The 459,708-nt window shown below is 58.4% G+C and carries 402 protein-coding genes, 11 tRNA genes, 5 pseudogenes and 2 riboswitches (1 of these 420 cut by a window edge); of the genes and pseudogenes, 249 read left to right on the top strand and 169 right to left on the bottom strand.

Annotated elements, in window-relative coordinates:
• Positions 1–5 precede the first annotated feature (5 nt).
• The 4 genes from BLW11_RS22860 to BLW11_RS22845 all read left to right on the top strand — a co-directional run bounded on the left by BLW11_RS22860 (position 6) and on the right by BLW11_RS22845 (position 2,819).
• Entirely contained in the window at positions 6–665 is a 660-nt protein-coding gene (locus BLW11_RS22860) for a FadR/GntR family transcriptional regulator (protein ID WP_048359997.1), read from the top strand.
• On the top strand, positions 655–1,974 hold the full coding sequence (locus BLW11_RS22855; protein ID WP_048359996.1) for a CynX/NimT family MFS transporter: 1,320 nt from the start codon (positions 655–657) through the stop codon (positions 1,972–1,974). Before BLW11_RS22860 ends, BLW11_RS22855 begins: the two co-directional genes overlap by 11 nt.
• Positions 1,975–2,040: 66 nt before the next feature.
• Positions 2,041–2,511, top strand: coding sequence for a nuclear transport factor 2 family protein (locus BLW11_RS22850; RefSeq protein ID WP_048359995.1), 471 nt, complete (start codon positions 2,041–2,043; stop codon positions 2,509–2,511).
• Positions 2,508–2,819 carry a GIY-YIG nuclease family protein gene (locus BLW11_RS22845; RefSeq protein ID WP_048359994.1) on the top strand — a complete coding sequence of 104 codons (312 nt, stop codon included), beginning with the start codon at positions 2,508–2,510 and terminating at the stop codon, positions 2,817–2,819. The genes BLW11_RS22850 and BLW11_RS22845 overlap by 4 nt, the downstream gene beginning before the upstream one ends.
• On the opposite strand, the gene BLW11_RS22840 is transcribed toward BLW11_RS22845, so the two are convergent.
• The gene (locus tag BLW11_RS22840; protein ID WP_048359993.1) at positions 2,776–3,135 is read right to left on the bottom strand and encodes a glutaredoxin family protein; all 360 of its coding nucleotides are present in this window, start codon (positions 3,133–3,135) and stop codon (positions 2,776–2,778) included. The genes BLW11_RS22845 and BLW11_RS22840 overlap by 44 nt on opposite strands.
• Positions 3,135–4,139: a nucleoid-associated protein YejK gene (yejK, locus tag BLW11_RS22835; RefSeq protein WP_048359992.1), complete on the bottom strand. Its 1,005-nt coding sequence runs from the start codon at positions 4,137–4,139 to the stop codon at positions 3,135–3,137. Before yejK ends, BLW11_RS22840 begins: the two co-directional genes overlap by 1 nt.
• 386 nt (positions 4,140–4,525) lie before the next feature.
• Here yejK and BLW11_RS22830 point away from each other — a divergent pair, with 386 nt between their 5' ends.
• The gene (locus BLW11_RS22830; RefSeq protein WP_003440137.1) at positions 4,526–4,807 is read left to right on the top strand and encodes an HU family DNA-binding protein; all 282 of its coding nucleotides are present in this window, start codon (positions 4,526–4,528) and stop codon (positions 4,805–4,807) included.
• A gap of 175 nt (positions 4,808–4,982) precedes the next feature.
• Here the strand turns inward: BLW11_RS22830 and rlmF are convergent, their stop codons facing one another.
• From rlmF to BLW11_RS22805, 5 genes are all read right to left on the bottom strand, one after another.
• Complete coding sequence (gene rlmF, locus BLW11_RS22825; protein WP_048359991.1) at positions 4,983–5,999, bottom strand: 23S rRNA (adenine(1618)-N(6))-methyltransferase RlmF; 1,017 nt, start codon at positions 5,997–5,999, stop codon at positions 4,983–4,985.
• Between the two features lie 98 nt (positions 6,000–6,097).
• On the bottom strand, positions 6,098–8,944 hold the full coding sequence (locus BLW11_RS22820) for a valine--tRNA ligase (RefSeq protein WP_048359990.1): 2,847 nt from the start codon (positions 8,942–8,944) through the stop codon (positions 6,098–6,100).
• 211 nt (positions 8,945–9,155) lie between these two features.
• On the bottom strand, positions 9,156–9,545 hold the full coding sequence (locus BLW11_RS22815) for a hypothetical protein (RefSeq protein WP_048359989.1): 390 nt from the start codon (positions 9,543–9,545) through the stop codon (positions 9,156–9,158).
• Positions 9,546–9,552: 7 nt separating this feature from the next.
• A complete protein-coding gene (locus tag BLW11_RS22810) occupies positions 9,553–9,981 on the bottom strand; it encodes a DNA polymerase III subunit chi (RefSeq protein ID WP_048360191.1) in 429 nt (142 codons plus the stop codon).
• Between the two features lie 83 nt (positions 9,982–10,064).
• On the bottom strand, positions 10,065–11,555 hold the full coding sequence (locus BLW11_RS22805; RefSeq protein WP_048359988.1) for a leucyl aminopeptidase: 1,491 nt from the start codon (positions 11,553–11,555) through the stop codon (positions 10,065–10,067).
• Between the two features lie 306 nt (positions 11,556–11,861).
• Between BLW11_RS22805 and lptF (BLW11_RS22800) the strand changes: the two genes are divergently transcribed.
• The 8 genes from lptF (BLW11_RS22800) to pdxJ all read left to right on the top strand — a co-directional run bounded on the left by lptF (BLW11_RS22800) (position 11,862) and on the right by pdxJ (position 20,326).
• Positions 11,862–12,980 (top strand): LPS export ABC transporter permease LptF, encoded by a 1,119-nt coding sequence (lptF, locus tag BLW11_RS22800; RefSeq protein ID WP_048359987.1) that lies wholly within the window; start codon positions 11,862–11,864, stop codon positions 12,978–12,980.
• Positions 12,973–14,034, top strand: coding sequence for an LPS export ABC transporter permease LptG (gene lptG, locus BLW11_RS22795; protein ID WP_048359986.1), 1,062 nt, complete (start codon positions 12,973–12,975; stop codon positions 14,032–14,034). Before lptF (BLW11_RS22800) ends, lptG begins: the two co-directional genes overlap by 8 nt.
• 161 nt (positions 14,035–14,195) lie before the next feature.
• The gene (gene lepA, locus BLW11_RS22790) at positions 14,196–15,995 is read left to right on the top strand and encodes a translation elongation factor 4 (RefSeq protein ID WP_048359985.1); all 1,800 of its coding nucleotides are present in this window, start codon (positions 14,196–14,198) and stop codon (positions 15,993–15,995) included.
• Between the two features lie 5 nt (positions 15,996–16,000).
• Complete coding sequence (gene lepB / locus BLW11_RS22785; RefSeq protein ID WP_048359984.1) at positions 16,001–16,855, top strand: signal peptidase I; 855 nt, start codon at positions 16,001–16,003, stop codon at positions 16,853–16,855.
• Between the two features lie 260 nt (positions 16,856–17,115).
• Positions 17,116–17,805 carry a ribonuclease III gene (gene rnc / locus BLW11_RS22780; RefSeq protein ID WP_048359983.1) on the top strand — a complete coding sequence of 230 codons (690 nt, stop codon included), beginning with the start codon at positions 17,116–17,118 and terminating at the stop codon, positions 17,803–17,805.
• The gene (era, locus tag BLW11_RS22775) at positions 17,798–18,700 is read left to right on the top strand and encodes a GTPase Era (RefSeq protein WP_048359982.1); all 903 of its coding nucleotides are present in this window, start codon (positions 17,798–17,800) and stop codon (positions 18,698–18,700) included. Before rnc ends, era begins: the two co-directional genes overlap by 8 nt.
• A 142-nt stretch (positions 18,701–18,842) precedes the next feature.
• The gene (recO, locus tag BLW11_RS22770) at positions 18,843–19,532 is read left to right on the top strand and encodes a DNA repair protein RecO (RefSeq protein WP_048359981.1); all 690 of its coding nucleotides are present in this window, start codon (positions 18,843–18,845) and stop codon (positions 19,530–19,532) included.
• 50 nt (positions 19,533–19,582) lie between these two features.
• A complete protein-coding gene (pdxJ, locus tag BLW11_RS22765; RefSeq protein ID WP_048359980.1) occupies positions 19,583–20,326 on the top strand; it encodes a pyridoxine 5'-phosphate synthase in 744 nt (247 codons plus the stop codon).
• Positions 20,327–20,419: 93 nt separating this feature from the next.
• Here pdxJ and mltF read toward each other — a convergent pair whose 3' ends face one another.
• Positions 20,420–21,877 carry a membrane-bound lytic murein transglycosylase MltF gene (gene mltF / locus BLW11_RS22760; protein ID WP_048359979.1) on the bottom strand — a complete coding sequence of 486 codons (1,458 nt, stop codon included), beginning with the start codon at positions 21,875–21,877 and terminating at the stop codon, positions 20,420–20,422.
• 285 nt (positions 21,878–22,162) lie between these two features.
• Between mltF and purL the strand changes: the two genes are divergently transcribed.
• Together purL and BLW11_RS22750 are read left to right on the top strand one after the other, a co-directional pair.
• Positions 22,163–26,059 carry a phosphoribosylformylglycinamidine synthase gene (gene purL / locus BLW11_RS22755; RefSeq protein WP_048359978.1) on the top strand — a complete coding sequence of 1,299 codons (3,897 nt, stop codon included), beginning with the start codon at positions 22,163–22,165 and terminating at the stop codon, positions 26,057–26,059.
• 5 nt (positions 26,060–26,064) lie between these two features.
• Positions 26,065–26,376 carry a YqfO family protein gene (locus BLW11_RS22750; protein ID WP_048359977.1) on the top strand — a complete coding sequence of 104 codons (312 nt, stop codon included), beginning with the start codon at positions 26,065–26,067 and terminating at the stop codon, positions 26,374–26,376.
• A gap of 126 nt (positions 26,377–26,502) precedes the next feature.
• Here BLW11_RS22750 and nagE read toward each other — a convergent pair whose 3' ends face one another.
• From nagE to BLW11_RS22715, 7 genes are all read right to left on the bottom strand, one after another.
• Positions 26,503–28,200 carry an N-acetylglucosamine-specific PTS transporter subunit IIBC gene (gene nagE, locus BLW11_RS22745; protein WP_048359976.1) on the bottom strand — a complete coding sequence of 566 codons (1,698 nt, stop codon included), beginning with the start codon at positions 28,198–28,200 and terminating at the stop codon, positions 26,503–26,505.
• A gap of 28 nt (positions 28,201–28,228) precedes the next feature.
• Positions 28,229–30,739 carry a phosphoenolpyruvate--protein phosphotransferase gene (ptsP, locus tag BLW11_RS22740; RefSeq protein WP_048359975.1) on the bottom strand — a complete coding sequence of 837 codons (2,511 nt, stop codon included), beginning with the start codon at positions 30,737–30,739 and terminating at the stop codon, positions 28,229–28,231.
• A gap of 36 nt (positions 30,740–30,775) precedes the next feature.
• Positions 30,776–31,798, bottom strand: coding sequence for an SIS domain-containing protein (locus tag BLW11_RS22735; protein WP_088500147.1), 1,023 nt, complete (start codon positions 31,796–31,798; stop codon positions 30,776–30,778).
• Complete coding sequence (gene nagA, locus BLW11_RS22730; protein ID WP_048359973.1) at positions 31,779–32,885, bottom strand: N-acetylglucosamine-6-phosphate deacetylase; 1,107 nt, start codon at positions 32,883–32,885, stop codon at positions 31,779–31,781. Before nagA ends, BLW11_RS22735 begins: the two co-directional genes overlap by 20 nt.
• Before the next feature lie 33 nt (positions 32,886–32,918).
• Entirely contained in the window at positions 32,919–33,650 is a 732-nt protein-coding gene (locus tag BLW11_RS22725) for a GntR family transcriptional regulator (protein WP_048359972.1), read from the bottom strand.
• Between the two features lie 271 nt (positions 33,651–33,921).
• Complete coding sequence (locus BLW11_RS22720) at positions 33,922–34,488, bottom strand: L,D-transpeptidase family protein (protein ID WP_048359971.1); 567 nt, start codon at positions 34,486–34,488, stop codon at positions 33,922–33,924.
• Positions 34,489–34,523: 35 nt separating this feature from the next.
• A complete protein-coding gene (locus BLW11_RS22715) occupies positions 34,524–35,081 on the bottom strand; it encodes an NUDIX hydrolase (RefSeq protein ID WP_048359970.1) in 558 nt (185 codons plus the stop codon).
• A gap of 146 nt (positions 35,082–35,227) precedes the next feature.
• Between BLW11_RS22715 and BLW11_RS22710 the strand changes: the two genes are divergently transcribed.
• The 5 genes from BLW11_RS22710 (at position 35,228) to purT (ending at position 38,433) form a co-directional block, all read left to right on the top strand.
• Positions 35,228–35,830 carry a CoA pyrophosphatase gene (locus tag BLW11_RS22710; protein ID WP_048359969.1) on the top strand — a complete coding sequence of 201 codons (603 nt, stop codon included), beginning with the start codon at positions 35,228–35,230 and terminating at the stop codon, positions 35,828–35,830.
• Positions 35,831–35,873: 43 nt separating this feature from the next.
• Positions 35,874–36,398 carry a gamma carbonic anhydrase family protein gene (locus tag BLW11_RS22705; protein ID WP_048359968.1) on the top strand — a complete coding sequence of 175 codons (525 nt, stop codon included), beginning with the start codon at positions 35,874–35,876 and terminating at the stop codon, positions 36,396–36,398.
• The gene (locus tag BLW11_RS22700) at positions 36,395–36,604 is read left to right on the top strand and encodes a DUF1289 domain-containing protein (protein WP_048359967.1); all 210 of its coding nucleotides are present in this window, start codon (positions 36,395–36,397) and stop codon (positions 36,602–36,604) included. Before BLW11_RS22705 ends, BLW11_RS22700 begins: the two co-directional genes overlap by 4 nt.
• A gap of 97 nt (positions 36,605–36,701) precedes the next feature.
• Positions 36,702–37,163, top strand: a complete 462-nt coding sequence (locus tag BLW11_RS22695) for a 7-cyano-7-deazaguanine/7-aminomethyl-7-deazaguanine transporter (protein ID WP_019822065.1) — start codon at positions 36,702–36,704, stop codon at positions 37,161–37,163.
• Between the two features lie 88 nt (positions 37,164–37,251).
• Positions 37,252–38,433, top strand: a complete 1,182-nt coding sequence (gene purT / locus BLW11_RS22690; RefSeq protein WP_048359966.1) for a formate-dependent phosphoribosylglycinamide formyltransferase — start codon at positions 37,252–37,254, stop codon at positions 38,431–38,433.
• A gap of 114 nt (positions 38,434–38,547) precedes the next feature.
• Here purT and BLW11_RS22685 read toward each other — a convergent pair whose 3' ends face one another.
• The 3 genes and pseudogenes from BLW11_RS22685 to BLW11_RS22675 form a co-directional block, all read right to left on the bottom strand.
• Positions 38,548–39,864 (bottom strand): MFS transporter, encoded by a 1,317-nt coding sequence (locus BLW11_RS22685; protein ID WP_048360190.1) that lies wholly within the window; start codon positions 39,862–39,864, stop codon positions 38,548–38,550.
• A gap of 157 nt (positions 39,865–40,021) precedes the next feature.
• Positions 40,022–40,714, bottom strand: a pseudogene (locus tag BLW11_RS22680) (transporter associated domain-containing protein); the annotation flags it as partial.
• A gap of 198 nt (positions 40,715–40,912) precedes the next feature.
• Positions 40,913–41,725 carry a cytochrome C assembly family protein gene (locus BLW11_RS22675; protein ID WP_048359964.1) on the bottom strand — a complete coding sequence of 271 codons (813 nt, stop codon included), beginning with the start codon at positions 41,723–41,725 and terminating at the stop codon, positions 40,913–40,915.
• Between the two features lie 208 nt (positions 41,726–41,933).
• Here BLW11_RS22675 and ffh point away from each other — a divergent pair, with 208 nt between their 5' ends.
• From ffh to BLW11_RS22645, 6 genes are all read left to right on the top strand, one after another.
• Positions 41,934–43,310 (top strand): signal recognition particle protein, encoded by a 1,377-nt coding sequence (ffh, locus tag BLW11_RS22670; RefSeq protein WP_048359963.1) that lies wholly within the window; start codon positions 41,934–41,936, stop codon positions 43,308–43,310.
• Between the two features lie 249 nt (positions 43,311–43,559).
• Positions 43,560–43,811 carry a 30S ribosomal protein S16 gene (gene rpsP / locus BLW11_RS22665; protein ID WP_019411651.1) on the top strand — a complete coding sequence of 84 codons (252 nt, stop codon included), beginning with the start codon at positions 43,560–43,562 and terminating at the stop codon, positions 43,809–43,811.
• Between the two features lie 5 nt (positions 43,812–43,816).
• The gene (rimM, locus tag BLW11_RS22660) at positions 43,817–44,356 is read left to right on the top strand and encodes a ribosome maturation factor RimM (protein WP_048359962.1); all 540 of its coding nucleotides are present in this window, start codon (positions 43,817–43,819) and stop codon (positions 44,354–44,356) included.
• Between the two features lie 2 nt (positions 44,357–44,358).
• Positions 44,359–45,111 (top strand): tRNA (guanosine(37)-N1)-methyltransferase TrmD, encoded by a 753-nt coding sequence (trmD, locus tag BLW11_RS22655; protein ID WP_048359961.1) that lies wholly within the window; start codon positions 44,359–44,361, stop codon positions 45,109–45,111.
• Between the two features lie 45 nt (positions 45,112–45,156).
• Entirely contained in the window at positions 45,157–45,507 is a 351-nt protein-coding gene (rplS, locus tag BLW11_RS22650; RefSeq protein ID WP_003440273.1) for a 50S ribosomal protein L19, read from the top strand.
• 95 nt (positions 45,508–45,602) lie between these two features.
• Positions 45,603–46,016, top strand: coding sequence for an acyl-CoA thioesterase (locus BLW11_RS22645; protein WP_048359960.1), 414 nt, complete (start codon positions 45,603–45,605; stop codon positions 46,014–46,016).
• 34 nt (positions 46,017–46,050) lie between these two features.
• Here the strand turns inward: BLW11_RS22645 and BLW11_RS22640 are convergent, their stop codons facing one another.
• Positions 46,051–47,850, bottom strand: a complete 1,800-nt coding sequence (locus BLW11_RS22640; RefSeq protein ID WP_048359959.1) for a cation:proton antiporter — start codon at positions 47,848–47,850, stop codon at positions 46,051–46,053.
• A 120-nt stretch (positions 47,851–47,970) separates the two neighbouring features.
• Here BLW11_RS22640 and xerD point away from each other — a divergent pair, with 120 nt between their 5' ends.
• The 6 genes from xerD to BLW11_RS22610 all read left to right on the top strand — a co-directional run bounded on the left by xerD (position 47,971) and on the right by BLW11_RS22610 (position 55,403).
• Positions 47,971–48,867, top strand: a complete 897-nt coding sequence (gene xerD, locus BLW11_RS22635) for a site-specific tyrosine recombinase XerD (protein ID WP_048359958.1) — start codon at positions 47,971–47,973, stop codon at positions 48,865–48,867.
• Positions 48,868–48,990: 123 nt separating this feature from the next.
• Positions 48,991–49,722, top strand: a complete 732-nt coding sequence (locus tag BLW11_RS22630; RefSeq protein WP_048359957.1) for a DsbC family protein — start codon at positions 48,991–48,993, stop codon at positions 49,720–49,722.
• A gap of 136 nt (positions 49,723–49,858) precedes the next feature.
• On the top strand, positions 49,859–51,163 hold the full coding sequence (locus BLW11_RS22625; protein WP_016781922.1) for a homoserine dehydrogenase: 1,305 nt from the start codon (positions 49,859–49,861) through the stop codon (positions 51,161–51,163).
• Between the two features lie 60 nt (positions 51,164–51,223).
• Complete coding sequence (gene thrC / locus BLW11_RS22620) at positions 51,224–52,633, top strand: threonine synthase (protein ID WP_048359956.1); 1,410 nt, start codon at positions 51,224–51,226, stop codon at positions 52,631–52,633.
• Between the two features lie 120 nt (positions 52,634–52,753).
• Positions 52,754–54,850 (top strand): transporter substrate-binding domain-containing protein, encoded by a 2,097-nt coding sequence (locus BLW11_RS22615; protein WP_053069544.1) that lies wholly within the window; start codon positions 52,754–52,756, stop codon positions 54,848–54,850.
• A gap of 145 nt (positions 54,851–54,995) precedes the next feature.
• Positions 54,996–55,403: a response regulator gene (locus BLW11_RS22610; protein WP_241486124.1), complete on the top strand. Its 408-nt coding sequence runs from the start codon at positions 54,996–54,998 to the stop codon at positions 55,401–55,403.
• 161 nt (positions 55,404–55,564) lie between these two features.
• On the opposite strand, the gene BLW11_RS22605 is transcribed toward BLW11_RS22610, so the two are convergent.
• Positions 55,565–56,377 carry a TIGR02285 family protein gene (locus tag BLW11_RS22605; RefSeq protein ID WP_048359955.1) on the bottom strand — a complete coding sequence of 271 codons (813 nt, stop codon included), beginning with the start codon at positions 56,375–56,377 and terminating at the stop codon, positions 55,565–55,567.
• 42 nt (positions 56,378–56,419) lie between these two features.
• Positions 56,420–57,619: a CaiB/BaiF CoA transferase family protein gene (locus BLW11_RS22600; RefSeq protein ID WP_048359954.1), complete on the bottom strand. Its 1,200-nt coding sequence runs from the start codon at positions 57,617–57,619 to the stop codon at positions 56,420–56,422.
• Between the two features lie 135 nt (positions 57,620–57,754).
• Between BLW11_RS22600 and BLW11_RS22595 the strand changes: the two genes are divergently transcribed.
• From BLW11_RS22595 to BLW11_RS22510, 18 genes are all read left to right on the top strand, one after another.
• On the top strand, positions 57,755–58,297 hold the full coding sequence (locus tag BLW11_RS22595) for a YaeQ family protein (protein ID WP_048359953.1): 543 nt from the start codon (positions 57,755–57,757) through the stop codon (positions 58,295–58,297).
• A 41-nt stretch (positions 58,298–58,338) separates the two neighbouring features.
• Positions 58,339–60,048: a single-stranded-DNA-specific exonuclease RecJ gene (gene recJ / locus BLW11_RS22590; RefSeq protein ID WP_048359952.1), complete on the top strand. Its 1,710-nt coding sequence runs from the start codon at positions 58,339–58,341 to the stop codon at positions 60,046–60,048.
• A gap of 384 nt (positions 60,049–60,432) precedes the next feature.
• Complete coding sequence (locus tag BLW11_RS22585) at positions 60,433–61,539, top strand: NADH:flavin oxidoreductase/NADH oxidase (protein WP_048359951.1); 1,107 nt, start codon at positions 60,433–60,435, stop codon at positions 61,537–61,539.
• A gap of 80 nt (positions 61,540–61,619) precedes the next feature.
• A complete protein-coding gene (locus BLW11_RS22580; RefSeq protein ID WP_048359950.1) occupies positions 61,620–62,342 on the top strand; it encodes a tellurite resistance TerB family protein in 723 nt (240 codons plus the stop codon).
• A gap of 240 nt (positions 62,343–62,582) precedes the next feature.
• Positions 62,583–64,145, top strand: a complete 1,563-nt coding sequence (locus BLW11_RS22575) for a methyl-accepting chemotaxis protein (RefSeq protein WP_420912212.1) — start codon at positions 62,583–62,585, stop codon at positions 64,143–64,145.
• Positions 64,145–64,660, top strand: coding sequence for a chemotaxis protein CheW (locus BLW11_RS22570; RefSeq protein ID WP_048359948.1), 516 nt, complete (start codon positions 64,145–64,147; stop codon positions 64,658–64,660). Before BLW11_RS22575 ends, BLW11_RS22570 begins: the two co-directional genes overlap by 1 nt.
• Positions 64,657–65,937: a CheR family methyltransferase gene (locus BLW11_RS22565; protein WP_048359947.1), complete on the top strand. Its 1,281-nt coding sequence runs from the start codon at positions 64,657–64,659 to the stop codon at positions 65,935–65,937. The genes BLW11_RS22570 and BLW11_RS22565 overlap by 4 nt, the downstream gene beginning before the upstream one ends.
• The gene (locus BLW11_RS22560; protein WP_048359946.1) at positions 65,934–66,620 is read left to right on the top strand and encodes a chemotaxis protein CheW; all 687 of its coding nucleotides are present in this window, start codon (positions 65,934–65,936) and stop codon (positions 66,618–66,620) included. Before BLW11_RS22565 ends, BLW11_RS22560 begins: the two co-directional genes overlap by 4 nt.
• Complete coding sequence (locus BLW11_RS22555) at positions 66,617–68,917, top strand: hybrid sensor histidine kinase/response regulator (protein WP_048359945.1); 2,301 nt, start codon at positions 66,617–66,619, stop codon at positions 68,915–68,917. The genes BLW11_RS22560 and BLW11_RS22555 overlap by 4 nt, the downstream gene beginning before the upstream one ends.
• On the top strand, positions 68,914–69,924 hold the full coding sequence (gene cheB / locus BLW11_RS22550) for a chemotaxis response regulator protein-glutamate methylesterase (RefSeq protein WP_048359944.1): 1,011 nt from the start codon (positions 68,914–68,916) through the stop codon (positions 69,922–69,924). Before BLW11_RS22555 ends, cheB begins: the two co-directional genes overlap by 4 nt.
• 52 nt (positions 69,925–69,976) lie before the next feature.
• Positions 69,977–70,978, top strand: coding sequence for a response regulator (locus tag BLW11_RS22545; RefSeq protein ID WP_048359943.1), 1,002 nt, complete (start codon positions 69,977–69,979; stop codon positions 70,976–70,978).
• 189 nt (positions 70,979–71,167) lie between these two features.
• A protein-coding gene (gene prfB / locus BLW11_RS22540) for a peptide chain release factor 2 (RefSeq protein WP_139272584.1) occupies positions 71,168–72,263 on the top strand; the annotation gives its coding sequence in 2 pieces (ribosomal slippage) (positions 71,168–71,239 and positions 71,241–72,263; 1,095 coding nt in all).
• A 116-nt stretch (positions 72,264–72,379) separates the two neighbouring features.
• A complete protein-coding gene (lysS, locus tag BLW11_RS22535; protein ID WP_048359941.1) occupies positions 72,380–73,882 on the top strand; it encodes a lysine--tRNA ligase in 1,503 nt (500 codons plus the stop codon).
• Positions 73,883–74,095: 213 nt separating this feature from the next.
• A complete protein-coding gene (locus BLW11_RS22530) occupies positions 74,096–74,800 on the top strand; it encodes a TetR/AcrR family transcriptional regulator (protein ID WP_048359940.1) in 705 nt (234 codons plus the stop codon).
• A 12-nt stretch (positions 74,801–74,812) separates the two neighbouring features.
• Positions 74,813–75,361, top strand: a complete 549-nt coding sequence (locus BLW11_RS22525; protein WP_048359939.1) for a hypothetical protein — start codon at positions 74,813–74,815, stop codon at positions 75,359–75,361.
• A gap of 33 nt (positions 75,362–75,394) precedes the next feature.
• The gene (locus BLW11_RS22520) at positions 75,395–76,672 is read left to right on the top strand and encodes a flavohemoglobin expression-modulating QEGLA motif protein (RefSeq protein ID WP_048359938.1); all 1,278 of its coding nucleotides are present in this window, start codon (positions 75,395–75,397) and stop codon (positions 76,670–76,672) included.
• Positions 76,673–76,801: 129 nt separating this feature from the next.
• Entirely contained in the window at positions 76,802–77,719 is a 918-nt protein-coding gene (locus tag BLW11_RS22515; protein WP_048359937.1) for an alpha/beta hydrolase, read from the top strand.
• The gene (locus BLW11_RS22510) at positions 77,716–78,042 is read left to right on the top strand and encodes a PA3694 family proteiin (protein ID WP_048359936.1); all 327 of its coding nucleotides are present in this window, start codon (positions 77,716–77,718) and stop codon (positions 78,040–78,042) included. Before BLW11_RS22515 ends, BLW11_RS22510 begins: the two co-directional genes overlap by 4 nt.
• A gap of 84 nt (positions 78,043–78,126) precedes the next feature.
• On the opposite strand, the gene lptF (BLW11_RS22505) is transcribed toward BLW11_RS22510, so the two are convergent.
• Together lptF (BLW11_RS22505) and BLW11_RS22500 are read right to left on the bottom strand one after the other, a co-directional pair.
• Complete coding sequence (lptF, locus tag BLW11_RS22505) at positions 78,127–78,906, bottom strand: lipotoxin F family OmpA-related lipoprotein LptF (protein WP_048359935.1); 780 nt, start codon at positions 78,904–78,906, stop codon at positions 78,127–78,129.
• 56 nt (positions 78,907–78,962) lie between these two features.
• Positions 78,963–79,376, bottom strand: a complete 414-nt coding sequence (locus BLW11_RS22500; RefSeq protein ID WP_048359934.1) for a DUF4398 domain-containing protein — start codon at positions 79,374–79,376, stop codon at positions 78,963–78,965.
• Positions 79,377–79,645: 269 nt separating this feature from the next.
• Here BLW11_RS22500 and ppc point away from each other — a divergent pair, with 269 nt between their 5' ends.
• The 5 genes from ppc (at position 79,646) to BLW11_RS22475 (ending at position 85,384) form a co-directional block, all read left to right on the top strand.
• A complete protein-coding gene (gene ppc, locus BLW11_RS22495) occupies positions 79,646–82,276 on the top strand; it encodes a phosphoenolpyruvate carboxylase (RefSeq protein ID WP_048359933.1) in 2,631 nt (876 codons plus the stop codon).
• A 286-nt stretch (positions 82,277–82,562) separates the two neighbouring features.
• Positions 82,563–83,210, top strand: coding sequence for an adenylate kinase (gene adk / locus BLW11_RS22490; protein WP_048359932.1), 648 nt, complete (start codon positions 82,563–82,565; stop codon positions 83,208–83,210).
• A 94-nt stretch (positions 83,211–83,304) separates the two neighbouring features.
• Positions 83,305–83,988 (top strand): tRNA (adenosine(37)-N6)-threonylcarbamoyltransferase complex dimerization subunit type 1 TsaB, encoded by a 684-nt coding sequence (gene tsaB / locus BLW11_RS22485; RefSeq protein ID WP_048359931.1) that lies wholly within the window; start codon positions 83,305–83,307, stop codon positions 83,986–83,988.
• 231 nt (positions 83,989–84,219) lie between these two features.
• Positions 84,220–84,516, top strand: coding sequence for a hypothetical protein (locus BLW11_RS22480; protein WP_048359930.1), 297 nt, complete (start codon positions 84,220–84,222; stop codon positions 84,514–84,516).
• 4 nt (positions 84,517–84,520) lie between these two features.
• A complete protein-coding gene (locus tag BLW11_RS22475; protein ID WP_048359929.1) occupies positions 84,521–85,384 on the top strand; it encodes a DUF72 domain-containing protein in 864 nt (287 codons plus the stop codon).
• On the opposite strand, the gene BLW11_RS22470 is transcribed toward BLW11_RS22475, so the two are convergent.
• Complete coding sequence (locus BLW11_RS22470; RefSeq protein ID WP_048359928.1) at positions 85,381–86,001, bottom strand: hypothetical protein; 621 nt, start codon at positions 85,999–86,001, stop codon at positions 85,381–85,383. The genes BLW11_RS22475 and BLW11_RS22470 overlap by 4 nt on opposite strands.
• Positions 86,002–86,094: 93 nt before the next feature.
• On the opposite strand from BLW11_RS22470, the gene BLW11_RS22465 reads away from it, so the two are divergent.
• Positions 86,095–86,877 carry a class I SAM-dependent methyltransferase gene (locus BLW11_RS22465; protein ID WP_048359927.1) on the top strand — a complete coding sequence of 261 codons (783 nt, stop codon included), beginning with the start codon at positions 86,095–86,097 and terminating at the stop codon, positions 86,875–86,877.
• A 51-nt stretch (positions 86,878–86,928) separates the two neighbouring features.
• Here BLW11_RS22465 and BLW11_RS22460 read toward each other — a convergent pair whose 3' ends face one another.
• Positions 86,929–87,564 carry a TetR/AcrR family transcriptional regulator gene (locus BLW11_RS22460; RefSeq protein ID WP_048359926.1) on the bottom strand — a complete coding sequence of 212 codons (636 nt, stop codon included), beginning with the start codon at positions 87,562–87,564 and terminating at the stop codon, positions 86,929–86,931.
• 90 nt (positions 87,565–87,654) lie between these two features.
• On the opposite strand from BLW11_RS22460, the gene BLW11_RS22455 reads away from it, so the two are divergent.
• Positions 87,655–88,755, top strand: coding sequence for an efflux RND transporter periplasmic adaptor subunit (locus BLW11_RS22455; RefSeq protein ID WP_048359925.1), 1,101 nt, complete (start codon positions 87,655–87,657; stop codon positions 88,753–88,755).
• 5 nt (positions 88,756–88,760) lie between these two features.
• Positions 88,761–91,826, top strand: coding sequence for an efflux RND transporter permease subunit (locus BLW11_RS22450; protein ID WP_048359924.1), 3,066 nt, complete (start codon positions 88,761–88,763; stop codon positions 91,824–91,826).
• Positions 91,827–91,933: 107 nt separating this feature from the next.
• On the opposite strand, the gene BLW11_RS22445 is transcribed toward BLW11_RS22450, so the two are convergent.
• Together BLW11_RS22445 and plsB are read right to left on the bottom strand one after the other, a co-directional pair.
• The gene (locus tag BLW11_RS22445; RefSeq protein ID WP_048359923.1) at positions 91,934–92,332 is read right to left on the bottom strand and encodes a YbaY family lipoprotein; all 399 of its coding nucleotides are present in this window, start codon (positions 92,330–92,332) and stop codon (positions 91,934–91,936) included.
• A 12-nt stretch (positions 92,333–92,344) separates the two neighbouring features.
• On the bottom strand, positions 92,345–94,855 hold the full coding sequence (gene plsB, locus BLW11_RS22440; RefSeq protein WP_048359922.1) for a glycerol-3-phosphate 1-O-acyltransferase PlsB: 2,511 nt from the start codon (positions 94,853–94,855) through the stop codon (positions 92,345–92,347).
• 231 nt (positions 94,856–95,086) lie between these two features.
• Here plsB and BLW11_RS22435 point away from each other — a divergent pair, with 231 nt between their 5' ends.
• Positions 95,087–95,296, top strand: coding sequence for a cold-shock protein (locus BLW11_RS22435; RefSeq protein ID WP_019822157.1), 210 nt, complete (start codon positions 95,087–95,089; stop codon positions 95,294–95,296).
• 108 nt (positions 95,297–95,404) lie between these two features.
• Here the strand turns inward: BLW11_RS22435 and BLW11_RS22430 are convergent, their stop codons facing one another.
• From BLW11_RS22430 to BLW11_RS22415, 4 genes are all read right to left on the bottom strand, one after another.
• Complete coding sequence (locus tag BLW11_RS22430; RefSeq protein WP_048359921.1) at positions 95,405–95,782, bottom strand: hypothetical protein; 378 nt, start codon at positions 95,780–95,782, stop codon at positions 95,405–95,407.
• Positions 95,783–95,862: 80 nt separating this feature from the next.
• On the bottom strand, positions 95,863–96,672 hold the full coding sequence (locus BLW11_RS22425; RefSeq protein WP_048359920.1) for a putative RNA methyltransferase: 810 nt from the start codon (positions 96,670–96,672) through the stop codon (positions 95,863–95,865).
• Positions 96,672–97,823 carry a succinyl-diaminopimelate desuccinylase gene (dapE, locus tag BLW11_RS22420; protein ID WP_048359919.1) on the bottom strand — a complete coding sequence of 384 codons (1,152 nt, stop codon included), beginning with the start codon at positions 97,821–97,823 and terminating at the stop codon, positions 96,672–96,674. Before dapE ends, BLW11_RS22425 begins: the two co-directional genes overlap by 1 nt.
• Before the next feature lie 103 nt (positions 97,824–97,926).
• Positions 97,927–100,518: a glycosyltransferase gene (locus tag BLW11_RS22415; protein ID WP_048359918.1), complete on the bottom strand. Its 2,592-nt coding sequence runs from the start codon at positions 100,516–100,518 to the stop codon at positions 97,927–97,929.
• Positions 100,519–100,794: 276 nt separating this feature from the next.
• On the opposite strand from BLW11_RS22415, the gene tcdA reads away from it, so the two are divergent.
• Positions 100,795–101,604, top strand: a complete 810-nt coding sequence (gene tcdA, locus BLW11_RS22410) for a tRNA cyclic N6-threonylcarbamoyladenosine(37) synthase TcdA (RefSeq protein ID WP_048359917.1) — start codon at positions 100,795–100,797, stop codon at positions 101,602–101,604.
• 282 nt (positions 101,605–101,886) lie between these two features.
• Here the strand turns inward: tcdA and BLW11_RS22405 are convergent, their stop codons facing one another.
• From BLW11_RS22405 to BLW11_RS22390, 4 genes are read right to left on the bottom strand one after another with little or no spacing between them, the layout of a single operon-like run.
• On the bottom strand, positions 101,887–102,291 hold the full coding sequence (locus BLW11_RS22405; protein WP_048359916.1) for a SufE family protein: 405 nt from the start codon (positions 102,289–102,291) through the stop codon (positions 101,887–101,889).
• On the bottom strand, positions 102,288–103,493 hold the full coding sequence (locus BLW11_RS22400; RefSeq protein ID WP_048359915.1) for a cysteine desulfurase: 1,206 nt from the start codon (positions 103,491–103,493) through the stop codon (positions 102,288–102,290). The genes BLW11_RS22405 and BLW11_RS22400 overlap by 4 nt, the downstream gene beginning before the upstream one ends.
• A gap of 58 nt (positions 103,494–103,551) precedes the next feature.
• Positions 103,552–104,586, bottom strand: a complete 1,035-nt coding sequence (gene dapD, locus BLW11_RS22395) for a 2,3,4,5-tetrahydropyridine-2,6-dicarboxylate N-succinyltransferase (RefSeq protein WP_048359914.1) — start codon at positions 104,584–104,586, stop codon at positions 103,552–103,554.
• A 35-nt stretch (positions 104,587–104,621) separates the two neighbouring features.
• Positions 104,622–104,930, bottom strand: a complete 309-nt coding sequence (locus tag BLW11_RS22390; RefSeq protein ID WP_241486132.1) for an arsenate reductase — start codon at positions 104,928–104,930, stop codon at positions 104,622–104,624.
• A gap of 284 nt (positions 104,931–105,214) precedes the next feature.
• Between BLW11_RS22390 and BLW11_RS22385 the strand changes: the two genes are divergently transcribed.
• Positions 105,215–106,861, top strand: a complete 1,647-nt coding sequence (locus BLW11_RS22385; RefSeq protein WP_048359912.1) for a Na+/H+ antiporter — start codon at positions 105,215–105,217, stop codon at positions 106,859–106,861.
• 174 nt (positions 106,862–107,035) lie between these two features.
• Here BLW11_RS22385 and dapC read toward each other — a convergent pair whose 3' ends face one another.
• From dapC to map, 3 genes are read right to left on the bottom strand one after another with little or no spacing between them, the layout of a single operon-like run.
• Entirely contained in the window at positions 107,036–108,235 is a 1,200-nt protein-coding gene (gene dapC, locus BLW11_RS22380) for a succinyldiaminopimelate transaminase (protein WP_048359911.1), read from the bottom strand.
• Between the two features lie 26 nt (positions 108,236–108,261).
• A complete protein-coding gene (locus BLW11_RS22375; RefSeq protein WP_048359910.1) occupies positions 108,262–110,964 on the bottom strand; it encodes a [protein-PII] uridylyltransferase in 2,703 nt (900 codons plus the stop codon).
• A 55-nt stretch (positions 110,965–111,019) separates the two neighbouring features.
• A complete protein-coding gene (gene map, locus BLW11_RS22370) occupies positions 111,020–111,874 on the bottom strand; it encodes a type I methionyl aminopeptidase (protein WP_074836901.1) in 855 nt (284 codons plus the stop codon).
• Between the two features lie 302 nt (positions 111,875–112,176).
• Here map and rpsB point away from each other — a divergent pair, with 302 nt between their 5' ends.
• From rpsB to ispD, 23 genes and pseudogenes are all read left to right on the top strand, one after another.
• Positions 112,177–112,920 (top strand): 30S ribosomal protein S2, encoded by a 744-nt coding sequence (rpsB, locus tag BLW11_RS22365; RefSeq protein WP_016781981.1) that lies wholly within the window; start codon positions 112,177–112,179, stop codon positions 112,918–112,920.
• Positions 112,921–113,125: 205 nt separating this feature from the next.
• Entirely contained in the window at positions 113,126–113,995 is an 870-nt protein-coding gene (tsf, locus tag BLW11_RS22360; protein WP_048359908.1) for a translation elongation factor Ts, read from the top strand.
• A 207-nt stretch (positions 113,996–114,202) separates the two neighbouring features.
• Positions 114,203–114,946 (top strand): UMP kinase, encoded by a 744-nt coding sequence (pyrH, locus tag BLW11_RS22355; protein ID WP_003440426.1) that lies wholly within the window; start codon positions 114,203–114,205, stop codon positions 114,944–114,946.
• Positions 114,943–115,500: a ribosome recycling factor gene (gene frr / locus BLW11_RS22350; RefSeq protein ID WP_048359907.1), complete on the top strand. Its 558-nt coding sequence runs from the start codon at positions 114,943–114,945 to the stop codon at positions 115,498–115,500. The genes pyrH and frr overlap by 4 nt, the downstream gene beginning before the upstream one ends.
• A 15-nt stretch (positions 115,501–115,515) precedes the next feature.
• Complete coding sequence (uppS, locus tag BLW11_RS22345) at positions 115,516–116,271, top strand: polyprenyl diphosphate synthase (RefSeq protein WP_048359906.1); 756 nt, start codon at positions 115,516–115,518, stop codon at positions 116,269–116,271.
• Entirely contained in the window at positions 116,271–117,077 is an 807-nt protein-coding gene (locus BLW11_RS22340; RefSeq protein ID WP_048359905.1) for a phosphatidate cytidylyltransferase, read from the top strand. The genes uppS and BLW11_RS22340 overlap by 1 nt, the downstream gene beginning before the upstream one ends.
• A complete protein-coding gene (ispC, locus tag BLW11_RS22335) occupies positions 117,074–118,261 on the top strand; it encodes a 1-deoxy-D-xylulose-5-phosphate reductoisomerase (protein WP_048359904.1) in 1,188 nt (395 codons plus the stop codon). Before BLW11_RS22340 ends, ispC begins: the two co-directional genes overlap by 4 nt.
• A 44-nt stretch (positions 118,262–118,305) precedes the next feature.
• On the top strand, positions 118,306–119,658 hold the full coding sequence (rseP, locus tag BLW11_RS22330) for an RIP metalloprotease RseP (RefSeq protein WP_048359903.1): 1,353 nt from the start codon (positions 118,306–118,308) through the stop codon (positions 119,656–119,658).
• 75 nt (positions 119,659–119,733) lie between these two features.
• Positions 119,734–122,082 carry an outer membrane protein assembly factor BamA gene (bamA, locus tag BLW11_RS22325; protein ID WP_048359902.1) on the top strand — a complete coding sequence of 783 codons (2,349 nt, stop codon included), beginning with the start codon at positions 119,734–119,736 and terminating at the stop codon, positions 122,080–122,082.
• Positions 122,083–122,126: 44 nt separating this feature from the next.
• On the top strand, positions 122,127–122,630 hold the full coding sequence (locus BLW11_RS22320) for an OmpH/Skp family outer membrane protein (RefSeq protein ID WP_003440444.1): 504 nt from the start codon (positions 122,127–122,129) through the stop codon (positions 122,628–122,630).
• 2 nt (positions 122,631–122,632) lie between these two features.
• A pseudogene (gene lpxD / locus BLW11_RS22315) lies at positions 122,633–123,687 on the top strand (UDP-3-O-(3-hydroxymyristoyl)glucosamine N-acyltransferase).
• Between the two features lie 109 nt (positions 123,688–123,796).
• Positions 123,797–124,237 carry a 3-hydroxyacyl-ACP dehydratase FabZ gene (fabZ, locus tag BLW11_RS22310; RefSeq protein ID WP_048359900.1) on the top strand — a complete coding sequence of 147 codons (441 nt, stop codon included), beginning with the start codon at positions 123,797–123,799 and terminating at the stop codon, positions 124,235–124,237.
• The gene (gene lpxA / locus BLW11_RS22305; RefSeq protein WP_048359899.1) at positions 124,234–125,010 is read left to right on the top strand and encodes an acyl-ACP--UDP-N-acetylglucosamine O-acyltransferase; all 777 of its coding nucleotides are present in this window, start codon (positions 124,234–124,236) and stop codon (positions 125,008–125,010) included. Before fabZ ends, lpxA begins: the two co-directional genes overlap by 4 nt.
• A gap of 2 nt (positions 125,011–125,012) precedes the next feature.
• Positions 125,013–126,143 (top strand): lipid-A-disaccharide synthase, encoded by a 1,131-nt coding sequence (lpxB, locus tag BLW11_RS22300; RefSeq protein WP_048359898.1) that lies wholly within the window; start codon positions 125,013–125,015, stop codon positions 126,141–126,143.
• Positions 126,144–126,154: 11 nt separating this feature from the next.
• Positions 126,155–126,760: a ribonuclease HII gene (gene rnhB, locus BLW11_RS22295; protein ID WP_048359897.1), complete on the top strand. Its 606-nt coding sequence runs from the start codon at positions 126,155–126,157 to the stop codon at positions 126,758–126,760.
• Between the two features lie 78 nt (positions 126,761–126,838).
• Positions 126,839–130,360: a DNA polymerase III subunit alpha gene (gene dnaE, locus BLW11_RS22290; RefSeq protein WP_048359896.1), complete on the top strand. Its 3,522-nt coding sequence runs from the start codon at positions 126,839–126,841 to the stop codon at positions 130,358–130,360.
• 184 nt (positions 130,361–130,544) lie between these two features.
• Positions 130,545–131,492, top strand: a complete 948-nt coding sequence (locus BLW11_RS22285) for an acetyl-CoA carboxylase carboxyltransferase subunit alpha (RefSeq protein WP_048359895.1) — start codon at positions 130,545–130,547, stop codon at positions 131,490–131,492.
• Positions 131,493–131,600: 108 nt separating this feature from the next.
• Complete coding sequence (tilS, locus tag BLW11_RS22280; protein WP_048359894.1) at positions 131,601–132,896, top strand: tRNA lysidine(34) synthetase TilS; 1,296 nt, start codon at positions 131,601–131,603, stop codon at positions 132,894–132,896.
• 293 nt (positions 132,897–133,189) lie between these two features.
• On the top strand, positions 133,190–134,821 hold the full coding sequence (locus BLW11_RS22275; RefSeq protein ID WP_048359893.1) for a CTP synthase: 1,632 nt from the start codon (positions 133,190–133,192) through the stop codon (positions 134,819–134,821).
• Positions 134,822–134,827: 6 nt separating this feature from the next.
• Complete coding sequence (kdsA, locus tag BLW11_RS22270; protein ID WP_048359892.1) at positions 134,828–135,673, top strand: 3-deoxy-8-phosphooctulonate synthase; 846 nt, start codon at positions 134,828–134,830, stop codon at positions 135,671–135,673.
• A gap of 154 nt (positions 135,674–135,827) precedes the next feature.
• The gene (gene eno, locus BLW11_RS22265) at positions 135,828–137,117 is read left to right on the top strand and encodes a phosphopyruvate hydratase (RefSeq protein WP_048359891.1); all 1,290 of its coding nucleotides are present in this window, start codon (positions 135,828–135,830) and stop codon (positions 137,115–137,117) included.
• Between the two features lie 168 nt (positions 137,118–137,285).
• A complete protein-coding gene (gene ftsB, locus BLW11_RS22260; RefSeq protein ID WP_048359890.1) occupies positions 137,286–137,564 on the top strand; it encodes a cell division protein FtsB in 279 nt (92 codons plus the stop codon).
• On the top strand, positions 137,561–138,265 hold the full coding sequence (ispD, locus tag BLW11_RS22255) for a 2-C-methyl-D-erythritol 4-phosphate cytidylyltransferase (protein ID WP_048359889.1): 705 nt from the start codon (positions 137,561–137,563) through the stop codon (positions 138,263–138,265). The genes ftsB and ispD overlap by 4 nt, the downstream gene beginning before the upstream one ends.
• A 118-nt stretch (positions 138,266–138,383) precedes the next feature.
• On the opposite strand, the gene BLW11_RS22250 is transcribed toward ispD, so the two are convergent.
• Positions 138,384–139,280, bottom strand: a complete 897-nt coding sequence (locus BLW11_RS22250) for a LysR substrate-binding domain-containing protein (protein ID WP_048359888.1) — start codon at positions 139,278–139,280, stop codon at positions 138,384–138,386.
• A 108-nt stretch (positions 139,281–139,388) separates the two neighbouring features.
• On the opposite strand from BLW11_RS22250, the gene BLW11_RS22245 reads away from it, so the two are divergent.
• The 8 genes from BLW11_RS22245 (at position 139,389) to rpoS (ending at position 146,494) form a co-directional block, all read left to right on the top strand.
• Positions 139,389–140,501 (top strand): S-(hydroxymethyl)glutathione dehydrogenase/class III alcohol dehydrogenase, encoded by a 1,113-nt coding sequence (locus BLW11_RS22245; protein WP_048359887.1) that lies wholly within the window; start codon positions 139,389–139,391, stop codon positions 140,499–140,501.
• Positions 140,502–140,509: 8 nt separating this feature from the next.
• A complete protein-coding gene (gene fghA, locus BLW11_RS22240) occupies positions 140,510–141,355 on the top strand; it encodes an S-formylglutathione hydrolase (RefSeq protein WP_048359886.1) in 846 nt (281 codons plus the stop codon).
• Between the two features lie 62 nt (positions 141,356–141,417).
• Positions 141,418–141,891 carry a 2-C-methyl-D-erythritol 2,4-cyclodiphosphate synthase gene (gene ispF, locus BLW11_RS22235; RefSeq protein ID WP_048359885.1) on the top strand — a complete coding sequence of 158 codons (474 nt, stop codon included), beginning with the start codon at positions 141,418–141,420 and terminating at the stop codon, positions 141,889–141,891.
• Entirely contained in the window at positions 141,888–142,946 is a 1,059-nt protein-coding gene (gene truD, locus BLW11_RS22230; protein WP_048359884.1) for a tRNA pseudouridine(13) synthase TruD, read from the top strand. Before ispF ends, truD begins: the two co-directional genes overlap by 4 nt.
• Positions 142,934–143,683 (top strand): 5'/3'-nucleotidase SurE, encoded by a 750-nt coding sequence (surE, locus tag BLW11_RS22225; RefSeq protein ID WP_048359883.1) that lies wholly within the window; start codon positions 142,934–142,936, stop codon positions 143,681–143,683. Before truD ends, surE begins: the two co-directional genes overlap by 13 nt.
• A gap of 41 nt (positions 143,684–143,724) precedes the next feature.
• Complete coding sequence (locus BLW11_RS22220) at positions 143,725–144,360, top strand: protein-L-isoaspartate(D-aspartate) O-methyltransferase (protein WP_193790183.1); 636 nt, start codon at positions 143,725–143,727, stop codon at positions 144,358–144,360.
• A 195-nt stretch (positions 144,361–144,555) separates the two neighbouring features.
• Positions 144,556–145,383: a peptidoglycan DD-metalloendopeptidase family protein gene (locus BLW11_RS22215; protein WP_048359881.1), complete on the top strand. Its 828-nt coding sequence runs from the start codon at positions 144,556–144,558 to the stop codon at positions 145,381–145,383.
• Positions 145,384–145,489: 106 nt separating this feature from the next.
• Complete coding sequence (rpoS, locus tag BLW11_RS22210; protein ID WP_048359880.1) at positions 145,490–146,494, top strand: RNA polymerase sigma factor RpoS; 1,005 nt, start codon at positions 145,490–145,492, stop codon at positions 146,492–146,494.
• Positions 146,495–147,097: 603 nt separating this feature from the next.
• Here the strand turns inward: rpoS and BLW11_RS22205 are convergent.
• Genes BLW11_RS22205 through BLW11_RS22195 form a run of 3 tightly spaced genes read right to left on the bottom strand, consistent with a single transcriptional unit; the run spans position 147,098 to position 149,648 of the window.
• Complete coding sequence (locus tag BLW11_RS22205) at positions 147,098–148,147, bottom strand: alkene reductase (RefSeq protein WP_048359879.1); 1,050 nt, start codon at positions 148,145–148,147, stop codon at positions 147,098–147,100.
• A 20-nt stretch (positions 148,148–148,167) separates the two neighbouring features.
• Positions 148,168–149,334, bottom strand: coding sequence for an MFS transporter (locus BLW11_RS22200; RefSeq protein WP_048359878.1), 1,167 nt, complete (start codon positions 149,332–149,334; stop codon positions 148,168–148,170).
• A gap of 11 nt (positions 149,335–149,345) precedes the next feature.
• Entirely contained in the window at positions 149,346–149,648 is a 303-nt protein-coding gene (locus tag BLW11_RS22195; RefSeq protein WP_048359877.1) for an ArsR/SmtB family transcription factor, read from the bottom strand.
• A 155-nt stretch (positions 149,649–149,803) separates the two neighbouring features.
• Here BLW11_RS22195 and BLW11_RS22190 point away from each other — a divergent pair, with 155 nt between their 5' ends.
• Positions 149,804–150,400 carry an acyl carrier protein phosphodiesterase gene (locus tag BLW11_RS22190; RefSeq protein ID WP_048359876.1) on the top strand — a complete coding sequence of 199 codons (597 nt, stop codon included), beginning with the start codon at positions 149,804–149,806 and terminating at the stop codon, positions 150,398–150,400.
• Here the strand turns inward: BLW11_RS22190 and BLW11_RS22185 are convergent.
• Positions 150,375–151,205 (bottom strand): lysophospholipid acyltransferase family protein, encoded by an 831-nt coding sequence (locus BLW11_RS22185; protein WP_048359875.1) that lies wholly within the window; start codon positions 151,203–151,205, stop codon positions 150,375–150,377. The genes BLW11_RS22190 and BLW11_RS22185 overlap by 26 nt on opposite strands.
• Positions 151,205–151,960, bottom strand: a complete 756-nt coding sequence (gene olsB, locus BLW11_RS22180) for an L-ornithine N(alpha)-acyltransferase (protein WP_048359874.1) — start codon at positions 151,958–151,960, stop codon at positions 151,205–151,207. Before olsB ends, BLW11_RS22185 begins: the two co-directional genes overlap by 1 nt.
• 227 nt (positions 151,961–152,187) lie before the next feature.
• On the opposite strand from olsB, the gene BLW11_RS22175 reads away from it, so the two are divergent.
• From BLW11_RS22175 to BLW11_RS22160, 4 genes are all read left to right on the top strand, one after another.
• Positions 152,188–152,778, top strand: coding sequence for a YceI family protein (locus BLW11_RS22175; protein WP_048359873.1), 591 nt, complete (start codon positions 152,188–152,190; stop codon positions 152,776–152,778).
• A gap of 1 nt (position 152,779) precedes the next feature.
• Positions 152,780–153,937 carry a phospholipase D-like domain-containing protein gene (locus BLW11_RS22170; protein ID WP_048359872.1) on the top strand — a complete coding sequence of 386 codons (1,158 nt, stop codon included), beginning with the start codon at positions 152,780–152,782 and terminating at the stop codon, positions 153,935–153,937.
• Positions 153,938–154,044: 107 nt separating this feature from the next.
• Positions 154,045–154,680, top strand: coding sequence for a LysE family translocator (locus BLW11_RS22165; protein ID WP_048359871.1), 636 nt, complete (start codon positions 154,045–154,047; stop codon positions 154,678–154,680).
• Between the two features lie 80 nt (positions 154,681–154,760).
• On the top strand, positions 154,761–156,044 hold the full coding sequence (locus tag BLW11_RS22160; protein WP_048359870.1) for a GGDEF domain-containing protein: 1,284 nt from the start codon (positions 154,761–154,763) through the stop codon (positions 156,042–156,044).
• 829 nt (positions 156,045–156,873) lie between these two features.
• Here the strand turns inward: BLW11_RS22160 and BLW11_RS22155 are convergent.
• The 5 genes from BLW11_RS22155 to BLW11_RS22125 form a co-directional block, all read right to left on the bottom strand.
• Entirely contained in the window at positions 156,874–157,443 is a 570-nt protein-coding gene (locus BLW11_RS22155; protein WP_048359869.1) for a recombinase family protein, read from the bottom strand.
• A gap of 1,103 nt (positions 157,444–158,546) precedes the next feature.
• A tRNA-Gly gene (locus BLW11_RS22140) sits at positions 158,547–158,620 on the bottom strand.
• A 107-nt stretch (positions 158,621–158,727) separates the two neighbouring features.
• On the bottom strand, positions 158,728–159,582 hold the full coding sequence (locus BLW11_RS22135; RefSeq protein WP_048360187.1) for an alpha/beta fold hydrolase: 855 nt from the start codon (positions 159,580–159,582) through the stop codon (positions 158,728–158,730).
• A gap of 94 nt (positions 159,583–159,676) precedes the next feature.
• Entirely contained in the window at positions 159,677–160,369 is a 693-nt protein-coding gene (locus BLW11_RS22130; protein WP_048359867.1) for a pseudouridine synthase, read from the bottom strand.
• A 33-nt stretch (positions 160,370–160,402) separates the two neighbouring features.
• Positions 160,403–160,624: a cysteine-rich CWC family protein gene (locus tag BLW11_RS22125; RefSeq protein ID WP_074836899.1), complete on the bottom strand. Its 222-nt coding sequence runs from the start codon at positions 160,622–160,624 to the stop codon at positions 160,403–160,405.
• Between the two features lie 557 nt (positions 160,625–161,181).
• Between BLW11_RS22125 and ung the strand changes: the two genes are divergently transcribed.
• A complete protein-coding gene (gene ung, locus BLW11_RS22115; RefSeq protein WP_048359865.1) occupies positions 161,182–161,880 on the top strand; it encodes a uracil-DNA glycosylase in 699 nt (232 codons plus the stop codon).
• Between the two features lie 34 nt (positions 161,881–161,914).
• On the opposite strand, the gene BLW11_RS22110 is transcribed toward ung, so the two are convergent.
• From BLW11_RS22110 to BLW11_RS22095, 4 genes are read right to left on the bottom strand one after another with little or no spacing between them, the layout of a single operon-like run.
• Entirely contained in the window at positions 161,915–162,943 is a 1,029-nt protein-coding gene (locus BLW11_RS22110) for an AbrB family transcriptional regulator (protein WP_048359864.1), read from the bottom strand.
• A complete protein-coding gene (locus BLW11_RS22105; RefSeq protein ID WP_048359863.1) occupies positions 162,936–164,450 on the bottom strand; it encodes a tripartite tricarboxylate transporter permease in 1,515 nt (504 codons plus the stop codon). The genes BLW11_RS22110 and BLW11_RS22105 overlap by 8 nt, the downstream gene beginning before the upstream one ends.
• Before the next feature lies 1 nt (position 164,451).
• Positions 164,452–164,910, bottom strand: coding sequence for a tripartite tricarboxylate transporter TctB family protein (locus tag BLW11_RS22100; protein WP_048359862.1), 459 nt, complete (start codon positions 164,908–164,910; stop codon positions 164,452–164,454).
• Positions 164,911–164,967: 57 nt separating this feature from the next.
• Complete coding sequence (locus BLW11_RS22095; protein WP_048359861.1) at positions 164,968–165,945, bottom strand: Bug family tripartite tricarboxylate transporter substrate binding protein; 978 nt, start codon at positions 165,943–165,945, stop codon at positions 164,968–164,970.
• Between the two features lie 427 nt (positions 165,946–166,372).
• On the opposite strand from BLW11_RS22095, the gene BLW11_RS22090 reads away from it, so the two are divergent.
• Together BLW11_RS22090 and BLW11_RS22085 are read left to right on the top strand one after the other, a co-directional pair.
• Positions 166,373–167,044, top strand: coding sequence for a response regulator (locus BLW11_RS22090; protein WP_048359860.1), 672 nt, complete (start codon positions 166,373–166,375; stop codon positions 167,042–167,044).
• The gene (locus BLW11_RS22085) at positions 167,037–168,437 is read left to right on the top strand and encodes a sensor histidine kinase (RefSeq protein WP_048359859.1); all 1,401 of its coding nucleotides are present in this window, start codon (positions 167,037–167,039) and stop codon (positions 168,435–168,437) included. Before BLW11_RS22090 ends, BLW11_RS22085 begins: the two co-directional genes overlap by 8 nt.
• A 30-nt stretch (positions 168,438–168,467) precedes the next feature.
• Here the strand turns inward: BLW11_RS22085 and BLW11_RS22080 are convergent, their stop codons facing one another.
• The gene (locus tag BLW11_RS22080; protein ID WP_048359858.1) at positions 168,468–169,271 is read right to left on the bottom strand and encodes an HDOD domain-containing protein; all 804 of its coding nucleotides are present in this window, start codon (positions 169,269–169,271) and stop codon (positions 168,468–168,470) included.
• Positions 169,272–169,304: 33 nt separating this feature from the next.
• Entirely contained in the window at positions 169,305–170,249 is a 945-nt protein-coding gene (gene ygfZ / locus BLW11_RS22075; protein ID WP_048359857.1) for a CAF17-like 4Fe-4S cluster assembly/insertion protein YgfZ, read from the bottom strand.
• Between the two features lie 141 nt (positions 170,250–170,390).
• Here ygfZ and BLW11_RS22070 point away from each other — a divergent pair, with 141 nt between their 5' ends.
• Both BLW11_RS22070 and BLW11_RS22065 read left to right on the top strand, forming a co-directional pair.
• Positions 170,391–170,645, top strand: a complete 255-nt coding sequence (locus BLW11_RS22070) for an FAD assembly factor SdhE (RefSeq protein ID WP_048359856.1) — start codon at positions 170,391–170,393, stop codon at positions 170,643–170,645.
• The gene (locus tag BLW11_RS22065) at positions 170,629–171,081 is read left to right on the top strand and encodes a protein YgfX (RefSeq protein ID WP_048359855.1); all 453 of its coding nucleotides are present in this window, start codon (positions 170,629–170,631) and stop codon (positions 171,079–171,081) included. The genes BLW11_RS22070 and BLW11_RS22065 overlap by 17 nt, the downstream gene beginning before the upstream one ends.
• Here BLW11_RS22065 and nadB read toward each other — a convergent pair.
• Complete coding sequence (nadB, locus tag BLW11_RS22060) at positions 171,050–172,666, bottom strand: L-aspartate oxidase (protein WP_048359854.1); 1,617 nt, start codon at positions 172,664–172,666, stop codon at positions 171,050–171,052. The two genes, BLW11_RS22065 and nadB, sit on opposite strands and share 32 nt — an antisense overlap.
• Before the next feature lie 514 nt (positions 172,667–173,180).
• Here nadB and rpoE point away from each other — a divergent pair.
• The 4 genes from rpoE (at position 173,181) to BLW11_RS22035 (ending at position 176,958) form a co-directional block, all read left to right on the top strand.
• Positions 173,181–173,762: an RNA polymerase sigma factor RpoE/AlgU gene (gene rpoE, locus BLW11_RS22050; protein ID WP_048359852.1), complete on the top strand. Its 582-nt coding sequence runs from the start codon at positions 173,181–173,183 to the stop codon at positions 173,760–173,762.
• A gap of 32 nt (positions 173,763–173,794) precedes the next feature.
• A complete protein-coding gene (locus BLW11_RS22045; RefSeq protein WP_048359851.1) occupies positions 173,795–174,385 on the top strand; it encodes a sigma-E factor negative regulatory protein in 591 nt (196 codons plus the stop codon).
• Positions 174,386–174,393: 8 nt separating this feature from the next.
• A complete protein-coding gene (locus BLW11_RS22040) occupies positions 174,394–175,356 on the top strand; it encodes a MucB/RseB C-terminal domain-containing protein (RefSeq protein WP_048359850.1) in 963 nt (320 codons plus the stop codon).
• 180 nt (positions 175,357–175,536) lie between these two features.
• On the top strand, positions 175,537–176,958 hold the full coding sequence (locus BLW11_RS22035) for a DegQ family serine endoprotease (protein ID WP_048359849.1): 1,422 nt from the start codon (positions 175,537–175,539) through the stop codon (positions 176,956–176,958).
• A gap of 90 nt (positions 176,959–177,048) precedes the next feature.
• On the opposite strand, the gene BLW11_RS22030 is transcribed toward BLW11_RS22035, so the two are convergent.
• The 12 genes from BLW11_RS22030 to arcD (BLW11_RS21975) form a co-directional block, all read right to left on the bottom strand.
• The gene (locus BLW11_RS22030) at positions 177,049–177,537 is read right to left on the bottom strand and encodes an RDD family protein (protein ID WP_048359848.1); all 489 of its coding nucleotides are present in this window, start codon (positions 177,535–177,537) and stop codon (positions 177,049–177,051) included.
• Between the two features lie 92 nt (positions 177,538–177,629).
• A complete protein-coding gene (locus BLW11_RS22025) occupies positions 177,630–177,842 on the bottom strand; it encodes a cold-shock protein (protein WP_016782052.1) in 213 nt (70 codons plus the stop codon).
• A gap of 379 nt (positions 177,843–178,221) precedes the next feature.
• Positions 178,222–179,346, bottom strand: a complete 1,125-nt coding sequence (gene gcvT / locus BLW11_RS22020; RefSeq protein WP_048359847.1) for a glycine cleavage system aminomethyltransferase GcvT — start codon at positions 179,344–179,346, stop codon at positions 178,222–178,224.
• Positions 179,347–179,363: 17 nt separating this feature from the next.
• On the bottom strand, positions 179,364–180,740 hold the full coding sequence (locus BLW11_RS22015; protein WP_048359846.1) for an L-serine ammonia-lyase: 1,377 nt from the start codon (positions 180,738–180,740) through the stop codon (positions 179,364–179,366).
• A gap of 152 nt (positions 180,741–180,892) precedes the next feature.
• A complete protein-coding gene (gene gcvP / locus BLW11_RS22010) occupies positions 180,893–183,751 on the bottom strand; it encodes an aminomethyl-transferring glycine dehydrogenase (protein WP_048359845.1) in 2,859 nt (952 codons plus the stop codon).
• Positions 183,752–183,761: 10 nt separating this feature from the next.
• Positions 183,762–184,145, bottom strand: a complete 384-nt coding sequence (gene gcvH / locus BLW11_RS22005; RefSeq protein ID WP_048359844.1) for a glycine cleavage system protein GcvH — start codon at positions 184,143–184,145, stop codon at positions 183,762–183,764.
• A gap of 395 nt (positions 184,146–184,540) precedes the next feature.
• Complete coding sequence (locus tag BLW11_RS22000; protein ID WP_048359843.1) at positions 184,541–186,049, bottom strand: sigma-54-dependent transcriptional regulator; 1,509 nt, start codon at positions 186,047–186,049, stop codon at positions 184,541–184,543.
• Positions 186,050–186,268: 219 nt separating this feature from the next.
• On the bottom strand, positions 186,269–186,628 hold the full coding sequence (locus BLW11_RS21995) for a DUF5064 family protein (protein WP_048359842.1): 360 nt from the start codon (positions 186,626–186,628) through the stop codon (positions 186,269–186,271).
• 56 nt (positions 186,629–186,684) lie between these two features.
• The gene (gene arcC, locus BLW11_RS21990) at positions 186,685–187,614 is read right to left on the bottom strand and encodes a carbamate kinase (protein WP_048359841.1); all 930 of its coding nucleotides are present in this window, start codon (positions 187,612–187,614) and stop codon (positions 186,685–186,687) included.
• 124 nt (positions 187,615–187,738) lie between these two features.
• Positions 187,739–188,749: an ornithine carbamoyltransferase gene (locus BLW11_RS21985; RefSeq protein ID WP_048359840.1), complete on the bottom strand. Its 1,011-nt coding sequence runs from the start codon at positions 188,747–188,749 to the stop codon at positions 187,739–187,741.
• Positions 188,750–188,827: 78 nt separating this feature from the next.
• Positions 188,828–190,084, bottom strand: coding sequence for an arginine deiminase (gene arcA / locus BLW11_RS21980; protein WP_048359839.1), 1,257 nt, complete (start codon positions 190,082–190,084; stop codon positions 188,828–188,830).
• 33 nt (positions 190,085–190,117) lie between these two features.
• Positions 190,118–191,545, bottom strand: coding sequence for an arginine-ornithine antiporter (gene arcD / locus BLW11_RS21975; protein WP_048359838.1), 1,428 nt, complete (start codon positions 191,543–191,545; stop codon positions 190,118–190,120).
• A 452-nt stretch (positions 191,546–191,997) separates the two neighbouring features.
• Between arcD (BLW11_RS21975) and arcD (BLW11_RS21970) the strand changes: the two genes are divergently transcribed.
• Positions 191,998–193,425, top strand: coding sequence for an arginine-ornithine antiporter (gene arcD / locus BLW11_RS21970; protein WP_048359837.1), 1,428 nt, complete (start codon positions 191,998–192,000; stop codon positions 193,423–193,425).
• A 90-nt stretch (positions 193,426–193,515) separates the two neighbouring features.
• On the opposite strand, the gene BLW11_RS21965 is transcribed toward arcD (BLW11_RS21970), so the two are convergent.
• From BLW11_RS21965 to gap, 7 genes are all read right to left on the bottom strand, one after another.
• A complete protein-coding gene (locus tag BLW11_RS21965; protein WP_048359836.1) occupies positions 193,516–193,929 on the bottom strand; it encodes a YbaN family protein in 414 nt (137 codons plus the stop codon).
• Between the two features lie 55 nt (positions 193,930–193,984).
• Complete coding sequence (locus BLW11_RS21960; protein WP_048359835.1) at positions 193,985–194,593, bottom strand: biliverdin-producing heme oxygenase; 609 nt, start codon at positions 194,591–194,593, stop codon at positions 193,985–193,987.
• A gap of 112 nt (positions 194,594–194,705) precedes the next feature.
• Entirely contained in the window at positions 194,706–197,303 is a 2,598-nt protein-coding gene (locus BLW11_RS21955; protein ID WP_048359834.1) for a TonB-dependent receptor, read from the bottom strand.
• 118 nt (positions 197,304–197,421) lie between these two features.
• The gene (locus tag BLW11_RS21950; RefSeq protein ID WP_241486131.1) at positions 197,422–198,327 is read right to left on the bottom strand and encodes a FecR family protein; all 906 of its coding nucleotides are present in this window, start codon (positions 198,325–198,327) and stop codon (positions 197,422–197,424) included.
• A gap of 99 nt (positions 198,328–198,426) precedes the next feature.
• Entirely contained in the window at positions 198,427–198,945 is a 519-nt protein-coding gene (locus BLW11_RS21945) for an RNA polymerase sigma factor (protein ID WP_048359832.1), read from the bottom strand.
• Positions 198,946–199,110: 165 nt separating this feature from the next.
• Positions 199,111–199,575, bottom strand: a complete 465-nt coding sequence (locus BLW11_RS21940; protein ID WP_048359831.1) for a methylglyoxal synthase — start codon at positions 199,573–199,575, stop codon at positions 199,111–199,113.
• 4 nt (positions 199,576–199,579) lie between these two features.
• The gene (gene gap / locus BLW11_RS21935) at positions 199,580–200,581 is read right to left on the bottom strand and encodes a type I glyceraldehyde-3-phosphate dehydrogenase (protein ID WP_048359830.1); all 1,002 of its coding nucleotides are present in this window, start codon (positions 200,579–200,581) and stop codon (positions 199,580–199,582) included.
• Between the two features lie 209 nt (positions 200,582–200,790).
• Here gap and edd point away from each other — a divergent pair, with 209 nt between their 5' ends.
• Genes edd through BLW11_RS21915 form a run of 4 tightly spaced genes read left to right on the top strand, consistent with a single transcriptional unit; the run spans position 200,791 to position 205,810 of the window.
• Positions 200,791–202,617: a phosphogluconate dehydratase gene (gene edd, locus BLW11_RS21930; RefSeq protein WP_048359829.1), complete on the top strand. Its 1,827-nt coding sequence runs from the start codon at positions 200,791–200,793 to the stop codon at positions 202,615–202,617.
• Positions 202,614–203,570, top strand: a complete 957-nt coding sequence (locus BLW11_RS21925; RefSeq protein ID WP_048359828.1) for a glucokinase — start codon at positions 202,614–202,616, stop codon at positions 203,568–203,570. The genes edd and BLW11_RS21925 overlap by 4 nt, the downstream gene beginning before the upstream one ends.
• A 58-nt stretch (positions 203,571–203,628) precedes the next feature.
• Positions 203,629–204,360: a response regulator gene (locus tag BLW11_RS21920; RefSeq protein WP_048359827.1), complete on the top strand. Its 732-nt coding sequence runs from the start codon at positions 203,629–203,631 to the stop codon at positions 204,358–204,360.
• Complete coding sequence (locus tag BLW11_RS21915; RefSeq protein ID WP_048359826.1) at positions 204,350–205,810, top strand: ATP-binding protein; 1,461 nt, start codon at positions 204,350–204,352, stop codon at positions 205,808–205,810. Before BLW11_RS21920 ends, BLW11_RS21915 begins: the two co-directional genes overlap by 11 nt.
• On the opposite strand, the gene BLW11_RS21910 is transcribed toward BLW11_RS21915, so the two are convergent.
• Positions 205,779–206,426 carry an AP2 domain-containing protein gene (locus BLW11_RS21910; RefSeq protein ID WP_048359825.1) on the bottom strand — a complete coding sequence of 216 codons (648 nt, stop codon included), beginning with the start codon at positions 206,424–206,426 and terminating at the stop codon, positions 205,779–205,781. The two genes, BLW11_RS21915 and BLW11_RS21910, sit on opposite strands and share 32 nt — an antisense overlap.
• Before the next feature lie 353 nt (positions 206,427–206,779).
• Here BLW11_RS21910 and BLW11_RS21905 point away from each other — a divergent pair, with 353 nt between their 5' ends.
• The 6 genes from BLW11_RS21905 to BLW11_RS21880 all read left to right on the top strand — a co-directional run bounded on the left by BLW11_RS21905 (position 206,780) and on the right by BLW11_RS21880 (position 213,474).
• On the top strand, positions 206,780–208,069 hold the full coding sequence (locus BLW11_RS21905) for an ABC transporter substrate-binding protein (protein ID WP_048359824.1): 1,290 nt from the start codon (positions 206,780–206,782) through the stop codon (positions 208,067–208,069).
• Positions 208,070–208,168: 99 nt separating this feature from the next.
• Positions 208,169–209,077: a carbohydrate ABC transporter permease gene (locus BLW11_RS21900; protein WP_048359823.1), complete on the top strand. Its 909-nt coding sequence runs from the start codon at positions 208,169–208,171 to the stop codon at positions 209,075–209,077.
• The gene (locus BLW11_RS21895; protein WP_048359822.1) at positions 209,070–209,906 is read left to right on the top strand and encodes a carbohydrate ABC transporter permease; all 837 of its coding nucleotides are present in this window, start codon (positions 209,070–209,072) and stop codon (positions 209,904–209,906) included. The genes BLW11_RS21900 and BLW11_RS21895 overlap by 8 nt, the downstream gene beginning before the upstream one ends.
• Before the next feature lie 3 nt (positions 209,907–209,909).
• On the top strand, positions 209,910–211,070 hold the full coding sequence (locus BLW11_RS21890; RefSeq protein ID WP_048359821.1) for an ABC transporter ATP-binding protein: 1,161 nt from the start codon (positions 209,910–209,912) through the stop codon (positions 211,068–211,070).
• Positions 211,071–211,155: 85 nt separating this feature from the next.
• The gene (locus BLW11_RS21885) at positions 211,156–212,508 is read left to right on the top strand and encodes a carbohydrate porin (RefSeq protein ID WP_048359820.1); all 1,353 of its coding nucleotides are present in this window, start codon (positions 211,156–211,158) and stop codon (positions 212,506–212,508) included.
• Positions 212,509–212,610: 102 nt separating this feature from the next.
• On the top strand, positions 212,611–213,474 hold the full coding sequence (locus tag BLW11_RS21880; RefSeq protein WP_048359819.1) for a D-hexose-6-phosphate mutarotase: 864 nt from the start codon (positions 212,611–212,613) through the stop codon (positions 213,472–213,474).
• 220 nt (positions 213,475–213,694) lie between these two features.
• Here BLW11_RS21880 and BLW11_RS21875 read toward each other — a convergent pair whose 3' ends face one another.
• The 4 genes from BLW11_RS21875 to BLW11_RS21860 all read right to left on the bottom strand — a co-directional run bounded on the left by BLW11_RS21875 (position 213,695) and on the right by BLW11_RS21860 (position 225,657).
• Entirely contained in the window at positions 213,695–216,409 is a 2,715-nt protein-coding gene (locus BLW11_RS21875) for an RHS repeat-associated core domain-containing protein (RefSeq protein WP_053069542.1), read from the bottom strand.
• A 61-nt stretch (positions 216,410–216,470) separates the two neighbouring features.
• Positions 216,471–219,125, bottom strand: a complete 2,655-nt coding sequence (locus BLW11_RS21870; protein WP_157395870.1) for an RHS repeat-associated core domain-containing protein — start codon at positions 219,123–219,125, stop codon at positions 216,471–216,473.
• 47 nt (positions 219,126–219,172) lie between these two features.
• Entirely contained in the window at positions 219,173–224,467 is a 5,295-nt protein-coding gene (locus BLW11_RS21865; RefSeq protein ID WP_053069540.1) for a SpvB/TcaC N-terminal domain-containing protein, read from the bottom strand.
• Between the two features lie 329 nt (positions 224,468–224,796).
• Positions 224,797–225,657 (bottom strand): MurR/RpiR family transcriptional regulator, encoded by an 861-nt coding sequence (locus tag BLW11_RS21860; RefSeq protein WP_193790182.1) that lies wholly within the window; start codon positions 225,655–225,657, stop codon positions 224,797–224,799.
• A 205-nt stretch (positions 225,658–225,862) separates the two neighbouring features.
• Between BLW11_RS21860 and zwf the strand changes: the two genes are divergently transcribed.
• Genes zwf through BLW11_RS21845 form a run of 3 tightly spaced genes read left to right on the top strand, consistent with a single transcriptional unit; the run spans position 225,863 to position 228,715 of the window.
• Positions 225,863–227,332, top strand: a complete 1,470-nt coding sequence (gene zwf / locus BLW11_RS21855) for a glucose-6-phosphate dehydrogenase (protein ID WP_048359817.1) — start codon at positions 225,863–225,865, stop codon at positions 227,330–227,332.
• On the top strand, positions 227,319–228,032 hold the full coding sequence (gene pgl, locus BLW11_RS21850; protein ID WP_048359816.1) for a 6-phosphogluconolactonase: 714 nt from the start codon (positions 227,319–227,321) through the stop codon (positions 228,030–228,032). The genes zwf and pgl overlap by 14 nt, the downstream gene beginning before the upstream one ends.
• 17 nt (positions 228,033–228,049) lie before the next feature.
• The gene (locus BLW11_RS21845; protein WP_048359815.1) at positions 228,050–228,715 is read left to right on the top strand and encodes a bifunctional 4-hydroxy-2-oxoglutarate aldolase/2-dehydro-3-deoxy-phosphogluconate aldolase; all 666 of its coding nucleotides are present in this window, start codon (positions 228,050–228,052) and stop codon (positions 228,713–228,715) included.
• A gap of 185 nt (positions 228,716–228,900) precedes the next feature.
• Here BLW11_RS21845 and BLW11_RS21840 read toward each other — a convergent pair whose 3' ends face one another.
• Together BLW11_RS21840 and BLW11_RS21835 are read right to left on the bottom strand one after the other, a co-directional pair.
• Positions 228,901–230,094: an aminotransferase class V-fold PLP-dependent enzyme gene (locus BLW11_RS21840; RefSeq protein ID WP_048359814.1), complete on the bottom strand. Its 1,194-nt coding sequence runs from the start codon at positions 230,092–230,094 to the stop codon at positions 228,901–228,903.
• Positions 230,095–230,106: 12 nt separating this feature from the next.
• Positions 230,107–230,343 (bottom strand): DUF3820 family protein, encoded by a 237-nt coding sequence (locus BLW11_RS21835; protein ID WP_016782086.1) that lies wholly within the window; start codon positions 230,341–230,343, stop codon positions 230,107–230,109.
• Between the two features lie 207 nt (positions 230,344–230,550).
• Here BLW11_RS21835 and BLW11_RS21830 point away from each other — a divergent pair, with 207 nt between their 5' ends.
• Complete coding sequence (locus BLW11_RS21830; protein ID WP_048359813.1) at positions 230,551–231,018, top strand: PA2169 family four-helix-bundle protein; 468 nt, start codon at positions 230,551–230,553, stop codon at positions 231,016–231,018.
• A 56-nt stretch (positions 231,019–231,074) separates the two neighbouring features.
• On the opposite strand, the gene BLW11_RS21825 is transcribed toward BLW11_RS21830, so the two are convergent.
• Positions 231,075–231,545 (bottom strand): MaoC family dehydratase, encoded by a 471-nt coding sequence (locus tag BLW11_RS21825; RefSeq protein WP_048359812.1) that lies wholly within the window; start codon positions 231,543–231,545, stop codon positions 231,075–231,077.
• 87 nt (positions 231,546–231,632) lie between these two features.
• Positions 231,633–232,577: an alpha/beta hydrolase gene (locus tag BLW11_RS21820; protein ID WP_048359811.1), complete on the bottom strand. Its 945-nt coding sequence runs from the start codon at positions 232,575–232,577 to the stop codon at positions 231,633–231,635.
• Positions 232,578–232,786: 209 nt separating this feature from the next.
• Here BLW11_RS21820 and fadD2 point away from each other — a divergent pair, with 209 nt between their 5' ends.
• Complete coding sequence (gene fadD2, locus BLW11_RS21815; RefSeq protein ID WP_048359810.1) at positions 232,787–234,475, top strand: long-chain-fatty-acid--CoA ligase FadD2; 1,689 nt, start codon at positions 232,787–232,789, stop codon at positions 234,473–234,475.
• Positions 234,476–234,825: 350 nt separating this feature from the next.
• Entirely contained in the window at positions 234,826–236,517 is a 1,692-nt protein-coding gene (fadD1, locus tag BLW11_RS21810; protein ID WP_048359809.1) for a long-chain-fatty-acid--CoA ligase FadD1, read from the top strand.
• Between the two features lie 69 nt (positions 236,518–236,586).
• Here the strand turns inward: fadD1 and BLW11_RS21805 are convergent, their stop codons facing one another.
• Positions 236,587–236,964, bottom strand: coding sequence for a hypothetical protein (locus BLW11_RS21805; RefSeq protein ID WP_048359808.1), 378 nt, complete (start codon positions 236,962–236,964; stop codon positions 236,587–236,589).
• A gap of 280 nt (positions 236,965–237,244) precedes the next feature.
• Here BLW11_RS21805 and BLW11_RS21800 point away from each other — a divergent pair, with 280 nt between their 5' ends.
• Both BLW11_RS21800 and def read left to right on the top strand, forming a co-directional pair.
• Positions 237,245–238,198, top strand: a complete 954-nt coding sequence (locus BLW11_RS21800) for a YihY/virulence factor BrkB family protein (protein WP_048359807.1) — start codon at positions 237,245–237,247, stop codon at positions 238,196–238,198.
• 2 nt (positions 238,199–238,200) lie between these two features.
• A complete protein-coding gene (gene def / locus BLW11_RS21795; RefSeq protein ID WP_048359806.1) occupies positions 238,201–238,740 on the top strand; it encodes a peptide deformylase in 540 nt (179 codons plus the stop codon).
• Here the strand turns inward: def and BLW11_RS21790 are convergent.
• A complete protein-coding gene (locus BLW11_RS21790; RefSeq protein WP_048359805.1) occupies positions 238,694–239,140 on the bottom strand; it encodes a GNAT family N-acetyltransferase in 447 nt (148 codons plus the stop codon). The two genes, def and BLW11_RS21790, sit on opposite strands and share 47 nt — an antisense overlap.
• A gap of 607 nt (positions 239,141–239,747) precedes the next feature.
• Between BLW11_RS21790 and BLW11_RS24340 the strand changes: the two are divergent.
• Positions 239,748–240,518: pseudogene (locus BLW11_RS24340) on the top strand (PAS domain-containing protein); the annotation flags it as partial.
• On the top strand, positions 240,495–241,067 hold the full coding sequence (locus BLW11_RS24335; protein ID WP_420912210.1) for a methyl-accepting chemotaxis protein: 573 nt from the start codon (positions 240,495–240,497) through the stop codon (positions 241,065–241,067). The pseudogene BLW11_RS24340 and the gene BLW11_RS24335, both read left to right, overlap by 24 nt.
• A gap of 72 nt (positions 241,068–241,139) precedes the next feature.
• Here BLW11_RS24335 and gntR read toward each other — a convergent pair whose 3' ends face one another.
• Entirely contained in the window at positions 241,140–242,171 is a 1,032-nt protein-coding gene (gene gntR / locus BLW11_RS21780) for an HTH-type transcriptional regulator GntR (protein ID WP_048360183.1), read from the bottom strand.
• A gap of 228 nt (positions 242,172–242,399) precedes the next feature.
• On the opposite strand from gntR, the gene BLW11_RS21775 reads away from it, so the two are divergent.
• Both BLW11_RS21775 and BLW11_RS21770 read left to right on the top strand, forming a co-directional pair.
• Positions 242,400–242,933, top strand: a complete 534-nt coding sequence (locus BLW11_RS21775) for a gluconokinase (RefSeq protein WP_048359803.1) — start codon at positions 242,400–242,402, stop codon at positions 242,931–242,933.
• 79 nt (positions 242,934–243,012) lie between these two features.
• Positions 243,013–244,365 carry a GntP family permease gene (locus BLW11_RS21770; protein WP_048359802.1) on the top strand — a complete coding sequence of 451 codons (1,353 nt, stop codon included), beginning with the start codon at positions 243,013–243,015 and terminating at the stop codon, positions 244,363–244,365.
• Between the two features lie 141 nt (positions 244,366–244,506).
• Here BLW11_RS21770 and alaC read toward each other — a convergent pair whose 3' ends face one another.
• Positions 244,507–245,715 carry an alanine transaminase gene (gene alaC / locus BLW11_RS21765; protein WP_048359801.1) on the bottom strand — a complete coding sequence of 403 codons (1,209 nt, stop codon included), beginning with the start codon at positions 245,713–245,715 and terminating at the stop codon, positions 244,507–244,509.
• A 199-nt stretch (positions 245,716–245,914) separates the two neighbouring features.
• On the opposite strand from alaC, the gene BLW11_RS21760 reads away from it, so the two are divergent.
• Positions 245,915–246,406 carry a GyrI-like domain-containing protein gene (locus tag BLW11_RS21760; protein ID WP_048359800.1) on the top strand — a complete coding sequence of 164 codons (492 nt, stop codon included), beginning with the start codon at positions 245,915–245,917 and terminating at the stop codon, positions 246,404–246,406.
• On the opposite strand, the gene BLW11_RS21755 is transcribed toward BLW11_RS21760, so the two are convergent.
• The 5 genes from BLW11_RS21755 to BLW11_RS21735 all read right to left on the bottom strand — a co-directional run bounded on the left by BLW11_RS21755 (position 246,403) and on the right by BLW11_RS21735 (position 250,742).
• Positions 246,403–246,909 carry a GNAT family N-acetyltransferase gene (locus BLW11_RS21755; RefSeq protein ID WP_048359799.1) on the bottom strand — a complete coding sequence of 169 codons (507 nt, stop codon included), beginning with the start codon at positions 246,907–246,909 and terminating at the stop codon, positions 246,403–246,405. The genes BLW11_RS21760 and BLW11_RS21755 overlap by 4 nt on opposite strands.
• Before the next feature lie 110 nt (positions 246,910–247,019).
• A complete protein-coding gene (gene mddA, locus BLW11_RS21750) occupies positions 247,020–247,808 on the bottom strand; it encodes a methanethiol S-methyltransferase (protein WP_048359798.1) in 789 nt (262 codons plus the stop codon).
• A 56-nt stretch (positions 247,809–247,864) separates the two neighbouring features.
• Positions 247,865–249,073: a GAF domain-containing sensor histidine kinase gene (locus BLW11_RS21745; RefSeq protein WP_048359797.1), complete on the bottom strand. Its 1,209-nt coding sequence runs from the start codon at positions 249,071–249,073 to the stop codon at positions 247,865–247,867.
• A 155-nt stretch (positions 249,074–249,228) separates the two neighbouring features.
• Entirely contained in the window at positions 249,229–249,534 is a 306-nt protein-coding gene (locus BLW11_RS21740; protein WP_048359796.1) for a PepSY domain-containing protein, read from the bottom strand.
• 95 nt (positions 249,535–249,629) lie between these two features.
• Positions 249,630–250,742 carry a glycerophosphodiester phosphodiesterase gene (locus BLW11_RS21735; RefSeq protein ID WP_048359795.1) on the bottom strand — a complete coding sequence of 371 codons (1,113 nt, stop codon included), beginning with the start codon at positions 250,740–250,742 and terminating at the stop codon, positions 249,630–249,632.
• A 225-nt stretch (positions 250,743–250,967) separates the two neighbouring features.
• Here BLW11_RS21735 and BLW11_RS21730 point away from each other — a divergent pair, with 225 nt between their 5' ends.
• On the top strand, positions 250,968–251,291 hold the full coding sequence (locus tag BLW11_RS21730; protein WP_048359794.1) for a DUF2025 family protein: 324 nt from the start codon (positions 250,968–250,970) through the stop codon (positions 251,289–251,291).
• 166 nt (positions 251,292–251,457) lie between these two features.
• Here BLW11_RS21730 and BLW11_RS21725 read toward each other — a convergent pair whose 3' ends face one another.
• Together BLW11_RS21725 and BLW11_RS21720 are read right to left on the bottom strand one after the other, a co-directional pair.
• The gene (locus BLW11_RS21725; RefSeq protein WP_048359793.1) at positions 251,458–251,997 is read right to left on the bottom strand and encodes a DUF1003 domain-containing protein; all 540 of its coding nucleotides are present in this window, start codon (positions 251,995–251,997) and stop codon (positions 251,458–251,460) included.
• Positions 251,998–252,030: 33 nt separating this feature from the next.
• Positions 252,031–253,116: a diguanylate cyclase gene (locus BLW11_RS21720; RefSeq protein WP_048359792.1), complete on the bottom strand. Its 1,086-nt coding sequence runs from the start codon at positions 253,114–253,116 to the stop codon at positions 252,031–252,033.
• 278 nt (positions 253,117–253,394) lie between these two features.
• On the opposite strand from BLW11_RS21720, the gene BLW11_RS21715 reads away from it, so the two are divergent.
• Positions 253,395–254,423 (top strand): MBL fold metallo-hydrolase, encoded by a 1,029-nt coding sequence (locus BLW11_RS21715; RefSeq protein ID WP_048359791.1) that lies wholly within the window; start codon positions 253,395–253,397, stop codon positions 254,421–254,423.
• Between the two features lie 9 nt (positions 254,424–254,432).
• On the opposite strand, the gene BLW11_RS21710 is transcribed toward BLW11_RS21715, so the two are convergent.
• From BLW11_RS21710 to BLW11_RS21690, 5 genes are all read right to left on the bottom strand, one after another.
• On the bottom strand, positions 254,433–254,750 hold the full coding sequence (locus tag BLW11_RS21710; RefSeq protein ID WP_048359790.1) for a helix-turn-helix domain-containing protein: 318 nt from the start codon (positions 254,748–254,750) through the stop codon (positions 254,433–254,435).
• 192 nt (positions 254,751–254,942) lie between these two features.
• The gene (locus BLW11_RS21705) at positions 254,943–255,941 is read right to left on the bottom strand and encodes a sodium:calcium antiporter (protein ID WP_048359789.1); all 999 of its coding nucleotides are present in this window, start codon (positions 255,939–255,941) and stop codon (positions 254,943–254,945) included.
• A gap of 61 nt (positions 255,942–256,002) precedes the next feature.
• A riboswitch (yybP-ykoY riboswitch) is annotated at positions 256,003–256,148 on the bottom strand.
• A 286-nt stretch (positions 256,149–256,434) separates the two neighbouring features.
• A complete protein-coding gene (locus BLW11_RS21700) occupies positions 256,435–257,685 on the bottom strand; it encodes a ribonucleotide-diphosphate reductase subunit beta (RefSeq protein WP_048359788.1) in 1,251 nt (416 codons plus the stop codon).
• 502 nt (positions 257,686–258,187) lie between these two features.
• A complete protein-coding gene (locus BLW11_RS21695; RefSeq protein ID WP_074836895.1) occupies positions 258,188–258,562 on the bottom strand; it encodes a heme utilization protein in 375 nt (124 codons plus the stop codon).
• 143 nt (positions 258,563–258,705) lie between these two features.
• The gene (locus tag BLW11_RS21690) at positions 258,706–258,969 is read right to left on the bottom strand and encodes a DUF2790 domain-containing protein (protein ID WP_048359786.1); all 264 of its coding nucleotides are present in this window, start codon (positions 258,967–258,969) and stop codon (positions 258,706–258,708) included.
• A gap of 415 nt (positions 258,970–259,384) precedes the next feature.
• On the opposite strand from BLW11_RS21690, the gene acs reads away from it, so the two are divergent.
• The 7 genes from acs (at position 259,385) to argR (ending at position 267,090) form a co-directional block, all read left to right on the top strand.
• Positions 259,385–261,340 carry an acetate--CoA ligase gene (acs, locus tag BLW11_RS21685; protein ID WP_048359785.1) on the top strand — a complete coding sequence of 652 codons (1,956 nt, stop codon included), beginning with the start codon at positions 259,385–259,387 and terminating at the stop codon, positions 261,338–261,340.
• A gap of 492 nt (positions 261,341–261,832) precedes the next feature.
• Positions 261,833–262,606 carry an ABC transporter substrate-binding protein gene (locus BLW11_RS21680; protein ID WP_048359784.1) on the top strand — a complete coding sequence of 258 codons (774 nt, stop codon included), beginning with the start codon at positions 261,833–261,835 and terminating at the stop codon, positions 262,604–262,606.
• 91 nt (positions 262,607–262,697) lie between these two features.
• Positions 262,698–263,387, top strand: a complete 690-nt coding sequence (locus tag BLW11_RS21675) for an ABC transporter permease (RefSeq protein ID WP_048359783.1) — start codon at positions 262,698–262,700, stop codon at positions 263,385–263,387.
• Complete coding sequence (locus tag BLW11_RS21670; protein ID WP_048359782.1) at positions 263,384–264,082, top strand: ABC transporter permease; 699 nt, start codon at positions 263,384–263,386, stop codon at positions 264,080–264,082. Before BLW11_RS21675 ends, BLW11_RS21670 begins: the two co-directional genes overlap by 4 nt.
• Positions 264,083–264,085: 3 nt before the next feature.
• On the top strand, positions 264,086–265,198 hold the full coding sequence (locus BLW11_RS21665) for a succinylglutamate desuccinylase/aspartoacylase family protein (RefSeq protein ID WP_048359781.1): 1,113 nt from the start codon (positions 264,086–264,088) through the stop codon (positions 265,196–265,198).
• Positions 265,199–265,221: 23 nt separating this feature from the next.
• Positions 265,222–265,986, top strand: a complete 765-nt coding sequence (locus BLW11_RS21660) for an ABC transporter ATP-binding protein (RefSeq protein ID WP_019823425.1) — start codon at positions 265,222–265,224, stop codon at positions 265,984–265,986.
• Between the two features lie 123 nt (positions 265,987–266,109).
• Positions 266,110–267,090 (top strand): transcriptional regulator ArgR, encoded by a 981-nt coding sequence (gene argR, locus BLW11_RS21655; RefSeq protein WP_048359780.1) that lies wholly within the window; start codon positions 266,110–266,112, stop codon positions 267,088–267,090.
• A 3-nt stretch (positions 267,091–267,093) separates the two neighbouring features.
• Here the strand turns inward: argR and BLW11_RS21650 are convergent, their stop codons facing one another.
• Both BLW11_RS21650 and BLW11_RS21645 read right to left on the bottom strand, forming a co-directional pair.
• A complete protein-coding gene (locus tag BLW11_RS21650) occupies positions 267,094–271,137 on the bottom strand; it encodes a leucine-rich repeat domain-containing protein (protein WP_048359779.1) in 4,044 nt (1,347 codons plus the stop codon).
• Positions 271,138–271,326: 189 nt separating this feature from the next.
• Entirely contained in the window at positions 271,327–275,373 is a 4,047-nt protein-coding gene (locus tag BLW11_RS21645) for a dermonecrotic toxin domain-containing protein (protein ID WP_048359778.1), read from the bottom strand.
• 394 nt (positions 275,374–275,767) lie between these two features.
• Here BLW11_RS21645 and BLW11_RS21640 point away from each other — a divergent pair, with 394 nt between their 5' ends.
• The 7 genes from BLW11_RS21640 to astE all read left to right on the top strand — a co-directional run bounded on the left by BLW11_RS21640 (position 275,768) and on the right by astE (position 283,577).
• Positions 275,768–276,988 (top strand): aspartate aminotransferase family protein, encoded by a 1,221-nt coding sequence (locus BLW11_RS21640; RefSeq protein ID WP_048359777.1) that lies wholly within the window; start codon positions 275,768–275,770, stop codon positions 276,986–276,988.
• 154 nt (positions 276,989–277,142) lie between these two features.
• Entirely contained in the window at positions 277,143–278,162 is a 1,020-nt protein-coding gene (aruF, locus tag BLW11_RS21635) for an arginine/ornithine succinyltransferase subunit alpha (RefSeq protein WP_048359776.1), read from the top strand.
• Between the two features lie 55 nt (positions 278,163–278,217).
• Positions 278,218–279,255 carry an arginine N-succinyltransferase gene (astA, locus tag BLW11_RS21630; protein WP_048359775.1) on the top strand — a complete coding sequence of 346 codons (1,038 nt, stop codon included), beginning with the start codon at positions 278,218–278,220 and terminating at the stop codon, positions 279,253–279,255.
• Positions 279,252–280,721 (top strand): succinylglutamate-semialdehyde dehydrogenase, encoded by a 1,470-nt coding sequence (astD, locus tag BLW11_RS21625; RefSeq protein WP_193790181.1) that lies wholly within the window; start codon positions 279,252–279,254, stop codon positions 280,719–280,721. The genes astA and astD overlap by 4 nt, the downstream gene beginning before the upstream one ends.
• Positions 280,722–280,843: 122 nt before the next feature.
• Complete coding sequence (astB, locus tag BLW11_RS21620; protein WP_048359773.1) at positions 280,844–282,190, top strand: N-succinylarginine dihydrolase; 1,347 nt, start codon at positions 280,844–280,846, stop codon at positions 282,188–282,190.
• A 66-nt stretch (positions 282,191–282,256) separates the two neighbouring features.
• On the top strand, positions 282,257–282,553 hold the full coding sequence (locus BLW11_RS21615) for a topoisomerase II (RefSeq protein WP_048359772.1): 297 nt from the start codon (positions 282,257–282,259) through the stop codon (positions 282,551–282,553).
• A gap of 13 nt (positions 282,554–282,566) precedes the next feature.
• Positions 282,567–283,577 (top strand): succinylglutamate desuccinylase, encoded by a 1,011-nt coding sequence (astE, locus tag BLW11_RS21610; protein WP_048359771.1) that lies wholly within the window; start codon positions 282,567–282,569, stop codon positions 283,575–283,577.
• Between the two features lie 49 nt (positions 283,578–283,626).
• Here the strand turns inward: astE and BLW11_RS21605 are convergent, their stop codons facing one another.
• Positions 283,627–284,139, bottom strand: coding sequence for a 6,7-dimethyl-8-ribityllumazine synthase (locus tag BLW11_RS21605; protein ID WP_048359770.1), 513 nt, complete (start codon positions 284,137–284,139; stop codon positions 283,627–283,629).
• A gap of 131 nt (positions 284,140–284,270) precedes the next feature.
• Positions 284,271–284,441, bottom strand: a riboswitch (FMN riboswitch).
• 217 nt (positions 284,442–284,658) lie between these two features.
• Between BLW11_RS21605 and ltaE the strand changes: the two genes are divergently transcribed.
• The 9 genes from ltaE to mgtE all read left to right on the top strand — a co-directional run bounded on the left by ltaE (position 284,659) and on the right by mgtE (position 292,621).
• A complete protein-coding gene (gene ltaE, locus BLW11_RS21600; protein ID WP_048359769.1) occupies positions 284,659–285,663 on the top strand; it encodes a low-specificity L-threonine aldolase in 1,005 nt (334 codons plus the stop codon).
• A gap of 146 nt (positions 285,664–285,809) precedes the next feature.
• Positions 285,810–288,428, top strand: coding sequence for an alanine--tRNA ligase (gene alaS, locus BLW11_RS21595; protein ID WP_048359768.1), 2,619 nt, complete (start codon positions 285,810–285,812; stop codon positions 288,426–288,428).
• Between the two features lie 83 nt (positions 288,429–288,511).
• On the top strand, positions 288,512–289,747 hold the full coding sequence (locus tag BLW11_RS21590) for an aspartate kinase (protein ID WP_048359767.1): 1,236 nt from the start codon (positions 288,512–288,514) through the stop codon (positions 289,745–289,747).
• 188 nt (positions 289,748–289,935) lie between these two features.
• The gene (gene csrA, locus BLW11_RS21585; RefSeq protein ID WP_003175645.1) at positions 289,936–290,124 is read left to right on the top strand and encodes a carbon storage regulator CsrA; all 189 of its coding nucleotides are present in this window, start codon (positions 289,936–289,938) and stop codon (positions 290,122–290,124) included.
• 61 nt (positions 290,125–290,185) lie between these two features.
• Positions 290,186–290,276: transfer RNA gene (locus tag BLW11_RS21580), tRNA-Ser, on the top strand.
• Positions 290,277–290,383: 107 nt separating this feature from the next.
• Positions 290,384–290,460, top strand: a tRNA-Arg gene (locus BLW11_RS21575).
• 71 nt (positions 290,461–290,531) lie between these two features.
• Positions 290,532–290,608, top strand: a tRNA-Arg gene (locus BLW11_RS21570).
• 70 nt (positions 290,609–290,678) lie between these two features.
• Positions 290,679–290,755 (top strand) — tRNA-Arg (locus BLW11_RS21565).
• Between the two features lie 423 nt (positions 290,756–291,178).
• A complete protein-coding gene (mgtE, locus tag BLW11_RS21560) occupies positions 291,179–292,621 on the top strand; it encodes a magnesium transporter (protein WP_048359766.1) in 1,443 nt (480 codons plus the stop codon).
• 112 nt (positions 292,622–292,733) lie between these two features.
• On the opposite strand, the gene BLW11_RS21555 is transcribed toward mgtE, so the two are convergent.
• The 4 genes from BLW11_RS21555 to BLW11_RS21545 form a co-directional block, all read right to left on the bottom strand.
• On the bottom strand, positions 292,734–293,060 hold the full coding sequence (locus BLW11_RS21555; RefSeq protein WP_048359765.1) for an Arc family DNA-binding protein: 327 nt from the start codon (positions 293,058–293,060) through the stop codon (positions 292,734–292,736).
• A gap of 275 nt (positions 293,061–293,335) precedes the next feature.
• Positions 293,336–293,512, bottom strand: coding sequence for a PA3371 family protein (locus tag BLW11_RS24030; RefSeq protein WP_162837864.1), 177 nt, complete (start codon positions 293,510–293,512; stop codon positions 293,336–293,338).
• Positions 293,513–293,542: 30 nt separating this feature from the next.
• The gene (locus BLW11_RS21550) at positions 293,543–293,782 is read right to left on the bottom strand and encodes a hypothetical protein (RefSeq protein ID WP_048360182.1); all 240 of its coding nucleotides are present in this window, start codon (positions 293,780–293,782) and stop codon (positions 293,543–293,545) included.
• Between the two features lie 253 nt (positions 293,783–294,035).
• A complete protein-coding gene (locus tag BLW11_RS21545) occupies positions 294,036–295,574 on the bottom strand; it encodes an NCS1 family nucleobase:cation symporter-1 (protein ID WP_048359764.1) in 1,539 nt (512 codons plus the stop codon).
• A 538-nt stretch (positions 295,575–296,112) separates the two neighbouring features.
• Between BLW11_RS21545 and BLW11_RS21540 the strand changes: the two genes are divergently transcribed.
• A tRNA-Arg gene (locus tag BLW11_RS21540) sits at positions 296,113–296,189 on the top strand.
• 284 nt (positions 296,190–296,473) lie between these two features.
• On the top strand, positions 296,474–297,148 hold the full coding sequence (locus BLW11_RS21535; protein ID WP_048359762.1) for a DUF3313 domain-containing protein: 675 nt from the start codon (positions 296,474–296,476) through the stop codon (positions 297,146–297,148).
• A 61-nt stretch (positions 297,149–297,209) separates the two neighbouring features.
• On the opposite strand, the gene BLW11_RS21530 is transcribed toward BLW11_RS21535, so the two are convergent.
• The 7 genes from BLW11_RS21530 to BLW11_RS21500 form a co-directional block, all read right to left on the bottom strand.
• Positions 297,210–298,391 carry a fumarylacetoacetate hydrolase family protein gene (locus BLW11_RS21530; RefSeq protein WP_048359761.1) on the bottom strand — a complete coding sequence of 394 codons (1,182 nt, stop codon included), beginning with the start codon at positions 298,389–298,391 and terminating at the stop codon, positions 297,210–297,212.
• A gap of 132 nt (positions 298,392–298,523) precedes the next feature.
• Positions 298,524–300,308: an IlvD/Edd family dehydratase gene (locus BLW11_RS21525; protein ID WP_048359760.1), complete on the bottom strand. Its 1,785-nt coding sequence runs from the start codon at positions 300,306–300,308 to the stop codon at positions 298,524–298,526.
• Positions 300,309–300,324: 16 nt separating this feature from the next.
• Positions 300,325–301,209 carry an NAD(P)-dependent oxidoreductase gene (locus BLW11_RS21520; RefSeq protein WP_048359759.1) on the bottom strand — a complete coding sequence of 295 codons (885 nt, stop codon included), beginning with the start codon at positions 301,207–301,209 and terminating at the stop codon, positions 300,325–300,327.
• Positions 301,206–302,576, bottom strand: a complete 1,371-nt coding sequence (locus BLW11_RS21515; protein ID WP_048359758.1) for an MFS transporter — start codon at positions 302,574–302,576, stop codon at positions 301,206–301,208. The genes BLW11_RS21520 and BLW11_RS21515 overlap by 4 nt, the downstream gene beginning before the upstream one ends.
• 112 nt (positions 302,577–302,688) lie before the next feature.
• Positions 302,689–303,660 carry a D-erythronate dehydrogenase gene (gene denD, locus BLW11_RS21510; protein ID WP_048359757.1) on the bottom strand — a complete coding sequence of 324 codons (972 nt, stop codon included), beginning with the start codon at positions 303,658–303,660 and terminating at the stop codon, positions 302,689–302,691.
• A 45-nt stretch (positions 303,661–303,705) separates the two neighbouring features.
• Positions 303,706–304,554, bottom strand: a complete 849-nt coding sequence (locus tag BLW11_RS21505) for an ureidoglycolate lyase (RefSeq protein WP_048359756.1) — start codon at positions 304,552–304,554, stop codon at positions 303,706–303,708.
• Positions 304,555–304,651: 97 nt separating this feature from the next.
• Positions 304,652–305,392: an SDR family oxidoreductase gene (locus tag BLW11_RS21500; protein WP_048359755.1), complete on the bottom strand. Its 741-nt coding sequence runs from the start codon at positions 305,390–305,392 to the stop codon at positions 304,652–304,654.
• A 106-nt stretch (positions 305,393–305,498) separates the two neighbouring features.
• Here BLW11_RS21500 and BLW11_RS21495 point away from each other — a divergent pair, with 106 nt between their 5' ends.
• Entirely contained in the window at positions 305,499–306,455 is a 957-nt protein-coding gene (locus tag BLW11_RS21495) for a LysR family transcriptional regulator (RefSeq protein ID WP_048359754.1), read from the top strand.
• A 116-nt stretch (positions 306,456–306,571) separates the two neighbouring features.
• Positions 306,572–307,843, top strand: a complete 1,272-nt coding sequence (locus tag BLW11_RS21490; RefSeq protein WP_048359753.1) for an MFS transporter — start codon at positions 306,572–306,574, stop codon at positions 307,841–307,843.
• 84 nt (positions 307,844–307,927) lie between these two features.
• Here BLW11_RS21490 and BLW11_RS21485 read toward each other — a convergent pair whose 3' ends face one another.
• The 8 genes from BLW11_RS21485 to BLW11_RS21450 form a co-directional block, all read right to left on the bottom strand.
• A complete protein-coding gene (locus tag BLW11_RS21485) occupies positions 307,928–309,235 on the bottom strand; it encodes an MFS transporter (protein WP_048359752.1) in 1,308 nt (435 codons plus the stop codon).
• A 51-nt stretch (positions 309,236–309,286) separates the two neighbouring features.
• The gene (fucP, locus tag BLW11_RS21480) at positions 309,287–310,513 is read right to left on the bottom strand and encodes an L-fucose:H+ symporter permease (RefSeq protein ID WP_048359751.1); all 1,227 of its coding nucleotides are present in this window, start codon (positions 310,511–310,513) and stop codon (positions 309,287–309,289) included.
• A 118-nt stretch (positions 310,514–310,631) separates the two neighbouring features.
• The gene (locus tag BLW11_RS21475) at positions 310,632–310,967 is read right to left on the bottom strand and encodes an L-rhamnose mutarotase (protein WP_048359750.1); all 336 of its coding nucleotides are present in this window, start codon (positions 310,965–310,967) and stop codon (positions 310,632–310,634) included.
• Positions 310,964–311,740: an L-fucose dehydrogenase gene (locus BLW11_RS21470; RefSeq protein ID WP_048359749.1), complete on the bottom strand. Its 777-nt coding sequence runs from the start codon at positions 311,738–311,740 to the stop codon at positions 310,964–310,966. The genes BLW11_RS21475 and BLW11_RS21470 overlap by 4 nt, the downstream gene beginning before the upstream one ends.
• Positions 311,737–312,576, bottom strand: coding sequence for an amidohydrolase family protein (locus tag BLW11_RS21465; RefSeq protein ID WP_048359748.1), 840 nt, complete (start codon positions 312,574–312,576; stop codon positions 311,737–311,739). The genes BLW11_RS21470 and BLW11_RS21465 overlap by 4 nt, the downstream gene beginning before the upstream one ends.
• A 5-nt stretch (positions 312,577–312,581) precedes the next feature.
• A complete protein-coding gene (locus BLW11_RS21460; RefSeq protein ID WP_048359747.1) occupies positions 312,582–313,859 on the bottom strand; it encodes an L-fuconate dehydratase in 1,278 nt (425 codons plus the stop codon).
• A gap of 14 nt (positions 313,860–313,873) precedes the next feature.
• A complete protein-coding gene (locus BLW11_RS21455) occupies positions 313,874–314,722 on the bottom strand; it encodes a fumarylacetoacetate hydrolase family protein (RefSeq protein ID WP_048359746.1) in 849 nt (282 codons plus the stop codon).
• Between the two features lie 166 nt (positions 314,723–314,888).
• Positions 314,889–315,629: an SDR family oxidoreductase gene (locus BLW11_RS21450; RefSeq protein ID WP_048359745.1), complete on the bottom strand. Its 741-nt coding sequence runs from the start codon at positions 315,627–315,629 to the stop codon at positions 314,889–314,891.
• A 255-nt stretch (positions 315,630–315,884) separates the two neighbouring features.
• Here BLW11_RS21450 and BLW11_RS21445 point away from each other — a divergent pair, with 255 nt between their 5' ends.
• Positions 315,885–316,646, top strand: coding sequence for a FadR/GntR family transcriptional regulator (locus BLW11_RS21445; protein WP_048359744.1), 762 nt, complete (start codon positions 315,885–315,887; stop codon positions 316,644–316,646).
• 10 nt (positions 316,647–316,656) lie between these two features.
• On the opposite strand, the gene BLW11_RS21440 is transcribed toward BLW11_RS21445, so the two are convergent.
• Together BLW11_RS21440 and BLW11_RS21435 are read right to left on the bottom strand one after the other, a co-directional pair.
• Positions 316,657–316,908, bottom strand: coding sequence for a hypothetical protein (locus tag BLW11_RS21440; protein ID WP_048360181.1), 252 nt, complete (start codon positions 316,906–316,908; stop codon positions 316,657–316,659).
• Positions 316,909–317,010: 102 nt separating this feature from the next.
• Positions 317,011–318,309 carry a histidine-type phosphatase gene (locus BLW11_RS21435; RefSeq protein ID WP_048359743.1) on the bottom strand — a complete coding sequence of 433 codons (1,299 nt, stop codon included), beginning with the start codon at positions 318,307–318,309 and terminating at the stop codon, positions 317,011–317,013.
• Between the two features lie 352 nt (positions 318,310–318,661).
• On the opposite strand from BLW11_RS21435, the gene BLW11_RS21430 reads away from it, so the two are divergent.
• Together BLW11_RS21430 and BLW11_RS21425 are read left to right on the top strand one after the other, a co-directional pair.
• Complete coding sequence (locus tag BLW11_RS21430; protein ID WP_162200693.1) at positions 318,662–319,903, top strand: glutamine synthetase family protein; 1,242 nt, start codon at positions 318,662–318,664, stop codon at positions 319,901–319,903.
• A 65-nt stretch (positions 319,904–319,968) separates the two neighbouring features.
• Positions 319,969–321,285: an MFS transporter gene (locus BLW11_RS21425; RefSeq protein WP_048359741.1), complete on the top strand. Its 1,317-nt coding sequence runs from the start codon at positions 319,969–319,971 to the stop codon at positions 321,283–321,285.
• Positions 321,286–321,341: 56 nt separating this feature from the next.
• On the opposite strand, the gene BLW11_RS21420 is transcribed toward BLW11_RS21425, so the two are convergent.
• The 4 genes from BLW11_RS21420 to flgA all read right to left on the bottom strand — a co-directional run bounded on the left by BLW11_RS21420 (position 321,342) and on the right by flgA (position 323,933).
• A complete protein-coding gene (locus tag BLW11_RS21420) occupies positions 321,342–322,082 on the bottom strand; it encodes a flagellar brake protein (RefSeq protein WP_074836893.1) in 741 nt (246 codons plus the stop codon).
• A 94-nt stretch (positions 322,083–322,176) separates the two neighbouring features.
• The gene (locus tag BLW11_RS21415) at positions 322,177–322,644 is read right to left on the bottom strand and encodes a flagella synthesis protein FlgN (protein ID WP_048359739.1); all 468 of its coding nucleotides are present in this window, start codon (positions 322,642–322,644) and stop codon (positions 322,177–322,179) included.
• A 49-nt stretch (positions 322,645–322,693) separates the two neighbouring features.
• A complete protein-coding gene (gene flgM, locus BLW11_RS21410) occupies positions 322,694–323,011 on the bottom strand; it encodes a flagellar biosynthesis anti-sigma factor FlgM (protein WP_048359738.1) in 318 nt (105 codons plus the stop codon).
• A gap of 151 nt (positions 323,012–323,162) precedes the next feature.
• Positions 323,163–323,933 carry a flagellar basal body P-ring formation chaperone FlgA gene (gene flgA / locus BLW11_RS21405; protein ID WP_048359737.1) on the bottom strand — a complete coding sequence of 257 codons (771 nt, stop codon included), beginning with the start codon at positions 323,931–323,933 and terminating at the stop codon, positions 323,163–323,165.
• A gap of 77 nt (positions 323,934–324,010) precedes the next feature.
• On the opposite strand from flgA, the gene BLW11_RS21400 reads away from it, so the two are divergent.
• The 6 genes from BLW11_RS21400 to flgE all read left to right on the top strand — a co-directional run bounded on the left by BLW11_RS21400 (position 324,011) and on the right by flgE (position 329,016).
• Positions 324,011–324,973: a chemotaxis protein CheV gene (locus tag BLW11_RS21400; RefSeq protein WP_048359736.1), complete on the top strand. Its 963-nt coding sequence runs from the start codon at positions 324,011–324,013 to the stop codon at positions 324,971–324,973.
• A 12-nt stretch (positions 324,974–324,985) separates the two neighbouring features.
• Positions 324,986–325,813 (top strand): protein-glutamate O-methyltransferase CheR, encoded by an 828-nt coding sequence (cheR, locus tag BLW11_RS21395; protein ID WP_048359735.1) that lies wholly within the window; start codon positions 324,986–324,988, stop codon positions 325,811–325,813.
• Positions 325,814–326,071: 258 nt separating this feature from the next.
• Positions 326,072–326,479, top strand: a complete 408-nt coding sequence (gene flgB, locus BLW11_RS21390; protein ID WP_048359734.1) for a flagellar basal body rod protein FlgB — start codon at positions 326,072–326,074, stop codon at positions 326,477–326,479.
• 3 nt (positions 326,480–326,482) lie between these two features.
• The gene (gene flgC / locus BLW11_RS21385; protein WP_048359733.1) at positions 326,483–326,926 is read left to right on the top strand and encodes a flagellar basal body rod protein FlgC; all 444 of its coding nucleotides are present in this window, start codon (positions 326,483–326,485) and stop codon (positions 326,924–326,926) included.
• 15 nt (positions 326,927–326,941) lie between these two features.
• Positions 326,942–327,667 (top strand): flagellar hook assembly protein FlgD, encoded by a 726-nt coding sequence (gene flgD, locus BLW11_RS21380; protein ID WP_048359732.1) that lies wholly within the window; start codon positions 326,942–326,944, stop codon positions 327,665–327,667.
• Between the two features lie 29 nt (positions 327,668–327,696).
• Positions 327,697–329,016 carry a flagellar hook protein FlgE gene (gene flgE, locus BLW11_RS21375; protein ID WP_048359731.1) on the top strand — a complete coding sequence of 440 codons (1,320 nt, stop codon included), beginning with the start codon at positions 327,697–327,699 and terminating at the stop codon, positions 329,014–329,016.
• A gap of 13 nt (positions 329,017–329,029) precedes the next feature.
• Here the strand turns inward: flgE and BLW11_RS21370 are convergent, their stop codons facing one another.
• On the bottom strand, positions 329,030–329,590 hold the full coding sequence (locus BLW11_RS21370) for a hypothetical protein (RefSeq protein WP_048359730.1): 561 nt from the start codon (positions 329,588–329,590) through the stop codon (positions 329,030–329,032).
• Positions 329,591–330,229: 639 nt separating this feature from the next.
• Here BLW11_RS21370 and BLW11_RS21365 point away from each other — a divergent pair.
• From BLW11_RS21365 to BLW11_RS21350, 4 genes are all read left to right on the top strand, one after another.
• Positions 330,230–330,694 carry a thiol-disulfide oxidoreductase DCC family protein gene (locus BLW11_RS21365; protein ID WP_048359729.1) on the top strand — a complete coding sequence of 155 codons (465 nt, stop codon included), beginning with the start codon at positions 330,230–330,232 and terminating at the stop codon, positions 330,692–330,694.
• Between the two features lie 154 nt (positions 330,695–330,848).
• A complete protein-coding gene (folE, locus tag BLW11_RS21360; protein WP_048359728.1) occupies positions 330,849–331,409 on the top strand; it encodes a GTP cyclohydrolase I FolE in 561 nt (186 codons plus the stop codon).
• 35 nt (positions 331,410–331,444) lie between these two features.
• Positions 331,445–332,155: an SDR family NAD(P)-dependent oxidoreductase gene (locus BLW11_RS21355; protein ID WP_048359727.1), complete on the top strand. Its 711-nt coding sequence runs from the start codon at positions 331,445–331,447 to the stop codon at positions 332,153–332,155.
• Between the two features lie 14 nt (positions 332,156–332,169).
• Positions 332,170–332,475: a DUF6482 family protein gene (locus tag BLW11_RS21350; protein ID WP_048359726.1), complete on the top strand. Its 306-nt coding sequence runs from the start codon at positions 332,170–332,172 to the stop codon at positions 332,473–332,475.
• 169 nt (positions 332,476–332,644) lie between these two features.
• Here the strand turns inward: BLW11_RS21350 and BLW11_RS21345 are convergent, their stop codons facing one another.
• Complete coding sequence (locus BLW11_RS21345; protein ID WP_048359725.1) at positions 332,645–335,518, bottom strand: ribonucleoside-diphosphate reductase subunit alpha; 2,874 nt, start codon at positions 335,516–335,518, stop codon at positions 332,645–332,647.
• Between the two features lie 695 nt (positions 335,519–336,213).
• Positions 336,214–338,505 carry a beta-glucosidase BglX gene (gene bglX, locus BLW11_RS21340; protein ID WP_048359724.1) on the bottom strand — a complete coding sequence of 764 codons (2,292 nt, stop codon included), beginning with the start codon at positions 338,503–338,505 and terminating at the stop codon, positions 336,214–336,216.
• Positions 338,506–338,747: 242 nt separating this feature from the next.
• On the opposite strand from bglX, the gene BLW11_RS21335 reads away from it, so the two are divergent.
• The 6 genes from BLW11_RS21335 (at position 338,748) to BLW11_RS21310 (ending at position 343,188) form a co-directional block, all read left to right on the top strand.
• Positions 338,748–339,356, top strand: coding sequence for a LemA family protein (locus tag BLW11_RS21335; protein ID WP_048359723.1), 609 nt, complete (start codon positions 338,748–338,750; stop codon positions 339,354–339,356).
• A 128-nt stretch (positions 339,357–339,484) separates the two neighbouring features.
• A complete protein-coding gene (locus tag BLW11_RS24220) occupies positions 339,485–340,225 on the top strand; it encodes a TPM domain-containing protein (RefSeq protein WP_048359722.1) in 741 nt (246 codons plus the stop codon).
• Between the two features lie 27 nt (positions 340,226–340,252).
• Positions 340,253–340,867: a TPM domain-containing protein gene (locus BLW11_RS21325; protein ID WP_048359721.1), complete on the top strand. Its 615-nt coding sequence runs from the start codon at positions 340,253–340,255 to the stop codon at positions 340,865–340,867.
• Positions 340,868–340,974: 107 nt separating this feature from the next.
• A complete protein-coding gene (locus tag BLW11_RS21320; protein ID WP_048359720.1) occupies positions 340,975–342,192 on the top strand; it encodes a class I SAM-dependent methyltransferase in 1,218 nt (405 codons plus the stop codon).
• Positions 342,193–342,285: 93 nt separating this feature from the next.
• On the top strand, positions 342,286–342,867 hold the full coding sequence (locus BLW11_RS21315; protein ID WP_048359719.1) for a DJ-1/PfpI family protein: 582 nt from the start codon (positions 342,286–342,288) through the stop codon (positions 342,865–342,867).
• Between the two features lie 15 nt (positions 342,868–342,882).
• Positions 342,883–343,188, top strand: a complete 306-nt coding sequence (locus BLW11_RS21310; RefSeq protein ID WP_048359718.1) for a ribbon-helix-helix domain-containing protein — start codon at positions 342,883–342,885, stop codon at positions 343,186–343,188.
• 156 nt (positions 343,189–343,344) lie between these two features.
• Here the strand turns inward: BLW11_RS21310 and BLW11_RS21305 are convergent, their stop codons facing one another.
• From BLW11_RS21305 to BLW11_RS24255, 3 genes and pseudogenes are all read right to left on the bottom strand, one after another.
• A complete protein-coding gene (locus BLW11_RS21305) occupies positions 343,345–345,891 on the bottom strand; it encodes a TonB-dependent receptor (protein ID WP_048359717.1) in 2,547 nt (848 codons plus the stop codon).
• 120 nt (positions 345,892–346,011) lie between these two features.
• A complete protein-coding gene (locus BLW11_RS24260) occupies positions 346,012–346,683 on the bottom strand; it encodes a FecR family protein (protein WP_338152526.1) in 672 nt (223 codons plus the stop codon).
• Between the two features lie 45 nt (positions 346,684–346,728).
• Positions 346,729–347,229 (bottom strand): annotated as a pseudogene (locus BLW11_RS24255) (RNA polymerase sigma factor); the annotation flags it as partial.
• A gap of 175 nt (positions 347,230–347,404) precedes the next feature.
• Here BLW11_RS24255 and BLW11_RS21295 point away from each other — a divergent pair.
• Complete coding sequence (locus tag BLW11_RS21295) at positions 347,405–347,737, top strand: YegP family protein (RefSeq protein ID WP_048359715.1); 333 nt, start codon at positions 347,405–347,407, stop codon at positions 347,735–347,737.
• Positions 347,738–347,836: 99 nt separating this feature from the next.
• Here BLW11_RS21295 and BLW11_RS21290 read toward each other — a convergent pair whose 3' ends face one another.
• Entirely contained in the window at positions 347,837–348,862 is a 1,026-nt protein-coding gene (locus tag BLW11_RS21290; RefSeq protein ID WP_048359714.1) for a DUF4917 family protein, read from the bottom strand.
• A 137-nt stretch (positions 348,863–348,999) separates the two neighbouring features.
• On the opposite strand from BLW11_RS21290, the gene yiaY reads away from it, so the two are divergent.
• A complete protein-coding gene (gene yiaY, locus BLW11_RS21285) occupies positions 349,000–350,148 on the top strand; it encodes an L-threonine dehydrogenase (protein WP_048359713.1) in 1,149 nt (382 codons plus the stop codon).
• A 127-nt stretch (positions 350,149–350,275) separates the two neighbouring features.
• On the opposite strand, the gene BLW11_RS21280 is transcribed toward yiaY, so the two are convergent.
• Complete coding sequence (locus BLW11_RS21280) at positions 350,276–351,799, bottom strand: fumarate hydratase (RefSeq protein WP_048359712.1); 1,524 nt, start codon at positions 351,797–351,799, stop codon at positions 350,276–350,278.
• 275 nt (positions 351,800–352,074) lie between these two features.
• On the opposite strand from BLW11_RS21280, the gene BLW11_RS21275 reads away from it, so the two are divergent.
• On the top strand, positions 352,075–353,013 hold the full coding sequence (locus BLW11_RS21275; protein ID WP_048359711.1) for an iron-sulfur-binding ferredoxin reductase: 939 nt from the start codon (positions 352,075–352,077) through the stop codon (positions 353,011–353,013).
• A 63-nt stretch (positions 353,014–353,076) separates the two neighbouring features.
• Here BLW11_RS21275 and pyk read toward each other — a convergent pair whose 3' ends face one another.
• Positions 353,077–354,528 (bottom strand): pyruvate kinase, encoded by a 1,452-nt coding sequence (pyk, locus tag BLW11_RS21270; RefSeq protein ID WP_048359710.1) that lies wholly within the window; start codon positions 354,526–354,528, stop codon positions 353,077–353,079.
• A gap of 161 nt (positions 354,529–354,689) precedes the next feature.
• Between pyk and BLW11_RS21265 the strand changes: the two genes are divergently transcribed.
• From BLW11_RS21265 to sbcB, 3 genes are all read left to right on the top strand, one after another.
• Positions 354,690–355,067 (top strand): tetratricopeptide repeat protein, encoded by a 378-nt coding sequence (locus tag BLW11_RS21265; protein ID WP_048359709.1) that lies wholly within the window; start codon positions 354,690–354,692, stop codon positions 355,065–355,067.
• Positions 355,068–355,309: 242 nt separating this feature from the next.
• Positions 355,310–355,669, top strand: a complete 360-nt coding sequence (locus tag BLW11_RS21260) for a PilZ domain-containing protein (protein ID WP_048359708.1) — start codon at positions 355,310–355,312, stop codon at positions 355,667–355,669.
• Positions 355,670–355,716: 47 nt separating this feature from the next.
• Positions 355,717–357,168 (top strand): exodeoxyribonuclease I, encoded by a 1,452-nt coding sequence (gene sbcB / locus BLW11_RS21255; RefSeq protein ID WP_048359707.1) that lies wholly within the window; start codon positions 355,717–355,719, stop codon positions 357,166–357,168.
• Between the two features lie 76 nt (positions 357,169–357,244).
• Here the strand turns inward: sbcB and mvaT are convergent, their stop codons facing one another.
• Positions 357,245–357,622, bottom strand: a complete 378-nt coding sequence (mvaT, locus tag BLW11_RS21250; protein ID WP_016782206.1) for a histone-like nucleoid-structuring protein MvaT — start codon at positions 357,620–357,622, stop codon at positions 357,245–357,247.
• A gap of 340 nt (positions 357,623–357,962) precedes the next feature.
• Between mvaT and purU the strand changes: the two genes are divergently transcribed.
• On the top strand, positions 357,963–358,811 hold the full coding sequence (gene purU, locus BLW11_RS21245; protein WP_048359706.1) for a formyltetrahydrofolate deformylase: 849 nt from the start codon (positions 357,963–357,965) through the stop codon (positions 358,809–358,811).
• Positions 358,812–359,069: 258 nt separating this feature from the next.
• On the opposite strand, the gene BLW11_RS24330 is transcribed toward purU, so the two are convergent.
• Positions 359,070–359,834, bottom strand: coding sequence for a methyl-accepting chemotaxis protein (locus tag BLW11_RS24330; RefSeq protein WP_420912209.1), 765 nt, complete (start codon positions 359,832–359,834; stop codon positions 359,070–359,072).
• Between the two features lie 90 nt (positions 359,835–359,924).
• Positions 359,925–360,959: pseudogene (locus BLW11_RS24325) on the bottom strand (HAMP domain-containing protein); the annotation flags it as partial.
• Positions 360,960–361,154: 195 nt separating this feature from the next.
• On the opposite strand from BLW11_RS24325, the gene BLW11_RS21230 reads away from it, so the two are divergent.
• Positions 361,155–362,645, top strand: a complete 1,491-nt coding sequence (locus BLW11_RS21230; protein WP_048359704.1) for a helicase HerA-like domain-containing protein — start codon at positions 361,155–361,157, stop codon at positions 362,643–362,645.
• A gap of 88 nt (positions 362,646–362,733) precedes the next feature.
• On the opposite strand, the gene BLW11_RS21225 is transcribed toward BLW11_RS21230, so the two are convergent.
• Positions 362,734–363,192 (bottom strand): DUF721 domain-containing protein, encoded by a 459-nt coding sequence (locus tag BLW11_RS21225; protein WP_048359703.1) that lies wholly within the window; start codon positions 363,190–363,192, stop codon positions 362,734–362,736.
• Positions 363,193–363,499: 307 nt separating this feature from the next.
• On the opposite strand from BLW11_RS21225, the gene secA reads away from it, so the two are divergent.
• From secA to BLW11_RS21205, 4 genes are all read left to right on the top strand, one after another.
• Positions 363,500–366,247 (top strand): preprotein translocase subunit SecA, encoded by a 2,748-nt coding sequence (secA, locus tag BLW11_RS21220; RefSeq protein WP_048359702.1) that lies wholly within the window; start codon positions 363,500–363,502, stop codon positions 366,245–366,247.
• Positions 366,248–366,365: 118 nt separating this feature from the next.
• Positions 366,366–367,583 (top strand): bifunctional glutamate N-acetyltransferase/amino-acid acetyltransferase ArgJ, encoded by a 1,218-nt coding sequence (argJ, locus tag BLW11_RS21215; RefSeq protein WP_048359701.1) that lies wholly within the window; start codon positions 366,366–366,368, stop codon positions 367,581–367,583.
• Between the two features lie 86 nt (positions 367,584–367,669).
• Positions 367,670–368,302, top strand: a complete 633-nt coding sequence (locus BLW11_RS21210; protein ID WP_048359700.1) for a glutathione S-transferase family protein — start codon at positions 367,670–367,672, stop codon at positions 368,300–368,302.
• Complete coding sequence (locus BLW11_RS21205; RefSeq protein ID WP_048359699.1) at positions 368,299–369,243, top strand: Nudix family hydrolase; 945 nt, start codon at positions 368,299–368,301, stop codon at positions 369,241–369,243. The genes BLW11_RS21210 and BLW11_RS21205 overlap by 4 nt, the downstream gene beginning before the upstream one ends.
• Before the next feature lie 87 nt (positions 369,244–369,330).
• Here BLW11_RS21205 and BLW11_RS21200 read toward each other — a convergent pair whose 3' ends face one another.
• The 3 genes from BLW11_RS21200 to BLW11_RS21190 are packed head-to-tail and all read right to left on the bottom strand — an operon-like array spanning position 369,331 to position 372,949.
• A complete protein-coding gene (locus BLW11_RS21200; protein ID WP_048359698.1) occupies positions 369,331–369,912 on the bottom strand; it encodes a cob(I)yrinic acid a,c-diamide adenosyltransferase in 582 nt (193 codons plus the stop codon).
• A gap of 2 nt (positions 369,913–369,914) precedes the next feature.
• Entirely contained in the window at positions 369,915–371,951 is a 2,037-nt protein-coding gene (locus BLW11_RS21195) for a sensor histidine kinase (RefSeq protein ID WP_048359697.1), read from the bottom strand.
• 47 nt (positions 371,952–371,998) lie between these two features.
• Positions 371,999–372,949, bottom strand: coding sequence for a putative 2-dehydropantoate 2-reductase (locus tag BLW11_RS21190; RefSeq protein ID WP_074836955.1), 951 nt, complete (start codon positions 372,947–372,949; stop codon positions 371,999–372,001).
• Positions 372,950–373,080: 131 nt separating this feature from the next.
• Here BLW11_RS21190 and BLW11_RS21185 point away from each other — a divergent pair, with 131 nt between their 5' ends.
• Both BLW11_RS21185 and BLW11_RS21180 read left to right on the top strand, forming a co-directional pair.
• Positions 373,081–373,566 (top strand): YajQ family cyclic di-GMP-binding protein, encoded by a 486-nt coding sequence (locus tag BLW11_RS21185; RefSeq protein WP_019823277.1) that lies wholly within the window; start codon positions 373,081–373,083, stop codon positions 373,564–373,566.
• A 136-nt stretch (positions 373,567–373,702) separates the two neighbouring features.
• Complete coding sequence (locus BLW11_RS21180) at positions 373,703–374,545, top strand: mechanosensitive ion channel family protein (protein ID WP_048359696.1); 843 nt, start codon at positions 373,703–373,705, stop codon at positions 374,543–374,545.
• Between the two features lie 262 nt (positions 374,546–374,807).
• Here BLW11_RS21180 and BLW11_RS21175 read toward each other — a convergent pair whose 3' ends face one another.
• Positions 374,808–376,091 (bottom strand): OprD family porin, encoded by a 1,284-nt coding sequence (locus tag BLW11_RS21175; RefSeq protein WP_048359695.1) that lies wholly within the window; start codon positions 376,089–376,091, stop codon positions 374,808–374,810.
• Between the two features lie 786 nt (positions 376,092–376,877).
• On the opposite strand from BLW11_RS21175, the gene BLW11_RS21170 reads away from it, so the two are divergent.
• Positions 376,878–377,303: an HIT family protein gene (locus tag BLW11_RS21170; protein WP_048359694.1), complete on the top strand. Its 426-nt coding sequence runs from the start codon at positions 376,878–376,880 to the stop codon at positions 377,301–377,303.
• Positions 377,304–377,305: 2 nt separating this feature from the next.
• Positions 377,306–377,512, top strand: a complete 207-nt coding sequence (locus BLW11_RS21165) for a SlyX family protein (protein WP_003441212.1) — start codon at positions 377,306–377,308, stop codon at positions 377,510–377,512.
• Positions 377,513–377,577: 65 nt separating this feature from the next.
• Here BLW11_RS21165 and BLW11_RS24215 read toward each other — a convergent pair whose 3' ends face one another.
• The gene (locus BLW11_RS24215; RefSeq protein ID WP_048359693.1) at positions 377,578–378,180 is read right to left on the bottom strand and encodes a cold-shock protein; all 603 of its coding nucleotides are present in this window, start codon (positions 378,178–378,180) and stop codon (positions 377,578–377,580) included.
• 833 nt (positions 378,181–379,013) lie between these two features.
• On the opposite strand from BLW11_RS24215, the gene BLW11_RS21155 reads away from it, so the two are divergent.
• From BLW11_RS21155 to BLW11_RS21075, 17 genes are all read left to right on the top strand, one after another.
• Positions 379,014–379,376, top strand: a complete 363-nt coding sequence (locus BLW11_RS21155) for a ribbon-helix-helix domain-containing protein (protein WP_048359692.1) — start codon at positions 379,014–379,016, stop codon at positions 379,374–379,376.
• Between the two features lie 181 nt (positions 379,377–379,557).
• A complete protein-coding gene (locus tag BLW11_RS21150; RefSeq protein WP_048359691.1) occupies positions 379,558–379,779 on the top strand; it encodes an FmdB family zinc ribbon protein in 222 nt (73 codons plus the stop codon).
• A gap of 109 nt (positions 379,780–379,888) precedes the next feature.
• Positions 379,889–381,664 (top strand): aspartate--tRNA ligase, encoded by a 1,776-nt coding sequence (aspS, locus tag BLW11_RS21145; RefSeq protein ID WP_048359690.1) that lies wholly within the window; start codon positions 379,889–379,891, stop codon positions 381,662–381,664.
• Positions 381,665–381,784: 120 nt separating this feature from the next.
• On the top strand, positions 381,785–382,531 hold the full coding sequence (locus BLW11_RS21140) for a YebC/PmpR family DNA-binding transcriptional regulator (protein ID WP_048359689.1): 747 nt from the start codon (positions 381,785–381,787) through the stop codon (positions 382,529–382,531).
• A gap of 132 nt (positions 382,532–382,663) precedes the next feature.
• Complete coding sequence (gene ruvC / locus BLW11_RS21135; protein ID WP_048359688.1) at positions 382,664–383,188, top strand: crossover junction endodeoxyribonuclease RuvC; 525 nt, start codon at positions 382,664–382,666, stop codon at positions 383,186–383,188.
• Positions 383,189–383,299: 111 nt separating this feature from the next.
• On the top strand, positions 383,300–383,908 hold the full coding sequence (gene ruvA, locus BLW11_RS21130) for a Holliday junction branch migration protein RuvA (protein ID WP_019823258.1): 609 nt from the start codon (positions 383,300–383,302) through the stop codon (positions 383,906–383,908).
• Positions 383,909–384,970 (top strand): Holliday junction branch migration DNA helicase RuvB, encoded by a 1,062-nt coding sequence (ruvB, locus tag BLW11_RS21125; protein WP_048359687.1) that lies wholly within the window; start codon positions 383,909–383,911, stop codon positions 384,968–384,970.
• 137 nt (positions 384,971–385,107) lie between these two features.
• The gene (gene ybgC, locus BLW11_RS21120) at positions 385,108–385,575 is read left to right on the top strand and encodes a tol-pal system-associated acyl-CoA thioesterase (RefSeq protein ID WP_048359686.1); all 468 of its coding nucleotides are present in this window, start codon (positions 385,108–385,110) and stop codon (positions 385,573–385,575) included.
• Positions 385,565–386,260, top strand: a complete 696-nt coding sequence (tolQ, locus tag BLW11_RS21115; RefSeq protein WP_016782231.1) for a protein TolQ — start codon at positions 385,565–385,567, stop codon at positions 386,258–386,260. Before ybgC ends, tolQ begins: the two co-directional genes overlap by 11 nt.
• 23 nt (positions 386,261–386,283) lie before the next feature.
• Positions 386,284–386,736 carry a protein TolR gene (gene tolR, locus BLW11_RS21110; RefSeq protein WP_162200692.1) on the top strand — a complete coding sequence of 151 codons (453 nt, stop codon included), beginning with the start codon at positions 386,284–386,286 and terminating at the stop codon, positions 386,734–386,736.
• Positions 386,736–387,830: a cell envelope integrity protein TolA gene (gene tolA / locus BLW11_RS21105; RefSeq protein ID WP_048359685.1), complete on the top strand. Its 1,095-nt coding sequence runs from the start codon at positions 386,736–386,738 to the stop codon at positions 387,828–387,830. The genes tolR and tolA overlap by 1 nt, the downstream gene beginning before the upstream one ends.
• A gap of 47 nt (positions 387,831–387,877) precedes the next feature.
• Positions 387,878–389,128, top strand: coding sequence for a Tol-Pal system beta propeller repeat protein TolB (gene tolB, locus BLW11_RS21100; protein WP_241486130.1), 1,251 nt, complete (start codon positions 387,878–387,880; stop codon positions 389,126–389,128).
• Positions 389,129–389,183: 55 nt separating this feature from the next.
• Positions 389,184–389,684: a peptidoglycan-associated lipoprotein Pal gene (gene pal, locus BLW11_RS21095; protein WP_003441254.1), complete on the top strand. Its 501-nt coding sequence runs from the start codon at positions 389,184–389,186 to the stop codon at positions 389,682–389,684.
• A 6-nt stretch (positions 389,685–389,690) separates the two neighbouring features.
• On the top strand, positions 389,691–390,509 hold the full coding sequence (gene ybgF / locus BLW11_RS21090; protein WP_048359683.1) for a tol-pal system protein YbgF: 819 nt from the start codon (positions 389,691–389,693) through the stop codon (positions 390,507–390,509).
• A gap of 163 nt (positions 390,510–390,672) precedes the next feature.
• Positions 390,673–391,320 (top strand): 7-carboxy-7-deazaguanine synthase QueE, encoded by a 648-nt coding sequence (gene queE, locus BLW11_RS21085; protein WP_048359682.1) that lies wholly within the window; start codon positions 390,673–390,675, stop codon positions 391,318–391,320.
• 1 nt (position 391,321) lies between these two features.
• Positions 391,322–392,014, top strand: a complete 693-nt coding sequence (gene queC / locus BLW11_RS21080; RefSeq protein ID WP_048359681.1) for a 7-cyano-7-deazaguanine synthase QueC — start codon at positions 391,322–391,324, stop codon at positions 392,012–392,014.
• Positions 392,015–392,088: 74 nt separating this feature from the next.
• Positions 392,089–392,164, top strand: a tRNA-Lys gene (locus tag BLW11_RS21075).
• A gap of 130 nt (positions 392,165–392,294) precedes the next feature.
• Here the strand turns inward: BLW11_RS21075 and BLW11_RS21070 are convergent.
• From BLW11_RS21070 to BLW11_RS21055, 4 genes are all read right to left on the bottom strand, one after another.
• Positions 392,295–393,809, bottom strand: coding sequence for a nucleobase:cation symporter-2 family protein (locus tag BLW11_RS21070; protein ID WP_048359680.1), 1,515 nt, complete (start codon positions 393,807–393,809; stop codon positions 392,295–392,297).
• Positions 393,810–393,929: 120 nt separating this feature from the next.
• Complete coding sequence (locus BLW11_RS21065; protein WP_048359679.1) at positions 393,930–395,288, bottom strand: 8-oxoguanine deaminase; 1,359 nt, start codon at positions 395,286–395,288, stop codon at positions 393,930–393,932.
• A gap of 703 nt (positions 395,289–395,991) precedes the next feature.
• Positions 395,992–396,153 carry a DUF2986 domain-containing protein gene (locus tag BLW11_RS21060; RefSeq protein ID WP_074836888.1) on the bottom strand — a complete coding sequence of 54 codons (162 nt, stop codon included), beginning with the start codon at positions 396,151–396,153 and terminating at the stop codon, positions 395,992–395,994.
• 34 nt (positions 396,154–396,187) lie between these two features.
• On the bottom strand, positions 396,188–397,216 hold the full coding sequence (locus tag BLW11_RS21055) for a LacI family DNA-binding transcriptional regulator (RefSeq protein ID WP_048359678.1): 1,029 nt from the start codon (positions 397,214–397,216) through the stop codon (positions 396,188–396,190).
• Positions 397,217–397,428: 212 nt separating this feature from the next.
• Here BLW11_RS21055 and BLW11_RS21050 point away from each other — a divergent pair, with 212 nt between their 5' ends.
• Positions 397,429–398,760, top strand: a complete 1,332-nt coding sequence (locus BLW11_RS21050; RefSeq protein WP_048359677.1) for an MFS transporter — start codon at positions 397,429–397,431, stop codon at positions 398,758–398,760.
• Between the two features lie 13 nt (positions 398,761–398,773).
• Entirely contained in the window at positions 398,774–400,129 is a 1,356-nt protein-coding gene (locus BLW11_RS21045; RefSeq protein ID WP_048359676.1) for an amidase, read from the top strand.
• Between the two features lie 92 nt (positions 400,130–400,221).
• Here BLW11_RS21045 and BLW11_RS21040 read toward each other — a convergent pair whose 3' ends face one another.
• From BLW11_RS21040 to BLW11_RS21000, 9 genes are all read right to left on the bottom strand, one after another.
• On the bottom strand, positions 400,222–402,084 hold the full coding sequence (locus BLW11_RS21040) for an NAD(P)-binding protein (protein WP_048359675.1): 1,863 nt from the start codon (positions 402,082–402,084) through the stop codon (positions 400,222–400,224).
• A 125-nt stretch (positions 402,085–402,209) separates the two neighbouring features.
• Positions 402,210–403,634 carry a gamma-aminobutyraldehyde dehydrogenase gene (locus BLW11_RS21035; protein ID WP_048359674.1) on the bottom strand — a complete coding sequence of 475 codons (1,425 nt, stop codon included), beginning with the start codon at positions 403,632–403,634 and terminating at the stop codon, positions 402,210–402,212.
• A gap of 79 nt (positions 403,635–403,713) precedes the next feature.
• Positions 403,714–404,556: an ABC transporter permease gene (locus BLW11_RS21030; protein WP_048359673.1), complete on the bottom strand. Its 843-nt coding sequence runs from the start codon at positions 404,554–404,556 to the stop codon at positions 403,714–403,716.
• A complete protein-coding gene (locus BLW11_RS21025; protein WP_048359672.1) occupies positions 404,546–405,493 on the bottom strand; it encodes an ABC transporter permease in 948 nt (315 codons plus the stop codon). The genes BLW11_RS21030 and BLW11_RS21025 overlap by 11 nt, the downstream gene beginning before the upstream one ends.
• Position 405,494: 1 nt before the next feature.
• Complete coding sequence (locus tag BLW11_RS21020; protein WP_048359671.1) at positions 405,495–406,532, bottom strand: ABC transporter ATP-binding protein; 1,038 nt, start codon at positions 406,530–406,532, stop codon at positions 405,495–405,497.
• A gap of 106 nt (positions 406,533–406,638) precedes the next feature.
• The gene (gene ydcS / locus BLW11_RS21015) at positions 406,639–407,790 is read right to left on the bottom strand and encodes a putative ABC transporter substrate-binding protein YdcS (protein ID WP_048359670.1); all 1,152 of its coding nucleotides are present in this window, start codon (positions 407,788–407,790) and stop codon (positions 406,639–406,641) included.
• Between the two features lie 88 nt (positions 407,791–407,878).
• Positions 407,879–409,336 carry a gamma-aminobutyraldehyde dehydrogenase gene (locus tag BLW11_RS21010; protein WP_048359669.1) on the bottom strand — a complete coding sequence of 486 codons (1,458 nt, stop codon included), beginning with the start codon at positions 409,334–409,336 and terminating at the stop codon, positions 407,879–407,881.
• 131 nt (positions 409,337–409,467) lie between these two features.
• Entirely contained in the window at positions 409,468–410,382 is a 915-nt protein-coding gene (locus tag BLW11_RS21005) for a LysR family transcriptional regulator (RefSeq protein WP_048359668.1), read from the bottom strand.
• Positions 410,383–410,641: 259 nt separating this feature from the next.
• Positions 410,642–411,880: an acyl-CoA dehydrogenase family protein gene (locus BLW11_RS21000; protein ID WP_048359667.1), complete on the bottom strand. Its 1,239-nt coding sequence runs from the start codon at positions 411,878–411,880 to the stop codon at positions 410,642–410,644.
• A 313-nt stretch (positions 411,881–412,193) separates the two neighbouring features.
• Between BLW11_RS21000 and BLW11_RS20995 the strand changes: the two genes are divergently transcribed.
• Together BLW11_RS20995 and BLW11_RS20990 are read left to right on the top strand one after the other, a co-directional pair.
• Entirely contained in the window at positions 412,194–413,117 is a 924-nt protein-coding gene (locus tag BLW11_RS20995) for an ABC transporter substrate-binding protein (RefSeq protein WP_048359666.1), read from the top strand.
• Between the two features lie 18 nt (positions 413,118–413,135).
• Positions 413,136–414,455, top strand: coding sequence for an LLM class flavin-dependent oxidoreductase (locus tag BLW11_RS20990; protein WP_048359665.1), 1,320 nt, complete (start codon positions 413,136–413,138; stop codon positions 414,453–414,455).
• Positions 414,456–414,564: 109 nt separating this feature from the next.
• On the opposite strand, the gene BLW11_RS20985 is transcribed toward BLW11_RS20990, so the two are convergent.
• Positions 414,565–415,065 carry a C40 family peptidase gene (locus tag BLW11_RS20985; protein ID WP_053069539.1) on the bottom strand — a complete coding sequence of 167 codons (501 nt, stop codon included), beginning with the start codon at positions 415,063–415,065 and terminating at the stop codon, positions 414,565–414,567.
• Positions 415,066–415,259: 194 nt separating this feature from the next.
• Positions 415,260–416,123 (bottom strand): helix-turn-helix transcriptional regulator, encoded by an 864-nt coding sequence (locus BLW11_RS20980; RefSeq protein WP_048359664.1) that lies wholly within the window; start codon positions 416,121–416,123, stop codon positions 415,260–415,262.
• A gap of 234 nt (positions 416,124–416,357) precedes the next feature.
• Here BLW11_RS20980 and BLW11_RS24145 point away from each other — a divergent pair, with 234 nt between their 5' ends.
• The 14 genes from BLW11_RS24145 (at position 416,358) to nadA (ending at position 429,606) form a co-directional block, all read left to right on the top strand.
• Entirely contained in the window at positions 416,358–416,549 is a 192-nt protein-coding gene (locus tag BLW11_RS24145) for a Flp family type IVb pilin (RefSeq protein ID WP_048359663.1), read from the top strand.
• Between the two features lie 445 nt (positions 416,550–416,994).
• Positions 416,995–417,186 (top strand): Flp family type IVb pilin, encoded by a 192-nt coding sequence (locus BLW11_RS20970; protein ID WP_048359662.1) that lies wholly within the window; start codon positions 416,995–416,997, stop codon positions 417,184–417,186.
• Between the two features lie 28 nt (positions 417,187–417,214).
• On the top strand, positions 417,215–417,733 hold the full coding sequence (locus BLW11_RS20965) for an A24 family peptidase (protein WP_048359661.1): 519 nt from the start codon (positions 417,215–417,217) through the stop codon (positions 417,731–417,733).
• Between the two features lie 14 nt (positions 417,734–417,747).
• On the top strand, positions 417,748–419,070 hold the full coding sequence (locus BLW11_RS20960; RefSeq protein WP_048359660.1) for a P-loop NTPase family protein: 1,323 nt from the start codon (positions 417,748–417,750) through the stop codon (positions 419,068–419,070).
• Between the two features lie 12 nt (positions 419,071–419,082).
• Complete coding sequence (cpaB, locus tag BLW11_RS20955; protein ID WP_048359659.1) at positions 419,083–419,889, top strand: Flp pilus assembly protein CpaB; 807 nt, start codon at positions 419,083–419,085, stop codon at positions 419,887–419,889.
• Between the two features lie 34 nt (positions 419,890–419,923).
• Positions 419,924–421,264, top strand: coding sequence for a TadE/TadG family type IV pilus assembly protein (locus BLW11_RS20950; RefSeq protein WP_193790179.1), 1,341 nt, complete (start codon positions 419,924–419,926; stop codon positions 421,262–421,264).
• 8 nt (positions 421,265–421,272) lie between these two features.
• Positions 421,273–421,743, top strand: a complete 471-nt coding sequence (locus BLW11_RS20945; protein ID WP_048359657.1) for a TadE/TadG family type IV pilus assembly protein — start codon at positions 421,273–421,275, stop codon at positions 421,741–421,743.
• Positions 421,743–422,246 (top strand): TadE/TadG family type IV pilus assembly protein, encoded by a 504-nt coding sequence (locus tag BLW11_RS20940; RefSeq protein ID WP_048359656.1) that lies wholly within the window; start codon positions 421,743–421,745, stop codon positions 422,244–422,246. Before BLW11_RS20945 ends, BLW11_RS20940 begins: the two co-directional genes overlap by 1 nt.
• Positions 422,240–423,457: an AAA family ATPase gene (locus tag BLW11_RS20935; protein WP_048359655.1), complete on the top strand. Its 1,218-nt coding sequence runs from the start codon at positions 422,240–422,242 to the stop codon at positions 423,455–423,457. The genes BLW11_RS20940 and BLW11_RS20935 overlap by 7 nt, the downstream gene beginning before the upstream one ends.
• 3 nt (positions 423,458–423,460) lie before the next feature.
• Positions 423,461–424,897, top strand: coding sequence for a TadA family conjugal transfer-associated ATPase (locus BLW11_RS20930; RefSeq protein ID WP_048359654.1), 1,437 nt, complete (start codon positions 423,461–423,463; stop codon positions 424,895–424,897).
• On the top strand, positions 424,897–425,883 hold the full coding sequence (locus BLW11_RS20925; protein WP_048359653.1) for a type II secretion system F family protein: 987 nt from the start codon (positions 424,897–424,899) through the stop codon (positions 425,881–425,883). The genes BLW11_RS20930 and BLW11_RS20925 overlap by 1 nt, the downstream gene beginning before the upstream one ends.
• Positions 425,884–425,910: 27 nt before the next feature.
• Positions 425,911–426,873 (top strand): type II secretion system F family protein, encoded by a 963-nt coding sequence (locus BLW11_RS20920; protein WP_048359652.1) that lies wholly within the window; start codon positions 425,911–425,913, stop codon positions 426,871–426,873.
• Positions 426,874–427,070: 197 nt separating this feature from the next.
• Complete coding sequence (locus BLW11_RS20915) at positions 427,071–428,318, top strand: OprD family porin (RefSeq protein WP_048359651.1); 1,248 nt, start codon at positions 427,071–427,073, stop codon at positions 428,316–428,318.
• Between the two features lie 229 nt (positions 428,319–428,547).
• On the top strand, positions 428,548–429,606 hold the full coding sequence (gene nadA / locus BLW11_RS20910; protein WP_048359650.1) for a quinolinate synthase NadA: 1,059 nt from the start codon (positions 428,548–428,550) through the stop codon (positions 429,604–429,606).
• Positions 429,607–429,706: 100 nt separating this feature from the next.
• Here nadA and BLW11_RS20905 read toward each other — a convergent pair whose 3' ends face one another.
• Complete coding sequence (locus BLW11_RS20905; RefSeq protein WP_048359649.1) at positions 429,707–431,137, bottom strand: M48 family metalloprotease; 1,431 nt, start codon at positions 431,135–431,137, stop codon at positions 429,707–429,709.
• Between the two features lie 126 nt (positions 431,138–431,263).
• On the opposite strand from BLW11_RS20905, the gene BLW11_RS20900 reads away from it, so the two are divergent.
• Together BLW11_RS20900 and BLW11_RS20895 are read left to right on the top strand one after the other, a co-directional pair.
• Entirely contained in the window at positions 431,264–431,503 is a 240-nt protein-coding gene (locus tag BLW11_RS20900) for a sulfurtransferase TusA family protein (protein ID WP_048359648.1), read from the top strand.
• Positions 431,504–431,528: 25 nt separating this feature from the next.
• Positions 431,529–432,599, top strand: a complete 1,071-nt coding sequence (locus tag BLW11_RS20895; RefSeq protein WP_048359647.1) for an AI-2E family transporter — start codon at positions 431,529–431,531, stop codon at positions 432,597–432,599.
• Between the two features lie 69 nt (positions 432,600–432,668).
• Here the strand turns inward: BLW11_RS20895 and acnB are convergent, their stop codons facing one another.
• Positions 432,669–435,269, bottom strand: a complete 2,601-nt coding sequence (gene acnB / locus BLW11_RS20890) for a bifunctional aconitate hydratase 2/2-methylisocitrate dehydratase (RefSeq protein WP_048359646.1) — start codon at positions 435,267–435,269, stop codon at positions 432,669–432,671.
• Positions 435,270–435,675: 406 nt separating this feature from the next.
• On the opposite strand from acnB, the gene BLW11_RS20885 reads away from it, so the two are divergent.
• The gene (locus tag BLW11_RS20885) at positions 435,676–436,146 is read left to right on the top strand and encodes a DUF1289 domain-containing protein (protein WP_048359645.1); all 471 of its coding nucleotides are present in this window, start codon (positions 435,676–435,678) and stop codon (positions 436,144–436,146) included.
• A 12-nt stretch (positions 436,147–436,158) separates the two neighbouring features.
• On the opposite strand, the gene BLW11_RS20880 is transcribed toward BLW11_RS20885, so the two are convergent.
• Entirely contained in the window at positions 436,159–437,022 is an 864-nt protein-coding gene (locus tag BLW11_RS20880; RefSeq protein WP_048359644.1) for a universal stress protein, read from the bottom strand.
• A gap of 220 nt (positions 437,023–437,242) precedes the next feature.
• Here BLW11_RS20880 and BLW11_RS20875 point away from each other — a divergent pair, with 220 nt between their 5' ends.
• From BLW11_RS20875 to BLW11_RS20855, 5 genes are all read left to right on the top strand, one after another.
• The gene (locus BLW11_RS20875; RefSeq protein ID WP_048359643.1) at positions 437,243–437,851 is read left to right on the top strand and encodes a MiaE family protein; all 609 of its coding nucleotides are present in this window, start codon (positions 437,243–437,245) and stop codon (positions 437,849–437,851) included.
• A gap of 222 nt (positions 437,852–438,073) precedes the next feature.
• A complete protein-coding gene (locus BLW11_RS20870; RefSeq protein ID WP_048359642.1) occupies positions 438,074–438,547 on the top strand; it encodes a MarR family winged helix-turn-helix transcriptional regulator in 474 nt (157 codons plus the stop codon).
• Entirely contained in the window at positions 438,544–440,019 is a 1,476-nt protein-coding gene (locus tag BLW11_RS20865) for an efflux transporter outer membrane subunit (RefSeq protein WP_048359641.1), read from the top strand. Before BLW11_RS20870 ends, BLW11_RS20865 begins: the two co-directional genes overlap by 4 nt.
• 9 nt (positions 440,020–440,028) lie before the next feature.
• The gene (locus BLW11_RS20860; protein WP_048359640.1) at positions 440,029–441,234 is read left to right on the top strand and encodes an HlyD/EmrA/EmrK family protein; all 1,206 of its coding nucleotides are present in this window, start codon (positions 440,029–440,031) and stop codon (positions 441,232–441,234) included.
• Between the two features lie 63 nt (positions 441,235–441,297).
• Positions 441,298–442,827, top strand: coding sequence for a DHA2 family efflux MFS transporter permease subunit (locus BLW11_RS20855; protein ID WP_048359639.1), 1,530 nt, complete (start codon positions 441,298–441,300; stop codon positions 442,825–442,827).
• Positions 442,828–442,922: 95 nt separating this feature from the next.
• Here BLW11_RS20855 and lpxH read toward each other — a convergent pair whose 3' ends face one another.
• Together lpxH and BLW11_RS20845 are read right to left on the bottom strand one after the other, a co-directional pair.
• The gene (lpxH, locus tag BLW11_RS20850) at positions 442,923–443,660 is read right to left on the bottom strand and encodes a UDP-2,3-diacylglucosamine diphosphatase (RefSeq protein ID WP_048359638.1); all 738 of its coding nucleotides are present in this window, start codon (positions 443,658–443,660) and stop codon (positions 442,923–442,925) included.
• Positions 443,657–444,160: a peptidylprolyl isomerase gene (locus BLW11_RS20845; protein ID WP_019823171.1), complete on the bottom strand. Its 504-nt coding sequence runs from the start codon at positions 444,158–444,160 to the stop codon at positions 443,657–443,659. The genes lpxH and BLW11_RS20845 overlap by 4 nt, the downstream gene beginning before the upstream one ends.
• A gap of 278 nt (positions 444,161–444,438) precedes the next feature.
• Here BLW11_RS20845 and BLW11_RS20840 point away from each other — a divergent pair, with 278 nt between their 5' ends.
• Together BLW11_RS20840 and cysS are read left to right on the top strand one after the other, a co-directional pair.
• On the top strand, positions 444,439–446,136 hold the full coding sequence (locus tag BLW11_RS20840; RefSeq protein ID WP_048359637.1) for a glutamine--tRNA ligase/YqeY domain fusion protein: 1,698 nt from the start codon (positions 444,439–444,441) through the stop codon (positions 446,134–446,136).
• A 22-nt stretch (positions 446,137–446,158) separates the two neighbouring features.
• Complete coding sequence (cysS, locus tag BLW11_RS20835) at positions 446,159–447,541, top strand: cysteine--tRNA ligase (protein WP_048359636.1); 1,383 nt, start codon at positions 446,159–446,161, stop codon at positions 447,539–447,541.
• A 116-nt stretch (positions 447,542–447,657) separates the two neighbouring features.
• Here the strand turns inward: cysS and folD are convergent, their stop codons facing one another.
• Entirely contained in the window at positions 447,658–448,512 is an 855-nt protein-coding gene (folD, locus tag BLW11_RS20830) for a bifunctional methylenetetrahydrofolate dehydrogenase/methenyltetrahydrofolate cyclohydrolase FolD (protein WP_048359635.1), read from the bottom strand.
• A gap of 280 nt (positions 448,513–448,792) precedes the next feature.
• Here folD and BLW11_RS20825 point away from each other — a divergent pair.
• The 10 genes from BLW11_RS20825 (at position 448,793) to BLW11_RS20780 (ending at position 458,257) form a co-directional block, all read left to right on the top strand.
• Positions 448,793–448,869, top strand: a tRNA-Arg gene (locus BLW11_RS20825).
• Positions 448,870–448,910: 41 nt separating this feature from the next.
• Positions 448,911–448,986: transfer RNA gene (locus BLW11_RS20820), tRNA-His, on the top strand.
• Positions 448,987–449,042: 56 nt separating this feature from the next.
• Positions 449,043–449,127: transfer RNA gene (locus BLW11_RS20815), tRNA-Leu, on the top strand.
• A gap of 87 nt (positions 449,128–449,214) precedes the next feature.
• A tRNA-His gene (locus BLW11_RS20810) sits at positions 449,215–449,290 on the top strand.
• 452 nt (positions 449,291–449,742) lie between these two features.
• Complete coding sequence (tig, locus tag BLW11_RS20805) at positions 449,743–451,053, top strand: trigger factor (RefSeq protein WP_048359634.1); 1,311 nt, start codon at positions 449,743–449,745, stop codon at positions 451,051–451,053.
• Between the two features lie 90 nt (positions 451,054–451,143).
• On the top strand, positions 451,144–451,785 hold the full coding sequence (clpP, locus tag BLW11_RS20800; RefSeq protein ID WP_016782312.1) for an ATP-dependent Clp endopeptidase proteolytic subunit ClpP: 642 nt from the start codon (positions 451,144–451,146) through the stop codon (positions 451,783–451,785).
• 106 nt (positions 451,786–451,891) lie between these two features.
• Positions 451,892–453,175, top strand: a complete 1,284-nt coding sequence (clpX, locus tag BLW11_RS20795; RefSeq protein WP_048359633.1) for an ATP-dependent Clp protease ATP-binding subunit ClpX — start codon at positions 451,892–451,894, stop codon at positions 453,173–453,175.
• A 163-nt stretch (positions 453,176–453,338) separates the two neighbouring features.
• The gene (gene lon / locus BLW11_RS20790; protein WP_048359632.1) at positions 453,339–455,735 is read left to right on the top strand and encodes an endopeptidase La; all 2,397 of its coding nucleotides are present in this window, start codon (positions 453,339–453,341) and stop codon (positions 455,733–455,735) included.
• Positions 455,736–455,883: 148 nt separating this feature from the next.
• Positions 455,884–456,156, top strand: coding sequence for an HU family DNA-binding protein (locus tag BLW11_RS20785; protein ID WP_003183171.1), 273 nt, complete (start codon positions 455,884–455,886; stop codon positions 456,154–456,156).
• A 229-nt stretch (positions 456,157–456,385) separates the two neighbouring features.
• Positions 456,386–458,257, top strand: coding sequence for a SurA N-terminal domain-containing protein (locus BLW11_RS20780; protein ID WP_048359631.1), 1,872 nt, complete (start codon positions 456,386–456,388; stop codon positions 458,255–458,257).
• A gap of 210 nt (positions 458,258–458,467) precedes the next feature.
• Here the strand turns inward: BLW11_RS20780 and fabI are convergent, their stop codons facing one another.
• Together fabI and BLW11_RS20770 are read right to left on the bottom strand one after the other, a co-directional pair.
• Positions 458,468–459,262, bottom strand: coding sequence for an enoyl-ACP reductase FabI (fabI, locus tag BLW11_RS20775; RefSeq protein ID WP_048359630.1), 795 nt, complete (start codon positions 459,260–459,262; stop codon positions 458,468–458,470).
• 19 nt (positions 459,263–459,281) lie between these two features.
• Positions 459,282–459,708, bottom strand: the end of a protein-coding gene (locus tag BLW11_RS20770) for an ABC transporter ATP-binding protein (protein WP_048359629.1). 1,184 nt of this gene lie beyond the right edge of the window; only the last 427 of its 1,611 coding nucleotides appear in the window; the start codon falls outside the window, past its right edge; it ends in the stop codon at positions 459,282–459,284.

The raw sequence follows: 459,708 nt of genomic DNA, 5'->3' as shown, positions 1-459,708 counted from the left end.
ATTCAATGACAGATGCTTCCCCTCTAGTAAAACGTTCCTTGGTCGACCAGGCCCTCGAGCAGCTGCGTACGCGAATAAACAACGGTACCTGGGAGGTGGGGCAGCGTTTACCGACCGAGCCCGAGCTGGCGACGCAGTTGAACATCAGCCGTAACACCGTGCGTGAAGCCATGCGCGTGCTGGCGTTTGCCGGGCTGATCGAGATCCGCCAAGGGGATGGCAGCTACCTTCGCGGGCGTGTGGACCCGATGGATACGCTGCGTGCGTTGTCATCCTGTTCGATGGAGCAGGGACGTGAGATGCGGCACATTCTGGAAGTCGAAGCCGTTGGCCTGGCAGCCCTGCGCCGCACGGACGAAGACTTGCGGCTGTTGCATCAGGCGCTGCAAGCAAGCGGCCAGCACTACCACGGTGAACTCGACACCTATATCTGCTGCGATCTGCTGTTTCACCAGCGACTGATAGATGCCGCGCACAACCCGGCCTTGAGCGAGCTGTACCGCTACACCGCGAGCGTGGTGAGCAACCATTTGCGCAAAACAATGGACGTTCATCCGCGGCGCCAATTGGTTTTTGACCTGCATGTCGAGTTACTCGAAGCCGTCGAACAACAAGACTCCCAACGGGCCATGGCGCTGTGCCGGACGTTGATCAATGAACCTTGAACCGGAGAAGGCCATGACCCACCCCACCTCAGTCGCCAATGCCAGTGTTGAACCCGTTCGTCATCTGGATGAGCTGGAAGCGTTGCTGATCGACGCCGAGATTGACGACGAGCAGGTGCAGCAAACCCCGCCGGTGGTGCTGCGCCCGTGGTTGTTGCTGTTGGGCCTGGTGCTGGTGGCGTTGAACCTGCGCCCCGCGTTGTCCAGCATGGCGCCGCTGCTTGGCGAGGTGTCGGACAGCTTGGGCCTGTCGGCAGCACATGCCGGCTTGTTGACAACATTGCCGGTGCTTTGCCTGGGGGTGTTCGCGCCTTTGGCGCCGATCCTGGCCCGACGTTTTGGTACTGAACGGGTAGTACTGGGGATTCTACTCACGCTGGGCGGCGGGATTGTCCTGCGCAGTTACCTGGGCGAGGTGGGGCTGTTTGCCGGGAGCATTCTGGCGGGGGCCAGTATCGGCGTGATCGGCGTGCTCTTGCCGGGCATTATCAAGCGTGATTTCGCCGGGCATGCGGGCACCATGACCGGGGTTTACACCATGGCCCTGTGCCTTGGCGCGGCGTTGGCTGCCGGGGCGACGGTGCCTCTGAGTGAGTGGCTGGGCCAGAGCTGGGCGATGGGGCTGGGGTTTTGGGCGTTGCCTGCGCTGATTGCAGCTGTTTTCTGGTTGCCGCAAGTAACCAAGCGTCAGGGGGCACACAACGTCGCTTATCGCGTGCGTGGTCTGTTGCGTGACCCGTTGGCCTGGCAGGTGACGCTTTATATGGGGTTGCAGTCCTCGTTGTCCTACATCGTCTTCGGCTGGTTGCCTTCGATCCTGATCGGGCGCGGCCTGACGCCGACCCAGGCCGGGCTGGTAATGTCTGGCTCGGTCATCGTGCAACTGCTGACGGCGCTCACGGCGCCCTGGCTGGCCACACGCGGTAAAGATCAGCGACTGGCCATTGTGGTGGTCATGTGCATGACCCTGGCCGGCTTGTTTGGCTGCCTTTACGCTCCTATCGAGGGGCTGTGGGGCTGGGCGATTGTGTTGGGCCTGGGGCAGGGCGGTACGTTCAGCCTGGCGCTGACCATGATCGTGTTGCGCTCACGCGATGCCCATGTGGCTGCCAGCCTGTCGGGCATGGCCCAGGGCATTGGTTATACCGTGGCATCGCTGGGGCCGCTGGCCGTCGGCGTGGTGCATGAGGTGACGGGGGGCTGGAGTGCGGTGGGCTGGATTTTCGCGGTGATCGGGCTGGGGGCCATCGTCGCCGGGCTCGGTGCCGGGCGTGCCCGTTATGTGAATGTGCAGAGCGAGAGAGTCTGAAGAACGTAGTGTTTCGGCTCATTGCAGATTATCGTGCTGGGATTCCTGACCCGAACGGACCCTGCCATGAGCCAAGACCATCAAGCGTTGATCACTCGCTTCTACCAAGCCTTCCAGCAGCTTGATGCTCAGGCAATGGCCGCCTGTTACACCGACGACGTGTTGTTCAGCGACCCGGTATTTGGCGAGTTGCGCGGCCGCGATGCGTCGGACATGTGGCGCATGCTGACCTCGCGTGCGAAGGATTTCAGCCTGACCTTCGATCAGGTTCAGGCCGACGGGCAGCGCGGCAGCGCACATTGGGTGGCGACCTACGTGTTCAGCCAGACCGGCGCCACGGTGGTCAACGATATCCAGGCACGGTTTGTGTTTCGTGACGGCAAGATCTGCGAGCACCACGATCACTTTGACCTGTGGCGCTGGTCGCGTCAGGCGCTGGGGGCCAAGGGAGTGTTGCTGGGGTGGACGCCGTTGGTGAAAAACGCCATCCGGGCTCAGGCGCAAAAAGGGCTCAAGGCCTTTCAGGCTGGCCGTTGAAAGTGAGTGAAAAACCCTGGTGTGTGTACCTGGTGCGGGCCGCCAATGGCGCTCTGTATTGCGGCATCAGCGATGACCCGGTGCGCCGCTTTGCCAAGCACCAGACGGGCAAGGGCGCGCGCTTCTTCGCTTCGAGCCCGGCGGTGGCATTGGTTTATGTCGAGTCCTGGCCAGACAAGGGCGAAGCCTTGCGCCAGGAACGACTGATCAAAAAGCTCAAAAAGAGCGCCAAGGAATGCCTGGTGCAAAGCCAGGCACACTGCGCTATTGGCCAGTCTTCAGCGCCGCCATTATCGCATCCGGCTTGAAGTCCCTGAGCAGCGTGCCATTGACGTCCAGTATCGGAATCCCGCGGCCGCCCAGCGCTTCATAGGCCTGGCGTGCAGCGGGGTCTTTCTCGATATCGAACTCTTTGAACGGGATGCCTTTCTCATCCAGAAACCGGCGCGTCGCCTTGCAGTAGCCGCACCACTCGGTGGCATACAGGACCACCCGGGCGTTGGCCCGGGTTTGTTCGGGCACGACACCTGAGGGGTTGAGCACTCGCTCGATCTTGCCCCAGTTCTGGAAGATAACCACCACCACCAGAACAAACAGGACTTTCTTCAAGACACCCTTGAGCATTACTTGCTGCGCTTGAGCTGGTCGAGGAGTTGGGTCGGCAGGCCCTTGATCACCAGTGTGCCGGCCTCTTCGTCGAATTCGACCTTGGAGCCCAGCAAGTGGGCTTCAAAGCTGATAGACAGGCCCTCAGCGCGCCCGGTGAAGCGACGGAACTGGTTAAGGGTGCGTTTATCGGCCGGGATCTCTGGCGACAGGCCGTAGTCCTTGTTGCGGATATGGTCGTAGAACGCTTTGGGGCGTTCTTCGTCGATCAGCTCGGACAGCTCTGCCAGGCCCATCGGTTCACCGATTTTGGCCTGGCTGCTGGCGTAATCGACCAGGGTTTTGGTTTTTTCGCGGGCGGACTCTTCGGGCAAGTCTTCGCTTTCAACGAAATCGCTGAAAGCCTTGAGCAAGGTGCGAGTTTCGCCCGGGCCGTCGACACCTTCCTGGCAGCCGATAAAGTCGCGGAAGTACTCCGAGACTTTCTTGCCGTTCTTGCCTTTGATGAACGAAATGTACTGCTTGGACTGCTTGTTGTTCTGCCACTCGGAAATATTGATCCGTGCGGCCAGGTGCAGCTGGCCGAGGTCCAGGTGGCGGGACGGGGTCACATCCAGCTCCGAGGTCACCGCAACGCCTTCGCTGTGGTGCAGCAGGGCGATGGCCAGGTAGTCGGTCATGCCTTGCTGGTAATGGGCGAACAGCACGTGACCGCCCACGGAGAGGTTGGACTCTTCCATCAGTTTTTGCAGATGCTCGACGGCAACGCGGCTGAAAGCGGTGAAGTCCTTACCGCCATCGAGGTATTCCTTGAGCCAGCCGCTGAACGGGTGCGCTCCGGACTCGGCATGGAAAAAGCCCCAGGCTTTGCCTTGCTTGGCGTTATAGCTTTCATTGAGGTCAGCGAGCATGTTCTCGATGGCTTGAGACTCGGCCAGTTCAGAGTCGCGGGCGTGGAGAACTGCGGGCGTACCGTCAGGTTTTTTGTCAATCAAATGGACGATGCAATGACGGATCGGCATGGGCTTCTCGGCGTGTAATGAGAGGGCAGGGTGCACACCCCGCAAAGACGCCAAGTGTACCGCACCTGAGCGATGGGTCGGGGTTTGGGGGGCTTGAGTGCGCCCGAGGCGGTTTTTTTACAGTTTTAAGGCCAGAAAGCTGACCAAATGGCCAGGTAGAGGCGGATATTTGGTCGTCTCTGTGCTAGTTTTGCCCGGTCTTGCGCTCGGAAACGGCGTAAAGCGTGCATTCAGCATGTGTCAGGTCGAACCAAACCCCGTTTTAGCTATCTACATCCGCGATTCGTCGTGAAAGCTGGCGGGTGTGCCAGACCCTTGAGATCTGGCTCGATGGCTGACATTGCACTCTGCAAACCAAATGAATTTGATAGGGAAGGAACATCTCAATGGCTATTACTAAAGACCAACTGATTGCCGATATCGCTGAAGCTATCGACGCGCCAAAAACTACTGCGCGTAACGCTCTGGACCAACTGGCTCAGATCGTTGCTGATCAATTGGAAAATGGCGGCGAAATCACTCTGCCAGGTATTGGCAAACTGAAAGTGACCGAGCGTCCTGCCCGTACTGGCCGTAACCCTTCGACTGGCGCAGCCATCGAAATCGCAGCCAAAAAAGTTATCAAGCTCGTTGTGGCCAAAGGCCTGACTGACGCTGTTAACAAGTAAGACTGTTGTAAAAAAACCGCGCTTCGGATCACTCCGAAGTGCGGTTTTTTTATGCCCGCAAATCTTGTAGTCGCTGTCGAGGCACGAGGCTGCGATGGGCTGCGAAGCGGCCCCGCTTTCTCAGGGCCCCTCTGCTCTTATCGCAGCCTGCGGCAGCGGCTACATCTGTGGCTGCTTACTTCCAGTTCTTCTCGCGCCACATCTGCTGCTGCTCTTTGTCATGGAACGTCCAGGCTACAAAGCGGCTTTGCTTGTTGCCTTGGGACATGTCCACCACCTGGCTTTCGCGGGCACCCGCTTTTTTCAGCGCAGTCTGGATGGCCGGCAAGTTCGAAGCCTTGGACACCAAAACGCTGAACCACAGTATTTGGCGGCCCACCTGAATGCTTTCGCGAATCAGCTGAGTGACAAAGCGCTGTTCGCCACCTTCGCACCACAATTCGGCCGCCTGGCCACCGAAGTTCAGAACCGGCAGCTTGCGCTTGGGATCTGCCTTGCCCAGTGCGCGCCATTTGCGCTCACTGCCGCGCGTCGCTTCATCCAGAGAGGCGTGGAACGGCGGGTTGCACATGGTCAGGTCAAAGCGCTCGCTGCTTTCCAGCAGGTCCAGCAGGATCTTCTGCGGGTTGGGTTGCAGGCGCAGGCTGATGGCTTTGTTCAGACCGTTGGACTGCACAATCGCCTTGGCGGCTTTTACTGCCGTCGGGTCGACTTCGGTGCCCAGGAACTGCCAGCGGTATTCGCTATGGCCGATCAGCGGGTAGACGCAGTTGGCGCCCATGCCGATGTCCAGTACGCGAACGTTCTGACCGCGCGGGATTTCACCGTCGTTGATGCTGGCCAGCAGGTCTGCCAGGAAGTGCACGTAGTCGGCGCGCCCCGGTACCGGCGGGCACAGGTAGTCAGCCGGGATATCCCAGTGGGCAATCCCGTAGAACGCCTTGAGCAGGGCGCGGTTGAATACGCGTACGGCGCTCGGGTTGGCGAAGTCGATGCTCTCTTTGCCGTACGGGTTGATGATCACAAACTCCGCCAGCTCAGGGCAGACCGAAATCAGCTGCGGGAAGTCATAGCGGCCCTGGTGACGGTTACGCGGGTGCAGGCTCGGCTTGACGCGCGGCTCGACCGGCTTGGCTTCACCTGCAGGCTTGGGCTTGTGGCGTGTGGCTTTGGAAGTACGTGGGGTAGTCATGTTCAATTCATTCCACAAAAGCAATCGCGGGCAAGCCCGCTCCTGCAGAGTTAAACCCTGCGGGAGCGGCCTTGCCCGCGATCAGGTGCGCAGCGTGATTACAGGCTGGAAATCCGCGCGTGCTGGTCTGCCAGTTTGCTCAAGGCCTGTTCGGCTTCGGCCAACTTGGCACGTTCTTTCTCGATGACTTCGGCCGGGGCCTTGTCAACGAATGCGGCGTTCGACAACTTGCCGCCAACGCGTGCTACTTCGCCGTGCAAGCGCTGGATTTCCTTGTCCAGGCGCGCCAACTCTGCATCTTTGTCGATCAGGCCGGCCATTGGCACCAGCACTTCCATCTCGCCTACCAGAGCGGTAGCAGACAGAGGCGCTTCGGCACCGTCTTGCAGCACGGTGATCGATTCGAGTTTAGCCAGCTTTTTGAGCAAGGCATCGTTCTCGGTCAGACGGCGCTGGTCTTCGCTGCTGACGTTTTTAAGGTACAGCTGCAATGGCTTACCCGGACCGATGTTCATTTCGCCACGGATGTTACGCGTGCCGAGCATCAGGCCCTTGAGCCATTCGATATCGTCTTCGGCCGCCTGGTCAATGCGTGCTTCGTTGGCCACTGGCCAAGGTTGCAGCATGATGGTCTTGCCTTCAACGCCGGCCAGCGGCGCGATGCGCTGCCAGATTTCTTCGGTGATGAACGGCATGAACGGGTGCGCCAGGCGCAAGGCCACTTCCAGTACTCGGACCAGCGTACGGCGGGTGCCGCGCTGACGTTCTACCGGAGCGTTCTCGTCCCACAGCACAGGCTTGGACAGTTCCAGGTACCAGTCGCAGTACTGGTTCCAGATGAACTCGTACAGCGCTTGTGCGGCCAGGTCGAAACGGAACTGGTCGAGGTGACGGGTCACTTCGGCTTCAGTACGTTGCAGCTGCGAGATGATCCAGCGATCGGCCAGTGACAGTTCGTAGGCTTCGCCGTTCTGGCCGCAGTCTTCGCCCTTGTCCAGCACGTAGCGTGCAGCGTTCCAGATCTTGTTGCAGAAGTTGCGATAGCCTTCAACGCGGCCCATGTCGAACTTGATGTCACGACCGGTGGACGCCAGCGAGCAGAAGGTGAAGCGCAGGGCGTCGGTGCCGTAGCTGGCAATGCCGTCTGCGAATTCGTCGCGGGTCTGCTTCTCGATCTTCTTCAGCAGTTTTGGCTGCATCAGGCCGGTGGTACGTTTGGCCACCAGTTCTTCGAGTTCGATGCCGTCGATGATATCCAGCGGGTCCAGGACGTTGCCCTTGGACTTGGACATCTTCTGGCCCTGACCGTCTCGTACCAGTCCGTGTACATACACGGTCTTGAACGGAACTTGCGGGGTGCCGTCTTCGTTTTTCACCAGGTGCATGGTGAGCATGATCATCCGGGCAACCCAGAAGAAAATGATGTCGAAGCCCGTCACCAGCACGTCAGTGGAGTGGAAGGTTTTCAGCGCGTCGGTTTTTTCCGGCCAGCCCAGGGTGGAGAACGTCCACAGACCCGAACTGAACCAGGTGTCGAGCACGTCGTTGTCCTGTTGCAGCGCAACGTCCGGCCCCAGGTTGTTCTTGGCGCGGACTTCAGCTTCGTCGCGGCCTACATAGACCTTGCCCGATTCGTCGTACCAGGCCGGGATGCGATGGCCCCACCACAGCTGACGGCTGATGCACCAGTCCTGGATGTCGCGCATCCACGAGAAGTACATGTTTTCGTACTGTTTAGGCACGAACGCGATGCGGCCGTCTTCAACGGCAGCAATGGCAGGTTCTGCCAGCGGCTTGGTCGATACGTACCACTGGTCAGTCAGCCACGGCTCGATGATGGTGCCGGAGCGGTCGCCCTTCGGTACTTTCAGGGCGTGATCGTCGACGCTGACCAGCAGGCCGGCTTCGTCAAAATCAGCAACGATTTGTTTACGCGCTTCAAAGCGATCCAGGCCGGCGTATTTGGCTGGCAGGGTGCCGTCGACGGTTTCGTTGAGCTTGCCGTCGAGGTTGAACACCTGAGCAGCAGCCAGCACTTTGGCGTTTTTGTCAAAGATGTTCAGCAGCGGCAGGTTGTGGCGCTTGCCGACTTCGTAGTCGTTGAAATCGTGGGCCGGGGTGATTTTCACGCAGCCGGTGCCGAATTCAGGATCGCAGTAGTCGTCAGCGATGATCGGGATGCGGCGGCCAACCAGTGGCAGCTCAACGAATTTGCCGATCAGGGCCTTGTAGCGTTCGTCTTCCGGGTTTACCGCAACGGCAGCGTCGCCGAGCATGGTTTCCGGACGAGTGGTGGCAACCACCAGGTAGTCCAGGCCTTCGGCGGTCTTGGCGCCGTCAGCCAGCGGGTAGCGCAGGTTCCACAGGAAACCTTTCTCGTCGTGGTTTTCCACTTCAAGGTCGGAAATGGCGGTGTGCAGCTTGGTGTCCCAGTTGACCAGACGCTTGCCACGATAGATCAGGCCGTCTTCGTGCAAACGCACGAAAGCTTCTTTCACGGCTTCTGACAGGCCGTCATCCATGGTGAAGCGTTCACGGCTCCAGTCTACGGACGAGCCGAGGCGACGGATCTGACGGCTGATATTGCCGCCGGACTGGTCTTTCCATTCCCAGATCTTGTCCAGGAATTTTTCGCGGCCCAGGTCGTGGCGGTTCAGACCTTGTGCTTCGATCTGACGCTCAACCAGCATCTGGGTGGCGATACCCGCGTGGTCGGTGCCCGGCTGCCACAGGGTGTTGCGACCCTGCATGCGGCGGAAACGGATCAGGGCGTCCATGATCGCGTTGTTGAAGCCGTGACCCATGTGAAGGCTGCCGGTGACGTTCGGCGGCGGGATCATGATGGTGTACGGGTCGCCCGCGCCTTGCGGGGCAAAATAATTCTCTTCTTCCCAGGTTTTGTACCAGGAAGTTTCAATGGCGTGCGGCTGGTAGGTCTTATCCATGCGCGGCGGGACCCTATTGGCATTAATTCAGGAAAGCCGACAAGTATAGCGGGGTGGGAGGCGCAGGGCGAGTTGTGCTGCTGAGTCCGAAATTTTGTAGCCGCTGCCGAGGCGCGAGGCTGCGATGGGCTGCGCAGCGGCCCCGGTCTTTTGAAGGTCCTGCGAACCTTTTCGCAGCCTGCGGCAGCGGCTACAGGAATTGGGGCTCCAATCAGTTCTGATGCTGAGCGAGCAGGCGCTCCATGTGCGCTTCGAGGCGGCGCTTGATTTCTGTTTCGATGTGGGGGGCGAAGTCGTTGATCACGTCTTGCATGATCGCTTGCGCCGCGGTGCGCAGTTCTTTGTCCAGATGCACGAGCAATGCGTCCGGGGCTTTTTCTGCGACGGGGGCCGGGGTAATGCCGACCAGCGGTATCTGACTCGGGACGTGCTCGGCTTCATCGTCGATCACTTCAGACAGCAGCGGAATCTGCTCGCCCTCCTGGCTGACCATCTCTGTCAGCAGCGGCGGTTGCAGGCCTTCATCGCCGAGCAGCTTGCGAATGGACTCAAGGTCATCGAGCAGGTGTGCAGCTTTTTGCGGCGAATTGGAGGTGTCCATTGTGTGCTCAGAGTCGTTGTAGCTTGTGGTCTTGCAGAGGATAGCCCTGTTCACGGTAGAAGCGGAAACTCTCCCGTGCGGCCAGTCGTACGGCGGGGTCTTCGACCACTACTTCGGCCACGCGTGCGAAGCGTTTGAAAAATTCGGGGACTTTGAGGTCCAGGTTGATCAGCAAGTCCTGATGGCTGGGCGGTGCGTCTGCCAGCCCCATCACGATCACGCCGTCGGGTTCGTCTTCGGTGTTGCTGTGGGGCACGAAACTCTCGCCCTTGAAGCGCCACAGGCGTTCATCCAGCTCCTGGCGTTGTACGCCATCCGCGCAGTGCAGATACACGCGATGGCCAAGGCGCCAGGCCTTTTCGGTGAGTTTGCAGGCGAAATCCAGGCGCGCTGCCGGGTCTGCGCTGGGCAGGATGTAAAAGTCGACTTTGGTCAGCTCTTTATTTGGTTCTGGGGTCATTGCGGTTCCTGAATCGGGGCTGCACCGCCGTCAAGCGGCGCAGCCGTCGATTGTCAGCTTCAAGCGTTGGCGCGATCCAGCAGGTACTGGGTCAGCAGGGGTACAGGGCGGCCACTGGCGCCTTTGTCCTTGCCGCCGCTGACCCATGCCGTGCCGGCGATGTCCAGGTGAGCCCAGTGATAGGCCTTGGCGAAGCGCGACAGGAAGCAGCCTGCGGTGATGGCGCCGGCTTTAGGGCCGCCGATGTTGGCCATGTCGGCAAACGGGCTGTCCAGTTGCTCCTGGTATTCGTCGAACAACGGCAGTTGCCAGGCACGGTCGTCGGCTTGTTTGCCGGCCTCCAGCAGTTGGCCGATCAGCTCGTCGTTGTTGCCCATAAGGCCCGAGGTGTGAGCACCCAGTGCAACCATGCAGGCGCCGGTCAGGGTGGCGATGTCGATGACGGCCTGGGGTTTAAAGCGTTCGGCGTAGGTCAGGGCATCGCACAGCACCAGGCGGCCTTCGGCGTCGGTATTGAGGATTTCAACGGTCTGGCCGCTCATGGTAGTCACGATGTCGCCCGGACGTGCAGCGCCGCCGCTCGGCATGTTTTCGGCGCAGGCCAGAATGCACACCAGGTTGATCGGCAGCTTGAGTTCAAGCACGGCACGCAGGGTGCCGAACACACTGGCGGCGCCGCCCATGTCGTACTTCATTTCATCCATGCCGGCGCCCGGCTTGAGGCTGATGCCGCCGGTGTCGAAGGTAATGCCTTTGCCGACCAGGACGAACGGCTTCTCGGATTTTTTGCCGCCCGAGTAGTTCATCACGATCAGGCGCGGAGGCTGATCGCTGCCCTGGCCCACGGCGTAGAACGCGCCCATGCCCAGTTCTTTGATTTTCTTCTCGTCGAGGATTTCGACTTTCAGGCCTTTGAACTCTTTACCCAGCTCCTTGGCCTGTTCTGCCAGGAATGTCGGGTGGCAGATGTTGGGCGGCAGGTTGCCCAGGTCACGGGTGAACGACATGCCGGCAGCAATGGCCTGGGCATGGGTCACGGCGCGCTGGACTTCAGCCTGTGCGGCTTTGATGGTCAGGAGGGTGATTTTTTTCAGGGCCCGGGGTTCGGCCTTCTGGCTTTTGAAACGGTCGAAGGTGTATTCACCGTCGACCAGGGTTTCTGCCAGCAGGCGGGTCTTGCTGTAGCTGTCGCGACCCTTGACCACCAGTTCGTCGAGGGCAAACACGGCATCGCTGCCGCCCAGGCCTTTAAGGATGCCAAGTGCACCGCTGATGATTTTACGGAACGGGCGGTCGCCCAGTTCTTCATCCTTGCCAGTGCCCAGCAGCAGCACGCGTTCGGCTTTGAGGTTTGGCAGGCTGTGCAGCAGCAGGCTTTGACCGGTCTTGCCGGCGAGGTCGCCGCGCTTGAGGACTGCGCTGATGGCGCCGCCGGTGAGTTCATCGATGACTTTGGCAGTAGGGCCCAGCTTGCGACCTTCGCCGACGGCGACCACGAGAGTGGCCGTTTTCAACGTTTCTGGACTAACGCTTTTTACAACCAGTTCCATGTCGGGGTCCCTGAATCAAATGGTCAACATGCGCACAAACACTGCGGTTTGCTTGCTTATAGAGGAGGCGCTTCACCTGTGATCAAGGCGGGCGTCAAGGCGGGCAGTTTGAACCCCGTCGGTCGGGCCTGACAACCCTCGTATAGGGCCAACTTGCCACTTTCAAGACTGCGCAGTGACAGGGGCGGCCATTCACAGGATAATGCGCCATCTTTTTAAACGGCTAGGCTCATCATCATGAGCTTGTGTCGACTCGTTATGCCGCTTGTTTGGCCGCCTTAGCCTGACGACCCTGGAGTGTCTGGTTTGATCGTCTTCCGTTATCTATTCCGCGAAGTCCTGCTTACATTGAGCGCTGTCAGCGCTGTGCTGCTGGTCATCATCATGAGCGGCCGCTTCATCAAATATCTGGCTCAGGCCGCCTCGGGCGCCCTGGATCCGGGCTCTTTGTTCCTGATCATGGGTTTCCGTCTGCCCGGCTTCATGCAGCTGATTCTGCCGCTGGGCCTGTTTTTGGGCATTCTGCTGTCCTATGGCCGCATGTACCTTGAAAGCGAAATGACCGTGCTGTCGGCTACCGGCATGAGCCAGCAGCGTTTGCTGGCCATGACCATGGCACCTGCCGCACTGGTTGCGTTGATCGTGGCCTGGCTCAGCCTGAGCCTTGCGCCCCAGGGGGCGAACGAATTTCAGTTGTTGCTCAACAAGCAGGATGCCCTGACCGAATTCGACACCCTGGAGGCAGGTCGCTTCCAGTCGTTGAGTGACGGTTCACGGGTGACCTATACCGAAGAGCTGACCAATGACCGGGCCCACTTGTCCGGCGTCTTCATTACGCAAAAAAACCTCGGGCAGGACGCCAAGGATCGCAGCATCTCGGTGCTGGTAGCCGAGAAGGGGCGCCAGGAAGTCCGTGCCGATGGCAGTCGCTGGCTGATTCTGGACAATGGCTATCGCTATGACGGCAACCCGGGGCTGGCAGATTATCGCGCCATCAAGTACGACACTTATGGCGTGCTGCTGCCCAAGCCGGATGTCAGCAATGACGTAACGGACCGCGATGCGATGCCCACGAAGAGCCTGATAGGTAACCCGGAGCCGCGTGCGGTTGCTGAGTTGCAGTGGCGTATTGCCTTTCCGTTTCTGGTGTTTATCGTGACCTTGATTGCAGTACCGCTGTCACGGGTTAACCCGCGTCAGGGGCGTTTCCTCAAGCTGTTGCCGGCCATTCTTCTTTATATGAGCTATCTGAGCATGCTGACCTGGGGTCGGGGTCTTCTTGAAGGCGGCAAGATTCCATTGGTGCTGGGCTTGTGGTGGGTGCATGCCCTGTTCCTGGTCATTGGTCTGGGGCTGATGTATTGGGAGCCGCTGCGCTTGAAACTGGCGAGTCGCCGTAGTGCCGAGGAGATGACCCGTGGTTAAGCTCGACCGCTACATTGGTAGCAGTGTGTTGTATGCAATCATGGCTGTACTGGGGATTATCCTGGGTCTGGCGTTGTTGTTCGCGTTGATCGACGAGATGCGCAGTATCAGCAGCAGCTACACCATCATGGATGTCTTCAGCTTCGTATTGCTGACCGCTCCACGCCGTCTGTACGAAATGTTGCCCATGGCAGCATTGATCGGCTGTCTGATCGGCTTGGGTGGCCTTGCCAGCAACAGCGAACTGACCATCATGCGTGCGGCGGGTGTGTCCCTCGGGCGCATCGTCTGGGCCGTGATGAAACCCATGCTGGTGCTGATGCTGGCCGGTGTGCTGATAGGCGAGTACGTGGTGCCGCCTACCGAGAATATGGCTCAGGCCAACCGTGCACTGGCACAGGGTGGTGGTGACGCGCAAAGCTCCAAGCATGGCCTGTGGCACCGCCAGGGTGATGAGTTCATCCATATCAACGCGGTTCAGCCAGACGGTCTGCTTTATGGCGTGACCCGGTACCGCTTTGATAACGAACGCCATATGTTGTCGTCCAGCTTCGCCAGGAAGGCCAAGTTCGAACAGGGCCAATGGCTGCTGAGCGATGTGAGCACGACCGTATTCCACGACCGCAGCACTGAAGTCATCAAGGTGCCTGAAGAGCGCTGGAACGTGGCGTTGAGCCCGCAGCTGCTCAATACCGTGGTCATGGCGCCTGAATCGCTGTCGATCGCGGGTTTGTGGAGCTATATCCACTATCTGAAAGACCAGGGCCTGAACAACGGTCGTTACTGGCTGGCTTTCTGGGTCAAGGTACTGCAACCGCTGGTGATGGCAGCGCTGGTGTTGATGGCCATATCTTTCATCTTCGGCCCGTTACGCTCTGTTACGCTTGGTCAGCGGGTGTTTACCGGGGTGTTGGTGGGCTTCACCTTCAAGATCGCCCAGGACCTGCTGGGGCCGATGAGCCTGGTGTTCGGTTTCTCGCCGCTGTTTGCGGTGTTACTGCCGGCTACCATCTGTGCGTTGGCCGGTATCTGGCTGTTGCGTCGAGCGGGCTGACACGCCTTTGTTGAGTTCGCCAGGAGCCCCTATCTCGCGACAGGGGCTTTTTTGTGGGGGTCCATTGGCCTGTGAACGTGACGCTTGGCGAGAGGATCAGGTACAATTCCCGGCTATTTTTCGGCGGGCAGTCTGCCTGCGACTTTTTTGAGTGTTGACCCGTGAGTGATTTGAGTCATATCCGCAATTTCTCCATCATCGCCCACATTGACCATGGCAAGTCGACGCTGGCCGATCGTTTTATCCAGATGTGCGGTGGCCTGAGCGCCCGCGAAATGGAAGCCCAGGTACTGGACTCCATGGACCTCGAGCGTGAGCGCGGGATCACCATCAAGGCCCACAGCGTTACCTTGTATTACACGGCCAAAGACGGCATTACCTATCAGCTGAACTTCATTGATACCCCGGGCCACGTTGACTTCACCTACGAAGTCAGCCGTTCCCTGGCGGCCTGTGAAGGTGCCTTGCTGGTAGTGGATGCGGGGCAGGGCGTAGAAGCCCAATCCGTTGCCAACTGCTACACCGCGATCGAGCAGGGCCTTGAGGTCATGCCGGTACTGAACAAGATCGACCTGCCACAGGCCGATCCTGATCGCGTGAAGGAAGAGATCGAAAAAATCATTGGTATCGATGCCACTGATGCCGTGACCTGCAGCGCCAAGACCGGCCTGGGTGTCGACGAGGTGCTTGAGCGCCTGGTGCACACCATTCCTGCGCCAACCGGTAATTACGAAGATCCGCTGCAAGCGTTGATCATCGACTCCTGGTTCGACAACTACCTGGGCGTTGTGTCCCTGGTTCGCGTGCGCCACGGCCGCGTGAAAAAGGGCGACAAGATTCTGGTCAAGTCCACCGGCAAGATGCATCTGGTAGACAGCGTGGGTGTATTCAACCCCAAGCACACGGCTACCGTTGACCTGAAAGCCGGTGAAGTAGGCTTCATCATCGCCGGCATCAAGGACATTCACGGTGCGCCAGTGGGCGATACCCTGACCCTGAGCACTACTCCGGACGTTGACGTACTGCCAGGTTTCAAGCGCATTCAGCCACAGGTGTATGCGGGCTTGTTCCCGGTCAGCTCCGACGACTTCGAAGACTTCCGTGAAGCCCTGCAAAAGCTCACGCTGAACGACTCGTCGCTGCAATACACCCCGGAAAGCTCCGATGCACTGGGCTTCGGCTTCCGTTGCGGCTTCCTGGGCATGTTGCACATGGAGATCATCCAGGAGCGCCTGGAGCGCGAGTACGACCTGGACCTGATCACCACGGCTCCAACCGTAATTTTCGAGCTGCTGCTCAAGACTGGCGAAACGATTTACGTCGATAACCCGTCCAAGCTGCCGGACGTGTCTTCCATCGAAGACATCCGCGAGCCAATCGTGCGCGCCAATATCCTTGTGCCTCAAGAGCACCTGGGTAACGTCATTACCCTGTGCATTGAAAAGCGTGGCGTTCAACACGACATGCTGTTCTTGGGTACTCAGGTACAAGTGACCTACGATTTGCCGATGAACGAAGTGGTTCTGGACTTCTTTGACCGTCTCAAATCCACCAGTCGCGGCTATGCTTCGCTTGATTACCATTTCAACCGTTATCAGTCGGCCAATCTGGTCAAGCTCGATGTACTGATCAACGGCGAAAAAGTTGATGCCCTGGCACTGATTGTTCACCGCGACAACGCTCACTACAAAGGGCGTGCGTTGACCGAGAAGATGAAAGAGCTGATTCCGCGTCAGATGTTCGATGTGGCAATTCAGGCTGCCATTGGTGGCCAAATCATTGCGCGCTCGTCTGTTAAAGCGCTCCGAAAAAACGTACTGGCCAAATGCTACGGTGGTGACGTTAGCCGTAAGCGCAAGCTGTTGGAAAAGCAGAAAGCCGGTAAAAAACGCATGAAGCAAGTGGGTAACGTGGAAATTCCACAAGAAGCCTTCCTTGCAGTGCTCAGGTTGGATAGCTAGGTCCTATGTCACTAAATTTCCCGCTGTTGCTGGTCATTGCTGTTGCCGTGTGCGGTTTGCTGGCGCTGCTCGATTTGGTCTTCCTGGCTCCTCGCCGGCGCAAGGCCATTGCCAACTATCAAGCCAGTGTCACGCCGGTTGATATGCAGGTCGTCGAAAAGCTCAACAAAGAACCGTTGCTGGTTGAATACGGCAAGTCGTTCTTCCCGGTGTTGTTCATCGTGCTGGTGCTGCGTTCGTTTCTGGTTGAGCCGTTCCAGATCCCGTCCGGCTCGATGAAGCCGACCCTGGATGTGGGCGACTTCATTTTGGTGAATAAATTTTCGTACGGGATCCGCTTGCCGGTCCTCGACACGAAAATCATCGAAGTGGGTGATCCGAAGCGGGGCGATGTGATGGTGTTTCGCTACCCAAGCGACCCGACGGTTAACTACATCAAGCGTGTAGTCGGCCTGCCGGGCGACAAGATTCGCTACACCAGCGACAAGAAGCTGTACGTCAACGACCAACTCGTTGCCGAGCAGCTGGTGGGTGCAGAACCCGGCACTTTGGGCAGCGCAGAGCTGTACAAAGAAAAACTGGGCGAAGTCGAGCACATGATCCGCAAGGAAATGAGCCGCTATCGCGCGCCACCTGACAAGGAGTGGACGGTTCCGGCCGGGCATTACTTCATGATGGGCGACAACCGCGACAATTCGAACGACAGCCGTTACTGGGATGATCCGAACATTCCCAAATACGAGCTGGGCATGGTTCCCGACAAGAATATTGTCGGCAAGGCCTTCGCTGTTTGGATGAGCTGGCCGGAACCCAAGGCGAGCAACCTGCCTAACTTCTCGCGGGTTGGTCTGATCAAGTAGCCAAGACGGCGCTGTTAATAACAGCGCCGAATGCTTTTCAGGCGTACGAACAAATCGTACGTCTTGCGGTTCGCAAGGCCGTCTGCCGCTTCAGGCATGTCGGTCAACAGTATTCAGGATGTGGATTTGAACAAAGCGTTAAGTGTGACGGCGGCGAACAGTCTGTTCCCTGTCCATTTGCTATGCGATAAACGAGCATCACTGATCCCTAATATCGGTCCGGTGGTGACATTCGGCCACGAACTCAGCGTGGGTAAATCGTGAGTTTTTCTTTAGAACGTTTAGAGCGTCAGCTCGGCTATACCTTCAAAGACCAGGAGCTGATGATTCTGGCCCTGACACACCGCAGTTTCGCGGGGCGCAATAACGAGCGTCTTGAGTTTCTGGGTGATGCCATTCTCAATTTTGTTGCCGGCGAAGCGCTGTTTGACCGCTTCCCGTTGGCCCGTGAAGGCCAGTTGTCGCGCCTGCGCGCACGCCTGGTTAAAGGCGAAACCCTGGCCGTACTGGCCCGTGGTTTTGAGTTGGGCGAGTACCTGCGCCTGGGCTCTGGCGAGCTCAAGAGCGGTGGTTTTCGCCGTGAATCGATCCTGGCAGATGCCCTTGAAGCGCTGATTGGCGCCATTTACCTGGATGCGGGCATGGATGCCGCCCGCGACCGCGTATTGGCCTGGCTGGCCAGCGAGTTCGAGACCCTGACCCTGGTCGACACCAATAAAGATCCAAAGACCCGCCTGCAAGAGTTCTTGCAGTCGCGTGCCTGTGACCTGCCGCGTTACGAAGTGGTGGATATTCAGGGCGAACCGCATTGCCGCACGTTCTTCGTTGAGTGCGAAACTGCCCTATTGAATGAAAAAAGCCGGGGTCAGGGTGTGAGCCGTCGTATTGCCGAACAGGTAGCGGCCGCCGCAGCACTGATAGCCCTTGGCGTGGAGAATGGCCATGACTGATTCAACTGCAACTCGCTGTGGCTACGTTGCCATTGTTGGTCGACCAAACGTGGGTAAATCCACACTGCTGAACCACATCCTGGGCCAAAAGCTGGCGATCACCTCGCGCAAGCCCCAGACCACCCGCCACAACATGCTGGGCATCAAGACCGAAGGCAACGTGCAAGCGGTCTACGTTGATACCCCGGGCATGCACAAAGGCGGCGAAAAAGCCCTGAACCGTTACATGAACAAAACCGCTTCGGCGGCGTTGAAAGACGTCGACGTGGTGATTTTCGTCGTAGACCGCACCAAGTGGACCGACGAAGACCAGATGGTGCTTGAGCGCGTGCAGTACGTGACCGGCCCGTTGATCGTCGCGCTGAACAAGACTGACCGTATCGAAGATAAAGCCGGAATGATGACGCACCTGAGCTGGCTTCAGGAGCAACTGCCGAACGCCCAGATCATCCCGATCTCCGCTCAGCATGGTCACAACCTCGACGCGCTTGAACGTGTGATCGCCGATCACCTCCCGGAGAACGACCACTTCTTCCCGGAAGATCAGATCACCGACCGCAGCAGCCGCTTCCTGGCCGCTGAACTGGTACGTGAAAAGATCATGCGCCAGATGGGTGCAGAGCTGCCGTACCAGATCACGGTCGAGATCGAAGAGTTCAAGCAGCAGGGCAAAACCCTGCATATCCATGCTTTGATTCTGGTTGAGCGTGATGGTCAGAAGAAAATCATCATTGGCGACAAGGGCGAGCGTATCAAACGCATCGGTACCGAAGCGCGCAAGGATATGGAGCTGCTGTTCGACTCCAAGGTCATGCTTAACCTGTGGGTTAAAGTGAAAGGCGGCTGGTCCGATGACGAGCGCGCTCTGCGTTCCCTGGGCTACGGCGACCTGTAAACACAGCACTATCCCTGTGGGAGCGAGCCTGCTCGCGAAGGTCATTATCAATAGCGCATGATTACTGGATAATCGCTGCGCTTTTGAGGTCTTCGCGAGCAGGCTCGCTCCCACGGTGATTTCAGGCGTATACGAACACTCCATGTCCAGCAAAGCCCCCACAGCCCAACTCGCTTACGTGCTGCACAGCCGCCCTTACCGCGAAACCAGTGCTTTGGTGGATTTCATCACGCCACAAGGTCGGCTGCGGGCGGTGCTGCGCAGTGCGCGGGGCAAGGCGGGTACGCTGGCCCGGCCCTTTGTTCCGCTCGAAATCGAGTTTCGCGGGCGCGGTGAGTTGAAAAACGTCGGGCGCATGGAAAGCGCCGGGATTTCAACCTGGCTCAGTGGCGAAGCGCTGTTCAGCGGTCTCTATCTCAACGAGTTGCTGATTCGTCTGTTACCGGCTGAAGACCCTCATCCTGCTGTCTTTGATCACTACGCAGCGACCTTGTTGGCGCTGGCCGAAGGCCGGCCGCTGGAGCCTTTGCTGCGGGCGTTCGAATGGCGTTTGCTGGACGATCTGGGCTACGGTTTTTCGCTGACCGTCGATATTCACGACGAGCCGGTAGAGGCCGATGGCATGTACCGCCTGCAAGTTGATGCAGGGTTGGAGCGGGTTTGGCTGCAACAGCCGGGGCTGTTTCAGGGCGCGCAGCTGCATGCGATGGCCGAGGCGGACTGGGCTGCTCCTGGCGCCTTGTCCGGCGCCAAGCGCCTGATGCGTCAGGCATTGGCCGTTCATTTGGCCGGCAAGCCGCTGGCCAGTCGCGAGTTGTTTCGCAAGCCCTGAATAGACCGGTATGCTGTGCGCCGAATCTTCAACTCTTCAGGAGAGCCCCCGTGACCTCAAGCAATCGCATTCTTCTCGGCGTGAATATCGACCACGTAGCCACGCTGCGTCAGGCTCGCGGCACGCGTTACCCTGATCCGGTCAAGGCTGCGCTGGACGCCGAAGAGGCGGGCGCCGACGGCATCACCGTGCACCTGCGCGAGGACCGTCGACATATTCAAGAGCGCGATGTGTTGTTGCTCAAGGATGTGCTGCAAACGCGCATGAACTTCGAAATGGGCGTCACTGAAGAGATGATGGTCTTTGCCGAGCGCATTCGCCCGGCTCATATCTGTCTGGTGCCTGAAACCCGCCAGGAACTGACCACCGAAGGCGGTCTGGATGTTGCCGGGCAAGAGGCGCGCATCAAGGCAGCTGTAGAGCGTCTGGCCAAGATCGGTTGCGAAGTCTCGCTGTTTATCGATGCCGATGAGCGTCAGATTGCGGCGTCAAAACGCGTCGGTGCTCCAGCGATTGAGCTTCATACCGGGCGTTATGCCGATGTACTGACACCGACCGATGTGGCGCAAGAGCTGAAGCGCGTGGCCGATGGCGTGGCATTTGGTTTGGCACAGGGGTTGATCGTTAACGCCGGTCATGGCCTGCACTACCACAACGTCGAGGCCGTGGCGGCGATCAAGGGCATCAATGAGCTGAACATCGGTCATGCGCTGGTGGCCCATGCGTTGTTCGTGGGCTTCAAGTCGGCTGTGGCCGAGATGAAAGCACTGATTGTGGCAGCAGCGAAGGTTTAAAAACGGCTACAGAGATCATTCGTGGGAGCGAGCCTGCTCGCGAAGATCATTCGCGAGCAGGCTCGCTCCCACAGAAGCTCTACAGACTGCGCTCTACAGCTGCGGCTCTTCCTTGGGCTTGGTCTTGTCGATGCCGGGGATGTGCAGCTTGCTGTCAGCGGCCTGGTCGCCTTCAAGTTGCGGCTGTGTGGCCCATGTCAGGATGTCGTAGTAACGACGGATGTTGGCCACGAAGTGCACTGGCTCGCCGCCCCGGGCGTAACCATAGCGGGTTTTGCTGTACCACTGCTTCTGCGCAAGGCGAGGCAGCATTTTCTTTACGTCCAGCCACTTGTTCGGGTTCAGGCCTTCTTTCTTGGCCAGCTTGCGTGCGTCTTCCAGATGACCGCCGCCGACGTTGTAAGCCGCCAGTGCAAACCAGGTACGGTCAGGCTCTTGGATGTCATCGTCGAGTTCGCTCTTGATCAGTGCGAGGTACTTGGCGCCGCCCATGATGCTCTGCTTGGCGTCCAGCCGATTGGAAACGCCCATCGCTTGCGCGGTGTTCTGGGTCAGCATCATCAGGCCGCGCACGCCTGTTTTGGAGGTCACGGTGGGTTGCCACAAGGATTCCTGATAGCCCATGGCTGCCAGCAGGCGCCAGTCGATCTGTTCCTTCTTGGCGGCTTCCTTGAAGAACTTCTCGTACTTGGGCAGGCGCTGTTGCAGGTGCTGGGCGAAGGTGTAGGCGCCGACGTAACCCAGCACGTCCACATGCCCGTAGTAGCGATCCTTGAGGCGCTGCAGGGTGCCGTTTTTTTCGACCTTGTCCAGGTACGCATTGATCTCGTTGAGCAGGCTGTTGTCTTCGCCGGCCATCACCGCCCAGCGCTGGCTGCGGGCGTCGCCCAGATCAAAGGCCACGCGCACGTTGGGGAAGTACACCTGGTTCATCGCCACTTCATTGGAGTCGACCAGTGTCAGGTCGATCTGGCCTTCGTCGACCATGCGCAACAAGTCGACGACTTCGACGGCGTCGGATTCGTCGTACTCGATCCCGGGGTACTGCTTTTTGAGTTCGGCCAGTTGCTCGGCGTGGGAGCTGCCCTTGAGCACGGTGATGCGCTTGCCCACCAGATCGGCAGCAGACGTAGGGCGTGATTGGCCGTTACGGTAGATGATCTGTGGCGTAACTTCGAGGTACGGATGGGAGAACTTGGCTTGTTGCAGGCGATTCTCGCTGCTGACCAGGCCGGCAGCAGCTAAAACCGGGCCGTCAGGTTGGCTCAGCTGGTTGAACATGTCGTCCAGGTTGTCAGCTGTTTCGATTTTAAGCTCGACCCCCAGATCATCGGCAAAGCGCTTCACCAGCTCGTATTCGAAGCCGGTCTCGCCATTGCGATCCTCGAAATAGGTCGCGGGGCTGTTACGGGTAATCACCCGCAGTACCCCATCCTCCTTTACGCGCTCAAGGGTGCTTGGTTTTTCAACGCAGGCACCGAGCATCAGGAAGAGTCCGGTTGCGAAGAGCCATCTGGCGCAGCGCTGGCGGAATACAGTTAGAGAAAACATCCGCGCAGTATACGCAAAGCAGCACAGGTGCCATATCTCGACAATTTTCGGTCATTCTGATAATGGCCGCCAAAATCGCTGAAACCCTTATGAAATGGGGGGTAGGGCGCTCTGTAAAGATCAGAAATGAGCATCTACAAGGCGGCTGATAGCTATAAAGAATAAGGCTTTGGTCGATTAGTGACGTTTGGTGTGTGTCAGGTGTGCCGTTTCGGGTGCCGTAGCGAACGGTTTAGGCTAGAATGCCGGGCCTCAAAGCATACCCCTCCCGAGGCTGTCCCGAAGATGTTGATCCTGCGCGGCGCTCCTGCCCTTTCTGCCTTTCGCCACAGCAAACTCCTAGCACAACTGAGCCTCAAGGTTCCGTCTGTCAGTGGTTTGTATGCTGAATTCGCCCACTTTGCCGAGACTACCGGTGAGCTGACCAGCGATGAACAGCAGGTACTGGCCCGTCTCCTGAAGTACGGCCCTAGCGTGCCGGTCCAAGAGCCGAGTGGCCGACTGTTCCTGGTGTTGCCGCGGTTTGGCACCATTTCCCCTTGGTCGAGCAAGGCAAGTGACATTGCCCGTAACTGTGGCCTGGCCAAAATCCAGCGTCTGGAACGCGGTATTGCGTTCTACGTGGCTGGCCAGTTCAGCGACGCTGATGCCGAGCTGATCAGTGCTGCATTGCACGACCGCATGACGCAAATCGTGCTGGGCAACCTCGAGCAGGCTGCCGGCCTGTTCAGCCACGCCCAACCCAAGCCGTTGACGGCGATTGACGTGCTGGGTGGCGGTCGCGCCGCGCTGGAAAAAGCCAACGTCGAGTTGGGTCTGGCGCTGGCCGAAGACGAAATCGACTATCTGGTCACTGCTTTCAACGGTCTGGGCCGCAACCCGCACGACATCGAACTGATGATGTTTGCCCAGGCCAACTCCGAGCATTGCCGCCACAAGATCTTCAACGCCAGTTGGGATATTGACGGCCAGAGCCAGGAAAAAAGCCTGTTTGGCATGATCAAGAACACCTACGTGATGCACAGCGAAGGCGTTCTGTCTGCTTATAAGGACAACGCTTCCGTGATCGTCGGCAGCGTGGCAGGGCGTTTCTTCCCGGACCCTGAAACCCGCCAGTACGGCGCGGTGCAGGAGCCTGTGCACATCCTGATGAAGGTTGAGACGCACAACCACCCGACCGCCATCGCCCCGTTCCCGGGTGCTGCGACCGGTTCCGGTGGCGAGATCCGCGACGAAGGCGCTACCGGCCGTGGCGCCAAGCCAAAGGCCGGCCTGACCGGTTTCACCGTGTCCAACCTGAACATCCCGGGCTTTGAACAGCCGTGGGAAGTGCCGTACGGCAAGCCTGAGCGCATCGTTACCGCGCTGGACATCATGATCGAAGGCCCGCTGGGCGGCGCTGCGTTCAACAACGAATTCGGCCGTCCGGCCCTGACCGGTTACTTCCGTACCTTCGAGCAGTCGATCACCACCCCGCGTGGCGAAGAAGTCCGTGGTTACCACAAGCCAATCATGTTGGCCGGCGGCATGGGCAACATCCGCGCCGAACACGTACAGAAAGCCGAAATCACCGTTGGCTCCAAGCTGATCGTGCTGGGTGGCCCGGCGATGCTGATCGGTCTGGGCGGCGGCGCAGCTTCCTCCATGGCCACAGGCGCCAGTTCGGCTGACCTGGACTTCGCCTCGGTACAGCGCGAAAACCCGGAAATGGAACGCCGTTGCCAGGAAGTGATCGACCGTTGCTGGCAGCTGGGTGACAAGAACCCGATCAGCTTCATTCACGACGTGGGTGCCGGTGGTCTGTCCAACGCATTCCCTGAACTGGTGAACGATGGCGACCGCGGTGGCCGTTTCGAACTGCGCAACATTCCAAACGACGAGCCGGGCATGGCCCCGCACGAAATCTGGAGCAACGAGTCCCAGGAACGTTACGTTCTGGCCGTGGGCGTCGAAGACTTCGACCGCTTCCAGGCGATCTGCGAACGCGAGCGTTGCCCGTTTGCCGTAGTCGGTGAAGCCACTGCCGAGCCGCAACTGACCGTGACGGACAGCCACTTCGGCAACAACCCGGTGGACATGCCACTGGAAGTATTGCTGGGCAAGGCGCCGCGCATGCACCGTTCGGCAGTGCGTGAAGCCGAGATGGGCGACGACTTCGACCCGTCTGCGCTGAGCATCGGCGAGTGCGTTGAGCGTGTTCTGCATCACCCGGCCGTGGCCAGCAAAAGCTTCCTGATCACCATCGGCGACCGCACCATCACCGGTCTGGTTGCCCGTGATCAGATGGTCGGTCCGTGGCAGGTGCCTGTGGCTGACGTTGCCGTCACCGCCACCAGCTTCGACGTTTACACCGGTGAAGCCATGGCCATGGGCGAGCGTACTCCGCTGGCACTGCTGGATGCTCCGGCATCGGGCCGCATGGCCATCGGCGAAACACTGACCAACATCGCGGCTTCGCGTATTGGCAAGATCAGCGACATCAAGCTGTCGGCCAACTGGATGTCGGCGGCCGGTCACCCGGGCGAAGACGCCCGTCTGTACGACACCGTAAAAGCTGTCGGCATGGAACTGTGCCCTGAGCTGGGCATCACCATTCCAGTGGGCAAAGACTCGATGTCGATGCAAACCCGCTGGAACGAAGACGGCACAGACAAGACGGTTACCTCGCCGCTGTCGCTGGTGGTTACCGGTTTTGCTCCGGTGCTGGATGTTCGCCAGACCCTGACCCCCGTACTGCGTATGGACAAGGGCCTGACCGACCTGGTTCTGATCGATCTGGGCCGCGGCCAAAACCGTATGGGCGCCTCGATCCTGGCCCAGACTTACGGCAAGCTGGGCAATCAGGCCCCTGACGTTGATGACGCGGAAGACCTCAAGGCCTTCTTCGCCGTGATCCAGGGCCTGAATGCCGATGGTCACCTGCTGGCTTACCACGACCGTTCCGACGGTGGTTTGCTGACCAGCGTGATGGAAATGGCGTTTGCCGGTCACTGCGGCGTCAACCTGGTGCTCGACGGCCTGGCTGAAACGGCTGCTGACATCCCTGCCATCCTGTTCAACGAAGAACTGGGTGCGGTGATTCAGGTTCGTCAGGACTCCATGGCTGACATCCTTGCGCAGTTCAGCGCTGCCGGCCTGGGCGATTGCGTGTCGGTTATTGGCCAGCCGCGCAACTGTGACGATGTAAGCATCGAGTTCAATGGCCAGACCGTATTTGAAGGTCAGCGCCGTTTGCTGCAGCGTCAGTGGGCTGAGACCAGCTACCAGATCCAGCGCATGCGTGATAACGCCGAGTGTGCCGATCAAGAGTTCGACGTACTGCTGGAAGAAGATAATCCAGGGCTGAGCGTCAAGCTGAGCTTTGATGTCAACGAGAACATCAGCGCGCCGTACATCAAGAAAGGCATTCGCCCTCAAGTGGCCGTACTGCGTGAGCAGGGCGTCAACGGTCAGGTTGAAATGGCCGCGGCGTTTGACCGTGCCGGCTTCAACGCAATCGACGTACACATGAGCGATATTCTGGCCGGCCGAGTCGACCTGAACGAGTTCAAGGGCATGGTTGCCTGCGGCGGCTTCTCGTACGGCGACGTACTGGGTGCCGGTGAAGGCTGGGCCAAGTCGGCGCTGTTCAACGCCCGTGCACGTGACGCGTTCCAGGGCTTCTTCGAACGTACCGACAGCTTCACCCTGGGTGTGTGCAACGGTTGCCAGATGATGTCCAACCTGAGCGAACTGGTTCCGGGCAGCGAGTTCTGGCCGCACTTTGTGCGTAACCGTTCCGAGCAATTCGAAGCCCGCGTGGCGATGGTACAAGTGCAGGAGTCGAACTCGATCTTCCTGCAGGGCATGGCCGGTTCGCGCATGCCAATCGCGATCGCTCACGGCGAAGGTCACGCTGAATTTGCGAGCCCTGAAGCCCTGCTTGAGGCGGATCTGTCGGGTTGCGTGGCGATGCGTTTCGTCGACAACCACGGCAAGGTTACCGAAAGCTACCCGGCTAACCCGAACGGTTCGCCGCGCGGGATTACCGGCCTGACCAGCCGTGATGGCCGTGTGACGATCATGATGCCGCACCCTGAGCGTGTGTTCCGCGCCGTGCAGAACTCGTGGCGTCCAGAAGAGTGGAACGAAGACGCGCCGTGGTTGCGTATGTTCCGTAACGCTCGCGTGTGGGTCGATTAAAAGCGATGTACAAGCTCAGCTTCTTCGTTCCTCCAAGCCATGTGGACGTGGTCAAAAATGCCGTATTCGCCGCCGGTGGCGGGCGGATCGGCAATTATGACCACTGCGCTTGGCAGACCTTGGGCCAGGGCCAGTTTCGCGCGCTGGACGGCAGTCAGCCGTTTATCGGGCAAACCGGCCAGGTCGAATATGTCGGGGAGTGGAAAGTTGAGCTGGTCGTCGCGGACGATCTGATCCACGACGTGGTGGCTGCGCTCAAGCACAGCCACCCGTATGAAACGCCCGCTTATGAAGTGTGGCGTTTAGCGGATTTGTAAACCCCACCATGATCTGACGTGGGAGCGAGCCTGCTCGCGAAAGTCTCAAGAACACCGCATTTACTCAGTAAACACGCGCTATCGTTAACGGCCTTCGTGAGCAGGCTCACTCCCACAGAGGCTCCGTTACCGTGCGTGCCTGATCAGTTCCCCCAACACCTCGCTCAACCCCTGCGCCTTTTTCCCCACGACCACATGCCAAACGCCATCGGCGTGCTGGCTGATGCCTTGGCTGCCCAATGCATCGAGCAGATCCTCAGACAGCAAATTCTCGTTCGCCAGCTTGACCCGCAAGCGGGTAAGCGCCACGCACTCAACTTGCAATAGATTGTTGCGGCCCCCCAACACGGCCAGCCATTTTTGTGCGTGCCCGGGTTCCATCTTGTGTACCGGTTCTTCCACTGCGGCCTGAGCCGTGGCTTCGGCTGGCTGGTGGTTGAGCTGCGAGAGGGCCGAACGTATCTCATCGGCCATGCTATCGGCAGTCGGGCCTACGACTACTTGCAAGCTGCCCGCACGGCCGGGACGCATCACGCCCATGGCGCCCAGGGCTCTAAGCGCGTCATCCTGCGCTTTGCTACGGTCTGCCAATTCCAGGCGCAGGCGGGTGGTGCAGGCACCTACGGTGATCAGATTGTCCGGGCCACCCAGGGCCTGGATATAGGCGTTGGCGCGCTGCTGACCGGTAAGGTCGGCGGTTTCTGCCACCGGGTTGTCTTCACGGCCCGGGGTTTTGAGTTTGAAGCGGCGGATGCAGTAATCGAACACCACGTAGTAAATAGCGAAGTACACCAGCCCGATGGGAAAGATCATCCAGCCATTGGTGGACTTGCCCCAGCCCAGCAACATGTCGATGGCACCGCCGGAAAAGGTGAAGCCCAAATGGATGTTCAGCAGGTTGGTGATGGCCATCGACAGCCCGGTCAGCAATGCATGCAACATGTAGAGCAGGGGCGCGAGGAACATGAAGGCAAATTCGATGGGCTCGGTGACGCCGGTCAAAAATGCCGTCAGCGCCAGTGACAGGAATATCCCGCCCATCAGTTTGCGCCGCTCCGGCAGGGCATTGCGGTACATCGCGAGGCACGCAGCAGGCAGGCCGAACATCATCACCGGGAACATGCCGGTCATGAACTGCCCGCCCTTTGGGTCGCCTGCAAAGTAACGGGTCAGGTCGCCGGTCACTACTTGCCCGGCTTCGTTGGTAAAGCTTCCGAACACGAACCACGCCATGTTGTTGAGGATGTGGTGTAGCCCGGTGATGATCAGCAGTCGATTCAACACGCCAAAAATGAACGCCCCGATGCTGCCGCTTTCGAGCAGCAAGACCCCCAGGCTGTTGATGCCGTTCTGGATCGGCGGCCAGATCAGGCCGAACACCACGCCCAGGCCCACAGCGGCAAACCCGGTGACAATCGGCACAAAGCGCCTGCCCCCAAAAAACGCCAGGTACTCCGGCAGTTTGATGTCCTTGAAGCGGTTGTACAGCCCCCCGGCCATCAGGCCGCTGACGATCCCGGCGAGCATGCCCATATTGATGCTGGCATCGAGTACCTTGAGGGTCGAGACCAGTACCAGGTAACCGATGGCCCCGGCCAGGCCCGCGGTACCGTTATTGTCGCGGGCAAATCCCACGGCAATGCCGATGGCGAAGATCAGCGCCAGATTGGCGAAAATCGTGTTGCCCGCATCGTGGATGATGGCGATGTTCAGTAAGTCAGCGTCGCCCAGGCGCAGTAACAGGCCGGCAATCGGCAGGATCGCAATGGGCAGCATCAGCGCCCGGCCAAGCCGTTGCAGGCCTTCGATGAAGTGTTGATACATGAGAGGTTCTCCGTTGTTTTTGTTGTTGTCAGTCGGAAAATGGCCAGTGCTGGCGGCAGGCTTCACGCACCGCGCCAGCACTGCTCAGGTTCAAGAGTGTCTTGCTGATGGATTGGCACATCCCGGCATCCAGTTGCCGTACCCGGTCTTTGATTTCACCTATTTGCAGCGGGCTGACTGACAGCTCGCGCACCCCCAGGCCAATGAGTACCGGGGTGGCCAGTGGGTCGCTGGCCAGTGCGCCGCACACCCCGACCCAACGCTGATGCAGGGCCGCCCCGGCGCAGGTGTGGGCAATCAGGCGCAGCAGTGCCGGGTGCAAGGCATCAACCCGCGCGGCCAGCCCGGCATGGTCGCGGTCCATCGCCAGGGTGTATTGCGACAAGTCGTTGGTGCCGATGGACAGGAAGTCCGCATGCTCGGCCAGTTGCTCGGCCATCAAGGCCGCTGCCGGGACCTCAATCATCACCCCCAGTTGCGGGCGCTCGCTCAGGCCCAGTTCGATGCACAGGGCATCAAGCTGCTGACGGATATGCAGCAGCTCGTCCACCTCGGTAATCATTGGCAGCAGGATGCGGCAGCGTTGCGTCGGGCTGACCTGCAGCAAGGCACGCAGTTGCCGGTCGAGTACCTGCGGGTGCAGTTGGGCCAGACGAATGCCGCGCAGGCCCAATACCGGGTTGGCTTCGTCGGGTAACGGCAAGTAGTCGAGCTGTTTGTCGCCGCCCACATCAATGGTGCGGATGATCACGGGCTTGTCGCCCATGGCATCGAGTACGTCCTGGTAGGCCGTGATCTGCTCCTGTTCATTGGGCGCAGTGCTGCGATCAACAAACAGAAACTCGGTGCGCAACAACCCCACCCCGTCCGCACCATTGGCGTGGGCGCTGGCGGCATCATGGCTGGAGGCGACGTTGGCGGCGATTTCGATGTGCAGGCCGTCACGGGTCAGCGCCGGTTCATGGGCGTGCACCTGTTGTCGGGCAAAGCGTTGCTGGCGGGCGAGGGTGGTTTGGCGCACTTGCTCGATTCGTTCGGCGGTGGGCGCCAACTCCAGCCGGGCGTTGTCGGCATCGAGCACCAAGTGCTGGCCATCGGGCAAGTCGAGGACCTCGCGGCCGAGGGCGACCAGGCACGGCAAGCCCTTGCCGCGCGCCAGAATTGCCACGTGGGAGGTAGCGCCGCCCGCCGCCATGCACAGCCCCGCGACGTTCTGTTCGCACAGCATCAGCAGGTCGGAGGGCGTGAGCTCAAAGGCGGCGACGATGGCGCCCGGCGGTAACTGGCACTGCCCGCTTTCACCCAGCAGGGCACGTAAAACCCGTTGCTGCAAATCACGTAAATCGTTGGAGCGCTCGGCCAGTAAGGTGCTGCCCAGGCTTTTCAAAATCGTGCATTGCTGCTCGATGGCTTCGCTCCAGGCATGGGCGGCACCGCGGCCTTGGGCGATGGCGATATGGCTGGCCTGCAGCAGCGCGCTGTCTTCAAGCAAGGCCAGGTGGGTGGCGAAAATCGCTTCCTCGTCGACCCGGCGTTGCGCACGGGCGGCGATCAGCGTGAGCTGGATTTCGCCGCGCACCTGCTCCAGAGCCGTATTCAGCGCCAGTATTTGTTGCTCCGGGATGTAATTGCCGAGGTCGGGCGGCAGTTGTACGCCGGTCAAATAAAACAGCGGACCGCTGACCAGCCCGGGGGCGGCGCATACACCGCTCAACTGCCCCGGTTGGTTGCTGGCCCTGATCGGTGCGGGTGCCGATACGTGCGGGGCGGGAACGGATCGTACTTTGCCCAGTGCAGCCAGAATCGCTTGCAGCGCGGCATCGGCATCCTCGCCTTCGCAGCTGACCTGCACTTCATCCTGCTCGCTGATACCCAGTGCCAATAGCCTGACAATGCTGTCGCAGGGGGCTGAGTTGGCCCCGATGTGCAAGCGCGATGCGCTCTTGAACCCCAGCGCGGTTTGCCGCACCAGGGCGGCCGGGCGAGCATGCAGCCCGCCTTTATGGGTGATGCGCACACTGCCTTGGGCTTGCAGGCTCGGGTTGTCCGTCGCCTCGGGCGTCCCGACGGCCTGACGCGCAACGACGTGCAGCAAAGGCTCGCCGACCTGGGCCGTGCTCTGCTCAAGAAACTGCAACTCAAACTGTTCGCCATTGGTCAGCACCAGCAGCCTGATCAGGCTTTTGCAGCGTTGTGCAATGTAGTCGAGGTCGAAGCGAATGAGCGGCTGGCCGCTGTAGACCTGCGCGCCGTTTTTTACCAGCAGCTCAAAGCCTTCGCCTTGCAGCTCAAAGGTGTCGATACCCAGGTGCATCAGCAATTCAGCGCCGTTTTCGGCACGCAACGTCAGGGCATGAGCGGTTTTGGCGACATGCACCACCACCCCGTCACAGGGGGCAAACAGGCAGTCGTTCAGCGGGTCGATACCAATGCCGTCCCCCATCACGGCACTGGAGAATACGTCGTCCGGTACGTGGGACAGCTTGACGACCGGACCGCTAAGCGGCGCGTTGAGGGTGAGCTTCTTATTATTGTGCATGGCGCGATACTCATTAAACCTGTGGAAAAGGACTGCTTAGTGAGTACGGGTCACTTTGCTCAAGAAGCGCGGCTGGTCGGGGTCTAACCCTCGGGCTTCGGCCAGGCCTGCGGCCATCACGTAAAAACTCTGGATCGCCAGAATCGGGTCCAGATCCGGGTGTGCCGCCTGGCTCAGGGTCAGGTCGCGCTCGGGCACATCACTCGGGGCCGCCAGCAGTACGCGGGCGCCACGCTGGCGCATGTCATGGGCCAGGGTCAGCAGGCCCGCCTGTTCCACGCCGCGTGGAGCAAAAATCAGCAGCGGGTAGTTTTCCTCGATCAAGGCCATGGGGCCGTGGCGCACTTCGGCGCTGCTGAAGGCTTCGGCCTGCAGGGTCGAGGTTTCCTTGAACTTGAGCGCGGCCTCCTGGGCGATGGCAAAGCCTGCCCCCCGGCCTATCACCAGCAATCGTTGAGTATCGCGCAGGGTGTCGATGGCTTTGCTCCAATCCTGCGAGCAGGCATCGCGCAAGCCGGCGGGCAACAAGTGGCCGGCTTCGAGCAAGGCCTTGTCATTGGCCCAATGCGCCACCAATCGGGCACTGGCGCTCAGGGTGGCGATGAAGCTTTTGGTGGCCGCCACGCTGTATTCGGCACCGGCACACAGGGGCAGGGTATAGGCGCTGGCCTCTTCGAGCGGTGAATGCTCGGCATTCACCAGCGCCACGCTCAAGGCACCACGCTCACGCAGCAAGCGCAGGCTGTCGATCAGGTCAGGGCTTTGACCCGACTGGGAGAAGGCAAACACCGCCTGCCCCTTCACCCGCAGCGGTGACTGGCGCAAGGTGACAACGGACATCGGCAACGAGGCCACGGGCACGCCCAGGTGCTGCATGGTCAAGTAGGCAAAGTAGCTGGCGGCATGGTCAGAACTGCCGCGGGCCAGGGTCATGGCGACATCGGGCGGGTTGGCTCGCAGTTCGCGGGCGAGGTCGACCAGGAACGGGTCGAGGTTGAACAGTTGGCGTTCGACCGCTTCACACGAGGACTGGGCCTCTTCAAGCATTTTGGAAGTCAAGCGCTTCTCCTTCGACCATGACGGCAGTGATGTTCAATGAGCGGTCCAGGCGTACGCAGTCGGCCCAGCTGCCGGGTTGCAAGCGCCCGCGGTCTTCCATGCCGAGGTAATCGGCCGGGAACTGCGACAGGCGTTGCGAGGCTTCGGCCAGCGGCAGGCCGATTTTCACCAGGTTGCGCAGCGCCTGATCCATGGTCAGGGTGCTGCCCGCCAACGTGCCATCTGCCAGGCGCACGCCGCCCAGGCATTTGGTCACGGTGTGGCTGCCCAGTTGGTATTCTCCATCGGGCATGCCGGTGGCGGCGGTTGAATCGGTGACGCAGTACAGGCAGGGGATCGCACGCAAGGCCGCGCGGATCGCACCGGGGTGTACGTGCAGCAAGTCGGGGATCAACTCGGCAAACCGCGCATGGGCCAGCGCTGCGCCAAGGATGCCGGGCTCGCGGTGATGCAGCGGGCTCATGGCGTTGTACAAATGGGTAAAGCTGCTGGCGCCAGCGTCCAGAGCGGCCACGCCTTCTTCATAACTGCCCAGGGTGTGGCCCAGTTGCATGCGGATACCGCGGGCACTGAGCTCGCCAATCAGTTCAATGTGGCCAGCAATCTCGGGGGCGATGGTGATGACCTTGATCGGCGCCAGGCCCAGGTAGTCCTCGACTTCAGCCATCAGCGCGGTGTGGGCGAAGTTGGGTTGCGCGCCGAGTTTGCCGGGGTTGATAAACGGGCCTTCAAGGTGCACGCCGAGCACCCGGGCGCAGCCGCTTGGGCGCTGCTGGCAAAAATCGCCAAGGGCACCGAGCACACGGCAGATGTCGTGATTCGGAGCGGTCATGGTGGTGGCCAGCAGCGCCGTGGTGCCGAACCGCAGGTGAGTGCGGGCGATGGTTTCGAAGGCTTCACTGCCTTGCATGATGTCTTTGCCGCCGCCGCCGTGAACATGCAAGTCGATAAAACCGGGCAGCAGGTACGGCAGGTCATTGTCGGCCGGGTCGCAGGGGCGGCCTTCGATGCCGAGCACCCTGGCGCCTTGCAGCAGCAGGCGACCGCGAACCCAGCCTTGGGGCGTGAGGATGTTGTCTTCAGACATGATCGGCTCTCTGGGCGTGACGTCGAATGAGGGTTAGCGGCGCAGCTCGGCCACGAAGTCGTAGTAATCGTTGCGGCAATAGGTGTCGGTGACTTCGATGGGGGTGTTGTCTTCCAGGTAGCCGACCCGGGTCATCAGCAGCATGGCGGTACCTGGTTCGATCCCGACCAGCGCGGCAAATTCGGCCGAGGCGTTCACTGCCTGAATGTGCTGCAGGGCGCGAACCACCGGTTTGCCGATGCGGTCCAGGTGTTCGTAAAGCGAGTCGCCAATCACCTGCGGCTGTGGGATCAGCGACGCAGGCAGGGTGCTCATCTCGATGGCCATCACGGTGTCATCGGCTTTGCGCAGGCGTTTGAGGCGGGCGACTTTGTCGGTCGGCGACAGCGCCAGGCGGATCAGTTCTTCGTGGGTAGGCGGGGTGATTTCCCGGTCCAGCCACTGTGAACTTGGCACAAAGCCCTTGAGCCGGAGCATTTCGCTGAAGCTGGAAAGCCGCGACAACGGTTGCTCAAGACGCGGGGTGATAAAGGTGCCGGAGCCCTGGCTGCGGCGGATCAGGCCTTGCTCGAACAGCACTTCCAGGGCTTTGCGGGCGGTAACGCGGGACAGGCCCAGTTGTTCGCTCAGGCTGCGCTCGGAAGGCAGTGCCTGCTCGGCTTTCCAGACGCCGGCGTGAATCGCGGCTTCCAGGTTTCGGGCGAGTTGCAGGTACAGCGGCGTAGCCAGGGTGTCGTCCGGGCGTAGGGCAAGAAGCGTACTCATGGGCGATGTGTCCGATGCGGTTGTGGGTTTTGTCGCTCGGTAATGCGGCAAAACTAATACCACTTTAATACCAAGTCAATGCGCGAAATCGGAGCTTGCCCCATGCAGGCAAGGGTTTGCAGGGTGGGTTATTTATTTGGTGTTTAAGTGGTATTAGCGTGTTGGCGAAGGCGCCGAGAGGTTGCGGGCCCGGTTGGGCCCGGCGGTGTGCAGTGGTATTAAACGAGGGGGGGAGGATGCTGCTGGTATGGCGGCTGGAATTTATTTTTGCTCAGGGGCGGATTTCAACCATCGTGCCGTCTTGAACCAGGTTCCAGACTTCGCGCATTTCGTAGTTTTTCATCGCGATGCAGCCATCGGTCCAGTCCAGGGTATGGAACAGGTCTTCGGGGTTTTCTTCGCTGTCCGGTGTGCCGTGGATCATGATCATCGACCCCGGGTTCACCCCTTCACGCCGTGCGGTGGCCGCGTCACTGACATTGGGGTAGTTGATGTGCATGGCCAGGTTGAACTTGTCGCTTTTTTTGCGCCAGTCGACCCAGTACAGCCCTTCAGGCGTACGTTTGTCGCCCTCGCGCATTTTTGGCCCTTTGGGTTGTTTGCCCAATGAGATGCGGTAGGTCTTGATCGGTTTACCGTCGCTGATCAGTTGCAGCTTGCGTGCAGACTTGAGGACCAGGACCTTTTCGATGCTTTGCCCGGTATGGATCGGCAGTGCCGGCGGGGTTGACTGAAGTACCTGGTTTTTATCGACGGGTTTGCCGTTTACGGTGATGACAACAGAGGCCTGGCAAGTAACGGCAAACGACAGGCAGAGAGCAGCGAGCAACCAACGCATTAGGGGGATATTCCTGAGGTGCAAGGCAAACAGCATTATTGTTGGGGTTTGATCAGGCTGGCCAGAGGCGGTACAGCCTCGCTGCGCACGGGGTAAATGTCTCCCGCGCGGTCAGCGAAAAAGCATTCTAAGGTACGGCTGACCGTGCGAAAAGCCAGCTCTGACCAAGGGATGTCGGCTTCTTCGAAGAGCCGGACTTCAAGGCTCTCTTCCCCGGCGCTAAATTCGAGGTTTTGCAGCTCGGCGCGGTAGAAAATATGCACCTGATTAATATGCGGCACATCGATCAGGGTATAGATGTTCAGGTTCTCAACAACGGCACAGGCTTCTTCGAGGGTTTCGCGCCGGGCGGCCTGTTCGACCGTCTCGCCGTTCTCCATAAAGCCTGCGGGCAGTGTCCAGTAGCCTTTGCGCGGCTCAATGGCGCGCCGGCACAACAGCACTTGCGTGCCCCAGGTGGGCAGGCAGCCGGCAACGATATTGGGGTTCTGGTAGTGGACGGTGTGGCAGTGGTCGCAGACATAGCGCAGGCGCGAATCGCCTTGCGGGACATGCTGGCTGACGGAATGGCCGCACAAATTGCAAAATTTCATGCTGTGGTCTCTGGGTGCTGCGCTTATCTTGGGGGGTGGAACGGGCCCTCGGCAAGTGCGGCATCGTTGGCTGCGACACTGTGGGGCTTGGGTGCCCGGCAAGATTTGGTGCATGATGCCCGATAAGTGACGGATCGAGATGACCTATGCTGGACGAGCTGCTTGGCCGTGTAAGCCGCTACACCCCGCGCACGCTGGAAACAGAACGCTACTTTCCTGAGGCAGCCGTTCTGTTGCCGGTAACGCGCAGTGATGAGCCCGAGCTGATCCTGACCCTGCGTGCCAGCGGGCTGTCGACCCACGGCGGTGAAGTGGCCTTCCCCGGCGGGCGCCGCGATCCGGAAGACCCGGACCTGGTGTTTACCGCCCTGCGCGAGGCCGAAGAAGAAATCGGCCTGCCACCGGGCCTGGTCGAAATTATCGGCCCCCTCAGCCCCTTGATCTCTTTGCACGGTATCCGCGTTACGCCTTACGTCGGCCTGGTGCCGGACTACGTCGAATACCTGGCCAACGATGCCGAAATCGCCGCCGTGTTCAGCGTGCCCCTGGAGTTCTTTCGTCAGGACCCGCGTGAGCACACCCATCGCATCGATTATCAGGGGCGCAGCTGGTATGTGCCGAGCTACCGTTTTGGCGTTTACAAAATCTGGGGGCTCACGGCAATCATGATCGTCGAGCTGATGAACCTGCTGTACGACGACGTCAACATCAACCTGCATTCCCCGCCTGAACGCTCCATTTCCATATAAAGAGCTGTCAGCAGACAGCCACGCCTGCCTTGAGGACATCAGCATGAAATACAGCCTGGGCGACTCGCTCGTCGAAACCCATCCCGAGAGCTGGACAGCTCCCAATGCCACCCTGATAGGCAAGGTGCGGCTGGAGGAGGGCGCGAGTGTCTGGTTTAACGCCGTGTTGCGCGGCGATAACGAGCTGATCCTGATTGGCAAGCACAGCAACGTGCAAGATGGCGCCGTGATGCATACCGACATGGGGTATCCGCTGACCTTGGGCACGGGTGTGACCATTGGCCATAACGCGATGCTGCATGGCTGCACGGTGGGCGATTACAGCCTGATCGGGATCAATGCGGTAATCCTCAATGGCGCCAGAATCGGTAAACACTGCATCATCGGCGCCAACTCGCTGATCGGCGAGGGCAAGGAAATCCCTGACGGTTCGCTGGTCATGGGCTCACCGGGCAAGGTGGTGCGGGACCTGACCGAGGACCAGAAAAAACTCCTGGAGGCCAGCGCAGCGCACTACGTCAAGAACGGCCAGCGTTATGCCCGTGACCTGAAGGTACAAGAGCAATGAGTGAGACGGAGCGCCCGGTCTCCTCGCCCTGCGTGAACATTTGCGCACTGGACGACGATGACGTGTGCAGCGGTTGCCAGCGCACCGTGGCGGAAATCACCCGTTGGAGCCGCATGACCAACCCCGAGCGACGTGAAGTGCTGGGGCTGTGCCATGAGCGGGCGAAGTCCAGCGGGGTTGTGTGGATGTTGGGTTCTAAAACCTGAGAGCGCCCTCACTCTCTCCCGGAGGGAGAGGGGCTCTTGGCCCGGCGCACGCCCTCAAGTACCCTGTGCGCCTTATTTAGAGGTGTCGCCCGCTCCCATGCTGTTTCTTATCGCTTATATCGCCAGCGTCGTGCTGATCAACTTCGCGTTCTCCACGGCGCCGCATCTGGACATTATCTGGTCAGCCTGGGGCGGGTTGGTGTTTGTGTTGCGCGATATGGTGCAAACCCGGTTTGGCCACGGTGCCCTGTTGGCCATGCTGGCGGCCCTGGTGCTGTCGTATATCACCTCAGACCCTTCGATTGCCCTGGCCAGTGCCACTGCTTTTGCCGTATCGGAGTGCATCGACTGGCTGGTGTTCAGCATCACCAAGCGCCCTTTGCATGACCGCCTGTGGATCAGCTCTGCACTGAGTATCCCCATAGATACCTTTATCTTTTTCGGCATGATCGATGCGTTCACCCCTGGCGTGATTCTGATCGCCATGGCTTCAAAATTCGCCGGTGTTACCTGCGTATGGCTGGCAATGGCCTGGCGTTTACGCAAGGCCGCTGTCTAGTCATGTAACATGCCGGCCTTTCTCCCCCCCCCTGCAGGCGCAAGCTTTGCGCGCGCCTTCGATGATTTTGTTTCCTTGAGGACCTGAAATGACCCGTATCGGAACTCCACTGTCGCCGACCGCGACCCGCGTATTGCTGTGTGGCTGCGGTGAGCTGGGCAAAGAAGTTGTCATCGAACTGCAGCGTCTGGGGGTCGAAGTGATTGCCGTCGACCGCTACGCCAATGCACCGGCCATGCAGGTTGCCCATCGCAGCCACGTGATCAACATGCTTGATGGCGCCGCCCTGCGAGCCGTGATCGAAGCAGAAAAGCCGCACTTTATCGTCCCGGAAATCGAAGCCATTGCCACTGCGACCCTGGTGGAGCTGGAGGCTGAAGGCTTCACCGTGATCCCGACTGCGCGTGCCACTTCGCTGACCATGAACCGCGAAGGCATTCGCCGTCTGGCGGCAGAAGAGCTGGACCTGCCGACCTCGCCGTACCATTTTGCCGATACCTTCGAGGATTACAGCGCTGCGGTGCTGGACCTGGGCTTCCCGTGTGTGGTCAAACCGGTGATGAGCTCCTCGGGCAAAGGCCAGAGCCTGCTGCGCAGCGCCGACGACGTAAAGGCGGCCTGGGATTACGCACAGGAAGGCGGTCGTGCGGGCAAGGGGCGGGTCATCATTGAAGGTTTTATCGACTTCGACTACGAAATCACCCTGCTCACCGTGCGTCACATTGGCGGCACCACGTTCTGCGCGCCGGTCGGTCATCGTCAGGAGAAGGGCGATTACCAGGAATCCTGGCAGCCCCAGGCCATGAGCCCGATTGCGCTGGCCGAGTCCGAGCGTGTCGCCAAAGCCGTTACCGAGGCGCTGGGTGGTCGCGGTTTGTTTGGTGTTGAGCTGTTTATCAAAGGCGATCAGGTGTGGTTCAGCGAAGTCTCGCCGCGTCCGCATGACACAGGTCTGGTAACGCTGATCTCTCAGGATTTGTCGCAGTTCGCGCTGCATGCTCGGGCGATTCTCGGTTTGCCGATTCCGCTGATCCGTCAGTTCGGGCCTTCGGCCTCTGCGGTGATTTTGGTGGAAGGGCAGTCGACCCAGACCGCTTTCTCCAACCTGGGTGTGGCCCTGAGCGAGCCGGACACGGCCTTGCGTCTGTTTGGCAAGCCAGAGGTCAATGGCCAGCGCCGCATGGGCGTGGCGCTGGCGCGGGATGAGTCGATTGAGGCCGCACGGGCCAAAGCGACCCGTTCATCCAAAGCGGTAGTGGTCGAGCTGTAAAAAACCTGTAGCCGCTGCCGAAGGCTGCGATAAGGGCCGAAGGACCTTCGCTTTCAGGGTCGCTACGCAACCCATCGCAGCCTGCGGCAGCGGCTACAAAGTAGTAGCGCTGCTTCAGGCCACCTTGTTCAGGTCAGCCTCTTTCGTTTCTTTCAAGCACAGCACAGCGATCAGGCTGAGTACTGCTGCGCCTGACACATACCCGCCCACCCAGCTCAAACCCCCCATGCTCACCAGTTTCTGGGCGAAGAAGGGGGCGGCCGATGCGCCGACAATCCCGCCCAGGTTGTACGCCGCCGACGCGCCGGTATAGCGCACTCGGGTCGGGAACAGTTCGGGCAGCAGGGCGCCCATCGGGGCAAAGGTCACGCCCATCAAAAACAGTTCGATGCACAGGAACAGCGCTACACCCCAGGTTGAACCGTGGGTGAGCAGGGGCTCCATCAGAAAGCCGGACAAGATCGCCAGTACGCCACCGACAATCAGTACCGGCTTGCGCCCATAACGGTCGCTGGCCCAGGCCGAGAGAGGCGTGGCCGCTGCCATGAACAGCACGGCAAAGCACAGCAGGCCGAGGAAGGTTTCGCGGGTGTAGCCCAGGGTGGAGACGCCATAACTCAGCGAGAATACGGTCGAGATATAGAACAGCGCATAGCACACCACCATTGAAGCGGCGCCCAGCAGCATCGGCGCCCAGTATTGGCTGAAGAGCTCAACGATGGGCATTTTCACCCGTTCGTGTTGCGCTATGGCTTTGGCAAACACCGGGGTTTCTTCCAGCTTGAGCCGCACATACAGGCCCACCATCACCAGCGCAGCGCTGAGCAGGAACGGGATGCGCCAGCCCCACGAGCGGAATTGTTCATCGCTGAGGGTCAAGGCCAGGGTCAGGAACAGGCCGTTGGCCGCCAGAAAGCCAATCGAAGGCCCCAGTTGCGGGAACATGCCATACCAGGCGCGCTTGCCCTTGGGGGCGTTCTCGGTGGCCAGCAGCGCGGCACCGCCCCATTCGCCACCCAATCCCAGGCCTTGGCCGAAGCGCAGCACGCAAAGCAGGATCGGTGCCCAGGCGCCAATCGTGGCGTAACCCGGCAATACGCCGATCAGCGTGGTGCACACGCCCATCAACAGCAGGGATGCAACCAGCGTGGATTTGCGCCCGACCCGGTCACCGAAGTGGCCAAATAGAAATGAGCCCAGAGGGCGGGCAAGAAACGCGATGCCGAAGGTCAGAAACGCCGACAGCATTTGTGCTGTGCCGGAAGTCTGGGGGAAAAATACGGGGCCGATGACCAGTGCAGCAGCAGTGGCATACACATAAAAGTCGTAAAACTCGATGGCCGTACCAATAAAACTGGCCGTCGCAACGCGGGTTGCGGAGTTGACCGGCTTGTCGGGCACGGCTTCGCTGTAAGTGGTGCTGGTGGTCATGCGCATATCCCTGACAGTTATGAGCTCCTTAACCGCTATCGGCTTTTTCGGCGGATACGGCAGAGCGTTTTTTATGGTCGTTTAGCCCTGAGGGCTGGGTGTAAGCGCAATGATTATAGGGAGGCCTGTCCGAATGTAACAAGGTCTTGCAGGAGGATTAAACCGCGGGTTTGACGCTGTTGTGCCAGATAAGCACGCGGCTGACGCGGTTATCTTCGGTCTGGAGAATCTCCAGGCGATAGGCGCCTATTTTCAGGCATACCGTGGTTTCCGGAATGGTTTCCAGTGCTTCGGTGACAAGGCCGTTGAGGGTCTTGGGGCCGTCGCAGGGCAGGTGCCAGCCCAGGGCTTTGTTCAGTTCGCGGATGGAGGCTGCGCCATCGATCACATAGCGTCCGTCAGGCAGGGGGTCGATATGGGGGTTGTCGATGTTCTGCTCGTCCTCGAATTCACCCACGATTTCTTCGAGGATGTCTTCAAGTGTCACGATGCCGAGCACTTCGCCGTACTCATCGACCACCACGCCCATTCGCCGTTGCTGCTTGTGGAAATTCAGCAGTTGCAGTTGCAGCGGGGTGCTTTCGGGGATGAAGTAGGGTTCGTGGCAGACGTCCAGCAATGCGTCTTTGGTCAGGCTGGCATCCGGCAGCATGTGTTGAATGTGACGGGTGTTGAGGATGGCTTCGACCTGATTGATGTCGTCATGAAATACCGGCAGGCGCGTGCGTGTGGTCTGGCGCAGCTGTTCGATCAGGTCTTCGATCGGATCGTCGAGGTTGAGGCCTTCGACCTCGCTGCGCGGGATCAGGATGTCGTTGACCGTGATGTTGTCCAACGCATGGATGCCGGAAAGCAGGGACGTGCGGCTGTTGGGCTGCTCATCGTCCCCGGGGCCGGTTTCGTTGTGAGGCTGGGGAGCTTCGGCACGATGGGCTGCGTGGCGGGCATTGCGTGAAAGGATTCCAATAAAGAACCCCAGCCCGGTAAACAACAGGGCCAATACTGCGAGCATCGGCCCGGGGGGCAAGCTATCCATAATCATCGCCCGTCAAATATGCAGAATGTATTCACGAACCAGCTTGCTGCCAAAGTAGGCCAGCATCAACAGGCAAAAACCGGCAAACGTCCAGCGGATGGCTTTATGCCCGCGCCAGCCGAGGTGGTAGCGCCCCCACAGCAGTACGCTGAAGACGATCCATGCCAGGCAGGCCAGCAGGGTTTTGTGCACAAGGTGCTGGGCAAACAGGTTACCCAAAAACAGCCAGCCGGAAATCAGCGACAGCGAGAGCAACGACCAGCCGGCCCACAGGAAGCCAAACAGCAGGCTCTCCATGGTTTGCAGCGGCGGGAAGTTCTTGATCAGGCCCTTGGGGTGCTTGTGCTTGAGCTGGTAGTTCTGCAACGACAGCAGCAGCGCCTGGAACACCGCGATGGTGAACATGCCATAGGCCATGATCGAAAGCAGGATATGCGCGAGGATGCCGGGCTCTTCATTTATGACCTGGACCGTGCCGGGCGGTGCGAACTCGGACAGCAGTACGGTCAGCATGCCCAGCGGGTATAGAAGCAGCAGAAGGTTTTCGACCGGTATCCGTGCGCAGGCAACGAGGGTTACAGCGATCACTGCTGCTGCAATCAGGCTTGCGGCACTGAAAAAATCCAGTTCCAGCCCGGCCGGAGTCATCAGGTGGGTAAACAGGCTGGCGGCATGGGTGAGTACGGCAAGAATGCCGAGCGTCACCAGCAGGCGTTTGTTCGCCTTCGCGCCCTGGCGCAGGCAAGTGCCTTGGTAGAAGGTCGCAGCGGCATATATACAGGCGGCGGCGAGGCTGGGTAGCAAGCTGGGTGACAAGGTGAGCATAAATCCTGTTAGGCAAGCCCGAAAGGGCTGAGTTTGGCATACAACCGCCTGTACACGAAAGACCACATAAGCCGACGGCAAGGTGTCGGACACGGCCAGTCTTCGCTATAATCCGCGACCTGCCCACGCCGCAGGCTCGCCGAGCATCAGTTTTACACGGGCTGGGCCGCAATAACCCCGGTCTACTTTGGGCCTGAAAGGATCGCGCATGTTTGAAAATTTAACCGATCGTCTCTCGCAGACGCTGCGCCATGTCACCGGCAAGGCCAAGCTGACCGAGGACAATATCAAAGACACCCTGCGTGAAGTGCGCATGGCGTTGCTGGAAGCCGACGTGGCTTTGCCGGTAGTCAAAGACTTCGTCAACGCGGTCAAAGAGCGCGCTGTGGGCACAGAAGTGTCCCGCAGCCTGACGCCTGGCCAGGCGTTTGTGAAGATCGTCCAGGCTGAACTTGAAAGCCTGATGGGTGTTGCCAACGAGGATCTGGTCCTCAATGTCACGCCACCTGCCGTTGTATTGATGGCCGGTTTGCAGGGCGCGGGTAAAACCACCACCGCCGGCAAGCTGGCGCGCTTCCTTAAAGAGCGCAAAAAGAAAACCGTGATGGTGGTTTCGGCTGACGTTTATCGTCCGGCCGCGATCAAGCAGCTGGAAACCCTGGCTGCTGAAGTGGGCGTTACGTTCTTTCCGTCCGATCTGAGCCAGAAGCCGGTAGACATCGCTCGCGCAGCCATTGCTGAAGCCAAGCTGAAGTTTATCGATGTGGTGATTCTCGATACCGCGGGTCGCCTGCACATCGACGCCGAGATGATGGCCGAGATTCAGGAGTTGCACGCAGCGGTCAAACCTGCAGAAACCCTGTTCGTCGTTGATGCCATGACCGGCCAGGACGCCGCCAATACGGCCAAGGCCTTTGGCGACGCGTTGCCGCTGACCGGTGTGATCCTGACCAAGGTCGACGGTGATGCCCGTGGCGGTGCTGCGTTGTCCGTGCGCGCGATCACCGGCAAGCCGATCAAGTTCATCGGTATGGGTGAGAAGAGCGATGCGCTCGAGCCGTTCCACCCGGATCGTATTGCTTCACGCATCCTGGGCATGGGCGACGTGCTCAGCCTGATCGAGCAGGCCGAACAGACCCTCGATAAAGACAAAGCCGACAAGCTGGCTAAAAAGCTTAAAAAAGGTAAAGGCTTCGACCTCGAAGACTTCCGCGACCAACTGCAACAGATGAAGAACATGGGCGGCCTTGGCGGTCTCATGGACAAGCTGCCGAACATGGGTGGCGTCAATCTGGCGCAAATGGGCAATGCCCAGGGCGCAGCAGAAAAGCAATTCAAGCAAATGGAAGCCATCATCAACTCCATGACCCCGGCCGAGCGCCGCGACCCTGAGCTGATCAGCGGTTCGCGCAAACGCCGTATTGCCATGGGTTCCGGCACTCAGGTGCAGGACATCGGCCGCTTGATCAAGCAGCACAAGCAGATGCAAAAGATGATGAAGAAGTTCTCCACCAAAGGTGGGATGGCCAAAATGATGCGCGGCATGGGCTCAATGATGCCCGGCGGCGGCATGCCAAAAATGTAATTTACCTGCCCGAGCGCTCGCGTTCGGGCAACTCGCAGCAATGCGAGACACCCGGCAAACCCGCACTGTGCGGGAGCTGACCTGTCGCCATTCGTGGCGACCTTGTTGCAAGTCTGTAGGGTATGCCGGTAGGCGCCTGAAAAAGACATTTGCAAAAGTCCGGATATTCCTTAGAATATGCGGCCTTTCGGGCACCTATGCCCGCTGTGCCTTTAGATTTGCAGCACCGACTACAGGAACGATGTTCACATGCTAACAATCCGTCTTGCCCTTGGCGGCTCCAAAAAGCGCCCGTTTTACCACTTGACCGTTACCGACAGCCGTAACCCACGTGACGGTTCCCACAAGGAACAAATTGGTTTCTTCAACCCGGTTGCCCGTGGTCAAGAAGTCCGTTTCTCCGTTAAAGAAGACCGCCTCGCCTACTGGCTGAGCGTTGGTGCTCAACTGTCTGAGCGTGTTGCTCAGCTGGTTAAAGAAAACGCTAAGGCTGCGGCCTGAGCAATATGAGCGTGACGCCTGAAACTGCTGATGATTTGATCGTTATCGGCAAAATCTACTCGACTCACGGCGTGCGCGGCGAAGTGAAGGTTTATTCCTTTACGGATCCAATTGATAACCTGTTGGACTACAAAAAACTGACGCTTCGGCGCGGTAATGATGTACGACAGGCAGAGCTGGTCAGTGGCCGTTCACATAACGGCAAGTTTCTGGTTGTAAAGCTCAAGGGTCTCGATGACCGTGACGAAGCTGGTCTTCTTCGCGAATTCGAAATCTGCGTGCCGCGTAACCTGTTTCCTGAACTGACCGACGGCGAGTACTACTGGTACCAGCTGCAGGGTCTGAAGGTGACCAACCTTGAAGGGCAATTGCTCGGCAAGATTGTTGACCTGATGGAAACTGGCTCGAACGATGTCATGGAAGTCAAACCTTGCCCAGGTAGCCTGGATGACCGCGATCGCTTGTTGCCCTATACAGAGCAATGCGTGTTGAGCGTCGACCTGCAAGCTGGCGAGATGAAGGTGGATTGGGATGCGGACTTCTAAGCGTGGCTAAATTGCGCGTAGAAGTGATCAGTTTGTTTCCCGAAATGTTTTCCGCCATCAGCGACTACGGCATCACTAGTCGTGCGGTGAAACAAGGGCTCTTGCAGCTTACTTGTTGGAATCCGCGAGACTACACAACGGACCGACATCACACTGTGGACGATCGCCCATTTGGCGGTGGTCCGGGCATGGTGATGAAGATCAAGCCTCTGGAAGATGCACTGGTTCAGGCCAGAGAAGCAGCCGGAGAGGCGGCGAAGGTTATTTACCTGTCGCCCCAAGGCCGTCAACTGAATCAGTCGGCGGTACGCGAACTGGCGAATGAGGAAGCATTAATCCTCATTGCAGGTCGTTATGAAGGCATTGACGAGCGTTTTATAGATGCTTATGTCGATGAAGAGTGGTCGATTGGTGACTATGTACTCTCTGGTGGCGAGCTACCGGCGATGGTTCTGATTGATGCGGTTACACGACTGCTGCCTGGAGCTTTAGGGCATGCGGACTCCGCGGAGGAAGATTCCTTCACGGATGGTTTGCTGGATTGCCCGCACTACACCCGACCGGAGGTGTATGCGGATCAGCGTGTTCCCGACGTATTGCTTAGTGGCAATCATGCACACATCCGGCGTTGGCGTTTACAGCAGTCCCTTGGGCGGACCTTTGAACGACGCGCCGATCTTCTGGAAAGCCGCTCGCTTTCTGGAGAAGAGAAGAAGCTGCTCGAGGAATATATCCTCGGGCGGGACGATAGTTAACAACGTATCGATGGTAGATCAGTTGATCTACCTTAGGAGCACAGCATGACTAACAAAATCATCCTTGCACTCGAAGCAGAGCAGATGACCAAAGAGATCCCTCCTTTTGCCCCGGGCGACACCATTGTCGTTCAGGTGAAAGTGAAGGAAGGCGATCGTTCGCGTCTGCAAGCTTTCGAAGGTGTAGTGATTGCCAAGCGTAACCGTGGCGTGAACAGTGCTTTCACTGTTCGTAAAATCTCCAACGGTGTTGGCGTAGAGCGTACTTTCCAGACCTACAGCCCGCAAATCGACAGCATGGCAGTGAAACGTCGCGGTGACGTTCGTAAAGCCAAGCTGTACTACCTGCGTGACCTGTCCGGTAAAGCAGCTCGCATCAAGGAAAAACTGGCTTAAGTCCAGCTTCCCGATGCAGAAAAAAGCAGCCTTCGGGCTGCTTTTTTGTTGCCTGAGATTTGTCATACCTTTGTCCAGTTGTAGGTAGTAAAAGCATGACTTTGCGTGAGCAAGAGATTCAACGCCGTACTGAATTGTCCGTTACCCGTATTACCAAAGCGGTATTCCCCTCGACCACCAATCACCACAACACCTTGTTTGGCGGCACTGCACTGGCCTGGATGGATGAAGTGTCGTTTATCGCCGCGACCCGTTTTTGCCGCCTGCCGTTGGTGACGGTATCCACCGACCGTATTGACTTTAATCATCCGATTGCAGCCGGTTGCATCGTTGAGCTCGTGGGCCGTGTGGTTAAAGTTGGCAATACCAGCCTCAAGGTCGAGGTTGAGGTGTATGTCGAAAGCATGAGTTGCGATGGCCGCGAATTGGCAATCCAGGGCTTGTTCAGTTTCGTTGCCATCGATGATGACAAACGCCCGGTGCCGGTATTGCCGGGGTTTGCCCAATAACAGAGGGTACGGGGTTGGTTTGTGGCCCGAAAACCTAGGCCTCCCGTCTGATCAGCGCCAGCAGCGTCCACCCGGTTCCCGGTTTCAACTCGCTGTCGGGTGTCACCACGTGAACCCAGCCATTGCCATCTCGGGCGAACAGCAGGGTGAGGCGTTTACCGTGCAGGCTCTGGTAATCCGCCCAGGTAAAGTTGTCGGTCAGGTTCGTGCTGTACAACTCGGCCCCCTGGCTCAGCTCGCTGGCCAGTTGGCCATAGGTCAATGCCGGGTTGCCCAGCGCTTGCCCGCGGTACTCATGGCTGGCGCGATGCTTGTCCGTGCGGCGGCTTTCCTGGCCGTTGGTCAGGGCAAACAAGCGCTGCGGCCCGAACTCATGGTGAAAACGTACCGCTGCCAGCGTGTTCAGCTCGCCCGAGGGCGATAGCGCGAGCAAGTACCCCAAGCCCACCAGGTCAAGGTGAGTTTCAGCGTGCTGTGAGGCCGGATTACCAAAGTAAGTAGGCAGGTTCTCCATGCGGGCTGCACGAATGTTTTCCCAGTTGGAGTCGGTTAACAAGACGCGACTGCCCAGTTGCTGCAGGGCTTTGGCAATGACCCGTGCCGGACCGTTGGCGCCGACGATCAGGAAGCCGCTGGGGGCGGGCTCGGCCACCTTGAGCAGGCGGGCCAGGGGGCGTGCAGTGGCGCTTTGCAGCACCACGGTGCCAATGATCACTGCAAATGTCAGAGGGACCAGCAGCAGCGCGCCTTCATGCCCGGCTTCGTCCAGTCGAATCGCAAAAATCGCTGAAACGGCGGCTGCCACAATCCCCCGCGGGGCAATCCAGGCCAGCAATGCGCGTTCACGCCAGTTGAGTTTTGAGCCAAAGGTCGAGAGCACTACGTTCAGAGGGCGGGCAACAAACTGGATAATCAGCAGCAACACCAGCACCACAGGCCCAAGGCCAATCATGGCGTTCAGGTCCAGGCGCGCAGCGAGCAAAATAAACAGGCCCGAGATCAGGAAAATACTGAGGTTTTCTTTGAAGTGCAGGATGTTGCGCACATCCACGCCTTTCATATTGGCCATCCACATGCCCATCAACGTGACGGCCAGCAAACCGGACTCATGCATCACCTCGTTGGAGGCAATAAAAGCCGCCAGTACCGCCGCCAGTGTGGCCAGGCTTTGCAGGTACTCCGGCAGCCATTGCCGGCGCACCACATGCCCCATGATCCAGCCGCCAACGATACCGAACAGGCTGCCGCACACAATCACTCCGCCAAATGTCAGCAGGCTGTGGCTCAGGCCTTCGCCTGAGGCGCGGGTGATGATGAAGCTGTACACCACAACGGCCAGCAAGGCGCCTATAGGGTCAATGACGATGCCTTCCCAGCGCAGGATGTTGGCAATCGACGCCTTGGGCCGCACCACCCGCAGCATGGGCACAATCACGGTTGGCCCGGTGACCAGCGTCAGGGTGCCGAACAGCAGCGCCAGCATCCAGTCAAAGCCCAGCAGCCAGTGGGTGGCCAGGGTAATGATGGCCCAGGTCGAGAGCGCGCCAATGGTCACCAGGCGCCGTACCACGGTGCCAATTTCGCGCCACTCGGACAAATGAAGGGTCAGGCTGCCTTCAAACAGAATCAGCGCCACGGCCAGAGATACCAGCGGCATCAGCAAGGGGCCGAACAGTTCTTGAGGGTCAAGCCAGCCCAACACGGGCCCGACCAGAATCCCGCTCAACAGTAAAAACAGGATGGCGGGCAACTTCAGGCGCCAGGCCAGCCATTGCGAGCCCAGAGCCGCGATGCCGATACCGCCGAAAGACAGCAAAATCTGTTGTTCGGTCATAAGGTGATCCTGTAATAACTTGTGGTTTATGGCATCCGCCGGCTATGAAAGACTAGCGGCCACTTTTGTACTTCACTTTTTATTTATGCACGGCCTCTGGCCTGTGCTTTTCGAGTGCCAATGCCTGCTATCGACAACCCGTTGATCGACCGTTTTCTGGATGCCCTGTGGCTCGAAAAAGGCCTGTCCGACAACACCCGTGATGCTTATCGCAGTGATTTGGCCCTGTTCAATGGCTGGTTGCAGGAGAAGGGTATCGAGCTGGCCAATGCCGGGCGTGAGCTGATCCTCGACCACCTGGCCTGGCGCCTTGAACAGGGCTACAAGCCGCGTTCGACAGCGCGTTTTTTGTCCGGAGTGCGTGGCTTCTACCGCTACTTGCTGCGTGAAAAACTGATCGCGATTGACCCGACATTGCAGGTCGATATGCCGCAGTTAGGCAGGCCACTGCCCAAATCGCTGTCTGAAGCCGACGTTGAGTCCTTGCTCGCCGCGCCGGATCTGGGCGAGGTGATCGGTCAGCGCGATCGGGCCATGCTGGAAGTGCTGTATGCCTGCGGCCTGCGAGTGACCGAACTGATCAGCCTGACGCTGGAGCAGGTCAACCTGCGCCAGGGTGTCTTGCGGGTGATGGGCAAAGGCAGCAAGGAGCGCCTAGTGCCAATGGGGGAGGAGGCGATCGTCTGGGTTGAGCGCTACATGCGCGATGCCCGGCATGAACTGCTGGGTGGCCGCCCCAGTGATGTGCTGTTCCCCAGCCAGCGTGGCGAGCAAATGACCCGGCAGACCTTCTGGCACCGCATCAAGCATCAAGCCAAAGTGGCGGGGATCGACAAGTCGCTGTCCCCTCATACCTTGCGTCATGCCTTCGCCACTCACTTGCTTAACCACGGTGCTGATTTGCGTGTGGTGCAAATGTTGCTGGGGCACAGCGACTTGTCTACCACCCAGATCTACACCCATGTGGCCCGAGCCCGCCTGCAAGACCTGCACGCCCGTCATCACCCGCGTGGTTAGACCGCAGTCGGCCGCGCAAGCCATCTGTGTTAGGCTTTGCCGGTTTAGAAAGCGCGCCGCCCCAATCCGGTTTTTCGCACGGGTGTTCAGGTCTGGCCGCTTTGTCCGTCTTCAGGAGTTCCCATGCGCGTGACCCAGATTTTTGCCGCCGCAGCCATTGCGTTGGTCAGTACGTTTTCGTTCGCCGATACCGGCGCCGAGCAAGCTATTCGCAAGAGCCTCGAAACGCTGCAACTGGATGTGCCGGTCGAGAGCATCAGCGCAAGCCCCATGGCCGGCCTGTATGAAGTCAAGCTCAAGGGCAGTCGTGTGCTTTATGCCAGCGCTGATGGACAGTTCATCGTTCAAGGCTATATGTTCCAGCTCAAGGACGGTAAGCCGGTCAACTTGACCGAGCGGGCCGAGCGGGTTGGCGTCGCCAAGTTGATCAATGGCATTCCGGTAGCAGAAACCGTGGTTTACCCGGCCATTGGCGAAACCAAGTCGCATATCACGGTCTTTACCGACACCACCTGCCCGTATTGCCATAAATTGCACGCCGAAATCCCGGAACTGAACAAGATGGGGATTGAAGTGCGCTATGTTGCGTTCCCGCGTCAGGGTCTTGGGTCTGCCGGCGACCAGCAGTTGCAAGCGGTCTGGTGTTCCAAGGACAAAAAAGACGCAATGGACAAAATGACTGATGGCAAAACGGTCGAGGCGCCAAAATGCGCCAACCCGGTCGCCAAGCAGTTCGCGATGGGGCAGTCCATCGGTGTAAATGGCACGCCTGCCATTGTTTTGGCAGACGGTCAGGTAATTCCTGGCTATCAGCCCGCTGCACAGGTTGGCAAGCTGGCACTCAGTGTTAAATAATCCTGCGTCGTCATGGTAAGCCTTTGACGATCATGGCAGGGCAGTTCAACTGCCCGGCTATTAATAGAGAACCGTGGCAATCCACGGTTGTTTTCCACGGCCGACCTTGAGTCGGCCGTTTTATGGGGAGTTCAGCGTGAATCCGGTCAAAGTAGGTATCTGTGGGCTCGGGACCGTCGGTGGCGGCACCTTCAACGTACTAAAGCGTAACGCCGAGGAGATTGCCCGCCGTGCCGGGCGTGGTATCCAGGTTGCGCAAATTGCAATGCGTACGCCAAACCCTCAGTGCGACATTACCGGTACCCCCATTACCAACGATGTATTCGCTGTTGCGACCAACCCTGAAATCGACATCGTTATCGAGCTGATTGGTGGTTACACCATCGCCCGTGAACTGGTGCTCAAGGCCATCGAGAACGGCAAGCACGTGGTCACAGCCAACAAGGCACTGATTGCCGTTCACGGTAACGAAATCTTCGCCAAGGCCCAGGAAAAGGGCGTGATTGTCGCGTTCGAAGCTGCCGTAGCAGGCGGTATCCCGGTGATCAAGGCCATTCGTGAAGGCCTGTCGGCCAACCGCATCAATTGGGTTGCGGGCATCATCAACGGTACCGGTAACTTCATCCTCACCGAAATGCGCGAAAAAGGCCGTACGTTCGAAGACGTACTGGCTGAAGCGCAAGCGCTGGGTTATGCCGAAGCAGACCCTACGTTCGACGTTGAAGGGATTGATGCGGCACACAAACTGACAATTCTGGCGTCGATTGCTTTCGGCATCCCGCTGCAATTCGACAAGGCCTACACCGAAGGCATTACCAAGCTGACAACTGCTGATGTGAATTACGCAGAAGCATTGGGCTATCGCATCAAACACCTGGGCGTAGCGCGCAGCACGGCCAACGGTATCGAGTTGCGGGTTCACCCGACGCTGATTCCTGCAGATCGTTTGATTGCCAACGTCAATGGCGTGATGAACGCTGTGATGGTCAACGGTGATGCTGCAGGTTCGACCCTGTTCTACGGCGCAGGCGCTGGCATGGAGCCTACGGCTTCGTCAGTGGTTGCCGACCTGGTGGACGTGGTTCGTGCCATGACCAGCGACCCGGAAAACCGCGTACCGCACCTGGCCTTCCAGCCGGACTTGTTGTCCGACCACCCGATTCTGCCGATCGAAGCATGCGAAAGCGCCTACTACTTGCGCATCCAGGCCAAAGATCACCCGGGGGTACTGGCTCAAGTGGCCAGTATCTTGTCCGAGCGTGGCATCAACATCGAATCGATCATGCAGAAAGAAGTCGAAGAGCACGACGGTCTGGTGCCAATGATCCTGTTGACCCATCGGGTTATCGAGCAGCACATCAACGATGCCATCGCTGCACTTGAAGCCTTGCAGGGCGTAGTGGGCCCGGTGGTCCGTATCCGCGTTGAACATCTAAATTAATTGATAGCGCCAAGCGGCAACCTGTAAGCCGCTTGGTGCTCAAGCCGAAGGTTTGAAAACATGCGCTATATCAGCACCCGTGGCCAGGCACCGGCCCTGAATTTTGAAGATGTGTTGCTGGCCGGACTGGCCAGTGATGGCGGTTTGTATGTGCCGGAAAACCTGCCGCGTTTTACCCAGGAAGAAATCGCCTCATGGGCAGGTTTGCCCTACCACGAGTTGGCGTTTCGGGTGATGCGCCCGTTTGTGACCGGCAGCATCCCGGACGCGGACTTCAAAAAGATTCTCGAAGAAACCTACGGCGTGTTTTCCCACGCGGCTGTAGCGCCACTGCGTCAGCTCAATGGCAACGAATGGGTGCTTGAACTGTTCCACGGTCCTACCCTGGCGTTCAAGGATTTCGCCCTGCAACTGCTCGGCCGCCTGCTTGATTACGTGCTGGAAAAACGTGGCGAGCGCGTGGTTATTGTCGGCGCTACCTCCGGCGATACTGGCTCGGCCGCAATTGAAGGCTGCAAGCACTGCGACAACGTCGATATTTTCATCCTGCACCCCAACAACCGGGTGTCGGAAGTTCAGCGTCGTCAGATGACCACACTGTTCGGTGACAACATCCATAACATCGCCATCGAAGGCAACTTTGATGACTGCCAGGAGATGGTCAAGGCCAGCTTCGCTGACCAGGGCTTCCTCAAGGGCACACGCCTGGTGGCCGTGAACTCGATCAACTGGGCGCGGATCATGGCCCAGATCGTTTACTACTTCCACGCATCCCTTCAACTGGGCGGGCCGCACCGTTCCGTGTCGTTCTCGGTGCCTACCGGCAACTTTGGCGATATTTTCGCGGGCTATCTGGCGCGCAACATGGGCTTGCCGATCAACCAGTTGATCGTCGCCACCAACCGCAACGACATCCTGCACCGCTTCATGAGCGGCAACCAGTATGCCAAGGACACCCTGCACGCGACCCTGTCGCCGTCGATGGACATCATGGTGTCCTCGAACTTCGAACGTCTGTTGTTCGACCTTCACGGTCGCAATGGCGCGGCAGTTGCCGGTCTGATGGATACCTTCAAGCAAACCGGCAACTTCAGCGTGGATGAAGACCGCTGGACCGAAGCACGTCGCCTGTTCGATTCGCTGGCGGTTGACGATGAGCAGACCTGTGAAACCATCGCCCAGGTATTTGCTGAAAGCGGTGAAGTGCTGGACCCGCACACGGCTATCGGTGTACGGGCGGCCCGCGAATGCCGTCGCAGCCTGGATATTCCGATGGTGATCCTGGGCACGGCACACCCGGTGAAGTTTCCTGATGCGGTTGAAAAAGCCGGTATAGGAAAAGCTCTGGAGCTGCCGTCTCATCTTTCTGATTTGTTTGAGCGAGAAGAGCGCTATACCGTTTTGGCCAATGACCTGAAAGCTGTACAGGCCTTTGTCAGCCTGCATGGCAATCGTGGCAAGGCCCTCTAAAGGTATTTGTCTTACGCTTTGAAAAGCCCGTCATCTGACGGGCTTTTTTGTTTCTGCATGGCAGACTTGATCAGTTTTCACCCCCTGTATTCGGGCGGGTACCCGGTCAAGGATGCTGTCATGTTAACTATTCACCAGGCATTTGAATCATGCGCGCGCAAAGGGCTCGCCATGGTTTTTATGGTCTTTATATCGTCGGCTGTTTGTGCCCGGGGATTGCCCTTCGGGCTTGCTGAAAGCTTTGTCGAACCCAGGCCGTTGCGGCTGGATATCACAGAGCGGCAGTGGCTGGCCGATCATGGAAAACTGCGTGTCGGTATCGCCATCGGCGACTACGAACCTGTCGAGATCACCAGTTACCGCAATCACTATCAAGGTCTGAGTGCTGACTACCTGAGCTTTGTTCGCGACAGGCTGGGCGTGCCTGTTGAAGTGCTGGGCTACAGAACGCGGGATCAGGCCGTGGCTGAGTTGCTGGCCGGGAACATCGATGTCTTGACCAGCGCCGGTGGTTTTGAGAGGGGAATCGAGGGTGTTGTTTTTTCGACTCAATACATGGCTGATCAGCCAGTTCTTGTCGGTCGCGCAGGCCACTTCGAGCCTGTTAAAAGCTGGGCCGGCAAGAAAATCGGCTTTGTTGACGGGTATGCGGATATCCATGCCGCTCATGCGTTTTACCCTGACAGTGAAATCGTCATCACGCCCAGTCTGAGCAGTGCTGTGGAAGCGCTGGCTGAAGGGGATATTGATGTGTTCATTGCCAACGAACTCATCGTGCAGTCATTCAAGAGTTTTCGGCCCTACGCCGGGCTGCGCATCATGGGGGACAGCGCCTTGCCTGCAGGGGGGCTTGCATTTGCCACCCGTCTTTCTGACTCCAGGCTCATGGCCTTGATCAACAGGGCTTTGGGAAGTATTGATGACGCCACCTCGCGCATGATCCTTTCGCGCTGGACGACCGGGCTTGAAGGCAGCATCGCGCAGCAACACATCAATCTGCTGCCCGGCGAGCGGGAGTGGATCAAGCGCCACCCTGTCGTGACACTGGCGACCCAGCAGTTCCCGTTGTACGCCTTCAGGAGCGGGGATGGTCGCTGGTCAGGGCTGAGCGTAGATATTCTGGCGCGTATATCTCGAATGACCGGGTTGCAGTTTGTGTACAAAGAGACGTTTTCAACGGCGCAAACCCTGGACATGCTAAAAAACGGCGAGGCGCAGATGAATTCAAGCCTCTCCCGAAGTCGTGAGCGCAAGGCCTTTTTGAACTTCACCCATTCTTATGGTGGAGCCCCTTGGGTTTTTGTAGTGCGGGCCAATGATTCCCGTCTGGGGGCATTGGGCCAGCTTGCCGGCAAGGTTCTGGTGCTCCCGGCCAGGCACGCTCTTGAGGACCTGATTCGACGTGAATACCCCGCAATCACCCTGCGTCTGGTCGATACCTACGCCCAGGCGCGGCATGCGGTCGCCCAGGGGGAAGCGGACGCGACGATCCAGAGTGAAACCCAGGCGCACCTGTACCCGCCGGGTCGTCTCAAGGTAGGGCGCAGTGTTGACGGGCAGTGGTCTGCCGCCAGTTTTTCGGTGCCAGTCCAATACCCTGAGCTGTTCAGCATCATGAACAAGACGCTGGAGGCCATACCCATGGTCGAGATCCGCGCGCTGAGAACCAAATGGCTGGGGGGCGTCGGCAAGCCCTTGGTTATCGAGAGCGACTTGTATCATTCCGCCTGGTTGTACGGTGCGATAGCGGTTGTGGTTGCCGTTGGGCTCATGCTGCTCTTATACAACCGGCTTCTGCGAAGGCAACTGTATAGCCGGTGCCAGTTTGAACGGGCCCTGCAGGAGCAGTTGGCACTCAATCGCCGCTTCCTGGATGGCATCCCGAGCCCGATTTTCGTGGTTGGCCTTGCGGGCGAGTTGATCGCGTGTAACCAAAGCTATGAGGAGCGTTTATCGGTCCGGCTGGAGCGGATTTGCGGGCTAAAGGTGACGGAGACCAACTTGTTTTCCGAAAAGCAGGCCGAGCAGTTTCATCGTGAACTCATGCAAATTATTCAGAGCCGAAAACCTTACTACCAAAAGCGCAGAGTGAAGTTTAAGTCAGGGGCTCAGGATATCTACCAGTGGACTGTCCCGTTTTATTCCTTATCCGGGAAATTGGAGGGGCTGGTAGGAGGGTGGTTTGATATCTATGAAGTAAAGAAATGGGGCTTGTAGCCCATTTGCTCACTGGTAAATCCAACGCTAGAAAGTTCATATGCAACTTTGGGATTAGTCCTATGTTTCTTGGCGGCTGAGCCTTCTAAAGTGCGCTCACTTGGCAAAAGCTGTTTTGTGCTCTGAAGGCCCATTGATGCTATCTATGAAAATACTGATTCTTGAAGACAACCCATTCCAGTTGATGGCGTTGCATCAAATGTTGAACGCTTTTCGTATTTTCGACGTGCTGACGGCTGAAAGCGTGGATGCTGCCCGCAACGCTCTGGCCAGGCGCGGGGCCATTGATGTCGCTATTTGTGATCTTTACATGGACGGCGAGTCGGGCCTGGAATTGATCAGCGAACTGGCCCTGAAACGTAACGCTACGGCGTTGATCATTCTGAGTGCAGCGGCGCCTCATATCGTCGAAATGGCGGCCAGCATGGCCAGAAAACAGGGGCTCATGGTGTTGGGTTGCCTGCCAAAACCCGTGACCATTGGCGGTTTGGGGCAATTGCTTGACTCATACCGCAGGCCCCGCAGCAGGGCTCTGGGTGATAGTGCGAATTGATTGCATATGGCAGGGAACTTATTTCAGGCTTGGCGTGTCTTATCTTTTATCAACAGGAGCAGGCTTATTGCTCCGATGCCTGTCGCCTGTTGAGCGGGTCTTCATGACCTTGTTAAACCCCGAGCTGTCTCCCCACTGCTCGGGGTTTTTTTATGCTTTTTTCACTGAGACCCGAAAGTGGCTTCGCGCGCCGGACCTATCCGGGTGAGCACCGCATTGACGTTGCGAATGACTTCACGACCTTCAGGTGTGTCGGCGCAACCGATGAAGATGGACTGATAGTCGGGAGCGCCCTGGATCGGGTAGAACTTCAGGGTGTCGGACGACAGCCCTTGCTCGTCGGCCTTGGCCTGAATCTCTGGCCAATACCCCAATAACGCCTGTATGCGGCCCACATGTTGCATTTGCAACAGGCTACCCAGCGGGTCGTTGCCGTAATGAATGACGAGCTGGCTCTCGGGGCTTTGTGACAGTTGATTGTCTGTCCACTCGCCGTAGCTGCGTTTGCCAATTAGCCCAAGCTTTAAGGCTTGAGCCTTTAGCAGCCCCTGCAGATCGACCTTTTGCTCATGAATAAAGGGTTCGATCAGTGGTTGTTGTTCACGCAGAACGACCATGCCATTACTGTGCAAAACCGCAACGGGGATGGAATAGACAATCGAGTTGGCACGCGCGGGGTTCCAGATCAGGGCCGGATCGCAGGCCAGTGATTGTTCCTCAAGCATCTGCAGTGCCCGCGCCCGGTTCACCTTAATCACGACATGCTGGTATTGCGGCATGCTTGCCATCAGGACGGGCATCATCTGGTCGATCACGCCCTGACCTTTGTTCGCACCATAGAACACAGTGAGTGGCGGCAGGTCACGTAGCAGCCAGATCAGCTTTGGCGCTGCCTGGCTGCCGGTTACCCAGCCCAGCAACAGCAGAGTGATCAGGCCAGGCCAAAGGCTTCGCGACTTCGAACGATGAGTCATGGTGCTGAACTCCTTCGGTTGCCTCTAAAAATGGGCGTCCGCTTAAATGGCACCGGCTTGCTTGAGGTTGGCAATAGCTGCGGCGTCGTACCCTAAACCGCTTAACACCTCATGATTGTGGGCGCCCAACTCGGGGCCAACCCAATCCGCTGAACCTGGAGTATCGGACAGTTTCGGGACGATACCGGGCATTTTGAAATCTTTGCCGTCAGGCAGTTTGGCTTGCAGGAACATTTCACGGGCCAGAAATTGCGGGTCAGTGAACATGTCTTCTGCCGAGAAGATGCGGCTGGCGGGTACTTGCGCCGTGCTCAGCTGTTCAAGCACCGTCTCAAGCGGCAATGAGCCGACCCAGCGGTCAATCACGCCGTAGAGCTCATCACGACGGGCGTCACGACCATCATTGCCGGCAAGCGCCGGGTCATTCGCCAGGTCGTCACGGCCGATGATGTGCATGAACCGCTTGAAGATGGCGTCACCATTGGCGCCGATCTGTACGTGTTTGCCGTCCAGGCTGGTATGAATCGAAGAGGGCGTAATGCCCTGCATGATGTTGCCAGTGCGTTCACGAATGAAACCGAAGACATCGAACTCCGGCACCATGCTTTCCATCATGGCAAAAATGGCCTCGTAGAGCGCCACGTCCACCACCTGGCCCAACCCGCCGTTGACCTCGCGATGACGCAACGCCATCAGGGCGCCAATCACGCCCCACAATGCGGCAATCGAGTCGCCAATCGAGATGCCGGTGCGCACCGGTGGGCGATCTTCAAAGCCGGTGATGTAACGCAGCCCGCCCATGGACTCGCCGACCGCGCCAAACCCCGGCTGGTCTTTCATCGGGCCGGTCTGGCCAAAACCGGACAGGCGGACCATCACCAGTTTGGGGTTCAGGGCATGCAGTACATCCCAGCCCAGGCCGAGCTTTTCCAGCACGCCGGGGCGGAAGTTTTCGATCAGGATATCGGCGTCTGCCAGTAACGCCTTGAGGATGTTCAGGCCATCAGGATGCTTGAGGTTCAGGGTCAGGGATTTTTTGTTGCGCGCCTGGACGAACCACCACAGCGACGTGCCTTCATAAAGCTTGCGCCATTTGCGCAAGGGGTCTCCGCCATCCGGGGACTCGACCTTGATCACCTGCGCGCCAAACTCGGCGCAAATGCGCGATGCAAAAGGTCCTGCGATCAAGGTGCCCAATTCGACGACTTTGAGGCCTGAAAGGGGTTTGGTGGCAAGCGGCATGTGGAATCCTTGTCCTGGGGGCGAGCGAGTACAGCCTTTTAACATAGCTGGCCGCTGGCAAGAAGCTGGCCGATTCGTTCAATGACGGTGTATCGGTTAGACTTGCCGCCTTTCTCAGTATCAAGAAGCCCGTTCATGGCACAGCCGTCCACGACCTACAAGTTTGAACTCAACCTTACCGATCTCGATCGCGGGGTCTATGAAAGCGTCAAACAGACGATTGCCCGTCACCCTTCGGAGACCGAGGAACGCATGACCGTGCGCCTTCTGGCCTACGCCTTTTGGTACAACGAGCAGCTGTCTTTTGGTCGTGGTCTGTCTGATGTAGACGAGCCAGCCCTGTGGGAAAAAAGCCTGGACGATCGTGTACTGCACTGGATCGAAGTCGGGCAGCCTGACTCCGACCGCCTGACCTGGTGCTCGCGCCGTACCGAGCGCACCAGCTTGCTGGTCTATGGCAGCTTGCGTGTGTGGGAAGGCAAGGTGATCCCTGCGATCAAGAACCTGAAAAACGTCAACATTGCAGCCGTGCCACAAGACATTCTTGAAGTCCTGGCCAAAGACATGCCGCGTGTTATCAAGTGGGACGTGATGATCAGCGAAGGCACGATCTTCGTGACCGACGATCGTGGCCAGCACGAAGTTCAACTGCAGTGGTTGCAAGGCGAACGCGGTTAATCAACACCCTTTTAATACGATCAAGAGCTCCTCACCCGCTTATGCGCATCGAACCTCGTCCACTGCCTGAAACCCTGCCTTTTTTGGGCGAAATGCCGACCCTGCTGACGCGCCTTTACGCGGCACGGGGGGTTCAGTCCCAAGCTGAGCTGGACAAGAGCCTGGCGCGGCTGATCCCGTATCAGCAACTCAAGGGCATCGATGCCGCCGTGGATTTGTTGGTGGTGGCGCTTGAACAGCGCCAGCGCATCCTGATCGTCGGCGATTTTGACGCCGATGGCGCCACGGCCAGCACGGTAGGCATGCTTGGCTTGCGCTTGCTGGGGGCGGCCCATGTTGATTACCTGGTGCCCAACCGCTTTGAATACGGCTACGGCCTGACCCCGGAAATCGTCGAAGTTGCGCTGACCCGCACCCCGCAGTTGCTGATCACGGTCGACAACGGGATTTCCAGCATCGAAGGCGTGGCCGCGGCGAAAAAGGCCGGTTTGAGCGTTCTGGTGACCGACCACCACCTGCCGGGCAACGAACTGCCGGCGGCGGATGCCATCGTCAACCCCAACCAGCCCGGCTGTGATTTTCCAAGCAAGGCGCTGGCCGGGGTGGGGGTGATCTTTTATGTACTGATCGCCTTGCGTGCGCGGTTGAATAGCCTGGGTTGGTATCAAAACAGCAAGGCGCCCAATATCGCCGAACTGCTGGACCTGGTAGCGCTGGGCAGTGTGGCCGACGTCGTGCCGCTGGATGCCAATAACCGGATTCTGGTGCATCAGGGGCTTGAGCGCATTCGAGCCGGGCGTGCGCGTCCGGGGCTCAAGGCGATTCTGGAAGTTGCCAAGCGGGACCACTCTAAAATCACCTCGACCGACCTGGGTTTTATTCTGGGGCCGCGCCTGAATGCTGCCGGTCGCCTGGACGACATGAGCCTGGGCATCGAGTGCCTGCTCACCGATGACGACAATGCAGCGCGGGAAATGGCGGTCCAACTGGACGAGATGAACCAGGACCGCAAATCCATTGAGCAGGGCATGCAGCGTGAGGCGCTGGCCCAGCTCAAGGATCTGGCGATCGATAGCATGCCGTTCGGCTTGTGCCTGTTCGACCCCGAGTGGCACCAGGGGGTGATCGGGATTCTGGCTTCGCGTCTCAAGGAGCGTTATTTCCGCCCCACGTTTGCGTTTGCCGATGCGGGTGACGGCATGCTCAAAGGTTCCGGGCGCTCGGTGTCGGGCTTTCACATCCGTGACGCGCTCAGCGTGGTGGCTGCTCAGCACCCGGAGTTGATCAGCAAATACGGTGGTCATGCCATGGCCGCAGGCTTGACCTTGCCCGAGGCCAACTTCGCAGTATTTTCCCAGGCATTTGACGCTGAAGTCCGACGTCAACTGCGTGAAGAAGACTTGACCGGGCGTTTGTTGTCAGACGGCAGCCTGGCGGTGGAGGAATTCCACCTTGAGCTGGCGCGGGCCCTGCGTAATGCCGGGCCCTGGGGGCAGCACTTCCCCGAGCCTTTGTTTCACGGGGTGTTCCAGCTGGTCGAACAGCGCATTGTGGGTGAGCGACATTTGAAAGTAGTGCTCAAAACCGAGTGCGGCAGCGTCAAGCTTGACGGTATCGCCTTCGGTATTGACCGCGAAGTGTGGCCGAACCCGACCATTCGCTGGGTCGAATTGGCCTACAAGCTCGACCTCAACGAATTTCGCGGCAACGAAACCGTGCAACTGATGATTGCCCATATCGAGCCGCGTTAAGCCCGCTCCCACAGTTGTGGGGCGCGCTCAAAAATTTGAACCCCACCTCGTCCAGTGTTGTCGACTAGGCTCTAAGCAGAAGTGCCTAGGGTCTGTTGCCGTTTGGTTGTGGCCGCGCCGATAACCCATGTGGTGCAGGGCAAGGCGCGAGCAGCGTGGTTTAGTTGTTCTAAATAAGCTGCGAGCAACGCCGCCCTGCGCCACATGGGCTATCGGCCCTTCGGGTCGCGTGTCAAATTTCGCAGGCTGCGTTGCAGGGCTTGAGAAGGGAACAACCATTCCCTTCGCCTTGCGCTTTGCCTGGCAAAATTTGCCCCAGCGACGCGGCTCACAACCAAACGGCAACAGACCCTAGAGCCTGCCCACTGGAATTAGAGGTGACCCATGAGTCTGTTGCTCGAACCCTATACCCTGCGCCAACTGACCCTTCTTAACCGCATTGCGGTCTCGCCGATGTGCCAGTACTCAAGTGTCGATGGACTGGCCAATGACTGGCATCTGGTGCATCTGGGCAGCCGTGCCGTTGGCGGCGCCGGTCTGATTTTTACCGAAGCCACCGCCGTCACCCCCGATGGGCGTATCACGGCCCAGGACCTGGGCTTGTGGAACGACGAACAGATCGAGCCCCTGCAACGCATCACCCGCTTTATCAGGGCTCAAGGGGCTGTGGCCGGTATTCAGCTCGCGCATGCCGGGCGCAAGGCCAGCACCCATCGCCCCTGGCTGGGCAAGCATGGCAGCGTCAAGGTGGAGGAGGGCGGCTGGGTGCCTGTCGGTCCTTCACCGATCGCCTTCGATCCGCAGCACACCGCCCCGTCGCAATTGGACGAGGCCGGGATCAATGCCGTTATCCAGGCATTTGTCGCCTCTGCCAGGCGGTCGCTGGAAGCCGGTTTCTCGGTGGTTGAAATCCACGCTGCCCACGGCTACTTGCTGCATCAATTCCTGTCGCCACTGAGCAACCAGCGCCGCGACCAGTACGGTGGCTCCTTCGAAAACCGTATTCGCCTGGTGCTGCAAGTCACCGAGGCCGTGCGCGATGTGTGGCCTCAAGAGCTGCCGCTGTTTGTACGGGTTTCTGCCACCGACTGGGTGGAAGACGGCTGGAACCCTGACGAAACCGTTGAGCTGGCAAGGCGCCTTAAGGCTTTGGGCGTGGACCTGATCGATGTATCGTCGGGCGGTACGGCGGCCAATGCCGAGATTCCTGTCGGGCCGGGTTACCAGACCCGTTTTGCCGAGCGTGTGCGCAAAGAAGCCTGCATCGCTACCGGCACGGTGGGCATGATCACTGAGCCAGCCCAGGCCGAGCATATTCTGCGCACGGGCCAGGCGAACTTGATCCTGCTGGCCCGTGAGTTGTTGCGTGACCCGTATTGGCCGTTGCATGCAGACGATGACCTGGGCGGTAAAAAGGCCACTTGGCCGGCCCAGTATCAGCGTGCGACCCACCGTGACCAACCGATCCATGAGTCCGATCTGCGCGACTGAGTCGAATCGGTTTTCACCACAAGCCCGCCTGTTTGGCGGGCTTTCTGGCTTCCCTTGAACCCTGTTACGAGAGGCTGCTTATGAGTACCCGTGGATTGTTAGATCAGTTACTTAAGTCCGGCCAGCAAATGCTGGAGAAAAAAACCGGTGCCCAAGGCGGCGCTTCCAGCACCGGCAAAGGGGGGTTGGGCGACCTGCTGGGGGGTTCCGGCGGCCTGGGTGGTTTGCTGTCCGGTGCCGGCGGCGGCGCCCTGGCGGCCAGTGCTCTGGGCCTGCTGCTGGGCAACAAGAGCGCGCGTAAATATGGCGGGCAAGCGCTGACCTACGGTGGCCTGGCCGCGTTGGGCGTGCTGGCCTACAAGGCCTACGGCAACTGGCAGGCCAATCAGGGTTCTGCTCCGCAAACCGAACCGCAAACCATCGATCGTGTTTCGGCGCCGCAAGCGGAGCAGCACAGCCAGGCGATCCTCAAGGCCCTGGTGGCGGCCGCCAAGGCGGATGGCCACGTCGATGAACGTGAGCGGCAGTTGATCGATGGCGAACTCAGCAAGCTTAATAGCGACCCGGTGTTGCAGACGTGGCTGCAAGCCGAGCTAAACAAGCCGCTGGACCCGGCGGAGGTGGCAAGTGCCGCCAGCACCCCGGAAATGGCTGCCGAAATGTATATCGCCAGCCTGATCCTGGTGGATGAGGAACATTTTATGGAGCGCGCCTACCTGGAAGAGCTGGCCAAACAGCTCAAGCTCGACCCGGGCTTGAAGGCCGAGCTGGAAGCGCAGGTCAAACAGGCTGCTGGCGTCTGAAGTCACTGCTTTTGTAGCCGCTGATCGCAGCCTCGTGCCTCGCCAGCGGCTGTAGGAGTCGCGCCATTGCTTGGTAGGTTTTTTTACTTGTTGCTGTGAGATCTGTCTCAACGTCTGTGCGAATCATTGCGAACCCTCGGCTATACTCACCATCATTTTGAATGGCCCCGAGGATTGACTGTGAAGAACTGGACGTTACGCCAACGCATATTGGCGAGCTTTGCGGTAATCATCGCAATCATGTTGTTGATGGTTGTAGCGTCTTATTCACGTTTGCTGTCGATCGAGAGCAGCGAAGAGACGGTGCGCACCGATGCGATTCCCGGGGTCTATTACAGCTCGATGATTCGCAGCGCCTGGGTCGACAGCTATATCCTGACCCAGCAACTGGTGGGCGCGGCCAACCTGCGGGATCTGACCAACGAAGACAACAAGCTGTACGCCAGCTACGCAGATCGCTTGAACCAGGAACTGGCGAACTATCGCAACACCATTTTTGACAGTGATGACAGGGCCTCCTTCAGTGAGTTCGAGGGCCTGCACAAGGAATACGATCAAATATTGGCCAACGTCCTCGCACTCTATAAAAACAAGGAGTTCGAGCAGGCCCGAGCCATGTTCAACGAGCAGATGGCCCCGGCCTGGATGGCAGGGCGCAAGAAGCTCAACAGCCTGATCGATGCCAATCGTACCTCTGCCACTGAAGCAACAGACAACATTGCCCACGCGGTACTCACCGCCAAGATCAGCATGATCGTTTCCCTGGTCATTGCGGTGCTGGCAGCGGGGCTTTGTGGCTTCCTGTTGTTGCAGGCAATCATGTCGCCGATGAAACGCATCGTTTCGATTCTGGAGGTGATGCGCTCCGGTGACTTGAGCTCGCGCCTGAACCTGGAACGCAAAGACGAGTTTGGCGCGGTTGAAACCGGCTTCAACGACATGATGACCGAGCTGACCTCGCTGGTGTCTCAGGCCCAGCGCTCCTCGGTACAGGTCACCACGTCGGTCACCGAAATTGCGGCCACTTCCAAGCAGCAACAGGCCACGGCCACTGAAACAGCGGCCACCACCACTGAAATCGGCGCCACGTCCCGTGAAATTGCGGCCACGTCCCGTGACCTGGTGCGCACCATGACCGAAGTGACTTCGGCCGCTGACCAGGCCTCGATCCTGGCCGGCTCCGGGCAGCAAGGCCTGGCCCGCATGGAAGAAACCATGCACTCCGTGATGGGCGCTGCCGACCTGGTGAACGCCAAGCTGGCGATCCTCAATGAGAAGGCTGGCAACATTAACCAGGTGGTGGTGACCATCGTCAAGGTGGCTGACCAGACCAACCTGTTGTCGCTCAATGCCGCGATCGAGGCTGAAAAAGCCGGTGAATACGGCCGCGGTTTTGCCGTGGTCGCCACCGAGGTCCGGCGCTTGGCCGACCAGACGGCCGTGGCCACTTATGACATCGAGCAAATGGTGCGCGAGATCCAGTCCGCGGTGTCTGCCGGCGTAATGGGCATGGACAAGTTTTCTGAAGAGGTGCGCCGCGGTATGTCCGAGGTGCAGCAAGTGGGCGAGCAACTGTCGCAAATTATCCATCAGGTTCAGGCCCTGGCGCCGCGGGTGCTGATGGTCAATGAAGGCATGCAGGCGCAAGCCACGGGTGCCGAGCAGATCAACCTTGCGCTGGTGCAACTGGGGGATGCCAGCAGTCAGACCGTCGAGTCCTTGCGTCAGGCCAGCTTTGCGATCGACGAACTCAGTCAGGTTGCCGTCGGGCTGCGCAGCGGCGTTTCGCGTTTCAAAGTCTGATGAGCGACCCTCTAGCCAAGCACGCGGGCGCCATGGTGCCGAAGCAGCGCCTGTTTCTGGTGTTCTACATCGGCGACGAGCGCTATGCCCTCGCCGCTACCGATGTGGTTGAGGTGCTGCCGCGTCTGCCGCTCAAACCCATTGCCCAGGCCCCTGCGTGGGTGGCCGGGGTATTTGCCCATCGTGCGCAAATGGTTCCGGTCATTGATATCAGCGCCATGACCTTCGGCCAGCCCGCCGTGGCCCGCACCAGCACCCGGCTGGTGCTGGTCAACTACCGTGGGCAATTGCTGGGGATGCTGCTTGAACAGGCCAGCGATACCTTGCGCTGTGATCCGGCGGACTTTCAGCCCTACGGTCTGGATAACCGCGATGCACCTTACCTGGGGCCGGTACGCAAAGACGAGCAAGGGCTGTTGCAGTGGATAAGCGTCGATGACCTGCTGAGCCCTGCAGTGAGCGCGCTGCTTTTTCCTGCGGCCGATGATCAGGCCTGCGGGCAGGTGACGGCATGAGTGGCGATCAACGGTTTTTCGATTATCTGAAGCAGCGCATCGGTCTGGATGTGGCCTCGGTCGGCCCGGCGATTATCGAGCGCGCGGTTCGTCAGCGCCGCACGGCGCTGAACATGGACGATAACGAACAGTACTGGCAACGACTGATCAGCTCGATGGACGAGCAACAAGCCCTTATCGAATCCGTGATCGTGCCCGAGACCTGGTTTTTTCGTTACCCCGAATCGTTTGCCACCCTGGGGCGACTGGCCAGAAAGCGCCTGGCTGAAATCGGCAGTCGCCGGCCTCTGCGGATCCTGAGCTTGCCGTGCTCGACCGGTGAGGAGCCGTACTCGATTGCCATGGCGCTGTTCGATGCCGGTTTTGCCGCGCATCAGTTCAAGGTCGAGGCGCTGGATGTCAGCCCGCTTTCGGTGCAAAAAGCCCAGAGCGCGGTGTATGGCAAAAATTCGTTTCGGGGGCTGCAGACGGATTTTCGCGAGCGCTATTTCAGCCTTGAGGGCGACGGTTATCGCCTGTCGAGCCGGGTGTGCGAGCAAGTCGGATTTCACGTCGGCAACCTGCTGGACCCCGCGCTCCTGGCCAGCCATGAGCCCTATGACTTCGTATTTTGTCGCAACCTGCTGATTTACTTTGACCTGAAAACCCAGAAGCAGGCACTGGACGTACTCAAGCGTCTGACACGTGACGACGGTGTCTTGTTTATCGGCCCGGCCGAAGGCAACTTGCTGAGCCGTCTGGGGATGCGTTCGATCGGCGCGCCGCAGTCGTTCGCCTTTTGCCACAGCCAGGAACCCTTGCCTTCGTCTCGCCCGGTACTGGCCGAATTCAAGCCGCTGCTGCGCTCACCGACGCCTGTGCCTGCGCCCGTGGCGGTACCGGTCAGCCGTCCTTTTGCTCCGCGACCACCAGCCCGTACGCCACACAAGCCGTTGCCGGTGAGCGATGACCCTGGCGTGTTGCTTGCGCAGATTGCCACCTTGGCCAATGAAGGCAAAAGCAACGAGGCCCGTGCGGTCTGCGAGCTTTTTTTACAGCGCCATGATCCGCAGGCCCAGGTGTTTTACTGGTTGGGCTTGCTCAGTGATGTGCAAGGCCAGACCGCCCAGGCCCAGGGGTTCTATCGCAAGGCGCTGTATCTGGAGCCCCAGCATTCAGAAGCAATGGCGCACCTGGCGGCTTTATTGGCTTCCCAGGGCGATCATGCGGGCGCCCAGCGCTTGCAGGAACGCGCTGCCCGTCACGAGCGTTCCGTTCACAGTGAGCGTAAACAATGAGCGGTTTAACAGCCCAGAGCCTGATTCACTCCGAAGCGCAGGCCATTGATGACTGCTGGAACCGTATTGGCATCTACGGCGACAAGAGCTGTTCATTGCTGGCCCAGCATATTCACTGCCGCAACTGCGCCGTCTATTCGGCGGCTGCGACCCGTTTGCTGGATCGCTATTCATTTGAGCAGGAACACCAGGAACTCTATGCCCCGCAGACCCACGAGCAGAAGGTTGCGACGCGCTCACTGGTGATTTTTCGCCTGGGCGACGAATGGCTGGGGCTGGTCACGCGCTGCCTGGACGAGGTGGCGCCAATACAAACGATCCATTCCCTGCCACACCAGCGCTCCCGTGCGTTGCGCGGTGTTGCCAATGTGCGCGGCGCATTGGTGCCGTGCCTGTCACTGGTTGAGCTGCTGGGCCTGGACCCCGGCGTACCCGGTGCCACCTCGCTGCGCATCATGCCGCGCATGTTGATTGTGGCGGCGCACGGCGGGCCGGTGGTGCTGCCAGTGGATGAGGTCGATGGCGTCCATAACATTGAAGAACGCGAGTTAATGGCCGCGTCGCTCTCGGGCGAACAGGCCAGTGCCAAATACACCCGCGGTGTGCTGCAGTGGAAAGCCCGCAGCCTGCGTTTGCTGGATGAAGATCAGCTGCTGAGCGCAATTACCCGGAGCCTCACATGACCCCCGAGCAAATGCGCGACGCCTCGTTGCTTGAGCTGTTCAGCCTTGAGGCCGAGGCGCAAACCCAGGTACTGAATGCCGGTTTGCTGGCGCTGGAGCGAAACCCGACCCAGGCGGACCAGCTTGAGGCTTGCATGCGCGCTGCGCACTCGCTCAAGGGCGCCGCCCGGATTGTGGGGGTGGATGCCGGGGTCAGCGTTTCCCATGTGATGGAGGACTGTCTGGTCAGCGCCCAGGAAGGCCGTTTGTATCTGCAGCCAGAGCATATTGATGCCTTGCTGCAGGGCACCGATCTGTTGATGCGCATTGCCACGCCGGGCAGTGCGAATGTCGGCCCGGCCGATATTGAAGCCTACGTGGCGCTGATGGCCCGCTTGCTGGACCCGTCGGCGCCCAATGTGCGGATGGCCCCGCCTGAGTTCGACGTATCTCAACTGCTGCTGGCGCCTGCACCTTCCATCTCGGCGTCGTTGGCTGAACCGTCAGTGCCCGCCGAACCCGAAGCCGCGCCAGAGCCTGCGCGTCGCCCGCAGCGCCTGACCGAAAGCGGTGAGCGGGTGTTGCGCGTTACCGCGCAGCGCCTGAACAGCCTGCTCGATCTGTCGAGCAAGTCACTGGTGGAAACCCAGCGCCTCAAACCCTATCTGGTGGCGTTGCAGCGCCTGAAGCGCATGCAGGGCACCAACCTGCGGGCGTTGGACAATTTAAGCGAACAGCTCAAGATCACGGGCCTGAGCCATGAGGCCGAAGAAGCACTGATTGATGCCCGGCGGATTCTGGCCGAGTCGCAGAACCTGCTCAGCGAGCAGACCGCCGAACTCGACGAGTTTTGCTGGCAGGCCGGCCAGCGTGCGCAATTGCTCTACGACACCGCGCTGGCGTGCCGCATGCGTCCGTTTGCCGATGTACTGGTCGGGCAGGAGCGCATGGTGCGTGACCTGGGCCGAGCCCTGGGCAAACAGATCCGTCTGGAGATCGAGGGGGAGAAGACCCAGGTCGACCGTGATGTACTGGAGAAGCTCGAAGCCCCATTGATCCACTTGCTGCGCAATGCCGTCGACCACGGTATTGAAACGCCGGAGCAGCGGCTGCTGGCCGGCAAGCCTGCCGAAGGCCTGATTCGCTTGCGCATTTCCCATCAGGCCGGTTTGCTGGTGCTGGAACTGAGCGATGACGGTGCCGGTGTTGACCTGGACCGTTTGCGCCACACCATCGTCGAACGTCAGTTGTCCACGGCGGCCACCGTGGCGCAACTGAGCGAAGAAGAACTGCTGTCGTTTCTGTTTTTGCCGGGTTTCAGCCTGCGTGACACCGTGACCGAAGTGTCGGGGCGCGGTGTCGGGCTGGATGCCGTGCAGCATATGGTGCGCCTGCTGCGCGGAGCCATTGTGCTGGAACACACCGTGCAGCGCGGCAGCCGCTTCCATCTGGAAGTGCCGTTGACCCTGTCCGTGGTGCGCAGCCTGGTGGTTGAAGTCGCAGACGAGGCCTATGCCTTCCCGCTGGCGCATATCGAACGCATGCGCGACCTGCTGCCGGATGAAATCGTGCAGCTCGAAGGCCGGCAGCACTTCTGGCACGAAGGCCGGCATGTGGGGCTGGTTGCTGCCAGCCAATTGCTGCAGCGACCCCCCAGCCAGAGCGATGACGAAACGCTCAAGGTGGTGGTGATTCGCGAGCGCGACGCGGTGTATGGCGTGGCCGTCGAACGCTTTATCGGCGAACGCACCCTGGTGGTATTGCCGCTCGATCCACGCCTGGGCAAGGTGCAGGATATTTCGGCCGGGGCCTTGCTTGACGATGGCTCGCCGGTGCTGATCGTGGATGTCGAAGACATGCTGCGATCTGTCGATAAACTGCTCAACACCGGGCGCCTGGAGCGTATCGACCGGCGTAACCGACACACCGCCGAACTGACCCGCAAACGTATTCTGGTGGTAGACGACTCGCTGACCGTGCGCGAGCTGCAACGCAAGCTGCTGCTCAATCGTGGCTACGAAGTGGCCGTGGCAGTTGACGGCATGGACGGCTGGAATGCCTTGCGCGCCGAGCACTTTGACCTGTTGATCACGGACATCGATATGCCGCGCATGGATGGCATCGAGCTGGTCACGCTGTTGCGCCGTGACAGTCGTTTGCAATCGATGCCGGTGATGGTGGTGTCTTATAAAGATCGTGAGGAAGACCGTCGACGCGGTCTGGATGCAGGAGCCGACTATTATCTGGCTAAAGCCAGTTTCCACGACGATGCTCTGCTTGATGCAGTGGTCGAGCTTATAGGAGCAGCCCAGACATGAGAATTGCCATCGTCAACGATATGCCCTTGGCGGTTGAAGCCTTGCGCCGGGCGCTGGCATACGAGCCGGCCCATGAAGTGATATGGGTGGCCGCGGATGGCAAGCAAGCGGTGAGCCTGTGTGCCGAGAACACCCCGGACCTGATTTTGATGGACCTGATCATGCCGGTCATGGATGGCGTAGAAGCCACCCGCCGGATCATGTCTGAAAGCCCGTGTGCCATTGTGATTGTCACCGTCGACCGTGAACAAAATGTCCATCGGGTATTTGAAGCCATGGGCTTCGGTGCGCTGGATGTGGTGGACACCCCGGTGCTGGGAGGCAGCAACCCCAAGGAAGCCGCGGCGCCCTTGTTGCGCAAGATCCTCAACGTGGGCTGGTTGATGGGCCAAAGTGAAAAACGGGTCGTCCCTGTTTCTGGCCAGCCCCGGGTCGCGGGTGTACGCGGCGGGCTGGTGGCGATCGGTTCGTCGGCCGGTGGCCCGGCTGCGCTCGAAACCTTGCTCAAAGGGCTGCCGAGGGACTTTGATGCGGCCATCGTGCTGGTTCAGCATGTGGATCAGGTCTTTGCGGCCGGCATGGCTGAGTGGCTGAGCAGCTCATGCGGGCTGGATGTTCGCCTGGCCCGGGACGGTGAAGCGCCTCAAGTGGGGACTGTGCTGCTGGCGGGCACCAACCACCACATCCGATTATTGAAGAACGGCACGCTGGCCTACACCGCCGAGCCGGTTAACGAAATTTATCGACCCTCGATAGATGTGTTTTTTGAAAGTGTTGCCCGGTACTGGAATGGCGATGCGGTGGGTGTGCTGTTGACCGGCATGGGGCGTGACGGGGCTCAAGGCCTGAAACTCATGCGCCAGCAAGGCTTTCTCACCATCGCCCAGGATCAGAACAGCAGCTCGGTGTACGGCATGCCCAAAGCGGCTGCGGCCATCGATGCAGCGGTTGAAATCAGCCCCTTGGACAAGATTGCGCCACGCTTGCTGGAGATATTTGCCAAATGACTGGTAAAAACCGGCAGGACTGGCTTGAAGGTAGAAATTCAGGTGAACGCGCATGAATGACTTGCAGTTGGACGACGTCAAATCTGACGAAAACTCGGCCATGGTATTGCTGGTAGACGATCAGGCAATGATCGGCGAAGCCGTGCGCCGTGGGTTGGCCCTTGAACAGAACATCGATTTTCACTTTTGTGCGGACCCGCATCAGGCCATTGCCCAGGCTATCCGCATCAAGCCGACGGTGATCCTGCAGGATCTGGTCATGCCGGGTCTCGACGGGTTGACCCTGGTGCGCGAATACCGCAACCACCCGGCCACCCAGAATATCCCGATCATCGTGCTTTCCACCAAGGAGGACCCGCTGATCAAAAGCGCGGCTTTTTCGGCCGGGGCCAATGATTATCTGGTGAAACTGCCCGACAACATCGAGTTGGTGGCGCGGATCCGCTATCACTCGCGCTCCTACATGACGCTGTTGCAGCGTGATGCGGCGTACCGTGCGTTGCGTGTCAGTCAGCAGCAGTTGCTGGACACCAATCTGGTACTGCAACGGCTGATGAATTCGGACGGCCTGACCGGGCTGTCCAATCGCCGGCACTTCGATGAGTACCTGGAGCTTGAATGGCGCCGCGCCTTGCGTGAGCAGACCCAGTTGTCGCTGTTGATGATCGATGTCGATTACTTCAAGTCCTTCAATGACACCTTCGGTCATCTGGATGGCGACGAAGCGTTGCGCAAAGTGGCTTCGGCCATTCGTGATGCCAGCAGCCGGCCGTCTGACTTGCCGGCCCGTTATGGCGGCGAGGAATTTGCCATCGTACTGCCCAATACCTCCCTGGGCGGTGCTCGTCTGGTGGCGGAAAAGCTGCGCATGGCAGTCGAAGCCATGAACATCCCGCATATTTCGCCTGCTCCTGGCCGCTGCCTGACCATCAGCATTGGTCTGGCCACCATGACCCCGCAACCGGCCAGCAATTGCCGTGAGTTGATTTCAGCGGCGGACAAGGGGCTTTATCTGGCCAAAAAGAACGGACGCAATCAGGTCGGGATTGAGTAGGGGGCAAATGAACGGCCCTTGTAGCCGCTGACGAGCAGCGGCTACAGTTTTGGGCGGCGGCGGGCTTCCCGGCAATTTGGAAGAAACGTGGAAATTCCCGCCCACAACCCCGCCGGGCGGGCTGCTGATCAGTGCTGTTTACGGTATACTCCCCGGCTTTGTAAAAATCGCCTACGAGTGCCGCCAGCCATGGAAATCAACCCGATCCTTAACAGCATCAAGGACCTGTCAGAGCGCTCCGAAACCATTCGGGGGTATCTTTGACTACGATCAAAAGCATGAGCGTCTGACTGAAGTCAATCGCGAGCTTGAAGATCCGAGTGTCTGGAACAACCCTTCGTACGCCCAGGAGCTGGGGCGCGAGCGCTCCCTGCTGGCGCAGATCGTTGAAACCCTCGATGAGATGCACACCGGTCTGGCAGATGCCAAAGACCTGTTGCTGATGTCTGCCGAGGAAGAAGATCAGGCCGCTGTAGATGACGTTGCCGCTGAAGTGGAACGTCTGCGCGAAGCCCTTGAAAAACTCGAATTCCGCCGCATGTTCAGCGGTGAAATGGACGCCAACAACGCTTACCTGGACATTCAGGCAGGCTCCGGTGGCACCGAAGCGCAGGACTGGGCCAATATCCTGTTGCGGATGTATTTGCGTTGGGCCGACAAGCGCGGCTTCGATGCCACCATCATGGAACTGTCTGCCGGTGAAGTTGCCGGGATCAAAGGCGCAACCGTACACATCAAGGGCGAATACGCGTTTGGTTGGTTGCGTACCGAGATTGGCGTCCATCGTCTGGTTCGCAAAAGCCCGTACGACTCGGGCAACCGTCGTCATACCTCGTTCTCGGCCGTATTCGTTTCGCCGGAAATCGACGACAACATCGAAATCGACATCAACCCCTCTGACCTGCGGATCGACACCTATCGTTCCTCCGGTGCGGGTGGTCAACACGTAAACACCACCGACTCTGCCGTACGTATTACTCACGTACCGAGCAACACCGTGGTGAGCTGCCAGAACGAACGTTCGCAGCATGCGAACAAAGACACCGCGATGAAAATGTTGCGTGCGCGTCTTTACGAGCAGGAAGTCCAGAAGCGCAACGCCGCTTCCCAGGCACTGGAAGACACCAAGTCGGACATCGGCTGGGGTCATCAGATCCGTTCGTACGTTCTGGATGCTTCTCGTATCAAGGATTTGCGTACCAATATCGAGCGCAGCGATTGCGACAAGGTACTCGACGGCGATATCGACGAATACCTGATAGCCAGCCTGAAACAAGGGCTGTAAGTCGCGCAACAAACCGTAAAGTGCGAAGCCAGTGCGATGCCCAAAAGGCGCGCTGAAGCCCGCTTCCCCCTGCCGCAAGGCGGGGGCAACGAACCTGTGATGGAATTTTTAAAGACATGAGCGACCAACAACTCGACCCGCAAGACCTGCAACAGGAAGAAAATGCCCTGATCGCCCTGCGCAAGGAAAAACTTGCAGCCGAGCGCGCCAAGGGCAATGCCTTCCCGAATGACTTCCGTCGTGACAGCTACTGCGCCGACTTGCAGAAGCAGTACGCGCAAGCGACCAAGGAAGAGCTGGCTGAAGCCGCCATCCCGGTCAAGGTTGCTGGTCGCATCATGCTCAACCGTGGCTCGTTCATGGTGATCCAGGACATGACCGGTCGCATCCAGGTCTACGTCAACCGCAAGACCCTGCCGGAAGAAACCCTGGCCGCCGTTAAAACCTGGGACCTGGGCGACATCATCGCCGCCGAAGGCACCCTGGCCCGCTCCGGCAAAGGCGACCTGTACGTTGAAATGACCAGCGTGCGCCTGCTGACCAAATCCCTGCGCCCGCTGCCGGACAAGCACCACGGTCTGACCGACACCGAGCAGCGTTATCGCCAGCGTTACGTTGACCTGATCGTCAACGAAGACGTGCGTCACACGTTCCGTGTGCGTTCGCAAGTGATCGCCCACATCCGCAGCTTCCTGATGGCACGCGACTTCCTTGAAGTCGAAACGCCGATGCTGCAAACCATCCCGGGCGGCGCGGCAGCCAAGCCGTTTGAAACGCATCACAATGCCCTCGACATGGACATGTTCCTGCGCATCGCGCCTGAGCTGTTCCTGAAGCGTCTGGTAGTGGGCGGCTTTGAAAAAGTATTCGAGATCAACCGCAACTTCCGTAACGAAGGCGTTTCGACTCGTCACAACCCTGAATTCACCATGTTGGAGTTCTATCAGGCTTACGCCGACTACGAAGACAACATGGACCTGACCGAAGAGCTGTTCCGTGAACTGGCTCAGCTGGTTCTGGGCAGCACCGACGTGCCTTACGGCGACAAGGTGTTCCATTTCGGCGAACCGTTCGTGCGTCTGTCGGTGTTCGACTCGATCCTCAAGTACAACCCTGAGCTGACCGCTGACGACCTGAACGACATCGACAAGGCTCGCGCCATCGCCAAGAAAGCCGGCGCCAAGGTGCTGGGCTTCGAAGGTCTGGGCAAGCTGCAAGTGATGATTTTCGAAGAGCTGGTCGAGCACAAGCTGGAGCAGCCGCACTTCATCACTCAGTACCCGTTTGAAGTGTCGCCGCTGGCCCGTCGTAACGACGACAACCCTAACGTCACTGACCGTTTTGAGCTGTTCATCGGTGGCCGTGAAATCGCCAACGCCTATTCCGAGTTGAACGACGCGGAAGACCAGGCTGAGCGCTTCATGGCACAAGTGGCCGACAAGGACGCGGGCGACGACGAAGCCATGCATTACGACGCTGACTTCGTACGTGCTCTGGAATACGGCATGCCGCCGACTGCCGGTGAAGGTATCGGTATCGACCGTCTGGTGATGTTGTTGACCAACTCACCGTCGATTCGCGACGTGATCCTGTTCCCGCACATGCGCCCACAAGCGTAACGATGCAGAATAAAAAGCCGCCGTTAAGGCGGCTTTTTATTGTCTGGCGCGCAGCCAGTTGAACATTCAGGAGAGTTTGTGGGCGCGAGCCTGCTCGCGAAAGACTAAGGCGCTGCGCGATCACCGGTAAACACGCGCTATCGTCAGCCACCTTCGCGAGCAGGCTCGCTCCTGCAGTTTCGGTCACGCCGCTCAATTCAGAAGGAATCTGTCATGACCCCTCAAGGCGCAGCAAATATCGCGGTCGCGCTCGCGCAAAATGTTGAGTATCAGGGCCGCAAGGTCAGCCGTCACGGTAGCGAACAGCGTCGCCAGCTGATCCTCGATGCGGCCATGCGCATTGTCGTGCGCGACGGTGTGCGCGGTGTTCGTCATCGGGCAGTGGCCGCCGAGGCGGGGGTGCCACTTTCTGCGACGACTTACTACTTCAAAGATATCGATGACCTGATCAACGATACCTTCGCCCAGTACGTTGAGCGCAGTGCAGCCTATATGGCCAGGCTCTGGCAAGGTACCGAAGACACGCTGCGCGGGTTGATGGCCAAAGGCGATGGCAGCCCGCAGGCGCGTGCCGTGCTGGCTGATGAAATCGCGCTGATGGCGGCCAACTATCTGCAACACCAGCTACAAACCCGACGCGAGCACTTGATGGCCGAGCAGGCTTTTCACCAGGCAGCACTGATCAACCCCAGGCTGGCGCTGCTGGTGCGTTCCCATCAGCAGATTTTCCTGCAGGGCGCCGGTCATATCTTCGAAGTGCTAGGCTCCAGACAACCGGAGCAGGATGCCAAAGTCTTGACGGCGATTATCGGTCGGATGGAATATCAGGCCCTGCTCAATGGCACGCAGCCAGTGGCTGACGATGACAGGCTCGTTATTCTCACGCGCTACATGCACTTGGTGTTGGTCGCTCTATAGAAGGATGCAGGCATGAAGGCTTGGCGTGTAATGCTTATGGCAGTGTCGTTTTTAATGTTGAATGGCTGTCTCGTGACCTTTACTCAGGCACCGCTGGTGCCTGAAGCGGCGCCGACACAATTGCTGGGTCAGTGGACCAGCAAGGATGCCTGGGGTCAGGCGCGCAACCTGAACATCAGCGCCATCGATAAAACCCACTATCAGGCAGTGGTTTTCCCCAAGGGGCAGCCCAAGGCCCGGGAACGCTATCGGTTCATCGTGGCCCGCCATGGCAGCCGCTGGTACGCCTCGGCCGCAGTGCCTGGCCGGTCGGGCAGCAACTACACGCTTAACGGTTTTGAATTGACCGACAGCGGGGAGCTGGTGATCTACGATCTTGATCTGGAGCAGATCCAGCAAGCGATCAGTCAGTCGGCATTGAGCGGTGAGCCGGTCGACACCGCCGAAGGCACGGGAACACTGATCAACAGCCCATCGGCCAAGGTCTTTGCTTACCTGGACGATCCGGCCAACTCTGACGTGTTTGTCGAAGCTGCCCGCTATCAGCGCGTGGCCAAGTAACACCCCCATTCAAGCCCAACCAAGGAGCACCGGGTGGACGATTACCAGCGCACGATTCGCACGTTGTCAGACCGTATCGTACTGGCGCAAACCCCGATCCGCGTACTGGATGCGGTGAAGTGGGACGACAGCATCCGACAGGGCTTTTTAAAGGCCAAAGGCAAGGAAATGCCGGCGGTCAACCGCGACTATTACTTGGGGCGGCCGCTGTCTTTTGACTCGGGCGCGGTGAAGTCCGAGTTCCAGAACATCGAGCGCGATATCACCCGCCAACTGGGGCAGTTCAACCCGGTGGGGCAGATCATGCGCCGCATGTGCAAGGAGTACCGCATGGTGGTGCGCATGCTCGAAGCGCGCGGCACTGAAGACTTCGGACTGATTTCCCAGGAACTCTATGGCGCTGCCTCGGACGCGTTCCATGCCGGTGACCCGACCCTGGCCGATCTGGGCCTGATGATGTCCGACTACCTGGACAACATTGACGGGCGCGGCGCGCTCAAGGACGAAGCCAAGACCCTGACCGCCAAAGACGCGGTGCACATGCTGCAAACCCGCCTGAACAAGGTGTTTGGCGAGGCCGAAGAAACCATTCGGGTATTTGAGTCCGATGGCATCGTCGCGGACGCGGCCGCGGGCGCCGACTACATCAAGATCCGCACCGACGCGATGTTCAACGAACGTGACGTGCGGGCACTGGAAGTTCACGAGGGGCTGGTGCACGTAGGGACCACGCTTAATGGTCTCAACCAGCCGATCTGTACCTTTCTGTCCAAGGGGCCGCCTTCGTCCACCGTGACTCAGGAAGGCCTGGCGATTTTGATGGAGATCATCACCTTTGCCTCCTACCCGAGTCGCCTGCGCAAGCTGACCAACCGTACCCGCGCCATCCATATGGTGGAGGAGGGCGCGGACTTCATGCAGGTGTATCAGTTCTTCCGTGAGCAAGGGTTCGAGATGCCAGAAAGTTATGGCAACGCGAGCCGGGTTTTCCGTGGATCTGTGCCTAATGGCCTGCCATTCACCAAAGACTTGTCCTACCTCAAGGGCTTCATCATGGTTTACAACTACATTCAGCTGGCCGTGCGCAAAGGCAAGCTGGAGCAAGTGCCGCTGCTGTTCTGTGGCAAAACCACGCTGGAGGACATGCGCACCTTGCGTCAGTTGGTGGATGAAGGATTGGTGGTTGCCCCCAAATACCTGCCGGACCAGTTTCGTGACATGAACGCGCTGTCGGCCTGGATGTGCTTCTCCAACTTCCTCAACCATTTGAGCCTTGATCGTATCGAAGCGGATTACTCCAACATTTTGTAAGCCACACAAAACCTGTAGCCGCTGCCGAAGGCTGCGATAAGGTCAGCAGGACCTTCAAAGCGAGGCCGCTGCGCGCCCTGTCGCAGCCTGCGGCAGCGGCTACAAAACTGATATCAGGTAACTCATTCCATGAAAACCCTGGCTGCACTCTGCCTGCTGTTGACCCTCAGCGGATGCAGTTCATTGCTGTTCTATCCCGAGCCCGGCTTGCCGATCACCCCGGCGGCAGCAGGCCTGGAGTATCGCGACGTGACGTTGACTGCCGCGGACGGCACGCGCCTGAGTGGTTGGTGGCTACCGGCCAAAAAAGGCGTGCCGCTCAAGGGCACGGTGCTGCACCTGCACGGCAATGGCGGCAACCTGGCCTATCACCTGGGCGCAACCGCCTGGCTGCCGGCGCAGGGCTATCAGGTGCTGATGCTCGACTATCGCGGTTATGGCCTGTCCCAAGGCTCGCCGGGTTTGCCGGCGGTGTATCAGGACATCGACGCGGCTTTCGACTGGTTGCAGCACGAGCCGCAAACCAAGGGGCTGCCGCTGATTGTGCTGGGGCAAAGCCTTGGCGGGGCGATGGGCCTTCATTACCTGAGCGGGCATCCGGCGCAACGGGCACGGGTTAAGGCCATGGTGCTTGATGGCGTGCCAGCCAGTTACCGAGAAGTGGGGCAGTTTGCCTTGAGCACGTCCTGGCTGACCTGGCCGTTGCAAGTGCCGTTGTCGTGGCTGGTGCCCGACGCCGACAGTGCCGTGTATGCGATGCCTGGAATGGGAGGTGTGCCGATGCTGATCTTCCACAGCCTGGATGACCCGGTCGTGCCGCTTTCCAATGGCCTGCGACTGTATCAAGCTGCGCCCCAGCCCAAGGTGCTGCAACTGACACGTGGCGGCCACGTGCAGACGTTTGCCGACCCGACCTGGCGCCAGGTCATGCTGCGCTACCTGGATGACCCGCAACACTTTAATGGCGTGCGGCGCTTGGGCGAAATTCCCAATTACCCCGCCTCACCGGATTTGACTACAGATGCTGAACCAGAGAGCCAACAATGAGTGAAGAACGTAACGCCATCCCCCTGATCATTACCGGTATATGCACCATCCTCGGCACCGTGGGCGCCCTGTGGTACTACGGTTACCTGCACTTCGCCAAGCCTGAAGATGCGCTGCTGCTCAGCGACTTCACCATGCTCAAGACCATTCCTGGCGAAGACTACAAAGTCTCGCTCACGCCAGCCAGCCAAGTGGCGCAGTGCATTGACGGCATCATCGTATTGTTCGACACCGAGCAAAAAGGCCTGACCGGGGTACTGGTCAATAACAAGAAACAGGCCGTGCGTTGCCTGGGCCAGGAAACACCGAAGCTGGAGCAGTAAAACAACCTTCACCCTCGCCCAAAGGGTGAGGGCAAGCGCAAAAAAGCCTCGCCTGATCACTCAGGCGAGGCTTTTTTCAATCGGTTACTGCATCGACGAACGCGGTGCGACCGGCTGGTTGTCGTTGGAGATAGTCACCTCAACACGACGGTTCGAGGCGCGGCCCGAATCGGTCGCGTTGCTCGCTACCGGGTACTCCTTGCCATAGCCCTGAGCCACGATGCGGGTCGGGTCTACACCTTTGCGCACCAGTGCGTTGCGCACCGACTCGGCACGACGCTCAGACAGGGTCTGGTTGAAAGCCGCTGAACCGACGCTGTCGGTGTAACCCTCGACAATCACCTTGCGGTCCGGGTTCTGCATCAGGTACTCAGCCAGGGTGTTGATGTTGCGCATACCGTTTGGCTGCAGGTCGGACTTGCCGAACTGGAACAGCACGTCACCGAAGGTCACCAGCGTGCCGCGCTCAGTCTGCTTGGCGTTCATGCCCTTGAGTTGCTTGATCTGCGCATCGCGCGCCTCAAGCAGTGCCTGGGAGCGGGCCGATGCCGAGTTTTTCAGATTGTTTTCAGCCGTGCGCAACGCAATGGTTTGCTTGGCCACTTCAACACGCTGGTTGGTCAGGTAGGCCAACTGGTCAACCTTGGACTCGTCTTCCTTGTTCAAGTAAGCCTTCTCAGCCTTGTCCAGCCATTCGCTGGCGTCCTTGGTTTCCAGGGCCGCCACCTTGGTGGCGTCAGGGTTGGTCTGCAGGGCCGAGAAATTGGTCTTGGCGTTTTCCAGGTTGACGTTTGGCTGGGACGAGCACGCCGCCAGACCAACGCTCAAGGCCAGCAGGGCAGGGATCAGTACTGTATTACGCATGATGGTTAATCCTTTTTATCAAATGGCAATGCGGTGTCATCAACAAGGGGCAGCGTTTACTGAGTGCTGCGCATGCCTTCCTGACGCAATTCCTGCACGGCTTTTTGAGCATCCTGAACGCTCCTCTCGGCTTTCGCGGCCTGGGCTTTGCGTTCTGCTACGCGAGCGTCCCACTCAGCCTGTTCGGACAGGCGACGGGCTTCGTCGTATTTTTTGTCATGCATGGCCATCTCGGCTTGCTTGAGCTTGTCTTGAGCGGACTTCATTTCCACCGGCGCATATTCAGTACCGCCTGCGCTCACGGCGTTGTTCACGGCCGATTGAGTCACGGCGTACTGCTCCGACGGAGGGTTGCCGGCACAGCCGGCCAAAACGAAACTCGTGCCCAGCGCCAGCGCAGCCAGTTTTAGCCCGCGAAGGCGCGGTGAGGTGGTTTTGTCAGTGCGGGTCATCATGGTCTTCAACTCCATTAGGAAACTCCTTGGTAACAACAAACTCCATCACGACTGTGGCTTCACCCGGAGTGTTGGAACACAGGTTCCAGCGGTGATGGTTAATGGGTGTGACCGGAGCGTTTTTTGAATAGTTCAAAAAAGATGGCAGATGGCCTAAAAGAATTTTGACCGATTGATCGGGCCCGGTTTTGAGTTTTACCGTGCGCACGGCTTGTCAAAACCAGCGGTTGCAACGCACTCTTGGGGAACGAGCTGTCCCCCGGATACTGCTGGAGAAACTGCTGATGACCGATATTGATGCACGCTTGCGCGATGATGTTCACCTGCTGGGTGAGCTGTTGGGTAATACGATTCGTGACCAATACGGCGACGCTTTTCTCGCCAAGATCGAGCGCATCCGCCAGGGGGCCAAGGCCGACCGGCGCGGCACCACGGGCGAGGAGTTGAGCGCGATTCTGGATGCCCTGAGCGACGATGAAGTGCTGCCGGTGGCGCGGGCGTTCAACCAGTTTTTGAACCTTGCGAACATTGCCGAGCAGTACCAGTTGATCCACCGGCGTGAAGAGGGGCAGGCCGAGCCATTTGAGGCGCTGGTCTTGCCGCAGTTGCTCGAACGGCTGCTGGCAGAAGGGCATAAGCCCGAGTCGCTGGCACGCCAGGTCAGCCGTCTGGATATCGAGCTGGTGCTCACCGCGCACCCTACCGAAGTGACCCGCCGTACCCTGATTCAAAAGTACGATGCCATCGCTGAGCAACTGGCTGCCCAGGACCACCGTGACCTGACCCTTGCGGAAAAATCCGAGATCGAACAGCGCTTGCAGCGGCTGATCGCCGAAGCCTGGCACACCGAAGAAATCCGTCGCACCCGTCCCACTCCTGTCGATGAGGCCAAGTGGGGGTTTGCGGTCATCGAACATTCGTTGTGGCACGCCGTGCCGCATATGCTGCGCAAGGCTGACAAGGCTCTGCATGCGGCCACCGGGCTGCATTTGCCCCTGGAGGCAGCCCCGATCCGCTTTGCTTCCTGGATGGGCGGCGACCGTGACGGCAACCCCAATGTCACCGCCAGCGTGACCCGTGAGGTGCTGCTACTGGCGCGCTGGATGGCGGCAGATTTGTACCTGCGCGATATCGACAAACTGGCGGCTGACCTGTCGATGCAGCAGGCCACCCCGCAATTGCTGGCGGCCGCCGGCGAGAGTGCCGAACCGTATCGTGCCGTGCTCAAACAATTGCGTGAGCGCCTGCGGGCCACCCGCAACTGGGCCCATAGCGCCTTGAGCAGCGCGCAGGCCGCCCCGGCCGAGGTGTTGCAGGACAATCGCGAGCTGCTGGCGCCGTTGCAGCTTTGCTATCAATCGCTGCATGCCTGTGGCATGGGCGTGATCGCGGACGGGCCGTTGCTCGATTTCTTGCGCCGGGCCGTGACGTTCGGCCTGTTTCTGGTGCGCCTCGATGTGCGTCAGGACGCGGCCCGACACGCCTCGGCCATGACCGAAATCACCGATTATCTGGGCCTGGGTCGCTATGAAGACTGGGACGAAGATGCCCGTCTGATCTTCCTGATGCGCGAGCTGAACAACCGTCGCCCGTTGTTGCCCAGTTACTTCAAACCCGGTGCCGACACCGCCGAAGTGCTGGCAACCTGCCGTGAAGTGGCTGCTGCACCGGGGGCGTCACTGGGTTCATATGTGATTTCGATGGCCGGCGCTGCCTCTGATGTTCTGGCGGTGCAACTGTTGCTCAAAGAGTCGGGGCTTGAGCGCCCGATGCGTGTGGTTCCGCTGTTTGAAACCCTGGCCGACCTGGACAATGCGGGGCCGGTGATCGAGCGACTCCTGCTGTTGCCGGGCTATCGCACCCGTCTGCAAGGGCCGCAGGAAGTGATGATCGGGTATTCCGACTCGGCCAAGGATGCCGGTACCACGGCGGCGGCCTGGGCGCAGTACCGGGCGCAGGAATCACTGGTCAATATCTGTCGGGAACAAGGCGTTGAGCTGCTGTTGTTCCATGGTCGCGGTGGCACTGTAGGTCGTGGCGGAGGCCCGGCCCACGCGGCGATTCTGTCGCAGCCGCCGGGCTCGGTGGCGGGGCGTTTCCGCACCACGGAGCAGGGTGAAATGATCCGCTTCAAGTTCGGCCTGCCGGACATCGCCGAGCAGAATCTCAACCTGTATCTGGCGGCTGTGCTGGAAGCCACCTTGCTCCCGCCACCCCTGCCGGAACCAGGCTGGCGGGTGTTGATGGACGAGCTGGCGGCGGACGGGGTCAAGGCCTATCGCGGAGTGGTTCGTGATAATCCTCAGTTCGTCGAGTACTTCCGTCAGTCGACGCCGGAGCAGGAACTGGGCCGCTTGCCATTGGGCAGTCGTCCGGCCAAGCGCCGGGCAGGGGGGATTGAAAGCCTGCGGGCCATCCCGTGGATTTTTGGTTGGACCCAGACCCGCTTGATGCTACCCGCCTGGCTGGGCTGGGAAACCGCTTTGAGCCAGGCGCTGGCCCGTGGTGAAGGCGAGCAGTTGGCGCAAATGCGCGAGCAGTGGCCGTTCTTCCGCACCCGCATCGACATGCTGGAAATGGTTCTGGCCAAGGCCGATGCCGATATCGCCCGGCTCTACGACGAACGTCTGGTGGCCCCGGAACTGCTGCCATTGGGTGTGCATTTACGCGACTTATTGTCGCAGGCGTGCACCGTGGTGTTGGGGCTGACCGGGCAGGCACAGTTGATGGCTCATAGCCCGGAGACGCTTGAGTTCATCCGTTTGCGCAACACCTACCTTGACCCTCTTCATTTATTGCAGGCCGAGCTGCTGGCGCGCTCGCGGCGCCAGCAAGCGGCCCAGGACAGCCCTCTGGAACAAGCGTTGCTGGTAACTGTGGCCGGGATCGCGGCGGGATTGCGCAACACCGGTTAAAGCAAAAGAGAGGCAAATGTCGCGCCAGAGCGGGCGGGGACACGGCAGACCGGATGCCGATCCCTGCGCGGGCGCGACACTTTAATGTGGGGTTGCGACCTGTGACACCCGGCCGCACGGGCCGGTTTGCCTGTGATTTTTCCTACTTTGGGCGGCTTGTGTGGGCCGGGCCTGCTGTGTATCTTGATCAGCCCTTGGCCGTTTTGATGGCCATAACCCGATTTTGAGATTGGCCCAAAGAGGCGAGTCTGTTGTCATTTAAATAAAAAATTTGAGGAGCACATCGATGCGCGTAATTCTGCTGGGAGCTCCCGGGGCCGGTAAAGGTACTCAGGCAAAGTTCATCACTGAAAAATTTGGCATCCCGCAAATCTCCACCGGCGACATGTTGCGTGCAGCCGTTAAAGCCGGGACCGAGCTGGGCCTGATCGCCAAAGGCGTAATGGACAGCGGTGGTCTGGTATCTGACGATCTGATCATCAACCTGGTGAAAGAGCGTATTGCTCAGCCGGATTGCGTAAACGGTTTCCTGTTCGACGGTTTCCCGCGCACCATTCCGCAAGCTGAAGCACTGGTCAAAGCCGGTGTCGAGCTGGACCACGTGCTGGAAATCGCCGTTGAAGACGAAGAGATCGTTCAGCGCATTGCTGGCCGTCGTGTACACGAAGCCTCGGGCCGCGTTTACCACACCGTCTACAACCCGCCTAAAGTTGAAGGCAAGGACGATGTGACCGGCGATGAGCTGGTTCAGCGTAAAGACGACACCGAAGAAACCGTTCGTCACCGTCTTTCGGTTTACCATTCGCAGACCAAGCCGTTGGTGGACTTCTACCAAAAGCTGGCCGCTGCCCAGGGCAAGCCGAAGTACAGCCACGTTGAAGGCGTTGGCTCAGTAGAATCGATCACTGCCAAGGTGCTTGAAGCCCTGAGCTGATAAGTCGATTTTGCGCCGTAACAACAGCCCGCTTGCGGGCTGTTGTTGTTTATACTGCTGAACTTTTTTCAATCTGATTCTGACGGGAACACCGATGAGCACCTTGCTGGCCCTGGATACCGCGACTGAAGCTTGCTCTGTTGCCTTGCTGCACGATGGCAAGGTTACGAGCCACTACGAGGTGATCCCGCGCCTGCATGCGCAAAAGCTGTTGCCGATGATTAAAGAACTGTTGGCTCAGGCGGGCGTCGAGCTGTCGGCGGTGGAGGCCATTGCCTTCGGTCGTGGGCCGGGCGCCTTTACCGGTGTGCGTATCGCCATTGGTGTGGTGCAGGGCCTGGCCTTCGCCCTGGAGCGCCCGGTGTTGCCGATCTCCAACCTGGCGGTCCTGGCCCAGCGCGCCTATCGCGAGCACGGCGCCACCCAGGTGGTGTCCGCCATTGATGCGCGCATGGACGAAGTGTATTGGGGCTGCTACCGCGAGCAGGCAGGCGAAATGCGTCTGGACGGCGTTGAAGCCGTACTGGCACCGGAAGTTGCCGGTTTGCCGGATGGCGCCGTCGGTGACTGGTTTGGTGCAGGCACCGGTTGGGGTTACGCCGAGCGGTTGAACGTCAAGCCATACGCGATGGACGCGGGCATGTTGCCTCACGCCGAAGACCTGCTGACCCTGGCCCGGTTTGCCTGGGCGCGCGGTGAGGCCATCAGGGCCGATGACGCACAGCCGGTGTACCTGCGCGACAAGGTTGCGGCTACAAAAGCTGAACGTAACGCTTGATCCGCTTTTGTAGCCGCTGACGAGCGGAGCGAGGCTGCGTTCGGCGGCGGCTACAAGGTCTAAAGGAAACGTCAACTGTGGGAGCGAGCTTGCTCGCGAAGGTCGTTCGCGAGCAGGCTCGCTCCCACAGGCAGGGTTGACCGCCAACAGAGTATCTACAAAATAGCCGGCCCATTTGCTTAGTCTGGCCCGCGCCGCTAAATTGTAACTATTGCTACCGAGCTTGCAGCCATGCGCATTGACGGCTTTTCTTCCCAGTCCTACCCGATCAAGCGCAAGCCGCGAAAAGGCCAGCCGCTGGTTGATGAGTCGGTCGATGATGGCGAAGTCGTACAGCAAGACACCCCCCAGGCAGCCCGTACGCCACCCTCCGGCGAACGCATCAGCCAGTTGCCGTCCCGTCAGCAAGACATGATCTTCCAGCGCGCCATAAACAAAAGTACGGCCAGGGCCCTTGCCAGTTACCTGAGCACTGCAGGCTTTATCGATTGGGAAATAGAAGTACAGACCCTGGACCTGTACATTTGAGTTCATGACTGACCTCCCGTATTACCTCGGTTGCCCGTCCTGGAGTGAAAACGCCTGGCGCGAAGGCCTGTACCCGCAAAACGCTCGCCCGGCTGACTTTCTGAGCCTGTACGCGCAAGTGTTCAATGCCGTCGAAGGCAACACCACTTTCTACGCCCGCCCGGCACCGGCCACAGTTGAACGCTGGGCGCAAAGCATGCCCGGGCACTTCAGGTTTACCGCCAAGTTCCCGCGGGATATCAGCCACGGCGGTGACTTGCGTGAGCAGGGGCACGCCGCAGAAGACTTCTTGCAACTGTTGCGGCCCTTGGGAGCGCGCGTAGCGCCCCTTTGGCTGCAACTGCCGGCAAGCTTCGGCCCACAGCGTCTGGCGGAGCTGATGAGCTTTGTGGACGCTCTGGAGCGCCCGTTGGCGGTTGAAGTGCGTCATCCGGAGTTCTTTGCCAAGGGCGATGCCGAGCGGTTGCTCAACCGATTGCTGATGGATCGTGCAGTTGAGCGCATTTGTCTTGATCCGCGCGCCTTGTTCAGCTGCACCTCGACGGATCCTGCGGTGCTGCACGCGCAATCGAAAAAGCCCAAAGTGCCGCCGCGCCCGGCCGCCTTTACCCAATTCCCGCAGGTGCGCTTTATCGGTCGCCCGGAACTGGAAGCCAACGATCCCTATTTGCGACCCTGGGTTGAAAAAGTGGCGGGCTGGATCGAGGAGGGGCGCACGCCTTATGTATTTCTGCACACGCCGGACAATCACCGGGCCCCGGAACTGGCGCGGCGCTTTCATCAGCAATTGAGCGAACGGTTACCGGGTTTGCCGGCATTGCCCGAGTTGCATCAACCCTCGACGGTCGAACAGCTGGGGCTGCTTTAAGCCGCCAGGCGCAGGTTGTTGACCACCAGCGGGCGGGCCCAGCCCAGGTCGAAGTCCATCGCCCGTTGTTGCTCGATCAGGGTCAGCGCGTCGAACGGCTCGGCGGGCGGTGGCAGAAGGTCCAGTTCAAATTCGGCTATGGGCAGATGCAGCGATCGCGGCTCAGGCCCCGGGCCCGGCTCGGGCAGAGGGTGCCCCTGAGCCATGACGATCGGGCGTACCCATGTCTCGTTGAAATCCTGTTGGTGCTGTTGGGCGATCAATTCTTGCGCGGGGTAGGGCACGGCCGGCGGCGGCAGCAAGTCGAGTTCGAACTCGGCTATGGGTAAAAACAGGGCCTGGGGCGGACGCAGTTCAGTGTCCTGAACCTCGCAATGGCGCTGGGTCACGATAGTGCCCAGCACGCCGCTGCCGCCACGGGGTTCGGTATTTTCATCCTCAGCCACCGGCGGTGCATCAATTGCCGCCACTTCGTCAGTACCGGACTGTTCTGCCAACGCCTGGGCGTAGAAGTCCTTCCACAGGTGATTGACGCTGCCCGTGATCTGCGAATTGTGCCGGCCAAAGTCGCCAATTGGCGCAATAAAGCCGATGGATGGGGAATGAATGTCTGACATAGCTCTCGGTCGACGCCCAGCTCTGGCAAAATGCCGGATATTTCATTTATCGGCAGCCTTTGCCGATCATTAAATTTTTGAGCGTGTTTTTAGATGATTGAGCAAGCAGCGGGCTGTCGTATCAAAGTCGAGGCGTTGGGCGAGGCTTATCAGGCCTTGGCCGAGCAATGGGCTGAGCGTCTGGGTTTGCCTATGGACGAACCGGACGCCGAGTTCGCCTTGCAGTTGAGCGCCCAGGGTTTGCAGCTGCAACAGTTGGGCCCCGACGCTCCGGGCCCGGTGCGGGTCGACTTTGTAGAAGGCGGCGCGGCCCACCGGCGTTTGTTCGGCGGTGGCACCGGGCAGATGATTGCCAAGGCGGTTGGGATTCAGCAGGGCGTACGCCCGCGGGTGCTGGATGCCACGGCGGGCTTGGGCAAGGACGCGTTCGTGCTGGCGAGCCTGGGCTGTGAAATGAGCCTGATCGAGCGTCAGCCGCTGATCGGTGCGTTACTTGAAGACGGTCTGGCCCGTGGCCTGGACGATTTTGAAGTGGCGCCGATTGTGTCGCGCATGCACCTGCTTAAAGGCAACTCGATTGAAGTGATGCGCCATTGGGAAGGCGAGCCGCCGCAGGTGATCTACCTCGATCCGATGTTCCCGCATCGCGAGAAAACAGCCCTGGTGAAGAAAGAAATGCGCCTGTTCCGGCCATTGGTGGGCGATGACAATGATGCTCCGGCCTTGCTCGAAGCGGCATTGGCGCTGGCGAGTCACCGCGTGGTGGTCAAGCGCCCGCGCAAGGCGCCGTGCATTGCCGGGCCCAAGCCGAGCCATGCGCTGGATGGCAAGTCGAGCCGTTACGATATTTACCCGAAGAAAGCGCTGAAACCTTGAAAGCCCCTCACCCTGGCCCTCTCCCTCTGGGGGAGGGTTGGGGTAAGGGTATCAAGGTCGATAAGCCCGCATAAAAACCCCTACCACTTCCTGCACATGAGCTTCGACGCCTTCTGCGTCCAGCGGCTCGCCGCATCCATACAGCAGGCGAAAGTTGGGCGCGCCCTTGAGCATGCAAAAAAAGTGCTCCGCCGCGTAGTGCGGCTGGTCAATCTGCAGCGCACCACTGAGGTGGATTTTGCGCAGCAGTTGCTCCATCTCCAGCACCAGCCGCTCTGGCCCCGCCTCAAAGAAGATCTGCGACAGCTTCGGGTCCTGACTGCCCAGGGTCATCATCAGCCGGTGCAGGTTCAACGACTCTTCGCTGTTAATCAGCGCGTGAAACCCGCGGGCAATTTTTAACAGCACTTTCTCAATCGGCCCGTCGCTGGGCAATTCAAAAAACAGGACCGGCAGCTGTTCTGTGCATTTGGCCATGATCGCTGAGGAAAACAGGGTCTCCTTGTCAGTGAAGTGGCTGTAGACCGTCAGTTTTGATACGCCCGCCAAACCTGCAACCGCGTCCATGCTGGTGTTGGCATAGCCCTTGGTCAAAAACAGGGTTTTGGCGGCGTCGAGGATTGACTGGCGTTTTGCCATGTCTTTCGGGCGGCCGAGGGCATTGGGGGGTAAATGATGGTCAGACATATCCGTTTATTACTGGACTGGTGAGTTTAGTATTAATAACATGCCACCCAGTATAAATATTCCAAGCCCCATTAGCGAAAGGTCATCACCATGTTGCGCCATGCCTTGCCCCGCGCTGTGCCTCTGTGTCTGGTCGTTTTATTGTCTGCGTGTGGGCAGCAAGAGCCAGCAAAAATCAGCATCACCCCGGCGATGGTGGTGCAGCCACAGCCCTCGGCGCTCGCGAACCAGAGTTACCCCGGCGAAGTGCGGGCGCGCTTTGACCCGCAGTTGGCGTTTCGTATCGGTGGCAAAGTCAGCAAGCGCCTGGTGGACGAGGGGGAGCGGGTCAAGGCCAATCAGCCGCTGGCCGAGCTGGACCCGCAAGACGTGCGCCTGCAACTGGACGCCACCCGTGCACAAGTGGCTGCAGCCCAGGCCAATCTGAATCTGGTGCGTGCCGAGCGTGATCGCTACAAGACCTTGCTGGATCGCCAGATGGTCAGCCGTTCGCAGTTCGACAATGCCGAAAACCTTTACCGTTCGGGCGAAGCCAGGCTCCAGCAGATCAAGGCCGAGCAGGATGTGGCCAGCAATCAGGCGAGTTACGCCGTGTTGCGTGCCCCGCAAGATGGCGTGATCGCCCAGCGTCAGGTTGAAGTCGGGCAAGTGGTCAGCGCCGGGCAAACGGTGTTCACCCTGGCGGCCGATGGTGAGCGTGAAGTGCTGATCAGCTTGCCCGAGCAAGACTTCGGCCGGTTCAAGATCGGTTTGCCGGTGTCGGTTGAGCTGTGGTCGCAACCCGGCCAGCGCTTCAGCGGGCGTATCCGCGAACTGTCGCCGTCAGCCGACCCCAAGTCTCGCACCTTCGCAGCCCGCATCGCGTTCACCGCGGGCAAGGTGCCTGCCGAGCTGGGCCAAAGTGCCCGGGTATTTATCCAGAGCGAAGGTCACAGCCAGTTGTCGGTGCCGTTGTCAGCCTTGACTGCCGAGAACGGTGCGCCCTACGTGTGGCGCGTCGGTCAGGGCAACAAAATTGAACAAGTGCCGGTACGTGTGGGGCCGTTTGGGGAGAATACGGTGCCGGTACTTGAAGGCCTCAACGCCGATGACTGGATCGTTGCAGCCGGGGTGCATGTGTTGCATCCGGGGCAGGAGGTGCGGCCGATTGATCGCTCCAACCGGACCATCAATATTTCGGCGAAGGACTAATCCCCATGGGTTTCAATCTTTCCGCCTGGGCGCTGCGCAATCGCCAGATCGTACTGTTCCTGATGCTGTTGCTGGCAATTGTCGGCGGGCTTTCCTATACCAAATTAGGGCAGAGCGAAGACCCGCCGTTTACTTTCAAGGCCATGGTGATTCGTACCTTGTGGCCGGGGGCCACGGCTGAGGAAGTCTCGCGCCAGGTCACTGAGCGCATCGAGAAAAAGCTGATGGAGACCGGCGAGTACGAGCGCATTGTCTCGTTCTCGCGCCCGGGTGAGTCGCAAGTGACCTTTATGGCCCGTGATTCGATGCATTCGGACCAGATCCCGCAGCTGTGGTATCAGGTGCGCAAAAAACTGGGAGACATCCACCACTCCTTGCCGCCGGATGTTCAGGGGCCGTTTTTCAACGATGAGTTTGGCACCACCTTCGGCAATATCTACAGCCTGAGTGGCGAAGGTTACGACTACGCGGTGCTCAAGGACTACGCCGACCGTATCCAGATCCAGCTGCAACGGGTCAAGGATGTAGGCAAGGTCGAGTTGCTGGGGCTGCAGGACGAAAAAATATGGATCGAACTTTCCAACCTCAAACTCGCGACCCTGGGTTTGCCGCTGGCGGCGGTGCAAAAGGGCCTTGAAGAGCAAAACGCGGTGTCGACGGCGGGGTTTTTCGAAACACCGACCGAGCGCGTGCAACTGCGCGTCAGCGGTAACTTCAAGACGGTCGAAGAGATAGAGCGTTTCCCGATTCGTGTGGGCGAGCGCACCTTGCGCATCAGTGATGTGGCCGATGTGCGTCGTGGCTTCAATGACCCGGCGGCGCCGCGCATGCGCTTTATGGGCCAGGATGCGATCGGTCTGGCCGTCGCGATGAAGGACGGCGGCGACATCCTGGTGCTGGGCAAGGCGCTGGATACCGAGTTTGAACGGATCCAGCGAAACCTCCCGGTCGGGATGCAGTTGGGCAAGGTGTCGGATCAGCCGGCGGCGGTGAAAACCAGCGTTGGTGAGTTCGTCAAAGTGTTGGTTGAAGCCCTGGTCATTGTATTGCTGGTGAGCTTTTTCTCGCTGGGGCTGCGTACCGGCATGGTGGTGGCGCTGACCATCCCGCTGGTGCTGGCGATGACATTTGCCGCCATGCATTACTTCGGGATCGGTCTGCACAAGATCTCGCTGGGGGCGCTGGTGCTGGCGCTGGGCTTGTTGGTGGACGACGCCATCATCGCCGTTGAAATGATGGCGATCAAAATGGAGCAGGGTTACGACCGGCTCAAGGCGGCGAGCTTTGCCTGGACCAGCACCGCGTTCCCGATGCTCACCGGCACGCTGATTACCGCCGCGGGCTTTTTGCCGATTGCCATGGCGCAGTCGAGTACGGGTGAGTACACCCGTTCGATTTTCCAGGTGGTGACCATTGCCCTGCTGGCATCGTGGGTGGCAGCGGTGGTGTTTGTACCGTATCTGGGGGCCTTGTTGTTACCGGATCTGGCGAAGATTCATGCGGCTAAACACGGCACCGCTGCCGGGGCCCATGACCCTTACGCCACACCGTTTTACCGGCGGGTGCGCCGGTTGGTGGAGTGGTGCGTGCAGCGCCGCAAAACCGTGATTGCGCTGACCGTGCTGTTGTTTCTGGGCTCGATGGTCTTGTTCAAGTTTGTTCCGCAGCAGTTCTTCCCGGCGTCGAGCCGACTGGAGCTGATGGTCGATCTGAAGCTGGCCGAAGGCGCTTCGTTGAGCAACACCACCGAGCAGGTCAAACAGCTTGAAGCCCTGCTCAAGGATCACCCCGGCATCGAGAACTATGTGGCTTACGCAGGCACCGGTTCGCCACGCTATTACTTGCCGCTGGATCAGCAGTTGCCAGCGGCCAGCTTTGCCCAGTTCGTGGTGCTGGCCAAGACCATCGAGGATCGGGAAAGCCTGCGCACCTGGTTGATCGAAACCCTTAACGAGAAATTCCCGACGGTACGTTCGCGGGTCACGCGTCTGGAGAACGGCCCGCCTGTGGGGTACCCGGTGCAGTTCCGGGTGACGGGTGAGCATATCGAAGAGGTGCGGGCGCTGGCGCGCAAGGTGGCGGCCAAGGTTCGGGATAACCCCCATGTGGTGAACGTGCACCTGGACTGGGAAGAGCCGAGCAAGGTGGTGTACCTCAATATCGATCAGGACCGGGCCCGGGCCTTGGGTGTGAGTACGGCGAACCTATCGCGCTTCTTGCAAAGCACGCTGTTGGGTTCCACGGTCAGTCAGTACCGTGAAGACAACGAATTGATCGAAATCCTGCTGCGCGGCACCCCTCAGGAGCGTACCGAACTGTCGTTGCTGCCGAGCCTGGCGGTGCCGACCGACAATGGTCAGAGTGTTGCCCTGTCGCAAATTGCGACCCTGGAATATGGCTTCGAAGAGGGGATTATCTGGCACCGCAACCGCCTGCCGAACGTGACCGTACGTGCGGATATTTATGGCAAGGAGCAACCGGCAACGTTGGTACAGCAGATTCTGCCGACCCTTGAAGGCGTGCGCGCTGAATTGCCGGACGGTTATTTGCTGGAGGTGGGCGGTACTGTCGAGGACTCCACCCGTGGCCAGGATTCGGTGAAAGCCGGGGTGCCGCTGTTTATCGTGGTGGTACTGACCTTGCTGATGGTGCAGTTGCGCAGCTTCTCGCGAATGGTGATGGTGTTTCTGACCGCGCCGCTGGGCTTGATTGGCGTGACGCTGTTCCTGCTGCTGTTCGGCAAGCCCTTCGGCTTTGTGGCGATGCTGGGCACCATTGCGCTGTCGGGGATGATCATGCGCAACTCGGTGATCCTGGTGGACCAGATCGAGCAGGACAAGGCGGCGGGGCTGGACCCGTGGCAGGCGATTATTGAAGCGACGGTTCGGCGTTTTCGCCCGATTGTGCTGACCGCACTGGCGGCGGTGCTGGCGATGATTCCGTTGTCACGCAGCGTGTTCTTCGGGCCGATGGCGGTAGCCATCATGGGCGGGCTGATCGTGGCGACGGTGTTGACGCTGCTGTTCTTGCCCGCGCTGTATGCCGCGTGGTTCAAGGTGAAGAAGGTTTGAGGCCCAGGCTCCCACAGTCATCAGATCTGGCTGAATCCTTGTGGGAGCGCCGGTCGAGGTTCGATCGCCAGCGATGCGGTCAGCAGGGGGCCACTGACCGCACTTGATCAGCGAACCTGATCGACACGCAGGCGGATGGGTTGCTGGGTTTTGGCGCTGAGATCGACGCTGTTGCGCTCAGTGCTGATAAACAGCAACCGGCCGTTTTCTTCGATCCGTGCACTCACCGCGTAGGTATGGCCCGGTTTGATCTGCGCCGGGTCATAGGTCAGGTGAAACGGCAACGGTACCTGGCCCTTGATCTGGCCACTTTGTTTGGCAAGGGTCACCGCCGGCGCGTCGGCCAGCGAAACATCCTGCAAGCTCACTTCCAGTGTGGCTGTAGGCGGCAGAGCGATACGCTGCAGGTAAAACACTTCGCCGTCGAGGGATGCTTGCGGGGTAGGGGTCATAGAGCTACAGGCTCCTAGCAAGGCAGTGAGGCTGAGTAGTAGAACTTTTTTCATGGTGTACTCCTTTCAAGATATTTTTTCGAGCGAAAGCGGCGGCTGTTCTTGCGCGTCTTCGCTGCGATGCAGGGCCACCTGGCGAATCGACAAGCGAATCTCGGCCGGCAACACACGCTTGGCCGCGCCTTCGGCCAGTTCACCGAGCAGCTCGTGATAGCTCAGCTTGCCGTTGGCATCGCGGCGCAGCACGTCTTCTTCAAGCAATGTCTGGATAAAGTGGCGGAACAGGCTCTTGTCGAAGAACTCGGGTGCGTTGAGCCCGTGCAGGATCGACAGCCTCTGGGCCATCACGGTGCACAGGTCTTCCAGCTCTTCGGCGCTCAAGGTGTTCTGGCCGCTGTTGAGCAATAGCGAAATGGCCATATAGAAGCGCTGCAGGGTTTGCGCAATGCTCCTGGACAGCAGCGTCAGCAAGACAAAGTGCCGAGAGCTTGGCGCCGGGCGCAGGTACACGCCTTTCTCGAAGCGCAACAAACCTTGCTCCACAAAGGATTCGAGCCACTGGTCCACCACGGCATCGAGTTCTTCCAGCGTCCAGCGGATAAACAGTTCCGATTGCAGATACGGATACAGCGCATGGGTGTAACGCAGGATCTGCTCGCGGCTCATGCGCGAGGTGCTCTGGAAGAAGCAGGCGAGCAACGACGGCAATGCAAAGATGTGCAGAACGTTGTTGCGGTAATAGGTCATCAGCACCGCGTTCTGTTCATCCAGGTACAGGATTTTACCCAGCGCATCGCTTTGCTCGGAGAGCAGGTTCATGTCTTTGACATGCTTGATCAGTGCGCGGCCGTCGCCTTCGGGCAAGGTGGTGTGCGGCGAGTAGGGAACGCGGCGCAGCAGGGCCAGGTACAGGTCCAGCACGCGCGCCATGGCCTGTTCGTCCAGAGCCAGCCTGGTGGTTGACAGCAAGGCCAGCGCCACCAGATTCACCGGGTTGATGGCTGCCGCTTCATTGAGGTGCTGGGCAACTTTCTCACCCAGACGATTGGTGGTCGCGTTCAACCATTCAGGACGGTACAGCGGTGCAAGCTCCTGCTTGCGCCAGCCCGGCTGTTCCTGCTCGAGGAACTCGGCCAGTTTGATCGGTTCGCCAAAGTTGACTGCCACCTGACCGAACTTTTGTTTTTTAAGGGCGCCCAGCACCTTGAAAATATCGAAGATCGACTCTTTTTTCTTGCTGGCACCGCGCAGCTCGCCCAGGTAGGTGCGGCCTTCGAGCACGCGCTCGTAGCCGATGTACACGGGTACAAAGACGATGGGCATGCGCGATGAGCGCAAGAAGCTGCGCACGGTGATGGCCAGCATCCCGGTCTTGGGTTGCAGCATGCGTCCGGTACGCGAACGGCCGCCCTCGACGAAGTACTCCACCGGGAAGCCCTTGGTGAACAGGGTGTGCATGTATTCGTTGAACACGGAGGTGTACAGCGGGTTGCCCTTGAAGGTGCGGCGCATGAAAAAGGCACCGCCACGGCGCAGCAAACGGCCCATCAGCGGCATGTTCAGGTTGATGCCAGCGGCGATGTGCGGCGGGGTCAGACCGTTGCGAAACAGCAGATAGGACAGCAGGAGGTAGTCGATGTGGCTGCGGTGGCACGGCACATAGACGATTTCGTGGCCTTGGGCGATGTTCTGTACGCCCTCGATGTGGTTGACCTTCACCCCGTCGTAAATCTTGTTCCAGAACCAGCTCAGGAGCACTTCAAAAAAACGGATCGCGGTGTAGGTGTAGTCCGAGGCGATTTCATTGGCGTAGCGCAGTGCCTGGGCACGGGCCTTGTCCGCAGAAATGTTCTCGCGTTCGGCCTCGTCGAGGATCGCCTGGCGCACGGAGGGTTCGTTGACCAGGCCTTTGACCAGGTTGCGCCGGTGCGAGAGGTCGGGGCCGATGGTCGCGGTTTTCAGGTTGCGAAAGTGCACGCGCAAAATACGCTGCGCCATGCGCACGGTGCGTTCGTGGCCCTTGTTGAGGTCGATCAGTTCGCGCAAATGGATCGGTGCCGAGAACTGCACACGGGTTTTACGGCCCAGAATCAGGATACGCAGCATGCGGCGCAGGCGACCGGTCACGGCCCAGCTGTCGGCAAACAGCAGTTTCCAGGGGCTGGACTCGCTGTCGGGGGACTGGCCCCAGAACACGCTGACCGGGATGATCTGCGCATCCTCGGCCGGGTTCAGGGTCAAGCCGTCCACCAGGCGGGTCAGGGCAGGGGGGGCGCCACGCTTGTCCTGACGGCCCAGCCAGTCGGGCTCGGGGGTCAGGTAGAAGAAGGCCGCAGGCTCGATCATGGTACCTACTGCCACCGGCAGTACCGGGCGAGGCAGGCCGGCCTTGGAACATTCGGTATCAACCACAGCCAGTTCGGTCAGCGAGGGTGATTGCAAAACGTAGAACACTGGTCGGCTGCGATCCAGGTTCAGGGACAGGGAAGACTGGTTAATGGTCTCAGAGCGCACCCACAGGTACAGCAAGCGACGCAGGGCGCCAAATACAAGGCGGCGGAATGGGGAGGGGGTCATACGGCTTCTGCGTTAGTGGATTAAAAAAGCGTCGGGTAGTGTGCCGTATCTCCGGAAAATCGGCAAAAAAGCGGCTAACTAATATTGATTGAGTGTTTTTTTGCCTGACTTATACTCGGAGCTCTTTCGCTGTGCTGCGTAAGACCAAGAATCAAAAAGTCTAGTTCAAGCGAAAGTTCTCAAGGGGCCAATTTTCGAGCCCGATCAATAATAAAAAGGGGGATAGATCTTATGACAACGCGCGTAACAGGCAGTGTGAAGTGGTTCAACGACGCCAAGGGCTACGGCTTTATTCAGTGTGAAAACGGGGCTGACGTGTTTGTGCATTACCGCGCCATTCGCGGTGAAGGCCATCGCAGCCTGGCTGAAGGCCAGCAGGTCGAATACACCCAGGTCACCGGTGACAAGGGGTTGCAGGCTGAGGACGTGGTGGGGTTGTAACGCAGTCCCTGTAGCCGCTGCCGAAGGCTGCGATGGGTTGCGAAGTGACCCTGAAGGTCCTTCGGCCCTTGTCGCAGCCAGCGGCAGCGGCTACGGATTTGAGTTAATTCAGGAACCGGTTTTCCAGGTGATTTCTTCCTGACCGTCTTCGCTGATGCGGATCCAGCGGTCGGCGTCTGCTTCACCCTGTTCTTCTACCCAGCTGCCCGGCGCGCAACGTACTTCGACGTTCAGCGCTTTAAAGGCTGCGTGGGCGCAAGTGATGTCGTCTTCCCACGGCGTCTTGTCGCTGTCCAGGTACAGGCTGTTCCATTTGCCGACAGCTTTTGGCATCCAGGTGACGGGTACGTCGCCTGCAGTGCACTTCCAGGTTTCGCCTTTCTTTTTCCATTCGGTACACGGGCCCAGCACTTCAACCAGCCAGGCTTCGACGTCTTTGTAAGTGACGGCTTCTTTCAGGTAAATCTCGATATCGGGTTGGCGCATGGATGTCCTCACTGCGGGTCTGAAAAATCCACTCGCGGATTAATCGGGTCAAGGGTTCGAGCCCTTGACCGTAAAGTTGGTTATTGAAGCACGAAGTAATCGTAGCGCATCGAAACTGTCACCACTAAAGGCTCCGGGTGTTCGATGACCTGGGTCCGACGCTCGGCACTGGCACGCCAGCCGTGGGGGGTCATGGCCAGCAAGTTGGCGCGATCCTGGGGTTCACTCAAGCTGAGGGTGAATTCCAGTGTTTCGCTGTGCTGCAACTGCATGCCTTCAGGCACCAGCGCCAAATGCTTGTCGTCAGCGTAGTCGCGTACTTCGTCGTACAGCCGCTCGCGCAATTCCATCAAGTGCCCGCGAGTCGGGCCTACACGCATCAAGCCGCCTCCCTGGGTGAGCAGGCGCTTGGCTTCGAGCCAGTCCAGCGGGCTGAACACGCTGGCCAGAAACTGGCAGCTGGCATCGGCCAATGGCACACGGGCCATGCTGGCGATCAACCAGGTCAGTTGCGGGTTGCGTTTGCAGGCGCGCTTGACCGCTTCGCGGGAGATATCCAGCGCGTAGCCATCGGCGTTGGGCAAGGCTTCGGCGATTTGCGCGGTGTAGTAACCCTCGCCACAACCGATGTCGAGCCAGCGCTGTGGCGCCCGCTCGGCAGCCAGTTCGGCCAGGCGTTTGGCCACCGGGGCGTAGTGGCCAGCGTTGAGGAAGTCGCGGCGGGCTTCAACCATGGCCTGGTTATCACCCGGGTCGCGGCTGTTTTTGTGTTGCACCGGCAGCAGGTTCAAGTAGCCCTGGCGGGCACGGTCAAAGCGATGGCCGGCCGGGCACACCACGCCATTGTCGACCGCGTTGAGCGGCTCGGAGCAGATAGGGCAGGCGAGCATCAGGCGAGCAACTTGATCAGGGTGTGGTAGTAAATGTCGGTCAGCACATCAAGATCGCTGGCCAGAACCCGCTCGTTGACCTGGTGAATGGTCGCGTTGACCGGGCCCAGTTCGACCACTTGCGTACCCAGGGTCGCGATAAAGCGGCCATCGGAGGTGCCACCGCTGGTGGAAGCCTTGGTTTCGCGGCCGGTCACCTGCTTGATGCTCGACGATACCGCGTCCAGCAGGGCCCCTGGCTCGGTCAGGAACGGCAGGCCGGATAGCGCCCAGTCGATGTGCCAGTCCAGGCCATGCTTGTCCAGGATGTCCGCCACGCGCTTTTGCAGGCCTTCCACGGTGGACTCGGTGGAGAAGCGAAAGTTGAACACGGCCACCAGATCACCCGGGATCACGTTGGTCGCGCCCGTGCCGGAATTCAGGTTGGAAATCTGGAAGCTGGTCGGCGGGAAGAAGGCGTTGCCGTGATCCCAATGCTCGGCGGCCAGTTCGGTCAGCGCAGGCACGGCCAGATGAATCGGATTCTTGGCCAGGTGCGGGTAGGCCACATGGCCTTGCTTGCCACGAACGGTGAGCTTGGCGCCCAGCGAACCGCGACGGCCGTTTTTGACCACGTCGCCCACCAGGGTGGTGCTCGACGGCTCGCCTACGATGCACCAGTCCAGACGCTCGTTACGGGCCTTGAAGCGCTCAACCACAGCCTTGGTGCCGTGGTGGGCCGGGCCTTCTTCGTCGCTGGTGATCAGGAACGCGACCGAACCCTTGTGGTCCGGGTAGTCGGCGACAAAACGCTCGGCGGCCACCAGCATTGCAGCCAGGCTGCCTTTCATGTCGGCAGCGCCACGGCCGCAAAGCATGCCGTGTTCATCAATCAGCGCGTCAAACGGGTCGTTTTGCCAGGCCTGGACCGGGCCGGTCGGCACGACGTCCGTGTGGCCGGCAAAGCACAGCACCGGGCCTTCGTGTTTGCCGTGGGTGGCCCAGAAGTTGTCGACGTCTTCAATGCGCATTGGCTCCAGCTTGAAGCCGGCATCGCCCAGGCGCTGCATCATCAACTTCTGGCAGTCGGCGTCGATCGGCGTCACGGAAGGGCGACGGATCAGATCGCAGGCAAGTTGCAGGGTCGGCGAAAGGTCGGCGTGGGCCGTCATGGTGTGAACTCCGAGGCTGGGCGTGTGCGGTGCGGGCGAGAAAGGGCGGATATCTTAAAGCAAAACGGCGGCCAGAGGCCGCCGTTTAGAGGTTGCAGTCAATTTATGCAGCAGGTTGTTCTTCAGTGGCTTCGACCGGTTTGGGCAGCGAAGACATAAAGGCCATGATCAGCGCCGCCAGATACGGCAGCGATTGCACCAGCAGCATCACCACCCAGAAGCGCATGTCGTTGCTTGGCAGGCCTTGCACCAGGAAGATCCCCAGCGCCGCGCCCCAGAGCAACAGCATGATGAACACTTCTTCGCGGGCTTCCGAGATGGCGACCCAAAAGCCGTGGTTGTCGGCGTTTTTAGGTGTGCGGAAGAACGGAATGCTGGTGGTGAAGAAGCCGTACAGCACCGCTTTGGCGATGGTGTGCGACAACGCCAGCCCGGCCAGTGCCGCCGCAAACGCATCCTTGAGGTTAACCCCCACCGCACGGCGGTACAGGAAGATGATCTTGCCTACCTTGAACACGAACAGTGCCAATGGCGGGATGGCGAAAATCAGCAGCGGCGGATCAACCCGCGTCGGCACAATAATCATCGCCGCCGACCACAACAGGGCGCCCACGGTGAAGAAAATGTTCATGCCATCGGCCACCCACGGCAACCAGCCCGCGAGGAAGTGATAGCGCTGGCCACGGGTCAGCTCCGTGTCTTTACCGCGCAACAGGCTTGAGGTGTGACGCTTGATGATCTGAATCGCCCCATAGGCCCAGCGGAATCGCTGTTTCTTGAAGTCGATAAAGGTATCGGGCATCAGGCCCTTGCCGTAGCTGTTGTGGGAATAAGCAGCGGAGTAACCTTTTTCGAATACGCGCAGTCCCAGCTCGGCGTCTTCGCAGATGCACCAGTCAGCCCAGCCAAGCTCTTCGAGCACGGAGCGCCGGGTCATGGTCATGGTGCCGTGCTGAATGATCGCGTCGCGGTCGTTGCGGGTGACCATGCCGATATGGAAGAAGCCCTTGTACTCCGAGTAGCAGAGCTTTTTGAAGGTGCTTTCGTTCTGGTCGCGGTAATCCTGTGGCGACTGCACGATGGCGATTTTCGGGTCGGCAAAGTGCGGAACCATGTGCTTGAGCCAGTTGGGATCAACGCAGTAATCGGAGTCGATCACGGCAATCACTTCGGCATCCGGCGCGGTATGCGGGATCAGATAGTTCAGCGCGCCGCCCTTGAAGCCGGCCAGCGGTGCCACGTGGAAGAACTTGAAGCGCGGGCCGAGGGTGGCGCAGTAGTCGCGCACCGGTTCCCAGACCGCCGGGTCCTTGGTGTTGTTGTCGATGATCAACACTTCGAAATCGGGGTAGTCGAGGTTGGCCAGGGCGTTGAGGGTCTGTTTGACCATCTCCGGCGGCTCGTTGTAGCACGGCACATGGATCGAGACTTTCGGGCGATAGGCGTCGTCGCTATCGACCGGTAAAAATTCCCGTCGCCGCTTGCGAATCCATACGGCCTCGGCCAGTTCATGGGCCTCGGTGAGCAATACGATAAAGACCCCGAGTGCGCCCAGCCCCAGGAGGAACCCCACCGTCAAACTGAACCAGGTGCTGTATTGCTGGCTGTAGTCATAACCGATCCACACCAGCACCGACCCGCACAGGAACGCGGTGAAGGTCAGGAAGGTGCGGCCACGCTGGCGCAACGCAGAGCCGTCGATCAGCAGCAAGGCCAGCGACAGCAAGGCCAGCACCACGGAGCCAATGGCCAGGACGCGCCATTGCGGGATCGCCACAACCGGGCCTTCAAAGTTGAATTTTTGCTGGCGTGCAGCGTTGTACACGCCCCAGTACGCGCCCACGGAACCTTCATCGCTGGCCTTCCACGGCTGGTCGAAGGCTTCGATCACGAAGTAGTTGTAGCCACGGCGGTTCAGGGTGTTGACCAGCGTACGCAGGTAGATGGCCTGGTCAGCCGGGGTCGCATCAGCGCCACCGCGCATGCGGCCATTGCTCGGCCAGCCAACCTCCGAGAGCAGCAGCGGCTTTTTCGGGAACATCTTTTTCAGGTCGCGGGCACGGTCCAGTACGAACTCACCGGCCTTGTCCACGGGGATAAATTCCCAGTACGGCAAGATGTGCGCGGCGATCAGGTCAACGTGCTTGGCCAGTTGCGGGTATTTCTCCCAGATATGCCATTGCTCGGACGTGGTGACCGGCACCTTGACCGCAGCCCGGACCCGATCCAGCAGCACGATCAAGTCTTCAGGGGTGATTTCTTCGCGGAACAGGGCCTCGTTACCCACCACAACCCGCACGACGCTGCGCGAGTTATTGGCCAGTTCGATGGCTTTCTGGATTTCGCGCTCGTTGCGCTCCAGGTCCGGACTGATCCAGATCCCGATGGTGACCCGCAGACCGAATTCTTCCGCCAGCTTGGGGATATCGCCCAGCGTGCCGTCGACCGAGTAGGTGCGGATGTTGTCGGTCAGCTTGCTGAGGATTTCCAGATCGCGACGCATTTCATCGTCGGTCGGGTACTGGTCTTTCTGCGGGTACTGGCCTTGCTGGAACGGCGAGTACGAAAAGCCGGAGATTTGCTCTGGCCAGTTGGGCGCAGAGACCGGGCGATTGATCAGCGCCCAGAAGCCGGTGAAGAGCGCGGCGATGGCCAGTACCACCACCAGGTTGAGTCCAAATTTACGCGATGACATAGCTATTTCGGGTTCCAAAGGGAGTGGAACGAAGATCTGTCGGCAGGTGCCAAACGGCGCGCATCCTACACTGTGCTTTAACCCATCGTACAGCTGACTGAATTGGGTCTGGCATTTGGCAGTCGCAGCCGACTTAAGTTCTTCCTGTATTACTTGTAGCTCTTATATTTCTACTCAGTAGGCTATTAAAGCAGGCTTGGTCGCTTAGCCTGTATGAAAGATACTCAATGCAATGTAAGCCCCCTATAATGCGCGCCGGTTTTTGGGGTGTTGGTCATGAGTACAGAAGATCCACGTTTTGCCGGTGTAGCCCGGTTATATGGGCTGGAAGGCCTTGAACGACTGAAGGCGGCGCATGTGGCGATCGTCGGTGTTGGCGGTGTCGGGTCGTGGGCGGCAGAGGCGATTGCGCGCTGCGGCGTTGGCGAAATTTCGCTGTTTGACCTGGATGACGTCTGCGTCAGTAACAGCAACCGGCAGTTACACGCTTTGAGCACGACCATTGGTCGGGACAAGGTCGAAGTGATGGCCGAACGTCTGCGTCAGATCAATCCGGACTGTGTGGTCCACGAAGTGGCGGATTTCGTGACGCGCGAAACCATGGCCGAGTACATCACCCCGAATATTGACTGCGTGATCGACTGCATCGACAGCGTCAATGCCAAGGCTGCGCTGATTGCCTGGTGCAAGCGGCGCAAGATCCAGATCATTACCACCGGGGGCGCGGGCGGGCAGATTGACCCGACGCTGATCCAGGTATGTGACCTGAACCGCACGTTCAACGACCCTCTGGCCTCGAAGGTGCGTTCAACTTTGCGCCGCGATTATGGTTTTTCGCGCACCATGACCCGGCATTACAGCGTGCCGTGTGTGTTCTCCACCGAGCAGCTGCGCTACCCCAAGCCGGATGGCAGCATTTGCCTGCAGAAGAGCTTTGTCGGCGATGGCGTCAAGCTCGACTGCGCCGGCGGCTTTGGCGCGGTGATGATGGTGACGGCCACCTTCGGCATGGTTGCCGCCACCAAGGCGGTGGACAAGATTGTGGCGGGCGTCCGCCGGCCTTCGGAGCGGGTGAAGCCTGCATGAGTGCCATGCGGTCCTTGTAGATACTCTGTTGTAGGTCAAGCCCTACTGTGGGAGCGAGCCTGCTCGCGAACGACCTTCGCGAGCAGGCTCGCTCCCACAGTTGCCGTTGTCCTGTAGCCGCTGTCGAGGCACGAGGCTGCGATTGGCTGCGTAGCAGTCATAAACTGGCCGTTCAGGTGTAGCAGGAGCCTCGAGGATTCTGGCCGTGCTACAAGGTCTGAAGGAAACTTCAACTGTGGGAGGGTTGACTGGCAACAGAGTATCTACAGGTATCGCTGCGGTTCAGCCTGCCAATTCCCGCATCCGCAGCAGCACGGCGTTCAAGCCATTGCTGCGCGATGGTGACAGCTGGCGGCTCAGGCCCAGCTGGTTGAACCACTCAGGCAAATCGACCTGTTGCAGTTGTTCCGTACTCAAGCCATTTACCCGGACCAGCAGCAACGCCACGAGCCCTCGAATCAGCCGCGCATCGCTGCTGGCAGCAAATTGCCAGTGGCCATCGACCCGTTCCCCCACCAGCCAAACCTGACTTTCACAGCCGTGTACGCGGTGGGTCTCGGTCTTGTCGGCTTCGCTCAGCTCGGGCAAGCGCTGGCCCCATTGCATCAGCAAGCGTGCACGCTGCTCCCAGCCGGTGCAGTGCCCGAAGCTGTCGAGAGCACGTTGGGCGTCGGCGGGCAAGATCATTGCAGAAGCTCCAGCGCCTGGTCGAGGGCGATAAAGAAACGCTCCAGATCTTCAGAGTCGTTGTACAGCGCCAGCGAGACGCGGATGGCACCGGCCAGCCCAAAGCTTTTGAGCAATGGCATGGCGCAGTGATGCCCGGCGCGTACGGCAATCCCCTGCTCGGTGAGCAGGTGTGCCAGATCGGCGTTGTGCACGCCATCGACCACAAAGCTCACCAGCGCCAGTCGTGGTGATCCCAGCAGACGAATGCCCTGGCGCTGCTTCAGTCCGTCGACCAGAAGTGCATGCAGCGCCGCTTCGTGGGATTCAACGGCGGCCTGGTCGAGGTTGGCCAGATAGGCAAGCGTTGCGCCCAGCCCGATCACGCTGGCAATCGGCGGCGTGCCGGCTTCAAAGCCCAGCGGTGCCGGACGAAAGGTTGCGTGCTGATAGTCAGCGTCTTGCACCATCTCGCCGCCAAACTGCCAGTGCTGCAAGCGGGCCAGCGCTTCGTGGCGACCGAACAACACACCCAGCCCGTCGGGGCCGTAGAGTTTGTGGCTGGAAAATACATAGAAGTCGCAGCCCAGCGCTTGCACGTCATGCCGGCCGTGGACGATGCCTTGTGCGCCATCAACCACCGTCAGCGCGTTTTGCGCCCTGGCCAGCGCCAGCAGCGCGGGCAGGGGTTGCCATACGCCGAGCACGTTGGACAGTTGGCTCACGGCCAGCAGGCGGGTGCGCGGTGTGATCAGGCGAGCGGCGGCGTCAAGGTCGATCACGCCGTCGGCGTCCAGTGGCAGCACCACCAGGGTCAGGCCCCGGCGCTGGGCCAGCTGTTGCCACGGCAGCAAGTTGGCGTGGTGTTCCAGGGCGCTGATAACGATCTCATCGCCCGGGTTGAATAGGTGTTCCAGCCCGTAGGCCAGCAGGTTCAGCGCCGAAGTGGCGCCGTGGGTGAAAACAATTTGCCCGCAGTCGCCGGCATTGAGCCATTGCTTGACCTTGTGGCGGGTGTTTTCAAACGCCTGGGTCGCGTGGGCACCCGGCAAATGTTGGGCCCGGTGCACATTGGCTGCGCCATTGGCGTAGTAATGCGTCAGTGCGTCGAGCAGGGCTTGGGGTTTTTGCGTGGTTGCAGCGTTGTCCAGGTAGGTCTGGTCCTGACGTTGCAAGGCGGCGATGGCTGGGAAGTCAGCGCGCCAGGGAGATAGCAAAAGCATGGTGTTCAGGCTCTGTTGACGGGGCCGGAAACCGGCCCCGTCAGTGGCAGACAGACGCTTAGTTGTGAGCGTGCAGTGCTTCGTTCAGCTCGATGGCCGACTTGTGGGTTTTGCATTCCACAGCGCCGGTTTGCGAGTTGCGACGGAACAACAGGTCAGGCTGACCCGCCAGGTCGCGGGCTTTGAGTACTTTGACCAACTGGTTGTTTTCGTCCAGCAGCGCCACTTTGGTACCGGCTGTCAGGTACAGGCCGGATTCCACGGTATTGCGGTCGCCCAACGGGATGCCGATACCGGCATTGGCGCCGATCAGGCAGCCTTCGCCGACCTTGATCACGATGTTGCCGCCACCCGACAGGGTGCCCATGGTCGAGCAACCGCCGCCCAGGTCCGAACCCTTGCCGACGAATACACCCGCCGATACACGGCCTTCGATCATGCCCGGGCCTTCGGTGCCTGCGTTGAAGTTGACGAAACCTTCGTGCATCACGGTGGTGCCTTCGCCGACATAAGCGCCCAGACGGATACGTGCCGCGTCTGCGATACGCACGCCAGCCGGAACAACGTAGTCGGTCATTTTCGGGAACTTGTCGACCGAGAACACTTCCAGCAACTCGCCACGCAGGCGTGCTTCGAGTTGACGCTCGGCCAGTTCGCTCAGGTCGATGGCGCCCTGGCTGGTCCATGCCACGTTAGGCAGCAATGGGAACACGCCGGCCAGGTTCAGGCCGTGGGGCTTGACCAGGCGATGGGACAGCAGGTGCAGCTTGAGGTAGGCCTCAGGCGTGGTGGTCAGCGTGGCGTCTTCGGCCAGCAGGGTGGCGACCAGCGGCTTGTGGCTTTCGGCCAGACGGGTCAGCAGGGCAGCTTGAGCAGCGTCGACCGGTTTGACGGCTTCAGCCATCTGTGCGGCTTGTGCGGTGCTGAAGGTGATTGCCTGGTTGCCACCGGTGTAGCCCAGGATTGGCGCGACGGCGGCGATCAGCTCGGCCGATGGATTGATCAGGGGTTGTGCGTAGAACACTTCCAGCCATGCGCCTTGACGGTTTTGGGTGCCGACGCCGAAGGCTGCGCTGAACAGGGTAGTAGACATGCAATTACCTCTTACAAAAATAAATGGGCGGTCGTTTAAAGAAGGGCCGCCGCATAAAAATCTGGCTTGAAGCCAATCAGGGTTTTGTCACCGAGATCGAGCACGGGGCGCTTGATCATCGAGGGTTGTGCGAGCATCAGTTCAATGGCTTTGGCTTGGTCGAGATCGGCTTTTCGTTCGTCGTCGAGCTTGCGAAAGGTTGTACCGGCGCGGTTGAGCACCACTTGCCAGCCGTGCTCGTTGCACCACCGGGTCAGGTGTTCACGGTCAATACCGCTGGTTTTGTAGTCGTGGAAATCGTAGCGCAGTGCATGTTCATCCAGCCAGGTGCGAGCCTTTTTCATGGTGTCGCAGGCTTTGATGCCGAAAAGGTGCAATGTCTTGCTTGAATCGGTCACGGAAATTGCCCCTCCTTTGGAGATGCGTGGAAATGAGCGGTCGCGGATTATGCCATGCGTAGCGTGCTTGGGCGTGGATGGCTTGAGCATCTCATGCTCTTGTGACATGTCGTCGCACTGCGACTTATGTTCAGGCTCCAGATTTTTCGTCAGGGGCTACTATGACCTGCAATGCGAAAATGTTGCTAGCTGTGTCTTTTAGAAGCTGATTGTTCGGGAACCCTGTCGATATGCAAACCGCCTATACCGTCCTCATCCTGCTGATGCTGGTGGGTGTCTCGCGTCTATTGGGGCGTTTGATTCCCTTGCCTTTGCCGCTGGTGCAAATTGCTGCCGGCGCGGTGTTGGCCTGGCCGACGCTGGGGCTGCATGTGGCGTTGAACCCGGAGCTGTTCCTGTTTCTGTTCTTGCCTCCGTTGCTGTTCTCGGATGGCTGGCGCATGCCCAAGCGCGAGTTTTGGCGCCTGCGGGGGCCGATTCTGACGCTGGCAGTGGGCCTGGTGCTCTTTACGGTGGTGGGGGCGGGCTATTTCATTCACTGGCTGTTACCGACCATTCCTTTGCCGGTGGCGTTCGCGCTGGCGGCCGTGCTGTCGCCCACCGATGCGGTGGCGGTGTCGGCCATTGCGCAGAACCGTTTGCCGGCGCCTTTGATGCACATGTTGCAGGGTGAAGCGTTGATGAATGACGCCACGGGCCTGGTGACGTTCAAATTCGCTCTGGCAGCAGCCATTACCGGGGTGTTCTCCCTGGCCAACGCCAGCATGGCGTTTGTCCTGGTGGCTTGCGGCGGGCTGGCAACCGGCGTGGCGTTGAGCTGGCTGGTGGGGCGGTTCCGTTCGTGGATGATCGCCCGTGGCTGGGATGACCCGGCCACCCACGTGGTGTTCATGTTACTGCTGCCGTTTGCGGCTTATGTGCTGGCGGAGCGCCTGGGCGTTTCGGGTATTTTGTCGGCCGTTGCCGCGGGCATGATGCAGAGCTGGCTGGACTTGTTGCCGCGCCAGACCAGCACCCGCATGCTCAATCGCAGCGTATGGTCGCTGCTGGAGTTTACGTTTAACGGTCTGATCTTCTTGTTGCTGGGCTTGCAGCTGCCGGACATCGTCAAGGCTGTGGTCCACCTTGAAACCACGCTGTGGCCCGCCTTGATGTACCGCTGTCTGGATGTGATCGCGATCTTTCTGGTGTTGCTGGCGCTGCGTTTTATCTGGGTGCAGAGCATCTGGCGCTTGTCGGGCCTGTTGCGCCGCTGGCGTGGCAAGGGCGAGCTGACAATGGTGCCGACGGCGCGTTCCTGCTGGCTGCTGACCGTGGGTGGTGTGCGTGGGGCCGTGACACTGGCGGGTGTCATGTCGGTACCGTTGTTGATCAGCGAAGGCCTGGACTTTCCCGAGCGCGAGCTGCTGATTTTTATCGCGGCAGGGGTGATTTTGCTGTCGCTGGTGGCGGCCTGTATTGCCTTGCCGATTTTGCTGCGCGGTATTCCAAAGAGCCCGGACGACGACTTGCGCAAAGAAGTGCGCGAGGCCTGGCGCCGCACGGCTGAAGCGGCGATCCATGCGTTGGAGACGGAAGAGGTGGTTGATCCCCAGGCCCCGGCGGACGCGGCTCAGGCAGCGCTGGCTGCTGAATTGAAGGCGCGGCTCATGTCCGAGTACCGGCATCAGCTGGAAGTGTTCAATGACTCGGCGGAGGCCCAGGCGCTGGCGTCACAGATGGACTTGCTGGAGAGCCGCCTGCGCCTCAAGGCGCTGCGGGCGCAGCGTCTGGAGTTGTACAGCTTGCGTCGGCATCACGAGATTGGCGATGACGCGCTCAGAGAAGTCCTGAAGGATCTGGACATGAGCGAAGCGAATCTTGGGACGGTGAAGTAATCCGGTTCTGTAGCCGCTGAGCGAGGCTGCGTTCGGCGTGATGCGGCACCCCGACGTAGTCGTCGCAAAACCGGAGTCTGCGCCTGCAGGGAAAATCGCGTACTCAGGTTGTGCGATCGCTTCGCAATCGATCGCAGCCTCGCTCCGCTCCTCAGCGGCTACAGGTTTTTGGTGTTAGCGGCGGCGCAGGATAAAGTCGCGAATCCGCTCAGCGGCCTCTACGCATTCGGCCAGTGGCGCGACCAGTGCCATGCGCACGCGGCCTGCACCGGGGTTGAAGCCGTCAACTTCACGGGACAGGTAAGAGCCCGGCACCACGGTTACGTGTTCTTCGGCGAACAGGTCGCGGCAGAACACGGCGTCGTCGCCTTCAACCTTGGGCCACAGGTAAAACCCGCCGTCCGGGCGCTGTACGTCCAATACCGGAGCCAGAATCGCCAGCACTGCATCGAACTTCTCGCGGTACAGGTCGCGGTTGGTGCGCACGTGGGCTTCGTCGTTCCAGGCGGCAATGCTGGCGAGCTGGGTTTGCACCGGCATGGCGCAGCCGTGGTAGGTGCGATACAGCAAAAATGCCTTGAGAATCTCGGCATCGCCCGCCACGAAACCCGAGCGCAAGCCCGGCAGGTTAGAGCGCTTGGACAGGCTGTGGAAGACCACGCAACGCTTGAAGTCTTCACGGCCCAGTGCCACGCAAGCGCTGAGCAGGCCCACCGGCGGCGTTTGCTCGTCGAAGTACAGCTCGCTGTAGCACTCGTCTGCGGCGATTACGAAATCGTGTTCGTCGGCCAGTGCAATCAGCTTTTTCAGGGTTTCAAGCGGGATCAGGGCGCCGGTCGGGTTGCCCGGTGAGCACAGGAACAGGATCTGGCACTGCTGCCAGGTCTGGGCTGATACAGCGTCAAAATCCGGGTTGAAACCATGTTCGGCCAGGCACGGCAGGTAGTGCGGCTGGGCACCTGCGAGGAAAGCCGCACCTTCGTAGATCTGGTAGAACGGGTTCGGGCTGATCACCAGCGCGTCGTCGCCACGATTGACTACCGTCTGGGTGAAGGCGAACAGGGCTTCGCGGGTGCCGTTGACCGGCAGGATGTTGCGCGCCGGGTCGAGCCAGCCTTTTGGCACGTTGAAGCGACGCTCGGCCCAGCCTGCGATGGCTTCGCGCAGCGCCGGGATGCCCAGGGTGGTCGGGTAGACCGCCATCTGGTCGAGGTTGTCAGCCAGCGCCTTGGCCACGAAGTCTGGCGAGCGGTGTTTGGGCTCACCAATCGACAGTGCAATTGGGCGTTTGTCCGCGTTGGGCTGCACGGTGCCAAGCAGGGCGCGCAGTTTTTCGAACGGATAAGGCTGTAGCTGGTTCAGAGCGTTGTTCATGGGGTGCGGGTCTCACTCGGCGGCGGTTAAATGCTAAGGCGCCACGGTTCTGGGGTTGAATCCTGGTTGACCGTCAGTTGTTCGACGATCGCTTCCTGCAAACGCATGCACAGCTGTGGGTCGGACAACGGCTGGTTGTTTGCATCGGTAATGAAGAATACGTCTTCGACGCGCTCGCCCAAGGTGGCGATCTTGGCGTTTTGCAACGACAGGTCGAACTCCAGGAAGATCATCCCGATCCGCGCCAGCAGCCCCGGGCGGTCAGGGGCGCTGAGTTCCAGTACGGTGACCGGGCGCTGGGCGTCGTTGTGGATCGTCACTTGCGGCGCGAAGGCAAAGTGCTTGAGCTGGCGCGGCACCCGGCGCTGGATGATGGTCGGGTAGTCATCCGGGTTGCGCAGGGCTTCGGTCAGGCCTTTGCGGATTTTTTCAATACGCGCCGGGTTGTTGCCGATCGAGCCGCCGTCGTTGTCGAGCACGATATAGGTGTCGAGGGTGAACTGGCTGCTGGAGGTGATGATGCGTGCGTCATGGATGTTCAGGTTGAGCTGGTCCATGGCGGCCACGGTCACGGCGAAGAAGTCGTGCTGGTCGGGTGCATAAATGAAGATCTGCGTGCCACCTTCGAACTCGCGCTGGGTGGTTTCCTTGATCAGTACCAGCGGGCCGCCATCGGCGGGCTGTTGCAGGATGGCTTCGGTGTGCAGGGCAACGTCGGCCGAGCTATGGCGCAGGAAGTAGTCATCACCCAGCTGTGACCAGAGCTGCTCTACATCATCCTGGTCGGTACCGCCGCGCACCAGAATGTCCAGCGCAGCGCTCTGGGTCTGGCGGATCTGTTCTTCGCGGTCCACCGGGTTTTCCAGGCCGCGGCGCAAGGCACGCTTGGTTTCGGTGTAGAGCTGGCGCAACAGGCTGGCACGCCATGAGTTCCAGAGCGTCGGGTTGGTGGCGTTGATGTCGGCGACGGTCAATACGTAGAGGTAGTCGAGGTGGGTTTCATCGACCACGATCTGGGCAAAGTCGTGGATAACCTGCGGGTCTGACAGGTCTTTGCGTTGAGCGGTGGTGGACATCACCAGATGGTTTTGTACCAGCCAGACGATAAGGCGGGTGTCCCACTGAGGCAGCTGGTGGCGAATGCAGAACGCCTTGGCATCCACGGCGCCAATCTCTGAGTGATCGCCGTGACGGCCCTTGCCAATGTCGTGGTAAAGCCCGGCCAGGTAGATCAGCTCGGGCTTGGGCAGCTTGGCCATCAACTTGCTGGCCAGCGGGAATTTCTCGGACACCTGGGTGTACTGCAACTTGCGCAGGTGTTTGATCAGATTCAGGGTGTGAGCGTCGACCGTATAGATGTGGAACAGGTCGTGCTGCATTTGCCCGACGATAAAACCGAATTCGGGCAGGTAGCGTCCCAGAATCCCGTAGCGATTCATCCGGCGCAGGTTGCGGTGGATGCCGATCCTGCACTTGAACAGTTCGATAAACAGGCTGGTGTTGCGAATGTCTTTACGGAAGTCGTCGTCGATCAGGTAACGGTGTTCGCGCAGCAAACGGATTGTATCGGCACGCACGCCCTTGATTTCAGGGTGCTGGGCCATCAGCAGGAAAATTTCGAGCATGGCAAACGGCGTGCGCTTGAACACGTAGTCGCTGGTGGCTTCGATGTAGCCATCGTGCAACTGGAAACGCGAGTTCAGCGGCGTTGGCGGCGCTTCGTCTTCGGGGGCGAGGATCACCTCTTCGAAGTGCTGGATGATCAGGTCGCTGAGCTGGGCAATGCTCATGACCACCCGGTAGTACTGCTGCATGAAGTTTTCGATGGTCTGCTTGGCATCTTCGCCGGTAAAGCCGAGCAGTTCGGCGATGCTGCGCTGATGATCGAACAGCAGGCGGTCTTCGGAGCGGCCCGCGAGCATGTGCAGGGCATAGCGCACCTTCCACAGAAACTCTTGCGAAGAGGCGAGCAGGGCGTGTTCGCTTTCGACCAGGAAGCCTTCGCCGGCCAGGGCGCGCAGGTTCAGGGTGCCGTACTGGCGACGGGCGACCCACAAAATGGTCTGGATATCGCGCAGGCCGCCAGGGGAGCCTTTGACGTTGGGTTCCAGGTTGTATTCGGTGTCGTTGTACTTGTGGTGACGGGCTTTTTGCTCGGCGCGCTTGGCCAGGAAAAAGTCCTTGCTGGGCCACATGTGTGCGGTGCTGGTGACATCCAGCATGCGCTGGCGCAAATGTTCGGGCCCCGCCACGGTGCGGCTTTCCATCAAGTTGGTGATGATGGTCAGGTCAGCACGGGCTTGCTCGGCGCACTCATCCACCGAGCGCACGCTCTGGCCTACTTCCAGGCCAATGTCCCAGAGTAGTGTCAGAAAGCGTTCGATGGAGTCGCGGAAAATTTCGTGATCGGCGTTGTCCAGCAGGATCAACAGATCGATGTCGGAGTAGGGGTGCAGCTCGCCACGGCCATAGCCGCCGACGGCGACCAGGGCGATGTGGGCCTGGTCGCTCCAGCTGAACTGATCCCACGCCTGTTGCAGGATGTTATCGACGAACCATGCACGATCTTCGATCAGGCGGCGAATATCGCGCCCTTTTTTGAAGCGCTCGTCGAGCACTTCTCGTGCCTGGCGGATCGCCTTTTTGAAAGCGGCAATGGGGCTTGCCTTCAATGCCAGTTCGGCCTGGAACTGGCCGCGGTCAAAAAGTTCTGGATCCACCTGCGGCATCGATTGGCATTCCTGTCGTGGGTTTTACGGGTTAAACGTTGAAAACACGCAAGTATCAGGCCGAAACGCGGGGGATGGTGTCATCGCTGCGCAGGGTGAAGATCTCGTAACCGGTATCAGTCACCAGCAGGGTGTGTTCCCACTGAGCAGACAGCTTGCGGTCCTTGGTGATTGCGGTCCAGCCATCGCCCAGCACCTTGGTGTCGGCTTTGCCCTGGTTGATCATCGGCTCGATGGTGAAGGTCATGCCGGCTTTGAGTTCCATGCCGGTGCCTGCGCGGCCGTAGTGCAGGATTTGCGGCTCTTCGTGGAACACCTTGCCGATGCCATGACCGCAGAATTCGCGTACTACCGAGAAACCGTTCTTTTCAGCGTGCTTCTGGATCACTTCGCCGATATCGCCCAGGCGGCAGCCCGGTTTGACGATTTCGATGGCCTTGTACATGCATTCCTGGGTCACTTGCGACAGGCGCTCGGCCCAGACCGGCACTTTGCCGACGTGGAACATGCGGCTGGTGTCGCCGTGGTAGCCATCCTTGATCACCGTGACGTCGATGTTCAGGGTGTCACCGTCTTTCAGGGCCTTATCGCCAGGGATGCCGTGGCACACCACATGGTTGATCGACGTGCAGATGGACTTCGGGAAGCCTTTATAGTTGAGCGGGGCAGGGATGGCCTGCTGCACGTTGACTATATAGTCGTGGCAGATGCGGTCCAGCTCTTCGGTGGTAACGCCGGGCTTGACGTGCTCGGCAATCATTTCCAGGACTTCGGCGGCCAGTTTGCCGGCGATACGCATTTTTGCGATGTCCTCGGGGGTTTTGAGGGTGACGGTCATTCGGGCTCTCTTCGCGCGTTGGCGCTCATCATCAGGATTGCGGGTGTGCTGTTTATAGCTGCACACCGTCATAAAAACGCGATTCTAACAGACGGTCGGCGTTAATCATGAGCCTCTCGCCATCGCTTCTCTTAATAGAATGGGGCATTCTGGGCCTATTCCAAGGCGTGCGCAAAAGCGTCTGGAATAAAGTCAGAATCCGCACTTCGTTTTTTGACCATCTTGTGGTATAAAATGCGCCGCTTTGCGGGTATAGCCCGCAGAGCACAAACCCACACACGTGTCGACACGATGACCTGGGTGCCTTCAGCTTGAAGCTGCTGGTTGGTCGTTGGGATACGTGGAGGCCTAACCCGACTTATTAAGGAACTATCATGTCCCAAGTCAACATGCGCGATATGCTGAAGGCCGGTGTGCACTTCGGTCACCAAACCCGTTACTGGAACCCGAAGATGGGTAAATACATCTTTGGCGCGCGTAACAAGATCCACATCATCAACCTTGAAAAAACCCTGCCAATGTTCAACGAAGCTCTGACTTTCGTAGAGCGTCTGGCCCAGGGCAAAAACAAGATTCTGTTCGTCGGCACCAAGCGTTCCGCTGGCAAGATCGTTGCTGAAGAAGCAGCACGTTGCGGTTCGCCGTACGTTGATCACCGCTGGTTGGGCGGCATGCTCACCAACTTCAAAACCATTCGTGCTTCGATCAAGCGTCTGCGTGACCTTGAAATCCAGGCAGAAGACGGTACTTTCGCCAAGCTGACCAAGAAAGAGGCGCTGATGCGCACTCGCGATCTGCAGAAGCTGGATCGTAGCCTGGGTGGTATCAAGGACATGGGCGGTCTGCCAGACGCACTGTTCGTTATCGACGTTGACCACGAGCGTATCGCGATCACCGAAGCTAACAAGTTGGGCATCCCGGTAATCGGCGTTGTCGACACCAACAGCAGCCCAGAAGGTGTTGACTACATCATCCCGGGTAACGATGACGCAATCCGCGCTATCCAGCTGTACATGGGTGCGATGGCTGATGCTGTGATCAAAGGCCGTAACCACGTTGCTGGCGGCACCGACGTTTTCGTCGAAGAAGCTCCAGCTGCAGCGGTAGTTGAAGGCTGAGTAATTAACGCCTAGCGTTTACTCAGTACGCAAAAAGGGGGCTTGGCCCCCTTTTTGCCACCTCGAGATCCATCTGTTGGAAGTGTCCTTGGCGTTGCTGTATTAGATCGCGTCTAACAGGTTGCTTCGAGGCATGCTTCACACGAATTGAACGCCCGTTCGGTCGGGTGGAATGGTTGAAAACCTATCCAAGAGGAATTTTGAAATGGCAGAGATTACTGCAGCGTTGGTTAAAGAACTGCGTGAGCGTACTGGCGAAGGCATGATGGATTGCAAGAAAGCCTTGACCAAGGCTGGCGGCGACATCGAAAAAGCCATTGATGACATGCGTGCTTCGGGCGCCATCAAGGCGGCCAAAAAAGCAGGCAACGTTGCTGCTGAAGGCGCTATCGCAGTTAAAGTTGCGGAAGACAACAAGTCTGCCGTTATTCTTGAAGTTAACTCGCAAACCGACTTCCTGGCTCTGCAAGAAGACTTCAAAAACTTCGTCGCTGCCAGCGTTGAAAAAGCCTTTGCTGACAAATTGACCGACGCAGCTCCGCTGATCGCCGCTCAAGAAGAAGCTCGTCTGATTCTGGTTGGTAAAGTAGGCGAGAACGTAAACATTCGTCGCCTGGCGCGCATCGAAGGCGACGTTGTTGACGCTTACCTGCACGGCAACAAAATCGGTGTTGTAGTTGCTCTGAAAGGCGGCAACGCTGAGCTGGCTCGTGACATCGCCATGCACGTAGCTGCAAGCAACCCAGAGTTCCTGCTGCCATCGCAAGTTTCCGCTGATGCTATCGAACGCGAAAAAACCGTGTTCATGAGCCTCAACGAAGACAAGATCAAAGGCAAGCCAGCAGAAATCGTTGAAAAAATGGTTGCCGGTCGCATCAGCAAGTTCCTGGCTGAAGCCAGCCTGGTTGAGCAAGCGTTCGTTAAGAACCCGGAAATCAAAGTCGGCGAACTGGCCAAGAAAGCCGGCGCTGAAATCGTTTCCTTCACTTACTTCAAAGTAGGTGATGGCATCGAGAAGCCAGTTGACGACTTCGCTGCCGAAGTTGCTGCTCAAGTGGCTGCAAGCAAGCAATAAGACGGTTTTAAACTGTCGACCCGAAGAGGCTGCCCGCTCACGCGCGCAGCCTCTTTTCAAATGGGAGGGGATTTTTCCTTCTCTGCGGAACCGGTTTGCAAAATCGTGTTCCGATGGTGCTGCTGTGTAGCACCAAGCTAGAACAAGCGCGGGTTGAAAAATGACCTCGCACAGATTATCTATAAAACGCGGCAGGAGAGATTCGCAATGGCTCAGCAGGGCAGTGGTTATCAAGCTCGCTATAAACGCATTCTACTCAAGCTAAGCGGCGAAGCCCTGATGGGCTCTGAAGAGTTCGGGATCGACCCCAAAGTACTCGACCGCATGGCACTGGAAGTCGGCCAGCTGGTCGGCATCGGTGTTCAGGTAGGATTGGTAATTGGCGGTGGCAACCTGTTCCGTGGTGCGGCACTGAGTGCCGCAGGCATGGACCGTGTAACCGGCGACCATATGGGGATGCTGGCTACCGTGATGAACGCCCTGGCCATGCGCGATGCGCTGGAACGTGCGAATATCTCCGCCATCGTTATGTCGGCTATTTCCATGGTAGGCGTGACTGATCATTACGATCGTCGCAAGGCCATGCGTCACCTGAACGCCAAGGATGTAGTGATTTTCGCTGCGGGTACCGGTAATCCTTTCTTCACGACGGATTCGGCTGCCTGCTTGCGTGCCATCGAAATCGATGCCGATGTAGTACTCAAGGCAACCAAGGTTGACGGCGTGTACACCGCAGATCCATTCAAAGACCCGCATGCCGAGAAGTTCGATCATCTGACTTACGATGAAGTGCTGGATCGCAAACTGGGTGTAATGGACCTGACGGCCATCTGTCTGTGCCGCGACCACAAAATGCCATTGCGTGTATTTAATATGAACAAGCCCGGCGCCCTGCTTAATATTGTCCATGGCGGCGCTGAAGGCACTCTGATCGAGGAAGGTCAACAATGATCAACGAAATCAAAAAAGACGCACAAACGCGCATGCAGAAATCGCTGGACTCTCTGTCCCATGCATTTGGCCAGATTCGTACCGGCAAGGCTCACCCAAGTATCCTGGGCAGCGTGATGGTGCCTTACTACGGCTCGGATACTCCGATCAGCCAGGTAGCAAACATCACCGTTAAAGATTCGCGCACCCTGCAAGTTGTTGCGTTCGAACGCAACATGCTGGGCGCGGTAGACAAGGCCATCCAGAGCGCTGGCCTGAACCTCAATCCGACCAACCTGGGCGAATTGTTGCTGATCTCCATGCCAGCCCTGACTGAAGAAACCCGTAAGGTTTTCGCCAAACAGGCTCGTGATGCTGCTGAAGACGCCCGTATTGCCGTGCGCAATATCCGTCGTGATGCCTTGAGCCAGTTGAAAGACCTGGTCAAGGAAAAAGAAATCAGCGAAGACGAAGAGCGTCGTGCTGCTGACGATATCCAGAAGCTGACCGACAAGGCAGTCGCTGATATCGAAGTGGCAACCAAGCAGAAAGAAGCGGACCTGATGGCCGTATAAGGGTCAGGGCGTTTTATGGAAAAGACGAAGCAGGCTGACCCGTCATCTGTTCCGCGACATGTCGCGATCATCATGGACGGTAATAATCGTTGGGCGAAAAAACGCTTTATGCCGGGTGTTGCCGGGCATAAGGCGGGTGTGGATGCGGTTCGTGCGGTAATTGAAGTATGTGCCGAGGCCAAGGTCGAGGTACTTACGTTGTTCGCGTTTTCCAGTGAAAACTGGCAGCGCCCTGCAGCTGAAGTCAGTGCCTTGATGGATTTGTTCTTCAGGGCACTGCGTCGTGAGGCCAAGCGCCTTAACGAAAACAACATCAGCCTGCGGATTATTGGCGACCGCTCGCGCTTTCACCCGGACTTGCAAAAGGCGATGCGTGAAGCGGAAGAAATGACGGTGGGCGAAGGCCGCTTTGTGCTGCAGATTGCCGCCAATTACGGTGGTCAGTGGGACATTGCCCAGGCCGCGCAGCAGCTTGCACGTCAGGTCCAGGCAGGCCACTTGCAACCTGAGGACATCACTCCCGGGTTGCTGCAGACCTGCCTGGTGACAGGTGATCTGCCATTGCCTGACCTGTGCATCCGCACCGGAGGCGAGCATCGCATCAGCAATTTCTTGCTGTGGCAGCTGGCCTACTCCGAGTTGTACTTCTCCGACCTGTTCTGGCCGGACTTCAAACACGAGGCCATGCGTCATGCATTGGCTGATTTCGCTTCTCGCCAGCGCCGCTTCGGTAAAACGAGTGAGCAGGTTGAAGCTGGAGCCCGGATTTAATGCTTAAACAACGAATCATCACTGCCCTTATCTTGCTGCCAATTGCCTTGTGCGGTTTTTTTCTGCTCGAGGGCAGCGGCTTTGCGCTGTTTATTGGCGTGGTCGTTACCTTGGGGGCCTGGGAGTGGGCGCGTCTTGCCGGCTTTGAGGCTCAGCCTGCACGGGTTGTATTTGCCGCGGTAGTGGCCTTGTTGCTATTCGGTCTGCATATCTTCCCTGACCTGGCGCCGTGGGTGCTGGGTGCGGCCGTGTTGTGGTGGGCAGCAGCAACCTTTTTTGTGCTGACCTTCCCGAAGTCGGCTGTGCATTGGTCGAGCATTGCGACCAAGTTGGTCATTGGCCTGTTGATCCTGCTGCCGGCCTGGCAAGGCCTGGTATTGATCAAGGCCATGCCGCTGGGTAATTGGCTGATCATGGCGGTGATGGTTCTGGTGTGGGGCGCAGACATAGGCGCTTACTTTTCCGGTCGCAAGTTTGGCAAGCGCAAGCTCGCCCCTAAAGTCAGCCCGGGCAAAAGCTGGGAAGGTGTTTTTGGCGGCTTGTTGCTGAGCTTGCTGATCACGGCCGCGGTGGGTGTTGTGCGCGACTGGAGCGCTTCCCAGATGTTTGCTGCGCTGGTAGGCGCCGCCGTGATCGTACTGATCTCGGTGGTAGGCGACCTCACAGAAAGCATGTTCAAGCGTCAGGCCGGTGTTAAAGACAGCAGTAACCTGCTGCCTGGTCATGGCGGCGTTCTGGATCGCATCGACAGCCTGACGGCCGCGATCCCTGTATTTGCTGTATTGCTGTGGATGGCGGCCTCATGAGTCGTCCACAACAGATTACTGTTCTGGGTGCGACGGGCTCCATTGGCCTGAGCACCCTGGATGTTATTGCGCGTCACCCTGATCGTTATCAGGTCTTCGGCTTGAGTGGCTATAGCCGTCTCGCCGAGCTGCTGGCCTTGTGTATCAAGCACCGGCCGCAAGTTGTAGTCGTGCCCCACGAGCACGCTGCCAGCCAGCTGCAGGCGGGCCTGCGCGCTGCGGGGCTCAACACCGAAGTGCTGGTGGGCGAGGAAGGCTTGTGCCAGATAGCCTCCGCGCCTGAAGTTGACTCGGTGATGGCGGCAATCGTGGGCGCTGCGGGCCTTCGTCCAACGCTGGCGGCAGTGAATGCCGGCAAGAAGATCTTGTTGGCGAACAAGGAGGCTCTGGTGATGACGGGCGACCTGTTCATGCAGGCCGTGCGTAATAGTGGTTCGGTGTTGCTGCCTATCGACAGCGAGCACAACGCAATTTTCCAGTGCTTGCCGCAGGATTTCTCGCGCGGGCTGGGAGCGGTGGGTGTTCGTCGGATTCTTCTGACAGCGTCTGGTGGTCCTTTCCGTGAAACACCCCTGGCCGAGCTTGAGCACGTTACGCCGGATCAAGCCTGCGCCCATCCCAATTGGTCGATGGGGCGCAAGATTTCGGTAGATTCGGCCAGCATGATGAACAAGGGCCTGGAGTTGATCGAGGCTTGCTGGTTGTTCGATGCCAGGCCGGAGCAGGTTGAAGTGGTTATCCATCCGCAAAGCGTGATCCATTCGCTGGTCGATTATGTGGATGGTTCGGTGCTGGCCCAGTTGGGCAATCCGGATATGCGTACCCCCATTGCCAATGCCCTGGCCTGGCCAGAGCGCATTGACTCAGGTGTTGCGCCGCTGGACCTGTTTGCTGTCGCGCGGCTGGACTTTCAGCGCCCGGACGAGCAACGTTTCCCTTGCTTGCGTCTGGCTCGCGAGGCGGCCATGGCAGGTAATAGCGCGCCAGCGATGCTCAATGCAGCGAACGAGGTTGCGGTCGCAGCTTTTCTGGATGGACGAATCCGTTATCCGCAGATCGCCCGTATTATTGAAGACGTGTTAAATAGCGAGCCTGTAGTCGCCGTAGACGAACTGGAGGCGGTATTTGCCGCTGATGGCAAGGCTCGGGTGCTGGCTGAGCAGTGGTTGAGCCGTAACGGTTGAAAAGTGGTGTTTGCCGGAACCGGACAGAATCGCGGAGAAAGTAGATGAGTGCGCTCTATATGATTGTTGGCACCCTGGTGGCATTGGGGGTGTTGGTCACTTTTCATGAATTCGGTCACTTTTGGGTGGCGCGCCGTTGTGGCGTCAAGGTTCTGCGTTTCTCCGTGGGCTTCGGTACACCCCTGTTGCGCTGGCATGACCGTCAGGGCACCGAGTTTGTCGTCGCCGCGATCCCGTTGGGCGGTTACGTAAAAATGCTCGACGAGCGCGAAGGCGAGGTGCCGGCCGACCAGCTCGATCAATCGTTCAATCGCAAAACAGTCGGCCAGCGCATTGCTATTGTCGCTGCCGGGCCAATTGCCAACTTTATGCTGGCGATGGTTTTTTTCTGGGTGCTGGCAATGATGGGCAGCCAGCAAGTGCGGCCGGTCATTGGTGCGGTAGAAGGCGGCAGCCTGGCGGCACAGGCAGGTCTGGTGGCTGGCCAGGAAATCGTTTCCATTGATGGCGAGCCAACCACGGGCTGGTCCAACGTCAATCTGCAACTGGTTCGTCGCCTGGGCGAAAGTGGCTCCATGCAGGTTGTCGTGCGGGAGCCCGGCTCCACCGCCGAAGCTTCGCACCAGCTTGTATTGAAAGACTGGCTCAAGGCTGCTGATGAGCCGGACCCTATCGCCTCTTTGGGTATTCGCCCGTGGCGCCCCGAGTTGCCGGCGGTTCTGGCAGAACTCGATCCGAAAGGGCCAGCCCAGGCTGCCGGGCTTAAAACCGGTGACAAACTGCTGGCCATGAATGATCTAGCCGTCAAAGACTGGCAGCAGGTCGTGGACTGGGTACGAGTTCACCCTGAAGCCCGCGTTGTGTTGCGTGTCGAGCGTGATGGCGTGCCTGTCGATATTCCGGTCACGCTGGCTGTTCGCGGCGAGGGCAAGGCGGCAACCGGGTATCTGGGTGCCGGGGTGAAGGGTATTGATTGGCCACCATCGATGATTCGTGAGGTCAGTTATGGCCCGCTTGCCGCAATCGGTGAGGGGGCAAAACGCACCTGGACCATGAGCATATTGACGCTCGACTCACTCAAGAAAATGTTGTTCGGTGAGCTCTCGGTAAAAAACTTGAGTGGACCGATAACCATTGCTAAAGTGGCGGGCGCTTCTGCCCAGTCGGGTGCTGCGGATTTCCTGAATTTTCTGGCTTATCTGAGCATAAGCCTGGGGGTTCTGAACTTGTTGCCCATACCAGTACTGGATGGGGGACATTTGTTGTTTTATCTGATCGAGTGGGCGCGTGGTCGTCCCTTGTCAGATCGGGTGCAGGGTTGGGGAATGCAGATTGGTATCAGCTTGGTGGTCGGGGTGATGTTACTTGCCTTGATCAACGATTTGGGCCGTCTGTAAACGCTTCGCTGAATTGCGAATCTGCCGCATTTTGCGGCAGTTTGTTTATTGCCAGTTGGAATAAGAAAGGACTTCATGAAACGTCTGCTGCTAACTGCGGTTCTCGCCGTACTGATGATCGCCGAAGTTCACGCCGAGTCCTTCACTATCTCTGATATCCGTGTCAACGGGCTCCAGCGGGTTTCCGCTGGTAGCGTGTTTGGTGCGTTGCCTCTGAACGTGGGTGAGGTAGCGGATGACCGCCGTTTGGTGGAATCCACTCGTGCGTTGTTCAAAACCGGGTTCTTTCAGGATATCCAACTGGGTCGTGATGGCAATGTGCTTGTTATCACGGTTGTCGAACGTCCTTCCGTCTCGAGCATCACCATTGACGGGAACAAGGCGATCTCCACTGATGACCTGATGAAAGGTCTGAAACAGTCGGGGTTGGCCGAAGGTGAGATTTTCCAGCGTGCCACCCTTGAAGGCGTGCGTAACGAACTGCAACGTCAGTATGTTGCCCAAGGCCGCTACTCGGCGACGGTAGACACCGAAGTGGTGCCTGAGCCGCGTAACCGTGTTGCCTTGAAGGTCAATATCAATGAAGGCACCGTTGCAGCTATCCAGCACATCAACGTGGTGGGTAATACGGTCTTCCCTGAAGCAGATCTGGTTGATCTGTTCGAGCTGAAAACCACGAACTGGTTGTCGTTCTTCAAGAATGACGACAAGTACGCACGTGAAAAGCTGTCGGGTGACCTGGAGCGCCTGCGTTCTTACTACCTTGATCGCGGCTATATCAATATGGATATCGCTTCGACCCAGGTATCGATCACGCCTGACAAGAAAAGCGTCTACATCACGGTCAACGTGAATGAAGGCGAAAAGTACAACGTCGGTGAAGTGAAGCTGAGCGGTGACCTCAAGGTTCCTGAAGATCAGATCAAGTCGCTGTTGCTGGTACAGCCGGGTCAGGTGTTCTCGCGCAAGCTGATGACCACCACCTCCGAGTTGATCACCCGTCGTCTGGGTAACGAAGGCTATACCTTCGCCAACGTCAACGGCGTGCCTCAGCCAAACCCTGAAAATCACACGGTAGCGATTACCTTCGTGGTTGACCCGGGCAAGCGTGCTTACGTTAACCGCATCAACTACCGCGGCAATACCAAGTCGGCAGACGAAGTACTGCGTCGCGAAATGCGCCAGATGGAAGGTGGCTGGGCGTCGACTTACCTGATTGACCAGTCCAAGGTTCGCCTTGAGCGTCTGGGCTTCTTCAAGGAAGTGAACGTAGAAACCCCTGCGGTACCCGGTACTGATGATCAGGTTGACGTTAACTACGCAGTTGAAGAGCAAGCGTCTGGTTCGATCACCGCAAGTGTTGGTTTTGCGCAGAGCGCAGGCCTGATCCTTGGTGGTTCGATCACCCAGAACAACTTCCTGGGTACAGGTAACAAGGTCAGCCTCGGTTTGACCCGTAGCGAATACCAGAGCCGTTACAACTTCAGCTATGTCGATCCGTACTGGACTGCTGATGGCGTGAGCCTGGGTTACAACGCCTTCTACCGCACCACAGACTACAAAGAGCTGGACGTTGACGTAGCAAACTATTCGGTGGACAGCCTGGGTGCTGGTATCACCATGGGCTACCCGATCAGCGACACATCGCGTCTGACCTACGGTCTGACCGTGCAGCAGGATGAAATCAGCACCGGCCAATACACTGTTGATGAGATCTTCGACTTCGTAAATCGTGAAGGCGACAAGTACCTCAACTTCAAGGCGTCGGTAGGCTGGTCTGAGTCGACCCTGAACAAGGGCGTATTGCCGACACGCGGCAGCTCGCAGAGCCTGGTACTGGAATCCACGATTCCTGGCAGCGATCTGCAGTTCTACAAACTGGATTACCGTGCACAGTTGTTCCAGCCACTGACTGACACCTACACCATGCGTCTGCACACAGAGTTGGGCTATGGTGATGGTTATGGTTCGACCGCTGGTCTGCCGTTCTATGAGAACTACTACGCCGGTGGTTTCAACTCGGTACGTGGTTTCAAAGACAGCGCCCTGGGCCCACGCAGTACTCCAAGCAGCGGCAAGAACCCCGGCACTATTGCTGACCCGGATCAAGACCCGCTGCCATTTGGTGGTAACGTGCTGATCCAGGGTGGTGTTGAAGTTCTGTTCCCGATGCCGTTCGTGAAGGACCAGCGCTCCCTGCGTACCTCCGTATTCTGGGATGTGGGTAACGTGTTCGACACCAACTGCAAAGGCGACACCAAAGATTGCGATATTGGCTTCAGTAATTTGGCCAGCTCTGTTGGTGTTGGTGTGACTTGGGTTACTGCGCTTGGCCCGCTGAGCTTCAGCTTGGCCATGCCGATCAAGAAACCGGATGACGCAGACACCCAAGTGTTCCAATTCTCCCTCGGCCAGACTTTCTAAAGCCTGACTTCAGATACAGACAACGGATTTTTTAGGAGTGCATCGTGCGTAAGTTGACTCAATTGGTTCTCCTGGCTTCGGTTCTGGTAGCAGGTCCGGCGTTTGCCGACATGAAAATTGCCGTACTGAACTATCAGATGGCCCTGCTGGAATCCGACGCCGCCAAGCGTTATGCCGTGGATGCCGAGAAGAAATTCGGTCCGCAACTGACCAAACTGAAAAGCCTGGAAAGCAGTGCCAAAGGCATTCAGGATCGTCTGGTCAAGGGCGGCGACAAAATGCAGCAAGGCGAGCGTGAGCGTCTGGAGCTTGAATTCAAGCAAAAGGCTCGTGACTTTCAGTTCCAGTCTAAAGAGCTGAATGAAGCCAAAGCCGTTGCGGATCGTGAAATGCTGAAGCAGCTGAAGCCGAAACTGGACAGTGCTGTTGAAGAAGTCATCAAAAAAGGCGCCTTTGACCTGGTGTTCGAGCGTGGTGCTGTGATTGATGTTAAACCTCAGTACGACATCACTCGCCAAGTTATCGAGCGCATGAATCAGCTGAAGTAATTATGACTGCGACTATAAAACTCGGCCAATTGGCCGAGTTCCTGGGAGCCACCTTGCGTGGCTCTGCGGAGAAAGAAATCACTGGGCTAGCCACTTTACAAGAGGCTGGCCCAGCTCAGTTGAGCTTTCTGGCCAACCCTCAGTACCGAAAATTCCTGGTTGATTGTCAGGCTGGAGCTGTATTGCTCAAGGCTGCCGATGCCGAGGAATATGTCGGTGATGCACTGGTTGTGCCCGATCCTTATCTGGCCTATGCCCGAATTTCACACCTGTTCGATCCAAAACCCAAAGCAACTGCCGGGGTCCACCCTTCAGCGGTTATTGCTGCTGACGCAGTGATTGACCCTGCAGCCAGCATTGGCGCATTTGCGGTGATCGAAAGCGGTGCGCGGATTGCTGCAGGCGTTACCGTTGGCCCGCATTGCTTTATCGGTGCGCGCTGCGAGATCGGCGAAGATGGCTGGCTGGCTCCCCGTGTAACGCTTTATCACGATGTACGCATTGGCAAACGCGTGGTGATTCAGTCCGGTGCCGTACTGGGCGGTGAAGGTTTTGGCTTTGCCAACGAGAAGGGTGTATGGCAGAAGATCGCGCAGATCGGTGGTGTAACCATCGGTGATGATGTCGAAATTGGCGTTAACACCGCCATCGACCGCGGTGCCTTGGCTGACACGCTGATCGGTAATGGCGTCAAGCTGGACAACCAGATCCAGATCGCACACAACGTTCAGATCGGTGACCATACGGCCATGGCGGCCTGTGTGGGGATTTCCGGTAGCACTAAAATCGGCAAGCACTGCATGTTGGCAGGCGGTGTCGGTTTAGTGGGGCACATTGAAGTTTGTGACAATGTGTTCTTGACTGGCATGACCATGGTGACCCACTCGATTACCGAGCCGGGTGCCTATTCTTCCGGTACCGCAATGCAGCCAGCGGCTGAGTGGCGCAAAAGTGCGGCACGCATTCGTCAGCTGGACGATATAGCCCGGCGGTTGAAACAACTGGAAAAGCGCGTCGGGAAGTGACCCCCGGCGGTAAAGCTTCTTCAAAAGGCTAATACAATTTCCATATCAAGACAGCAGAGCCTCTGGTTTGCTTCCTTGATTTGCTAGAGGAGCGCGCCTTAGTCGCGCGCGCCCAATCTTTATTACAGGCTTCCCCACGAAATGATGGACATCAACGAGATTCGCGAATATCTGCCCCACCGTTACCCGTTCCTGCTGGTGGACCGAGTGGTGGATCTGGATGTCGAGAACAAGCGCATTCGTGCCTACAAGAATGTCAGCATCAATGAGCCTTTTTTCAATGGCCACTTCCCGGCGCATCCGATCATGCCCGGCGTGCTGATCATTGAGGCGATGGCCCAGGCTGCCGGTATTCTTGGCTTCAAGATGATGGACCTCAAGCCGGCTGACGGCACGCTCTATTACTTCGTAGGCTCCGACAAGTTGCGCTTCCGTCAGCCCGTGCTGCCGGGCGACCAGTTGATCCTTGAAGCCAAGTTCTTGAGCTGCAAGCGTTCCATCTGGAAGTTTGAATGCCAGGCAACGGTTGACGGCAAAGCGGTCTGCTCGGCTGAAATCATCTGTGCGGAACGCAAACTATGAGTTTGATTGACCCTCGCGCAATCATCGATCCGACGGCCATATTGGCCGACGACGTCGAGGTCGGCCCTTGGTCGATCGTCGGCGCAGGTGTGGAAATCGGCGAGGGGACAGTGATTGGGCCGCATGTGATTCTCAAGGGCCCAACCAAGATCGGTAAGCACAATCGCATCTACCAGTTTTCTTCGGTAGGCGAGGACACGCCTGATCTGAAGTACAAAGGTGAGGAAACTCGCCTGGTGATCGGTGACCACAACGTTATTCGTGAAGGGGTCACCATCCATCGCGGAACGATTCAGGACCGTGCCGAAACGACGCTGGGTGATCACAATCTGGTGATGGCCTATGCCCATATCGGGCATGACAGCGTTATCGGCAACCATTGCATTCTGGTCAATAACTCCGCGTTGGCTGGCCATGTGCATATGGGCGATTGGGCGATCCTGTCGGGTTTTACCCTGGTTCATCAGTTCTGCCATATCGGTGCCCACAGCTTTTCGGGCATGGGCACAGCCATTGGCAAGGATGTACCTGCATTTGTGACCGTGTTTGGCAGCCCTGCGCAAGCTCGCAGCATGAACTTTGAAGGCATGCGTCGTCGTGGTTTCAGTGAAGATGCCATTCATGCGCTGCGTCGCGCCTACAAGGTGGTTTACCGTCAGGGGCTGACCGTTGATCAGGCCCTGGCCGAGTTGGCCGAGCCTGCCACGCAGTTTCCGGAAGTCGCCATGTTTGTCGAGTCCATCCAGTCTTCAACCCGCGGCATTACGCGCTAGTCATGGCCAGATTGCGTATTGCGCTGGTGGCGGGGGAGGCCTCGGGAGATATTTTGGGCTCGGGGTTGATGCGGGCACTCAAGGCTCAGCATGCAGATATCGAATTTATCGGTGTTGGCGGCCCATTGATGGAAGCCGAGGGCATGAGCTCTTACTTCCCGATGGAGCGCCTGTCTGTGATGGGTCTGGTTGAAGTGCTGGGTCGCCTGCGTGAGCTGCTCAAGCGCCGCAAGCTCCTGGTGCAGACTCTGATTGCTGAAAAGCCCGATGTGTTTATCGGTATCGATGCGCCTGACTTCACTCTCAATATCGAACTTCAATTACGTCGTGCCGGGATCAAAACCGTGCATTACGTCAGCCCGTCCGTATGGGCGTGGCGTCAGAAACGAGTGCTGAAAATCCGCGAAGGCTGCGATTTGATGCTCACGTTGTTGCCATTTGAAGCACGCTTTTACGAAGAACACGGTGTGCCGGTGCGCTTCGTTGGCCACTCGCTGGCCGACACTATCCCTCTTGAAGCCGATAAAGCCGGTGCTCGCGCCGAGTTGGGCCTGTCTGACGGGCCGTTGGTCGCCTTGATGCCAGGCAGTCGCGGTGGAGAAGTGGGCAAGCTGGGTGGGCTGTTTCTCGATGCAGCGCAGATAATTCATGAAGCCCGGCCAGACGTACGTTTTGTGTTGCCTTGTGCGAGTGCCGCACGTCGCGAGCAGATCGAGCAGTTGCTGGTGGGGCGCGATCTGCCGTTGACCCTGCTGGATGGCCAGTCACACCTGGCACTGGCGGCCTGCGATGCGGTGCTGATCGCTTCAGGTACGGCAACGCTTGAGGCTTTGCTCTACAAGAGGCCGATGGTAGTGGCTTATCGCCTGGCGCGTCTGACGTTCTGGATTCTCAAGCGACTGGTCAAAAGCCCGTACGTATCGCTGCCCAACTTGCTTGCACAGCGGATGCTGGTGCCCGAGCTTTTGCAGGATGCCGCCACTCCCGAGGCGCTGGCTCAGACCTTGCTGCCTTTGCTGGAGGGTGGGGAAGAGCAAACCCGGGGCTTTGACGAAATTCACCGCACCCTGCGTCTCGACGCTTCCAATCAGGCCGCCAAAGCGGTGCTGGACCTGATAGCACAATCCAAGTGAGTAAAGTGACTATGCAAATCGGATTGGACTTCAATCTGGTCGAGGACCTCGTGGCCGGTGTCGACGAAGTGGGCCGTGGCCCACTGTGCGGCGCTGTCGTGACGGCCGCCGTAATTCTTGATCCCTCCCGGCCTATCGCAGGGCTCAACGACTCGAAAAAACTCACGGAGGCGCGTCGTGAAAAGCTCTACGACGAAATCTGTGAGAAAGCCCTGAGCTGGTGCATTGCGCGGGCTGAAGTCGAAGAAATCGATGAGCTGAATATTCTGCATGCCACCATGCTGGCCATGCAGCGAGCCGTGGAAGGGCTGAGCATCACCCCTAAACTGGCGATGATTGACGGCAATCGCTGCCCCAAGCTGGCCATGCCTGCTGAAGCCGTGGTGAAAGGCGACAGTAAAGTGCCGGCCATTGCCGCGGCATCGATTCTGGCCAAGGTCAGTCGCGACCGTGAAATGGCTGCCTTTGAATTGATCTACCCGGGCTATGGCATCGGTGGGCACAAGGGTTACCCGACCCCTGTTCACCTTGAAGCGCTCGAGCGTCTGGGCCCGACTCCGATTCACCGGCGTTCGTTTGGCCCGGTGCGTCGCGCATGGGAAGCGCTCGAGGTTTAGCCGCAAGGCTGATGTTTTTGCCAAGGCCCGGTACAATCCGGGCCTTGTTGTTTCTCAAAGCTTATAGACAGGATCACCATGCCGGCTTCATTCGTTCACCTGCGCCTGCACACTGAATACTCCCTGGTCGATGGCCTGGTGCGGATCAAACCGCTGATCAAAACCCTGGCGGGCATGAATATGCCCGCTGTCGCGGTAACTGATCAGAACAACATGTGCTCCCTGGTCAAATTCTACAAAGCAGCCATGGGCGGCGGCATCAAGCCGATCTGCGGCGCTGATCTGTGGTTGTCGAACAAGGACCCGGAAAACCCGGTGAGCCGTATCAGCCTGCTGGCGATGAACGGTGTGGGTTATCGCAACCTGACCGAGCTGATTTCCCGTGGTTTTATCGATGGCCAGCGTAACGGTCAGGTCATCATCGAGCGCGAGTGGGTGGCCGAGGCTGCTGAAGGCTTGATCATGCTCTCGGCGGCGAAGGAGGGCGAGATTGGTGTCGCGCTGATCAGTGGCAACACTGAAGAGGCCCAGGTTCTGGCTCGCGAATGGATGACGGTGTTTCCGGATCGTTTTTATCTGGAAGTTCAACGCACCAAGCGCCCTAATGACGAAGAGCACCTGCACGCAGCGGTTGCGCTGGCTGAAGAAGTCGGCGCGCCGCTGGTAGCGACCAACGATGTGCGCTTCATCAAGCAAGAGGATTTCGAAGCTCACGAAACCCGCGTCTGCATTGGTGAAGGCCGTGCGCTGGATGACCCGCGCCGTTCCAAGAATTACAGCGATCAGCAATATCTGAAAAGCGCCGACGAAATGGCCGAGCTGTTCAGTGACTTGCCTGACGCGCTGGCAAACTCGGTCGAAATCGCCAAGCGCTGCAATATCGAAGTCAAGCTGGGCAAGCACTTTTTGCCCAACTTCCCGATTCCCGATGGCATGACCATCGATGAGTATTTCCGCAAAGTGTCTTTTGATGGTCTGGAAGATCGCCTGAGCGTTCTGTTACCCAAAGACACCACTGAAGATTACGAAACCAAACGTCAGGTGTATGTCGACCGGCTGAATTTCGAGCTGGATATCATTATCCAGATGGGGTTCCCGGGTTACTTTCTGATCGTGATGGACTTTATCCAGTGGGCCAAGAGTAACGGCGTACCAGTAGGTCCTGGCCGTGGTTCGGGTGCAGGGTCGCTGGTGGCCTATGTGCAAAAGATTACTGACCTTGACCCTCTGGAATACGACCTGCTGTTCGAGCGATTCCTTAACCCGGAACGGGTATCGATGCCCGACTTCGACGTCGACTTCTGCATGGATGGCCGTGACCGGGTAATCGAGTATGTGGCCGAAAAATACGGTCGCAACGCGGTAAGTCAGATCATCACGTTTGGTTCGATGGCCGCCAAGGCGGTAATCCGTGACGTGGCGCGGGTGCAGGGCAAGTCCTACGGCTTGGCGGATCGTCTGTCGAAGATGATTCCCTTCGAAGTCGGCATGACCTTGGAAAAAGCCTACGAGCAAGAAGAGATTCTGCGCGACTTCATCAAGGTTGATGAAGAGGCCGCCGAAATCTGGGAAATGGCCCGCAAGCTGGAAGGCGTTGTGCGTAACGTCGGTAAGCACGCAGGTGGTGTGGTTATCGCGCCGACCAAACTGACAGACTTCTCGCCGATTTACTGCGACGAAGAGGGCGGTGGTCTGGTTACCCAGTTTGACAAAGATGACGTCGAGTCCGCCGGTCTGGTGAAGTTCGACTTCCTGGGTTTGCGAACCCTGACGGTTATCGATTGGGCGCTGAAAACCATCAACCGTGATCGTGCCAAGGTCGACGAGCCACCACTGGATATCGCTTTTATCCCGCTGGACGACAAGCCAACGTACCAGCTGCTGCAAAAGGCCGAGACCACGGCGGTGTTCCAGCTCGAGTCGCGTGGCATGAAAGAGCTGATCAAAAAGCTCAAGCCCGACTGCCTGGAAGACTTGATCGCACTGGTGGCCCTGTTCCGTCCGGGCCCGTTGCAGTCAGGCATGGTTGATGACTTTATCAACCGTAAGCACGGCCGCGCCGAACTGGCGTACCCGCACTCTGACTATCAGTACGAAGGCCTAAAGCCAGTCTTGGCACCGACCTACGGCATCATCCTGTATCAAGAACAGGTGATGCAGATTGCCCAGGTCATGGCCGGTTATACCCTTGGCGGCGCCGACATGCTGCGTCGGGCGATGGGTAAGAAAAAACCCGAAGAAATGGCCAAGCAGCGCGGCGGCTTTATTGAAGGTTGTGCCAACAACAATATTGATGGCGACCTGGCCGGTAACATTTTCGACCTGGTAGAGAAATTCGCCGGTTACGGATTTAACAAATCCCACTCCGCTGCCTACGGTCTGGTGTCGTATCAGACCGCCTGGCTCAAAACCCACTACCCGGCACCTTTCATGGCCGCGGTACTGTCGGCGGATATGCATAACACCGACAAGGTCGTGATCCTGATCGAAGAAATTCGCAGCATGAAGCTGCGTCTTGACGCGCCGGATGTGAACGCCTCTGAGTTCAAATTCACGGTGAACGATGAAGGCCGGATCATTTACGGTCTTGGGGCGATCAAGGGTGTGGGCGAGGGTCCGGTCGAGGCCATCACCGAGGCGCGTCAGGACGGTCCTTTCACGGATCTGTTCGACTTCTGTGCCCGGGTTGACCTCAAGCGCATCAACAAGCGTACCCTCGACGGCCTGATTCGCAGTGGCGCGCTGGACCGCCTGGGGCCTTTCTTCCATGACGAGCCCAAAGCCTGGCAGGCCAGCATCGACCAGAACCGTGCGGTGTTATTGTCGGCGCTGGAAGAAGCGATCAAGGCGGCCGAGCAAACGGCGCGCACCCATGACAGCGGTCACGCCGACCTGTTTGGCGGGCTGTTTGTCGAGGCTGATGCGGACGTCTACGCCAATCACCGCAAGGCCAAGGAACTGACGCTCAAGGAGCGACTCAAAGGCGAGAAGGACACGCTGGGCCTGTACCTGACCGGTCATCCGATTGACGAATATGAAGGCGAAATCCGCCGCTTCGCCCGTCAGCGCATTATTGACCTCAAGCCTGCTCGTGATACTCAGACCGTTGCCGGGATGATCATTGCGTTGCGGGTGATGAAGAACAAAAAGGGCGACAAGATGGGCTTCATCACCCTCGACGATCGCTCGGCGCGTATTGAAGCCTCGCTGTTTGCCGAGGCCTTCCATTCGGCACAATCACTGTTGCAGACCGATGCGATGGTGGTGGTCGAGGGCGAGGTCAGTAACGATGACTTCTCGGGTGGCTTGCGTCTGCGGGTCAAGCGGGTGATGAGCATGGAAGATGCACGCACCAGCCTGGCCGAGAGCTTGCGTCTGAAAGTGACCCATGCCGCGCTCAAGGGCGATCAACTGCGCTGGTTGGGCGAACTGTTCAAAAAACATCGTGGTGCGTGCCCGATCACCATGGAGTACACCGGCGAGGACGCCAAGGCCATGTTGCAGTTTGGCGAGACGTGGCGGATCGACCCGGCAGACAGCTTGATTCAAGCCCTGCGTGACCAGTTCGGGCGAGACAACGTCTTCCTCCAATACCGTTGACGGTCAGGGGCAATAGCTGCGCCCTGACCTCGACCTGAATTTTTAATCTCGACCTGAGAGCGCCTGTCCCTTAAGGTAGGCGCGATACAGATCAACCGGCTGCCCCAGTTCGGTCAGAAACACCAGCAAATGCTGGGTTTCTACCCTTCTGGCATGCTTTGCCGCCGACCCAAGACGGATGCTTATGAACCCGAATTTTCTTGATTTCGAACAGCCGATTGCTGACCTGCAAGCCAAAATCGAAGAGTTGCGCTTGGTTGGTAATGACAATTCGCTGAACATCAGCGATGAAATCTCTCGTCTGCAAGACAAAAGCAAAACGCTGACTGAAGATATTTTCGGCAAGCTGACCAGCTGGCAGATTGCCCGCTTGGCCCGTCACCCGCGCCGTCCATACACACTGGACTACATCGATCATATCTTCACCGAGTTCGATGAGCTGCATGGTGATCGTCACTTCTCCGACGATGCTGCCATTGTGGGCGGTATTGCGCGTCTGGACGATCAGCCAGTTATGGTGATTGGTCACCAGAAGGGCCGTGAAGTACGTGAAAAGGTTCGCCGCAACTTCGGTATGCCGCGCCCTGAAGGCTATCGCAAAGCCTGCCGTTTGATGGAAATGGCCGAGCGTTTCAAAATGCCGATCCTGACCTTCATCGACACCCCGGGTGCTTACCCTGGTATCGACGCAGAAGAGCGTAACCAGAGCGAAGCGATTGCCTGGAACCTGCGCGTCATGTCGCGCCTGAAAACCCCGATTATCGCTACCGTTATTGGTGAAGGCGGTTCGGGCGGCGCATTGGCGATTGGCGTTTGTGATCAGTTGAACATGCTGCAGTACTCGACCTACGCGGTGATCTCGCCGGAAGGTTGCGCCTCGATTCTGTGGAAGACTGCCGAAAAAGCACCGGACGCAGCTGAAGCGATGGGCATCACTGCTGAGCGCCTCAAAGGCCTGGGCATCGTGGACAAAGTCATCGTTGAGCCACTGGGTGGTGCGCACCGTGACCCGGCAGCGGCGGCCGCTTCGATTCGTGCCGAGCTGGCTTCTCAGCTGGACATGCTCAAGAAGCTGGACAGCGAAGCGCTGCTCAAGCGCCGTTATGATCGCCTGATGAGCTACGGCCTCTAACGTAAATCTAATGTGGGAGCTGGCTGGCCAGCGATTGTATTGACGCGGTCTGATGGTAAAACTGTGTCGTCTGCATCGCTGGCAAGTCAGCTCCCACAGGATTGTGTGATGTCCAACCTCTCAGTCCCGCTTTTGAAAGCCCTGGGCCCCTGGCGCAATGCCAAGGCCTGGCATGTCGCGTTTTCAGGTGGGCTCGATTCAACCGTTCTGCTGCATCTTCTCGCTCAATTGCGCCAAACCCATTCGTTACCTCCTCTGAGTGCTGTCCATGTCCATCATGGTCTACAGGCGGCGGCTGATGCGTGGCCGGCCCATTGCCAGGCGCTGTGTGATGCGCTGAGCGTGCCTCTGCAGGTGGTTCGCGTGCACGTGCAGGCCGGGGCGAGCATTGAGCGTGCAGCGCGTGATGCGCGGTACCAGGCGTTCGTGGCGGTGACGCAGGCGCAGGAAGTGCTGCTCACCGGGCAGCACCGTGATGATCAGGCTGAAACCTTGCTCTTTCGCCTGTTGCGCGGGGCCGGAGTCAGCGGGTTGGGGGCCATGCCTCGTCAGCGGCGCATGGGCAATGGGGATCTGTGCCGGCCGTTGCTGGATGTGCCCCGTGTTCAGCTTGAAGCCTATGCTCGTGCACAGAATCTGAGCTGGATCGACGATCCGTCCAATACGCAGACAGATTTTTCCCGCAACTTTTTGCGCCATGAAGTGTTTCCTGTCCTGTCCCGGCGTTGGCCACAAGCTGCTGCCAGCATGGCGCGCAGCGCTGCGCATTGTGCCGAGGCGCAAGGCCTGCTTGACGAATTGGCGCAGCAGGACCTGCACGATGCGAGCGCGGTTGGCGAATTTGCCTGGCTCAATCTGCCTTCGCTGGAGCTTGCGCCTTTGGTCAGGCTGTCTGCGGCGCGTCAACGCAATGCCTTGCGCCATTGGCTGGCCGCTTTCACTCCGTTACCTGATACCGATCATTGGGCAGGCTGGGATGCGTTGCGCGATGCCCGTGAAGATGCTCAGCCGGTCTGGAAGCTTGCGGCCGGTGAGCTGCATCGCGCCGGCTCGCGCATCTGGTGGCTGTCCGGTGAGTGGTTGCTTGCGCCTGTCGGCCCCGTGCCGTGGGCGCGGCCCGATCAGGCATTGGCGCTGCCGGGTAATGGCCGTGTGGGCTTTGTCGGGGATATTCCAGATGGCCCCTTGCAAGTGAGCTATCGTCAAGGGGGCGAAGTGATGGCGCTGGGGCAGCGCGGTCATCGTGATCTGAAACGGTTGCTGAACGAGCGGGGTGTCCCGTTGTTTGCCCGTGGCAGATTGCCGCTTGTGTACCGTAATGAGCAGTTATTGGCCGTGGCAAACCTCCAGGGACTGGACTCAAGCCCCTGTGGACGCTGGCAATTACAGTGGCTGCCAACTTAGAGCGATCAAGGTTTGAGCTGAAAGGGGGTTTCCGGTAGACTACGCTCCCTTCTTGATACAACTTCTGTGGATTCACCAGAATTACAGAAGTTGCCGATTACCAAGCAGTCTTTGCTGGGCGATTTTAAAAAAATGTGTGGCTTGTATCGAACCGGTGGTTTCCCTCGGTCTGTTTCAACGCAGCAATTTTTCGAAAGGTGCACTGTGACTAATGCTGGTGATTGGGGGCTTCGGCCTTCCTTCGCTTTCCCCGGCGGCTCTGACCGCTTTAACGCAGACTTCTAGGGTTTTTCATGACGCGCTACATCTTCGTCACGGGCGGTGTTGTTTCTTCATTGGGGAAAGGCATTGCCTCGGCTTCATTGGCAGCCATCCTGGAGGCGCGGGGACTTAAGGTCACCATGCTGAAGCTGGACCCCTACATCAACGTTGATCCGGGCACCATGAGCCCGTTCCAGCACGGTGAAGTGTTCGTCACTCATGACGGCGCCGAAACCGACCTGGACTTGGGCCATTACGAGCGGTTTATCCGCACGACCATGACCCAGAACAACAACTTCACCACGGGTCGTGTTTACGAACACGTCCTGCGCAAGGAGCGCCGTGGTGATTACCTGGGTGCAACCATCCAGGTGATTCCGCACATCACCGACGAAATAAAACGTCGGATCATCAAGGGCGCCGGCGATGCCGACGTAGCGATGGTTGAGATTGGCGGCACTGTGGGTGACATTGAGTCGCAACCGTTCCTCGAAGCAATCCGTCAGTTGCGCATCGAAGTGGGCGCCAAGCGCGCCATGCTGATGCACCTGACTCTGGTTCCGTACATCGCCACTGCTGGCGAAACGAAAACCAAACCAACGCAGCACTCTGTTAAAGAATTGCGTTCCATCGGCCTGCAGCCAGACGTGCTGATCTGCCGCTCCGACCACCACGTCGATATCTCCTCGCGTCGCAAGATTGCGTTGTTCACCAACGTTGAAGAGCGTGCGGTGATTTCGCTGGAAGACGCCGACACCATCTACCGCATCCCGGGCATGCTGCACGCTCAGGGTCTGGATGATTTTGTTGTTGAGCGTTTCGGCCTGGAGTGCAACAGCGCTGACCTGTCCGAGTGGGAACAAGTGGTAGACGCCAAGCTCAACCCTGAGCACGAAGTCACCATCGCCATGGTTGGCAAGTACATGGAACTGCTGGACGCGTACAAGTCGCTGATTGAAGCGATGAGCCACGCCGGTATTTCCAACCGTACCAAGGTCAACCTGCGTTATATCGATTCTGAAGACATCGAAAACAAAGGCACTGAACTGCTGGAAGGTGCTGATGCCATTCTGGTTCCGGGCGGCTTCGGTCTGCGTGGCGTAGAAGGCAAGATCACCGCTGTTCAGTACGCTCGTGAGAACAAGGTGCCATACCTGGGCATCTGCCTGGGCATGCAAGTAGCGGTTATCGAGTTCGCACGTAACGTGCTGGGCTGGAAAGACGCCAACTCCACCGAGTTCGATCGCAGCAGCGGCCATCCGGTTGTGGGTCTGATCACCGAGTGGGAAGACGCTACCGGTGCAGTCGAAACCCGTACCGAAACGTCGGATCTGGGCGGCACCATGCGTCTGGGTGCTCAGGATTGCCAGCTGCAAGCCGGCTCCCTGGTTCACGACTGCTATGCCAAGGACGTGATCGTTGAACGTCACCGTCATCGCTATGAAGTGAACAACAACCTGCTGCCTGCACTGACTGAAGCTGGCCTGAAAGTGACCGGTCGTTCCGGTGACGGCGCACTGGTAGAAGTGGTTGAAGCTCCGGATCATCCTTGGTTCGTCGCTTGCCAGTTCCACCCGGAGTTCACCTCCACGCCACGTGATGGCCACCCGTTGTTCACCGGTTTCGTCAAGGCAGCACTGGCGCAACACGAAAAGAAGGCATAAATCAGCATGGCGCAAAAGATTATCCGTGTAGGCAATATCGAAATTGCCAACGACAAGCCAATGGTCTTGTTCGGTGGCATGAACGTGCTGGAAAGCCGTGATATGGCCATGCAGGTGTGCGAAGAGTACGTGCGGGTTACCGAAAAGCTCGGTATCCCTTACGTGTTCAAGGCCAGTTTCGACAAGGCTAACCGTTCATCTGTCAGCTCTTACCGTGGCCCTGGCCTGGAAGAGGGCATGCGGATTTTTCAGGACATCAAGGCTGCATTCGGTGTGCCGGTGATTACCGACGTCCACGAGCCTGCCCAGGCAGCCGTGGTCGCCGAAGTCTGCGACATCATCCAGTTGCCGGCTTTCCTGTCGCGTCAAACTGATCTGGTCGTGGCCATGGCCAAGACCGGTGCCGTGATCAACATCAAAAAAGCCCAATTCCTTGCACCTCAGGAGATGAAACATATCCTGAGCAAATGCGAAGAGGCGGGTAATGATCAGTTGATCCTCTGTGAACGTGGTTCCAGCTTTGGCTACAACAACCTTGTAGTCGACATGCTGGGCTTCGGCATCATGAAACAGTTCGAATACCCGGTATTTTTCGACGTGACCCACGCGCTGCAAATGCCTGGTGGTCGTGCCGATTCTGCCGGCGGTCGTCGTGCCCAGGTAACCGATCTGGCCAAGGCTGGCATCAGCCAGAGCCTGGCTGGTTTGTTCCTTGAGGCGCACCCGGATCCTGACAACGCCAAATGCGACGGCCCTTGTGCCTTGCGTCTGGACAAGCTTGAGCCGTTCCTGGCTCAGCTGAAGTCGCTGGATGAGTTGGTTAAAAGTTTTCCGACAATAGAAACCGCGTAACCCTCGTTTCTCCGGTAAAGTACCGCACGATTTCTCGGGCCTAAAAGGCCCGAGCCTTATCGTCCGCAAGGCTGCCCGTTATTTGACCCTTGCCGCCGATAACAAGATTTCCCTCAGCTGCGTCGTTTTCGTCAACTTTGGAGTGTTTACAACAATGGCAAAAATCGTCGACATCAAAGGTCGTGAAGTTCTCGACTCCCGTGGCAATCCCACTGTGGAAGCGGACGTGCTTCTCGACAACGGCATCATCGGCAGCGCTTGCGCGCCGTCCGGTGCATCCACCGGTTCCCGTGAAGCGCTGGAACTGCGTGATGGCGACAAGAGCCGTTACCTGGGCAAGGGCGTTCTGAAAGCCGTTGCCAACATCAACGGCCCTATTCGTGATTTGCTGCTGGGTAAAGACCCGGTTGACCAAAAGGCGCTGGACCACGCGATGATCGCGCTGGACGGTACTGAGAACAAAGGTTCCCTGGGCGCTAACGCCATTCTGGCCGTGTCTCTGGCTGCTGCCAAAGCCGCTGCCCAGGACCAGGACCTGCCGCTGTACGCGCACATCGCCAACCTGAACGGCACTCCGGGTGTTTACTCGATGCCGGTTCCGATGATGAACATCATCAACGGTGGCGAGCACGCAGATAACAACGTCGACATTCAAGAGTTCATGGTTCAGCCGGTTGGCGCCAAGACCTTCTCCGACGCGCTGCGCATGGGCACCGAAATCTTCCATCACCTCAAAGCTGTGCTCAAGGCCCGTGGCCTGAACACTGCCGTGGGCGACGAAGGCGGTTTCGCACCTAACCTGGCTTCCAACGAAGATGCACTGAAAGTGATCTCCGAAGCGGTCGCAAACGCGGGTTACACCCTGGGCACTGACGTGACCCTGGCTCTGGACTGTGCGGCCAGCGAGTTCTACGAAGATGGCAAGTACAACCTGTCGGGCGAAGGCCAGATCTTCAACTCCGAAGGTTTTGCTGAATACCTGAAAGGTTTGACTCAGCGCTATCCGATCATCTCCATCGAAGATGGCCTGGACGAGTCTGACTGGGATGGCTGGAAAATCCTGACCGATAAAATCGGTGAGAAAGTTCAGCTGGTAGGTGACGACCTGTTCGTAACCAACACCAAGATCCTGAAAGAAGGCATCGATAAAAAAATCGCCAACTCGATCCTGATCAAGTTCAACCAGATCGGCACCCTGACTGAAACACTGGAAGCTATCCAGATGGCCAAGGCCGCTGGTTACACTGCAGTGATTTCGCACCGTTCCGGCGAAACCGAAGACTCCACCATTGCCGATCTGGCAGTGGGTACTGCTGCAGGCCAGATCAAGACTGGCTCGCTGTGCCGTTCCGATCGCGTTTCCAAGTACAACCAACTGCTGCGTATCGAAGAGCAGTTGGGTGCAAAAGCCAAGTACAACGGCCGCAGCGAATTCCGCGGCTGAGTGTTGAATGGTAAAAAGACAGCAGATTGTGTCGGAAAATTCGCCAAGGTGAGGCTTTTGACATTAATCTGATGCTTATCAGTACAAGCCTGGTTCTTCCAGGCTTTGTACTATTAGTTGTTTACGTTTGTCGGCATGGCTGTCTTTTCACTGGATACCTGATATTCGATGCGCAGTCCCAATTGGTTGTTTCTCATCTTGCTCTTGCTGCTGGCTGCCCTACAGTATCGCCTGTGGGTGGGGAATGGCAGTTTGGCGCAGGTTACCGACCTGACCCAGCAAATCGCCGATCAGCGTGCTGAAAACGAGATCTTGCTGGAGCGTAACCGCGTGCTTGATGCGGAAGTGCTTGAGCTGAAAAAAGGCATGGAGACCGTTGAAGAGCGTGCTCGCCATGAGTTGGGCATGATCAAAGAGGGTGAAACCCTCTATCAGTTGGCCCAATGAGTTTTTCGTCACCGGCCTTCTGGGCCGTGATCCCTGCCGCGGGCGTTGGTGCCCGTATGGCCGCAGACCGTCCCAAGCAATATTTGCAGCTGGGCGGACTCAGTATTCTCGAACACAGCCTTGGCTGTTTTCTCGACCACCCGGGCCTCAAGGGGCTGGTGGTCAGTGTCGCTTCTGATGATCCCTTTTGGCCGACGTTGACTTGCGCCACAAACCCCCGCGTCGTTCGGGTGGACGGTGGGCGCGAGCGTGCGGACTCGGTGCTCAATGCGCTGCTGCACCTGCATGCACAAGGTGCGGCAGATGACGATTGGGTTTTGGTTCACGATGCGGCACGTCCAAACCTGTCACGCGAAGATCTGGACAAGCTGTTGAGCGAACTGGCTGACGACCCTGTGGGTGGTTTGCTGGCGGTTCCGGCGCGGGATACGCTCAAGCGCGTGGACAAAAATGGTCGCGCGGTTGAAACCATTGACCGTAGCTTGATCTGGCAGGCGTATACGCCGCAGATGTTCCGCTTGGGGGCCTTGCACCGAGCCTTGGCTGACAGTCTGGTGGCCGATGCGACCATCACCGACGAGTCTTCGGCGATGGAGTGGGCCGGCCTGGCCCCGCGTCTGATCGAAGGCCGTTCGGACAACATCAAGGTCACCCGCCCCGAAGATCTTGAGTGGTTGCGCTTGCGCTGGGCAAATCGCTGAAAATCAAAGCCCGTAAGCCTTTGTCGCTGACGAGGTACGAAGCGGCCACTGGATATTGAAGGACCTTCGGCCCTTTTCGCAGCCTTCGTTCCTTGTCAGTGGCTACAGGAGCGGCACTTCACCCCTGATACTCCTCCCGTCTGGCCAAACCTTCCTTCAGATAATCCACCAGCTTTCTGACTTTGGGCGATAAATGCCGCTGTTGCGGGTATAGCGCCCAAACCGCAGTGTTGGGCGGCTGGTGGGTGTCGAGCAAAGACACCAGTGCCCCGGTCTTCAGATGCTCAAGCACGTAATAGTCCGGTAACTGACAAAGCCCTACACCTTGGAGTGCTGCGTCCAATACCGCCTGCCCGCTGTTGCAGCGCCAATTACCTTGCACCCTTTGCGAAAATTCTCGCCCGTCCTGCTGCAATTGCCATAGATCCGAGCTGCCAATCAAACAGTTATGTCGACTCAGCTCCGACAGGCTGTGAGGGCGGCCATAATGTTCCAGATAAGAAGGCGACGCGCAGACATACATGCGTCTGGGCGCGAGCCGCGTGGCCACCAGCCTTGAGTCCTGCAAGCGCCCCAGCCGAATAGCCAGATCCAGGCTTTCATGCACCAGGTCCAGCGGTCGATTGCTGAGTTCTATATCGACCCGTAACTGCGGATACAGCCCCATAAAGCGCGTAACCAGCGGCACGATAAAACGCTCGCCATAGGCCACCGCACAGGTCATGCGTAGCATGCCTTTGGGTTCGCTGGCCAGATCACCGACCGCTCGAAGTGCTTCTTCGCGTCCGTCTTGCAGGCGCTGGCAATGTTGTAAAAAGGTTTGCCCGGCTTCGGTCAGCGTCACCTTTCGGGTACTGCGATAGAACAGGCGGGTTTGCAGGCGCTCTTCGAGGCGGGCCACCTGGCGACTGATGTGTGACGATGAAACCCCTAGGCGTTCCGCCGCTGCAGTGAATTGGCTGCACTCGGCCACGGCCACAAACTCGTCTATGCCTTCCCAGCGGTTTTCATTCACGGCTGATTATCCCTGTATGGCAATAATGTTTTGCTTTTGCCCGGATTATTAATCACTCAGCGCTGATTTACACTCGGCGTCTTGTTTTTACTTTGCTGGAGACGATCGATGATCAAGTCACGTGCTGCCGTAGCGTTCGAGGCCAAAAAGCCGCTGGAAATCGTAGAAGTTGACGTTGCCATGCCCAAGGCTGGCGAAGTGCTGCTGCGGGTTGTGGCGTCGGGCGTTTGCCATACGGATGCCTACACCTTGTCGGGCGCTGACCCGGAAGGCATCTTCCCGTCGATCCTGGGCCACGAAGGCGGCGCTATCGTCGAGGCAATCGGCGAGGGCGTGACCTCGGTTGCTGTCGGTGATCACGTGATCCCTCTGTACACGCCTGAGTGTCGCCAGTGCAAATTCTGCCTGTCTGGCAAAACCAACCTGTGTCAGGCGATTCGCGCTACCCAGGGTAAAGGCCTGATGCCAGACGGTACTACGCGCTTCTCCTACAAGGGGCAGCCGATTTTCCATTACATGGGGACTTCGACCTTCTCGGAGTACACCGTACTGCCGGAAATATCGGTGGCGAAAATTCAGAAAGATGCACCACTGGAGAAGGTTTGCCTGCTGGGTTGCGGCGTGACCACTGGTATTGGTGCGGTGCTCAATACGGCCAAGGTCAAGCCGGGTGACACGGTGGCCATCTTCGGTCTGGGCGGCATTGGTCTGTCTGCGATAATCGGCGCGGTTAAAGCCAAGGCGGCGCGCATCATTGCCATCGACATCAACCCGGCCAAGTTTGAAATCGCCCGGCAGTTAGGTGCCACTGATTGCGTGAACCCGAAAGACTTCGATCGTCCGATTCAGGAAGTGATCGTCGACATGACCGACGGCGGTGTCGACTTCTCCTTTGAGTGCATCGGCAATGTGCACCTGATGCGTGCGGCACTGGAGTGCTGCCACAAGGGTTGGGGCGAGTCCGTGATCATCGGTGTGGCCGGTGCCGGTCAGGAAATCTCCACCCGTCCGTTCCAGCTAGTGACCGGTCGCGTCTGGCGCGGTTCGGCATTTGGCGGCGTGCGCGGTCGTACTGAGTTGCCAAGCTATGTCGACATGGCGCAAAGCGGCGAGATCCCGCTGGATACCTTCATCACCCACACCATGGGCCTGGAAGATATCAACAAGGCATTTGACCTGATGCACGAAGGCAAAAGCATCCGTGCGGTCATCCACTTCTGAGGTCGACCATGAGCCTGGAAAACCTGTCCTGCCAGAAAAGTTTCGGTGGCTGGCATAAACGCTACAAGCACCACTCTGAGGTGCTTGGCTGCGACATGGTATTTGCCGTGTACTTGCCACCCCAGGCCGAGCAGGGCGCAAAGCTGCCGGTGCTGTACTGGCTGTCTGGCCTGACCTGTAACGATGAAAACTTCATGCATAAGGCCGGTGCGATGAAGATGGCCGCCGAACTGGGGCTGATTATCGTCGCACCGGACACCAGCCCCCGTGGCGAAGGTGTGCCGGATGATCCGCAGGGCGCCTGGGATTTCGGTCTGGGTGCGGGCTTTTACCTGAATGCGACTCAAGAGCCTTGGGCCAAGCATTATCGGATGCACGATTATGTGGTGCAGGAATTGCCAGCGTTGGTAGAGGCTCATTTCCCGGCTTCGCAAAAGCGAGGCATCAGCGGGCACTCGATGGGCGGGCACGGGGCGTTGGTCTGTGCGCTGCGCAACCCGGGGCGCTATCAGTCGGTGTCAGCGTTTGCGCCGATCAGCAATCCCATGGACTGCCCGTGGGGGCAAAAGGCGTTCTCCCATTATTTGGGTGAGGAGCGTGCGCGCTGGCGTGAGTGGGATGCGAGTGTGTTGATGGCGGAGGCGCGTGAAAAGCTGCCGCTGTTGGTTGATCAAGGTGACCGGGATGATTTTTTGGCGGTTCAGCTCAAGCCTGAAGTGCTGCAACAGGCTGCCAGGATGGCCGACTACCCGTTGACCTTGCGCTTGCAGCCGGGCTACGACCATAGCTATTTCTTCATCGCCAGTTTTATCGACGACCACTTGCGTCATCACGCCAATGCGCTGAGTTGCTAATAGCGCCCAATGTTGGTCAAAGTAGGTAGAATCACGCCCTGACTTAATCGGGGCGTTTTTTTATGCGTATTGGCCACGGCTATGATGTGCACTGTTTTGCTGAAGGCGATTTCATAACGTTGGGCGGCGTGCGGATCTCCCATAAATTCGGGCTGTTGGCCCACTCTGATGGCGATGTCTTGTTGCACGCCCTCAGCGATGCCTTGCTGGGTGCTGCCGCACTGGGCGACATCGGCAAGCATTTTCCGGACACCGATCCGACTTTCAAGGGCGCTGACAGCCGCGTCCTGTTGCGTCATGTCGTGGGTCTGATCCATGCCAAGGGCTGGAAAGTCGGTAATGTCGACAACACCATTATTGCTCAGGCGCCGAAAATGGCACCGCATATTGAAACGATGCGTGCGCTGATTGCGGCGGATCTAGAGGTTGATTTGGACCAGGTAAACGTAAAGGCCACTACTACCGAGAAACTCGGTTTCGTTGGGCGTGAAGAAGGTATCGCGGTGCATTCCATCGCGTTGTTGGTTCGCGCATGAACGAGTTTGAGTTGCTGGGCCCGCGAGCCTACGGCGAAGCCTTGGGCACAGCGGTGCTCAAAGCCACGGCAGAGGATTTCCAGGTCGACGAAGTACTGGATATCCCGCTGTCCGGAGACGGCGAGCACCTATGGTTGTGGGTCGAAAAACGCGGTCTGAACACCGAAGAAGCAGCCCGGCGCATTGCCAAGGCGGCGGGCGTGCCTTTGCGCACGGTCAGCTACGCGGGCCTCAAGGACCGTCAGGCGCTGACCCGCCAGTGGTTCAGCGTGCAGTTGCCGGGCAAGGCAGACCCTGACTTGTCGGGCGCAGAAAACGACACGCTGAAAATTCTCAAAACCTCACGCCACAAACGCAAATTGCAGCGTGGGGCCCATGCGGCCAACGGTTTCACCTTGCGCCTGACGCAAATGGCCGGGGACAAAGACGCACTGGAACAGCGCCTTCAGCTGATAGCCAGGCAGGGCGTGCCGAACTACTTCGGTACCCAGCGTTTCGGCTGGCAGGGCGGCAACCTTGGCGAGGCCCGTGACTATGCTGCGCGCAAGGCCTTGCCTGAGCAGCGCAACGTTCGTTCGCGGTTGCTGTCCACCGCCCGCAGCTATCTGTTCAATCAGGTGCTGGCGGCGCGGGTGGCCGATGGCAGCTGGCAGCGGGCACAGGTCGGCGATTTGCTGGCCTTTACCGACAGCCGCAGTTTTTTTCCGGCTGGCGAGGCCGAGTGCAGCGACCCGCGTCTGGCCATTCTCGACCTCCACCCCACCGGTCCGCAGTGGGGTGAAGGCGAATCACCGACCACCGGCGTGACCCACGCGCTGGAGCAGTCCATCGCAGAGCGCGAAGCGGCACTGCGTGACTGGCTGGTCCGGGCCGGCATGAGCCATGAGCGCCGCATCCTGCGACTGCCCATTGGCCGGTTGACGTGGCATTATCCGGAGCCTGACATTCTGCAACTGGAATTTGTTTTGCCGGCCGGATGCTTCGCCACTGTCCTGGTGCGAGAGCTTGTTGATCTGGTGCCGTTGGATCAAACGGAAAGCCTATGCGTATTCTGATTTCAAATGATGATGGGGTGACTGCCCCGGGCCTGGCTGCGCTCTATGGCGCATTGGCCGATTACGCCGAGTGCGTGGTCATTGCGCCCGAGCAGGACAAAAGCGGAGCGAGCAGCTCGCTGACGCTGGACCGTCCCTTGCATCCGAACACCTTGGCCAATGGCTTTATCAGCATCAATGGCACACCCACCGATTGCGTGCACCTGGGCCTTCACGGCTTGCTGGAGCAGCAGCCGGACATGGTGGTATCAGGCATAAACCTGGGCGCCAATCTGGGTGATGACGTGTTGTATTCCGGCACTGTGGCGGCGGCACTTGAGGGGCGCTTTCTGGATCGTCCTTCATTTGCCTTTTCGCTGGTGTCGCGCCAGGTGGACAACTTGCCGACTGCAGCGTTTTTTGCCCGTAAGCTGCTTGAAGCCCACGCATCGCTGGACTTGCCGCCGCGTACGGTCCTCAATGTGAACATACCTAACTTGCCGCTCGAGAAAATTCGCGGCATTCAACTGACCCGCCTGGGGCATCGCGCACGCGCAGCTGCGCCGGTTCGGGTGGTTGATCCACGGGGCAGGGCCGGCTACTGGATTGCTGCGGCAGGTGACGCCGAGGACGGCGGGCCGGGTACGGATTTCCATGCGGTGATGCAGGGGTATGTCTCGATCACGCCGCTGCAACTGGATCGCACCTTTGGTGATGGCTTCAAAAACCTCAATAGCTGGCTGGAGGGCATGGGCTAATGGCACGCGAGCAGGATGGCATGATGCACCGCGGCATTGGCATGACTTCAGAGCGCACTCGTGAGCGGCTGATTCAGCGCCTGCGTGAAGAGGGCATCGTTAACCAGAACGTGCTTGAGGTCATTCGTCGTACACCACGGCATTTGTTCGTGGATGAGGCCCTGGCCCATCGGGCCTACGAAGACACCGCGCTGCCGATCGGTAATAACCAGACCATTTCCCAGCCTTACATGGTGGCGCGCATGAGCGAGCTGCTGCTTGAGGACGGGCCGCTGGATAAGGTGATGGAGATCGGCACCGGCTCGGGTTATCAAACGGCCGTACTCTCGCAGCTGGTTGAGCGGATTTTTTCGGTAGAGCGCATCAAGGTGCTGCAAGACCGGGCCAAAGAGCGGCTGCTTGAACTCAACCTGCGCAACGTGGTGTTCCGCTGGGGCGATGGCTGGGAAGGCTGGCCCGCGCTGGCACCTTACAACGGCATTATCGTAACGGCAGTGGCCACCGATGTACCTCAGGCATTGCTGGATCAGCTGGCTCCCGGTGGGCGCCTGGTGATCCCGGTGGGCTCGGGCGAGGTGCAGCAACTGATGTTGATCGTGCGCGAAGAGCACGGTTTTGCCAGGCGGGTGATCGGCAATGTGCGCTTCGTGCCGCTGCTCAACGGGCCGCTGGCCTGATCCTTTGTCCAGATACGGGTGAATTATGGGGTCGGGCGCAGGTCATATTGCGCAACGGCAAGACCCTGCCCATTGCCTGACAGCGTCAAGATTGGGCTTTGCAGTCTGTAAAAGCCCTGTAGCCAGTTATACTTGCGTCAATTCATGGCCAGTTCTGGCGTTCAACTATTTAGCCATCTTCAAAGGGAGCGGCGGGTGAGTCTCACAGTCATTGCGCAGCGTATGGGTACCAAAAGCTATCAGAGACTGGTGGCCGGTCTATTCCTGAGTGCCACACTGGCTTTGCTGGCAGCGTGTTCCAGCACCCCGAAAAATGGCGTAAACGTCGTTGACCGTAACGGGGTGGCCCAGCGGCCGGCAGTGACCACGGGCCAGTACGTCGTGCGTCGTGGCGATACGCTGTTCTCAATTGCCTTTCGCTACGGCTGGGACTGGAAGGCTTTGGCGGCACGAAACAATATCGCGGCTCCGTTCACTATTGTCCCAGGTCAAACAATCCGCTTCGACGGACGCGCTGGAACCAAGCCTGAAGGTGGCACGACAACGACCGTAGTCTCGTCTTCCTCGGGCAGCAAAACGACAGTTATCAAGCGTTCAGGCGCCGCAACTACAGCGCCTGCGGCGGTTGCACCCCTGCCGGCAGGGCCTGCACCCAAGGGGTGGGGATGGCCCTCTGATGGCATTCTGATAGGCAAATTTTCTTCAAACGGTAGTTTGAATAAAGGTATTGATATCGCCGGAGATTTGGGACAGCCTGTTTTAGCTGCGTCTGATGGTTCGGTTGTTTACGCTGGCAGTGGATTGAGGGGCTACGGCGAACTGGTAATCATCAAACACAGTGATACCTACGTCAGTGCTTACGGACATAACCGTAGGCTGTTGGTTCGGGAGGGGCAGCAGGTCAAGGTCGGACAGACAATTGCCGAAATGGGGTCAACTGGTACAGACCGGGTGAAACTTCACTTTGAGATTCGCCGCCAAGGTAAACCTGTAGATCCATTGCAATTCCTTCCTCGCCGTTGATCGGTTACCAGCCTGTTCCTGATGTGGATAAGGAACAGGCTCCAGCGTTGCCAAGGACTTGGGCGATGCTTGAGCTTGAGGTCGAACTCACCAAAGGACTATAGCAATGGCTCTCAACAAAGAAGCGCCGGGGTTTGACATCGACGATGAGGTGCTCCTTATGGACTCCAACATCGATAGCGACTTGATGTCAGAAGAAGACGAGTCACCCCCTACAGCTCGAACCAAGTCCAAAAAAGCACCTGCAACAAAACAGCACAAGTACATTGACTACACACGGGCGCTAGACGCGACCCAGCTGTACCTCAATGAAATTGGCTTCTCCCCGTTGCTCTCACCCGCAGAAGAAGTTCACTTTGCACGCTTGTCGCAAAGTGGAGATCCGGCCGGGCGCAAGCGCATGATTGAAAGTAACTTGCGACTGGTGGTGAAAATCGCCCGGCGCTATGTCAATCGTGGGCTCTCGCTGCTGGACCTGATCGAAGAGGGCAACCTGGGGCTGATCCGGGCCGTCGAGAAATTTGACCCCGAACGTGGGTTCCGCTTCTCGACTTACGCCACCTGGTGGATCCGGCAAACGATTGAACGGGCGATCATGAATCAGACCCGCACCATCCGTTTACCGATCCATGTGGTCAAAGAGCTCAACGTCTATCTGCGGGCTGCACGTGAACTCACGCAAAAGCTCGATCACGAACCCTCCCCTGAAGAAATCGCCAATCTGCTCGAGAAGCCAGTCTCCGAAGTCAAGCGCATGCTTGGGCTCAATGAACGGGTGTCTTCGGTAGACGTTTCCTTGGGCCCTGACTCTGACAAAACACTGCTCGATACCCTGACTGACGACCGGCCTACAGATCCTTGTGAGCTGCTTCAGGACGATGACTTGTCGCAGAGCATTGACCAGTGGTTGTCCGAGCTTACTGACAAGCAGCGCGAAGTGGTGATACGCCGTTTCGGGTTGCGGGGTCATGAAAGCAGTACCCTTGAAGACGTGGGGCTGGAAATTGGCCTGACACGTGAACGCGTGCGCCAGATCCAGGTCGAGGGGCTCAAGCGTCTGCGAGAGATTCTTGAGCGCAACGGTCTGTCGAGCGAGTCGCTGTTCCAATAACGCGGGATGTGTCGGCTAAAAACCCCGAGCGATTCGGGGTTTTTTGTGCGCCCATGATTTAGCGCCAAGCCCCCTGATTTTCAACCTGTGCGCTGCCAGCCTGGGTTTGAAACGAAATGTCATGGATGAGAGTGAATATTATCTGCGTGGCGCTGTAAGCCTTCGCTTACTTTACGTGTAAGCCTGCGACGTTATCTAGGTAAGTGATTATCTTTTCCTTACTTGGTTTTTTATAAGTGATTGAAATTAAATGACTTTATTTTTTATGTGCATTTATCGTGTAATAAAAATCTATAACTGCCTTGGTTGCAGCATTTCAATAAAACTCTAGTATTTGAAGTGTATCGACGGATTGGTACGGCGCTCACGGAAGAACGCAGAAGGACATCGCAGGACGCGATTCATCAGGATGATGAGAAGGAAAAAAAGGGACTAGGGAAAAAATGTGGGCGGGTCAAACCGCCCCTTTTTTCGCCCCTTGAAAAGTGCCCTTGATGGCAACCTTCACGGGTCGGACACGCTCAGCCAATGCGCTGGCGCAAGGTTTACAGCAAAACGCCCGAGGTCATTGACCTCGGGCGTTTTGCGTTGTGGAGCCGGTGCTTACAGCACTGGATAGTCGATGTAGCCTTGTGCACCTTTGGAATAGAAGGTGTCCGGGTGCGCCTCATTGAGCGGTGCATCGGTTTTCAGGCGTGCAGGCAGGTCTGGGTTGGCGATAAACGGTACGCCGAAGGCTACAGCGTCAGCCTTGCCGGCAGCCAGCCAGGCATTGGCGCTTTCCTTGGTGAAGCTTTCGTTGGCGATGTACGGGCCGCCAAAGGCTTCCTTGAGCTGTGAGCCGAGGCTGTCTGCGGCCACATGCTCGCGGGCACAGATATAGGCGATGCCACGCTTGCCCAGCTCGCGGGCTACATAACCAAAGGTTTCAGCCAGGTTGTCATCACCCATGTCGTGCAAGTCGGCACGTGGCGACAAATGCACGCCCACGCGGCCTGCGCCCCACACATCGATGGCTGCATCGGTGACTTCCAGCAACAGACGGGCGCGGTTCTCTACGCTGCCGCCGTACTGGTCGGTGCGCTTGTTGGTGCTGCTTTGCAGGAACTGATCGAGCAGGTAACCGTTGGCACCATGGATTTCCACGCCATCAAAACCTGCCGCTTTGGCGTTTTCGGCGCCTGTGCGGTAGGCCTCGACAATATCGGCGATCTCAGCGGTTTCCAGTGCCCGTGGCGTCGGGAAATCAACCTTTGGACGAACCAGGCTGACGTGGCCTTTGGCAGCAATGGCGCTAGGGGCAACAGGTGCTTCGCCGTTCAGGTACATCGGGTGCGAGATGCGGCCAACATGCCACAGCTGCAGGGCGATGCGGCCACCGGCAGCGTGTACAGCCTTGGTGATGTTGGTCCAGCCGCGAACCTGATCGTTGGACCAGATGCCCGGGGTATCCGGGTAGCCGACCCCCATTGGGGTCACCGACGTGGCTTCGCTCAGGATCAGGCCGGCCGATGCGCGCTGAACGTAGTATTCGGCCATCAGTGCGTTTGGAACCCGACCTTCATCGGCACGGCAGCGAGTTAGCGGAGCCATGATGATGCGGTTGGGCAGTTCGAGGTCGCCCAGCTTGATCGGATCGAAAATCGTAGTCATTTATGCAGCCCTCTCAAGGATCAGTTTGTGGCAGTTGCCAGCTCGGCATTGCCGTTCTGGCGAAAAGTAATCAGGGTGACCAGCAGCGCCAGAATCGCCAGCGCTGCAGCGGCCAGCGGAACGCTGGTGAGGCCGAAACCGTGGGCGATGACGCTGCCGCCAACCCAGGCGCCCAGGGCATTGCCGACGTTGAAAGCACCGATGTTCAAGGTCGAAACCAGGTTGGGTGCTGCCTTGCCGAAGGTCACGACGTTGATCTGCAGCGCCGGTACGGCGGCAAACGAGGCGGCGGCCCACAGGAAGAGGGTGATTTCGGTCGGGATCACGGCGACGCTGGTCCAGGTCAGTACGGTCGACATCACTGCCATCGCGATAAAAACACCGATCAGGGTAGCGGCCAGACGTTTGTCGGCCAGCTTGCCGCCGATGATGTTGCCCACCGTCAGGCCCAGGCCGATCAGCAGCAAGGTCCAGGTCACGCCGCTTGGCGAGATGCCGGTGACATCACCGAGCAGGGGCGCCACATAGGTGAACAGGGTAAACATCGATGCGGAAAACAGTGCAGTCATGCTCAGGGACAGCCAGATGCCAGCCCCTTTGAGTGCGGCCAGTTCGGCACGCATGTCGAGTTTTTCTTCGTCACGCTTGGCGGGCAAGAAGCGGATCAGGCCTATCAGGGCCACCACACCGATCACGGTGACGGCAAAGAACGTCGAGCGCCAACCTGCGGCCTGACCCAGGGCGGTGCCCAGGGGAACGCCCAGCACGTTGGCCAGCGTAAGGCCGGTGAACATCAATGCCACCGCTGAAGCGCGCTTGTTGGCAGGCACCAGGCCTGCTGCGACGACAGAGCCAATCCCGAAGAACGCGCCGTGGCACAGGGCTGTCACTACGCGGGCAAACATCAGCACGTTGTAATCACTGGCCAGTGCGCACAACAGGTTGCCGATGATAAAGATCACCATCAACGTTACCAGGGCGGCTTTGCGCGGCAACTTGGCGGTAGCCAGTGCCATGAACGGAGCCCCGATGGCCACGCCCAGCGCGTAACCGGTCACAAGCCAGCCGGCACCGGGGATGGACACGCCCAGATCGGCCGCGACATCAGGCAGCAAGCCCATGATCACGAACTCGGTGGTCCCGATGGCGAAAGCGCTTAGCGCCAGAATGAGTAGCGAGAGTGGCATGGAAATCCTTGTTAAAGCTCTTGGCTGATTTTTTCGAGGAAGGCCTTGATGGTTTCCTCGTTACGTTTGAAGAAGTGCCACTGACCGTGTTTTTGGCTGGTAATCAGGCCCGCTCGTTGCAGCGTTGCCAGGTGGGCAGAGACCGTCGACTGCGACAGGCCGCAGAGTTGATCAAACTGACCGGCACATACGCCATGTTCGGTGGAGTGGATTTGGTCAGGGAACGAGGTGTCAGGGTCTTTGAGAGCGTTGAGAATTTCTCGGCGTACTGGGTGTGCCAGGGCTTTTATTATTTCGTCGAGGTCAATAGGCATGGTTGCAGTGCTCAATGGGTACAACGTTATATCGCGATGAAGCGAACTTTAAATCGTTGTATCGCGATATACAAATATGAAAATGATCTTAGATCGGTACAAATCGGTATATCGGGTTATAACGATATGGATGTAGCAGTGTTAAACTGCGCGCCATGAATTATCTCGCACATCTGCACCTTGGCGGCCAGCGCCCTGAAGAATTACTCGGCAGTCTTTACGGCGACTTCGTCAAAGGGCTGCTGCACGGTCAGTACAGTCCCGAGATTGAGCGCGGGATTCAACTGCACCGCAGCATTGATGTTTTCACTGACAACCACCCTCTGGTGGGGCAGTCGCTGTCGCGGTTTACCCGGACCCGCAGGCGCTATGCGGGCATCGTGCTCGATGTGTTTTTCGATCATTGCCTGGCACGGGACTGGAGCCAGTATGCCGAAGGGCCGCTGGAGCGTTTTACTTCGGACTTTTATCGGGTGCTGGTGGCCGAGCAGCAGTTGCCACGGCGGCTTGCCACCATCGCACCGCACATGGCGGCGCATGACTGGCTGGGTTCGTACCGGGATTTTGCAGTGCTGGAGCAAGTGTTCAACGGGATAGCCCGACGGTTGTCGCGCCCCGAAGAACTGGCGGGGGCGATGCAGGATTTAAAGACGTTGTACGAGCCGCTCAGTGAGGATTTTCGAGCGTTTTATCCGCAACTGCAGGTGTATGCGGCAGAACAGCGGGTTACTCCGATATCGCCACTCGCGTAGCCGCAGCCGAAGGTACGAGGCTGCGACCGGCAGCGGCTACAGGATTTGTACGGGCTACAGGCTCCGCCACCACCACCCGCCGTATCGCTTCCTGAGCCCTGAACGCCAGCACTGCGCGCTCTTGCTCCTGGCTGCAAATAGGCTCAAGCAGATGTATCTCGACCTCGGCCTGTTCGTGGCTAAATAGACGCAGCAAATGTGACAGCAAATCATCGTCGCCAATAAACGGAGCTATCGCATCGATCTCTCCATTGCGCAAATAGCGAATGGCCACAGGTTGCAGCGGCATCCGGGTATCAATCGCTGCCGATAGCAGCCGCCCATGAAAGGTGCGTACCGAGCGCCCGTCAGTGGTAGTGCCTTCGGGGAACATCAGCAAAGAGAGTGGGTGCTGCAGGTGACGGGTCATTTGTTCGCGGATCATTTGGCTGTCCCCCGCACCCCTGCGGATAAACAGGCTGCCTGCCTTGGCCGCCAGCCAGCCGGCAACGGGCCAGCCACGGACTTCGGCCTTGGACAGAAACGACAGCGGTGTCAGTTGCCCCAGCAGCGCAATGTCGGTCCATGACACGTGATTGCTCACCCACAACATTGGCGTTGCCGGCAGCTCGCCCACGACGGTGACGCGAAAGGGCAGGGCGTTGCTCAGGCGTGTCATAAAAAACTGCGACCAGCGCTGGCGCCGGTCCATTGCGCTGTTGAGATTAAAACGCTCCAGTACCCCGAACACGCTGGCCATGCTCAACCCCAGGCTCACGACCCCGAGAACCCTTGCCACTCGGCCATACCGGCGCAAGCGGCTCATTACATGGCCGCCTTGAAGTGACGTGCATAGCGCGGGCACAGCTCATCGCGCTTGAGCAAAATAAACACGTCAGCCACCTGAAAGTCCTCATCCCAGCATGGCTCGCCGCAAATTTTGGCCCCCAGGCGCATATAGGCCTTAAGCAGAGGTGGCATTTCGGCAATGACATTGGCAGGTATGTCTTGTGTCGGTAATGGCTTTTTGGGTTCTGCGCGCAAATGTTCCGTACACAGATAACGCTCGCGCAGGCGCTGCATGATGGCCTGGGCCTGGATGCCACCATCCTGCATCGGGATGCTCGCGCAGCCCATCAGATACCGATAATTACCCTGGTTGAGCACTTCAGCCAATTCGCCCCAGAGCACGGTAATGGTGCCCCCGTTGCGGTAGGCCGGGTCGACGCAGGTTCGGCCGATTTCAAGGATCGGGCCCTGCAAGTGGGCCAGCCCGTGAAGGTTGAACTCTTCTTCGCTGTAAAAATGGCCGATGTTTTGTGCCGCGCAGTGATCGAGCAAGCGGGTGGTGGCTACCAGCTTGCCGCTATTGAGGTCACGTACCCCGATATGTTCGCAATACAGGTCGTAATCGTCCTCGTCCAGCCCGTGTTCGGCGCCTTTGAGTTTGGCCTTCAACTCGTCGCTGAATACACGAAAGCGCAGGGCCTGGGCCTCACGCAAAGCGTCAGGCCCGATCAGGCGTTCTGCCTGCAGGCGGCGTTCTGGTGCGGTGTCGCGGATGCGGGCGATCTGGGACATTGCGAATCTCCGTGCAGGCACCGTGCCCGCTCTGGGTTTCTGCCAATCGACTGAGGTGTTCAACTTCAGGCTAGGCAGGTGCAATGTCATCGCCATGACATTTGGATGATGCTTGCATGACATGTCCCTGGCGGAACTGTCGAAGTGGATTGGCGCTCTAAAAAAAACCTGCCAAGACGGCTCTCCGGGTTTAATGTTCGCCCACGTTTATTTGCTGATGAGTTTTTATGTTCAAAGCGTTGTTATCTTCTGTCTGTGCCCTGTTGCTGACCCTGGGTGTGAGCCTGTCTGCCCAGGCCAACTGGTACCTGGATGGTGAGTCATCACGGCTTTCGTTTGTCACCACGCAAAATGCCAATATTGCCAATGTGCATCGTTTCCTGGTTCTGCACGGCAAAGTCGACCGCAAGGGGCATGCGCAATTGCGAATCGAGATGGACTCGGTCAACAGTACTGTCCCGTTGCGTGACGAGCGCATGCGGGACGTGCTGTTTGATTTCAAGCACTTCCCCGAAGCGCAAATCACCGCGCAGATAGACCTGCAACCGATCAACGATCTCGCCTCCGGGGCGCAACTGGAGCTGCACTTGCCGGTCACGGTCAGCTTGCGCGGCAAGCAACATACGTATGAGGCCCAATTACTGGCCACTCGCCTTGATGAGCGACGCTTCCAGGTGGTGACACTGGAGCCGCTGATGCTGCAGGCAGAAGATTTTGGCCTGCAGCCAGAACTCGAAACCTTGCGCAAATTGGCGGGGCTGTCGGCGATCAGTTTTTCAGTACCGGTGGGCGCGGTGCTGATTTTCACGGCTCGCTAAGATGGCCGGCGCGGTGTTTGGATGGCGCAGCGATAACCAGTTCGAGCTGTTGATCGATGGGCCGCAATTTTTCCCTCGAATGCTCGCCGCTATTGAGCATGCGCAAGAACAGATTGATCTGGAGTTGTATCTGGTTGAGGCCGGTGGCTGCGCCGAAGCCATTATCCACGCCCTGGAGCAGGCGGCCTGGCGCGAGGTGCGCGTGCGCTGCCTGTTTGACGGTTACGGCAGTCTGGGGTTGAGCCTGAGCCTGCGTCGCAGATTGACCGAGGCTGGCGTGGAGCTCAGGTTTTACAACCCGCTGAGCTGGCGGCGGGGGCTGAGCAACCTGTACCGCGATCATCGCAAGCTGTTGCTGGTGGATCAGCAATTGGCCGTGGTCGGGGGGACGGGGGTGACGGATGAGTTTTGGCGCCCCGACGAAAATACCTGTGACTGGCATGAAGTCATGGTCGAGATTCAAGGGCCGTTGGTTCAGGACTGGCAGATGTTGTTTGATCGCCAATGGCGCGCCAACATCAGCCGCAAAGCGTGGAAGCCGGCGACGCACTTTGGGCTCGCACACCTGCCACGCGTGCCCGAGACCGGTGAGGGCATGGGGCGCGTTGCCTACGCCGATGCACGCCAGCATCGCGATATCCTGCAATCGCTGGTGCGGGCGATCAACAGTGGCCAGCAGCGTATCTGGCTGGCTACCCCTTATTTCCTGCCTACCTGGAGCGTGCGGCGTTCGCTGCGCCGTGCGGCGGGGCGGGGCGTTGATGTGCGGCTGTTACTGACCGGCCCGCGCACTGACCATCCTTCTGTGCGTTATGCCGGTCATCGCTACTACCCGCGCCTGCTCAAGTCCGGGGTGCAGATCCTGGAATACCAGCCTTGTTTTCTGCATTTGAAAATGGTGCTGATAGACGATTGGGTCAGTATCGGTTCGTGCAATTTCGACCACTGGAACCTGCACTTCAACCTTGAGGCCAACCTCGAGGCGCTCGACCCTGCGCTCACCCAGGCGGTGGCCGCCAGCTTTATTGCCGATTTCGCACAGAGCCAGCCCATCAGCCTGCAAGCCTGGCAGTCACGGCCGCTCTGGCGTCGGGTCAAACAGCGCATTTGGGGATGGGTAGACAGGGTGGTGGTCAATATTTTGGGGCGACGGCACTAGAATTTACTCGGCACGCGGTTACATAACCTTTGAGAACGTGCAGAATCTGGCCACTTCACGTGTAGCGAAAAAAAGCGTGAGGCACGATTTTTTCTGGAGCGTTTTGCATGACACCTTCGCTGTTACTGGCCGTACTGGCTTCGGGCTTTATCTATGGCATCACCCCGGGTCCAGGCGTGCTCGCTGTTTTTGGCATCGGTGCTGCGCGCGGGCGCCGTGCCGGGGCCGGATTCTTGTGCGGTCATCTGCTGGGTGATGTGATTTGGTGCAGCACGGCGCTGATTGCCATCGTTGGGGCGCGTGAATTCGGCAGCACGGCGTTCAATGTGCTCGGCCTGATCAGCGGTCTTTACCTGTTCTGGCTGGGTTTGCGCGCGGTTCGCGCCAAGAGCGGCAGCGTTGCCCGGCAAGGGCCGGCGCGTCAGCCGTTTACCCATGGCATTTTTTTCGGCCTGACCAACCCCAAAGCCTATCCTGTAGCGGTAGCGACGTTCACGGCCCTGCTTTCCAGTCGTGCAGAACTGCTCACCTGGGCCATGCTGCCATGGTTGATCGCGTTGAGTTTTGTGGGCGGTGCACTGGCTTATGCCATTTTGGTGGGGGTTGTGGGGGCAGGGCAGGTCAGGGCACTGTATCAGCGGCATGAACTGCTGATTACCCGACTGTGCGGGGTCATGTTTATCGGTTTTGCCATCAGTGCGCTGATGCATGCGCTGCCCGGGTTATTACGTACTATCGTGTGAAGTAAGTCGCAGGGAACGCAGTGCGATCTTCGGGTCAGGGATGAATGTTGGTGTTTAACCCTGAGGCATCCAGCTGTCCTATGGACATTAAAAGTTACCTGGCCCAAGCCGCCTTTATTGACCTGCTGCTCGATGCCGTGTGTGTGGTCGACAGCACAGGTACCTTCGTTTATGTCAGTGCTGCCTGTGAGCGTATCTGGGGCTATAAGCCGCATGAGCTGATAGGTACACCCATGATCAACCTGGTTTTTCCGGGGGATCGTGAGCGAACGCTGCTCGCGGCCAATGAGATCATGGCGGGGGCGCACAAGCTGAACTTTGAGAACCGCTATGTGCGCAAGGATGGGCAGATAGCCCATATGCTGTGGTCTGCCCGTTGGTCGCCAACCCATCAGCTGCGTATCGCTGTTGCTCGCGACATCACCGAACGCAAGCAGGCCGAGTCGCGGCAATCGGCACTGTTCGCCATCTCGGAGGCTGCCCAGGCCGCAGAGGATTTACTGGCGCTGTTCAAACATGTGCATCAGCTCATAGGGCAGTGGCTGCCGGCGTTGAATTTTTCGGTCGCACTTTGCGACCAGGCTCAAGGCTCGCTGAGCTTTCCCTATCACGTTGACGATCACCCCCTGCCGCAGTTCTGCGAGGTCAGCCACTTGAGCGATCAGGTCATTCGCAGCGGCCAGTCCATGCTGCACGGTGCTGAAAATACACCGTCATGGCTGGGCGTTCCCCTGGCCACCCAAAATGGAATTATCGGTGCGCTGGTGGTCAAGAGTGCCCAGGGTGAGGAACGTTACACCGAGCAGCACAAGGACCTGCTGCAATATGTATCGACCCAGGTGGCCGCGGCCATCGAACGCAAACAGTTGCACGAACGCCTGCAGCATCTGGCGCAATACGACGCCTTGACCCTTTTGCCCAATCGAGAGCTGCTGTACGACCGCCTGAACCGCGCATTGGTTCATGCGAAGCGCGAGCATGAGTGCATGGCCGTGCTGTATGTCGATCTGGACCATTTCAAGCGGGTCAACGACAGCTTTGGGCATGCGGTCGGTGATGGCCTGTTGCAGCAGATAGCTCGTCGCTTGAAAGAGTGTGTGCGAGAAAGTGACACCGTTGCCAGGATGAGCGGTGATGAGTTTGTGTTGATACTGGAGAAGCTGGTGCTGCCGGAGCACGCGGTGGTTGTGGCTGAAAAGCTGCGCTTCAATCTCAGTCGGCCTGTCGTGATTGATGGCCATACACTCAACGTTTTTCCCAGTATCGGCATCGCGGTTTACCCCGAACACGGCGAGCAGGCCCAGCAGTTGCTGAATTATGCGGACACGGCGATGTACCGGGTGAAAAGAAGTGCGCGGGGGTAAGTGTCTGCTCTGGCGACAATAACGAGGAAGTTGGACAGCGGGTATTTAACCCATATCCACATATCGCGTAAGTCTTTGATGTGGTCGAGTTTATCGAGATATCCTAAAACTCGAAACGAGGCCGTGATTTTAATAATAGGCTGTCATCGGTAGAGTTTGAAAGGCTTTATATCGTGAAATGGGAGAGTGACTGGAAAATCCAGGCCGATTAATTGTACGGTCATTTTGCCCCGTCAGTACCCGTCAGATTGTTTTGGGTGCAACCGGGATTATTTATTTTAGTGTGCGATTAACGCACTTTTTCTCGTTGATGGCCAGATCCCCACGCTTCAATATTCGTAGCGTGCCAGCGTTGCCCAAAACTTTCCGCTCCCCGCTAATTGGAGAAGGCGTCAGGTCGTAGCGGGTAATTATATTGCTGTTTTCTCCCTGAAGGCGCGATGTATTGATTTGTCAGTAAGTCCACAGTAAGTGTGTGTGCAATGTCTGTTGCGCAGCGCGCTAATGAGCGCATAAATAGCGGTCCGGTTTTTTTCTTTTTGGAGCCGCGTGAGGCCAGCGTCATGCTGACCTCGGTTTTTTATAGAGGGATAAATTTTACTATTGCAGCGCCGCTCTGGAGTTGTCCTGAGTAATGGGTGGGTGAAATAATTAAAACGTTAGTTTGCCGCAGTCCGGATTACCTTGTTAAAAGCTCGTACCGTCCGACTATTGCCGAGCCGCGTGTCATCTTTGTCTCCCTGGCCGGTTTCTAACGCATGTCACTTATTGAGCGCTATTTGAGTTATTTGAATTATGAGCGACATTCAATTGAAGAGACGGATACCGTTCATGGTTTGGACAGGGCCCTGTACAGGGTTGATCGATGAACGTCCAAAATGCTGGCAGCCTCTGCAACCGACCTTTGATCCTCGGCAATCAGCCGTCGGGCATGGCTCACTTGTTCAGGAGTTAACACGGGCTTGGGCCCGAATCGAACGCCTCTGGCTTTGGCTGCGGCTCTGCCGGCACTTGTGCGCTCCCCGGTCAGTGCTCGTTCAAAATCGGCAATGCCCGCAAAAATTGTTAGAGTCGTTTGCCCGGCGGGTAGTGTGGTATCGACCCAAGGCTCTGCCAGTGACTGCAAACCAGCGCCCATGGTTTTGATTTTTCCGGCGATGTTGAAAAGATCGGTGGTTGACCTGGCCAGCCGATCCAGGCTGGTTACGACAATGACATCACCGGCCCTCAGGTGATCAAACAAACGTTCCAATTGCAGGCGGTATATATATTCTCCGCCGACTCTTTCCTCAAAGATTCGCTGGCATCCGAACTGATTAAGTAAGGTTTGTTGCTGCGCGATATCCTGTCCATGAGTTGAAGCGCAGGCGTACCCGATTAACTGACTTACATTGTCCATACAGCCCCTGTCGCAAGTGTGTTGCATGTATGTCGCAAGTGCGTCGCGTGTATGTCGCAAGTGTGTTGCAAGTGTGTCGCATGTATGTCGAAAGTGCGTTGCATGTATGTCGTGACTCATGTGCGTGCGCGTAAAAAATAAACGGCGGTGCTCATTGAATGGGGATAATGCCAGCAGTTGTCGCAGGACTTATGATTAAAGCGACAGTGGTGAAATTATCTTAATGCGTGTGAAAGTGAATGGCTACTATTATAGAAATAGAGCAGGTCGTTTTTTCAGAAAAAGGCGCTTCCAAAGCATATTTGGAAGTTTGTAATTGTTTGCTCTATTTTAAATAAATGTTAATTGCTATTGTTCGCTCGAAATCATAAGGTGGCCTTAATTGAACGTGACATGCACTGAGAAAAAAGAAAATAACGCATCTCGAAGTTGGCGATGGGCTTACACCAAAATAAGGGGCTTTGGATGCTCACGAGTACGCGCTTTTTACAGAGCCAGCTTATATAGGTTTCTCGGCGATTCCGGGGTTTTCTCCAGTAATCGAAGCTGGCAAAAATTTCGCTTGCGACGTAAACCCTAGGCCCACTCCACTACCGTAATCTCTATCAGTCTCCTCGAATCATCGGTGCTCAAGGCGTAGAAACGCCACAGCTGCCCACCTATAAAACGCACCTCTTGTTTCAGAACCAATCTGCCGAAGTGATTGCACTATGCCATCATATAGAAGGGATATTGTCTATGCCCGCTTTTTTTATTAGTGATGTAAAACAGGTACGTGAGCTCAATCAGCAGGCCGTGGTAAATAAGCACATTAACGCTGGCTGGGTTTTACTGAGCGCCGTCACAGCCCCCTCAAGCGAACCCCATGGCGTAGTGACACGCTACATTTTGGGCTGGTTGAGCGAGGATATGCCTCTGCAGCATTTCCAGTATTAGTTGTGTGGGTGTCTCGTTGCCAAACTGGACTCGATAGTGAGCCGGGGCGGTGATGCGAAGGGCTAAGAGTGCGCTCGAACGGCGCCAGGGATGTTGCAGTAGGTCTGAGTTGCTGTCTTGCTGTCTGCTCGGTGGATTTCAGTGAAATCAATGAGACAGGAGAAAAGTGGAGCGGGTGGCGGGAATCGAACCCGCGTGATCAGCTTGGGAAGCTGGAGTAATACCATTATACGACACCCGCTCAGAGCGGCTGACTTTGTACCAGAAGTCAGCCTGGATGAGAAGTTTTATTCTCGAAAACTGTAATTTGCAGTGGTCTTTACGCCTTTTTGTTTGCTCTGAACCCCGTCAGAGGCTCTGTGACGGGGCGTGGGGCTGTGCCGGTTGCAAAAAATCGAGCAGGGCGGCTTTGCTGTTATGGCTGGCAGATTTGTGCTCCATATCCAGAAAGTGCCCGGTGTTCTCCAGGCAAATGAAACGGCTGTTGGCGATCGGTTGCGCAAAGTGCTGGGCATCGCTGGCTACGGTGTACTCGTCCCATGCGCCATTGATAAACAACACCGGGATTTCGATGCCTTGGGTGGCCGTGAGGAAGCCCTGCTGGTCGCTGTTGAGCACGTGGTTTATATGAAAGTGCATTTGCGCGTACTCATGTTCGGCCAGGGTGCTGACATGCCGAAAGTTGAAGCGCTTGAAGAGCGGCGGCAAATGCTTGCCCAGGGTGTCGTTGACCAGGTTGCCGACCTGGGTTCGATTGCGCGCAGCCAGGCAGTGGCGACCGCGCTCCAGATAGTCGCGCATGGCTTCGTTGATCAGCGGTGAAAAGGAGCTGATCACGGCTTTTTCGATACGCCGTGGCGTGTTGGCCAATGCGGTCAGTGCCGCGGTGCCGCCCCATGAGAATGACAGTAAGTAATTGGCGTCAAAGTGTTCGATCAGCTCCAGCAGAACCTGCGCCTCCAGCTCTCGGGTCAGCATCTTCTGATGCCGGTTGTGGGCTTTCGACTTGCCCGCGTAGGGCTGGTCGTAGAGCACAACGTTTAAATGCGGGTGCAGGTTTTTCAGGGTCTGGGCAAACGAGGCCGTCGTGGCCATCGAGCCATTAACCAGAATGATGGTGTTTTCTGCGTTCTCGGCGCGGTAGAACTCGGTGTGAATTCGATACTGGCCTTGAATGTCGAGCACGGCTACTTCGGGCTTCATCATGGCGTCGGACTCCAGTGAATCGAGCGTCGGTCAGTCTGATAATGCGCCGCGAATGTGACAGGCTGGAGGAGGGCTCAATCCGCGTCCGGGTTCAGAACAACAGGATTTCCGGGGGGCTGAGCGCCCGGTATTGCCCCGGAGCCAGTTGGCTGTCGAGCACCAGTGCGCCGATGCTTTCGCGGTGCAGGCCCACGACTTTGTTGTCGAAGAAGCCAAACATGCGTTTGACCTGATGATAACGACCCTCAACGATACTCAAGCGCGCACTGCGAGGGCCGAGCAACTCGAGTTCGGCGGGCAGTGTCGTCAGGTCTTCATAGGCGAAATAGACGCCTTCATTGAATTTGGTGACGTACGCAGCGGTAATTGGCTGCTCTGTCTCGACGTAATACACCTTGGGCAGTTTGGTCTGCGGTTGGGTCAGGCGGCGCGACCAGTGGCCGTCATTGGTGATCAGCATCAGCCCGCTGGTATTGAAGTCCAGCCGGCCTGCGATGTGCAGTTCGTGCTTGTCCGGCTCGTCCAGCAGATCGAGCACGGTTGGGTGCTCCGGGTCCTGGGTGGCGCTCACACATCCCGGCGGCTTATGCAGCATGAAATAGCGTGCAGGCTTGCCGGCCTGCAAGACTTGACCATCGAACTCGATATGGCTGAATGCCCGGATTTCGTGGCGCGGATCGCAAATGATCTGTCCATCCACCTGGATACGTTTCTCTATCAGTAGCAAGCGTACTTGTTGGCGGTTGAACTGGGGCAAGTTGCTCAGAAAACGGTCTACGCGCATAGCGATCAATCACAAGGAATACAGGTGTGCATCTTACGTGAGGTGCTTGGGTTGCGCTGTCGGCAATTGGTTTTGAACCTGTGCACAGCGAGGGCACAGGCACGTCAGGTCGCGCTGCGAGAGTGGCAATGCCTGGATGACCTTGGGGTCAATGCTGACGCCATAGCACCAGCAGGGTTGATCCACGGTGTCCGGGTTTGCCATTGAGCAATCGTTGCGAGCGCCACAGACGGGGCAAATATCGGGTGTGGTCATGTCGGGGTATCCGTTGGATGGCAGGCGTTCGTCAGTTTAGGGCAAGCGTTGCGGCGGGACGTAATTTGCTCTTGCGTTGACGGCACCGAACCTCACTTTTGTGGTCTGAACAAGTGTCAGACAGCTTTGCTGTTTGTCGCCCCCCAGCGTCGCTGGGTGTGCTCTTTCGCGGTCCAGGAGGCCGCCATGTCCCGTCGCCTATTGTCTATTATTGCGCTTTGTCTGGCTGTGTCCGCGTGCGTGCCTTATTACTCGGGCGGCGGTTATTACCGCTCCGAGGTCTATACGGTTCCGGCCCCTTATTACTATGGCGGCTATGGCCCTTACTACGGGTACCCCCGCGGGTACCATGCACCGCCGCCCCGTTATTATCAGGGCCCGCCACATTACCTTCAGGCACCCGGTTATCGGTCCGGTCATGGACCTGGTTATCGTCATGGTGATGGGTCGGGCCATGGTGACGACCGCAATGGTGGATGGGGGTGGGGCCGACAGTGATGTTGACAATGGGGGCGGGCTTTTCTAGTGTCCGCCCCATTGTTTCTCAGGATGTAGCCATGACGTCGGATGACCGTATAAAACTTGAACCTGTCTGGAAGCAGGCTTTGCGTGAAGAGTTCGATAAACCCTATATGGCCGAGCTGCGTGAGTTCCTGCGCCAGGAACATGCGGCCGGCAAAGAGATCTACCCGCCGGGGCCGCTGATCTTCAATGCCCTTAACCTCACACCGCTGGACAAGATCAAGGTTGTGATCCTCGGCCAGGACCCTTACCACGGCCCGGGCCAGGCACATGGGTTGTGCTTTTCAGTACAGCCCGGTATCCCGACACCGCCTTCGCTGGTCAATATCTATAAAGAGCTCAAGCGCGACTTGAATATCGACATCGCCCCCCATGGCTGCTTGCAGCATTGGGCCGAGCAGGGTGTTTTGCTGCTCAATACGACGATGACAGTGGAGCGTGCCAATGCCGCGTCCCATGCCAAAAAAGGCTGGGAGCACTTCACTGACCGGATTATCGAGGTGGTGAGCGAGCAGCAACCCAAGCTTGTGTTCTTGTTGTGGGGCGCCCATGCGCAAAGCAAACAAAAGCTGATCGATGCAACCAAACATCTGGTGCTGACATCAGTTCACCCTTCGCCGCTGTCCGCCTATCGGGGGTTTATCGGTAACGGGCACTTCAGTCGCACCAACAAGTTCCTTGAGCAAAACGGCTTGTCGCCGATCGACTGGAAACTGCCGCCGGTCCAGGCGTGAATGCTTGTGTCGCGGGTCCCGGGGATCGCTGATATCAGCGGTCTCGGGTCCAGTACCTGAACAGGGGTTCTGCTAAAAACAGCACGAAGATCAGGCGCATGACCTGCAAGGCTGTGACCAGAGGTACGGACAGTTGCAGTGTCTCTGCCGTCAGGCTCATTTCCGCAATGCCGCCTGGCATCATCCCAAGGGTCATGGAACGCAGGTCGAGCCGGGTCAGGGCACTCAAGCCCAGTGCGCAGAGGCCGGCGATCAGCATCGTCAGGGCTGTGCCCAGCAGTGTCCGGCCGATGAAGGACGGTGCCCGGCGAAAGAACGCCCGATTGAAGTGACAACCCAGCCCGCTGCCAATCAACCATTGCCCCATCTGGCTGCTGCCATCAGGCAGGCCGATATGCAAATCCCACAGGATGCTGGCGCCGGCGCTGATCAGCAGTGGCCCGAACAGCCATGGATTGGGCTGGCGCAGGCGTTGCCAGATCCAGGCCATCAAAGCCCCTGCCGGAAACAACAGCGCCAGCCAGTAAAAGTCGATTGAGGCGGGTTGCAAGGCGGGAGCGCCTTCGCCCAGCAGGTATTTGAAGGCTGCCGGGACGCACAGCACAACCATCAGGACCCTAAGGCTCTGGCCTGCTGCTACGCGGCTCAACACGGCGCCATTGCGTGCGCCGAGGTTAACCATCTCGCCCGAGCCGCCGGGCATGCTGGAGAAGAATGCCGTGGCACGATCCTCGCCACTGCGACGCATCAGCCATACACCGATCACGCTCGAGACACTGGTGAGCAGGGCGCCTGCCAGGATCAGCCAGAAGTGCGACAGCACCTGCTCCATCACCACCGGTGTGAAGTGCAGGCCGATACCAATGCCCACAATCCACTGTCCGCATTTACGCCCGCCCGGAATCTCGGCCAGTTGCCAGGGTGTCAGGCAACGTACCAGGATGATCGCGAGCAGCGAGCCGACCATCCATGGCAATGGCCAGCCGATCAGGCTGGCGAGGTAGCCCCCCGCCAAACCGACCAGCGGCGTCCCCCACCAGTGTTTGAGTCCAGACTCAAGCATCGGCCAGGGCACGGCGTTGTGCGCTGCGCTTGCGCCAGATACGCAGCACGGGCATCAGCAACATGATCGCAGTCAGTACCCAAACGCCCAGCGTGATCGGGCTGGCCCACAGGATTTCCAGTGCACCGTTGGAAATCGACAGGGCGCGGCGCAGATTTTGCTCCATCAGCCCGCCCAGGATGAACCCCAGGAGTACCGGCGAAAGCGGGAAATCGAGCTTGCGCAGAATGTAGCCGAAGATGCCGATCCCGATCATCAGGAACAGATCGAAGGTTGTGGCGTGCACCGCATAGACGCCAATCGCCGTAATGATCGCGATCACCGGCACCAGCGCCCAGTTAGGCACCGAAAGAATGCGGGTGAAGATGCGGATCATCGGAATGTTGAGGATCACCAGCATGACGTTGGCGATGAACAACGAGGCGATCAGGCCCCAGACGATATCCGGCTGCTGTTGAAACAGCAGCGGGCCCGGGGTGATGTTGTACAGCGACAGCGCGCCGATCATCACCGCCGTGGTGCCAGACCCCGGAACCCCCAGTGTCAGCATCGGGACCAGTGCGCCGCAGGCCGAAGCACCGATGGCGGTTTCGGGTGCCGCCAGACCGCGGCTGTCGCCCTCGCCAAATTTGCCCGAGGCACCTGCCAGGCGCTTCTCGGTCATGTAGGCCACGGCGCTGGCCAGTGTGGCACCTGCACCCGGCAGCACGCCCATGACGAAGCCAAGCACGCCGCAACGGATGTTCACCGCGAACACCGCAGAGGCTTCCTTGAAATTGAACATCATTCGCCCGGTTGCTTTAACCGCTTCCTGACCGCGATGGGTTTTTTCCAGCAGCAACAAGATTTCGCTGATGGAGAACAGCCCCAGTACCAGCACGACAAATTGAATGCCGTCAGTCAGGTGGATGTTGTCCCCGGTGAACCGGTAAACACCACTGTTGGCATCAATCCCCACGCACGCCAGAAACAGGCCGATCAGCGCCGCGATAAAGGTCTTGAGCGGGCGATCGCCGGCCATGCCGCCCAGGCAGACGATGGCAAACACCATCAGTACGAAATACTCCGCCGGGCCGAAGGCAATTGCCCATTTCGCCAGCAGCGGGGCAAACAGCACCATGCCGCAGGTGGCGATGAAGGCGCCGATAAACGAGCTCCAGGCAGACAGCGAAAGCGCCACGCCTGCCATACCCTTGCGGGCCATTGGGTAGCCGTCGAGAGTGGTCATTACGGTCGAAGCTTCGCCCGGAATGTTCAGCAGGATCGAGCTGATGCGACCGCCGTATTCACAGCCCAGGTACACCGCGGCCAGCAAAATAAGCGCCGATTCGGGCGGCAGGCCCAGGGCAAAGGCGATAGGGATCAGCAGTGCGACCCCGTTGATCGGGCCAAGCCCGGGCAGCAATCCGACCACGGTACCGATCAGGGTGCCGCACAGGGCGGTAATCAGGTTGTAAGGGGTGAGCGCGACGCCGAAGCCCTGACCCAAATAGCCAAAAGTATCCATATCAGTTCTCCAGAACGTCGAGCAGGCCAAGAGGCAGCGGAACGTCCATGGCTATATCAAACAGTAAATAAAGACCGACGCTCATCAGGCTGATGATCACGATGCTGGGCAGCCAGCGCCCGCCGTACAGGCGTGCCATCGGGATGCCAATCAGGACGCTGCTGAGAATGAACCCCAGGGTCTCGAACGTACCGGCGAAGACCAGTAGCAGCACCACACACAGACCGATCTTGGTCAGGGTTTCGCGATCCAGTTTCGGGTCGTCTTCGCTGTGCACGACGGCAGAAGGGCGAAAGATCATGTAGAGCAGCCCCAGCCCCATCAAGGCCAGCATGAGCAACGGGAAGGCGCGAGGGCCGACCGGTTCATAGGAAAAAGCTGCCTGATAGGGCCAGGCCATCACCGCCAAAGCGATGCAGACGATGAGCAGCCCTGAGGCAAAAATGCGTTGTGCGAGCATGATTTACTCCTGGGGTGTGCCCCGTTAAACAAGGGCACAGCCAGCGGTCAGCAACGGTTACTGGATCAGGCCGAATTCCTGGGCCAGGACTTTGTAGTCAGCTACCTGCTTCTTCACGTAGGTGTCCAGCTCCGGGCCGGTCATGGCGAAGGGGAAGAGCTGGCGCTGGTCGCGCAATGTGGCGAAGTCTTCAGAGGCCAGCAGTTTGTCGAAGGCGTCTTTCCACCACGCGTAGTCCGCATCGCTGACTTTTGGCCCCAGATAGAAACCACGTACAACCGGCCACACGATGTCGTAACCCTGCTCTTTGGCGGTCGGAATATCCTTCATCTCGGGTTCGTCGAGACGTTCATTGGCGAACACGGCGAGCAGGCGCATATCACCGCTCTGGATATGCGGCATGGAGTCGGAAATGTCCGTACTGCCCACCTGAATATGGCCACCCAACAGCGCGGTTGCGATTTCACCACCGCCTTCCAGGGCGACATAACGCAAGTCGCGCGGGTTTATCCCGGCGGCCTTGGCGATCAGGGCGGTCTGCATCCAGTCCTGGCTGCCCACGGTGCCGCCCGAGCCAATCACCACTTTGCTTGGATCTTTCTTCAGGGCTTGAACCAGATCGTCGAGGTTTTTGTAGGGCGAATCGCTCTTCACCGCAATTGCACCGTAGCTGGTGCCGACGGCCGCGAGCCAGCGCACGGCGCTTTCATCGAAGCGACCGAACTTGCCTTGCGCCAGGTTGAGCAATGAGCCGCTGGACCAGGCAACCAGGGTGCCGCCATCGGCAGGTCGCTGGGCCACCACGGCGTTATAGGCAACGGCGCCTACGCCACCGGGCATGTAGGTCACGCGCATGGGTTTGCTGAGCAGCTTTTCGTTGATCAGCGCGCTCTGTGCCAATTTGCAGGTCAGGTCGAAACCGCCGCCGGGCGAGGCCGGGGCGATGCATTCCGGGCGTTTGGGTTCAGCCATGAGTTGGCCGGCGAAGAGCATGCAGCCGGCAGCGAGAGTCAGGGTGCGCAGGGATAGGTTCATATCGTCTCCAGAGGAGTTTTTGTTTTTAGAGGGGTAGGTCGTTGTTGCTGAAAATCGTGGGTGTCGAGCCGTGCATTACCCGTATGGCGGACAAACGGCGGGCGACAGAAAGCCATTCGCGGGCGCAGCGAAGGGTGGGTTCGATTCGGGGTAAATACAAAGGCCACGGGCCTTGGGCTGAGGATTCAGCATGCGCGGTGCTCCACTATTATTCTTATTAGCGAAAACGCTTCGAGGCGTTTTTCGGGCCGCTACAGGGTCATGGCGGCAACAGGGTTTACTGTCAGTCTCGCGATACTAAACGGCCAACCTTTCGCTAACCTTTCAGTAGTCATTCATTGTTTTTGGGCTTCACAGCACTCCCTCCGTCTGTACACTCCGCGCACTGAAAGGCCCCGGCCTGTACAAAAATAATGAGGAAAACCCGATGCGTGTGCTTTTGGTCGAAGATCAGCTGCAGCTGGCCGAGAGTGTTGCCCAGGCCTTGAAAGACACGGGCCTGACCGTCGATGTACTGCACGATGGAGTGGCCGCCGACCTGGCCTTGAGCAGCGAAGAATATGCCGTGGCTATTCTGGATGTGGGGTTGCCACGCATGAACGGTTTTGAAGTGCTGGCGCGTTTGCGTGCCCGTGGCAAAACCCTGCCGGTGTTGATGCTCACGGCCCGCAGTGACGTCAAGGACCGGGTTCACGGGCTGAATCTGGGAGCCGATGACTACCTGGCCAAACCGTTCGAACTGACTGAACTGGAGGCCCGGGTCAAGGCCCTGCTACGCCGTAGCGTGCTGGGTGGCGAACGCCTGCAGCAATGCGGATCGCTGGTGTACGACCTGGGAACCCGGCGCTTCACCCTGGCGGACGAACTGCTGACCCTGACCTCGCGTGAACAGGCGGTGCTGGAAGCCTTGATAGCCAGACCCGGGCGAGTCATGAGCAAGGAGCAACTGGCGGCTCAGGTATTTGGCCTGGACGAGGAAGCCAGTTCTGACGCCATTGAAATCTATATTCATCGCCTGCGTAAAAAACTCGACGATCAGGGGGTGGCGATCGTGACCTTCCGTGGCTTGGGGTACCTGCTGGAGGGGCGCGATGTTTAAGCTCGACAGCCTGCGCTGGAGCCTGCTCTGGCACCTCACGCTGTTGCTGGTGGGGCTGATGCTGGCGAGCGGGCTGAGTGCATATTTCAATGGCCGCGAGGCCGCCGACACTGCATATGACCGAACCCTGCTGGCGTCGGCGCGCACCATTGCGGCCGGTCTGTCGCAACGTGATGGCAGCTTGAGTGCCGATGTCCCTTACGTTGCGCTCGATACCTTTGCCTACGACAGTGCCGGACGTATTTACTATCAGGTCAACGATATCCACCAGCGTCTGATTTCCGGTTACGAAAACCTGCCCGCGCCACCGCCCGGCACGCCGCGTACCGATGACTATCCCGCTCTGGCGCGTTTTTATAACGGCGAGTACCAAGGGCAGAACGTGCGGGTCGTAAGCCTGCTCAAGGCCGTGACCGAGCCGAGCATGAATGGCATGGCGGAAATCCGGGTCGCCGAAACTGACGAAGCGCGAGTGGCCATGGCCCGCAGCCTGATGGCTGACACATTGCTGCGCCTGGGGATGCTGGGGCTCGGGGCATTACTGGTGGTGTGGTTTGCCGTAAGTGCCGCGTTACGTCCCCTGGAGCGATTGCGCAGCGCCGTCGAAGAGCGTGAACTGGATGACTTGCGTCCCTTGCCCCTCGTGTACGTGCAGCGGGAGTTGCGGCCACTGGTGCGAGCACTCAATCACTTTACCGAGCGTTTACGCGGGCAGTTCAAACGTCAGGCGCAGTTCATTGCGGATGCCTCCCATGAGTTGCGTACCCCTCTGGCAGTGCTCAAGGCTCAGCTTGAACTGGGTTTGCGAGCGACCGATCCGCCGACATGGCGCACGACCCTGGAGCAGGCCACCCAGGGTACGGACAGGCTGACCCACCTGGCCAACCAGCTCCTGTCGCTGGCGCGAATCGAAAACGGAGCGCGGGCCATCGCCGAGGGTGGGGCGCAGTTGGTGGATCTCAGTCAATTGGCTCGCGAGCTGGGCATGGCCATGGCGCCGCTGGCCCATGCCAGAGGGTTTGCGCTTGCGCTGGAAGCGGATCAGCCCGTCTGGTTGCACGGCGAACCCACCTTGTTGCACGAGCTGCTGAGCAATCTGGTGGACAACGCCATGGCTCACTCACCGGTGGGGGGCAATGTGGTTTTACGAGTCACCGCCCCTGCGATACTGGAAGTCGAAGATGAGGGGCCGGGTATTCCCCATGAAGATCGCGAACGTGTGTTCGAGCGTTTCTATAGGCGCAGCCAGCAAGTGGCCGGGTCGGGGCTGGGCCTGGCGATCGTCGGCGATATCTGCCGCGCACACCTTGCCCATATCAGCCTGCATGATGGTGCGCAGGGCGGGTTGAAAGTACGGGTGAGTTTTGTGCCGGCCAATGGCGATCGCAAGTAGAGCCGCATCGCTGGCAAGACCGATCACACGCTAGATAAACATCCAGCGTGCTTCGTTCAGTTGTTCTTGAAGGTTTGGGTTTTCAGCGTCTACGCCCAGTTTATTGAAAGCGGGCAGGGCGCTCAGCGCTTCAATGTCCTGGCGCATGAACACGGTCGCGACTTGCACCAGGTCGATGTAGTCGACGTGTTTGGACAGGCGGGTAAAGTCCTGGTATTGGCCGGGAATCTTTTGCAGCATTTCCGGGAACTCCCAGCCCGCCAGCAGCTTGTCGCCAATCAGCGGGTGAATGCTCTCAATGACGTGGTTCAGTGATATCGGGTCAGAGAGCAGTTCATTGTGTTCTTCGGCGTAGGTCAGGATGGGCAGCACGCCGATTTGATGCACCAGGCCGCCCAGTGCCGCCTGGTCGGGTTTGAGTGATGTATGACGGCGGCACAGGGTGTAGCAAATGCCTGCCACCTCCAGGCTTTGACGCCATACGTCGCGCATCTTCTGCTCGACCACTTCCGAGCGGGCATGGAAGATTTGCTCCATGACCAGCCCGATGGCCAGGTTGCTGCTGTAGTTGACGCCCAGGCGCGTGATGGCTGTGTGCAGGTCAGTGACCTCGCGGGTGGCGCGCAACATCGGGCTGTTGACCACTTTGATCAGCCGAGCCGACAACGCGGTGTCGCGACCGATGACCTTGCTCAAGTGACTGACGCTGATTTCAGGGTTTTCAGCTGCCTTGCGGATGTTCAACGCCACTTCCGGTAGCGTGGGCAAAACCAGGTCATCTCGATCAATGGCCTTAACCAAGTCCATTTGAACTTTGTGCGCCAGCATGCTCATTTCTTTAGGGTACTGCCTTTCAATGAGTGGCAATCAACGCTGGATTTCGCGATCACGGTCCAGCTGGTACGGCAGTTCGAGCAGCGAAAGCGCGGGGCCTTGCAGGTCCCCCACGTGTATATCGCCTGCCTGGGCTGCATCAGAAGTCAGCACAGCCAGCAGTTCGACACCGTTTTCTGCTTTCGCGCCGATCACCACTTCGCCCACAGCGCTGTTGTGAGAAGGGGCAAACAGGGGGGTTCCCGGTGCTGGTACCTCATTGCCCGCCTCAAGCGACAAACGGTAAAGGTGACGTTTGAGTTTGCCCAGGTACTGCATGCGCGCGACGATTTCCTGGCCGGTGTAACAGCCTTTTTTGAAGCTGACACCGCCCACGGCTTGCAGGTTGATCATTTGCGGAATGAACAGTTCGCGGGTCTGGTCCATGACCTGACCAATACCGGCGCGTACCTGGCCGAGCAGCCATTGATTGAGGTCGGCTTCAGTTAGCAGTGTTTTCAACTGCTGTGTCAGGCTTTCGCCCTGCTCGATCGGGGCCCACAGCTCCGCACGGCCTTCGGAGGCGCGAATGGCGATCAAACCGTTGGCGCGAGCGACGCTGTCGGTTTCGGCGGGCAGGTCCAGGCCCAGACTTTGCAGTGCTGCGTCTGCCTGGCCCAGGCCAAAACGCACCCAGTTGGCGCTGTCGTCAGTCAATTTGGATTTGGAAAACACGGCGTATTTTTTCAGGTCCGCCAACTGCGGCTCAACCAGTTCGCGCGCCATGGCCAGCTGGCAGCCGTTGTCCTGGAGCAGGATACGGAAGCTGGACTGCATGCGGCCTTTTTGCGTGCAGCGGGCACCCAGGCTGGAGCGGGTTTCGCTCAGGTAGTTGAGATTGCAGGTCAACTGCCCTTGCAGAAACTTGCTGGCGTCGTTGCCGATAACAGCAAGGATGCCTTCGTGGTTCAGGGTGCAGAAAAAAGCAGAGTCGGCCATGGGTCATCGCAGGTAAATAAGTCTGGTACACATCATAGAGGTGCGCCTTGCAAATGGGTAGTTCGCAAAGGATCGAGACCAAAGCCGAGTGTTCTATGGCGGATCGGCCTGTATACTTGCGCTCTATTTGAGGAGCGTTCCATGGTCGAAAATGTTGAACTCAATCGTCTCTACTGGCACAGCCGTCGCGGCATGCTTGAACTTGACGTATTGCTGGTGCCTTTCGTCAAGGAAGTGTACGCCACCCTGAATGACGTAGACCGCGATTGCTATCGCAAGCTGCTGGAATGCGAAGATCAGGACATGTTCGGCTGGTTCATGGAGCGCGCCGAATCCGAGGACCCGGAGCTGCAGCGCATGGTTCGCATGATCCTGGATCGTGTCCAGCCCAAGTAACAGTTTCGAGTGCCGCTGGCATGCCTCAGGGCAGTTGCTGGCGGCGTATCTTGCAGCCCAGCTACTGGCGCTGATCTCAATCTGCCTTCTTTCAATCCCTGTCTGGGCGCGCGTGCTCGGCATTCTGCTGTGCCTGGGGCACGGGTTTTGGGTGCTGCCACGTCATGTTCTTTTGACCCATCCAAGTGCCGTTACCCGATTGCGGTGCGATGCCGATGGCTGGCAGTTGTGGAGTCGTGGCAGGGGTTGGCAGGCGGTGCAGTTGCGGCGTGACAGCCTGGCGTTGCCGCGGGCGGTGATTGTGCGATTTCGTGTGCGCGACGAATGGCGGGTGCGGGCGGTGTGCATCCCCGCAGACGCGCTGTCGCCGGATCAGCACCGGCGCTTGCGCGTGCGCCTGAAGTTCAGCCGGCGCAGGTGGCTGGCACCAGAATAGTGTCCAGGGCTTCGGGCAGCATCTCTGGGTAGTCCAGCGTGTAGTGCAGGCCCCGTGACTCCTTTCTCGCCATGGCGCTGCGAATCATTAACTCGGCGACCTGTGCCAGGTTGCGCAGTTCGATCAGATCTCGGCTGACTTTATAGTTGCTATAAAACTCATCAATCTCGTCCAGCAGCAAGCGCACCCGGTGTTGCGCGCGTTGCAGGCGCTTGTTGGTGCGTACGATGCCCACGTAGTCCCACATGAATCGCCGTAATTCATCCCAGTTGTGGGCGATGATCACGTCTTCATCCGAGTCGGTAACCTGGCTGGCGTCCCAGGTCGGCAGGGCTAAGGGGGCAGCGACTTCGGGCAGTTGGGCGAGGATGTCAGCCGCTGCCGATTTGGCGTACACAAAGCACTCCAGCAGAGAGTTGCTGGCCATGCGGTTGGCACCGTGCAGGCCGGTGAAGCTGGTTTCGCCAATGGCGTACAGGCCGGGCACATCGGTGCGGCCGTGTTCGTCGACCATCACCCCGCCGCAGGTGTAGTGCGCCGCCGGCACCACCGGGATCGCCTGTTGGGTGATGTCGATGCCAAACCCAAGGCAGCGCTCATAGACAGTCGGGAAGTGGCTTTTGATGAACGTATCGGATTCATGGCTGATATCCAGATACACGCAATCAATGCCCAGGCGCTTCATTTCATGGTCGATGGCGCGTGCAACGATGTCCCGTGGGGCCAACTCGCCACGCGGGTCGAACCGATGCATGAAGCGCTCGCCGTTGGGCAGTTTGAGGTGTGCCCCTTCTCCCCGCAGTGCTTCAGTGATCAAAAAGCTCTTTGCCTGCGGGTGGTACAGGCAGGTGGGGTGGAACTGATTGAATTCCAGGTTGGCTACCCGGCAGCCAGAGCGCCAGGCCATTGCAATGCCATCGCCGCAGGCGCCATCCGGGTTACTGGTGTACAGATACACCTTGGCAGCACCGCCCGAAGCCAGAATGGTGAAGCGCGAACCGTAGGTGTCGACCTCGCCAGTGGCGCGGTTGAGCACATAGGCGCCCAGGCAGCGATCGCCTTCCAGGCCCAGGCGGCGCTCGGTAATCAGATCAACGGCAACCCGTTGCTCAAGCAATTCGATGTTGGGGCGCTTGCGTGCCTGTTCGAGCAATGTCGTGAAAATGGCCGCGCCGGTGGCATCAGCAGCATGGATGATGCGCCGATGGCTGTGGCCGCCTTCACGGGTCAGGTGAAATTCAAAGCCTGGTTGCTCGGGGTCGGCGCAATCATCGCGGGTGAAGGGTACGCCTTGGTCGATCAGCCACTGGATGGCTTCGCGGCTGTGCTCCACGGTAAACCGCACCGCGTCCTCATGGCACAGGCCGCCGCCTGCATTGAGGGTGTCTTCTACGTGGGACTGCACCGTGTCGGTGTCATCCAGCACGGCAGCTACGCCTCCCTGTGCCCAGAACGTCGAGCCATTGGCCAGATCGCCCTTGCTGAGGACCGCAATACGCATGTGGCCGGGTAGTGTGAGCGCCAGGCTCAAACCGGCAGCGCCGCTGCCAATCACCAGCACATCATGTTGAAAATGTTGGCTCATTCTTCTGACATCCGCAAAAAAAGCGCCCACTAGTATATAGAGGGGGGGATCGGCACAATGGCCGGGCCTTTATGGCATTGTGAAATTACAGCGGGCATGAAGTGTGCCTCAGACTTGATGGGTCTGCATGTCGATTTGCACAATTAATCTGCAAGGGGCGTCAGGGCTCGGGAGAGACTCGAACCTTGATCAGCCTTCGTGATAGCGCTGGGGATGCTTCGAACGAAACATTTGAACTTTTCGTACGGCTCAGCGTTCCATAGAGGGTTGCCCTTGATGCAGGGGAACGGCGTCCAGTTTGATGCGGGGTTGGTTTTCGACTCGACTGCAGAATTTGGCGACAAGATTATCGACGCAGCCGGCCAGGCCCGAGCTGCGTTTTCGTGCGTGCCAAATCCGAGCGCGCAGGAAACTTGCCAGGGGGGAGAGAACTTTTGCGCAAAGCCCGAGTCTATGTTTGCAAGCCTGATCAATTAGCAAAGCAATCTTCCTCCCGGTCATATGAGGAGTATTCATGCTAGCCCAGGAAGAGGATCAGCAGCTGGTCGAGCGCGTACAGCGTGGCGATAAGCGCGCATTCGATCTGCTCGTGTTGAAGTATCAACACAAAATTCTCGGGTTGATCGTGCGTTTTGTGCACGACACCCATGAAGCACAGGACGTTGCTCAAGAAGCCTTTATCAAGGCTTACAGGGCACTCGGTAATTTTCGCGGCGACAGCGCCTTTTATACATGGCTGTACCGCATCGCCATCAATACGGCGAAAAACTATCTGGTGTCACGGGGTCGACGTCCGCCTGATAGTGATGTGAGTTCAGAAGACGCTGAGTTTTACGATGGTGATCACGGTCTGAAAGATCTTGAGTCGCCTGAGCGTGCGCTGCTTCGCGACGAGATCGAGAGCACCGTACATCGCACCATTCAGCTGCTGCCAGAAGATTTGCGAACGGCGTTAACTTTACGTGAATTTGATGGTCTGAGTTATGAGGATATTGCGAGCGTCATGCAATGTCCGGTGGGTACCGTGCGCTCCCGGATTTTCCGGGCTCGGGAAGCCATTGATAAAGCCCTGCAGCCGTTGTTGCAGGAAAACTGAGACAGCGGCGACAGCCAAAGAGAGGAACCGCCATGAGTCGTGAAGCCCTGCAGGAATCGCTGTCCGCAGTGATGGATAACGAAGCGGACGAACTGGAACTACGTCGGGTATTGAATGCCTTTGACGACACACAGACACGTGATACCTGGTCCCGTTACCAAGTGGCACGTGCTGTGATGCACAAGGATTTGCTGATTCCGCGCCTGGATATTGCATCTGCAGTGTCGGCCGCGCTGGCCGAAGAGCAAACCCCTGCCAAGGTCGTCCGTGGCCCGTGGCGCAGCATTGGCCGCCTGGCGGTTGCCGCGTCGGTCACCGTTGCTGTTCTGGCGGGTGTAAGGCTGTACAACCAGGATGACATCGTGGGTGCCCAGCTTGCGCAGCAAGATAGCCAGCAGAGCCTGAGTGCTCCGATGGTCAAAGGCCCTGCGGTACTGGCCAACTACAGCGAAAGCTCCGATCCGGCCACTGGCCCGATGGCTAACGGTGTTCTGCAAGGTCAGCCCGGCTGGCAAGATCAGCGTCTGCCAGGTTACCTGCGCCAGCACGCACAGCAAGCGGCGTTGAAAGGTGCTCAAAGCCCTCTGCCGTATGCCCGTGCAGCCAGCCTGGAAAACCGTTAAGGACCATCATGCGCGTCCTACCCCTGTTACCTCTTGTACTCAGTGGCTGGTTTGTTGCCCCTGCACACGCCGATGAAGCCCGTAACTGGCTTGATCGTCTTGGGCAGGCCGAGCAACAGCAAAGCTATCAGGGCACTTTCGTTTACGAGCGCAACGGTAGTTTCTCTACCCACAGCGTCTGGCACCTTGTGCAGGACGGGAAAGTTCGTGAACGCTTGCTGCAGCTTGATGGCGCGGCTCAAGAGGTCATTCGTTCCGATGGGCGCGTTGAGTGTGTCACTGGCAAGTTGATTTCGGGTGCTGGAGATGTCACCGCCATGGCGGCAAGGCAGCTCGATCCCCAGAAGCTTAATGACTGGTATGCGGTCACAAAGGCAGGCGACTCAAGGGTTGCAGGTCGACCGGTAGCAGTGATTTCGCTTGCCCCGCGTGATCAGCACCGCTACGGGTTTGAACTGTATCTGGACCGTGAAACCGGTTTGCCCCTCAAGTCATTGCTGCTCAATGACAAAGGTCAGTTGCTTGAGCGTTTTCAGTTCATAAGCATTGAAACGACGCCTCCTGATGACAGCGAGCTCAAGCCCGCAGGTCAATGCCGCCCCATCGCTACGGCTGATGCGGCGTCCTCTGAGATCAAGACAGCCCATGTCTGGCATTCCGACTGGCTGCCACCAGGTTTTGAGCAGATCAGCAGCACCGTGCGTATTGATCCCAAGACCAAGGCTGAAGTCACCAGTCTGCTGTTCGACGATGGTTTGACGCGTTTCTCGGTCTTTCTTGAACCCTTGCAGGGTTCGGCAGCGCCTGATGCCCGTGTACAGCTGGGGCCTACCGTTGCCGTCTCTCGGCATCTGACCACCCCGCAGGGCGACATGATGGCTACGGTGGTGGGCGAGATCCCCATGGGAACCGCTGAACGGATTGCGCTTTCAATGCGTGTCGGTAAAGCCGACGCCGAGGCCAAGCCCTAGGGAAGCGGTGACATGGCAGGTAACAATTTCCGGTTTGCCAATTTTTTATCTTTTCATAAAGGTCAAAGCCCTCAAGGGCTTTGGCCTTGTTTGTTTTTCGGTACCTAAAAAAACGGTCTATGCTCTGGGCTTGGTTTTTGGTGCCTGTCGCTTAACTCTGCTGTTATTAACGGGAGCTGTATGTCGATGCCTCGATTGAAATCTTATTTACCCATTTTTGCAGCGGTGCTGATGCTCGGGCAGGCAGTACCTGTCATGGCTGAAGCGCAGTTGCCTGACTTCACGCAATTGGTCGAACAAGCCTCGCCAGCCGTAGTGAATATCAGCACCACGCAAAAGTTGCCGGAGCGCCGCGTCTCAAGCATGGGGCAAATGCCCGACCTGGAAGGCTTGCCGCCGGGTCTGCGGGACTTCTTTGAACGCAGCATGCCACCCAGTGGCAAAGGTGGTCGTCAGCGTGAGGCCCAGTCCCTCGGGTCGGGCTTCATCATCTCGCCCGATGGCTACATCCTGACCAATAACCACGTGGTCGCAGATGCAGATGAAATCATCGTGCGCCTGTCCGATCGCAGCGAAATGAAAGCCAAGCTGGTGGGTACGGACCCACGTTCCGACGTTGCATTGCTGAAAATCGAAGGCAAAAACCTGCCTGTCCTGAAACTGGGCAAGTCCCAGGACCTCAAGGCCGGCCAGTGGGTGGTTGCTATCGGTTCACCGTTTGGCTTTGACCACACCGTGACCCAGGGCATCATCAGTGCCATCGGTCGCAGCCTGCCAAATGAAAGCTACGTGCCGTTTATCCAGACTGACGTGCCGATCAACCCGGGTAACTCGGGTGGCCCGCTGTTCAACCTGGCCGGTGAAGTGGTTGGCATCAACTCGCAAATCTATACCCGCTCGGGCGGGTTTATGGGCGTGTCCTTCGCGATCCCTATCGATGTGGCGATGGACGTTGCCAATCAGCTCAAGGCTGGCGGCAAAGTCAGCCGTGGCTGGTTGGGTGTCGTGATTCAAGAGGTCAACAAGGACCTGGCCGAATCGTTCGGTCTGGACAAGCCAGCCGGTGCGCTGGTGGCTCAGGTGCTCGATGACGGTCCTGCTGCCAAGGGCGGCCTGCAAGTCGGTGACGTGATTCTGAGCATGAATGGTCAGCCGATCGTCATGTCGGCAGATTTGCCGCATCTGGTGGGCGCACTCAAGGCCGGCAGCAAAGCGACGCTTGAAGTGATTCGCAACGGTAAGCGCCAAAACCTGGAACTGACCGTAGGCGCTATCCCTGATGAAGGGAAAGAGATGTCTTCACCTACCGGCGCCGAGCAAAGCAGCAATCGCTTGGGCGTGTCCGTGGCGGACTTGAGCGAAGAGCAGAAGAAAGCCAACGACATCAAGGGTGGCGTGATCATCACTGACGTTCAGGACGGCCCGGCTGCCCTGATAGGTCTGCAACCAGGCGACGTGATTACTCACCTGAACAACCAGGCGATTACCAACGGCAAGCAGTTCACTGAAATTGCCAAGGCATTGCCGAAGAACCGTTCGGTGTCCATGCGGGTTCTGCGTCAGGGGCGTGCCAGCTTCATTACCTTCAAGCTGGCTGAGTAAGAAGGCTGACCTGGGTGGGAGCGAGCAGGCTCGCTCCCACAAGGAGCTGACCGTTATCACCAAGCCCGTATCGAGAGATACGGGCTTTTTTTATTTCTTGGGTTTAGGAATGCGCACCAACTGGCTGTTGGAATACATGTCATGCCAAGTACGGTTTTGCTTGTCGAAGATTGACCATATAAACCCCAGCCCCAGGCACAGCCATGAGCCGATGGAGACGATAAAACGCAGCAGGGCTTGCCACAGGCTGATGGCCGTACCGTCAGCGTTCTGCACGCGTATGCCCCATACCTGCATGCCCAGGGTTTGCCCGGAGTGGGTCCAGAATTTGGCAAAGAAGCCGAACAGTACAAAAAACAGAATGGTTGAAAGCAGCGGGTCGCCATCCAGGGCGCCGGCTTCAGACAGTGCCCTCATTTTGGCTTCGCCGATAACGCTCATCATGATCAGCTTGTAGATGAACGTGGTGACGATCAGCAGGGCGGTACACAGCAGAAAGTCATAGAACATGGCTGCCAGGCGGCGCCCCAGGCCAACGGCGGGAAAATCACCTTGAGGGCTAAGTGGTTGTTTCGACATGGCAGGGTCTCGTGAAGGAAAAACGCCATCTTACGGAATTACAGCCATAAAAAAGCCTCTGATGTCACCATCAGAGGCTTTTCTGTACGAGATTAAGCTTCTGCTTGAACTTCGTCAGCTTGCAGGCCTTTTTGGCCCTGTACTGAGATGAAGGTCACTTTCTGGCCTTCCTTCAAGCTTTTGAAGCCGTTGCCCTGAATGGCACGGAAGTGCACAAACAGGTCCGGACCGCTTTCCGGGGTGATGAAACCAAACCCCTTCTCGTCGTTAAACCACTTTACGGTACCGCTCTGACGTTGGGACATTTCTTAATTCCTTGACGCTAACAATTAATGACAGCCTCTTTCACATGAAAGAGTACTGGTGCTGGGTTGCAGGAAAGTAAGAGACGCAGAACGGGTGTAGCGAACTTAGAGCTACTGCCCAGGTCACGATTCCAGCGACCCATGCAAACACAGTGGGCAAACTCTACGAAACTGGAATTAAAAAAACAAGCCCTCCGAATAAACCCGCAAAAGCGGGTTATTAACAGCGACAGCGAAGTTCTAAGTGCCGGTTAATCATAGGGGTATTCAATTGTTTTCGTGGTTTAAACAGTGCTTTTACTATCGAAACTTGAAGCGCTATTGCAGCAGTTGCATGCCCTGAAAGTGTGAGGGGCATGCAACTGTGTTAGGGGAGGACTTAACCTCTGTAATAACGTTGCGGGACAAACGGCATCTTCGAAACTTTCATGGGTACACGCTTGCCACGCACGATGGCCCAGACTTCAGAGTCCACGGGTGTGAACGCAATATCCAGATACCCCATTGCCAGCGGCGCGCCCAGTGTCGGCCCAAAGCCGCCGCTGCACACGGTGCCAATCACGGTGCCGTCGGCGTCGACAATCTCGGCGCCTTCGCGCACCGGGGTGCGTTCCTGTGGCAGCAGCCCCACGCGCTTGCGGGCCACTCCCTTTTGCTGCTGGGCAAAGAGGGTCTCGGCACCTGGGAAACCACCGGCACGCACGCCGTCTGCGCGACGGGCCTTGGAGATGGCCCAGAGCAGGCTGGCTTCAATCGGCGTGGTGGTGTCGTTCATGTCATGGCCGTACAGGCACAGGCCGGCTTCCAGGCGCAGTGAGTCGCGTGCGCCCAGACCGATGGCCTGTACTTCAGGCTCAGCCAGCAGGCGACGTGCCAGCTCTTCGGCGCGATCGGCCGGTACCGATATTTCAAAACCGTCTTCGCCGGTGTAGCCGGAGCGGCTGACGTAGCATTCCGCGCCCAGCAGGGTCACCGGGGCAAATTGCATGAAGGTCATTTTTGCGACGTCTGGCGCCAGGCGCTGCAGCACGTTAACGGCTGCCGGGCCTTGCAGGGCGAGCAGAGCGCGTTCTTCGAACAACGGCTGGATCTGGCAGTGCTCGCCCAGGTGTTTGCGCAGATGCGCCAGGTCCTGGTCCTTGCAGGCGGCGTTAACCACCAGGAACAGCTCGTCATTACCCAGGTTGGCGACCATCAGGTCATCGAGGATGCCGCCTTGTTCGTTGGTGAACATGGCATAGCGCTGCATGCCGACAGGCAGATCGATGATGTCTACCGGCACCAGGGCTTCCAGTGCCTTGGCCGCATCAGCGCCGATCAGGCGGATCTGGCCCATGTGCGAGACATCGAACAACCCGGCCTGCTCGCGGGTGTGCTGGTGTTCTTTCATTACCCCCAGCGGGTACTGCACGGGCATGTCATACCCGGCGAATGGCACCATGCGTGCACCGAGCTCAATGTGCAGCGCGTGCAGCGGGGTTTTAAGCAGTTGTTCGGTGGACATTGGTGACTCCTTAAAAATCAGCACTCGATAATGTTTACAGCCAGACCGCCGCGAGCGGTCTCCTTGTATTTGCTTTTCATGTCGGCGCCGGTCTGGCGCATGGTGCGGATCACCTTGTCGAGCGAGACAAAGTGCTGGCCGTCGCCACGCAGGGCCATGCGCACGGCGTTGATGGCCTTGACCGAGCCCATTGCGTTGCGTTCGATGCACGGCACCTGTACCAGGCCGCCAATCGGGTCGCAGGTCAGGCCGAGGTTGTGCTCCATGCCGATTTCGGCCGCGTTCTCGACTTGCTGAACGCTGCCGCCCAGCACTTCACACAACGCCCCCGCTGCCATGGAACAGGCCACTCCGACTTCTCCCTGGCAGCCGACTTCGGCGCCCGAGATCGAGGCGTTTTCTTTGTACAGGATGCCGATGGCCGCAGCGGTCAGCAGGAATCGCACCACGCCGTCTTCGTTGGCCCCGCCGATAAAGCGCATGTAGTAATGCAACACGGCGGGAATGATCCCGGCCGCGCCGTTGGTAGGTGCCGTGACCACGCGCCCGCCGTTGGCGTTCTCTTCGTTGACGGCCAACGCGTACAGGTTGACCCAGTCGAGTACCGACAACGCATCGCGCAATGCCGCTTCCGGGTTGGCACAGAGCTGACGATGCAATGCGGCCGCGCGACGTTTGACCTTCAACCCTCCGGGCAAAATGCCTTCGTTGCGACAGCCCGCGCTCACACAGTCCTGCATCACTTGCCAGATATTCAGCAAGCCGCTGCGGGTTTCGGCTTCGGGGCGCCAGGCGTTTTCGTTGGCCATCATCACTTCACTGATCGACAGGTGATGGGTGACGCACTGGCGCAACAGGTCTTTGGCGGTTTTGAAGGGGTACTTCAGTTCGGTGCTGTCTTCGACGATGCGGTCAGCCCCCGCAGCGCCTTCATCCACCACAAAGCCGCCACCGACCGAGTAATACTCGCGGCTGCGGATTTGAATCCCGGCGCTATCCAGTGCACGAAAAATCATGCCGTTGGGGTGATAGGGCAGGGGTTTGCGAATCATCGCCAGATGGGCTTTTTCGTTGAATTCGATGGAGTGTTCGCCCAGCAGGTTCAAGCGCCCGCTGCTGCGAATGGTGGCCAGACGTTCGGCCACGGTTTCGGTGTTGACGGTGTCCGGGTGCTCGCCTTCAAGCCCCAGCAGCACGGCTTTGTCGCTGCCGTGACCTTTGCCGGTGGCACCGAGGGAGCCATAGAGTTCGACTTTAACGCTGGCTGTGTCTTGCAGCAGCTCATCGCGGCGCAGACCTTCGACAAAACGCGCAGCCGCACGCATGGGGCCGACGGTATGGGAGCTGGAAGGGCCGATGCCAATCTTGAACAGGTCGAACACGCTTAACGACATAGGGTTCTCCGGTTTCTTATTAGGTGGATGGCAAACCATCTGTAGCCGCTGCCGCAGGCTGCGATAAGGCCCGCAGGGCCTTTGCAGTCAAACCGAAAGCAGGGCCGCTACGCAGCCCATCGCAGCCTTCGGCAGCGGCTACAGGATGTGGGTTACGCCTCTTGGTAGCTTTCGATCGACGGGCAAGCGCAGATCAGGTTGCGGTCGCCAAATACGTTGTCGACCCGGCCTACCGGTGGCCAGTATTTGCCTTCGATCAAGGACGCAACCGGGTAAACCGCCTGTTCGCGGCTGTATGGGTGGGTCCATTCACCGATCATTTCTGCGGCTGTGTGCGGGGCGTTTTTCAGCGGGTTGTCTTCCTTGTCCAGCCCGCCGCTTTCAACTTCGCGGATCTCTTCGCGGATGCAGATCATGGCCTGGCAGAAGCGGTCCAGTTCTTCCTTGGATTCACTTTCGGTCGGCTCGATCATCAGCGTACCCGCCACCGGGAACGACATGGTCGGGGCGTGGAAGCCGAAGTCGATCAGGCGTTTGGCCACGTCATCGACGCTGATGCCGCTGCTTTCCTTGAGCGGGCGCAGGTCGAGGATGCATTCGTGTGCCACCAGACCGTTGCTGCCCGAGTACAGCACCGGGTAGTGCTCTTCGAGGCGGCGGGCGATGTAGTTGGCGTTCAGGATCGCCAGCTGCGAAGCACGCTTGAGGCCTTCGCCGCCCATCATGCGGATGTACATCCAGGTGATTGGCAAAATGCTCGCGCTGCCGAACGGCGCCGCGCATACCGCGCCTTCCTTGCGCTCCATGGCTGCGTGACCCGGCAGGAACGGCGTGAGGTGCGATTTGACGCCAATCGGGCCAACGCCCGGGCCACCACCGCCGTGGGGGATGCAGAAGGTTTTGTGCAGGTTGAGGTGGGACACGTCGCCGCCGAACTTGCCCGGCGCACACAGGCCTACCATCGCGTTCATGTTGGCACCGTCGATGTACACCTGGCCGCCGTTGTCATGAATGATGCCGCAGATTTCGCGGATGCCTTCTTCGAACACGCCGTGGGTCGACGGGTAGGTGATCATCAAGGCGGCGAGGTGGTCGCTGTGCTCGATGGCTTTGGCGCGCAGGTCTTCGATGTCGACGTTGCCGCGAGCATCGCATGCCGTCACCACCACGCGCATACCGGCCATGTTGGCGGTGGCAGGGTTGGTGCCGTGGGCCGAGGACGGGATCAGGCAGATGTCACGGCGCTCGTCGCCACGGCTGTGGTGATAGGCGCGAATCGCCAGCAAGCCCGCGTACTCACCTTGGGAGCCGGCGTTAGGTTGCAGCGAGATGGCGTCGTAGCCGGTAGCCGCGCACAGCATGGCTTCCAGTTCGGTGGTCAGTTGCTGGTAGCCCAGGCTTTGCTCGGCAGGTGCGAAGGGGTGCAGGTTGCCGAACTCGGCCCAGGTCACCGGGATCATTTCGCTGGCAGCGTTGAGCTTCATGGTGCACGAGCCCAGCGGGATCATAGTGCGGTCCAGCGCCAGGTCCTTGTCCGCCAAACGACGCAGGTAACGCATCAGTTCGGTTTCAGAGTGGTAACGGTTGAACACCGGGTGGCTGAGAATCGGCGACTGGCGCTGCAGTGCAGGCGGCAGGGTGCTGGTTACGGTGCTGGCCAGTGCTTCGAAGTCTGGCAGTGCCTGACCGTCAGCGGCGAGCAGTGCCCACAGGGCGATGACGTCGGACTGGCCGCTGGTTTCATCCAGCGACAGGCCCAGGCGCTGCCCGTCGATCACGCGCAGGTTGATCTGCCGGGCGTGGGCCTTGGTGTGCAGGGCTGCGGTGTTGTTGCCGGTGTTCAGGGTCAGTGTGTCGAAGAACTGTTCTTGCTCGACGGTCAGCCCCAGCGCGCTCAGGCCCTGGGCCAGAATCGCGGTCAGTTGATGAATGCGCTGAGCGATCTGGATCAGGCCTTTAGGGCCGTGGTACACGGCATACATGCTGGCGATGTTGGCCAGCAGGACCTGGGCGGTGCAGATGTTGCTCGTGGCCTTCTCGCGACGGATGTGTTGCTCGCGGGTTTGCATGGCCAGGCGCAGTGCAGGTTTGCCGTGACGGTCAACCGAGACACCGACCAGACGCCCCGGCATGTCGCGCTTGAACGTGTCGCGGGTGGCGAAGTAGGCCGCGTGCGGGCCACCAAAGCCCAGAGGCACGCCAAAACGCTGGGCGCTGCCAATGGCAACGTCTGCGCCGAACTCGCCCGGAGGCGTCAGCAGGGTCAGGGCCAGCAGGTCGGCGGCAACCGCTACCAGTGCGTTGGCGCTGTGAAAACGCTCAACCAGCTCGCGGTAATCAAACACGTCACCGTTGCTCGCCGGGTATTGCAGCAGGGCGCCGAAGAAGGGCGATACGTCTGTCAGCTCGCGTTCGTCTGCGACCACAACCTTGATGCCCAGTGGCTCGGCACGGGTGCGCAGCACGTCGAGGGTTTGCGGGTGGCAGTGGCTGGACGCAAAGAAACTGTGGCTGGATTTGTTCTTGCTCAGGCGTTTGCAGAAGGTCATGGCTTCGGCAGCGGCGGTGGCTTCATCGAGCAGCGATGCGTTGGAAATCGGCAGCCCGGTGAGGTCGCTGATCAGGGTCTGGAAGTTGAGCAGGGATTCCAGGCGGCCTTGGGAAATTTCAGGCTGGTAAGGGGTGTAGGCGGTGTACCAGGCCGGGTTTTCCAGCAGGTTGCGCAAGATCGGCGAAGGGGTGTGGCAGTTGTAATAGCCCTGGCCGATATAGGTTTTACACAGCTGGTTTTTAGCTGCGATGGCCTTGATCGAAGCCAGTGCGTCGGCTTCGCTTTGACCGTCCGGCAAGTCGAGCACGCTGGTGCCCTTGATGCTTTGCGGGATCACGCTGGCGCTGAGGCCTTCAAGGGAATCGAAACCGAGGGTGGCGAGCATCGCCTGCTCGTCGGCCTGGCGCGGGCCGATGTGGCGCGCGATGAACTCATTGGCAGTGCTGAGATTGATGGTCATGGCGGGCTTCTCAGTTATCGTCTTGGGCTTTGATCAAGCGGTCGTACGCGTCTTGATCGAGCAGTTGGGCCACAGCGTTGGCATCGGTGGGCTTGAAGCGGAAGAACCAGCCTTCACCCAGCGGGTCTTCGTTGACCAGTTCCGGGCTGCTGTCGAGCGCCGGGTTGACGGCGATCACTTCACCGTCCAGTGGCATGTAGACGCCGCTGGCAGCCTTGACCGACTCAACGGTGGCGGTTTCTGCGCCCTTGTCGTAGGCCTGCAGTTCAGGCAGCTGCACAAACACCACGTCACCCAGAGCGTTTTGCGCAAACGCGGTAATGCCTACGGTTACGCTGCCGTCGGCTTCGGTGCGCAGCCATTCGTGGTCTTCAGTAAAACGCAATTCGCTCATGGAAACTCCTCAGGGCCAGACATGTCTGGTGGTCACAGGTAAATGCTCGTGCAGATCGAGCTTATTGAGGAATTCATTGCAAAATGGTTGCCACTTTATAAATATCGTTATTTATCAATGACTTGTAAGTTATTTGGAGTTATCTGAAGAGAACCACTGTAGCGATATCGATACAGCAGCAAGACCCTAAAAAAATCCAAGGGGATCAAAGCCTTGCATGGCTGCGGTTTAGAGGGTGTGTATCGATATCGCTCCGCTGGATCGATATCAATACAGCCGATGGAAGGAGTCGTGGGAGCGAGCCTGCTCGCGATGCAGGCGACGCGTTCTTTCAGCGAAGCCGCGTCGATTCAATCGCGAGCAGGCTCGCTCCCACTGGCTGGGGTTGGGAATGCTCAGGCCTTGCCCGGGATCCCGTATTTGCGCAGCCGGTGTGCAATGGCGGTGTGGCTGGTTTGCAAGCGGTTGGCCAATTGGCGGGTCGAGGGGTAGCTGACGTACAGCTTTTCCAGCAGCGCTTTTTCGAAGGTTTCGACGGCGTGCTCCAGGGTTTCTACCTCACCGTCGCTTTGGCGTGCAACCGAGGTGCCGGCGATGTCCAGATCGCCAATGTCGACGAGGTTGCTTTCACAGATGGCCGCCGCGCGAAAGATCACGTTCTGCAACTGGCGCACATTGCCGGGCCAGCGATTGCCCAGCAGGGCGGGGTAGGTGCCGGGTGCCAGGCGGCACACGGGGCGCTGGATCTGGGTGCAGGCCTGCTGCATGAAGGTGCGCGCCAGCAGCAAGATATCCTGGCCGCGCTCGCGCAGGGGCGGCACGTCGATGTTGAGTACGTTCAGGCGGTAGAACAGGTCTTCGCGAAAGGTACCCTCGCTGACCATTTTTTCGAGGTTACGGTGGGTGGCGCTGAGGATTCGTACATTGACCTTGACCTCGCGCTCTCCGCCGACCCGGCGGAAACTGCCGTCGTTGAGAAAACGCAGCAATTTGGCTTGCAGGTATGGCGACATTTCAGCGATTTCGTCGAGGAATACCGTGCCGTGGTTGGCCAGTTCCATCAGCCCCGGCTTGCCGCCGCGCTGGGCACCGGTGAAGGCGCCGGGGGCATAGCCGAACAGTTCGCTTTCGGCCAGGTTTTCCGGGAGCGCGGCGCAGTTGAGCGCCAGAAACGGCGCGGCAAACCGATCACTGATGGCATGACAGGCACGGGCCACCAGCTCTTTGCCGGTGCCGGTTTCGCCCTGGATCAGCAAGGGCGCGTCCAGTGTTGCCACGCGTTGTGCCCGGGTTTTGAGCGTGCGAATGGCAGGCGAGTCGCCGAGCAGGGCGTCGAAGCCTTCGGCGTGATCGTGGTGCAGGGCCGCCAGGCGCTCGCCGATGCGGCTTGGTTGATACAGGGTGAGCAGGGCGCCGGCATCGGTGATCGGGGTGGCATCGAGCATCAGTGGGTGGCCGTTGAGCGTGACTTCGCGCAAGGGCAGGCGAAAGCCGTTTTCCAGCAGCACGTCCAGCAACCCGGGGTCGCAGAACAGCTCGCCGATGCTTTCGCCGGTCGGCTCGTGGCCGTAGAGCGCCACCAGTGCGGGGTTGGCCAGCAGTACATGGCCTTCGCTGTCCAGTGCCAGTACCGGGTCGGTCATGGCAGCGAGCAGTGCGTCGAGTTGTAAATGGCGGCGCTGGCCGGGAAGGATGTCGACCACTGTGACTGATTGCACGCCCTTGACGCTGAACAGGGCTTCTCGCAGTTCGTCGAGTACTTGCGGGCTCAGGGTCGGGGCATCGATGTAGACGTTGGGCGGGACCATCTCCACTGCATCCAGGTTGAGGTTACGCCCGCCGAGCAGGGCCAGGACTTCCTGGGTGATGCCGACACGGTCGATAAAACTGACATGGATACGCATGGGAACAAGGAACACTTCTGGCCAGCGGGGATGGCCAGTATGCCTTGGTGCAGAGCCAAGACCAAAGCCGAAAACCTGTAGCCGCTGAGGAGCGTAGCGAGGCTGCGAGCGGCTGCGTAGCAGTCGGGAAACCATACGGCCTGGTTTTTGCGAGGACTGCGTCCTCGATCGCAGCCTCGCTGCGCTCCTCAGCGGCTACAGGTTTTCAGTGAGTACGGGTTATTCCAGATGTTCAGGCTTGATCGGGTCGCCAGGCTTGTGGTTGAGCTGGGCCAGAACATCGGCAAACATCTTGTCGTAGTAACCGTGCATCGAACGGATGTCAGCGGTTTTGGGAATGCCGTGTTTTACGGCTATCCGGAAAGCGTCATGGGCAAAGTTGTAGGCCATGTCCTTGGGGAGCGTGAACGACTCTTTAAAGTCCTTCTTGTTGATCTGGCCGTGCATGTCGAACTGCATCGACTTGCCTTCCTTGGGATCCTGAACGACCTGGTAATCGATCTTGATGTCATATCCGAAGTCGCCCGGCTGCAGCGGTTCGCGATGGATATGCAGGTGACCGGGCTCGAACGAGGCCATAGGGGTACTCCTTGAGGCTATGGGAAAAGGGCAGACCCCTGGGCCTGCCCCGGAGGTCAGAAGTAGCTGATACCCGGTTTTTCGGTGCTGACGCGGGTACCGGCCTTACCTTGAACGATTGCTTCGATATCCGCCAGTGCGCCGATCACGGCGGTCTTGCCGGTCTTGCGGGCAAACTCGCAAGCCGCTTCGACTTTAGGGCCCATTGAGCCCGAAGCGAAACCGAGTTTTTCCAGCTCGTCAGGGTGGGCCTGGGCAATACCTTTCTGGGTTGGCTTGCCCCAGTCGATAAACGCGGCATTCACGTCTGTAGCAATGACCAGCAGATCACTGTTGAGCTGTTCGGCCAGCAGCGAGGAGCACAGGTCTTTGTCGATAACGGCCTCAATGCCTCTGAGCTTGCCGTCTTCGCCATACATGGTCGGGATGCCGCCACCGCCCGCGCAGATCACGATGGTGCCTTTTTCCAGCAGCCATTTGATCGGGCGTATTTCGAAAATGCGTTTGGGTTTCGGGCTGGCCACCACACGGCGGAACTTGTCGCCGTCCGGAGCAATGCTCCAGCCTTTTTCAGCGGCCAGGCTCTTGGCTTCGGTTTCGGTGTAGACCGGGCCAATCGGTTTGGTGGGGTTCTGAAATGCCGGATCTTTCGGGTCAACTTCAACCTGGGTCAGCAGGGTGGCGAAAGGCGCGTCTGGTGGCAGCAGGTTGCCGAGCTCTTGCTCGATCATGTAACCGATCATGCCCTCGGTTTCTGCGCCGAGTACGTCCAGCGGGTAAGGGCTGACAGCGGTGTACGCGGCCGCCTGCAGAGAAAGCAGGCCAACTTGCGGGCCGTTGCCGTGGGCCACGACCAGCTCGTTGCCGGTGGCGATCCGGGCAATTTGTTTGGCGGCGGTCTGGATGTTTTCGCGCTGGTTCTCTGCAGTCATGGGCTGACCGCGACGCAAGAGGGCGTTACCGCCCAGTGCTACGACGATACGCATAAAAAATATCCTTATTGAAGTGTGAGAGCGCCTTGTGTGGGAGCGTGCCTGCTCGCGAAGCTCGTTCGCGAGCAGGCTCGCTCCCACCGTAGTTATGCGTGCACATAACTACGGTGGGCCAGGCTTAGATATCAGCCAGTGCTGCTACCAGGATCGCCTTGATGGTGTGCATGCGGTTTTCGGCTTGCTCAAAGGCGATGTTGACGGGGGACTCAAACACTTCCTCGGTCACTTCAATGCCGTTTTTCAGGTTTGGATGGTGCTCTGCCACATCCTTGCCGACTTTGGTTTCACAGTTGTGGAACGCAGGCAGGCAGTGCATGAACTTCACGCGCGGGTTTTCTGCTGCTTTGATCATCTCGCTGTTGACCTGGTAAGGCAGCAGCAGTTTGATGCGATCGTTCCACGCCTCAACCGGCTCGCCCATCGATACCCAGACGTCGGTGTGGATAAAGTCCACGCCTTTGACGGCGGCTTTCGGGTCTTCAGTCAGGGTGATTTTGGCACCGCTTTCCTTGGCGAATTCCTGGCACTGCTTCACGAACGACTCTTCTGGCCACAGGCTTTTCGGTGCGGCGATACGCACGTCCATGCCCAGTTTTGCGCCGATCAGCAGCAGCGAGTTACCCATGTTGTTGCGGGCGTCGCCCAGGTACGCGTAGCTGATGTTGTGCAGCGGCTTGTCGCTGTGTTCGCGCATGGTCAGCACGTCGGCGATCATTTGCGTCGGGTGGAACTCAGCGGTCAGGCCGTTGAACACCGGTACGCCAGCGTACTTGGCCAGTTCTTCCACAATGGCTTGTTCAAAACCACGGTACTCGATGGCATCAAACATGCGGCCCAGAACCCGGGCGGTGTCTTTCATGCTTTCTTTGTGACCGATTTGCGAAGAAACCGGGTCGATGTAAGTCACGTGTGCGCCCTGGTCGTGGGCCGCTACTTCGAATGCGCAACGGGTGCGGGTCGAGGTTTTTTCGAAGATCAGCGCAATGTTTTTGCCTTTCAAGTGCGGCTCTTCAGTACCGGTGTACTTGGCGCGCTTGAGATCGCGGGACAGATCGAGCAGGAAGTGCAACTCACGTGGAGTGTGGTGCACTAGGCTCAGAAGGCTGCGGTTTTTCATGTTAAAAGCCATGGTGATCTCCTTGGTTTCGGGTTAACCGGCTTGCACTGGCCCCTTGTAGGGACCCGTGCAAGCAATCAAATGGGTTTATTAATAGTCGATTGGGTCACGGATGATCGGGCAGGTCATGCAGTGACCGCCGCCACGTCCGCGTCCCAGTTCGGAGGCGCTGATGGTGATGACTTCAACGCCTGCCTTGCGCAGCAGGGTGTTGGTGTAGGTGTTGCGGTCGTAACCGATGACTACGCCAGGTTCCAGCGCCACCACGTTGTTGCCGTCGTCCCACTGCTCGCGTTCTGCCGCGAAGGAGTTGCCGCCGGTTTCGACGACGCGCAGTTTTTTCAGGCCCAGGGCGTGTGCCACGACTTCGAGGAAGCTGCCTTCTTCGCGTCGTACGTCGATGCCGCCTTGTTTCTTGTCATCCGGGTAAAGGGAGAAGGCAACGATCTGCTTCACTACTTCAGGGAAGATGGTCACCAGGTCGCGGTCGCAGAAGCTGAACACGGTGTCCAGGTGCATCGCTGCGCGGGACTTGGGCATGCCGGCCACGATGACCCGTTCTACGGCTTTGTTCTTGAACAGGTTCAGCGCCAGTTGGCCGATGGCCTGACGCGAAGTACGCTCGCCCATACCGATCAGTACCACACCGTTGCCGACCGGCATTACGTCGCCGCCTTCAAGGCTGGCGTTGCCGTGGTCGACAGTCGGGTCGCCGTACCAGATCTGGAATTCGGCGTTGGTGAACTCGGGGTGGAATTTGTAGATCGCGGTGGTCAGCAGGGTTTCCTGACGACGCGCCGGCCAGTACATCGGGTTCAGCGTCACGCCACCGTAGATCCAGCACGTGGTGTCACGGGTGAACTGAGTGTTGGGCAGCGGTGGCAGGATAAAGCTGGTGTGGCCGAGAAAGTCACGGAACATCTGGATGGTCTTGCCGCCAAAACTGTCGGGCAGGTCGTCTGCCGACACGCCGCCAATCAGGTACTCGGCTGCCTGGCGAGGCTCAAGGCTCTTGATCCAGGATTTGACTTCATTGACCAGGCCCACACCCACCTGATTCGGCGTCACTTTGTGGTCCAGGATCCAGTCCAGGGCTTCTGGAATGGCAACGATATCGGTCAGCAGGTTGTGCATTTCCAGCACATCGATGCCGCGGTCGCGCATTTTGGTCACGAAGTCGAAGTGGTCACGCTTGGCCTGGTTGACCCACAGCACGTCATCGAACAGCAACTCATCGCAGTTGCTTGGGGTCAGGCGCTGGTGAGCCAGGCCTGGGGAACACACCATAACCTTATGCAGCTTACCGGCTTCGGAATGCACGCCGAATTTCACTTTTTCCGTGGTCATTACAGTCATCCTCCAAAGTACACAAACAGGTTGTTACAGGGTCAGGAAGCCGTCGTAGAGACCATAGGCAGCCACCAGGGCGCCGATCACGACTGCGGCAAAAATCACTTTCTCGATGTTGGTGAAAACGGGTTGGCCGCTTTCGCGCTTGGCCTTGGCGAACAGAATGGCGCCAGGTGCGTACAGCAGGGCCGAGAGCAGCAGGTACTTGAGGCCGCCGGCATAGATCAGCCAGATGGCATAGATCAACGCAACACCGCCGATGATCAGGTCTTTCTTGCGTTCTGCCAGGGCGTTCTCGTAAGTCTCGGAGCGCACCGCCAGCAGGAAGCCGTAGGCCGCCGACCAGAGGTAAGGCACCAGGATCATCGAGGTCGCCAGGTAAATCAGCGACAGATAAGTACTGGCCGAGAACAGGGTGATGATCAGGAACAGCTGCACCATGGCGTTGGTCAGCCACAGGGCATTGACCGGTACATGGTTGGCGTTTTCCTTTTTCAGGAAGGCCGGCATGGTGTGGTCTTTAGCGGCCGAGAACATGATTTCGGCACACAGCAGTACCCAGGACAGCAGGGCACCCAGCAGCGAGATGATCAAGCCAACGCTGATCAGTACCGCACCCCAGTGACCGACTACATGCTCAAGCACGGCCGCCATCGAAGGGTTCTGCAGTTTCGCCAGTTCAGGCTGAGTCATGATGCCCAGCGACAGCACGTTCACCAGCACCAGCAACAGCAGCACGGTGATAAAGCCGATCACGGTGGCCCGACCTACGTCGGAGCGTTTTTCGGCACGGGAGGAGAAGATGCTCGCGCCTTCGATACCGATGAACACCCAGACGGTGACCAGCATCATGTTGCGAACCTGATCCATCACGCTGCCCAGGTCCGGGTTTTTCAAGCCCCAGATATCACTGGTGAAGATGTCCAGTTTGAACGCGAAGATTGCAATCAGGATAAACAGGACCAGCGGCACGATCTTGGCAACGGTGGTTACCAGGTTGATGAACGCTGCTTCCTTGATCCCGCGCAGCACCAGGAAATGCACGGCCCAGAGCAGGATTGAGGCGCCGATGATGGCGGCAGGGGTGTTGCCTTCGCCGAAGATCGGGAAGAAATAACCCAGAGTACTGAACAGCAATACGAAGTAGCCGACGTTACCCAGCCAGGCACTGATCCAGTACCCCCAGGCAGACGAGAAACCCATGTAATCGCCGAACCCGGCCTTGGCGTAGGCGTAAACACCACCGTCCAGATCAGGTTTGCGGTTAGCGAGGGTCTGGAACACAAAAGCGAGGCTCAGCATACCGACTGCGGTAATTGCCCAACCGATCAGGATTGCACCCACATCGGCACTTGCGGCCATGTTTTGCGGCAGCGAAAAAATACCGCCGCCAATCATTGAGCCGACTACCAGAGCAACCAACGCACCCAGTCGAAGTTTTCCAGGAGTATCAGACATTTGTAGTGACTCCAATCTAGGAGAAGTGAGGCTTCAAAGTAAATCCATTGGTATTTCAGCCAGTTGACATAGATCAGGGCATTACTACATTCCATTGTATTTACAGCGGGGAAGGTCGCGATCACGTATTTTTTTGACGCCTCCTGAAAGCCTTACTCCAGAGATGTTTTCAGGGTTGAATACGTTATTAACCACGGTGTCGTGGAGATTGAACCTAGACAGTATTTTCAGATTTGCAAATGTCATCGTCATGTTTCATGAAACGGTCGATGAAATTAAATCGTCATCTACATATGAACTTATTTTTGGGTTTCAATAGAAATAATAGTTATGAAGAAAGGTAAGCTTATTGCGCGACCCTATTAAACGTATGGCCCCTGCATATATTTAGTCGGTGAGTGGCGCTAGCCTGTCGGTCATGGGTATTCAATTAACAGCTGCAAGAGGTGGCGATGTCGCAACAGACACAGAAGCTTCGGCTAAATGCCCTGATCGCGTTGGTGGTGGGCTCAATGATTGGCGGCGGTATTTTTTCGCTGCCGCAAAATATCGCCGAGCATGCCGCGGGCGGCGCCGTGCTGATCGGTTGGGCAGTTACGGCGGTGGGGATGCTGGCGCTGGCTTTTGTGTTCCAGACCCTGGCCAATCGAAAGCCTGAACTCGATTCCGGAGTGTATGCCTACGCCAAGGCGGGGTTCGGCGACTACATGGGTTTCTCGTCTGCCTGGGGGTACTGGATCAGCGCCTGGATGGGGAACGTCGGCTACTTCGTGTTGCTGTTCAGCACCCTGGGGTATTTTTTTCCGGTGTTTGGTCAGGGCAACACGCCGATGGCCATCGGTTGTGCGTCGCTGTTGCTGTGGGGGGTGCACTTTCTTGTGCTGCGCGGGATTAAAGAAGCCGCGTTCATCAACCAGCTGACCACGATCGCCAAAATCGTGCCGATTGTCATGTTTATCGTGCTGGCAGCCGTGGCGTTCAAGGCGGATATTTTCACCCGTGATTTCTGGGGCACAGAAACGCCGAGCCTGGGCAGTGTGATGGACCAGGTGCGCAACATGATGCTGGTCACGGTGTTTGTGTTTATCGGCATCGAGGGTGCGAGTGTCTACTCGGGCCGCGCGGAAAAACGCTCGGATGTGGGCAAGGCCACGGTCATCGGTTTTCTCGGGGTGCTGGCCTTGCTGGTGCTGGTGAACGTGCTGTCGCTGGGGATCATGAGCCAGCCGGAACTGGCGAAGCTGCAAAACCCGTCGATGGCCGGTGTGCTCAAGCATGTGGTGGGGGAGTGGGGCGCGATTCTGATCAGTATCGGGCTGGCGATTTCGCTGCTGGGGGCGTTGTTGTCGTGGGCGCTGCTGTGCGCCGAGATCCTGTATGCCACGGCCCGGGACAACACCATGCCGGCGTTCCTGAAAAAGGAAAATGCCAACCATGTACCGGTCAATGCCCTGTGGCTGACCAACACGATGATTCAGATTTTTCTGATCATCACCCTGGTGTCGTCCGGCACCTATACCAGCCTGATTTACCTTGCCTCGTCGATGATCCTGGTGCCTTACCTGTGGTCGGCAGCCTATGCGGTGTTGCTGTGCGTGAGAGGGGAGACCTACACGCAGGCGAGTCGTCGGCGAATCAAGGATCTGGTGGTCGGTGCCGTTGCGCTGATCTACGCCATCTGGCTGCTGTATGCGGCAGGGCCCAAGTACTTGTTACTGTCGGCATTGCTGTATGCGCCCGGGGTGTTTTTATTTGCCAAGGCCAAGCGCGAGCAGGGGCAAGTGCTGTTCAAACCGTGGGAAAAGGTGATTTTTGCGGCGGTGCTGATGGCGGCACTGGGGGCTGCGTATGCGCTGTATAGCGGTTTCATAACGTTGTAGCCGCTGCCGAAGGCTGCGATCGAGCGCGCAGCGGTCGCGCTTTGTCTCAAACGAAGGTCCTGCGGCCCTTATCGCAGCCTGCGACAGCGGCTACAGGTGTTTCGCAACGGCGACTGGCAAGCGCTCCGGCCTCGACCAGATCCACAGGTTGCCCATGCTCATGCCGGCAATGGCGAGGAAGACCGGCCATTGGTGCTCCAGTACATACAGCATCAACCCTGCGCACAGCAGCATGCTGATGGTGGCGCTGACCTTGGCCTTGCGCTGGATGATCTTGCCGTTGCGCCAGTTAGTCAGGATCGGGCCAAACAAACGGTGATTTTCGAGCCAGGCACTCAGGCGCGGGGAGCTTTTGGTCGCGGCCCAAGCGGCGAGCAAAATGAATTCGGTAGTCGGCAGGCCGGGGATCACGATGGCGATCAGGCCAATGCCAAGGCTCACGTAGGCCAGCAGGCCGAACAGGATGCGAGCGATTTTCGACGAAGATCGGGTTTGGCGGGTCATAAGCTCTAGACGCATAAAGGACGCCCGGCCAGCGAGTACTGGCCGGGCAACAAGCTTAAGCCAGTTCTGGCTGTTTCACGTAGGTCTGTTCCAGCAGGTAAGTAAAGCGGCTGAAAGCATCGTTAGCGGCTTGCTCCAGTTCTGCATCTTCTTCGGGAGTGAGCTCGACGCTGTCGAGCATCTCGATAAAGCTCTTCCAGTTACGGCCACGGCCTTCGGCAGGTTCACCCATGTGACGGGCACCGTGGGTCTCGCTCAGGCCCAGCAAACGGGCTTGCTTGATCAGTACCCCTGCGCCCAGTTTCGAGCCTTCGGACACAAACACCCAACCCAGCGCCTGGGCTTTGCTCGGGGCTTGTACCGCGCCGGCTACCGGTGCTGGCAGTGCTACGCCCAGGTCGATCAGGTCAGCCTTGATCTGCTCTGCGCGGCAGCGCTCAGGCAGGTTGGGGATGTGCCGGGTCAGGCGCGGGTCAGTGTGCAGCGCTGCCAGCTCAGTCAGGAACAGGTACTGAGCGGTTGCGAAATGGGTGTAGTTGTCGAGGCTGCCAAAGGGGTCGCGGCCCATGACTTTTTCGCCAAGGGTGTCGTGAGTCTGGCGGGTGGCCAAGGTCAGACGCTTGGAACGCTCGGAGGGGCGCGGTGCGGAATCTGGAGTGGTCATGCAAATGTCCTTGAGAATGAGATGCGCTTTGTAACTAGACGATCAGGAAGACGGATCACAGTAAAAAATCCTCACTGCGCAGCTTGAAAGGACTGCGCAGTGGGCCTTTTGATCAGATATCCCAGACCAGATTGATCGCGAAGTTGCGGCCTGGCGCGGTCAGGCGATCCATGTTGGCCGGGTTGATAACACCGGCTTCACCTACGCTGTCGTAGCCGCGTACGTCATCCCAGTTCCAGTATTTCTTGTCGGTCAGGTTGTACAGGCCGGCGTTGACGGTGACGTCCTTGGTGACTTTATAAAAGCCGCTGAGGTCGACTACGCCGTAGCCCGGCGACTTGAATTGAGTGCTGGTGCCGTCCGGGGAGAAGAACGAGCTGTCGTCCACCTGATCTTTGCGCTTGACCAGCGTCCAGCTCACCAGAGCACCGTAGTTTTGCTGCTCGTAGCCCAGGCCCATGACGGCGGTCAGCGGGTTGACGCTGTTGATTGGCTGGCCAGTGTCGTCGTTGCGACCGTGGGCATAGGCCACCGAACCACGTGTGTAGAGGCCCTGTGGAGCGCCGAAAGCATCGAGGTTCAAGCGACCCTTGACCTCGGCCCCCTTGATGGTGGCGTGCTTGATATTGTTGGCCTGGAACTTGAGATCGTTGTAGCCGGGTGTGATGGCGTCTTCGTTGATGAAGTCGCGGTATTTGTTATAAAAAACGGCGACGTCAAATGAACCGGCCTCAAAGTTGCCGCGCAAGCCTGTCTCGTAGCTTTTGCTTTTTTCCGGCTCCAGATTCGGGTTCGGCTCTACCGTGTAGCCCGCCTGAAGGTTTTCAAAGCGGCCATACAGCGATTTGGCGGTCGGTGTACGGAAGCCTTCCGCGTACTGGCCGTACCAGGTGTAGTTGTCGTTGAACGCATAGGTCACGCCCAGCTTGGGCGACAGGCGGTGCCAGACCTTTTCCTTGTCACTGACCGGGTCCGCGTTCGTCGGGTTGACGGTGTTCAGGAACTCTTGAGTCAGGTGCGGCGTGAGCTTGGTGTAGTCGTAGCGCAGGCCGGGCATGAAGGTCCAGTCGTTCCAGCTGATTTGATCCTGGGCGAACAGGCTGTAGGTGTTGATGGTCGGATCGGGGAAGTCGCTGGACTTGACCAGATAGTCTTTCGTGCTGTCGGCACCGACGGCCGGGCAATTTAAGCCCACAGCCAGGCAAATGCCCGAGCCGCTGCGCGAACCGGTGACTTTTTGGTGCTTGACGGTGGCGCCGTAGGTCAGCAAGTGATCGGTGTCTGCAATATTGAAGGCTTTGTCCGCCTGGGCGTCCAGTACCCACATTTTTTCTTCGTACAGGGTGTTGCGCGTACGCATCACATTACGGATGAACGGGAAGTAGTTTTCCAGGGTGTTCTGGTCGGTCTTGGCGACCTGATAGTTGAGGCTCCACTTGAAGTGGTCAGCCACTGCGCTGTCCAGAACCATGGTGTTTTCAAGGCCGAAACGCTCGCGGCTGATGGTGTCCTTGCCGCTGCGGGAACGGTACATGCCCATCGGCTGGCCCTTGTCGAACGGGCCACCGACAGCGCTTTTTTCATTGATGTCGAGGCGATCCTTGTATTTCTCGTAGGTGAGGGCCAGACGGTCGTCGTCGTTGTAGTTCCAGCCTGCCTTGGCCAGTACGTTGGTAGTTTTTGCGTCTTCAGGGTTGGCCGCTGTACGGGACAGGCCGGTGCCGCCGTGATCCCCATAGGATTCGGTTTCGTGCCCGTCGCGCTGGCTCAGGTGCAGCAAACCGTCGAATTCGCCGGAGCGTCCGGCCACGGTGCCGGATTTGAGCCAGCTGCGATCGGCCGAGCTGTAGCCAGCCTTGAGGCGGGCACCGACATCCTGGCCCGGCTTGATGATGTCATCCGGGTCCAGGGTGAAGTAGCTGACGGCGCCGCCGATGGCGTTGCTGCCGTACAGCACCGACGCCGGGCCACGCAGAATCTCGACGCGCTTGATGATTTCCGGGTCGACGTAGTTGCGCTGGGTCTTGGCGTAAGGGCCGTTGAAGAACGAGTTGGGGATTTCAACGCCGTCGACCTGAGTCAGGATCCGGTCGCCGTCGATGCCGCGGATGTTGTAGTTGCTGATGCCGCCACGCTGGCCGGCGCCGCCTACCGAGACACCCGGCTCATAGCGCACCAGGTCCTTGATGGTATTGACGTTATCGCGGTCCATATCCTGGCGGTCATGGACGGTGACGGTGCTGGGCACCGAGTTCACATCCTGTTCCTGGCGGGTGGCGCTGATGGTCACTTGTTGCAGGGCCAGGGTACCGCTGGTGCCACTGCGTTTTTCCAGCACGATATTGTTAGTGCCCAGTTTGCGGTAGCTCAGGTTGGTGCCGATCAGCAAACGGTCCAGGGCTTTTTCCGGGGAGAGCGAACCGCGTACACCGGGGGAGGCAACATCCTGAGCCAGCTCGGCCGGCATGCCGATCTGCCAGCCGGTCACGGCGCTAAAGTCGTTCAGGGCAGACGCCAACGGTTGCTGGGAAATCGCAAACTTGTAATTGCCCACGGAGCGGGTGGCCGGTTGCCCATCGGTCGCGGCCATGACGGGAGTCGCCTGTACACCGGCCAGGAGCATGGCCGCGGTCAACAGCGACAACGTGCACTGTTGCAAACCGCCCGTGCGGACGTTGGATGAGGACCGGCTGTTGAAACGAGTGGGCATTGATAGCGCTCCGTGGTGAACGAATCTTATAGTTGCGAAGCTGATTCAAAATGCGAATCAGTTGCATTGACTACAACGAGACGAACGACCTGAGGCTATCGAGTAAAAAAAGTTACAACTAATTGAGAATGACCAACGCGGGGAATTCCGAGATGTTGCTCGAGGTGATGTGTGCGAGTGAGCGCAGGATGTCCAGCGGTTGATCGAGCCGGTAATTTCCGGTCACTGCAATGTTGGCCAGTTCGTCGTTGTTGCTGACGATCCATCCGGGGTAATAGCGTCGCACTTCATCCAGGACTTTGCCCATGGGGCAGTTCTCAAACACCAGGCGCCCTTGAACCCAGGCCAGGTCGGTCTGGGGGTTGAGCCTGACGGTCTTGCTGAAGCCGTTGGGGCCAATGCTGACGCTGCTGCCGGCCGACAGGCGCATTTGCGTACCGGCACTGCTCACCCGCAAGTCCACATCGCCGCGCTGCACCCGTACCTGGGCTTCGCCATTGAGGTAACTCACGGCGAAGTCGGTGTCGCGCACACTTACGCGCACGGGCCCGGCATCGAGCACCAGCGGGAATTCCAGATTGGCCGGGACCTCAAAATACGCTTCACCCTGGTACAGGCGAGCGCTGCTCTGGGCGTCGACCACTTTGCTGGAGAACGCCGAATTGGTGTTGAGCAGCACTTTGGAGCCGTCTTCGAGCTGCAGGTGCTGGCGCTCGCCGACCACGGTCAGGTGATCGGCTTGCAGGCGTAACGGCACGTTGCTGTAGCTGCCAACACTGATAATCACCACTGCTGCGGTTGCCAGATGTTTCCAGTGGCGGCCGATGCGCCGCAACAGACCGGGCGTGCGGCGGGTCTGCAGGGTTTGGGCGGCGGCCAGTACCGGTTCGCCGTTCCAGACCGCGTTGGCCCTGGCAAAGGCGTGGGCGTGTGCAGGGTCGGCATTGAGCCAGTCATTGAAGTCGGACTTTTGCTCTTCGTTCGCGCACTCAAGGGTAATCAGCCAGTCCAGTGCCTGATCCATGGCGCTGTCTTGCAGCACGTCTTGAGCAGAGTTGTGAGTGTCCGGCACGGGTGATCCTTGGCAGTCTCAGGGCATTTTTGCAGGCGTCGACGGTGAAGGTTAAGGCCGATTCAGCCTGTCGGCTACCCCGATGCAAATTGCCATGATCAATTTGAGTTCCTTTTGAACCGTGCTCAATGAGACGTCCAGCTCTTGGGCGATCTCTTGATAACTGCAGCCGTGCAGGCGGCTGAGGATGAAAATCCGCTGCTGACGTGCGCTTAACTGGCTCAGGCTCACACTCAAACGCTCCAGTAATTGCGCGGCTTGATGGGCTTCTTCGGGGGTACTGAGTGTGGAGGCGACACCTTCGATGACTTCCAGCGGCACATCTTCGACCACGGTGCGTGACTGGATGCGCCGGGAACGCAGGTGGTCAAGCGCCAGGTTGCGTGCGGTCTGGAAGACAAAGGGTTCGAGGTGTTCGACGGAACGCTCGCTCAAGGCGCGCGTCACGCGCAGGTAGGTCTCTTGCAGCAGGTCTTCAGCGGTGCTGTGGTTATTGACCATCCGCTCCAGGGTGCGCAGCAAGGTGACACGCTGGGTAAGGAAGACTTGATTGAAGTGGGACTGACTCACAGTGCTACCCGACCGATTTTGAGCGAATGATAATGCTTATCATCTGTGCTGTTGGTCAAGCGCTGTTTTGAAATGGCGTGAAATCGTTCTGGTAGGAGCGAGCCTGCTCGCGAAGGTTGTAGACGATAGCGCGTTTTCGCGAGCAGGCTTGCTCCCACCAAAAACCTAAACTCGGCCCTTCAAATACGCACTGTAATCCGGGATGCGGTGTTCATGGGGCTGGCTCATCAGCGGGCTGGTGAGCATGTAGTCGGCGCTGCACTCATTGCACGCCACCGGAATGTTCCATACCGCGGCGACCCGCAGCAGGGCCTTGATGTCCGGGTCGTGGGGCTGGGGCTCGAACGGGTCCCAGAAGAACACCAGCATGTCGACCCGTTGCTCGGCAATCCGTGCGCCCACCTGCTGATCGCCGCCCAGAGGGCCGCTGATCATGCTTTCGATCGGCAGGCCCAGGCGTTTGCTCAGCATCAGGCCGGTGGTACCGGTAGCGCACAGGTCGTGCTGGCTGAGTTGCGCTTTGTGGCGCTCGGCCCAGTCCAGCAAGAAACCCTTGCAGTGATCATGGGCCACCAGGGCGATGCGCTTGCGCGCCGCCAGGGTGGCCGTGGTGAAGCTGATACCGATCATCGCGTCACTCCGCGTTGCACAGCGCCAGGCAGTTATCGAGCATACGGTTGGAGAAGCCCCACTCATTGTCGTACCACGCCAGCACCTTCAACAGCTTGCCGCTGACTTTGGTGTGGTTGGCGTCGAAGATCGACGAAAGCGGGTTGTGGTTGAAGTCGCTCGATACCAGCGGCAGGGTGTTGTAACCCAGTACCTTGGAATGCTGGCTGGCTTCCTTGAACAACGCGTTGACTTCAGCCGCGGTGGTTTCGCGCTTGAGTTCGATGGTCAGGTCAACCAGCGACACGTTGATCACCGGAACCCGCACGGCCATGCCGGTCAGTTTGCCAGCCAGCTCTGGCAATACCAGACCTACCGCTTCGGCCGCGCCGGTTTTGCTCGGGATCATGTTCTGGGTGGCCGAACGCGCACGGTACGGGTCCGAGTGATAGACGTCGGTCAGGTTCTGGTCATTGGTGTAGGCGTGGATGGTGGTCATCAGGCCGTTTGCAATGCCGAATTCGCGGTGCAGGATCTGCGCCACCGGTGCCAGGCAGTTGGTGGTGCAGGAGGCATTGGAAATAATCTGGTGCGATTGGCGCAGAATGTCGTGGTTAACGCCATAGACCACAGTAGCATCGGCATTTTTACCCGGTGCAGAGATAATGACCTTGCGGGCGCCGGCGATAATATGCGCTTCAGCTTTGCTGCGGTCAGTGAACAAACCTGTGCATTCAAACACCACGTCGACTTTCAGTGCCGCCCACGGCAGTTCAGCCGGGTTGCGAATGGCCGTGACGCTGATGCGGTCGCCATTGACGGTCAGGCTCTCCTGATCATGCTCGACATTGGCGTCGAACGTGCCATGGACCGTGTCGTACTTGAGCAGGTGAGCATTGATCGAACTGTCACCCAGATCGTTGATGGCGACGATCTGCAGGTCCTGACGGTAGCCTTGGGTATACAGTGCGCGCAGGACGTTACGGCCGATCCGGCCAAAACCATTGATTGCGATTCGTAGAGTCATGGAAAGCGCCTGCCATCGATTTGTTGTTGGAATTACAAGATTATTCGCATAAAAATAGAAAACAAGCCATTTAAGTGGCAATATTTTGTTTTATCTACAACGAGTGACCTGAATCAACGGGTCCGAATGATTGAAGTCGCCCCTCTAAGCCCTTCGATCAGCATAGGACACGCACAGGTCGCCACATCCGTTAGCCTGGAGTTCAACACATGCATCCCCGCGTTCTTGAAGTCACCGAGCGTCTTATTGCCCGCAGTCGAGCAACCCGTGAGGCGTATCTGACGCTTATTCGCGGCGCCGCCAGTGACGGCCCGCAACGTGGCAAGCTGCAATGTGCCAACTTCGCCCACGGCGTGGCAGGGTGCGGTACTGAAGATAAAAACAGCCTGCGGATGATGAACGCCGCCAACGTCGCAATTGTTTCGTCATATAACGACATGCTGTCGGCGCATCAGCCGTACGAACACTTCCCTGAACAAATCAAGAAAGCGCTGCGTGAAATCGGCTCGGTGGGCCAGTTCGCGGGCGGCACCCCGGCCATGTGTGATGGCGTCACCCAGGGTGAGCCGGGCATGGAGCTCAGCCTGCTCAGCCGCGAAGTGATTGCCCTGTCCACGGCCGTGTCGCTGTCACACAACATGTTTGATGCGGCGATGATGCTGGGCATTTGCGACAAGATCGTGCCGGGCCTGTTGATGGGCGCGCTGCGCTTCGGTCACCTGCCGACCATCTTTGTACCGGGCGGGCCGATGCCGTCGGGGATTTCCAACAAGGAAAAGGCCGACGTGCGCCAGCGTTACGCTGAAGGCAAGGCCAGCCGCGAAGAGCTGCTGGAGTCGGAGATGAAGTCTTACCACAGCCCGGGTACCTGTACGTTTTACGGCACCGCCAACACCAACCAGTTGTTGATGGAAGTGATGGGCCTGCACTTGCCGGGCGCCTCTTTCGTTAACCCCTACACGCCATTGCGTGATGCGCTGACCCGTGAAGCCGCGCACCAGATCACCCGTCTGACCAAGCAAAATGGCGACTTCATGCCATTGGGCGAGATCGTCGATGAGCGTTCCCTGGTCAACTCCATTGTTGCTCTTCACGCCACCGGCGGTTCGACCAACCACACCTTGCACATGCCGGCGATTGCCATGGCCGCGGGGATTCAGCTGACCTGGCAAGACATGGCCGACCTGTCCGAGGTGGTGCCGACCCTGTCCCATGTGTATCCAAACGGCAAAGCCGATATCAACCACTTCCAGGCTGCGGGCGGTATGGCGTTCCTGATCCGTGAGCTGCTTGAAGCCGGGCTGCTGCATGAAAACGTCAACACCGTGGCGGGCTTCGGTCTGAGCCGTTACACCCGCGAGCCCTTCCTGGTGGATGGCGAGCTGGTATGGCGCGAAGGCCCGATTGAAAGCCTTGATGAGACGATCTTGCGCCCGGTGTCCCGTGCATTCTCTGCCGAGGGCGGGTTGCGGGTGATGGAGGGCAACCTGGGGCGCGGTGTGATGAAGGTCTCGGCGGTAGCGCCCGAGCACCAGATCGTCGAAGCCCCTGCACGGGTTTTCCAGGATCAGCAGCAACTGGCCGATGCCTTCAAGGCCGGTGAGCTGGAGCACGACTTTGTCGCCGTGATGCGCTTTCAGGGCCCGCGTTCCAACGGCATGCCCGAGTTGCACAAGATGACGCCGTTCCTTGGCGTGTTGCAGGATCGGGGTTTCAAAGTGGCGCTGATCACTGACGGGCGGATGTCGGGCGCATCGGGCAAGATCCCGGCAGCGATCCATGTCAGCCCCGAGGCTTCGCTTGGCGGCGCTCTGGCACGGGTTCAGGACGGCGACATCATTCGCGTGGACGGCGTAAAAGGCACATTGCAACTACTGGTGGATGAGGCAGAATTTGCAGCGCGCACCCCGGCAGTCGGCACGCTGGATAATGCCGTTGGTACCGGGCGTGAGTTGTTTGCGTTTATGCGTCATGCCTTCAGTTCGGCTGAGCAGGGCGCGAGCACCTTTACCTCGTCTCTGGAAAACTTGAAATGAAGCTCGCACTGGTCGGTGACATTGGCGGTACCAACGCACGGTTTGCGTTGTGGGAAAACGACCAGCTGCATTCGGTCCGCGTGCTGGCCACGGCGGACTTCGCCTGCCCGCAAGACGCCATCAGGTTGTATTTGAGTGAGCTGGATCTGGCCCTGGGGTCTGTTGGTTCGGTGTGTTTGTCGGTGGCCGGCCCTGTGAGTGGCGATGAGTTCCGCTTTACCAACAACCACTGGCGCTTGAGCCGCTCGCAGTTCTGCCATGCACTGCAGATCGACAATTTGCTGCTGATCAATGACTTCAGCGCAATGGCATTGGGCATGACCCGCCTGCAACCCGAAGACGTGCGCCAGGTGTGCCCGGGCATCGCCGATCCGGCGCGGCCGGCGGTGGTCATCGGGCCGGGCACCGGGCTTGGGGTGGGCACCTTGCTCAACCTGGGCGAGGCGCAGTGGATGGCCTTGCCGGGGGAGGGCGGCCATGTCGACCTGCCCATGAGCAATCCGCGTGAAGTGCAGTTGTGGCAGCACATCTACAACGAAATTGGGCATGTGAGCGCTGAAACCATTTTGAGTGGCAGCGGCTTGCCGCGGGTCTATCGGGCGATCTGTGCCGTGGACGGCCACACCCCGGTGCTGGACAGCGACCGGGCCATCACGGCGGCGGCCCTGGCCGGCGACCCGATTGCCCTGCAAGTGCTGGAGCATTTCAGTTGCTGGCTGGGGCGTGTGGCCGGCAACAACGTGCTGACTATCGGCGGGCGTGGCGGGGTATATATCGTGGGGGGCGTGATTCCGCGCTTTGCCGATATCTTTCTGGCCAGCGGTTTTGCCCGCAGTTTCGCCGACAAAGGCTGCATGAGCGACTACCTCAAGGGTATCCCTGTGTGGCTGGTGACGGCGCCGTATCCAGGTTTGATCGGTGCGGGGGTGGCGTTGCAACAGGCGTTTGGCTGAACGACGCCAGCTCCCTCGGGGGGTGGCTTGGCACAGAACAATAATAAGGAACACCACTGTGAGCACACCCGGCAAATCCATTTTGCTGGTCGATGATGACCAGGAAATTCGAGAGCTCCTTGATCTCTACCTCACTCGCGCCGGTTTTCAGGTGCGCACCGTGGGGGATGGCGCGGGTTTTCGACAGGCGTTGAGTGAGGTCGCGAGCGATCTGTTGATCCTTGATGTCATGTTGCCCGACGAGGACGGCTTCAGCCTGTGCCGTTGGGTGCGGCAACATCCGCGTTTTGCCCAGATCCCGATCATTATGCTGACCGCCAGTTCTGACGAGGCGGACCGGATCATTGGCCTTGAGCTGGGTGCCGACGACTATCTGGGTAAACCTTTCAGCCCCCGTGAGCTGCTGGCGCGCATCAAGGCGTTGTTGCGCAGGGCGCAATTTGCCAATGGGGGTTCAGGCAGCGAAGTCCTTGCGTTTGAAGAGTGGCGCTTGAACACCGTGACCCATCGACTGTTTCATACCGATGGTGAGGAGGTGATTCTGTCGGGGGCCGATTTCGCGTTGCTCAAGCTGTTTCTGGATAACCCGCAACAGATCCTCGACCGCGACACCATTGGCAATGCCACCCGAGGCCGGGACCTGATGCCGCTGGACCGCATCGTCGACATGGCTGTCAGCCGCCTGCGCCAGCGGCTGCGTGACACTGAAAAACCGCCCCGATTGATCCGCACCATACGCGGCAGCGGCTATCAGCTCGCGGCCCAGGTTGCGGTGAGCAATGACCTTTAAGTTCTGGCGCAAATGGCATATGCCCCGTTCCTTGCTCGGGCGCATGTTGCTCCTGACCTTGCTGGCAATCCTGCTGGCACAAACCCTGTCGAGTGCAATCTGGCTGTCCCAGTTGCGTACCACGCAACTTGAGGGGCTGGTGAACAGTGCGCGCAGCCTGGCGCACTCGATGAACGCCACAGTGACCTACTTGCGCTCCCTTCCGTTGGCCTATCGCCCGCTGGTACTGGATCAGATGCGCAGTATGGGCGGCACACGCTTTGTGGTGAGCCTCAATGACAAGCCGCTTGAAATGCAGGTATTGCCACTGACCCAGCGCAAGCAGGCGGTGCTGGACGCCGTGGATCAAGTGTTACGCCAGTCTGTGGGGCCGGATGTCGACATGTCGGTGAAATTTGTCAGCCCCCAGGATCTGCGTATTTTCAATGCGGGCCTGAAACTCGATGAACTGCCGCGTTCCTGGGCGCATTTTGCGTTGACCCTGGAGCCGGTCAACCCGCCGGTGCTGGTGACGCAAATCCAGATGGTGCCTGGAGAGTGGCTGTACATCGCTTCCTTGTTGCCCCAGCCCTATACCAGCCTGGAAGAAGAAGGGCTGCCGGCGTTGCAGGTATGGTTCATCGTGCTCAGCAGCATTTTTTTACTGTTGTTTATCGGCTTGCTGGTGCACTGGCAAAGTCGCCCGCTCAAGCGCTTGGCCCGCGCGGCCCGCGACATGTCGCTGGGTGAGGAAGAGGTCAAACCGGTCGAAATCGGTGGTGTCAGCGAAGTGGTCGAAGTAGGGCGTGCATTCAACGCCATGCGCGCCCGTATCAGCCGCTACCTGACGGAACGCGGCCAATTGTTCAGTGCGATTTCCCACGATTTGCGCACGCCCATCACCCGCTTGCGGCTGCGGGTTGAGCTGCTTGAAGACGAGCAACTGCAACATAAATTCGGCCGCGATCTGGATGAGCTGGAGATGCTGGTCAAAGGCGCGTTGCAATGCGTGAAAGACACCGACATCCATGAAAATATCGAAGCGGTGGATTTGAATCAGGTGCTCGACTGCCTGATTGAACCGTACTTGCTGCCACAGGGTAATGGCCGCGTGACGCTACAGGGACGAGCCGTCAGGCCCTATCACGGCAAACCCCTGGCCCTGCGTCGCTGCATGGGCAACCTGATTGATAACGCGCTCAAATACGGCAAGAACGCCCACTTGCACATTGATGACAATGAACAGGCCTTTGTACTGACCGTTGATGATGAGGGGCCGGGGGTACCTGAACAGCGGCTCGAACAGGTCTTTGAACCGCACTTCCGCCTGGCCGGGCAGCAGCAGGGCTACGGGCTGGGGCTGGGGATCGCGCGCAGCATCGCCCACAGCCATGGCGGGGAAGTCAGCTTGCAAAACCTGCGTGTCGGCGGTCTGCGAGTTACTTTGCACTTGCCGCGAAATGCCGACTGATCGACAGGCTCGCCTGCTCGGCGCTGATGGGCAGCAACGGCTCTGAATGAGGGGATGCAGGTTCCTTGATCGCGATTATTGGCTGGCGAGGGGAGCTCATCGCGGCGCTGATACGGTTTTCACGCACGCGTCTGCTTGTCAGGCTGAAATGCTGCTGCAATTTTTCCATGGCCACGTCATAGGGCTCGTTGCACAGGGTTAACTGCTGTTCGCGCTCTTGCAACGCCAGCCGTTTGGCTTCGTCATTGCCATAAAGATCAATGCGAAAACTCTTGCTCAGGTTGTAACCGTGAATACGGGTAGTCGCCCGCCAGTAACAGATCTTGTGGGACTGCACCCGGTACACCCCCGGGTGCCCGCTGGTGTTGTGGGGCATCAGCCGCTGGCGGCTTTCATGGGCGAAGGACTGGGGCATATCCATTACCAGTTGTTGACGCATGTTCTTGGCTGCCTCCAACGCCGGGTTTTCACCTCCGTACTCGGCGAAACCGAAGAAGTGGATATGGCTTTTGCCCGAGCGCTGAATGTCCAGCTTCCAGGCATAGGGGTGACCCTCCTCATGTTTGAGCGGGTAAATAAAGCAGTGGTTATGGTTGGTTGCACGAGGCTTTGGCATCGGTCGTATCTCCTGAAAGAGGGGCGGCATCCATTCTTTAATCGTGACGATGTGGAGCAGACTCGCTGATGTTTTTTGCGCGTACAACGTGGGAAAACGACTTAGGGATACGTCCTACAAAGAATTAGGAAAGTGCTTTGTGCGCCTATGGGCGCAGCTTTATGACCAATACGAAGCCAGTGTCATGTGCTGCCGAAATGTCCTCGGAACCGAGGCGCGCAGCTTTTTTCAATGTCACAGGGTTGTGACATTTGAGCGTCTCTTCGTTACGCGGTGGCAGGCGGTGATGGATACACTCTTCAGCAGCGCAAGCAGAAGACTTGCACAGCAATAACAACAAGAAAGGTCACGCTATGAATTCATTCAATCGCCTCGCCGTTGTCATTTCTCTCGCCACGCTGTTTCCCCTGAGCGCTTATGCCGCCGCCCCTGCCGATTCCAAAGGCACGGTTGAAGTGGTGCATTGGTGGACCTCCGGTGGTGAGGCCAAAGCGGTTGAGGTGCTTAAAAAGCTGATCGAAAAAGACGGTTATACCTGGCAGGACAGCGCTGTTGCAGGCGGTGGCGGTGCCGCCGCCATGACCGTGCTCAAGACCCGCGCCGTGTCCGGTAACCCGCCGTCAGCCGCACAAATCAAGGGCCCGGACATTCAGGACTGGGCTGCACTCGGCTTGCTGACCAATGTCGATGAAGTCGCCAAGGCCAACAAGTGGGACACGCTGCTGTCCAAAACAGTCTCCGATACCATGAAGTACGACGGCCATTACGTGGCGGTGCCGGTGAATATTCACCGCGTGAACTGGCTGTGGACCAACCCTGAAGTGTTCAAGAAGGCCGGCATCGACAAGCCGCCAACCACACTTGAAGAACTCTATGCCGCGGGCGACAAGCTCAAGGCCGCCGGTTTCATTCCTTTGGCCCATGGTGGTCAGCCTTGGCAGGACAGCACGGTTTTTGAAGACATGGTGCTGAGCATCATGGGCCCCGAGGGCTATAAAAAAGCCTTTATCGAGCACGATGAGAAAACCCTGACCGGCCCGCAAATGACTGAAGTGTTCACCAACCTGAAAAAACTTCAGAGCTACATGGACCCCGATGGCACTGGCCAGGACTGGAACCTGGAAGCCGCCAAAGTGATCAACGGCAAAGCCGGCATGCAGATCATGGGCGACTGGGCGAAAAGTGAATGGGCTGCGGCGGGCAAGAAAGCGGGTACTGATTTTGAGTGCGTGCCATTCCCGGGCACCCAGGGCAGCTTCACCTACAACATCGACTCTCTGGCGATGTTCAAACTGGCCAAGGCCAAAGACACCGCCGGCAACCGGGCCGCTCAAAACGACGTAGCCAAAGTTGCGCTTGAGCCCGAGTTCCAATACGTGTTCAACCAGAACAAGGGCTCGATCCCGGTGCGCGGTGATCTGGACATGAGCAAGTTCGACAGCTGCGGCCAGGCTTCAGCCAAGGACTTCGCTGCGGCTGGCAAGTCCGGCAGCCAATTGCCGAGCATGGCGCACAACATGGCGACCTCGCTGGCAGTTCAAGGCGCGATCTTCGACGTTGTGACCAACTTCATGAGCGACAAAAATGCCGATCCGGCCAAGGCTGGCAAGCAACTGGCGTCAGCGATCAAAGCGGCCCAGTAACGTTCTGATTTGACCCGCCGCGATCAAAGCGGCCCCCCACTTTAAGTTGCACGGCATTGGCGCCCGCCAATGCCGGCATCCCCGCACGGGAATATTTCGATGAGTTCTGTGGCTGTGTTCAGCAAGGCCTCGCCGTTTGATGCGTTGCAACGCTGGTTGCCCAAGCTGGTCTTGGCACCCAGCATGGTGATCGTGTTGGTTGGCTTTTATGGCTATATTTTCTGGACCTTTATCCTTTCGATCACCAACTCCAGCTTTATGCCCAGCTACAAATGGGTTGGCCTGCAACAATATTCGCGCCTGATGGAGAACGACCGTTGGTGGGTCGCCAGCAAAAACCTGGCGGTGTTTGGCGGGATGTTTATCGCCATCAGCCTGGTGATCGGCGTGTTCCTGGCCATCCTGCTCGACCAGCGCATCCGCAAAGAAGGTTTTATCCGCACCATTTACCTGTACCCGATGGCGTTGTCGATGATCGTCACCGGTACGGCCTGGAAGTGGCTGCTCAACCCGGGTCTTGGCCTGGACAAGATGCTGCGCGACTGGGGCTGGGAAGGCTTTCGTTTTGACTGGCTGCTGGATCAGGATCGGGTGGTGTACTGCCTGGTGATCGCGGCGGTATGGCAGGCTTCCGGCTTTGTGATGGCGATGTTTCTGGCCGGGTTGCGCGGGGTCGATCAGTCGATCATTCGCGCCGCCCAGGTCGACGGCGCGAGCTTGCCGACCATCTACCTGCGCATTGTGTTGCCGAGCCTGCGCCCGGTGTTTTTCAGCGCCTTCATGATCCTGGCGCACATTGCGATCAAGAGTTTTGACCTGGTGTCGGCCATGACCGCCGGCGGCCCTGGCTACTCCTCGGACTTGCCTGCCATGTTCATGTATTCCTTCACCTTCAGCCGTGGGCAAATGGGTATTGGTTCTGCCAGCGCAATCATGATGTTGGGGGCGATTCTGGCCATCCTCGTGCCGTATCTGTATTCCGAGTTGAGGAACAAACGCCATGATTAATACCCGGCGATTTACCTTCAGCCGCCTGGCGATTTACACCACCTTGATCCTTGCAGCGGCGGTCTATTTGATCCCGCTGGTGGTGATGCTGCTGACCAGCTTCAAAAGCCCGGAAGACATTCGCACCGGCAACCTGCTGAGCTGGCCGCAAGTGATCGACGGCATTGGCTGGATCAAGGCCTGGGACACGGTCGGCGGTTACTTCTGGAACTCGGTGAAAATCACCGTGCCTGCGGTGCTGATCTCGACCTTTATCGGCGCAATGAACGGTTACGTCCTGTCGATGTGGCGCTTCCGGGGCTCGCAGCTGTTTTTCGGCCTGCTGCTGTTTGGCTGCTTCCTGCCGTTTCAGACTGTGTTGCTGCCGGCCTCGTTCACCATCGGCAAGCTGGGGCTGGCCAACACCACCACCGGCCTGGTGCTGGTGCATGTGGTCTATGGCCTGGCCTTCACCACGCTGTTCTTTCGCAACTACTACGTGAGCATCCCGGATGCGCTGGTGAAGGCTGCGCGGCTGGATGGCGCGGGCTTCTTCACTATTTTCGGACGGATTTTGCTGCCGATGTCGGTGCCGATCGTGATGGTCTGCCTGATCTGGCAATTCACTCAAATCTGGAATGACTTTCTGTTTGGTGTGGTGTTCGCCAGCGGTGATGCGCAACCGATCACGGTGGCGCTGAACAACCTGGTCAATACCAGCACCGGCGCCAAGGAATACAACGTCGATATGGCTGCGGCCATGATCGCGGGGCTGCCGACGCTGCTGGTCTACATCTTTGCGGGCAAGTATTTTCTGCGCGGGCTCACGTCCGGCGCGGTCAAGGGGTAAGGCATGGCAACTCTCGAACTACGCAACGTTAATAAATCTTACGGCAAGGGTTTGCCCGACACGCTGAAAAACATCGAACTGAAAATCGACGATGGCGAGTTTCTGATTCTGGTGGGGCCTTCGGGTTGCGGCAAATCAACCTTGATGAACTGCATCGCCGGTCTTGAGACCATCAGTGGCGGGGCGATCCTGGTAGATGATGCCGACATCAGCGGCATGAGCCCCAAGGACCGCGACATCGCCATGGTGTTTCAGTCCTACGCGCTGTACCCGACCATGAACGTGCGGGACAACATCGCCTTCGGCCTGAAGATTCGCAAAATGAGCGCGGCGGCGATTGAAGAAGAAGTCGCACGGGTCGCCAAGCTGCTGCAAATCGAGCACCTGCTGAGCCGTAAACCCGGCCAGCTATCGGGTGGTCAGCAGCAGCGCGTGGCCATGGGCCGGGCGCTGGCGCGGCGGCCGAAGATTTATCTGTTTGACGAGCCGCTGTCCAACCTTGACGCCAAGCTGCGGGTCGAGATGCGCACCGAAATGAAGTTGATGCACCAGCGCCTGAAAACCACCACGGTCTACGTCACCCACGACCAGATTGAAGCGATGACCCTGGGCGACAAAGTGGCGGTGATGAAGGACGGGATCATCCAGCAGTTCGGTACGCCCCGGCAGATCTACAACGATCCGGCCAACCTGTTTGTGGCCAGCTTTATCGGTTCGCCGCCGATGAACTTCATTCCTCTGCGTTTGCAGCGCCGGGAAGGCCGCCTGCTGGCGTTGCTCGACAGTGGCCAGGCCCGTTGCGAGTTGCCGCTGGGCATGCAGGACGCAGGGCTGGAGGACCGCGATGTGATTGTGGGCATCCGCGCCGAGCAGATCGTGCTGGCGCCGCAAGAGCCCAATGGCCTGCCGACGATTCGCGCTGAAGTACAAGTCATCGAGCCCACCGGCCCGGATACCCTGGTGTTTGTGAACCTCAACGACAGTAAGGTCTGCTGTCGCATGGCTCCTGATGATGCGCCTCAGGTGGGTCAAAGCCTCAACTTACAGTTCGATCCGTCTAAAGTGCTACTGTTTGATGCCAATACGGGCGAGCGTCTGGGAGCGATGAGTTCGCCTCAGGCCCACGGCCGGGCTGATAACGTGGCGCAATTCAAGGGTCGTTAAGTCGGAACAGGGAGCCTGTTGTCGGGCCTCCTTGAGCTGTGCCGCGTTAAACAAAGCCAATAAGAAAACAACGAGGATTTAAGGGATGACTAACAGAATGACCCGCACCCGTCTGGCCTGCCAGCTGTCGGCTATCATCGCGCTAAGCCTGGGGGCAGGCAGTGTCTATGCTGACGAAGCCTTCAGCGCCGATTCGAAATGGATGACCGGCGACTGGGGTGGCGAGCGGACCAAGCTGATCGAGCAGGGCATCGACATCAAGATGGATTATGTCGGTGAAGTGGGCGCCAACCTGCACGGTGGCTACAACGACAGCAAGACCGCGCGCTACAGTGACCAGTTTGGTCTGGGCGTAGCGCTGGATCTGCAAAAGCTGTGGGGCTGGGACAACACCCAGGCCAAGATCCAGCTCACCAACCGTAACGGTCAGAACATCTCCAATGACCGTATCGGCGACCCGCGTGCCGGCACCTTGAGTTCCTCCCAGGAAGTCTATGGCCGTGGCCATATGGTGCGTCTGACCCAGCTGTATATCCAGCACCAGTTCCTCGACGGCAAACTGGACGTCAAGGCTGGTTATTTCGGCGAAGGCGAAGACTTCAACACCTTCCCGTGCGAGTTCCAGAACCTGGCGTTCTGCGGCTCCCAGGTGGGTAACTGGGCCACCAACATCTGGTACAACTGGCCGGTCAGCCAGGCGGCACTGCGTGTGAAATACAACATCACCCCTGAGCTCTACGCACAGATCGGTGCTTACAACCAAAACCCGTCGCAGCTGGAGCACGGCAACGGCTTCAAGCTCAGCGGCAGCGGCACCAAGGGCACCGTCTTGCCGGTCGAGCTGGTCTGGTCGCCGAAGGTCAACGCTCTGCCGGGTGAATACCGTGTGGGTTACTACAAGAGCACCGCTCCGGCTGATGACCTGCGCGAAGACATCAACGGCGCTGATGCTGCAACCACCGGTCAAAGCTATCGGGTTCGTGACAGCAAGCACGGTTACTGGTTCGTTGCGCAACAGCAACTCACCAGCCACAACGGTGATGCTTCCCGTGGCCTGAATGTGGCGGCCAACGCGACCTTCCACGACAAGGAAACCAACATCGTCGACAACTACCAGTCACTGATGTTTGTGTACAAAGGGCCGTTCGATGCGCGTCCTAAAGATGACGTCGGCATCGGTTTTGCCCGTATCCACGTCAACGATGAAGTGAAGAAAAACGCCGAACTGGCCAACGCGGCCATTGGTGTCAGCGACTACGACAATCCGTTGTACGCGCCGCTGCGTTCGACTGAGTACAACTACGAAATCAACTATGGTTTCCACGTGACCAACTGGCTGACCGTGCGTCCTAACCTGCAATACGTTACCCATCCGGGTGGCGTGGATCAGGTGGACAACGCATTGGTGGCCGGCTTGAAAATTCAGTCGGTGTTCTAAGCTCCTTGCGCTAAGCTCCTTGCCTTTCTAGCGGATAGCCTTGGCTATCCGCTTTTTTTCGGGTCGGCACAACCCGGCGCATGATTTTCAGGACTGCGGCACATGCATGAGCATCCGCTTCACCGTTTTTTCAAATCCAGACGCGAGCAACCGGTCTTTCAGTGGGAGCGCTTTCAGTTGCGTGACGTACTGGTGATCGATCATCCGCACTGCCAGGCCGTGTTCAGCCGTCAGGGCGCGCAGTTGCTGCACTTTCAACCCACCGGGCAAAAGCCCTGGTTGTGGTGTGCTGCCAAATGGCCGCAGGTGGGGGCGATACGCGGTGGTGTACCGATTTTCTGGCCGTGGTATGGCCGCCATCCCAGCGAAAACGCGTGGCCATCCCATGGTTGGGCGCGGCTGATCGACTGGAAGCTGATTGACAGCAGCACCGACGAAGAAGGCGTAAGCCTGCACTGGCGGTTGCAACTGTGCGATTGGCAAGTCGACCTGCACGCACGACTGGGCGAGCAAATGGAGCTGCGCCTGAGTACCGAGCATCAAGACGACGAGCCCTGCCAGGTGAGCCAGGCATTGCGCGCTTACTGGCGTATTGGTGATGTGGCAGAGGTAGCGCTGTCCGGCCTGGATGGTGTTCATGGCTACGATCAGTTGAACCGTGAGGTTTGCCAGCAGAAAGGCGAGTTGCGGGTGGAGGGCGGTTGTCAGCGGGTGTTCCAGCATGATGGTGAAATGCAGCTCAATGACCACGCCTGGCAAAGGGCGTTAAGCATTGATACGGGTGATCAGGCCAATACAGTGGTCTGGCATCCGGGCAAGCGGCCATTGCTGGGTGTGAGCTGGAGTGAGGTCATGGGCTTTGTGTGTGTGGAGTCCACCAGCGGTGGTACGCATAACCAGACTCTGGCCCCCGGCGAGCAGGCTTATTTGAGCTTGCAGGCGCGAGCGGGACTGGTGGGGGCATGAGGCTGCACGTGTTCAGGTTGCCGGGTTGACGATCCGCAACGGCCAAGACTGTAAGACGCGCTTGTGCAGAGGTGGATCTTCAGTATCGGCAGGGTCGAGATCAGGTTAAAACGCCGGTTGAGTGTCGCAAGTACTTGGGCTTGCAGAGTCGGTGATAAGGGCGGCGTCCCTCAGTAGTTCGGTACGCCGCCCCCGGTCCTCAGGGGTGAAATGTTTACCCTTAGATATAAACGCGACCATTCGTGCCGACTACAGAGGCTGCAGGTCGGGTATACCCAGGCCACCGGTAGACGAAGTTCGTTTTAAAATCCTCCATCTCTTCCTGCAGTACCTGTTGGTCTGTCTCTACTTTTGAGGTGCCAAAATCAATCATGCTAAATTCACCACTTTCTTTGTCGTAAAGTATGTTTCCGTAGTGAAGATCTCCATGATAAATATTTTTACTGTGCAGCAACTTAAGGCTGTCGATCAATGCATTGCCTTCGCGCTCGCGGAATGAACCAACTCCAATATCCGAGATGGCGACTCCTTTTATTTTTTTCATTTTAATCATGGTGTTGGATAGAATACTTGCTGCACCAGCACCGTAGACGTGATTAAACATATCCACCTCTCGTTTCTGCTGAGCAAGATCAATGATGGGTTTATGGAACTCCTTGATGATGTATCCATTCTCTTGATCATAGGTGACTGCATCACCTCCCCGACCCAGCTCTAAGGTTCGGTTGACTGAAATTGAGGCTTTTTCACTGAGCGTCACTGGCGGGGTATTGTTCTTGGCTTCATTGACTACTAATGGCCAGAGCTGATCGAATCTTTTGACTTTTATGGATGCGTGTTCACGTTCCATAAACCCACGGATAGTATCCTTGTGTTTATTTGCTTCTTCTCCTGATTCAGATAATAAATGAGCAAGCTTGACCCCGGCGCTGCCAACAAACTGTTGTTTTTTATCTGAAAGCTTTTTAGGGGCCAAGCCTTCGAGATCACTCAAACTTGTCGGATTATTCCGTACCATCCGGTACAGGTTAAGCCCATCAATGTTGCCCGCCGGATCGGGATTGATCCATCGGCTGAGCCATGGTGCGTAGTAGCGCAAACCGTAATAGTACAAGCCCGTAGCATCGCGCTCTTTGCCTGAATAACGCACGGTCTTGTACCTGGCCTGTACCGCATTACGTGCAGCCCACCAGGAGGTGCCGCCATACGGGTAGTAACTTTCCTGGCTGATCAATTCGCCTGTTTGATCCAGCTCCAGGGTGCTGCTGCCCAGATGATCCGCCAGGCTGTAGCGCCACTGATCCTGATCGATTTCGTCGGGTCGCCCGGCCTCCCAATGCAGCACCTTTACGTTGTTGCGACCCGCCTGGGTTGTCATGACATGCAGTCGCTCACCCGTGGTGGATTCACGAACTTCGAGCCCCGGCAAATACAGGGTCTGAACGATCTGCTCCCCACCCCCTGTCTTGGCCCGCCGCACCTTGCGTACGCGCTGACCTTCGCCATCGTAGAGATAGGTTTCAAGATCGTTGTCCTGGCCGTCAGGTTGCGCGCGCATCACCTGCGTCACCTGATGCAGTTGATTGCGGGCATTCCACTGCATGATCTGGCCCGGTGCCAATGCCAGGTGATTGCCGTTGGCATCGAAACGGGTCGTGAAGTCTGCGGAGTTCTCTTCCTTGAGCAGGCTGCGGTTACTGTGTTCGTCCACCACCATCTGGCGCACATAGGTGTGGCCGGCACCCGCGTCATGCTTGAGCAGGGTCAGGTTGGCGCCACTGTCATAGGTGTAGGTCTGGGTGTAGTTGCGCCAGTGGCTGTCGTCCCTGGCGCCGAAAATCTCCAGCCCCGGCAGTTCAGGCCCTATACGTTGGCTGGCGTTTTCCCGGCCCGTGGCTTCGATCAGTTGGTACAGGGTGTCGTAACGGTATGTGCTGACTGCCTCAATCTGTTGTTGGGCAAACCATTGCACGGGTTGGGCCAGGTCCTCGATGCGCTCGATATTGCCCACCGGGTCGTACTGGTAGTGCAGGTCTTGCAGCAGATGACCGGCCAGAGTGTTGGCCTTGAGGCGCAGCAACAGGCCGTTTGCCGGCGAATAGCTGGCGATGGTCAGCACATCGTTGCCTGCCTGTTCGGCTTGCACCTGATTGAAGGCGTTGTACTCACAGCTTTTGAGCAGGGCGACTCCGTCCAGTTGCGAAGCGCAGGGGCGCCCGGCGGGGTCGACGGCAAACGTACGGACGTGGCCCGCGGCATCCGTGTGTGCCATCACCGCACCCAATGCATCGTACCGCCAGCGCGTGAAGTAACTCCGGGTATCGAGCGGGGTGTTCGGCCAGTCGGGAGTTGTCAGTGATAGGCAAAAGCGCCGGGTTTCAATCGCAGGCTGACCCGTCACGGCAAAGGCTTCATGCCATACGCTGCCTGCCGGGTCGTCGTGACGCAGTACGCGGCCACAACGATTGCGCTGAGCATCCTCAGTAGTGTTTGCGGCATAGGCAAAGCGTTCGACACACCTCTCAGCAGTATCGCCCGCTGCTGTTTCAAACAGCGCGACAGGGCGTAATTGCTCATCGTAGTCGGAGCGAGTACGTGACCCGCGGCCGTCCCATAGGGTCACGGCCTGTGCGGCCGCATTGAAGAGGCTGACGCGCCAGCCTGCATCCACCGAATCACTGCGCAACGCCTGCCCCGACAGGCTGAAACGGGTTTGCTGATTAGCCATCACACTGGCATTGGTAGCGGCCAGCGCTGACAGTCGTGGGTCCCATTGCTCAACCAGAAACCCCCTCGTATCAAACCGTTGTGAGGTGATTCGGCTTGATGAGGCTTGGTCTTCATCAGTGCGCTGGTAGATCACGGTACGCACTGCAGCATTACGTCCGTCGACTGCCACCAGTACGGGAGTTCTGTGATGCAAAAAAGCATTCATGATTAAGTCGCTCCTTGAACCTTGCAGTGTTGAGCCACTGGATGTTCTATCGGACGTGACGCTATTTAAACAGCCTGCGTATTTTTCCGAGTGTCGTTTTACTGTTCTTGGGTTTGCTTTCGGTTTTTGTCGGCGTGTTAAAGTTCCATACCTGGCTTTGAATAAACGAGCGCGGCTGATTGTGAGTGTAGAGATGCTCTTGTGTACTATTGACCAAGGCCGTGGGGTGCTCAGGGCTAAGAACACCTTGCCATAAATCGACGATCAAACTGCGTTGTGACTGCTCTGTTTTCCAGTTTATTTTATCCCCCGACTTGTAGTTCTGTTTCGAGAACAGTGTCAGGGTATGGTTGGCGTCGGGTTGTTGGAATGTATAAACATTGTGTTCTGTGTTTTGTGCCAGTGTCTTGAGTTTAGTGGCAGAGAGATAGGCCATCTCGGCGCATTGTCCGAACAACTGATGGCGCTCATCACGCTCAGTGCTCACCTTTTCAGCAAGTGACAGTTGAAAGTTTCTGTCGTTCACGGCATCGCTTAATGACATTCCAAGGTCCTTTGCGGTTTGGATTCGGCGAGTGCGCACTCTTGCATGGTTGCTGTCATGTTTGTACTGCACTTGCTGATTGGCATTGACGTAGGGTACGTCGGTAATTGCTATTTCGCTTAGCAAGGGGGTAAGCAGTGTTCTTATGTCGTCGGCTATTGTTGTCTGGTTTGTAGAGGGGCCGGGTGTAGAAGCAGAGGTGGTAGCGCTCTCGCTGTTGGTTGGCATGAGCCCTTGTACATCAACAAGTATCACAGGGCTGTTTCTGACCATTCTGAACAAATTCAATCCATCCAGAGTTCCCGCGGGATCTGGATTGATCCACCGTTGCAACCAAGGTGCGTAATACCGTGCGCCGTAGTAATACAGCCCCGTGGCATCCCGCTCTTTGCCGGAATAACGCGCGGTCTTGTACCTGGCCTGCACGGCGCTGCGTGCGGCCCACCACGATGTACCGCCAAAGGGGTAGTAACACTCCTGACTGATCAGTTCGCCCGCGTGATCCAGTTCCAGGGTGCTGCTGCCCAGATGATCCCCCAGGATGTAGCGCCACAGATCGGGCTCAGCCTGCCAATGCAGCGCCCGGACATGGTTGCGACCGGCCTGGGTCGTCACGACATGTAACTGCTTGCCCACGGTGGGTGTGCGAATTTCCAGACCTGGCAAATACAGCACCTCAAGGACCTGCTCACCACCGCCGGTCTTGGCCCGGCGTACCTTGCGCACGCGCTGGCCCGTGCCGTCATAGATATAGGTCTCGACATCGTCGTCCTGGCCGTCTGGTTCCTCGCGCGCTACTTGCGTGACCTGATGCAGTTGGTTGCGCGTATTCCAGTGCATCAACTGCCCCAGTACCAATGCCTGTTGATTACCGTTTGCATCGAAGCCACTGGCAAAGTCCACGGGTACTTCGCCCTTGAACAGGCTGCGGTTGCTGCGTTCTGCCACCACCATCTGGCGCAAATGGGTGTTACCGGCGCCAGCATCATGTTTGAGCGAAGTCAGGTTGGCGCCACTGTCATAGGTGTAGGTCTGGGTGTAGTTGCGCCAGTGGCTGTCGTCCCTGACGCCGAAAATCTCCAGCCCCGGCAGTTCAGGCCCTATACGTTGGCTGGCGTTTTCCCGGCCCGTGGCTTCGATCAGTTGGTACAGGGTGTCGTAACGGTATGTGCTGACTGCCTTAATCTGTTGTTGGGCAAACCACTGTACGGGCTGGGCCAGGTCCTCGATGCGTTCGACATTGCCCACCGGGTCGTACTGGTAGTGCAGGTCTTGCAGCAGATGACCGGCCAGAGTGTTGGCCTTGAGGCGCTGCAACAGGCCGTTTGCCGGCGAATAGCTGGCGATGGTCAGCACATCGTTGCCTGCCTGCTCGACGTCCACTTGATCGAAGGCGTTGTACTCACAGCGTTTGAGCAAGTCTAAGCCGTCCAGTTGCGAGGCGCGGGGGCGCCCGGCGATGTCGACGGCAAACGTACGCACGTGGCCCGCTGCATCCGTGTGTGCCATCACCGCACCCAATGCGTCGTACCGCCAGCGCGTGGAGTAACTCCGGGTATCGAGCGGGGTGTTCGGCCAGTCGGGAGTTGTCAGAGATAGGCAAAAACGTCGGGTTTCAATCGCAGGCTGACCCGTCACGGTAAAGGCTTCATGCCATACGCTGCCTGCCGGATCGTCGTGACGCAGTACGCGGCCACAACGATTGCGCTGAGCATCTTCAGTAGTGTTTGCGGCATAGGCAAAGCGTTCGACACACCTCTCAGCAGTATCGCCCGCTGCTGTTTCAAACAGCGCGACAGGGCGTAATTGCTCATCGTAGTCGGAGCGAGTAAGTGACCCGCGGCCGTCCCATAGGGTCACGGCCTGTGCGGCCGCATTGAAGAGGCTGACGCGCCAGCCTGCATCCACCGAATCACTGCGCAGCTCTTGCCCCGACAGGCTGAAGCGGGCCTGTTGATTGGCTTTCACACGGGTATCGGTGGCGGCCAGGTCATACAGTCGCGGGTCCCATTGTTCAGTCAGGTGCCCGAGCGCGTCATACCGTTGTCGGGTCACCCGGGTCGAGGGTACCTCGCTTGCATGCGCACGATGGTAAGCCACGGTGCGCAGTAGAGCTGCGCGCCCGTCGAGCGAGGTCAGTACTGGCGTTTTCTGGTGCAATAGACTGTTCATCTTTGCCATGCCTCTTCATAGCGTTCGCTATGGATACTCGCCGCTCATCAGGAGGCGTCAGTGCTGTTGAGAATCACGAGGGTTTTTAAAGGGAACCCCAACGCCTGACTCTCATCGTTACCCGCAAATGCGACTTTGAATATCACTGTGAGGGTACTGCCCTCAGCCAGCTGCATCAGGTAGTTGGCTGCGGCGACTTTGCGCAAATAACCCCGAGTTACCTCGGTGCCATTCACGAGTGCAGCGCTCCAGAGCGTGAGCATGTGTAGCGAACCATCAGCCTTTTGGCCTTCCAGGCGCAGCCAGACTTTCTGCCCGACCGCCACAAAAGGCCAGGCGAGGATATTAATATTCACGCCATTAGGGGCGCGGTTTACATCCAGTTTGCCGTTGCTCTCCTTTTCAACCGTGATCATGTTGCTGATCAGCGACTCGGGGAGGGTGGCAATGTTCAGGTCAAGCACTTCTGAGTGCTGCACTCCGGTTGTGCGTGTCACCGTATAGGTCACCACGACCGTTCTGCCGAGGTTGGCCCCCACGGCTGGCGCTGGAATATCAAACAGCACCCGCCCGCCCGGATCGCCCTGTTTTGATGCCAGCACAGGAGAGCCGGCACCGGCTTCACCGCTCCAGCTCACAGCGATGCTGTCGGTGGTCAGCATGCCCGGGTAATCAACCCGCACCGTTGCGCCTGCAAGGGCCTGCATCGGATCAAGCCGGTTGCCGTGCGCTTGCAGCACGGTGGCGACTCTCGGGTGTTCAAGTGCCTCCTGATACAGATCGTTCTCATCCTCGGCGATGGTGTACCAGTTCATGTAGGTCTGGCGGCGCCAATAGCCACTGGCGGTAATGGTTTTGGTGGGGCGCCCCAACGGGTCATAGAACTGTTGGTCGCTGTAGCCGAACTGGCGAAAGGACTCATCGTTGATGTAGCGGTAGTGGTTCGCGAAGTAAGGCCGGTAGACGCGAATCGCCAACCCTTTATTGTTGTATTCCACGCGTTCACTGACGCGCCAGCGCTCGATGGCCGGCACCTGCTCCGGTTCCCCGTTGGTGATTGGCAGGTTGCCCTTGTCGTCGACGGCGTAAGCCTGGCCCGATTCGACTTTTTGTTTGCTTTGTAACGCGCGGCCAAAACCATCCGAGGCGCTGACCAGCATCCGCACTTGGCGTTGAGGGTCGCTCGGGTAGCGGTCGGCCTGCAGCAGTGCCGACCAGGCCGGCTCGCGCGGCAAGGCCAGCAAGGCCGAGCAGGTTTGAGCCGGTACTTGGCTTTGAGGGTATTGGCCCTTGGCCAGACGTTCGCGTGCACTGGCGCGCAGATGACCTGCGGGCATCAGCACGCCCAGTTCAACGCCATTGGGCAACAGGCCCGGGGGCGCTAGCCCCATCCAGCTGCTGCTTTCGTAGAAGAGGGCGGATGCGAGGTTCCCCATTACCGAGCTGTCGGCAATGGCTTGCGCGGCGCTTACGGGTTGCCACGCATGACTGGCCATGTTGCCAAAACCGACATTTTTAACGGCCTGGGTGTCGTCGTCCCATTCAGTGCCCCAGAAGGTCGTCAGCACCACTCGGCCCATCGCGTCGTAACGGGCCTCACTGACATTCTGATTGGGGTCGCGGATCCATTTGACCTGTAGCGAACGGTAGTCGTAGACCGCTTTGGTGATCCCTTCGTCTGGTGCCGTGAATGTTTCAGGCAGTAGCCAGAGGCTGTCGTAGCTGACTTTCGAAGGCATGACCCAGATGACCGGTTTCTGCTCCAGCACTTTGTTGAAATGCTCGACCCCGGCGAATGTTGAATACCCCGTGCGTGTCGCCCACAGGCTGATGGAGGCGTCGACGGTGTTGCTCGTTGGCCGCCACAGACCGACATCGGTATAGCCGGCCGATTCGAGCCTGGCTTTGACCTCGCCAGGGGTGTCGCCCAGCAGGTTTTTCTCTGCGCCCTCATCATCTGTCACCACGTAGGCTTGCAAGGCGGCGCTATCCAGCTCGGCCTGTTCGGCATACTCGGGCAGGGCATCGAAATTCACCGTGCCGTCCAGGCAACCCTGGTATTGCACGCGGCTCTGGCCCGCCAGCATGCGCTGGCCATTGAGCGGGTCTTTGCCCAGTGGCGACTGCGCGCCCATAAAGGCTTCGTAACTGATGATGCTGATCGCCGGATCGTCAGCGTCAATCACGTAGGCGGTCTGTTGACTGCGGTAAGGCAGGGCCAGTCGCAGGTAATCGGTCTGCCGGATATGCAAGACCCGATCGCGCACCTCGCTCAGGTAGAAGCGCTGTTGCGCATCATCCCTGGCATCCTGCCACCAGCGCCGCAAGTGGGCATGTTCCTGATCGTCGGGATACGGCGGTTGTGCGTCGGCACGGCGAGCGTATGCGACGCTGACCCCATGGTTGACGCAGCCATAGTCATCGATGGCCAGGGTGATTTGGTGCTGGCAAAGCGGGTCATCGGCCTGGCGCTCGTATTGCAGGCTGCGCTGCTCGATGGCAAACCCCAGCATGACGCTGTAGGTGGCAGTGTCGGAGCGCGCTTGCAGCAGGCGAACGCCATATCGGCTTTGGGTGACGCTGTAAGGCACTGCATTGCCATCGGCGCCCAGGACCTCGGCGCGCAATACCGAGCCGCTCAAGGTGCGGGCCGCGTCGCGCAGTGCAGGGGCATCCCAGTCGGTAAATATCTGCTCGGTGCCATCAATGCGCTGGGTACACAAGGTGCTGCCCAGCGGCTCCAGCCGCGCATCACCGGCCCAGGCATCAGGTATGGGCATGTGCAGGGTCTTGCCGGTGTGGAACCAGGTCTTGCTCACGACAGGCGCGCTGAACCCCTGGGTATTGGCGGTGGCGGTGGCTGACTCGGTGTCGGTTTGCAGCAGCAGGCCGAAGCCGCGAAATTCCCGTTCCACGCCATCGTAATAGCCGTGCCGATAGCTAAAGAACTGGGACAAATGATTGCCTGTGATCTGATCGAACTGGCGCTGCTCGCTGACCAGATGCATCGGGAAGGGCATCTCGCAGACGGCCAGGGACGGGTCTGGCAGCAGGTTTTTCTCGTCCAGCCACTCCTGTGCCGATGAGCGATACACCACCTCGCCCGAAGCCCCCATATTGTTGTCCGTGGTGCGCAGCAGATAGGGTTTGTTGTCGTCGACAAAGTCGCAGCGCCAATGGCTGGGTTTAAGTGAGGGATTTTGTGTGTGGCTGGTCAACACCAGGCTGGAGCAGCCAAGCCCCTGCAGATCGGCCACGCTGACACTGGTCAGCGCGTTGAACCTCAGCCCCTCAGGCAGGGCAATCGTAACGGGGGCGGCAAACCCGTGCCCGCTGAGGTTCATGAAGATCTGCACCGAATCACTTTGCCAATACAGGATATCGGCAGCGCCGGAGCCATCCAGGTCGGCGAGCCGGATATGGGCGGGGTTGAACTCGCCCGTAAAGTCCAGCTTGCCAAAGTTGACCGGCTCGCCAAATCGTCCGAGCCCCAGGTTTGGAAAGCAGCTCACGGCCTGCCCGGTGATATGGATCAAATGCTGTTGCCCCGACCCCAGCAGATCACTGAACGCCACCAGTTCGCAGCGTTCGTCAATGACCACTGGCAAGGCGGTTTCAGTGCTCTGGCGGTTGACCTCGAGGGGTGTATCGAAACCTTTGTCTTTCAAATTGACATACACGCGCACGCTGCGGGTTCCGATCATTGCCAGGTCCGACAGGCCGTTGCCCATCAGGCTGGCCAGCTGCGCTTGTGGATGAAAAAACTCGGTAGGGAATGCCGCGTAGGGCGTGAAGTGGCTCCATTGCTGATTGCTGTCCAGCGTGAAGAACCCGGCCATGGAGGGCTGTGCCACCAGCCAGTCGAGCTTGCCGTCGCCATTGATGTCCGTCAGTACCTGTAGCGTGGGTGAGCTGTTGTTGGCCACGGGAATCTGTTTGAGCAACTCCTGCGCCGCGTAGCCCACCGCATTTTTATCCAGGCCGGGGCCGGGGTGGCGGATGGGCCGCCGGTAGTACCAGGCGTTTTGCTGGCGATAGAGGACCCCGGCCAGCCCTTCGCCGAACAGGTCAACCAATTGGTAATTGCCGGTATCGATGCCCGGGCTCTGCCCGGGCGTCTGTTCTGTGAAAAACGGTGAGAACCTTACGGATTCCGGGGTGAGGGTGAATGCGCTGTAGGTGAACTCTTGCGGGGGGTTGAATTGGGCTTCCTGCCCGACATAGCCAATGATATGCGTGGCGGTCAGCATGGACACCGCTGGCTGCTGGCTGTACTCCAGTTGCAGGCGCTGTACCAGCGTCGGCTCGCCCTGGAGCAGAACGGGGCCGCTATTGTCCGGGCCATCGGCGCACCAGTGAAACATCAATACCTGATGGCACAGTCGCAGCGTGCGCTCCTCGAACCCGTAGCGGTAACTGCTGACCGGGTCGGCCCGCAGCGGCCACTGCGTGCCAGGGGCCCGTGGGTACTGGGGCTTGACCTCCAGCCGGGGGTCACATTCGCCATAATCGAAGACCAGATCAAACAGCCAGACGGGCACCATCGCCCGTTGCAGCAAAAAGGGCACCCGGTCGCCGGTCAGGTTGCCGTAACGAACACGTTGCAGGTAACGACAGGTGCTGCTGTCGCGGCTTCTCCAGGCATCTGCTGCAGGGCCTGTCAGTGTGCTCAGCGATACATCGTTCTCAGATATGTATTCGTAGAGCACATGCTCGCCATTGACGGCGACCGACTCCTCAAGGTGCCACTCGGCCACCCACACCGCGTTGCCATTCACGTGTTGCAGACGGGCGTTTTCACTGTGGCCGTACACATGGGCACTGCCGTCTGCGAGCTGGATCAGCCAGAACGAACCGGTTATGCCGACAAAGTGCTCGAACGTGCTGAAGTCGCCTTCGACCCGTGGGCGGTAAGCGCTCACGCGATAGGTTTCAGACAACGGCCGGTCGCGAAACATGGAGGCGTCACGGGTGATTAACTCACCACTGGCATCGCGTTGCGCCAGTAACACATCGCCGCTGGGGGAGAGGTAAACCGGCTCGACCATTTTGCCATTGGCGTCGGCCTCGAACTGAGGTGTGCCCAGGCTGGTTTGCCGGCTGATCGAGGGGCGGTTGATTGACCATCCCTGACCGAACTCTGTGCGGCCGCCGCCACTGCTGTAGCTCAAGCCCAATGCGGGGGCAAAGCCGCGGCCGGGGGTGATGGGCAGGGGGATTGCCAGTGACGCGGCACCGGTCAAGCCTACGGCTCCCCAGCCTTCGCCAATGCTTTGAATGGCGCCGCCACCTTTAGGCAGTGAGGGTGCAGAAATGCTGAGCGGTTCTTGGGCCATGATCATGAGCTCCTGCCACGGGACTTTTTCAGATAGACCAATCTGAATATGTAGGGGCAGGAGCAGCAGGCACATAAACGACTGAACCCCGTTTAAATAAAGCCCCGAGGTGTTCACGTTATGACTCTTTCCTGCGTCTGTAACCTGTCATATCTGACAGTGGGGTACGCGTTTTCAGAGGGGGCGAAAGGGCCTGCCCCCTTATAAAGAAGGCGTGTGCGAGGGGAATCGAAAGGGGGGGGCAGCAAGCCCTGACTCAGCCGTTTGTCGGGCGAAGAGACCAATACGGCTGCAGGGTAAAGCAGGAAGGCACGGCGCTTGTCCGTGCCTGCGGATCAGTTGAATTCATCGCCTACCGGGTAGCGGCTGGCATTGAGGCTTTCCTTGATTTTGCGCAGGTGCGGCTGGAAGTCCACGCCCCGGCGCAAGGTCATGCCGGTGGCCAGCACGTCGAGCACCGTGAGCTGAATAATGCGCGAGGTCATCGGCATATAGATGTCGGTGTCTTCGGGCAGCGGGATGTTCAGGCTCAACGTACTGGCCTTGGCCAACGGTGAGTTTTCGGCGGTCAGGCCCAGCACCGAGGCGCCGTTGGCCCGTGCGATGCGTGCGACCTCAACCAGCTCTCGGGTGCGTCCCGTGTAGGAGATAATCACGAACAGTTCGCCGGTGTGTGCCACGGAGGCGATCATGCGCTGCATCAGGACGTCGGCGTGGGCCGTGACGGCGAGGTTGAAGCGGAAGAACTTGTGTTGTGCATCCAGCGCCACGGGGGCCGAAGCACCCAGGCCGAAAAAGTGGATTTGCCGAGCCTGAATCAGCAAGTCGACGGCGCGACTGATAAGGTTCGGGTCCAATGCCTGGCAGGCACTGTCCAGCGAGGCAATGGCGCTGCCGAAAATCTTTTGGGTGTAGGCTTCTGGATTGTCATCGGCCTCAACGGCCCGACTGACATAAGCTGCGCCGCTGGCCAGGCTTTGTGCCAGTTGCAGCTTTAGCTCGGGGTAGCCGCTGACGCCGAATGAACGGCAAAAGCGGTTGACCGTGGGTTCGCTGACCGACGCGGCCTGAGCGAGCGCAGCAATGCTGAACCGGGTCGCCTGCTGCGGGTTCTGCAGGATGACTTCAGCCACTTTGCGCTCGGCCTTGTTCAGGTCTTCGAGGCGGCTTTTGATCTGTTCGAGTAAATTTCGCACGCGGTCCATTTATGATCCTTGGGTCAGCGATGCAAGAACCGGGCTAAAGCGGTTCTGGAAGGTGGCCTATCCTACTGGTGGCCTGTGACGACCACTAGCAGGAATCTGAATTTTGAGAAAATGTTGTGTTTATTACTACATTTTTCCTTGAGTGATGCCTTGAAAAAAGGTATTTGTAGCTTAACTTGATAAAAGAACAAACATCATGCCTTCGATTACGGTTGAACCGTGCACCTTTGCCTTGTTCGGCGCCCTTGGCGATTTGGCCCTGCGCAAGTTGTTTCCTGCTTTATACCAACTGGACCGCGCCGGTCTGCTCCATGCTGACACGCGCATTCTCGCGCTGGCTCGCGAGCCGGGCGACGCTCTCTCGCACCTGGCGCATATCGACAGCCAGTTGCGCCAGTATGTCGGCGACAAGGAAATCGAAGATGAAGCGGTGACCCGCTTCCTGGCTCGTCTGAGCTATCTGCATGTGGATTTTTTCAAGACTGACGATTATCTGTCCCTGGCACAACTTGCCGGAACAGAGCAGCGCCTGATCGCCTACTTCGCCACGCCTGCGGCGGTTTACGGCGCGATTTGCGAGAACCTGTCCAAAGTCGGCCTGACTGAAAACACCCGTGTGGTGCTGGAAAAACCCATCGGTTCGGACCTCGAGTCTTCGCGCAAGGTCAACGACGCTGTGGCGCAGTTCTTCCCCGAGAACCGCATCTACCGCATCGACCACTACCTGGGCAAAGAAACCGTACAAAACCTGATCGCGCTGCGCTTTGCCAACAGCCTGTTTGAAACCCAGTGGAACCAGCGCTACATCTCCCACGTTGAAATCACCGTGGCCGAGAAAGTGGGCATCGAAGGTCGCTGGGGTTATTTCGACAAGGCCGGCCAGCTGCGCGACATGATTCAGAACCACTTGTTGCAGCTGTTGTGCCTGATTGCGATGGACCCGCCTGCGGACCTGTCGGCCGACAGCATTCGCGACGAGAAGGTAAAAGTGCTCAAGGCACTGGCCCCGATCAGTGCCGAAGGCCTGACCACCCAAGTGGTGCGCGGCCAGTACATCGCGGGTTACAGCGAAGGGCAGTCGGTGCCGGGTTACCTGGAGGAAGAAAACTCCAACACCCAGAGCGACACTGAAACTTTTGTGGCCCTGCGCGCCGATATTCGCAACTGGCGTTGGGCGGGTGTGCCGTTTTACCTGCGCACCGGTAAGCGCATGCCACAAAAGCTGTCGCAGATCGTGATCCACTTCAAGGAACCGTCGCACTACATCTTCGCCCCGGAGCAGCGCCTGCAAATCGGCAACAAGCTGATTATTCGCCTGCAGCCGGACGAAGGCATTTCCTTGCGTGTGATGACCAAAGAACAGGGTCTGGACAAGGGCATGCAGCTGCGCAGCGGCCCGTTGCAACTGAATTTTTCCGACACTTATCGCAGTGAGCGGATCCCGGATGCCTACGAGCGTCTGTTACTCGAAGTGATGCGCGGCAACCAGAACCTGTTTGTGCGCAAAGACGAAATTGAAGCGGCATGGAAATGGTGCGACCAGTTGATCGCCGGCTGGAAAAAGTCCGGTGATGCGCCCAAGCCCTATGCGGCGGGCTCCTGGGGACCGATGAGTTCCATTGCACTGATTACGCGGGACGGGAGGTCTTGGTATGGCGATATCTGATATGAAACTGCCTGAAGGCGTCAACGCGCGCACCTTCAAAAACCCGGCGTCATTGGCCGAGGGGCTGGCAGCAAGTGTTGCCGGGCAATTGAATCAAGCCATTGCCCAGCAGGGTGTTGCCACCCTGGTGGTGTCTGGCGGCCGTAGCCCGGTGGCTTTTTTCGAGAGCCTGATCAAGCAGCCGGTCGACTGGTCGAAAGTGGTCGTCAGCCTGGCTGACGAACGCTGGGTGCCGGTGGAGCACGCCGACAGCAATGCTGGCCTGCTCAGAAAGCACCTGCTGCAAGGCCCGGCAGCCAAGGCCCGTTTTGTCGGTTTGTACAATGCGGCAGCCACGGTTGAAAAAGCTGCATTAGAGGCCGACCAGGGCCTGGCCGAGTTGCCACCGATTGACGTGCTGATCCTGGGCATGGGCGATGACGGGCATACCGCGTCGCTGTTCCCCGACAGCCCGAACCTGACCGAAGCGTTGCAGCTGGATAACCCGCGCCGTTGCTGGGCGATGCTGGCGCCGACCGTGCCGCATCAACGCCTGAGCATGAGCCGCAGCCTGCTGGCGAGCGCAAAACACAAGGTGCTGTCGATCCAGGGGCAGGCCAAATTGAACACCCTCAACGAAGCGCTGGGGGGCACTGATGTTGCCGCCTTGCCGGTTCGTGCCTTTCTGCAACCTACGTTAGAGATTTACTGGTGCCCATGAGCCAAGGATCAGCTGCCATGACAACAACAATTGCGAACGTATCGATGGCGGATAAAGTCGCCCTGATCGACAGCCTCTGTGACCGTGCCCGGATTCTGCCGGTGATTACCATCGCTCGCGAACAAGACATTCTGCCGCTGGCCGATGCGCTGGCGGCCGGTGGTCTGACGGCCCTGGAAGTGACCCTGCGTTCGGCGTTCGGCCTCAAGGCGATCCGTATCTTGCGCGATCAACGCCCTGAGCTGGTGACCGGCGCAGGCACTGTGCTGGATCGGCATATGCTGGCAGCGGCAGAAGAGGCGGGTTCGCAATTTATCGTGACGCCGGGCATTACCCGTGACTTGTTGCAGGCCAGTGTAGCCAGCGATATCCCGCTGCTGCCGGGCATCAGCAATGCCTCCGGGATCATGGAAGGCTACGGGTTGGGCTACCGTCGCTTCAAACTGTTCCCGGCTGAAGTCAGTGGCGGTGTGGCCGCGATCAAGGCATTGGGCGGCCCGTTTGGCGAAGTGAAATTCTGCCCGACTGGCGGCGTGAGCCCGGCGAACATTCGCAGCTACATGGCGTTGAAAAACGTGATGTGTGTAGGCGGTAGCTGGATGCTGGACAGCGAATGGATCAAGAACGGCGACTGGGCCCGTATCCAGGAATGCACCGCCGAGGCGCTTGCGCTGCTGGATTGATGTTTTAGTTCCGAATTTGTTGTGTGTTCTACGGTTCTTTGGTGCGCTTGGTCGGCGCACCTTTTTTTTGCCTGCGTATTTGTGTAGCTGCTGGCGCAGATACTTCAGCCGTGGGAGCGAGCCTGCTCGCGAAGATCATTCGCGAGCAGGCTCGCTCCCACGGGGGTAACAGAATTTTTACAGGGTTATGCGTGAGCCTGTGAAAGCTCGCGCAACGCTTTGATTAGCTGATGGATGTCATCCCGCGTGGTGGTAAACCCGACGGTAATCCGGATACAACTGCCGCACGCCGAGCCATTGCGGGCGACGGTGAACAGGTTGTAGTCCTTGAGCAGGCGGTCAACCATCGGCTGTTGATCCTGCAGATGGGTAAAGCGCAGCGACGTAATCGCGCAACGCAGCCGCGGGTCATCTTCAATCAGCACTTCAATGCCCGGCATTTTGCGCGCCTCACTGACCCACAGATCGCGCAGATAGTTCAGGCGTGCCCCCTTGGCCCTGGTGCCACCCATCTCCTCATGCTCCTGCAACACTTTGGGCAGGGTCAGCCACGCCGGGATGTTGACCGTGCCATAGGGCGAGCGGTTGCGGATGTCCGGTTCCGGGTAATGCCGGTCGCCCATGTCGGGGTCTATATCGGCCAGGCGCAGCGGGTCGATATACATAAAGCCCAGAGTCAACGGCGCACCGACCCACTTATGCAGGTTGTATCCGGCAAAGGCAACGCCCAGTGCCTGCAGGTCGAACTCGATCTGGCCCAGTGCGTGGGCACCGTCAAGGATCACATCGACCCCGTGTTCCTTGGCCGCCGCGACAATTTCCTGCACGGGCAGCACCAGCCCGGTGCGGTGGGTCACGTGGGTGAGGGCCATCAGTTTGATGCGCGGATGACGCTCAAAGGCTTCGCGATAGCTGGCCACCAGGCTTTCATGGGTGGCGGGATGCTTGTGGGATATTTCGATGAGTTCCAGCCCGCGCTGACGGGCGACCCAGCGCATCGCATATTCGACGCTGTGGTATTCCAGGTCGCAGATCAGCAATTGATCGCCGGGTTGCAGGCCGTTGTAGTTGCGAATCAACGATTGCAGGGCATCTGAAGCGCGTGCTGTCAGTGCGACGCCTGCCGGGTCCAGGCCTAGCAGGTCAGCCAGCTGGTTGCGCAGTTCGCTGCTCTGGCCCTGATCGAAGTGCTGGCGCACAGGCAGAGAGTTGTTGCGGTTAATAAAGTCGATATTGCGCTGGTAGTCCTGCGCTACGCCGCGGGTCATGCGCCCGAAATAGCCGTTTTCCAGATTGATCGGGCCGGGTGCTACGTCGTAGCGCTCGGCAATGGCGTGCCAGAAGTTTTCGTCGCGGGCGTTATCTTCAATCCTTGGCATGGGGCAACTCTGTCAGTGGCGAGGTTTGGGCTTTGAGTGTTTGGCGCGCAACGGGTCGAGCAGGTCCGACAGGCCGTTGTGATCGATCTCTTGCATCAGGGCCAGCAACCCGCCCAGCTCGCCGTGGGGGAAGCCTTCGCGGGCAAACCAGTTCAGGTACTGGCCTGGCAGGTCAGCGATGATTCGGCCTTTGTATTTGCCGAAGGGCATTTCGCGTGTCACCAGCAGTTCGAGCTTTTCGGGGTTCATGCAGGGGCCTTCAGTGCGTGGAGCCATGGTGTGAAAAATACAGGCAATTTGCATGAAGGCCAATTGACAGGTCATGCAAATAAACCGGATACAGATATTTGTTAATTACTTAAGGCGCTGATTAATAAGGATTTTATTTTGTTAGAAAGCTGGCATGAGGACTGCAAACTCTATTGCACGATCCTCAACCTTGTAAGGAATTGAACAATGACTGACCTTAATAAAGAAGCCATTAGCGTCCTGAACGATTTGATCGAAACCAGCAAAGATGGCCAGGAAGGCTTCAAGACCTGCGCTGAAGATATCAAACACCCGGAACTCAAAGCGCTGTTTGCCAAGCGTTCTGCCGAATGCGCAGCCGCAGCGGCCGAGTTGCAGGCCCAGGTACGTGCCTTGGGCGGCGACCCTGAGACCAGCACCAGCGTGGCCGGCGACTTGCACCGCCGTTGGGTAGACGTCAAATCCGTGTTTACCGGCAAAGGTGAAGAGGCGGTGCTCAACGAAGCCGAGCGCGGCGAAGACCATGCGCTGAAGGCTTATAAAGAAGCGCTGGAGAAAATCAGCAAGCACAACCTGGTAGGTATTCGTGATCTGGTAGAGCGCCAACTGCATGGCGTGCAACGCAATCACGATCAGGTCAAGGCTCTGCGCAACGAGGCTCGCGCTCGCGCCTAGTGCTCCAGCCTGAATAAAAAAACGCCGGTCAGCCGGCGTTTTTTAATGGGTGGGGATTAACCGATGCTGATTGCTGGCAGTACCGGCAGGGTCACGGTTTGTTGTTTGCGCGGTGCAATGATTTCGGCTTCGCCATCGACGACGATTTCATCGTGCTGGTTGAAAACGCGGGTGGCGATGCGCACGCGGAACTTTGGCATCTTTTCCAGGATTTCCAGGCGCACGGTGAGGGTGTCACCGATTTTTACCGGCTTCTGGAAGCTCATTTGCTGGCCGACATAAATAGTGCCCGGCCCAGGCAGTTCGCAGGCGACGGCGGCGCTGATCAATGCGCCACTGAACATGCCGTGGGCAATGCGCTCTTTGAACATGGTCCCCGCGGCGAACACAGGATCGAGGTGCACCGGGTTGTGGTCGCCGGACATGGCCGCAAAAAGTTGAATGTCGCGCTCTCCGACGGTCTTGCTGTAGCTGGCAGTCTGGCCGACTTCGAGGGCTTCGTACGGGGTGTTGGTAACCTGAGTCATCTAGCGCATGTCCTGTGACGAGTGTTTGGTTTTAAAGCTTTGATTTTAAGAGATTTTAAAGTCTTGAAAGGTGAAATCGGTATTAAGTCATTCACTGCGCTGCGGGCGAGTGCGGCTCAACGCTTGATTGAGCCACTCAATCACGTCTGCCATCACTTGGTCGCGATTGGTTTCGTTGAAGAGTTCGTGCCGCGCTTGCGGGTACAGATTGAGCTGCAACTGACGATTGCCGGCATTTCGCAAAGCCGTGGCCAGATCAGTGAGACGCTTGCCTTCACTCACCGGATCACATTCGCCGCCCATTATAAGTAACGGCAGGCCCGGATCGATTTGAGCCAGATTGGACGCTTTGCTGATTTGCTGCAACCCGCCGAGCAGGTCGATCCATAGCTGATTGGTGCAACGAAAGCCGCACAGGGGGTCGCTGGCGTAGGCATCGACCTGGGCCGGATCGCGGCTGAGCCAGTCATACCGCGTGCGATTGGGCTTGAAGGCTTTATTGAACGAGCCGAAAGACAACCACTCGATCAGCGCACTGCGGCCTTTGGGCCCCTGACGCAAACGCTCGAAACGTGCGATCAGGCTGGCGGCGCGATACAGCGCCACTGGCTGGAAATTCGAAGCACTGAGTATGGCGCCTTGCAGGCTGGCACTGTGATGCATCAAGTAGGCCTGGGCGATGTAACTGCCCATGCTGTGGCCGAGCAGAAAAACCGGCACTCCCGGATGGGTCTGGTTGATATGCCGGCTAAGGCTGGCCACATCACTGACCACCGCACACCAGCCATCGTTATCGGCAAAGTAGCCCAGGGTTCCACGTTCGGCTGTTTTGCCGTGGCCACGCTGGTCGTGAGCATATAGCCCATAACCGGCATCACACAGCACTTTGCCCAGGCGGGCATAACGACCACTGTGTTCGGCCATGCCATGATCCAGTAAAACAATGGCTTTGGGGCTGCCTGCCGGCAGCCACTGGTTAACGAAAAGACCGCTGCGGTCATTCGCCTCCAGCCAAAAAGTCGCAGGGGACATGGCAGTTCCTTTATTTGTTGTCGTAGCAGTGTATAGCGCATTTGCGCAGTGGCCACTCAACAGGCGTGGTCGCAGCAATAAGATTCAAGATGTAAATGGCGAAGATCGCCGTATTTGCCTACAACTTGATAACTGTTAACGTCCGCAGGTTCCGCTTTTCACTGAGTGAAAGACGCGGCCAGACACGCTCAGGTACGAGGATAAAAACAATGCAACCTGATTTCTGGAATGATAAACGCCCGGCCGGTGTGCCGCTGGACATCGACATGACGACTTTCAAGTCGGTGGTTGATGTGTTTGAACGCTCCTGCAAGAAGTTCGCAGATCGCCCGGCTTTCAGCAATTTGGGGGTGACCATCACCTATGCCGAGCTGGAGCGCTACAGTGCCGCTTTTGCCGGCTATCTGCAGGAATATACCGATCTCAAACCCGGCGACCGTATCGCCGTGCAAATGCCCAACACCCTGCAATACCCGATTGCCGTTTTCGGTGCCATGCGTGCGGGGCTGGTGGTGGTCAACACCAACCCGCTCTACACCTCGCGCGAGATGCTCCACCAGTTCAAGAGCGCGGGCATTCGCGCGCTGGTGTACCTGAACATGTTCGGCAAACGCGTGCAGGAAGTGCTCAAAGACACCGAAATCGACTACCTGATCGAAGCCAGAATGGGCGACATGATGCCGGCCGCCAAAGGCTGGATCACCAATCTGGTGGTCGACAAGGTCAAAAAGCTGGTACCGGCTTATCAGTTGCCCCAGGCGATTTCCTTCAAAAGCGTTTTGCGCCGGGGCGCCGGGCAAGTTATCCGCCCCCTGACGGTATCGCTGGACGACACCGCGGTTCTGCAATACACCGGCGGCACCACCGGCCTGCCCAAAGGCGCGATGCTGACCCATGGCAATCTGATCGCCAATATGCAGCAGCTTCGCGCTTGCCTGTCCCAGCATGGGGCTGACGGTCAGCCCATTCTCAAGGACGGTCGCGAGATCATGATCGGGCCTTTGCCGCTGTACCATATCTATGCATTCACCGCTAATTGCATGGGCATGATGGTCACCGGCAACCACAACGTCCTGATCACCAACCCGCGTGACATCAAAGGCTTCATCAAGGAACTCAAGAACTGGAAATTCACCGCGTTCCTGGGGCTCAACACCTTGTTTGTGGCGCTGATGGACCACCCGGACTTCAAGACCCTGGATTTCTCAGGGCTTAAAATCACCAACTCGGGCGGCACGGCGCTGGTCAAGGCCACGGCCGAGCGCTGGGAAAAAATCACGGGGTGCCGGATTGTCGAAGGTTACGGCCTGACAGAAACTTCGCCGGTGGCCAGTGCCAACCCCTGTGGTTCTCTGGCAAGGCTGGGGACGGTGGGCATGCCGGTTCCGGGGACGGCCATGAAAGTGATCAGCGACGAGGGTGTAGACCTGGGATTGGGCGAACGGGGCGAGCTCTGTGTCAAAGGCCCGCAAGTGATGAAAGGCTACTGGCAAAACCCCGAAGCCACCGCCGAAGTACTGGACGCCGAAGGGTGGTTCAAGACCGGTGATGTCGCGGTCATAGATCCTGACGGTTTTGTCCGCATCGTCGACCGCAAGAAAGACCTGATTATCGTCTCGGGCTTCAATGTGTACCCCAACGAAATCGAAGACATCGTCATGGCGCACCCCAAAGTGGCGAACTGTGCGGTGATTGGCGTTCCCGACGAACGTACGGGGGAGGCGGTCAAACTGTTTGTAGTGCCCCGCGCAGGCGGAGTAACCGTTGAAGAGCTGAAAGCTTACTGCAAAGACAATTTCACCGGTTACAAGGTGCCCAAGCAGATAGTGCTGCGCGAGTCTTTGCCCATGACGCCGGTGGGCAAAATCCTGCGGCGTGAGTTACGTGATATCGCCTGATTCGTTCAACCTGGCGACAGACGCCCGCTAGCCTCAAGGCAGCGGGCGTTTTTATTTGGCCGCAATAAGAGTGAAGCAGCCTCGGCAGGTGCGCTGTAAAGCCCGACATAGAGCGTTTTTGTTACTAATAGAGTCTTTGTACTAATGATGACTTTGGATTGTCCTACAGTCAGGTTTGTGACTCTAAAGCCCATTTTTGGCTCTAGGCGCCCTTTGGCAAAGCTGCTACTCTCGGCGCGCTTTGTGACTTCCAGGCAAGTAAAAGCCAGAATTGTCCATTATAAAAATCACACAAATAATAACCGCAGCCAATGCGGTGAAGAATTCGCAACGCTTAGGAGTGGGCTTCCATGATTGAAGGCTTTTGGAAGGACAAGTACCCAACAGGGATTGCTGCTGAAATCAACCCGGATGAATACCCAAATATTCAGACGGTACTGCGGGAATCTTGCCAGCGTTTCGCCGATAAACCGGCGTTCAGTAACCTCGGTAAAACCATCACCTACGGCGAGCTCTACGAGCAGTCGGGTGCTTTTGCTGCCTGGTTGCAGCAGCACACCGACCTGCAACCCGGCGATCGTATCGCCGTACAGTTGCCCAACTTGTTGCAATACCCGATCGCTGTGTTCGGAGCCATCCGCGCCGGCTTGATCGTGGTTAATACCAACCCGCTGTACACCGCACGGGAAATGGAACATCAGTTCAAGGACTCCGGCGCCAAGGCGCTGGTCTGTCTGGCGAACATGGCGCATCTGGCCGAGAAGGTTGTGCCGCAGACCTCGGTCAAGTATGTGATCGTCACCGAAGTGGCCGACATGCTGTCGCCCTTCAAGCGTGTGCTGATCAACAGTGTCATCAAGTATGTGAAGAAAATGGTTCCGGCCTATCACTTGCCCCAGGCCATCAAGTTCAACGAAGTGCTGCGCAAAGGGCAGGGCCAGCCGGTCAAGGAAGCCAGCCCGGTCAGCAGTGATGTTGCCGTGCTGCAATACACCGGCGGCACCACGGGCGTGGCCAAGGGCGCGATGCTGAGCCACCGTAACCTGATTGCCAACATGTTGCAGTGCAAGGCGTTGATGGGCTCCAACCTCAATGAGGGGTGTGAAATCCTGATCACGCCATTGCCGCTGTACCACATCTACGCGTTTACCTTTCACTGCATGGCGATGATGTTGCTCGGCAACCATAACGTGCTGATCAGCAACCCGCGTGATTTGCCGGCGATGGTTAAAGAACTGTCCAAGTGGAAGTTCACCGGTTTTGTCGGCCTCAATACCCTGTTTGTGGCGCTGTGCAATAACGAAGCGTTCCGCAAGCTGGACTTTTCAGCCCTCAAGGTGACGTTGTCGGGCGGCATGGCGTTGCAACTGTCAGTGGCCGAACGCTGGAAAACCGTGACCGGTTGCCCGATCTGTGAAGGCTACGGCATGACCGAAACCAGCCCTGTGGCCTCGGTAAACCCGATCCAGAACATCCAGGTGGGCACTATCGGCATTCCGATGCCTTCGACCCTGTGCAAAGTGATCAACGATGCGGGTGAGGAGTTGCCTCTGGGTGAGGTGGGCGAGCTGTGCATCAAGGGTCCGCAGGTCATGAAAGGCTACTGGGAGCGTCCTGACGCGACCGCCGAAATCATGGACAGCGAAGGCTGGTTGAAGTCCGGTGATATCGCGATCATTCAGCCTGATGGCTATATGCGTATCGTCGATCGCAAAAAAGACATGATCCTGGTCTCGGGCTTCAATGTTTACCCCAACGAGCTGGAAGATGTGATGGCCTCGTTGCCGGGCGTCTTGCAGTCAGCGGCCATTGGTATCCCTGATGAAAAAACCGGTGAGCTGATCAAGGTGTTTATCGTGGTCAAGCCGGGCATGACGCTGACCAAGGATCAGGTGATGGCTCATATGCGCGCTAACCTGACGGCCTACAAGGCACCGAAATTCGTCGAGTTCCGCGACAGCTTGCCGACTACCAACGTGGGCAAAATCCTGCGTCGTGAGTTGCGAGATGAAGAGCTGAGGAAGCTGGGCCTTAAAAAGTAACTGGCCCGGATACGACAAAGCCCCGCAATGCGGGGCTTTGTTGTTTTGGCGCGCAGCCTTTGGCCGCGACTACAGTACGAACTGTGCGAAATTGACGCCTGTACCTGTCGGACGTACATCCTGCAGGAATGAGTCCTTGTCTGCGCTCAGTTCAAGGCTCATGGTTGGCGTACGTTTGTGGGTCGCACGTACTACCATGCCTTCGCGTTTTTCGCGCAGGAATGCAGTCGTTACCTTCAAGTGCAGCAATTCGTCGGTGCTCGGGGTGTGCAACAACAGGTGCACCCATTCGTATTGACCGACGGCCAGACGGGCCAACGGGATATCGAACCACCAGATGTTCTTGTTGGTGTTCAGTGCGGCGAAATGGCAGTTGTTGACGCCGAGCACTGCGCCGCCGAGTTCCTGGTTTCTGCGGGCGATGGCCAGCTTTTTATCGAGTTTCATAACCTTCCTACAATTGCGGATCTTCAGCGTCATAGCCTGAGTACGTCGCGTATTCTCGGGGGTTAGGGGGCAAACATAAAGCCCAACCTGCACGGAACGACGAAATGATGGGCAGAAATAAATGAAACTCGATGTGAGGCACGCGGGTCAACTGTGGGGTAGCCTTTTCACTGGTTTGGCGGTTACGCGTTTTCAGCGTCGCCAATTGAACTACTTTTAGGTAAAACCCTTCACTTGGAGGCGTGTTGAACTCAATAACTACGCGGCGAAAGGAGACGCTATGTTTGTTCCAGGCTTGAACGGCCTGCCCTTGGGCAAAGTATTGATCCGCACGGTCAAGGAATTCATCGACGATGAAATGTCGACCTATGCGTCGGCACTGGCCTATCAAATGTTGTTTTCGCTGTTCCCCTTCATTCTGTTTCTGATCGCACTGATCGGCTTTTTGCATCTGCCCGACTTCTTTACCTGGCTGCGCCTGCAGTCCGAATTGGTGCTGCCGCCCCAAGCGCTGGAGCAGGTCAACCCGGTGATCGATCAGTTGCAGCAGTCCAAGGGCGGATTGCTGTCGGTGGGTATCGTGATTGCGCTGTGGACGGCTTCGGCGGGTGTGCGGTTGATGATGAGCGCGATGAATGCCGCGTATGACGTGGTTGAAGGGCGGCCCATCTGGAAGCGCTTTCCGCTGTCGATTTTTTACACCATAGGCATTGCCGGCATGCTCCTGGTTGCCGCTGCGCTGATGGTGCTCGGGCCGCAGGTGATGAGCTGGCTGGCGGGGCAGGTGGGGCTTGAAGATTTTGTGGTCACGCTGTGGACCATACTGCGCTGGCCGGTGGTTATTTTGCTGATGATGATCGCCGTGGCCGTGATGTATTACGTGATGCCCGACGTAGAGCAGAAATTTCGCTTCATTACGCCGGGCTCGGTGCTGGCGGTAGTTGTGTGGATTGTGGCGTCATTGGGTTTTGCTTTTTATGTAAAAACCTTCGCGGACTACAACGCCATGTATGGCAGTATCGGCGCGATTATCGTGCTGTTGCTGTACTTCTACATCTCGTCCGCGGTGCTGCTGCTGGGGGCGGAAATGAATGCCGTGATCGAGCATCTGTCGGCCGAAGGCAAGAATCCGGGTGAGAAAACCTTCAATGAATCTGAAGACTCTGATCCAAAGCACCATGTCTCCGGCCTGGGCCGCGACCATTCCATTAAACCCACTTCTGATGAAAACTGACCATGATTCGTGAAATTCTGAAAATGGGCGACGAGCGTTTATTGCGTGTAGCCAAACCGGTGCCAGAGGAGATGTTCGACACGCCGCAGCTTTGGCAGTTACTGGACGACATGCTGCAAACCATGGAGCACGCGGGTGGCGTAGGTCTGGCAGCGCCTCAGATCGGCGTTGATCTGCAACTGGTGGTCTTTGGTTTTGAGCACAGCGAGCGTTACCCGGATGCCGAGGCCGTGCCGCAGACCATCCTGATCAACCCGCTGATCACGCCGCTGAGCCCGGCTTTAGAAGAAGACTGGGAAGGTTGCCTGTCAGTGCCCGGCCTGCGCGGGATGGTCGAGCGTTTTCACAAGATCCGTTACGAAGGTTTTACCCCTAAAGGTGAGCCGGTCGTACGCGTGGCCGAAGGTTTTCACGCAAGGGTGGTGCAACATGAATGCGACCACCTGATCGGCCGCCTGTACCCGTCACGGATCAAGGATTTCACCAAGTTCGGCTTTATTGAGGTGCTGTTCCCGGATCTGGAGCCCGGCACGAAGGAGTAGTCCCCAGCGCTATCATCGCCTTGTTGCGTTGATAGCGAACCAGCCGCTCGTGCAGGGCGTGGGGCAAGTCCACGTCCAGGCTGAAGCCCAGATGTTCATAGAAGCCTTGCAGTTCAGGGTCGCAGAACAGCCAGACCGGGCCTTCACAGGTTGCGGCTGCGCCCCTGACCAGTTCGCCCGCCACGCCTTGCCCGCGCAGTGCCGGCGCGACAAATAGCCCGGTCAGCCAGTAACCATGTGCCACGGGCCGCAAACACAACCCCGCAATGATCTCCTCCTGGCGGGCGACCCACAGTTGCGCGTCCTTGACCGCTTTCATCGACGACTGGTGAGAGCGATAAAACTTGTTCATCAACGGCCATAAAGGCGCTTCAAGCGGGGCATAAACAATCGCGGTCATGAGTCCACAGGCCAAAAGTGAGGGGGCGCGCATTATATACAAACAAGGGAATGTTTTTTATCGCGCCTTTGCGCCTTGATATTGAGGCTGATTCGGAATTAAAGCCGGTAATAAAGCATTCTTTTTTGAATAACAGGTTTTAAATAAAAGTTACCCCACGATCAGTGTTATACCTGAGCTCACATCCCTGAACACTGGAGCTCATAACATGGCTAAAGGTATGGATTCAAAGAAAGCCGCGAAGAAAAAGCCGGCTAAAACAGCCGATGAAAAACGCGCTGATAAAAAATCCAAAAAGTCCGACGCCGGATTGTTTGGTCATTGATTGATGTGTCGGGGGCTCGGTTCTCGAGCTCCCACTGTTTTTTAGTCTGCATCGTCCATTTGGTAACTTTCTTGCGCGTGAGCGTTCCGTCGCATTCTGATGGCTATTTGCTTGCACGTGTTATTTGACTGGCTATGCTCCACCCTCACGGGGCCTGAGCAGTCAAATGCTTAAACCCTAGAAGTGCGTACAGCTCTAACGTTAAAAGTTAAAAGCGCAGGCGGTTTGTTGTGTCTTGAAACTTTTGAATTATCAATAGACAGCACCTCCAGGGATTGAGCCATGTTTAATTCGCGCCGCAAAGCCGACCTGCTTGAGAATCAACGCCTTAACGGCTCATTGAGTGATATGGCGGCCAAGGTTCAAGCCATCAGCCGATCCATGGCAATTATTGAGTTCACCCCGGATGGCACCATCCTGGAGGTCAATGACAATTTTTCCCGGGTCATGGGTTATTCCAGCGAAGAGGTCCGCGGCAAGCACCACCGCCTCTTCTGTGAACAGGCGTATGCCAAAGGCAGCGAGTACAGCCGTTTTTGGCGCGATCTGGCAACAGGCGAACCTCTGAGTGGCACCTTTCTGCGGCTCGACAAGTCAGGGCGTGAAGTGTGGCTGGAAGCCAGTTACATGCCGATCATCGGTGCAGGCGGTCAGGTCACCAGCGTGATCAAAGTCGCCTCGGACATCACAGACCGAATCAATAAGGAGCACGAAAACCAGAGCATCGTGAATGCCTTGAGCCGCTCCATGGCGGTGATCGAGTTTTCACCTGATGGTCGGGTCATTAATGCCAACCAGAACTTTCTCGACACCATGCACTACGGGCTGAATGAAATTGTCGGTCAGCACCACGGGATGTTCTGTCGCCGCAGTGAGAGCGAGTCGGCCCAATACAAAGCTTTCTGGGCCTCGCTGAATCGCGGTGAATACCACTCCAGGCGTTTTGAGCGGGTCGACAAGTACGGCCATACGGTTTTCCTTGAGGCATCCTATAACCCGATTTTTGATGCCAAGGGCCGACTGTATAAAGTGGTGAAGTTCGCCAGCGATATCACGGCTCAAGTCACCAACCTGCAAACCGCGGCAGAATCGGCCCACACCACCTCAGTGCAAAACGATGCCTGTGCGCAGAAAGGATCGCAGGTGGTTCAGCAGACGGTGCAAATCATCGAAGCCATTTCCAGGGACCTCAACGAAGCGGCGCAAAGCATTGATGCGGTGAGCAAACAGTCGGACATCATCGGCAAAATTGTGCAGACCATTCGCGGAATTGCCGATCAGACCAATTTACTGGCACTCAATGCGGCCATAGAAGCGGCGAGGGCCGGGGAGCATGGTCGCGGTTTTGCCGTCGTGGCGGATGAAGTCAGAAGCCTGGCGGCGCGCACCAGTGCGGCGACGCTGGAGATCGTCGAAGTGGTGCGCAAGAACCATGATCTCTCGCTGAGCGCGGTGACGAGCATGCAGTCGAGCCTGAGTCGTACCGGCCTTGGGGTCGAACTGGCGAACGAGGCGGGGGAGGCCATCCTGGAAATCCAGCAGGGCTCCCGGCACGTGGTCGATGCGATCAGCCAGTTCAACTCGACGTTACAGTTGCATTAATAGCCGCCACTTCCTGTGGTTGCTGACGGGGTACGAGGCTGCGACAAGGGCTGAAGGCCCATCAAGGCCTCGTCAGCTGCTCTCGCGCACCATCAGTTCAAAGCCCATGTCCTGCACCGGGTTGGCCACTTTATTGCCGGCCATCAGTGTGAGCATCTGCTCGGCTGCGCGACGGCCAATAGCTTCACGAGGTGTGCGAATACTGCTCAGGCGCGGCACCATGAACTCGGATGACGGCAGGTCGTTAAATCCCAGTATGGCAATCTGGTCCGGGATTTTAATCCCGAAGCGTGCAGCCTCCAGCAGGGCGCCCTGGGCCAGGTCATCGTTGCCGAAAAAGATCGCATCCACTTGCGGGTGGCTGGCGAGCAATTGCAAAAAAAGCTCGCCGCCCAGGCCCACGGAGGACGGGCGGGGCGTCAGTACCTCAAGGTCGGGGTTGTACAGGCCGGCTTCCTGCAAGGCGCGACGGTAACCTTCGCCGCGCAGGAGCGTGCGCTGGTCGAGTTGGGCTCCGATATAGGCCAGGTGGCGCCGCCCACGGGAGATCAGGTGCCGGGCGGCGGTTTCGCCGGCCTTCAACTGGGAAAAACCTACGCAGTTCAGGCCCTCGGCGGCATCCAGTTCCATCATGTACACACACGGCACATTGCTGGCCTCAATCATGCGGCGTGAACTTTCGGAGCGGTCAAAGCCAGTCAACAACAGGCCGCGAGGGTGGTAGGCCATATAGTTGCGCAGCAGGTTTTCTTCTTCATCACGCGAGTAGTGGAAGTTACCGATTAGCACCTCAAACCCACGGGGGCGCAATACGTCATGGATCGCTTCGAGGGTGTCGATAAACAGCAGGTTGGACAATGAAGGCACCAGCACCACTACGGAGTGGCTCTGCGCCGAGGCCAATGCGCGGGCGGCCGGATTGACCACGTAGTTCAGCTCGTCAGCGGCAATGCGCACCTTTTCTGCAAGCTCGGTGGCGACGCTACTGATACCGCGCAAGGCGCGAGAGGCGGTAATGGGGCTGACCCCCGCAAGGCGGGCAACTTCGTTGAGGGTGGGGCGACCCGTGGTTCGGGTGTTTTTATCGTTTTTAGAGGTGGTCATCAGGGTGGCTTGCCAAACAAAATACAAGTCACTAAGGTAGCGCTGTCCTGGCGTGCCCGCAATTGCCTGATTGTGTGTAAGTCAGTAACCCCAGCTTTGTATGTCGAGAGCGTTACCGCGTTCCCCATAAAAATGAGAAATAGACGTCGGTAGCCTAGGCTTTGTGCTTTGCTTTCAAGTATTGAACGCATGGACAAAGACAGCGCTGTCTACGGACTGAGGTGTTTCATGAGTCAACCTATCACTGCCCTGGTCATTATGGGTGTTGCCGGCTGCGGCAAATCCAGCGTGAGCCAGGCACTGTGCCAGCTCAATGGCGCGACCCCGATTGAAGGCGATGCGTTTCACCCTGCGGCCAATATCGCCAAAATGAGTGCCGGTATTCCCCTGACTGATGATGATCGTGCCGGCTGGCTAGACAGCCTGTGCGATGAACTGCGTCGTGCGGTTGCCAGCGGTCAGCGTCCGGTCCTGACCTGCTCGGCGCTTAAACTGCGCTATCGCGAGCGCTTGCGCAGTGCGGTGGACGGCCTGGGTTTTGTGTTTCTTGAGCTGACCCCGGCGGTTGCGGCCGATCGAGTGGCTCATCGTCCCGGCCACTTTATGCCAAAAACCCTGATCGACAGCCAGTTCGCGACCCTTGAGTCCCCGAGCAATGAGCCTTTGGTGCTTACACTGAACGCGGCCACCCATGACATCAATCAACTGGCGAGTGCTGCCCGTGATTGGTGGCACGACCATTCGTTGCAGACAATCGCATGATGCTTCAGACAGACAGCGCTATCCAGCTCAGCCCCGGCTGCACATTCGTACTTGATAAAAATAAGGCAGGAGACGCCCCATGCTAGGCATGTCCCACAACACCTTCCTACTGCTTGATGCAGTGGTGACCATTATCGGGCTGATCGTGCTGATCACCCGTTTCAAGCTTCACCCGTTCATTGCCCTGATTATCGCGTCTGCATTCCTGGGCCTGACGGCGGGCATGCCGGCCAACCTGATCATCAAATCGTTCCAGGACGGTTTTGGCGGGGTGCTGGGTTTTGTCGGGATTATCCTGGCATTGGGTACCATGCTCGGCAAAATGATGGCCGACTCCGGTGGCGCCGATCAAATTGCGCGCACGCTGATTAGGGCCTTCGGCAAGGAGCGGGTGCAGTGGGCAATGATGTTCGCCGCGTTCCTGGTGGGCATTCCGCTATTTTTCGAGATCGGCTTTGTATTGCTGATCCCGCTGGTATTCATCGTTGCGCGCCGTACGGGCGTATCGATCATCAAGATCGGCATCCCGCTGCTCGCTGGCTTGTCGGCCGTTCACGGGCTGGTGCCGCCGCACCCGGGTCCACTGCTGGCCATTGGCGTGTTTGGCGCTGATATCGGCAAAACCATTTTGTACGGCCTGATCGTCGCATTGCCGACTGCAATCATCGCCGGCCCGATTTACGGCACTTTCATCTCCAAGTACATCCCCGGCCATGCGTCCCAGGAGCTGATGGATCAACTGGCGAGCGAGCCTGAGTCGAGCACGCTGCCGAGCTTCTCCATCACCTTGATCACCGTGCTGTTGCCGGTGTTCCTGATGTTGCTCAAGACGTTCGCGGACGTAGCGCTGCCTGATGGCAACTTCTTCCGTGTCTGGATGGACATGATCGGTCACCCGATCAGTGCCCTGTTGCTGGCGCTGTTGCTGGCGCTGTACACCTTTGGCTACAAGCAGGGTATCGACTCCAAGCGCATCCTCAAGTTGCTCGACGCGAGCCTGGCGCCGACCGCTGCAATCATCCTGATCATTGGTGCCGGCGGTGGCTTCAAGCAAATGCTGGTGGCCAGTGGCGTGGGTGACGTGATCGGCCACATGGCGGTGAACGCACAGATCTCGCCGATTCTGCTGGCCTGGCTGGTGGCTGCGGTGATTCGTATTGCGACCGGTTCTGCGACCGTAGCAACGATTACCGGTGCGGGGATTGTGTTGCCGGTGGTGGACATGATTCCGGGCGTGAACCGCGAACTGCTGGTGCTGGCGACGGGGGCAGGCTCGTTGATTTTGTCTCACGTCAACGATGCGGGTTTCTGGCTGGTGAAGCAGTACTTCAACATGACCGTGGCTGAAACCTTCAAAACCTGGACCGCGATGGAAACCATCCTGTCGATTGTAGGTTTGATCTTTATTCTGCTGTTGTCGCTGGTGGTTTAAGCCATCAACATTCTGTAGTCGCAGCCTGCGGCAGTGGCTACAGGAAAACTGCCAATGTGGGAGCGAGCCTGCTCGCGAAGGTCTTTCGCGAGCAGGCTCGCTCCCACATAGAGTATCTACAGGTTTGGTTTGCGCCGGGCTTTAGCCAGCGCTTAAGCCATCTGCCCGGAACATGGCGCGAATCCCGCGTAGCGCCTGACGAATGCGGTCCTGGTTTTCAATCAGGGCAAAACGCACATGATCGTCACCATATTCACCAAACCCTACGCCTGGCGACACACAGACCTTGGCATCCGCCAGCAGCTTTTTGGCGAATTCCAGTGAGCCCATGTGTGCGTAAGCCTCGGGGATCTTGGCCCAGACATACATCGAAGCCTTGGGGTTCTCGACCATCCATCCCAGTTCGTGCAGCCCCTTGACCAGGACGTTACGGCGTTGACGGTACTGCTCGGCAATATCCTTGACGCACTGCTGGTCGCCTTCAAGGGCGGCAATTGCGGCCACTTGCAGCGGTGTGAAAGTGCCATAGTCGTGGTAGCTCTTGATCCGCGCCAAGGCGTTGACCAATTCCGCATTACCCACCATAAAGCCGATACGCCAGCCTGCCATGTTGTAGCTTTTGGACAGGGTGAAAAACTCCACCGCAATGTCCTTGGCGCCCGGGACCTGCATGATGGAAGGCGCTTTCCAGCCGTCATAGACGATATCGGCGTAGGCCAGATCGTGCACCACCAGCACATCATATTGCTTGGCCAGGGCCACCACGCGCTCGAAGAAATCCAGCTCGACGCATTGCGCCGTCGGATTGGACGGGAAGCCCAGGATCATCATTTTTGGCTTGGGGATCGAGCCGCGAATGGCCTTTTCCAGTTCGGCAAAAAAGTCCACGCCAGGGATCAGTGGCACCGAACGCACCTGGGCGCCGGCAATCACCGCACCATAGATGTGAATCGGGTAGCTGGGGTTAGGCACCAGCACGGTGTCGCCCTGATCCAGTGTGGCGAGCATCAAGTGCGCCAGACCTTCCTTGGAGCCAATGGTGACAATGGCTTCGTGTTCGGGGTCGATCTCGACGTTGTAGCGGTCGGCATACCAGCGGGAAATGGCCCTGCGCAGGCGCGGAATACCACGGGAAGTCGAGTAGCCGTGGGTGTCCTCACGCTGTGCGACGGTGCAGAGTTTTTCGACGATATGAGGCGGGGTCGGGCCGTCAGGGTTACCCATGCTGAAGTCGATGATGTCTTCGCCACGACGTCGCGCGGCCATCTTCAGCTCAGCAGTGATGTTGAAAACGTAAGGGGGGAGTCGATCTATGCGCGCAAAGCGTCGCGGCGAACCTTGGTCTGCCATGTGTGCCTCTGGTACGTAAGCGCCCGGAACCGTCCGAGCGACGTTGACCACTGCGGTGGTCTGAGCGAAACAATACGGGCGGTGATGGCCTTTTGTCTAGAGGCTGCCTGCGGCTATTTTTCCACCGGGATGACCCGGCTGTGTTTTTGTACCTATACTCAAAAGCCGGGTTTCCTACTTACTCCATCGAGCATGCCTTATGGAACAAACAAAAAAGTTCGAACTGTCAGCTCCGCGATTTACCAAAGGCCAATTTCAACTGATCGCGGGTTTGGGTGGCCGTTTCACTCAGGAGACCTGCAGCCAAATTCCGTTGTTGTGGGAGAAGTTCATCCCTGAGATCGGTAAGGTGCCAAGTCAGATTGGCGAAGAAACTTACGGTGTTTGCTGTAATCCGGATGGGCAAGGCGGTTTTGAATACATCGCTGGCGTGGCCATCAGCAAGCTTGACGACCTGCCTGAGCGCTATCGCTGGGTTGAGCTGCAAGAGCAGTCTTACGCGGTCTTCGAGCATCAGGGGTCACTGGACACGCTGTCACAGACCTTTCAGGCGATCTGGAATGACTGGCTGCCTCAGTCGGGCTATGAAGCCGTTGATGCGCCCGAATTTGAGCGTTACAGCGCAGACTTCAACCCCGACACCGGCACGGGGCTGCTGGAGATCTGGCTGCCGGTTAAAAAGCCCGCTTAGCCCGCTTGCAGGTGGGGTAGCGGCGAGGACGTCAGTGTCAGTACCAGTCGCCGTTCGCCCCGATAGGCTTCGCCTTGCTCGACCCAGCCCTGGCCCAGGTAAAACGCCAGGGCACTGGTGTTGAACGGGCTCACTGACAGCATCACCTGACGAATCTCGGGCCAAAACTGCTCAATGGCCCGGGGAAGTTCGCGCAGGCAGGCTTTGCCCAGCCCCTGGCCTTGAACCCGGCTGTCGACCTGCAGTGCATGCAAGGTGGCGCTGTCGGCCGCAGCCCAATGGGCCAGCAGCGGCTGTCGCTTAAGCAGAAGAAAGGCCACTGGCTGTTCATCACTAAGCAGTACCAGCCCTTTTATCCCGGAGTGCGGTTGGGCCGGTAGAGAGTGCAAGGCCGACTCAATGTCGCCGCAAAAAGCAATTTGCTCAGGTCGCACCCGAATCTCACGCAGTTGCTCGCGTTGGCTGGGTGTCAGGTCTTCATACGCGCATAGGCGGGTGTTCATGTCGAGATTCTGTCGGGGCGCAATGGGGAGCCACTGATGGGGTCAGCGGCCGCTTGAGCAGCGCGTCAGTTTCTACCCATCAGGGCCCCAAATACAGACTTATCCGACTCTCAGTCCTGGGAACCCGGGTTGCGGCGCAGAGAAGGCAGCAACATGCCGACGTTTTTTTGATAGTTGCGGTATTTTTCGCCAAAAATCTCGACCAGATCTTTCTCTTCCAGTTGCGTGCCGATCAGGATGTAGATTGTGCTCGTCAGCGCGAACACCAAGTGCCCGACTGTCATCTCAGGGGTCGCCCAGAAGGCCATCAAAAAGCCCATGTACATGGGGTGACGCACGATTTTGTAGAGCAGGGGCGTTCTGAACGATCCATCCACAGGCTTTGCAGGGCGCAGGGCATCAAGGGCCTGTTTGACCCCGAACAGTTCAAAGTGGCTGATCAGGAAGGTCGCCACCAGGATCAAGCCCCATCCTAGCCAGAACAGGGTGGTAAGCACGGCGCTACCGAGTCGTGACTCAACCTGCCAGACGCGCAAATCAATTGGCTGCCACAGCCAGAACATCACTACCAGCACCACGCTGGAAGCCAGCACGTAGGTGGCGCGCTCAATGGGGGCCGGGACGACAGGGCGCCACCATTGCTTGAAGCTTTTGCGGGCCATGACACTGTGCTGTACGGCAAACAGGGTGATCAGCAACACATCCACCAGCAGTGCCAGAGGCCAGGAAGCCCCCGGGCCTGAGTCAATGGTTTTGGGGACGCCGACGTTACCCACGAAACCGATCAGGTACAGCAGGGTCATCAGGAAAAACAGGTAGCTGAGCAGGCTGTACAACAGCCCCGCAAGTTTGGCTGCGCGGCTGGGTGGGCGAACTCTCGGGGCGGTTCGGGTGTGCATGATCGACTCCTTTCGAACATGGCATAACCGCAAGGCACGCGGTTGTAGCGATTACCTTAGCCCTGATATGGCAAATCACCAGCATGCGCAGGCAGCGCAAAACTGAAGGTAAAGACCGTGCCGTGCTGTTCATCCGAAGCCGCTTCGATACGGCCGCCGTGAGACAGGGCGATCTGGTCTGCAATGTACAACCCGAGGCCAAGGCCGGCTTGCGGGGTGTCGTTGGCGGGGCGGGAATAGGGCTTGAACAGGTGCACAAGCTGGTCGGCCGGGATGGGCGTGCCCTGGTTGGTGACGGAGAGGGTAAAGACCTTGTCGCGGATCATGGCGGCGACGTGCACCGCGCCTGTGGCCGAGCCGTGAGTGATTGCATTGGCCAGCAGGTTGGAGAGTAGCTGTGCCAGGCGGCCGCTGTCGCATTGAATGCCGTTGAGTGGCCCGATCCGGGGCAGGATCACACGGTCGGGATGAACGCTTTGTACTTCTGAGATGACGTGCCTGAATACCTGATCGAGGTCGGTGCACGTCTGAAGTGTCAGGGGGATGCCATTGCCAAGCCGGCCGCGGGCAAAGTCCAGAACGTCCTCAACCAGCTGCGAGGCGCGTTGGCCACAACTCAGAATGTGTTGCACCAGCGTGTCGGTTGGCGGATTGGGATGTTTGCGTAACAACCGTTCAGCTGCGGTGTTGATGGCAAATAACGGGTTGCGCAGGTCATGGCCGATCACGGCGATAAATTGTTCGCGCAGCTCCGCATTTTCGCGCTCCTGGACCAGCTCGGATTCTGTGCGCTGCAGGTTTTCTTCCGCCTCGATCTGCAGCGAAAGCAGGCGGGCAAAGGACTCCATGGTGGACTGGATGGTGCTGCCCTTGAGCCTTGCAGGTTCCGGGTCCAAAGCACACAGGGTGCCGAAGAAACTGCCGTCAGTGCGAAACACCGGAATCGTGATGTAGCTCTCGAATCGATACCGTTTTGGCGTGTGATGGTGCTCGTAGAGCGGGTCTGTGCTGGCTTTGTCGATGATGATCGGCAGATGCGAGTTCATGGTTTCAAAGCACAGGGTGCTGACCAGCTCCAGCTCCCCACCTGCTTGCAAACCAAAGCCAAGATTGTCGAGCACCGCGCAGGCGGTCCAGGTTGTCTGGGTAACACGGGCAACGGCGGCAAAGCGCATACCGGTCATTTCAGCGATGACCCGTAAAATGGCGGGCACTGCACTGATCCGGTTAATCGTTGCGATATCGTCAGCCGCGCTATGGCCCATGGGAGGTGCTCTGGTTCAAAAAGCTAATTCTAGCCACAACCATTGCGGGCAGCACGAATTCATATGTCATGTATAAGCTATTCAGGCGAGCGCCCACATGAAAAGGCCGCACCACTCAGGGTGAGTGGTGCGGCCTTTTAATTAAATCTACTTACTTAAGTATCTTGTTTGTCCTGCAGGACTTCGGCAGTTTTAGCGTCGATACCGACATCCCACTTGACGCCTTTGGTGTCACGCAATTCAACTTCATAAACCAGTTTGCCGTAGGAGTGATCAAGCTCGGTGTCGAGAATGGTTGCGCCAGGGTGTTTGGCCAGCGCGGCTTGATTCAACTTTTCAAATGAAGTGATTTCACCTGATTTGAGCAGGTCTGGAATATGGTCAGGGCGAACATCAGCCTGGGCCAGGCCAGCAGTCAGTGTCAGGGCAACAGTGGCGAATACAAGATTAAGTGCTTTCATGTTTAGTCCCTTAGGGTTGATCTGTTTAAGTGGGGCCAGATTAACCGTCGCAACTTAATTCATCCTTAATTTTCGCCCTGTCCCCCGCGCAGTCATTAATAACCGTTGCTCTCCAGCAGTTGGGGGACCGTGTGTGACGCCGGGCGCTGGTAGTACTTGAGCAGTTCGCTGGCGCGGTTAGTGAAAATGCCGTCGACGCCAGCCTCCATTGCCTTCTTGAAGTCCACCGGTTCGTCCAGGGTGTAGACGTGCACCAGCATGCCCTTGTCGTGGGTTGCCTTGTTCATCCATGGCTTGATCAGGTCGAAATAGCTCTGGTCGCCGCCGTCGGCCAAGGCTGCCGAAGGGCCTGTACCCATGGCGCCGTTGGCCTTGGCAAAGTCGATCCATTGCATGAACGCGGCCTGGTCCTTGGGCTGAAGCCTCGCGTAGTAGGCGGCTTTGTCCTTCTCGCCCGAGTCGGCAAAACTGAGTGGGGTATTTGGCGTTATAGCGCCTTCACCGACCCACAACAGCAGGATTTTCGGCGTGTCGGGCATTTCTTTTTGCAGCAGCCCAAGGCTGTTTTTCTCAAAGGTCTGCAAGATGACCCGGCCCTTGCCCTGGCCCACCTGCGGCTGTCCGTTCAGCCCGGCCACAGGCTCAAGCCAGCCGCGCTCGCTCAGTTTGTTTTTCAGGTCGTGTTCGATGCCGGGAAACTGCCCGGGTTCTTTGGTTTCGATATACAGGCCGGGTTTGTGCTGCGGGTTGGCCTGGGCGATGTCGATGATTTCATCCAGGGTCAGAATCGGCAGCCCAACGTAGGACGGCCGTGCACGATCCGGGTACGTCTGGTTGAACCAGCTGCCGGCATCCAGGGTTTTCAGCTCGGCCAGGGTGAAGGCGCTGGCGGGGCTGTTCTTGCGCTCCGGGAATTTTTTGGCCACGTCGGTGGTGCGCAACAGGCTGTTGTCGTGCAGCGCAAACAGAACACCGTCCTTGCTGCGCTGCAGGTCCATTTCCAGATAGTCGGCGCCCAGGTCACGGGCCAGGGTGTAGGCGGCTGCCGTTGACTCCGGGGCGTCGAAGGATGCGCCGCGATGGGCAATGACTGCCGGGTGAGGGATGCCATGGGCATTGGCCAGTTTCGCCTCGCTGGCGGCCTGCGCGCCGCTCATGCCCAGAAGCAGGCTCAATAGCAAAACGCTTTTGCCAAAGGTGTCAGGCATTGGTTGAGTTCCTTTCGGTCATAAAAAGTGGGTGTTTGTTGGCAATCGGCAGCCTCGCAGGCTATCGAAAACCCGGTGTGGGCATACGTCGCACTTTTTTAGCGATCTTTCGTGTAGATGTGCAGTACTCTTGGCGACATCAACGTCCCCGGCAGAGGGACAAGCGTTAATCCTTGCGTGTAAACCATTGTTCCAGAGCCTTTGGGCTCGTCAGTGAGGTTTACCATGCGCATCACTTCGCAACTCATCTGCCAGGCCGCCGACCTACTTAACGGCTTTGTTGGTTTCAATCGTAAGACAGGCCAGCACATTGTTCGTTTTAGTGAAGATTCTTTCGGGATGGATGTTGCTGACGACAACATCACGCCCACCAGCGAGTTTGTCTGGCAGGCCGGTGCCGCAGACACCATGACCCTCAAGCGCGAGTTGATCCAGTTGCTGCTGGATCAAAATATCGATGACCGCCTGAACATTACCGAACCCTTGCGCGTGTACATGCGGCGTCAGGACGTGCCTGAAATTTCGGCTGTGCGTCGCTGCGTCAACTAGGGTCTGTTGCCGTTTGGTTGTGACACGCGACCCGAAGGACCGATAGCCCATGTGGCGCAGGGCGGCGTTGCTCGCAGCTTATTTGGAACAACCCAACAACGCTGCTCGCGCCTTGCCCTGCGCCCCATGGTCTATCGGCGCGGCCACAACCAAACGGCAACGGACCCTAGGGCGCTTTGCGGACAAAATGCTGGTGCATTTCTGTGGTCAGGCTTTCTATCCGCTCGGTTAGTTGCTTGGTCATTTCCGTCAGTCGGGTGTTTTGCTCCAGCAGCGCCATGATTTGCTCTGTGGTTTGAGCCGCGGCGGCTTGCCGTTCTGAGTTGGCCACGGCCAGTGCTTCACGGTGCCGGGCGTCCGCATCGGACTGGGCTTTGTCGCGGGCAGCCTGGCGCGTTTGCGCGAGCAGGATCAGCGGGGCGGCATAGGCCGCTTGCAAGCTGAAGGCGAGGTTAAGCAGGATGAACGGGTAAATATCAAAGTGCGTCACGCCAAACAGGTTCAGGCACACCCAGATCACCACGATCAGGGTTTGTGCGCCGAGAAAGGTCGGCGTGCCAAAAAAGCGGGCAAAGGCTTCTGCCTGCAAGGCGAAACGGTCACTGCCGAAGGTCGGCGCCAAATGTTCGTAGGCCCGATGAAAGCGCAAGTGGTCAACTTTCTGTGAGGGTGCTTTGGCTGTGGTGTGTTTTTTTTCTGGGGCCATGGGGTTTTCTTCTCATCTCGGATGCTTGAGGGGCTACTCCGGGCTGCGGCTCAAAACTGACTCAGGAAGTGTGTCTGCGGCCCCGATGCTGATTTTGTTACGGCCAGTATTTTTTGCGACGTACAGTGCTTTATCGGCTTCGTTCAGCCAGGTAGAGGCGTTTTGGAACTCGGGTCGGCAGGAGGCCAGTCCAATGCTCAGGCTTACGCTTATCTGCAACTGGGGCTCGTCAGCGTGTTGGTAGTTGCAAAATACCTGGCGCAGTTGCTCCATGATCTCCTGGGCCTGATGCAGTGAGCGATTGGGCAGGATGACGCAGAATTCATCGCCGCCATATCGGCCAGCCAGGTCCTGAGCGCGCAAGCTGTCCTTGAGCTCCTTGCTGAGTTGGCGCAATACACAGTCACCGACGATATGCCCATAGGTGTCATTGATCTGCTTGAAATGGTCGATATCAATCAGGGCCAGAGTGGCGGGTGAATGACTCTCGCGGCTCTGCAGGAAGCTCAGTTGCAGCAGGTCTTTCCATGAGCCGTGATTGAGCAGCCCGGTCAGGCTGTCGGTGCGGCTGAGGGTGCTCAGTGCGCGTTTATGCTCGGCCAGTGTTATCGCCAGACGATAGCTGACCATGCCTACAGATAAAGGATAAAGAATCAGCACCGGTAAGCAGGCATAGACTTGCAGGCTGGTGGTGGCGGGCGTGAAGGCTGCCCCAAAAATCAGGAGCGAAATGAAGACCCCCGCCAATTGCGCCAGCACTCCGTACAAGAGAAACCTGGGCCCTGCGGCCGAGACGTTATGCATCATCATCATGGACACAATGATCACGGTTGGCAGTGCGTTGAACTGGATGGTTGCCGCCCAGAACCCCCCACACAGCGAATCGATCAGGATGTTGCGCCGCTCAGTTTGATACGGATAAGCCGCGCGCGAAGACAGCTGAAATGCAAGGTGCGGCCATACAAGCGCATTGAGCAGCAGCAGCCCCCATAGCCACATGGGCCTGTCGAGAGGGTGCAAAGCCGCTATCAAACTCAGACCGCCAAACCCTGAACCTATGGCTCGTGGCGCATAAATGCGCCTGGCAAACGACAGCCCTTTGCCTCTTTTATTGTCCATGGTTATCTGCGCGAGATGTTTAGGCTATGAGCCCGGATACTGCTGGGTACCCGGACTGCCGATTGTTTGCTTGCTGGCCCGCGTTGTCGAGAATACATCGCACATATCCCGCAAAATTCTGTAACGGTTATGGTTCTAGACTAGCTCTATTAAGCCGAGGGCGAATCTGCGTCCGTGACAATGTCTGTTGCCGCTGTTAGTTCTTATAGAATGACGATCAACCTCTAACAGGTATAAAAGCAAGACAATAATCTTTTTTTCACTGGAGCCTTCAAGCCATGGCACTCGATTCACGCAGTGCTGAGCGGCCTAAACCCGCTGAGCGTTATCAAGGTGCATTTAGAAATGATGGCGCCAGGCCGTCTTCCAGTCTTGGCAAGACCTTGGGTATTTTTTGGAAAATGCTTTTTCAAAAGCCGGCGAGCACACGTCCAACAGGCGTGGTTCCGGTCAAGTCGGTCACCCGTGAACAGTTGGATGCAGCACCGGACTTCAGCGTGTATCGATTAGGCCATTCGACCTTGCTGCTCAAGCTCAATGGCAAGTACTGGCTGACCGATCCGGTCTACGCAGAGCGCGCCTCACCGCTGCAGTGGGTTGGCCCCAAGCGTTTTCATGCACCCCCCATCAGCCTTGATGAGCTTCCACCTTTGGAGGCCGTGATTCTTTCCCATAATCACTACGACCACCTGGACCAAAAAACCGTGTTGCAGCTGGCGGCCAAAACACAGCATTTTTTGGCGCCGCTGGGAGTAGGCGACCTGCTTATCAAGTGGGGAGTCGAGGCCGGCAAAGTCCAGCAACTGGAATGGTGGCAAGACACCCATGTTGCAGGCATTCGTTTTATCGCTACCCCGTCCCAGCACTTCTCAGGCCGGGGCCTGTTTGATCACAACCAGACGCTTTGGGCATCCTGGGTGATGATCATTGACGAAGTTCGAATTTTCTTCAGTGGAGACTCGGGGTACTTCGACGGCTTCAAACTGATCGGTGAGCAGTTTGGGCCATTTGACCTGACTCTGATGGAGACGGGAGCCTACAACGTCGATTGGCCGCATGTGCACATGCAGCCCGAGCACAGCCTGCAAGCTCATATCGACCTCAATGGACGCTGGTTAATGCCGATTCACAACGGGACCTTTGATCTGGCTTTCCATGCCTGGTCCGAGCCGTTTGACCGCATTGTGGCGTTGGCAGAGCAACGCAATGTACTCATTACAACGCCACAAATGGGAGAGGCTTTCAACCTGGCGCAGCCTCACAAGGGGCGTGCCTGGTGGCTTGAGGTGCAAGCTTCAGGTCAATAGGTCATTTTTTTACTCGATCAGGGCAAAGTCTTCGCGGCCCATCGGGTCTGGCGTGGTGCCGCGAACATTGCCTCCGCGACCGGGCGAAAACCCGGGAAAGAACACCAGCCCTTGAGCTTCCAGGCTGTACGCAAGGGCCAGACGGGTGACATCGCGCACGGGTTCTTTAGCCTCAAAGCGTTCGATCGCGGGAACTGAAACTCCGGACTGCTCACTCAGGCAATCAAGGCTCCAGCCAAGCATTTCACGGGCTTGCGCGCAGTGCAGCGGGGTAAATTGATTAATGACGATGCGTTCAAACGTACTGCGCATGGCTGAATGAGGCATGGGGGTTCTCCAGGGCTGAGTCAGTGCTTGAAAATATACTGTGTTTTTATACAGTTATTTTTAGCGTGGATCAAACTCGTTTTTTGATGAGTCCCGACCGGAGAACTGGCTCCCGTTACTCACGCCATCCGCGGAGGCTCTCAGGCTTTTGCCTTCAGCTGACTTGTTGTCCCACATGGAAAAAGAAAGGCATCAATGCATGAAGTGCCATGCCACGTAACCCGCGAAACCGCAGTACAGGAGAGCGATTGCCATCAAGCTTTTGGCTTCAACATTGCCGCGTCGAAATAGTAGCCAGAGCATGAGTACAGCAAGTGCCGTTATGGCGCCGGCAATCAGCAGAGGGGTGTCTAACATCCACGGAGTGAAGAACAAACCGAGCGAACTGGGGATGGTCGCCTGGATCATCATCGCTCCAGAAATATTGGCCAAGGCCAGTCTCTCTTTGCCCTGGCGAACCCAGATCAAGGCATTCATGATCTCAGGAAGTTCGGTCGCTACGGGGCTAAGCAGCAGCGCGACCATGTGGGGGGACAGGCCGAAGAGAATGCCTATGCTCTCCAGTTGGGAGACAAATACATGTGACGCTGCGCCAATCACGCAGAGCGCTATAACCGTTTGTAGCCCGGCCCAGCCCATCGATGCATTTTTCGGCCTCAGCTTGAGGGGTTCCAGCTCCTCCTCTTCGGGGGCTGTATCCGCGCTGACGATCTCGCGCCAGACGTAGAGGCCGTAGGTCGCCAGGAACAAGATCCCAAGCCAGGGCTTGATGGCAAAGGCTACGAGACCCAAGCCTACTTTTACGACGAACACAGCCAAAAACGCCAACTGATCTTTCGCCAGGCCTTTGTGATCCACGCGAATGACTGAGTCGCCTCGATTCAGTTTGCGGCGATTCATCCATAGCGCAAAGCCCACGACGCCATAAGCGACTGTCGCGAGAACCAACGGGCCGCCCATGGCAGCGCCTACTCCGATGTCTTTCTGCTCGGGGGTTGATCCAAACACGACGGCTGTAAACGTCACTGCGGTTTCAGGCAGGGCTGTACCAAATGCGGCCAGTACGGTGCCTACAGCTGTGGCGCCGAGATTCATGTGACGGCCACACCATTCAATACCGTTAACGAAATATTCGCATGACAGATAGATGGTAATAGCGGAGAGAAAAAAGAGAACCAAGGTCAGGAGCATGGGAGACACAGACCGGGCAAGCAAAATTCCAATGGCACACGACGTGGCTTACCCGGTCGGTAAACACGCAGTGGCCAAAGGTCTTGCTGGGCAACATCGGCTGGTTCCGAAGGTGCCAATCATGCCATGAAGTAAGAGACTTCAAGTGTGTTGACATGATTTCCTCAGCCGTGTGGCTGAAGATAGCTACTCCCCAATGACGAGGGGCGGCATTATTCCCAAGATGCGAGTGCATTGCAAGGCAGGAAACATTGAAGATTGGAACACAAGTCAAATAATCTTAATGGTTATTACAATCATCTAGATCTGTGTTTTATTTACTTCACTCGCCCGCCGTCCTGTAAAAGCGCTCGGTTGTTAATGACAGATAGATGCCGCTTCAGTACCGCCCTAACTTTCATTTGCGCGGGCTTATACTGTTTTGCACAAAAAAAGGGCCAACAATTGTTGGCCCTTTTTGTTTGCTACGTACGACTTATATCAAGTCCCCGTATCAATCCCAGCTCAACGCACCGCCGGTTTGGTATTCAATAACCCGCGTTTCGAAGAAGTTTTTCTCTTTCTTCAAGTCCATGATTTCGCTCATCCATGGGAACGGGTTAGTGGTGCCCGGGTATTCTTCTTTCAGGCCGATTTGCGACAGGCGACGGTTGGCGATGAACTTGAGGTAGTCCTCCATCATCGCGGCGTTCATGCCCAGTACGCCGCGCGGCATGGTGTCGCGAGCGTATTCGATTTCCAGCTGTGTGCCTTGCAGGATCATCTGCGAAGCTTCTTCCTTCATTTCAGCGTCCCACAGGTGCGGGTTTTCGATTTTGATCTGGTTGATCACGTCGATGCCGAAGTTCAGGTGCATGGATTCGTCGCGCAGGATGTACTGGAACTGCTCGGCGACACCGGTCATTTTGTTGCGACGACCCATCGACAGGATCTGGGTGAAGCCGCAGTAGAAGAAGATGCCTTCCAGAACGCAGTAGTAGGCGATCAGGTTGCGCAGCAGCTCTTTGTCGGTTTCAACCGTGCCGGTTTCGAACTTCGGGTCGGAGATCGAACGGGTGTACTTCAGGCCCCAGGTGGCTTTTTTAGCGACCGACGGGATCTCGTGGTACATGTTGAAGATCTCGCCTTCATCCATGGCCAGCGATTCGATGCAGTACTGGTAGGCGTGGGTGTGGATCGCCTCTTCGAATGCCTGGCGCAGGATGTACTGGCGGCATTCCGGGTTGGTGATCAGGCGGTATACGGCCAGCACCAGGTTGTTGGCAACCAGGGAGTCGGCGGTAGAGAAGAAGCCCAGGTTGCGCATCACGATGCGGCGCTCGTCGTCAGTCAGGCCTTCCGGGTTTTTCCAGAGGGCGATGTCGGCGGTCATGTTGACTTCTTGCGGCATCCAGTGGTTTGCGCAGCCGTCCAGGTACTTCTGCCAGGCCCAGTCGTACTTGAACGGTACGAGCTGGTTGAGGTCGGCACGGCAGTTGATCATCATCTTTTCGTCAACCGCAACTCGGGCGGAAGCGCCTTCGAGTTCGGCCAGACCTTCAGCGACGTCGAGATCGTCCAGAGCAGCCTTGGCGCGAATGATCGCGGCCGAATCTGTAGCCGTAACGGCACGTGCTTCCTGCGCGGCAACACCGCCGGCGGCGTCGAGGCGGTCCATGTTGGCTTCGGTTGCGTGGCCAGCGTTGGCGCCTTTAACAGCGACTTCGCCTTCGTCTTCTTTGTCGAATTCGTCCCAGCTCAGCATGACGTGTCGTCTCCTGCGTGAGGGCCCAGGCCCGTGTGAAAACACTTATGGTTTGGTTTTTACACGGCCATAGGCCACTTGGATCTAAGAAATGTTGCTTGCAGTAGCGTTGTGCTCACGCAAAAACATGAATGTATTCGTGGGCTTGTCCCGCTGTCGCTCAGAGGGGCAGGTTTTACCTGCGCTCGCTCTGGACCTTGAGGTCGTATCAGCGTGGGTTTATAGCCCGCCAAGGGGATATATCAAGCCTTTTTGATGGGCGCAGTATACGGCTTTTGCACAAGGTATTTCAGCCAGTATTTTTTCAGGGCATGCGACGAAACGCCCTAAATTTGTCCTGGACTTACGCAGGGCTGCGGCTGAGCGAGGGTTTGCCGGTGCAGAAGTTTTTTTACCGTGGGCCAGCGACGTCAAATGACCTGTGGCGTGAGCGGGGATGTGGCGGAATTTGGTGCGGGGCAGATCAAGCCCGGCCGAAACCAGGCGTCGAGTTGATGCGGTGTCAGCTGAGTCGATGGCCGTTGGTACGATCGTAACCGTCTTCGGCAAAGGTGGCCGAGCGGGTGCTGTCGTAACCGTCTTCGGCAAAGGTGGCCGAGCGGGTGCTGTCGTAACCGTCTTCGGCAAAGGTGGCCGAGCGGGTGCTGTCGTAACCGTCTTCGGCAAAGGTGGCCGAGCGGGTGCTGTCGTAACCGTCTTCGGCAAAGGTGGCCGAGCGGGTGCTGTCGTAACCGTCTTCGGCAAAGGCGGCCGAGCGGGTGCTGTCGTAGCCGTCTTCGGCAAAACCCGCCGAATGCGTACGGTCATAACCGTCAGCGGCAAAAGCAGCGCTGGCCAGAACGGACAAACTTAAAGCCATTATCAATGAGCGTTTCATTTAATGATTCCCGGGCGATATAAGCGCAGGCGGGCAACTGTTCAACGGTGATCAAGTGACGATGAAAGTTGCAAATAAGCGCCGCGTTGGATCGCTTAAACAAGTGTGAGGATTGAGGGCTGGAATAAACCGCAGAACTTCAATCAGCCGTTGGAGCAGCCGTTGCCCATCACGCGGTATTCAAGGGTGTGCTGCATGCCCTGGGAGTCTTCGTAGACCATTTGAGCCGGCACGACCTCGCAGACGCTGGGGATCTCGCTCATGGAAATCACTTTGGCGATATCCAGTTCAGAAGAATAAGAATACTGTTCAACGGCAGGTTGCTGGCGGGGAACTTGAGTGTTCACTTCATCAGCCAGGGCGGTTAAACACACACTGCTGAGGGCCAGAACTAACAACGCTTTCATTTCAAAATTACCTGTTTTAGGTCGAGTGGGGTCACACAGCCCTTGTGAGGCTGTGTGTGAAACTGAGTAATGAAGAGCGACTAAACTTGCCTTCGTGGGGGCTGTAACTTGGGTTAATCGCGGTGCCTTGGTTGGCGAGATGAATTTTAGGCCTGCGCTGCACCGGCATATAGAGGGACTTTTGATAAAGACTGTTGGCATTTTTTGCAACAATCGACGAAAACCTGGCTCATTTGCAGCGTTTGCACGGCCTGAGCTGTAGGGCGAATCGCTGTAAGCATTGATCTTGAGCCTTGCACAGAAAAACCATGATTTTCTTGCGTGTTTCTTACTACCAACGTCGAATGGATCTAACGGCTTGGCCCGGCTAAAACAGGGTCATAAAACAACAACTACAAGCATTGAGGTATGAAACATGAGTGCCGCTTCCCTGTATCCCGTACGCCCTGAAGTTGCAGCCAATACGCTGACCGATGAGGCGACCTACAAGGCGATGTACCAGCAGTCCGTCGTCAACCCCGATGGCTTCTGGCGCGAGCAAGCAAAGCGTCTCGACTGGATCAAGCCTTTCACCACCGTCAAGCAGACCTCCTTCGACGACCATCATGTCGACATCAAATGGTTCGCGGACGGCACTCTCAACGTTTCCTATAACTGCCTGGACCGCCACCTTGCCGAGCGCGGCGACCAGGTAGCAATTATCTGGGAAGGGGATGACCCTTCCGAGCAGCGCAACATTACCTACCGCGAACTGCACGAAGAAGTGTGCAAGCTGGCCAACGCCTTGCGCGGTCAGGATGTGCACCGTGGTGACGTCGTCACTATCTATATGCCGATGGTGCCTGAGGCCGTGGTTGCCATGCTGGCCTGTACCCGGATCGGCGCGATTCACTCGGTGGTGTTCGGCGGCTTCTCGCCTGAAGCGCTGGCCGGGCGGATCATCGACTGCAAATCCAAGGTGGTGATCACTGCCGACGAAGGCCTGCGTGGCGGCAAACGCACACCGCTCAAGGCCAATGTCGATGTGGCATTGACCAACCCTGACACCTCGAGCGTGCAGAAGATCATTGTGTTCAAGCGCACCGGTGGCGACATCGCCTGGTACAAGCACCGTGATATCTGGTACCACGACTTGATGGCCGTTGCTTCGAAGCACTGCGCTCCGAAAGAGATGGGCGCCGAAGAAGCGCTGTTCATCCTTTATACCTCTGGCTCAACCGGCAAGCCCAAGGGCGTTCAGCACACCACTGGCGGTTATCTGCTGTATGCGGCGCTGACCCACGAACGCGTGTTCGACTACCGTCCGGGCGAGGTTTACTGGTGCACGGCCGATGTGGGCTGGGTGACCGGTCACACCTATATTGTGTACGGGCCGCTGGCCAATGGCGCGACCACCTTGTTGTTTGAAGGCGTGCCGAACTATCCGGACATCACCCGGGTGTCGAAAATCGTCGACAAGCACAAGGTCAACATCCTCTACACCGCGCCTACCGCCATTCGCGCCATGATGGCCGAAGGTCAGGCCGCGGTTAAAGATGCCGATGGCTCCAGCTTGCGCTTGCTGGGTTCGGTGGGTGAGCCGATCAACCCCGAAGCCTGGAACTGGTACTACACAACGGTCGGCAAGGAACGTTGCCCTATCGTGGATACCTGGTGGCAGACCGAGACCGGTGCTTGCATGATGAGCCCGCTGCCGGGCGCGCACGCACTCAAGCCGGGCTCGGCTGCCCGCCCGTTTTTCGGCGTGGTGCCGGGGCTGGTGGATAATTTGGGCAATCTCATAGAGGGCGCTGCCGAAGGCAACCTGGTGATTCTCGATTCGTGGCCGGGGCAGGCGCGTACCTTGTATGGCGATCACGACCGGTTCGTCGACACCTACTTCAAGACTTTCCGTGGCATGTACTTCACCGGTGACGGCGCGCGTCGCGACGAAGACGGTTACTACTGGATCACCGGCCGTGTGGATGACGTGCTTAACGTGTCCGGCCATCGTATGGGTACGGCTGAAATTGAAAGTGCGATGGTTGCGCATCCTAAAGTCGCTGAAGCGGCAGTGGTTGGCGTGCCGCATGACATCAAGGGGCAGGGCATCTATGTCTACGTCACCCTCAATGGTGGCGAAGAGCCGAGTGAGGCGCTGCGCCTTGAGTTGAAAAACTGGGTACGTAAGGAAATCGGCCCGATCGCCTCGCCGGATGTCATCCAGTGGGCACCGGGCCTGCCGAAAACCCGCTCGGGCAAAATCATGCGCCGTATCCTGCGCAAGATTGCCACCGGCGAATACGATGGTCTGGGTGATATCTCAACCCTGGCCGATCCGGGAGTGGTGCAGCATTTGATCGAAACCCACAAGAGCATGCAGGGCGCATAACGCCTCATGAGCGTCATTGAACCCCGCCCGGCATTGCCGGGCGGGGTTTTTTGTGGGCGGGGGGAAGTGTTACCGGGTTTGTAACCGGATGCGCCAAAGTGGGGCTTTGTGACACCAAGAGCGCCGTTTTAGAGCGCTTTTTTAGCCCTGAGAAAATAAGATGAAACGCTACACTTGCCGGAATAGAAGGGTTTGCGAATAATAGGCCCGCTATTTGCAACTCATATAGGTTCTATGTCTTTTGCTATTGCATTAATTTGAAGGGCTGTCAATGCCTAGGGTCGCCTTTTTCGGTGCATCTGTAATTAGTTGTCGCATTGAAGAAATAACGGCTTGAAGCCTGTCGTTAGAATGCCGATCACTCGCTCGTCGTTGTTGTGCTGAACCCAGCGCAACGCCAGTAGGACGTGGCGCCGCATTCCCGGTTTAACCTCCGCATATTGGGCTCAGGCTCACTCTGCATTTATTGCCCTTTACCGATGGAGTCCTAAGATGAAGAAACTCGTGCTTCTTGGCGCCCTGGCACTGTCCGTGCTGTCCGTGCAGGCTTTTGCTGCTGACAAACCTCTGAAGATTGGTATTGAAGCGGCGTACCCTCCGTTCGCTTCCAAGGCCCCGGATGGCAGTATCGTGGGTTTTGACTATGACATCGGTAACGCACTGTGCGAGCAGATGCAGGTCAAGTGTGTGTGGGTCGAGCAAGAGTTCGACGGCCTGATCCCTGCGCTTAAAGTACGCAAGATCGACGCGATCCTGTCCTCGATGTCCATCACCGACGACCGCAAGAAGTCTGTCGACTTCACCAACAAGTACTACCTGACCCCGGCACGCCTGGTGATGAAGGAAGGTACTGTGGTCGGCGACAACCTTGACGAGCTCAAGGGCAAGAAAATCGGCGTACAGCGTGGTTCGATCCACGACCGTTTCGCCAAGGAAGTGCTGGCACCTAAAGGTGCAGTCGTCGTTCCTTACGGTTCGCAGAACGAAATCTACCTGGACGTGGAAGCCGGTCGCCTTGATGGCACCGTTGCTGACGCCACCCTGCTGGAAGATGGCTTCCTGAAAACCCCGGCGGGCAAAGGCTATGCATTTGCAGGCCCTGCATTCACCGACGTCAAATACTTTGGTGATGGCGTAGGCATTGCCGTGCGCAAGGGCGACGCCCTGAAAGACAAGATCAACACTGCTATTACGGCTATCCGTGAAAACGGCAAGTACAAGCAAATCCAGGACAAATACTTCAACTTCGATATTTACGGTCAGTAAGACATCGCAGCAGTACGTCCGAAATGGCGCAAGCGACAGGATCTCTGAAGTTTGCGCCATTTTTTCATCCCCATTTTTGAGGACCTGAATCATGTTGAAAGGCTACGGGGCTGTCATCCTCGATGGCGCTTGGCTGACGCTTCAGCTCGCCTTGTCGTCCATGGCCCTGGCCATTGTTCTAGGTCTGATCGGTGTTTCATTACGCTTGTCGCCGGTGCGCTGGCTGGCCTGGCTGGGTGATCTGTATTCGACGGTAATCCGCGGGATTCCCGACCTGGTGCTGATCTTGCTGATTTTTTACGGTGGCCAGGATTTGCTCAACCGCGTGGCGCCGATGCTGGGTTACGACGACTACATTGACTTGAACCCGCTGGTAGCCGGTATCGGCACCCTGGGCTTTATTTTCGGTGCCTATCTGTCCGAGACCTTTCGTGGCGCCTTTATGGCCATCCCTAAAGGTCAGGCCGAAGCCGGTATGGCGTATGGCATGAGCAGCCGTCAGGTGTTTTTCCGGGTATTGGTGCCGCAGATGATTCGCCTGGCGATTCCGGGCTTTACCAATAACTGGCTGGTGTTGACCAAAGCCACGGCCCTGATTTCGGTGGTCGGCTTGCAAGACATGATGTTCAAGGCCAAGCAGGCGGCAGATGCCACTCGCGAGCCGTTCACCTTCTTCCTGGCCGTTGCGGCGATGTACCTGGTGCTGACCAGTGTTTCGCTGCTGGCGTTGCGACAACTTGAGAAGCGCTACTCGGTAGGCGTAAGGGCGGCTGATCTATGATCTTCGACTACAACGTCATTTGGGACAGCATGCCGCTGTACTTGAGTGGCATGCTGGAAACCGTGAAATTGCTGGGCATCTCGCTGTTTTTCGGCCTGCTGGCGGCAGTGCCGCTGGGGTTGATGCGGGTCTCCAAACAGGCCTGGGTCAACCTGCCGGCCTGGCTGTTTACGTACGTGATTCGCGGCACGCCCATGCTGGTCCAGCTGTTTTTGATCTACTACGGGCTGGCCCAGTTCGAGAGCGTGCGCGACAGCTTCTTGTGGCCACTGTTGTCCAGTGCCACGTTCTGCGCGTGCCTGGCGTTTGCCATCAACACCAGCGCCTACACCGCCGAAATCATTGCCGGTAGCCTGCGGGCCACGCCTAATGGCGAGATTGAAGCGGCCAAGGCCATGGGCATGTCGCGCTCCAAGATGTATCGCCGTATTTTGCTGCCATCGGCCATGCGCCGGGCGCTGCCGCAGTACAGCAACGAAGTGATCATGATGTTGCAGACCACCAGTCTGGCCTCCATCGTGACCCTGATCGACATTACTGGCGCCGCGCGTACCGTGAACGCCCAGTACTACTTGCCGTTCGAGGCTTACATCACGGCCGGTGCTTTCTACCTGTGCCTGACGTTCATTCTGGTGCGCCTGTTCAAACTGGCCGAGCGCCGCTGGCTGGGCTACATGGCCCCGCGAAAGGCCTGACCCATGGAACGCATTGATCACGTACTGCCCTGGAGCAGCCTGGGTTCTGAGCGCCACTTGACGGTGTTTCGTTTTGGCGCAGGTGAGCGCAAGGCCTACATTCAGGCCAGCTTGCATGCCGACGAACTGCCGGGGATGCGCTGTGCCTGGGAGCTGAAAAAGCGCCTGGCCGAGCTTGAGGCGCAGGGTGCCTTGAACGGTGTGATTGAGCTGGTACCCGTGGCCAACCCTCTGGGGCTGGGGCAGTTGCTGCAAGGTGCCCATCAAGGGCGCTTTGAGTTCGGCAGCGGCAAGAACTTCAATCGCGATTTCGTTGAGTTGAGCGAGCCCGTGGCCGCGAAGCTGGAGGGGCGTTTGGGTGATGACCCGCACGCCAATATCCGGTTGGTCCGTCAGGCGATGCTTGATGTGTTGTCGCAATTGCCGCCTGCGACCAGTCAGTTGCAAGGCATGCAACGTGTGTTGCTGAGCCATGCCTGCAACGCCGATATCGTGCTGGACCTGCATTGCGAGACCGACGCGGTACTGCACATGTACGCCTTGCCGCAGCATTGGCCGCAGTGGCGCTCGCTGGCCGCGCAGCTGGATGTGCGGGTTGGTTTGCTGGCCGAAGACTCGGGCGGCAGCTCCTTCGACGAAGCCTGTTCATTACCGTGGTTGCGTCTGCAACGCCAGTTTGCCGATGCGCAGATTCCCCTGGCGTGCATGGCGACCACGCTGGAGCTGGGCGGGCAGTCAGACACCGGGCGCCCACAAGCGCAAATGCATGCCGAAGGCATCCTGGCGTTTCTGGCCGAGCAGGGCCTGATCAGCGGTGACTGGCCTGCAGCGCAGCATGAGCCGTGTGAAGGCATGCCGTTTGAAGGCACCGAATTGTTATTTGCACCGCACGCGGGTGTGGTGAGCTTTTTACGCCCGACGGGCGCCTGGGTTGAAGCCGGCGAGCCGTTGTTTGAAGTAATTGATCCATTATCTGACCGGGTCAGCACGGTATGCGCAGGCACATCCGGCGTGTTGTTTGCCGTTGAGCGGCTGCGCTATGCCCAACCCGGTTTCTGGCTGGCTAAAGTGGCGGGGCGCGAGCCTTTGCGTCACGGGCGCTTGCTTAACGACTGACTGTTTTTGTGAGAACCGACAGCATGTACAAACTTGAAGTCCAAGACCTGCATAAACGCTATGGCAGTCACGAAGTGCTCAAAGGCGTTTCTCTGGCCGCCAAGGCAGGCGATGTCATCAGCATCATCGGTTCCAGTGGTTCCGGTAAAAGTACCTTCTTGCGTTGCATCAACCTGCTTGAGCAGCCGCATGCGGGCAAGATCCTGCTCAATGGCGAAGAGCTCAAGCTGATCGCCAACAAGGATGGCGCGCTCAAGGCCGCTGATCCCAAGCAGTTGCAGCGCATGCGTTCGCGCCTGTCGATGGTGTTCCAGCATTTCAACCTGTGGTCGCACATGACTGCGCTGGAAAACATCATGGAAGCGCCGGTGCATGTGCTGGGGATGACCAAATCCGAAGCCCGCGAAAAAGCCGAGCACTACCTCAATAAGGTAGGCGTGTCCCATCGCAAGGATGCCTACCCGGGGCATATGTCCGGCGGCGAGCAGCAGCGTGTGGCGATTGCCCGTGCGCTGGCGATGGAACCTGAGGTCATGCTGTTTGATGAGCCGACTTCGGCCCTCGACCCCGAGCTGGTGGGCGACGTGCTCAAGGTGATGCAGGACCTGGCACTGGAAGGCCGGACCATGGTGGTGGTGACTCACGAAATGGGCTTTGCCCGTGAAGTGTCGAACCAGCTGGTGTTCCTGCACAAAGGTATCGTTGAGGAAAGTGGCAACCCGCGTGAAGTGCTGGTTAACCCGCAGTGCGAGCGGTTGCAGCAATTTCTGTCTGGCAGCTTGAAGTAACTGCAATTTTAAGACTGCCGCTGTGCACCAAAATAGGTCATGCTCCGCATCCCGCGAAGCTGGCCTAGGCTCAGTGTTCGGCTCCTTCCGTTTTTATTCCCGTTTCGTTCCGGATAGCACGCTATGACCGCCCATCGAATTGGCTTCCTCATTTGGCCCAGCACCAAAGCCCTGACTCTGGCGCTGGCTGAGGAGGCGTTGCGTGTTGCTCAGCGCGTGCACCCTGAAGTCGTTTACGAGTTGTTGTTCCTGCAGGCCGAGCCACAGCCAGAAGGTGCCTGGCAATTGCCCGGCGAACCGTGGAACGGCAAGCTTGAAGGTTGCCAAAAACTGTTTTTGCTGGCGGACGAACCGCCGACAGCGCTGGCGCCGGCCCTGAGCAGTGCGCTCAAGCAACTGGTACGGGCGGGGTGTGTGATTGGCGGGTTGTCGGCCGGTGTTTACCCGCTGGCGCAGTTGGGCTTGCTTGATGGTTATCGTGCGGCGGTGCATTGGCGCTGGCAGGACGATTTTGCCGAGCGTTTCCCCAAGGTGATTGCCACCAGTCACTTGTTTGACTGGGATCGTGATCGCCTGAGCGCCTGCGGCGGGTTGTCGGTGCTCGATTTGTTGCTCGCGGTGCTGGCCCGTGACCACGGCGCCGAGCTGGCGGGTGCAGTGTCCGAAGAGCTGGTGGTGGAGCGTATCCGTGAAGGCGGTGAACGCCAGCGTATTCCGCTGCAAAACCGTTTGGGTTCCAGCCACCCCAAGCTGACCCAGGCCGTGTTGCTGATGGAAGCCAACATTGAAGAGCCACTGACCACCGATGAAATCGCCCAGCATGTGTGCGTGTCCCGTCGGCAGTTGGAGCGAATCTTCAAGCAGTACCTCAATCGGGTGCCCAGCCAGTATTACCTTGAGCTGCGCCTGAACAAGGCCCGGCAGATGCTGATGCAAACCAGCAAGTCGATTATTCAGATCGGCTTGTCGTGCGGTTTCTCGTCCGGGCCGCACTTCTCCAGCGCCTATCGCAACTTCTTCGGCGCTACCCCCCGTGAAGACCGCAACCAGCGCCGCAGCAGCAGCCCGTTTGAGTTGTCCTCGGCGCCTGCCGAGCGTGGCTGAAGGTTATTGCTCGGAATTATCGAGGTCGACGGGTTCAACGTTGTCGAACGGGACGTTCATATCGATACCTGTCTGACTAACGTACTCGCGCAGTCGGTTCAGGCTGTCGGGTGACAGAGGGTTGCCTTCCAGATCAAGGGCATTGGTGATGTAGGCCGGAGCCTCGAACAGTTCGCTGGGCAAGGTACTTATCAGGTTTTCGCTCAAATCGATCACCTCAAGCTCAGACAGACCCAGAAGCGAGACAGGGAACGCTCTCAACCCGGTATTTCTCAGATGTAGCGTGTTCAGATTCGGCATGTTGCTGAAGTCCGGTGTGATATTGAGCGGGTTATCGTCAAGGTCGATGTACTCCAGATACTCAAGCTCGGACAGGTTCGCAGCGCTGGCTGGCGTCAGGGTGATATTGCTGTCTTCAAGGCGCAACTGGGTCAGGTGTTGCATTGAGAAAATGGCGTCCGGCAAGCGGTCAAGGGCAAAGCCTCGAAGGTCCAGAACCCGTAGCTTGGGGAAGCGCAGCAGAAACTTGTTAACCCCTGTCACTGCCTGGGCTCCGTAAAGCGACAAATACGTGACGTGGCTGAAGTCGGCCATGATGGAGGGCATATCCTCCAAGATCGTTCGGGTAAATGTCAGCTCAAAACCAACACGATCAGGGTCGGCGTAATAGTTGTCAAAGGCTGTTTGACGACGCCAGCAACGCTCGAGTTCTTGACTGAAGGCGCGCCTGTCCTGAACACGCGCTACCCGTATACTCGGCCGCAGTAACTCGCCTGTGCTTTGGCTTGCGGCAGGCGCATTGAGAGTCCACACCTCCAGGTCATCGCGCAACCCGAGCAGTTCGTTCTGGCGATCTGCAAGTGCACGCCGAGCCAGTTCGCCGTCCTGGGGCAGGGTTGCAATAACGCGTGCCCTCTCCCGAGTGCTGAGGTCGGGATAGAGCTGGTACACCAGCGTGTCAATGGAAGCGGGGCGTGGCGTTGGTGCATCGGCCCCCAGTAATGGGTAACCGGCCCGGCCATGCACCAACGCCATTGGCGACTTGAAATCCTTCGCGACCGGCGGCTGATCCAGATAAAGGCTCACGGACAAGCGCGGCAATAACGGATGCTGGCGCACCCGGTCTTTGAGCGCGGCACCTTGACCAACGTGAGGGAACCCCAGCGTATTGCGCTCCTGGTCCGGTAGCGCGTGCAGCAATGCGCTGTAAAGATCGTCCGCGCCGTGCAGCTCCTGGCCAAGTGCATCGCGGCTACTGTAGCGGTGTTCTGATTTGATCAGGACCTTGCGCACCGGCGCCGTTTCGCTGCCCAGGCTATTGAGCAAGGTGCCATCAAAGTGGGCTTCGCGGATTTCCAGGCGTACGGCTTTGGGCCAGCCAGGCAGCGTTTCAATGGTTTTGAGGGCCAGCCATTCGCTGTCGGGGTTGTTCACCGAATCCAGGAACAGGCCTTCGTAGGCGCGGTTGACCCTGGTTTCCCGCTCTTGCCAGCGTGCCTCTTCCTGAAGGCGCACAGGGACGGTTTGGTCATTGAGCAATTGCAGCACTTCGTCGCCACTGGCATGCCAGGTCAGCTCTTGCGCGGCTTTGCTCTGCAGCCCGGGGAACTCCCGCTGCAGCAGGGCCACTTGTGGATTGGCGCGCAGTTCGAGGGTGGCGTAGCGTGAATTGAACAGCTCAATACGCTTGCTGCGGGCCATGTGCGCGAGAACCCCGTACAGCGTGTTGATCCTGGCCTGCAGGTTGGGCAGCTCATCGCCAAACGCCGGGCTTTGCCCCAACAGGGTTCGGGTTTGGATATCGTCGAGGTTGTGTAGAACCGCATCCAGTAATTTTCCCTCCTTAATGTGCGAATCAAGTATGTCCAGGCGAGTGATGTTGTCGTCAGCATTGCCGTATTGCGCAATAACCGCGCCCTGTTCGTCCAGCACGCGCAAGCCTTTGGTGGCGGGCCAGCGCTCGCTGCTGGTGAGCAACTGCAATTGGGTTTGCGGGTCGGCCTTGAGGCGCAGGGCGGGGGTTTCCATGCGGGTGATAAAACCCTCGATGTCGTGGTCGATCTTGAAGCGCTGCACGGTGTCGGCCAGTTGGGCCGGGGCAGGCAAGGCGTCGGCGTGAATTCGGCGCAGTACTGCAGGGTCTGTGCGGGTAATGGCCAGAATGCGTGAGGCCTGTTCATCGGTAAACGCGGCGCAGGACGGGCTCAGGCGCCTGAGCAGTTCAACATCGCGCCATTGCAGCGGTGACTCGGTTTCCGCCGTCCAGGCCCCCATTGCGTTGTGCCGCAGGCGCGGAGAATAGCGGTTGGCCCGGGTCGGGTGCTTGATCCGGTACTGATGGCTGCGAGGGTCCTTTTCCACGCGATAGGGTTGGTGTTCGATCAGCAAAAACTCGGCATCGTTATGCTGATGCAACCCCAGGGCATTGGGTTCAAGGGTGTCGGGCAGCGTGTCGCCATGCACATAGGGTTGCAGGTCCGGCTTCCAGAGGCGGGTTTGGCTGTCGGGCAAAGTGACAGGGTGCAAACCGTCAACAAATGAAGTGTTTTGCACTGCGGGAATCACATGGGCCGAAACGCCGATCAAACCCAGATTCAACGCCACCCCCGCCAAATGCCCCCACGTTTGATCTATCTCACCTTGCTCCCAGGCCTCGATACCGCTGAATACTTCATTGAGCATTTGCACGCAGCCCACCAGCATCATGATTTCGCCAATGCCCGGGATCAGCAGTGCGGCGAAATTGAAGGTGTCGATCGATGCCTCAAAAAAACCTTCGAGCCTTGCCAGGCGTGTGTGCTGATCTTCGATGTCGGTGGGAACTGCGGCGGTTTGTGCGTCACTGAGTATCTTGCGAATGTGTACCTCGCAGCGATTGCCCCACAGGTCGCTGATAAATTCGTCCGCAAATTCCAGCCCTTTGGCGGTGCCGGTGTAGTCATCCGAGTATGCAAGCCGGTTGTGCGGGTCAAAGCTGCGCTTGAGTTGATGAAAAAACAGCCCTTGCTGGCTGAGCCCGATAAATTGGGCGAAAAACTGGCGATAGCGGGGACGCTTCAGGCGCTCGAGCAGTTCATCCACACACTGGCGGTAGGAATCGTACTCTTTGAGTGGTTGGGTATCGTCACCCGGAATGTAGAGCAGCACCCGTTCTGTGGTGGAGCTTTCACGGTCAGGGCTGATCAGTAAAACACCGCTGATCACCCGGTTGAGTATTTTCAGGCGGCTGTAGCGCACGGGTTTGCCATACCAGTACACAGCGCCCGGATTGGCGATCACCTGCAACACCATGGCGTGGGTGTCGGGTTTGATGTCGCCTTTGAGTCGTGCGGTATGAGCACTCAGGGTCAGGGCTTGCTGGTCGCTCTGGATCAGGCTTTCGCGTACGTTGGCCCGTTTGACGGCATCGCCGGGGTCAAGAACGCTGTTGAGGTGATCCTGATAGCGTCGCCCCAGGTTCAGAGTGCGGCACAGGTGGGCAAAAGCGTCGGGGGGTATGGGTAAAGCGATTTCAACGGGCCAGATGGCGCCCCTATAAGGCACGATCATGTGGCAGTCCGGGCAGGTGCCGGGTATGGCTTCACTGGCCTCGAAGTTGGCTAGTGCGGCTTGCAGCAAGGTGATTTCGCGATATAGGGGGATCAGGTTGTTTTGGGTGGTATCAAACACTAGAACGCCACCCAGATCGTTGCGCGAAGCATTGGCCAGCTTGCGCGCATAGAAGGTGTTTTTGACATCCAGCTCTAACCCGAAAGTGCTTTTGATCGCTTGCTTGAGCAGCGGTTCGGCGAAGCTTTGCAGATCCTTAATGGGGCTTAATAGCCGATCGGTACGATTAATTGCATTTCGCAGTTGTCGATGACAATGGCGCAGTGTTGTTTGCGCCTCATCGGTGGCGCCGCGCAACCAGGCAGGCAGCGCCGGTTTGAGTCTGAGCAGCGCTGACTGTCTGTGGGGCGCCGCTTCTTTGAACCAGTCGGCGATACGTTGTTGCATGAACTCGGTGTGAAGACCCAAAGCAGGTTCTTGCAGAGTTGGCTCAGGCATTTGAAACCCTCGATTGTCTGTTAATTAACAATCAAGATCGTCCAGCGCCGGGTTTAAAAAAAGTGCAAATACCTGCTTGAAATAAGTGCTTAACAAGCAACAATCCGGACGTTACCCATACATATCTGGCACCCGAGAAACCATCCAGCCCAGTCGCAGCCTCGCTCCTCGTCAGCGGTTTTCAGCGCGTCATTCCTCTGGCGTCGTTTCAGGCAGCGGCTCTACGTCAAGCATGTTTATGCCCAGGTCGATGCCTGTTTGCAGGTAATAGGTTCTGACCCGCTGCAGGCTTTGTTCCGAAAGCGCTGTACCGGAGATAAAAATCAGATGGGTTTGGGCGATGGGCGCTTCGAAAATATCGTCCGGTAGCGTCACAATTTCGTTGTGCGTGAAATCGGCGGTTTGCAAGCGTGGGCGGGACAGTATTGAGACTGGAAATTCGGTGAGGTTGCAGTTCTGCATCGAGACCGACAGCAGGTCAGGCATGTTGCTGAAGTCGGGGGTTATGCCCAGTGGGTTGTTATCCAGTTCGATAATCCCCAGCTGTTCCATGCCTCCCAGTACCTGAGCGCTTTCGGGCGTTAGCGTGATGCCGCAATCGTGCAATTTAAGTTCAAACAGCCCAGGCATGGCGGCCAGCACTTCAGGCAAGCGATCCATTTGAATGCCTTGGAGTCTTAAACGTCGTAAATTGGGGAACTGTTGTAAAAACTCCTCCATGCCCATGATTGGGCCCAGCCCCCTTAACGAGAGGCGGGATACGTGGCTGAAGTCGGCATTGAGCGCGGGCATCGAATCAAAAAGAATGCGCGACGAGATCAGTTCATAGTTGTAGCCAAGCTGGTAGGTGTAAAAGTGGTCAGAACCTGTCTGTCGCCGCCAGCAGCGTTTGAGCAGCTCGCCAAACTCCCGTCGGCTGCGCAGTTGCATCTGCAACATCTGCTGAGAATTGGGCTCACCGGTTATGGGGTGGTTGGCTGGATTGTTCAGCGCCCAAATCTCCAGTTCATCACTGAGCTCGAGGTATTCGGTGCGCAGATGCGCGAGCCGTTGACGGGCGAGTACGGGGTCTGCGGGCAGTGTGGCAAGAAAGCGGGTTTTTTCTATCGGGTTGAAGCCGGGAAACAGGCGCTGCGCCAGTTGCCCCAGCGATGGCAGGGGTTGCCCGGGGGTATCGCCGCCTAGCAAGGGATAACTTTCTCGCCCGCTGGCCAGGCGCATGGGTGATTCGAAGTCGGGCGCCACGGGTGGGTAATCCAGATAAAGCTGCACCGGTAAGCGGGGCAATAGCGGTCGCTGGCGCACGGACTGTTTCAGGTTTTGCCCTTGGCCGACATGGGGCAGGTCCAATGCCTTGCGCTCCCGGTCAGGCAGGGCGTGCAGCACTGCACTGTACAGGTCGTCCGGGCCGTGCAGTTGCAGGTTGTCGGCATCGCGCGCGCTGTAGAGGTTTTGTGACTTGATCAGGACTTTGCGAATCGGTGCGTCCTGGCTGCCGATGCTATTCAGCAGTTTTCCGGAAAAGTGTTCTTCGCGCACTTCCAGGCGAATATCTGCTGACCAGCCGGGCATTGCCTCAATTGTCTTCAGTGCAAGCCACTCGCTGTCGGCGCTGGCCACCGAGTCCAGAAACAACCCCTCATAGGCACGGTTGGCCCGCGTTTGCAGCACGTGCCATCTGGCCTCTTCTTGAAGGCGTGGGGCGAGGGTGTTGTGGTCGAGCAATTGCTGCAGTTCTTCCAGGTCGGCATGCCAGATCAGCTCTTGGGCCGATCGCACAGTAAGCCCGGGAAACGTATCTTGCAGTAACGACACCTGTGGGTTGGCGCTCATTTGTGCGGCGTTGTAGCGTGAGTCGAACATCTCGACTCGTTTGGCCTGCGCCATGCGCACCAACGTGCTGTAGAGCCGGGCTGTCCTCACGGCATGGTTCGATAGCGTATCGCCCAAGGCCGGGCTTTCACCCAGTAGAAGGCGGGTCTCGGTGTCGTCCAGGGTTTGCAGGACGGTGCCCAGCAGGTCGCCATTTTTCAGTTGCGCCTCCAGAATTTGTATCCGCGGCAGATGGCCCCCGGCCTTGGGGTATTGGGCAATGATTTCGCCTTCGTGACCGATCACGCGCAAGACTTTGCTCCTGGGCCACAACTCATCGCTGGTCAGTAGTTGCAATTGACTTTGCGGGTCAGCTTTTTGCCGTTCTGCCGGGTCGGGGCTTTGCATCTGCGTGATGAAATGCTCAATGTCCCGATCGATTTTGAAGCGTTGTACGGTGTCGGCCAGCAGCGCGGGTGTCGGCAAGCCGTCAGCGTGAATGCGGCGCAGCACGCCGGGCTCCGTCCGGGTGATGGCCAGAATGCGCGCGGCGTCTTCATCGCTGAAGCTGGCGTTGACCGGGCTCAGGCGCTTGAACAGCTGGCTGTCGCTCCATTGCAGCGGCTGTTCGGTTTCGATCAGCCATGCGCCCTGTCCGTTGTGTTGCACTCGAGGGGCGTAAGCCTGGGGCCGGTCGGGGTGTTTAATCCGATAACCCGGGCTGCGCGGGCCTTGCTCCACATGGTAGGTTTTGCCTTCGACGCTCAGCCACTCAGCGCCGTTGTGCAGATGCAGCCCTCTGTCGTTGGGCTGTAACGCGGCGGGTACGGGGTCGAATTCATAGGGGCTCAAGTCCGGCTTCCAAAGGCGGGTTTCGCTGCCGGGCAGGGTCACCGGCTGCAAGCCGTCAACCAGCGAGCTGTTCTGAATCGCAGGCAGCACCTGGCTAGAGGCGGCGATAAACCCGACATTCAGGGCAACACTGGCCAGGTGGCCCCAGGCCTGCTCGATCTCTCCCTGCTCCCAGGCTTCGATACCGGTAAACGCGTCGTTGAGCATTTGTGCGCAGCCCACCAGCAGCATGATTTGCCCGACCCCGGGAATGAAAAACGCAGCTACGTTAAAGGTATCGATGGCGGCGTTGAAAAACCCTTCCAGCCGACTGAGCCGCTCGCGTGCGTCTTCTGTATTTGTGGGCACGGCAGCGGTTTGGGCGTCGCTGAACAGTTTTCGAAGGTGCACATCGCAGCGGTTGAGCCACAGGTCACCGATGAATTCGTCCGCAAACTCCAGCCCTTTGGCAGTGCCGGTGTAGTCATCGGTATGGGAAAGCCGGTTGTGCGGGTCAAAACTGTGCTTGAGCCGAGAGAAAAACGCTCCCTGCTGGTTGAGCCCCACAAACCGGGCAAAAAACTGGCGGAACCTGGCGCTTTTCAAGCGGAGCAGCAGATCGTCGATGCACGCCCGATATGACGCATATTCTTTGAGCGGCCGGGTGTCATCCCCCGGAATGTAGATCAGCACCCGCTCCGTTGTGGTGGCTGAGCGGTCGCCGCTGATCAGCAGGATGCCACTGAGCACGCTGCTGAGTATTTTCAGGCGGCTGTAGCGCACAGGTTTGCCATGCCACAGAACATTGGGCCTGTTGGCGATCACCTCTTGCACCAACACATGGGTATCGGCCTGGATATCGCCCTTGAGCAAGGCGATGTTGGCGCACAGGGCCAGGGCTTTCTGATCGCTGGCGATCAGGCTTTCGCGTACCTGTCGGCGTTTGCTGGCCTCTTCGGGCTCTAGTATGGCTTTGAGGTGTTCCTGATAACGCTGCCCCAAATCGAGGGTTCGGCACAAGCGCGCGAAGGCCTCGGGGCGGATTGGCAAAGCGATTTCGAGAGGGTTGATTGAATAGCGATAAGGCACGATGGCCACGCAATCGGTGCAGGGGCCGGGGGAGGTTTCGCTGGCGGTAAAGTTGGCCAGGGCGGCCTCCAGCAAGCTGATCTCGCGATAGTTGGGGATCAGGTTGTTGTGCGTGGTGTCGAGCACCAGCGCTCCGCCCAGATCGCTGCGCGAAGGGCGGGCCAGTTTGTGGGCGAGGTAGGTATTGCGCACATCCAGTTCAAGACCGAAGGTGGTTTTGATCGCCTGTTTGAGCAGTGGCTCGGCGAACAGGTCAAGACCCTGGAGGCGGTTTAGCAGGCGGTCGGTATGGTTGAGTGCCTGTCGGTGCTGCTGATGGTTGTGTTTGAGGGTGTGCCAAGCCTGGGCGGTGGCGTCATGCAGCCATTGGGGGAGAGTGGGTTCAAGTTGTTTGAAGGCCAACTGGCGATGCAGGGCTGCGTCTTTGAACCATTGGGGGATGCGTTGCTTGATGAACTCGGTGTGAAGGCCGATCGCGGGTGACTGAAAGGTAGGTTCGGGCATTTCAAGTACTCGATTGTCTGTTTAATGAACAATCAAGATCGGCTAGCCCGAGGCTGAAAAAAAGCGCAAATACCTGCTGTATGCCTGCCTGCATGGATCAATATTCAGCGCCCTGCCAATACACATTTAACACCCGATCAGCACTGCGTCTCAGGCGTGCGCTGAAACCTGGTTGCTTTGGCAAAATCAAAATGTCATGAAGCTGCCGCAAAGACCTCCCAACGTTTAAACTGCGCCTTTGTGACGGAATATGTCGCATTGCCGAAAGCCCGGGCAAATCATGGTTTAGCGCTGTAAGAAGTTGTCGCTTGGCGGCAAGGCTTGACCCCCATCTGTCCTTACAATCCCCCATCGCTCGCCAGTTTAGGCAGGCGTTCCTCTCCAGGAGACTCCGATGTCCGTTGAGCAAGCCCCGGTGCAACGCGCCGATTTCGACCAGGTCATGGTTCCCAACTACGCACCTGCAGCCTTTATTCCTGTGCGCGGCGCCGGCTCCCGAGTCTGGGACCAGGCGGGTCGTGAACTGATCGACTTCGCAGGTGGCATTGCCGTTAACGTATTGGGTCATGCCCATCCGGCCCTGGTGGGTGCGTTGACTGAACAGGCCAATGCCCTGTGGCACGTGTCCAACGTCTTCACCAACGAGCCGGCGCTGCGCCTGGCCAAGAAGCTGGTGGATTCGACCTTCGCCGAGCGCGTATTTTTCTGCAACTCGGGTGCTGAAGCCAACGAGGCCGCCTTCAAGCTGGCCCGTCGTGTCGCGCACGACCGTTTCGGCGCTGAGAAGTACGAAATCATTGCCGCGCTCAACAGCTTCCACGGCCGTACCCTGTTCACCGTTAACGTGGGCGGGCAGTCGAAGTACTCCGACGGTTTCGGTCCAAAAATCACCGGCATCACCCATGTCCCGTTCAACGATCTTGACGCGCTGAAAGCGGCGATCTCGGACAAGACTTGCGCTGTGGTGCTGGAGCCGATTCAGGGCGAAGGCGGCGTGCTGCCGGCCGAGCAGGCTTACCTTAAAGGCGCCCGCGAACTGTGTGACCAGCACAATGCGCTGCTGGTGTTTGACGAAGTGCAAACCGGCATGGGCCGTACCGGCGAGCTGTTTGCCTACATGCATTACGGCGTGACCCCGGACATCCTGACCAGCGCCAAGAGCCTGGGCGGCGGTTTCCCGATCGCAGCCATGCTGACCACCGAAGCGCTGGCCAAGCATCTGGTTGTCGGCACCCACGGCACCACATACGGCGGCAACCCGCTGGCATGTGCCGTCGGCAATGCCGTGATTGATGTCATCAACACCCCTGAAGTGCTGGAGGGCGTCAAAACCAAGCACGATCAGTTCAAAACCCGCCTTGAGCAAATCGGCCAGCAATACGGCCTGTTTACAGAAGTGCGTGGCATGGGCCTGTTGATCGGTTGTGTGCTGAGCGATGCCTGGAAAGGCCGCGCCAAAGACATTTTCAACGCCGCAGAAAAAGAAAACCTGATGATTCTGCAGGCTGGCCCCGACGTGGTGCGTTTTGCTCCGAGTCTGGTCGTTGAAACAGCCGATATCGAAGAGGGCCTGAACCGCTTCGAGCGCGCCGTTAAAACGCTGACCCAAGCCTGAGTGTGACCTCGACGCCTGAGTTGTCAGGCGTCGAACCGAATTCTATGTGCCGGGCCTGAGCTTTGAATGTGGGAACTGGCACGCCAGCGCCCACAGGTAAAAAGCAGGTCCGGTACGTCCCCTCTATGTAGTTCAAGGATTAAGGAGTGACACCATGCTGGTGATGCGCCCCGCGCAAATGGCTGATCTGGGCGAGGTACAGCGTCTGGCTGCGGACAGCCCGATTGGTGTCACTTCATTGCCGGACGATATCGAACGCCTGCGCGACAAGATCGCCGCGTCCGAAACCTCGTTTGCCGCCGAAGTCAGTTTCAACGGCGAAGAGAGCTACTTCTTCGTCCTTGAAGACACGGCCACCGGCAAGCTGGTGGGCTGCTCGGCGATCGTGGCTTCGGCCGGTTACTCGGAGCCGTTTTACAGCTTCCGTAACGAAACCTTCGTTCATGCCTCCCGCGAGCTGAAGATCCACAACAAGATCCACGTCCTGTCGCAGTGTCATGACCTGACCGGGAACAGCCTGCTGACCAGCTTTTATGTGGTCCCCGAGCTGGTGGGTTCGACCTGGTCGGAACTCAACTCCCGTGGTCGCCTGCTGTTTGTGGCCAACCACCCGGAACGCTTTGCCGACTCGGTAGTGACCGAGATCGTCGGTTACAGCGATGAAAATGGCGACTCTCCGTTCTGGGACGCCATTGGCCGCAACTTCTTCGACTTGAACTACGCCGCCGCCGAGCGTCTGTGCGGGCTCAAAAGCCGCACCTTCCTCGCCGAGCTGATGCCGCATTACCCGATTTACGTGCCGCTGCTGCCCGACACTGCCCAGGAAGCCATGGGGCAGGTCCACCCGCGGGCGCAGATCACCTTCGACATTCTGATGCGCGAAGGCTTCGAGACCGATCATTACATCGATATTTTCGACGGTGGCCCAACCCTGCATGCACGGGTTTCGGGTATTCGCTCAATCGCCCAAAGCCGCGTGGTGCCGGTCAAAATCGGTGAGCTGAGCAAAGGCGGTGGTCGCCAGTACCTGGTGGCCAATGCCCAGTTGCAGGACTACCGCGCCGTATTGCTGGAGCTTGATTGGGCGCCGGGCAAGCCGGTCACGCTGGATCTGGAAGCGGCCGAAGCACTTGGCGTTGGCGAAGGTGCCAGCGTACGAGTGGTGGCGGTTTAACGCGTTTGAGCGAGTTTCGCGGGGTTCGTCAGCGAGCCCTGTCTGAGGAGATAGCATGATCGTTCGTCCTGTACGCAACAGCGATTTACCGGCCCTGATTGAGCTGGCACGTAGCACCGGCACTGGCCTGACCACCTTGCCGGCCAACGAAGAGCGCTTGCTGCATCGTGTCACCTGGGCTGAAAAAACCTTCCGTGGCGAAGCCGAGCGTGGCGATGCGGACTACCTGTTTGTGCTCGAAAACGACGAAGGCAAGGTGGTAGGTATTTCCGCGATTGCCGGCGCCGTAGGCCTGCGTGAGCCTTGGTACAACTTCCGGGTGGGCCTGACCGTCAGCGCCTCCCAGGAGCTGAATATCTATCGCGAAATCCCGACCCTGTTTTTGGCCAACGACCTGACCGGCAACTCGGAGCTGTGCTCCCTGTTCCTCAGCGCCGACTCCCGCACCGGCCTCAACGGCCGCATGCTGGCCAAGGCGCGGATGCTGTTTATCGCGGAATTCCCGGAGCTGTTCGGCAACAAGATCATTGCCGAAATGCGCGGCATGTCCGATGAAGCCGGGCGCTCGCCATTCTGGGAAAGCCTGGGCCGGCACTTCTTCAAAATGGAATTCAGCCAGGCGGACTACCTGACCGGCGTGGGCAACAAGGCCTTTATTGCCGAGTTGATGCCCAAGTTTCCGGTGTACACCTGCTTCTTGTCCGAAGACGCCCGCGCGGTGATCGGCAAGGTGCATACCCACACCGAACCGGCCTTGAACATGCTTAAAAGCGAAGGCTTCAGCTACCAGGGTTATGTCGATATTTTTGACGCAGGCCCGGCAGTGGAATGCGAAACCAGCAAAATCCGCGCGGTACGCGAAAGCGAGCCGCTGGTGCTGGCCATCGGCACCCCGGGTGACGATGCCACGCCTTACCTGATCCACAACCGTAAACGCGAAGATTGCCGCATCACCGCCGCACCTGCGCGCCTGGCAGCCGGCACCCTGGTGGTCGACCCGCTGACCGCCAAACGCCTGCAATTGACCGCAGGTGATCAAGTGCGCGCGGTGACGTTGTCTGCCCAGCCAGTAGCCCCACGGGAGTCGAAATAATGAGCACGTTGTACATCGCAGGCGCCTGGCAGAACGGGCAGGGCGAAGCCTTTGAATCGCTGAACCCGGTAACCCAGCAAGTGCTGTGGGCAGGTAATGGCGCCAATGCCGAGCAGGCTGATGCCGCCGTCAAGGCTGCACGTCTGGCTTTCCCGGCCTGGGCCAAGCGTTCTTTTGAAGAGCGCCTGAGCGTGCTTGAAGCGTTCGCCGCCAGCCTTAAAAGCCACGCTGACGAACTGTCGCGCTGCATCGGTGAAGAAACCGGCAAGCCCCTGTGGGAGTCGGCCACCGAAGTCACCAGCATGATCAACAAAGTGGCGATCTCGGTACAAAGCTACCGCGAGCGCACGGGTGAAAAAAGCGGCCCGCTGGGTGATGCCACGGCCGTTTTGCGCCACAAGCCACACGGTGTAGTGGCCGTATTCGGCCCGTACAACTTTCCGGGCCATTTGCCCAACGGGCATATCGTTCCGGCCTTGCTGGCCGGTAACGCCGTGGTGTTCAAGCCGAGTGAACTGACCCCCAAAGTCGCCGAGCTGACGGTCAAGTGCTGGATCGAAGCCGGCCTGCCTGCGGGCGTGCTGAACCTGCTGCAAGGCGCGCGAGAAACCGGCATTGCGCTGGCGGCACACACCGGCATCGACGGTTTGTTCTTCACCGGATCGAGCCGTACCGGCAATGCCCTGCATCAGCAGTTCGCCGGGCGCCCAGACAAGATCCTGGCCCTGGAAATGGGTGGCAATAACCCGCTGGTGGTTGACCAGGTGGCCGATCTTGACGCTGCGGTCTACACCATTATCCAGTCGGCGTTTATCTCTGCCGGCCAACGCTGCACCTGCGCCCGTCGCCTGCTGGTACCACAAGGGGCATGGGGCGACAGCCTGTTGAACCGTCTGGTTGAAGTCAGCGAGAACATCGAAGTTGGCGCCTTTGACCGCCAGCCTGCACCCTTCATGGGCTCGGTAATTTCCCTTGGCGCTGCACAGGCCCTGATGGATGCCCAGGAAGTGCTGCTGGGTTCGGGCGCTGTTGCCTTGCTGGAAATGACCCAGCCGGACAGCAATGCAGCCTTGCTGACACCAGGCATTATCGATGTGACTGAGGTCAGTGACCGTTCGGACGAAGAGCTGTTCGGGCCGTTGCTGCAAGTGATTCGCTACGCCGATTTCGACGCGGCGATTGCCGAGGCCAACAACACGGCGTTCGGTCTGGCAGCAGGTTTGTTGTCAGACTCCGAAGCACGTTACCAGCAGTTCTGGCTTGAAAGCCGTGCCGGGATCGTGAACTGGAACAAGCAGTTGACGGGCGCGGCGAGCAGCGCCCCGTTTGGCGGTGTCGGAGCGTCGGGCAACCATCGCGCCAGTGCCTATTACGCGGCGGATTATTGCGCGTACCCGGTGGCTTCCCTGGAAACGCCGACCCTGTCGTTGCCTGCGGCGCTGACCCCGGGCGTGCGTTTGTCGTAACGCGTATCTCATCCTTGTGGGAGCGAGCCCGCTCGCGAAGGTCGCTAAGGTTGACGCCTTCGCGAGCGGGCTCGCTCCCACAAGGGATGTATGACTTATAACCGTTTGCCGGAGCCTCACCGATGAAGTCCTTTGAAGTCAATTTTGACGGTTTAGTGGGGCCGACCCATAACTACGGCGGTTTGTCGTTTGGCAACGTCGCTTCCCAGAGCAACAGCCAGCAGGCTTCCAACCCCAAGGAAGCCGCGCTGCAAGGCCTGGAAAAAATGAAAGCGCTGATGGACATGGGCTTTGTCCAGGGCGTGCTGGCCCCGCAAGAGCGCCCGGACGTTGCCGCTTTGCGCAGCCTGGGTTTTGCCGGCACAGACGCTCAGGTCATTGAGCGCGCCGCCAAAGAAGCCATGCCATTGCTGGTTGCCAGCTGCTCGGCATCGAGCATGTGGGTGGCCAACGCGGCCACGGTCAGCCCGAGCGCGGATACCGCAGACGGGCGCGTGCATTTCACGGCGGCCAATCTCAACTGCAAATTCCACCGCAGCATCGAGCACCCGACCACCAGCCGTGTGCTGGGCGCGATGTTTGCCGATCAGCAGCACTTTGCGCACCACGCGGCGTTGCCGGCTGTGGCGCAATTTGGCGATGAAGGCGCGGCGAACCACACGCGTTTTTGCCGTGAGTATGGCGAGGCGGGTGTGGAGTTCTTTGTGTTCGGGCGCAGCGCGTTCGACAGCCGCTACCCGGCACCGCAAAAATATCCTGCCCGCCAGACACTCGAGGCCTCCCAGGCTGTGGCCCGTTTGCACGGTTTGAGCGAAGAAGGCGTGGTGTTTGCCCAGCAAAACCCGTCCGTTATCGACCAGGGTGTGTTCCACAACGATGTGATCGCAGTGGGCAATGGCGAGCTGCTGTTCCATCACCAGGATGCGTTCCTCAATACCGAGCAGATGCTGGCCGAACTGCACGGCAAGCTGGCTGCGCGCGGTGGCAACTTCCAGTCGATCAGCGTGCCGCGCGATCAGGTGGCCGTGGAAGACGCGGTGCGTTCGTACCTGTTCAACAGCCAGTTGCTCAGCCGTGCAGACGGTTCGATGCTGCTGATCGTGCCCGAAGAGTGCCGCGCCAACCCGCGTGTCTGGCAGTACCTGCAAGGGCTGACGGCGGCTGGCGGACCGATTCGAGAGGTCAAGGTGTTCGACCTCAAGCAGAGCATGCAGAACGGCGGTGGTCCGGCATGCCTGCGGTTACGGGTCGCACTCAATGAAACCGAGCTGGCGGCAGTCAACCCGGGGGTTATCATGACCGCGCCGTTGTATGACACGCTGACCCGGTGGGTAAACAAGCACTACCGTGATGCCCTGCGCGAAAGCGACCTGGCCGACCCGCAATTGTTGCTTGAATGCCGTACGGCATTGGATGAACTGACGCAAATCCTTAAGCTGGGCGCGGTTTACCCCTTCCAGATCAATTGAACAGTTGCGTGCCTGAGCGATTATTAGCGCCGGGCACGCACCTTACCTCCCAATGAGAGCGAAATAATGACCGATACCCTGAAGCTGATCCTTGAAGATACCGACGGCACCCAGCTGGAAACCAGCTGCACCCGCGTCGCCGTCATGTGGCAGGGCAAAGAGTTGTGGATCCAGCAAGACGGCCGTGGCCAGTTGCTGATCGGTGTTGACGTTGAAGAAGGCGATGCCGAATACGCCAACCTGCTGCTGCGTCCATTAGCGACTAACCTTGTCAGCTTGCAACTGGAAATGGAACCGGCTGATCTGAGCGATGACGAAGATGGTGAAGAAGGTCATGTGCACGGCCCAGACTGCAACCACTGATTAAGGATGCACTATGCTCGCTCTCGGCAAACTGCTTGAACTGACCTTGGCCGGACGTGAACCGGCCGAGAAAACTCAACTGACTGTCGACGGCGTGCGGATGCGCTGGCTGACCGAAGGCGCGCTTGAAGTGCGCCCACCCGAAGTTCGCGACAACGGCCTGGATCTGTTGTTGTCAGCCGGCATCCACGGCAACGAAACAGCGCCGATCGAGTTGCTTGATCGCCTGTTGCAGGCCATTGCGCGGGGCGAAATCAAACCCCGTGCACGCATTCTGTTCCTGTTCGGCAACCCGGGTGCCATGCGCACCGGGGCACGATTTGTCGAAGAGGATCTCAACCGGCTGTTCAACGGTCGCCACGAAACCAGCAGTGGCCCTGAAGCCTTGCGCGCGTGCGAGCTTGAACATCTGGCCGAAACATTTTTCAGCCCGCCTGAACGCACCCGTCTTCACTACGATTTGCACACGGCAATTCGCGGTTCGAAGATCGAGCAGTTCGCGCTGTACCCTTATAAAGAAGGGCGGGCCCATTCCCGCAACGAACTGGCCCGTCTGCGCGCTGCCGGAATGGAAGCGGTGCTGTTGCAAAACAAGCCGTCGATCGTTTTCAGTGCCTATACCTACGACAAGCTGGGTGCCGAGGCATTCACCCTGGAGCTGGGCAAGGCCAGGCCTTTTGGGCAGAACGGCGGAGTCAATGTCGAACGCCTTGAGCTGCGCTTGCAGCAGATCATTGAAGGTACCGAGTCGCCACTGGCCGAAGCATCACTGGACGGTTTGCAGCTGTTCAGCGTGGCCCGCGAAGTGATCAAGCACAGCGATGCATTTATCCTGCACTTGCCGGCGGATGTCGAAAACTTCTGTGAGTTGCCCAAGGGCTATTTGCTGGCGCAGGACACGGGCAAGACCCGCTGGATTATCGAAGAAGAAGGTGCCCGGATTATCTTCCCCAACCCGAAGGTGAAGAATGGCCTGCGTGCCGGGATGATTATCGAGCCGGCTCGGGCTTTGGCGTTAGCTTAGGCGGCAACAAAAAAAGGCCCTGATAGGGCCTTTTTTTATGCGTCGGGTATTACACCGCGCGTTTTTGCTGGCTGTCCATGCGCTTGATGTTGCGGATCTTGTGCAGGGTATCGGCGCAGGTTTTTGCAGCTTCTTCGCCTTTGTGTACGAAGTGGTCAAAGAAGAACTTCTGGTGTTCTTCGCCGGCATGGAAGTGGTGCGGGGTCAGGCTGACCGAGAACACCGGCACTTCAGTTTCCAGCTGGACTTGCATCAGGGCGCTGACCACGGTCTGGGCCACGAAGTCGTGACGATAGATACCGCCGTCTACGACCAGTGCTGCACCGACGATGCCGGCATAACGGCCGGTCTTGGCCAGCAGCTTGGCATGCAGCGGGATTTCAAAGGCGCCGCCGACTTCAAAGAAATCGATGTCGCTTTCCTGGTAGCCCTGCACCAGCATTTCGGCCAGGAAGCCTTTGCGGCTTTGGTCGACAATCTCTTTGTGCCAGCAAGCCTGGATAAACGCTACACGCTCGTTGTGGTGGTTTTTGCTTTTGCTATCGATTGCGGTGGGTTGCATGTTCAGACTCCTGTTTGTGTGAAAAACAGGGCATATGAATCGAATGGGATTTAAGGGTGCGCTCAGACGGGTAGCGCACGGCCCTTGAGCCTCGACACATACCCGTCTGGTTGACGGCCCTTTGGCGCCAATCCCGTTCTCTCTTCATCCGGACTATGACCGTCGGCCCCGGGATCACACCGGGTCTGCTGACCTTGACCTGTCCTCAGCCGAAGCCGATGGATCTGCCAAGCGCTCGCGGGCTATGCGCATTGCGCGCAATTACCGCCGGTGGGGAGTTACACCCCGCCCTGAGAACGTTGCCGCCAGCCTTTCTGGCGGCGGACATTTTGTATCACAAATGTTTCAAGGATGCATTGATGCTTTTTGCTAATAGCCATCAATTTTTCTGATTGCTTTGTTCACGGATTCTCACGTAAACCCTTGAATATGAGCAATCTTGCCCACCGTGCTCTTGTTCGAAAGGGAATACCCCGATTAGCATCCAGTGCTGATTACTTAATTGCCGAGGCTTCTCCAATGACTGTTATCGATCTTCGTAGTGACACCGTGACGCAACCCAGCATCGGCATGCGCGAGGCCATGGCGAATGCGCCAATGGGCGACGATGTTTATGGCGAAGATCCTTCGGTCAACAAGCTGGAGACCGAACTGGCCTTGCGTCTTGGTTTTGCCAGGGCGCTGTTTGTGCCAACCGGCACCATGAGCAACCTGCTGGCGCTGATGGCGCATTGCGGCCGCGGTGATGAATATATCGTCGGCCAGCAGGCCCATACCTATAAGTATGAAGGCGGCGGGGCGGCGGTATTGGGCTCCATTCAGCCGCAGCCGCTGGAGGTTCAGGCGGATGGTTCGCTGGACCTGGGGCAGGTCGCTGCCGCGATCAAGCCTGACGATTTCCACTTTGCCCGCACACGTCTGCTCGCGCTGGAAAACACCATGCAGGGCAAGGTGTTGCCGGTCGAGTATCTGGCCGCCGCCAGTCGCCTGACCCGCGAGCATGGCCTGGGGCTGCATCTTGATGGCGCGCGCCTGTACAACGCGGCCGTCAAGTTGGGGGTCGACGCTGGAGAAATTACGCGCCACTTCGATTCGGTATCGGTGTGCCTGTCCAAGGGCTTGGGTGCGCCCGTGGGCTCTGTGTTGTGCGGCACCGCAGACCTGATCGGCAAAGCCCGGCGCTTGCGCAAAATGGTCGGCGGCGGCATGCGCCAGGCCGGTCAGTTGGCGGCGGCGGGGTTGTATGCGCTGGATCATCAGGTTGAACGTCTGGCCGATGACCATGCCAATGCCCAGTTACTGGCCGAAGGGCTGCGCGCAGCCGGTTATGAAGTTGAGCCGGTGCAGACCAATATGGTGTACGTTCAGATCGATGAGCGTGCCGAAGCCCTCAAGGCCTTTGCGGCCGAGGAGGGAATCAGGCTCAGCGCCTCGCCGCGCTTGCGAATGGTGACGCACATGGATGTCAGTCGCAGCCAGATTGAACACGTAATAGCCGTTTTTGCCGAGTTTTCCCGCCAATAAGCTTGCGATCCGTCCAATTGCTTGTCGCTATCGTATAAACACGCTGTACCCGGGGCGAAGGGCCGATATAATGCGGCCCTTTGCGAGTCGCACTGTCGATTGACGTGATTTACTTGCCCCTGGCCTCAGCCTCCGTGGAAGAACCTATGAAAAGCGCAGAAATCCGTGAAGCCTTCCTTCGCTTCTTCGAGGAGCAAGGTCACACCCGTGTCCCTTCCAGCTCCTTGGTCCCTAATAACGATCCAACCCTGCTGTTCACCAACGCGGGGATGAACCAGTTCAAGGACTGTTTCCTGGGTCAGGAAAAACGTGCCTACACCCGAGCGACCAGCAGCCAGAAGTGCGTGCGCGCCGGCGGCAAGAACAGCGACCTGGAAAACGTCGGTTACACCGCACGTCACCACACTTTTTTTGAAATGCTGGGCAACTTCAGCTTTGGCGATTACTTCAAGAAAGATGCGATCAACTTTGCCTGGACCTTCCTGACCGGCGTATTGAAGCTGCCTAAAGACAAGCTCTGGGTAACGGTCTACGCCAGCGATGACGAAGCCTATGACATCTGGACCAAAGACGTCGGCGTACCTGCCGAGCGCATGATCCGTATCGGCGACAACAAAGGCGCGCCCTACGCGTCGGACAACTTCTGGACCATGGGCGATACTGGCCCGTGCGGTCCTTGCACCGAGATTTTCTACGATCACGGCCCTGAAATCTGGGGCGGCCCACCGGGCTCGCCAGACGAAGACGGTGACCGTTACATCGAAATCTGGAACAACGTGTTCATGCAGTTCAACCGCACCGCCGATGGCGTGTTGCATCCGTTGCCAGCGCCGTCGGTCGATACCGGCATGGGCCTGGAGCGGATCAGTGCGGTGATGCAGCACGTCAACTCCAACTACGACATCGACCTGTTCCAGAGCCTGCTCAATGGCGCGGCGCAAGCCATCGGCTGTGCCAACGAAGGCCAGGCATCGCTCAAGGTTGTCGCCGACCACATCCGTTCGTGCAGCTTCCTGATCGCTGACGGTGTATTGCCATCGAACGAAGGCCGCGGCTATGTGCTGCGCCGCATCATTCGTCGCGCCTGCCGTCATGGCAACAAGCTGGGCGCTACCGGCAACTTCTTCTACAAGATCGTCGCGGCCCTGGTGGCCGAGATGGGCGAGAGCTTCCCGGAGCTGGTGCGCGAGCAGGCCAACATCGAGCGCGTGCTCAAGGCTGAAGAAGAGCAGTTCTCCAAGACCCTGGAGCAGGGCCTGAAAATCCTCGAGCAGGACTTGGCTGACCTCAAGGGCACCGTGGTTCCTGGCGACGTGGTGTTCAAGCTTTACGACACCTATGGCTTCCCGATGGACCTGACGGCCGACATCGCCCGTGAGCGCAACCTGACCGTGGACGAAGAAGGCTTCGAGCGCGAGATGGAAGCCCAGCGTGTGCGTGCACGTTCGGCCAGCTCTTTCGGTCTGGACTACAACACTCTGGTTAAAGTCGACGTGCCGACCGAGTTCATCGGTTACACCGCCACCCAGGCTCCGGCCAAGGTTGTTGCGCTCTATAAAGACGGCCAGTCGGTTGCCAGCTTGAGCGAAGGCGACGAGGGCGTTGTGATCCTCGATCAGACTCCGTTCTACGCTGAGTCGGGCGGTCAGGTCGGCGACTGCGGTTACCTGCAAGCGGGCGCAGCGCGTTTTGACGTGCGCGACACCACTAAAACCGGCGGCGCGTTCCTGCACCACGGCGTGGTTGCAGCGGGTGGCCTGGAAGTTGGTCAGGCCGTTGACGCCAAGGTTGACGCTGATGTGCGTCACGCCACGGCGCTGAACCACTCGGCAACGCACTTGCTGCACGCGGCCTTGCGCCAGGTGCTGGGTGAGCACGTTCAACAGAAAGGTTCATTGGTAGACAGCCAGCGCATGCGATTTGACTTCAGTCACTTTGAAGCGATCAAGCCTGAGCAGATCAAGGCCCTTGAAGATATCGTCAACACGCAGATTCGTAACAACACGCCTGTTGAAACTGAAGAAACCGACATCGAAACCGCCAAGCAAAAAGGCGCCATGGCGCTGTTTGGCGAGAAGTACGGCGACAACGTGCGCGTACTGAGCATGGGCGGTGATTTCTCGGTTGAGCTGTGCGGTGGTATTCACGCCAAGCGCACCGGTGATATCGGTTTGATGAAAATCACCAGCGAAGGTGGTGTAGCCTCCGGTATCCGTCGTATTGAAGCGGTGACGGGCGCGGCAGCACTGGCTTACCTGAACGCTGCCGAAGAGCAGCTCAAGGAAGCCGCCAGCCTGGTCAAAGGCTCGCGTGAGAACCTGGTCGACAAACTGTCGGCGGTTCTTGAGCGCAATCGCCAGCTGGAAAAACAACTCGAGCAATTGCAGGCCAAGGCCGCAAGCGCTGCCGGTGATGATCTGTCATCGTCGGCGGTAGACGTAAAAGGCGTGAAAGTGCTGACCGCTCGCCTGGACGGTCAGGATGGCAAGGCGCTACTGGCGCTGGTAGATCAGCTGAAGAACAAGCTCGGCCGTGCAGTGATCCTGCTCGGCAGTGTCCATGAAGACAAGGTTGTACTGGTTGCAGGCGTAACCAAAGACCTGACTGGCCAACTCAAAGCCGGTGATTTGATGAAGCAGGCCGCTGCGGCAGTGGGCGGGAAGGGCGGTGGTCGTCCGGACATGGCGCAAGGCGGCGGTGTTGATGCTGCAGCCCTGGACGCCGCGCTGGCCCTGACTGTGCCATTTGTCGAGCAAGGTATCTGAGGTCCAGTACGCGCCATCGTCTAGTGATGGCGCGTCGTTTGAATGATAAATGGGCGCCCTTTATGGGCTGAGGCTGCTTTGAAATGGCTTTGATCGTACAAAAATTCGGAGGCACCTCGGTCGGCACTGTCGAGAGAATCGAGCAGGTCGCCGATAAAGTTAAGAAGTTCCGCGAAGCCGGCAATGATCTGGTGATCGTGCTGTCTGCCATGAGCGGCGAAACCAACCGCCTGATCGACCTGGCCAAGCAAATCAGTGATCAGCCGTTACCCCGTGAGCTGGATGTGATTTTGTCCACGGGCGAGCAGGTGACGATTGGTCTGCTGGCAATGGCGCTGAACAAGCGCGGTGTGCCAGCGGTGTCCTACACCGGCAGCCAGGTACGTATCCTGACGGACAGTTCGCACACCAAAGCCCGCATCCTGAAAATTGACGACCAGAAGATTCGCGCAGACCTCAAGGCCGGGCGTGTGGTTGTGGTTGCAGGTTTCCAGGGTGTGGATGAGCACGGCAACATCACCACCCTGGGCCGTGGCGGCTCTGACACCACCGGTGTGGCGCTGGCGGCGGCCCTTAAGGCTGATGAGTGCCAGATCTACACGGATGTCGACGGTGTTTACACCACTGACCCACGGGTTGTGGCAAAAGCTCAGCGTCTGGAAAAGATCACCTTCGAAGAAATGCTGGAAATGGCCAGCCTGGGCTCCAAGGTGTTGCAGATCCGGGCTGTCGAGTTCGCAGGCAAGTACAACGTACCGCTGCGCGTTTTGCACAGCTTCAAGGAGGGTCCAGGCACCCTTATTACTATTGATGAAGAGGAATCCATGGAACAGCCGATCATTTCTGGTATTGCGTTCAATCGCGATGAAGCCAAGCTGACCATCCGTGGCGTGCCAGACACCCCGGGTGTGGCATTCAAGATTCTGGGCCCGATCAGCGCGGCCAACATCGAAGTCGACATGATCGTGCAGAACGTTGCGCACGATAACACCACCGACTTCACCTTCACCGTACACCGCAATGACTACAGCGCTGCCCAAAGCGTGCTGGAAAACACGGCGCGTGAGATCGGTGCCCGCGAGGTGGTGGGTGACACCAATATTGCCAAGGTTTCGATCGTTGGCGTGGGCATGCGCTCGCATGCGGGTGTTGCCAGCCGCATGTTTGAATCGCTGGCCAAAGAGAACATCAACATCCTGATGATCTCGACCTCCGAGATCAAAGTGTCGGTGGTGATCGAAGAGAAGTACCTGGAGCTGGCCGTGCGTTCCCTGCATACCGCTTTTGATCTGGACGCGCCTACCCGACAGGGTGAGTAACGCGTTGCCAGAAGGGCGCGGTTGATCCGCGCCCTTTGTTTTTTGAGCAGCGTGACCGAAGACCTCCAGTTTCGTCATGCTGGTCGATACTTAAGGAGCACAGGGCGCTATAGCTATTTAGCTAGTAGGCCTGGGCTCTTTTTTTTTGCAGACTGTTGTTCCTGAAATGAAAGCGTGAGGAGAGACGTATGCTGATTCTGACTCGCCGGTGTGCAGAGAGCCTGATCATAGGCGATGGCGAAATTACTGTGACCGTGCTCGGCGTCAAAGGAAACCAAGTACGAATTGGTGTGAACGCCCCAAAAGAAGTGGCGGTGCACCGTGAGGAGATCTACCTGCGGATCAAGAAGGAAAAGGACGAAGAACCAAGTCTTTAATTTTATTTAAGTTTTTAGTTGCATGCGGGGAAAAGGCTGGTTATTATACGCCCCGTGTTGCGGAGAGGTGGCCGAGTGGCCGAAGGCGCTCCCCTGCTAAGGGAGTACATCTCAAAAGGGTGTCGGGGGTTCGAATCCCCCCTTCTCCGCCATTATTCAAGTAGCACGTTTGATCTAGCCGGTTTCAGTAAGTTGTTGAAATTATTGAAAAAAAAGCTTGGCAGAGAGATTAAACGGTCTATAATACGCAGCTTCAAATGCACTCGTAGCTCAGCTGGATAGAGTACTCGGCTACGAACCGAGCGGTCACAGGTTCGAATCCTGTCGAGTGCACCATTTCAAAGGTTAGTTGCTTCGGCGGCTAACTTGCTTCAACCAGCGGTGGTCTGGTCTATCAAACACAACTTGCACTCGTAGCTCAGCTGGATAGAGTACTCGGCTACGAACCGAGCGGTCACAGGTTCGAATCCTGTCGAGTGCACCATTTAAGAGTTAGTTGCTTCGGCGGTTAACTTGGCTTCAACCAGGGTGGTCTGGTCTATCAAACACAACTTGCACTCGTAGCTCAGCTGGATAGAGTACTCGGCTACGAACCGAGCGGTCACAGGTTCGAATCCTGTCGAGTGCACCAAACACCAAAAAGCCTGCATCTGATGCGGGCTTTTTGCTGTCTGGGATTTGAGTAATCCCAGGCATGTCGTCGCACCGTGCACTGCTGTCATTCGGCAGACTTCTCGCCTGTTTACTCTTGCAGTGGCTACCGGAACCCACCGGCGATGGTTTTTTCCGGGGTGTGTGCCCTGGGCGAATCATTTTGCGTCGCACAGGCATCGCGCAAACAAAGTCTGGCGGCGTCCCGCAAGCTTTTGTTATCCCCGAGATTTTTGCGTCATAAATTTTTAAGCCGTGTATGATTGCGCCCGTCAGCCCCGCCGGGGCTTGTGGAACACCTCCATGGACTTACCCAGTAGTAACTCAGCATCCCGTTTTTCCAATCATGAATTGACTGATTGATCCTTCCGGCGTGCCCTGCTGCTGGGAGTGGAGTTCGCCTATGACCGAAGTTGAAGTAAAGAAAACGCAAGACAGCCTGCAAAGCCGCCTCGCTCAAGTTATTGAGCTGCTTAATCGCCAGCGTGTGGTCGAAGACCTGACTCATCGTCAGGAAGGCCATCACCATGATCGGGTCGAGAACCTGGTCCACCGGCAAAACCTTGTCGAGCTCCAGCGTAAACTGGAAGACCTGCACTCCGCAGACGTTGCCTATATCCTCGAAGCATTGCCGCTGAACGACCGTCTGACGGTCTGGCAGTTGGTCAAGGCTGATCGCGATGGCGACATCCTGCTCGAGGTTTCCGACTCGGTACGTGAAACCCTGATCGCCGATATGGACGATCACGAGCTCCTGGCTGCGGCCAAGGAGATGGACGCCGACGAACTCGCTGACCTGGCCCCCGAGCTGCCGCGAGACGTCGTCCATGAGCTGATGGAGACCCTTGATGGCCAGCAGCGTGAGCGTGTTCGCTCCGCACTGTCCTACAACGAGGATCAGGTCGGCGCCCTGATGGACTTTGAGATGGTAACGATCCGTGAGGACGTCAGTCTTGAAGTCGTACTGCGTTACCTGCGTCGTCTAAAAGAGTTGCCGGGCCATACCGACAAACTGTTTGTGGTCGACTACGACGGCGCACTCAAGGGTGTGTTGCCGATCAAGCGCTTGCTGGTCAATGACCCTGAAAAACAAGTGTCCGAAGTGATGGCCAGCGATCCGGTGAGTTTTCACCCGGACGAAGACGCCTACGATGCCGCACAGGCGTTTGAGCGTTATGACTTGATTTCGGCGCCTGTGGTCGACAAGAACGGCAAGCTGATCGGCCGTTTGACCATCGATGAAATGGTCGACTTGATCCGTGAGGAAAGCGAAAACGAAGTCCTCAACATGGCGGGTTTGCGTGAAGAGGAAGATATTTTCGCGTCAGTCTGGAAATCCCTGCGTAACCGCTGGGCCTGGCTGGCAGTCAACCTGGTTACGGCGTTCATTGCTTCGCGGGTGATCGGCCTGTTCGAAGGCTCGATTGAAAAGCTGGTGGCGCTTGCCGCACTGATGCCGATCGTGGCCGGTATTGGCGGTAACTCCGGCAACCAGACCATCACCATGATCGTACGGGCGATGGCCCTCGATCAGGTCAACACCGGCAGCACCTCGCGCCTGATGCGCAAGGAGCTGGCTGTAGGCCTGATCAACGGCCTGGTGTGGGGTGGGGTGATCGGTATTGTCGCGTACCTGCTGTACGGCAGCTGGTCACTGGGCGTGGTGATGACCGCAGCGATGACTCTGAACCTGCTGCTGGCAGCGCTGATGGGTGTGTTGATCCCCATGACGCTTGCCAGGATGGGGCGTGATCCGGCCATGGGGGCAAGTGTGATGATCACTGCCATGACCGACAGCGGCGGGTTCTTTATCTTCCTGGGGCTGGCAACTATTTTCCTGCTCTGATGGCTCACGGCCTGATCCGACAACCGTCGGGTCAGGCCGTTTTTGTCTGCGGCGTGTGCAGCGCCCATAAAAAAAGCCAGCGCAATGCTGGCTTTTTTGTACCCGGGTTAAATCAGGAGGCTTCGGATGCGGCTTCGGCATCGTGGGCAATCAGTGAAACCAGGGCGTTTTGTTGGCGGTGCGACAGTTGGCGGAAGCGTTGCAGCAGCTCACGCTCATGCAGGGAAAGTTCAGGGCTGTCCAGGCGCATGCTGGGTTCTTCGCCCAATGCACCTTCCTGGATAAGGCTTTGCTCCAGGCGGGCAATGATTTCTGAGTTCATGCTGCGGTGATGATTGCGAGCCACCTCGGCGATGCGCTCGCGCATTCCGTCTGGCAGGCGCACGACGAACTTGTCAGCCGTACGGCTGGAGTAAATTGCCTGTTTCAATGGGCGCATTATAGTTAACCGGTTAGTTCAGGGGAGCGGTTCTCGGAAATTGGCCGCAGGATGTGATTTAAGACCGTCCTTATGGCCAAATGTTCAACCTGAATTGCTAAGAGGCGCGCATCATGCCTCAAATCTGCCACTTCCCTAGCGTCAATTCTGTGACAAATATTGAACCGGATAAAGGCGTTATGCCAGTAGTGATTATCAAAAATATGCACTGGTTTTGATAGCGTACTGGTTTACCGCTGATCTAAAAAGACACGGGGCCTTGTCAGATGGTTGTTTCAACGTAACTGCGGGTCAAACTTGATTCTGCGCCCGATAACCAGGGCCACCAGCCAGCAACCGAAAAAAACAGCCGAAGCGATCAGCGGCAGATTACCGAATTCATTACGATCCAATACATCAAGGGCGAGGCTCGCTAACGCCATCATCAACAACGCCAAAGCAATTTTGGGCATGTTTTTCCATCACTCTTCTCAATGTGCCAGTCAAAAGACCCAGCCCTTTCCCACGGTAGTTTCCCTTGTGACGGGATGCTCGGTGGTCACCTGAGGTGACACCTTGCTTGCGCCGGTCATCACCGCGATTTGTGCCTGCGGCTTGGGGGGCTTGCTGTAGGTAGTTGCCAGCTCAACCTGTTGCTCAGCCACAGCGGGTGCAGATTGAAAGTGGAAGACCACCAGTACGGCCAGTGCAAGGGCGTTTAACAGTAAAAGCGTGCTGTTCATGGCGCTCATCTCTGAATGCATGGGCGGGATACTGTTAATAGAGCAGTCTTCGTGCCAACTGTAACTGGTTATAAAACCCTTATAAAACAGTGGTTTGGGCGGTCATTCTGGAGGGGTTTGATTGCAATTTGCAATGATGGCTTTTTGATGCAGTGCAAATTGCACGATGTGCGTCGGACGGCTTGAGAAGGGCGAACTGGATCCGGGCATCTGGCTTGCCCGGTGCGGTCTGGGCGAGCCAGACCGCAATGCATCAATGGCTGGCGTTATCGACCGCGATGGATTCCCCGCTGACCTGGGCGTAGTGAGGTTGGCGTTTGGCGATGATCAGGTAGAGCATCGCTGCGATACCGGCACCAATCAGCCATGAGAATGGCGATACGGTATGGAAACCCGGAACGAGCGCCAGAACGATTGCGATCAGCGCGGCCGGAATAAATGCCGCAACAGCACGTAAATTGACGCCGCGGGAGTAGTAGTAAACCCCGGTCGGGTCCTCGCTGTACAACGCCGGTACATCCACCTGACCTTTTCGTACCAGCCAGTAGTCGACCATGATCACGCCATACAGCGGGCCGAGCAGGGCGCCCAGGCCGGACAGGAAGTAAACAATCACCAACGGGCTGTTAAAGAGGTTCCATGGCAGGATCACCACCGCGATGGTTGCGCTGATCAGCCCGGCCCGGCGGAACGTCAGGTACTTGGGGGCCAGGTTGCTCAGTACGAACGCCGGTGCGACGAAGTTGGCCATGATATTCACCGCCACCGTCACAATCAGAAACGCCAGGCAGCCCAGCACCAGGAAAAAGGTGTTCGGGATAGAGGCAATAATTTGTGTCGGGTTCTCGATTATCTTGCCGTTGATTTGAAACTGGGCGCCGCACAGCAAGACGGTAATACCCGCGAATACCAGAATATTGACCGGTAGCCCCCAGAAATTACCGACCTTGATGGTTTTGCAGCAGGGGGCCGAGCGTGAGAAGTCACTGAAGTTCAGGATCATCGTGCCGTAAATGGCCAGCCACAGCGCCCCGCCTGCAAACACGTTGCGCCATACCTCGCTGCTGCTCAACGGCTCGCGATTCGACCACGCGATGGTGCCGTTGGCCTGAAAGCACATCCAGGTGGCGAGGCAGATCACTGTCAGCAAAATCACCGGCCCGGCAAAGGCTTCATAGCGGCGAACCATTTCCATGCCGTAGGCGAGGATCGCCAGCTGCACCAGCCAGATCGCCACAAAGCAGACCCAGCCCAGGCTCGACAGCCCAAGGATCGAGTCGTGGTCATAGGCGGCAAAGCCGGGGTGGATGGCGGTGAGCAACACTCGCAAGACCACTGAAGCCAAATACGTCTGAATCCCGAACCAGGCGATGGCGATAACAGCGCGTATCAGCGCCGGAATCTGTGCGCCATGAATGCCGAAGCTGATACGGCTGATCACTGGAAACGGCACGCCCGTCCTCTGGCCCATATAGCCCGAAAGGTTCATGAAGTTGAACACCAGTGCTGCGCCGATCCCCAGTGAAAGCAGGATTTGCCAACCGTTCAGCCCCAGCGCGTACAGCCCGATGGCGAATGAGTAGTTGGCAATGTTGTGCACATCGTTGGTCCACAGCGCAAAAATACTGTATCGGCCCCAGCGTCGACCTTCGGCTTTGGTCGGTGCCAGGTCGTTGTTGTGCAAGCGCGGGCTGAGTGCCAGCGTTGGCGAAACGAAGCCCGAAACGGGGAGGGGGGTTGAAACCGGGGAAGGTAAATCCAGTGCGAGGGTATTGGAGAGTCTTGAACGCATTCTGGCAAGCTCCTGATGCCCGCTGGCGTGATGACTGTTCATGAGCGTTGGCTCGACAAATCTTCGTCACGGCAGCGGTAATCACTGGTTGAGAGAGTCCGCGGTATGCCTGCTTTATGCTGCAGGCTACGAAACAATGTGTACTTAGTTTTTGTTTGTTTTGTATACAAGTGCCGTGTGGGTGTAAGCGATATTCATGCCAGCGCAAAGGCAGGGAGCAGTCGCGGGGCTCGCAGGTCGCTTTGTTATTTTTCAACTCGCTGAAAACAAAAGAATTTCTGTTTTTTATTTGAGTGCTGAAAAATCAGCAGAGGGAAAGGCGGTGCATCGATGATCGATTTTAATCAAGGAGATAGTTGTTACTTTTTGATGCAAAAAGAATGTTTGGTGATCTCTGGTGCACCATTACGTGACGTTTTGTATACGATTTTCGCGTGGTGACTGAATTCAGGGCGTTGTAGTCGGCGTCTGACAGTTAAAAAGGCCACACACGACATGACAAACAAAGGCCCGGCCGTTACCATGCTCGCCGGCATTTGTCTCAGTAGCTCAATTGGATAGAGCATCCCCCTCCTAAGGGGAAGGTTGCAGGTTCGAACCCCGCCTGGGACACCACACATACAAGGCCTTGCAAGCCGATCACCGGGCATCTCACTTTATGGGTGCCAGCAGGGTGACAGCAGCAGGCCAACAAAAAAGCCCCGCCGGGCATGAACCGGCGGGGCTTTTTTGTTTGGGCGCAGCGCTCGCCATATTTCAACCCGGAAACAAAGCAGACATCTTCAAGCAAGGTCTGAATGTCAGCATCCGGCTCCTCTTCGGCAAGACCCTTTTTCATGCCTGTCCCGGGCACGTCTTCGCTGTGCTGGCATCTCGTTAAACGCAAAAGTGAGAAACACATGAACATGGTTCACAAGCTCTTATCCGGTGTCGTGTTGAGCAGCCTGCTGCTCAGTGGCTGCACGTCCAGGATTACCGACAAAGAGCAGTACTCCAACTTTCTGTTCGACTACAACGACCTGCAGGAAGTGACCACCACCAGCGGCGAGAAGTCGATGCGTTGGGTCAGCCCTTCGTGGAACCCGAGTGCTTATGACACGGTTGCGTTCAAGCAACTGGAGTTCTTCCCGGAGCCTCGGCCCGATGACAGGACCAACCTCAAGACCCTCGAAGAGCTGCAGGCGTACATGACCCTCAGCACTAAAAACATTCTCAGCGAGAAGTACCGGGTGGTGATGAATACCCATCTGGCGCCTGCCGGTTCGCGCACGCTGATCATGCGTGCGGCCATTACCGGTGTTTCGGCGTCGAACGAAGGCATGCACTGGTATGAAGTGGTCCCTGTCGCCGCCTTGGTCGGCAGCGTGACGGCGGTGACCGGTCACCGCGACCAGGACTCCGAACTTTACGTTGAAGCCGAATTTATCGACGCGGGCACCGGCGAGACGGTGGCCAAAGTGGTTCGCAAAGTCTTCGGTGAAACACTGGAAAACGCCAGCCAGCCCGTCACCGCCAATGATTTCAAAGTAGCGATCAAGAAAGTAGGCGGTGATTTGCGGGCGTTTATCCGCTAACGACCAATACCCCGCCCGGCCTTGGTGGCCGGGCGGGGTGCAAAGGTCTGATTGACAGCGCTTACCCCAGCAGCCCCCGCTGCGCCAGGTTCTTCATTAATGCCCCGACCCCAAACGCCCATTGCGGGGCCTGGTCGCTGCCGGTGACGCGGTTGTGCAACGCACCCAGCGTTGGTGATGAAATGCTCACCACGTCGTCCGCTTTGTGGGTGAAGCCTTGACCCGGTTGGTCGCGGTCTTCTGTCGGTGCGAACAGGGTGCCCAGGAACAGCACAAAGCCGTCCGGGTACTGGTGGTTGGCGTTGAGCGTTTGTTCGGCCAGGTCTGCCGGGTCGCGGCTGATCTGGTTCATTGAGCTTTTGCCGTCCAGTACGTAGCCGTCCATGCCTTCAACCCGCAGGGTCACCTCGCACTGGCGCACGTCGTCGAGGCTGAAGTGTTCGTCGAACAGGCGAATAAACGGCCCCAGTGCACAGGACGCGTTGTTGTCCTTGGCCTTGCTCAGCAGCAGCGCGCTGCGGCCTTCGAAGTCGCGCAGGTTGACGTCGTTGCCCAGGGTGGCGCCGTGAATCCGGCCCTGGCTGTCCACCGCCAGCACCACTTCCGGTTCCGGGTTGTTCCAGCTCGAACCCGGGTGGATGCCGATGGCGTTACCGCTGCCCACGGCCGCCAGGATCGGCGCCTTGGTGAAGATTTCGGCGTCCGGACCAATGCCGACTTCCAGGTACTGCGACCACATGTTTTGCTCGATCAGCACCTGCTTGAGGCGCATGGCTTCGGGCGAACCGGGGCGCAGGTCGCGCAGGTTGTTGCCAATCACTTCATGCACCAGGCCCCGGACTTCTTCGGCACGCAGGGCGTCGCCACCGGCTTTCTCCTCGATCACCCGTTCAATCATGCTGGCGGCGAAGGTCACGCCCGCCGCCTTGATCACTTGCAGGTCCACAGGGGCCAGCAGGGTGGGCTTGGCCATGTCGCGCTGCTCGCCACTGTTGGCCAGCAGGGCCTGGATCGTGCCCAGTGAGGTACCGCTGAGCTCGCGCACGTTTTGCAGCGGGTTGTCGCTGTCCAGCAGCAGGCTCAAGGTGGGGAAGTGTGCGGTGCAGTCGATCACTTGGCCGTCACGAATCACCACCACGGCCGGGCCGCCATGGTCGCCGGGCAGCCAGACGCGACCGACCAGCGTTGCGCGTTGCCAGTCATTGGGCAGGGAGTTTTCTACGGTCAATTGCAGCGTTTGCATAGGCCTGATCCTTGAAAAATAGGCAGTGTGGGAGCTAGCCTGCTCGCGATCGAGTCACCGCGTTTTGCCTGACCATCCGCAGCGTCTGCTGCGCGAGCAGGCTAGCTCCCACAAGTCATGTGTCTGTGGTTTCTAGTGAGAGTGGCGGGGCGGGCCGTTTTCCGGGATCACGCGCCAGTACAGCGTTGCCGGTTCCAGGCAGCCGCCCGTGGACAGCTGGCCGACCAGCTGGCGGTACAGTTCCTGCCAAGGGGTTTGTGACGGGGCCAGCGGTGGCAGCGGTTCCTGGCGACGTTCGTCGAGGACGCTTTCGTCCACCAGCAGGTTGACGCTGCGGGCATTGAGGTCGACGCGCAGGCGGTCACCGGTGCGCAGTAACGACAGGCCACCGCCCACGGCGGATTCCGGGGACATGTTGAGGATCGACGGGCTGGCCGACGTTCCGCTCTGGCGGCCATCACCCATGCACGGCAGGGAGTCGATCCCGGTCTTGATCAGGTTGGAAGGCGGCGCCATGTTCACCACCTCGCCGCTGCCGGGGAAGCCCACGGTGCCGCAACCGCGAATCACCAGAATGCAGCGCTCGTCGATGTCCAGGGACGGGTCGTTGATGCGTGCCGTGTAGTCTTCCGGACCTTCGAACACAATGGCCCGCGCTTCGAAGCTGTTGGGTTGCAGCGGGTCGCTGAGGTAGGTCTTGCGGAAGGCTTCACCCACCACCGACATTTTCATGATGGCGCTGTCGAAGAAGTTGCCGCTGAGCACGATAAAGCCTGCGCGGTGCATCAGCGGGTCTTCATACGAGCGGATCACATCACGGTCGCCGGTCACGGTGTCGGCAACAATTTCCCCCATGTTGCGGCCGCTGACGGTGAGGCAGTCGCGGTGCAGGCGCCCCACCTTGTCCAGCTCGTGCATCACGGCCGGTACGCCGCCGGCACGGTGGAAACTTTCGCCCAGGTATTCGCCGGCCGGCATGCAGTTGACCAGCAAGGGTACGTCTTCACCCACGCGCTGCCAGTCTTCGAGCGACAGGTCGATGCCGCTGTGGCGGGCAATGGCGATCAAGTGCGGCGGGCAGTTGGTGGACGCGCCGAGCGCCGAGGCCACGGCAATGGCGTTTTCGAATGCCGCGTGGGTCATGATCTGCGAGGGGCGTACGTCTTCGCGCACCAGGTCGACAATCCGCATGCCGGTGGCATAGGCCATCTGCCCGCGTTCGCGGTAAGGCGCCGGGATACTGGCGCAGCCGGGCAGCGACATGCCCAGTGCTTCGGCCAGGGCGTTCATCGACAGGGCGGTGCCCATGGTGTTGCAGTGGCCTACAGAAGGCGATGACGCGGTGGTGAGGGTCATGAACCCTTCGTAATCAATCTCGCCGGCGCTGAGCAGGTTGCGCGCATGCCACAGCACCGTGCCCGAACCGATGCGCTGGCCCTTGTGCCAGCCATCGAGCATCGGCCCGCCGGACAGCACAATGGAGGGCAGGTCGGTGGTGGCGGCGGCCATCAGGCAGGCCGGGGTGGTTTTGTCGCAGCCGGTGGTCAGCACCACGCCGTCCAGCGGGTAACCGTGCAGCACTTCCACCAGGCCCAGGTAGGCGAGGTTGCGGTCGAGGGCCGCGGTTGGGCGACGTGATTGCTCGGCGATCGGGTGCACCGGGAATTCCATCGGAATGCCCCCCGCGTCGCGGATGCCGTCCTTGACCCGCTTGGCCAGTTCGATGTGGTGACGGTTGCAGGGCGTCAGGTCGCTGCCGGTCTGGGCGATCCCGATGATGGGCCGCCCCGATTGCAGTTCAGCCCGGGTCAGGCCCTGGTTCATGTAGCGCTCCACATACAGCGCAGTAAGGTCGGCGTGGCTTGGATCGTCGAACCACAGCTGGCTGCGCAGGCGGCGTGGGGTTGAATCGGTCATGGCAGGCTCCAGCAAGTTATTCGGGCAATGGGTTGTTGCGGCGCAGCTGACGGATCAGCCCGGCGTGGTCGAGCTCGCCGTCACCGGCCTCGACCATGGCGGCAAACAGACTGTCCACCAGGCTGCCCACGGGCAGGTTCAGGCCCAGCTTTTGCGCCTGGGCCAGGGCGGTGCGGGTGTCCTTGAGCTGCCATTTGGCAGGGCCACCGGGGGTGAAATCGTTGTTGAGCATGCGTTGGCCGTGTTGACGCCAGATCGGCGAATCGACAAAGCCGCCCATCAACGCTTCGTGGACTTTTGACGGGTCTGCGCCGCCGCGCTCGGCCAGCAGCAGGCCTTCGGCGACGGTGGCGATGGTGCTGGCGACGATCAACTGGTTGACCAGCTTGGACAGCTCGCCCGTGCCGGCCGGGCCGACGTGTACCGGACGGCCCATGGCCGCCAGCACCTGGCGGCCCTGCTCGAAGGCGGCTGCGTCGCCACCGACCATGATCGCGAGGCTGGCTTCCCGTGCTCCGCGCTCACCCCCCGACACTGGAGCATCGAGGTAGCGCAGGCCCAGTTCGGTACAGCGGCGTGCCTGGTCGGCGGCGGTGTCGACCGGGATCGAACTCATCACAATCACCAGCGCACCCGGCGCCAAGGCCAGGGCGGCGCCGTTTTCGCCAAACAGCACCTCGTCGCAGGTCGGACCATCGCTGAGCATGCAGATCAGCACTTGGGCGCCGTTTGCGGCTTGAGCCGGGGTCTGGAAAACCTCAGCGCCTTGTGCAGAGAGTTCCTGCACCTTGGCCGGCGAACGGTTCCACGCCCGCACCGGGAAGCCGGCGTGCAGCAGGTTGCGGGCCATGGGCTGGCCCATGATCCCGGTTCCGATAAAGGCTACGGTTGGCAGGTTCATGCTTTGCCTCCAACCGCCGGGGCCATTTCTGCGCCAATCTGCGACACCTTGTTGCGCGGCATCAGCACCATGCCCAGACCACCCAGGCCGACCAGTGCAGCAATCACCATAAAGCCCGGGGTGTAGCTGCCGGTGACGGTGAACAGGTAGCCAGTCAGGTAAGGGCCGATAAAGCCGCTGAGGTTACCGATGGAGTTGATCAGGCCAATCCCCACGGCCGCGCCAACGCCGGTCAGCACCTGCCCCGGTACGGCCCAGAACACGTTGATTGCGCTGTATACGCCCATGGCCAGCAGGATAAAACCGACGACGATGATCCATGGCTGGTTGAGCCACAGCGCCACGGCGATCGAGACGGCGGCCAGCATGGCGGCACCGCCCGCATGCCAGTGACGTTCTTGCAGACGGTCAGAGCGACGGCTCCACCAGATCATCGCCACTGCGGCGACGGCGTACGGGATGGCGGTGATCAGACCGTTCTGCATCAGGCCGATTTCCAGCCCGAACGAGCCGCGGAACGATGCCAGTACCGTTGGCATAAAGAAGTTCATCGCGTTGGAGCCCGAGGTGATGCCGAAATACACCAGCGCCAGCAGCCATACCTGACGGTTGCACAGAGCCTTGCGGATCATCTGGCCTTTGGTCGGTTGAACACCCACCACCAGCGGTTTGTTGCGCTCCTCCTGGGACAGGGTGTTGATCAGCCAGTTGCGCTGTTTGTCGGTCAGCCAGTGGGCATCGGCCGGGTGGTCAGTGAGGTAGAAGTAGCACACCACACCGAGGATCACGGCAGGTACGGCTTCGACGATGTACATCAGGCGCCAGCCGACGAAGCCCCAGGCATCGCCCAGTTCCATCAGGCCCACCGACAGCGGTGCACCGATGATTTGTGCGATGGGTACGCCCAGGTAAAAGGTGGCGATCATGCGGGCGCGGTAACGGCTCGGGAACCACAGCGACAGCAGATAAATGACCCCGGGGAAGAACCCGGCTTCGGCGATACCCAGCAGTACGCGCAGTGAGATGAAGTGCATGGGCGTCTGCAAAAAGCCCATGGCGCCGGCGATGATGCCCCAGGTCACCATGATCCGCGCAATCCAGACCCGCGCGCCGTAGCGGTGCAGCAGAATGTTGCTTGGCACTTCGAACATGAAGTAGCCGAGGAAGAAAATACCTGCGCCCAGGCCATAAATGGTCTGGCTGATGCCGATGTCTTCGTTCATCCGCAGTGCGGCGAACCCGACGTTGTTACGGTCCAGAAAGGCGACCACAAACAGCAGGATGAGAAAGGGGATCATGCGCTGGGTAACGCGCTTGATCGTCTGTTGTTCTATGTCCGAGATGTCGGGGAGCGGTGTGGTGGTCATATCGCACGGCCTCAGTTTTTATTGTTGTGTGTAGCGTGAGTCTTGAGTAACGAATCCTTCGTAGCCGGACGCAGTCTCGCTCCGCTCGTCAGCGGCTACGGAGCGCTTTGTGTCAGCCGGCTGTGTCCTCAATGTGGGCGCGCACGATGGCGTCGAAGTCCGGGTCGGCGGTAAAGCCCAATGCACGGGCGCGTGGCGCTTCGACCTTGCTCGGCCAGCTTTCGACAATGCGCTGGATGGTGGCGTCCGGCTCCCAGCGAATCAGTTTGACCACGTCGTCACCGGCCACCCGTTGCAGGGCACTGACCATGTCGGCCACGGTGGTGGTGACGCCCGGCAGCGGGATGATCCGCTGGTTGCCCAGGGTTTGCGGCGACAGGGTCATGCCCAGCAGCATCGATTCAATGATGCGTCGCGGAGAGGTGAGGTACACCTGGGTATCCGGGCGTACCGGGCAGACGGCCGGCAGGCCCACCAGCGGTTCGCGGATGATCGAGCTGAAGAAGGTCGAGGCAGCCTTGTTCGGTTTGCCGGGGCGCACCGCTACCGTGGGCAGACGCAGCACGCGGCCATCCACAAACCCTTTGCGCGCATAGTCGGCCACCAGCAACTCGCCTACGGCTTTTTGCATGCCATAGGAGGACTGCGGCGTGAGCACGGTGTTGTCATCGACCACGGCCGGCAACTCACCACCAAACACCGCGAAACCGCTGGCGTAGACGAAGCGCGGGGCGTTGCCCTGTTTGCGCAGGGTTTCGAGCAGCAGCATCAGGCCGTGCAAGTTGACCTGCATGCCGAGGTCAAAATCGGCTTCGGCAGCCGAGCTGACCACCGCTGCCAGGTGCCACACCAGATCCACTCCATCGGTGACGCGGGCGATGACTTCAGGGTCGGCCACATCGCCGGTGACCAGCTCGATACGTGGATCGACGGGCAGGTCTTCGCCGGCAAAGGCGTCGAACAGCACGATACGCTCAATGGCTCGGGGCGCCTGGCCTTCGAGGGTCAGGGTGTTCAGGTCAAGCAGGCGCTGAGCCAGTTGTTTGCCGATGAAGCCGGTGCCGCCAGTGATCAGAATTCGCATGGGTTGTTCCTGTTTCTTATGATTATTTTCAAAGTGTGCGGTGTGTCAGTCGGCCTGCACGGTGCGCTGGCGCTGTTCGCCAAGGCCGCTGATGCCCAGGCGCATTTCCTGGCCGGCGCGCAGGTACACCGGCGACGGTTTGATGCCCAGGCCCACACCCGGCGGTGTGCCGGTGGAAATCACATCCCCCGGTTGCAGCGACATACAGCGGCTCAGGTAAGCAATCAGGGCCGGGATCTGGAACACCATGGTGCGGGTATTGCCGTTCTGGTAGCGCTGTCCGTCGACCTCAAGCCAAAGGTCGAGCTGGTGCGGGTCGGCGATTTCGTCGCGGGTCACCAGCCATGGGCCGAGGGGACCGAAGGTGTCAAAACCCTTGCCCTTGTCCCAGGTGCCACCACGTTCCAGCTGCCACTCACGCTCGGACACGTCGTTGATCACGCAATACCCGGCCACGTGGTCCATGGCGTTGCTTTCGTCGATATAGCGACCGCCCTTGCCGATGACCACGCCCAGCTCGACTTCCCAGTCGGTCTTGGTCGAACCGCGGGGGATCTCGACGTTGTCGTTGGGGCCGCAAATGGCGCTGGTCCACTTATTGAACAGCACGGGTTCGGAGGGCACCGCCAGGCCCGACTCGGCGGCATGGTCTGCATAGTTGAGGCCGATGCAGATGAACTTGCCGACCTGGCCCACACAGGCGCCGATGCGGGGCGAACCGCTGACCAGGGGCAGGGTGGCGGGGTCGATCTTGCTCAGGGCGGCCAGGCTTTCAGGGTTGAGCGCGGAGCCTGCGACATCGGCGATATGGGCCGACACATCACGAATATTGCCTTGGGCATCCAGCAGACCCGGTTTTTCCTGACCTTTATCGCCGTAGCGCAGCAGTTTCATAAGCACTCCTATATTTAAATATGTTCTGTGGGAGCGAGCCTGCTCGCGAAACAGGCGGTGATGCCTTCGCGAGCAGGCTCGCTCCCACAGTCAGGTTTCAGTTACTCATCCCGCCATCAATCACTTGGGTGGTGCCGGTGGTGTAGCTGCTGGCGTCGCTCGCCAGGTACAGGGCCAATCGGGCGATTTCTTCAGCGGTGCCGATGCGGCCCATGGGCTGGCGGTCGACAAAGGCCTGGTACACCTCGGATTCCGTGCGGCCCTGTTCGCGGGCCTGCTCGGCAATCCGTTGGCGCAAGGAAGGCGAATCCACCGTGCCAGGGCAAATGGCATTGCAGCGAATACCCTGGCGCACGTAGTCGGTGGCCACCGATTTGGTCAGGCCAATCACGGCAGCCTTGCTGGCGGTGTAGGCAAAACGGTTGGGCACGCCTTTAACGCTGGAAGCCACCGACGCCATATTGATAATGCTGCCACCGCCCGCTGCCAGCATGCCCGGCAGGAATGCGCGGATCATGCGGTACATGGCCGTTACATTGAGGTCGAAGGAGAACTGCCACGCCTGTTCGTCACACTCCAGCAGCGCGCCGCTGTGCACGTAGCCTGCGCAGTTGAACAGCACGTCTACCGTGCCGATCTTCTGGCTGATCGCTGCGATGGCCGCAGGCCGGGTCACGTCAAGCTGCAAGGTGGTGATGCCGGGGATGTCCTGCAGCGCTTCGATATGCAGGTCGGTCGCGAAGACCCGGGCGCCCGCATCGCGGAACGCCAGTACCGATGCCCGGCCGATACCCTGTGCCGCAGCGGTGATCAAAACGCGTTTGTTGGCGAGGTTCATGGGAGGCTTCCATTGTTATTATTTGGCGCAACCACTGCACACTAATGTTGCCCTGCGATAATCGCCAATGAGATATTCTCAAGCCTCAATAACCGGAGGTTATCGGATGGCGGATGTCGGATTTAATCAACTGTGTAACTGGCTGCGCTTTCGCCATTTGGTGCTGATAGGCACCCTGGCGCGTACCCAAAACATGCATGCCACCGCGCAGGAAATGAGCATCAGCCAGCCGGCGGTGAGCAAGATGCTGCGTGAGATCGAGCACCAATTGGGCTTTGAGGTCTTTGCCAGATTGCCGCGCAGCATGACCCTCACCGATCTGGGCAGCCATGTGGCCCGGTTTGCCCAGATTGCATTGAATGACACCCAGCAATTTGTGGGGCAGATCAACCATCTGCGCCAGGGCGGTCACGGCTTGCTGAAGGTCGGCACCATCTATGCGGCGACGGCCATGGCAGTGCCCGCCGCCATTGTGCGGGTCAAGCAGGACTGGCCATTGCTCACCGTGCAAGTGCTGGAAGGCACCAGCGCCAATATGCTGACCCTGCTCGAACACAAGGAGCTGGACCTGGTGGTCGCGCGATTCACCCTCGACCGTCACCGTGAGCTTTTTGATTTCCAGGCGCTGGCGCCGGAGCCGCTGTGCCTGGTCACGGGCAGCCAGCACCCGCTGGCCGGTGCCAGTGAAGTACCGCTGGCCGATCTGGGCAGTTGGCCGTGGGTGATTTACCCCACGGGCACCCCGATGCGGGCGCGGGTGGAAAAAGCCTTTGTGGAGGCGGGCATGCAGACCCCGGAAAACACCGTAGAAACCGTGTCCCTGCAAACCACCATGCAACTGCTGCAAACCACACCGGCGGTGGCGATGCTGGCTGAGTCGATGGTCGAGCCGGAAATCCAGGCCGGGCGCTTGACCCGGCTGGCGTTGCCGTTTCCGCTGGTACTGGCGGATTACGGCGTCATCACCCGGCGCAATGAAGTCCCGCAGTGGTCTGCAAAAGCCTTTATCGATGCGCTACTGAGCGGCCCCGATGCGCTGCGCGGCGCTCGCCAGACGCCTTGATAACCCGCAGTTATTAACTGATCCAATCTTGTGATTGGGCAGCGCGCAAAGCGCCTACTAGAGTGAGCGTCGCCCCACCTGTCGGGTAGGGGCGCAACCGCTCATGAGAGGCGCGTATGAGAACAATAAAAAGCTACAAGACGCTGACGATTTTCTTCCTGTTCCTGATTGGCGTGGTCAACTACCTCGACCGCAGCGCCTTATCCATTGCCAATACGACGATCCAGAAAGACCTGGCCATCAGCCCGATGCAAATGGGTGTGATGCTCTCGGCCTTTTCCGTTGCCTACGCCTTCTCGCAACTCCCCCTCGGTGCCTTGATCGACAAGCTGGGCAGCAAGCTGGCGCTGGGCGGTTCGTTGGTGGTGTGGTCGGTGGCGCAGGCGGCGTTCGGGCTGTTCAGCAGCTACGGCCATCTGGTCGGGCTGAGGGTGTTGCTGGGCATTGGCGAGGCGCCGGTATTTCCATCGGCGGCCAAGGCATTGTCCGAGTGGTTTGACACCCAGGAGCGGGGCACTGCCACCGGTTGGGTCTGGTCCTCGACCTGCATTGGCCCGTGCCTGGCACCGCCGTTGCTGACCGTGTTCATGGTGCATCTGGGCTGGCGCGGGATGTTTATCCTGACGGGCATCATGGGCCTGTTGCTGGCGGTGTGCTGGTTCAAGTTCTACAAAAGCAAGGCCGAGTACATGGCTGAAACGGGTCGGGCAGAGCCGGTGGCCGTGCAGCAACAAAAGGCGCCGAAAGTGCGCTGGACCTCACTGTTCAAGGACCGTAACACCTGGGGTGCGTTTCTCGGGTTTATGGGCGTGATCTACATGATCTGGCTCAACCTTACCTGGCTGCCCGGTTACTTCGAGCGCGAGCACGGTCTGGACCTGTACCGCACGGCCTGGGTGGTATCGCTGGCTTATCTGTTCGGCGCACTTGGCACCATCGTTGCCGGTAAATGCTGCGACCGGCTGGTGGCACGGGGCATGCGGGTTCTGGCCAGTCGCAAACTGATGGTGATTCTGGGCCTGCTGGGCGGGGCGCTGTTTACCTTGATCGTGGCTTTCACCACCAACGTCGTGGCGTGCGTGATCCTGCTGTGCCTGACCATGTTCTTTATCAACATCAGCAGCGCCACGGCCTGGATGATCGTCAACACCATCGTGCCCTCGGAGCGAGTGGCCTCGTTTGGTTCGATCCAGAATTTTGGCGGCTACCTGGCGGGCTCCATCGCACCGATCCTCACCGGATTCAGCGTGCAGCAGAGCGGTTCGTTCTCCACCGCGTTTGTGATCAGTGCGGTGGTCGCGGTGTGTTCGGCGTTTGCCTACTTTGCGCTGCTCAAAGAGCCCTCTGAACCGCTGACGCGTCTGGATGGGGCGCCTGTGGCGGCCTGACAAGTCACTGGGCGCTGATTTGCCGACGATGCAGGCGACGCGGTGTAACAGTAAAACCGCGTCGTCTTCATCGTTCCCTCGCTTTTAACCGGGGGACTGGACCGTTTGAACCGCATCAGCCTGCTTGCCGGCCCTCGCCGAGCGGATCAACATCAACGAACCCACCAGTGCAGTCGCGGCCAGGAAGTACATGCCCGCATGGGCGTTATTGAAGTACCCCTCGGCCCAGGTTTTGACCGTGGGTGCGAGGAACCCACCCAGGTTGCCCAGCGCGCCGATCACGGCGATCCCGCTGGCCGCTGCCGCACCCCCCAGGAAGCGCGTAGGCAAGGTCCAGAACAAGGGTTGCACGGTGATAAACCCGGCCGCCGCGACGCAAAACGCCAGAATCACCAGCGGCAAGCTGCCGCTCAAGGTCGAGCCGACCATGCCCACCGCCGCCAGTGCCAGCATCAGCGCGGCGAAGCGGGTTTGCTGGCCCTTGCGGTCGGCGTAGCGGGTCACGGCGTATAGCATGATCACAGTGGCAATCCACGGGATCGATGTCAGCAAGCCCACCTTCAAACCAATACCGGTGCCCAGCAGTTCGGCAATCCGCGTCGGCAGGTAGAACAATACGCCATACACGCTGACCTGAATCGTGAAGTAGATCAGGGTGAAGTACAGCACCTTCGGGTTGATCAGCGCCGCGCGCCACGATGACGGGCCTTTGTTGGCCTTGAGCAGTTGCTCCTTTTCCAGTTCGTGCTCGATAGCGGCCTTTTCTTCGGTGCTCAGCCACTTGGCATTCCGGGGCTTGTCGGTCAGGTAAAAGAACGCGAATACGCCGATGATCGACGCCGCCAGACCTTCAGTCACAAACATCCATTGCCAGCCGGCAAGGCCAAACTGGGCGGTTTCCAGCAGCCAGCCCGACACCGGCCCGCCGACCATCAGCGACACCGGCACCCCAAAGTAGTAAATGCCATAGGCCGAGCCGCGCTGGTTCTGCGGGAACCAGTAGGTCAGGTACAGCACCACCCCCGGCGACAGCCCGGCTTCGGCCACACCCAGCAGAAAACGCAGGATGTAGAAGCTGGTTTCGTCGTGGGCGAACATCATCGCTGCCGACACCAGCCCCCAGGTGACCATGATCCGGCTCAGCCAGATACGGGCGCCGATTTTGTGCAGCATCAGGTTGCTCGGGACTTCAAACACCGCATAGCCGATAAAGAAAATACCGGCGCCCAACGCAAACGCCGCGTTGCTCAGGCCGGTGTCCGCCTGGAAGGCATGCTTGGCAAAACCAATGTTGGAACGGTCGATGATCGCCATCGCGAACATCAGCGCGACAAAGGGCAAGATACGCCAGCGGATTTTGCTCAGCGCCTGTTTCAAAGCGGGGTTGGACATGAGGTGCTCCCATTGTTTTTTTTGTGGAGTACAACGACATCGGTACAGCGATTAACGGTTTTTCAAGGCAGCACGGGCATAGCCCGCCACGATCACAAAGCAGCCCATCGGCAACAGGTACGCCACGGCGGTGGAGGAGTGGTCGGCCACCAGGCCCATCACGTAGGGCAGCAGTGCGCCGCCGACAATGGCCATGATCATGAACGAGCTGCCGCGCTTGGTATGCGGGCCGAGGTTTTTCACGCCCATGGCAAACAGGGTCGGGAACATGATCGACATAAAGAAGAACATCGCCACCAGTGCCACCACCGAAACACCTTCAAGCCCCAGCACCACCACGGCGCTGAGCCCTACGTTGATCACGGCGTAAATCAGCAGCAGGCGCTGGGCATTCACGCGGCCCATCAGCCAGGTGCTGAAGAAGCGACCAAACATAAAGCTGAGCATCGCCACGGACAGCAAATAGGCCGCTTGCTGGCTGCTCATCTGCGCCCAGTGCTCGGTGACGTAGTTGATGAAAAACGCGCCGACACCCACCTGTGCGCCCACATAGAAGAACTGGGTGATGACCCCGGTGACGAACTCGCGGTGTTGCCACAGGGTTTTGTGGTTGTGCTGCTGGGCTTGAACTTCTTGCTCGCGCAGGTCGGGCAACGGGGTACGGGCGATCAGAATCGCTACCAGCAGCACCAGCGCGGCAATCACCAGGTAGGTCATTTGCAGGGACTGGGTGGTGTCGGTGCTGTTGGCACCGCTGAAGAACAGTGCGCCGCCAATCAATGGGCCAAAAAACTGCCCCAGGCCGTTGAACGACTGGGCCAGGTTCAAGCGTCGTTCAGCCCCTTCGGGCGTGCCCAATACCGTGGCATAGGGGTTGGCGGCGGTTTCGAGGCAGCCCAGACCGCAGGCGATCACAAACAGGGCGAACAGAAAGAACTGAAAACTCTGTGCAGCGGCTGCGGGCATGAACAGCAGGGCGCCGGTGGCGTAGAGGCACAGACCGAGCAAAATGCCGGCCTTGTAGCCGTACTTGTCCATCAGGAAACCGGCGGGCAGGGCGATCAGAAAGTACGCGCCGAAGTACGCACTTTGCAGCAAGCCCGACTGTGCTTTGCTGACGTGCAGGGTTTCTTGAAAGTGCTTGTTCAGCACATCAAGCAAGCCATAGGACAGGCCCCACAGAAAGAACAGACAGGTCACCAGAATCAGTGCCCAGCGATAGGACGTAACCGCCCGGGTGAAGGACGGCTCTGCGACGTTCGAGTGCTTGAGTGACATGACGCATCTCCTTTTTATTGTTGTTGGCGACTTGCGTGGATCTGGATCGATTTGTGGGGGCGAGCCTGCTCGCGAAGGCATCAAAGCCTGCTTCGCGAGCAGGCTCGCTCCCACAGGGTTACGGCAACAGGCTGAATATCTGGCTCATCGACGCCCATTTTTCGCCGGGATGGGTCCAGGGCGTGGGCTGCTGAAAACGCCACATCAGCGTTTCCCATTCCTGCACCTTGGGGTCGCTGGCGCTGGCCCGCTCAAAGGCCTCGGCGCTGAAACCGGGGCCGGTGTCCATGACCATGAACAGCCGCGTACCCAGGCGCCAGATCTGCATGTCGAGCACGCCGTGCCCGCGCAGGTGTGCGCTGATCTGCGGCCAGATCTGTTGATGCAAACGCTCGTATTCGGCAATCAGCGCCGGGTCGTCTTTCAGGTCCAGGGCCAGGCACTGGCGGCTCATGTCAGTGCCCGGTCCAGGTGGGTGTAGCCGCCATCCACCACCAGCCATTGCCCGGTGGTGTGGGAGGCCCGCGACGACAACAGGAACAGCACGCTGTCGGCTATTTCTTCAGCCGTGGTCATGCGTTGGCCGAAGGGGATTTTTTCGACGATGCTCGCCAACTTGGCCTTGGGGTCGGCAAACGTGTCGATCCAGCGCTCGTACAGCGGGGTCATGACTTCTGCCGGGATCACCGCGTTAACCCGAATCCCGTCGCCCAGCAATGAGGTGGCCCATTCCCGGGTCAGCGACAGTTGCGCACCCTTGGCGGCGGTGTAGCCACTGGTGCCACCCTGGCCGGTGAGGGCGGTCTTGGAGCTGATATTGACGATGGAACCGCGCGTAGCCTTGAGCGCGTCCACGCACAAATGGGTCATCAGGTAGTAGTGGATCAGGTTCTTTTCCAGCGATTCGACAAAGGCCGAGCGCCCGGCCTCTAGCCCGACGCCATCGTTGACCCCGGCGTTATTGACCAGCCCGTCTATGCGCCCGAAACGTTGCACTACCTGGGCGACGGCGGCGCGGCAGGCGTCTTCGTCGCGCAGTTCAACCTGGATAAACAGGCTTTGCGAGCCGCGCTGATCCAGCTGCCGCGCCAGTTCATCCGACAGCGGGCTGTGACCGAAGATCACCGGGATCGCGCCTTCGTCGGCCAAGCCCAGGGAGATGGCCGCCCCGATGCCCGAGCCGCCGCCGGTGACGATAAAGACCTTGTCTTGCAGATACAGATTCATGGCATCACTCCCTCTATGTTGTAGACGCGGCACGCCGTACCCCCCCAAATGGCCGCGCTTTGCGACACGCTGTCGACCAGGGCGCAGGTGTGGGCGTATTCACCGGCCAGCAGGCACACCGGCCAGTCGGAGCCGAACATCAGGCGTTCAGGGCCAAACAGCTCCAGAGCGGTGTGCAGATAAGGCGTCAGTTGCGCACGGCTCCAGTTTTGCCAATGGGCCTCGGTCATCAGCCCTGACAGTTTGCAACTGACATGGGGCAGGGCGGCCAACGGCGCGAGCAGTTTGGCCCAGGCCTTTAAATCGTTGGCCTGTACATCGGGTTTGCCCAGGTGATCGAGCACCAGATGATGCTGATCGTGTTGTTGGCACAATGCCGTTGCCGCCCCCAGATCCGGGGCTTTGATCAGCACTTCATAGACCAGCCCCCGGCGCTGCAAGGTGGTTAGCCCCCGGTTGAATGCGGGGTTTTGCATAAACGCGGCAGGTGAGTTTTCGTCTTGCAGTTGATGCCGAAAACCACGCAATACCGGCGCTTGCGCCCAGCGCTCCAGCGACTGTTCAAGGTCGGCAGAACACAGGTCAACCCAGCCCACCACGGCACGAATCCACGGGTAGCGTTCAGCCAGTTGCAGCAGCTGATCGGTTTCGCTTTCACAGGCGCGGGCCTGCACGGCAATGCAGCCGTCCAGCCCGGCCGCATCCAGCAACGGCCGCAGATCATCAGGCTGAAAGTCCCGGCGCAAACCGTCCATGTTGCGAGCTATCCAGGGATAGCTCGCGGGGTCGTAGCGCCAGAAGTGCTGGTGTGCATCCAGCCGCATTGAGGGCGACATGGCATTCAGCCCCGATACCGGTATTGTTCGCGGGAGGCGGCTTTCATCTGGATCGAGAACCCCGGTGCCTGCGGTGGCATGTAGGCCGCATTGCGAATCACGCACGGGTCTTCAAAGTGCTCGTGCAGGTGGTCGACAAACTCCACCACCCGGCCTTCGTGAGTCCCGGCGATGCACAGATAGTCGATCATCGACAGGTGCTGCACGTACTCGCACAAGCCTACGCCACCCGCATGCGGGCACACCGGCAGGTTGTATTTGGCGGCCATCAGCATCACGGCCAGCACTTCATTGACCCCGCCCAGACGGCAGGCATCGATCTGCACCACATCAATGGCTTCACGCATGATCAGTTGCTTGAACACGATGCGGTTCTGGCACATCTCGCCTGTGGCGACTTTGACCGGAGCAACACCGAGGCGGATTTTACGATGGCCTTCGACGTCATCCGGGCTGGTGGGTTCTTCGATAAACCACGGGTTGGCGAACGACAGTTCACGCACCCAGTCGATGGCCGCGTCGACTTCCCAGACCTGGTTGGCGTCGATCATCAACTGGCGATCCGGGCCCAGCACTTCGCGGGCGATGCGCACACGGCGGATGTCGTCCTGCAGGTCGTGGCCGACTTTCAATTTAACGTGGGAGAAGCCCGCGTCGACCGCTTCCTGGCACAGCCGGCGCAGCTTTTCATCGGCATAGCCCAGCCACCCGGCGGAGGTGGTGTAGCAGGGGTAGCCGTCGGCTTCGAGCAGCGCCAGGCGCTCGGCCTTGCCGTGGGCGCGTTCGCGCAGCAGGGTCAGGGCTTGTGCCGGGGTGATGCAGTCAGTGATGTAGCGAAAATCAATGCAGCGCACCAGTTCTTCGGGGCTCATGTCGGCCACCAGGCGCCACACCGGCTTGCCTTCTGCCTTGGCCCACAGGTCCCAGGCGGCGTTGACCACCGCGCCGGTCGCCAAGTGAATCGCGCCCTTGTCCGGGCCGATCCAGCGCAGCTGGCTGTCGCTGGTCACGTGGCGCCAGAAGCGGCCCATGTCTTCGGCGATCCACTCCAGCTTCAAGCCCACCAGCAGGCTGGCCAGGGCCTTGATCGAGGCGCAACAAATCTCGTTGCCGCGACCGATGGTGAAGGTCAGACCGTGGCCTTCCAGGCCCGGTGTGTCGGTTTCGAGAATGACGTAGGCCGCGGAGTAGTCAGGGTCCGGGTTCATCGCATCCGAGCCATCGAGGGACTGCGAGGTGGGGAAGCGAATGTCTTCAACGCGCACGGCGGTAATGGTGGTCATGGTTCAGCTCCCTGTCAGTCGGCATTCACAGTGCGTTGGTTTTGTTCGCCCAGCCCGCTGATACCCAGGCGGATATGCTGGCCGGCACGCAGGTACACGGGTTCGGGCTTGATGCCCAGACCGACGCCGGGCGGGGTGCCGGTGGAGATCACATCCCCCGATTGCAGGCTCATGAACTGGCTGAGGTAGCTGATGATTTTCGGGATCTGGAAAATCATCGTTCGCGTGTTGCCGTTCTGGTAGCGGTGGCCGTCCACTTCCAGCCACAGGTCGAGCTGGTGCGGGTCGGCGATTTCATCCCGGGTTACCAGCCACGGGCCAAGGGGGCCGAAGGTGTCGCAGCCTTTGCCCTTGTCCCAGGTACCGCCCAGTTCCAGCTGGAACTCGCGCTCGGACACGTCGTTGATCACGCAATAACCGGCCACGTGCTCCAGGGCATCGCTTTCGCTGATGTAGCGCCCGCCCTTGCCGATGACCACGCCCAGTTCAACTTCCCAGTCGGTTTTGCGCGAGTTGCGCGGGATCTCGATAGTGTCGTCGGGGCCGACAATGGCGCTGGTCCACTTGCTGAACACCACCGGCTCTGCCGGGATCGCGGCGCCGGTTTCGGCGGCGTGGTCGGCGTAGTTCAGGCCGATGCAGATAAATTTGCCCACCTGGCCGACACAGGCGCCGATGCGTGGCGAGCCTTCAACCTTCGGCAGGGTGCTGGGGTCGATAGCTTGCAGGCGGGCAATGCCTTGCGGGCTCAAGGTTTCGCCTGCGATATCAGCCACCACTGCGGACAAGTCGCGCAGTTGACCGTTGTTATCGAGCAGGGCGGGACGTTCCTGGCCTTTGTCGCCGTAGCGCAGCAGTTTCATATGACTTCCTTGGTTAATAGGTCATTCAGGTGATCTTTGTAGCCGCTGCCGAAGGCTGCGATAAGGTCCGCAGGACCTTCGCGTTCTATTCAAAAGCAGCGCTGCTGCGTCGAGTGGCGCACCAAACCCATCGCAGCCTGCAGCAGCGGCTACACAGGCATGAGGGCTAGTTGCTCCAGCCGCCATCAATGATTTGCGCGGTGCCAGTGGTAAAGCCGCTGGCACTCGACCCCAGGTACAGCGCCAGCTGGGCGATCTCTTCGGCGGTACCGATGCGGCCCATGGGCTGGCGCGCGGCAAAGGCGGCGTACACCTCGTCCGTACTGCGGCCTTCGCGCAGGGCTTGTTCGCTGATGCGCTGGCGCAGGGAAGGGGAGTCGACGGTGCCGGGGCAGATGGCGTTGCAGCGGATGTTCTGGCTGACGAAATCAGCCGCCACGGAACGGGTCAGGCCAATCACCGCGCCTTTGCTGGCGCAGTAGGCAAAGCGGTTGGGCACGCCTTTGACGCTGGAGGCCACCGACGCCATGTTGATGATCGAACCGCCGCCGTTGCTCAGCATGGCGGGCAAGAAAGCGCGGATCATGCGGTACATGGCCGTTACGTTGAGGTCCAGGGCGAAGCTGAAATCCTGTTCGCTGCACTCCAGGATGTTGCCGCTGTGCACCACGCCGGCGCAGTTAAACAACACATCGAGCGGGCCAAGTTCATTGGCCAGGCGCTCAATGGCAGCGGCGTCGGTGACGTCTAGAAGAATTTTTTGCGCACCTTCGAGGGTCTCGAGGGCGGCGGCATTGATGTCGGCGGCGAATACTTCTGCGCCAGCGGCGAGGTAGGCCTGGACACTGGCCAAGCCAATGCCCTGTGCGGCTGCAGTGATCAGCACGCGTTTGCCGGAAAGATCCATGGGTGCTCCGTGACGCTGTCGATTGTTTTTATTGTTTGACCTGCTTTACTTCGGCCTAATGGTCAGGCCATTGCAGGCGTAGCAAATGGCAAAACGACGCAAGTGTCGGGATAAGGTTTGCTATGATCGCTTTACGTTATCCGTCCAATGGTCAGGCCATTGGGCCTTTTGTAGCATGCACCTCAAGCATCAACAAGCGTCTTTTTTCCGCAAACGTGCTTGTCGACAGCTGTCCACACCAGAGCCAATTTCACAATGCCATTTCAAGTTATTGATAACCAAAGGCTTTATCGGCAGATCGCCGATCAGCTACGCGCGTTGATCGACAGCGGTGAATTCCCGCCGGGCAGCCGTTTACCCGCCGAACGCGAACTGGCCAAGTTGCTGGGCGTGAGTCGTGCCTCGGTGCGCGAGGCGATGATTGCGCTGGAGGTCATAGGTTTGGTGGATGTGCGCGTCGGTAACGGGGTGTTGGTCTGTGAGCCGCCGGTGCAAGCGGTGTCGGATGAGCCGGTGATGGCTCAGGTCACGCGCAATCAGTGGAAAGAGCTGGACCCGGAGCTGGGGATCGAGGTGGATTTCAGCGCTGAAATCCCGCCGTTCGCGTTACTCCAGGCCCGGCGCCTCATCGAGCCCGAGGCCGCAGCGTTGGCGGCAGTGAATGCCAGCGACGAAGAACTGGCGGGCATCCGCGAAGCGTTCGAGCGTAACGTGCAGGACAACCGCGACGACTCACACACTCATCCCGGTGACCGTCTGTTCCATATCCGCATCGCCCAGGCCTCGGACAATCCGGCCTACGCGCTGATGATTCAGCATCTGTTGGGCCATCGTTACGGCAGCATGTTCCAGCGCCTGCAAAGCCATTACGGCTCGGGCGACATGCCCCATCGCTCGGAAGACGAACACCGGCGTGTGCTGCACGCGCTGGAGCAACACGACCCCGACGCTGCGCGTCAGGCGATGGCCGAGCATCTGGATGAAGTGATCCGTATTTTCAGCCGCAGCGCCCAGTAAGCAGCGGCGATTACAGCCACGATTCGGTAATGCGCCGGTCCAGCTCTTCCAGGTCCGCCATGCCCAGCACGCGGGTGGTGTTCAGCCCGCGCAGGTAGCCGCGCAGCTGTTGCGCGGTGGCGTGCTGTGTGGCCAGCGGTTGTTGCCCGTCGTGCAGCACATCGGCATAGAGGGGCAGGTAGTCGGCTACCCGGTCGCGGTACTCGGGCAAGACGGCATCGAGAATCAGGTCGAACGTTCGCAGTTTTTGATTGGTATTCAAGAGGCACCCTTTGTGAGATGACGGGCTGTTGTTTTGGTTACCAGCCGTTTCAATGTATCTCACGCAGGAGCTGGCAGGCCAGCTCCTTCAGGGGTGGGCGGGTTACTGGAAGGTGTAAGGCGTCAGCGCCGTCGGGTCGATATTCTGATCGACTTTGACCATCGCTTCCTTGAGCGGGCAGAGCAGACCTACGCTGGTTTTACGGCAGTTCTTGGCGCTTTCGAAATCACCCTTGAGCGGTTTTTGTGTGTCGTCCAGTGGGGTCAGGTTGCGGATCTGGTCCATCGACTGCGCTTCAAAGGCGATGCGCAAAAAGTAATCGCCGGTTTTGACTTCCTTGTAGCGCTCAAACTGCAACGTCCCGACTGGCGGGATGTTGTTTTCCAGATAGTCCCCCAGTTTCCAGCCGAAACCGAGCATGGTGCGCAGGTAAGAAATGTTGGTGTCGTGGGCCACCAGCAGCATTAACGGCACATCGGGCGGTGTGTTTTCGGCCGTGGTGCTGGCCAGTGAAGTGCCTTGCTTGAGTTCCAGCGAGATCTGGTTCATCAATTCGGAGGCGCCACGGCTGGCGATATAGGGGATGTCGTTGAGGAAATCGTATTTGGCCTTGGTCAGCAGCATCAGGCTCGATACCTGGCTGGCGGTGCGGGCGTGGCCGAACGCGACTTTATCGAGTGGCAACCCCTGGCTGTATTCCAGACGGAACACCTCACCCATATTGGCGCCTGCGCTCAGGCCCTTGATGGAGAAGCGGCCCTTGGCGTTTTGCTCCAGTTTCCACTCCTGTTTGCCATACGGGCAATCGGCGGCGGGCAGGCAGGCGACCTCCCGCAGTCTTTCTTCATAGGGTGCGTAGCGCGCCTGTGCAGCTTCGACGCTGCCGCCCAGGGCCTTGAGAATCTGGGCCTTGGCTTTTACCGGGTCCAGGGCGGCAAAGGGCATTTCATTGGCCTGGAACAGGGCGTCCTGCTTGCCGGCGACATAGGTCGGCTGCAAGCCACAGCCCGGGAACATGCCGTCGAGCAAGGCCTGGGCAGTGGCTTTGGTGCGTTGCAGGGGGCTGGCATGGACCAGCAGCTTTTCAGCGTCCGGGCAGCCCTGGGGGATCAGCCCGGCGGTGCGTAACACCTGGCCACGGTAGCGGCCCATTTCGACGGCGCCGGTGTAGCCGTGGCCGGTCAGATTGCCCAAGGGCACCAGCCAGGTCGGCCATTGACGCTGGGTCACGGAGGTCAGCAGTTTTTCGTTGGACTCGGTGGGCGGGCGCACCCCGTGACGGCTGACTTGCACAACTTTATCCAGCACGTAGCCATCGCTGCCGGGTGTCTGGGCAAAGACGGTGGGGCTGATCATGCTGGCCAGCAGCAGACCGGCGTACAGAGGGGGCGACGTCTTCATCGGTTTTCCTTTTGGTCTTCCTGACACGGTGGGGCGCAGTGTAGTCGCTGAGGAGCGTAGCGAGACTGCGACAAGGGCCCCGGGACCTTCGGTTTTGCGGTCGCTGCGCAGCCCGTCGCAGACTCTCGGCGCTCTTCAGCGGCTACAGGTTGTGGTTTTTTGTGAAGTACACCGCTTGAAATCCCGAACAGGTGATGCGTACTTTGTACACTTTGCCGCTCGCGGCCTGCATCACAACAAGGAAAGCGTCATGACGACCGATGGCCAGGGCTCACTCGTACAGCGATTGATAGGCATTGATGAGATTGAGTGCGTGACCCCCGATTTGAATGGCGTGCCCCGTGGCAAGGTGATGACCGCTGAGGGGTTTCTCGAAGGGCGACGCTTGCAGATGGCCCGTGGCGTGCTGCTGCAATGCATCATGGGCGGTTACCCTGAAGCGCGTTTTTACGGCAGCGATGACGGCGACCTGGCACTGGTGCCAGACCCTGCGCAGATCCATCGTCTGCCCTGGAGCCCGCAGCCCCGGGCATTGGCCATTTGCGATGCGGATGAACTGACCGGCGAAAGCTCGCGCCTGTCGACCCGCGGCCAGTTGAAGGCCGTGATCGCCCGCTATGCGGCACGCGGCCTTGCGCCGGTGGTGGCCACCGAGCTTGAGTTCTTTGTGTTTGCGCCCAACACCGACCCGACTCAGCCATTCCGCCCGCCGGTGGGCCTGGACGGTCGTCGTGAAGACGGTTTTTCGGCGTTCAGTATCAGTTCCAATAACGGTCTGCGGCCGTTCTTCAGTGAAGTCTACGAGTGCATGGCCGCGCTGGGCCTGCCACGCGACACCTTTATGCACGAGATGGGCGTCAGCCAGTTCGAGATCAACCTGCTGCACGGTGATCCGCTGCTGCTCGCCGACCAGACGTTTTTGTTTAAGCATCTGCTCAAGGAAGTCGCCCTCAAACATGGACTGACTGTGGTGTGCATGGCCAAGCCGTTGGCGCACACTGCTGGCAGCTCGATGCATATTCACCAGAGCGTGGTCGAGCTGGGCAGCGGGCGTAACGTGTTCAGCGATGAGGCGGGGCAGCCGACGGCAATTTTTCGCCACTTTATCGGCGGGCAGCAGGCAGGCATGGCTGACTTCACCGCGCTGTTTGCGCCGAACGTCAACTCCTACCAGCGGCTGTGCCACCCGTACGCGTCGCCTAACAATGCGTGCTGGTCCCATGACAACCGTGCCGCCGGCCTGCGGATTCCGGCCAGTTCGCCGGTGGCGCGACGGGTCGAAAACCGCTTGCCGGGGGCTGACGCCAACCCGTATCTGGCGATTGCCGCCAGCCTTGCAGCCGGGTTGCATGGTATCGAGCATGAGCTGGAACCGACTGCCGCCATCCAGGGCGAGTTTGAAGTGCCCAAGGCATTGTCATTGCCTTGTACCTTGCATGCCGCCCTTGAGCGTCTCAAGCACAGTCAGTTGGCGATTGAACTGTTCGGCAAGGAGTTCATCGAAGGTTACGTTGCGTCCAAGACCCTGGAGCTGACCAGTTTTCTTGATGAAATCACTCCCTGGGAGCGTCGTGTATTGGCGTCTCAGGCTTAACTGTATAAATCTGTGGTGCCGGGCCTATTCCCGGTTGCAGACACAAGGAGCCGCACGGGAAGCCAATGCACCAAATCTGGAAGTCTTTTCGAGCGTTGTACTTTGCCTCGCTGATGATGTTGATCGGCTCCGGCCTCTTGAGTACTTATCTGGCGCTGCGCCTGGCGGCCGACAATGTCGACGGCTTGTGGATCGGCGCCTTGATGGCGGCCAACTACTTTGGCCTGGTGCTGGGCGGCAAGATCGGCCACCGGCTGATTGCCCGGGTCGGGCATATCCGTGCGTACGCTACCTGTGCGGGCATCGTCGGTGCGGCGGTGCTGTGTCACGGCCTGACCGACTGGCTGCCCATGTGGCTGCTGCTGCGGGTGATTGTCGGCCTGGGCATGATGTGCCAGTACATGGTCATCGAAAGCTGGCTCAACGAGCAGGCGGATGCCAAGCAGCGTGGCGTGGTGTTCAGCCTGTACATGATTGCGTCCTACTTGGGGCTGGTGCTCGGGCAATTGATCCTGGCGATCCATCCCGCCCTGGGGCTCGAGTTGCTGATGGTCGTGGCGTTGTGTTTTGCCCTGTGCCTGGTCCCCGTGGCCATGACCCGGCGTATTCACCCGGCGCCCCTTCATCCCGCGCCGATGGACCCCAAATTCTTCATCAAGCGGGTGCCGCAGTCGTTGATCGCGGTGATGGGGGCGGGCTTGCTGGTGGGTTCGTTCTACGGTCTGGCGCCGCTCTATGCGTCGCAACAAGGCCTGTCGACCGAACTGGTCGGTCTGTACATGGGTAGCTGTATTTTTGCCGGTCTGGTGGCGCAATGGCCGCTGGGCTGGTTGTCCGACCGTTATGATCGGCCGCTACTGATCAGGATCTTCGCCTTTATTCTGGCGGTGGTTTCCTTGCCGCTGGCGATCTTGCCCTCGGTACCGATGGAGGTGCTGTTTGCCGCAGGCTGCCTCAGCGCGCTGGTTCAATTTTGCATCTACCCGCTGGCCGTGGCGTTTGCCAATGACCATATCGAGGGTGAGCGCCGGGTGTCGCTGACCGCCATGTTGCTGGTGACCTATGGCATTGGCGCCAGCATCGGGCCGCTAGTGACCGGGGTGTTGATGAAATTCTTCGGGAGCCAGATGCTCTACGCGTTTTTCAGCGTGGCCGGTTTGATCCTGGTCTGGCGGATTCGCCCGAATGCGGTGACCAATCTGCACCAGGTCGACGATGCGCCGCTGCATCACGTGGCCATGCCTGACAGCATGTCCAGCTCACCGCTGGTGGCCGCCCTTGACCCAAGGGTGGATGAGCAGGTGGTGCAGGATCAGATGGTGGATAACATTGAACCTGCGCCTGAAACCGAGCCGCAAGACCCACCCCAGCCCGCGCCCTGAGGGAGATGCTTTTACTTTTAGTCCCTTCTCCCCCCGGGAGAAGGGACTTTTGACTTTCAGTAATCGTCGTCCTTGTCGAACTGGCGCGCCTCGCGCTGCAGTTGATACACAAAGCGTTCGACCTGGCGCTGCACGCTACCGCTGATGTTGTGAAAGCGCAGACCGGCGAAGGTGATGTTGAGGCGCTCTTCAAAATGCAGATAACGCAATTCGACGGGGGTGGTCATCTGGCCGAAGGGCAGGGCGGCGCTGAAGCGCTCATACACCTGGCCCAGTTGCAGGTTTTCGCCGATATCCCCTTCAAAACGCAACTTGCAGCCAGTGGCGGACACGTCCAGCAACTTGCCCTTGACCGGCGTCTTGAGCTTTTCTCCGGCCACTTGCACATCAATCAGATGCGACAGTTTCAGGGCCGCGCGAAACGCGCTCCGGCGCTGGTGATAAACCACTTCGCGGGGTAACGCGCCGCGATAGCAGCGATGGTCATGGGTGTCGTCGATGCTCAATTGCGTGGTGCATTCCCAGGCGATGCGCACGCCTTCGTGGAAACCCTCAACCCGAAACGGTATTCCGGCCTCCAGAAAACGCTCACCTCCACGGGGGATCATTTCGTCCAGGGCCAGGGTGTTGTTCTCACGGTTCACATCAACCACATAGCTCTGGAAGCGCTGGGTGCGGTCCTGGAAAGTGATGATCAGCGGGTCATGGCTCTCTTGCAGCATCCGCAAGTTGGAGGCAATTTCCATTGGCGTGGTAAGTACCTTTGGCGGCTGCGGAGCATCTGGGGCGTCGAACACGTTTGATCAATCTCCGGACAAAATACTGCAACACGCAAAAGAGGCATTCTGCCATCATGTTGTGTGTATCGCTAGACAGTGTGATCTCTCAGGGTCAGGCCTGGCTGTAAGCGCGGTGCCTGTTGAGCATCGAGGTGGTACCGCGTGCGTCATACAGCGACGGGGCTTCGCCGCCGTGAAGAATACGCAGCTGGTTGGCCGTGATCGACTGTTGGGTCTGGATCGATTGGCCGTTGAGCAGGTTGGCGGCCTGGCACCGGGCCAGCAACTGGTTCAGCACATCGCTTTGGCTGAGCAGCTGAGCGCCCACGCTTGAATGGCTGGCAAGGCTTTCTAGGCCGCTGCGGTTGGTGGTCAGGCCGAGGCCTGCCAGAATCTCGCTGCGTTTGCGGCCATGTTGCTCAAGCAGAATGATCAACGAATGCTTGCGTGCCAGGATGTTCTCCAGCACTTGCATGTCGCGGCCTTTAAGGGCGATGGACTCGTCCTGCAACAGGCCGAGCAGTTGCTCGGCGGGGGCGAGGTCATCATTGATCAGTTGCAGTAAATTTTCGTCGTGCATAGTCGGCTCTGGGAGTTAAGCGTCCATAAGCCTGCACCGGCCGTGGGGCCTAGCGCTGGGCTTCCATGTTAAGCAGTTTGCCGGCGACCCGGTTGCTGTCGACTTTGTAGCTGCCATCGGCAATGGCCTGTTTGAGCTCGGCCACACGGTTTTTGTCGACCGCGGGTTGGTCACGCAACGAGTCGCTGATTTTCTGCAACTGCTGAGCCTCTTGGCTGAGGTGTACAGATTCCCCGCTCGGAGCGCTGGCGACGGTTTGCTCAGGGGTTTTTGCAGGGGCCGCTTGCGTGGCGCTGCCTGCTTCCTGACTGCGCGTACTGCCGGTCAAGGGCGGTGCGCTGTTGAGACGACTGAAGTCGATGACCATTACGGAAAACCTCGGGGTATTTGGACGCTTGCCATGTTTTCGGCCATACCCGGAAAAACTTTAGGCTCGATTAATCATAGCTTCACACAGAACTGTACTGATCTGCGTCAAACCACAGTGTAGGAAAGTCGTGAGACTGATGCCAACTTTCCTACAGTGCCACTTCAACTTGCCCGGGTGCAGTCACTCGCGCACGGATCACGCGCTTGGAATTCAGGTTTTTCACCCGGATCTGCTCGCTAAGGCCGCCGTCTGACAGCGCTTCGCCGGGCATTTTGACACTTAATGTGCCGCTGCGGGCGCTGATAACCACATGGTCGCCCTTGCGCACGGCAGCCGCCTGCTCCAGATGTGTGAGTGTCAGCACTTGATCGGTCACCATGGGGCGCAGCAGTTTTTGCCCGACGGCCAGTTCGGTCGCGGTCAAGTACCCCTGGTTGATCAGGCTGATATCCCGCTCGCGCAGGCTGACATCGGGGTAGTCGATCACCATGCCGCGCTTGAGCGGATGGGTCACGGTGACGACATTGCGGAACAGTTTGACCTGGGCCGGAACGAAGATGGTCCACGGTGAGAGCCCTTCGCAACGGATGCGAACGATGACCCGGCCCATGGGTTGTGCCGGGCTTTCGAGGGTGGCTGTCAATTCCTTGTCGCAATGGGCCAGGCGCAGGCGCGGGTCCAGATTGTTGACCTGGATCTGATATCGCCCCTCGGTCTGGCTGGTGGCCAGGTAGTCTTCGACGGTGAATTCAAGAAAGCCCTGGGTCACGCCGATAAGCTGGTCAGGCGATGTAAACGCGTCAGCATGGCTATAGGTGCTCAGGCCCGTCAGGCCGCCGACCGCCAGGATGCTCAGGCAGCAGCGGCGCAAGGTCTGGCGAAAAAGCCGGTGGCAGGAATTTGTCGTTTTTGCATTCATGGCCGATAAAAAAGCAAGCCCCGTGCCGTTTACCGGGTAATGCGTGTCGAAACTTAAAGTTTTAAGAGGAGCTGAGTATGGCTGGGGTGATGGATGCGGTTAACCAGCGCACTCAACTGGTCGGGCAAAACCGCCTGGAGCTGTTGTTGTTTCGCCTGGATGGGCCACAGCTTTACGGGATCAATGTGTTCAAGGTCAGGGAAGTGCTGCAATGCCCGAAACTGACCATGATCCCCAAGTCCCATCCTGTGGTGTGCGGTGTGGCGAGCATTCGCGGCGCGACCATCCCGATTCTTGACCTGGCGATGGCCACGGGGGCGGGGGCCTTGAAAGATCAGAGCAACCCGTTTGTGATCATCACGGAGTACAACACCAAGACCCAGGGCTTTCTGGTGCGCTCGGTCGAACGTATCGTCAACATGAACTGGGAAGATATTCATCCGCCACCCAAGGGGACCGGCCACGACCATTACCTGACGGCCGTGACCCGGATGGACGACCAACTGGTCGAAATCATCGATGTTGAAAAGGTGCTGGCGGAAGTGTCGCCATCACCTGAAACCATCAGCCATGGCGTGGTGGATGTCGAAACCCGAAGCAAGGCACTGTCATTGCGGGTGCTGACCGTCGACGATTCGTCGGTGGCGCGCAAACAGGTTGCCCGTTGCCTGCAAAGCGTGGGCGTTGAAGTGGTGTCGTTGAACGACGGCCGTCAGGCGCTGGATTACCTGCGCAAGCTGGTGGAGGAGGGCAAGAACCCGTCTGAAGAGTTTCTGATGATGATCTCGGACATCGAGATGCCGGAAATGGACGGCTACACCCTGACCGCTGAAATCCGTAACGACCCACGGATGCAAAATCTGCACATCATTCTGCATACTTCGTTGTCCGGGGTATTCAACCAGGCGATGGTCAAAAAGGTCGGTGCCGATGACTTTTTGGCCAAATTCCGGCCTGATGACCTGGCATCCCGGGTAGTTGACCGGATCAAAGCAGCAGACCACAGTCAGGGCCAACCCCTGGCGGTCAAAACGATTTAAGAGGCAGGACATTTGTCGACGGCTAATTTGGATTTTGAACAGTTCCGGGTTTTCCTGGAAAAAGCCTGTGGCATTTTGCTGGGTGAAAACAAGCAGTACCTCGTCTCCAGCCGGCTCAACAAGCTGATGGAGCAGCAAGGGATCAAGTCCTTGGGCGAGCTGATTCAGCGTATCCAGAGCCAGCCGCGCAGCGGGCTGCGCGAACTGGTGGTCGATGCCATGACCACCAACGAAACCCTGTGGTTTCGCGACACCTACCCCTTTGAAGTATTGAAGAACAAGGTGCTGCCCGAGCAAATCAAGGCCAGTGCGGGTCAGCGTTTGCGCATCTGGTCGGCGGCCTGTTCTTCGGGGCAGGAGCCGTACTCGTTGTCGATGGCCATTGACGAGTTTGAGCGCAGCAACCTTGGGCAGTTGAAAGCGGGGGTGCAGATTTTTGCCACCGACCTGTCGGCCCAGATGCTCAATACCTGCAAAACCGGCGAGTACGACAACCTTGCGATTGGCCGGGGCCTTTCGCCAGAACGCTTGCAGCGCTATTTCGACCCCAAGGGGCCGGGGCGCTGGGTGCTCAAGACGCCGATCAAAAATCGGGTCGAGTTCCGCTCCTTCAATCTGCTGGACAGTTACGCAGGGTTTGGCAAATTCGACATCGTGTTCTGCCGCAACGTGTTGATCTACTTCTCGGCAGAAGTGAAGAAAGACATTTTGCTGCGTATCCACAGCACCTTGAAACCGGGCGGGTATTTGTTTTTGGGTGCCTCCGAGGCGCTCAACGGCTTGCCGGATCACTACCAGATGGTCCAGTGCAGCCCGGGCATCATCTACCAGGCCAAGTAACCTTCGTGGGAGCGAGCCTGTTCGCGAACGACCTTCTCGAGCAGGCTCGCTCCCGCCGGTTTTGCGTTGTCCGATAAAAAGCGGCAGAAAAGCGGCAGTCAGCGGTCAACCGTTGCCGCTTTTCTGGCATTGCCGCCTCCCATGCCCTTCCCAAAGCCTTGAAATACGGCTCTGTGCCAACTGGCACGGGGTTTGCTCTGTTCATGTCATGTAAAACCTGAATCACGTCCTCAGGTCAGCCCACAAAGGTTTTTCGACATGAGCATCAGCTTCGATAAAGCGCTTGGTATCCATGAACAGGCACTGGGCTTTCGCGCCCAGCGCGCTGAAGTACTGGCCAACAACATCGCCAACGCCGATACCCCGAACTACAAGGCCCGGGATCTGGATTTTGCTTCTGTGCTCGCTGCGCAGAACGACAAAAATCAGAACGGCACGTTTGCGCTGAACAAGACCAACACCCGCCATATCGAAGCCCAGGGCCAGAGCAGTGGCGACGAGTCGCTGCTGTACCGCACGCCGATGCAGCCGTCGATCGACCAGAACACCGTGGACGCCCAGCTGGAACAATCGAACTACGCAGAGAATGCGGTCAACTTCCAGGCCAGCTTCACCCTGCTCAACAGCAAATTCAAAGGGCTGATGTCGGCCCTGCGCGGGGAGTAATTCATGTCTCTATCCAGTGTTTTCAATATTGCCGGTAGTGGCATGAGCGCTCAGACCACGCGCCTGAACACCGTCGCCAGCAACATCGCCAACGCCGACACCGTGTCGTCGAGCATCGACCAGACCTACCGCGCCCGTCACCCGGTGTTTGCCACCATGTTTCAGGGTGCGCAAAGCAGCACCGGCGATTCGCTGTTCCAGGACCAGGACGGCGCCGGTCAAGGCGTGCAGGTGCTGGGCGTGGTCGAAGACCAAAGCGAGCTCCAGGCCCGTTACGAGCCAAACCATCCTTCTGCCGACGCCAAGGGGTATGTGTACTACCCCAACGTCAACGTGGTCGAAGAAATGGCCGATATGATTTCCGCCAGTCGTTCGTTCCAGACCAACGCCGAGCTGATGAACACCGCCAAAACCATGATGCAGAAGGTTCTGACCCTCGGTCAGTGATAAGGGGCGACACAAATGAGTGTGACCGATACCACCAGCGGCTTGACCCTCAACCAGGTGCTTGCCAACTCCGCCCAGGTCAAGACCACCGACACCAGCGTGGGTGCGGCAACCAAGGGCGTGACCGGCAGCTCGGCGCTGGGCAAGGATTCATTCCTGCAACTGCTGGTCACCCAGCTGAAAAACCAGAACCCGCTGGACCCGCAAGACAACACCGCATTCGTCGCCCAGCTGGCGCAGTTCAGCAGCCTGGAAGGCATCACCACCCTCAACGATACGGTCAACTCACTGTCGGGTGGCCTTCAGTCCTCGCAGGCGTTGCAGGCGTCGTCGCTGGTGGGTCGTTCGGTAATCGTGCAAACCAATGAAGCCTATGTGGACCCCGCCAGCGGCAAGCCATTCAACGGCACCGTGGTGGTAAAGGACGCCGACTCCAAGCCCGTCATCACCATCACCGATGCGGACGGTGAAGTGGTCCGCACCCTCGAGATGGGCAGCCAGAAAGCCGGTAACGCGGACTTTACCTGGGACGGTAAAGACGACGACGGCGTGCTGCTGGACAAGGGCTCGTACACCTTCACCGCGTCGAGCAAAAACGACACTGGCACCACAGCGCTCACCACCTATCTGCCCGCCACGGTCAACAGCGTGACGCTGAGCAAGACCGGTGGCGAGATCATGCTCAACCTCGCAGGCCTGGGCAGCATTGGTATGTCCAAAGTCCAGACCATTGGCCTCTAAGCCGACTCATACGCCTCAAGGAGAGAAACATGTCATTCAATATCGGCCTTAGCGGCCTCTATGCGGCGAACAAGCAGCTCGATGTGACCGGCAACAACATCGCCAACGCTGCGACCACAGGCTTTAAAGCCTCGCGCGCAGAGTTTGCGGATATCTATTCGGCGAGCAAGCTGGGCACCGGCAGCAAGACCATCGGCAGCGGCGTCAACCTGGCAGCGGTCTCGCAAAACTTTGGTCAAGGGGCAGTCAACAACACCGGCAACCTGCTGGACATGGGGATTCAGGGCAGCGGCTTCTTCGTGCTGAGCGACAACGGCTCCCTGAGCTACACCCGTGCCGGCACGTTCAAGTCCGACAAGGACGGTTACGTGACCAGTTCTGATGGCACTGCGCGTTTGCAGGGCTACGGTGTGGATGCCAACGGTAATATCGTCAACGGTGTGTTGACCGATCTGCGTATCGACACCTCGAACCTGGCGCCCAAGGCGACGGGCTCGGTAACGTCTGAGATCAACCTGAACTCCAGCTCCGATACGATTGATCAGAGCAAGATCCCGTTCGATCCGAACGAATCCACCAGCTACACCAAAAAATTCAGCACCATGGTCTATGACACCCAGGGCAATGCGCACCCGATGGATCAGTACATGGTGAAGACCGGTGCCAATACCTGGAGCGCCTACACCCTGATCGACGGTCGCAACCCGGATGGCACGCCAGTGTCGGGTGATGGCGCCAAAGCGCCAGTGCCTTCAACCATGGCGTTTGATTCGGCCGGTGCGCTGACCAATGTCACGCAGCCCGATCCGGTTAAAGATCAACTGGAAAACACACTGGTCGTCAGTGGCTGGAAGCCGGGTGCCATGATCAATGGCAAGTGGGACACCAACGGCGCCGACGCCAAGCCGGGGGGCATCGTCATCAACATGGCCAAAACCACCCAGTACAACACCGACTCTTCGCGCAACCCGCCGACCCAGGACGGTTACGCCACCGGCCAGATCAACAACCTGACCATCGACGGTTCGGGCGTGATGTTCGCCAACTTCAGCAACAACCAGAGCCGTGCCATCGGCCAGATTTCCCTGGCCAGCTTTACCAACGAGCAAGGCCTGCAGCCGGTAGGTGGCACGGCCTGGAAAGAAACCTACTCCTCGGGTATGGCCGGTTACGACGCACCGAAAATCGGCAGCCTGGGCGCCATCCAGTCCAACTCGCTGGAAGACTCCAACGTCAACCTGACCAGCGAACTGGTTGACCTGATCAAGGCGCAGAGCAACTACCAGGCCAACGCCAAAACCATCTCGACCCAAAGCACCATCATGCAGACCATTATTCAGATGACGTAATGGGTGTTATCGGTCATCCAGGCCTGATGTAGATACTCTGTTGTCGATCAAGCCCTCCTGTGGGAGCGAGCCTGCTCGCGAATGACCTTCGCGAGCAGGCTCGCTCCCACGATTGTTTTAGTCGCAGCCTCGCTCTGGCCCCCGTGTCATCAATACCTTGCCCGCGCGGATCGATACCCGCGCCTTGGCCTGACTGGCTTTCCTGCGCTCCTGTGGCGCCAAGCAGGTACTTGTTGTATCTGTTTTTTGAATCATGGGGTTGCGAGGTACTTTGTTCGGAGTAGTTGATGTTGTTATACCCGCCGGCAAGTATGGCGCTGCCCAGTGTCCAGCGATGGTAGTGGGGGCTCTCTTCACCGCCCAGGCCATTGCCTCGCACGCTGTAGTTATGCAGTCGCAAGTTCCAGTGAGTACCCCCTGCTTCCTTGTTACCGGACATCAAGTAGATCTTGTCGAGGATGCGTGACTGTGCAGAGCTTTTCTGGCTCTCTTGCTGTGCACTCTTGTTCTCTTTCAGGTGTTGCAGTATGCCAATCAAATCTTTTTTGCTAATAAAGTCGATATTGCCGGTCACCCCGGGTTTGCCGTTAAACCCCAGTTCTTTTCTTTGATCGAACGACTGGTAGCGCTTGGAAATTTCCTGGTGGACGCGCTCGTAGGTTTCTTTCGCTGTACTGGACGGTGGGGTATGGCAGCGCAGGTAACTTGAGAGGCTGCCCGCGAAATACTGTCTGTGGGGGTGAATCTGATAGGCGAAATCGAGTTGAAGTCTTTCATATGCTTTCTTTTGATCGATGGGTGTTCATCCTTCGTTGCAAACAACATGCGAGCGGTCTGGCAATGGAGCCCCTATCAAAAGGGCTGTCGTTAACCGTGCTGTCCATTACATGTCGTGCGATCTGTGGTCCTGGTGGTTGATCAGGTTCCACAAAGCCAAACCTGCGTCAAACACAAGTGTTACCTGGGGTTAACGGGAGCGGGAAAGAGGCGCGGCTCGGCCAGCTCCCGCACGAGACGCTCGCACCCTCATGTAGATGATCATCGGGTGATGGCTGGATCATTTTCATTGCCTGTTATGAGCACAGCCAGGAACACAGGCAAACCATCCCCCGGGACTCGGCATAACGGCCAAAACCACGGCAATAAAATCTAGCCCATTGTAAGTCCGTTTTTTTCGGCCTATCTTGTACAAAACCTATACAAGGCTGCGAAAATGTATAGCAAAGAGGATTGGCCGCTGACGCTGTACTTTGACGGTGAATGCCCACTCTGCGCGCGGGAAATCAAGTTCCTGCGCCGACACGCCGCAGAGAGTCGACTGCTGTTTGTTGACATCAGCAGCAGCGTGTTCGACGCCAGGGCACTCGGGTTCACCTTCGAGCAAATGCAGTCCTCGTTGCATGCCCGTTTCGCTGATGGTCGCTGGGTAACCGCCCTGGACGCCACCCTCTGGAGCTGGCGAGCCGCCGGTCTCGGGTTTTGGGCAGCGCCACTGACGTGGCGTGCCATCCGACCGCTGCTTGGCGCAGGTTATCGCCTCTTTTGCCGCTTACGCCCCCATTTGGCGTGGTTTCCTCACCCTGATGGCCGTCGGCGCTGTGTCGATAACCGTTGCGCGGTACCGGGGTCAAAACCCGCATCAGATGAGAAGCCCGCGTCGAAAACCAAGCAAACCTAGAAAGCTTTGCTTTGCCATCGGCCCAACGAAGAACTTGGGGCACAGCAGATTTGTAGAGCCCCGCGCTACCTGCATCCGATCGTGTGCAGCGCACATTCTCCTACCGCCAAGGATTGCAGTGACATTAAGCGCAGCATGGCTGCGAGGAATCAAAATGAACCCATCAATAGCCGAGCATTACCGTGAAATTCTCGTCGGCTTAGGCGAGAACCCGGAGCGTGAAGGGCTGCGGGACACGCCCACGCGCGCCGCTAAAGCGATGCAGTACTTGTGCTGTGGCTACGCGATGAGCCTGAAGGAAGTGATCAATGGCGCATTGTTCGAATCGCAAAGCGATGAAATGGTCATCGTGCGCGACATCGAACTGTATTCAATGTGTGAGCATCACATGCTGCCCTTTATCGGTAAGGCTCATGTTGCGTACATCCCGACTGGAAGAGTGCTGGGCCTGTCGAAGATTGCACGAGTTGTCGATATGTTCGCCCGCCGCTTACAGATTCAGGAAAACCTTACAAAACAAATTGCCGACGCCATTCAGCACAGTACCGATGCGGCTGGCGTGGCAGTCGTCATTGAGGCAAAGCACATGTGCATGATGATGCGGGGCGTGGAGAAGCAAAACTCGGTGATGACCACGTCTGTGATGCTGGGCGCCTTTCGTGAGTCCTCCGCCACGCGTCTCGAGTTTTTGCAACTCATAGGGCGAATCGGTTAACGCCCAAAAACGCGTCTGCGAGCGGGAGAAGCTAAATGAACAGTTCCTTCGGGATGAACTCCCTTGGCGATGGTTATCGCGCCTTGGTGATAGGTGCCAATGGAGCGCTGGGCTCGGCTTTTTGTGAGTTGCTCAATGAAGATCCTCGCTGTGCGGGTGTTCGCGAACTGGGGCGCAATAGTGATCCAGGACTGGATCTGGAAAAGCCTGACAGTATCGCCAGGGCAGCAGCCCAATTGACTGAAGAAGCACCGTATCAGTTGATCGTACATGCCGCAGGTCTGCTCCACCGCGGCGACATCAAGCCTGAAAAAAGTTACAGCGCAATTGAAGCGGATGCGCTCCAGGCGATATTTCAAGTCAACACGCTCGGGCCTGCTCTGGTTTTGCGTCACTTTCTGCCATTGCTTGGCCCCAGTGGCGCGATGGCAGTGCTCAGCGCCAAGGTGGGCAGTATCGGCGATAACCGTTTGGGCGGTTGGTATGCCTATCGAGCCTCCAAGGCCGCGTTGAACATGCTGATTAAAACGGCTGCCATCGAATTGGCACGAACCCGTCCTCAGACCCGCTTGTTGAGTCTTCATCCCGGTACCGTCATTTCGGCTCTGTCGCAGCCCTTTCGCGGGGCCTCTGCCGCCAGGCCCGCAAGCCTCGCTGCGCGCGAATTGTTATCACTGATTGACCGCTTGACGCCTGCTGATAGCGGCAATTTCTTTGCATATAACGGAGATCGCCTACCTTGGTAGGCAGGGAGTGGACCTTGAATCTGCAAGCGTTGATCGAACGGGCCGAAAGTGGCGAAGTGCGAGAGTTGGAGCTGCTGTCGCTCAATGGCGGTTTTTATCTGGCGCGAGTCAGGCTGGATAACGGCCAGTTCGCGTTGCTGAACGACACAACGAAGCCTGTGCGCCTTCGTTCCATCAATCACCTGCGTGAGATGTTGCGGCATGCCCCGCCATTTCCCTGCGCGCTCGTACATCAGTGCACCCATGACGAGATGTGCGGCTCACGTGAAGGGCCTATTGGGTCATTGCGCATTCCTTTCTCGCTGGCGGAGCCCTGGTAAGTCGTCACCGTGCGCCCGGCATCCGCTCCCCGTCAACACTCGCCAGGGCGGAGTAGTTCGCACGTTTACGTTTAATTCCCCCACAAAAAAAACCCCGTTAAACCCAACTGTTGCCAGGGTTTAACGGGGGTTTTTCAGTCAGGCGGTTTGACCCGCCTGCCAGCTCAGCTTATTGGCAAGCTTCGCAATCCGGCTCGTCAATCGCGCAGGCCTTTGGTACCGGTGCTGGACCGGCCGGGGCTGCGACGACGTCTTCACTGTTGTTGCCGTTGGAAACGGCGTTCAGCTTGCCAGTGTTGACGGTGGACTTCTCGGTGCTGGTCGCGGCCAGGGCACGGAGGTAGTAAGTGGTTTTCAGGCCACGGTACCAAGCCATGCGGTAGGTCACGTCCAGTTTCTTGCCCGAAGCGCCAGCGATGTACAGGTTCAGCGACTGAGCCTGGTCGATCCACTTCTGACGGCGGCTGGCGGCGTCAACGATCCACTTGGTGTCGACTTCAAACGCGGTGGCATACAGCTCTTTGAGCTCTTGCGGGATGCGTTCGATCTGCTGCACGGAACCGTCGTAGTACTTCAGGTCGTTGATCATGACCGAGTCCCACAGATCGCGAGCCTTGAGGTCGCGAACCAGGTACGGGTTGATCACGGTGAATTCGCCCGAGAGGTTCGATTTCACGTAGAGGTTCTGGTAGGTCGGTTCGATCGACTGCGATACGCCGGTGATGTTGGCGATGGTCGCGGTCGGTGCGATGGCCATGATGTTGGAGTTACGAATGCCTTTCTGTACACGGGCACGAACCGGTGCCCAGTCCAGGGATTCGTTCAGGTCAACGTCGATGTACTTCTGGCCGCGCTGCTCGATCAGGATCTGTTGCGAATCCAGCGGCAGAATGCCTTTGGACCACAGCGAACCCGGGAACGTCTCGTAAGCGCCACGCTCGTCAGCCAGGTCGCAAGAAGCCTGGATCGCGTAGTAGCTGACCGCTTCCATCGACTTGTCGGCAAACTCGACGGCAGCCTGGGAGGCGTAAGGAATGTGCTGCAGGTACAGAGCGTCCTGGAAGCCCATGATCCCCAGACCCACTGGACGGTGCTTGAAGTTCGAGTTGCGGGCTTGCGGCACCGAGTAGTAGTTGATGTCGATAACGTTATCGAGCATGCGAACGGCTACGTCGATGGTGCGCTTGAGCTTGTCGGTGTCCAGCTTGCCGTTGACGATGTGGTTCGGCAGGTTGATCGAGCCCAGGTTGCAAACAGCGATCTCGTCCTTGTTGGTGTTCAAGGTGATTTCGGTGCACAGGTTCGAGCTGTGAACCACGCCCACGTGCTGCTGCGGGCTGCGCAGGTTGCACGGGTCTTTGAAGGTCAGCCATGGGTGGCCGGTTTCAAACAGCATGGACAGCATTTTGCGCCACAGGTCTTTGGCCTGAATGGTCTTGAACAGCTTGATCTTGCCCGGGTACTGGGACAGTGCTTCGTAGTACTCGTAACGCTCTTCGAAGGCCTTGCCGGTCAGGTCGTGCAGGTCCGGTACTTCGGATGGCGAGAACAGGGTCCACGGGCCGTCATCGAAGACGCGCTTCATGAACAGGTCAGGGATCCAGTTGGCGGTGTTCATGTCGTGGGTACGACGACGATCATCACCGGTGTTCTTGCGCAGCTCGATGAACTCTTCGATGTCCATGTGCCAGGTTTCCAGGTAAGCACAGACAGCGCCTTTGCGCTTGCCACCCTGGTTAACGGCTACGGCGGTGTCGTTCACTACCTTGAGGAACGGAACCACGCCCTGGGATTTGCCGTTGGTGCCCTTGATCCACGAACCCAGTGCACGAACCGGAGTCCAGTCGTTGCCCAGGCCGCCCGCGAATTTGGACAACATGGCGTTGTCGTGGATCGCGTGGTAGATGCCCGACAGGTCGTCCGGCACGGTGGTCAGGTAGCAGCTGGACAGCTGCGGACGCTGGGTACCGGCGTTGAACAGGGTAGGGGTCGACGACATGTAGTCGAAGGACGACAGCAAGTTGTAGAACTCGATGGCGCGGTCTTCTTTTTGCTTCTCTTCGATCGCCAGGCCCATGGCCACGCGCATGAAGAAGATCTGCGGCAGTTCGAAACGCACGCCATCGTGGTGGATGAAGTAACGGTCGTACAGGGTTTGCAGGCCCAGGTAGGTGAACTGCTGATCGCGCTCGTGGTTGATTGCCTTGCCCAGTTTTTCCAGGTCGAAGGTAGCCAGAACCGGGTTCAGCAGGTCGAACTCGATACCCTTGGCGATGTAGGCCGGCAGGGCCTTGGCGTACAGGTCAGCCATCTCGTGGTGGGTGGCGCTGTCAGCGACTTTCAGGAAGCTCAGGCCTTCGGCACGCAGGGTGTCCATCAGCAGGCGAGCGGTCACGAACGAGTAGTTGGGCTCACGCTCTACCAGGGTGCGGGCGGTCATCACCAAGGCGGTGTTGACGTCGCTCAGCGCTACGCCGTCGTAGAGGTTTTTCAGGGTTTCGCGCTGGATCAGGTCGCCGTCAACTTCTTCCAGACCTTCGCAGGCCTCGGTGACGATGGTGTTCAGGCGGCCCATGTCCAGCGGCGCGAAGGTGCCGTCAGCGAGGGTGATGCGGATCGACGGGTGAGCGCGCACAGCGTCTTCAGCCGGGGCGCGGGTTGCACGCTCCTTGGAGCGGCCGTCACGGTAGATCACATAGTCGCGAGCCACTTTTTGCTCGCCGGCGCGCATCAGTGCCAGTTCAACCTGGTCCTGGATTTCTTCGATGTGGATGGTGCCACCCGATGGCATGCGACGCTTGAAGGTTGCGGTGACCTGTTCGGTCAGGCGCGCAACGGTGTCGTGGATGCGCGACGAAGCGGCAGCATTGCCGCCTTCAACTGCGAGAAACGCTTTGGTGATGGCGACGGTGATCTTGTCATCGGTGTAAGGAACCACTGCCCCGTTACGTTTGATCACGCGCAGTTGGCCTGGCGCGGTCGCAGACAGATCCAGATTTGAATCAGAACCCTGCGAGTTCTCGCGAGTTGTATCGGTTTGCATGGGGGGTGTCTCCACATTCTCTATGTTTGTTTGGGCACCTTTTGGGTGCCCACCGTTCCGTCCTGAAGCACTACAACCGGTGATGAGCCGGGCATAACAACTTCGGGACGTACAGAAGGGGGGTCGAGCCCCTTCCGTTCCGAAGTCTTGGGTGACGCATACCGCTTAAAACCGTATTCCTGCGCGGTGACAGTATTTTTACTGCAACACCCGGGCCGCTTTCCGGCTTTTACGCTGGAAAGCGGTCGCCATCCGCATGAGCGGTTTGGTCTTTAAAAAAGCGTTTGGTTCAACCAGGCAGGCGCGAGAAAAGGGCTTGAATATCTCGTCTGAGTTGTGCTTGGTCTTTTTTGCCTAAAACCCTACATATGGGGTTTTCTGGCGGAATAGATACAAGATATGCGTTTTGGTGAGTCTCTGCAACGTAGGATCTCGGCTTGAATCCATGTTTGATTTGTGTATGAAAGTGTAAAAAGCGACGTAGGCCCCACGGGTACGGCATTAGACCGTTTGTCACCAAATTTTGCCGATTTAAGCTTGCCGTACTGAATTTTGAGGGCGCGAACCCTACCACAAAAAACAGCGCTGTCCGAACGCATTTTCAGGCGGGTGCAAAGATAGGAAAGGTCAAGCGGATATTGCCCAAAAGAAGTGTCACAAAGGCCCGCCAGGGCCTTTGTGACAATTGGGCGAAATTACAGCAGTTCGAAGCTGTTTTGCTGAACGTTCTGCGAGTCCAGGCCAATTTGCACGTTGAACTCACCCGGCTCGGCGACGTGTTTCAACTGCGCGTTGTAAAACTTCAGGTCGTTCTCGTCGAGGGTGAACTGCACTACTTTCTGCTCGCCGGGTTTGAGCATGATTTTCTGGAAGTCCTTGAGCTCCTTGACTGGGCGGCTCATGGACGCGGCGACGTCCTGCACATACAACTGGACCACCGTCTCGCCGGCACGCTTGCCGGTATTTTTCACCGTCACGCTGGCCGTCAGTGTGGCGCCGGGTTTCAGGGTTTTGGCCGAGAGGCTGACATCCGACACGCTGAAGTCGGTGTAGCTCAAGCCGTAACCGAACGGGTAGAGCGGGCTGTTGGCCTCGTCGAAGTACTGCGAGGTGTAGTTGCCCGGCTTGCCCGGTGTGAACGGCCGGCCAATGCTCAAGTGGCTGTAGTACGTCGGAATCTGGCCAACAGAGCGCGGGAACGTAATCGGCAATTTGCCTGACGGGTTGTAGTCGCCGAACAGCACGTCGGCAATGGCATTGCCACCTTCGGTGCCGCTGAACCAGGTTTCCAGTACCGCGTCAGCCTGTTGCTGCTGGGCATCGATCGACAGCGGGCGGCCGTTCATCAATACCAGCACCAACGGCTTGCCGGTGGCCTTGAGCGCCGTGATCAGTGCGCGCTGGCTGGCAGGGATGTCCAGATTGGTGCGGCTGGACGACTCGTGGGACATGCCTCGCGATTCACCCACCACAGCAACCACCACATCGGCCTGCTGCGCTGCCTTGACCGCTTCGTCAATCATCACCTGCGCCGGGCGCGGGTCGTTGACCACTTCGGGGGCATCGAAGTTGAGGAAGTTCAGGTAATCGACGATTTTCTGGTCGTCAGTGATGTTGGCGCCACGGGCGTAAATCAAAGTGCCCTGTTGGCCGAGTGCAGTGCGCATGCCGTCGTAGACGGTGACAGACTGTGCCGGCTGACCGGCCGCTGCCCAACTGCCCATTATGTCGATCGGGGCTTTCGCCAGCGGGCCAACCAGGGCAATGCGTGCCTGCTTGGTCAGGGGCAGGGTTTGAGACTCGTTTTTCAGCAGCACCAGGCTCTTGCGCGCCACTTCACGGGCCTCGCTGCGATGCAGGCGGCTTTCGGCCTTGGTGTCGGCCGGGTCATCCTCAGCCTTGCCGATACGCAGGTACGGGTCGGCAAACAGGCCCATGTCGTATTTGGCGCCAAGGACTTCACGCACGGCGTTATCCAGATCGCTTTGCGGCACTTCGCCGGACTTGAGTAGGCCCGGCAGCTCTTCACCGTAGGCCTTGTCGTTCATGCTCATGTCGATACCGGCCTTGATCGCCAGCTTGGCGGCCTCGCGGCTGTCTTTGGCCACACCGTGCTTGATCAGCTCGATGATCGCGCCGTGGTCGCTGACGGCTACGCCTTTAAAGCCCCAGTCCTTGCGCAGCAAGTCCTGCATCAGCCACATGTTCGAGGTGGCCGGTATGCCATTGATCGAATTCAGGGCCACCATGACGCTGCCAGCACCGGCCTCAATGGCTGCGTGGTAAGGCGGCAGATAATCCTGAAACATGCGTGTCGGGCTCATATCGACGGTGTTGTAGTCCCGTCCACCTTCGACTGCGCCATACAGGGCGAAATGCTTGACGCTGGCCATGATGTTGCCAGCCAGGGCCGGGGATGCGCCCTGGTAGGCCTGCACCATGACCCGGGCGATGCGCGAGACTAAATAGGTGTCTTCACCGAAACCTTCAGAGGTGCGGCCCCAGCGCGGGTCGCGGGCGATATCCACCATCGGTGCGAAGGTCAGGTCGATGCTGTCGGCGCTGGCCTCTTTGGCCGCCACGCGACCGCTCAGGCCAATGGCATCCATGTCCCAGCTTGAGGCGAGGCCCAGGCTGATCGGGAAAATGGTGCGATGGCCGTGAATCACGTCATAGGCAAAGAACATCGGGATCTGCAGACGGCTGCGCATGGCGGCGTCTTGCATCGGGCGGTTTTCGTCGCGGCTGATGGAGTTGAACGTGCCGCCGATACGGCCTGCGGCAATTTCCTTGCGGATCATTTCGCGGGGCATTTCCGGGCCGATGCTGATCAGGCGCAATTGGCCGATCTTTTCGTCCTCGGTCATTTTTTGCAGCAGTTGCGCAACAAACACGTCTTTGGGCGCAAGGGGGGCCGGCGGGGTCTGAGCCCACACGGTAGGACTGGCCAGGCTGATGACGATGCCCAGCAAACACATATTTCTCATTGGACTCTTCTGCGCAGCCGCTCACTTTAAGCGAGGGAAGCCCGCGCTCGTGCAGCGATATTGTTCTGGGGGGATGACAGGGCTACTCGAATTAAAGATTTGACCTACCTTTAGATCAGAGTATTTCTGCATGGCAGGCAGTCTTTTAGCTGATTCGCCGCGAGCAATCCAGTGTTGCCGGGAGTTTTTAGGCGTGGTGTGTGGTCAATAAACCTAATGTCGTTATTTCGGAGCGTCACTCGATGGGAATACAGAGCGTTAGAGCCTTGGGCTGGAAAGTCGTCGCACTTGTGGCCGTGAGCAGCCTGCTGGCGGGGTGCGGGATCAATACCATCCCGACCCTCGATGAGCAGGTCAAGGCGGCCTGGTCGCAGGTGCAGAACCAGTATCAGCGTCGCTCGGACCTGATCCCCAATCTGGTCGAGACGGTCAAGGGCGCGGCCAAACAGGAGCAGGCGACCCTGACCGCGGTGATCGAAGCGCGTGCCAAGGCCACTTCGATCCAGGTCGATGCCAGCACGCTGAATAACGCGGAAAAACTCAAGCAGTTCCAGGAGGCGCAAAATCAGCTGACTGGGGCCTTGAGCCGACTGATGGTGGTGTCCGAGCGCTACCCGGAGCTCAAATCCAACCAGAACTTCCTGTCATTGCAATCGCAGCTTGAAGGCACGGAAAACCGCATCAGCGTGGCCCGCCGCGACTTTATCCTCGCCGTTGAACGCTACAACACCGAGATACGCACCTTTCCGGGGCGTTTGTGGCATGCGGTGATGTACAGCGACTTGCCGGTTCGCCCTACATTTGAAGCCACCACCCCGGATGCCGACAAAGCGCCAGAAGTGAAGTTCTGACCCATTGACCTGTAGCCGCTGCCGAAGGCTGCGATAAGGGCCGAAGGACCTTCAAGGGCTGCTTCGCACCCCATCGCAGCCTTCGGCAGCGGCTACAAGAGTTCACGCTTTCAAGTCCAGAGGTGCCGATGCGCGTATTAAAACCGGGGTTTGGCCTGCTGCTCTGGCTATTTATAGCCACGGCCCAGGCGTTGACCTTTCCCGCACTGAGCGGGCGGGTGGTGGACGAAGGGCAAATGCTCGACCCCGCCACCCGTCAGCAATTGACGCAAACCCTTGAAGCACACGAAAAAGCCACTGGCGAGCAAGTGGTGGTGGTCACCGTGCCCGACCTGCAAGGCACGCCCATCGAGGACTTTGGCTATCAACTGGGCCGCGCCTGGGGCATCGGGCAAAAGGACAAGAACACCGGCGCCTTGCTGATCGTGGCACGCGACGACCGCAAGCTGCGGATCGAAGTCGGCTATGGCCTGGAAGACCGCCTTACCGACGCGCAGTCCTCGGTAATCATCAATCAGGTCATCACCCCGGCCTTTAAAACCGGCAACTACAACCAAGGTATCAGCGACGGTGTTGGCGCCATCCTGCAAGTATTGGGCGGCGCGCCCATGGCCGAACCGGCCTACGCCAGCGGGCAGGGCGGCGGCAGCGACTTCATGGGTGAACACCCGGGCGTGGTTTTGCTGCTGTTTTTGTTGTTCGTGGTGGTCGTAGCGGCCTGCCAGTTCTATGGCATCTGCAACTCGGGCGGTGGTGGCTCACGCTCCGGTGGCTTTGGTGGTGGCGGTTTCGGTGGTGGCGGCGGCGGGGGAGGTTTTCGCGGTGGTGGCGGCAGCTTTGGCGGCGGCGGGGCCTCTGGCGGCTGGTAATTCATTTTTTAACGAGTATTGAGACCTATGGCTTTATTAACTCCGGAGCAACAGCGGCAGGTCGAAGAGGCCGTTACCCGTGCCGAACAGCGTACGGATGCCGAAATCGTGACCGTACTGGCGCCCCGCGCCGACGATTACAGCTATATCCCCTTGCTGTGGGCCAGCCTGATTGCCCTGGTGGTTCCGGCCCTGGCGCACTTCTTGATAGGCGGGCTGCAGATTTACGGGTTGCTGATGCTGCAATGGGCCAGCTTCGTCTTCCTTAGCCTGATCTTTCGCCTGCCAGCCATTACCACCCGTCTGATCCCGCCCCGTGTGCGGCATTGGCGCGCCAGCAACCTGGCCCGACGCCAGTTTCTCGAACAGAAACTGCATCACACGGCGGGGCGCACCGGCGTGCTGATTTTTGTCAGCGAGGCTGAGCGTTATGTCGAAATCCTGGTGGATGAAGGTATCTCGCGGCATCTGGACGACAGCGACTGGGGCACCATCGTCAATGACTTCGTTCGCCGCGTGGCGCTGGGGCATACGGCAGAGGGCTTTATTACCTGCATCGATGCCTGCGCCGAACTGCTCGCGCAGCACATACCTAAAACGCAGCCGCGTAACCAATTGCCGAATCGGTTGGTGATGTTGTAATCGAGGCCGTCTGAAATTACTCCGTGCCCCTGGCGGCCAACACGCCTAAAATGGCCGCCATTCGTTTTCTGATTTCCCCTCCTGCACCCCCCGAGGCACCTTTTTCAATGTCAGTGACTGCTCCCACCGCCCCGTCTGTGCCGGATCATCGTGCGCAATTTTTGAACCTGCTGGAAACCGGCCTGGCCCAGAATTCCTTTATCAAGCTGGTCCTGGCCAAGTACGTCGGCCCGGAGGCCGAGTTGCAACGGGTCATCATCAAGCAGGTCACGGTCAAGGATCAGCCTTGTCTGTCGTTTGTATACCGCTACAAAACCCGCGATATCACCAAGAATTTCCCGCTGGAAGAGGGCGTGGCCAACATTGCCGCGCTGCTGCCGGAAGCGTTCAAGAACGCTCATTTGCTGACGCTGACCGACGAAGTGCAGCTGGAATACAGCAAGAAGGGCAAAAGCTCGCTCTTCAAAGGCAAAAGCCAGCAAGAGCGGGAAGTGCCGTCGGCTGAGCACAACCGTGAAAAAAATCGCTTTCTGGACCTGACGCGTCCATTTCTCGCGGACCTGGGGGTCACCAACAAGCAGCAAGAGCTGATCCCGGCGATGTCGCGCAAGTGGAAGCAGATCAACAAGTTTATCGAAGTGTTTTCCCACGCCCTGAGCAACTCGCCGCTCAAGCTCGATCAGCCGATCAAGGTGGTGGACTTTGGTTCGGGCAAGGGTTACCTGACCTTTGCGATTCACGATTACCTGCGCCACAGCCTGCAAGCCGAAGGCGTAGTGACCGGGGTTGAGCTGCGCGAAGACATGGTCACGCTGTGCAACAACGCTGCTCAGCGGCTGGAGCATCCGGGCCTGACATTCCAGCATGGCGATGTGCGCAGTTTTGCGCCCACCCCGATCGACGTGATGATCGCGCTGCATGCCTGTGACATTGCCACCGACTACGCGATCCATATGGGGATTCGTTCCGGGGCGGCGATCATCATGTGCTCGCCGTGCTGCCACAAGCAGATCCGTCTGCAAATCCAGAGCCCGGCACTGCTCAAGCCGATGCTGCAATACGGTCTGCACCTGGGCCAGCAGGCCGAAATGGTGACTGACAGCCTGCGCGCCCTGTTCCTTGAAGCCTGCGGTTATGAAACCAAGGTGTTCGAGTTCATCTCCCTGGAACACACCAACAAAAACAAGATGATCCTCGCGGTCAAGCGCGCCGAGCCGCTGGACCCGGCGCAACTGTTGGTGAAAATCCAGGAGCTCAAGGCGTTCTACAACATTCAGGAACACTGCCTTGAAACCTTGCTGCAGGCTGATGGTTTGTTGAAGTAAGCCTGTAGTACCTGGCTATTACCCGTGTAGGCGCTCAGGGGGTACCTTGGCTACTCTTAGTGGCCCAAGGTCTACCTCAAAGGAGCACGCACCATGGCAGCGAAAAAGATTCTTATGCTGGTTGGCGATTACGTCGAAGACTACGAAGTGATGGTGCCGTTTCAGGCGCTGTCGATGGTCGGTCATCAGGTGCACGCTGTCTGCCCGGGTAAAACCTCGGGCCAGACCGTTCGTACCGCCATCCACGACTTTGAAGGCGATCAGACCTACAGCGAAAAGCCGGGCCATCTGTTTGCCCTGAATTTTGATTTCGACAAAGTGAAAGCCAGTGACTACGACGCGCTGGTGGTGCCGGGTGGTCGTGCGCCGGAATACCTGCGCTTGAACGAAAAAGTGCTGGAGCTGGTGCGTGACTTCGACAAGGCTGGCAAGCCGATTGCCGCCGTGTGCCACGGGGCGCAACTGCTGGCTGCGGCCGGTACGCTGGAAGGTCGTGAGTGCAGCGCTTACCCGGCTTGCGCGCCAGAAGTTCGCCTGGCGGGCGGCACTTACATCGATATCGACGTGACCAGGGCCCATGTGCAGGGCAATCTGGCCACGGCACCGGCGTGGCCTGCGCACCCAGCGTGGCTGGCGGCGTTCCTGGGGTTGCTCGGTACGAAGATTACTTTGTAAGAAGAGGGTGTGGCCATGTGTGAGCTTTATGTCAAAGCCGATCCGATTTTGTATGAATCGCGCTCGCGGTCATTGCGTATTTGCGGCGTGGTCACCACCTTGCGGCTGGAAAACCAGTTCTGGGACATCCTCAGTGACATCGCCCAGGACGATGGCATGACCACCAACCAATTGGTGGCCAAGCTGTACGAAGAGGTGATGGATTACCGGGGTGAAGTGGTCAACTTTGCCTCGTTCCTGCGCGTGAGCTGCACCCGGTATTTGAGCCAGCGCCGGGTTCAGTCGCCGGAGTTGAGTGTGGTTGCGCGTTTGCAAGGTTGACTCGATACCCGTAGCCGCTGCCGAAGGCTGCGTCCGATTGGGCAGCGATCGTAAAACCTGAACGCGAGGTGCATCAGGTAAGTTGTGCCGCTGACTTTACGACGGCTGCGCCGCCGGACGCAGCCTGCGGCAGCGGCTACAGGGTATGCACAGCTGTTAGAAGAACCGCGTCACGCTGATCTTCGCATTGCGGCCCTGGCTGTAGGCATTCTCTCCGCTGAGCATCGGGCGATAACTTTTGTTGAACAGGTTGTCCACGGTGAAGTTGACTTCAGTGCCTTTAAGGTAAGACTGTTGCGGCTTCCAGTTGGCGAATAAGCCCTGCACGTTGTAGCCGTCGTTATTGTAATGATCCCAGTAACGGTCACCCAGGGCGCTGATCGGGCTGCTGTAGTAGTCGTCACTCGGTCTGCGGTCTGTTTTACGCACCCATTCTCCCTTCCAGCCAACGCGAGCATCCAGGCTCGGTATTTTGGTGCCCAGTACGGCAATCCATTTTGGCGCCGGTATATCTCGGGCCCAGACGTTGGGGCCCCATGGGTTGGTGTAGGCGCCTTCGTGTTTACCCGTCATCCATGCGTATGACAGTGAGCCGAAGACGTACGTGGACTCATAGAAACTTTCAACCTCAAAGCCCTTGATGGTCACACTGCCAATATTGCGGTAGTTGGGCATATTGGGGCCGCACGCTGTGCTCATGCTGACATCGACTGTTTGTGCGGCGCAGCCAACGCCCGTGGCTTTGAAAATTTCATCGTCGATCTTGTTGCGAAACAGTGTGGTACGGATCAGCGCGTGGTCGTTCTCACTAAAGATCTGGTCGAACGTGGTGATATTGCCCGCCCGCCAGCCGGTAATGCGTTCCGGGTCGAGGTTGAGGCTGCTGGAGGTGCGGCTGCCAACGCCCTGGACTTCGTACTGCTCGTCAATCACCGGGGCGCGCCAGGTTTTGCTGTAGTTGGCAAACAGGGCGGTCTTGGGGGTTATTGTCCAGAAGGCCGACAGGCGCGGCGACCAACCTGTGTAGGTTTTGTTGCTGTAGTCATGGCCCAATTCCGGGTGGTTGTAATACGGGGCGTCGTTTTCCTGGCCGCGGTTGCGCACATGGTCATAGCGCATCGAGGGGGTCAGGGTGAAATCCCCCAGGGTGATGGCGTCCTGGATATAGAAGCTGTTGGTATCGACCTTGCCCCTGGGCATGAAGTTGGGCTGGTAGTGGCCGTAGTTGTATTTCTCGGTTTCATAACTCCCGCCCGGCATCCACATGTCCACATCACGCTGATGCTTGCGGATTTGCACGCCGGTGGTTACGGCATGGTCCAGCGGGCCAGTGGCAAACAGGCTGATGTTTTCGATCTGCAGCATGTCGTCGGTGTAGCCGGTTTCCATCTTGCGCCCGCCGGTCGTGGGCTGGGTGTAGGCCTGTTCGCCGCGCTTGTCGGTTTGTTCGGTGTTGGAGTGCGAGTACTTCACCTCAAGGTCTACCAGCGGGTTGTCCAGAGGCTCGTATTTGTATTTGGCCGACCAGGTGGTGTCGAGGGTTGAGCGGTTGGACAGGTATCGCCGGGAGGCAATGTCATAGCCATATTTGGCGATGCTGGCCTGGCTGGCTGGCTCCGGATAACTGACTGCCGAGAAGGGCACCCACAGGTAATTGTTCGAGCGCGAGTAGGACATGCCGACGCTGTGCTCGTCATTGAGGTGCAGGTTGAGCTTGAGCAATTGCCCGTCCAGATCCTGGGCCGTGTTGGGCAGACGCCGCGGGTTTACCGGGTACTCATGGCGGGGATCGGGCATGTTGTCGGCGAGCTTCATATTGTCACCGTCGCGTTTGGTGTAGTACACCAGCGCATCGGCGCGACCATCGTCAGTGCGGCCATACACGGCGCCGCTGTATACCTGTTGATGGTCATTGCTGCTGTAACCGTACTTGAGCATGGCGCCGGTATTCTTGCCCTCTACGAGCAAATCGGCTGCGTCTTTGGTTTCCATGTGCACCACGCCGGCAAAACCGCCATTGCCGGTGTGTATGTCGTGGGGGCCTTTCTCGACTTCCAGGCGTTTGATCAGCTCGGGTTCGATAAAGATCGTGCCCTGCTTGTAACGCTCAAAGCCGCTTTTGGTCGCGCCATCCACGGTCATCTGAACGTCTTCGGCTTCGCCCATGCCCCAAATGTTGATGGTCTGACCGCCCGGCTTGAGCGAACCGCCGAGGTTGATGCCCGGCAGGGTGGCCAGCAGGCTCGGGATGTTGTTGGCCTGATACTGATTGATTTGGGTTTGGGTCATGGTCGACTTGCCGACGTTGCTGGAGTCGACTTCGTTGCCGTTGCCCACCACGCTGACCGCCCCCAGCTCCAGGCTGTTGCTGGTGGTGGTGCCGTCTTCCCGGGGCCGTACAACGTAGGTGCGGTCGACCTGGATCAGGCTGAAATCGGTGCCCTTGAGCAGTAACTGGATGGCCTGTTGCGGTGTGTAGTCGCCCTTGAGCGCAGGGGCCTTGATGTTGCGCAACAGGTCTTCATCGAACAGCAGCTGGATTTTTGCCTGTTGCGCCACCTCACTGAGCGAACTGGCCAGCGATTGCGTCGGCAGTTGCAACTGGATCGATTCGGCGTGGGCTTGCAGGCTGAGCACCAGGCACGCGGCGAGCAGTGTCGGGCGTGTGCACAAGTGCGAGAAGTGATGTGGTGCGCGAAACATGAAATCCCCCGGTGCGGCAACAAAGGCCAAAAAGACATGCGTTGGCAACGCAGACCGAAGGAAGACGTGGCGCGCTGAAAAAACCACATATGCGAATGCAAAATATTCGCATATGTTTTTTTAGCGCGGTTCGATGCGGATTTTTCCGTTGTCCAGCAGCACGGTTTTCACCGGGATCAGCGCGGGGAGGGCTTTGACCAGCGCCATCGGGTCGTTGACATCCAGGTTGCCCGAGACCTTGTAGCGGCCCAGTGGGCCTTCGGCCAGTTGAATCATCCCCGGGCGATACAGATCAAGCTCGTCCACCAGGCTGGCCAGTTCGCGATTGCGGAAGGACAGGTGCCCGCTGCGCCAGTCAGCGACCTCGCCCGGGCTGAGGTTTTGCTCTTGAGTGGACGCCCTGGCGTAATCATATGTGGTGCGTTGTTGGGCGCCGAGCAGCGTCGAGGTGTTGGCATCCGGCATAAACGCCACTTGCCCGTGGGCGACGCTGACCACCAGTTGGTGCTGGCTGCGGCGCACATCAAACCCGGTGCCGACCACCCGGATGCTCGCATCCCCGGCATGCACCACCAGCGGCTGTTCTTTGTTGGCGGCAACCTCGATATAGAGCTGGCCCTTGTCCAGATAGATATCGCGTTGATACGCGCCGAAGTCGATGCGCAGACGCGTATTGGCATTGACGCTCAGGGTGCTGCCGTCGGGCAGCAAGACTGTTTGCGTGCCCTGGGGCTGGGTGGCGACGTACTGCTGGTGGAGCGACACCGGCGCGCCGAGGTTCAGTGAAAACATGGCACAGAGCACGGCAAGAGCGGTGGGTAGCGCAAAATTTGAATGTTGCTTGCAGTGCAGCAAGGCAAAGGCAATGTGCTTTTCGACCATGCTGACGGAGATCCCCATGCGCTGGGCAATCTGGGCCTGACTCAAGCCTTCAAAGCGGTGCAGCATCAGTGCTTCACGGCGTCTGGGCGGGAGCTCGGCGAGTACCGCCTTGAGCTGATCCAGACGTTGCAGGCGCTGGGCTGCGGCCATCGGTTCATACCGCTCATCGCTCAAGGGCTCGGGCTCACTCTCGACGTGCTCGCTGTGAACGGCCTGTCGCACCTGTTGGCGCCGCCAGTGGTCGCGCAAGAGGTTACGTGCCATCTGGAACAGGAATGCCCGTGGCTGCTCGACCTTGGCCCGATCCTGGTAGCCCAGCCATTGAGTGAACACATCCTGCGTCATGTCAGCGGCGTCGCTGGCGTTGTCAGTGCGTTTACGCAGGAAGTGCAGAATTTGCGTGTAGAACTCGCGCAGTGATTCAGCCACCAATGGGTCGGATTTGAGGCGGGACATGGAAATCCTTGAGGGGCAGCACAGCCAATAATTTGCGAATGGTATCGAGAACCATTGCTATTTGTCTCTCTCTAAACGACGGACTTCGGCTAATTCCTTCGGATAAATGGATAAATGCCCCATGCACGCTTTACTGAGGGTGAAGTAAACACGTTAAACACTCAGGAGAAAGGCAATGTCTGGTTGGTACGAATTGAGCAAAACCAGCAGTGGGCAATTTCGGTTTGTGTTGAAGGCGGCGAATGCCGAGACGATTTTGGTGAGTGAGCAGTACACCACGGTGGCGGCTGCCAAAAACGGGATCGCGTCTGTGCAGACCAACAGCCCGCTGGATGAACGCTATGACAGGAAGGAGGCCAAGGACGGCAAGCCGTACTTCAACCTCAAGGCCGCCAATCACCAGATCATCGGGACCAGCGAACAATATTCCTCCGAGGCAGCCCGGGAAAAAGGGATTGCCAGCGTGAAACACAATGGGCCGACGACGGTAGTTAAAGAGAAGTTGTGAGGAGGGTATTTCTGCTGCATCTGTAGTCGCTGTTTAAGGCAGCGCCAAGAGTCGGGTCGCTCCGCAAACTTTCGCAGCCTGCGGCAGCGACTACAGGGTTCACTCTTCGACCGGCACCGAGTGACGGGTGTAGCCCAGCGGGTGGGTTTTCGAGTTATAGAAGCGCAATGTCAGCTTTTTATCTGCAAACAGTGCCGTGTAGTGGTTTTTTTGGAAGCGGATAAACGCTTCGCTGCGCGGGTAGATCGAGATGCACAGGGTTTTGAGCGGCGCCTGTTGCAGGGCATCGATCAGGTGCCGGTCTTGTTCGCCCAGGCTGTGGCCAAAGATGCACAGCGCGTCCTTATGGGTCATCAGCTGTTCATGGCAATAGGACAGGTAATCGCTGTAGCGAATGGATTTACGTTTGTCCTCGCTGGTGCTTTCGCTGACAAATAACGGCACGTCATCCAGTGCGCTGATCGAGTGATTGATCGCGAAGTTGCTTAACAAAGTGGGCTCATTGGCCGCGATCTTGCGCGCTTTGCCTTCCTGGTTTTTGACCAGGTGCAGGCCTCCGTGCAGGTACAGCACCCGCGTGGCTTTGCTCTTGACCTGCGCCGCACCCGGCTCGAAGGTGGCCCCCGGGGTGGCGAACAAGTCGTTGAACCCTTTGGGCGATTGCATGACCGCCCACGGAGTGAGCAGGTCGTAATTGGAGCAATACACCGTGGCATACCGGGCCAGCTCTTCATTCCAGCAGGCCAGGGTTTCGGGTGGCATCAGGCGCCACGGGATGTGGACGTCCTGGGTGCTGTTGATCAGCGCTTCCTTGATCGCGTAATAGCGCTTGCGTGGTGAAGCCGAGTTGATGGCCAGTGCCTTGTTGACCTTGCTGGCGGTTTTGAGGGCGCTCAGGACGTGCTCGAAGTTGCGGGTGCTCAAGGCTTCGAACACACTAAGTTCGGTCTGGCTGAGGGGCTTTTCGGCGATGCTTCTGGCTTTATCAAACAACGACTCGTAATAAAAATCATGCCACACGGCCATGCTTGCACCATTACCGACCAGCAGTCCGCTGCACGGTGTGCTGGTGCGTAACGCGTTCCAGTCTTCTAGTTCGGCATCAAATTCCTGGAAGGGTGTCATCGCAGATATCGTCTCAAGGCATGGGCGGTGCCGGACTTTATCACGCTCAAGTGTTGAGCCAGATCAACATTGCGCAAGTGTGATTGGGTGAAGCTGTAGAAACCGACTTAGCCAATGACCCGCCAAGAGGGCTCGACATGACTAGCACTTTCTTTATTCCCGCCGTAAATATCATGGGCAACGGATGCCTGGATGAGGCCATGACTGCGATTCGCAATTATGGTTTTCGCAAGGCACTGATCGTGACTGACGCGGGGCTGGCCAAGGCGGGGGTTGCGACGCTGATCGCTGAAAAGCTTGCGTTGCAGGACATTGATTCGGTGATTTTTGACGGCGCCAAGCCGAACCCGAGCATTGGTAACGTCGAGGCGGGGCTGGTGGTGCTCAAGCAGCATCACTGCGACTTTATCGTGTCGCTGGGTGGTGGCTCGCCCCATGACTGTGCCAAGGGTATTGCGTTGTGCGCTACCAATGGCGGGCATATCCGTGACTACGAAGGCGTTGATCGTTCGGCCAAGCCGCAATTGCCACTGGTCTCGATCAACACCACGGCCGGTACCGCCAGCGAGATGACGCGTTTTTGCATCATTACCGACGAAGAGCGCCACGTAAAAATGGCCATTGTCGACCGCAACGTGACGCCGCTGCTGTCGGTCAATGACCCTGAGCTGATGGTGGCCATGCCCAAGAGCCTGACCGCAGCGACGGGTATGGATGCGCTGACCCATGCCATCGAGGCTTATGTGTCGACGGCGGCCAACCCGATTACCGATGCATGCGCGATCAAGGCGATGGAGCTGATCAGCCAGAACCTGCGTCAGGCGGTGAACGACGGCAAGGATCTGACGGCGCGCGAGAACATGGCTTACGCGCAGTTCATGGCGGGTATGGCCTTTAACAATGCATCGCTTGGGTTTGTGCACGCCATGGCGCACCAGTTGGGCGGTTTCTACGACTTGCCTCACGGTGTGTGCAACGCGGTGTTGCTGCCTCACGTGCAAACCTTTAACGCCGATGTGTGTGCGGCCCGCTTGACCGATGTGGCACACGCGCTGGGTGCCGATGTGCGGGGCTTGAGCCCGGAAGAGGGCGCGCAGGCTGCCATCGCGGCGATTCGTACCTTGGCCAGGGATGTAGAAATCCCGGCCGGTCTGCGGGACTTGGGCGCCAAGCTGGATGACATCCCGATTCTGGCGACCAATGCGCTGAAAGATGCCTGTGGCTTTACCAACCCGCGCAAGGCGGATCAGGGGCAGATTGAAGAGATCTTCCGCAACGCGTTTTGAGCAAAGGCTTGCCCTCACCCCAACCCACTCCCGGAGGGAGAGGGCCAGGGTGAGGGGCTTTTGGGCAGGCATAAAAAAACGGCCAGGTGATTAACCTGGCCGTTTTTTTCGTCTGGCTTAAAAGTGCTTACTGCACTTCAACTGCCAGGCTGTCGCTGATTTTCTTCTGCCAGATAGCCGGGCCGGTGATGTGCACCGATTCGCCTTTACTGTCGACAGCCACAGTCACCGGCATGTCTTTAACGTCGAACTCGTAGATCGCTTCCATGCCCAGTTCGGCAAAGGCTACGACGCGCGACTTCTTGATGGCCTGAGCCACCAGGTAGGCCGCGCCGCCTACAGCCATCAGGTACACGGCTTTGTGGTCCTTGATCGCTTCGATAGCGGTAGGGCCGCGCTCGGATTTGCCGATCATGCCCAGCAGGCCGGTTTGATCGAGGATCTGACGGGTGAACTTGTCCATCCGCGTGGCCGTGGTCGGGCCGGCAGGGCCAACCACTTCGTCACGCACCGGATCAACCGGGCCCACGTAGTAGATGAAGCGACCCTTGAGGTCAACCGGCAAGGTTTCACCCTTGTTCAGCATTTCGACCATGCGCTTGTGCGCTGCGTCACGACCGGTGAGCATTTTGCCGTTCAGCAGGACAGTCTCGCCCGGCTTCCAGCTTTGCACGTCTTCCGGGGTCAGGGTGTCAAGGTTGACACGGCGGGCCGACGGGCCTGCTTCCCAGACGATCTGCGGGTAGGCATCCAGCGGCGGCGCTTCGAGTTCAGCAGGGCCGGAACCGTCGAGCACAAAGTGCGCGTGACGGGTGGCCGCGCAGTTCGGGATCATGCACACCGGCAGGGAGGCTGCGTGGGTCGGGTAGTCCATGATTTTTACGTCGAGCACGGTGGTCAGACCACCCAGGCCCTGGGCGCCGATGCCCAGCTGGTTGACCTTCTCGAACAGCTCGATGCGCATCTCTTCGATACGGCTGGACGGGCCGCGCTTGATCAGGTCGTGAATGTCGATGGACTCCATCAACACTTCCTTGGCCATCACTGCCGCTTTTTCAGCGGTGCCGCCGATGCCGATGCCGAGCATGCCCGGTGGGCACCAGCCCGCACCCATGGTCGGAACGGTCTTGAGCACCCAGTCAACGATCGAGTCGGACGGGTTGAGCATGGCCATTTTCGACTTGTTTTCGGAGCCGCCGCCTTTGGCCGCCACGTCCACTTCCACGGTGTTGCCCGGGACGATGGAGTAGTGGATGACCGCAGGCGTGTTGTCCTTGGTGTTGCGACGAGCGCCTGCCGGGTCGGCGAGGATCGAGGCACGCAGGACGTTTTCCGGCAGGTTGTAAGCGCGACGCACGCCTTCGTTGATCATGTCGTCCAGGCCCATGGTGGCGCCAGTCCAGCGCACATCCATGCCCACACGCACGAACACGGTGACGATGCCGGTGTCCTGGCAAATCGGGCGGTGGCCAGTGGCACACATGCGCGAGTTGATCAGGATTTGCGCCATCGAATCACGGGCAGCTGGCGATTCTTCGCGCAGGTAGGCCTCGTGCATGGCCTGGATGAAGTCCACGGGATGGTAGTAGGAAATGAACTGCAGGGCGTCAGCAACGCTCTGAATCAGGTCGTCTTGCTTGATCACGGTCATGGGTCGCGCTCCTCTGTAAGACGGGAACATTCAATCAATAAGGTGTTTGCGACCTTGGTGTTTCGGTCTGTCGAAAACATCTTTGCGGGGCATACCGGGTACGGTTGGCCGGTACAAAAAAGGCGCGGCAGTATAACCCGGCACACTCTTTGATACACCCGTAGAGGCAAAACTTGTAGCCGCTGCCGAAGGCTGCGATAAGGTTCGAACAGCCTTGGCTGTTTATCCAGAATTGTAAATTATTCAAAGGTTGTATTTTCTCCGCAGGAGGCCAAGTGCCCCAGTTACACGTTGCTGGCCAGCAATGGTCAGTGCTTCACGATACCAACCTGCTCGACGCCTTGAATCAGGCCGGTGTGGCGGTGCCTTACAGTTGCCGGGCAGGCAGTTGCCATGCGTGTCTGGTGCGCTGCGTGCGCGGCGAACCGGCCGACCTCAAACCCGAGGCGCTGGCCCGGGGGCAGCGTGAGCAAGGCTGGCGCCTGGCATGCCAGTGCCAGGTGGTAGAGGACCTGGAACTGGAGACTTTCGATCCGTCCCGTGACGGTTTGCCGGCCGAGGTCGGCGAGCTCCACTGGCTGAGCCCGAGTGTGTTGCGGCTGCGTATTCTGCCGCAGCGCCCGCTGCGTTATCGCGCCGGCCAGCATCTGGTGTTGTGGACAGCCAGCGGTGTTGCGCGCCCGTACTCGCTGGCCAGCCTGCCCGAAGAAGACCGTTTTCTGGAGTTTCACATCGATTGTGCCCACCCCGGCGAATTCGTCGACGCGGCGCGGCAGTTTAAAGTCGGCGACACGGTGCGATTGGGCGAACTGCGCGGTGGCGCGCTGCGCTACGACTCGGACTGGCAGGAGCAGCCGCTTTGGCTGCTGGCGTCCGGCACGGGGCTGGGGCCACTGTTTGGCGTGCTGCGCGAGGCCCTGCGTCAGGAGCATCAGGGGCCGATCTGGCTGGTCCACGTGGCCCGGGACAGCACCGAGCACTACCTCAAAGACGACGTGCAGGCGCTGGCGCTCGATCATCCGAATCTTCAGGCCCAATGGCTTGAGCGTGCGCAGCTGCCGGAATTCCTGGGGCAGCTTCGGCTAGCCTCACGCCAGACCCACGCCCTGGTCTGTGGCCACCCCGACAGTGTCGAGGCCTTTGCCAAGCGCCTGTTTCTGGCGGGGCTGGCGCGCAATCAACTGCTGGCCGATGCATTTTTAACCCGCAGCTAAATAAAAAAGCCCCGCTTGATCACTCAGGCGGGGCTTTTGTGTTGGGCTGGGGCCGGTTCAGGCTCAGACCATTTTGTCGCCGACATGCAGGATCTTCATGCCGTTGGTGCCGCCTACAGTGTGGTAGCTGTCGCCCTTGGTCAGGATGACCCAGTCGCCATTCTGTACGACGCCCAGTTTGAGCAGTTCGTCGATCGCAGCCTGGCTGACTTTTTCTGGCGGCAGGGATGCCGGGTCGAACGGTACGGTGTAAACGCCACGGAACATCGCCGCGCGCGCCTGGGTTTCACGGTGCGGTGAGAACGCGTAGATCGGCACCGAAGAACGGATGCGGGACATGATCAACGGCGTGTAACCGCTTTCGGTCAGGGCGATGATGGCCTTGACACCCGGGAAGTGGTTGGCGGTGTACATGGCCGCCAGCGCGATGCTTTGATCGCAGCTTTCGAAGGTCTTGCCGATGCGGTGGCTGGAGGTTTTGCTGGTCGGGTGCTTCTCAGCGCCGACGCAAATGCGCGCCATGGCCTGTACCGCTTCCAGTGGGTAAGCACCGGCAGCACTTTCAGCCGAAAGCATTACGGCGTCGGTGTAGTCGAGAACGGCGTTGGCAACGTCGGACACTTCGGCACGAGTTGGCATCGGGTTCTGGATCATCGACTCCATCATCTGGGTCGCCACGATCACTGCCTTGTTGTGGCGGCGTGCGTGCAGAATGATTTTCTTCTGGATGCCTACCAGTTCGGCATCGCCGATTTCAACGCCCAGGTCGCCACGGGCAACCATGACTGCGTCACTGGCCTTGATCAGGCCGTCGAGGGTTTCGTCATCAGCGACCGCTTCAGCGCGTTCGATTTTGGCAACCAGCCAGGCGGTGCCGCCAGCTTCGTCACGCAGTTGACGGGCGTATTCCATGTCCGCGGCATCGCGCGGGAACGAAACGGCCAGGTAGTCGACTTCCATCTCGGCAGCAAGCTTGATGTCAGCCTTGTCTTTCTCGGTCAGGGCTGGTGCGGTCAGACCGCCGCCGCGACGGTTGATGCCTTTATGGTCGGACAGCGGGCCGCCGATCAGCACGGTGCAGTGCAGCGCGTCGTCGGTGGCGGTGTCTACACGCATCACCACGCGGCCGTCGTCGAGCAGCAGCTCGTCGCCTACGCCGCAGTCTTTGACCAGGTCGGGGTAGTCGATGCCGACAACTTGCTGGTTGCCTTCGGTCAACGGATGGCTGGTGGAGAAGGTGAATTGATCACCGATCTTCAGCTCGATCTTTTTGTTGGCGAACTTGGCGATGCGGATTTTCGGGCCTTGCAGGTCACCCAGCAGGGCAACGAAGCGACCATGCTTGGCGGCGATTTCGCGCACCAGCTTGGCACGAGCCTTGTGCTCATCGGGAGTGCCGTGGGAAAAGTTCAGACGGGCAACGTCCAGGCCAGCGAGGATCAGCTGTTCCAGCATTTCCGGTGAATTGCTGGCAGGGCCAAGGGTGGCAACAATTTTGGTTCGACGAACAGACATGCAGAGACTCCTGAGTTCAAGCGCTGCCAAAGGCTACTATGGTCTTTGGCTGTAGTCATTGTTCCTCTGCACTACTTTCTGCTTAAGTTGTGGTGCATGGCGTCTGTTGCCTGAAGAATTTGGCCGTGGGGTCGATACACTGCTGAGAACAGGAGATACCCATGCGAATTTTGCTCGTTTTGTTGTTGGTCGCCAGTGTGACCGGCTGTACCCGCTGGTCGATGAATCACCATTTGAACAATGCTTACCGTGCTTACGACCGGGGCAATTGCGAGGCGGTGATGCTTGAGTTGTCCGAGGTTGACCGCGACAGCCGCAGCCGCCCGTATATCTGGCCGCAAACGGCAATGCTGCGCGGGTTGTGCCTGGAGCGTACGAAGTTCTACCTGGATGCGGCCCAGACCTACCAATACATCATCAACGAATTCCCCAAGAGCGAGTATGCCTATCGGGCCAAGGCGCGGATCGAGACGCTACGCATTCTGAAATTCATCCCGGGCCCAGGGACCAGCGCCCAGGCGTTGCCGGCAACCATTTGATGATGGGTGAAATTTAAGCTATCCCTTTGCCTTGTTTAAACTAGTATCAATTACGTTTGAATAGTTTTTGTTTATTTGTAGATCCGAAAGGGTGTAGTCGCTCGGGGCAGGTTGTTGCTCAGGGCTTAAGGTGAATGCGTGCAGGGCAGGTGTGGGCGGTTTTCTTGGCCCAGCTGTGCGGGCAGGGCATTTCAAAGCGCTAGCGCGGCCATGCTTAATGGCCTTTTATAGTGATCTTGAACATGGTTATAGAACGGCTTATCGAGCGTCATCAACTGGCGTTCTTTTTGAACGTGTTCAATCGGTTCACGGACAAACCCTTGGGTTACCTGGGCAATGTATCTGATGGCGGGTTGATGTTGATCAGCCAGTTGCCGATGCTGGTGGATGCCAACTTCGAGTTGCGGATCAAGCTGCCTGGCACCGATGGCAGTCTGCAGCTGGTTGACCTGACGGCGCGATGCCTGTGGTGTCGGGAGGATGTCACGCCCAATTGCTATGACTCCGGTTTTATCCTGTATCAGCCACCTGCCGAGTACGCCGTACTGATCAGCACCTTGCAGCGCTACTTCAGTTTTCAACCTCTGCAGGCTTCTGCCTGAGGGTTTGAGCGCCTAGACTGGCGGGGTCTTCTGCTCAGGAACCCCCCGTGACCTCTATTTTTTGGTACGACTACGAAACCACCGGTATCAACCCGCGTTGCGACCGGGCCGTTCAAGTGGCCGGCATCCGCACCGACCTGGAGCTCAATGAGATTGACCAGCCGATCAATCTCTACTGCCAGCCCAGCGACGATATCCTTCCTCATCCGATGGCCTGCCTGATTACGGGCATCACCCCCAGTCGCCTGGAAGACAAGGGCCTGGGCGAGGCGGAGTTCATGACCCGTACTCATGCTCAGCTGGCGGTGCCTGGCACTTGTGGCGCGGGCTACAACTCCTTGCGCTTTGATGACGAGGTCACTCGCTACAGTCTGTACCGAAACTTCTTCGATCCCTACGCACGTGAATGGCAGGGGGGGAACAGCCGCTGGGATTTGATTGATGTCGTACGTACGGCCTACGCCCTGCGGCCTGAAGGGATTGTCTGGCCAGAGGAAGATGGGCGGGTGACGCTCAAGCTGGAGCGTTTGACGGCGGCGAACGGAATTGATCACGGTCAGGCCCACGATGCTTTATCCGATGTGCGTGCAACCATTGCCCTGGCCCGGCTGATTCGTGACAAACAGCCCAAGTTATATGAGTGGTTGTTCCAGTTACGGACTAAACAGCGGGTACTGGATCAAGTTCGTCTGTTGCAGCCGATGGTGCATATTTCCGGACGATTCTCTGCGGCCAGACATTATGTCGGCGTGGTACTGCCACTGGCATGGCACCCGAAGAATCGCAATGCGCTCATTGTGTGTGATCTGCACTTCGATCCTCAGCCATTACTGGATATGGATGCCGAGACTTTACGCACACTGCTTTATACCCGGCGTGAAGATTTGCCCGAAGGGCAATTGCCGGTTCCGCTCAAACTGATACAGATTAATCGTTGTCCCGTGGTGGCGCCCTTGAATGTAGTGCGCGCTCAGGATCAACAGCGTTTGCAATTGGATATGCCACTCTATCAAGCGCGAGCCCGCAGCCTTACTGAGGCGCAGGAAGTTTGGCAGGATAAGTTGACCGCTATTTATGCCCGCGAAGACTTTGCCCCCAGTGAAGATCCCGAGCAGCAATTGTATGGCGGCTTTCTCGGTGAACGGGACCGTCGGCTGTGCGAGCAAGTGCGGCTCAGTGACCCGGAGCAATTGGCCAAAGATGAATGGCCCTTTGATGATGAACGCTTGCCCGAATTGTTATTTCGTTACCGTGCCCGAAACTTCCCCCATACCTTGAGTGCGCAAGAGCTGGAACGCTGGCATGTATTCTGCCAGCAGCGTTTGTCGGACCCTGCCATGGGGGCGCCCATGACCCTGGACAGCTTTACCCGGGCTGCGGACGAGCTGTCTCGCAGTGCTACACCGGCGCAGTTGAAGTTGCTGGATGAGTGGCAGCGATATGCGCAGGCATTGAGTCGCCGGGTAGGGCTCGGCCAGACGACGGATAACATGGATTAAAAACAGGCAATAAAAAAACGCCAGCAAGCTGGCGTTTTTTATTGGCATCGCAAAAGGTCTGCGTGCGCGGTGTCACTTAGTCAAGCAAAGTAGCCCAACCTTCAACCACGTCGCTGCCCCACTTGGCTTTCCACTCTTTCAGAGTTTTGTGGTTGCCACCTTTGGTTTCAATCACTTCACCGTTGTGTGGGTTCTTGTATTGTTTAACCTTACGGGCACGTTTGGTGCCGGTGGTTTTAACAACACCGCGTGGTGCTTTGCTTACTTTGGATTCCGGGTCCAGAAGCGCGATGATATCGCGTAGCGATTTCTGGTACTCGCCCATCAGGGTGCGCAGTTTGCCTTCAAATTCCAGCTCGGTTTGAAGTTTGTCGTCTTCCGACAGGTTCTTCAGGCGGGCTTGCAGTTCTTTGATGGCTTCTTCTGTTGCGCGGTATTCGTTGATCAAGGACATGAGGATAACCTTATGTTGAAAAGGGTCAGCAGGGATACAGTGGCGCAATAGTAGTCAGACAGTTACTGCAAGTAAACATGTAAGGGCTGATTAATTTAAATTTTTATTCATTAACTTCCGGTGGATCAATATGCGTGCGCTATTAATTAGGGGGGATATGCGGGGGTTAATAATGACCTTTAATAACTTTTTTCAGTGCACTGAAGGCCACGGCGATGCTGGCGTGTGGTCACGGGCTGCGCGACCCCATGGCGCATGCACCCGGCCGTAACGAATACTGCAGTTTTGCCGCGCACTCGCTAGAATGGCGGCCTTAGTAAAGTTTTGGAGTTTCCCCCTCATGCGCACTTTTCGGTTGGTGATTGCGTGCCCCGACGGCGTCGGCATTGTCGCCAAGGTCAGCAATTTCCTTGCCTCCCACAATGGCTGGATCACTGAAGCAAGCCATCACTCGGATGACCAGAGCGGTTGGTTCTTTATGCGTCACGAGATTCGTGCCGACTCTTTGCCGTTCGGGCTGGAAGCTTTTCGTGAGGCATTTGCGCCAATCGCCGAAGAGTTTTCGATGGAGTGGCGCATTACCGATACAGCGCAGAAAAAACGTGTTGTGTTGATGGCGAGCCGCGAGTCTCACTGCCTGGCCGACTTGCTGCACCGCTGGCACAGTGATGAGCTGGACTGCGATATCGCTTGCGTGATTTCCAACCATGACGACTTGCGCAGCATGGTCGAGTGGCACGGCATCCCGTTTTACCATGTGCCGGTTGACCCGAAGAACAAAGAGCCGGCGTTTGCCGAAGTCTCGCGTCTGGTTAAACATCACGATGCTGAAGTGGTGGTGCTGGCGCGTTACATGCAAATCCTGCCGCCCGATCTGTGCCGTGAATACGCGGGCCAGGTCATCAACATTCACCACAGCTTCTTGCCTTCGTTTGTTGGCGCCAAGCCTTATCACCAGGCATCGCTGCGTGGCGTGAAGTTGATCGGCGCAACTTGCCATTATGTGACGGAAGAGCTGGATGCCGGCCCGATCATTGAGCAGGACGTTGTTCGTGTCAGCCACAGCGACAGTATTGAAGACATGGTGCGTTTCGGTCGTGATGTCGAGAAGATGGTGCTGGCCCGTGGCCTGCGTTATCACCTTGAAGATCGCGTGCTGGTGCACGGCAACAAAACGGTCGTGTTTTAAGCGACCGCTCGCTGCACACCCTGACACTGTGGGAGCCGGCTCCCACAGATTCGCCGTCGTTCCAGGGGAGGCGTCATGACTGATCCACTCGACAAAGCCACCTCCAGCGCGCCTGCCACGCTGGGGGAGGGGTGTTTGAGTCGTTATGACCCGGATGCGCTCAGCCCCGAGGATGGAACTGACTTTCCTGACGCCGCCAGGCTTTGGGAGGCGATGCAGCAAGCTTCAAGCCTTGAGCTTGAAGCTGCCTGCCCCGAATCAAATCCGGAAACTGCCCACCAGCTGCTTCAAACGGGCAGCCTGCTGTTCCAGATCGGTACACGCTCGAAGCGTTGATTGAAGGTTTTCGACGCCTTCCTGGTTGAGCGTGTTGATTTCAGTAATGTCCATATTGATCGATTCGACCACCGAGGTTTGCTCTTCGGTTGCTGTCGCCACCGACTGGTTCATGCCGTCAATCTCCCCGATCCGCTCGGTCACGCTGATCAGGCGCTCGCCTGCCCGGTTGGCGATTTCTACGCTGTCCTGGCTGTGACGCTGACTTTCTTCCATGGTGCTCACTGAGCCCCGTGCGCTGACCTGCAACTCTTCGATCATTTTTTGCACTTGCTGCGCCGACTCCTGGGTGCGGTGCGCCAGGTTGCGTACTTCGTCGGCCACCACGGCAAAACCACGCCCGGCTTCGCCTGCGCGAGCGGCTTCAATGGCGGCGTTAAGTGCCAGCAAGTTGGTTTGCTGGGAAATGCTGGTGATCACTTCAAGGATTTGCCCGATGTTCACGGTCTTGTCATTCAACGACTCGATATGACCGCTGGAAGTGCCGAGCATTTGCGACAGTTGCTGCATCGAGTTGATGCTGCGTTCGACCACTTGCTGGCCCTCTTCAGCCAGGCTGCGCGCATCGCTGGCCTGATGTGAGGCAAGGGCGGCGTTGCGGGCGATTTCCTGGGCGGCGGCCCCCAGCTCATTGATGGCGGCCGCGACACTGTTGGTGCGGCTCGCTTGCTCGTCAGAATTGAGCATCGATGAGTTGGATGCGCTGACGACCCGCAGGGCGACTTCGTTGACCTGCTCGGTGGCCGAGGCCACTTCGCTGATGGAGGCGTGGATGCGCTCGACAAATCGGTTGAACGCACTGCCCAGCGTGCCGAACTCATCCTGGGATTCAACCACCAGCCGGCGTGTCAAGTCGCCTTCGCCTTCGGCGATGTTCTGCATGGCGCGGGTCATCACGTGCAGCGGTTGCATCAGCAGGCGGATCAGCAGGCCGAGCAGGGCGATGATCGAGACCACGGCAATCACCGTGGCGATAATCGCAGAGGTACGAAATTCACTGAGGCTAGCGAAGGCTTGTTCTTTATCGATCGACAGCCCGACAAACCAGTTGACCGTGCCCAGCCCCTTGACGGGGGTAAACGTCACAATCCGGGTTTTGCCATTGGTTTGGATCTCGCTGAACCCGGTGTTAATCGCCGGGGTGTCCTGCGGGTAAATATCCTTTAGCTTCTTCGTCACCAGGGCTTTGTCCGGGTGCACCAGGATGTCACCGTCGGCGCTGATCAGAAAGGCGTAGCCCATGCCGTTGAAATTCAGGGCGTTGATGCTGTCGGTGATGGCTTGCAGGGTCAGGTCGGCACCCACCACGCCCAGGGTTTGCCCGGCTTTTTTGACCGCAGTACCGATGGAAATCACCATCTGCCCGGTGGCGGCATCGATGTAGGGTTCGGTCAGGCTCGAGGTGCTGCTGTTCAGGGCCTGTTTGTACCAGGGCCGGGTGCGCGGGTCGTAGCCGTCAGGCATCTTGCTGTCAGGGCGGATGGTGAAACCGCCTTGGCTGTCACCAAAGTAAACCGACATAAACGTGCTGCTCAGGGCCTTTTGCTCCAGCAGGCTGGCCACCTGGTCAGGTTGCGGGGTAATGGCAATCGATTCGGCCAGGTTTTCAGCCAGCAATATGCGGCCTCCCAGCCAGGTCTGAATGTTATTGGCCGTGACACTGCCCATTTCGTGGAGGTAGTTGTCCAGGTTGTTGCGGATGGCATTGCGCTGCAAGTAGTCGTTGTACAGCGTAAATAGCGAGAAGGCGGCTATTACGATCAGGGACGCGGCAAGCAGGATTTTATGGCTGAAACGCAGGTTTTTATTCATGGCTTGAAGGGTCCGCTAAGGTCTAAAAGTGTGAGGCCTACACTCTGGTAAGGCGCATGCTCCACACTTCACTGCCGCAAGAGGGCAAGTGGTCTGTTTATCAAGGCGCTTTACGACGCTAAATCCGTTTTTTTCTGGTCTAGCATTGAGGGTATATCGACCCGCGATCGCGAAAGATTAATCAAAGGTGGCAAAATGCCTGACTCTTCAGCTCTAGTACTCGGTGCCGACCTCTCGGGTCAGTCCATCGCTCAATCATTGCGCCTGGCAAACCGCCACGGCCTGGTCGCGGGTGCCACGGGGACGGGTAAAACCGTCACTCTTCAACGCTTGGCCGAACAGTTCAGTGATGCAGGGGTTGCGGTCTTTGCCGCTGACATCAAAGGCGACCTATGCGGTCTGGGAGCGGCCGGTAACCCCCAGGGGAAAATCGCGGAGCGGATTGCCGGCATGCCGTGGCTCAACTATCAGCCTAAGGCGTATCCGGTGACGCTATGGGATATACAGGGCAAGACCGGTCATCCATTACGTACAACCTTGAGTGATATGGGACCGTTGCTGTTAGGCAGCCTGCTGGAGCTGACCGACAGCCAGCAGTCGGCACTCTATGCTGCATTCAAGGTGGCAGATCGCGAAGGTCTGCTGTTGCTCGATCTCAAAGACCTCAAGGCCCTGCTTAACCATCTGCGTGATAACCCGCAAGTTCTTGGGGATGACGCAGCCCTGATGACCACCGGCTCCAGTCAGGCACTTCTGCGTCGCCTGGCAACTCTCGAGCAGCAAGGCGCCGAAGCCCTGTTCGGTGAGCCAGCATTGCAACTGGAAGATATTTTGCAGCCGACCAGCGATGGCCGCGGGCGGATTCATCTGCTCGATGCAAGTCGCCTGGTGCATGAGGCGCCGAAGGTGTACGCAACCTTCCTATTGTGGTTGTTGGCAGAGCTTTTCGAGCAGCTGCCGGAGCGTGGCGATGCGGACAAGCCCTTGCTGGCGCTGTTTTTCGACGAGGCGCATTTGCTGTTTGCCGGAACACCCAAGGCGTTGCAGGACCGTTTGGAACAAGTGGTCCGGCTGATTCGTTCCAAGGGTGTTGGTGTGTACTTCGTCACTCAATCTCCGGCGGATTTGCCCGACACGGTGCTGGCGCAGTTGGGGTTGCGTATCCAGCACGGGTTGCGGGCCTTCACGGCAAAAGAGCAAAAATCCCTCAAGGCGGTCGCAGACGGTTTTCGTCCGAACCCGGCGTTTAATACGTTGGGGGTACTGACCGAACTGGGCACGGGCGAAGCGCTGGTGGGCATGCTTGAAGACAAGGGCACGCCAGCCATGGTCCAGCGGGTGCTGATTGCTCCACCGCAATCGCGCATCGGCCCGCTCACTGAAGCTGAGCGCGCGGCGTTGATTGCCGGCTCACCTTTGCTGGGGCGTTATGACAAGCCCATTGATCGAGAGTCGGCCTACGAAATCCTGATGGCGCGCAAGGGGCTGGCCCCTGATGCGCCAACCCAGGGTTCCACCCAGGCCGCGCCGCACGAGCCGGGGTTGCTTGATCAGGCGGGGGACTTTTTGGGGACTGCGGCTGGCAAGGCGCTGCAATCCATGGCGCGCCAGGCTGCGAGTCAGATGGGCCGTCAGTTGGTTCGAGGGCTGCTGGGTTCGTTGCTGGGTGGCAACAAACGCAAGTAAACAACCTGTAGCCGCTGCCGCAGGCGGCGATAAGGGCTAGCCCCCGGGGTCGCTGCGCAACCCTTCGCAGCCTGGGGCCGCGACAAGATCAGTTGGGCTTTGGCTTGGCGTGACTGGCCAGGCGCTCAAGGGCGGCGCGCAATGCCGGGTCGGTAATGCCGTCGGCCGTCGCCTGGATCGTCTGGGCGGCATCGACGGACAAATCCAGCGTATGCCCGGCGACCTTGGCCAGCACCGTGGGCGGCTGCACCTTGAACAGGATTCGGGTCAGGCTGGCGAACTCGTCAAACACCTGCAATTGGCGCAGCAGACGCTTTTGCTGGTAGCGCAAGCGCGTGGCCCAGTGCCCGTCGGTCACGATCAGCAACAAACTGCCTTCGCGCCATGAAGCCACGTGGCAATGCTCGCGTGCGGCAGGCTGGAGCTGGCTTTCAAGCAAGCGTTGCAGGTGCCCCAGGCGCTTGGCATGACCAAAAATGGCTTTTAGGGGCTTGGCCTCGCGGAGCAGGACGGAGGGTGCCCGTGCTGGATGTGGGCGAAATGCCATGTTCAAACACCTGATAAAACCGAGCTGCAATCTTAGCAGAAGCCTGCCTCTCACTGTTCCGGGCTCAGATAAATCTGAATTTATTTATGAAATCAATGAGTAACTTCTTGCGCTAATGGGTTGAAGTTCAGCAAAAAGCCCTTATTTTAGGGAGGCCCCTTCACAACGCAGTACCAGTATCGTGGAATAACGCCACTTTCCTCACCGCCGTTTCCGGGTAGAATGCTCGTTCGCATGCGGCCATCAGGGCTGCTCGGGCGACTCTCGGGGCCGCCCTCCATCCCTATGTGTGGAAGATCCTGCCGATATGTTTGCGCCTTTGTTAAAGAAACTTTTTGGAAGCAAGAACGAGCGCGAAGTTAAACGCATGCTCAAGACAGTACAGGTCGTCAATTCCTTCGAAGAGCAGATGGTTGCCCTGACCGATGAGCAATTGCGCGCCAAGACCGAAGAGTTCAAGGCCCGCATAGCCAAAGGTGAGACCCTCGACCAACTGTTGCCAGAAGCCTTTGCGGTCTGCCGCGAAGCCGGTAAACGTGTCATGGGCATGCGTCACTTCGATGTACAGCTGATCGGCGGCATGACCTTGCACGAAGGCATGATCGCAGAAATGCGTACGGGTGAAGGCAAGACCTTGGTAGCAACCCTTGGGGTTTACCTCAATGCGCTGTCCGGAAAAGGCGTACACGTAATCACCGTGAACGACTACCTGGCGCGACGCGATGCCAACTGGATGCGTCCACTTTACGAATTCCTGGGTCTGACTGTCGGTGTTGTAACACCGTTCCAGCCGCCTCAGGAAAAGCGCGAAGCCTACGCCGCCGACATCACATACGGTACCAACAACGAGTTCGGTTTCGATTACCTGCGCGACAACATGGCTTTCAGCATGGAAGAAAAATTCCAGCGCGAGCTCAATTTTGCCGTGATCGACGAAGTCGACTCCATCCTGATCGATGAAGCCCGTACCCCGCTGATCATCTCCGGTCAGGCCGAAGACAGTTCCAAGCTGTACATCGAAATCAACAAGCTGATCCCGCGCCTTGAGCTGCACGTCGAGGAAGTTGAAGGCGAAGTCACCAAGGCTGGCCACTTCACGATCGACGAGAAGACCCGCCAGGTTGAGCTGAACGAAGCCGGTCACCAGTTTGTTGAAGACATGCTGACCCAGATCGGTCTGCTTGCCGAGGGCGAAAGCCTGTACTCCGCGCACAACCTGGGCCTGTTGACCCACGTGTACGCGGCTCTGCGCGCTCACAAGCTGTTCCATCGCAACGTTGAATACATCGTTGAAGACGGTCAGGTACTGCTGGTCGACGAACACACCGGTCGTACCATGCCGGGCCGTCGTCTGTCCGAAGGCCTGCACCAGGCGATTGAAGCGAAAGAAGGCCTGAACATTCAGGCAGAGAGCCAGACCCTGGCTTCGACCACTTTCCAGAACTACTTCCGTCTTTACAACAAGCTGTCGGGCATGACCGGTACTGCCGACACCGAAGCGTTTGAATTCCACCAGATCTACGGTCTGTCGGTGATGGTTATCCCGCCGAACAAGCCGCTGGCGCGTAAAGACTTCAACGACCTGGTGTTCCTCACCGCAGACGAGAAGTACGCGGCGATTGTGGCTGACATCAAGGACTGCATGGCCAAAGGCCGCCCAGTGCTGGTGGGTACAGCGACCATCGAAACCTCCGAGCACATGTCCAACCTTCTGAACAAGGAAGGTATTGAGCACAAGGTTCTGAACGCCAAGTTCCACGAAAAAGAAGCTGAAATCATTGCCCAGGCCGGTCGTCCGGGTGCGCTGACCATCGCTACCAACATGGCGGGTCGTGGTACTGACATCCTGTTGGGCGGCAACTGGGAAGTGGAAGTCGCTTCCCTTGAAGATCCGACGCCTGAGCAGATCGCACAGATCAAGGCTGATTGGCAAAAACGTCACCAGCAAGTGCTGGAGTCGGGCGGCCTGCACGTAATCGCTTCCGAGCGTCACGAATCGCGCCGTATCGACAACCAGTTGCGTGGCCGCGCCGGTCGTCAGGGTGACGCGGGTTCAAGCCGTTTCTATCTGTCGCTTGAAGACAGCCTGATGCGCATCTTCGCCTCTGACCGGGTGAAGAACTTCATGAAAGCCCTGGGCATGCAGTCTGGCGAAGCGATTGAGCACCGCATGGTGACCAACGCAATCGAAAAGGCGCAGCGCAAGGTTGAAGGTCGCAACTTCGACATCCGCAAACAATTGCTGGAGTTCGATGACGTCAACAACGAACAGCGTAAAGTGATTTATCACATGCGTAACACGTTGCTGGCTGCTGACAATATCGGTGAAACCATCGCCGACTTCCGCAAGGACGTCCTCGACAGCACCATCAGCGCGCATATCCCGCCTCAATCGTTGCCGGAACAGTGGGACGTCAAAGGTCTGGAATCTGCGATCGAAAGCGGCTTTGGTGTGAAGTTGCCGATCCAGCAATGGCTCGACGAAGATGACCACCTGTACGAAGAAACCCTGCGTGAGAAGCTGCTGAGCGAACTGATTGCGGCTTACAACGAGAAAGAAGAGCAGGCTGGCGCTGATGCGTTGCGCACGTTCGAGAAGCAGATTGTTCTTCGTGTACTGGATGACCTGTGGAAAGACCACCTGTCGACCATGGATCACCTGCGCCACGGTATCCACTTGCGCGGCTATGCGCAGAAGAACCCGAAGCAGGAGTACAAGCGCGAGTCGTTCAACCTGTTCTCCGAGCTGCTTGATTCGATCAAGCGTGATTCGATCCGTGTGCTGTCCCATGTCCAGGTTCGTCGTGAAGACCCTGTCGAAGAGGAATCCCGTCTGCGTCAGGAAGCTGAAGACCTGGCTTCACGCATGCAGTTCCAGCATGCCGAAGCGCCGGGCCTCGATCAGCCGGAAGCGCTGGCCAAGGTGCTGGAAGGCGCCGATGTGGCTGACGTAGTGGCTGAGCCTGTTCGCAGCGAGCAGAAGTTGGGTCGTAACGAGCTGTGCTACTGCGGCTCGGGTAAAAAATTCAAGCATTGTCACGGGCAAATCAACTAAAGCCCGCTTCAATTGCTGAAACACCTGCGCCGCGACCGGCATTAGCCGTCGCGGCGTTTTACCATTGAATTCCCGTCCCTTTGCGGCGGCGCACAGAACTTATTTTTAGGAGCGCGTCATGGCTGTTGGTCTTGGTCCTTTGCCTGTTTTGCACCCGGTTGCCGGTTTTGAGCTGGGTATTGCTTCAGCCGGTATCAAGCGTCCAGGGCGCAAGGATGTGGTAGTGATGCGCTGCGCCGAAGGTTCCAGCGTGGCGGGCGTGTTTACCCTGAATGCGTTTTGCGCAGCACCGGTCATTTTGGCCAGGCAGCGTGTGAAAGGCCCTGTCCGCTACTTGCTGACCAATACCGGCAATGCCAACGCGGGCACCGGCGAGCCTGGCCTGGCAGCGGCTACACGCACGTGTGATGCACTGGCCAAGCTGGTCGGTGTTGATGCCAGTGCCGTGCTGCCGTACTCCACTGGTGTGATTGGCGAGCCGCTGCCAGTCGAGAAAATCGAAGGCGCACTGCAAGCCGCGCTGGATGATTTGTCCGAGAACAACTGGGCAGAGGCCGCCATTGGCATCATGACCACCGACACCCTGCCCAAAGGTGCCAGCCGTCAGTTCGAGCACGAAGGCGTGACCATCACCGTAACCGGTATCAGCAAGGGTGCCGGCATGATTCGTCCAAACATGGCCACCATGCTGGGCTATATCGCCACCGACGCCAAAGTCTCCCGCGAAGTGCTGCAAAACTTGCTGTTCGATGGCGCGAACAAGTCGTTCAACCGCATCACCATCGATGGCGATACTTCGACCAATGATTGCTGCATGCTGATCGCCACCGGCAAGGCTGCGTTGCCAGAAATCACTGAAGCGAGCGGCCCGCTGTTTGCGGCGCTGAAACAGGCGGTGCTCGAAGTCTGTATGGAAGTGGCTCAGGCCATCGTGCGCGACGGCGAAGGCGCCACCAAGTTTGTCACCGTTGAAGTCAATGGCGGGGCCAACCATCAGGAATGCCTGGACGTGGGTTACACCGTGGCCCACTCGCCGTTGATCAAGACCGCGCTGTTTGCCTCTGACCCGAACTGGGGCCGCATTCTGGCCGCCGTGGGCCGTGCTGGCGTGCCGGATCTGGACGTCAGCAAGATTGATGTGTTCCTCGGTGAAGTGTGCATCGCCAGCGGCGGCGCCCGTTCGGCTACGTACACCGAAGAGCAGGGTTCGGCGGTGATGGCTCGCGAAGAAATCACTATCCGTATCGAGTTGGGCCGCGGCGCATGCAGCGAGACCATCTGGACCACTGACCTGTCCCACGAATACGTGAAAATCAACGCCGAATACCGTACCTAAGTCGTCTCGACATCACGGGCCTGCAAGTCGACTCTGCACGGGTGGGTCCGTGATTTTGCTCTCACTTTTTCTCTAGGTGCCTTTATATGAGCTTCCACCTGATCATCGGCGACAAGTTGCACTCTTCGTGGTCCCTGCGTGGCGCGTTGGCGCTGGATCTGGCGGGTGTTTCCTATACTGAGCAACTGATCAAGCTGGGCCAGCCTGATACCCGGGCACTTATCCTGCAACACTCGGCAACGGGCAAAGTACCGTTGTTGAAGACTGAGCACGGCACCATCGCCGATTCGTTGGCGATTGCCGAATACCTGAATGAACGCTTTGCGGCGGCTCAATTGTGGCCGGCAGATATCGCTGCGCGGGCTCAAGCCCGATCGGCGTGCGCACAGATGCACAGTGGCTTTTTTGGCCTGCGGGGCAATTTGCCATTTGATTTGAGCCATGATCAGGCGCTGGTACCCATGCCGGACGAGGCTCGGGTCGATATCGAAAGAATGAGCGCCCTGTGGGCGGAGTGCCGCGCAGTGGCAACCGAGAGCGGGCCCTATCTGTTCGGGCGACTGAGCGTGGCAGATGCGTTTTTCGCGCCAGTGGCTGTGCGTCTTCGTACTTACCGCGTTGCCCTTTCGGCAGCGGACGAAGCCTATGTTGACGCCATTTACCAATGGCCTGCGTTTAAAGCCTGGCAACAGGCCGGATTAGAGGAAGTACAAGGGTGAAACGAGTTCATGTGGCTGCGGCCGTTATCCGGGGCACAAACGGCAAGATCCTGATCGCGCGTCGCGCTGATACCCAGCATCAAGGCGGGCTTTGGGAGTTTCCCGGTGGCAAGGTTGAGGCCGGGGAATCGGTCGAGGCTGCATTGGGCCGCGAATTGAAGGAAGAGCTGGGCATTGTGGTCGAGGCGGCTCGCCCCTTGATCAAGGTTCTGCACGATTACCCGGACAAGCACGTTCTGCTGGATGTATGGGAGGTTTCGGCTTTTTCCGGCGAGCCCCATGGTGCAGAAGGTCAGCCGTTGGCATGGGTTAGCCCGCGGGAATTGGCGGATTACGCCTTCCCTGAAGCCAACCAGCCGATTGTCGCGGCGGCACGTTTGTCCGATCAATACCTGATCACCCCGGACGAGCTGGAAACACCGCAGCTTCTGCGCGGAATACAAAAGGCGGTTGCGGGCGGTATCAAACTGGTTCAGCTACGTGCGCCCAACGGCTATGACCCCAAGTACCGCGATCTGGCGGTGGATGCCACCGGCTTGTGTGCAGGCAAAGCGCAACTGATGCTCAAGGGGCCGCTGGAGTGGTTAGGGGATTTCCCTTCCGCCGGTTGGCATTTGACTGCAGCGCAATTGCGCAAGTACGCGCCCAAGGGCAGGCCTCTTGCGAAAGATCGCTGGCTGGCAGCTTCGTGCCATAACGCTGAAGAACTGGCGCTGGCCGAGCAGATGGATGTGGACTTTGTCACCTTGTCTCCGGTGTTGCCGACCCTGACGCACCCTGATGCACAGCCTTTGGGTTGGGAGCAGGCGCAGCAGTTGATCGCCAGCTTCAGCAAGCCGGTGTTTTTGTTGGGTGGTTTGGGTCCGGATGATCGTCAGCAGGCGTGGGATATCGGGGCGCAAGGCGTTGCCGGCATTCGGGCGTTCTGGCCTGAGGCTTAAAGCCTGGCAAGGTAGTGTGCAGGAGGCTCTTGTGGGAGCTGACTTGGCAGCGATGGCGTCAGCCCCCACAGGTGTATTGTCTGGCGGTTAAGCTTTCGGCTTGGCTGCCGCCTGCCACAGGATCTCTGCAATTCCCTGGCGCCTGGCAATCAGGCGCGCTGCGACAAACAGCAAATCAGACAAGCGATTGATATAAGCCAACCCTACTCCGGCCAACGGCTCTAGCGCATTGAGTTGCTGGCAGCGGCGTTCGGCGCTGCGTGCCAGGCAGCGGCACACATGGGCCTGGGCGATCAGGCTGGAACCACCGGGCAGAATGAAATTCTCCAGCGGGCCCAACTCTTCGTTCCAGCGATCAATTGCGGCTTCAAGCCGTTCGATTTCCGCGTTGTCGAGCGCCTGATACACCGGCATTGCCAATTCCCCTCCCAGGTCAAACAACCGGTGCTGGCAGGGCTCAAGCACTTCAATCAGCTCGTTGAGGCCAGGGTTGCGGGCGCTGTGCTCGGTGAGCCCGGCAAGGAGCAGGCCGAGCTGGCTATTGAGCGTATCGACTTCGCCGATAGCTTCGATCCGGGGGTGGTCCTTGGGCACACGACGGCCGTCGCCAAGTCCTGTCTCGCCCTTGTCGCCAGTGCGGGTATAAATTTTCGATAAGCGAAAGCCCATGTTTACTGTTCCACCTTGGTTGATTCGTCGCAGGCTATCAGATTGCCAGCCAAAGGCAGGCGCAGGGTGAAGCAAGTACCTTGGCCCAAGGTTGAATGCACTTCCATTTGCCCCTTGTGGTTATTGGTGATGATGAAGTACGACACGGACAGGCCCAGTCCCGTGCCCTGGCCCACTTCCTTAGTCGTGAAGAAGGGTTCGAAAATACGTTTTCGCACAGGCTCCGGCATTCCGGCACCGTTGTCTTCGACCTGGATTTCGGCCCATGGCGGGTTCAGTCGGGTGCGCAGGGTGATACGTCCCGGCTCACGCTTGTCGGTGCGTTGATGGATCGCCTGGGCGGCATTTTTCAACAGGTTGAGCAACACCTGCTCCAGTTCATTGGGGATGACGGGCACAGGGCCGAGTTGCGGGTCGAAGTGGCGAACAATGGCTTGCCCCATGAAGTCAAAGCCAATGGCCAAATCAAAATCATTGCTGGCGATGTCCAGAGCCTGGTCAATCAGTGCCGATAAATCGCAGGGGCTCATTTGCCGGTTGCTGCGGCGGCTGAAGCTAAGCATGTGGGTCACGATTTTTGCCGCCCGTGCACCGGCCTGCTGAATGCCGTCCAGGAGCTTGGGCACTTCCCTGGCCTGCAGGTATTGATTGACGACATCCAGGTCAATGCCGATCTGTTCGGCTTGTTCGATGTTCTTGGGCAGATCGTTCGACAGGCGCCGGCGAATGTTCTGCACATTGTGCAGGATGGCGCCCAGCGGGTTGTTGATCTCGTGGGCCATGCCGGCAGCCAGCCCTCCGACGGAGAGCATCTTCTCTGACTGCACCATCATGTCTTCCAGCGACAGACGCTGGGTAATGTCATCGATCCGGATAACCACGCCGCGCCCACCGCCGCCCATGAGCGGGTAGAAGGTCAGGGCGTAGTGGCGAGCGTCTTCGCCCTGGCCCCAGGTGACTCGTTCAATTTTTACGACCCGATGGTGGTCTATGGTGTCCTTGAGCTGGGGCAGAAAGGGCTTGAGGGGTTCAAAGGCCAGATAAATCGGCTTGTTCAGCGCTTCGTCCAACTCTGTCCCCGACAGGGCGCTGGCTTCCTGGTTCCATTGCGTCACATAGAGCTGTTCGTCCAGTGCTATCAGGGCCGAAGGCATGGAGTCGATGATGCAGTTAAGGTAGTTCTGAAAACCGGTGAGTTTTTTCTCGATTTTGCTGCGTACCTGTACTTCCAGCTCCAGTTTGCGATTGGTAGTGCGGGTTTCTTCAGCCAGCGCCTGAGCCTGGTCGTAAGCAGCCTGGGCTTCATCCCGAGCACGCTGGAGCTCCTGATCGCGTACTTCGATGCGCGACAGCATGGTATTGAATGCCTTGGCCAGGCTGCCGATCTCGTCGTTGTTGCCTGGCGCTGCACGTAATGCGTAGTTCTCTTCCCGGGTGACCTGGCGAGACAGCTCTTCAAGCCGGTGAATGGGTTGGGTAATCAGGCGCTTGATCTGGCGTGCCACCACGAACCACAGCAAAACGCTGAACACCAGAATCCCCAGGCTGGCAGTCAGTGTGCCGGTGTAAAAGGCCATGGGCAGCTCACTGCTGGCGACCAGCAGCAAATGCCCGGGCGGCTGGTCGCCGTGGTGCAGGCGTGTGACCTGATGGCTGCGCAGCTCGGTCAGGCTCCAGGCTTCAATCTGGCGATAGTGCTCCGGAAGCGGCAGGTGCTCACCGTGTTGCAACTGCACCAGCAGGTTGCCGGCACTGTCATAAATCGCAGCGGCGCGCAGCGGGGCATAGGTGCCGATTTCATTGAGCAGGGCTTTGGCTTTGTCTGGCGAGTCCAGCGCCTGAACAATCAGGTCGGGGTTGGCAGTTAACTGGCCCAGTGTCTGTAAGGCCTGAGGCGCGGTGCTCTCGTGGGAGATCCAGTAGGCCACGCTGATAAACGTCAGGTTGGCCACCAGCAACACGGTAGCCAGCAGCACGAGGAGGGCGGCCAGCAGTTTCTGGCCGACCGGGAGATTTTCGAGGCGCTGGCGCAAGGGCATGGGGCGGCCACATAGAGAAAGGACAAGCTGGCAGGGTAGCGCGGCCCTCAGTCGCAGGGCAATCCGTGTTGCTTCAGGTATTGGGTCAGGCGTTGGTGCATATGCTGCAAGTGTGGCACGGCTAACTGTCGACTGCGGGCGGCTTCGCAGGCATAGCCCAGCAGGTAGCTTATTTCAGTGCGCCGGCCCTGGCTGGCATCCTGGTGCATTGAGGAGAAGTTGTTGGCGGTGGCCAGGATCACCCGGTTCACTTCTGCGGCCAGATCGACAGCGGCGTCAGCCTGGCCGCAGTGCTCAAGCAGAGCGCCGAGTTCGGTGCACAGGGTGTTTACTTCTTCGCCGTGCGCCTGCAAACCGCCATTGCGACAGTCGTAAAGCACTGTCAGTGGGTTGATCGCACAGTTAAGCGCAAGTTTGCGCCACAGACGGCTCAGAATATTCGGGCTCCATTCGTGCGCAATACCGCTACGCTGAAGCTCTTCAAGCCATTGCGGAGCCTGGCCTTGATCAGTATCGCCCAGCCATGTGTGGCCAAGGCCGGCAAACACCACGCGCCAGTCATCTTCGCGAAAGGCCCCTTCGGTACTGGAAGCGAAGATGCAGTGAGCTTGGGGTACGAGGGCGGCTACGGCTTGCTGGCTGCCGAGACCATTCTGCAGCAGGATCAGCTCTGCACCCGGGGCAAGCCGCCCGGCAATTTGCGCAACGGCCTGCTCTGCGTCATAGGCTTTGCACGCGACCAACAGGCGCTGGATCGGCTCGTTGGTGTCCGGGGTCTGCGCGCTGATGGCCCATGTTTGTGCGTGTTCCCCTTCAACCAGTGTCAGGCCCTGTGCCGCGTTGTACGCGCTCAAACGGTCAGGGTTGCGCAGGATGAGCTTGACGGGAAGCCCTGCCCGCGCCAGTCGAGTGGCCCACAATGCACCCATGCTGCCGGCACCGAGAATGTGCCAGGTGGTCGATGCCCGGGCGGGTGTGTCTGGAAGGTGTTGAGGCATGGCCGAATCTGGCATGTGAGCTCGCAAGTGAATGAGGTCGAAGAACCGCTATAATGCCCGCGCATTTTAACTGTCAGGTCAGGCGTGCTCCATCTGTGTTGAGCGCGCCCTTTATTATTGGAGAAAATTACATGCCGTCGTTCGACGTGGTATCCGAACTGGACAAGCACGAAGTCACCAACGCCGTCGAGAACGCCGTCAAGGAACTGGACCGTCGTTATGACCTCAAGGGCAAAGGCACTTTTGAGTTCAAGGAGAAGGACCTGACGGTGAACTTGACCGCTGAGGCCGACTTTCAGCTGGAGGCCATGATCGAGATCCTCAAGCTGGCACTGGTCAAGCGCAAGATCGACGTTCAGTGCCTTGAGGTCAAGGACGCTTATGCTTCGGGCAAGCTGATGAAGCAGGAAGCCGTGCTCAAGGAAGGCATTGATAAAGAGCTGGCGAAGAAAATCGTTGCTCACGTCAAGGATGCCAAGCTCAAGGTTCAGGCCGCCATTCAGGGCGAGCAAGTGCGCATCACCGGCAAGAAGCGTGATGACTTGCAGGACGCAATTGCTGCACTGCGCGCCAAAACGTTCGACATGCCGCTGCAGTTCAATAACTTCCGCGACTGATTGCGAGCTAGGGGAACCTCTGGCGATCATTGACGTCCGACTTTCCTGGGCGCTGCAAAAACGATTGAGCGGCTAAGCTGCTCAATCGTCTTGCTGAATAAATGACGCTGCCGGGTAGTGGCGCGAGGAGATGTAAATGGATTTGAACGCTGAAGTCGATCAGTTGATCAAGACCTCACAGTCTTGGGTTCCGATGATCATGGAGTACGGCAGTCGTGTACTGCTGGCATTGATTACGCTGGCAGTAGGCTGGTGGTTGATCAACCGCCTGACAGTCAAGATCGGGCAACTGCTGGCACTGAGAAAGGCCGATCTGGCGCTGCAAGGCTTTATCAGCAGCCTGGCCAATATCATTCTAAAGATACTGCTGATTGTCAGCGTAGCTTCAATGATAGGCATCCAGACCACGTCGTTTGTGGCGGCTATCGGTGCTGCGGGTCTGGCCATCGGTCTGGCGTTGCAGGGAAGCCTGGCCAACTTTGCCGGTGGAGTACTGATTCTGTTGTTCCGTCCGTTCAAGATTGGTGACTGGATCGAAGCGCAAGGTGTGAGCGGTACTGTCGACAGTATCCAGATCTTTCACACCGTGTTGCGTACAGGTGACAACAAAACCGTCATCGTGCCAAACGGCAACCTGTCCAACGGCATCATCACCAACTACAACCGTCAACCTACGCGCAAGGTGGTGTTTGATGTGGGTGTGGACTACGAGGCAGACCTGCAGAAGGTGCGTGAAGTGTTGCTGGCGCTGGCCGATGACCCTCGCGTGCTGAAAGAACCGGCTCCTGTGGTTGTGGTCACGACCTTGGGTGAAAGTTCGATCACGATGTCGCTGCGCGTCTGGGTTAACACCCCGGATTACTGGGATGTGCTGTTTATGCTCAACGAGCATTCGCGTGATCGTTTGAAAGCCGAGGGTGTTGATATTCCTTTTCCACAGCGTGTAGTGCGTGTGGTTCAGGAAGTTGCGGCGCAGTAAAGTCGAAGGCAACACCTGAGTATTGAGTCAGGTGTGAGCAAACATTAAAGGGGCGTAATGCCCCTTTAATTGTTTTTGTACCCTGGGTAGAGCAGTTGCATACGTAGATGCGCCTTGCATAACTGATAACTACTTGCGTTTAGAGTTGTTAGTTAGCTTGCTATATGTAATTTTTATACCGGCAAATAAAAAGCCACGCCCTGAAACAGGAGCGTGGCTTTCACTAAACAATGTACTTGTAACTATCGCCCGAAGGCCATGATTACAAGATGTTCAGTGGGTATTCAGCAATCAGGCGGAAATCGTTTACGTCCCGGCCGTTGTTGCTGGTAGTGCGATAGATCGCGCTACGCAGACGGAAAGACAGGTCTTTCGCTGCGCCTTCCTGCAACACATACTTGGTTTCGAAGTCGAATTCGTGCTCTTTGCCTTCGCCATCGGTGGTGGAGATGTTGTCGCCTTTAACGTAGCGAGCCATGAAGCTCAGGCCAGGTACGCCGTAGCTCGTCATGTTCAGGTCGTAGCGACCCTGCCATGAACGTTCGTCCTTGGCGTTAAAGTCGGAGTACTGCACGGAGTTGGCGAGGAAGATACTGCCGCCACCGTCGATGCCGTAGTTGTAACCGCTGTCACCGGTGGAGCGCTGGTGAGCAACGGTGAACTTGTGTGCGCCGATGCTGTAAGCAGCTGCCAAGCTCCAGATCTTGTTGTCCACGTCGCCCAGCAATTCTTTGCCGTCGCTGGTGGTTTTATAGCCGTTGAAGTCGAAGTTCAGGGCCTGAGACTCTGCGATAGGCAGGGTGTAGTTCAGGTTGATGTACTGCTTCTTGAAATAGTCTTCAACGTCGGATGCTGCCACGCCACCGACAAAGTTGTCAGTGAACTGGTAGGTCGCGCCAGCGATGTTGGCAGCGGTCAGGCCAGCTGCGCCTGGACCGTTGATGCTGTCACGAGCCATGCCTGTCTGTGAGCTCAGGGCGGTGAAGCGACCTGCGGACAGCTCAAGACCCTTGATTTCATTGCTGGTGATCAATGTGCCGGTAGCAACTTCTGGCAGCAGACGGCTGTCATCGGTAGAGAAGACCGGGCTGGAAACAAACTGGTTACCGTACTTCAGAACGGTGTCGGAGAGACGGAACTTGACCGCGCCGCCCATTTTCGACTGGGTATCTTCCGGAGAACCGTCGCTCTGGCTAGCGAACAGGCCATTGCCTTGGCGACCAGCGCCGCCGTCCAGACGTACTGTGCCCATGGCGAAAGCATCAACGCCTACACCGATGGTGCCCTGGGTGAAGCCGGACTGGTAGTTAAGCAGTTCGCTCAGGCCCCAATCTTCGCGATAGCCACTTTTAAAGCCGCCGCCTGGCTTGGCAATGTTGCCAGCGCCATTACGGAAGTCACGGTTCATGTACAGCATGCGGGTTTTGGAAGTCAGCTTGCTGTCTTCAACGAAACCTTTGGCATCGTCCTGGGACGAGGCCATTGCGAACTGGGTAGTACCGGCTGAAACAGCCAGGGCGATCATGCTCCACTTCATCACGCGCATCGTGATTTGCTCCTTTGGTTTTTAGGAAGAGTACTGCCGTCCCACCTGAAATTATTATCTGGGCGGCTCTTTCTTTTTGTGTCGGCGCAAACTTATATCACGCCGGCAATATTGGCGATACTTGCTCTCATAAGCTTTCAGCTTCTTTACAGCTGTGTCGCAAATTGCACCCTACATGTCGCAAGCGCGTAGCGTTGTGCCTAGTTTTAGCATGTATTTAGTGCTGTTTTTCGCGTCGGGCGTATAGATGTGATACACGCTTCCGACGCAATAAAACTCCAAATTCCTACGTTCCAGCTATTGTTATCTATCGTCAGGCTTCTGCACTCCGGCGCAAGCTCTGGCGACTATGCAATGCTTTATGCAACAAGCATGCTCAAACTGCAGTGTCGGGAAAAAATAAACACTTTTTCTCTTTTTCGACCGCTGAGGCCTGATGTGGCTTGGGTCAAATGGCGATAAGGCGGCGTCCGACGGGTTGCATTTCGTTGCAAAGAGGCGTTTTCGTGGCAGGTGTGATCTTGAAACGTTACCGGTTAACACCTGTTGGGGTGGTCGGTGACGTTTTAGCGCACTAAAAGCATTCGCGTTGTGCAGTTTTGGTGCACAAGTGTTTAAAGGGTGTTGATTGAGCGTACTACGCGGTATTTCGGGTGTGCGTCTGTGGTTGCTGGCGTGATATGGGTACCAATCAAGGGTATCCTTCACTTCTGTCATTTGGTGGCTGATGAGTCTCATCGGGCGTTGAATTGAACTGAAATGAACGGTCAAACAGGAGAGCCCCCAGTGTTCGCTTTGGATACACGCCTTCAAGAGGATACCTGGCTGATAGGGGACTTCCCCTTGTGCCGCTTGCTGCTTTCCAATGATTCGAATTACCCCTGGTTCATTCTGGTGCCTCGTCGTGAGGGTATAACCGAATTATTTCAATTGGATGACCATGACCAGCAGCTGATGTGGGGTGAGACGACTGCCTTGGCGCGAGTGCTGAAAGACGTGTTCGGTGCCGATAAAATGAATGTCGCCACATTGGGTAATGTTGTCAGCCAGCTGCACATGCATGTGATTGTTCGTTATCAGGCTGACGTGGCCTGGCCCGGGCCGGTTTGGGGCAAACATCCTGCACAACCGTATACGCAGGTAGATGTATGCGCTGTCCGGGACAGGCTCGCGTCGGCTTTTGACGCTGGTTTCACTTTTTCGGAGGGCTGATTGTGACGCTTGAAGCGCGAGTAATGGATCTTGAAAGTCGTTTGGCTTTTCAGGATGACACCATTCAGGCATTGAATGATGTGCTGGTGATGCAGCAGAACGCAGTAGATCGTTTGCAGATGCAGATGGCCGCGCTGCTCAAACGCCAGGAAGAAATGGGCGGGCAGTTCGAGTCATTTGAGGAAGAAGCGCCGCCTCCGCACTATTAAGTCTTTTGCGCAGGCAAAAAAAACCGCGACCGGCTTGGCTGGTCGCGGTTTTTTTTGGGCTGAAATCAGCGGCGCGGCAGCGCTGCGATCACGTCTTCAGCTTGTAGGCCTTTGTCGCGGTTCATAACGGAGAACTCGACGCGTTGCCCTTCCACCAGAACCCGGTGGCCTTCGCCGCGAATGGCGCGAAAGTGAACGAAGATATCATCGCCGGAATCTCGGGAGATAAACCCGAAGCCCTTCGAGGTGTTGAACCACTTTACAGTCCCTGTATCGCGGTTGGTCATGTCATAACTTTGCGAAGACGTCGAAGGTGACGATTTGTAGAAGCTGACAGCCAGATGAAGCAATACCGCGATCACTGCCGGAGTAAGGCCCAGCAGAACAGCGGGCTGGTCACCGATCGGCAACAGCAGGCCGAACAGGGTAAGGGTTTGCAGTACAACGGAAAGCACCAGAAGGGCGCTGACCAGGTTTTGCAGTTGGTGACGCGGGCCTTTATTCCAGAACGGAATGACTGGAGCCAGTGTCAGGTTCAACAGGCCAAAAAAAGCCAGATAAAGAGCATCAGGGTGTTGGAGGTAAGGTAGTGCTTCAGATTGCAGGCTGGGAATAAAGGACAGCAGCAAAGCCGCTGCACCCGTTAGCAGGTGGACGATTTTCAACATTTCAATTGACTCACATTAAGATGGATCGCAAGGAAGAGCTGATGGCGCACGGTTCGCTTCAGAAAAAAATGGAGGCGCTGGACACGTGCGGTCATCAGCCTATGCGTCCTCGCCATAGGCTTGGAAAGGGCGACACGCTGCCTATTTAACAGCAAAGCTCGGGCCTACTCAAATTAAGCGTATTGAGACATCTGTAGGCGCTCCTGCAGGGTGAGTGCCTACTAAATTCTTAATTTCATGAAAGCCGTGTCCTAGACACATGTAGTCCATTGTTTGCGGGCTGCGCGTGTGATGCTGTCTGGCAGTTACTAAGTGTAAATGCGGCTAGAGTCGACGTGATGACAACCGTTGGTCGTGAGCTTTTATTTTTTTGGTGTGGCGGTTATGGGGGAGGGTGGTTGTGCTATCCGGGGAGCGTGTTGGTGTGTGAGTCGGTACTTTGCGCAGGCGCGTAATAGTCTGTCCGGGGGTTGGTGTATGGAAGTTTGCGCGGGGCGGTATAAGTGAGTGCGTAAAGGTGTGCACTTTCAAGTTGTATTCAGTATTCGTCTTCGTGTTTGCCCGTCGGCGTATTTAGAGTCGTCTGGAAGTGGTTGTTGAAGAGGGGGGTGTCATTCCCTTTTACTATTTGGCTGCCCATGCCCCGCAGCCTTGTGGTCAGGCCGTTCGCGAGGCATCCGGGTTCGCCCATATTCTCCGGGGGCGACGAGAGCCCTCCTACAGGTATGAGGGTCTGGTCCGCTGGATATGAATTTTTACATATTGTTTTATGAGGTCAGTTCTTCAAAAAAATACTGATCGATTTTAATAGTGTGCAAAGGAGTGCTTTAACAATGGGACGATTGATTCGGCAAGAAAACGCAGGCGGTAGGTTACTGCAGAGAGTTGGGGTTGATCCCGTAGTGCTTGATTTTGGCATGACCCTGGCCCGGCCACTTTCACGCTCAGTCAGGTTGAATGGTTTTGCCACCTGTTTAAGGCTCGAAGAGGTGTATTGGGAAGTTCTGTCCGATATTTCGCGTATTAATGATTGTTCAATTAATACACTGCTGTCTTACATTGACCGTGAAGTGCACTTGCGGCATGGGGGGGTGAAAAATTTCAGCGGGCTCATTCGGGTTGTCTGCGTCATGCATTTATTGAAGGCGGCACGGAATTCTCGGGGGGTGGGGCAAGAACAGGTGTTTGTAGGATGAGGGGGTGTGGCTGGCTGCAGGAGGGCGTTCGATGGCTTGTAATCGCACAATATTTATGATGCATTTGAGGCGTTCTGGCTGCTCATGCGGCTGCAATGGCTCGATTTACCATATATAATCTCGCCCTTTGCTGCGTGGCCCTCTTTAAGGGTTGCCGCTAACGGATTGTCGAGACGCGCCAATGCCCATGTACGATTACCAATGTGCTTCCTGTGGTCATCAACTGGAAGCCATTCAAAAGATCAGCGCTCCACCGCTGGTTGATTGTCCTGCCTGTCAGGCACCTGAACTGAAGAAAATGCTGTCCATGCCAGGCTTTCGCCTCAGCGGTACAGGCTGGTACGAAACAGACTTCAAGACAGGCTCGAAAAAGAATCTGGCAGGCGGCGACAAATCCGACTGAGGTTGAAGGAACGCAGTCAGAACACAAGCGGTCTCTTGCATTGTTACCAGCACCGTCGGTGCGCAAGACCTCCACCGAATTTCGAATTACGAGAAGTGAAACCACTACCATGATGCGCAGCCATTATTGCGGCCAACTGAACGAAAGCCTGGAAGGCCAGGAAATTACCCTTTGCGGATGGGTCCATCGTCGCCGTGACCACGGTGGGGTGATTTTCCTCGATATCCGTGATCGTGATGGTCTGGCCCAGGTGGTGTTTGACCCGGATCGCGCCGAGACGTTTGCTGCCGCTGACCGTGTGCGCAGTGAGTACGTGGTAAAGATCACCGGTAAGGTGCGTCTGCGTCCGGCCGGTGCTGGCAACGCCAACATGGCGTCGGGCATGATCGAAGTGCTGGGTTACGAGCTGGAAGTATTGAACGAAGCGGAAACCCCGCCGTTCCCGCTCAACGAGTTCTCCGATGTTGGCGAAGAAACCCGCCTGCGCTATCGCTTTATCGACCTGCGTCGCCCGGAAATGCTCGAGAAGCTGCGTCTGCGTTCGCGCATGACCACCAGCATCCGTCGCTTCCTGGACGAAAACGGCTTCCTGGACGTTGAAACACCAATCCTGACCCGTGCCACGCCAGAAGGCGCACGTGACTATCTGGTGCCAAGCCGTACCCACGCCGGTTCTTTCTTTGCCTTGCCGCAATCGCCACAGCTGTTCAAGCAGCTGTTGATGGTTGCCGGTTTTGACCGCTACTACCAGATCGCCAAGTGCTTCCGTGACGAAGACCTGCGTGCCGACCGTCAGCCTGAGTTCACTCAGATCGACATCGAAACCAGCTTCATGAACGAAGCCGAGATCATGGGCCTGACTGAAGAGATGATCCGCAACCTGTTCAAGGAAGTGCTGGGTCTGGAATTCGGTGAGTTCCCGCACATGACCTGGGAAGAGGCCATGCGCCGTTTCGGTTCCGACAAGCCTGACCTGCGTAACCCGCTGGAACTGGTTGATGTTGCCGATCAGCTCAAGGATGTGGAATTCAAGGTGTTCAGCGGCCCGGCCAACGACCCTAAATGCCGTATCGCTGCCCTGCGCGTTCCCGGCGGCGCGAGCATGCCGCGCAAGCAGATCGACGATTACACCAAGTTTGTCGGCATCTATGGTGCCCGCGGTCTGGCGTACATCAAGGTCAACGAGCGCGCCAAAGGTGTTGAGGGTCTGCAATCGCCGATCGTCAAGAACATCCCTGAAGCCAACCTCAATGTGATCCTGGATCGCGTTGGTGCGGTTGATGGCGACATCGTGTTCTTCGGTGCCGACAAGGCCAAGATCGTCAGCGAAGCCCTGGGCGCCCTGCGTATCAAGGTTGGTAACGATCTGAACCTGCTGACGTGCGAGTGGGCACCGATGTGGGTTGTGGACTTCCCGATGTTCGAAGAAAACGCTGATGGCAGCTTCAGCGCCTTGCATCACCCGTTCACTGCACCAAAGTGTTCGCCGCAAGAGCTCGAGGCCAACCCGGCTACCGCGCTGTCCCGTGCCTACGACATGGTGCTCAACGGTACTGAGTTGGGTGGCGGTTCGATCCGTATCCACCGCAAGGAAATGCAACAAGCGGTCTTCCGCCTGTTGGGTATCAATGAAGCTGAACAGGAAGAGAAATTTGGCTTCCTGCTGGACGCACTGAAATACGGCGCACCACCCCACGGTGGTTTGGCGTTCGGTCTGGACCGTCTGGTGATGCTGATGACCGGTGCCCAGTCGATTCGTGAAGTGATTGCCTTCCCGAAAACCCAGAGTGCTGCCTGCGTCATGACTCAGGCTCCGGGTGTGGTTGATAACAAAGCGCTGAGCGAGTTGCACATTCGTTTGCGCGAACAGCCTAAGGCTGAGTAAAGCTGGCCCTCAAAGGCGCATCTCCGGATGCGCCTTTGTCATTTGGGTCGAGAATTTTTATTGCCGGGTCAAGCCAGAGGTGAAACCGGGCAAGGTTTTTAAAGGGATTCGGAGTGCGTTATGGCAGGTCATTCTAAGTGGGCGAACATCAAGCACCGCAAAGAGCGTCAGGATGCCAAAAAAGGCAAGATTTTCACCAAGTGGATACGTGAGCTGACCGTAGCTGCCCGCCAGGGTGGTGCTGAGCCGGGCTCCAACCCGCGTCTGCGTCTGGCGCTGGACAAGGCCCTTGGTGCAAACATGAGTCGCGACATTATCGATCGCGCAGTCGCCCGCGGTGCTGGTGCGGCTGATACCGACGATATGGTCGAGCTGAGCTACGAAGGTTACGGTCCCGGCGGCGTTGCCGTGATGGTTGAGTGCATGACCGATAATCGTAACCGCACCGCAGCGGCTGTACGTCATGCGTTCAGCAAATGCGGCGGCAACCTTGGTACTGACGGTTCGGTCGCGTATCTGTTTGAGCGCAAGGGCCAGATTACCTATGCGCCTGGCGTTGATGAAGAGGCCTTGATGGACGCTGCAATGGAGGCAGATGCCGACGACGTGGTGACCAACGAAGACGGTTCCATTGACGTATTCACTTCGTTCTCAAGCTTTTATGCGGTTCGCAACGCCCTGGAAGCAGCGGGCTTTGCTCCGACTGATGCCGAGATCGTTATGTTGCCAACCACCAGCGCCGAACTGGATCTGGAAGGGGCTGAGAAGGTGCTCAAGCTGATCGACATGCTTGAGGACCTGGATGACGTACAAAACGTATATTCCAACGCTGAAATTCCTGACGCCGTCCTGGAACAGCTTGGCTGATACCTGGGTTGCGTCAATCAAGAGGCCGGAGGTGTACCGTCGCGATGATCGCGGCGCTGTGCACCTCCGGCTTCTGCCTTTAAGCTGTCCGGGTATGTGCCGGTGGGCGTCACTTCATAAGCTGTAGGCGTTATGACTCTTATTCTTGGTATTGATCCTGGTTCGCGAATCACCGGTTATGGCGTGGTGCGAGACACCGGGCGTGGCTGTGTGTATGTGGCTTCGGGGTGTATTCGCACGGGGAGCGGCGAACTGCATGAGCGGTTGCAGATCGTCTATCGCGGGGTGCGTGAGGTTATTCAGACGTACGGCCCTGTCACCATGGGCATCGAAAAGGTGTTTATGGCGCGCAATGCCGATTCGGCACTCAAGCTGGGTCAGGCCAGGGGTGCGGCCATTGTCGCCGGGGCCGAAGAAAGCCTGGAGATCGCCGAGTACTCGGCAACCCAAGTCAAGCAGGCCGTGGCAGGCACCGGTGGTGCCAACAAGGAACAGGTAATGATGATGGTCATGCATCTGCTCAAGCTGACCAGCAAACCGCAAATCGATGCGTCGGATGCGCTGGCGATAGCCTTGTGCCATGCGCACACGCGCTCAAGCCTGTTGCCCCATGGCCTGGGCGCGGCGCGTAGCCGTGGTGGGCGTTTGCGGCTCTAGGGCGCGATTTTTAACGTTATTAAGCTTGCTGGCAGGGCGCCATCTGTAATGATGCGGCTCTGTCGTTCTAGTTGTCAGCCATTGATCTGGCCAGAGAAAAGGATCTGAAACGTGATTGGACGCTTGCGCGGCACTCTGGCTGAAAAACAGCCGCCGCACCTGATTCTGGATGTAAATGGCCTGGGCTACGAGCTGGAAGTGCCAATGACCACGCTCTATCGGTTGCCGTCCATCGGCGAGCCTTTGACCCTGCATACCCATCTGGTTGTTCGCGAAGACGCCCAGTTGCTCTATGGTTTCATTGGCAAGCGTGAGCGCGACTTCTTCCGTGAGCTGATCCGGCTCAACGGCGTCGGCCCCAAACTGGCGTTGGCATTGATGTCTAGCCTGGAGGTTGATGAGCTTGTTCGTTGCGTTCAGGCCCAGGATACCTCGGCCTTGACCAAGGTTCCGGGTGTCGGCAAGAAGACTGCCGAGCGCCTGCTGGTCGAGTTGAAAGATCGCTTCAAGGCGTGGGAGCAGGTACCGAGCATGTTTGCCCTGGTTCCCAATCAGCCGGATGCGCCGGTGCAAGTGGCCAGTGCCGAGAGTGATGCGGTCAGCGCCTTGATTTCTTTGGGCTATAAACCTCAGGAAGCCAGCAAGGCGGTTTCCGCGATCAAGGATAAAACGTTGAGCAGTGAAGACATGATCCGCCGCGCCCTTAAGGGGATGATTTAAGTGATTGACGCTGATCGTTTGATAACCGCTGCCCCAAGCGGGCGGGACCGGGAAGAAGTTCAGGATCGGGCAATTCGCCCTTTGAGCCTGGCCGACTATATTGGTCAACCAACAGTGCGTGAGCAGATGGAGCTGTTCATCCAGGCCGCGCGCGGGCGCTCGGAATCGCTGGACCATACGCTGATTTTTGGTCCGCCGGGGTTGGGCAAGACCACGCTGGCCAACATCATTGCCCAGGAAATGGGGGTGTCTATCAAAAGCACCTCAGGCCCCGTGTTGGAGCGCCCGGGTGATCTGGCGGCCTTGCTGACCAATCTTGAGCCCCATGATGTGTTGTTCATTGATGAGATCCATCGCCTGTCACCCATTGTCGAAGAAGTGTTGTACCCGGCAATGGAAGACTTTCAGCTCGACATCATGATTGGCGAGGGTCCGGCTGCACGCTCGATCAAGCTCGACTTGCCGCCTTTCACTCTGGTGGGGGCGACGACGCGGGCCGGGATGCTGACAAACCCGTTGCGCGATCGTTTCGGGATTGTTCAGCGACTGGAGTTCTACAGTACTGATGACCTGGCAACGATTGTCAGTCGTTCGGCCGATATCTTCGGTCTGCCGCTCGACCCGGAAGGGGCTTACGAAATTGCCCGCCGGGCTCGCGGTACACCCCGGATCGCCAATCGTCTGTTGCGTCGTGTACGAGATTTTGCCGAAGTGCGGGCCAAGGGGCATATCACCAAACCCGTGGCTGACCTGGCGTTGAACCTGCTGGATGTTGATGAGCATGGTTTTGATCATCAAGACCGGCGTTTGCTACTGACCATGATCGAGAAGTTCGATGGTGGGCCTGTGGGCATTGACAGTCTGGCTGCCGCGATCAGTGAAGAGCGGCATACGATTGAGGATGTGCTGGAGCCGTATCTGATTCAGCAGGGCTACATCATGCGGACCCCGCGAGGGCGTGTAGTGACCCGGCATGCGTATTTGCACTTTGGCTTGAATATTCCTTCGCGCTTGGGTGATATGCCTGTGGTAGACGAATTCCTGAATGCTTTGGACGATTAATAAGCGGTTCATGACCGATTTTTTCAAGGTTTTTGCTGTCTCAAGTGCTGGCGCTGAAAATCTTGGCTCATAAAGCTCAAGAAGCGTGAAAAACAGTGGTTTGGCGGATTGGCAACCTGAGGAGTAAGCACTAGAGTATGCGCGCGCAAAACAGGCTTGAGCCGTTCGCACATCGCTGTCGCGTTTATTACGAGGACACCGATGCGGGTGGCGTCGTGTATTACGTAAATTATCTAAAGTTTATGGAGCGGGCTCGAACCGAAAGGCTGCGGGAGCTGGGCTTTGCCCAATCCGAGTTGGCAGGCGAGAATCTGTTATTTGTCGTGCATTCCAGCGAGGCGCGCTACCACGCGCCGGCGCGACTGGACGACGAACTGTTGGTAAGTGCGCAAGTAACAGAACTCAACCGTGCCAGCCTGCGATTCAAACAGCAGGTCTGGCGGGCTGCAGATGCAACGCTGCTCTGTGAAGGGCAGTTTTTGGTGGCCTGTGTGCGCGCCGATAGTTTCAAACCCCGGGCCATTCCCGAAGCTTTACGTACGGCCTTTGCCGACGTGAGCGGCGCGGGTAAACATTTAGAGCAGGAGATAAAGCGTGGAAGCTAACGTCGTCGACCATTCCTCCATGTGGAGCTTGGTCAGCAATGCCAGCATTGTTGTGCAGTTGGTAATGTTGACCCTGCTGGCCGCATCGGTTACCTCGTGGGTCATGATTTTTCAGCGCAGCACCATGCTGCGCGCCGGTCGACGTGCCCTGGAAAGCTTTGAAGAGCGTTTCTGGTCGGGTATCGACTTGTCGAAGCTGTATCGTCAGGCAGGTAGCAATCCGGACCCGGACTCCGGGGTTGAACAAATCTTCCGTGCCGGTTTCAAAGAGTTTTCCCGTCTGCGTCAGCAGCCGGGTGTCGATCCTGAAGCGGTGATGGAAGGCGTGGCGCGTGCCATGCGTGTAGCGATTTCCCGCGAAGAAGAAAAGCTTGAACAAAGCTTGCCGTTCCTGGCCACCGTGGGTTCCGTCAGCCCGTATATCGGTTTGTTTGGTACGGTGTGGGGGATCATGAACTCCTTCCGTGGCCTGGCAACTGCACAGCAAGCAACGCTTGCAACCGTGGCGCCGGGTATTGCCGAAGCACTGATCGCAACGGCCATTGGCCTGTTCGCTGCCATCCCGGCAGTTATTGCTTACAACCGTTTTGCTGCGCGTAGCGAAACGCTGATCAGCCGCTACTACACCTTCGCCGACGAATTCCAGGCGATCCTGCACCGCAAAGTGCACACCAGCGAAGAATAAGCAGGTAATTTCCAATGGCTTTAATCGCTCGAGCTCGCAAAAAGCGCAAGCCGGTCGCCGAGATGAACGTAGTGCCTTACATCGACGTGATGCTGGTGCTGCTGGTCATCTTCATGGTGACCGCTCCGATGCTCAATCAGGGTGTGAAGGTTGATTTGCCCAAGGTCTCCAGCGAGGCTTTGCCGCAAGACAACAACACCCAGGTCCTGACCATTTCGATCAAGGCTGACAAGACCTATTTCTGGAACCTTGGCAGTGAAGTCGATACCGACAAGCAGATGGACAAGGCTATGACCTTGCCCCAGATGACTGACGCGGTGACCAAAATCATTCGCGCAGGCAATGAAGGCGGCAAGCACACCCAGGTCTTTATTCGCGGTGACAAGACTGTGGATTACGGAGCGGTAATGGGTGCCATGGGTGGCCTGCAGAAGGCCGGAGTCGGTAACGTTGGCTTGATAACCGAGGCTCCCTGATGCGCGAACAGCGGGAGCCGTCCGCCTCTGAAAACTTTTTTTGGCCTACAGTCTGGGCGGTAGGGCTGCACGTTCTGATTTTTGGCATGCTGTTCGCCAGCTTTGTCATGACTCCGGAACTGCCGCCTTCCAAGCCGATTGTTCAGGCAACCTTGTACCAGCTGAAGTCAAAAAGTCAGGCGACCACCCAGACCAATCAAAAGATTGCGGGTGAGGCGAAAAAATCTGCTGCGCGTCAGACCGAAGTCGAGCAGATGGAACAGAAGAAGGTTGAGCAGGAAGCTGTAAAAGCCGCGGAACAAAAGAAGGAAGAGGCTGCCGAAAAGGCTGCGGACGCCAAGAAGGCTGACGAAGCCAAGGCGAGCGAGGCCAAGAAAGCAGACGAGGTGAAGAAGGCTGATGAAGCCAAGAAAGCCGACGATGCCAAAAAGGCTACAGACGCCAAAAAAGCCGAAGAGAAAAAGCTGGCTGACATAGCCAAGAAGAAATCTGAGGAAGAGGCCAAGAAGGCCGCGGAAGAAGAGGCCAAGAAGCAGGCCGCTGAAGACGCCAAGAAAAAAGCTGCTGAAGATGCGAAGAAGAAAGCTGCCGAAGACGCCAAGAAAAAGGCTGTAGCAGACGAGGCGAAGAAGAAAACCGCCGAAGATGCGAAGAAAAAGGCGGCTGCTGATGCAGCCAAGAAAAAGGCCGTAGAAGCAGCACGTAAATCGACCGAAGAGAAAAAGGCGCAAGCCCTGGCCGATTTGCTTTCCGATACGCCGCAACGCCAGCAAGCCTTGGCAGATGAGCAGGGTGATGAGGTCGCCGGCAGTTTCGATGACCTGATTCGTGCTCGCGCCGCAGAAGGGTGGGCTCGTCCGCCGTCAGCGCGCAAGAACATGACAGTGGTGCTGCAAATTGGCATGTTGCCAGATGGCACGGTGACGTCTGTGACGGTTGCCAAATCCAGTGGTGACGGGCCGTTTGATAGCTCGGCTGTGGCAGCGGTCAAGAATATTGGCCGTTTAACGGAAATGCAGGGTATGAAGCCCAGCGATTTTAATCCTTATCGATCATTCAAGATGACATTCACACCTGAGGATCTAGCCTTGTGATTAAACTTTTTCGAGGACTGCTGGTCGTCGTCTGCTGCCTGGCAGGGATGGCTGTAGCAGATGAAAAGAACATTCTGGTCACCAGTGGCAGTGACCGGGCGACGCCCATTGCCGTAGTACCTTTTGGTTGGCAGGGCGGCACCGTGTTGCCGGACGACATGGCTGAAATCATCGGTAATGACCTGCGCAACTCGGGTTACTACGCGCCGATTCCAAAGCAGAACATGATTGGCTTGCCGACGCAGGCCAGCGAAGTCATTTTCCGCGACTGGAAAGCTTTGGGCGCCCAATACGTAATGGTCGGTAATATCGTGCCGGCAGGCGGTCGCCTGCAGGTGCAATATGCCTTGTTCAACGTTGCAACCGAGCAACCTGTCCTGACCGGCAGTGTGTCGGGCACGGCTGAGCAGTTGCGGGACATGGCGCATTACATCTCCGATCAGTCGTTTGAAAAGCTGACCGGTATTAAAGGTGCATTCTCTACCCGTCTGCTTTACGTGACGGCCGAGCGCGCCAGTGCGACCAACACCCGTTACACCCTGCAGCGCTCTGACTACGACGGTGCTCGCGCCGTTACCCTGCTGCAATCCCGTGAGCCGATCCTGTCGCCGCGCTTTGCACCCGATGGCAAGCGCATCGCTTATGTATCGTTCGAGCAGAAGCGTCCGCGCATCTTCATGCAGAACATTGATACCGGTCGCCGTGAGCAGATCACCAACTTTGAAGGTCTGAACGGTGCACCAGCCTGGTCGCCGGATGGCTCCAAACTGGCGTTCGTATTGTCTAAAGACGGCAATGCCGAGATCTACGTGATGGATCTGGCTTCCCGTGGGCTGACTCGCGTAACCAACAACCCGGCAATTGATACCGAACCGTTCTGGGGTAAAGATGGTTCTACCATCTATTTCACCTCTGACCGTGGCGGCAAACCGCAGATTTACAAAACCAATGTAGGCAGCGGTAACGCAGAACGCGTGACGTTTATCGGGAACTACAACGCCAGCCCTAAGCTTTCGGCTGACGAAAAGACCCTGGTAATGATCCATCGTCAGGACGGTTTCACCAATTTCCGTGTTGCGGCGCAAGATATTCAGCGCGGAACCGTGAAAATCCTCACAGATACCAACCTTGATGAGTCTGCTACTGTCGCACCCAACGGCACCATGGTAATCTACGCCACCCGCCAGCAGGGCCGGGGAGTCTTGATGCTCGTGTCTATTAATGGACGCGTAAGGCTCCCTCTTCCTACCGCTCAAGGCGAAGTCAGAGAACCTTCCTGGTCCCCTTACCTGAACTGACGTGGTGATAGCTGTACGTTGCATATAACACTTGGGGTTCATTAGGAGTTTTACGATGGAAATGCTGAAGTTTGGTAAATTTGCTGCGCTGGCACTGGCCATGGCTGTAGCTGTAGGTTGCTCGTCCAAAGGCGGCGACAATGCCGGTGAAGGCGCTGCTGTTGATCCAAACGCTGGTTACGGCGCAAACACTGGCGCTGTTGATGGCTCCCTGAGCGAAGAAGCTGCTCTGCGCGCTATCACTGTTTTCTACTTCGAATACGATTCTTCGGACCTGAAACCAGAAGCAATGCGCGCTCTGGACGTTCACGCTAAAGACCTGAAAGCTAACGGCGCTCGCGTTGTTCTGGAAGGTAACACTGACGCCCGTGGTACTCGTGAGTACAACATGGCACTGGGCGAGCGTCGTGCGAAAGCCGTTCAACGCTACCTGGTACTGCAAGGTGTTTCTCCAGCACAGCTGGAGCTGGTGTCCTACGGTAAAGAGCGTCCAATCGCTACTGGCAACGACGAGCAGTCGTGGGCTCAAAACCGTCGCGTCGAACTGCGTAAGTAATTCGTCATGCGAACGTGCCGCCGTGCTGTAACTATTCTGACTCTCAGCCTCATGCCGCTTGCGGCATGGGCTGCGGTTCCTGTGGTCGATGACAACTCTGGCTATAACAATAGCGGGGGGAGTTATCCATCACCGGGTTATGGTGCGAGCGGCGCCTATGCCGGGGGAGGGGTTTCGGCCCCTGTCTCGGCACAGGGCGAGCTGTTCAACCAGCTGCAACAAATGCAGGAACAGATTGCGCGCCAACAGGGCGTTATCGAAGTTCTGCAAAATGATATTTCGCGCATGAAACAAGAAAGCCTGGAGCGATACCAGGAACTTGATCGGCGTATTGGTTCTGGCGTTGCTCCGGCCGCCACACCTGATAATTCTTCTGCTGGTGGTGCTAATGCCGCCGGTAATACAGCAGCGCCTGCACCTCAGGTTGCTGCGAGTTCCGAACCTGGTGATCCAGCGAAAGAAAAGCTCTATTACGATGCTGCTTTCGACCTAATCAAAGCCAAGGATTTCGACAAGGCCAGCCAGGCGTTTACTGCCTTTCTGCGCAAATACCCAAACAGCCAGTATGCGGGCAATGCCCAATACTGGTTGGGTGAAGTGAATCTGGCCAAAGGCGATCTGCAAGCCGCCGGCCAGGCCTTTGCCAAGGTGAGCCAGTTGTATCCAAAGCATGCCAAGGTGCCGGACTCACTCTATAAGCTTGCTGATGTAGAGCGCCGCCTGGGTCATACCGACAAGGTAAAAGGCATCTTGCAGCAAGTGGTCGCGCAGTATCCGGGAACGTCGGCTGCACAGCTGGCGCAACGCGATCTGCAGCGCATGTAGCGCATACGATGCATTCATCGAGAAACCCGCGCCTGTCGCGGGTTTTTTCGTTAGAATTCACGCCCTTTTATGAAATACGCTCTTCTGAGTCATGCGTAAGCAGATTCCTTGGAGTGCCTGACGGAGGCGGACAGCCTGTTTAGCTGTTACGCCCGTGGCGGATATGCAAGACACATTGAGAATTACCGAAGTTTTTTACTCGTTACAGGGTGAAACGCGAACGGCTGGCCTGCCCACCGTTTTTGTACGCTTGACCGGCTGCCCTTTGCGCTGCGGGTACTGTGACAGCGCTTACGCCTTCAGCGGCGGGACTGTGCGCCCCCTCGACGACATTCTTGAGCAAGTTGCCAGCTTTCGCCCGCGCTACGTGTGCGTGACGGGGGGTGAGCCCCTGGCCCAGCCCAATGCAATTCCCCTGCTCAAGCAACTCTGTGATGCGGGCTACGAAGTCTCGATTGAGACCAGTGGCGCACTGGATATCTCGGCAGTCGACCCGCGCGTCAGTCGCGTTCTGGACTTGAAAACCCCGGGTTCCAAAGAGTCTCACCGCAACCTTTACGAAAACATTGCCTTGTTGACGCCCAATGATCAGGTCAAGTTTGTGATCTGTTCACGGGAAGATTACGACTGGGCGGTGTCCAAGTTGATTGAGTATGGTTTGGAGCGGCGTGCAGGCGAAGTGCTGTTTTCGCCGAGCCACCATGACTTGCCGGCCCGTGATCTCGCGGACTGGATCGTGGCGGACAACCTGCCAGTACGCTTGCAAATGCAGCTGCACAAATATCTGTGGAACGACGAGCCGGGGCGCTGAAATGACTGAACAAACTGTTGTCACCGAAAAAAGAGCCGTAATCCTGCTGTCTGGTGGTCTCGACTCGGCGACTGTTGTGGCCATGGCCCGCGCTGAAGGCTACAGCTGCTACACCATGAGCTTTGATTACGGCCAGCGCCACCGCTCTGAACTCGACGCTGCTGCGCGTGTAGCGCGTGATCTGGGTGCGATCGAACACAAAGTCATAGGCCTGAACCTGGACGGCATTGGCGGCTCGGCGTTGACCGACAGCTCTATCGACGTGCCTGAGACACTTGGCGAGGGAATCCCGGTTACCTACGTACCTGCGCGTAACACTGTATTCCTGTCTTTGGCGTTGGGTTGGGCGGAAGTGCTGCAAGCGCGAGATATCTTCATTGGCGTCAATGCGGTGGATTACTCGGGCTACCCGGATTGCCGCCCTGAGTTTGTTCAGGCTTTCGAGATCATGGCTAACCTGGCGACCAAGGCTGGGGTCGAGGGGCAGGGGTTTCGCATCAAGGCACCACTGCAGAACCTGAGCAAGGCGCAAATCGTACAAGCCGGTATAAAGCTTGGTGTGGACTACTCGCTGACTGTTTCTTGCTACCAGGCTGACAGCCAGGGCCGTGCGTGCGGCAAGTGCGACAGCTGCCGTCTGCGTGCAGAAGGCTTCGCAGCCGCTGGAATTACTGACCCAACCCGTTATTTTTGAATTATTTCGAATTTAATTCGAACAAGGTGTTGAATTCTCGTTAGAAATCAGTATTATACGTCCCACAACGAAGCGGGTCGTTAGCTCAGTTGGTAGAGCAGTTGGCTTTTAACCAATTGGTCGTAGGTTCGAATCCCACACGACCCACCATATGCAACACCAAAACAGCCGGTCTAATCCTCAGGATTAACCGGCTTTTTTGTGCCTGTGATTTGGCTGCTCTGCTCAGTAGTGCAGGGAAAGCGACGTCTGCACGCCGCTTTCTCTGGCTCATCGTTGATCAGTGCTCTTGCTCAAGGCTCTTTTTGCGAAGTACAGGGGCATGCTCAGGCGTTTCGTCGCTCTCCACAATCGGCACTTCCTTGCCATCGCAGTCGAACAGTTTGCCATCGCGGAATACATCACCATCGTTGAGCCCGCAGATGTCCCGGTGGAACAGGATGCGATCGCTGGCAGCAACGAATACCGATTGCTGGTCGGAGTTGCCGGCCCGCAGATGGTTGAACAGCAGGTTGAGCAGGATGGCCATGATCGCGGCCGAGCTGATGCCGGAGTGGAAGATGGTCTCGAACCAGCTCGGGAAGTTGTGGTAGAAGTTCGGCGCTGCAATCGGGACCATACCGAAGCCGATCGATGTGGCCACGATGATCAGGTTCATGTTGTTTCGGTAGTCCACCTGCGCCAGGGTGCGGATGCCGCTCGCCGCTACGGTGCCGAACAGTACCAGGCCGGCACCCCCGAGGACGGCGGTGGGCACGGCGGCGACCAGTCGCCCCATCACCGGCAGCAGCCCCAGGGTCACCAGGATCAGGCCCGCAGTGGCAACCACGTAGCGGCTCTTGATGCCGGTCACGGCGACCAGCCCAACGTTCTGTGCAAAGGCACTCTGGGTGAAGGAGCCAAACAGGGGCGCCAGGGCGCTGGAAATCATGTCTGCGCGCAGGCCGTCGCCAAGGCGTTTTGCGTCGACCTTGGTTTCGATGATTTCCCCGACGGCGATAATGTCTGCAGAGGTCTCGACCATGGTCACGATGATCACGATCAGCATCGACAGGATGGCGGCGAGACGGAACTCCGGCATGCCGTAGTGCAGCACTTCGGGCAGTGCGACCAGAGGACCTTCGAGCACCCGGGAGAAGTCGGCCATACCAGCGGCTGTCGCCACCAGTGTGCCGATAACGATCGCCAGCAGGATCGACAGGCGCGAGATGCTGGCGCTGCCCAGCTTGCTGAGCAGCAACACAAAGAGCAGCGTGATGGCCGCCAGGCCAATGTTGGCCATGCTGCCAAAGTCGGCTGCCTGGCTGTTGCCGCCCATGGCCCAGCGTGCCGTGACCGGCATCAGGGTCAGGCCAATGGTGGTGATGACGATGCCCGTCACCAGCGGCGGGAAGTACTTGGTGATGCTCGAGAACAGCGGCGTAATCAGCAGGCCGATCAACGACGCCACGATCACCGCGCCAAATACCACCGGTAGCCCGCCAGTGCCGTCGCTGCCGATAATGGCGACCATGGTGGCGACGCCGGCGAAGGACACCCCCTGCACCAGAGGCAGGCGACAGCCAAAGAAGGGAATCCCAAGTGTCTGCAGCAAGGTGGCCAGGCCTCCGGCGAACAGCGATGCGGCGATCAGCAGGCCCACGTCGGCAGACGTAAGCCCGGCAGCCTGACCGATGATCAGGGGGACAGCGATGATGCCCCCGTACATGGTCAGCACATGCTGAAGACCGTAGGCCAGGTTGGCGCCAGTACCGAGGTTCACGTCTTCTGGACGGGTTGAAGCGGAAGAAGTCATGGTGAGTAGCTCTCTTTTGTTATTTTAGAGGTATCTAACAGCACGTTCTCAGTCGCATTCGATGAGTTCTTTGGGGGCGAAGTAGCTGCACGGGCCGTTGCACGCAACGGCCTGTGCGGGTCACTCGCCGCTGACCAGCTGGCGGGCCAACCGGTTGTGGCGTTCCAGTACCAAGGGCAAGTCGACGGTGGTGAGGCGGCCGTCCCGGACCACTACACGGCCATTGATCACGCTGGTGTCGACATGGGTAGGGGTGCAGAACACAAGCGCTGCCAGCGGATCGTGATGGGCGCCGGCATAGGCCATATGGCCAAGGTCGAAGGCGACGAAGTCCGCCACCATGCCGGGTGCCAGGGCGCCAATATCATTACGGTTGAGCACCTTGGCGCCGCCCAGCGTGGCAATTTCCAGAGCCTCGCGAGCGGACATCGCATCGGGGCCAAAACCGACACGCTGCAACAGCAGGGCCTGGCGCACCTCGCCGATCATGCTGGCGCCATCGTTGGAGGCCGAACCGTCGACACCCAGGCCCACCGGAACACCGTGGTCGCGCATCTTGCGGATCGGCGCGATCCCCGAGCCCAGGCGCATGTTCGAGCACGGGCAGTGGGCGACCCCGGTGCCGGTGCGCGCGAACAGTTCAATGCCGTGCTGGTCCAGTTGCACACAATGGGCGTGCCAGACATCGGGGCCGACCCAGCCCAGGTCTTCGGCGTACTCGGCCGGCGTCATGCCGAACTTTTCGCGGCTGTAGGCGATGTCGCTGACGTTCTCCGCAAGGTGCGTGTGCAGCGACACACCGTAGTGGCGCGCAAGAACGGCTGATTCACGCATCAGGTCGCGGCTCACCGAAAAAGGTGAGCAGGGCGCCACGACCATGCGCAGCATCGAGCCATGGCTGGCGTCGTGGTAGTCCTCGATCAGGCGCTGGGACTCCTTGAGGATATAGCTCTCTTTCTCCACCACTGAGTCGGGCGGCAGTCCGCCCTGGCTACGGCCTACGCTCATGCTTCCCCGTGCAGCGTGGAAGCGCATGCCGATTTCTGCGGCGGCATGGATGCTGTCGTCGAGCTTGCAGCCGTTGGGATAGATATAGAGGTGGTCACTGGAGGTGGTGCAGCCAGAGAGCATCAGCTCAGCCATCGCCGTCTGGGTCGATACCGCGATCATTTCAGGCGTCAGTCGCGCCCAGATGGGGTACAGGTTGGTCAGCCAATTGAACAGCTCGCCGTCCTGTGCCGCCGGCACTACGCGGGTGAGGCTCTGGTACATGTGGTGGTGGGTGTTGACCAGGCCTGGAATGACCACTTTCCCGGTCATGTCCAGAATCACATCGGCCTGTTGGGGCAGCGTATCGGTCGGGCCGACCTGCTTGATCAGGTTGCCCTCGATGAACAGTCCGCCTTGCCTGATCTCCCGGCGATCACCATCCATTGTTACCAAAAGCTCTGCATTCTTGATCAGTAAAGTCTTTGGCATGTGTATTCATCCTTGATTTTAGTTTGGTTCCAACCTGGCTCTGTCGTAGGCACAGGTTTCTGCCTGCCAAGCCAGTGCAACCAGGCACTGTGTGGGTGCAATTTGTGGCTGACTGGATCAGCCAGTGCCCACACAGGGTGCATGTCCAAGGGTGTTGGCACCTGATCCTCTTCACTTGCAAGCCTTGGGCCACCAACAGGCCTGCGCCAATTCGGGCTTCGACCAAGGGCGAGAGCAGGTTCCAGGTGGGACGGCGGAGGGAGCGGGAAAGAGACGAGCTCGTCGCCCATGCGGTAGCACAAGCAAGCATCGTGGTGAGCTTTGAACGCCATTCGCAGATGACGCGCGATGGGTTCGAGCTGCTGTGGGTGTCTCATGGTTTTAGACCGTCGCAATACGCATCGGCGAATACCGGTGTCGTAGGCGCGAAATTATGTAACCAGATTTACAAAAAATTGTATACAGAAAAAGCATGCCCTGATGGCCATCAAGATGTACGCCGGGAAAGGGCAGCCTGCGAAGCTGCGCCTGTGGTTCGCGCGGCATAACCCCGTCATGGGGTGTATCCGGATCCCAAGGAATTTCAGGTGCCCGCAACTATCAGGCAGTTGTGGCCAATGGAGGAGGGGAGCTCAAAGAGGCGATGGCACATAACCTCACAGGGGGGTTATGTGTCTCAGGAGGGGGAGGGTCGAGCTTCAGATCAGCTTTCAGGAGGGGTGACAGGCTCGAGCGCGGCGGCTTCCACCAGCTTCAAGCGGTCGGCTTTGCTGATGTATTTGTCCTTTTTTTGCGGTGCCAGTTTGGCGTTGGCCTTTTTGGCGTGAGCCTTTAACAACTGGATGATTTTTTTACGACGATTCATGCTTTTTACTCGGCTTGTAAATTCTTGAAGGGGTTCAGCTGGATAGTGAAGAGCTCGCCCGCACCTGCAATTGTGGCGTCAGGATGATCGACTCGCTGGGCTCGCCGTTTATGCGCTTGAGCAATAACTCCACGGCATGTTGGCCCATCTGTGCCAGCGGCAGACGCACGCTGGTGAGCGGCACGATCAGTTCGTTGGCCAGCGCAATGTCGTTGAAACCCACCACGGCGATGTCCTTGCCCGGCATCAGCCCCTTGTCACGCGCAGCCCCCATCAGGCCGATGGCCAGGAAGTCGTTGACGGCAAAAAACGCCTGAGGCCGCGGGGTGAGCCCCAGCAGGTACTCGCCCTGCTTGTGCCCGGTGAGGCTGTCGAAAGGGCCGTTGAGGGTCCATTCCGGGCGCAGGGTGATGCCTTGCTCGCGGTAAAAACGGGTAAACCCCCGGGTGCGATCAGCCCCGGTGGACGCATAGCGCTCGCCCGCCAGAATCGCCACATCGCGAAAGCCCAGCCCGTACAGGTGTTCGGCCGCCAGCCAGCCGCCCAACTCATCATCGCTGCACGCTGCCACATGCCCGGCAATCTGCCGGCTCACCAGCACGTAGGGAATGTTTTTGCGCGACAGCAGCTCAAGCAGGGGCTGGTTTTCACCCACATGGGAGTCACCCACGATCAACCCGGCCACCGAGCGGCGCAAGGCATGCTCGGCACGGGCCATCTGACGCGGCTGCTGGTCGTCGGTGTTGGACACGAACGTGAGGTAACCGGCCTGCTCGGCCGTGCTGTCGATGCTGTCGTAAATGGTCGCCATCACCAGGTCGGTAAGGCGCGGCATGAGCACGCAGATTTCCTGGCTTTTACGCAACTTCAGGTTGGATGCCTGCGTGTTCGGTCGATAGTCCAGCTCTTTTGCCAATGCCCGAATACGCGCAACCACCTCGGCCGACGCCGCTCGCTCGACGCCGGCAGGGTCGCCATTGAGCACCCGCGACACCGTGGAAACGTGCACGCCCAGTGCAGTCGCCATGGACTTCAGAGTAGCGGGGCGAGATTGATTCGGCATGTGTGAGGGGTTTCCAGCAGTCTGTTATTCAGCGCGCGAATTCTACCCGAACAGGACGCGATTTCCCGGAAATAAATCTTTACCCAAACGTTTGACTAAAACTTTTCTTCGCCCTACATTTCGCCAACCCAAACGTTTGGGTAAAACAATAAAAATACGCCGACACCGGCCGACTTTTTGACTTCTGCCATCACTTGAAGAGTCAGATCCTTATGAACCACCCAGTGATTCCGTCTTTCCGCTACCAGATTTTCTTCCTGATCATGCTGATGGCGCTGCTCAACTACATTGACCGGGGCGCGATTGCCTATGCTTCGGCGAGCATTCTCCCCGAGTACGGTTTCGACAAGGCCGACTGGGGCAATGTGCTGGGTTACTTCGGTTACGGTTACATCCTCGGGGCACTGGTCGGCGGCATTCTGGCTGACCGTTTTGGCGCCAGGCGTGTCTGGCTGATTGCCGGTGCCACCTGGTCGATCTTCGAGATCGCCACCGCGTTTGCCGGTGACTTCGGGCTGGCCTTTCTGGGTGGTTCGGCCATGGCCGGTTTTGCCACGATCCGTGTGATGTTCGGCTTTGCCGAAGGCCCGGCCTACTCGGTGATTAACAAGAGCGTGGCCAATTGGGCCACGCCCAAGGAGCGCGGGTTTGTGGTGTCGGTCGGCCTGCTCAGCACACCGCTGGGTGCGTTGCTGACCGCGCCGGTTGCGGTCGGCCTGCAAACCCTGACCGGGGACTGGCGCAGCATGTTTGTGGTGCTGGGCGTGGTCAGCCTGGCGCTGCTGATTTTCTTCATGACGCGCTTTACCAACACCCCCGATGAAAACCCGCGTGTGTCCAAGGCTGAACTCGATTTCCTGCGCAAGGAGCGGGCCGAAGCCGTCAATGCCTCGACCCCCACCACCAGCGTTGCGCCGGTCTGGCACTTCTTCAAGAACAAGGACTTGCTGCTCAACGCCGTCGGTTACTTCTCGTTCGTGTACGTGACCTTCCTGCTGCTGACCTGGACCCCCAAATACCTGCAGGACGAGTTTCACTACAACCTGTCATCGCTGTGGTACATGGGCATGATCCCGTGGACCGGTGCCTGCTTCACCGTGCTGCTGGGCGGCAAGATCTCCGACGTGCTGCTGCGTCGCACCGGCAATCTGAAAGTGGCCCGCAGCTGGCTGGCCGCGACCTGCCTGTTGTTGACCACGCTGTGTTTCATCATGGTCTCGCAAGCCCAGACCGTGTGGGGTGTAATTGCCCTGATGACTCTGGCCAACGCCCTCAACGCGCTCCCCAATTCGGTCTACTGGGCCGTCGTGATAGATACCGCGCCTTCCAACCGCGTGGGCGCCTACAGCGGCATGACCCACTTTATTGCCAACACCGCGTCGTTCATCGCCCCCATGCTCACCGGCTACCTGACGGTTCGTTACGGCTACTCGTCGATGTTCGTGGCCGCAGCGGTGGCCACGGCCCTGGGCATGAGCGCGATGCTGATGGTACGCCCCGGCGGTCGTCAGGCTGCCCCTTCCCCTATACCCGCAGTTGTTTGATGGAGTTGCCTGTATGAGCCTGGCGAAACCTGCCCACGCTGGATATTTTTTTGGCCAACCGGTCACCGCGCTGGCCGGGCGCCTGCGCGAGGGCAGCCTGACGAGCGTCGAGCTGACCCAGGCTGCCCTGGACAGCATCGAGCGGCTTAACCCGATCCTGAATGCCTTCGTTCAGGTCGATGCCCCCGTGGCATTGGCCCAGGCCCGCAAAGCCGATGAGTTGCTCGCCCAGGGCGTGGACCTGGGCCCGCTGCACGGCATACCGGTGGCCGTGAAGGACAATATCGACACCTGCGACTACGTCACCACCTATGGCTCGGCGCATTTCGACGGCTTCAAGCCGGAGCGCGATGCGCTCTGTGTGCAGCGCTTGCGCGAGGCCGGGGCCGTGATTGTCGGCAAGACGTTGACCCACGAGTTCGCCTACGGCCCGACCGGCGACCGTTCGTTTCAGGGCGCGGCCCGTAACCCGTGGGATGCCCGTTGCATCACGGGCGGCTCCAGCGCGGGCAGCGCAGCCGCCGTCGCCAGCGGCATGGTCCCGCTGGCGCTGGGTACCGACACCGGCGGTTCGATCCGCATTCCTGCGGCGTTGTGCGGCGTGGTCGGCTTCAAGCCTTCGTTTGCCGCTGTGCCGCTGGAGGGGGTGTTCCCGCTGTCGTCGAGCCTCGACCACGTGGGCCCCATCGCCAACTGCGTTGAGGATGCGCGCCTGCTGTTTGAGGTGTTGGTCGGGCGAGCCTGTGCACCGGTGCATAATCCTCGGCCCCTGCGGGTAGGATGGATCACCTCCGGCAGCTTTGGCCCGGTCGACACCGAAGTGGATCGCCAGGTCTACCAGGCGGCACAGCAGATGTTTGGCGAAGCGCTGCAGGATACTGCGCAACTGCAACCGCTGGCAGCGGACATGAAAGACACCTTGCTGGTGCTGCAACGCGCCGAGGCCTTTGATGTTCATGCCGAGCGCATGCATGAGGCACCGCAGCTGTTCGATCAGGAAGTGCGCGAGCGCCTTGAGTTGTCGCAGGAAGTCCGGGGCTGGCACTACATCCGTGCCCAGGCGGGCCAGGCGCGACTCAAGGCGGCGATGGCGGATGTGTTCGAGCACTATGACTTTCTGGTTTCGCCCTGCGTGCCGATTACCGCCACAGAGATCGATGCCCGGCAGATTCGGGTAGGTGAACAGGACATCGATGTACGCGCCGCAGTGCTCAGCCATACCAGCGCCTGGAACCTGACCGGGTTGCCTGCGATCAGCCTGCCGGTGGGGCAGGTGAGTGGGATGCCGGTGGGGCTGCAGGTGATAGGTGCCGCCGGGGAGGATGATCGTCTGCTAGAGGTGATGGCCAAGCTGTTTGTACGGAGCTAAGCCGCCAGTACACATCCTGGCGCAACACAAAAAAGCCGGTCAGCCCCTGGGGGCCTGCCGGCTTTTTTGTGTCGGTGCCGCAGGGAGGTGGGTTACGCCACTTCCTCCACCGCCCGGTGTGCTTGATCTATCGCTGCATGGGCATAGGCGCTCCACCCCGCATCCGAATTGGCGATGCTCACCCGGCCCAGCGGTTGGCGCGCGAGGTTCATCAGTTTTTCGCTTTTATCGGCATCGTCGAACAGGCTGTTGGAGAACGTTGCGTAACCGTGTGACCAGCGATTGACGGTGATGGCCAGGATGTCGGTCTGGTGATTGAAACCACCCGGGCCGAGCATCCGTTGCAGCTGGTCGCGCAGTTGCGCTTCGAGCATTTCGAAAGATTGCCCGTAGAGCCGGCCGCGTCCGGCGCGGGCCTGGTCGCGGCCGTTCATGCCGCTGTTGGGGCTGGTGGGCACGTAGACCATGTGCAGGCCGATCGGTTGCTTCGGGTCGCGCGGGTGTTCGTAGCCACCCATGCTCACCGGGTAGTCGAGCTTGATGCGGCTGTAGGGCTGGGTCGCGGCGTAGATTTCGTGGACCCCCAGTTTCTGGAACGACTCCCAGTTGCGGATCACCACTTTGGTGTAGACCAGCGGGTATTTCACGTTCTGGCTCAGGGCGTGGGACTGCTCTGGCGGCAGGTCGCGGAGCAGGAACGGAATCATCATGTTGTAGCAGGCCATGATGCAATGTTTGCCGCGCACCTGGCTGAGCTGGCCGCCTCGGCTGTAGCCGATGTTCACGCCTTCGCCGACGTTGCGCACGCTGACTGCGGTGCTGTTGAGGCGCAGGCGTAATGGGGCTTTGGGCTGATCCAGTTTGGCGTAGTCGAACGGGGCGAGGACGATGTCGTCCATGGTATGCCCCGGTGCCACGCTCGGGATCAGGCTGCGCACCAGCAAGCGCGCCAGCGACGCGTTGCCATCCGGGAAGTGGTAGATATACGGCTCTTCCATTTCCGCCTGGGCTTCTTCGCTGATGGGTTCCAGGTTCATCGCACCGAAGCCGGGGAAGCCGACGTTGTAGGCGTCGTACGAAGCGACGGCGTCGATGCTCAGGGCCATAAAGTCATTGGTGCGGCTCTGGAAATACTTCACCGCGGCGGGAGACAGGCCGACGTCCTTGAGCAGGAAGTCGCGATAGCTGGTGGTTTCCAGATAGGCAGTTTTTTCCTCGGTGGTTTTACCCGCGAGGTAATCCTTGGGCGCGACGTGCAGGGCGATCAAGGCGCTGCGATCCGCAGGCGGCAGGGGGAAATCGTTGATGAAGTCGCTGATGGGGCGGGCATGCAACTGGTCCGGGGCGATGTCGTCAGCCACCATCGGTGTCGGGTCGCCGCTGACCAGTTTGTCTTCGCCGAAGTTTTCCTTGTCGAAAAACACCGCGCGGGACAGGCCCAGGCCAGGGTAGAACTGGCGGTCGAAGGCGGTTTCGAAGCGCTTGGTGTTGACCCCGAGCTTTTTCAGCAAGCCGTTCACTTCGTTGCTGAACAGGTGGTTCGGCGACTGGAAGGCTTCGCTGCCGCCGTAGCCGAGGATCATCCGGCCCCCGGCTGAAAATTCGTTGCGCTTGGCGTGGCCGCCGAAGTCGTCGTGGTTTTCCAGAATCAGAATGCGCGCGTCGGGGTGTTTTTCACGGTAGAACCACGCCGCTGACAGCCCGCTCAGGCCCCCGCCGACCACCACCAGGTCGTACTCTTCGCTGACGGGCAGGTGATCGGTGTCGAAGACCTTTTTCTCCCAGCCCATCTGGTGTGCGATTTCGAAGGAGCCGACGTGGCTGCCGCGCAGGCCGGTCAGGGCAGGGGGGTAATAGCGACCATCGGGGGCAGCCTGCAGAATTTGCAGCGGGGTCATGCCGGCGGCGATGGTGATGGCGACGCCGTTGAGAAAGTCGCGACGGGTGATGTCCATGGTGAGTCCTTGTTTATTGTTATAAGCGCCCCCCGGTCCCGCAATCGGCAACAGCTGCACACAGTCGGGTGATGCACGCATGGTGTGGTGGACCCTCGCGGGCCGGCTTGCGGTCCGCGAGGTTGTCAGTGCTTGAACATCACATGGCGCACGGTGGTGTAGTCCTCGAGGCCATACATGGACATGTCCTTGCCATAACCGGACAGCTTTTGACCGCCGTGTGGCATTTCGTTGACCAACATAAAGTGGGTGTTCACCCAGGTGCAGCCGTACTGCAGGCGTGCAGACAGGCGGTGTGCGCGACCGACGTCCGAGGTCCAGACCGACGACGCCAGGCCGTAGTCCGAGTCGTTGGCCCAGCCCAGTACCTGGGTTTCGTCGGTGAATTTAGTCACCGACACCACGGGCCCGAATACTTCGCGGCGCACGATTTCATCGTCCTGCAGAGCGTCGGCCAAAACGGTCGGCTCGAAGAAAAAGCCATCGCCTGGCACCGCCTTGCCACCGGTGATCAAACGGATGTGCGGCTGCGCCACGGCGCGTTCGACAAACCCTGCCACGTGATCGCGGTGGCGGGCGGTGATCAGCGGGCCGAGTTCGGTCAACGGATCGCCCTGCAAACCGTACTTGATGCTGCTCACTGCCGCGCCGAGCTTCTCGACGAACGTGTCGTAGATGCCTTCCTGGGCGTAGATGCGGCAGGCGGCGGTGCAGTCTTGTCCGGCGTTGTAGAAACCGAAGGTGCGGATGCCTTCTACGGCGGCGTCGATGTCGGCGTCGTCAAAGATGATTACCGGGGCCTTGCCGCCCAGTTCCATGTGCATGCGTTTGACGCTGTCGGCGGTGCCGGAAATGATATTCGAGCCGGTGGCAATCGAACCGGTCAGTGACACCATGCGCACTTTGGGGTGCGTGGTTAGCGGGCTGCCCACCGTCTGGCCGCGGCCGAACACCAGGTTCAGTACGCCGGCCGGGAGGATGTCCGATACCAGCTCCGCCAGGCGCAGCGCCGTCAGCGGGGTCTGCTCCGAAGGTTTGAGCACCACGGTATTACCGGCCGCCAGGGCCGGGGCGATTTTCCAGGCAACCATCATCAGCGGGTAGTTCCAGGGCGCGATGGAGGCGATCACGCCCACCGGGTCGCGCCGGATCATCGAGGTGTGGCCCGGCAGGTATTCACCCCCGGCCGAACCGCTCATGCAGCGGCTGGCGCCGGCGAAGAAACGGAACACATCGGCAATCGCGGGGATCTCGTCGTTCAGTGCGGCGCTGTAAGGCTTGCCGCAGTTGTCCGACTCCAGCCTGGCCAGCTCCTGGCCGTGGGCTTCGATGGTATCGGCGATTTTAAGCAACAGCAGCGAGCGGTCTTTTGGCGGGGTTTGCGACCAGCTGTCAAACGCAGCATCGGCAGCCCGTACGGCGGCATCGACCTGGGCTTCGCTGGCTTCGTTGATGTGCACCAGTACGCTGCCGAGTGCCGGGTTAAGCACCGGTTGGGCGGGGCCTTCGCCGTCAATCAGTTGGCCGTTGATCAGAAGTTTGGTTTGCATGACGTTGTCCTTGTCGAAACTTTTATTGTTCTGCCCAAGTCCGCCCCCACAGGGGAGGGCGGACTCTTCAGTGATGGCGTTATTTGCCGCCGCTGCCCGCAACGCTTTCGCCGCCACGGGTCAGGTAATAGGCGCCGAGAATCGGCAGCATGGTCACCATCATCACCAGCATCGCGACAACGTTGGTGACGGGTACGTCCCGTGGGCGGCTGAGCTGGTTTAGCAGCCACAGCGGCAGGGTGCGTTCATGGCCGGCGGTGAAGGTGGTGACGATGATTTCGTCGAACGACAAGGCAAACGCCAGCATCCCGCCTGCGAGCAGCGCCGAACCCAGGCTCGGCAACATGATGTAGCGGAAGGTTTGCCAGCCGTCAGCGCCCAGGTCCATCGAGGCTTCGATCAGGCTGTGGGAGGTACGGCGCAAGCGTGCGATCACGTTGTTGTAGACGATCACCACGCAGAAGGTCGCGTGGCCGACGATGATGGTGAACATCCCCGGTTCGATGCCAAACGACTTGAACGTGGCCAGCAACGCGATACCGGTAATGATCCCGGGCAGGGCGATGGGCAGGATCAGCATCAGCGAGATGCCTTGCTTTCCGAAGAAATCCCGGCGGTACAGCGCTGCCGAAGCCAGGGTGCCGAGCACCATTGCAATCAGCGTCGCAATCGCTGCAATTTGTGCCGACAGCTTGATCGCTTCAAGCACGTCAGGGCGCGAAAACGCCACGCTGAACCAGTGCAGGGTGAACCCCTTGGGCGGAAAGCTGAAGGCCGCTTCTTCGGTGTTGAAGGCGTACATGAAGATGATCAGGATCGGGAAGTGCAGGAACACCAACCCGCCCCAGGCGGCGATCTTCAGGCCCAGGGACGCTTGGTCGCCTTGTTTTTCCGGCGCCGGTTTCTTTGATTCAGAGCGCATCGAAGGCCCCCAGACGTTTGACGATGGACAGGTAAATGGCGATCAGCACGATCGGCACTAGCGTGAAGGCCGCTGCCATTGGCATGTTGCCGATGGCGCCTTGCTGGGCGTACACCATGCTGCCGACGAAGTAGCCCGGCGGGCCGACCAGTTGCGGCACGATAAAGTCGCCCAGGGTCAGTGAAAACGTGAAGATCGAACCGGCGGCAATGCCCGGAATCGACAGTGGCAGGATCACTTGCATAAAGGTCTGGCGCGGCTTGGCGCCAAGGTCGGCCGAGGCTTGCAGCAAGGAAGGCGGCAAGCGTTCCAGAGACGCCTGAATCGGCAGAATCATGAACGGCAGCCAGATGTAGACGAACACCATGAAGCGGCCCAGGTGCGAGGTCGACAAGGTGCTGCCGCCCACGCCAGGAATGCCCAGGATGAATTGCAATACCGGCTCCAGCCCCAGGTGTTGAACGAACCACTGCGCCACGCCGCCCTTGGCCAGCAGCAACGTCCAGGCGTAAGCCTTGACGATGTAGCTGGCCCACATCGGCGTCATGACCGCGATGTAGAAAAACGCCTTGGTTTTGCCGGTGGTGTAGCGCGCCATGTAGTAGGCAATCGGAAACGCGACAACGGCGCTGGCGATCGACACGACGATGGCCATGCTCAGGGTGCGCACGATGATGTCGAAGTTTGACGGTTGAAACAGCGCTGCGAAATTCGCCAGGGTCAGGTCGGGAGTGACCGCCATGGTGAAGTCATCAAAGGTGTAAAAACCTTGCCACAGCAACATCAGCAGCGAGCCCAGATAGATCGCGCCGAACCACAGCAACGGCGGCACCAGCAGCATCGACAGGTAGAGGTTGGGGCGGCGATACAACAGGTTGGAGAACCTGCGCAAAGGCGAGTTGTCGGCCCGGGTTTGAGGGATAGACACGCTGTTCATCTCATACTCCGCTTGTAACGGTGTCGTTCAGCGGGACCATGGCCTCGCGTGCCCAGCGGGCGCTGATGGGTTGCCCCGTGTGGTGCTGGGCACTCACATCCAGCCATTGCACGTTGGCGCGGCTGATGTTCAGGGTCTGGCCGTCTTCCAGTTTCAGCTCGTAACGGGTGGTGCTGCCCTGGTACTGGATGTCGTGCAGCAGGCCGCTGACTTCAATCTCGTGGCTGGCCAGGGGGCCCTCGGCGAAACGTACGTGTTCGGGGCGAATCGAAAACGACTGCGGGCTGCCGCTCAACCGGCGGGCCAGATCACCGCGGATCACGTTGGAGGTGCCGACGAACTCGGCAACGAAGGTGGTTGCCGGTTTCATGTACAGGTTGCGCGGGGTATCGACCTGCTCGATGCGGCCTTTGTTGAACACGGCTACGCGGTCGGACATCGACAGTGCTTCGGTCTGGTCGTGGGTGACGAAAATGAAGGTGATGCCAAGCTGGCGTTGCAGCTTCTTCAGTTCGCTCTGCATCTGTTCGCGCAGCTTCAGGTCGAGGGCGCCCAGGGGCTCGTCAAGCAGCAGCACGCGGGGGCGATTGACCAGGGCGCGGGCCAGGGCCACGCGCTGGCGCTGGCCGCCGGAGAGCTGCACCGGTTTGCGATCGCCGTAGCCGCCGAGGGCGACCATGTCCAGCGCCTCTTCGGCGCGCATCAGGCGCTCGGCCTTGGCAACCCCTTTGACTTTCAGGCCATAAGCGACGTTGTCGCGAACGTTCATGTGCGGGAACAGTGCGTAATCCTGGAACACAGTGTTTACGTCACGCTGGTACGGCGGCAGCCCGGCGGCTTCTTCGCCATGAATACGGATAGAACCTGCGCTCGGTTGTTCGAAACCGGCGATCAGCCGCAGGCAGGTGGTTTTGCCCGAGCCGGAAGGGCCCAGCATGGAGAAGAACTCGCCGTCCTTGATATCGATGGAAACCCGGTCAACGGCTTTCACCTCGCCGAATTGACGGGAAACTTGGGTGAACTGGACTGCAAGTGTCATGGTGCGGTGCTCCAAAAAACAGAATCTTTAAAAGCTGCGCGAGCAGGCTCCCTCCCGCGGGGGGAGTGCAATCAAATGCGGGAGTGAGCCTGCTGGCGGAGAGGGCTTAGCGACCGCCCATGATCGCGATGTAGTCCTGGGTCCAGCGGCTGTACGGCACAAATTTGCCGCCTTCAGCCTGCGGGGTTTTCCAGAAGGCAATCTTCTCGAACTGGTCGAAGCCGTTGGTCTTGCAGCCTTGCGCGCCGAGCAGCTCGCTCGAGTTGCACGCCGCAGGCACCGCTGGCAGCGAACCGAACCAGGCCGCTACGTCGCCCTGGACTTTGGGTTGCAGCGACCAGTCCATCCACTTGTAGGCGCAGTTGGGATGCTTGGCTTCGGCATGCAGCATGGTGGTGTCAGCCCAGCCCGTGGCGCCTTCTTTCGGGATGGTCGAGGCGATTGGCTGTTTCTCGTTCATCAGGCCGTTGACCTGATACGGCCAGGCGCTGGACGCGACCACACCTTCGTTTTTGAAATCGCTCATTTGCACGGTGGTGTCGTGCCAGTAGCGGTGGATCAACGGCTGCTGGGCACGCAGCAGTTCAAGCACGGCCTGGTACTGCGGTTCGGTCAGTTCATAAGGGCTCTGGATGCCCAGTTCCGGCCTGGCGGTCTTCAGGTACAGCGCCGCATCGGCAATGTAGATCGGGCCGTCATAGGCCTGCACGCGGCCCTTGTTCGGCTTGCCGTCCGGCAGGTTCTGCGCATCGAACACCACCTTCCAGCTGTCAGGTGCCGTTTTGAATACGTTGGTGTTGTACATCAGCACGTTCGGGCCCCACTGATACGGGGTGCCGTAGGTTTGCTTGTTGACCACGTACCACTGCGCATCGGCCAGTCGCGGGTCGATATTTTTCCAGTTCGGGATCAGTGCGGTGTTGATCGGCTGCACACGCTTGCCAACGATCAGGCGCAACGAAGCGTCGCCGGAGGCGGTGACCAGGTCATAGCCGCCCTTGGCCATCAGGCTGACCATTTCATCGGAGGTGGCGGCGGTCTTGACGTTGACCTTGCAGCCGGTTTCTTTCTCGAAACCGGTCACCCAGTCATAGGCCTTGTCGCTTTCGCCCCGCTCGATGTAGCCGGGCCATGCAACGATGTCCAGCTGGCCTTCGCCGGCACCGACGGCCTGGAGAGGTTCGGCGGCCTGGAGCGTGGCGCTGGCCAGCAGCGCGGTGGTGATTGCACTGAGCAATGCGGTCTTGTGCACGAACATGGGGTTTCCCTCTTTTTTAATTATGGTCGGGGCAGTTTTGAACGTGATGAAGCGCCGTGAGCGGCTTGTTATTGGAAGGTGCCGGTTTTTATAAATGTTGCCCGTGGCGGGCCATGATGTGCCGCACCACGCTGTAGTCCTGCAGTGAATCGCTGGAAAGGTCCTTGCCGTACCCCGAGCGCTTGAGGCCGCCGTGGGGCATCTCGCTGACCAGCATGAAATGGCTGTTGATCCAGGTGCAGCCGTACTGCAGCCGCGCTGCAACCTGCATGGCTTTATCCAGGTTCTGGGTCCAGATCGAAGAGGCGAGGCCGTATTCGGAGTCGTTGGCCCAGTCCACGGCCTGCTCCAGCTCATCGAAACGGGTCACGGTGACCACGGGCCCGAAGACTTCGCGCTGGACGATTTCATCGCTTTGTTTGCAGCCGGCCAGCAGGGTGGGCTGGTAATAGAAGCCGGCCCCGGAGTGCACGGCAGCGCCGGTGACGCGTTCGATATGCGGCTGGCCGAGGGCCCGTTCGACGAAGCTGGAGACGCGGTCGCGCTGGCGGGTGCTGATCAGCGGGCCGATCTCGTTATCGGCGTCGCGCTTGCCGGCAAAGCGCAGGCTGCTGACGGCGGCACCGAGTTCCGCCACCAGTCGGTCGTAAATCCCGGTTTGTGCATAAATCCGGCAGGCCGCGGTGCAGTCCTGACCGGCGTTGTAATAGCCATAGGTACGTACCCCTTCGACCACGGCTTGAATGTCGGCATCGTTGCAGACAATCACCGGGGCCTTGCCACCGAGTTCCAGGTGGGTGCGCTTGAGGGTTTTGGCGGCGGTCGACAGGATTTTTTGCCCGGTGACGATATCGCCGGTCAGCGAAACCATGCGCACTTTGGGGTGGCTGACCAGGCAGCTGCCCACGCTTTCACCGCCGCCGCAGATGATGTTGATCACCCCGCGTGGCAGGATCTGGGCCAGTGCTGGCGCCAGGGCCAGAATCGACAGTGGCGTGTGCTCGGAAGGCTTGAATACCAGGGTGTTGCCAGCGGCCAGCGCGGGGGCGATTTTCCAGGCGGCCATCATGATGGGGTAGTTCCATGGCGCAATCGAGGCCACCACCCCAATCGGATCGCGACGCACCATGCTGGTGTAACCCGGCAGGTATTCGCCGCTGAGCTGGCCGGTCTGGCAGCGCACGGCACCGGCGAAGAAGCGGAACACGTCGACGGTAGCGCTCAGGTCGTCCTTGCGGGCCAGATGCAGCGGCTTGCCGCAGTTCAGCGATTCGAGGCGGGCGAGCAAGTCGGCGTTTTTTTCGATCGCATTGGCGATCTCCAGCAGCAGGTTGGAGCGTTGTTGCGGCGTGGTCCGTGCCCAGCCGGCAAACGCGCGGTGAGCGGCGAGGATCGCGGCCTCTACCTGCTCGGTGCTGGCTTCGGCGATGTGGGTCAGCACTTCACCGGTCGCGGGGTTGAGGATTGGCTCTGCAATGCCCTGGCCTGCGACCAATTCACCATCGATTAACAGTGCGGTGAACAACGGAGTTTGCGCGGCTGGCATTTTGCGGGTTCTCTTTTCTTGTGTGGCCATGGTGCTCCCTGTGACTGGGCCCCCGACCGTCTTATAGATGTAACAAGATTAGTCTTGAGGCCCGAGGTCGACAAATACTTAATACTGAAGGTGGCGTTCGATTAAATAGATGGCTTGCGCCCGCCGTGAGGTTGCTCGCGGGCGACGGTCAGGAACGGGTCCACCAGGGCCGGACGCGCAGTGCCGCGCCGCCAGGCCAGGCCGACGTCGAGGGTCTGGCTCAGGTCTGCAATCGGCCGCGCTTCGATGATGTCACCCTCCAGTGACCAGGGCCGGTAAGTCATGTCCGGCTGGATCGACACCCCGAGCCCTGCGGCCACCAGGCTTCGTACCGCTTCGGTCGAGGCGGTGCGCAACGTGATGCGCGGCTGCAGGCCCGCCCGCGACCACAGGCGCTGGGCATTGCTGTCCATTTCATCGACGTTCAGCTGGATCAGGGGTTCGCGGGCCACGTCGGCCAGGTTGATGCTGTCGCGCTCCAGCAACGGGTGCTGGGCCGGTAGCCACAGGCGATGGGGCGAGTGGGTCAGCACCTCGGTCTGCAAGGCGTGGCGGTCTTCGAGGTTGGAGAGGATCAGCACACCGACATCGATTTCGCCGCTGACCAGCAAATGCTCGATATAAGGACGCTCGTCTTCCATCACCCGAATTTCGACGTTGGGGTATGCGCGCTGGAAACGGGTGAGCAAATCGGCGAGGTAATAGCCGGCAACGAGGCTGGTCACGCCGACGATCAGTTGCCCGGCCACCTGGTCGGTGCTCTGTTGAAGGCTGCGCTTGGCGTTGTCGACCGTTGCCAGAATCAGGTGCGCCTGACGCAGGAACTGGTGGCCCTGGTGGGTCAGGGTCATGCCCTTGGCGTGGCGGTTGAACAGGCCGACACCGATTTCCTGCTCCAGTTGCTGGATGGCCAGGGTCAATGTCGATTGAGAGATATACACCGCCTGGGCGGCGGCCGAGATCGAGCCGGTCTCGGCCACGGCGATAAAGTGGCGGATCTGACGCAGAGTCATCATGGGGGATTACCCGGTGGGCTATTTTTATAGATGTGCCCGAGTGTATATCTTTTTAATCGATAGCTTGCAGGTCCTGCAGGAATCGAGAAGAGGCGGGTGGATCGCCAGGGTTAAAGTGTCTGCACCGTTTGCGTGGCGCATGTGCCGGTCGATTGTTTTGCTGCATGGCGCACGTATCCCTTGAGCAGAAGTGGCGTGGCTCGCTTGACGCCTGGCCATGTTCAGCGCCACTGCAGCTCGGGACAGTCAACAAACAGACTCAGCCCTTGGCGACCCCCACCCGCCACTGCGAGGGCGGCCGTATGCCGTTGACCAGGTAGTCGCCGACAATGCGCGACTTGTACACCCGAGGGTTGTGATTGGCCAGGGTGCGGGCGTTGCGCCACAGGCGATCCAGCGCCTTGTTGCTTGCGGTGGCGCTGGCGCCCAGGGCATCGAAAAGTGCGGTGGTTGCTGCAAGGGTGGCATCCACGACGGGGTTGACCGCCAGGCTCACTTCCAGCTCGGCTTGTGCTACCTGAGGGTCGTCATGGGGCAGCACGTGTTCGCTGGCGATGGTGTACCGGGCTGTGAGCTCCAGACGCTGCGCCGCTTGCCGGGCAATGGCTTGTGCGGCGTAGGCCTGGCTGGCCACTTCGCCGATGACTTGCAGCAGTTGCACGTCCTGGGCTGCGGTGTCGGCATTGCCCGTGGAAAACGTCCTGGCCCGTTTGCTCAGTTCCTCGGCGCCACTCAACGCGGCGCGGCGGGCGATACCGGCGAGGGTGCTCAGGTGATACAGCTGAAAGAAGGATTGCCCGTAGGCAAAACGCTGGTCAGTGGGGCGCGGTTCATCATCCACGCGGGCGTTATCAAACAGGCAGGTGCCACTGGCGGTCAGGCGCTGGCCAAAACCGTTCCAGTCATCGACGATTTGCACGCCGGGGGCTTTGAGGTCGACTACCACGGTGTACAGCGTGCCGTCTTCCCCGGTGGCAACGGTGTTGATCAGGTCGCTGTAAAGCGCGCCGGTGGTGTAGAACTTTTTGCCGGTGATCCGCAACGAGCCGTCTTCAGCCCGGTAGATACGTGTTCCAAATTCGCCACGGGTCTGGGTGCCCACCTCGGTACTGCCCGGTGAGAGCAGTGCGCCCTGGCTGAGTTTGTCCAGCCACTTGGCCTGCCAGTCAGGGCTCTTTGAGACGAGCACTTCTTCGCAAAATCCGAAATGCCCGCGCAGTGCCTGGGTGATGTTCGAGTCCGCCGCGGATAACTCGGTCAGCAGGGTCAGCAACTCAACCAGCGTGGCGTCGTGCCCGCCGTAACTGTGCGGCAAGCGCCAGCGCGGCAAGCCCAGGGCGTTCAACTGTGCGATGACAGTGGCCAGGCTGCTGCGTGAACCGTCAGCTTCTGCGGCGTGCGCGCTGATGTGTTCAAACAGCGGGCGAAAGGGGGCGGCCAGTTCTTCATAACGGGCGGTTGGGGCGGTGCCCCAAATATTCAAATCTGGATTAGGCATGCAGTCTGACCTTGCCGGGCCTGCGCTCAATGGCGCGCTGGCGCTGTAATGAGTGAAGTAAGTGCAACGAGGCCCAGTGGTCTGGTCAGGCCACCCTAAACCGGGATCGGTTAAATGCTTAATACGAAAAAGTGCTAATCAAATACCCGGACAGGGTTCTATTCATATGCCTTAAAAGTATTAACTTGCTAATCACTTATTGCGCTAGCTTCTAAAAACACCACGCTTGGTGACCAAAAAAGCCTCCTCTCTCAATACCAGACTGCATGCCTACAGATGGTCGAGTTAGCCGTTAACTCTGTGGGTATCCTGAATGACAGTTCGACGCAATCTGCTGGGCCTGTTGGGCCTGGCCTCCCTGACGCTGCATGGCGCAACGGCCAACGCGGCGCCGCCACCGACCCTGGTCGTGGGTGATCAGTTCTTTTCCAACCGCATTGTTCTGGAGCTCTCGGGTGAGCTCAAAGACTTGCCCTATACCATCGACTTCAAACGTTTCAATACCGGATCACCGGTGGCTTCGGCAGTTGCCAGCGGTGCGCTGGATATTGGCGTGGTGGGTGATACCCCGGTCATCAGCCTGGCGGCCAACGGTGCCCCGGTGAAGGTGGTGGCCAGTACCCAGACCAGCCTGAACGGCGTAGGGATTGTGGCCCGGCCGGGCATTCATTCAGTGGCTGACCTCAAAGGCAAAACGGTCGCCATCTGGAACGGCTCCTGGAGCCAGCAAATGATGTTCAAGGCCCTGGATGAAGCCGGGGTTGCGCGTGACAGCGTGACGTACAAATACCTGCTGCCCGCGGAAGCGAGCATGGCCTTGAGCCAGGGCGACATCGATGCCTTTGGCACCTGGGAACCCTATGTGTCCTTGCAGGAGAAAGAGGGCAGCACCCTGATCCGCAACGCCAAGGGCCTGATGAGTGCGCCGACGTATGTGGTCGCTTATGAGCCGGTCCTGGCGCAGAAGGGGGAGTTGATCAAGGATTTTGTCGAGCGCCTGACCCGCGCCCGGGTATGGAGCCAAAGCCATGTCGACGAGTACGCCGCAGCCTGGTCCAAGGCCAACCAGTCCTCGCCCGAAATTGCCAAGGCGTGGTTCAAGCGCGACGCCATAACGGTGCTGCCGATTTCGCCCACGATCATCAGCGAAGCCCAGGCCACATCTGACTTTCTGTACGACGCCAAGCTGCTCAAAAAACCGTATGACGTGACCCCCATGTTTGACCGCGCCCTCTAATTACCCAGGAGTAACCTTATGGCCAAGCAAATGGCATTGGCGGGGTTCATGCTCTCAGGCCCCGTGGTACATAGCCACGCGGTGTGGCGTCACCCGCAAACCCATAGTCACTTTCTCGACCCTGATTACTACATCGAGATTGCCAAAACCCTTGAAGAGGGCTGCTTTGACCTGCTGTTTTTTGCCGATCGCCTGGCGGTCGGCGATCAGGCGGGGCAATCCCGGGCGCGCTCCTTCGAACTGGGCGCCCAGGATGCGGCGCGGCTGGACCCGCTGCCGATTCTCAGCTTGCTGGCCGGCCACACGCGGCATATCGGCCTGGGCCTGACGCGCTCTACCACCTACTACCAGCCACCCCATGTGGCGCGGGCGATTGCCTCACTGGATCACATCTCCAGGGGCCGCAGCGCGTGGAATATCGTCACGTCGATGAATGACAGCGAAGCGCGCCTCTTTGGCCATGCACAGCACCTGGCCCACGACCAGCGCTACGCCCGTGCCGATGAATTTGTCGAGCTGGTGCTCAAGCTGTGGAACAGCTGGCAGCCTGACGCGCTGGTGCTGGACAAGGTCCGGGGCATCCTTGCGGACCCGGGCAAGATCGATGCGTTCAAGCACAGCGGTCCCTTTTTTGAGTGCGAGGGGCCGCTGAACATCCCGCGTGTGCCCCAGGGCCAGCCGGTGTTGATTCAGGCCGGGGCGTCGGGCCGTGGCCGGCAGTTTGGTTCACGTTGGGCCGAGGTGATTTTCAGCATCAACAGCCGGGTGGAGCGCATGCTTGAGTTCCGCCAGGACATCCACCAGCAAATGCGTGCCATTGGCCGCAACCCGGATGAGTGCAAGGTCCTCACCGCCGTCATGCCCTTTATTGGCGGTACAGAAGCCGAAGCGATCAAAAAGCGTGATGAGCACAATGCGCTGGCCAACCCTGAACTGGGGGTCATCACCTTGTCGACCCAGTCAAACTTCGACTTCACCCGGTTCCCGCTGGATACCCGCCTGCTGGATATCGCCAGGCACTCGGCGACGCCGGATGTGATTGCACAAAAGCTGCGCCTGGAGCGCGACATCACCCTTGGGGAATACGGAGCGATCATGGCCGCCAGCATCCGTGTGCCGCAGTTGGCGGGCACCGCACAAAGTGTGGCGCAACAGTTGATCGACTGGCTGGAGCTGGGCGCCTGCGACGGTTATGTGGTGTCGCCTGCCTACCTGCCCGGTACTTTCACTGAGTTCACCGAATCGGTGGTGCCGATCCTGCAACGGCGCGGCTACCTGCGCACCGCGTATGAACACCCGACGTTGCGTGGGCATCTGGGCCTGAAGCATTTCGATTGAAGATCCACAAGCGAGGGGCTTACCCCTAAACCCCTCGCTGACACATCAGTATTCGATTGTTCCATCAATGCGTGCGCTTCTATGAGCGCTTGAGTCCTTGTGGCCGTGCTTAAAAGCGTCGAGCGGTGGTGTAGTTTTTCTTCCAGTAGGCATTTTCCAGCGAATCGATACGAATCGTTTTGCCCTTGCGCGGTGCATGTATAAAACGGTTATCGCCGATGTACAGGCCCACGTGGTTGCTTCGAACACTGCCCTGGGTACGGAAGAACACCGCATCGCCAGGTTTCAGGGCATGCCGGGCGACGGGCAGTTTTTTCGCTTTGAGCATGTCGGCGGTGGTTCTTGGCAAGTGGATATTGGCTTCTTGCTTGAACAGGTAGACCAGCATGCCGCTGCAATCGAAGCCCTTTTCCTTGGACATGCCACCCCAGAGATAGGGGATGCCAAGCAAGGTGTGTGCGTGGTTGATGACTTTGCGCACATGGAGCGGTGAAGAGGCTGCATGAGCCTTCTGGATCGCTGAAGAGTACGGCTGGCGAGCTTCAGAAGCTGTAGCAAGACCGCAGCCGGCGAACGCAAGAAACAAGATCAGTGAGATGAATTTAGACACAAGTAACCTTCCGATTGATGGGGGTACTTGAAGTCTAAAAGTGCGGCTGAAGCGGATATGTAGGGCTGTTCCTACAGGGATTACGGTATTAATCTGATCCCGACGAACAGCACTGGCTGTATTGAAAAAAGGGGGGTTGGGGGAGGGCCTTCACTCGGCCCAGGGTTGCGAGCGGGCTCGCTCCACACTGCCTGTCAGCGCTCGGCCCGCCGCGCCAGGCTGTCGATGACGTGGGTGAGTACATCATCCGATACCGGCACTTCACTTCGGCGCAGCTGTCGATAATCACTGGGCGTACAGCCCGAATATTGTTTGAACGCGCGGGCGAAGTAGGAGGGGTCTTTGAAGCCGACCTCGTACCCGATGCTGGTGATGGGCATCTGGCTGTTGTCGAGCAGGTCCTTGGCGCTGTCCATGCGTTTGCGCAATACGTAGTCCATGAATCCCAGCCCGTACACTTCCTTGAACAGGCGGCTGAAGCGAAAGGTGGTCATGCCGCAGCGCTTGGCCAGGTCTTTTTGGTCGATGCTTTCGCAATAGTTTTGATCGATGAACTGCAGCACGTTATGCAGCGCTTTGTGCTTCTGGTGGTCAGTGGTCAGGCGGATGCTGTCAGGCAGCGACGGTCCGTGCTCGATCGGCGCTGCTTTGCTGCGGATGCCCGCGTTTCGTCGCAGCTCGCACAGTTGCTCGAGGGCATGCAGGTATCGCTGGATTTCGCCGGCACACAGGGGGAGCACCACATACTCCCAGACCCGCGAACGCATGGCCCAGATGGCAAGCTCTTCGGAGTGCTGGACCGTGAACATGGTGACCGGGATGGAAGGAAACCGCAGTTTGATCTCCTGCAACAGGGTGAGCCCCGGCAGGTCGGGGCAGTCATAGTGAATGCAGATCATGTCCGGCACAGGCTCGTGCAGGGTTTCAAGCCACGCAGCGGGTACTTCCAGCTGGCAGCGGCAGGCCGTATTGAAGGGCAGGATGAGTTCTTCAGTCGAGTGATTGCGAGTGAGATCGAACCATAAAAGCAGGGGCTTGTGGGCAGCCGCGGATTTCATTCCGTTAATCCTTTCTGCTGTCATCAAAGGCTTCTTTAGTGGATCCAATAATGGGCATTGTTCACTACTCATTTAAAGTGTTTGTTAGTGGTTATTGTTCTTGTTGGTGACTGCAAAAAAGTCCTGCTGGTCGACAATAAACTCCTAACGGCTCTTGTCGCCTCTGGCTAGTATTCAAACAAGCGGGGTCTTAAGTAGTCGCTCTGGATCCAACACTCAAATGAGGTGAATGAAATGAACTTGCTTGCCATTAGAACTTCTGTTCGTGCCTTTATTAAAGATGACAATGGCCTCACCATTGTTGAGTACGCTGTGGCCGGTGGTCTGATAACACTCGGGGCCGTTGCAGCGTTCATAACCCTGGGCGGCAACGTCAGTACGGCCATCACCAGTCTGGGGTGCGCGGTTCAGGGTAAAACCTGCTAGCGGATCAATAAACACGGGTTGGCTGGCTCCTGGTGTCAGTTTTTGTGGGCCTGTATGCAGCGTCTGAGAGACGATCCTGCAGAGAAGTATCGTCTCTGTATTATCGGTGTGCAGATTAAATTCTGATATGCAAACCCCGGCTTAGTCTGTTGCGCTATAAGTCCCCTCTAGCCAACACACTAAGTCGGTTTTTTATTGCCTGGTTAAATATGCTCCGGGCCCGGGGTATGAATAACACAATGAGCTGCCTATATAGAGTGTCTCTTTTTTGGCGCTGATATTTGTTTGTTTTTTGTGCGTGAAATCACTGTTTTTGGCCCTGGCAATAAAGTCCTAACAGTCCGCAAAAAACTCCTAACCCTCACATTTCATACTGGCTAACCTCTAATCAAGCCGTGCAACTAGCCCGGCTCCGGGAAGTTAAATACTGAATGAGGTGGACAAAATGAACCTGCAATCACTTAAGACTTCGGTGCTGAAGTTCATCAACGACGAAGACGGCCTGACCATCGTGGAATATGCGGTGGCCGGCGGTCTGATCACACTGGGTGCTGTCGCGGCTTTTATCACCTTGGGTACCAATGTGAAAACCGCCATTACCAGCCTGGGCTGCGCTGTACAGGGCAAAACTTGCTAGTACGACCATTCCTGTCGAGGGTGCAGCCATGAGCGATGTACAGATTTCAGCTGTTGCGTTGCTGTTAGGGCTGCTGGGAATTGCGGTGGTGAGCGATCTGCGTAATCACCGCATTCCCAACCTTCTTGTTTTGCTGGGGCTGGTACTGGGAGTGGTCGGTCAGACCTATGCCTTTGGCTGGGTCGGCTTGGGCCATGCACTGCTGGGCATGTTGATCGGTTTCGCGATTTTCCTGCCTATGTACGTGGTCGGTGGTATGGCTGCCGGCGACGTCAAGCTAATGGCCATGGCAGGTGCTTTTCTCACACCGCACGACGCGCTCTGGGCCGCTTTTTTCAGCCTGATCGCCGGCGGTGCATGTGGATTATTGATAGTGCTCGTGCGGGGTCAGGCACAGCAGACCATAGGTCGTTACTGGTTGATGCTCAGAGCCAGGGCCTATTTTTCGCCGGCGGCTGATGAAGTGGCCGGGATGCCTTTCCCTTATTCGATCGCAGTTTTACTCGGTACGTTAATCAGCGTCTTCTGGCTGCCCCTTGGCCATTAGTTCAGGAGAGCAGCATGTACGCCATCAGCAACAAGCGTGTTTCTCCCCATGAACGCGAAGGGGTGCAGCAACTGGCTCCACAGCCGCGCACGATTCTTGAAACCGGTTTGGCAGACAACTTTCTCGGCGATCTGGTGTGCAAGCATTTATACGACGCCGGTGTGCTGGACATGGTGCAACTGGTCGCGCGACTGGCATTGACCGGTGCCGTGCTGGAAGAAGTGCTGACGTTTTTGCGCAAGGACCGCCGTGTCGAGGTGCTCGGCCAGGCAGGTGGGCAAGCCCTGCGTTATGGCTTGACGGAGCGCGGCCGCAATAGCGCCCGTGAGGCGCTGGCACGCAGTGGCTACATAGGCGCAGCCCCTTATCCGGTGAGCGCTTACCGCACATTGCTCAAGTTGCAGACCATTCACCATGGCCGCATCAGCGCCCATGACATGCACAGTTCTTTCAGTTCGATGGTGCTCGCGCCAAGCATGCTCGATCAATTGGGTGTGGCACTGAACTCAGGCCGCGCCATCATGATTTACGGGCCGGCAGGTACCGGCAAGACCTATGTCAGCAGCCGGTTGATCCGCCTGTTTGGCGAGGCGATCTGGGTGCCCCATGCCATTGCGATCAACGACGCGGTGATCGAGATTTTCGACCCTCAGGTACACAAGCGCCTGGACGATGGCGAGCAGCAGAACGGGTTGCTGCTCAATGAAGGCATCGACCGCAGGCTGTTGTGCTGTGAGCGTCCCATTGTCATCACCGGCGGTGAGTTGACGATGGAGCAACTGGATGTGCGGTATGACCCTTTCATGCGGCAGTACCAGGCGCCGTTGCAGCTCAAGGCCAGCAACGGGCTGCTGATCATCGACGACCTGGGGCGCCAGCGCATGACGCCGGGCGAGTTGCTCAACCGCTGGATTGTGCCGATGGAGGAGCGGCACGACTTTCTTAACCTGGGCGGTGGCCGCCACTGTGAACTGCCGTTTGACATGATTTTGGTGTTCTCCACCAACCTCAACCCGCTGGAGCTGGCCGATGAAGCATTTTTGCGACGCATTGGCTACAAGCTGCAATTTGGCTATCTGAAGCCTGGCGAATACGAACGCATCTGGATCCAGGAGACGCAGCGCCTGGGCATCCATTACGACCCGATGTTGCTCAGTTATGTGCTGCGAGAGCTCTACGACGCTGAAAATATGCCCCTGGTGCCTTGCCATCCTCGCGATCTGCTGAATATGGCGTGTGACCGTCAGCGTTATCTGGAGGGGTCAGGACCGCTAACGGCTCAAGAACTTGAGTGGGCGTGGCGCAACTATTTCGTCCAACTCGATTTTCTTGGGTAAGGAGATACTGACATGAACTCGCGCACGATTACGCTGATTGTCCTGTCCGTGATTTTGGGGCTGGGCGCAACATGGATGGCCAATAACTGGCTCACGGCCCGGCTCAATACCAGCCCCGACGATAACCAGCAAAACGTGGTGATCGCCACGGTGGAAATCGGTTTCGGGCAAATGATTGAACCCCAGCAGGTTACCGTGGTGCGGATGCCCAAGGATGCCGCACCGGATGACGCATTTGCTTCCACTGACCAGGTGGTGGGCAAGATCGCGACCTTCTCCATGCTGCGCGGCGACATCCTGCGTGGTGCCCGCCTGGCCGAGCATCTGGGTGGCAGCACCCTGGCGTCGCTGATCGAACCCAGCAAACGTGCCATTTCGGTACGTGTCGATGATGTGGTCGGCGTCGGCGGGTTCCTGCTGCCGGGTAATCGGGTCGATGTTCTGGCCACCCGCCAGACAGGCAACGACGGTAACGCCGAGTCCAAAACCATTCTGGAAGACCTGCGGGTGCTGGCCGTCGACCAGACCGCCAGCACGGACAAGACTCAACCGGTGGTTGTACGCGCTGTCACCCTGGAAATGACCCCCGCTCAGGCGGAAGTCCTGGTCAAGGGGATGGCCGCTGGCAAGCTGCAACTGGCCCTGCGCAACCCGCTGGATAACAACAAGTCGCCGGTGATGGCAGAGGCGGTGGCCGAGGCTGCCCCCGTGCCGGCGCCAGTCATGCCAAAACCGGTGGTACGCCGTCGTGCGCCTGCCAACGACAGTAGCGTGACCGTGATCCGCGGTGTCGCGGTGACGGTAGAGAAAGGGTTGTAAGCAGTCAGGCCTCGGCAACATATGAAGGTGGAACATCATGAACGCGCGTATTCAACAGCCCCGCACCGCGTTTGCTCAGAAACAGCGCGGATCGATGATCGTCCTGGTGGTGATTGCCATGGCCTCGCTCTTGCTGATGGGCGCGCTGGCGCTGGATGGCAGCCATATGTTGCTGAACAAGACCCGTCTGCAAAATGCGGTGGATGCGGCGGCATTGAGCGGGGCCAAGACGCTCAGCATGGTGACGGGGGCGACCGGTGCCGCCGGTCTGACCCAGACCGCTGCACTCAATACCCTGACCCTTAATGCCAATGCGGCGGGCAATAAGGAATTGGCCACGGCCATCGCCGCCAATGCATCAGGCTTTGCCAAGGTGGAGTTGGCGACCAGCGTCTACGGGCCGTTTTCTTTCCCTGGCCCTGCGAGTGCGACCTTTGTCCGGGTCACGGTGACCAATTACCCCTTGAGCAGTTTTTTCTGGGGGGTATTCCAGGCCCTGGATAATGGCAACGCCACCACCAAGGCCGTGGCCGCAGTTGCGACGGCGGGCCCCAGCCCGACCAGCAGCCCCTGCGATCTTACCCCTTTGCTCGTGTGCGGCGATCCAACCCAGAACAACCCGTCTGCGGGGATGTTCTGGGGCTTCAAATTCGGTGATCTGCAGGTGCTCAAAACCGCAGCCAATAACGCGTCTGCCATTGGCCCGGGGAATTTTCAGCTGCTGGACTTTGGCTCGGGCGGCAAAACCGTCAGGGAAGGGCTGGCAGGCGGGATCAACCAGTGCAACGTGGTCGGCTCGACGGTTCAGACCAAACCGGGCAACACCGTGGGGCCTTCGGCGCAGGGTCTTAATACGCGCTTCAACGAATACAAGGGTGGCCTGAGCGCTTCGGACTACCCGCCGGACCTGGTCACGACCGTCAATGCCAAGTCGTTTACGTACGCCGGGGCGCCGGCGCCGGTTCAGTACAACGGCCAGACGGTGACCTCCACCAACGGCAACCTGTCTACGTCCAGCGGTGCCTTGTATGACTACAACAACTGGGCACAGGACTCTGCGGCCTGCGTGGGTGGCGGGGCAGGCTGCGAGAGCAATGGCGTGTTTGAGCGGCGCATTATCAAAATCGTGATCGGCGATTGTTCGGGCAAGAACGATGGTACCTCCGCGATTCCGGTGCTGGGCTTTGGCTGCTATTTCGTGTTGCAGCCTGAGGCTCAGCAAGGCAACCAGGCGCAAATTTTCGGTCAGTTCGTGAGTGTGTGTGAAGGCGACAACGTACCCGGGCCTAACCCGTCGGGCAGCGTCGGCCCGCAGATCATTCAGTTGTACAAAACCTATATCGACAACAACCAGACGCCCAGTACCGATTCCTAGGAGGTCTTATGAGACGCTGTGGATTCAAGTCGGCCCGCGCCCAGCGCGGCCTGGCGATGGTCGAGCTGGCTTTGACCCTGCCGCTGCTGGTGTTGTTGATGCTCACCTTTGCCGAATTCGGTCGCATGCTGTTTCAGTACAACAGCTTGCAGCAGGCCAGCCGCGATGCCGGGCGTTATGTGTCCGGCCAGGCCTTGAACTCTACCCTGGGCACGGTCCAGCTGAGCGCCGCGTTGATTTCGCAGACCAAGAACGTGGCCGTTTACGGGGTGCCGGCCAACCCCAATGGCTACCCCGCCGTCGCACCGGGGCTGACCACCGGGAATGTCACGGTGACTGCGGTGGGTACCGATCATGTACAGGTCAGCATTGCGTACACCTTTATCCCTGTAATCGGCAGCTCACTGCCAGCACTCTATGGCAGCAGCGTGCCGCTGGGTCTGTCGTTGACCTCAACTGTCGTAATGAGGGCCTTGTGATGAACAGCAAGCGCATGCGCGGTGTGTATATCGTCGAGTTCGCCATCACGGCGCTGGTGCTTTTTACCTTGCTGTTTGGCGCGCTGGAAATGGGCCGGCTGTATTTCACGGTCAACGTACTGAGTGAATCGGTGCGACGGGGTGCCCGCCTGGCGGCGGTATGCAATATCCAGGACCCGGTCATCCTGCGCCGTGCGATGTTCAATACGGCCACCAATACCGGGCCGAGCAGCCTGATCGCCAGTTTGAAAAACGCCAACCTGAATCTGGTTTATCTGGACGCCAACGGTGCCGTGGTCGCCAGCCCCAATGATCTGGTGAATGCCACCGGCTTTCTGGCCATCCGTTATGTTCAGCTGCAGGTGACCAACTTCAGCTTCAACCTGTTGATCCCCGGTTTCAGCGGGGTATTCATTCTGCCGACGTTCAGGTCTACCGCGCCTCGTGAAAGCCTTGGGCGCCAACCTGATGCAACGGTTACACCGGGGATTACGCCATGCTGAGTGTCCGAGAAGTAACTGCATCGGCGTCAACTGATCGCCAGGGCATGCGCCTGTTGATCAGCGGGCGTGACGGGACGGCCTTGAACCATCTTAAAACGTTGAGTCAGGGCCTGCCTAACCTGCAAGTCAGCACGCGGTTGGTGAGCAATGGCCACACCGACCCGCTCTATGGGTTGGAGCAGATGCCTGACTTTCTGTTGTTGCGTGTCAGCCATCTGTGGCGCGAAGAGCTGGCAGCCCTGTTGCTCCATCCGGTGAAGGAGCGCCCGCCACTGCTGGTGTGTGGCCCTCTGGACGAACGCGAAGGCATGCGCCTGGCCATGCAGGCCGGTGCTCGTGACTTTTTGCCGGAGCCGGTGGCGGCAGAGGATTTGCAGTCGGCACTCAACCGGATGCAGATGGAACTTCATGCGGATCAGGGGGCAGCGGGCAAGCTGATTGCAGTGATGAATGCCAAGGGCGGGTCCGGGGCTTCGATGCTCGCGTGCAACCTGGCCCATCAGCTGAGTGTGCTGGGCGGCAGAACCCTGCTGCTGGACCTGGACCTGCAGTTCGGCAGTCTGGCCCACAGCCTGGATGTGCTGCCGACCCACAGTCACACCGATGTGTTGCAACAGATCGACTCGCTGGACAGCGTTGCGTTGCGCGGTTTTTGCAGCCACTTCAGCCCGACCCTGCATGTACTGGGCGGTCGCACCGATGAACTGTGCCTGTCCCAGGAAATACGCCTGGAGCAACTGGACAGCTTGTTGCGTCTGGCCCGTAACACCTATGACTGGGTGGTGGTGGATTTGCCGCGGCACATCGATCACCTCACGGGCATCACCCTGGAACAGTCGGACCGGGTCTATATCGTGCTGCAACAGAGCCTGAGCCATTTGCAGGACGCCAACCGCCTGGTGCGCATTCTGCGTGATGACCTGGGCGTGCAAAGCAGTCGTTTGCACGTGGTGATCAACCGCTTCGACAAAACCTCGCCATTCAAGCCCAAGGACATCAGTGATGCCTTGCGCTGTAACGACCTGCAAAAGCTGCCCAATGACTATGCCGTGGTCAGTGAAAGCCAGAACACCGGGGTGCCGCTGGAGTTTCATGCGCCGCGTGCTGCCATCACCTTGAGTTTGCGCGAGCTGAGCCAGAACCTGATCGGTGTCGAGGCCAGTGAAGCAGGCTTGTTCAAACGTACTTTCAACCGTCTTTTCGGAGGATAAGCCATGCTCAGCGACTTTCGTAATCGTCTGCGTCAGCAGGTCGGCAAACTGGCTCCGGTAGAGGGTCTTGGAGTGCCTGTCGAGGGTGCCGACTGCTCCAGCGTCATGATGGCCTGGGAAGCCAGTGTGCCGGATGTCGTCTATGAAACCCGAACCAAGCTCAGCTCCATGGAGGCCGAGTGGCGGGAGAAGATCTACCAGCAATTGCTCAAGGTCATGGACCTGTCACTGCTGGACACCCTGGAGCTGGCCGACGCCGGGCGCCAGATTCGCGAGATCAGCCTGCGCCTGCTGGATGAGTATTCGGCGCCGGTCAGTACCAGCAGCCGCCAGTTGATCATCAAGCAGATCACCGACGAAGTGCTGGGCCTGGGCCCGCTTGAACCGTTGCTGACGGACAACAGCGTGTCCGACATTCTGGTCAACGGCTATGCCTCGGTGTACGTCGAGCGCTATGGCAAGTTGCAGAGAACGGACGTGCATTTTCGCGACGATCAGCATTTGCTCAACATCATCGACCGCATCGTTTCCAGCCTGGGGCGGCGCATCGATGAGTCCTCGCCTCTGGTGGATGCACGGCTCAAGGACGGCTCGCGGGTCAACGCAATCATCCCGCCGCTGGCTATCGACGGGCCGAGCATGTCGATCCGCCGCTTTGCCGTGGACCTGCTCAATACCCAGAGCCTGGTGCAGATGGGCACCCTCACGCCGGCTATCGCCCTGATGCTCAAGGCCATCGTGCGAGGGCGGCTCAATGTGCTGATCTCCGGCGGTACGGGCAGCGGCAAGACCACCATGCTCAACGTGCTGTCCAGTTTCATTCCGCAGAACGAACGCATCGTCACCATCGAAGACTCTGCCGAGCTGCAGTTGCAGCAGCCCCATGTGGTGCGCCTTGAAACGCGCCCGGCCAATATCGAGGGCCGTGGCGAGGTGGGCCAGCGTGAGCTGGTGCGCAACAGCCTGCGGATGCGCCCCGACCGGATCGTGATCGGGGAGGTGCGTGGTGCTGAGGCGCTGGACATGCTGACGGCGATGAACACCGGCCACGACGGTTCCTTGACCACCATCCACGCCAACACGGCGCGCGATGCGCTGGGCCGGATCGAGAACATGGTGTCGATGAGCGGCGCCACATTTCCGATCAAGGCCATGCGTCAGCAAATTGCCTCGGCCATTGGCGTGGTCATCCAGTTGGAGCGTCAGGAAGATGGTACGCGGCGGTTGGTCAGTGTGCAGGAGATCAATGGCATGGAAGGTGATGTCATTACCATGACCGAGATCTTCGCTTTTGTGCGCAGCGGCATGGGCGAGAAAGGGGAGGTTCTGGGCGAGTTTCGCCCAACCGGTATGGTGCCGGCATTTCGTGATGTGCTGGCCAAACGGGGTATTGAGCTGCCGCTCAGTCTGTTCCGGCCGGAATGGATGGAGGGGCAGTGATGAATCAGATCCCGGGTGAATTTATTCTGGCGTTCCTGGGCATGGTGTTCACCGCCATGTTTCTGCTCAGTCAGGGGCTGACGATACCGGTGTTCGGTGAGGCCAAGCAGGTGCGAAAACGCATTCGCGGTCGCCTCAACCTGCTGGAACGGGCCAATAACCTGCCGAACATGCAGTCGATTTTGCGCCAGAAATACCTGCGTCGCCTGCCACCGCTCGAGGCTCGCCTGGAGCAGTTGCCGATGATGGAAACCCTGGCCCAGATGATCGAGCAGGCGGGGCATGAGTACCGCGCCTATCGGGTGCTGTTGCTGGGGCTGGTACTGGCCACCGCGGTGGGGCTGGTGTTGTGGTCGTTGCTGCAACTCTGGTGGGTGGCGCTCCCGGCTGCGGCTGTCGTTTTCTGGCTGCCGGTCTGGAAGATCGCCCATGACCGTGCCAAGCGCTTCGCCCAGTTCGAGGAAGGGCTGCCGGATGCGCTGGATGCCATGTGCCGCGCCCTGCGTGCGGGGCACCCGTTCAACGAAACCCTGCAACTGGTTGCCGAGGAGCATCAAGGGCCGGTGGCTTACGAGTTCGGCCTGGCCTTCGCCGATATCAACTATGGCAATGACGTGCGCCGGGCCATGTTGGGCCTGCTGGAGCGTGTGCCGAGTATGACGGTCATGATGCTGGTGACTACGGTGCTGATCCACCGCGAAACGGGGGGCAACTTGACCGAAGTGCTGACCCGCCTGAGCAGTTTGATTCGCGGGCGCTTTCGCTTCCATCGCAAGGTCAAGACCCTCTCGGCCGAAGGGCGGATGTCCGGCTGGATACTGGTGTCGATGCCCTTTGTGCTGGCGGCGGCCATTTTGATATCGAGCCCGACCTACATGCCTTTGCTCTTCAAGGAACCCTTGGGGCAGAAGCTGATCATGGGCGCTTTTGTAGCGATGCTGATCGGGATCTTCTGGATACGCAAAATCATCCGGATTCAGGTTTGAACACGGGTCGCCCTGGAGGGCAGGAACATGAACTATCTACTAAGTCTGCTCAATCGGATGGTGGGGGACGAGCAGATGACCCGCGAACTGTTCGCCGGGGTCATCGGCCTGAGTGTGGTGTTGCTGGTGGTGGCGCTGGCGGTGCTGGCCAAGGGGTTGCAAAGCCCGGTACAGCGTCGTCTGTTGTCGATCAAACGCGGCCATGCCATCGAGCACCGGGCGCCGGCAAGCAACCTGCAAATGATGCTGGAGCAGGTGGGTCAACGCTTCAGCTCCGGTGAAAAGGGGCAGGCCTCCAAGACCCGGACCCTGCTGATCCATGCCGGTTATCGCTCGCCTTCGGCGGTGCAGGTGTATTGGGCGATTCGCCTCTTGCTGCCGCTGATAATGACGGGCATTACGATCATGTTGTTGCCGTTCATTCCCAATCTGTCGCTGCTATTGGGCGTCGGGCTGTTGATGCTGGTGTTCGGTGTGGGCTGGCTGGCACCGGCGATCTATGTGGGCGCACGCAAGGAAGCCAGGATGTCCCGGCTGCTGATTGCCTTCCCGGATGCCCTGGACCTGATGGTGGTGTGCGTGGAGTCCGGGCTTGCCTTGCCCCAGGCCATCGAACGGGTTGCCGAGGAAATGTCGGTCAGCCAGCCTGATCTTGCCCTGGAGCTGGCGCTGGTCAATGCCGAGGTGCGTGCGGGTATCCCCAGTACCGAAGCGCTCAAGCACCTGGCCGAGCGAACCGGGCTGGATGACATTCGCGGGTTGGTGAGCTTGCTGGCGCAAAGCATTCGCTTTGGTACCAGTGTCGGGACGACCCTGCGTATCTATGCAGAAGAGTTTCGTGACCGGCGTACGCAAATGGCTGAAGAGAAAGCTGCAAAAGTGGGTACGAAGCTGGTTTTTCCGTTGATCTTTTGCCTGTGGCCCAGCTTTTTTCTAGTGGCGATCGGGCCTGCGATCATCAGCGTCTTTAAAGTGTTCGGCAAGATTTGACCGGAGGAGGGCGTTCGCGCTACTGGCTAAGTCATTGAAAAATTTATGATAAATACCGATCAACAGGTATTCTGTGCGGTCGCAGGCAAAGCCCTGCGCCCGCTGTAGCGCTCCCCGCGGTTTACCCCCCTCTTTTTTTAGCGCTCGATTTTTTTGGGTGCTGTGAATTTTTTTAGCCAGAAAACGGAAAAGTAACAATGACTTCAAGCTTGAATCCTCGCAGTTTCTGCGCGCTGGCTATTGCCTGTACGTTACCTCTACAGAGCCATGCCGCCGGTTTTGTCGATGATTCCAGTGTCAATTTGACCCTGCGTAATTTTTTTATTAACCGCGATTTCAGCAACTCTGCCAATCCACAAGACCAGGCCCGGGAATGGACCCAGAGTTTTATTTTTGATGCCAAGTCCGGCTTTACCCAGGGCACTGTCGGCTTCGGCGCCGATGCCTTGGGCATGTACTCGATCAAGCTCGATGGCGGTAAAGGCAGCGGGGGCACTCAGTTGTTGCCGGTGGGCAGCGACGGTCGCCCGGCTGATGATTACGGTCGTCTGGCCGTGGCCGGCAAAATGAAAATCAGCAAAACCGTGCTCAAGGTCGGCGAGTGGATGCCGGTGCTGCCGATTCTGCGCGCCGACGACGGCCGCTCACTGCCGCAAACTTTTGAAGGCGGGCAAATCACATCGCAGGAAATCGACGGCCTGAGCCTGTATGGCGGTCAGTTCCGCAAGAACAGCCAGCGTAACGATTCGAACCTGGAAGACATGTACATGCAGGGCAAAGGGACGATCACTTCTGATCGTTTCAATTTTGTCGGCGGCGAATACAGCTTCAATGAAAAGCGCACGATGATCGGTTTGTGGAATGCCGAGCTCAAAGACATCTACCAGCAGCAATACCTGCAACTGGTGCACAGCCAGCCGCTGGGCGCCTGGACCCTGGGGGCGAACCTGGGTTACTTCCAGGGCAAGGAAGACGGCAGCGCCAAGGCCGGCGATCTGGATAACCGCGTGTACTCGGCGCTGCTCTCGGCCCGTCATGGCGCCAGCACGTTCTATGTGGGCCTGCAAAAAGTCACCGGCGACAACGCCTGGATGCGGGTCAATGGCACCAGCGGCGGCACCCTGGCCAATGACTCTTACAACTCCAGCTACGACAACGCCCGGGAAAAATCCTGGCAGCTGCGTCACGACTACAACTTCACCGGCCTAGGCGCTCCCGGCCTGACGTTGATGAACCGCTATATCAGCGGTCACAACGTGCACACGGGCAGTGTGACCGACGGCAAGGAGTGGGGGCGCGAAACCGAGCTGGCCTACACCCTGCAGAGCGGCACGTTCAAAGACCTCACGATGCGGATCCGCAACTCCACAATCCGCCGCGACTACAGCACCAACGCGTTTGATGAAAACCGCGTGATCGTCAGTTACCCGCTGAATATCTTCTAAGGCGGCAAGGCTTCTGGCGCATGGGGAGCGGTTGCCCATGCCCGGGGGCCGGTGCGCACGCCGTCGCAAGCGCAACATTAAACTTTTGAATCCCAAGGATATTCTGTAGCCTTACCGCGCTTCAGTGCTTGTCCGTGCCTGATCACAAACATTCTCCCAGCGGGGCTTGATGCCCGGAGCTGGTGGTACACTCGACTTTCGCGCAGCAGCGCTTGCAGGTCTTGCGAACATGACGCAAATTTCTGAACGACTTCTGGTCCAAGCCCACCTCGATGCCAGGCAACCCAAGGCGTTGACTGAGGCCCAATCCCTCAGCCTGCGCGAGCAGATCGCGGCTGAACTCAAAGCCCGCGATGCGGTGCTGGTGGCGCACTTTTACTGTGATCCGGTGATTCAGGCCCTGGCCGAAGAAACCGGTGGCTGTGTGTCCGACTCCCTGGAAATGGCCCGCTTTGGCGCGGCCCACCCGGCCAAAACCATTCTGGTCGCCGGCGTGCGCTTTATGGGTGAGACGGCGAAAATCCTGACCCCTGAAAAACGCGTGCTGATGCCGACGCTGGAGGCCACCTGTTCCCTTGACCTGGGTTGCCCGGTTGAAGAGTTCTCGGCGTTTTGCGACAAGCACCCCGAGCGCACGGTGGTGGTGTATGCCAACACATCGGCGGCGGTCAAGGCCCGGGCTGACTGGGTGGTGACGTCAAGCTGCGCGCTGGAGATCGTTGAAAGCCTGATGGACAACGGCGAGACGATCATCTGGGGCCCGGACAAGCATCTGGGTCGTTACATCCAGCGCCAGACCGGTGCCGACATGCTGCTGTGGGACGGTGCCTGCATCGTTCACGAAGAGTTCAAGTCCAAGCAGCTCGAAGACATGAAGGCTTTGTACCCGGATGCGGCGATTCTGGTTCACCCCGAGTCGCCGGAGGCGGTGATTGATCTGGCGGATGCGGTGGGGTCCACCAGCCAGTTGATCGCAGCGGCGCAAAACTTGCCGAACAAGACGTTCATCGTGGCCACTGATCGCGGCATTTTCTACAAAATGCAGCAGCTGTGCCCGGACAAGGTCTTTATCGAGGCGCCAACGGCAGGTAATGGAGCGGCATGCCGCAGTTGCGCCCATTGCCCGTGGATGGCCATGAACACCCTGGAGCGCACCCTTGAGTGCTTGCAACAGGGCACCAACGAAATCTTCGTTGACCCGGCCCTGGTGCCCCACGCCATTCGCCCGCTCAAGCGCATGCTGGATTTCACCCAGGCGGCGCGGTTGAAACTCGCGGGCAATGCCTAGTTTTATTGTGGGAGTGAGCCTGCTCGCGATGCAGGCGGTGCGGTTTGTCTAGATGACTGCATCGAGGCCATCGCGAGCAGGCTAGCTCCCACGTGAACCATCAGTTCATCATCTCTTTGAGCGCCCGCTCCTGATCCATCAATTCCCGCTTGCGGGCATCCAGGCGCGATGACAGCTGGAAGTTGTTGGTGAGCTTCTGCGCAAAGTCCAGTTGCTGGATGGCCTGGCGATAATCCCCCACCAACGCAAAGTATTCGGCACGGGCCTGGTGCAGGCCGATGATGTTGCCCGACAAGCCTCGCGTTTCGGCAACCGAGTACCAGACATCCGGATCGTCCGGCCGGCTCTTGAGCAGGGCTTCAAGCGCCTTGTCGGCCTCGGCCGGGCGGTTCTGCTTGAGCAGCAGGTCAACCCGGGCCTGGTTGAGCGGGTAATTGCCTGGATACAGGGTGCGCATCCGGTCGATCCGCTGCTGGGCTTCGGGCAGGCGGTTACTGTCCATGTCCAGCTCGATCTGCGCCAGGTTGTAGGTGATGTCGTTCGGCGCCTTGTCCAGCAACGGCTTGAGGGTCTCGCGTGCTTCGTTGAACTGGCTGCCTTTGATATAGGCAATCGCCAGCCCATAGCGCGCTACGTCGTTTTTCGGGTTTTCATCCAGTTGCTGGCGAAAGCGCTTGGCGGCCAGCCCCGGGGTTTCTTCGTAGTTGAGTTGCACCCGGGCGCGGATCAGTTGATAGCGCAGGCTGTCTTCGGTGCCGCCAACCCGGGCTTGCTCGGCGCGGTTACGGGTGTCGGCGATACGTGATTCGGTGACCGGGTGAGTCAGAAGGAACTCCGGTGGCCTGCCGTCGAAGCGGTATTGACGCATCAGGCGCTCAAACATGGTGGGCATGGAGCGCGGGTCGTAGCCTGCTTTTTCCAGGTTGAGAATGCCGATCCGGTCCGCTTCCTGTTCGTTCTGGCGCGAGAATCGGCGCTGCTCTTGCAGTGCTGCGGCCTGGGTGCCGGCGATGGCGGCGATCCCGGCGTCACCCGCGCCGGACGCTGCGACGATGATCCCGGCCAGCAGGGCAGCCATCATCGGCAGTTGCATGCGTTGCTGGGCTTCCACGCCACGGGCGAAGTGGCGCTGCGACAAGTGGGCCAGTTCGTGGGCCATTACCGAGGCGTATTCGCCTTCGGTCTGTGCGTTGAGGAACAGGCCGCCGTTAACCCCGATGATCCCGCCGGGGGCAGCGAAGGCGTTGAGCTGCGGGCTGTTGATCAGGATGAATTCCAGCCGGCGGTCTTGCACCTGGCTGGTTTCTACCAGCTTGTAGACGCTGGTTTCGACGTAATCCTTGAGTTGCGGATCGTTGAGTTGCGACACTTGGCTGCGCAGCATGCTCAACCAGGCACGGCCCAATTGGTACTCTTGCTGTGGTGAGACAATGGACGAACTGGCGTCACCCAGAGACGGTAAATCGTCGGCGAAGCTCGGCGATGCGAGCAGGCAAGCGAGCGTCAACAGGGTAGGGCGCAGAAAAGTCATGCACAAGGCTCTGGTGGGTAAAGCGCTTACTGTAGCTGGACACTCGGCTGGCGACCAGTGGCGACTCCGCTTGGGGTATTCTAGCCGGCCAAAAAATGCCAACCCGGCGCGCCAGAGGAGTACGTAATGACGAATACGTTGGCCCATGATGCTGAACTGGATGCCACGGGCCTCAATTGCCCCTTGCCACTGCTCAAGGCCAAGATGGCGCTTAACAGGATGGCCAGTGGTCAGACCCTCAAGGTGATTGCCACGGACGCGGGCTCGCAGCGTGATTTTCGTACCTTTGCCCGTTTGGCAGGCCATGAACTGCTGCGTGAAGAGGATGATGCTGGCACTTATCGCTACTGGTTACGCAAGGCCTGAGTCTTCTCTCTTCTAAGGAATTTCGATGTTCAAAGTGTTACGTGATTGGGTTCAGCGCTACTTTTCTGATGAAGAGGCCGTAGTGCTGGCGGTATTGCTGGTGTTGGCTTTTACCGCGGTCCTGACCTTGGGAGGCATGCTGGCGCCGGTACTGGCCGGCATGGTGCTGGCGTACCTGATGCAAGGCCTGGTGGTTGCTCTGGAGCGCATGCGGGTGCCGGGTGCAGCGGCGGTTGGCCTGGTATTTGCGCTTTTTATGGGGCTGTTGCTGGTGTTTATCGTGGTGGTGGTGCCGTTGCTGTGGCATCAGTTGATCACGCTGTTCAATGAGTTGCCGGGCATGCTCGCCAAATGGCAATCGTTGCTGCTGCTGTTGCCCGAGCGTTACCCGCATCTGGTGTCGGATGAACAGGTGCTGCAAGCCATCGAAGTGGCACGCGGTGAGATCGGCAAGTTCGGGCAGCTTGCGCTGACTTTTTCGCTGTCCAGTTTGCCGCTGCTGGTCAACATCATGATCTATCTGGTACTGGTGCCGATCCTGGTGTTTTTCTTCCTCAAGGACCGTGCGGTGATTGGCCGCTGGGTGCGTGGCTACCTGCCCCGCGAGCGGGCGCTGATTACCCGTGTGGCAGAGGAAATGAACCGCCAGATCGCCAACTACATTCGTGGCAAAGTCATCGAGATCATTATTTGCGGCGGCGTGACCTACATCGCCTTCGTCACCATGGGCCTTAACTACGCGGCGCTGCTGGCACTGCTGGTGGGTATATCGGTAGTGGTGCCCTATGTGGGCGCCGTGGTGGTGACCGTGCCTGTGCTGTTGATTGCGTTGTTCCAGTGGGGCTGGAGCGACCAGTTCATCTACCTGATGGCGGTGTACGGAATCATCCAGACCCTCGATGGCAATGTGCTGGTGCCGTTGCTGTTCTCGGAGGCCGTGAGCTTGCACCCGGTGGCGATCATTTGCGCGGTACTGTTGTTTGGCGGGTTGTGGGGCTTCTGGGGGATATTCTTTGCGATACCGCTGGCTACCCTGTTCAAGGCCGTACTCGATGCCTGGCCACGCGAGCAACAAGTCGTCTCGCCGCTGCTTTGAATCGCTGAACAGCAGGCATGAAAAAGCCCCGGTTCTCACAAACCGGGGCTTTTTCGTTACTGCATCAGCTTACGCTTGAATAACCGGGATATTGGCATTTGCAGCCGCTTCACGGAATTCGGCGATCTGATCAAAGCTCAGGTAGCGGTACACGTCCGCTGCCATGGTGTTGATCTCTGCCGCGTAGACCATGTATTCCTCAACGCTTGGCAGGCGACCCAGGATCGAGGCAACCGACGCCAACTCGGCCGAAGCCAGGTAAACGTTAGCGCCGTCACCCAGACGGTTCGGGAAGTTACGGGTCGAAGTCGACACAACCGTCGAGTTCGGCTCTACACGTGCCTGGTTACCCATGCACAGCGAGCAGCCCGGCATTTCCATGCGTGCGCCAGCTTTGCCGAAGATGCCGTAGTAGCCTTCTTCGGTCAGTTGGTGAGCGTCCATTTTGGTCGGCGGCGACAGCCACAGACGGGTTGGCAGCTGGCCTTTGACCTTGTCCAGCAACTTGCCCGCAGCGCGGAAGTGGCCGATGTTGGTCATGCACGAACCGATGAACACTTCGTCGATCTTCTCGCCGGCAACGGTGGACAGCAGGCGAGCGTCGTCCGGGTCGTTTGGCGCGCAGAGCACAGGCTCTTTGATGTCAGCCAGATCGATTTCGATGATGTGCGCGTATTCGGCGTCAGCATCGGCTTCCATCAGCTCAGGGTTGGCTACCCAGGCTTCCATCGCTTGAGCGCGACGCTCAAGGGTACGTGCATCGCCGTAACCTTCACCGATCATCCAGCGCAGCAGGGTGATGTTGGAGTTCAGGTATTCGGTGATGGATTCTTTGGACAGCTTGATGGTGCAGCCAGCAGCCGAACGCTCTGCCGAGGCGTCGGACAGTTCGAACGCTTGCTCGATGCTCAGGTTGTCCAGACCTTCGATTTCCAGGATGCGACCCGAGAATTCGTTGATCTTGCCTTTCTTCTCGACAGTCAGCAGACCCTGCTGAATGGCGACGTAAGGAATGGCATGTACCAGGTCACGCAGGGTGATGCCTGGCTGCATTTCGCCTTTGAAGCGAACCAGAACCGACTCAGGCATGTCCAGTGGCATAACGCCAGTGGCTGCTGCGAACGCTACCAGACCCGAACCGGCAGGGAACGAAATGCCCATTGGGAAGCGGGTGTGGGAGTCGCCGCCAGTGCCGACGGTATCCGGCAGCAGCATACGGTTCAGCCAGCTGTGGATGATGCCGTCGCCCGGACGCAGGGACACGCCGCCGCGGGTCATGATGAAGTCTGGCAGGGTGTGGTGGGTGGTCACGTCGATCGGCTTTGGATAAGCCGCGGTATGGCAGAACGACTGCATGACCAGATCGGCGGAGAAGCCCAGGCACGCCAGGTCTTTCAGTTCGTCACGGGTCATGGGACCGGTGGTGTCCTGAGAACCTACGGTGGTCATCTTCGGTTCGCAGTAAGTACCTGGGCGAACGCCAGTTACGCCGCAAGCCTTGCCGACCATTTTCTGCGCCAGGGTGAAACCCTTGGTGCTTTCGATCGGGGCTTCCGGCTTTTTGAACAGGTCGGATGGACCCAGACCCAGTTCGGCGCGAGCCTTCTCGGTCAGGCCACGGCCGATGATCAACGGGATACGGCCGCCAGCGCGAACTTCGTCCAACAGCACCGGGGTCTTCATTTCGAAGGTGGTGATGACTTCGTCGGTACCGTGCTTGCAGACTTTGCCTGCATGCGGGTACAGGTCGATCACGTCGCCCATGTTGATGTTGGAAACATCGAACTCGATTGGCAGTGCGCCCGCATCTTCCATGGTGTTGTAGAAGATCGGAGCAATTTTGCTGCCGAAGCAGAAGCCACCGGCACGCTTGTTCGGTACATAAGGAACGTCGTCGCCGAAGAACCACAGTACGGAGTTGGTTGCCGACTTACGCGACGAACCGGTACCGACCACGTCGCCAACGTAGGCAATAGGGAAGCCGGCGTTGCGCATTTCTTCGATCTGCTTCATCGGACCGATGGAGCCTTGAACGTCCGGCACGATACCTTCGCGAGCCATTTTCAGCATGGCGAGGGCGTGCAGCGGGATATCAGGGCGCGACCAGGCGTCTGGTGCAGGGGACAGGTCGTCGGTGTTGGTTTCGCCGGTGACCTTGAACACGCGCAGGCTGATCTTGTCGGCCAGGGTAGGGCGGTTCTTGAACCACTCGCCGTCAGCCCATGACTGCACCACGGCTTTTGCGTGGGCATTGCCGTTCTTGGCTTTTTCAGCGACGTCGTGGAAAGCGTCAAACATCAGCAGGGTGTGCTTGAGTTGCTCGGCGGCAACCGGTGCCAGCTCTGCGTCGTCCAGCATCTCAACGAGGGTCACGATGTTGTAGCCGCCTTGCATGGTGCCAAGCAGTTCAACAGCGCGTTTCTTGTCGATCAGGGGAGAAGTCGCTTCACCTTTGGCGATGGCGGACAGGAAGCCGGCTTTCACGTAGGCCGCTTCGTCAACACCCGGTGGAATGCGGTTGGTGATCAGGTCAACGAGGAACGCTTCTTCGCCAGCAGGCGGGTTTTTCAGCAGCTCAATCAGGCCTGCAGTTTGTTCGGCGTTAAGCGGCTGGGGAACGATACCCAGTGCTGCGCGCTCTTCGATATGTTTGCGGTAGGCTTCAAGCACAGTTATTACCCTCATCATTGGTCCCAAATGGGTGTCCGGGACGCTCATCCAGGAATGCCAGGCACTCATGCGCTGCGGGGCTTTTTGAGCCGCTTAGCCAGAATTGCAAGGATTCCCAACAGAAGCTGTTTTCAAAGTTTTACGCCTTCCGAACGGGGAGGATGATGAATATTGGTGCGGGTATCTGCAGTGCAAACACCCCACACCAACACCGTTCTTTGGGATCAACTGTGCTCGTGACGCTTTGAAAACAGCTTCTAACGGACATTGGCGCCTTAAAAGGCAGGCCGATTCTACGGTAAAAACTTGTTAAAGGTAAGTTAGCCCCTGAAGGTTGAGGGGTGATCTGCGTTAGACAAAGGGCTAACATAGCCACCTGTTTCGTTCTGCAGTGCTCTATTCCGCCATGTCCAATCAAACCATCAAGACCCCCTGCATAGGCCTGTGTTCAACGGTTTACGGCGACCTCGTGTGCCGTGGTTGCAAGCGTTTCCACCATGAAGTGATCAACTGGAACGGTTACGACGAAGAGGCAAAGCGTGCAGTGTGGCTGCGCCTGGAGCAGCTTTTGGTGCAGGTGATGACGGGTAAGGTCGAGGTGTTTGACCGGGTCACGCTGCGCGATCAGCTGCTGGCGCGCAAAATCCGTTTTGTGCCCAACCAGTCCGAATATTGCTGGGCCTACCAGCTGATTGCCCGCGGTGCGCGGGTGATCAATCAGCTGGAGCTCTATGGCATGGTGCTACTGCCGGAGTTTCGCGGCTGGGCCCTTCCCGAATTACGTGATGCCATTGATCGGGAATTTTTCCTGCTGTCTGAAGCGCACTATCAGCGCTATATCGCGCCGGGCTTTCTCAAAGAGGCCTTTGGCGAGTAAGTCGTCAGTCGCTCAGCTCTGGCTCGCCAGTTTTTCCAGGTGCTCAATCATCTCATCGGGTTTGAGCACCAGGATGTCGCTTTCCAGCTTGTCGATCACCACCTCGGCGGTATTGCCGATCAGCGCCCCGGAAAATCCGGTGCGGGCCACTGTGCCCATGACGGTTACAACCGCGCCCAGGGCTTTGGCGACCCGTGGAATGATCACGTCTGCCGGGCCTTCCTCTATATGCAGGCGGCTGTCGTCGATTTCACATTGTTGCTGGAACACCTTGCATTCGGCCCGGTAGCTCTCCTCCAGCTGGGTGTCCAGCGGGTAGACGGCGTCGACCGCAGCCAGCATGGGGGCGGGGTGGGCGCTGACGACATGCAGCTGTGCATGGGCCATGCTGGCGATGCGAAAGCCATGGTCGACAATGCTTGAGTGCAAGGCCATATGCTCGGGGTCGTTGTTGCCCACGTCGACGGCCGCCAGGATGACGGCGTGTTCCCAGGACTGCGCGGTCTTGGCCAGCAGCACCGGGCTTGGGCAATAGCGCAGCAGCTTCCAGTCTTCAGGGGTCAGCAACACTTTTTTCAGCGGGTTGTCGGGCACGTGCTGCTTGATCACCAGCCCGCAGTTTTGCGCTTGTTGCACCTTGATGATGGTGGCGTGCTGGCTTTCGTGCCAGGCCTGCTCGGTGGTCACGTTGTAGGCTTCACTTTTCAGGCTGCTTTCAAGCACGCTCAGCAGGGCCGAATGGTCATGCTTTTTATCGCAGATCAGTAGATGCAGGTGCGCTTTGGTGTGGCAGGCGATGTGTTTGGCGCGCTTGAGTGCGAGGCTTTCCATCAAATGGGGCTCGATGACGACCAACAGGCTGTTGATGCTGTGCATGACCGGTGACTCCACAAGTAATAAAGGCGGCGTGTAATCACTATAGTTGCTTGGCAGTTGCACCCGTGTTGATGCATATCAAGTTGCGCCGTTGGTGCTGCGCTCCGAGGCCCGTATAATCCCTGGCTCGCCTCAATTCAGTCTTTGTGAGCCTCATGTCAGCGATTCTTCAAAACACTGCCGGTCTGCCGTGCAACCCTCAACGGTCGGGAGCACGCGCGTGATTCTTCCTGAAATCCATGAGTTCCTGGGCTGCCGTACCCCTGACGGCTGGATCGCAGCGGCATTGGCGGATCAGGAAACCTTGCTGATCGATCACAAAAACTGTGAGTTCAAGGCGGCCAGCACGGCGTTGAGCCTTATCGCCAAGTACCACTCCCATGTTGACCTGATCAACATGATGTCGCGTCTGGCCCGTGAAGAGCTGGTGCATCACGAGCAGGTCATGCGCCTGATGAAAAAGCGCAAGATCGAGCTGCGCCAACTGTCGGCCGGGCGCTATGCGTCGGCTCTGCGCAAGGTGGTGCGCAATCACGAACCGGTCAAGCTGGTGGACACACTGGTGGTGGGCGCTTTTATCGAAGCCCGCAGTTGCGAGCGTTTCGAAGCGCTGGTGCCGCATTTGGACGAAGAACTCGGCAAGTTTTACTTCGGTCTGCTCAAAAGCGAGGCCCGGCATTTCCAGGGTTATTTGAAGCTGGCCTATCAATACGGCGATGCCAAGGATATTGCACAGGTGATCGAGCGGGTGAGGGCGGCTGAGCAGGAGCTGATCGAAAGCCCGGATGTAGAGTTCCGCTTCCATAGCGGCGTGCCAGCCGCCGCTTAAATCCTTAGAGATACTCTGTTGCCGTGTGGGAGCGAGCCTGCTCGCGAAGGTCATTCGCGAGCAGGCTCGCTCCCACAGTTGATTTTTTTACCTCGGCGACGGCTACAGGATTTTGCAGTACAAACAACCAGATAGATAGCCACCTAATAATCGGCTTGACATTAGCTGCCTAGACAGTAATATTTTGAAACATTACTGCCTAGGCAGCTTCCTGGTGCCCTGATGAAACACTTCCATCCCGATAACTTCCGAAACTGCACCCTGGGTTTGCTCTTGGGGCGTACGGCCATGCTCAAAGATCGCATCATTGACCGCCACATGGAGCCATACGGCATCACGGCGGCACAGTTCAAAGTGCTGATTATCATGGCCCAGTTCGACGTTGATACCCCGGCCGAGCTCTGCCGCCATCTGTGCCTGGACAGTGGCTCGATGACCCGCATGCTCGACCGTCTCGAGCAGAAAGGCCTGCTGGTCCGTCAGCGCTCCGAGGCGGATCGACGCCAGATCCGGCTGGTGCTGAGCGATGACGGGCAGGCGCTGGCCGGCCTGTTGCCACAGATTGGCGCCGACGCCATGAATCAGCTGGCAGGTGCCATTAGCCCGCAAGAGCTGCAAAGCCTGGAACAGATCCTCAAGAAAATACTGCTGGCCGCCGGTGATCCGATCACGGTCATGCGCTTAGGTGAAAAATGAGCAACAACACACTGCGTACAGGCCTGAGCCTGGTATTTACGTCGATGGTGATGGCCGGCTGCGCGAGCTATAGCGGTCTGAATACCGTGGGCGTGAGCCAGGAAGCCAACACCCTCAAAGCTGCCCGATCGCTCGACGGCATCACGCTCACCCCCGCCGCCTGGCCTGAAAAGGACTGGTGGAAGCGTCTGGGTGACGGGCAACTGGATGGCTTGATTCAGGAAGCGTTGCGCGACAGCCCGGATATGCAAATAGCCAGTGCCCGTGCGCACCAGGCCACTGCTGCGGCCGGTGCCGCCGATGCTGCCCGCATGCCAACCCTGGATGCCGAAGCTGATGTGACGCGTTCGCGCTTGTCGCGATCCCAGGACCCGAGCGGGCAGGGTGGTCGTTATGACACGCTGCGGGATGTCGGCCTGACCTTTAATTACACCTTCGATCTGTGGGGCGGTCAGCGTGATGCCTGGGAAGCGGCATTGGGCCAGGCCCGTGCTGCCGAGGTCGATAGCCAGGCTGCGAGCCTGACCCTCGCCGCCGATGTGGCCCGGGGCTACAGCAGCCTGGGGCATGCCTTTATTGTGCGGGACCTGGCCAAGGATGACCTTGAGCGCACGGGCAAGTTGCTCGACTTGAGCAAGCGTCGCCTGCAAGCCGGCATCGACAGCCACTATCAATACCAGCAAACCGAAAGCCTTGAGGCCAGCTCCCAGGAACAACTGATCAATGCTGAAAAACAACTCAAGAGCGCGCGCATCGCGTTGGCGGTGTTGTTAGGCAAGGGACCTGATCGCGGAGGTGACATTGCCCGTCCCAAGATCCTGGCACCAGGCGCTGTGGCATTGCCGAGCACCTTGCCGGCCGAGTTGCTCGGTCGTCGTCCCGATGTAGTGGCGGCCCGCTGGAGAGTGGAGGCGGCGAGCAAAAATATTGCAGCGGCCAAGACGCGCTTTTATCCCAATTTGAACCTCAGTGCAGCGGCAGGAACTCAGTCTTTGCTGGGCGATGCGCTGTTCGGGTCTGCCAGCCGTTTCCTCAATATTGCCCCGGCCATTTCGTTGCCGATCTTCGATGGCGGGCGCCTGCGTGCAGGCCTGGATGCCGAGGATGCCAATTACGATCTGGCTGTGGCGCAGTACAACAAGATCCTGGTGGGTGCGCTCGGCGACGTCAGTGACACCCTCTCGCAGCTAGGTGCCGTGGGGCAGCAAATCAATGCCCAGCAGCGGGCAACCGACATCGCTCAGGAATCGTTCAACACCGTATTGCAGCGCTACGGCTCGGGCGTCGGCAACTACCTGGACGTGCTCAGTATTGAGCAGCAATTGCTTCAGGCCCAGCGTCAGCTGGCGGACCTGAATGCCGAGCAGATCGACCTTTCGATTCAACTGATGCAAGCCCTGGGCGGTGGCTTTGAGCCCGGTAGCACGGCTACGGCCGTTCCCACTGAAGTCCTCGCTGGCAGAATAATTTAGGTACTCGTCATGTCCACTGTACAAACACCCAATGAAGCGCAACAAGCCCAGGACGCTGGCAGCCAGCGTAAACGCAAGCTCTGGCTGAGCGGCCTGGCCATTCTGGTCATTCTGATGGGGCTGGGCGTCTGGGCCTGGCATGAGCTGTATGGCCGCTGGAGCGAAAGCACCGACGATGCCTACGTCAATGGCAACGTGGTTGAAATCACGCCGCTGGTTACCGGTACGGTGGTAAGCATCGGTGCCGATGATGGCGATCTGGTGCATGAAGGCCAGGTGCTGCTGAATTTCGACCCGAGCGATGCGCTGGTTGGCTTGCAAAGCGCCGAGGCCAATCTGGCCCGTACCGTGCGTCAGGTTCGTGGTCTGTTCAGTGATGTGAACGGCATGAAGGCCCAGGTGGCGGCGCAGAAAGTCGAAGTGCAAAAAAACCAGGACAACTACAACCGCCGCAAGAGTCTGGCGGCGGGCGGGGCTATTTCCCAGGAAGAGTTGGCCCATGCGCGGGATGATCTGGCCTCGGCGCAAAGTGCCTTGCGCAATGCCGAGCAAAAGCTCGATACCACCCGAGCGCTGGTGGACAACACGTCCGTGGCCAATCACCCGGATGTCATGGCTGCTGCCGCGCAGTTGCGTCAGGCGTACCTGGCCAATGCCCGTTCCACGTTGATTGCGCCTGTCACCGGTTATGTGGCCAAGCGGACTGTACAACTGGGCCAGCGGGTTCAGCCTGGCACGGCCTTGATGGCCGTTATCCCGCTCAATCAGCTGTGGATTGATGCCAACTTCAAGGAAACCCAACTGCACAAGATGCGCATCGGTCAGCCGGTGGACATCGAGTCGGACATCTACGGCAATAGCGTGAAATACAGCGGCACCATCGACAGCATTGGTGCCGGTACCGGCAGCGCATTCGCCCTGTTGCCTGCGCAGAACGCGACAGGTAACTGGATAAAGATCGTGCAGCGGGTGCCAGTGCGCATCCATATCAATGCCGATGAGCTGGCTCAGCACCCGTTGCGTGTAGGCCTGTCGACGACCGTAGATGTGAATCTGCGCGACCAAAGTGGCCCGGTATTGGCCCAGCAACCGCCGCAACAGGCGTCGTTCACCACCAATGTGTACGCGCAGCAATTGGCGGATGCCGAAGCCATGATCACGCGTCTGATTGACAGCAACAGCGCTGCGCCAGGCAATATCGCCGCCCAGCGCTGATTCGCCAATCCATAAGCCCCGCCGCACAGGTGGGGCTGCATACCCGGTTTTAAAGGATTTGCGATGAGTACAAACGCGTCTTTTACCCCTCCCAGCCTGGTAATGGCCACTATTGGTCTGTCGCTGGCGACCTTTATGCAGGTGCTCGACACCACCATCGCCAACGTCGCCTTGCCCACCATCTCTGGCAACCTGGGGGTGAGTTCGGAACAAGGCACGTGGGTTATTACTTCATTTGCTGTGAGTAACGCGATTGCCTTGCCTTTGACCGGTTGGTTGAGCCGGCGCTTTGGCGAAGTGAAGCTGTTCTTGTGGGCCACGGTTCTGTTCGTGCTGGCGTCTTTCTTGTGCGGTATCTCGACCTCCATGCCCGAGCTGGTAGGGTTCAGGGTGCTGCAAGGTCTGGTGGCCGGGCCGCTGTATCCCATGACGCAAACCCTGTTGATCGCGGTGTACCCCCCTGCGAAACGGGGGATGGCATTGGCATTGCTGGCGATGGTCACGGTGGTCGCTCCCATTGCGGGGCCCATTCTGGGCGGCTGGATCACGGACAGTTACAGCTGGCCATGGATCTTCTTTATCAACATCCCGATTGGCGTTTTTGCAGTGATGGTGGTTCGCCAGCAATTGAAGGCGCGTCCGGTGGTGATTACCCGTCAGCCGATGGACTATGTGGGGCTGATTACCCTGATTATCGGTGTGGGTGCGTTGCAGATTGTGCTCGACAAGGGCAATGACCTGGACTGGTTCGAGTCCAACTTCATCTTGCTGGGCACTGCACTGTCCGTGGTGGCGCTGGCGGCGTTTATCATCTGGGAAATGACCGACAAGCACCCGATCGTCAACTTGCGCCTGTTTGCCCACCGCAACTTCCGTATCGGCACCATCGTGTTGGTGCTGGGTTATGCCGGGTTCTTCGGGATCAACCTGATCCTGCCGCAGTGGTTGCAGACGCAGATGGGGTACACCGCCACCTGGGCGGGGCTGGCGGTGGCGCCGATCGGGATCTTGCCGGTCTTGATGTCGCCGTTTGTGGGCAAATACGCGAATAAATTCGATTTGCGCTTGCTGGCCGGGCTGGCCTTTCTGGCGATTGGCCTGAGCTGCTTTATGCGGGCCGACTTCACCAATCAGGTGGATTTCCAGCACGTTGCGCTGGTACAGCTGTTTATGGGGATTGGTGTGGCATTGTTCTTTATGCCGACCTTGACCATTTTGATGTCGGATTTGCCGCCGCATCAAATCGCCGATGGTGCGGGTCTGGCGACGTTCTTGCGAACCTTGGGGGGGAGTTTTGCTGCATCCCTGACCACCTGGATCTGGATTCGCCGGGCAGATCAGCATCATGCCTACATGAGTGAAAGCATCAGCGCCTATGATCCGGTAACCCGGCACGCCCTGGAAAGCCTGGGTGGTGCCAGTACGCCAGCCTATGCGCAGATGGACCAGATACTGACCAGTCAGGCTTATATGCTCTCCACCGTGGACTACTTCACGATGATGGGCTGGCTGTTCATGGGCTTGATTCTGCTGGTCTGGCTGGCAAAACCGCCGTTTGCGGCCAAGGCAGGGCCGGCGACAAGCGGGCATTAAAGCTGGAGCCCTGCCAGCCCCTTGTGGGAGCGAGCCTGCTCGCGAAAGTATCTGACTGCGCCGATACCTTCGCGAGCAGGCTCGCTCCCACGGCTTTACTGTGAGGCGGGCTGCAAGAATTCAAACGGCTCAAGTTGCATGCCTTGCTCATCCACTTGCAGTACCCAGCCCTGACGATCCCAGTCACCGAGCACAATGCGTCTGGCGACATGTTCGCCGATCTGCAATTCATGGATTGCAGGGCGATGGGTGTGGCCGTGAATCAGGGTGCGCACGCCAAAGTGCGCCATGATCCGGGGGACTTCCTCGGGGGTGACGTCGACGATGTCATTGGCTTTCATGCGGGTCTGGGCACGGCTTTCGCTGCGCAGCTTGCGCGCCAGTTTATGGCGTGTGCTCAGTGGCAGGTGGCGCAAGATCCATAATGTGATGGGGTTGCGCAGGTAGCGTCGTAGACGCATGTAGGCTTCATCGCGGGTGCACAGGCTGTCGCCGTGCATCAGCAGCACCGGCTCGCCATAAAAGTCTACAACGCTGGGGTCTTTGATCAGGGTGCAGCCAGCCGCTTTACAAAAGGCCTGGCCAAGCAAAAAGTCGCGGTTGCCGTGCATCAGGAAAATCCGGGTGCCGGTATCGCTCAGTGTTCGCAGCGCTTCACAGATCGAGCGCTGGTAGGGCGTCATCGCATCGTCGCCAATCCAGGCTTCAAAAAAATCGCCCAAAATGTAGAGCGCCTGAGCCGAGCGCGCGCGCCCGGTCAGGAAATCCAGAAACGCCCGGGTTATGTCCGGGCGCTCCTCTTCCAGATGTAAATCTGAAATCAGCAGTATCACTCAATGATCTCTGCTTTCTCGACGATCACGTCTTCTTTCGGCACGTCTTGATGACCGGCTTTGGAAGTGGTGGCAACACCTTTGATCTTGTCTACAACGTCCTGGCCTTCAACGACTTTACCGAATACGGCGTAGCCCCAACCCTGAGCGGTTTTGCCGCTGTGGTTCAGGAAGCTGTTGTCAGCCACGTTGATGAAGAACTGGGCGGAAGCCGAATGCGGCTCCATGGTGCGAGCCATGGCCACGGTGTACTTCTCGTTTGGCAGGCCGTTGTCAGCTTCGTTCTGGATGCTTGGGCGCTTGTCTTTCTTTTCTTTCATGCCTGGCTCAAAACCGCCGCCCTGGACCATGAAGTTGCCGATTACACGGTGGAAAACAGTGTTTTCGTAGTGGCCAGCTTTTACGTATTCGATGAAGTTGGCTACGGTGATCGGTGCTTTTTCAGCGTTCAGCTCGATCACGATGTCGCCGTGGTTGGTGCTCAGTTTTACTTTGGTCATGGTCGTTATCGCTCTATCAGAGAATTCGTCGGGCTTGGGGGCGGGGTGAACACACCTCAATCCCCCAGGCTGGCTGGGTAGATACAGCCGCGGACGGAGTTTAGCGTGCTCGCACGGCATTTCGATGGTGTTTTTCCCATATGGGGACTAAAAGCCGGCATTTCAATCGGTTTGATTGAGCACCTGCTCTGTCAGGGACTTGACGGCATCGGCTATGATAGGCGCTTTGATTTAGTCGGCCGACCCAGGCCGCGCACCCTGTTACGTTCAAGGATCCTATGAGCAAGCCCACTGTCGACCCCACTCTGAATCCAAAGGCTGGCCCTGCTGTCCCGGCTAACTTCCTGCGTCCAATCGTTCAGGCGGACCTAGACTCGGGTAAATGCACACAGATCGTGACCCGTTTCCCGCCGGAGCCTAACGGCTACCTGCACATCGGCCACGCCAAATCCATTTGTGTGAACTTTGGGTTGGCTCAGGAGTTCGGCGGCGTCACGCATCTGCGTTTTGACGACACCAACCCGGCCAAGGAAGACCAGGAATACATCGACGCGATCGAAAGCGACGTGAAATGGCTGGGCTTTGAGTGGTCTGGCGAAGTGCGCTATGCCTCGCAATATTTCGACCAACTGCACGAGTGGGCGAATTACCTGATTAAAGAAGGTAAAGCCTACGTCTGCGACCTGTCGCCTGAGCAAGCCAAGGAATACCGCGGCACCTTGACCGAGCCCGGCAAGAACAGCCCGTTCCGCGACCGTAGCGTCGAAGAGAACCTGGACCTGTTTGCCCGCATGACAGCCGGTGAGTTCGAGGACGGCAAATGCGTACTGCGTGCCAAGATCGACATGGCATCGCCGAACATGAACCTGCGCGACCCGATCATGTACCGCATTCGTCATGCCCATCACCACCAGACCGGTGACAAGTGGTGCATCTACCCGAACTATGACTTCACCCATGGTCAGTCGGATGCGATCGAAGGCATTACCCATTCGATCTGCACCCTGGAATTCGAAAGCCATCGCCCTCTGTACGAATGGTTCCTCGACAGCCTGCCAGTGCCGGCGCACCCGCGTCAGTACGAGTTCAGCCGCCTGAATCTGAACTACACCATCACCAGCAAGCGCAAGCTCAAGCAGTTGGTTGATGAAAAGCACGTGAATGGCTGGGATGACCCGCGCATGTCGACCCTGTCGGGTTTCCGTCGCCGTGGTTACACGCCCAAGTCGATCCGCAACTTCTGCGACATGGTCGGCACCAACCGTTCTGACGGCGTGGTCGACTTCGGCATGCTGGAATTCAGCATCCGTGACGACCTGGATCACAGCGCGCCGCGTGCGATGTGCGTATTGCGTCCGTTGAAAGTCGTGATCACCAACTACGCCGAAGACAAGGTTGAAAACCTTGAACTGCCTTGCCACCCGAAAGAAGACATGGGTGTGCGCGTGTTGCCGTTCGCTCGCGAAATCTACATCGATCGCGACGATTTCATGGAAGAGCCGCCAAAAGGTTACAAGCGCCTTGAGCCGGGCGGCGAAGTGCGCCTGCGCGGCAGCTATGTGATTCGTGCTGACGAAGCAATCAAGGACGCCGATGGCAACATCGTTGAACTGCGCTGCTCGTACGACCCTGAAACCCTGGGCAAAAACCCGGAAGGTCGCAAGGTCAAAGGCGTTGTGCACTGGGTGCCGGCGGCTGCCAGCGTTGAATGCGAAGTGCGCTTGTATGATCGTCTGTTCCGTTCGCCAAACCCTGAAAAGGCTGAAGATGGCGCTGGCTTCCTGGAAAACATCAACCCTGACTCGCTGCAGGTCCTGAGCGGTTGTCGTGCTGAGCCTTCGCTGGGCAATGCACAGCCGGAAGACCGCTTCCAGTTCGAGCGCGAAGGTTACTTCTGCGCGGATATCAAGGACTCGAAGCCCGGTCACCCGGTATTCAACCGTACCGTGACCCTGCGTGACTCGTGGGGCCAGTGATCAAGTTTTGAAGGAACAAGCCGTGCTTACGATCTACAACACGCTCACCAAGAGCAAAGAAGTTTTCAAGCCGCTGGACGGCAACAATGTGCGGATGTACGTATGCGGCATGACCGTGTACGACTACTGCCACATTGGTCATGGTCGCAGCATGATTGCTTTTGACCTGGTAACCCGCTGGCTGCGTTTCAGCGGTTACAACCTGACTTATGTGCGCAACATTACCGATATTGAAGACAAGATCATCAATCGTGCCCGCGAGAACGGCGAGCCTTTTGAGGTGCTGACCGAGCGCATGATCGCGGCGATGCATGAAGACGAGGCGCGGCTCAATATCCTCAAGCCGGATATGGAGCCTCGTGCCACGGATCACATTCCCGGCATGCACGCGATGATTCAGACCTTGATCGACAAGGGTTACGCCTATGCCCCGGGCAACGGTGATGTGTATTACCGCGTCGCCAAGTTCATGGGTTACGGCAAGTTGTCGCGTAAGAAAATCGAGGATCTGCGCATCGGTGCGCGTATCGAAGTCGACGAAGCCAAGCACGATCCGCTGGATTTCGTGCTGTGGAAAGGCGTCAAGCCTGGCGAGCCGAGCTGGGAATCGCCGTGGGGTCCGGGTCGTCCGGGCTGGCACATCGAGTGCTCGGTGATGTCCACCTGCTGCCTGGGTGAGACTTTCGATATTCATGGCGGCGGCAGCGATCTTGAGTTTCCGCACCATGAAAACGAAATCGCCCAAAGTGAGGCGGCTACCGGTAAAACCTACGCCAATGCCTGGATGCACTGCGGGATGATTCGCATCAATGGCGAGAAGATGTCCAAGTCCTTGAACAACTTCTTCACCATTCGCGACGTTCTGGAGAAGTATCACCCTGAAGTGGTGCGCTACTTGTTGGTATCGAGCCACTATCGCAGCTCGATCAACTACTCCGAAGACAACCTCAAGGACGCGAAAGCAGCCCTTGACCGGTTCTATAACGCGCTTAAAGGGCTGCCGAAAGTGGCTCCTGCCGGTGGCGAGGCGTTCGTTGAGCGCTTCACCCAGGTGATGAACGACGACTTCGGCACGCCGGAAGCCTGTGCGGTGCTGTTCGAGATGGTTCGCGAGATCAACCGCCTGCGCGAAACCGATCTGCAAGCTGCGGCCGGTCTGGCGGCACGCTTGAAAGAATTGGCTGATGTGCTGGGTGTGTTGCAGCTCGAAGCCGACGATTTCCTGCAGGCAGGTGCTGAAGGCAAGATTGATGCAGCCCAGGTGGATGCTTTGATCGCCGCGCGTTTGGCGGCCCGTGCCGGTAAGGACTGGGCAGAGTCGGATCGCATTCGTGATCAGCTCACCGCGATGGGTGTTGTGCTGGAAGACGGTAAAGGTGGTACGACCTGGCGCTTGGCTGACTAGGTTGCTGGTTGTGTAAACAAAAACCCGCCGAGTGCGGGTTTTTGTTTGCCTGGGTTTTATCGGCGCAAATGACAACGGCACCCGAAGGTGCCGTTGTCGTGTGCGCGTGCTAACACTCAGTCGTGCAGGGTTTCTGCAGCGTACAGGGTGTTTTCCAGCAGGCACGCACGGGTCATGGGGCCAACGCCGCCCGGAACCGGGGTGATCCAGCCGGCGCGGGGCAGGGCGGTCTCGTAAACCACGTCGCCCACCAGTTTGCCGTCTGCCTGGCGGTTGATGCCAACGTCGATCACGATGGCGCCTTCCTTGATCCACTCGCCTTTGACCAGGCCCGGCTTGCCGGCGGCAACGACCACCAGGTCGGCGCGGCCAACGTGGCCGGCCAGATCCTTGGTGAAGCGGTGAGTGACGGTCACGGTGCAGCCAGCCAGCAGCAGCTCCATGGCCATCGGGCGCCCAACGATGTTGGAAGCGCCGACAATCACTGCGTCCATCCCGTACAGGTCCTGGCCGGTGCTTTCCAGCAGGGCCATGATGCCTTTGGGGGTGCAGGGGCGCAGCAGCGGGATGCGCTGGGCCAGGCGGCCGACGTTATAAGGGTGAAAACCGTCGACATCTTTGTCCGGGCGGATGCGCTCCAGCAGTTTGGAGGCGTCCAGATGAGCCGGCAGGGGCAGTTGCAGCAGGATGCCATCGATGTTCGCGTCGTCATTAAGACGGTCGATCAGGTCAGTCAGCTCTTGCTGGGCAGTGTCTGAAGGCAGGTCATAGGCTTGGGAAAGAAAGCCTACCTCTTCGCAGTCTTTACGCTTGTGCGAAACATAAACTTGGGAGGCAGGGTCGCTGCCTACCAGAATCACTGCCAGACCAGGGGTGCGCAGGCCTTGCTCGTGACGCTCGGCGACACGTTTGGCAATCTGCTGGCGCAGGCTGGCGGCGATCGCTTTGCCGTCGATTAGTTGTGCAGTCATTACGCGTGATTAACCATCGTAAAGGGTGGAAAAAGGACGTGCATTCTCGCATGCCGTGGCGTGAGGGCAAAGGCGCCTGGTCTGTTTATTCCCCTAACTCCTTTATATTTCTAAACTTTTTATAAAAAAGAGTTGACGACTTTCAGGCTCACCTATAACATTCGTCGCACTTGTCGGGCACAGCCTAGCACTGGTTAAGAAGGTAGAGCGAAGTTGTTGTCCAGCTTGGTGATACTGAAAGCACTTGGTCTGTAGTCGTCAAAGAATACAGGCTAACAATGCGCCCGTAGCTCAGCTGGATAGAGCATCCGCCTTCTAAGCGGATGGTCGCAGGTTCGAGTCCTGCCGGGTGCGCCATTAGGCAGCTTTGGCACAAGTAAAGAAGTACAGGCAATATGGTGGGCGTAGCTCAGTTGGTAGAGCACGGGATTGTGACTCCCGTTGTCGAGGGTTCGATCCCCTTCGTCCACCCCATATTTAGAAAGCCGCCAGATTAATAGTCTGGCGTCTTTGCTTCAAAAGTTTGAAATGCGGATGTGGTGGAATTGGTAGACACACTGGATTTAGGTTCCAGCGCCGCAAGGTGTGAGAGTTCGAGTCTCTCCGTCCGCACCAAATTTGAACAAAGCCGCTTGTAGCGGCTTTTTTCTTTTGCTTTAACTGCTTGTTGTGTAAGACGGGCAGGGTTGTAAGCGCACTATGGTGGGCGTAGCTCAGTTGGTAGAGCACGGGATTGTGACTCCCGTTGTCGAGGGTTCGATCCCCTTCGTCCACCCCATATTTAAAGAAAACGCCAGATTAATAGTCTGGCGTTTTTTTGTATCTGCAGTTTGAGAAACAGATGTATGGGTACCCTGCAGCACCTCATTTCCCGCATGCTTAGCGTCCTCTGCGATTTGTGTGACAATGAGCGCAGATTGGGGCGGCGCCAAAGGGTGTCCGACATCGCCAGTTAGTCAGCAAGGGTTGTGTGTCTTTTTTGCACCCGGCTTTTGCCGAGCTCTGTGGTTGTCTGCGAAGAGTGCCTTCGGTGAAGTATCGGGCCCTGCCTGATGCTCGCTTCTATCTATATAGAAGGCGAAGCAGATGGCTGTGTTTACTTAATTTCTGCCGGCTGTTTCCAAGGGTGTTTGCGGTAGGGTGACTTCTTGAGTTTGACCCACTAGAATGCATGCCCTTGATTATGGGGTCGGAAACGGCCGGCTAACGTCTGTGCAACGAGGAATATCCATGCAAGTTTCTGTTGAAAATACTTCCGCTCTTGAGCGTCGCATGACCATTGGCGTGCCAGCTGAGCGTATTGAGGCTGAAGTCAACAAGCGTCTGCAACAGACTGCCCAAAAGGCCAAGATCCCGGGCTTCCGTCCAGGCAAGGTGCCAATGAGCGTAATCCGTCAGCGCTACGAAGCTGACGCGCGTCAAGAAGCACTGGGCAATGTGATCCAGGCTTCGTTCTACGAAGCAGTGGTTGAGCAGAAGCTGAACCCGGCTGGCGCACCTTCGGTTGAGCCTAAAGTCTTCGAAAAAGGCAAGGATCTGGAATACGTAGCTACTTTCGAAGTATTCCCTGAATTCGAAGTAACCGGTCTGGACACCATCGCTATCGAGCGCCTGAGCGCCGAAGTGGCTGATGCCGACCTGGACAAAATGCTGGACGTGCTGCGCAAGCAGAACACCCGTTTTGAAGTGACTGATCGTGCTGCTCAGAACGATGATCAACTGAACATCGATTTCGTTGGCAAAGTTGACGGCGAAGCATTCGCTGGCGGTTCCGCCACCGGTACTCAGCTGGTTCTGGGTTCGGGCCGCATGATTCCTGGTTTCGAAGAAGGCCTGGTTGGCGCTAAAGCGGGCGAAGAGCGCGTTCTGAAGCTGACTTTCCCTGCTGACTACCAGAATCTGGACCTGGCTGGCAAAGAAGCCGAGTTCACCGTGACTGTGAACACTGTTTCCGAGCCTAAGCTGCCTGAGCTGAATGAAGAATTCTTCGCCCAGTTCGGTATCAAGGAAACAGGTCTGGAAGGTTTCCGCACCGAAGTTCGCAAGAACATGGAGCGTGAGCTGCGTCAGGCCATCAAGTCCAAGGTCAAGAATCAGGTAATGGACGGTCTGTTGGCTGCCAACCCGATCGAAGTGCCGAAGTCCCTGCTGTCCAACGAAGTTGACCGTCTGCGCGTGCAGGCCGTTCAGCAATTCGGTGGCAACATCAAGCCAGACCAACTGCCGGCCGAGCTGTTCGAAGAACAAGCCCAGCGTCGCGTAGTACTGGGTTTGATCGTGGCTGAAGTGGTCAAGCAGTTCGACCTCAAGCCTGACGAAGATCGCGTTCGCGAAATGATTCAGGAAATGGCTTCCGCTTACCAGGAGCCAGAGCAGGTTGTAGCTTGGTACTACAAAAATGACACGCAATTGAACGAGGTTCGTTCGGTTGTGCTGGAAGAGCAAGTTGTGGATACTGTTCTGCAGAAGGCTAAGGTGACCGATAAAGCGGTCTCTTACGAAGAAGCTGTCAAGCCGGTGGAAGCTCCACAAGCCGACTGATTTCTGACTCGTTAGAAAACACAACCATAAGCCAGCCTCGAGCTGGCTTATGCGTATCCAGACAAGACTATTTGGGAGTGACTGCCGGACATGTCCCGCAATTCTTACATTCAGCAGAACTCTGATATCCACGCCGCTGGCGGCCTGGTCCCGATGGTTGTTGAGCAGTCCGCCCGTGGCGAGCGCGCCTATGACATCTATTCGCGCCTCCTGAAGGAGCGAATCATCTTCCTGGTCGGCCCTGTAGAAGACTACATGGCCAACCTGGTCGCGGCGCAGCTGCTTTTCCTTGAAGCCGAGAACCCGGACAAGGACATCCATCTTTACATCAACTCACCGGGTGGTTCGGTAACCGCAGGGATGTCGATTTACGACACCATGCAGTTCATCAAGCCTGACGTGTCGACCATCTGTATCGGTCAGGCATGCAGCATGGGTGCTTTCCTGTTGGCTGGCGGTGCACCAGGCAAGCGTCACTGCCTGCCCAACTCGCGCATGATGATTCACCAGCCACTGGGCGGTTTCCAGGGGCAGGCGTCGGATATCGACATTCATGCCAAGGAAATCCTCAACATCCGTCATCGTTTGAACTCGCTGCTGGCTCACCACACGGGCCAGACTCTCGAGACCATCGAACGCGACACTGAGCGTGACAACTTCATGAGCGCCGAGCGTGCAACCGAATACGGTTTGATCGACTCTGTGTTCAGCAAGCGTCAAATGCCCGCTTAAGCAGCTCAAATGTAGGTGGTTGGACTAACCGACCACCTGCGGGCTTGAAAAAGCCCGCAGTTGCCTTCATCTTGTGTTGCAAGCCTATCGGATTTGGATCGATCGAATGACTGACACCCGCAACGGCGAGGACAACGGCAAATTGCTCTATTGCTCCTTCTGTGGCAAAAGCCAGCATGAAGTGCGCAAATTGATTGCCGGCCCCTCGGTCTTTATCTGCGACGAATGCGTCGACCTGTGCAATGACATCATCCGTGAGGAGGTGCAGGAAGCTCAGGCCGAAAGCAGCGCGCATAAATTACCTTCGCCAAAAGAAATCAGCGGCATCCTTGATCAATACGTCATTGGTCAGGAACGTGCCAAAAAGGTTTTGGCTGTAGCGGTGTACAACCACTACAAGCGCCTGAACCAGCGTGACAAAAAGAACGACGACGTCGAACTCGGCAAGAGCAACATCCTGCTGATCGGCCCGACCGGCTCGGGTAAAACCCTGCTGGCAGAAACCCTGGCTCGTCTGCTGAATGTGCCGTTCACCATTGCTGACGCTACCACGCTGACCGAAGCCGGTTACGTGGGCGAAGATGTTGAAAACATCATTCAGAAGCTGCTGCAGAAATGCGATTACGACGTAGAGAAAGCCCAGATGGGTATTGTCTACATCGATGAAATCGACAAGATTTCGCGCAAGTCTGACAACCCTTCGATTACCCGTGATGTTTCCGGTGAAGGCGTGCAGCAGGCCTTGCTCAAGCTGATTGAAGGCACCGTGGCTTCCGTACCGCCTCAAGGTGGTCGCAAGCACCCGCAGCAAGAATTCCTGCAGGTTGATACTCGCAATATTCTGTTTATCTGTGGTGGTGCGTTCTCGGGTCTGGAGAAGGTTGTACAGGCTCGCTCGACGCGTGGCGGCATCGGCTTCAGTGCCGAAGTACGCAGCAAGGAAGAGGGCAAGAAGGTTGGCGAATCCCTGCGTGAAGTCGAGCCTGATGATTTGGTCAAGTTTGGCCTGATCCCTGAGTTCGTGGGTCGTCTGCCTGTTCTGGCAACGCTGGATGAGCTGGACGAAGCTGCATTGATGCAGATTCTGACCGAGCCAAAGAACGCGTTGACCAAGCAGTATGGCAAGTTGTTCGAGATGGAAGGTGTTGATCTCGAGTTCCGTGCTGATGCCTTGAAAGCCATCGCCAAGCGTGCGCTTGAGCGCAAGACTGGCGCCCGTGGCCTGCGTTCGATTCTTGAAGGCGTGCTACTCGACACCATGTATGAAATCCCCTCGCAGTCCGAGGTGAGTAAAGTGGTGATCGACGAAAGCGTTATAGAAGGGAAGTCCAAGCCGTTGTTGATCTATGAAAACAACGAACCGACTGCCAAGGTAGCACCAGACGCGTAAATGCAGTGCTGGGCACTGCACTTGACGTGTTAAAGAAGGGGCCTTCGGGCCCCTTTGCTTTTCCTGTCGTTCAACGCTTGTTTTTTTTCAAGACAGCCCCCATCTTGGCTTCAAGCTTACTTCCATCTGATTACGGCCTTATGGCCGCCGTAGAGGCGAAATCATGAAGACAACCATCGAATTGCCTCTCCTGCCATTGCGTGATGTTGTGGTTTATCCGCACATGGTGATCCCACTGTTCGTGGGACGCGAGAAATCGATCGAGGCCCTTGAGGCTGCGATGACGGGCGACAAGCAGATTCTGCTGTTGGCTCAAAAAAATCCTGCTGACGATGATCCGAGTGAAGACGCGCTCTATCGTGTAGGTACCATTGCTACTGTCCTGCAACTTCTCAAGCTCCCGGATGGCACTGTCAAGGTGCTGGTCGAAGGTGAACAGCGCGGTGCAGTTGAGCATTTTGGCCAGGCAGATGGTTATCTGAGTGCTGAAGTCTCCCTGATTGATGAAGTGGCTGCCCCGGATCGCGAATCCGAGGTCTTTGTTCGCAGCCTGCTTTCTCAGTTCGAGCAATATGTGCAGCTGGGTAAAAAAGTCCCGGCTGAGGTTTTGTCATCGCTCAACAGCATTGATGAACCAAGCCGTCTGGTCGATACGATGGCTGCCCACATGGCGCTCAAGATCGAACAGAAACAGGAAATTCTCGAAATCATCGACTTGCAGTCCCGGGTTGAGCACGTCCTGGCGCTGCTGGATGCCGAGATTGATCTGCTGCAAGTTGAAAAGCGTATCCGCGGCCGTGTCAAAAAGCAGATGGAGCGCAGCCAGCGCGAGTACTACCTGAATGAGCAGATGAAGGCCATTCAGAAAGAGCTGGGTGACGGTGACGAAGGTCACAATGAAATCGAAGAGCTGAAAAAGCGCATCGACGCTGCGGGCTTGCCTAAAGATGCAATGGCCAAGGCCCAGGCTGAGCTGAACAAACTCAAGCAAATGTCGCCAATGTCCGCAGAAGCCACTGTTGTGCGCTCCTACATCGACTGGCTGGTTCAGGTGCCGTGGAAGGCTCAGAGCAAGGTACGTCTGGACCTCAAGCGTGCTGAAGACATCCTGGACGCGGATCACTACGGTCTGGATGAAGTCAAAGAGCGGATTCTCGAATATCTCGCCGTACAAAAGCGCGTGAAGAAAATTCGTGGTCCGGTGCTGTGTCTGGTCGGTCCGCCGGGTGTGGGTAAAACTTCGCTTGCAGAGTCCATTGCTCACGCGACAAACCGTAAGTTTGTACGTATGGCTTTGGGTGGTGTGCGTGACGAAGCGGAAATTCGTGGCCATCGCCGTACTTATATCGGTTCGATGCCAGGTAGATTGATACAAAAGATGACCAAAGTTGGGGTGCGTAACCCGCTGTTCTTGCTCGATGAAATCGACAAGATGGGCAGCGATATGCGCGGCGATCCTGCTTCGGCGTTGCTTGAAGTGCTTGATCCTGAGCAAAACCACAATTTTAACGACCATTACCTCGAGGTTGATTACGACCTGTCCGACGTAATGTTCCTGTGTACCTCCAACTCGATGAATATCCCGCCAGCCTTGCTGGACCGGATGGAAGTCATTCGTCTGCCAGGCTACACCGAAGACGAAAAAATCAATATCGCTGTCAAATACCTGGCCCCGAAACAGATTGAAGCAAATGGTTTGAAGAAGGGCGAGCTGGCGTTTGATAACGAAGCCATCCGCGACATCATTCGTTACTACACGCGTGAAGCCGGTGTGCGGGGCCTTGAGCGTCAAATTGCGAAGATTTGCCGCAAGGCGGTCAAAGAGCATGCGATGGAAAAACGCTTTGAAGTCACCGTGACGCCAGAGCTACTTGAGCACTTCCTCGGTGTAAGAAAATTCAGCTACGGTTTGGCTGAAGTGCAGGACCAGATCGGGCAGGTGACAGGTTTGGCCTGGACTCAGGTCGGTGGTGAGCTGTTGACCATTGAAGCGGCAGTTGTTCCTGGCAAGGGCCAGTTGATCAAGACCGGTTCGTTGGGTGATGTGATGGTTGAGTCGATCACTGCTGCGCTGACAGTCGTGCGCAGCCGTGCCAAGAGCTTGGGTATCCCTTTGGATTTTCACGAAAAACGTGATATTCACATCCACATGCCAGAAGGGGCGACGCCCAAAGATGGTCCTAGTGCGGGTGTAGGAATGTGTACCGCTCTGGTTTCCGCCTTGACGCTGATTCCAGTGCGTGCAGATGTTGCAATGACCGGTGAAATTACCTTGCGTGGTCAGGTGCTGGCGATCGGTGGTCTGAAGGAAAAGTTACTGGCTGCTCACCGTGGTGGGATCAAAACTGTAATTATTCCTGAAGAGAATGTTCGCGATCTGAAGGAAATTCCTGACAACATCAAACAGGATCTTCAGATTAAACCGGTTAAATGGATTGACGAGGTCCTGCAAATTGCGCTGCAATACGCGCCGGAGCCCTTGCCGGATGTGGCTCCCGAGATTGTTGCGAAGGACGACAAGCGAGAGTCTGACTCTAAGGAAAGAATTAGCACGCATTAATACGGATTCGCCTGATGGGCTTTCTTGACGCTTTTTAGAGCCCTTGTTATAAAGCGGCTCTATAAGTGTCCGTAAGTGCTTCAGCAGTCGTTTTGCTTTTACCAAAAAACTTTAGAAACATACTCAGATAGATATAAGGGGACTTAGAGTGAACAAGTCGGAACTGATTGATGCTATCGCTGCATCTGCTGATATCCCGAAAGCTGCAGCTGGCCGTGCGCTGGACGCAGTAATCGAATCCGTCACTGGCGCTCTTAAGGCTGGCGACTCTGTGGTACTGGTTGGTTTTGGTACTTTCTCTGTAACCGATCGTCCTGCTCGCACTGGTCGTAACCCACAGACCGGTAAAACGCTGGAAATTCCTGCTGCTAAAAAACCAGGCTTCAAGGCCGGTAAAGCACTGAAAGAAGCGGTTAACTAAGTTTCTGCAACACTTTTTACCCAACCGGGTCAGGCGCACGCCAGGCTTGGCAGCGGAGCGGTAGTGCAGGCGGTGGTTTCATCGTCGTGTCACGCCGGGGGTCGCGGGTTCGAGCCCGGTCCGCTCCGCCAGTTACGAGAAGGCGCATCCTCGGATGCGCCTTTCTTCTATCCGGACTCTACCCACGCTCCACGGTTGCTCATTATGCAAGACCGTTTCTGGGGGAAGCATGCTGCAAAATATCAGGGACAATTCACAAGGCTGGATTGCCAAGACCATCATCGGTGTCATCGTCGCGTTAATGGCGTTGACGGGTTTCGATGCTATTTTTCAAGCCACCTCTACCAGCCAGGATGCTGCCAAGGTCAACGGTGAAGAAATCACTCAAGTTGAGCTGAGCCAAGCCGTCGACATGCAACGTCGCCAGCTGCTGCAGCAGCTGGGCAAGGATTTCGACGCTTCCTTGCTGGATGAAAAAATGCTGCGTGAAGCGGCCCTCAAAGGGTTGATCGATCGCAAGCTGTTGCTGCAAGGCGCCAAAGACGCGAAGTTTTCGTTCTCTGAAGCTGCCCTGGATCAAGTCATTCTGCAGACTCCCGAGTTTCAGGAAGATGGCAAATTCAGCCCTGAGCGTTTCGATCAGGTAATTCGTCAGCTGGGTTACGGCCGTCTGCAGTTCCGCGACATGCTGGGCCAGGAAATGCTGATTGGTCAGCTGCGTGCCGGTTTGGCAGGCAGTGGTTTCGTGACCGATGAGCAAGTGAACGCTTTTGCCCGTCTCGAAAAACAAACCCGCGATTTCGCTTCTCTGAACATCAAGGCCGATCCGGCTGCGGTGAAACTGAGCGACGATGAAATCAAGGCTTATTACGACGAGCATGCCAAAGAATTCATGACGCCTGATCAGGTCGTGATCGACTACATCGAGTTGAAGAAATCTTCTTTCTTTGACCAGGTAGCCGTGAAGGACGATGAGCTGCAAGCGTTGTATCAGAAAGAAATCGCTAATCTGGCTGAACAACGCCGGGCTGCGCATATCCTGATTGAGGTCAACGACAAGGTTAGCGACGAGCAGGCCAAGGCCAAGGTCGCCGAGATCCAGCAGCGTCTGGCCAAGGGTGAAAGCTTCGAAGCTCTGGCCAAGGAGTTCTCGCAGGATCCGGGTTCGGCTGCCAATGGCGGTGATCTGGGCTTTGCAGGTCCGGGCGTTTACGACCCTGTATTCGAAACGGCTGTGTATGCGTTGAAACAGGATCAGGTTTCGGAGCCGGTGCGTACCAGCTTCGGTTATCACCTGATCAAGCTGTTGGGCGTTGAAGCACCTGAAGTGCCGAGCTTTGCCAGCCTGAAAGACAAGCTGACCCATGACCTGAAAACCCAACAGGTTGAACGCCGCTTTGTGGATGCGACCAAGGAATTGGAAGACTCTGCGTTTGAAGCGTCCGATCTGGTGCAGCCTGCTCAAGACTTGAAGCTGACTGTGCACACCTCCGTGCCATTTGGTCGTGAGGGTGGCGAGGGTATTACGGCCAACCGCGCTGTGATCCAGGCCGCATTCAGCACTGAAGTGATGGATGAGGGTGCGAACAGCACGGCCATCGAGCTCGATCCTGAGACCGTAGTTGTGTTGCGCGTCAAGGAGCACCTCAAGCCTGAGCAGTTGCCTCTGCAAGCTGTTGCCTCGAGCATTCGTGCGCAATTGGTCAAAGAGCATGCCAGCGCTGCGGCTAAAACCAAGGCTGAAGAAATCATCAAGGAACTGCGCGATGGCAAACTGCCGTTGAACCAGCCAGTTGATGGTCAGTCCTGGAAGGTTCAGGAAGCGGTCGCCCGTGGCCAGGAAGGTATTGATCCTGCCGTGCTGCAAGCGGTGTTCCGTATGCCCAAGCCTGCGTCCAAGGATAAGCCTGCCTTCGGTAGCGTGACCTTGGCCGATGGTACTGTGGTTGTGTTGCGCCTTAACGGTGTCAACGATGGTGCCAAGCCGACTGAAGAAGAGAAGGCGTCGTACCGTCGCTTCCTGGCTTCGCGTGTGGGCCAGCAAGACTTCACGGCCTACCGCAAGCAGTTGGAAAACGAAGCCAAGGTGGAGCGCTACTAAGCGTTCTTCCCGCTTCACTAAAAATGGCCGCTCATTGAGCGGCCATTTTTTATGGGCGGTTTTTGCTTCCGGCGATGGCGTCACCGCGATCCACCTGAATTGCGGCAACCCAGCTTGCGCGCAGTCCATGCGGGTTACGGCCCTTAAACGCAAAACGCCCGATGCAATCAATGCACCGGGCGTTTTCAGGGAGCGTTTGAAACGAAGTGTTTACTCTTCGAGGCTGCCCATTGCGGTGGTGTTGAAGCCGCCGTCTACGTACATGATTTCGCCGCTGATGCCCGACGCCAGGTCAGAGCACAGGAAGGCGCCGGCATTGCCGACTTCGTCGATGGTGACGTTGCGACGCAGTGGAGTCTGCGCTTCGTTGGCCGCCAGCATTTTACGGAAGTTCTTGATGCCCGACGCTGCCAGGGTGCGGATCGGGCCAGCCGATACACAGTTAACGCGAGTGCCTTCCGGGCCCAGGCTGCCTGCCAGGTAACGTACACCCGCTTCCAGGCTGGCTTTGGCCATGCCCATCACGTTGTAGTTAGGCATGGTGCGCTCGGCGCCCAGGTACGACAGGGTCAGCAGGCTGCCATTGCGGCCTTTCATCATCGGGCGACCGGCTTTGGCCAGGGCCACGAAGCTGTAGGCGCTGATGTCGTGAGCGATGCGGAAGCCTTCACGGGTGGTAGCGTCGGTGAAGTCGCCATCCAGTTGGTCGCCAGGGGCGAAACCTACCGAGTGAACGATGCAGTCCAGACCGTCCCACTTCTTGCTCAGGTCTTCGAAGACCTTGGCGATTTCTTCATCGCTGGCAACGTCGCAAGGGAAGCACAGTTCAGGGCTGGAGCCCCAACCTGCAGCGAACTCTTCAACGCGGCCTTTAAGCTTTTCGTTCTGATAAGTGAAAGCAAGTTCAGCGCCTTCACGGTGCATGGCGGCAGCAATGCCAGAAGCGATGGACAATTTGCTAGCGACACCGACGATCAGGACGCGCTTACCGGCGAGAAAACCCATGTGTTGTTCCTCTATCAGATTAATCGACAGCCACTGGTGCCAAAAAGGCGGCTTCCAGCAACTGCTGTGTATATGGATGTTGCGGTGAGGCAAAGATACTTTGCGCATCACCCTGTTCGACCACTTGGCCATGCTTGACCACCATCAGCTGGTGGCTCAGCGCTTTGACCACAGCCAGGTCATGGCTGATAAACAAATACGTCAGGTTGTACTTGGCTTGCAGTGAGCGCAGCAGCTCAACTACCTGGCGTTGTACAGTCCGGTCCAACGCTGAGGTTGGCTCGTCCAGCAGAATCAACGCCGGTTTTAAAACCAGTGCACGGGCAATGGCGATTCTTTGCCGTTGTCCGCCTGAAAACTCGTGAGGGTAACGGTGCCGGGTTTCCGGATCCAGACCTACTTCTCGCAAGGCTTCAATAATTGCGGTTTCCTGCTCTGGCGCGGTG

Source organism: Pseudomonas deceptionensis (assembly GCF_900106095.1).
GTDB lineage: Bacteria > Pseudomonadota > Gammaproteobacteria > Pseudomonadales > Pseudomonadaceae > Aquipseudomonas > Aquipseudomonas deceptionensis.
Note: the sequence above shows the minus strand (reverse complement) of the source record. Positions and strands in the feature narration are given on the sequence as shown.

Excerpts from the sequence above, each read along its gene's own strand:
- BLW11_RS22860 (WP_048359997.1), top strand. The coding sequence starts at position 6 with ATGACAGATGCTTCCCCTCTAGTAAAACGTTCCTTGGTCGACCAGGCC.
- BLW11_RS22855 (WP_048359996.1), top strand. The coding sequence starts at position 655 with ATGAACCTTGAACCGGAGAAGGCCATGACCCACCCCACCTCAGTCGCC.
- BLW11_RS22850 (WP_048359995.1), top strand. The coding sequence starts at position 2,041 with ATGAGCCAAGACCATCAAGCGTTGATCACTCGCTTCTACCAAGCCTTC.
- BLW11_RS22840 (WP_048359993.1), bottom strand. The coding sequence starts at position 3,135 with ATGCTCAAGGGTGTCTTGAAGAAAGTCCTGTTTGTTCTGGTGGTGGTG.
- yejK (WP_048359992.1), bottom strand. The coding sequence starts at position 4,139 with ATGCCGATCCGTCATTGCATCGTCCATTTGATTGACAAAAAACCTGAC.
- BLW11_RS22830 (WP_003440137.1), top strand. The coding sequence starts at position 4,526 with ATGGCTATTACTAAAGACCAACTGATTGCCGATATCGCTGAAGCTATC.
- rlmF (WP_048359991.1), bottom strand. The coding sequence starts at position 5,999 with ATGACTACCCCACGTACTTCCAAAGCCACACGCCACAAGCCCAAGCCT.
- BLW11_RS22820 (WP_048359990.1), bottom strand. The coding sequence starts at position 8,944 with ATGGATAAGACCTACCAGCCGCACGCCATTGAAACTTCCTGGTACAAA.
- BLW11_RS22815 (WP_048359989.1), bottom strand. The coding sequence starts at position 9,545 with ATGGACACCTCCAATTCGCCGCAAAAAGCTGCACACCTGCTCGATGAC.
- BLW11_RS22805 (WP_048359988.1), bottom strand. The coding sequence starts at position 11,555 with ATGGAACTGGTTGTAAAAAGCGTTAGTCCAGAAACGTTGAAAACGGCC.
- lepB (WP_048359984.1), top strand. The coding sequence starts at position 16,001 with ATGTCACTAAATTTCCCGCTGTTGCTGGTCATTGCTGTTGCCGTGTGC.
- era (WP_048359982.1), top strand. The coding sequence starts at position 17,798 with ATGACTGATTCAACTGCAACTCGCTGTGGCTACGTTGCCATTGTTGGT.
- recO (WP_048359981.1), top strand. The coding sequence starts at position 18,843 with ATGTCCAGCAAAGCCCCCACAGCCCAACTCGCTTACGTGCTGCACAGC.
- mltF (WP_048359979.1), bottom strand. The coding sequence starts at position 21,877 with ATGTTTTCTCTAACTGTATTCCGCCAGCGCTGCGCCAGATGGCTCTTC.
- purL (WP_048359978.1), top strand. The coding sequence starts at position 22,163 with ATGTTGATCCTGCGCGGCGCTCCTGCCCTTTCTGCCTTTCGCCACAGC.
- BLW11_RS22750 (WP_048359977.1), top strand. The coding sequence starts at position 26,065 with ATGTACAAGCTCAGCTTCTTCGTTCCTCCAAGCCATGTGGACGTGGTC.
- nagE (WP_048359976.1), bottom strand. The coding sequence starts at position 28,200 with ATGTATCAACACTTCATCGAAGGCCTGCAACGGCTTGGCCGGGCGCTG.
- ptsP (WP_048359975.1), bottom strand. The coding sequence starts at position 30,739 with ATGCACAATAATAAGAAGCTCACCCTCAACGCGCCGCTTAGCGGTCCG.
- nagA (WP_048359973.1), bottom strand. The coding sequence starts at position 32,885 with ATGTCTGAAGACAACATCCTCACGCCCCAAGGCTGGGTTCGCGGTCGC.
- BLW11_RS22725 (WP_048359972.1), bottom strand. The coding sequence starts at position 33,650 with ATGAGTACGCTTCTTGCCCTACGCCCGGACGACACCCTGGCTACGCCG.
- BLW11_RS22720 (WP_048359971.1), bottom strand. The coding sequence starts at position 34,488 with ATGCGTTGGTTGCTCGCTGCTCTCTGCCTGTCGTTTGCCGTTACTTGC.
- BLW11_RS22715 (WP_048359970.1), bottom strand. The coding sequence starts at position 35,081 with ATGAAATTTTGCAATTTGTGCGGCCATTCCGTCAGCCAGCATGTCCCG.
- BLW11_RS22710 (WP_048359969.1), top strand. The coding sequence starts at position 35,228 with ATGCTGGACGAGCTGCTTGGCCGTGTAAGCCGCTACACCCCGCGCACG.
- BLW11_RS22705 (WP_048359968.1), top strand. The coding sequence starts at position 35,874 with ATGAAATACAGCCTGGGCGACTCGCTCGTCGAAACCCATCCCGAGAGC.
- BLW11_RS22700 (WP_048359967.1), top strand. The coding sequence starts at position 36,395 with ATGAGTGAGACGGAGCGCCCGGTCTCCTCGCCCTGCGTGAACATTTGC.
- BLW11_RS22695 (WP_019822065.1), top strand. The coding sequence starts at position 36,702 with ATGCTGTTTCTTATCGCTTATATCGCCAGCGTCGTGCTGATCAACTTC.
- purT (WP_048359966.1), top strand. The coding sequence starts at position 37,252 with ATGACCCGTATCGGAACTCCACTGTCGCCGACCGCGACCCGCGTATTG.
- BLW11_RS22685 (WP_048360190.1), bottom strand. The coding sequence starts at position 39,864 with ATGACCACCAGCACCACTTACAGCGAAGCCGTGCCCGACAAGCCGGTC.
- BLW11_RS22675 (WP_048359964.1), bottom strand. The coding sequence starts at position 41,725 with ATGCTCACCTTGTCACCCAGCTTGCTACCCAGCCTCGCCGCCGCCTGT.
- ffh (WP_048359963.1), top strand. The coding sequence starts at position 41,934 with ATGTTTGAAAATTTAACCGATCGTCTCTCGCAGACGCTGCGCCATGTC.
- rpsP (WP_019411651.1), top strand. The coding sequence starts at position 43,560 with ATGCTAACAATCCGTCTTGCCCTTGGCGGCTCCAAAAAGCGCCCGTTT.
- rimM (WP_048359962.1), top strand. The coding sequence starts at position 43,817 with ATGAGCGTGACGCCTGAAACTGCTGATGATTTGATCGTTATCGGCAAA.
- rplS (WP_003440273.1), top strand. The coding sequence starts at position 45,157 with ATGACTAACAAAATCATCCTTGCACTCGAAGCAGAGCAGATGACCAAA.
- BLW11_RS22645 (WP_048359960.1), top strand. The coding sequence starts at position 45,603 with ATGACTTTGCGTGAGCAAGAGATTCAACGCCGTACTGAATTGTCCGTT.
- BLW11_RS22640 (WP_048359959.1), bottom strand. The coding sequence starts at position 47,850 with ATGACCGAACAACAGATTTTGCTGTCTTTCGGCGGTATCGGCATCGCG.
- xerD (WP_048359958.1), top strand. The coding sequence starts at position 47,971 with ATGCCTGCTATCGACAACCCGTTGATCGACCGTTTTCTGGATGCCCTG.
- BLW11_RS22630 (WP_048359957.1), top strand. The coding sequence starts at position 48,991 with ATGCGCGTGACCCAGATTTTTGCCGCCGCAGCCATTGCGTTGGTCAGT.
- thrC (WP_048359956.1), top strand. The coding sequence starts at position 51,224 with ATGCGCTATATCAGCACCCGTGGCCAGGCACCGGCCCTGAATTTTGAA.
- BLW11_RS22615 (WP_053069544.1), top strand. The coding sequence starts at position 52,754 with ATGTTAACTATTCACCAGGCATTTGAATCATGCGCGCGCAAAGGGCTC.
- BLW11_RS22610 (WP_241486124.1), top strand. The coding sequence starts at position 54,996 with ATGAAAATACTGATTCTTGAAGACAACCCATTCCAGTTGATGGCGTTG.
- BLW11_RS22605 (WP_048359955.1), bottom strand. The coding sequence starts at position 56,377 with ATGACTCATCGTTCGAAGTCGCGAAGCCTTTGGCCTGGCCTGATCACT.
- BLW11_RS22600 (WP_048359954.1), bottom strand. The coding sequence starts at position 57,619 with ATGCCGCTTGCCACCAAACCCCTTTCAGGCCTCAAAGTCGTCGAATTG.
- BLW11_RS22595 (WP_048359953.1), top strand. The coding sequence starts at position 57,755 with ATGGCACAGCCGTCCACGACCTACAAGTTTGAACTCAACCTTACCGAT.
- recJ (WP_048359952.1), top strand. The coding sequence starts at position 58,339 with ATGCGCATCGAACCTCGTCCACTGCCTGAAACCCTGCCTTTTTTGGGC.
- BLW11_RS22585 (WP_048359951.1), top strand. The coding sequence starts at position 60,433 with ATGAGTCTGTTGCTCGAACCCTATACCCTGCGCCAACTGACCCTTCTT.
- BLW11_RS22580 (WP_048359950.1), top strand. The coding sequence starts at position 61,620 with ATGAGTACCCGTGGATTGTTAGATCAGTTACTTAAGTCCGGCCAGCAA.
- BLW11_RS22575 (WP_420912212.1), top strand. The coding sequence starts at position 62,583 with ATGTTGTTGATGGTTGTAGCGTCTTATTCACGTTTGCTGTCGATCGAG.
- BLW11_RS22570 (WP_048359948.1), top strand. The coding sequence starts at position 64,145 with ATGAGCGACCCTCTAGCCAAGCACGCGGGCGCCATGGTGCCGAAGCAG.
- BLW11_RS22565 (WP_048359947.1), top strand. The coding sequence starts at position 64,657 with ATGAGTGGCGATCAACGGTTTTTCGATTATCTGAAGCAGCGCATCGGT.
- BLW11_RS22560 (WP_048359946.1), top strand. The coding sequence starts at position 65,934 with ATGAGCGGTTTAACAGCCCAGAGCCTGATTCACTCCGAAGCGCAGGCC.
- BLW11_RS22555 (WP_048359945.1), top strand. The coding sequence starts at position 66,617 with ATGACCCCCGAGCAAATGCGCGACGCCTCGTTGCTTGAGCTGTTCAGC.
- cheB (WP_048359944.1), top strand. The coding sequence starts at position 68,914 with ATGAGAATTGCCATCGTCAACGATATGCCCTTGGCGGTTGAAGCCTTG.
- BLW11_RS22545 (WP_048359943.1), top strand. The coding sequence starts at position 69,977 with ATGAATGACTTGCAGTTGGACGACGTCAAATCTGACGAAAACTCGGCC.
- lysS (WP_048359941.1), top strand. The coding sequence starts at position 72,380 with ATGAGCGACCAACAACTCGACCCGCAAGACCTGCAACAGGAAGAAAAT.
- BLW11_RS22530 (WP_048359940.1), top strand. The coding sequence starts at position 74,096 with ATGACCCCTCAAGGCGCAGCAAATATCGCGGTCGCGCTCGCGCAAAAT.
- BLW11_RS22525 (WP_048359939.1), top strand. The coding sequence starts at position 74,813 with ATGAAGGCTTGGCGTGTAATGCTTATGGCAGTGTCGTTTTTAATGTTG.
- BLW11_RS22515 (WP_048359937.1), top strand. The coding sequence starts at position 76,802 with ATGAAAACCCTGGCTGCACTCTGCCTGCTGTTGACCCTCAGCGGATGC.
- BLW11_RS22510 (WP_048359936.1), top strand. The coding sequence starts at position 77,716 with ATGAGTGAAGAACGTAACGCCATCCCCCTGATCATTACCGGTATATGC.
- lptF (WP_048359935.1), bottom strand. The coding sequence starts at position 78,906 with ATGCGTAATACAGTACTGATCCCTGCCCTGCTGGCCTTGAGCGTTGGT.
- BLW11_RS22500 (WP_048359934.1), bottom strand. The coding sequence starts at position 79,376 with ATGGAGTTGAAGACCATGATGACCCGCACTGACAAAACCACCTCACCG.
- ppc (WP_048359933.1), top strand. The coding sequence starts at position 79,646 with ATGACCGATATTGATGCACGCTTGCGCGATGATGTTCACCTGCTGGGT.
- adk (WP_048359932.1), top strand. The coding sequence starts at position 82,563 with ATGCGCGTAATTCTGCTGGGAGCTCCCGGGGCCGGTAAAGGTACTCAG.
- tsaB (WP_048359931.1), top strand. The coding sequence starts at position 83,305 with ATGAGCACCTTGCTGGCCCTGGATACCGCGACTGAAGCTTGCTCTGTT.
- BLW11_RS22480 (WP_048359930.1), top strand. The coding sequence starts at position 84,220 with ATGCGCATTGACGGCTTTTCTTCCCAGTCCTACCCGATCAAGCGCAAG.
- BLW11_RS22475 (WP_048359929.1), top strand. The coding sequence starts at position 84,521 with ATGACTGACCTCCCGTATTACCTCGGTTGCCCGTCCTGGAGTGAAAAC.
- BLW11_RS22470 (WP_048359928.1), bottom strand. The coding sequence starts at position 86,001 with ATGTCAGACATTCATTCCCCATCCATCGGCTTTATTGCGCCAATTGGC.
- BLW11_RS22465 (WP_048359927.1), top strand. The coding sequence starts at position 86,095 with ATGATTGAGCAAGCAGCGGGCTGTCGTATCAAAGTCGAGGCGTTGGGC.
- BLW11_RS22460 (WP_048359926.1), bottom strand. The coding sequence starts at position 87,564 with ATGTCTGACCATCATTTACCCCCCAATGCCCTCGGCCGCCCGAAAGAC.
- BLW11_RS22455 (WP_048359925.1), top strand. The coding sequence starts at position 87,655 with ATGTTGCGCCATGCCTTGCCCCGCGCTGTGCCTCTGTGTCTGGTCGTT.
- BLW11_RS22450 (WP_048359924.1), top strand. The coding sequence starts at position 88,761 with ATGGGTTTCAATCTTTCCGCCTGGGCGCTGCGCAATCGCCAGATCGTA.
- BLW11_RS22445 (WP_048359923.1), bottom strand. The coding sequence starts at position 92,332 with ATGAAAAAAGTTCTACTACTCAGCCTCACTGCCTTGCTAGGAGCCTGT.
- plsB (WP_048359922.1), bottom strand. The coding sequence starts at position 94,855 with ATGACCCCCTCCCCATTCCGCCGCCTTGTATTTGGCGCCCTGCGTCGC.
- BLW11_RS22435 (WP_019822157.1), top strand. The coding sequence starts at position 95,087 with ATGACAACGCGCGTAACAGGCAGTGTGAAGTGGTTCAACGACGCCAAG.
- BLW11_RS22430 (WP_048359921.1), bottom strand. The coding sequence starts at position 95,782 with ATGCGCCAACCCGATATCGAGATTTACCTGAAAGAAGCCGTCACTTAC.
- BLW11_RS22425 (WP_048359920.1), bottom strand. The coding sequence starts at position 96,672 with ATGCTCGCCTGCCCTATCTGCTCCGAGCCGCTCAACGCGGTCGACAAT.
- dapE (WP_048359919.1), bottom strand. The coding sequence starts at position 97,823 with ATGACGGCCCACGCCGACCTTTCGCCGACCCTGCAACTTGCCTGCGAT.
- BLW11_RS22415 (WP_048359918.1), bottom strand. The coding sequence starts at position 100,518 with ATGTCATCGCGTAAATTTGGACTCAACCTGGTGGTGGTACTGGCCATC.
- tcdA (WP_048359917.1), top strand. The coding sequence starts at position 100,795 with ATGAGTACAGAAGATCCACGTTTTGCCGGTGTAGCCCGGTTATATGGG.
- BLW11_RS22405 (WP_048359916.1), bottom strand. The coding sequence starts at position 102,291 with ATGATCTTGCCCGCCGACGCCCAACGTGCTCTCGACAGCTTCGGGCAC.
- BLW11_RS22400 (WP_048359915.1), bottom strand. The coding sequence starts at position 103,493 with ATGCTTTTGCTATCTCCCTGGCGCGCTGACTTCCCAGCCATCGCCGCC.
- dapD (WP_048359914.1), bottom strand. The coding sequence starts at position 104,586 with ATGTCTACTACCCTGTTCAGCGCAGCCTTCGGCGTCGGCACCCAAAAC.
- BLW11_RS22390 (WP_241486132.1), bottom strand. The coding sequence starts at position 104,930 with ATGAAAAAGGCTCGCACCTGGCTGGATGAACATGCACTGCGCTACGAT.
- BLW11_RS22385 (WP_048359912.1), top strand. The coding sequence starts at position 105,215 with ATGCAAACCGCCTATACCGTCCTCATCCTGCTGATGCTGGTGGGTGTC.
- dapC (WP_048359911.1), bottom strand. The coding sequence starts at position 108,235 with ATGAACAACGCTCTGAACCAGCTACAGCCTTATCCGTTCGAAAAACTG.
- BLW11_RS22375 (WP_048359910.1), bottom strand. The coding sequence starts at position 110,964 with ATGCCGCAGGTGGATCCAGAACTTTTTGACCGCGGCCAGTTCCAGGCC.
- map (WP_074836901.1), bottom strand. The coding sequence starts at position 111,874 with ATGACGGTGTGCAGCTATAAACAGCACACCCGCAATCCTGATGATGAG.
- rpsB (WP_016781981.1), top strand. The coding sequence starts at position 112,177 with ATGTCCCAAGTCAACATGCGCGATATGCTGAAGGCCGGTGTGCACTTC.
- tsf (WP_048359908.1), top strand. The coding sequence starts at position 113,126 with ATGGCAGAGATTACTGCAGCGTTGGTTAAAGAACTGCGTGAGCGTACT.
- pyrH (WP_003440426.1), top strand. The coding sequence starts at position 114,203 with ATGGCTCAGCAGGGCAGTGGTTATCAAGCTCGCTATAAACGCATTCTA.
- frr (WP_048359907.1), top strand. The coding sequence starts at position 114,943 with ATGATCAACGAAATCAAAAAAGACGCACAAACGCGCATGCAGAAATCG.
- uppS (WP_048359906.1), top strand. The coding sequence starts at position 115,516 with ATGGAAAAGACGAAGCAGGCTGACCCGTCATCTGTTCCGCGACATGTC.
- BLW11_RS22340 (WP_048359905.1), top strand. The coding sequence starts at position 116,271 with ATGCTTAAACAACGAATCATCACTGCCCTTATCTTGCTGCCAATTGCC.
- ispC (WP_048359904.1), top strand. The coding sequence starts at position 117,074 with ATGAGTCGTCCACAACAGATTACTGTTCTGGGTGCGACGGGCTCCATT.
- rseP (WP_048359903.1), top strand. The coding sequence starts at position 118,306 with ATGAGTGCGCTCTATATGATTGTTGGCACCCTGGTGGCATTGGGGGTG.
- bamA (WP_048359902.1), top strand. The coding sequence starts at position 119,734 with ATGAAACGTCTGCTGCTAACTGCGGTTCTCGCCGTACTGATGATCGCC.
- fabZ (WP_048359900.1), top strand. The coding sequence starts at position 123,797 with ATGATGGACATCAACGAGATTCGCGAATATCTGCCCCACCGTTACCCG.
- lpxA (WP_048359899.1), top strand. The coding sequence starts at position 124,234 with ATGAGTTTGATTGACCCTCGCGCAATCATCGATCCGACGGCCATATTG.
- lpxB (WP_048359898.1), top strand. The coding sequence starts at position 125,013 with ATGGCCAGATTGCGTATTGCGCTGGTGGCGGGGGAGGCCTCGGGAGAT.
- rnhB (WP_048359897.1), top strand. The coding sequence starts at position 126,155 with ATGCAAATCGGATTGGACTTCAATCTGGTCGAGGACCTCGTGGCCGGT.
- dnaE (WP_048359896.1), top strand. The coding sequence starts at position 126,839 with ATGCCGGCTTCATTCGTTCACCTGCGCCTGCACACTGAATACTCCCTG.
- BLW11_RS22285 (WP_048359895.1), top strand. The coding sequence starts at position 130,545 with ATGAACCCGAATTTTCTTGATTTCGAACAGCCGATTGCTGACCTGCAA.
- tilS (WP_048359894.1), top strand. The coding sequence starts at position 131,601 with ATGTCCAACCTCTCAGTCCCGCTTTTGAAAGCCCTGGGCCCCTGGCGC.
- BLW11_RS22275 (WP_048359893.1), top strand. The coding sequence starts at position 133,190 with ATGACGCGCTACATCTTCGTCACGGGCGGTGTTGTTTCTTCATTGGGG.
- kdsA (WP_048359892.1), top strand. The coding sequence starts at position 134,828 with ATGGCGCAAAAGATTATCCGTGTAGGCAATATCGAAATTGCCAACGAC.
- eno (WP_048359891.1), top strand. The coding sequence starts at position 135,828 with ATGGCAAAAATCGTCGACATCAAAGGTCGTGAAGTTCTCGACTCCCGT.
- ftsB (WP_048359890.1), top strand. The coding sequence starts at position 137,286 with ATGCGCAGTCCCAATTGGTTGTTTCTCATCTTGCTCTTGCTGCTGGCT.
- ispD (WP_048359889.1), top strand. The coding sequence starts at position 137,561 with ATGAGTTTTTCGTCACCGGCCTTCTGGGCCGTGATCCCTGCCGCGGGC.
- BLW11_RS22245 (WP_048359887.1), top strand. The coding sequence starts at position 139,389 with ATGATCAAGTCACGTGCTGCCGTAGCGTTCGAGGCCAAAAAGCCGCTG.
- fghA (WP_048359886.1), top strand. The coding sequence starts at position 140,510 with ATGAGCCTGGAAAACCTGTCCTGCCAGAAAAGTTTCGGTGGCTGGCAT.
- ispF (WP_048359885.1), top strand. The coding sequence starts at position 141,418 with ATGCGTATTGGCCACGGCTATGATGTGCACTGTTTTGCTGAAGGCGAT.
- truD (WP_048359884.1), top strand. The coding sequence starts at position 141,888 with ATGAACGAGTTTGAGTTGCTGGGCCCGCGAGCCTACGGCGAAGCCTTG.
- surE (WP_048359883.1), top strand. The coding sequence starts at position 142,934 with ATGCGTATTCTGATTTCAAATGATGATGGGGTGACTGCCCCGGGCCTG.
- BLW11_RS22220 (WP_193790183.1), top strand. The coding sequence starts at position 143,725 with ATGACTTCAGAGCGCACTCGTGAGCGGCTGATTCAGCGCCTGCGTGAA.
- rpoS (WP_048359880.1), top strand. The coding sequence starts at position 145,490 with ATGGCTCTCAACAAAGAAGCGCCGGGGTTTGACATCGACGATGAGGTG.
- BLW11_RS22205 (WP_048359879.1), bottom strand. The coding sequence starts at position 148,147 with ATGACTACGATTTTCGATCCGATCAAGCTGGGCGACCTCGAACTGCCC.
- BLW11_RS22200 (WP_048359878.1), bottom strand. The coding sequence starts at position 149,334 with ATGCCACTCTCGCTACTCATTCTGGCGCTAAGCGCTTTCGCCATCGGG.
- BLW11_RS22195 (WP_048359877.1), bottom strand. The coding sequence starts at position 149,648 with ATGCCTATTGACCTCGACGAAATAATAAAAGCCCTGGCACACCCAGTA.
- BLW11_RS22190 (WP_048359876.1), top strand. The coding sequence starts at position 149,804 with ATGAATTATCTCGCACATCTGCACCTTGGCGGCCAGCGCCCTGAAGAA.
- BLW11_RS22185 (WP_048359875.1), bottom strand. The coding sequence starts at position 151,205 with ATGAGCCGCTTGCGCCGGTATGGCCGAGTGGCAAGGGTTCTCGGGGTC.
- olsB (WP_048359874.1), bottom strand. The coding sequence starts at position 151,960 with ATGTCCCAGATCGCCCGCATCCGCGACACCGCACCAGAACGCCGCCTG.
- BLW11_RS22175 (WP_048359873.1), top strand. The coding sequence starts at position 152,188 with ATGTTCAAAGCGTTGTTATCTTCTGTCTGTGCCCTGTTGCTGACCCTG.
- BLW11_RS22170 (WP_048359872.1), top strand. The coding sequence starts at position 152,780 with ATGGCCGGCGCGGTGTTTGGATGGCGCAGCGATAACCAGTTCGAGCTG.
- BLW11_RS22165 (WP_048359871.1), top strand. The coding sequence starts at position 154,045 with ATGACACCTTCGCTGTTACTGGCCGTACTGGCTTCGGGCTTTATCTAT.
- BLW11_RS22160 (WP_048359870.1), top strand. The coding sequence starts at position 154,761 with ATGGACATTAAAAGTTACCTGGCCCAAGCCGCCTTTATTGACCTGCTG.
- BLW11_RS22155 (WP_048359869.1), bottom strand. The coding sequence starts at position 157,443 with ATGGACAATGTAAGTCAGTTAATCGGGTACGCCTGCGCTTCAACTCAT.
- BLW11_RS22135 (WP_048360187.1), bottom strand. The coding sequence starts at position 159,582 with ATGAAGCCCGAAGTAGCCGTGCTCGACATTCAAGGCCAGTATCGAATT.
- BLW11_RS22130 (WP_048359867.1), bottom strand. The coding sequence starts at position 160,369 with ATGCGCGTAGACCGTTTTCTGAGCAACTTGCCCCAGTTCAACCGCCAA.
- BLW11_RS22125 (WP_074836899.1), bottom strand. The coding sequence starts at position 160,624 with ATGACCACACCCGATATTTGCCCCGTCTGTGGCGCTCGCAACGATTGC.
- ung (WP_048359865.1), top strand. The coding sequence starts at position 161,182 with ATGACGTCGGATGACCGTATAAAACTTGAACCTGTCTGGAAGCAGGCT.
- BLW11_RS22110 (WP_048359864.1), bottom strand. The coding sequence starts at position 162,943 with ATGCTTGAGTCTGGACTCAAACACTGGTGGGGGACGCCGCTGGTCGGT.
- BLW11_RS22105 (WP_048359863.1), bottom strand. The coding sequence starts at position 164,450 with ATGGATACTTTTGGCTATTTGGGTCAGGGCTTCGGCGTCGCGCTCACC.
- BLW11_RS22100 (WP_048359862.1), bottom strand. The coding sequence starts at position 164,910 with ATGCTCGCACAACGCATTTTTGCCTCAGGGCTGCTCATCGTCTGCATC.
- BLW11_RS22095 (WP_048359861.1), bottom strand. The coding sequence starts at position 165,945 with ATGAACCTATCCCTGCGCACCCTGACTCTCGCTGCCGGCTGCATGCTC.
- BLW11_RS22090 (WP_048359860.1), top strand. The coding sequence starts at position 166,373 with ATGCGTGTGCTTTTGGTCGAAGATCAGCTGCAGCTGGCCGAGAGTGTT.
- BLW11_RS22085 (WP_048359859.1), top strand. The coding sequence starts at position 167,037 with ATGTTTAAGCTCGACAGCCTGCGCTGGAGCCTGCTCTGGCACCTCACG.
- BLW11_RS22080 (WP_048359858.1), bottom strand. The coding sequence starts at position 169,271 with ATGAGCATGCTGGCGCACAAAGTTCAAATGGACTTGGTTAAGGCCATT.
- ygfZ (WP_048359857.1), bottom strand. The coding sequence starts at position 170,249 with ATGGCCGACTCTGCTTTTTTCTGCACCCTGAACCACGAAGGCATCCTT.
- BLW11_RS22070 (WP_048359856.1), top strand. The coding sequence starts at position 170,391 with ATGGTCGAAAATGTTGAACTCAATCGTCTCTACTGGCACAGCCGTCGC.
- nadB (WP_048359854.1), bottom strand. The coding sequence starts at position 172,666 with ATGAGCCAACATTTTCAACATGATGTGCTGGTGATTGGCAGCGGCGCT.
- rpoE (WP_048359852.1), top strand. The coding sequence starts at position 173,181 with ATGCTAGCCCAGGAAGAGGATCAGCAGCTGGTCGAGCGCGTACAGCGT.
- BLW11_RS22045 (WP_048359851.1), top strand. The coding sequence starts at position 173,795 with ATGAGTCGTGAAGCCCTGCAGGAATCGCTGTCCGCAGTGATGGATAAC.
- BLW11_RS22040 (WP_048359850.1), top strand. The coding sequence starts at position 174,394 with ATGCGCGTCCTACCCCTGTTACCTCTTGTACTCAGTGGCTGGTTTGTT.
- BLW11_RS22035 (WP_048359849.1), top strand. The coding sequence starts at position 175,537 with ATGTCGATGCCTCGATTGAAATCTTATTTACCCATTTTTGCAGCGGTG.
- BLW11_RS22030 (WP_048359848.1), bottom strand. The coding sequence starts at position 177,537 with ATGTCGAAACAACCACTTAGCCCTCAAGGTGATTTTCCCGCCGTTGGC.
- BLW11_RS22025 (WP_016782052.1), bottom strand. The coding sequence starts at position 177,842 with ATGTCCCAACGTCAGAGCGGTACCGTAAAGTGGTTTAACGACGAGAAG.
- gcvT (WP_048359847.1), bottom strand. The coding sequence starts at position 179,346 with ATGTCCACCGAACAACTGCTTAAAACCCCGCTGCACGCGCTGCACATT.
- BLW11_RS22015 (WP_048359846.1), bottom strand. The coding sequence starts at position 180,740 with ATGTCGTTAAGCGTGTTCGACCTGTTCAAGATTGGCATCGGCCCTTCC.
- gcvP (WP_048359845.1), bottom strand. The coding sequence starts at position 183,751 with ATGACCATCAATCTCAGCACTGCCAATGAGTTCATCGCGCGCCACATC.
- gcvH (WP_048359844.1), bottom strand. The coding sequence starts at position 184,145 with ATGAGCGAATTGCGTTTTACTGAAGACCACGAATGGCTGCGCACCGAA.
- BLW11_RS22000 (WP_048359843.1), bottom strand. The coding sequence starts at position 186,049 with ATGCGTATCCATGTCAGTTTTATCGACCGTGTCGGCATCACCCAGGAA.
- BLW11_RS21995 (WP_048359842.1), bottom strand. The coding sequence starts at position 186,628 with ATGGCCTCGTTCGAGCCCGGTCACCTGCATATCCATCGCGAACCGCTG.
- arcC (WP_048359841.1), bottom strand. The coding sequence starts at position 187,614 with ATGCGTATCGTCGTAGCACTGGGCGGTAACGCCCTCTTGCGTCGCGGT.
- BLW11_RS21985 (WP_048359840.1), bottom strand. The coding sequence starts at position 188,749 with ATGGCTTTTAACATGAAAAACCGCAGCCTTCTGAGCCTAGTGCACCAC.
- arcA (WP_048359839.1), bottom strand. The coding sequence starts at position 190,084 with ATGACCACGGAAAAAGTGAAATTCGGCGTGCATTCCGAAGCCGGTAAG.
- arcD (WP_048359838.1), bottom strand. The coding sequence starts at position 191,545 with ATGTCTGATACTCCTGGAAAACTTCGACTGGGTGCGTTGGTTGCTCTG.
- arcD (WP_048359837.1), top strand. The coding sequence starts at position 191,998 with ATGTCGCAACAGACACAGAAGCTTCGGCTAAATGCCCTGATCGCGTTG.
- BLW11_RS21965 (WP_048359836.1), bottom strand. The coding sequence starts at position 193,929 with ATGACCCGCCAAACCCGATCTTCGTCGAAAATCGCTCGCATCCTGTTC.
- BLW11_RS21960 (WP_048359835.1), bottom strand. The coding sequence starts at position 194,593 with ATGACCACTCCAGATTCCGCACCGCGCCCCTCCGAGCGTTCCAAGCGT.
- BLW11_RS21955 (WP_048359834.1), bottom strand. The coding sequence starts at position 197,303 with ATGCCCACTCGTTTCAACAGCCGGTCCTCATCCAACGTCCGCACGGGC.
- BLW11_RS21950 (WP_241486131.1), bottom strand. The coding sequence starts at position 198,327 with ATGGATCAGGCACTGGACTGGCTGATTACCCTTGAGTGCGCGAACGAA.
- BLW11_RS21940 (WP_048359831.1), bottom strand. The coding sequence starts at position 199,575 with ATGATCGGTATCAGCTTCACCACGGCCACCCTGGCGGCGCGCAAGCGC.
- gap (WP_048359830.1), bottom strand. The coding sequence starts at position 200,581 with ATGACTCTACGAATCGCAATCAATGGTTTTGGCCGGATCGGCCGTAAC.
- edd (WP_048359829.1), top strand. The coding sequence starts at position 200,791 with ATGCATCCCCGCGTTCTTGAAGTCACCGAGCGTCTTATTGCCCGCAGT.
- BLW11_RS21925 (WP_048359828.1), top strand. The coding sequence starts at position 202,614 with ATGAAGCTCGCACTGGTCGGTGACATTGGCGGTACCAACGCACGGTTT.
- BLW11_RS21915 (WP_048359826.1), top strand. The coding sequence starts at position 204,350 with ATGACCTTTAAGTTCTGGCGCAAATGGCATATGCCCCGTTCCTTGCTC.
- BLW11_RS21910 (WP_048359825.1), bottom strand. The coding sequence starts at position 206,426 with ATGCCAAAGCCTCGTGCAACCAACCATAACCACTGCTTTATTTACCCG.
- BLW11_RS21905 (WP_048359824.1), top strand. The coding sequence starts at position 206,780 with ATGAATTCATTCAATCGCCTCGCCGTTGTCATTTCTCTCGCCACGCTG.
- BLW11_RS21900 (WP_048359823.1), top strand. The coding sequence starts at position 208,169 with ATGAGTTCTGTGGCTGTGTTCAGCAAGGCCTCGCCGTTTGATGCGTTG.
- BLW11_RS21895 (WP_048359822.1), top strand. The coding sequence starts at position 209,070 with ATGATTAATACCCGGCGATTTACCTTCAGCCGCCTGGCGATTTACACC.
- BLW11_RS21890 (WP_048359821.1), top strand. The coding sequence starts at position 209,910 with ATGGCAACTCTCGAACTACGCAACGTTAATAAATCTTACGGCAAGGGT.
- BLW11_RS21885 (WP_048359820.1), top strand. The coding sequence starts at position 211,156 with ATGACTAACAGAATGACCCGCACCCGTCTGGCCTGCCAGCTGTCGGCT.
- BLW11_RS21880 (WP_048359819.1), top strand. The coding sequence starts at position 212,611 with ATGCATGAGCATCCGCTTCACCGTTTTTTCAAATCCAGACGCGAGCAA.
- BLW11_RS21875 (WP_053069542.1), bottom strand. The coding sequence starts at position 216,409 with ATGAATGCTTTTTTGCATCACAGAACTCCCGTACTGGTGGCAGTCGAC.
- BLW11_RS21870 (WP_157395870.1), bottom strand. The coding sequence starts at position 219,125 with ATGAACAGTCTATTGCACCAGAAAACGCCAGTACTGACCTCGCTCGAC.
- BLW11_RS21865 (WP_053069540.1), bottom strand. The coding sequence starts at position 224,467 with ATGATCATGGCCCAAGAACCGCTCAGCATTTCTGCACCCTCACTGCCT.
- zwf (WP_048359817.1), top strand. The coding sequence starts at position 225,863 with ATGCCTTCGATTACGGTTGAACCGTGCACCTTTGCCTTGTTCGGCGCC.
- pgl (WP_048359816.1), top strand. The coding sequence starts at position 227,319 with ATGGCGATATCTGATATGAAACTGCCTGAAGGCGTCAACGCGCGCACC.
- BLW11_RS21845 (WP_048359815.1), top strand. The coding sequence starts at position 228,050 with ATGACAACAACAATTGCGAACGTATCGATGGCGGATAAAGTCGCCCTG.
- BLW11_RS21840 (WP_048359814.1), bottom strand. The coding sequence starts at position 230,094 with ATGCCAAGGATTGAAGATAACGCCCGCGACGAAAACTTCTGGCACGCC.
- BLW11_RS21835 (WP_016782086.1), bottom strand. The coding sequence starts at position 230,343 with ATGAACCCCGAAAAGCTCGAACTGCTGGTGACACGCGAAATGCCCTTC.
- BLW11_RS21830 (WP_048359813.1), top strand. The coding sequence starts at position 230,551 with ATGACTGACCTTAATAAAGAAGCCATTAGCGTCCTGAACGATTTGATC.
- BLW11_RS21825 (WP_048359812.1), bottom strand. The coding sequence starts at position 231,545 with ATGACTCAGGTTACCAACACCCCGTACGAAGCCCTCGAAGTCGGCCAG.
- BLW11_RS21820 (WP_048359811.1), bottom strand. The coding sequence starts at position 232,577 with ATGTCCCCTGCGACTTTTTGGCTGGAGGCGAATGACCGCAGCGGTCTT.
- fadD2 (WP_048359810.1), top strand. The coding sequence starts at position 232,787 with ATGCAACCTGATTTCTGGAATGATAAACGCCCGGCCGGTGTGCCGCTG.
- fadD1 (WP_048359809.1), top strand. The coding sequence starts at position 234,826 with ATGATTGAAGGCTTTTGGAAGGACAAGTACCCAACAGGGATTGCTGCT.
- BLW11_RS21805 (WP_048359808.1), bottom strand. The coding sequence starts at position 236,964 with ATGAAACTCGATAAAAAGCTGGCCATCGCCCGCAGAAACCAGGAACTC.
- BLW11_RS21800 (WP_048359807.1), top strand. The coding sequence starts at position 237,245 with ATGTTTGTTCCAGGCTTGAACGGCCTGCCCTTGGGCAAAGTATTGATC.
- def (WP_048359806.1), top strand. The coding sequence starts at position 238,201 with ATGATTCGTGAAATTCTGAAAATGGGCGACGAGCGTTTATTGCGTGTA.
- BLW11_RS21790 (WP_048359805.1), bottom strand. The coding sequence starts at position 239,140 with ATGACCGCGATTGTTTATGCCCCGCTTGAAGCGCCTTTATGGCCGTTG.
- gntR (WP_048360183.1), bottom strand. The coding sequence starts at position 242,171 with ATGACCACCTCTAAAAACGATAAAAACACCCGAACCACGGGTCGCCCC.
- BLW11_RS21775 (WP_048359803.1), top strand. The coding sequence starts at position 242,400 with ATGAGTCAACCTATCACTGCCCTGGTCATTATGGGTGTTGCCGGCTGC.
- BLW11_RS21770 (WP_048359802.1), top strand. The coding sequence starts at position 243,013 with ATGCTAGGCATGTCCCACAACACCTTCCTACTGCTTGATGCAGTGGTG.
- alaC (WP_048359801.1), bottom strand. The coding sequence starts at position 245,715 with ATGGCAGACCAAGGTTCGCCGCGACGCTTTGCGCGCATAGATCGACTC.
- BLW11_RS21760 (WP_048359800.1), top strand. The coding sequence starts at position 245,915 with ATGGAACAAACAAAAAAGTTCGAACTGTCAGCTCCGCGATTTACCAAA.
- BLW11_RS21755 (WP_048359799.1), bottom strand. The coding sequence starts at position 246,909 with ATGAACACCCGCCTATGCGCGTATGAAGACCTGACACCCAGCCAACGC.
- mddA (WP_048359798.1), bottom strand. The coding sequence starts at position 247,808 with ATGCACACCCGAACCGCCCCGAGAGTTCGCCCACCCAGCCGCGCAGCC.
- BLW11_RS21745 (WP_048359797.1), bottom strand. The coding sequence starts at position 249,073 with ATGGGCCATAGCGCGGCTGACGATATCGCAACGATTAACCGGATCAGT.
- BLW11_RS21740 (WP_048359796.1), bottom strand. The coding sequence starts at position 249,534 with ATGAAAGCACTTAATCTTGTATTCGCCACTGTTGCCCTGACACTGACT.
- BLW11_RS21735 (WP_048359795.1), bottom strand. The coding sequence starts at position 250,742 with ATGCCTGACACCTTTGGCAAAAGCGTTTTGCTATTGAGCCTGCTTCTG.
- BLW11_RS21730 (WP_048359794.1), top strand. The coding sequence starts at position 250,968 with ATGCGCATCACTTCGCAACTCATCTGCCAGGCCGCCGACCTACTTAAC.
- BLW11_RS21725 (WP_048359793.1), bottom strand. The coding sequence starts at position 251,997 with ATGGCCCCAGAAAAAAAACACACCACAGCCAAAGCACCCTCACAGAAA.
- BLW11_RS21720 (WP_048359792.1), bottom strand. The coding sequence starts at position 253,116 with ATGGACAATAAAAGAGGCAAAGGGCTGTCGTTTGCCAGGCGCATTTAT.
- BLW11_RS21715 (WP_048359791.1), top strand. The coding sequence starts at position 253,395 with ATGGCACTCGATTCACGCAGTGCTGAGCGGCCTAAACCCGCTGAGCGT.
- BLW11_RS21710 (WP_048359790.1), bottom strand. The coding sequence starts at position 254,750 with ATGCCTCATTCAGCCATGCGCAGTACGTTTGAACGCATCGTCATTAAT.
- BLW11_RS21705 (WP_048359789.1), bottom strand. The coding sequence starts at position 255,941 with ATGCTCCTGACCTTGGTTCTCTTTTTTCTCTCCGCTATTACCATCTAT.
- BLW11_RS21700 (WP_048359788.1), bottom strand. The coding sequence starts at position 257,685 with ATGCTGAGCTGGGACGAATTCGACAAAGAAGACGAAGGCGAAGTCGCT.
- BLW11_RS21695 (WP_074836895.1), bottom strand. The coding sequence starts at position 258,562 with ATGAAACGCTCATTGATAATGGCTTTAAGTTTGTCCGTTCTGGCCAGC.
- BLW11_RS21690 (WP_048359786.1), bottom strand. The coding sequence starts at position 258,969 with ATGAAAGCGTTGTTAGTTCTGGCCCTCAGCAGTGTGTGTTTAACCGCC.
- acs (WP_048359785.1), top strand. The coding sequence starts at position 259,385 with ATGAGTGCCGCTTCCCTGTATCCCGTACGCCCTGAAGTTGCAGCCAAT.
- BLW11_RS21680 (WP_048359784.1), top strand. The coding sequence starts at position 261,833 with ATGAAGAAACTCGTGCTTCTTGGCGCCCTGGCACTGTCCGTGCTGTCC.
- BLW11_RS21675 (WP_048359783.1), top strand. The coding sequence starts at position 262,698 with ATGTTGAAAGGCTACGGGGCTGTCATCCTCGATGGCGCTTGGCTGACG.
- BLW11_RS21670 (WP_048359782.1), top strand. The coding sequence starts at position 263,384 with ATGATCTTCGACTACAACGTCATTTGGGACAGCATGCCGCTGTACTTG.
- BLW11_RS21665 (WP_048359781.1), top strand. The coding sequence starts at position 264,086 with ATGGAACGCATTGATCACGTACTGCCCTGGAGCAGCCTGGGTTCTGAG.
- BLW11_RS21660 (WP_019823425.1), top strand. The coding sequence starts at position 265,222 with ATGTACAAACTTGAAGTCCAAGACCTGCATAAACGCTATGGCAGTCAC.
- argR (WP_048359780.1), top strand. The coding sequence starts at position 266,110 with ATGACCGCCCATCGAATTGGCTTCCTCATTTGGCCCAGCACCAAAGCC.
- BLW11_RS21650 (WP_048359779.1), bottom strand. The coding sequence starts at position 271,137 with ATGCCTGAGCCAACTCTGCAAGAACCTGCTTTGGGTCTTCACACCGAG.
- BLW11_RS21645 (WP_048359778.1), bottom strand. The coding sequence starts at position 275,373 with ATGCCCGAACCTACCTTTCAGTCACCCGCGATCGGCCTTCACACCGAG.
- BLW11_RS21640 (WP_048359777.1), top strand. The coding sequence starts at position 275,768 with ATGTCCGTTGAGCAAGCCCCGGTGCAACGCGCCGATTTCGACCAGGTC.
- aruF (WP_048359776.1), top strand. The coding sequence starts at position 277,143 with ATGCTGGTGATGCGCCCCGCGCAAATGGCTGATCTGGGCGAGGTACAG.
- astA (WP_048359775.1), top strand. The coding sequence starts at position 278,218 with ATGATCGTTCGTCCTGTACGCAACAGCGATTTACCGGCCCTGATTGAG.
- astB (WP_048359773.1), top strand. The coding sequence starts at position 280,844 with ATGAAGTCCTTTGAAGTCAATTTTGACGGTTTAGTGGGGCCGACCCAT.
- BLW11_RS21615 (WP_048359772.1), top strand. The coding sequence starts at position 282,257 with ATGACCGATACCCTGAAGCTGATCCTTGAAGATACCGACGGCACCCAG.
- astE (WP_048359771.1), top strand. The coding sequence starts at position 282,567 with ATGCTCGCTCTCGGCAAACTGCTTGAACTGACCTTGGCCGGACGTGAA.
- BLW11_RS21605 (WP_048359770.1), bottom strand. The coding sequence starts at position 284,139 with ATGCAACCCACCGCAATCGATAGCAAAAGCAAAAACCACCACAACGAG.
- ltaE (WP_048359769.1), top strand. The coding sequence starts at position 284,659 with ATGACTGTTATCGATCTTCGTAGTGACACCGTGACGCAACCCAGCATC.
- alaS (WP_048359768.1), top strand. The coding sequence starts at position 285,810 with ATGAAAAGCGCAGAAATCCGTGAAGCCTTCCTTCGCTTCTTCGAGGAG.
- BLW11_RS21590 (WP_048359767.1), top strand. The coding sequence starts at position 288,512 with ATGGCTTTGATCGTACAAAAATTCGGAGGCACCTCGGTCGGCACTGTC.
- csrA (WP_003175645.1), top strand. The coding sequence starts at position 289,936 with ATGCTGATTCTGACTCGCCGGTGTGCAGAGAGCCTGATCATAGGCGAT.
- mgtE (WP_048359766.1), top strand. The coding sequence starts at position 291,179 with ATGACCGAAGTTGAAGTAAAGAAAACGCAAGACAGCCTGCAAAGCCGC.
- BLW11_RS21555 (WP_048359765.1), bottom strand. The coding sequence starts at position 293,060 with ATGCGCCCATTGAAACAGGCAATTTACTCCAGCCGTACGGCTGACAAG.
- BLW11_RS24030 (WP_162837864.1), bottom strand. The coding sequence starts at position 293,512 with ATGCCCAAAATTGCTTTGGCGTTGTTGATGATGGCGTTAGCGAGCCTC.
- BLW11_RS21550 (WP_048360182.1), bottom strand. The coding sequence starts at position 293,782 with ATGAACAGCACGCTTTTACTGTTAAACGCCCTTGCACTGGCCGTACTG.
- BLW11_RS21545 (WP_048359764.1), bottom strand. The coding sequence starts at position 295,574 with ATGCGTTCAAGACTCTCCAATACCCTCGCACTGGATTTACCTTCCCCG.
- BLW11_RS21535 (WP_048359762.1), top strand. The coding sequence starts at position 296,474 with ATGAACATGGTTCACAAGCTCTTATCCGGTGTCGTGTTGAGCAGCCTG.
- BLW11_RS21530 (WP_048359761.1), bottom strand. The coding sequence starts at position 298,391 with ATGCAAACGCTGCAATTGACCGTAGAAAACTCCCTGCCCAATGACTGG.
- BLW11_RS21525 (WP_048359760.1), bottom strand. The coding sequence starts at position 300,308 with ATGACCGATTCAACCCCACGCCGCCTGCGCAGCCAGCTGTGGTTCGAC.
- BLW11_RS21520 (WP_048359759.1), bottom strand. The coding sequence starts at position 301,209 with ATGAACCTGCCAACCGTAGCCTTTATCGGAACCGGGATCATGGGCCAG.
- BLW11_RS21515 (WP_048359758.1), bottom strand. The coding sequence starts at position 302,576 with ATGACCACCACACCGCTCCCCGACATCTCGGACATAGAACAACAGACG.
- denD (WP_048359757.1), bottom strand. The coding sequence starts at position 303,660 with ATGCGAATTCTGATCACTGGCGGCACCGGCTTCATCGGCAAACAACTG.
- BLW11_RS21505 (WP_048359756.1), bottom strand. The coding sequence starts at position 304,554 with ATGAAACTGCTGCGCTACGGCGATAAAGGTCAGGAAAAACCGGGTCTG.
- BLW11_RS21500 (WP_048359755.1), bottom strand. The coding sequence starts at position 305,392 with ATGAACCTCGCCAACAAACGCGTTTTGATCACCGCTGCGGCACAGGGT.
- BLW11_RS21495 (WP_048359754.1), top strand. The coding sequence starts at position 305,499 with ATGGCGGATGTCGGATTTAATCAACTGTGTAACTGGCTGCGCTTTCGC.
- BLW11_RS21490 (WP_048359753.1), top strand. The coding sequence starts at position 306,572 with ATGAGAACAATAAAAAGCTACAAGACGCTGACGATTTTCTTCCTGTTC.
- BLW11_RS21485 (WP_048359752.1), bottom strand. The coding sequence starts at position 309,235 with ATGTCCAACCCCGCTTTGAAACAGGCGCTGAGCAAAATCCGCTGGCGT.
- fucP (WP_048359751.1), bottom strand. The coding sequence starts at position 310,513 with ATGTCACTCAAGCACTCGAACGTCGCAGAGCCGTCCTTCACCCGGGCG.
- BLW11_RS21475 (WP_048359750.1), bottom strand. The coding sequence starts at position 310,967 with ATGAGCCGCCAGTGCCTGGCCCTGGACCTGAAAGACGACCCGGCGCTG.
- BLW11_RS21470 (WP_048359749.1), bottom strand. The coding sequence starts at position 311,740 with ATGAATCTGTATCTGCAAGACAAGGTCTTTATCGTCACCGGCGGCGGC.
- BLW11_RS21465 (WP_048359748.1), bottom strand. The coding sequence starts at position 312,576 with ATGTCGCCCTCAATGCGGCTGGATGCACACCAGCACTTCTGGCGCTAC.
- BLW11_RS21460 (WP_048359747.1), bottom strand. The coding sequence starts at position 313,859 with ATGACCACCATTACCGCCGTGCGCGTTGAAGACATTCGCTTCCCCACC.
- BLW11_RS21455 (WP_048359746.1), bottom strand. The coding sequence starts at position 314,722 with ATGAAACTGCTGCGCTACGGCGACAAAGGCCAGGAACGTCCCGCCCTG.
- BLW11_RS21450 (WP_048359745.1), bottom strand. The coding sequence starts at position 315,629 with ATGGATCTTTCCGGCAAACGCGTGCTGATCACTGCAGCCGCACAGGGC.
- BLW11_RS21445 (WP_048359744.1), top strand. The coding sequence starts at position 315,885 with ATGCCATTTCAAGTTATTGATAACCAAAGGCTTTATCGGCAGATCGCC.
- BLW11_RS21435 (WP_048359743.1), bottom strand. The coding sequence starts at position 318,309 with ATGAAGACGTCGCCCCCTCTGTACGCCGGTCTGCTGCTGGCCAGCATG.
- BLW11_RS21430 (WP_162200693.1), top strand. The coding sequence starts at position 318,662 with ATGACCGCTGAGGGGTTTCTCGAAGGGCGACGCTTGCAGATGGCCCGT.
- BLW11_RS21425 (WP_048359741.1), top strand. The coding sequence starts at position 319,969 with ATGCACCAAATCTGGAAGTCTTTTCGAGCGTTGTACTTTGCCTCGCTG.
- BLW11_RS21415 (WP_048359739.1), bottom strand. The coding sequence starts at position 322,644 with ATGCACGACGAAAATTTACTGCAACTGATCAATGATGACCTCGCCCCC.
- flgM (WP_048359738.1), bottom strand. The coding sequence starts at position 323,011 with ATGGTCATCGACTTCAGTCGTCTCAACAGCGCACCGCCCTTGACCGGC.
- flgA (WP_048359737.1), bottom strand. The coding sequence starts at position 323,933 with ATGAATGCAAAAACGACAAATTCCTGCCACCGGCTTTTTCGCCAGACC.
- BLW11_RS21400 (WP_048359736.1), top strand. The coding sequence starts at position 324,011 with ATGGCTGGGGTGATGGATGCGGTTAACCAGCGCACTCAACTGGTCGGG.
- flgB (WP_048359734.1), top strand. The coding sequence starts at position 326,072 with ATGAGCATCAGCTTCGATAAAGCGCTTGGTATCCATGAACAGGCACTG.
- flgC (WP_048359733.1), top strand. The coding sequence starts at position 326,483 with ATGTCTCTATCCAGTGTTTTCAATATTGCCGGTAGTGGCATGAGCGCT.
- flgD (WP_048359732.1), top strand. The coding sequence starts at position 326,942 with ATGAGTGTGACCGATACCACCAGCGGCTTGACCCTCAACCAGGTGCTT.
- flgE (WP_048359731.1), top strand. The coding sequence starts at position 327,697 with ATGTCATTCAATATCGGCCTTAGCGGCCTCTATGCGGCGAACAAGCAG.
- BLW11_RS21365 (WP_048359729.1), top strand. The coding sequence starts at position 330,230 with ATGTATAGCAAAGAGGATTGGCCGCTGACGCTGTACTTTGACGGTGAA.
- folE (WP_048359728.1), top strand. The coding sequence starts at position 330,849 with ATGAACCCATCAATAGCCGAGCATTACCGTGAAATTCTCGTCGGCTTA.
- BLW11_RS21355 (WP_048359727.1), top strand. The coding sequence starts at position 331,445 with ATGAACAGTTCCTTCGGGATGAACTCCCTTGGCGATGGTTATCGCGCC.
- BLW11_RS21345 (WP_048359725.1), bottom strand. The coding sequence starts at position 335,518 with ATGCAAACCGATACAACTCGCGAGAACTCGCAGGGTTCTGATTCAAAT.
- bglX (WP_048359724.1), bottom strand. The coding sequence starts at position 338,505 with ATGAGAAATATGTGTTTGCTGGGCATCGTCATCAGCCTGGCCAGTCCT.
- BLW11_RS21335 (WP_048359723.1), top strand. The coding sequence starts at position 338,748 with ATGGGAATACAGAGCGTTAGAGCCTTGGGCTGGAAAGTCGTCGCACTT.
- BLW11_RS24220 (WP_048359722.1), top strand. The coding sequence starts at position 339,485 with ATGCGCGTATTAAAACCGGGGTTTGGCCTGCTGCTCTGGCTATTTATA.
- BLW11_RS21325 (WP_048359721.1), top strand. The coding sequence starts at position 340,253 with ATGGCTTTATTAACTCCGGAGCAACAGCGGCAGGTCGAAGAGGCCGTT.
- BLW11_RS21320 (WP_048359720.1), top strand. The coding sequence starts at position 340,975 with ATGTCAGTGACTGCTCCCACCGCCCCGTCTGTGCCGGATCATCGTGCG.
- BLW11_RS21315 (WP_048359719.1), top strand. The coding sequence starts at position 342,286 with ATGGCAGCGAAAAAGATTCTTATGCTGGTTGGCGATTACGTCGAAGAC.
- BLW11_RS21310 (WP_048359718.1), top strand. The coding sequence starts at position 342,883 with ATGTGTGAGCTTTATGTCAAAGCCGATCCGATTTTGTATGAATCGCGC.
- BLW11_RS21305 (WP_048359717.1), bottom strand. The coding sequence starts at position 345,891 with ATGTTTCGCGCACCACATCACTTCTCGCACTTGTGCACACGCCCGACA.
- BLW11_RS24260 (WP_338152526.1), bottom strand. The coding sequence starts at position 346,683 with ATGTTTTCACTGAACCTCGGCGCGCCGGTGTCGCTCCACCAGCAGTAC.
- BLW11_RS21295 (WP_048359715.1), top strand. The coding sequence starts at position 347,405 with ATGTCTGGTTGGTACGAATTGAGCAAAACCAGCAGTGGGCAATTTCGG.
- BLW11_RS21290 (WP_048359714.1), bottom strand. The coding sequence starts at position 348,862 with ATGACACCCTTCCAGGAATTTGATGCCGAACTAGAAGACTGGAACGCG.
- yiaY (WP_048359713.1), top strand. The coding sequence starts at position 349,000 with ATGACTAGCACTTTCTTTATTCCCGCCGTAAATATCATGGGCAACGGA.
- BLW11_RS21280 (WP_048359712.1), bottom strand. The coding sequence starts at position 351,799 with ATGACCGTGATCAAGCAAGACGACCTGATTCAGAGCGTTGCTGACGCC.
- pyk (WP_048359710.1), bottom strand. The coding sequence starts at position 354,528 with ATGTCTGTTCGTCGAACCAAAATTGTTGCCACCCTTGGCCCTGCCAGC.
- BLW11_RS21265 (WP_048359709.1), top strand. The coding sequence starts at position 354,690 with ATGCGAATTTTGCTCGTTTTGTTGTTGGTCGCCAGTGTGACCGGCTGT.
- BLW11_RS21260 (WP_048359708.1), top strand. The coding sequence starts at position 355,310 with ATGGTTATAGAACGGCTTATCGAGCGTCATCAACTGGCGTTCTTTTTG.
- mvaT (WP_016782206.1), bottom strand. The coding sequence starts at position 357,622 with ATGTCCTTGATCAACGAATACCGCGCAACAGAAGAAGCCATCAAAGAA.
- purU (WP_048359706.1), top strand. The coding sequence starts at position 357,963 with ATGCGCACTTTTCGGTTGGTGATTGCGTGCCCCGACGGCGTCGGCATT.
- BLW11_RS24330 (WP_420912209.1), bottom strand. The coding sequence starts at position 359,834 with ATGCTCAATTCTGACGAGCAAGCGAGCCGCACCAACAGTGTCGCGGCC.
- BLW11_RS21230 (WP_048359704.1), top strand. The coding sequence starts at position 361,155 with ATGCCTGACTCTTCAGCTCTAGTACTCGGTGCCGACCTCTCGGGTCAG.
- BLW11_RS21225 (WP_048359703.1), bottom strand. The coding sequence starts at position 363,192 with ATGGCATTTCGCCCACATCCAGCACGGGCACCCTCCGTCCTGCTCCGC.
- secA (WP_048359702.1), top strand. The coding sequence starts at position 363,500 with ATGTTTGCGCCTTTGTTAAAGAAACTTTTTGGAAGCAAGAACGAGCGC.
- argJ (WP_048359701.1), top strand. The coding sequence starts at position 366,366 with ATGGCTGTTGGTCTTGGTCCTTTGCCTGTTTTGCACCCGGTTGCCGGT.
- BLW11_RS21210 (WP_048359700.1), top strand. The coding sequence starts at position 367,670 with ATGAGCTTCCACCTGATCATCGGCGACAAGTTGCACTCTTCGTGGTCC.
- BLW11_RS21200 (WP_048359698.1), bottom strand. The coding sequence starts at position 369,912 with ATGGGCTTTCGCTTATCGAAAATTTATACCCGCACTGGCGACAAGGGC.
- BLW11_RS21195 (WP_048359697.1), bottom strand. The coding sequence starts at position 371,951 with ATGCCCTTGCGCCAGCGCCTCGAAAATCTCCCGGTCGGCCAGAAACTG.
- BLW11_RS21190 (WP_074836955.1), bottom strand. The coding sequence starts at position 372,949 with ATGCCTCAACACCTTCCAGACACACCCGCCCGGGCATCGACCACCTGG.
- BLW11_RS21185 (WP_019823277.1), top strand. The coding sequence starts at position 373,081 with ATGCCGTCGTTCGACGTGGTATCCGAACTGGACAAGCACGAAGTCACC.
- BLW11_RS21180 (WP_048359696.1), top strand. The coding sequence starts at position 373,703 with ATGGATTTGAACGCTGAAGTCGATCAGTTGATCAAGACCTCACAGTCT.
- BLW11_RS21175 (WP_048359695.1), bottom strand. The coding sequence starts at position 376,091 with ATGCGCGTGATGAAGTGGAGCATGATCGCCCTGGCTGTTTCAGCCGGT.
- BLW11_RS24215 (WP_048359693.1), bottom strand. The coding sequence starts at position 378,180 with ATGTTGAAAATCGTCCACCTGCTAACGGGTGCAGCGGCTTTGCTGCTG.
- BLW11_RS21155 (WP_048359692.1), top strand. The coding sequence starts at position 379,014 with ATGGGACGATTGATTCGGCAAGAAAACGCAGGCGGTAGGTTACTGCAG.
- BLW11_RS21150 (WP_048359691.1), top strand. The coding sequence starts at position 379,558 with ATGCCCATGTACGATTACCAATGTGCTTCCTGTGGTCATCAACTGGAA.
- aspS (WP_048359690.1), top strand. The coding sequence starts at position 379,889 with ATGATGCGCAGCCATTATTGCGGCCAACTGAACGAAAGCCTGGAAGGC.
- BLW11_RS21140 (WP_048359689.1), top strand. The coding sequence starts at position 381,785 with ATGGCAGGTCATTCTAAGTGGGCGAACATCAAGCACCGCAAAGAGCGT.
- ruvC (WP_048359688.1), top strand. The coding sequence starts at position 382,664 with ATGACTCTTATTCTTGGTATTGATCCTGGTTCGCGAATCACCGGTTAT.
- ybgC (WP_048359686.1), top strand. The coding sequence starts at position 385,108 with ATGCGCGCGCAAAACAGGCTTGAGCCGTTCGCACATCGCTGTCGCGTT.
- tolA (WP_048359685.1), top strand. The coding sequence starts at position 386,736 with ATGCGCGAACAGCGGGAGCCGTCCGCCTCTGAAAACTTTTTTTGGCCT.
- tolB (WP_241486130.1), top strand. The coding sequence starts at position 387,878 with ATGGCTGTAGCAGATGAAAAGAACATTCTGGTCACCAGTGGCAGTGAC.
- pal (WP_003441254.1), top strand. The coding sequence starts at position 389,184 with ATGGAAATGCTGAAGTTTGGTAAATTTGCTGCGCTGGCACTGGCCATG.
- ybgF (WP_048359683.1), top strand. The coding sequence starts at position 389,691 with ATGCGAACGTGCCGCCGTGCTGTAACTATTCTGACTCTCAGCCTCATG.
- queE (WP_048359682.1), top strand. The coding sequence starts at position 390,673 with ATGCAAGACACATTGAGAATTACCGAAGTTTTTTACTCGTTACAGGGT.
- queC (WP_048359681.1), top strand. The coding sequence starts at position 391,322 with ATGACTGAACAAACTGTTGTCACCGAAAAAAGAGCCGTAATCCTGCTG.
- BLW11_RS21070 (WP_048359680.1), bottom strand. The coding sequence starts at position 393,809 with ATGACTTCTTCCGCTTCAACCCGTCCAGAAGACGTGAACCTCGGTACT.
- BLW11_RS21065 (WP_048359679.1), bottom strand. The coding sequence starts at position 395,288 with ATGCCAAAGACTTTACTGATCAAGAATGCAGAGCTTTTGGTAACAATG.
- BLW11_RS21060 (WP_074836888.1), bottom strand. The coding sequence starts at position 396,153 with ATGAATCGTCGTAAAAAAATCATCCAGTTGTTAAAGGCTCACGCCAAA.
- BLW11_RS21055 (WP_048359678.1), bottom strand. The coding sequence starts at position 397,216 with ATGCCGAATCAATCTCGCCCCGCTACTCTGAAGTCCATGGCGACTGCA.
- BLW11_RS21050 (WP_048359677.1), top strand. The coding sequence starts at position 397,429 with ATGAACCACCCAGTGATTCCGTCTTTCCGCTACCAGATTTTCTTCCTG.
- BLW11_RS21045 (WP_048359676.1), top strand. The coding sequence starts at position 398,774 with ATGAGCCTGGCGAAACCTGCCCACGCTGGATATTTTTTTGGCCAACCG.
- BLW11_RS21040 (WP_048359675.1), bottom strand. The coding sequence starts at position 402,084 with ATGGACATCACCCGTCGCGACTTTCTCAACGGCGTCGCCATCACCATC.
- BLW11_RS21035 (WP_048359674.1), bottom strand. The coding sequence starts at position 403,634 with ATGCAAACCAAACTTCTGATCAACGGCCAACTGATTGACGGCGAAGGC.
- BLW11_RS21030 (WP_048359673.1), bottom strand. The coding sequence starts at position 404,556 with ATGCGCTCTGAATCAAAGAAACCGGCGCCGGAAAAACAAGGCGACCAA.
- BLW11_RS21025 (WP_048359672.1), bottom strand. The coding sequence starts at position 405,493 with ATGAACAGCGTGTCTATCCCTCAAACCCGGGCCGACAACTCGCCTTTG.
- BLW11_RS21020 (WP_048359671.1), bottom strand. The coding sequence starts at position 406,532 with ATGACACTTGCAGTCCAGTTCACCCAAGTTTCCCGTCAATTCGGCGAG.
- ydcS (WP_048359670.1), bottom strand. The coding sequence starts at position 407,790 with ATGTTCGTGCACAAGACCGCATTGCTCAGTGCAATCACCACCGCGCTG.
- BLW11_RS21010 (WP_048359669.1), bottom strand. The coding sequence starts at position 409,336 with ATGCCAGCCGCGCAAACTCCGTTGTTCACCGCACTGTTAATCGATGGT.
- BLW11_RS21005 (WP_048359668.1), bottom strand. The coding sequence starts at position 410,382 with ATGATGACTCTGCGTCAGATCCGCCACTTTATCGCCGTGGCCGAGACC.
- BLW11_RS21000 (WP_048359667.1), bottom strand. The coding sequence starts at position 411,880 with ATGCCTAATCCAGATTTGAATATTTGGGGCACCGCCCCAACCGCCCGT.
- BLW11_RS20995 (WP_048359666.1), top strand. The coding sequence starts at position 412,194 with ATGACAGTTCGACGCAATCTGCTGGGCCTGTTGGGCCTGGCCTCCCTG.
- BLW11_RS20990 (WP_048359665.1), top strand. The coding sequence starts at position 413,136 with ATGGCCAAGCAAATGGCATTGGCGGGGTTCATGCTCTCAGGCCCCGTG.
- BLW11_RS20980 (WP_048359664.1), bottom strand. The coding sequence starts at position 416,123 with ATGAAATCCGCGGCTGCCCACAAGCCCCTGCTTTTATGGTTCGATCTC.
- BLW11_RS24145 (WP_048359663.1), top strand. The coding sequence starts at position 416,358 with ATGAACTTGCTTGCCATTAGAACTTCTGTTCGTGCCTTTATTAAAGAT.
- BLW11_RS20970 (WP_048359662.1), top strand. The coding sequence starts at position 416,995 with ATGAACCTGCAATCACTTAAGACTTCGGTGCTGAAGTTCATCAACGAC.
- BLW11_RS20965 (WP_048359661.1), top strand. The coding sequence starts at position 417,215 with ATGAGCGATGTACAGATTTCAGCTGTTGCGTTGCTGTTAGGGCTGCTG.
- BLW11_RS20960 (WP_048359660.1), top strand. The coding sequence starts at position 417,748 with ATGTACGCCATCAGCAACAAGCGTGTTTCTCCCCATGAACGCGAAGGG.
- cpaB (WP_048359659.1), top strand. The coding sequence starts at position 419,083 with ATGAACTCGCGCACGATTACGCTGATTGTCCTGTCCGTGATTTTGGGG.
- BLW11_RS20945 (WP_048359657.1), top strand. The coding sequence starts at position 421,273 with ATGAGACGCTGTGGATTCAAGTCGGCCCGCGCCCAGCGCGGCCTGGCG.
- BLW11_RS20940 (WP_048359656.1), top strand. The coding sequence starts at position 421,743 with ATGAACAGCAAGCGCATGCGCGGTGTGTATATCGTCGAGTTCGCCATC.
- BLW11_RS20935 (WP_048359655.1), top strand. The coding sequence starts at position 422,240 with ATGCTGAGTGTCCGAGAAGTAACTGCATCGGCGTCAACTGATCGCCAG.
- BLW11_RS20930 (WP_048359654.1), top strand. The coding sequence starts at position 423,461 with ATGCTCAGCGACTTTCGTAATCGTCTGCGTCAGCAGGTCGGCAAACTG.
- BLW11_RS20925 (WP_048359653.1), top strand. The coding sequence starts at position 424,897 with ATGAATCAGATCCCGGGTGAATTTATTCTGGCGTTCCTGGGCATGGTG.
- BLW11_RS20920 (WP_048359652.1), top strand. The coding sequence starts at position 425,911 with ATGAACTATCTACTAAGTCTGCTCAATCGGATGGTGGGGGACGAGCAG.
- BLW11_RS20915 (WP_048359651.1), top strand. The coding sequence starts at position 427,071 with ATGACTTCAAGCTTGAATCCTCGCAGTTTCTGCGCGCTGGCTATTGCC.
- nadA (WP_048359650.1), top strand. The coding sequence starts at position 428,548 with ATGACGCAAATTTCTGAACGACTTCTGGTCCAAGCCCACCTCGATGCC.
- BLW11_RS20905 (WP_048359649.1), bottom strand. The coding sequence starts at position 431,137 with ATGACTTTTCTGCGCCCTACCCTGTTGACGCTCGCTTGCCTGCTCGCA.
- BLW11_RS20900 (WP_048359648.1), top strand. The coding sequence starts at position 431,264 with ATGACGAATACGTTGGCCCATGATGCTGAACTGGATGCCACGGGCCTC.
- BLW11_RS20895 (WP_048359647.1), top strand. The coding sequence starts at position 431,529 with ATGTTCAAAGTGTTACGTGATTGGGTTCAGCGCTACTTTTCTGATGAA.
- BLW11_RS20885 (WP_048359645.1), top strand. The coding sequence starts at position 435,676 with ATGTCCAATCAAACCATCAAGACCCCCTGCATAGGCCTGTGTTCAACG.
- BLW11_RS20880 (WP_048359644.1), bottom strand. The coding sequence starts at position 437,022 with ATGCACAGCATCAACAGCCTGTTGGTCGTCATCGAGCCCCATTTGATG.
- BLW11_RS20870 (WP_048359642.1), top strand. The coding sequence starts at position 438,074 with ATGAAACACTTCCATCCCGATAACTTCCGAAACTGCACCCTGGGTTTG.
- BLW11_RS20865 (WP_048359641.1), top strand. The coding sequence starts at position 438,544 with ATGAGCAACAACACACTGCGTACAGGCCTGAGCCTGGTATTTACGTCG.
- BLW11_RS20860 (WP_048359640.1), top strand. The coding sequence starts at position 440,029 with ATGTCCACTGTACAAACACCCAATGAAGCGCAACAAGCCCAGGACGCT.
- BLW11_RS20855 (WP_048359639.1), top strand. The coding sequence starts at position 441,298 with ATGAGTACAAACGCGTCTTTTACCCCTCCCAGCCTGGTAATGGCCACT.
- BLW11_RS20845 (WP_019823171.1), bottom strand. The coding sequence starts at position 444,160 with ATGACCAAAGTAAAACTGAGCACCAACCACGGCGACATCGTGATCGAG.
- BLW11_RS20840 (WP_048359637.1), top strand. The coding sequence starts at position 444,439 with ATGAGCAAGCCCACTGTCGACCCCACTCTGAATCCAAAGGCTGGCCCT.
- folD (WP_048359635.1), bottom strand. The coding sequence starts at position 448,512 with ATGACTGCACAACTAATCGACGGCAAAGCGATCGCCGCCAGCCTGCGC.
- tig (WP_048359634.1), top strand. The coding sequence starts at position 449,743 with ATGCAAGTTTCTGTTGAAAATACTTCCGCTCTTGAGCGTCGCATGACC.
- clpP (WP_016782312.1), top strand. The coding sequence starts at position 451,144 with ATGTCCCGCAATTCTTACATTCAGCAGAACTCTGATATCCACGCCGCT.
- clpX (WP_048359633.1), top strand. The coding sequence starts at position 451,892 with ATGACTGACACCCGCAACGGCGAGGACAACGGCAAATTGCTCTATTGC.
- lon (WP_048359632.1), top strand. The coding sequence starts at position 453,339 with ATGAAGACAACCATCGAATTGCCTCTCCTGCCATTGCGTGATGTTGTG.
- BLW11_RS20780 (WP_048359631.1), top strand. The coding sequence starts at position 456,386 with ATGCTGCAAAATATCAGGGACAATTCACAAGGCTGGATTGCCAAGACC.
- fabI (WP_048359630.1), bottom strand. The coding sequence starts at position 459,262 with ATGGGTTTTCTCGCCGGTAAGCGCGTCCTGATCGTCGGTGTCGCTAGC.